This window comes from Fictibacillus sp. NPDC058756, assembly GCF_042746035.1.
In the GTDB taxonomy this organism is placed as follows: domain Bacteria; phylum Bacillota; class Bacilli; order Bacillales; family Fictibacillaceae; genus Fictibacillus.
This window is the reverse complement of record NZ_JBHYPU010000001.1, coordinates 288,358-749,730: the sequence shown is the minus strand read 5'-3', so window position 1 is coordinate 749,730 and position 461,373 is coordinate 288,358. Positions and strand designations below refer to the sequence as shown.

At 39.6% G+C, this 461,373-nt stretch carries 440 protein-coding genes, 1 other RNA gene, 4 pseudogenes and 6 riboswitches (1 of these 451 only partly in view); of the genes and pseudogenes, 120 read left to right on the top strand and 325 right to left on the bottom strand.

The window, feature by feature from the left end:
- Positions 1–44: 44 nt before the first annotated feature.
- Entirely contained in the window at positions 45–554 is a 510-nt protein-coding gene (locus ACFW35_RS03650; RefSeq protein WP_379843854.1) for a DinB family protein, read from the bottom strand.
- A 179-nt stretch (positions 555–733) separates the two neighbouring features.
- On the opposite strand from ACFW35_RS03650, the gene ACFW35_RS03645 reads away from it, so the two are divergent.
- Complete coding sequence (locus tag ACFW35_RS03645; protein ID WP_379843852.1) at positions 734–1,144, top strand: VOC family protein; 411 nt, start codon at positions 734–736, stop codon at positions 1,142–1,144.
- A 53-nt stretch (positions 1,145–1,197) separates the two neighbouring features.
- Here ACFW35_RS03645 and ACFW35_RS03640 read toward each other — a convergent pair whose 3' ends face one another.
- Positions 1,198–2,220: an LLM class flavin-dependent oxidoreductase gene (locus ACFW35_RS03640; RefSeq protein ID WP_379843851.1), complete on the bottom strand. Its 1,023-nt coding sequence runs from the start codon at positions 2,218–2,220 to the stop codon at positions 1,198–1,200.
- Positions 2,221–2,322: 102 nt separating this feature from the next.
- Positions 2,323–3,336 carry an LLM class flavin-dependent oxidoreductase gene (locus tag ACFW35_RS03635; protein ID WP_379843849.1) on the bottom strand — a complete coding sequence of 338 codons (1,014 nt, stop codon included), beginning with the start codon at positions 3,334–3,336 and terminating at the stop codon, positions 2,323–2,325.
- 494 nt (positions 3,337–3,830) lie between these two features.
- On the opposite strand from ACFW35_RS03635, the gene ACFW35_RS03630 reads away from it, so the two are divergent.
- On the top strand, positions 3,831–4,703 hold the full coding sequence (locus ACFW35_RS03630) for an esterase/lipase family protein (protein ID WP_379843848.1): 873 nt from the start codon (positions 3,831–3,833) through the stop codon (positions 4,701–4,703).
- Between the two features lie 40 nt (positions 4,704–4,743).
- Here the strand turns inward: ACFW35_RS03630 and ACFW35_RS03625 are convergent, their stop codons facing one another.
- A complete protein-coding gene (locus ACFW35_RS03625; RefSeq protein ID WP_379843846.1) occupies positions 4,744–5,970 on the bottom strand; it encodes an EAL and HDOD domain-containing protein in 1,227 nt (408 codons plus the stop codon).
- A 256-nt stretch (positions 5,971–6,226) separates the two neighbouring features.
- On the opposite strand from ACFW35_RS03625, the gene ACFW35_RS03620 reads away from it, so the two are divergent.
- Positions 6,227–6,757 (top strand): general stress protein, encoded by a 531-nt coding sequence (locus tag ACFW35_RS03620; protein WP_379843844.1) that lies wholly within the window; start codon positions 6,227–6,229, stop codon positions 6,755–6,757.
- Between the two features lie 18 nt (positions 6,758–6,775).
- Positions 6,776–6,982 carry a CsbD family protein gene (locus ACFW35_RS03615; RefSeq protein WP_066292496.1) on the top strand — a complete coding sequence of 69 codons (207 nt, stop codon included), beginning with the start codon at positions 6,776–6,778 and terminating at the stop codon, positions 6,980–6,982.
- A gap of 49 nt (positions 6,983–7,031) precedes the next feature.
- On the opposite strand, the gene ACFW35_RS03610 is transcribed toward ACFW35_RS03615, so the two are convergent.
- Together ACFW35_RS03610 and ACFW35_RS03605 are read right to left on the bottom strand one after the other, a co-directional pair.
- Positions 7,032–8,093 carry a M42 family metallopeptidase gene (locus ACFW35_RS03610; protein WP_379843843.1) on the bottom strand — a complete coding sequence of 354 codons (1,062 nt, stop codon included), beginning with the start codon at positions 8,091–8,093 and terminating at the stop codon, positions 7,032–7,034.
- Positions 8,094–8,203: 110 nt separating this feature from the next.
- Positions 8,204–8,989 carry a hypothetical protein gene (locus ACFW35_RS03605; RefSeq protein WP_379843841.1) on the bottom strand — a complete coding sequence of 262 codons (786 nt, stop codon included), beginning with the start codon at positions 8,987–8,989 and terminating at the stop codon, positions 8,204–8,206.
- Positions 8,990–9,865: 876 nt separating this feature from the next.
- On the opposite strand from ACFW35_RS03605, the gene ACFW35_RS03600 reads away from it, so the two are divergent.
- Positions 9,866–11,218 (top strand): amino acid permease, encoded by a 1,353-nt coding sequence (locus ACFW35_RS03600; RefSeq protein WP_379843840.1) that lies wholly within the window; start codon positions 9,866–9,868, stop codon positions 11,216–11,218.
- 282 nt (positions 11,219–11,500) lie between these two features.
- Here the strand turns inward: ACFW35_RS03600 and ACFW35_RS03595 are convergent, their stop codons facing one another.
- The 14 genes from ACFW35_RS03595 to ACFW35_RS03530 form a co-directional block, all read right to left on the bottom strand.
- Positions 11,501–12,160 carry an amino acid ABC transporter permease gene (locus tag ACFW35_RS03595; RefSeq protein WP_379843838.1) on the bottom strand — a complete coding sequence of 220 codons (660 nt, stop codon included), beginning with the start codon at positions 12,158–12,160 and terminating at the stop codon, positions 11,501–11,503.
- A gap of 15 nt (positions 12,161–12,175) precedes the next feature.
- Positions 12,176–12,814, bottom strand: coding sequence for an amino acid ABC transporter permease (locus tag ACFW35_RS03590; protein ID WP_379843837.1), 639 nt, complete (start codon positions 12,812–12,814; stop codon positions 12,176–12,178).
- Positions 12,815–13,026: 212 nt separating this feature from the next.
- Positions 13,027–13,782, bottom strand: a complete 756-nt coding sequence (locus ACFW35_RS03585; RefSeq protein WP_379847371.1) for a glutamate ABC transporter substrate-binding protein — start codon at positions 13,780–13,782, stop codon at positions 13,027–13,029.
- 74 nt (positions 13,783–13,856) lie between these two features.
- Positions 13,857–14,585, bottom strand: a complete 729-nt coding sequence (locus tag ACFW35_RS03580; RefSeq protein ID WP_379843835.1) for an amino acid ABC transporter ATP-binding protein — start codon at positions 14,583–14,585, stop codon at positions 13,857–13,859.
- 345 nt (positions 14,586–14,930) lie between these two features.
- Positions 14,931–16,187, bottom strand: a complete 1,257-nt coding sequence (locus ACFW35_RS03575; RefSeq protein ID WP_379847369.1) for a DUF445 domain-containing protein — start codon at positions 16,185–16,187, stop codon at positions 14,931–14,933.
- A gap of 478 nt (positions 16,188–16,665) precedes the next feature.
- Positions 16,666–17,026, bottom strand: a transfer-messenger RNA (tmRNA) gene (gene ssrA / locus ACFW35_RS03570).
- A gap of 140 nt (positions 17,027–17,166) precedes the next feature.
- The gene (gene smpB, locus ACFW35_RS03565) at positions 17,167–17,634 is read right to left on the bottom strand and encodes an SsrA-binding protein SmpB (protein ID WP_066292503.1); all 468 of its coding nucleotides are present in this window, start codon (positions 17,632–17,634) and stop codon (positions 17,167–17,169) included.
- A gap of 101 nt (positions 17,635–17,735) precedes the next feature.
- Entirely contained in the window at positions 17,736–20,054 is a 2,319-nt protein-coding gene (rnr, locus tag ACFW35_RS03560) for a ribonuclease R (RefSeq protein ID WP_379843833.1), read from the bottom strand.
- A gap of 29 nt (positions 20,055–20,083) precedes the next feature.
- Positions 20,084–20,830, bottom strand: a complete 747-nt coding sequence (locus tag ACFW35_RS03555; protein WP_379843832.1) for an alpha/beta hydrolase — start codon at positions 20,828–20,830, stop codon at positions 20,084–20,086.
- A gap of 12 nt (positions 20,831–20,842) precedes the next feature.
- Positions 20,843–21,532 carry an alpha/beta hydrolase gene (locus tag ACFW35_RS03550; RefSeq protein ID WP_379835717.1) on the bottom strand — a complete coding sequence of 230 codons (690 nt, stop codon included), beginning with the start codon at positions 21,530–21,532 and terminating at the stop codon, positions 20,843–20,845.
- 142 nt (positions 21,533–21,674) lie between these two features.
- Positions 21,675–21,914, bottom strand: coding sequence for a preprotein translocase subunit SecG (gene secG / locus ACFW35_RS03545; protein ID WP_077359719.1), 240 nt, complete (start codon positions 21,912–21,914; stop codon positions 21,675–21,677).
- An 88-nt stretch (positions 21,915–22,002) separates the two neighbouring features.
- Positions 22,003–22,335: a hypothetical protein gene (locus ACFW35_RS03540; protein ID WP_379843830.1), complete on the bottom strand. Its 333-nt coding sequence runs from the start codon at positions 22,333–22,335 to the stop codon at positions 22,003–22,005.
- Between the two features lie 44 nt (positions 22,336–22,379).
- Positions 22,380–22,640, bottom strand: a complete 261-nt coding sequence (locus tag ACFW35_RS03535) for a hypothetical protein (RefSeq protein ID WP_379843828.1) — start codon at positions 22,638–22,640, stop codon at positions 22,380–22,382.
- Between the two features lie 225 nt (positions 22,641–22,865).
- Positions 22,866–23,567 (bottom strand): FHA domain-containing protein, encoded by a 702-nt coding sequence (locus ACFW35_RS03530; protein ID WP_379843827.1) that lies wholly within the window; start codon positions 23,565–23,567, stop codon positions 22,866–22,868.
- Positions 23,568–23,750: 183 nt separating this feature from the next.
- On the opposite strand from ACFW35_RS03530, the gene ACFW35_RS03525 reads away from it, so the two are divergent.
- Both ACFW35_RS03525 and ACFW35_RS03520 read left to right on the top strand, forming a co-directional pair.
- A complete protein-coding gene (locus ACFW35_RS03525) occupies positions 23,751–23,924 on the top strand; it encodes an asparagine synthase (protein WP_077359727.1) in 174 nt (57 codons plus the stop codon).
- 205 nt (positions 23,925–24,129) lie between these two features.
- Positions 24,130–24,198, top strand: coding sequence for a hypothetical protein (locus ACFW35_RS03520; protein ID WP_379847368.1), 69 nt, complete (start codon positions 24,130–24,132; stop codon positions 24,196–24,198).
- Between the two features lie 167 nt (positions 24,199–24,365).
- Here the strand turns inward: ACFW35_RS03520 and eno are convergent, their stop codons facing one another.
- The 9 genes from eno to cspD form a co-directional block, all read right to left on the bottom strand.
- Positions 24,366–25,658 carry a phosphopyruvate hydratase gene (gene eno / locus ACFW35_RS03515; RefSeq protein WP_379835729.1) on the bottom strand — a complete coding sequence of 431 codons (1,293 nt, stop codon included), beginning with the start codon at positions 25,656–25,658 and terminating at the stop codon, positions 24,366–24,368.
- 339 nt (positions 25,659–25,997) lie between these two features.
- A complete protein-coding gene (gene gpmI / locus ACFW35_RS03510; protein ID WP_379843825.1) occupies positions 25,998–27,530 on the bottom strand; it encodes a 2,3-bisphosphoglycerate-independent phosphoglycerate mutase in 1,533 nt (510 codons plus the stop codon).
- Positions 27,527–28,285, bottom strand: a complete 759-nt coding sequence (gene tpiA / locus ACFW35_RS03505; RefSeq protein ID WP_379843824.1) for a triose-phosphate isomerase — start codon at positions 28,283–28,285, stop codon at positions 27,527–27,529. The genes gpmI and tpiA overlap by 4 nt, the downstream gene beginning before the upstream one ends.
- A 267-nt stretch (positions 28,286–28,552) precedes the next feature.
- Positions 28,553–29,737 (bottom strand): phosphoglycerate kinase, encoded by a 1,185-nt coding sequence (locus ACFW35_RS03500; protein ID WP_379843822.1) that lies wholly within the window; start codon positions 29,735–29,737, stop codon positions 28,553–28,555.
- A gap of 127 nt (positions 29,738–29,864) precedes the next feature.
- Positions 29,865–30,872: a type I glyceraldehyde-3-phosphate dehydrogenase gene (gap, locus tag ACFW35_RS03495; RefSeq protein WP_066292564.1), complete on the bottom strand. Its 1,008-nt coding sequence runs from the start codon at positions 30,870–30,872 to the stop codon at positions 29,865–29,867.
- Between the two features lie 81 nt (positions 30,873–30,953).
- Positions 30,954–31,976, bottom strand: coding sequence for a sugar-binding transcriptional regulator (locus tag ACFW35_RS03490; RefSeq protein ID WP_379843820.1), 1,023 nt, complete (start codon positions 31,974–31,976; stop codon positions 30,954–30,956).
- A gap of 282 nt (positions 31,977–32,258) precedes the next feature.
- The gene (locus ACFW35_RS03485; RefSeq protein WP_379843819.1) at positions 32,259–32,504 is read right to left on the bottom strand and encodes a glutaredoxin family protein; all 246 of its coding nucleotides are present in this window, start codon (positions 32,502–32,504) and stop codon (positions 32,259–32,261) included.
- Positions 32,505–32,823: 319 nt separating this feature from the next.
- The gene (rpoN, locus tag ACFW35_RS03480; RefSeq protein WP_379843817.1) at positions 32,824–34,152 is read right to left on the bottom strand and encodes an RNA polymerase factor sigma-54; all 1,329 of its coding nucleotides are present in this window, start codon (positions 34,150–34,152) and stop codon (positions 32,824–32,826) included.
- A 197-nt stretch (positions 34,153–34,349) separates the two neighbouring features.
- The gene (cspD, locus tag ACFW35_RS03475; protein ID WP_066245685.1) at positions 34,350–34,550 is read right to left on the bottom strand and encodes a cold-shock protein CspD; all 201 of its coding nucleotides are present in this window, start codon (positions 34,548–34,550) and stop codon (positions 34,350–34,352) included.
- 335 nt (positions 34,551–34,885) lie between these two features.
- Between cspD and yvfG the strand changes: the two genes are divergently transcribed.
- Together yvfG and clpP are read left to right on the top strand one after the other, a co-directional pair.
- Positions 34,886–35,101: a protein YvfG gene (gene yvfG / locus ACFW35_RS03470; protein ID WP_379835743.1), complete on the top strand. Its 216-nt coding sequence runs from the start codon at positions 34,886–34,888 to the stop codon at positions 35,099–35,101.
- Between the two features lie 220 nt (positions 35,102–35,321).
- Positions 35,322–35,924, top strand: coding sequence for an ATP-dependent Clp endopeptidase proteolytic subunit ClpP (gene clpP, locus ACFW35_RS03465; protein ID WP_379835745.1), 603 nt, complete (start codon positions 35,322–35,324; stop codon positions 35,922–35,924).
- A 56-nt stretch (positions 35,925–35,980) separates the two neighbouring features.
- On the opposite strand, the gene ACFW35_RS03460 is transcribed toward clpP, so the two are convergent.
- The 18 genes from ACFW35_RS03460 to ACFW35_RS03375 form a co-directional block, all read right to left on the bottom strand.
- Complete coding sequence (locus ACFW35_RS03460; RefSeq protein ID WP_379843816.1) at positions 35,981–36,958, bottom strand: zinc-binding dehydrogenase; 978 nt, start codon at positions 36,956–36,958, stop codon at positions 35,981–35,983.
- A 121-nt stretch (positions 36,959–37,079) separates the two neighbouring features.
- Positions 37,080–38,621 (bottom strand): anthranilate synthase component I, encoded by a 1,542-nt coding sequence (gene trpE, locus ACFW35_RS03455; RefSeq protein WP_379843814.1) that lies wholly within the window; start codon positions 38,619–38,621, stop codon positions 37,080–37,082.
- A gap of 237 nt (positions 38,622–38,858) precedes the next feature.
- On the bottom strand, positions 38,859–39,158 hold the full coding sequence (locus ACFW35_RS03450; protein WP_379843812.1) for a hypothetical protein: 300 nt from the start codon (positions 39,156–39,158) through the stop codon (positions 38,859–38,861).
- 135 nt (positions 39,159–39,293) lie between these two features.
- Positions 39,294–39,551, bottom strand: coding sequence for an HPr family phosphocarrier protein (locus ACFW35_RS03445; protein ID WP_066292578.1), 258 nt, complete (start codon positions 39,549–39,551; stop codon positions 39,294–39,296).
- Positions 39,552–39,594: 43 nt separating this feature from the next.
- On the bottom strand, positions 39,595–40,536 hold the full coding sequence (gene whiA, locus ACFW35_RS03440; protein WP_379843811.1) for a DNA-binding protein WhiA: 942 nt from the start codon (positions 40,534–40,536) through the stop codon (positions 39,595–39,597).
- A 37-nt stretch (positions 40,537–40,573) separates the two neighbouring features.
- Positions 40,574–41,524: a gluconeogenesis factor YvcK family protein gene (locus ACFW35_RS03435; protein WP_379843809.1), complete on the bottom strand. Its 951-nt coding sequence runs from the start codon at positions 41,522–41,524 to the stop codon at positions 40,574–40,576.
- Positions 41,525–42,400, bottom strand: a complete 876-nt coding sequence (gene rapZ / locus ACFW35_RS03430) for an RNase adapter RapZ (protein WP_379843807.1) — start codon at positions 42,398–42,400, stop codon at positions 41,525–41,527.
- 51 nt (positions 42,401–42,451) lie between these two features.
- Complete coding sequence (locus ACFW35_RS03425) at positions 42,452–42,910, bottom strand: NUDIX hydrolase (protein ID WP_066292588.1); 459 nt, start codon at positions 42,908–42,910, stop codon at positions 42,452–42,454.
- Between the two features lie 637 nt (positions 42,911–43,547).
- Entirely contained in the window at positions 43,548–44,504 is a 957-nt protein-coding gene (gene trxB, locus ACFW35_RS03420; protein WP_379843805.1) for a thioredoxin-disulfide reductase, read from the bottom strand.
- Between the two features lie 84 nt (positions 44,505–44,588).
- A complete protein-coding gene (locus ACFW35_RS03415; protein WP_379843804.1) occupies positions 44,589–46,214 on the bottom strand; it encodes a tetratricopeptide repeat protein in 1,626 nt (541 codons plus the stop codon).
- A 279-nt stretch (positions 46,215–46,493) separates the two neighbouring features.
- Positions 46,494–47,138: a bifunctional phosphoribosyl-AMP cyclohydrolase/phosphoribosyl-ATP diphosphatase HisIE gene (gene hisIE / locus ACFW35_RS03410; protein WP_379843802.1), complete on the bottom strand. Its 645-nt coding sequence runs from the start codon at positions 47,136–47,138 to the stop codon at positions 46,494–46,496.
- Positions 47,135–47,893, bottom strand: coding sequence for an imidazole glycerol phosphate synthase subunit HisF (hisF, locus tag ACFW35_RS03405; RefSeq protein WP_379843801.1), 759 nt, complete (start codon positions 47,891–47,893; stop codon positions 47,135–47,137). Before hisF ends, hisIE begins: the two co-directional genes overlap by 4 nt.
- Positions 47,893–48,624: a 1-(5-phosphoribosyl)-5-[(5-phosphoribosylamino)methylideneamino]imidazole-4-carboxamide isomerase gene (hisA, locus tag ACFW35_RS03400; RefSeq protein WP_379843799.1), complete on the bottom strand. Its 732-nt coding sequence runs from the start codon at positions 48,622–48,624 to the stop codon at positions 47,893–47,895. Before hisA ends, hisF begins: the two co-directional genes overlap by 1 nt.
- Positions 48,621–49,262 (bottom strand): imidazole glycerol phosphate synthase subunit HisH, encoded by a 642-nt coding sequence (hisH, locus tag ACFW35_RS03395; protein WP_379843797.1) that lies wholly within the window; start codon positions 49,260–49,262, stop codon positions 48,621–48,623. Before hisH ends, hisA begins: the two co-directional genes overlap by 4 nt.
- The gene (hisB, locus tag ACFW35_RS03390) at positions 49,263–49,856 is read right to left on the bottom strand and encodes an imidazoleglycerol-phosphate dehydratase HisB (protein WP_379843796.1); all 594 of its coding nucleotides are present in this window, start codon (positions 49,854–49,856) and stop codon (positions 49,263–49,265) included. It abuts the gene before it with no gap.
- Positions 49,857–51,128, bottom strand: a complete 1,272-nt coding sequence (gene hisD / locus ACFW35_RS03385; RefSeq protein ID WP_379843794.1) for a histidinol dehydrogenase — start codon at positions 51,126–51,128, stop codon at positions 49,857–49,859.
- Positions 51,125–51,769 (bottom strand): ATP phosphoribosyltransferase, encoded by a 645-nt coding sequence (gene hisG, locus ACFW35_RS03380; RefSeq protein ID WP_379843791.1) that lies wholly within the window; start codon positions 51,767–51,769, stop codon positions 51,125–51,127. The genes hisD and hisG overlap by 4 nt, the downstream gene beginning before the upstream one ends.
- Positions 51,769–52,950, bottom strand: coding sequence for an ATP phosphoribosyltransferase regulatory subunit (locus ACFW35_RS03375; RefSeq protein WP_379843789.1), 1,182 nt, complete (start codon positions 52,948–52,950; stop codon positions 51,769–51,771). The genes hisG and ACFW35_RS03375 overlap by 1 nt, the downstream gene beginning before the upstream one ends.
- 488 nt (positions 52,951–53,438) lie before the next feature.
- On the opposite strand from ACFW35_RS03375, the gene cax reads away from it, so the two are divergent.
- Together cax and ACFW35_RS03365 are read left to right on the top strand one after the other, a co-directional pair.
- Positions 53,439–54,494: a calcium/proton exchanger gene (cax, locus tag ACFW35_RS03370; RefSeq protein WP_379835783.1), complete on the top strand. Its 1,056-nt coding sequence runs from the start codon at positions 53,439–53,441 to the stop codon at positions 54,492–54,494.
- A 122-nt stretch (positions 54,495–54,616) separates the two neighbouring features.
- Positions 54,617–55,639 carry a TlpA family protein disulfide reductase gene (locus tag ACFW35_RS03365; protein ID WP_379843788.1) on the top strand — a complete coding sequence of 341 codons (1,023 nt, stop codon included), beginning with the start codon at positions 54,617–54,619 and terminating at the stop codon, positions 55,637–55,639.
- 172 nt (positions 55,640–55,811) lie between these two features.
- Here the strand turns inward: ACFW35_RS03365 and ACFW35_RS03360 are convergent, their stop codons facing one another.
- The 19 genes from ACFW35_RS03360 to ACFW35_RS03270 form a co-directional block, all read right to left on the bottom strand.
- On the bottom strand, positions 55,812–56,354 hold the full coding sequence (locus tag ACFW35_RS03360; RefSeq protein WP_379843786.1) for a histidine phosphatase family protein: 543 nt from the start codon (positions 56,352–56,354) through the stop codon (positions 55,812–55,814).
- On the bottom strand, positions 56,354–56,836 hold the full coding sequence (locus ACFW35_RS03355; protein WP_379843785.1) for an SRPBCC family protein: 483 nt from the start codon (positions 56,834–56,836) through the stop codon (positions 56,354–56,356). The genes ACFW35_RS03360 and ACFW35_RS03355 overlap by 1 nt, the downstream gene beginning before the upstream one ends.
- A 69-nt stretch (positions 56,837–56,905) precedes the next feature.
- Entirely contained in the window at positions 56,906–57,214 is a 309-nt protein-coding gene (locus tag ACFW35_RS03350; protein ID WP_379843783.1) for a hypothetical protein, read from the bottom strand.
- 211 nt (positions 57,215–57,425) lie between these two features.
- Complete coding sequence (locus tag ACFW35_RS03345) at positions 57,426–57,569, bottom strand: GNAT family N-acetyltransferase (protein WP_379843782.1); 144 nt, start codon at positions 57,567–57,569, stop codon at positions 57,426–57,428.
- Between the two features lie 8 nt (positions 57,570–57,577).
- Positions 57,578–57,715 carry a hypothetical protein gene (locus ACFW35_RS03340; RefSeq protein WP_379843780.1) on the bottom strand — a complete coding sequence of 46 codons (138 nt, stop codon included), beginning with the start codon at positions 57,713–57,715 and terminating at the stop codon, positions 57,578–57,580.
- A gap of 67 nt (positions 57,716–57,782) precedes the next feature.
- Positions 57,783–59,252: a sodium/proline symporter PutP gene (gene putP / locus ACFW35_RS03335; RefSeq protein WP_379847366.1), complete on the bottom strand. Its 1,470-nt coding sequence runs from the start codon at positions 59,250–59,252 to the stop codon at positions 57,783–57,785.
- Between the two features lie 533 nt (positions 59,253–59,785).
- On the bottom strand, positions 59,786–60,376 hold the full coding sequence (locus ACFW35_RS03330; RefSeq protein WP_379843779.1) for a hypothetical protein: 591 nt from the start codon (positions 60,374–60,376) through the stop codon (positions 59,786–59,788).
- 87 nt (positions 60,377–60,463) lie between these two features.
- The gene (locus tag ACFW35_RS03325) at positions 60,464–60,979 is read right to left on the bottom strand and encodes an acyltransferase (RefSeq protein ID WP_066292629.1); all 516 of its coding nucleotides are present in this window, start codon (positions 60,977–60,979) and stop codon (positions 60,464–60,466) included.
- On the bottom strand, positions 60,980–61,621 hold the full coding sequence (gene ppaX, locus ACFW35_RS03320) for a pyrophosphatase PpaX (protein WP_379843777.1): 642 nt from the start codon (positions 61,619–61,621) through the stop codon (positions 60,980–60,982).
- Positions 61,596–62,564: a nucleoside recognition domain-containing protein gene (locus ACFW35_RS03315; protein WP_379843775.1), complete on the bottom strand. Its 969-nt coding sequence runs from the start codon at positions 62,562–62,564 to the stop codon at positions 61,596–61,598. Before ACFW35_RS03315 ends, ppaX begins: the two co-directional genes overlap by 26 nt.
- A gap of 16 nt (positions 62,565–62,580) precedes the next feature.
- Complete coding sequence (gene lgt / locus ACFW35_RS03310) at positions 62,581–63,396, bottom strand: prolipoprotein diacylglyceryl transferase (protein WP_379843774.1); 816 nt, start codon at positions 63,394–63,396, stop codon at positions 62,581–62,583.
- 22 nt (positions 63,397–63,418) lie between these two features.
- On the bottom strand, positions 63,419–64,354 hold the full coding sequence (gene hprK / locus ACFW35_RS03305) for an HPr(Ser) kinase/phosphatase (protein WP_066292637.1): 936 nt from the start codon (positions 64,352–64,354) through the stop codon (positions 63,419–63,421).
- Between the two features lie 78 nt (positions 64,355–64,432).
- Complete coding sequence (locus ACFW35_RS03300; protein WP_379843772.1) at positions 64,433–64,936, bottom strand: GNAT family N-acetyltransferase; 504 nt, start codon at positions 64,934–64,936, stop codon at positions 64,433–64,435.
- A gap of 290 nt (positions 64,937–65,226) precedes the next feature.
- The gene (locus ACFW35_RS03295) at positions 65,227–65,730 is read right to left on the bottom strand and encodes a cytoplasmic protein (protein WP_379843770.1); all 504 of its coding nucleotides are present in this window, start codon (positions 65,728–65,730) and stop codon (positions 65,227–65,229) included.
- A gap of 357 nt (positions 65,731–66,087) precedes the next feature.
- Complete coding sequence (locus tag ACFW35_RS03290; RefSeq protein ID WP_379843769.1) at positions 66,088–68,499, bottom strand: immune inhibitor A domain-containing protein; 2,412 nt, start codon at positions 68,497–68,499, stop codon at positions 66,088–66,090.
- Between the two features lie 212 nt (positions 68,500–68,711).
- Positions 68,712–69,086 carry a phage holin family protein gene (locus ACFW35_RS03285; RefSeq protein WP_379843767.1) on the bottom strand — a complete coding sequence of 125 codons (375 nt, stop codon included), beginning with the start codon at positions 69,084–69,086 and terminating at the stop codon, positions 68,712–68,714.
- Positions 69,087–69,278 (bottom strand): PspC domain-containing protein, encoded by a 192-nt coding sequence (locus tag ACFW35_RS03280; RefSeq protein ID WP_379843765.1) that lies wholly within the window; start codon positions 69,276–69,278, stop codon positions 69,087–69,089. It lies immediately after the preceding gene.
- 15 nt (positions 69,279–69,293) lie between these two features.
- The gene (locus tag ACFW35_RS03275; protein WP_379843763.1) at positions 69,294–70,373 is read right to left on the bottom strand and encodes a DUF4097 family beta strand repeat-containing protein; all 1,080 of its coding nucleotides are present in this window, start codon (positions 70,371–70,373) and stop codon (positions 69,294–69,296) included.
- A gap of 85 nt (positions 70,374–70,458) precedes the next feature.
- Positions 70,459–70,761 carry a hypothetical protein gene (locus ACFW35_RS03270; protein ID WP_379843762.1) on the bottom strand — a complete coding sequence of 101 codons (303 nt, stop codon included), beginning with the start codon at positions 70,759–70,761 and terminating at the stop codon, positions 70,459–70,461.
- Between the two features lie 177 nt (positions 70,762–70,938).
- Here ACFW35_RS03270 and ACFW35_RS03265 point away from each other — a divergent pair, with 177 nt between their 5' ends.
- A complete protein-coding gene (locus ACFW35_RS03265; RefSeq protein ID WP_379843760.1) occupies positions 70,939–71,139 on the top strand; it encodes a hypothetical protein in 201 nt (66 codons plus the stop codon).
- 106 nt (positions 71,140–71,245) lie between these two features.
- A complete protein-coding gene (locus ACFW35_RS03260; RefSeq protein WP_077359823.1) occupies positions 71,246–71,449 on the top strand; it encodes a hypothetical protein in 204 nt (67 codons plus the stop codon).
- 98 nt (positions 71,450–71,547) lie between these two features.
- Here ACFW35_RS03260 and ACFW35_RS03255 read toward each other — a convergent pair whose 3' ends face one another.
- The 3 genes from ACFW35_RS03255 to uvrB all read right to left on the bottom strand — a co-directional run bounded on the left by ACFW35_RS03255 (position 71,548) and on the right by uvrB (position 77,176).
- The gene (locus ACFW35_RS03255) at positions 71,548–71,991 is read right to left on the bottom strand and encodes an SRPBCC family protein (RefSeq protein WP_379843759.1); all 444 of its coding nucleotides are present in this window, start codon (positions 71,989–71,991) and stop codon (positions 71,548–71,550) included.
- 328 nt (positions 71,992–72,319) lie between these two features.
- The gene (gene uvrA / locus ACFW35_RS03250; RefSeq protein ID WP_379843757.1) at positions 72,320–75,193 is read right to left on the bottom strand and encodes an excinuclease ABC subunit UvrA; all 2,874 of its coding nucleotides are present in this window, start codon (positions 75,191–75,193) and stop codon (positions 72,320–72,322) included.
- Between the two features lie 6 nt (positions 75,194–75,199).
- Positions 75,200–77,176, bottom strand: a complete 1,977-nt coding sequence (gene uvrB, locus ACFW35_RS03245; protein ID WP_379847365.1) for an excinuclease ABC subunit UvrB — start codon at positions 77,174–77,176, stop codon at positions 75,200–75,202.
- A gap of 257 nt (positions 77,177–77,433) precedes the next feature.
- Between uvrB and ACFW35_RS03240 the strand changes: the two genes are divergently transcribed.
- Positions 77,434–78,309, top strand: a complete 876-nt coding sequence (locus ACFW35_RS03240) for a sulfite exporter TauE/SafE family protein (RefSeq protein WP_379843755.1) — start codon at positions 77,434–77,436, stop codon at positions 78,307–78,309.
- A gap of 316 nt (positions 78,310–78,625) precedes the next feature.
- Positions 78,626–78,985 carry a VOC family protein gene (locus ACFW35_RS03235; RefSeq protein WP_379843754.1) on the top strand — a complete coding sequence of 120 codons (360 nt, stop codon included), beginning with the start codon at positions 78,626–78,628 and terminating at the stop codon, positions 78,983–78,985.
- A gap of 221 nt (positions 78,986–79,206) precedes the next feature.
- Here the strand turns inward: ACFW35_RS03235 and ACFW35_RS03230 are convergent, their stop codons facing one another.
- The gene (locus ACFW35_RS03230) at positions 79,207–79,437 is read right to left on the bottom strand and encodes a DUF2198 family protein (RefSeq protein WP_379843752.1); all 231 of its coding nucleotides are present in this window, start codon (positions 79,435–79,437) and stop codon (positions 79,207–79,209) included.
- Between the two features lie 241 nt (positions 79,438–79,678).
- Here ACFW35_RS03230 and ACFW35_RS03225 point away from each other — a divergent pair, with 241 nt between their 5' ends.
- Complete coding sequence (locus ACFW35_RS03225; RefSeq protein ID WP_379835829.1) at positions 79,679–79,864, top strand: hypothetical protein; 186 nt, start codon at positions 79,679–79,681, stop codon at positions 79,862–79,864.
- Positions 79,865–79,887: 23 nt separating this feature from the next.
- Positions 79,888–80,682 carry a serine/threonine protein kinase gene (locus ACFW35_RS03220; protein WP_379843751.1) on the top strand — a complete coding sequence of 265 codons (795 nt, stop codon included), beginning with the start codon at positions 79,888–79,890 and terminating at the stop codon, positions 80,680–80,682.
- Positions 80,683–80,709: 27 nt separating this feature from the next.
- Here the strand turns inward: ACFW35_RS03220 and ACFW35_RS03215 are convergent, their stop codons facing one another.
- The 13 genes from ACFW35_RS03215 to moaA all read right to left on the bottom strand — a co-directional run bounded on the left by ACFW35_RS03215 (position 80,710) and on the right by moaA (position 93,287).
- On the bottom strand, positions 80,710–82,101 hold the full coding sequence (locus ACFW35_RS03215) for a DUF2254 domain-containing protein (protein WP_379843749.1): 1,392 nt from the start codon (positions 82,099–82,101) through the stop codon (positions 80,710–80,712).
- A gap of 141 nt (positions 82,102–82,242) precedes the next feature.
- Entirely contained in the window at positions 82,243–82,602 is a 360-nt protein-coding gene (locus ACFW35_RS03210) for a GNAT family N-acetyltransferase (protein ID WP_379843748.1), read from the bottom strand.
- Between the two features lie 372 nt (positions 82,603–82,974).
- A complete protein-coding gene (locus ACFW35_RS03205) occupies positions 82,975–83,298 on the bottom strand; it encodes an MGMT family protein (protein WP_379843746.1) in 324 nt (107 codons plus the stop codon).
- Between the two features lie 71 nt (positions 83,299–83,369).
- A complete protein-coding gene (locus ACFW35_RS03200) occupies positions 83,370–84,989 on the bottom strand; it encodes an ABC-F family ATP-binding cassette domain-containing protein (protein ID WP_379843745.1) in 1,620 nt (539 codons plus the stop codon).
- Positions 84,990–85,138: 149 nt separating this feature from the next.
- Complete coding sequence (locus ACFW35_RS03195; RefSeq protein WP_379847363.1) at positions 85,139–87,064, bottom strand: TRAP transporter permease; 1,926 nt, start codon at positions 87,062–87,064, stop codon at positions 85,139–85,141.
- A gap of 52 nt (positions 87,065–87,116) precedes the next feature.
- Positions 87,117–87,599 (bottom strand): DUF1850 domain-containing protein, encoded by a 483-nt coding sequence (locus ACFW35_RS03190; protein ID WP_379843743.1) that lies wholly within the window; start codon positions 87,597–87,599, stop codon positions 87,117–87,119.
- Positions 87,600–87,670: 71 nt separating this feature from the next.
- The gene (locus ACFW35_RS03185; protein ID WP_379843742.1) at positions 87,671–88,657 is read right to left on the bottom strand and encodes a TAXI family TRAP transporter solute-binding subunit; all 987 of its coding nucleotides are present in this window, start codon (positions 88,655–88,657) and stop codon (positions 87,671–87,673) included.
- Positions 88,658–88,789: 132 nt separating this feature from the next.
- Complete coding sequence (locus ACFW35_RS03180) at positions 88,790–89,224, bottom strand: Dps family protein (protein WP_379843740.1); 435 nt, start codon at positions 89,222–89,224, stop codon at positions 88,790–88,792.
- A gap of 11 nt (positions 89,225–89,235) precedes the next feature.
- Positions 89,236–89,685, bottom strand: a complete 450-nt coding sequence (locus ACFW35_RS03175; protein ID WP_379843739.1) for a TlpA family protein disulfide reductase — start codon at positions 89,683–89,685, stop codon at positions 89,236–89,238.
- 59 nt (positions 89,686–89,744) lie between these two features.
- The gene (locus tag ACFW35_RS03170) at positions 89,745–90,287 is read right to left on the bottom strand and encodes a peroxiredoxin (RefSeq protein ID WP_379843737.1); all 543 of its coding nucleotides are present in this window, start codon (positions 90,285–90,287) and stop codon (positions 89,745–89,747) included.
- Between the two features lie 264 nt (positions 90,288–90,551).
- On the bottom strand, positions 90,552–91,226 hold the full coding sequence (locus ACFW35_RS03165) for a TVP38/TMEM64 family protein (RefSeq protein ID WP_379843735.1): 675 nt from the start codon (positions 91,224–91,226) through the stop codon (positions 90,552–90,554).
- An 84-nt stretch (positions 91,227–91,310) separates the two neighbouring features.
- Positions 91,311–92,165: a VOC family protein gene (locus tag ACFW35_RS03160; protein WP_379843734.1), complete on the bottom strand. Its 855-nt coding sequence runs from the start codon at positions 92,163–92,165 to the stop codon at positions 91,311–91,313.
- 105 nt (positions 92,166–92,270) lie between these two features.
- On the bottom strand, positions 92,271–93,287 hold the full coding sequence (gene moaA, locus ACFW35_RS03155) for a GTP 3',8-cyclase MoaA (protein WP_379843732.1): 1,017 nt from the start codon (positions 93,285–93,287) through the stop codon (positions 92,271–92,273).
- A 390-nt stretch (positions 93,288–93,677) separates the two neighbouring features.
- Here moaA and ACFW35_RS03150 point away from each other — a divergent pair, with 390 nt between their 5' ends.
- Positions 93,678–93,878, top strand: coding sequence for a cold-shock protein (locus tag ACFW35_RS03150; RefSeq protein WP_066292711.1), 201 nt, complete (start codon positions 93,678–93,680; stop codon positions 93,876–93,878).
- 178 nt (positions 93,879–94,056) lie between these two features.
- Positions 94,057–94,917, top strand: a complete 861-nt coding sequence (locus ACFW35_RS03145; RefSeq protein ID WP_379843731.1) for an STAS domain-containing protein — start codon at positions 94,057–94,059, stop codon at positions 94,915–94,917.
- Positions 94,918–94,955: 38 nt separating this feature from the next.
- On the opposite strand, the gene ACFW35_RS03140 is transcribed toward ACFW35_RS03145, so the two are convergent.
- From ACFW35_RS03140 to ACFW35_RS03120, 5 genes are all read right to left on the bottom strand, one after another.
- Positions 94,956–95,579 (bottom strand): methanogen output domain 1-containing protein, encoded by a 624-nt coding sequence (locus tag ACFW35_RS03140; RefSeq protein WP_379843729.1) that lies wholly within the window; start codon positions 95,577–95,579, stop codon positions 94,956–94,958.
- A gap of 126 nt (positions 95,580–95,705) precedes the next feature.
- Complete coding sequence (locus tag ACFW35_RS03135; protein WP_379843727.1) at positions 95,706–96,206, bottom strand: GNAT family N-acetyltransferase; 501 nt, start codon at positions 96,204–96,206, stop codon at positions 95,706–95,708.
- A 93-nt stretch (positions 96,207–96,299) separates the two neighbouring features.
- Positions 96,300–97,709, bottom strand: a complete 1,410-nt coding sequence (locus ACFW35_RS03130) for an amino acid permease (RefSeq protein WP_379843726.1) — start codon at positions 97,707–97,709, stop codon at positions 96,300–96,302.
- A gap of 242 nt (positions 97,710–97,951) precedes the next feature.
- Entirely contained in the window at positions 97,952–98,881 is a 930-nt protein-coding gene (locus ACFW35_RS03125) for a DMT family transporter (RefSeq protein ID WP_379843724.1), read from the bottom strand.
- Positions 98,882–99,172: 291 nt separating this feature from the next.
- Positions 99,173–99,673 (bottom strand): DUF4362 domain-containing protein, encoded by a 501-nt coding sequence (locus ACFW35_RS03120; protein ID WP_379843722.1) that lies wholly within the window; start codon positions 99,671–99,673, stop codon positions 99,173–99,175.
- Positions 99,674–99,823: 150 nt separating this feature from the next.
- Here ACFW35_RS03120 and ACFW35_RS03115 point away from each other — a divergent pair, with 150 nt between their 5' ends.
- Positions 99,824–100,723 (top strand): LysR family transcriptional regulator, encoded by a 900-nt coding sequence (locus ACFW35_RS03115; protein ID WP_379843721.1) that lies wholly within the window; start codon positions 99,824–99,826, stop codon positions 100,721–100,723.
- Between the two features lie 7 nt (positions 100,724–100,730).
- On the opposite strand, the gene ACFW35_RS03110 is transcribed toward ACFW35_RS03115, so the two are convergent.
- From ACFW35_RS03110 to ACFW35_RS02995, 24 genes are all read right to left on the bottom strand, one after another.
- Positions 100,731–100,913 carry a Spo0E family sporulation regulatory protein-aspartic acid phosphatase gene (locus tag ACFW35_RS03110; protein WP_379835869.1) on the bottom strand — a complete coding sequence of 61 codons (183 nt, stop codon included), beginning with the start codon at positions 100,911–100,913 and terminating at the stop codon, positions 100,731–100,733.
- 630 nt (positions 100,914–101,543) lie between these two features.
- On the bottom strand, positions 101,544–102,449 hold the full coding sequence (locus ACFW35_RS03105) for an AEC family transporter (protein WP_379843719.1): 906 nt from the start codon (positions 102,447–102,449) through the stop codon (positions 101,544–101,546).
- A 146-nt stretch (positions 102,450–102,595) separates the two neighbouring features.
- On the bottom strand, positions 102,596–103,864 hold the full coding sequence (locus tag ACFW35_RS03100) for a PTS ascorbate transporter subunit IIC (RefSeq protein WP_379843718.1): 1,269 nt from the start codon (positions 103,862–103,864) through the stop codon (positions 102,596–102,598).
- A gap of 29 nt (positions 103,865–103,893) precedes the next feature.
- On the bottom strand, positions 103,894–104,157 hold the full coding sequence (locus ACFW35_RS03095; RefSeq protein ID WP_379843716.1) for a PTS sugar transporter subunit IIB: 264 nt from the start codon (positions 104,155–104,157) through the stop codon (positions 103,894–103,896).
- A complete protein-coding gene (locus ACFW35_RS03090; protein WP_379843714.1) occupies positions 104,154–106,223 on the bottom strand; it encodes a BglG family transcription antiterminator in 2,070 nt (689 codons plus the stop codon). Before ACFW35_RS03090 ends, ACFW35_RS03095 begins: the two co-directional genes overlap by 4 nt.
- A 293-nt stretch (positions 106,224–106,516) precedes the next feature.
- Positions 106,517–107,491, bottom strand: a complete 975-nt coding sequence (locus ACFW35_RS03085; RefSeq protein ID WP_379843713.1) for an ATP-binding protein — start codon at positions 107,489–107,491, stop codon at positions 106,517–106,519.
- On the bottom strand, positions 107,482–107,757 hold the full coding sequence (locus ACFW35_RS03080) for a hypothetical protein (RefSeq protein WP_379843711.1): 276 nt from the start codon (positions 107,755–107,757) through the stop codon (positions 107,482–107,484). Before ACFW35_RS03080 ends, ACFW35_RS03085 begins: the two co-directional genes overlap by 10 nt.
- 355 nt (positions 107,758–108,112) lie before the next feature.
- Positions 108,113–108,808 (bottom strand): DNA alkylation repair protein, encoded by a 696-nt coding sequence (locus ACFW35_RS03075; RefSeq protein ID WP_379847361.1) that lies wholly within the window; start codon positions 108,806–108,808, stop codon positions 108,113–108,115.
- 119 nt (positions 108,809–108,927) lie between these two features.
- Positions 108,928–109,353: an SRPBCC family protein gene (locus ACFW35_RS03070; protein WP_379843709.1), complete on the bottom strand. Its 426-nt coding sequence runs from the start codon at positions 109,351–109,353 to the stop codon at positions 108,928–108,930.
- Between the two features lie 214 nt (positions 109,354–109,567).
- Positions 109,568–110,161 carry a YdeI/OmpD-associated family protein gene (locus ACFW35_RS03065; RefSeq protein WP_379843708.1) on the bottom strand — a complete coding sequence of 198 codons (594 nt, stop codon included), beginning with the start codon at positions 110,159–110,161 and terminating at the stop codon, positions 109,568–109,570.
- Positions 110,151–112,211, bottom strand: coding sequence for a molybdopterin-containing oxidoreductase family protein (locus ACFW35_RS03060; protein WP_379843706.1), 2,061 nt, complete (start codon positions 112,209–112,211; stop codon positions 110,151–110,153). Before ACFW35_RS03060 ends, ACFW35_RS03065 begins: the two co-directional genes overlap by 11 nt.
- A gap of 56 nt (positions 112,212–112,267) precedes the next feature.
- Complete coding sequence (locus tag ACFW35_RS03055) at positions 112,268–113,068, bottom strand: alpha/beta fold hydrolase (protein ID WP_379843705.1); 801 nt, start codon at positions 113,066–113,068, stop codon at positions 112,268–112,270.
- 313 nt (positions 113,069–113,381) lie between these two features.
- The gene (locus ACFW35_RS03050) at positions 113,382–113,942 is read right to left on the bottom strand and encodes a GNAT family N-acetyltransferase (RefSeq protein ID WP_379843703.1); all 561 of its coding nucleotides are present in this window, start codon (positions 113,940–113,942) and stop codon (positions 113,382–113,384) included.
- Positions 113,943–114,203: 261 nt separating this feature from the next.
- Entirely contained in the window at positions 114,204–115,403 is a 1,200-nt protein-coding gene (locus ACFW35_RS03045) for a PDZ domain-containing protein (RefSeq protein ID WP_379843702.1), read from the bottom strand.
- The gene (locus ACFW35_RS03040; RefSeq protein ID WP_379843700.1) at positions 115,400–115,579 is read right to left on the bottom strand and encodes a hypothetical protein; all 180 of its coding nucleotides are present in this window, start codon (positions 115,577–115,579) and stop codon (positions 115,400–115,402) included. Before ACFW35_RS03040 ends, ACFW35_RS03045 begins: the two co-directional genes overlap by 4 nt.
- 375 nt (positions 115,580–115,954) lie before the next feature.
- Complete coding sequence (locus ACFW35_RS03035; RefSeq protein WP_379843699.1) at positions 115,955–117,412, bottom strand: S41 family peptidase; 1,458 nt, start codon at positions 117,410–117,412, stop codon at positions 115,955–115,957.
- 135 nt (positions 117,413–117,547) lie between these two features.
- Positions 117,548–118,762 (bottom strand): murein hydrolase activator EnvC family protein, encoded by a 1,215-nt coding sequence (locus ACFW35_RS03030; RefSeq protein WP_379843697.1) that lies wholly within the window; start codon positions 118,760–118,762, stop codon positions 117,548–117,550.
- Between the two features lie 64 nt (positions 118,763–118,826).
- A complete protein-coding gene (ftsX, locus tag ACFW35_RS03025) occupies positions 118,827–119,720 on the bottom strand; it encodes a permease-like cell division protein FtsX (RefSeq protein ID WP_379843696.1) in 894 nt (297 codons plus the stop codon).
- On the bottom strand, positions 119,710–120,396 hold the full coding sequence (ftsE, locus tag ACFW35_RS03020; RefSeq protein WP_077359946.1) for a cell division ATP-binding protein FtsE: 687 nt from the start codon (positions 120,394–120,396) through the stop codon (positions 119,710–119,712). Before ftsE ends, ftsX begins: the two co-directional genes overlap by 11 nt.
- Positions 120,397–120,865: 469 nt before the next feature.
- Positions 120,866–121,738 carry a YitT family protein gene (locus tag ACFW35_RS03015; protein ID WP_379847359.1) on the bottom strand — a complete coding sequence of 291 codons (873 nt, stop codon included), beginning with the start codon at positions 121,736–121,738 and terminating at the stop codon, positions 120,866–120,868.
- Positions 121,739–121,995: 257 nt separating this feature from the next.
- Positions 121,996–123,513: a glycine betaine uptake BCCT transporter gene (locus ACFW35_RS03010; RefSeq protein WP_379843694.1), complete on the bottom strand. Its 1,518-nt coding sequence runs from the start codon at positions 123,511–123,513 to the stop codon at positions 121,996–121,998.
- 539 nt (positions 123,514–124,052) lie between these two features.
- Positions 124,053–124,799 (bottom strand): twin-arginine translocase subunit TatC, encoded by a 747-nt coding sequence (tatC, locus tag ACFW35_RS03005; RefSeq protein WP_379847357.1) that lies wholly within the window; start codon positions 124,797–124,799, stop codon positions 124,053–124,055.
- Positions 124,800–124,895: 96 nt separating this feature from the next.
- Positions 124,896–125,081 carry a twin-arginine translocase TatA/TatE family subunit gene (tatA, locus tag ACFW35_RS03000; RefSeq protein ID WP_066292809.1) on the bottom strand — a complete coding sequence of 62 codons (186 nt, stop codon included), beginning with the start codon at positions 125,079–125,081 and terminating at the stop codon, positions 124,896–124,898.
- Between the two features lie 30 nt (positions 125,082–125,111).
- The gene (locus ACFW35_RS02995; protein WP_379843692.1) at positions 125,112–126,743 is read right to left on the bottom strand and encodes a PhoX family protein; all 1,632 of its coding nucleotides are present in this window, start codon (positions 126,741–126,743) and stop codon (positions 125,112–125,114) included.
- 872 nt (positions 126,744–127,615) lie between these two features.
- Between ACFW35_RS02995 and ACFW35_RS02990 the strand changes: the two genes are divergently transcribed.
- Positions 127,616–128,719 (top strand): HD-GYP domain-containing protein, encoded by a 1,104-nt coding sequence (locus ACFW35_RS02990; RefSeq protein WP_379843690.1) that lies wholly within the window; start codon positions 127,616–127,618, stop codon positions 128,717–128,719.
- 162 nt (positions 128,720–128,881) lie between these two features.
- Positions 128,882–129,562 carry a response regulator transcription factor gene (locus ACFW35_RS02985; protein WP_379843689.1) on the top strand — a complete coding sequence of 227 codons (681 nt, stop codon included), beginning with the start codon at positions 128,882–128,884 and terminating at the stop codon, positions 129,560–129,562.
- Positions 129,563–129,819: 257 nt separating this feature from the next.
- Here the strand turns inward: ACFW35_RS02985 and ACFW35_RS02980 are convergent, their stop codons facing one another.
- The 6 genes from ACFW35_RS02980 to secA form a co-directional block, all read right to left on the bottom strand.
- Positions 129,820–130,530, bottom strand: coding sequence for an EAL domain-containing protein (locus tag ACFW35_RS02980; RefSeq protein WP_379843687.1), 711 nt, complete (start codon positions 130,528–130,530; stop codon positions 129,820–129,822).
- 65 nt (positions 130,531–130,595) lie between these two features.
- Positions 130,596–131,135 carry a hypothetical protein gene (locus tag ACFW35_RS02975; RefSeq protein WP_379843686.1) on the bottom strand — a complete coding sequence of 180 codons (540 nt, stop codon included), beginning with the start codon at positions 131,133–131,135 and terminating at the stop codon, positions 130,596–130,598.
- A 67-nt stretch (positions 131,136–131,202) separates the two neighbouring features.
- Positions 131,203–132,144: a hypothetical protein gene (locus tag ACFW35_RS02970; RefSeq protein WP_379843684.1), complete on the bottom strand. Its 942-nt coding sequence runs from the start codon at positions 132,142–132,144 to the stop codon at positions 131,203–131,205.
- A gap of 69 nt (positions 132,145–132,213) precedes the next feature.
- Positions 132,214–132,297: riboswitch (cyclic di-GMP riboswitch) on the bottom strand.
- Between the two features lie 264 nt (positions 132,298–132,561).
- Complete coding sequence (locus ACFW35_RS02965; protein WP_379843683.1) at positions 132,562–133,518, bottom strand: hypothetical protein; 957 nt, start codon at positions 133,516–133,518, stop codon at positions 132,562–132,564.
- 508 nt (positions 133,519–134,026) lie between these two features.
- Positions 134,027–135,125 (bottom strand): peptide chain release factor 2 gene (gene prfB, locus ACFW35_RS02960; protein ID WP_251321650.1). Its coding sequence is split into 2 segments (ribosomal slippage): positions 134,027–135,061 and positions 135,063–135,125, totalling 1,098 coding nucleotides; the frame shifts between segments, so codons are not numbered across the junction.
- Positions 135,126–135,263: 138 nt separating this feature from the next.
- The gene (gene secA / locus ACFW35_RS02955) at positions 135,264–137,780 is read right to left on the bottom strand and encodes a preprotein translocase subunit SecA (protein ID WP_379843681.1); all 2,517 of its coding nucleotides are present in this window, start codon (positions 137,778–137,780) and stop codon (positions 135,264–135,266) included.
- 209 nt (positions 137,781–137,989) lie between these two features.
- Here secA and ACFW35_RS02950 point away from each other — a divergent pair, with 209 nt between their 5' ends.
- The 3 genes from ACFW35_RS02950 to cspC all read left to right on the top strand — a co-directional run bounded on the left by ACFW35_RS02950 (position 137,990) and on the right by cspC (position 138,937).
- On the top strand, positions 137,990–138,352 hold the full coding sequence (locus ACFW35_RS02950; protein ID WP_379843679.1) for a hypothetical protein: 363 nt from the start codon (positions 137,990–137,992) through the stop codon (positions 138,350–138,352).
- Positions 138,349–138,582 (top strand): hypothetical protein, encoded by a 234-nt coding sequence (locus ACFW35_RS02945; protein ID WP_379843678.1) that lies wholly within the window; start codon positions 138,349–138,351, stop codon positions 138,580–138,582. Before ACFW35_RS02950 ends, ACFW35_RS02945 begins: the two co-directional genes overlap by 4 nt.
- A gap of 154 nt (positions 138,583–138,736) precedes the next feature.
- Positions 138,737–138,937, top strand: a complete 201-nt coding sequence (cspC, locus tag ACFW35_RS02940; RefSeq protein WP_066292827.1) for a cold shock protein CspC — start codon at positions 138,737–138,739, stop codon at positions 138,935–138,937.
- A gap of 230 nt (positions 138,938–139,167) precedes the next feature.
- Here the strand turns inward: cspC and ACFW35_RS02935 are convergent, their stop codons facing one another.
- Entirely contained in the window at positions 139,168–140,793 is a 1,626-nt protein-coding gene (locus ACFW35_RS02935; RefSeq protein ID WP_379847355.1) for a long-chain fatty acid--CoA ligase, read from the bottom strand.
- A gap of 212 nt (positions 140,794–141,005) precedes the next feature.
- Here ACFW35_RS02935 and ACFW35_RS02930 point away from each other — a divergent pair, with 212 nt between their 5' ends.
- The gene (locus ACFW35_RS02930) at positions 141,006–142,862 is read left to right on the top strand and encodes a dihydroorotate dehydrogenase (RefSeq protein ID WP_379843676.1); all 1,857 of its coding nucleotides are present in this window, start codon (positions 141,006–141,008) and stop codon (positions 142,860–142,862) included.
- Between the two features lie 27 nt (positions 142,863–142,889).
- On the opposite strand, the gene ACFW35_RS02925 is transcribed toward ACFW35_RS02930, so the two are convergent.
- The 4 genes from ACFW35_RS02925 to ACFW35_RS02910 form a co-directional block, all read right to left on the bottom strand.
- Positions 142,890–143,372, bottom strand: a complete 483-nt coding sequence (locus ACFW35_RS02925; RefSeq protein ID WP_379843675.1) for a DinB family protein — start codon at positions 143,370–143,372, stop codon at positions 142,890–142,892.
- A gap of 116 nt (positions 143,373–143,488) precedes the next feature.
- On the bottom strand, positions 143,489–144,043 hold the full coding sequence (gene hpf / locus ACFW35_RS02920) for a ribosome hibernation-promoting factor, HPF/YfiA family (protein WP_251313734.1): 555 nt from the start codon (positions 144,041–144,043) through the stop codon (positions 143,489–143,491).
- Between the two features lie 306 nt (positions 144,044–144,349).
- A complete protein-coding gene (locus tag ACFW35_RS02915) occupies positions 144,350–144,547 on the bottom strand; it encodes a cold shock domain-containing protein (RefSeq protein WP_066245425.1) in 198 nt (65 codons plus the stop codon).
- 195 nt (positions 144,548–144,742) lie between these two features.
- On the bottom strand, positions 144,743–144,967 hold the full coding sequence (locus tag ACFW35_RS02910) for a hypothetical protein (protein WP_379843673.1): 225 nt from the start codon (positions 144,965–144,967) through the stop codon (positions 144,743–144,745).
- 101 nt (positions 144,968–145,068) lie between these two features.
- Between ACFW35_RS02910 and ACFW35_RS02905 the strand changes: the two genes are divergently transcribed.
- Positions 145,069–145,332 (top strand): YqhV family protein, encoded by a 264-nt coding sequence (locus ACFW35_RS02905; protein WP_379847354.1) that lies wholly within the window; start codon positions 145,069–145,071, stop codon positions 145,330–145,332.
- Positions 145,333–145,363: 31 nt separating this feature from the next.
- Here ACFW35_RS02905 and ACFW35_RS02900 read toward each other — a convergent pair whose 3' ends face one another.
- Genes ACFW35_RS02900 through flaG form a run of 4 tightly spaced genes read right to left on the bottom strand, consistent with a single transcriptional unit; the run spans position 145,364 to position 147,973 of the window.
- On the bottom strand, positions 145,364–145,714 hold the full coding sequence (locus tag ACFW35_RS02900) for a hypothetical protein (protein WP_379843672.1): 351 nt from the start codon (positions 145,712–145,714) through the stop codon (positions 145,364–145,366).
- Positions 145,714–146,115: a flagellar export chaperone FliS gene (gene fliS, locus ACFW35_RS02895; protein WP_379843670.1), complete on the bottom strand. Its 402-nt coding sequence runs from the start codon at positions 146,113–146,115 to the stop codon at positions 145,714–145,716. Before fliS ends, ACFW35_RS02900 begins: the two co-directional genes overlap by 1 nt.
- A 31-nt stretch (positions 146,116–146,146) precedes the next feature.
- On the bottom strand, positions 146,147–147,613 hold the full coding sequence (locus ACFW35_RS02890; protein WP_379847352.1) for a flagellar hook-associated protein 2: 1,467 nt from the start codon (positions 147,611–147,613) through the stop codon (positions 146,147–146,149).
- Positions 147,614–147,634: 21 nt separating this feature from the next.
- A complete protein-coding gene (gene flaG / locus ACFW35_RS02885) occupies positions 147,635–147,973 on the bottom strand; it encodes a flagellar protein FlaG (protein ID WP_379843669.1) in 339 nt (112 codons plus the stop codon).
- A 257-nt stretch (positions 147,974–148,230) separates the two neighbouring features.
- On the opposite strand from flaG, the gene ACFW35_RS02880 reads away from it, so the two are divergent.
- Positions 148,231–150,135 (top strand): acyltransferase family protein, encoded by a 1,905-nt coding sequence (locus ACFW35_RS02880; protein ID WP_379843667.1) that lies wholly within the window; start codon positions 148,231–148,233, stop codon positions 150,133–150,135.
- 170 nt (positions 150,136–150,305) lie between these two features.
- On the opposite strand, the gene ACFW35_RS02875 is transcribed toward ACFW35_RS02880, so the two are convergent.
- From ACFW35_RS02875 to ACFW35_RS02815, 13 genes are all read right to left on the bottom strand, one after another.
- Positions 150,306–151,124 carry a flagellin gene (locus ACFW35_RS02875; protein ID WP_379843666.1) on the bottom strand — a complete coding sequence of 273 codons (819 nt, stop codon included), beginning with the start codon at positions 151,122–151,124 and terminating at the stop codon, positions 150,306–150,308.
- 127 nt (positions 151,125–151,251) lie between these two features.
- Positions 151,252–151,491 (bottom strand): carbon storage regulator CsrA, encoded by a 240-nt coding sequence (csrA, locus tag ACFW35_RS02870; RefSeq protein WP_379843664.1) that lies wholly within the window; start codon positions 151,489–151,491, stop codon positions 151,252–151,254.
- A gap of 1 nt (position 151,492) precedes the next feature.
- Positions 151,493–151,936 carry a flagellar assembly protein FliW gene (gene fliW / locus ACFW35_RS02865; RefSeq protein WP_379843663.1) on the bottom strand — a complete coding sequence of 148 codons (444 nt, stop codon included), beginning with the start codon at positions 151,934–151,936 and terminating at the stop codon, positions 151,493–151,495.
- A gap of 12 nt (positions 151,937–151,948) precedes the next feature.
- Complete coding sequence (locus tag ACFW35_RS02860) at positions 151,949–152,524, bottom strand: DUF6470 family protein (protein WP_379843661.1); 576 nt, start codon at positions 152,522–152,524, stop codon at positions 151,949–151,951.
- Between the two features lie 67 nt (positions 152,525–152,591).
- Complete coding sequence (flgL, locus tag ACFW35_RS02855; RefSeq protein WP_379843660.1) at positions 152,592–153,473, bottom strand: flagellar hook-associated protein FlgL; 882 nt, start codon at positions 153,471–153,473, stop codon at positions 152,592–152,594.
- 8 nt (positions 153,474–153,481) lie between these two features.
- Positions 153,482–155,032, bottom strand: a complete 1,551-nt coding sequence (flgK, locus tag ACFW35_RS02850; RefSeq protein ID WP_379843658.1) for a flagellar hook-associated protein FlgK — start codon at positions 155,030–155,032, stop codon at positions 153,482–153,484.
- A 20-nt stretch (positions 155,033–155,052) separates the two neighbouring features.
- Entirely contained in the window at positions 155,053–155,511 is a 459-nt protein-coding gene (locus ACFW35_RS02845) for a flagellar protein FlgN (RefSeq protein WP_379843657.1), read from the bottom strand.
- A gap of 9 nt (positions 155,512–155,520) precedes the next feature.
- The gene (gene flgM / locus ACFW35_RS02840; RefSeq protein ID WP_379843655.1) at positions 155,521–155,787 is read right to left on the bottom strand and encodes a flagellar biosynthesis anti-sigma factor FlgM; all 267 of its coding nucleotides are present in this window, start codon (positions 155,785–155,787) and stop codon (positions 155,521–155,523) included.
- A 96-nt stretch (positions 155,788–155,883) separates the two neighbouring features.
- Positions 155,884–156,279, bottom strand: a complete 396-nt coding sequence (locus ACFW35_RS02835; RefSeq protein WP_379843654.1) for a TIGR03826 family flagellar region protein — start codon at positions 156,277–156,279, stop codon at positions 155,884–155,886.
- Positions 156,280–156,360: 81 nt separating this feature from the next.
- Positions 156,361–157,071, bottom strand: a complete 711-nt coding sequence (locus ACFW35_RS02830) for a ComF family protein (protein WP_379843652.1) — start codon at positions 157,069–157,071, stop codon at positions 156,361–156,363.
- A gap of 3 nt (positions 157,072–157,074) precedes the next feature.
- Positions 157,075–158,556 carry a DEAD/DEAH box helicase gene (locus ACFW35_RS02825; RefSeq protein WP_379843651.1) on the bottom strand — a complete coding sequence of 494 codons (1,482 nt, stop codon included), beginning with the start codon at positions 158,554–158,556 and terminating at the stop codon, positions 157,075–157,077.
- A gap of 48 nt (positions 158,557–158,604) precedes the next feature.
- Positions 158,605–159,453 (bottom strand): DegV family protein, encoded by an 849-nt coding sequence (locus ACFW35_RS02820; RefSeq protein ID WP_379843649.1) that lies wholly within the window; start codon positions 159,451–159,453, stop codon positions 158,605–158,607.
- A gap of 136 nt (positions 159,454–159,589) precedes the next feature.
- A complete protein-coding gene (locus ACFW35_RS02815; protein WP_379843648.1) occupies positions 159,590–160,513 on the bottom strand; it encodes an ROK family protein in 924 nt (307 codons plus the stop codon).
- A 151-nt stretch (positions 160,514–160,664) separates the two neighbouring features.
- On the opposite strand from ACFW35_RS02815, the gene ACFW35_RS02810 reads away from it, so the two are divergent.
- Entirely contained in the window at positions 160,665–162,470 is a 1,806-nt protein-coding gene (locus tag ACFW35_RS02810) for an ATP-binding protein (protein ID WP_379843646.1), read from the top strand.
- 222 nt (positions 162,471–162,692) lie between these two features.
- Here ACFW35_RS02810 and ACFW35_RS02805 read toward each other — a convergent pair whose 3' ends face one another.
- Both ACFW35_RS02805 and ACFW35_RS02800 read right to left on the bottom strand, forming a co-directional pair.
- Positions 162,693–163,424: a response regulator gene (locus ACFW35_RS02805; RefSeq protein ID WP_066292901.1), complete on the bottom strand. Its 732-nt coding sequence runs from the start codon at positions 163,422–163,424 to the stop codon at positions 162,693–162,695.
- An 11-nt stretch (positions 163,425–163,435) separates the two neighbouring features.
- A complete protein-coding gene (locus tag ACFW35_RS02800) occupies positions 163,436–164,584 on the bottom strand; it encodes a sensor histidine kinase (RefSeq protein ID WP_077360014.1) in 1,149 nt (382 codons plus the stop codon).
- Between the two features lie 294 nt (positions 164,585–164,878).
- On the opposite strand from ACFW35_RS02800, the gene ACFW35_RS02795 reads away from it, so the two are divergent.
- The 3 genes from ACFW35_RS02795 (at position 164,879) to ACFW35_RS02785 (ending at position 168,137) form a co-directional block, all read left to right on the top strand.
- Entirely contained in the window at positions 164,879–165,511 is a 633-nt protein-coding gene (locus ACFW35_RS02795) for a YigZ family protein (protein ID WP_379843643.1), read from the top strand.
- A gap of 189 nt (positions 165,512–165,700) precedes the next feature.
- Positions 165,701–166,756: an LCP family protein gene (locus ACFW35_RS02790; protein ID WP_379843642.1), complete on the top strand. Its 1,056-nt coding sequence runs from the start codon at positions 165,701–165,703 to the stop codon at positions 166,754–166,756.
- Positions 166,757–166,967: 211 nt separating this feature from the next.
- The gene (locus ACFW35_RS02785) at positions 166,968–168,137 is read left to right on the top strand and encodes an acyltransferase (protein ID WP_379843640.1); all 1,170 of its coding nucleotides are present in this window, start codon (positions 166,968–166,970) and stop codon (positions 168,135–168,137) included.
- A 233-nt stretch (positions 168,138–168,370) separates the two neighbouring features.
- Here the strand turns inward: ACFW35_RS02785 and ACFW35_RS02780 are convergent, their stop codons facing one another.
- Positions 168,371–170,239: an FAD-dependent oxidoreductase gene (locus ACFW35_RS02780; protein WP_379843639.1), complete on the bottom strand. Its 1,869-nt coding sequence runs from the start codon at positions 170,237–170,239 to the stop codon at positions 168,371–168,373.
- A 188-nt stretch (positions 170,240–170,427) separates the two neighbouring features.
- Here ACFW35_RS02780 and ACFW35_RS02775 point away from each other — a divergent pair, with 188 nt between their 5' ends.
- A complete protein-coding gene (locus ACFW35_RS02775; protein WP_379843637.1) occupies positions 170,428–172,302 on the top strand; it encodes an LTA synthase family protein in 1,875 nt (624 codons plus the stop codon).
- A gap of 236 nt (positions 172,303–172,538) precedes the next feature.
- Here ACFW35_RS02775 and csaB read toward each other — a convergent pair whose 3' ends face one another.
- The 9 genes from csaB to ACFW35_RS02730 all read right to left on the bottom strand — a co-directional run bounded on the left by csaB (position 172,539) and on the right by ACFW35_RS02730 (position 186,084).
- Positions 172,539–173,612, bottom strand: coding sequence for a polysaccharide pyruvyl transferase CsaB (gene csaB / locus ACFW35_RS02770; RefSeq protein WP_379843636.1), 1,074 nt, complete (start codon positions 173,610–173,612; stop codon positions 172,539–172,541).
- A complete protein-coding gene (locus ACFW35_RS02765) occupies positions 173,609–175,537 on the bottom strand; it encodes a DUF5693 family protein (protein ID WP_379843634.1) in 1,929 nt (642 codons plus the stop codon). Before ACFW35_RS02765 ends, csaB begins: the two co-directional genes overlap by 4 nt.
- A gap of 130 nt (positions 175,538–175,667) precedes the next feature.
- On the bottom strand, positions 175,668–176,738 hold the full coding sequence (locus ACFW35_RS02760; RefSeq protein WP_379843633.1) for a glycosyltransferase family 4 protein: 1,071 nt from the start codon (positions 176,736–176,738) through the stop codon (positions 175,668–175,670).
- A gap of 203 nt (positions 176,739–176,941) precedes the next feature.
- The gene (locus tag ACFW35_RS02755) at positions 176,942–178,522 is read right to left on the bottom strand and encodes a putative polysaccharide biosynthesis protein (protein ID WP_379843632.1); all 1,581 of its coding nucleotides are present in this window, start codon (positions 178,520–178,522) and stop codon (positions 176,942–176,944) included.
- On the bottom strand, positions 178,515–179,252 hold the full coding sequence (locus tag ACFW35_RS02750) for a WecB/TagA/CpsF family glycosyltransferase (RefSeq protein ID WP_379843630.1): 738 nt from the start codon (positions 179,250–179,252) through the stop codon (positions 178,515–178,517). The genes ACFW35_RS02755 and ACFW35_RS02750 overlap by 8 nt, the downstream gene beginning before the upstream one ends.
- 442 nt (positions 179,253–179,694) lie before the next feature.
- Positions 179,695–181,605, bottom strand: coding sequence for an S-layer homology domain-containing protein (locus ACFW35_RS02745; protein WP_379843629.1), 1,911 nt, complete (start codon positions 181,603–181,605; stop codon positions 179,695–179,697).
- A gap of 147 nt (positions 181,606–181,752) precedes the next feature.
- Positions 181,753–183,678 carry an S-layer homology domain-containing protein gene (locus ACFW35_RS02740; RefSeq protein ID WP_379843627.1) on the bottom strand — a complete coding sequence of 642 codons (1,926 nt, stop codon included), beginning with the start codon at positions 183,676–183,678 and terminating at the stop codon, positions 181,753–181,755.
- A gap of 160 nt (positions 183,679–183,838) precedes the next feature.
- Positions 183,839–184,942 (bottom strand): S-layer homology domain-containing protein, encoded by a 1,104-nt coding sequence (locus ACFW35_RS02735; protein WP_379843626.1) that lies wholly within the window; start codon positions 184,940–184,942, stop codon positions 183,839–183,841.
- Positions 184,943–185,079: 137 nt separating this feature from the next.
- Positions 185,080–186,084: an acyltransferase gene (locus ACFW35_RS02730; protein WP_379843624.1), complete on the bottom strand. Its 1,005-nt coding sequence runs from the start codon at positions 186,082–186,084 to the stop codon at positions 185,080–185,082.
- Positions 186,085–186,282: 198 nt separating this feature from the next.
- Here ACFW35_RS02730 and secA2 point away from each other — a divergent pair, with 198 nt between their 5' ends.
- The 3 genes from secA2 (at position 186,283) to ACFW35_RS02715 (ending at position 190,149) form a co-directional block, all read left to right on the top strand.
- Positions 186,283–188,646, top strand: a complete 2,364-nt coding sequence (gene secA2 / locus ACFW35_RS02725) for an accessory Sec system translocase SecA2 (protein ID WP_379843623.1) — start codon at positions 186,283–186,285, stop codon at positions 188,644–188,646.
- A gap of 12 nt (positions 188,647–188,658) precedes the next feature.
- Positions 188,659–189,555, top strand: a complete 897-nt coding sequence (locus ACFW35_RS02720) for an accessory Sec system S-layer assembly protein (RefSeq protein ID WP_379843621.1) — start codon at positions 188,659–188,661, stop codon at positions 189,553–189,555.
- A 129-nt stretch (positions 189,556–189,684) separates the two neighbouring features.
- Positions 189,685–190,149, top strand: a complete 465-nt coding sequence (locus ACFW35_RS02715) for a VanZ family protein (RefSeq protein ID WP_379843620.1) — start codon at positions 189,685–189,687, stop codon at positions 190,147–190,149.
- Positions 190,150–190,372: 223 nt separating this feature from the next.
- Here ACFW35_RS02715 and ACFW35_RS02710 read toward each other — a convergent pair whose 3' ends face one another.
- Positions 190,373–192,481: a stalk domain-containing protein gene (locus ACFW35_RS02710; protein WP_379843618.1), complete on the bottom strand. Its 2,109-nt coding sequence runs from the start codon at positions 192,479–192,481 to the stop codon at positions 190,373–190,375.
- 255 nt (positions 192,482–192,736) lie between these two features.
- A complete protein-coding gene (locus ACFW35_RS02705; protein WP_379843617.1) occupies positions 192,737–195,265 on the bottom strand; it encodes an S-layer homology domain-containing protein in 2,529 nt (842 codons plus the stop codon).
- A 171-nt stretch (positions 195,266–195,436) separates the two neighbouring features.
- Here ACFW35_RS02705 and ACFW35_RS02700 point away from each other — a divergent pair, with 171 nt between their 5' ends.
- Genes ACFW35_RS02700 through ACFW35_RS02690 form a run of 3 tightly spaced genes read left to right on the top strand, consistent with a single transcriptional unit; the run spans position 195,437 to position 196,375 of the window.
- Positions 195,437–195,625, top strand: a complete 189-nt coding sequence (locus tag ACFW35_RS02700) for a hypothetical protein (RefSeq protein WP_379843615.1) — start codon at positions 195,437–195,439, stop codon at positions 195,623–195,625.
- Complete coding sequence (locus ACFW35_RS02695; protein WP_379843614.1) at positions 195,588–195,815, top strand: hypothetical protein; 228 nt, start codon at positions 195,588–195,590, stop codon at positions 195,813–195,815. Before ACFW35_RS02700 ends, ACFW35_RS02695 begins: the two co-directional genes overlap by 38 nt.
- Before the next feature lie 2 nt (positions 195,816–195,817).
- Positions 195,818–196,375 (top strand): hypothetical protein, encoded by a 558-nt coding sequence (locus ACFW35_RS02690; RefSeq protein WP_379843612.1) that lies wholly within the window; start codon positions 195,818–195,820, stop codon positions 196,373–196,375.
- Between the two features lie 43 nt (positions 196,376–196,418).
- Here the strand turns inward: ACFW35_RS02690 and ACFW35_RS02685 are convergent, their stop codons facing one another.
- Entirely contained in the window at positions 196,419–198,242 is a 1,824-nt protein-coding gene (locus ACFW35_RS02685; RefSeq protein ID WP_379843611.1) for an FAD-dependent oxidoreductase, read from the bottom strand.
- Between the two features lie 145 nt (positions 198,243–198,387).
- Here ACFW35_RS02685 and ACFW35_RS02680 point away from each other — a divergent pair, with 145 nt between their 5' ends.
- Positions 198,388–199,551, top strand: coding sequence for a polysaccharide deacetylase family protein (locus ACFW35_RS02680; protein ID WP_379843609.1), 1,164 nt, complete (start codon positions 198,388–198,390; stop codon positions 199,549–199,551).
- A 43-nt stretch (positions 199,552–199,594) separates the two neighbouring features.
- Here ACFW35_RS02680 and ACFW35_RS02675 read toward each other — a convergent pair whose 3' ends face one another.
- The 4 genes from ACFW35_RS02675 to ACFW35_RS02660 form a co-directional block, all read right to left on the bottom strand.
- Positions 199,595–201,079: a stalk domain-containing protein gene (locus ACFW35_RS02675; protein WP_379843608.1), complete on the bottom strand. Its 1,485-nt coding sequence runs from the start codon at positions 201,077–201,079 to the stop codon at positions 199,595–199,597.
- A 709-nt stretch (positions 201,080–201,788) separates the two neighbouring features.
- Positions 201,789–202,877, bottom strand: a complete 1,089-nt coding sequence (locus tag ACFW35_RS02670; protein WP_379843606.1) for an S-layer homology domain-containing protein — start codon at positions 202,875–202,877, stop codon at positions 201,789–201,791.
- A gap of 163 nt (positions 202,878–203,040) precedes the next feature.
- On the bottom strand, positions 203,041–204,180 hold the full coding sequence (locus ACFW35_RS02665; protein WP_379843605.1) for an S-layer homology domain-containing protein: 1,140 nt from the start codon (positions 204,178–204,180) through the stop codon (positions 203,041–203,043).
- Positions 204,181–204,456: 276 nt separating this feature from the next.
- Complete coding sequence (locus tag ACFW35_RS02660) at positions 204,457–206,424, bottom strand: LTA synthase family protein (protein WP_379843603.1); 1,968 nt, start codon at positions 206,422–206,424, stop codon at positions 204,457–204,459.
- Between the two features lie 336 nt (positions 206,425–206,760).
- Between ACFW35_RS02660 and ACFW35_RS02655 the strand changes: the two genes are divergently transcribed.
- Positions 206,761–207,741, top strand: a complete 981-nt coding sequence (locus tag ACFW35_RS02655) for a nuclease-related domain-containing protein (protein ID WP_379843601.1) — start codon at positions 206,761–206,763, stop codon at positions 207,739–207,741.
- A 36-nt stretch (positions 207,742–207,777) separates the two neighbouring features.
- Here ACFW35_RS02655 and ACFW35_RS02650 read toward each other — a convergent pair whose 3' ends face one another.
- A complete protein-coding gene (locus ACFW35_RS02650; RefSeq protein WP_379843600.1) occupies positions 207,778–211,263 on the bottom strand; it encodes a S8 family peptidase in 3,486 nt (1,161 codons plus the stop codon).
- Positions 211,264–211,484: 221 nt separating this feature from the next.
- Positions 211,485–211,568, top strand: a riboswitch (cyclic di-GMP riboswitch).
- Positions 211,569–211,594: 26 nt separating this feature from the next.
- Between ACFW35_RS02650 and ACFW35_RS02645 the strand changes: the two genes are divergently transcribed.
- A complete protein-coding gene (locus ACFW35_RS02645; RefSeq protein WP_379843598.1) occupies positions 211,595–212,044 on the top strand; it encodes a stalk domain-containing protein in 450 nt (149 codons plus the stop codon).
- A gap of 55 nt (positions 212,045–212,099) precedes the next feature.
- On the opposite strand, the gene ACFW35_RS02640 is transcribed toward ACFW35_RS02645, so the two are convergent.
- The 7 genes from ACFW35_RS02640 to ACFW35_RS02610 form a co-directional block, all read right to left on the bottom strand.
- On the bottom strand, positions 212,100–212,333 hold the full coding sequence (locus ACFW35_RS02640; RefSeq protein WP_379843596.1) for a hypothetical protein: 234 nt from the start codon (positions 212,331–212,333) through the stop codon (positions 212,100–212,102).
- Positions 212,334–212,336: 3 nt separating this feature from the next.
- Positions 212,337–212,666 (bottom strand): helix-turn-helix domain-containing protein, encoded by a 330-nt coding sequence (locus ACFW35_RS02635; RefSeq protein ID WP_379843594.1) that lies wholly within the window; start codon positions 212,664–212,666, stop codon positions 212,337–212,339.
- Between the two features lie 18 nt (positions 212,667–212,684).
- A complete protein-coding gene (locus ACFW35_RS02630; protein ID WP_379843592.1) occupies positions 212,685–213,311 on the bottom strand; it encodes a class D sortase in 627 nt (208 codons plus the stop codon).
- A 3-nt stretch (positions 213,312–213,314) separates the two neighbouring features.
- Entirely contained in the window at positions 213,315–214,169 is an 855-nt protein-coding gene (locus tag ACFW35_RS02625) for an LPXTG cell wall anchor domain-containing protein (RefSeq protein WP_379843590.1), read from the bottom strand.
- 60 nt (positions 214,170–214,229) lie between these two features.
- Positions 214,230–214,973, bottom strand: coding sequence for a TasA family protein (locus ACFW35_RS02620; protein WP_379843589.1), 744 nt, complete (start codon positions 214,971–214,973; stop codon positions 214,230–214,232).
- A gap of 80 nt (positions 214,974–215,053) precedes the next feature.
- The gene (locus ACFW35_RS02615; RefSeq protein ID WP_379843587.1) at positions 215,054–215,614 is read right to left on the bottom strand and encodes a signal peptidase I; all 561 of its coding nucleotides are present in this window, start codon (positions 215,612–215,614) and stop codon (positions 215,054–215,056) included.
- Positions 215,592–216,332, bottom strand: a complete 741-nt coding sequence (locus tag ACFW35_RS02610; RefSeq protein WP_379843586.1) for a hypothetical protein — start codon at positions 216,330–216,332, stop codon at positions 215,592–215,594. The genes ACFW35_RS02615 and ACFW35_RS02610 overlap by 23 nt, the downstream gene beginning before the upstream one ends.
- Before the next feature lie 385 nt (positions 216,333–216,717).
- Positions 216,718–216,810: riboswitch (cyclic di-GMP riboswitch) on the top strand.
- Between the two features lie 31 nt (positions 216,811–216,841).
- Here ACFW35_RS02610 and ACFW35_RS02605 point away from each other — a divergent pair.
- Positions 216,842–218,080, top strand: coding sequence for a copper amine oxidase N-terminal domain-containing protein (locus ACFW35_RS02605; RefSeq protein WP_379843584.1), 1,239 nt, complete (start codon positions 216,842–216,844; stop codon positions 218,078–218,080).
- A gap of 52 nt (positions 218,081–218,132) precedes the next feature.
- Positions 218,133–218,897 carry a copper amine oxidase N-terminal domain-containing protein gene (locus tag ACFW35_RS02600; RefSeq protein WP_379843583.1) on the top strand — a complete coding sequence of 255 codons (765 nt, stop codon included), beginning with the start codon at positions 218,133–218,135 and terminating at the stop codon, positions 218,895–218,897.
- Positions 218,898–218,935: 38 nt separating this feature from the next.
- Here the strand turns inward: ACFW35_RS02600 and ACFW35_RS02595 are convergent, their stop codons facing one another.
- The 4 genes from ACFW35_RS02595 to ACFW35_RS02580 form a co-directional block, all read right to left on the bottom strand.
- A complete protein-coding gene (locus tag ACFW35_RS02595; protein WP_379843581.1) occupies positions 218,936–220,438 on the bottom strand; it encodes a stalk domain-containing protein in 1,503 nt (500 codons plus the stop codon).
- A gap of 39 nt (positions 220,439–220,477) precedes the next feature.
- A complete protein-coding gene (locus tag ACFW35_RS02590) occupies positions 220,478–221,338 on the bottom strand; it encodes a copper amine oxidase N-terminal domain-containing protein (protein ID WP_379843580.1) in 861 nt (286 codons plus the stop codon).
- Positions 221,339–221,483: 145 nt separating this feature from the next.
- Positions 221,484–222,623, bottom strand: a complete 1,140-nt coding sequence (locus ACFW35_RS02585) for a stalk domain-containing protein (protein ID WP_379843578.1) — start codon at positions 222,621–222,623, stop codon at positions 221,484–221,486.
- 71 nt (positions 222,624–222,694) lie between these two features.
- A complete protein-coding gene (locus tag ACFW35_RS02580) occupies positions 222,695–223,525 on the bottom strand; it encodes a copper amine oxidase N-terminal domain-containing protein (protein ID WP_379843577.1) in 831 nt (276 codons plus the stop codon).
- Between the two features lie 305 nt (positions 223,526–223,830).
- Between ACFW35_RS02580 and ACFW35_RS02575 the strand changes: the two genes are divergently transcribed.
- Positions 223,831–224,409 carry an HNH endonuclease gene (locus tag ACFW35_RS02575; RefSeq protein WP_379843575.1) on the top strand — a complete coding sequence of 193 codons (579 nt, stop codon included), beginning with the start codon at positions 223,831–223,833 and terminating at the stop codon, positions 224,407–224,409.
- A gap of 57 nt (positions 224,410–224,466) precedes the next feature.
- On the opposite strand, the gene ACFW35_RS02570 is transcribed toward ACFW35_RS02575, so the two are convergent.
- A complete protein-coding gene (locus ACFW35_RS02570; protein WP_379843574.1) occupies positions 224,467–224,700 on the bottom strand; it encodes a metal-binding protein in 234 nt (77 codons plus the stop codon).
- A gap of 332 nt (positions 224,701–225,032) precedes the next feature.
- Here ACFW35_RS02570 and ACFW35_RS02565 point away from each other — a divergent pair, with 332 nt between their 5' ends.
- Entirely contained in the window at positions 225,033–225,677 is a 645-nt protein-coding gene (locus tag ACFW35_RS02565) for a response regulator transcription factor (RefSeq protein ID WP_379843572.1), read from the top strand.
- 171 nt (positions 225,678–225,848) lie between these two features.
- Here ACFW35_RS02565 and ACFW35_RS02560 read toward each other — a convergent pair whose 3' ends face one another.
- The 13 genes from ACFW35_RS02560 to ACFW35_RS02500 form a co-directional block, all read right to left on the bottom strand.
- Positions 225,849–226,262, bottom strand: coding sequence for a hypothetical protein (locus tag ACFW35_RS02560; RefSeq protein WP_379843571.1), 414 nt, complete (start codon positions 226,260–226,262; stop codon positions 225,849–225,851).
- A 661-nt stretch (positions 226,263–226,923) separates the two neighbouring features.
- On the bottom strand, positions 226,924–227,358 hold the full coding sequence (locus ACFW35_RS02555) for a PTS sugar transporter subunit IIA (protein ID WP_379843569.1): 435 nt from the start codon (positions 227,356–227,358) through the stop codon (positions 226,924–226,926).
- On the bottom strand, positions 227,348–227,668 hold the full coding sequence (locus tag ACFW35_RS02550) for a hypothetical protein (RefSeq protein ID WP_379843567.1): 321 nt from the start codon (positions 227,666–227,668) through the stop codon (positions 227,348–227,350). The genes ACFW35_RS02555 and ACFW35_RS02550 overlap by 11 nt, the downstream gene beginning before the upstream one ends.
- A 114-nt stretch (positions 227,669–227,782) precedes the next feature.
- Entirely contained in the window at positions 227,783–229,201 is a 1,419-nt protein-coding gene (locus ACFW35_RS02545; RefSeq protein WP_379843565.1) for a PTS transporter subunit EIIC, read from the bottom strand.
- Positions 229,202–231,334: a BglG family transcription antiterminator gene (locus tag ACFW35_RS02540; RefSeq protein ID WP_379843564.1), complete on the bottom strand. Its 2,133-nt coding sequence runs from the start codon at positions 231,332–231,334 to the stop codon at positions 229,202–229,204.
- Positions 231,335–231,371: 37 nt separating this feature from the next.
- Complete coding sequence (gene xylB, locus ACFW35_RS02535; RefSeq protein ID WP_379843562.1) at positions 231,372–232,886, bottom strand: xylulokinase; 1,515 nt, start codon at positions 232,884–232,886, stop codon at positions 231,372–231,374.
- A gap of 71 nt (positions 232,887–232,957) precedes the next feature.
- Positions 232,958–233,965 (bottom strand): zinc-dependent alcohol dehydrogenase family protein, encoded by a 1,008-nt coding sequence (locus tag ACFW35_RS02530; RefSeq protein WP_379843561.1) that lies wholly within the window; start codon positions 233,963–233,965, stop codon positions 232,958–232,960.
- A 15-nt stretch (positions 233,966–233,980) separates the two neighbouring features.
- Positions 233,981–234,538 carry a 6-phospho-3-hexuloisomerase gene (gene hxlB, locus ACFW35_RS02525; RefSeq protein WP_379843559.1) on the bottom strand — a complete coding sequence of 186 codons (558 nt, stop codon included), beginning with the start codon at positions 234,536–234,538 and terminating at the stop codon, positions 233,981–233,983.
- A 12-nt stretch (positions 234,539–234,550) separates the two neighbouring features.
- Positions 234,551–235,486, bottom strand: a complete 936-nt coding sequence (locus ACFW35_RS02520; protein WP_379843558.1) for a sugar phosphate isomerase/epimerase family protein — start codon at positions 235,484–235,486, stop codon at positions 234,551–234,553.
- A gap of 47 nt (positions 235,487–235,533) precedes the next feature.
- Positions 235,534–236,631 (bottom strand): NAD(P)-dependent alcohol dehydrogenase, encoded by a 1,098-nt coding sequence (locus ACFW35_RS02515; RefSeq protein ID WP_379843556.1) that lies wholly within the window; start codon positions 236,629–236,631, stop codon positions 235,534–235,536.
- A gap of 45 nt (positions 236,632–236,676) precedes the next feature.
- A complete protein-coding gene (locus ACFW35_RS02510; RefSeq protein WP_379843555.1) occupies positions 236,677–237,519 on the bottom strand; it encodes a carbohydrate ABC transporter permease in 843 nt (280 codons plus the stop codon).
- 1 nt (position 237,520) lies between these two features.
- Complete coding sequence (locus tag ACFW35_RS02505) at positions 237,521–238,423, bottom strand: carbohydrate ABC transporter permease (protein ID WP_379843553.1); 903 nt, start codon at positions 238,421–238,423, stop codon at positions 237,521–237,523.
- An 86-nt stretch (positions 238,424–238,509) separates the two neighbouring features.
- Positions 238,510–240,057: an extracellular solute-binding protein gene (locus ACFW35_RS02500; protein ID WP_379843551.1), complete on the bottom strand. Its 1,548-nt coding sequence runs from the start codon at positions 240,055–240,057 to the stop codon at positions 238,510–238,512.
- A 369-nt stretch (positions 240,058–240,426) separates the two neighbouring features.
- Between ACFW35_RS02500 and istA the strand changes: the two genes are divergently transcribed.
- Entirely contained in the window at positions 240,427–241,806 is a 1,380-nt protein-coding gene (istA, locus tag ACFW35_RS02495; RefSeq protein ID WP_379843550.1) for an IS21 family transposase, read from the top strand.
- Between the two features lie 191 nt (positions 241,807–241,997).
- On the opposite strand, the gene ACFW35_RS02490 is transcribed toward istA, so the two are convergent.
- The gene (locus ACFW35_RS02490; RefSeq protein WP_379843548.1) at positions 241,998–242,282 is read right to left on the bottom strand and encodes an SEC-C metal-binding domain-containing protein; all 285 of its coding nucleotides are present in this window, start codon (positions 242,280–242,282) and stop codon (positions 241,998–242,000) included.
- A 267-nt stretch (positions 242,283–242,549) separates the two neighbouring features.
- On the opposite strand from ACFW35_RS02490, the gene ACFW35_RS02485 reads away from it, so the two are divergent.
- Positions 242,550–243,263 carry a hypothetical protein gene (locus ACFW35_RS02485; RefSeq protein WP_379843547.1) on the top strand — a complete coding sequence of 238 codons (714 nt, stop codon included), beginning with the start codon at positions 242,550–242,552 and terminating at the stop codon, positions 243,261–243,263.
- Positions 243,264–243,436: 173 nt separating this feature from the next.
- Here the strand turns inward: ACFW35_RS02485 and ACFW35_RS02480 are convergent, their stop codons facing one another.
- From ACFW35_RS02480 to ACFW35_RS02405, 17 genes and pseudogenes are all read right to left on the bottom strand, one after another.
- Entirely contained in the window at positions 243,437–243,658 is a 222-nt protein-coding gene (locus ACFW35_RS02480; protein WP_379843545.1) for a DUF3006 domain-containing protein, read from the bottom strand.
- 2 nt (positions 243,659–243,660) lie between these two features.
- Positions 243,661–244,428, bottom strand: coding sequence for a ComEC/Rec2 family competence protein (locus ACFW35_RS02475; RefSeq protein ID WP_425590098.1), 768 nt, complete (start codon positions 244,426–244,428; stop codon positions 243,661–243,663).
- Positions 244,429–244,458: 30 nt separating this feature from the next.
- Positions 244,459–244,833 (bottom strand): annotated as a pseudogene (locus ACFW35_RS19835) (copper amine oxidase N-terminal domain-containing protein); the annotation flags it as partial.
- Between the two features lie 646 nt (positions 244,834–245,479).
- A complete protein-coding gene (locus tag ACFW35_RS02470) occupies positions 245,480–246,355 on the bottom strand; it encodes a hypothetical protein (protein WP_379843542.1) in 876 nt (291 codons plus the stop codon).
- 89 nt (positions 246,356–246,444) lie between these two features.
- Entirely contained in the window at positions 246,445–248,016 is a 1,572-nt protein-coding gene (locus ACFW35_RS02465) for a hypothetical protein (protein ID WP_379843540.1), read from the bottom strand.
- A 1,013-nt stretch (positions 248,017–249,029) separates the two neighbouring features.
- Positions 249,030–249,233 carry a hypothetical protein gene (locus tag ACFW35_RS02460; RefSeq protein WP_379843539.1) on the bottom strand — a complete coding sequence of 68 codons (204 nt, stop codon included), beginning with the start codon at positions 249,231–249,233 and terminating at the stop codon, positions 249,030–249,032.
- 82 nt (positions 249,234–249,315) lie between these two features.
- Positions 249,316–249,840, bottom strand: a complete 525-nt coding sequence (locus ACFW35_RS02455; protein ID WP_379843537.1) for a hypothetical protein — start codon at positions 249,838–249,840, stop codon at positions 249,316–249,318.
- 322 nt (positions 249,841–250,162) lie between these two features.
- Positions 250,163–251,002 carry a tyrosine-type recombinase/integrase gene (locus tag ACFW35_RS02450; protein ID WP_379843536.1) on the bottom strand — a complete coding sequence of 280 codons (840 nt, stop codon included), beginning with the start codon at positions 251,000–251,002 and terminating at the stop codon, positions 250,163–250,165.
- A gap of 13 nt (positions 251,003–251,015) precedes the next feature.
- The gene (locus ACFW35_RS02445) at positions 251,016–252,554 is read right to left on the bottom strand and encodes a tyrosine-type recombinase/integrase (RefSeq protein ID WP_379843534.1); all 1,539 of its coding nucleotides are present in this window, start codon (positions 252,552–252,554) and stop codon (positions 251,016–251,018) included.
- Between the two features lie 19 nt (positions 252,555–252,573).
- Entirely contained in the window at positions 252,574–253,407 is an 834-nt protein-coding gene (gene xerA, locus ACFW35_RS02440) for a site-specific tyrosine recombinase/integron integrase (RefSeq protein ID WP_379843533.1), read from the bottom strand.
- Between the two features lie 6 nt (positions 253,408–253,413).
- A complete protein-coding gene (xerA, locus tag ACFW35_RS02435) occupies positions 253,414–254,286 on the bottom strand; it encodes a site-specific tyrosine recombinase/integron integrase (RefSeq protein WP_379843531.1) in 873 nt (290 codons plus the stop codon).
- A 413-nt stretch (positions 254,287–254,699) separates the two neighbouring features.
- Complete coding sequence (locus ACFW35_RS02430; protein ID WP_379843530.1) at positions 254,700–254,864, bottom strand: hypothetical protein; 165 nt, start codon at positions 254,862–254,864, stop codon at positions 254,700–254,702.
- Between the two features lie 110 nt (positions 254,865–254,974).
- Positions 254,975–256,117: a DUF4268 domain-containing protein gene (locus ACFW35_RS02425; protein WP_379843528.1), complete on the bottom strand. Its 1,143-nt coding sequence runs from the start codon at positions 256,115–256,117 to the stop codon at positions 254,975–254,977.
- 451 nt (positions 256,118–256,568) lie between these two features.
- A complete protein-coding gene (locus ACFW35_RS02420) occupies positions 256,569–257,327 on the bottom strand; it encodes a hypothetical protein (protein WP_379843527.1) in 759 nt (252 codons plus the stop codon).
- A 334-nt stretch (positions 257,328–257,661) separates the two neighbouring features.
- The gene (locus ACFW35_RS02415) at positions 257,662–258,756 is read right to left on the bottom strand and encodes an MAE_28990/MAE_18760 family HEPN-like nuclease (RefSeq protein WP_379843525.1); all 1,095 of its coding nucleotides are present in this window, start codon (positions 258,754–258,756) and stop codon (positions 257,662–257,664) included.
- Positions 258,753–259,958, bottom strand: coding sequence for a DUF262 domain-containing protein (locus ACFW35_RS02410; RefSeq protein WP_379843524.1), 1,206 nt, complete (start codon positions 259,956–259,958; stop codon positions 258,753–258,755). The genes ACFW35_RS02415 and ACFW35_RS02410 overlap by 4 nt, the downstream gene beginning before the upstream one ends.
- Positions 259,959–260,061: 103 nt before the next feature.
- Positions 260,062–260,499 carry a hypothetical protein gene (locus tag ACFW35_RS02405; RefSeq protein WP_379843522.1) on the bottom strand — a complete coding sequence of 146 codons (438 nt, stop codon included), beginning with the start codon at positions 260,497–260,499 and terminating at the stop codon, positions 260,062–260,064.
- Positions 260,500–260,646: 147 nt separating this feature from the next.
- Here ACFW35_RS02405 and ACFW35_RS02400 point away from each other — a divergent pair, with 147 nt between their 5' ends.
- Positions 260,647–261,000: a YolD-like family protein gene (locus tag ACFW35_RS02400; RefSeq protein ID WP_379843521.1), complete on the top strand. Its 354-nt coding sequence runs from the start codon at positions 260,647–260,649 to the stop codon at positions 260,998–261,000.
- A gap of 146 nt (positions 261,001–261,146) precedes the next feature.
- Here ACFW35_RS02400 and ACFW35_RS02395 read toward each other — a convergent pair whose 3' ends face one another.
- A complete protein-coding gene (locus ACFW35_RS02395; RefSeq protein WP_379843519.1) occupies positions 261,147–262,670 on the bottom strand; it encodes an LA2681 family HEPN domain-containing protein in 1,524 nt (507 codons plus the stop codon).
- 19 nt (positions 262,671–262,689) lie between these two features.
- On the bottom strand, positions 262,690–263,733 hold the full coding sequence (locus ACFW35_RS02390) for a hypothetical protein (protein ID WP_379843518.1): 1,044 nt from the start codon (positions 263,731–263,733) through the stop codon (positions 262,690–262,692).
- 417 nt (positions 263,734–264,150) lie between these two features.
- Here ACFW35_RS02390 and ACFW35_RS02385 point away from each other — a divergent pair, with 417 nt between their 5' ends.
- Positions 264,151–264,966, top strand: coding sequence for an SHOCT domain-containing protein (locus ACFW35_RS02385; protein WP_379843516.1), 816 nt, complete (start codon positions 264,151–264,153; stop codon positions 264,964–264,966).
- Between the two features lie 81 nt (positions 264,967–265,047).
- On the opposite strand, the gene ACFW35_RS02380 is transcribed toward ACFW35_RS02385, so the two are convergent.
- Entirely contained in the window at positions 265,048–265,683 is a 636-nt protein-coding gene (locus ACFW35_RS02380; protein WP_379843515.1) for a hypothetical protein, read from the bottom strand.
- Between the two features lie 218 nt (positions 265,684–265,901).
- Positions 265,902–269,231 carry an S-layer homology domain-containing protein gene (locus ACFW35_RS02375; protein WP_379843513.1) on the bottom strand — a complete coding sequence of 1,110 codons (3,330 nt, stop codon included), beginning with the start codon at positions 269,229–269,231 and terminating at the stop codon, positions 265,902–265,904.
- Positions 269,232–269,789: 558 nt separating this feature from the next.
- Between ACFW35_RS02375 and ACFW35_RS02370 the strand changes: the two genes are divergently transcribed.
- Positions 269,790–270,812, top strand: coding sequence for an S-layer homology domain-containing protein (locus ACFW35_RS02370; protein WP_379843512.1), 1,023 nt, complete (start codon positions 269,790–269,792; stop codon positions 270,810–270,812).
- A 93-nt stretch (positions 270,813–270,905) separates the two neighbouring features.
- Here ACFW35_RS02370 and ACFW35_RS02365 read toward each other — a convergent pair whose 3' ends face one another.
- The 4 genes from ACFW35_RS02365 to ACFW35_RS02350 all read right to left on the bottom strand — a co-directional run bounded on the left by ACFW35_RS02365 (position 270,906) and on the right by ACFW35_RS02350 (position 277,439).
- Positions 270,906–272,861, bottom strand: a complete 1,956-nt coding sequence (locus ACFW35_RS02365; RefSeq protein WP_379843510.1) for a S8 family peptidase — start codon at positions 272,859–272,861, stop codon at positions 270,906–270,908.
- A 204-nt stretch (positions 272,862–273,065) separates the two neighbouring features.
- Positions 273,066–274,487: an N-acetylmuramoyl-L-alanine amidase gene (locus ACFW35_RS02360; protein WP_379843509.1), complete on the bottom strand. Its 1,422-nt coding sequence runs from the start codon at positions 274,485–274,487 to the stop codon at positions 273,066–273,068.
- Positions 274,488–274,698: 211 nt separating this feature from the next.
- Positions 274,699–275,373, bottom strand: coding sequence for a hypothetical protein (locus ACFW35_RS02355; RefSeq protein ID WP_379843507.1), 675 nt, complete (start codon positions 275,371–275,373; stop codon positions 274,699–274,701).
- 98 nt (positions 275,374–275,471) lie between these two features.
- Positions 275,472–277,439 carry an LTA synthase family protein gene (locus ACFW35_RS02350; protein WP_379843506.1) on the bottom strand — a complete coding sequence of 656 codons (1,968 nt, stop codon included), beginning with the start codon at positions 277,437–277,439 and terminating at the stop codon, positions 275,472–275,474.
- Between the two features lie 229 nt (positions 277,440–277,668).
- Here ACFW35_RS02350 and ACFW35_RS02345 point away from each other — a divergent pair, with 229 nt between their 5' ends.
- Together ACFW35_RS02345 and ACFW35_RS02340 are read left to right on the top strand one after the other, a co-directional pair.
- On the top strand, positions 277,669–278,409 hold the full coding sequence (locus ACFW35_RS02345; protein ID WP_379843504.1) for a C39 family peptidase: 741 nt from the start codon (positions 277,669–277,671) through the stop codon (positions 278,407–278,409).
- A 205-nt stretch (positions 278,410–278,614) separates the two neighbouring features.
- Positions 278,615–279,496: a copper amine oxidase N-terminal domain-containing protein gene (locus ACFW35_RS02340; RefSeq protein ID WP_379843503.1), complete on the top strand. Its 882-nt coding sequence runs from the start codon at positions 278,615–278,617 to the stop codon at positions 279,494–279,496.
- A 30-nt stretch (positions 279,497–279,526) separates the two neighbouring features.
- On the opposite strand, the gene ACFW35_RS02335 is transcribed toward ACFW35_RS02340, so the two are convergent.
- From ACFW35_RS02335 to ACFW35_RS02325, 3 genes are all read right to left on the bottom strand, one after another.
- On the bottom strand, positions 279,527–280,039 hold the full coding sequence (locus tag ACFW35_RS02335; protein ID WP_379843501.1) for a VanZ family protein: 513 nt from the start codon (positions 280,037–280,039) through the stop codon (positions 279,527–279,529).
- Between the two features lie 148 nt (positions 280,040–280,187).
- Positions 280,188–280,430 (bottom strand): DUF2584 family protein, encoded by a 243-nt coding sequence (locus ACFW35_RS02330; protein WP_379843500.1) that lies wholly within the window; start codon positions 280,428–280,430, stop codon positions 280,188–280,190.
- Between the two features lie 130 nt (positions 280,431–280,560).
- On the bottom strand, positions 280,561–280,992 hold the full coding sequence (locus tag ACFW35_RS02325; RefSeq protein WP_379843498.1) for a hypothetical protein: 432 nt from the start codon (positions 280,990–280,992) through the stop codon (positions 280,561–280,563).
- Positions 280,993–281,163: 171 nt separating this feature from the next.
- Here ACFW35_RS02325 and ACFW35_RS02320 point away from each other — a divergent pair, with 171 nt between their 5' ends.
- Positions 281,164–281,850, top strand: coding sequence for a hypothetical protein (locus ACFW35_RS02320; RefSeq protein ID WP_379843497.1), 687 nt, complete (start codon positions 281,164–281,166; stop codon positions 281,848–281,850).
- A 36-nt stretch (positions 281,851–281,886) separates the two neighbouring features.
- On the opposite strand, the gene ACFW35_RS02315 is transcribed toward ACFW35_RS02320, so the two are convergent.
- Entirely contained in the window at positions 281,887–282,270 is a 384-nt protein-coding gene (locus ACFW35_RS02315) for a hypothetical protein (RefSeq protein ID WP_379843495.1), read from the bottom strand.
- Positions 282,271–282,515: 245 nt separating this feature from the next.
- Positions 282,516–284,672 carry a 5'-nucleotidase C-terminal domain-containing protein gene (locus tag ACFW35_RS02310; RefSeq protein WP_379843493.1) on the bottom strand — a complete coding sequence of 719 codons (2,157 nt, stop codon included), beginning with the start codon at positions 284,670–284,672 and terminating at the stop codon, positions 282,516–282,518.
- A gap of 255 nt (positions 284,673–284,927) precedes the next feature.
- Between ACFW35_RS02310 and ACFW35_RS02305 the strand changes: the two genes are divergently transcribed.
- A complete protein-coding gene (locus ACFW35_RS02305) occupies positions 284,928–286,346 on the top strand; it encodes an MBOAT family O-acyltransferase (RefSeq protein WP_379843491.1) in 1,419 nt (472 codons plus the stop codon).
- A gap of 19 nt (positions 286,347–286,365) precedes the next feature.
- Positions 286,366–287,640 (top strand): alginate O-acetyltransferase AlgX-related protein, encoded by a 1,275-nt coding sequence (locus tag ACFW35_RS02300; protein WP_379843489.1) that lies wholly within the window; start codon positions 286,366–286,368, stop codon positions 287,638–287,640.
- Between the two features lie 33 nt (positions 287,641–287,673).
- Here the strand turns inward: ACFW35_RS02300 and ACFW35_RS02295 are convergent, their stop codons facing one another.
- A complete protein-coding gene (locus tag ACFW35_RS02295) occupies positions 287,674–288,141 on the bottom strand; it encodes an NUDIX hydrolase (protein WP_379843487.1) in 468 nt (155 codons plus the stop codon).
- A gap of 517 nt (positions 288,142–288,658) precedes the next feature.
- Here ACFW35_RS02295 and ACFW35_RS02290 point away from each other — a divergent pair.
- Positions 288,659–289,729, top strand: a complete 1,071-nt coding sequence (locus tag ACFW35_RS02290) for a stalk domain-containing protein (RefSeq protein WP_379843486.1) — start codon at positions 288,659–288,661, stop codon at positions 289,727–289,729.
- Positions 289,730–289,870: 141 nt separating this feature from the next.
- Here ACFW35_RS02290 and wecB read toward each other — a convergent pair whose 3' ends face one another.
- Positions 289,871–291,019, bottom strand: a complete 1,149-nt coding sequence (gene wecB, locus ACFW35_RS02285) for a non-hydrolyzing UDP-N-acetylglucosamine 2-epimerase (protein ID WP_379843484.1) — start codon at positions 291,017–291,019, stop codon at positions 289,871–289,873.
- Between the two features lie 177 nt (positions 291,020–291,196).
- On the opposite strand from wecB, the gene ACFW35_RS02280 reads away from it, so the two are divergent.
- Positions 291,197–291,919 carry a hypothetical protein gene (locus tag ACFW35_RS02280; protein WP_379843482.1) on the top strand — a complete coding sequence of 241 codons (723 nt, stop codon included), beginning with the start codon at positions 291,197–291,199 and terminating at the stop codon, positions 291,917–291,919.
- Positions 291,920–292,028: 109 nt separating this feature from the next.
- Here the strand turns inward: ACFW35_RS02280 and ACFW35_RS02275 are convergent, their stop codons facing one another.
- The 5 genes from ACFW35_RS02275 to ACFW35_RS02255 form a co-directional block, all read right to left on the bottom strand.
- Positions 292,029–294,047 (bottom strand): penicillin-binding transpeptidase domain-containing protein, encoded by a 2,019-nt coding sequence (locus tag ACFW35_RS02275; RefSeq protein ID WP_379843481.1) that lies wholly within the window; start codon positions 294,045–294,047, stop codon positions 292,029–292,031.
- Between the two features lie 135 nt (positions 294,048–294,182).
- Positions 294,183–295,472, bottom strand: coding sequence for a peptidoglycan-binding protein (locus tag ACFW35_RS02270; protein ID WP_379843479.1), 1,290 nt, complete (start codon positions 295,470–295,472; stop codon positions 294,183–294,185).
- A 102-nt stretch (positions 295,473–295,574) separates the two neighbouring features.
- Positions 295,575–297,083, bottom strand: a complete 1,509-nt coding sequence (gene argH, locus ACFW35_RS02265) for an argininosuccinate lyase (protein WP_379843478.1) — start codon at positions 297,081–297,083, stop codon at positions 295,575–295,577.
- A 288-nt stretch (positions 297,084–297,371) separates the two neighbouring features.
- The gene (locus tag ACFW35_RS02260; RefSeq protein ID WP_379843476.1) at positions 297,372–297,896 is read right to left on the bottom strand and encodes a type 1 glutamine amidotransferase domain-containing protein; all 525 of its coding nucleotides are present in this window, start codon (positions 297,894–297,896) and stop codon (positions 297,372–297,374) included.
- Positions 297,897–298,203: 307 nt separating this feature from the next.
- Positions 298,204–298,491 (bottom strand): hypothetical protein, encoded by a 288-nt coding sequence (locus ACFW35_RS02255; RefSeq protein WP_379843475.1) that lies wholly within the window; start codon positions 298,489–298,491, stop codon positions 298,204–298,206.
- A gap of 429 nt (positions 298,492–298,920) precedes the next feature.
- On the opposite strand from ACFW35_RS02255, the gene ACFW35_RS02250 reads away from it, so the two are divergent.
- Complete coding sequence (locus ACFW35_RS02250; RefSeq protein WP_379843473.1) at positions 298,921–300,120, top strand: MFS transporter; 1,200 nt, start codon at positions 298,921–298,923, stop codon at positions 300,118–300,120.
- A 45-nt stretch (positions 300,121–300,165) separates the two neighbouring features.
- Positions 300,166–300,393, top strand: coding sequence for a hypothetical protein (locus ACFW35_RS02245; protein WP_379843472.1), 228 nt, complete (start codon positions 300,166–300,168; stop codon positions 300,391–300,393).
- Positions 300,394–300,426: 33 nt separating this feature from the next.
- On the opposite strand, the gene ACFW35_RS02240 is transcribed toward ACFW35_RS02245, so the two are convergent.
- The 18 genes from ACFW35_RS02240 to ACFW35_RS02155 all read right to left on the bottom strand — a co-directional run bounded on the left by ACFW35_RS02240 (position 300,427) and on the right by ACFW35_RS02155 (position 319,499).
- Positions 300,427–300,753 (bottom strand): hypothetical protein, encoded by a 327-nt coding sequence (locus ACFW35_RS02240; protein ID WP_379843470.1) that lies wholly within the window; start codon positions 300,751–300,753, stop codon positions 300,427–300,429.
- Between the two features lie 231 nt (positions 300,754–300,984).
- Positions 300,985–301,410 (bottom strand): hypothetical protein, encoded by a 426-nt coding sequence (locus ACFW35_RS02235; protein WP_379843469.1) that lies wholly within the window; start codon positions 301,408–301,410, stop codon positions 300,985–300,987.
- A gap of 290 nt (positions 301,411–301,700) precedes the next feature.
- Positions 301,701–303,371, bottom strand: a complete 1,671-nt coding sequence (locus tag ACFW35_RS02230; RefSeq protein WP_379843467.1) for an alpha amylase family protein — start codon at positions 303,369–303,371, stop codon at positions 301,701–301,703.
- A gap of 228 nt (positions 303,372–303,599) precedes the next feature.
- Positions 303,600–305,144 (bottom strand): DUF4127 family protein, encoded by a 1,545-nt coding sequence (locus ACFW35_RS02225; RefSeq protein ID WP_379843466.1) that lies wholly within the window; start codon positions 305,142–305,144, stop codon positions 303,600–303,602.
- A 207-nt stretch (positions 305,145–305,351) separates the two neighbouring features.
- Complete coding sequence (locus tag ACFW35_RS02220) at positions 305,352–306,719, bottom strand: FAD-dependent oxidoreductase (RefSeq protein ID WP_379843464.1); 1,368 nt, start codon at positions 306,717–306,719, stop codon at positions 305,352–305,354.
- A complete protein-coding gene (locus tag ACFW35_RS02215) occupies positions 306,716–307,618 on the bottom strand; it encodes a carbohydrate ABC transporter permease (RefSeq protein ID WP_379843463.1) in 903 nt (300 codons plus the stop codon). The genes ACFW35_RS02220 and ACFW35_RS02215 overlap by 4 nt, the downstream gene beginning before the upstream one ends.
- Before the next feature lie 13 nt (positions 307,619–307,631).
- Positions 307,632–308,501: a carbohydrate ABC transporter permease gene (locus ACFW35_RS02210; protein WP_379843461.1), complete on the bottom strand. Its 870-nt coding sequence runs from the start codon at positions 308,499–308,501 to the stop codon at positions 307,632–307,634.
- A complete protein-coding gene (locus tag ACFW35_RS02205) occupies positions 308,498–309,400 on the bottom strand; it encodes an ROK family protein (protein WP_379843459.1) in 903 nt (300 codons plus the stop codon). Before ACFW35_RS02205 ends, ACFW35_RS02210 begins: the two co-directional genes overlap by 4 nt.
- A gap of 18 nt (positions 309,401–309,418) precedes the next feature.
- Complete coding sequence (locus ACFW35_RS02200; protein ID WP_379843458.1) at positions 309,419–310,291, bottom strand: MurR/RpiR family transcriptional regulator; 873 nt, start codon at positions 310,289–310,291, stop codon at positions 309,419–309,421.
- Complete coding sequence (locus ACFW35_RS02195) at positions 310,260–310,985, bottom strand: N-acetylmannosamine-6-phosphate 2-epimerase (RefSeq protein WP_425590082.1); 726 nt, start codon at positions 310,983–310,985, stop codon at positions 310,260–310,262. Before ACFW35_RS02195 ends, ACFW35_RS02200 begins: the two co-directional genes overlap by 32 nt.
- Positions 310,986–311,060: 75 nt before the next feature.
- Complete coding sequence (locus ACFW35_RS02190; RefSeq protein WP_379843455.1) at positions 311,061–312,347, bottom strand: ABC transporter substrate-binding protein; 1,287 nt, start codon at positions 312,345–312,347, stop codon at positions 311,061–311,063.
- Between the two features lie 12 nt (positions 312,348–312,359).
- Positions 312,360–313,085: an alpha/beta hydrolase-fold protein gene (locus ACFW35_RS02185; RefSeq protein WP_379843453.1), complete on the bottom strand. Its 726-nt coding sequence runs from the start codon at positions 313,083–313,085 to the stop codon at positions 312,360–312,362.
- 242 nt (positions 313,086–313,327) lie between these two features.
- Positions 313,328–314,203: an ROK family protein gene (locus ACFW35_RS02180; protein ID WP_379843452.1), complete on the bottom strand. Its 876-nt coding sequence runs from the start codon at positions 314,201–314,203 to the stop codon at positions 313,328–313,330.
- Between the two features lie 279 nt (positions 314,204–314,482).
- Positions 314,483–315,544, bottom strand: a complete 1,062-nt coding sequence (locus ACFW35_RS02175) for a BtaManbiosPhlase (RefSeq protein ID WP_379843450.1) — start codon at positions 315,542–315,544, stop codon at positions 314,483–314,485.
- A gap of 13 nt (positions 315,545–315,557) precedes the next feature.
- Entirely contained in the window at positions 315,558–316,481 is a 924-nt protein-coding gene (locus ACFW35_RS02170; RefSeq protein WP_379843449.1) for an MTP-1 family protein, read from the bottom strand.
- 18 nt (positions 316,482–316,499) lie between these two features.
- Complete coding sequence (locus tag ACFW35_RS02165; protein ID WP_379843447.1) at positions 316,500–317,327, bottom strand: carbohydrate ABC transporter permease; 828 nt, start codon at positions 317,325–317,327, stop codon at positions 316,500–316,502.
- Complete coding sequence (locus tag ACFW35_RS02160) at positions 317,314–318,186, bottom strand: carbohydrate ABC transporter permease (RefSeq protein WP_379843445.1); 873 nt, start codon at positions 318,184–318,186, stop codon at positions 317,314–317,316. The genes ACFW35_RS02165 and ACFW35_RS02160 overlap by 14 nt, the downstream gene beginning before the upstream one ends.
- The gene (locus ACFW35_RS02155; protein ID WP_379843444.1) at positions 318,183–319,499 is read right to left on the bottom strand and encodes an ABC transporter substrate-binding protein; all 1,317 of its coding nucleotides are present in this window, start codon (positions 319,497–319,499) and stop codon (positions 318,183–318,185) included. Before ACFW35_RS02155 ends, ACFW35_RS02160 begins: the two co-directional genes overlap by 4 nt.
- Before the next feature lie 348 nt (positions 319,500–319,847).
- Between ACFW35_RS02155 and ACFW35_RS02150 the strand changes: the two genes are divergently transcribed.
- The gene (locus ACFW35_RS02150) at positions 319,848–320,861 is read left to right on the top strand and encodes a LacI family DNA-binding transcriptional regulator (protein WP_379843442.1); all 1,014 of its coding nucleotides are present in this window, start codon (positions 319,848–319,850) and stop codon (positions 320,859–320,861) included.
- A 260-nt stretch (positions 320,862–321,121) separates the two neighbouring features.
- Here the strand turns inward: ACFW35_RS02150 and manA are convergent, their stop codons facing one another.
- A complete protein-coding gene (gene manA / locus ACFW35_RS02145; RefSeq protein WP_379843441.1) occupies positions 321,122–322,081 on the bottom strand; it encodes a mannose-6-phosphate isomerase, class I in 960 nt (319 codons plus the stop codon).
- Positions 322,082–322,308: 227 nt separating this feature from the next.
- Here manA and pxpB point away from each other — a divergent pair, with 227 nt between their 5' ends.
- The 4 genes from pxpB to ACFW35_RS02125 are packed head-to-tail and all read left to right on the top strand — an operon-like array spanning position 322,309 to position 326,035.
- Positions 322,309–323,013, top strand: a complete 705-nt coding sequence (gene pxpB, locus ACFW35_RS02140; RefSeq protein ID WP_379843439.1) for a 5-oxoprolinase subunit PxpB — start codon at positions 322,309–322,311, stop codon at positions 323,011–323,013.
- Complete coding sequence (locus tag ACFW35_RS02135; protein WP_379843438.1) at positions 323,006–324,019, top strand: biotin-dependent carboxyltransferase family protein; 1,014 nt, start codon at positions 323,006–323,008, stop codon at positions 324,017–324,019. The genes pxpB and ACFW35_RS02135 overlap by 8 nt, the downstream gene beginning before the upstream one ends.
- 15 nt (positions 324,020–324,034) lie before the next feature.
- Positions 324,035–325,225: an NRAMP family divalent metal transporter gene (locus tag ACFW35_RS02130; protein WP_379843436.1), complete on the top strand. Its 1,191-nt coding sequence runs from the start codon at positions 324,035–324,037 to the stop codon at positions 325,223–325,225.
- An 18-nt stretch (positions 325,226–325,243) separates the two neighbouring features.
- Positions 325,244–326,035, top strand: coding sequence for a putative hydro-lyase (locus ACFW35_RS02125; RefSeq protein ID WP_379843435.1), 792 nt, complete (start codon positions 325,244–325,246; stop codon positions 326,033–326,035).
- A gap of 224 nt (positions 326,036–326,259) precedes the next feature.
- Here the strand turns inward: ACFW35_RS02125 and ACFW35_RS02120 are convergent, their stop codons facing one another.
- The 3 genes from ACFW35_RS02120 to ACFW35_RS02110 form a co-directional block, all read right to left on the bottom strand.
- On the bottom strand, positions 326,260–327,075 hold the full coding sequence (locus ACFW35_RS02120; protein WP_379843433.1) for a YihY/virulence factor BrkB family protein: 816 nt from the start codon (positions 327,073–327,075) through the stop codon (positions 326,260–326,262).
- 441 nt (positions 327,076–327,516) lie between these two features.
- Positions 327,517–328,812: a hypothetical protein gene (locus ACFW35_RS02115; RefSeq protein WP_379843432.1), complete on the bottom strand. Its 1,296-nt coding sequence runs from the start codon at positions 328,810–328,812 to the stop codon at positions 327,517–327,519.
- A gap of 118 nt (positions 328,813–328,930) precedes the next feature.
- The gene (locus ACFW35_RS02110) at positions 328,931–329,125 is read right to left on the bottom strand and encodes a hypothetical protein (protein WP_379843430.1); all 195 of its coding nucleotides are present in this window, start codon (positions 329,123–329,125) and stop codon (positions 328,931–328,933) included.
- 110 nt (positions 329,126–329,235) lie between these two features.
- On the opposite strand from ACFW35_RS02110, the gene ACFW35_RS02105 reads away from it, so the two are divergent.
- Positions 329,236–330,645 (top strand): DHA2 family efflux MFS transporter permease subunit, encoded by a 1,410-nt coding sequence (locus ACFW35_RS02105; protein WP_379843429.1) that lies wholly within the window; start codon positions 329,236–329,238, stop codon positions 330,643–330,645.
- 244 nt (positions 330,646–330,889) lie between these two features.
- Here ACFW35_RS02105 and ACFW35_RS02100 read toward each other — a convergent pair whose 3' ends face one another.
- A complete protein-coding gene (locus tag ACFW35_RS02100; protein WP_379843427.1) occupies positions 330,890–331,657 on the bottom strand; it encodes a LamB/YcsF family protein in 768 nt (255 codons plus the stop codon).
- A 106-nt stretch (positions 331,658–331,763) separates the two neighbouring features.
- Between ACFW35_RS02100 and ACFW35_RS02095 the strand changes: the two genes are divergently transcribed.
- Positions 331,764–332,039, top strand: a complete 276-nt coding sequence (locus tag ACFW35_RS02095; protein WP_379843425.1) for a hypothetical protein — start codon at positions 331,764–331,766, stop codon at positions 332,037–332,039.
- Positions 332,040–332,155: 116 nt separating this feature from the next.
- Here ACFW35_RS02095 and ACFW35_RS02090 read toward each other — a convergent pair whose 3' ends face one another.
- The 4 genes from ACFW35_RS02090 to ACFW35_RS02075 all read right to left on the bottom strand — a co-directional run bounded on the left by ACFW35_RS02090 (position 332,156) and on the right by ACFW35_RS02075 (position 339,923).
- Complete coding sequence (locus ACFW35_RS02090; RefSeq protein ID WP_379843424.1) at positions 332,156–333,298, bottom strand: glycerate kinase; 1,143 nt, start codon at positions 333,296–333,298, stop codon at positions 332,156–332,158.
- Positions 333,299–333,536: 238 nt separating this feature from the next.
- Entirely contained in the window at positions 333,537–335,210 is a 1,674-nt protein-coding gene (locus tag ACFW35_RS02085; RefSeq protein ID WP_379843422.1) for an alpha-amylase family glycosyl hydrolase, read from the bottom strand.
- A complete protein-coding gene (locus tag ACFW35_RS02080; RefSeq protein ID WP_379843420.1) occupies positions 335,211–337,871 on the bottom strand; it encodes a glycoside hydrolase family 38 C-terminal domain-containing protein in 2,661 nt (886 codons plus the stop codon).
- A gap of 90 nt (positions 337,872–337,961) precedes the next feature.
- A complete protein-coding gene (locus ACFW35_RS02075) occupies positions 337,962–339,923 on the bottom strand; it encodes a fructose-specific PTS transporter subunit EIIC (protein ID WP_379843419.1) in 1,962 nt (653 codons plus the stop codon).
- A gap of 118 nt (positions 339,924–340,041) precedes the next feature.
- Here ACFW35_RS02075 and ACFW35_RS02070 point away from each other — a divergent pair, with 118 nt between their 5' ends.
- The 13 genes from ACFW35_RS02070 to ACFW35_RS02010 all read left to right on the top strand — a co-directional run bounded on the left by ACFW35_RS02070 (position 340,042) and on the right by ACFW35_RS02010 (position 353,276).
- On the top strand, positions 340,042–340,836 hold the full coding sequence (locus ACFW35_RS02070; RefSeq protein WP_379843417.1) for a MurR/RpiR family transcriptional regulator: 795 nt from the start codon (positions 340,042–340,044) through the stop codon (positions 340,834–340,836).
- 137 nt (positions 340,837–340,973) lie between these two features.
- A complete protein-coding gene (locus ACFW35_RS02065) occupies positions 340,974–341,702 on the top strand; it encodes a hypothetical protein (protein WP_379843415.1) in 729 nt (242 codons plus the stop codon).
- Positions 341,703–342,179: a toxin-antitoxin system TumE family protein gene (locus tag ACFW35_RS02060; protein ID WP_379843413.1), complete on the top strand. Its 477-nt coding sequence runs from the start codon at positions 341,703–341,705 to the stop codon at positions 342,177–342,179.
- 135 nt (positions 342,180–342,314) lie between these two features.
- Positions 342,315–343,040, top strand: coding sequence for a CDP-diacylglycerol--serine O-phosphatidyltransferase (gene pssA, locus ACFW35_RS02055; protein ID WP_379843412.1), 726 nt, complete (start codon positions 342,315–342,317; stop codon positions 343,038–343,040).
- A gap of 124 nt (positions 343,041–343,164) precedes the next feature.
- Positions 343,165–344,376 carry a M20 metallopeptidase family protein gene (locus ACFW35_RS02050; protein ID WP_379843410.1) on the top strand — a complete coding sequence of 404 codons (1,212 nt, stop codon included), beginning with the start codon at positions 343,165–343,167 and terminating at the stop codon, positions 344,374–344,376.
- A gap of 434 nt (positions 344,377–344,810) precedes the next feature.
- The gene (locus ACFW35_RS02045) at positions 344,811–346,226 is read left to right on the top strand and encodes a histidine kinase N-terminal domain-containing protein (RefSeq protein WP_379843408.1); all 1,416 of its coding nucleotides are present in this window, start codon (positions 344,811–344,813) and stop codon (positions 346,224–346,226) included.
- Positions 346,223–346,801, top strand: a complete 579-nt coding sequence (locus ACFW35_RS02040) for an ANTAR domain-containing response regulator (protein WP_379843407.1) — start codon at positions 346,223–346,225, stop codon at positions 346,799–346,801. The genes ACFW35_RS02045 and ACFW35_RS02040 overlap by 4 nt, the downstream gene beginning before the upstream one ends.
- 113 nt (positions 346,802–346,914) lie before the next feature.
- The gene (locus tag ACFW35_RS02035) at positions 346,915–348,378 is read left to right on the top strand and encodes an NAD-dependent succinate-semialdehyde dehydrogenase (RefSeq protein WP_379843405.1); all 1,464 of its coding nucleotides are present in this window, start codon (positions 346,915–346,917) and stop codon (positions 348,376–348,378) included.
- 1 nt (position 348,379) lies between these two features.
- Positions 348,380–349,801 (top strand): glutamine synthetase family protein, encoded by a 1,422-nt coding sequence (locus tag ACFW35_RS02030; RefSeq protein ID WP_379843404.1) that lies wholly within the window; start codon positions 348,380–348,382, stop codon positions 349,799–349,801.
- A 31-nt stretch (positions 349,802–349,832) separates the two neighbouring features.
- A complete protein-coding gene (locus tag ACFW35_RS02025) occupies positions 349,833–350,600 on the top strand; it encodes an SDR family NAD(P)-dependent oxidoreductase (RefSeq protein WP_379843402.1) in 768 nt (255 codons plus the stop codon).
- 220 nt (positions 350,601–350,820) lie between these two features.
- On the top strand, positions 350,821–352,254 hold the full coding sequence (gene eat / locus ACFW35_RS02020) for an ethanolamine permease (RefSeq protein WP_379843400.1): 1,434 nt from the start codon (positions 350,821–350,823) through the stop codon (positions 352,252–352,254).
- A 135-nt stretch (positions 352,255–352,389) separates the two neighbouring features.
- Positions 352,390–352,785: a hypothetical protein gene (locus ACFW35_RS02015; RefSeq protein WP_379843398.1), complete on the top strand. Its 396-nt coding sequence runs from the start codon at positions 352,390–352,392 to the stop codon at positions 352,783–352,785.
- A gap of 161 nt (positions 352,786–352,946) precedes the next feature.
- Positions 352,947–353,276, top strand: coding sequence for a hypothetical protein (locus ACFW35_RS02010; protein ID WP_379843397.1), 330 nt, complete (start codon positions 352,947–352,949; stop codon positions 353,274–353,276).
- A 223-nt stretch (positions 353,277–353,499) separates the two neighbouring features.
- Here the strand turns inward: ACFW35_RS02010 and ACFW35_RS02005 are convergent, their stop codons facing one another.
- On the bottom strand, positions 353,500–354,039 hold the full coding sequence (locus ACFW35_RS02005; protein ID WP_379843395.1) for a DUF3221 domain-containing protein: 540 nt from the start codon (positions 354,037–354,039) through the stop codon (positions 353,500–353,502).
- A gap of 122 nt (positions 354,040–354,161) precedes the next feature.
- Positions 354,162–354,323: a hypothetical protein gene (locus ACFW35_RS02000; RefSeq protein ID WP_379843393.1), complete on the bottom strand. Its 162-nt coding sequence runs from the start codon at positions 354,321–354,323 to the stop codon at positions 354,162–354,164.
- Between the two features lie 225 nt (positions 354,324–354,548).
- On the opposite strand from ACFW35_RS02000, the gene ACFW35_RS01995 reads away from it, so the two are divergent.
- Positions 354,549–355,817 carry a helix-turn-helix domain-containing protein gene (locus ACFW35_RS01995; protein ID WP_379843391.1) on the top strand — a complete coding sequence of 423 codons (1,269 nt, stop codon included), beginning with the start codon at positions 354,549–354,551 and terminating at the stop codon, positions 355,815–355,817.
- A gap of 321 nt (positions 355,818–356,138) precedes the next feature.
- Here ACFW35_RS01995 and ACFW35_RS01990 read toward each other — a convergent pair whose 3' ends face one another.
- The 6 genes from ACFW35_RS01990 to ACFW35_RS01965 all read right to left on the bottom strand — a co-directional run bounded on the left by ACFW35_RS01990 (position 356,139) and on the right by ACFW35_RS01965 (position 361,118).
- Positions 356,139–356,432, bottom strand: a complete 294-nt coding sequence (locus ACFW35_RS01990; RefSeq protein ID WP_066293375.1) for a ferredoxin family protein — start codon at positions 356,430–356,432, stop codon at positions 356,139–356,141.
- Positions 356,433–357,728 (bottom strand): FAD-dependent oxidoreductase, encoded by a 1,296-nt coding sequence (locus tag ACFW35_RS01985; protein WP_379843389.1) that lies wholly within the window; start codon positions 357,726–357,728, stop codon positions 356,433–356,435.
- Complete coding sequence (locus ACFW35_RS01980) at positions 357,721–358,746, bottom strand: electron transfer flavoprotein subunit alpha/FixB family protein (protein ID WP_379843388.1); 1,026 nt, start codon at positions 358,744–358,746, stop codon at positions 357,721–357,723. The genes ACFW35_RS01985 and ACFW35_RS01980 overlap by 8 nt, the downstream gene beginning before the upstream one ends.
- Complete coding sequence (locus ACFW35_RS01975) at positions 358,743–359,576, bottom strand: electron transfer flavoprotein subunit beta/FixA family protein (protein WP_379843386.1); 834 nt, start codon at positions 359,574–359,576, stop codon at positions 358,743–358,745. Before ACFW35_RS01975 ends, ACFW35_RS01980 begins: the two co-directional genes overlap by 4 nt.
- Positions 359,577–359,868: 292 nt before the next feature.
- A complete protein-coding gene (locus ACFW35_RS01970) occupies positions 359,869–360,642 on the bottom strand; it encodes a hypothetical protein (protein WP_379843385.1) in 774 nt (257 codons plus the stop codon).
- A 53-nt stretch (positions 360,643–360,695) separates the two neighbouring features.
- A complete protein-coding gene (locus ACFW35_RS01965) occupies positions 360,696–361,118 on the bottom strand; it encodes a hypothetical protein (RefSeq protein ID WP_379843383.1) in 423 nt (140 codons plus the stop codon).
- Between the two features lie 101 nt (positions 361,119–361,219).
- Here ACFW35_RS01965 and ACFW35_RS01960 point away from each other — a divergent pair, with 101 nt between their 5' ends.
- Complete coding sequence (locus tag ACFW35_RS01960; protein WP_379843382.1) at positions 361,220–362,389, top strand: MFS transporter; 1,170 nt, start codon at positions 361,220–361,222, stop codon at positions 362,387–362,389.
- 93 nt (positions 362,390–362,482) lie between these two features.
- On the top strand, positions 362,483–363,193 hold the full coding sequence (gene deoD / locus ACFW35_RS01955) for a purine-nucleoside phosphorylase (RefSeq protein WP_379843380.1): 711 nt from the start codon (positions 362,483–362,485) through the stop codon (positions 363,191–363,193).
- 269 nt (positions 363,194–363,462) lie between these two features.
- Here the strand turns inward: deoD and ACFW35_RS01950 are convergent, their stop codons facing one another.
- Positions 363,463–364,221, bottom strand: a complete 759-nt coding sequence (locus ACFW35_RS01950; RefSeq protein ID WP_379843379.1) for a TrmB family transcriptional regulator — start codon at positions 364,219–364,221, stop codon at positions 363,463–363,465.
- 145 nt (positions 364,222–364,366) lie between these two features.
- Positions 364,367–364,786, bottom strand: a complete 420-nt coding sequence (locus tag ACFW35_RS01945; protein ID WP_379843377.1) for a hypothetical protein — start codon at positions 364,784–364,786, stop codon at positions 364,367–364,369.
- Between the two features lie 212 nt (positions 364,787–364,998).
- Between ACFW35_RS01945 and ACFW35_RS01940 the strand changes: the two genes are divergently transcribed.
- Positions 364,999–366,762: a hypothetical protein gene (locus ACFW35_RS01940; protein ID WP_379843375.1), complete on the top strand. Its 1,764-nt coding sequence runs from the start codon at positions 364,999–365,001 to the stop codon at positions 366,760–366,762.
- 232 nt (positions 366,763–366,994) lie between these two features.
- Here the strand turns inward: ACFW35_RS01940 and ACFW35_RS01935 are convergent, their stop codons facing one another.
- From ACFW35_RS01935 to ACFW35_RS01925, 3 genes are all read right to left on the bottom strand, one after another.
- A complete protein-coding gene (locus ACFW35_RS01935) occupies positions 366,995–368,368 on the bottom strand; it encodes an ankyrin repeat domain-containing protein (protein WP_379843373.1) in 1,374 nt (457 codons plus the stop codon).
- 130 nt (positions 368,369–368,498) lie between these two features.
- Positions 368,499–369,266 (bottom strand): hypothetical protein, encoded by a 768-nt coding sequence (locus ACFW35_RS01930; RefSeq protein ID WP_379843372.1) that lies wholly within the window; start codon positions 369,264–369,266, stop codon positions 368,499–368,501.
- 53 nt (positions 369,267–369,319) lie between these two features.
- The gene (locus ACFW35_RS01925) at positions 369,320–369,505 is read right to left on the bottom strand and encodes a hypothetical protein (protein WP_379843370.1); all 186 of its coding nucleotides are present in this window, start codon (positions 369,503–369,505) and stop codon (positions 369,320–369,322) included.
- A gap of 398 nt (positions 369,506–369,903) precedes the next feature.
- Here ACFW35_RS01925 and ACFW35_RS01920 point away from each other — a divergent pair, with 398 nt between their 5' ends.
- Together ACFW35_RS01920 and ACFW35_RS01915 are read left to right on the top strand one after the other, a co-directional pair.
- Complete coding sequence (locus ACFW35_RS01920) at positions 369,904–370,404, top strand: hypothetical protein (protein WP_379843369.1); 501 nt, start codon at positions 369,904–369,906, stop codon at positions 370,402–370,404.
- Between the two features lie 345 nt (positions 370,405–370,749).
- A complete protein-coding gene (locus tag ACFW35_RS01915; RefSeq protein ID WP_379843367.1) occupies positions 370,750–372,432 on the top strand; it encodes a bifunctional metallophosphatase/5'-nucleotidase in 1,683 nt (560 codons plus the stop codon).
- 245 nt (positions 372,433–372,677) lie between these two features.
- Here ACFW35_RS01915 and ACFW35_RS01910 read toward each other — a convergent pair whose 3' ends face one another.
- Entirely contained in the window at positions 372,678–373,961 is a 1,284-nt protein-coding gene (locus ACFW35_RS01910; RefSeq protein WP_379843365.1) for an alpha/beta hydrolase, read from the bottom strand.
- A 233-nt stretch (positions 373,962–374,194) separates the two neighbouring features.
- On the opposite strand from ACFW35_RS01910, the gene ACFW35_RS01905 reads away from it, so the two are divergent.
- On the top strand, positions 374,195–374,635 hold the full coding sequence (locus ACFW35_RS01905) for a DMT family transporter (RefSeq protein ID WP_379843364.1): 441 nt from the start codon (positions 374,195–374,197) through the stop codon (positions 374,633–374,635).
- Positions 374,636–374,697: 62 nt separating this feature from the next.
- Here ACFW35_RS01905 and ACFW35_RS01900 read toward each other — a convergent pair whose 3' ends face one another.
- Positions 374,698–375,189 (bottom strand): GNAT family N-acetyltransferase, encoded by a 492-nt coding sequence (locus tag ACFW35_RS01900; protein ID WP_379843362.1) that lies wholly within the window; start codon positions 375,187–375,189, stop codon positions 374,698–374,700.
- Between the two features lie 884 nt (positions 375,190–376,073).
- On the bottom strand, positions 376,074–376,589 hold the full coding sequence (locus tag ACFW35_RS01895; RefSeq protein WP_379843360.1) for a hypothetical protein: 516 nt from the start codon (positions 376,587–376,589) through the stop codon (positions 376,074–376,076).
- 166 nt (positions 376,590–376,755) lie between these two features.
- Here ACFW35_RS01895 and ACFW35_RS01890 point away from each other — a divergent pair, with 166 nt between their 5' ends.
- The gene (locus ACFW35_RS01890; protein WP_379843359.1) at positions 376,756–377,076 is read left to right on the top strand and encodes a hypothetical protein; all 321 of its coding nucleotides are present in this window, start codon (positions 376,756–376,758) and stop codon (positions 377,074–377,076) included.
- A gap of 494 nt (positions 377,077–377,570) precedes the next feature.
- Positions 377,571–378,103 (top strand): annotated as a pseudogene (locus ACFW35_RS01885) (5'-nucleotidase C-terminal domain-containing protein).
- 41 nt (positions 378,104–378,144) lie between these two features.
- On the opposite strand, the gene ACFW35_RS01880 reads toward ACFW35_RS01885, so the two are convergent.
- Positions 378,145–379,017, bottom strand: a complete 873-nt coding sequence (locus tag ACFW35_RS01880) for a hypothetical protein (protein WP_379843357.1) — start codon at positions 379,015–379,017, stop codon at positions 378,145–378,147.
- A 163-nt stretch (positions 379,018–379,180) separates the two neighbouring features.
- Here ACFW35_RS01880 and ACFW35_RS01875 point away from each other — a divergent pair, with 163 nt between their 5' ends.
- A complete protein-coding gene (locus ACFW35_RS01875; RefSeq protein ID WP_379843356.1) occupies positions 379,181–380,047 on the top strand; it encodes an SDR family oxidoreductase in 867 nt (288 codons plus the stop codon).
- Positions 380,048–380,095: 48 nt separating this feature from the next.
- Here ACFW35_RS01875 and galE read toward each other — a convergent pair whose 3' ends face one another.
- The 13 genes from galE to ACFW35_RS01810 all read right to left on the bottom strand — a co-directional run bounded on the left by galE (position 380,096) and on the right by ACFW35_RS01810 (position 394,392).
- Complete coding sequence (gene galE / locus ACFW35_RS01870; protein WP_379843354.1) at positions 380,096–381,112, bottom strand: UDP-glucose 4-epimerase GalE; 1,017 nt, start codon at positions 381,110–381,112, stop codon at positions 380,096–380,098.
- A gap of 217 nt (positions 381,113–381,329) precedes the next feature.
- Positions 381,330–382,844, bottom strand: coding sequence for a murein biosynthesis integral membrane protein MurJ (murJ, locus tag ACFW35_RS01865; RefSeq protein ID WP_379843353.1), 1,515 nt, complete (start codon positions 382,842–382,844; stop codon positions 381,330–381,332).
- A gap of 15 nt (positions 382,845–382,859) precedes the next feature.
- Complete coding sequence (locus ACFW35_RS01860) at positions 382,860–384,116, bottom strand: O-antigen ligase family protein (RefSeq protein ID WP_379843351.1); 1,257 nt, start codon at positions 384,114–384,116, stop codon at positions 382,860–382,862.
- 53 nt (positions 384,117–384,169) lie between these two features.
- Positions 384,170–385,288 carry a glycosyltransferase family 4 protein gene (locus tag ACFW35_RS01855; RefSeq protein ID WP_379843350.1) on the bottom strand — a complete coding sequence of 373 codons (1,119 nt, stop codon included), beginning with the start codon at positions 385,286–385,288 and terminating at the stop codon, positions 384,170–384,172.
- Between the two features lie 57 nt (positions 385,289–385,345).
- A complete protein-coding gene (locus ACFW35_RS01850) occupies positions 385,346–386,665 on the bottom strand; it encodes a hypothetical protein (RefSeq protein ID WP_379843348.1) in 1,320 nt (439 codons plus the stop codon).
- Between the two features lie 31 nt (positions 386,666–386,696).
- On the bottom strand, positions 386,697–387,665 hold the full coding sequence (locus ACFW35_RS01845; protein WP_379843347.1) for an ATP-grasp domain-containing protein: 969 nt from the start codon (positions 387,663–387,665) through the stop codon (positions 386,697–386,699).
- A gap of 36 nt (positions 387,666–387,701) precedes the next feature.
- On the bottom strand, positions 387,702–388,220 hold the full coding sequence (locus ACFW35_RS01840) for a GNAT family N-acetyltransferase (protein WP_379843345.1): 519 nt from the start codon (positions 388,218–388,220) through the stop codon (positions 387,702–387,704).
- A 25-nt stretch (positions 388,221–388,245) separates the two neighbouring features.
- Positions 388,246–388,872 (bottom strand): sugar transferase, encoded by a 627-nt coding sequence (locus ACFW35_RS01835; RefSeq protein WP_379843343.1) that lies wholly within the window; start codon positions 388,870–388,872, stop codon positions 388,246–388,248.
- The gene (locus tag ACFW35_RS01830; RefSeq protein WP_379843342.1) at positions 388,872–389,987 is read right to left on the bottom strand and encodes a DegT/DnrJ/EryC1/StrS family aminotransferase; all 1,116 of its coding nucleotides are present in this window, start codon (positions 389,985–389,987) and stop codon (positions 388,872–388,874) included. Before ACFW35_RS01830 ends, ACFW35_RS01835 begins: the two co-directional genes overlap by 1 nt.
- Before the next feature lie 38 nt (positions 389,988–390,025).
- Positions 390,026–391,846, bottom strand: a complete 1,821-nt coding sequence (locus tag ACFW35_RS01825; protein WP_379843340.1) for a polysaccharide biosynthesis protein — start codon at positions 391,844–391,846, stop codon at positions 390,026–390,028.
- A gap of 194 nt (positions 391,847–392,040) precedes the next feature.
- On the bottom strand, positions 392,041–392,805 hold the full coding sequence (locus tag ACFW35_RS01820) for a tyrosine-protein phosphatase (protein ID WP_379843338.1): 765 nt from the start codon (positions 392,803–392,805) through the stop codon (positions 392,041–392,043).
- A 173-nt stretch (positions 392,806–392,978) separates the two neighbouring features.
- Positions 392,979–393,662 (bottom strand): CpsD/CapB family tyrosine-protein kinase, encoded by a 684-nt coding sequence (locus ACFW35_RS01815; protein ID WP_379843337.1) that lies wholly within the window; start codon positions 393,660–393,662, stop codon positions 392,979–392,981.
- Positions 393,655–394,392 carry a YveK family protein gene (locus ACFW35_RS01810; RefSeq protein ID WP_379843335.1) on the bottom strand — a complete coding sequence of 246 codons (738 nt, stop codon included), beginning with the start codon at positions 394,390–394,392 and terminating at the stop codon, positions 393,655–393,657. The genes ACFW35_RS01815 and ACFW35_RS01810 overlap by 8 nt, the downstream gene beginning before the upstream one ends.
- Before the next feature lie 424 nt (positions 394,393–394,816).
- Between ACFW35_RS01810 and ACFW35_RS01805 the strand changes: the two genes are divergently transcribed.
- Positions 394,817–394,990 (top strand): hypothetical protein, encoded by a 174-nt coding sequence (locus ACFW35_RS01805; protein WP_379843334.1) that lies wholly within the window; start codon positions 394,817–394,819, stop codon positions 394,988–394,990.
- Positions 394,991–395,085: 95 nt separating this feature from the next.
- Here the strand turns inward: ACFW35_RS01805 and ACFW35_RS01800 are convergent, their stop codons facing one another.
- The gene (locus ACFW35_RS01800; RefSeq protein WP_379843332.1) at positions 395,086–396,057 is read right to left on the bottom strand and encodes an NAD(P)H-dependent flavin oxidoreductase; all 972 of its coding nucleotides are present in this window, start codon (positions 396,055–396,057) and stop codon (positions 395,086–395,088) included.
- Positions 396,058–396,266: 209 nt separating this feature from the next.
- Positions 396,267–396,351: riboswitch (cyclic di-GMP riboswitch) on the top strand.
- 30 nt (positions 396,352–396,381) lie between these two features.
- Between ACFW35_RS01800 and ACFW35_RS01795 the strand changes: the two genes are divergently transcribed.
- The 3 genes from ACFW35_RS01795 (at position 396,382) to ACFW35_RS01785 (ending at position 398,186) form a co-directional block, all read left to right on the top strand.
- A complete protein-coding gene (locus tag ACFW35_RS01795) occupies positions 396,382–396,525 on the top strand; it encodes an anti-repressor SinI family protein (protein WP_379843331.1) in 144 nt (47 codons plus the stop codon).
- An 88-nt stretch (positions 396,526–396,613) separates the two neighbouring features.
- A complete protein-coding gene (locus ACFW35_RS01790) occupies positions 396,614–396,934 on the top strand; it encodes a helix-turn-helix domain-containing protein (protein ID WP_251311701.1) in 321 nt (106 codons plus the stop codon).
- Between the two features lie 205 nt (positions 396,935–397,139).
- On the top strand, positions 397,140–398,186 hold the full coding sequence (locus ACFW35_RS01785) for an STAS domain-containing protein (protein WP_379843329.1): 1,047 nt from the start codon (positions 397,140–397,142) through the stop codon (positions 398,184–398,186).
- A gap of 548 nt (positions 398,187–398,734) precedes the next feature.
- Here the strand turns inward: ACFW35_RS01785 and ACFW35_RS01780 are convergent.
- From ACFW35_RS01780 to ACFW35_RS01755, 6 genes are all read right to left on the bottom strand, one after another.
- The gene (locus ACFW35_RS01780; RefSeq protein WP_379843327.1) at positions 398,735–399,388 is read right to left on the bottom strand and encodes an NlpC/P60 family protein; all 654 of its coding nucleotides are present in this window, start codon (positions 399,386–399,388) and stop codon (positions 398,735–398,737) included.
- A 189-nt stretch (positions 399,389–399,577) separates the two neighbouring features.
- Positions 399,578–400,291: an ABC transporter ATP-binding protein gene (locus tag ACFW35_RS01775; protein WP_379843326.1), complete on the bottom strand. Its 714-nt coding sequence runs from the start codon at positions 400,289–400,291 to the stop codon at positions 399,578–399,580.
- The gene (locus ACFW35_RS01770; protein ID WP_379843324.1) at positions 400,288–401,451 is read right to left on the bottom strand and encodes an ABC transporter permease; all 1,164 of its coding nucleotides are present in this window, start codon (positions 401,449–401,451) and stop codon (positions 400,288–400,290) included. The genes ACFW35_RS01775 and ACFW35_RS01770 overlap by 4 nt, the downstream gene beginning before the upstream one ends.
- The gene (locus ACFW35_RS01765) at positions 401,421–402,650 is read right to left on the bottom strand and encodes an ABC transporter permease (protein WP_379843322.1); all 1,230 of its coding nucleotides are present in this window, start codon (positions 402,648–402,650) and stop codon (positions 401,421–401,423) included. The genes ACFW35_RS01770 and ACFW35_RS01765 overlap by 31 nt, the downstream gene beginning before the upstream one ends.
- Positions 402,651–402,935: 285 nt before the next feature.
- Positions 402,936–404,564 (bottom strand): hypothetical protein, encoded by a 1,629-nt coding sequence (locus ACFW35_RS01760; RefSeq protein ID WP_379843321.1) that lies wholly within the window; start codon positions 404,562–404,564, stop codon positions 402,936–402,938.
- A gap of 194 nt (positions 404,565–404,758) precedes the next feature.
- On the bottom strand, positions 404,759–405,259 hold the full coding sequence (locus ACFW35_RS01755) for a sigma-70 family RNA polymerase sigma factor (protein ID WP_379843319.1): 501 nt from the start codon (positions 405,257–405,259) through the stop codon (positions 404,759–404,761).
- A gap of 352 nt (positions 405,260–405,611) precedes the next feature.
- Between ACFW35_RS01755 and ACFW35_RS01750 the strand changes: the two genes are divergently transcribed.
- Positions 405,612–405,830, top strand: coding sequence for a DUF1659 domain-containing protein (locus tag ACFW35_RS01750; RefSeq protein WP_130293297.1), 219 nt, complete (start codon positions 405,612–405,614; stop codon positions 405,828–405,830).
- Between the two features lie 43 nt (positions 405,831–405,873).
- Positions 405,874–406,092, top strand: a complete 219-nt coding sequence (locus ACFW35_RS01745; protein WP_130293295.1) for a DUF2922 domain-containing protein — start codon at positions 405,874–405,876, stop codon at positions 406,090–406,092.
- Between the two features lie 111 nt (positions 406,093–406,203).
- Here the strand turns inward: ACFW35_RS01745 and ACFW35_RS01740 are convergent, their stop codons facing one another.
- Genes ACFW35_RS01740 through ACFW35_RS01720 form a run of 5 tightly spaced genes read right to left on the bottom strand, consistent with a single transcriptional unit; the run spans position 406,204 to position 410,176 of the window.
- Positions 406,204–406,605: a MaoC family dehydratase gene (locus ACFW35_RS01740; RefSeq protein WP_379843317.1), complete on the bottom strand. Its 402-nt coding sequence runs from the start codon at positions 406,603–406,605 to the stop codon at positions 406,204–406,206.
- Positions 406,606–406,608: 3 nt separating this feature from the next.
- Complete coding sequence (locus ACFW35_RS01735) at positions 406,609–406,986, bottom strand: FAS1-like dehydratase domain-containing protein (protein ID WP_379843316.1); 378 nt, start codon at positions 406,984–406,986, stop codon at positions 406,609–406,611.
- Positions 406,976–408,088, bottom strand: coding sequence for an acetyl-CoA C-acyltransferase (locus ACFW35_RS01730; RefSeq protein WP_379843314.1), 1,113 nt, complete (start codon positions 408,086–408,088; stop codon positions 406,976–406,978). The genes ACFW35_RS01735 and ACFW35_RS01730 overlap by 11 nt, the downstream gene beginning before the upstream one ends.
- The gene (locus tag ACFW35_RS01725) at positions 408,085–409,563 is read right to left on the bottom strand and encodes an AMP-binding protein (protein WP_379843312.1); all 1,479 of its coding nucleotides are present in this window, start codon (positions 409,561–409,563) and stop codon (positions 408,085–408,087) included. The genes ACFW35_RS01730 and ACFW35_RS01725 overlap by 4 nt, the downstream gene beginning before the upstream one ends.
- 40 nt (positions 409,564–409,603) lie before the next feature.
- Positions 409,604–410,176 carry a biotin transporter BioY gene (locus tag ACFW35_RS01720; RefSeq protein ID WP_379843311.1) on the bottom strand — a complete coding sequence of 191 codons (573 nt, stop codon included), beginning with the start codon at positions 410,174–410,176 and terminating at the stop codon, positions 409,604–409,606.
- Between the two features lie 187 nt (positions 410,177–410,363).
- Between ACFW35_RS01720 and ACFW35_RS01715 the strand changes: the two genes are divergently transcribed.
- Both ACFW35_RS01715 and ACFW35_RS01710 read left to right on the top strand, forming a co-directional pair.
- Positions 410,364–410,543 carry a DUF2187 domain-containing protein gene (locus ACFW35_RS01715; protein WP_077360435.1) on the top strand — a complete coding sequence of 60 codons (180 nt, stop codon included), beginning with the start codon at positions 410,364–410,366 and terminating at the stop codon, positions 410,541–410,543.
- A 112-nt stretch (positions 410,544–410,655) separates the two neighbouring features.
- Complete coding sequence (locus tag ACFW35_RS01710) at positions 410,656–411,336, top strand: nuclease-related domain-containing protein (RefSeq protein WP_379843309.1); 681 nt, start codon at positions 410,656–410,658, stop codon at positions 411,334–411,336.
- Positions 411,337–411,393: 57 nt separating this feature from the next.
- On the opposite strand, the gene ACFW35_RS01705 is transcribed toward ACFW35_RS01710, so the two are convergent.
- Positions 411,394–411,990: a hypothetical protein gene (locus tag ACFW35_RS01705; protein WP_379843308.1), complete on the bottom strand. Its 597-nt coding sequence runs from the start codon at positions 411,988–411,990 to the stop codon at positions 411,394–411,396.
- Positions 411,991–412,197: 207 nt separating this feature from the next.
- Between ACFW35_RS01705 and ACFW35_RS01700 the strand changes: the two genes are divergently transcribed.
- Positions 412,198–412,338, top strand: coding sequence for a YpzI family protein (locus ACFW35_RS01700; protein ID WP_379843306.1), 141 nt, complete (start codon positions 412,198–412,200; stop codon positions 412,336–412,338).
- Positions 412,339–412,379: 41 nt separating this feature from the next.
- On the opposite strand, the gene ACFW35_RS01695 is transcribed toward ACFW35_RS01700, so the two are convergent.
- The 3 genes from ACFW35_RS01695 to ACFW35_RS01685 all read right to left on the bottom strand — a co-directional run bounded on the left by ACFW35_RS01695 (position 412,380) and on the right by ACFW35_RS01685 (position 413,432).
- Positions 412,380–412,880 carry a DUF1648 domain-containing protein gene (locus ACFW35_RS01695; RefSeq protein ID WP_379843305.1) on the bottom strand — a complete coding sequence of 167 codons (501 nt, stop codon included), beginning with the start codon at positions 412,878–412,880 and terminating at the stop codon, positions 412,380–412,382.
- Between the two features lie 108 nt (positions 412,881–412,988).
- Complete coding sequence (locus ACFW35_RS01690) at positions 412,989–413,246, bottom strand: carboxymuconolactone decarboxylase family protein (protein ID WP_379843303.1); 258 nt, start codon at positions 413,244–413,246, stop codon at positions 412,989–412,991.
- Between the two features lie 6 nt (positions 413,247–413,252).
- Positions 413,253–413,432: a hypothetical protein gene (locus ACFW35_RS01685; RefSeq protein ID WP_379843302.1), complete on the bottom strand. Its 180-nt coding sequence runs from the start codon at positions 413,430–413,432 to the stop codon at positions 413,253–413,255.
- Positions 413,433–413,760: 328 nt separating this feature from the next.
- Between ACFW35_RS01685 and ACFW35_RS01680 the strand changes: the two genes are divergently transcribed.
- Both ACFW35_RS01680 and ACFW35_RS01675 read left to right on the top strand, forming a co-directional pair.
- Entirely contained in the window at positions 413,761–414,936 is a 1,176-nt protein-coding gene (locus tag ACFW35_RS01680; RefSeq protein WP_379843300.1) for a S8 family peptidase, read from the top strand.
- A 111-nt stretch (positions 414,937–415,047) separates the two neighbouring features.
- Complete coding sequence (locus tag ACFW35_RS01675) at positions 415,048–415,239, top strand: hypothetical protein (RefSeq protein WP_379843298.1); 192 nt, start codon at positions 415,048–415,050, stop codon at positions 415,237–415,239.
- Between the two features lie 143 nt (positions 415,240–415,382).
- On the opposite strand, the gene ACFW35_RS01670 is transcribed toward ACFW35_RS01675, so the two are convergent.
- Entirely contained in the window at positions 415,383–415,670 is a 288-nt protein-coding gene (locus ACFW35_RS01670; protein ID WP_379843297.1) for a hypothetical protein, read from the bottom strand.
- A 179-nt stretch (positions 415,671–415,849) separates the two neighbouring features.
- Here ACFW35_RS01670 and ACFW35_RS01665 point away from each other — a divergent pair, with 179 nt between their 5' ends.
- Entirely contained in the window at positions 415,850–416,041 is a 192-nt protein-coding gene (locus tag ACFW35_RS01665) for a hypothetical protein (protein WP_379843295.1), read from the top strand.
- A 57-nt stretch (positions 416,042–416,098) separates the two neighbouring features.
- Here the strand turns inward: ACFW35_RS01665 and ACFW35_RS01660 are convergent, their stop codons facing one another.
- The 6 genes from ACFW35_RS01660 to ACFW35_RS01635 form a co-directional block, all read right to left on the bottom strand.
- The gene (locus ACFW35_RS01660; protein ID WP_379843294.1) at positions 416,099–418,027 is read right to left on the bottom strand and encodes a nitric oxide reductase activation protein NorD; all 1,929 of its coding nucleotides are present in this window, start codon (positions 418,025–418,027) and stop codon (positions 416,099–416,101) included.
- Positions 418,028–418,092: 65 nt separating this feature from the next.
- Positions 418,093–418,977 (bottom strand): ATP-binding protein, encoded by an 885-nt coding sequence (locus ACFW35_RS01655; protein ID WP_379843292.1) that lies wholly within the window; start codon positions 418,975–418,977, stop codon positions 418,093–418,095.
- Positions 418,978–419,316: 339 nt separating this feature from the next.
- Complete coding sequence (locus ACFW35_RS01650; protein ID WP_379843290.1) at positions 419,317–420,051, bottom strand: YdcF family protein; 735 nt, start codon at positions 420,049–420,051, stop codon at positions 419,317–419,319.
- 89 nt (positions 420,052–420,140) lie between these two features.
- Entirely contained in the window at positions 420,141–420,626 is a 486-nt protein-coding gene (locus ACFW35_RS01645) for a hypothetical protein (RefSeq protein WP_379843289.1), read from the bottom strand.
- A 34-nt stretch (positions 420,627–420,660) separates the two neighbouring features.
- Positions 420,661–420,743: riboswitch (cyclic di-GMP riboswitch) on the bottom strand.
- Between the two features lie 146 nt (positions 420,744–420,889).
- Complete coding sequence (panF, locus tag ACFW35_RS01640; RefSeq protein WP_379847350.1) at positions 420,890–422,329, bottom strand: sodium/pantothenate symporter; 1,440 nt, start codon at positions 422,327–422,329, stop codon at positions 420,890–420,892.
- A complete protein-coding gene (locus ACFW35_RS01635) occupies positions 422,329–422,613 on the bottom strand; it encodes a YhdT family protein (RefSeq protein ID WP_379843287.1) in 285 nt (94 codons plus the stop codon). The genes panF and ACFW35_RS01635 overlap by 1 nt, the downstream gene beginning before the upstream one ends.
- A 408-nt stretch (positions 422,614–423,021) precedes the next feature.
- On the opposite strand from ACFW35_RS01635, the gene ACFW35_RS01630 reads away from it, so the two are divergent.
- From ACFW35_RS01630 to ACFW35_RS01620, 3 genes are all read left to right on the top strand, one after another.
- Positions 423,022–423,582, top strand: a complete 561-nt coding sequence (locus ACFW35_RS01630; protein ID WP_379843285.1) for a transposase — start codon at positions 423,022–423,024, stop codon at positions 423,580–423,582.
- Between the two features lie 233 nt (positions 423,583–423,815).
- Positions 423,816–423,986 carry an aspartyl-phosphate phosphatase Spo0E family protein gene (locus ACFW35_RS01625; RefSeq protein WP_077360478.1) on the top strand — a complete coding sequence of 57 codons (171 nt, stop codon included), beginning with the start codon at positions 423,816–423,818 and terminating at the stop codon, positions 423,984–423,986.
- Positions 423,987–424,104: 118 nt separating this feature from the next.
- Complete coding sequence (locus ACFW35_RS01620) at positions 424,105–424,542, top strand: hypothetical protein (protein ID WP_379843283.1); 438 nt, start codon at positions 424,105–424,107, stop codon at positions 424,540–424,542.
- Between the two features lie 4 nt (positions 424,543–424,546).
- On the opposite strand, the gene ACFW35_RS01615 is transcribed toward ACFW35_RS01620, so the two are convergent.
- Together ACFW35_RS01615 and ACFW35_RS01610 are read right to left on the bottom strand one after the other, a co-directional pair.
- Positions 424,547–425,494 (bottom strand): nucleoside hydrolase, encoded by a 948-nt coding sequence (locus ACFW35_RS01615; protein WP_379843282.1) that lies wholly within the window; start codon positions 425,492–425,494, stop codon positions 424,547–424,549.
- A 75-nt stretch (positions 425,495–425,569) separates the two neighbouring features.
- Positions 425,570–425,986: a thiol-disulfide oxidoreductase DCC family protein gene (locus ACFW35_RS01610; protein ID WP_379843280.1), complete on the bottom strand. Its 417-nt coding sequence runs from the start codon at positions 425,984–425,986 to the stop codon at positions 425,570–425,572.
- 155 nt (positions 425,987–426,141) lie between these two features.
- Here ACFW35_RS01610 and ACFW35_RS01605 point away from each other — a divergent pair, with 155 nt between their 5' ends.
- From ACFW35_RS01605 to ACFW35_RS01595, 3 genes are all read left to right on the top strand, one after another.
- Positions 426,142–426,810 (top strand): DUF975 family protein, encoded by a 669-nt coding sequence (locus ACFW35_RS01605; protein ID WP_379843278.1) that lies wholly within the window; start codon positions 426,142–426,144, stop codon positions 426,808–426,810.
- A 165-nt stretch (positions 426,811–426,975) separates the two neighbouring features.
- Positions 426,976–428,595, top strand: coding sequence for a hypothetical protein (locus ACFW35_RS01600; protein ID WP_379843277.1), 1,620 nt, complete (start codon positions 426,976–426,978; stop codon positions 428,593–428,595).
- Between the two features lie 5 nt (positions 428,596–428,600).
- Positions 428,601–429,296, top strand: a complete 696-nt coding sequence (locus tag ACFW35_RS01595) for an OmpA/MotB family protein (RefSeq protein ID WP_379843275.1) — start codon at positions 428,601–428,603, stop codon at positions 429,294–429,296.
- A gap of 37 nt (positions 429,297–429,333) precedes the next feature.
- Here ACFW35_RS01595 and ACFW35_RS01590 read toward each other — a convergent pair.
- From ACFW35_RS01590 to ACFW35_RS01560, 7 genes and pseudogenes are all read right to left on the bottom strand, one after another.
- Positions 429,334–429,546, bottom strand: a pseudogene (locus ACFW35_RS01590) (GyrI-like domain-containing protein); the annotation flags it as partial.
- Positions 429,547–429,764: 218 nt separating this feature from the next.
- Positions 429,765–430,727, bottom strand: coding sequence for a DMT family transporter (locus tag ACFW35_RS01585; protein WP_379843274.1), 963 nt, complete (start codon positions 430,725–430,727; stop codon positions 429,765–429,767).
- 164 nt (positions 430,728–430,891) lie between these two features.
- Positions 430,892–431,371: a hypothetical protein gene (locus tag ACFW35_RS01580; protein WP_379843272.1), complete on the bottom strand. Its 480-nt coding sequence runs from the start codon at positions 431,369–431,371 to the stop codon at positions 430,892–430,894.
- A gap of 214 nt (positions 431,372–431,585) precedes the next feature.
- Entirely contained in the window at positions 431,586–432,116 is a 531-nt protein-coding gene (locus tag ACFW35_RS01575) for a chromate transporter (RefSeq protein WP_379843270.1), read from the bottom strand.
- 5 nt (positions 432,117–432,121) lie between these two features.
- Positions 432,122–432,694 (bottom strand): chromate transporter, encoded by a 573-nt coding sequence (locus ACFW35_RS01570; RefSeq protein WP_379843269.1) that lies wholly within the window; start codon positions 432,692–432,694, stop codon positions 432,122–432,124.
- Positions 432,695–432,735: 41 nt separating this feature from the next.
- Positions 432,736–434,388: a gamma-glutamyltransferase family protein gene (locus ACFW35_RS01565; protein ID WP_379843267.1), complete on the bottom strand. Its 1,653-nt coding sequence runs from the start codon at positions 434,386–434,388 to the stop codon at positions 432,736–432,738.
- 17 nt (positions 434,389–434,405) lie between these two features.
- Positions 434,406–434,914: pseudogene (locus ACFW35_RS01560) on the bottom strand (oligopeptide/dipeptide ABC transporter ATP-binding protein); the annotation flags it as partial.
- A gap of 308 nt (positions 434,915–435,222) precedes the next feature.
- On the opposite strand from ACFW35_RS01560, the gene yhfH reads away from it, so the two are divergent.
- The 3 genes from yhfH to aceA all read left to right on the top strand — a co-directional run bounded on the left by yhfH (position 435,223) and on the right by aceA (position 438,513).
- On the top strand, positions 435,223–435,354 hold the full coding sequence (gene yhfH, locus ACFW35_RS01555) for a protein YhfH (RefSeq protein ID WP_083207884.1): 132 nt from the start codon (positions 435,223–435,225) through the stop codon (positions 435,352–435,354).
- 71 nt (positions 435,355–435,425) lie between these two features.
- Entirely contained in the window at positions 435,426–437,027 is a 1,602-nt protein-coding gene (gene aceB, locus ACFW35_RS01550) for a malate synthase A (protein ID WP_379843265.1), read from the top strand.
- A 199-nt stretch (positions 437,028–437,226) separates the two neighbouring features.
- Positions 437,227–438,513 (top strand): isocitrate lyase, encoded by a 1,287-nt coding sequence (gene aceA / locus ACFW35_RS01545; protein ID WP_379843264.1) that lies wholly within the window; start codon positions 437,227–437,229, stop codon positions 438,511–438,513.
- Positions 438,514–438,798: 285 nt separating this feature from the next.
- Here the strand turns inward: aceA and ACFW35_RS01540 are convergent, their stop codons facing one another.
- From ACFW35_RS01540 to ACFW35_RS01530, 3 genes are all read right to left on the bottom strand, one after another.
- Positions 438,799–439,758 (bottom strand): ABC transporter permease, encoded by a 960-nt coding sequence (locus ACFW35_RS01540; protein ID WP_379843262.1) that lies wholly within the window; start codon positions 439,756–439,758, stop codon positions 438,799–438,801.
- Positions 439,730–440,680 (bottom strand): ABC transporter ATP-binding protein, encoded by a 951-nt coding sequence (locus ACFW35_RS01535; RefSeq protein ID WP_379843260.1) that lies wholly within the window; start codon positions 440,678–440,680, stop codon positions 439,730–439,732. Before ACFW35_RS01535 ends, ACFW35_RS01540 begins: the two co-directional genes overlap by 29 nt.
- A 139-nt stretch (positions 440,681–440,819) precedes the next feature.
- A complete protein-coding gene (locus tag ACFW35_RS01530) occupies positions 440,820–441,728 on the bottom strand; it encodes a DMT family transporter (RefSeq protein ID WP_379843259.1) in 909 nt (302 codons plus the stop codon).
- A 221-nt stretch (positions 441,729–441,949) separates the two neighbouring features.
- Here ACFW35_RS01530 and ACFW35_RS01525 point away from each other — a divergent pair, with 221 nt between their 5' ends.
- Entirely contained in the window at positions 441,950–442,879 is a 930-nt protein-coding gene (locus ACFW35_RS01525) for a DMT family transporter (RefSeq protein WP_379843257.1), read from the top strand.
- 64 nt (positions 442,880–442,943) lie between these two features.
- Here the strand turns inward: ACFW35_RS01525 and ACFW35_RS01520 are convergent, their stop codons facing one another.
- Together ACFW35_RS01520 and ACFW35_RS01515 are read right to left on the bottom strand one after the other, a co-directional pair.
- The gene (locus ACFW35_RS01520; protein WP_379843255.1) at positions 442,944–445,265 is read right to left on the bottom strand and encodes an Ig-like domain-containing protein; all 2,322 of its coding nucleotides are present in this window, start codon (positions 445,263–445,265) and stop codon (positions 442,944–442,946) included.
- 166 nt (positions 445,266–445,431) lie between these two features.
- Positions 445,432–446,730, bottom strand: coding sequence for a YjiH family protein (locus ACFW35_RS01515; RefSeq protein ID WP_379843254.1), 1,299 nt, complete (start codon positions 446,728–446,730; stop codon positions 445,432–445,434).
- Positions 446,731–446,927: 197 nt separating this feature from the next.
- Here ACFW35_RS01515 and ACFW35_RS01510 point away from each other — a divergent pair, with 197 nt between their 5' ends.
- Positions 446,928–447,197 (top strand): hypothetical protein, encoded by a 270-nt coding sequence (locus tag ACFW35_RS01510; RefSeq protein WP_379843252.1) that lies wholly within the window; start codon positions 446,928–446,930, stop codon positions 447,195–447,197.
- Between the two features lie 45 nt (positions 447,198–447,242).
- On the opposite strand, the gene ACFW35_RS01505 is transcribed toward ACFW35_RS01510, so the two are convergent.
- The gene (locus ACFW35_RS01505) at positions 447,243–451,538 is read right to left on the bottom strand and encodes an alpha-amylase family glycosyl hydrolase (protein ID WP_379847348.1); all 4,296 of its coding nucleotides are present in this window, start codon (positions 451,536–451,538) and stop codon (positions 447,243–447,245) included.
- Positions 451,539–451,823: 285 nt separating this feature from the next.
- Positions 451,824–451,909: riboswitch (cyclic di-GMP riboswitch) on the top strand.
- Positions 451,910–451,992: 83 nt separating this feature from the next.
- Here ACFW35_RS01505 and ACFW35_RS01500 point away from each other — a divergent pair.
- The gene (locus ACFW35_RS01500) at positions 451,993–453,216 is read left to right on the top strand and encodes a DUF5667 domain-containing protein (RefSeq protein WP_379843251.1); all 1,224 of its coding nucleotides are present in this window, start codon (positions 451,993–451,995) and stop codon (positions 453,214–453,216) included.
- 227 nt (positions 453,217–453,443) lie between these two features.
- Here the strand turns inward: ACFW35_RS01500 and ACFW35_RS01495 are convergent, their stop codons facing one another.
- Positions 453,444–453,647, bottom strand: coding sequence for a hypothetical protein (locus tag ACFW35_RS01495; protein WP_379843249.1), 204 nt, complete (start codon positions 453,645–453,647; stop codon positions 453,444–453,446).
- A 238-nt stretch (positions 453,648–453,885) separates the two neighbouring features.
- Between ACFW35_RS01495 and ACFW35_RS01490 the strand changes: the two genes are divergently transcribed.
- Both ACFW35_RS01490 and ACFW35_RS01485 read left to right on the top strand, forming a co-directional pair.
- Positions 453,886–455,085 (top strand): DUF4062 domain-containing protein, encoded by a 1,200-nt coding sequence (locus ACFW35_RS01490; RefSeq protein WP_379843247.1) that lies wholly within the window; start codon positions 453,886–453,888, stop codon positions 455,083–455,085.
- Positions 455,063–455,230 carry a hypothetical protein gene (locus ACFW35_RS01485; protein WP_379843245.1) on the top strand — a complete coding sequence of 56 codons (168 nt, stop codon included), beginning with the start codon at positions 455,063–455,065 and terminating at the stop codon, positions 455,228–455,230. The genes ACFW35_RS01490 and ACFW35_RS01485 overlap by 23 nt, the downstream gene beginning before the upstream one ends.
- A gap of 42 nt (positions 455,231–455,272) precedes the next feature.
- On the opposite strand, the gene ACFW35_RS01480 is transcribed toward ACFW35_RS01485, so the two are convergent.
- Together ACFW35_RS01480 and ACFW35_RS01475 are read right to left on the bottom strand one after the other, a co-directional pair.
- Entirely contained in the window at positions 455,273–455,755 is a 483-nt protein-coding gene (locus ACFW35_RS01480; protein ID WP_379843244.1) for a GNAT family N-acetyltransferase, read from the bottom strand.
- Between the two features lie 20 nt (positions 455,756–455,775).
- Positions 455,776–456,372, bottom strand: coding sequence for an SGNH/GDSL hydrolase family protein (locus ACFW35_RS01475; protein ID WP_379843242.1), 597 nt, complete (start codon positions 456,370–456,372; stop codon positions 455,776–455,778).
- A gap of 124 nt (positions 456,373–456,496) precedes the next feature.
- On the opposite strand from ACFW35_RS01475, the gene ACFW35_RS01470 reads away from it, so the two are divergent.
- From ACFW35_RS01470 to ACFW35_RS01455, 4 genes are read left to right on the top strand one after another with little or no spacing between them, the layout of a single operon-like run.
- Positions 456,497–457,531, top strand: coding sequence for a class I SAM-dependent methyltransferase (locus ACFW35_RS01470; protein WP_379843241.1), 1,035 nt, complete (start codon positions 456,497–456,499; stop codon positions 457,529–457,531).
- A 25-nt stretch (positions 457,532–457,556) separates the two neighbouring features.
- Positions 457,557–458,435, top strand: coding sequence for a hypothetical protein (locus ACFW35_RS01465; RefSeq protein ID WP_379843239.1), 879 nt, complete (start codon positions 457,557–457,559; stop codon positions 458,433–458,435).
- On the top strand, positions 458,416–458,616 hold the full coding sequence (locus tag ACFW35_RS01460; RefSeq protein ID WP_379843238.1) for a hypothetical protein: 201 nt from the start codon (positions 458,416–458,418) through the stop codon (positions 458,614–458,616). The genes ACFW35_RS01465 and ACFW35_RS01460 overlap by 20 nt, the downstream gene beginning before the upstream one ends.
- Before the next feature lie 26 nt (positions 458,617–458,642).
- Positions 458,643–459,200: a hypothetical protein gene (locus ACFW35_RS01455; RefSeq protein ID WP_379843237.1), complete on the top strand. Its 558-nt coding sequence runs from the start codon at positions 458,643–458,645 to the stop codon at positions 459,198–459,200.
- 184 nt (positions 459,201–459,384) lie between these two features.
- Here the strand turns inward: ACFW35_RS01455 and ACFW35_RS01450 are convergent, their stop codons facing one another.
- The 4 genes from ACFW35_RS01450 to ACFW35_RS01435 all read right to left on the bottom strand — a co-directional run.
- Positions 459,385–460,065 carry an HAD family hydrolase gene (locus ACFW35_RS01450; RefSeq protein WP_379843235.1) on the bottom strand — a complete coding sequence of 227 codons (681 nt, stop codon included), beginning with the start codon at positions 460,063–460,065 and terminating at the stop codon, positions 459,385–459,387.
- 149 nt (positions 460,066–460,214) lie between these two features.
- Positions 460,215–460,640, bottom strand: coding sequence for a 3-hydroxyacyl-ACP dehydratase FabZ (fabZ, locus tag ACFW35_RS01445; RefSeq protein WP_066244840.1), 426 nt, complete (start codon positions 460,638–460,640; stop codon positions 460,215–460,217).
- Between the two features lie 328 nt (positions 460,641–460,968).
- Entirely contained in the window at positions 460,969–461,265 is a 297-nt protein-coding gene (locus ACFW35_RS01440; RefSeq protein WP_379836470.1) for a DNA-directed RNA polymerase subunit beta, read from the bottom strand.
- Positions 461,266–461,280: 15 nt separating this feature from the next.
- Positions 461,281–461,373 carry the final stretch of a flagellar hook-basal body protein gene (locus tag ACFW35_RS01435; protein WP_379843233.1) on the bottom strand. Its footprint extends 735 nt past the window's final position, so 93 of the gene's 828 nt are visible here — the last part of the coding sequence; the start codon falls outside the window, past its right edge; it ends in the stop codon at positions 461,281–461,283.

The following is a 461,373-nucleotide window of genomic DNA, read 5'->3' as shown; positions in this document are numbered from 1 at the left end:
ATAAAAATAGAGACCTCCTAGTGTGGTGGTCTCTACTTGGTTTTCTATTGATGCTGGAGTGAGTATAGATAAAAAATATAATCAATTGAGGCTCCTTTATGTCCCAGCTGATTTAATATTGCTGAGATATGACCGCGATGATAGGTTCCGTGATTTACAACATGCTGGATGAGATCAGCATAATTAGATTCAAGTGTTCCAAAATGAGGATGACGAATCGTTGTTTGTGAGGTTATATCCTTTTGACTCGAAATAAAAGAGTCGTATTTTCTGCTCAATTCTTTAAATTCAAATTCTAGTTCATCCAAACTTGCAGCCTGTAAATCATCCGTTAGCTGTCCAAGCGTTGCAACAATATCATTAAAATCTTCTCCTTTTATTGCCTTTAGCCAAACATAATCGACTTGATACATATGTATAAGCACTGCTGAAACAGATGGAAATACACTATGAGTTTCCTTACGGTAGATTTCTAATGGAAGAGTTTTTAAATGCTCGAACACCTTATCATTTGCCCAGACATTAAACTTTTGCAGCTGTACCGTTTTATCCATTTCCTGACCTCCTATAATTCTAAAAAAGCAAAATAGTAACCACTCATAAATTCTATAACTATTAGTTAATCTCCTTTCATAAAATAGAGATTTTTCGAACAAATGTTCTTGTTCTTGATTAGAGCTTATAGTAAGATGAACATGTAATTTGACTTAAGATTAAAAGAGGAGTGTTTCTCGTGAAAAATCAAGCTGTTCCATATTTATCATTTAACGGCAATGCAAAAGACGCTTTGAATTTTTACAAAGACGTTTTTAATGGAGAAATCACAGAAATTCAAACATTTGGAGAAGCTGACTTTCCTACTCCTCCAGAGGCAGATAACCGTGTTATGCATGCAAAATTCAAAAAAGGAAATCTTTTCTTGATGGCCTCTGACAGCTTTCCGGGCCATGAAATTACAGAGGGCAATAACATTTCACTTGTTCTAGTGGCTGAGAGTGAAGAAGAAATTCAAAGTCTTTATGATAAATTAAGCCAAAACGGATCAGTATTAATGGAACTTCAAGATACATTTTGGGGTGCAAAGTATGCCAAAGTAAAAGATCGTTTTGGGATTTCATGGGATCTCAATTATCAGAAAGCTTAAATAAAAACACAAAAAAGCGTACGCCATAGACATTTACGGAGTACGCTTTTCTTTTAATTTTTCTTTAAAACACCTGATAATAATTCAAACGAACGAAGACGTGCTTGATGGTCATAAATCTGGCCATTAACTATGATTTCATCTGCCTGCGTTTCATCAAGGAACGATTGTAGCTTTTCTTTTACTCTTGCTGGATTTCCAACAAAAGTTGTACGCAGCTGCTTATCTATTGTGGCTTTTTCAAATGGACTCCAAAGACCTTCCATACTTTCAACCGGCGGTTTAAGAGGCGTCGGAGTACCTTGGATTAAATTCAAAAACTGCTGCTGCAGTGAAGTTGCAAGCCACTTAGCTTCTTCATCCGTATCCGCAGCTACTATATTCGCTCCTACCATCGCATATGGTTCGTCCAGTACTTCTGATGGAGTGAATGTATTTCTGTACACCTCTAGTGCAGGCAATGTATTTTCCGGTGAAAAATGACTTGCAAATGCAAATGGAAGACCAAGCCTCCCCGCAAGTCTTGCACTGAATCCACTTGAACCGAGAAGCCAGATTGGAATCTTAAGTCCTTCTCCTGGTATTGCTCTTACCTTCATGTTCCCATCTGCCATTTCCGGATTTAAATAAGTACGCAATTCATCCAGCTGCATCGGAAATTCATCGCCACTCATGCTAAGTTCACGGCGCAAAGCATGTGCTGTCAGCTGGTCTGTTCCCGGTGCACGACCAAGTCCAAGATCAATCCGGCCAGGATACATGGACTCTAATGTTCCAAACTGTTCAGCTATGACGAGCGGTGCATGATTAGGAAGCATAATTCCTCCCGATCCTACACGAATCTTTGAGGTTCCCCCAGCCACATAGCCGATTACGACCGAGGTAGCGGAACTAGCAATTCCTGGCATATTGTGATGTTCAGCGAGCCAATAACGATTGTACCCCCACTTCTCAGCATGCTGAGCAAGATCTAACGTATTTTTAAAAGAATCTGACGCCGTTCCACCTTCGACTAACGGAGCCAAGTCTAAAACAGAAAACGGAATATCACTGATACTCTTTTTGCCATTGGACATATGTGCGTCCTCCTTATATAAAAAGCAACGAAAAATTAGCTACTATATTTTAATAATCGCTAATAGTATAACAAGATATGTTTGTGATATAAAAAATAATGCTTACGTTCGATTATTTTTAGTCATCATTTCTTCTGCCAGCAGCTCATAAGAACGAATTCTATCCTCATATCGATGTGTTATAGTAACAACCATCATTTCATCGGTGTTATAAAGTTTTTGCAGTTTTAAAAGTTCTTGTTTTACTTGATGAGGGGTGCCAATTATCATCTTGTCTCTTGATTCATTAATAATCTGCGACCATTTTTCCATTGAATAATAACTTTTTGCAGCTTCAACGGATGGTACTCCCTTGTCCCCTTCACCATTAGCATTTTGGATTCTCCATAAAAGTACTGACAGAGCTAAATCTTTAGCATTTTCAGTTGTATCTGCACAAATAACTGAAACAGCAATGATCGATTTAGGAATTTTTTGATTCCTTCCAGGTTTGAAGTGTTCCCGATACGTTTTTAATATTTGTTGTCCTGACTTGTCACTCATAAAGTGACCAAAGGCGTACGCTACACCGTTTTCAGCAGCTGAAATAGCACTCTTTTCACTTGTACCAAGTATCCAAGGTTCAGGCGATATTTTCGGAACAGGAGATGCTGAAATCTTAGAAAACATGTGATCGGATGGATAGTCATTATGTAGAAAATGGAGAAGTTCTTTAATAGCTTCGGGCATTTTTCGCACTTGTTCCAAATAGTTATCTGACAAAGCCATCGATGCTTCAGCAGATCCTCCTGGAGCTCGTCCAATTCCAAGATCGATCCGCCCTGGAAAAAGAGTAGCCAGCATGTTATACGTTTCAGCAATTCTGTATGGTTTATAATGAGGCAGCAAAACTGCACCAGCACCGATTCGTATTGATTTTGTGTTGGCACCTATAAACCCTAGCATCACTTCAGGAGCTGAACAGGTTAGTCCAGAAAAGTTATGATGTTCAGCTATCCAATACCTTTCATATCCAAGTCTTTCTCCCGCTTTAGCCAATTCCATTGAGGCATTTAATGCTTGTTGAGGTGTATGACCGCAAGAAATTGGTGATTGATCTAATATCGATAACTTCATAAAAACTCCTCCTTTCCTTCATTAGTTAACAAGTATTTTACGCCAAAAACCATATTTTTACCGTTGACAACGCTTACACACTCTAGTTTAATGTTATCTAAGTTAATTATTAGATTATGCAGAAACCTGGAGACACGCATAAATCCCGTATGAGGGAATTTTGCGCTGTCTTTTTTATTAGGGTCATCTAAAAGATTGTTGCATTTGAACATTTTTTGTTGAGTATGCTTCTTTGTCTAGTTGATTGGAGCGCAAGGTGCGAGACTCCTCGAAAATGTAAAATCACATTTTCTTCGTGCGATATATCGCTGCCGAAGCCTTCCTTGTCCTGCGGGATCAGCGGGACAGGTGAGACCCCTGCAGGCTGTTTAGCCTAGGGGGCTCACCGCACGCCCCGCGGAAAGCGAGCATCCTGGAGAGGAAATCAACAACTTCAACAAGCAACATTGTCTACGCAAACAGCCTTTAATAAAAATAGAAATGAGGGATATGTAATGTCAAAGTGGTTAAGTATGATTTTTACCGTAATACTCGTTTCAGTTCTGACGATCAGTGGCAGCCAAACAACAGCTAAAGCAAATGACTCATCTGCCAGTGGATTCCTGACAGAAGAAGGACTTCCGCCTCCTGGTGCCAATGATGCTGCCTGTAAGCCAAGTGCCGAGCATCCCGAACCAGTTATCCTCGTACCGGGGACTTTTGAAACAATGGAAAGAAACTTTGTGAATCTAGCTCCTATGTTAAAAGAAAAAGGATATTGTGTTTATTCCTTAAATTACGGATATACCGGCGCTGTACCTGCATCTGGTCCTATTGAGGATTCAGCTGCCGAACTTAAGACTTTTATAGATAACGTTTTGAACTTAACAGGAGCTCAAAAAGTTTCTATTGTCGGACATAGTCAAGGCGGAATGATGCCGCGTTATTATTTGAAGAACCTAGATGGAGCTGACAAAGTAGAGGATTTGATTGGACTTGTTCCATCAAATCATGGAACGGAAGGTGTTGCTGGGCTAACAAAGCTCACATCAACAGGAGCAGATCTTGCCTCTTGCACAGCTTGCCAGCAGCAAGCAGCTGGATCGGATTTTCTACTGAAGCTGAATGAAGACGACGAAACACCTGGTGATGTCTCATACACAGTGGTCACAACACGAAATGATGAAATTGTTGTTCCTTTCACTTCAGCCTTTTTAAAAGGAGAGACAGAGAACGTAACGAATATAACGATCCAGGATTATTATCCGTACGATCAAATTGAGCATCAGAATATTGCTCAAGATCCACTTGCTTTTAATTTTGTTTTCGATGCACTCGATCATGAAGGACCTGCAGATCCCCAAAAAGCAGTCGGCATATTTAAGTAACCTAAAAGGGACCACCAGTCACGGGAGTCCCTTTTGAAATTTATTGAACTGTACTTTCCGTTTGAGCATGAACAAATTGATCTGCTGATAAAGAGCTTGCTTGATAATTCATCAGCAATTCAGCATCGGATGTCTGAAGTGCGCGGCATAGCATCTGTAATTCGTACCACTCTCCATGCTCAATACACTTTACTGCTGAAAGAGCCAAATTATACTTTTCATTGTTACCAACTAAAGCATCAGCCAGCTCGTTTGTTATCGGCAGATCTTCAATGATATCTTTCATATTTTTGTTAAGGATCGTGTCTATCAGCGAAAACATGCCAAACATGTAAAGCTGGTTTTTATTTAATCCAAAAATACGGGAAGTGCGCTCAAAGAAAGAAGCTCTCGTTAAGCTCATTTTTAATAGTTCTGTCTGATTGTCTGCTTTTTTCATGCTGGACATCATTAGGATCATTATCAATTTTTTTATCTCAAAAAGCCCCAGCAGCACAACAGCCTGCTTAATGGAGGTTACTTTACTTTTAAAGAAAAACGTTCCTGAATTCATTACTTTTAACAGCTTGTAAGACAGGGATAAATCTTGCTGAATGATGTTGCTGATTTCATCAATATCCGGGTCGGAAGAGCTCAATTTATCCAACAGCTGCAAATAATTTGTTGGGATTGGATCAATATTTTTCCCTTGGAGAATGATGGGCTTACTGAAGAAATATCCTTGAAAGTACTCAAATCCCATAGCTTTAGCTTCTTCATACTCTTCTCTGCTTTCAATCTTCTCGGCAAGGAAAGTTACTTTATGTTTATATGTCTCAACCATATCTTTAATATCTTCCCGGCTCATTGCTAAATAATCAATCTTAATGATATCAATGTACGGAAGAAGCGGTGAAAGATTCCTTTTAAAAGCTACATCATCTAATGCAATGATATATCCTTTGCTTTTCAGCTCTTTACACACATTTAATATTTCTTGAGTAAGATTTACAGTTTCTAAGATTTCCACCACAATATACTCTGGTGAAATATAAGTAGGTACCCGATTTAATAAAAGGTTCTCTGTAAAATTAATAAAACACTTTTTGCGATCCCCGACTTCCTTTATTCCGATTCCAGCAAAGCTGTTAACCATAACATCAACTGTGGCCCTGTCATGATCCAATCCCTCATACCGGTTCGCTGTACTGTTTCGATATAAAAGTTCGTAAGCAACAACATTCTCATCTCTATCTAAAATAGGCTGTCTGCCAATAAAAATATCCATTTCTCAATCACCAATTCACTATTTATTGTCTAAGAGTTAAGTTATTAATAATTACCTTAATATAGACATCAAACCATAAAATGTAAATAAAAACAATACGCATTAAAATGTTAAAAATAACCATTTCGTCATTATAATTTACATTTGATGTAAGAATTTATGGTAACTTCGACTCAAAAAAGTAATAAAACGTTTCATTTCATCCGTCTTTGGGAACAAAACCTACGTAGTAATCATCTCACAAAGGAGGAAGTCAATGGATAAGCATAATAAAGTAGTAGGCGTTTTCCGTTCAGAAGATGATGCAATTGATGCAATCAAGGAATTAAGAGCACAAGGTTACAATGAAGATGACATCTCAGTAATTGCAAAGGATAAAAAGGAAGTTAAACAAATTCATGAAGAAACAGGCACTAAGGCTCCACAAGGGGCTGCAACTGGAATGGCTACCGGCGGAGTTCTGGGTGGCTTAGGCGGATTGCTTCTTGGAGCAGGAGCACTTGCTATTCCTGGAATCGGACCGATTGTAGCTGCTGGACCAATCGCAGCTGCTCTAGGCGGTGCTGCTGTTGGTGCAGGTGCTGGAGGAATCGTAGGAGCTCTTGTCGGCTTAGGTATTCCTGAGAAAGAAGCGAAAGAATATGAAGAAGCCGTTGAGGGCGGTGATATTCTCGTACTTGTTGATGCCAGTGAAGTTGATCGTCACAGACAAGTAAACGATACATTCCGTACGTATCGTTCTACAAATGCTCATCGTTATGAAGATTCTTATTCCAATAAATATTAGAATGGAGGATGATTAAAGATGAAAAACGATACAATGGAAGGCAAGTGGAAACAACTCAAAGGCGAAGCTAAGAAACAGTGGGGAAATTTAACCGATGACGATTACGATCAAGCGCAGGGCGATCGTGAGAAAATGATCGGAAAGATTCAGGAAAGACACGGAAAAACAAGAGAAGATGCCGAACGTGAGTACGATGACTGGCACCGCAGATTCGGACAGTATTAAAAGATAGGACAAACCCCGTCAGATATTTATCTGGCGGGGTTTTTTGCTGTTAATAATCCAACAGTGAATTGAGTTTATTTTTATCTAGTACCTTAACAAGTTCTACTACGAGTTTTGCGCTGTTTTCCAAATCATTTTTACTGATCATCGAAGTATGGCTGTGTATGTAACGGGCAGCAACACCTACTACGATACTTGGAATACCTTTTTTAAACAGATGGAATTTACCAGCGTCTGTACCTCCGCCAAGCATAACATCTACTTGATACGGAATATTATTTTTCTCCGCAACCTCAATAATAAGATCACGAAAAGCGGTGTGCGGAATCATGGATGAATCCAGGAACGTAATCAGCGGACCTTTTCCTAGCTTTGCTTTATTAGCATTGCCCCCTGGCCCATCCTCAGCCACCCCTACATCAAGTGCAATGGCAACATCTGGTTCCATAATATAAGGTGCTGTAATTGCTCCTCTTAAGCCAACTTCTTCTTGTACCGTTGCACCGCTATATACGGTGTTTGGATGTTCTGCTTCTTGAAGCTGTTTAAGTACGGTCAGTGCGGTATAGCATCCTGCTCGATTATCTAGAGCTTTTGCAAGAATCGTGTCATTATTGGGCATCAGCTCAAATGGACAAATAGGAAGAATAGGATCACCCACTTTAATTCCCCACTCTTTTACTTGATCTTTATCATTCGCCCCAATATCAATAAACATTTCTTTCATCGGATAAACTTTATTTCGTTCCTCTGGCTGAAGAATATGAGGGGCCTTTGAACCAACGACCCCTGTGAATGTTTTTTCTTTCGTCTGTACATGCACGCGCTGTGCAAGCAGAACTTGAGACCACCAGCCCCCTAGTGGAACGAAGCGAAGGTAGCCATTCTCCGTAATCTCGCTTACCATGAACCCGACTTCATCCATGTGCCCAGCAAGAAGAATTTTTGGACCATCACTCGCAAATCCCTTTTTCTCTCCAAAAACGCTGCCTAAGTTATCAGTAACCAGATTGGCTCCCGTTTTTTCAATCTCACGTTTCATAATCGCTCTTATTGCTTTTTCAAAACCTGGTGCTCCATTCGTTTCTGTTAACTCTTTTAATAAGTCCACCTTAATCACCGTCCTATAGGTATAGGATGGGAAAAATTTTGTGAAATATTACTTATATAAAAAGATATGTAAAAGAATACCCTGTTTACGAAAAACAGGGCATACATCTATTAAAGTTTAAACCAGCCTCTAGATTCTAAATCTGCACAATTTCTTTTCTTGTGGTGTTTTTTCTTCCAATGATCATGGCTTGAAGAAGAGGATACTTCTTTGCACCAAAGAGAGGATGAACTAGAAGATGAACTTGAGGATGAAGATTCTTTTTTACACCAAAACTCGACTGAGCTAGAAGAGGATTCTTTCTTTTTACATTTAGAAGAAGAAGAAGAAGAAGAAGAAGAAGAAGAAGAAGAAGATTCTTTTTTGCAATCGTGTTTCTTTTTATCATCTTTCTTCTTCCCGCAAGGATCCTCTTTTTTACAGCATAAAATTCTGCAATTGCTGCTTTCGTGGTCGCCAAGTTCGCCAGCTTGAGCAATAAAGTTGATGGAGCCAATCGGGATTGTCACAATATTTAAGCTTTCTTCCTCAACTATTTGAATAGATGTGCGGTTAACAGCTGTAAGAACGCCTTCAATTTCTTCATCCCCACCATCGTTAACCTTTACTTTGCAATTGATTAACTTCCTTAAAATACCACGGAAAGTATCATTACATACTTTTTTACGATCGTTGTGACAGCAGCTTTTGTCAGATACAACTGAAATGTTTCTAACATTGTTTAACGGCAAATAGAATACTTCTCTGTCGTCTGTTTTGATCGCGATAAAATCTCTTCCAACACAGACAAGCTTACCCTCTATTTCAATGTCATCAAACCCTTCGTTGGCTATGACACGCTTACATAAAAACTGTGCTACCTCTCGAGCCGAGAGTGTATTTTTTTTGCAACTCAAAAAATTTCCTCCTGAAAATATTATTGACATCTCTTGTCCATGTATTATATGTAGCACCGCGTTAAAAGGCATAGTTACTTGTCTATATTTCTTGTTTCCAGAGAAAAAAATCAACATTTTTTATTAGAAACAGCTTAAAGTTCACCTAAATCCATTTTTATGTATTTAAAGATTGAAAAGAAGAAATGGGAAGGCTCCACAATCTGGACCTGTTTGTTGAACGGAATAAAACATAAAAATTCCAAAAAAAATAAAGCATAAAGTTTTCAAACGGAAATTTTATGCTTTTTGTCAAAACACAACAAAATGTACTTAAATTATATTTCTGCCGTAAATTAACACATAACTTTGCCAAAAATTTAATCATTGACTTTAGAAATCTATCAATTTTCGTGTTTTGTAAAACATATAGTCACCAGAAAATGATACTAAACCAAATACTTGCCAAAAGTTAGTAAATGATACAGTGATAAGCCCTTTAAGAACTTGGAAAAGCATTATTTTATTACCTTAATCTGTTTAAAAAAAATCCCCTAACTCCCTCAGGTTCGTGTTGCTCTTCTAATATAAAGTTAACTTCCGTTTTTTAATAAATGAGAACCGGTTTACAGAAAACTTTCTGTTATCTATTTTCATCTTTTCGCAACCAATTCGAAGTTATAATCCTACTTCGTCGAGTAACACTATATTATAGATTTTTTCTAAACCTATTCGAAGTATATAACAATACATTTTTATCTTTAACATCATTTGAAACAACAAATTTCTTACGCTGGATATATATACAAATGGCGTATTTTCTAAAAATCTGTATAATATAACTTTAAGAATTTAAAGCGTTTATGGTTAACATCGTTAAAGAAAGGCAGGAACAGCATGGGAAAAAGTCACCGAGATTTAAAGAAAGGTTTATTACCACGTCATGTTCAATTTATTGCCTTAGCGGGCATGATTGGAACAGGTATATTTAAAGGAAGTTCAGATACCTTAAGTATGGCAGGACCTAGTGTTGCATTAGCTTATTTATTAGGCGGTCTGATATTATTTATTGTCATGACAGCACTAGCTGAAATGGCCATTGCTTATCCAAACTTGAATGTTCAGAATCTCGTTTATAAAGCATTTGGATATCGGGTATCGTTTATTGTTGGCTGGCTTTATTGGATAAACTGGGCGATCGTGACTATTGTGGAAATATTAGCCGCAGGAAGCTTTCTTCAGTTTTGGTTCTCCTCCGTTTCGTTATGGCTGTTAAGCTTAATTTGCGCAATATTTATCATTGGAATTAATTTATTTCAAGTGAAGTATTACGGTGAGATTGAATTTTGGTTTGCAGGAATAAAAATCGTCGCATTAACGGCTTTTATTATTCTTGGGGGTTGTATCTTGTTCGGCTTGATTTCAAGCCCCATTGAAGATCCCTGGTACAATTATACAGCGCATGGCGGTTTCTTTCCTAATGGCATCGGAGGAATGTTTGGCGCATTCTTAATCGTCATGTTTTCATATGGAGGCGCAGAACTAATCGGCGTAGCAGTAACAGAAACAAAAGATGCCCAAAAAGTGTTGCCGAAAGTGATTAAAGGTACAGTCGCAAGAGTAATCATTTTCTACATTTTCCCTATTCTAATTATTTGTGGCTTAATGCCTTGGAATGAAGTAACTGGTGCAGAGAGTCCTTTTGTACAGGTTTTCAGTATTACAGGACTGCCGGGGGCAGGGCATATAATGAATTTTGTTCTTTTAACAGCTGTTTTATCAGCTGCGAACTCTGGGATCTATGCAACTTCTAGAACACTTTATTCGATGGCTCAAAACGGTGAAGCTCCGAAAAAGCTATTAAAGGTATCCAAAAATGGGATCCCGATCAATGGTATTATCATTACATCTATCTGCATTTTAATTGGTGTGTTCTTAGCTTATATGACACCTGAACAGATCATAAGCTATATGATGACCATCCCAGGTTTTACAATCCTATTAATCTGGACAGCAATCTGTCTTTCACAATTGAAGCTTCGACGTCATTATAGGGAGAAACCTTTCTTTCAAGTGAGAGGATTCCCATACACTACTATATTAGCAGTTGTATCATTGTCCATTATTTTTATCTTTTTCTTGTTTAATAAAAATAATATGATTGGTTCTAGTGTTTGTCTTGTAATTTTGGTGATTCTTACTGTACTTGCTTTCTTGAGTAAAGACCTAAGTGGAAAATCTGAAAAATAGAGGTTCAGGCAGAATAATTGATCCCTTTATCTATTGTGAAAAAAAGCATGTTATCAGGATGATACAGATATAAAAATGTTATTTCACAATCTGATAAACATATCAAGTAAGATAACTAGCCTTGATAAAAAGAAATAGCTACCCCAGAGGATAGCTATTTCTTATTTTTTCCCCTGAATATTGATAGCTAGAAAACAAATTATCTTCTAGCAAATTTGTTTTTATAATTATAGTTCTCTTAATATAACCAGCGAGTCAGGTAACTTAAGAACAGTGAAAATGTTAAGACGCAAACGCATCTCGCTTCTCGAGGCGTCTTGCTACTAACGAAAGAGTAAAGTTCACTGTAAAATACATAATTGCCACCATAAGCAATGTAGGAATGATGTAGTTTACATTTTTCCCGTAAACGATCTGTGCATTGTGCATCAGTTCCGGCAAAGCAACTACCACAGCGAGTGACGTATCTTTTAACAATGAAATAAATTGGCTCACAATCGGAGGAACCATTCTTTTCAATGCTTGCGGCAAAATAATATGTCGCATCGTTTGAGTGTAAGTTAAACCAGATGATCTTGCTGCTTCAATTTGTCCTTTTTCAATAGAATTCAATCCACTTCGTACGATTTCAGAAAGCATGGCGGATTCAAATACAGTAAGCGCAGCAATGACAGCAAATGTAATCGTAAGTTTAAACCCTATTTCAGGTAATGCAAAATAGGTAAAGAATATGATTAAAAGCAGCGGAAGATTCCGGATCGTTTCAACATATATCCCTAACACTTTAGACAATACTGGAATTTTCGCATATCGTAATATCCCAATGATACTGCCTATCACAAAACTTAATAAGATCGATATAAAAGCCACTTTAAGAGTTAGGAGGAAACCGTCTAATAAAAAGGCAAGATTATGAGTTGAAAAAGCATCCATATAGTCCATTCTTCTTACCCCCTTTTAGTAACTCTTTGCTAATCGCCATTCAAGGTACCTAACGAAATAGCTTAGTGGAATTGTTAAAATTAAATAAAACATAGCAACAAAAATATAAACATCAAATGTAACATAAGTTTTAGCAGCTATGGTATCCCCATAATACATTAAATCAAGCCCGGCAATGACCCCAAGGATAGATGAATTTTTCACTAGATTGATAAATTGGTTACCTAGCGGCGGGATTACTATTTTAATAGCTTGCGGGAGGATAATATACCTCATAGTTTGTATATAGGTTAGCCCTGACGAACGTGCGGCTTCCGTCTGACCTTTGTCTACCGATTGGATCCCTGCTCTGATCGCTTCTGCAATAAACGAAGCCGTGTAAATGGAGAGCGCAAATGTTCCAGCAAGAAACCCGTTGAACCTTAATCCATAAAAGAAGATAAATGCGATAAGCAACAATGGGATGTTTCTTACAAATTCAACAAAAACAGTCCCTACCCAATTCAGCAGTTTATAAGGAGAGATTCGCATGACCGCAACAATAACTCCTAACACAAAACTAAAAAAGAGAGCTAGTAAACTCGCCTTCAACGTGTTTCCAAAACCTAATAAATACTTATCCATATGGTCGGCTAGTATGGAGAAATCAATCACTCTTGTAGAGCCTCCTTTACTTATAAAGAAAACTTGGCTGACGTCAAGCCTTATCCGTCAGCCTTAGTTGAACATATACTATGAACATAAACTGGTACTACGTTGATTATCCTCATTTTTAACAAGTTATACTTTCTTATAGTGAAATGAAAGGATGAGCGAGGAAAGGGGGCTCATCCTTCAGTCAGCATGTCCGGTTGTGGACAAGTCAGTTACTCTTTAATCCATTTATCTTTGATCTTATCGTATTCTCCGCTATCCTTTAATTCTTTTAAGGCTTTGTTAATATACTCGGCGAATTCTTTATCCCCTTTATTTACAGCAATTCCATACGGCTCATCAGTAAATGGCTCTCCTACTACTTCAAAGCCTGGATCTTGTGCAGCCATGCCATAAAGTATCGCATTATCGGTAGTAAGGGCATCCCCTTGACCTGCCTTTAATGCTGTAAAAGCCTCTGCATAGTTTTCGAATTCAAGTACTTCTGCTTCAGGTGCTTTTTCTTTAATATTGTCAACGGATGTGGAACCTTTTACTGCCAATACTTTTGTACCTGATTTAACATCATCTATGCCTTTAATGTCGCTTCCTTTTTTCACAAGCAATGACTGTCCTGCTTCAAAATAAACATCCGTAAATTCCACTTCTTTCTTGCGTTCTTCTGTAATTGTCATTGTCGCAATGATCGCATCGATGTCTCCATTCTTAAGCATTTGGACACGGGTTTTTGATGTGACTTCCTTTAATTCAATCTTGTTTTCGTCACCCAATATTTTCTTTGCAAGCTGTTTCGCAATATCAATGTCAAAACCTTCTACATTACCGGTCTTTGGATCTTTATAACCGAATAGATTCGTATCGTATTTTACACCCACTACTAATTTATCGCGTTTTTTGATTTCCTCAATAGTACTTCCCTCTTTTTTTCCAGGCTTTTCAAAAGAACACCCAGTCATAATACCTAACATAAGAGATATAGCGAGACATAACATTAACCATTTTTTCTTCTTCATTTTTTTATCCCCCAATTTTTTGGTTATTTTTAATGGTTTAAAATACGGCTAAGAAATAATTTAGCTCTTTCTTCTCGTGGATTAGAAAAGAAAGCTTCAGGTTCTTGCTCTTCTACAATTTGACCCTCATCCATAAAAATAACACGGTTCGCTACTTCCCTGGCAAACCCCATCTCATGTGTTACTACTACCATTGTCATTCCATCATTCGCGAGCGATTTCATAACATCAAGGACTTCTCCGATCATTTCCGGATCCAAAGCAGAAGTTGGCTCATCGAACAACATGATATTCGGTTTCATTGCCAATCCTCTTGCAATTGCTACACGCTGCTGCTGGCCACCTGATAACTGTGATGGGTAAACGTCTGCCTTTTCAGGGATACCAACCTTTTTCAGGTAATACCTAGCCGTTTCTTCTGCTTCACTTTTTGAAATACCTGATACTTTCATTGGTGCAAGAGTAATGTTTTGAAGCACCGTTTTATGCGGATAGAGGTTGAAATGCTGAAACACCATACCGATATCTTTGCGCACCTTATTTATGTCTGCGCTTTTATCGTTTACTTTTATGTCATTAACAGTTAATTCTCCATCAGTGATGGTTTCGAGTCTGTTAATACATCGAAGCATCGTGCTTTTTCCCGATCCAGAAGGACCAACTACTACAACGACTTCTCCCTGTTTTACTTCGAGATTAATGTTTTTCAGTACATGAAAATTGCCAAAATGTTTGTTCACTTGACGAAACGAGATCAACAAGATACCCCCCTCTTATACTTATTTTCTCAGTTTTCCCGAAAATGGAGACTATACTTAAATAGTGTGAGTGGAAAAACTTTTATACTATTCCCTTTAAACTTATCATATTAAACCGAATTTTTGAATTTTTTAAAAAAATTATATGTTTTATTTTAATTCTTAATCTTTCAGCTACCGATTTGCAGTGATTAAAACGAGGTATTGCATAAGAACACAAAAAAACCGAATAAGAGACTTTTACCAGTCCGTTATTCGGGTGACAGTGAAGCTAATCAGATAGAAAAAACTTTCATCAATTAAGTTCCTGAATATAGGATCCTTCGCTCAAATTAGAATCTAATCTCACACAATAGCCTTAAAAATAGTTAAGATTATTCCTATTAAAAACCCGCAGATCGCTCCATTCACTCTAATCCATTGCAAATCCTTGCCTATGTTATTTTCCATTATATTGATAAGCGTTTCGTTATCCAGTTTCTCAAGGTTTTCTTTTACAAGCATACCTATTTTCGAATGGTTTTTTTCAATCAAATAGGAAATTTGCTTTTGTACCCAACTTTCAATGTTGTCTATTTTTTCAGGATCATTTTTAATTTTCTCAATGAGGTCTTTAAATAATGGAAGTACATACTGCTCTATAAATTCTTCTTCTTTGGTTAACAGGATCAATTTTTGTTGCAGCTGACCCAAAATGTTTGTAATTTGATCAGCTGGAGTCCAATTATTTATGAGGTCATCTCTCCATTTATTTATATCAGCAACGAGTTTTTCTCTATCTTGCACATTTTCTAATTCTTTTCGAATCCGGTTAAGGATCAAATGTCTATATGGATTATCAGACTCTTGTAAGAGAATGATTCTCTTAAGAAAAAATGGTTGAAGCATATTCCCTAGCTTTTCTGCGTTAATCAAATTGCTAAAAGATTGAACAGCCATCTTTAAAAAGCCATCTGCCTCAGTATTGTCCAGCAACTGTTTAGCCATAATACCGATATTTACTTTCGTCTCTTCCTTTGCCATCCATTTTTCAGTCTCAGCAAGAAAATAATCCAATGCTTTTTCTTCCAAATTTCTTTTAAGAGCTTGATTGATCAGGGATTGAAGAAAACCAGCAACATCTATAGAAAGAGTACGGGTCTTTAGCTCTTTTTCTATAAACGGAGCTATGTTTTCTGCATTTACATGACTGATAGCCTGATGAAGTATGGATCTAATCCCTTTATTAAAAGAAACTGAATACAATTCTTTCTCTGCAAGTTGTATTAATTTCTCTGTAATTTTAATTTGTTTCAGTTTCCCCTGAATACTTTCTTTCGTCAGCCAATCATTTTCAAGCATGGATATAATAGCCCTTAGCATTCTATCTCGGTTTTTTGGAAGTAATGCAGTGTGTGGAATCGGAATACCAAGAGGATGTCGAAAAAGAGCTGTAACAGCAAACCAGTCTGCCAGTCCACCTACAAGGCCTGCTTCAAATCCTCCTTGTAATAATCGCCCAATGAAAAAGTCTTGGAAAGGAATACTTAGTAAAAATCCAGCACCCATAACTCCTAATGAAATTTTCGCGTAATATTTTGATTTTTTTTCTATTTTCTCCATCATAACTTCCTTTGGCAAAATGTTTTCCTTCTTCTTATAGTATAAAAATTCAATACGATTTAGTTGTTATCCTTTTCAAAATGACTTTTAAAAATGCAGCACTATAGAAAACAACAAAAAAAATCTTTTAATAATCATCCCTAAAAAAGTTAATCTAAATCTGACCCCCACAGTAAAGAGGACTTTTTTTAATATCGGATAGATTGAAAATAATTCCTCAATACAACGTTAAAAAAAGGAAAAGGGTTTACTCGACTTTAGTTCTTTATATTCTAACGCCATTCGGGTTAACAATACCTTTTGATGGAATTCATTTTATCACAGCTTCTATATATTGTTTTGGTTAAGAAAAATGAAGAGTGTTAATGCCGAATCTTTTCGATTGTGGCTCTGTATTTCTTGTGGTCAAGACTGTTTGATGAATTAACTCGACTCTAAATTACTATTCATAAAACAAAAAAACCACCAATATATGTATTGGTGGAGACGGTGGGAGTCGAACCCACGTCCAAAGATATTGGCACTTAAGCTTCTACGAGTGTAGTCGGTTTATTCGCGATTCGCGAATCCATCTGCCAGCCGACAGGCGTCCAGATCGCTAGCCTGATTATTCTCTTCCATCGTCCTCAGGCGGAGGACAACCGGCGTAGCCCACTAAGAGTGAGTCCCTTACCCTACCACATGGGCGATGGAGGGAGGAACAGCTAAAGTGCTATTACGCAGCTAAAGCTAAGTTGTTGTTTGTTTTGCCAGTTATTGGCTTTGGCGTTTTAACGAGGCCGACCCCCTCGACTCGCAACTTAAGCTCAAACTACCCCTGTCGAATCCGTAACGTCCCCATTATAAAATGGTGTGCAGAAACTTAATTCTGCCGCTACCGGAGAGAGATAAAAGCTTATTTGCTCTTATTCACTTGTGTACTCAGTATAACATTATTAATGCATCATCTCAATTGTAAGTTCCTGTAAGGAGAGCCAATTTAGACTTTTTGACGATCGCGGAATGCGCGCTCGATTTCTCGCTTTGCATCCTTCTTCTTAAGATCATCTCGCTTGTCATAATGCTTCTTACCTTTAGCCAAACCAATTAAAAGCTTAGCAAAGCCATTTTTAAGATACATTTTCAAAGGAACAATGGAATACCCTTGTTCTTTTGTTGCACCTAAAAGCTTATTTATTTCCTTGCGATGCAAAAGCAGCTTTCGTGTACGAAGCGGATCGTGGTTGTAACGATTTCCTTGTTCGTACGTACTGATATGCATGTTGTGCAGAAACAACTCGCCGTTTTGCACGCGGGCAAATGAATCTTTAAGGTTTGCCCGTCCTGCGCGAATGGATTTTATCTCCGTGCCCTGAAGGACAATTCCAGCTTCAAATGTTTCTTCGACGTGGTAATCGTGCCGCGCTTTTTTATTTTGTGCGACTACTTTCCCTTCTCCTTTTGGCATGTAAACTCAATCCTCCCCACAGCAAGTGAACTTTAATTATAGCAATTTGGTCAAATAACGTCAAGGTTCACCATGATAGATGAACCTTGATCATCACCCTATTATTTCTTCTTTTTCTTGCCTTTCTTTTTAGCCACAGGCTTGTAAAACGGCTTTTTCTTGCCCTTTTTAGAATCCTGAGGGCCGCTGGAACGATCAGACTCACTATTACGGCTCTTGCTGCGTCTTCCTCGTCCTCGTTTCGGTGTGTCACCAATATCGATTACTTGCTGGCGGTCTTTATGACGCTTGCGCGGTGTTCCTTTCATACCGACGATCTCAAAATCAATCGCGCGTTCATCAACGTTTACGTTCACAACCCGAATTGAAATTTCGTCACCGATTCGGAACACGTTACCTGTACGCTCTCCGATCATGGCCATAAACTTCTCATCAAAACGATAATAATCGTCTGTTAAGTAGCTGACATGCACAAGACCTTCGATTGTATTCGGCAGTTCGATAAAAAGGCCGAAGTTAGTAACGGAACTGATTACACCATCAAACTCTTCCCCAACTTTATCAAGCATAAACTGGGCTTTTTTAAGTTCATCCGTTTCACGCTCTGCATCAACCGCACGGCGTTCCATGGCTGAAGAGTGTTTCGCGATTCCTGGCAGCTCTGCTTTCCAATGGCTTACCGTTTTTGGACCGGTATCTTTTTCAAACAGGTATGTTCGGATCAATCTGTGAACAATTAAATCCGGATAACGTCGGATCGGCGAAGTGAAATGGGTATAGAATTCAGTTGCTAAGCCATAGTGGCCAAGTGACATATGATCATATTTCGCCTGTTTCATGGATCGAAGCATGATCTTGCTGATCACCATCTCTTCTGGTTCGCCTCTAACGGTTTCCAGAAGCTGCTGAAGACTGCGTGGATGAATATCGCCTGCAGTACCTTTTAAGGCGTAACCGAACATCCCGATGAATTCCAAGAAACGTTCCAGCTTGCCTTCGTCTGGATCTTCATGGATACGATACATGAACGGAAGCTCCAGCTCGTGGAAATGCTGAGCAACGGTTTCGTTGGCACAAAGCATAAATTCCTCAATCAGCTTTTCAGCAACTGAACGTTCACGCAGTACGACATCTTGTGGATCGCTATTTTCATCTACGAGAACTTTTGCTTCTGAAAAATCAAAGTCAATCGCACCGCGGGCAAAACGTTTTTTACGCAAAACTTCTGCCAGCTCGCCCATTAGGTTAAAGAATGGAATTAAAGGTTCATAGCGCTTAGAAACTTCTTCATCTTCATCCTGCAAAATTTTCCGGACATCCGTATAAGTCATTCGTTCTGTTGTTTTAATGACACTCGGGAAGATATCGTGTTTGATAACTTCACCGTCATGATTGATTTCCATCTCACAAGAGATTGTCAAACGGTCAACTTTCGGGTTCAATGAACAGATTCCATTTGATAGACGATGCGGAATCATCGGGATAACCCGGTCAACTAAGTACACACTGGTACCGCGTTCACGTGCTTCTTTATCAATTGCTGACTCCTCCGTTACATAGTGAGTAACGTCAGCAATATGAACGCCAAGCTTATAATGACCGTTCGGCAGTTTTATAACATGAACGGCGTCATCCAAGTCCTTTGCGTCAGCTCCATCAATCGTTACGATCGTTTCATTTCGAAGATCGCGGCGTCCTTCAATGTCTTTCGGATCGATTTCGTCTGGCGTATTGTGCGCTTGTTCTAATGCTTCTTCAGGGAACTCCCTTGGCAGTCCGTGCTTAAAAATAACAGAGATGATGTCCACACCCGGATCGTTTTTATGTCCGATAATATGGATGATCTCACCTTCAGCACTGTTTCGCCCTTCTGGGTACTTCGTTATTTTCACCACGACTTTATGTCCTTCAACAGCACCATTCACGCCCTCTGCAGGGATGAAAATATCGTTAGGAATTCTTTTATCGTCAGCAACAACAAAACCGAACCTGCGGCTTTCCTGGAATGTACCGACTACTTCAGTTACGCCGCGCTCTAAAATGCGGATAATCGTTCCTTCTGGACGTGATCCCGAAGATGTGTTGTTTAACCGGACTAGAACGGTATCACCGCTCATCGCGCCATTCATATCTGATTGTGAGATATACACATCTTTCTGTTCGCTGTCTTCAGGGATCAAGAACGCAAAGCCTTTTGCATGGCCTTGTACTCGCCCTTTGATCAGGCTCATCTTTTCTGGAAGACCATAACGGTTTGTTCGTGTTCTTACTACGGAACCTTCATCTTCTAGTTGATTTAATGATAAAACCAGTTCTTTGAAAGCATCAGCATCCGGCAGTTGAAGAGCTTCTTCAATCTCGGTTACTGTCATCGGCTTTTCCGATTCTTTCATGAGCTGGAGTATTTGCAGTTTATCCAAAAACTGACCTCCTTTTTAAGGAAAAGGTTCTATTCAGACCATTCCAGGTCTTCTAAGAATGCATATACGTCTTCATGCAATTGTTCTTTTTCCTTGTCTAATGTAATGACGTGTGTTGAATTTTCGTACCATTTTAAATCTTTCTTTTCACTTTCAACTTCGTTATAAATAATATTTGCAGAATCTGTGTTAATCATTTCATCATGTCTAGCCTGCACCACAAACGTAGGTGCGTATACAAGGTCTACTGAATTTCTTACGCTTTGCAGGAGCTCTTGGAGCGCTTTTAGCGTATTCATCGGCGTTTTCTTAAACTCTTCCATTTCTTGTTCAATTTGTTCAGGAGATTTTTGTTCACGCTTTTTATATTCTTTGGCATACTCACAAACCCCTTTATACATCACTTCCTCACTTTTGATGTACATGGGTGCGCACATTGGGACAACGGCTTTTACAGGCTGTTCAGTTGCGAGTTTTAATGAAAATACGCCTCCAAGAGAAAGTCCGACAACCGCAATTTCGTCATATCCTTTTTCTTTTAAGTGGTTGTACCCGCCGATTACATCTTCCCACCAGTCATCTGGTTCTGTATGGACGAGTTCTTCAGGTGGAACCGCGTGTCCTTTATATTGTGGTGCGTGGCACGTGTAGCCTTTCTTTTGAAGGAATCTCCCCATCATTCTAACGTCCGCTGAACTGCCGGTAAATCCGTGCAGCATGAGGACTGCCCGCTTTCCTCCTTCAAAGAAAAACGGTTTTGGTGCTGTAATTTTCATGCTGTTTCTCTCCTATTCACTCATTAAAAATTGATAAACTTCATCGATCAGCTGATCTTTTTCAACATCATGGCAAATCATGTGCTTCGATTCTTTAAAGTAGCAAATTCGTTTATTGGATGCTGCAATCGTCCCATATAAAAACTCCGCACTTTTTCTTGGTACAAGTCCGTCACACTCTCCTTGTACAATCAACGTTGGTGCTGAGATCTGTGATAATTCTGGTTTAAGCAGCTTTACTAGCTTTCGAAATTCCCTTGTTGCACTTAAAGGGGTATCAAGCAGCTTTTTCCTGTATCTTTTATAGAGTTCATGGTCTTTTAACTGACCATTAAATCCTGAGATCATCATATTCGCTATATCTTTAATCATCTGTCCGGGGTTTAAATAATAAGCACTTGCATTCAACAAGATTAACTTATCGCAGCCATATTTGGATGCCAGATACCCTGCGATCATTCCACCCATTGAAAACCCGACGATGTAGATTTTATCGGCTTTTTTTTCAAGTTCAAGATATGCGTTTTCTGCTTCTTGCAGCCATTCTTTGTGTGTTCTTCCCTTTAATGAAAGCTCAGTCCCATGCCCTGGGTAAGTCGGAACAGAAAGTATCCAATCTGTATTTTTCTGAAGATACTCTGTGATGGGCTCGATTTCATAGGGTCCTCCGGTAAAGCCATGCAAACAAAGACAACCGATCATGCTACCACCTTTTTGACTTTAGATTACCCTTTTATGTACGTATCAAATCATATCACAACCAATATAAGAAATGATGAGCAACGGTTTTTGCGCAGTAAAAAAACAACAAGCGATGTTTCGCCTGCTGCTCCTAAAGTACTGATTAATTTGTAGGTAAGAAATACGCTACTGAAATTGTCAAAATGAAGAATAATACTGCAAGAATCACTGTGAGTTTACTAAGCAATGCATCAATACCGCGTGCTTTTTGCTTACCAAAAAGCTGCTCAGCTCCACCTGTAATCGCTCCTGATAATCCGGCCGAACGACCTGACTGAAGAACAACGACAACAATTAAAGATAATGATACTAAAATAAGAAGGATTTTTGCTGCTGTTAGCATGAATGTTACACCTCCACCGTTCCACGTTACATTACTATAAATGTATCATAGTGGAAGGGACGAGGCAAAGTTTTTTTCTGAACCTTCTTTAATTTGTTCCAAAGTAATTGATATCAAATTCCTTATGAAAGATATAAAGCCGGACAGCTTTTATTACGTTAAGCCTTTTATTTAGAAGTCCCACGATTTGGACTGTAACTCCAGGCTGAACTGCTTCATCTGGCGCAATATCAAGTGTCTTATCTCCGTCAAGGAGCTCTGTTTTGGAATCTAGCTGTACTCTCATCATCGTTTTTTTATGATGAATCGTAAACATACTTCCTTTTGCTTCTTTCACTTTTCCAACAAAGCTGATTGGATTCAATTTCTCTTGTTTGATTTCTGCACCATCCGAAGATTCTTGTTTAAGTGGCTGCATCATAAACATCCCCTCTTCGCATTATGGGGACATCCCCCATATTCATTTTACTGATCTTTTGATTGTTTTATGTCTGTTTCTGATGGTGTGTCCTTCTGTGAGGAATAGTAGTTGTCGTTGAATATGGATTTTTTTAAAACAACATCTTCATAGCTTTCTGATTTTAAACGGGCTTTTTCACCATTCGTAATCTGCAGGTCATACGTTCTGAAAATCAAAATAATAAATAAAAGAATGATAAATCCAAAATATAGCTGAAAACGAAATGCCCTGTCTCTTCGATGCTGTATAGTTTCCTCTACCCTCATTTTCACTTCACCACACCTATTTGGAAGAAACATCGATATTTAAGGAGTTTTTTCCTTTTACTTAATTTACTCTCTTTTCATCAACTCTAAAATGGCTTTTACATGATTCTTCTCTCATACGAAGATGATAAGTTTCTGAAAATTAAACAGATGTTTAAATAATTGAAAAGGACAAAAAAACCTGCATGACATTAAGTCTAGTGCAGGTTTCTAAGTGGTCGGAACTTATTTAATTTGCAGCATATACCCGTAACGCGGAACGGTAACAATGGAGTCACCATATGGTCCGAGCTTCTTTCGCAAACGATAGACTAGAGCATTAATCTCATCGTTTCCTACATCAGGCAGCGTATTTGATCCTGCTACCATTCTTTCAGGCCAGATTTGAATCTTAATTTCGTCGCTGCTCACAGCCTGGTTCTTTTTCCTGTAGAGAAAAATGAGCAGATCCGTATGTTTACCCGATAAAAATAAGGGTTCACCGTCGATCGAGATTTGGCGGCGTTCAGGAATGATGTGCAGCCCGTTCGTGATTTTCTTTTCAGGCGATTCGATTGGTGATGTGAACTCCATCGTTAAGTCTGTTTCTGCTGTTTCGGTATTCAAGTAGGTTAGCAGAACAACACCTTTTGCCAGACTGATTACATCACCTGATTGCAGCTGTTTTGGGACATTTGGATCCAGCTTTACTTTATTAAGCTCAGTCCCGTGTTTGGAATCCAAGTCACGAATAAAAGGCTGACCGTCTTGCATAAAGATTTCAGCGTGATTGCGTGAAACATATGGACTTAGTAATGAAATATCTGTTTCATTTGTATGTGATGATCTCCCAAAGGTTAACACTTCCCCTTCGGACTTAAGCGGAATCAAGCTCCCCGTTTCGTAAGGATCTCCCGCTTCTATTCGTATGTATAAGCTTTGTTTCATATTAATTCCCCCGTACAAAAACAATAACTTGTTACTAGCATTTTATATGATAATGGCTCAAATTAGAAGAAATAACGATACGGATGAATGAAAGTATCATTTATTCCGGCAAGGCAACAATAACAATGGTGTCGCAATGATACCGCAGAACCTAGGAACTCAAGATGTCGGAGGGATATTGCAATGAATATTCGTGAAGGTTTCATTCCTGCAACTTTAGGAACAGCAGTTACCGCTACTGGATATGCGCTAAAACAGTCGCGCGGAACGAACAAGATGGTTGCCAATACGATCTTTGGTTTTGGTCTTGCTCACGTCGTACTAGGTGTAATTGACCTTGTTGAACATCGCCGTTAGGTTCTAAATTCTTATAATGTAGGGTGCACCGAAAGTTTTTGCTTTTGGGGCACCTTCTTTATTTAGATGTAAGTCATTTCTTCGAATTTATACATTTAATAATTATTTTCAAAATTTTTAGATTGTACCGTATAGGACAACCCTGCTTTTACAAATCTTAAAGGTAACAAGATTGGAGGGATCAAAAATGACTGTTTTTGAAACGATGTCACTAATGATTAGTTTCTCAATGCTCATTGTTACCATCCTTCATTCTAACGGCCGCTCTCGATAAACAGCAGGGTTTATTGTTTGTTAAACAGACTTGTGCCAGTTTCGCAGTTTTAAATGAAGACAGCCCCCGGATGCGGCTCTGAGGCGCCTATCCGGGGGCTGTCTTTGTCAGAAAGACAAAATGGCGGTTTGTCTTTGTTTGGGGTCAGACCCCTACTTTTGTACTACTTACTTCTTGAGGTTGTAGAATGCGTTCATTCCTGGGTATACAGCAAGGTTGCCTAGCTCGTCTTCGATGCGAAGAAGCTGGTTGTATTTCGCAACACGGTCTGTACGTGAAGGAGCACCAGTCTTGATCTGACCCGCGTTTGTCGCAACTGCGATGTCAGCGATTGTGCTGTCTTCAGATTCACCTGAACGGTGAGAGATTACAGCAGTGTATCCTGCCCGCTTAGCCATTTCGATCGCGTCAAATGTTTCAGTCAGCGTACCGATTTGGTTAACTTTGATAAGGATTGAGTTACCGATTCCTTTTTCGATACCTTCAGAAAGCTTTGTTGTGTTTGTAACGAACAAGTCGTCACCCACTAGCTGAACGCGGTCACCGATGCGCTCTGTTAATAATTTAAAGCCTTCCCAGTCGTTTTCATCAAGTCCGTCTTCGATTGAAACGATCGGATACTTGTTAACAAGCTCTTCGTAGAATGCAACCATCTCTTCAGATGATTTAACAACACCTTCACCAGAAAGGTGGTATTTGCCGTCTTCTTTCTTGAACAATTCAGAAGCAGCAACGTCCATTGCAAGACGTACTTCTTCACCTGGCTTGTAGCCAGCTTTTTCGATCGCTTCCATGATTGTTTGAAGAGCTTCTTCATTTGAACCAAGGTTAGGAGCGAATCCGCCTTCGTCACCTACAGCTGTGTTTAAGCCTTTTTCTTTAAGAACGGCTTTTAAGCTGTGGAAGATTTCAGTTCCCATGCGAAGTGCTTCTGGGAAGCTTTCAGCACCAACAGGCATAACCATGAATTCTTGAATATCAACGTTATTGTCAGCGTGCTCTCCACCGTTAAGGATGTTCATCATTGGTACTGGAAGAGTCTTAGAGTTGAATCCTCCTAGGTACATGTAAAGAGGTACGTTTAAGAAATCAGCAGCAGCGTGGGCAACAGCCATGGAAACTCCAAGGATTGCGTTAGCACCCAGCTTGCCTTTGTTTTCAGTACCATCAAGCTCGATCAATGTTTGGTCGATTCCAACTTGGTCTAATACATCGAAGCCGATTAGCTCAGGAGCGATGTTTTCGTTTACGTTGTTTACTGCGTTCATAACACCTTTTCCAAGGTAACGCTCTTTATCGCCATCACGAAGCTCAACTGCTTCATATTCACCAGTAGAAGCACCAGATGGAACGATTGCGCGTCCGAAAGCACCTGATTCAGTGTAAACTTCTACTTCAACTGTTGGATTACCACGAGAGTCGAGGACTTCGCGAGCATAAATTTCAATAATCGTTGACATAAAATTCTCTCCTTTTAATAAAAAGTTTAATGTAAAGGTTCATTTCAAAAAGGTTCTTGCTTTGAAGCATGAGTACGCTTCTAAGAAAAGTTGATTGGAGCGCAAGGTGCGTGCCAACCACCTGAGTAACCTTCTCGTAAGGCATGCGACGAGGAAGCTCTCTTCGATAGAATTACTTGTAGACGCAGGAGCATTATGCTTCTTTGACTCCGTATCTTTAACTATCTTCGATCGGGTTCACCGCACGCTCCGTGGAAAGCGAGTACCTGGAGCGGAAATCAACTTCTTCCACAACTAGTGCAGACGTCACTTTGCAGCGTTATACACCATTAAGATGCCCTATTTAATTAACGTTTTACCTGTCATTTCTTTCGGCTGATTGCCGCCTAAAAGAGCTAGAACCGTTGGTGCAAGGTCGGCCAAGATTCCGTCCTGGCGAAGTTCTGCTCCCTCTTGGGTAACAATTACCGGTACAGGATTTGTTGTGTGAGCTGTCATCGGGTTCCCTTCCATCGTAATAACCTCATCGGCGTTACCATGGTCAGCTGTAATGATCGCTGCTCCACCTTTTGCAATAATCGCATCAACTACTTTTCCTAAACATTCATCAACTGTTTCAACCGCTTTAATCGTAGGTTCAAGCATTCCAGAGTGCCCTACCATATCAGGGTTGGCAAAGTTTAAGATGATTGCGTCATGTTTATCCGCTTCGATCTCTCCTAAAAGCGCATCCGTAACTTCATAAGCACTCATTTCAGGCTTTAAGTCGTATGTTGCTACTTTTGGGGAGTCGATCAAGATGCGGGTTTCACCAGGAAACTCAGCTTCACGTCCTCCGCTGAAGAAGAACGTTACATGCGGATATTTTTCAGTTTCGGCAATACGAAGCTGTTTGAAGTTTTGCTGTGATAAAACCTCTCCTAGCGTATTGTCCAAGTTGGTCGGCTTAAATGCCACATCGCCATCTACTGTTTCACTAAAATGTGTTAAGCATACAAAGTGAAGGTTTTTAGGGAACGCTTCACCGCGGTCGAAACCACGGAAGTCTTCATTCGTAAACACTTGCGAGATTTGAATGGCACGGTCAGGACGGAAGTTACAGAAGATGACTGCATCTCCATCTTGAATAGTCGCTACTGGCTCGCCATTTTCTTTTTTCAAAACAGACGGCAAGACGAACTCGTCATGAATTCCGTTCCTGTAAGAGTCTTCTACGACCTCGAACGGATCTGTGTAATCAGGGCCTTCACCATAAACCATCGCGCGGTACGATTTTTCTACACGATCCCAGCGCTTGTCACGGTCCATTGAATAATAGCGGCCTGATAATGTTGCAATCTCACCAATACCAAGTTCATTTATCTTATCGACTGTTGTTTGAATATAGCTCTTTGCAGATTGAGGCGGTACATCACGCCCGTCCAAGAATCCGTGCAGATATACCTTTTCTACGTTCTGCTTTTTAGCAAGATCAAGCAGTGACAAGATATGTTCGATGTGGCTGTGGATGCCTCCATCAGACAGCAAACCGAAGATATGAAGAGCTTTGCCAGTTTGCTTCACATGGTTCATGGCTTCGATAAAAGTTTGATTTTCGTAAAAATCGCCTTCTTTAATCGATAAATTCACGCGAGTCAAACTTTGATACACGATACGTCCTGCACCAATGTTTAAGTGACCCACTTCTGAATTTCCCATTTGACCATCAGGAAGACCAACAGCTTCCCCACTTGCAGTTAGTTGTGCATGAGGATACGTTTTCCAGTAGCGGTCAAAGTTGGGCTTTTTCGCTTGTGCAACAGCATTACCTTTGTCTTCATTACGGCAAGCAAAGCCGTCTAAGATGATTAAAGCTACCGGTTTTTTACTCATCGGCTAACGCCCTCCAAAAGCTGAAGGTAAGATTTTGGATCAAGGCTGGCACCGCCAACTAATGCACCATCGATGTCAGACATGCTCATTAATTCTTTGATGTTGTCAGGCTTTACACTGCCGCCGTATTGAATACGAACTGCATCTGCGACATCTTGTGAGAATTGTTCTGCAACAACACTGCGGATGTAAGCACAAACTTCATTTGCATCTTCAGAAGATGCTGTCTTCCCTGTTCCGATTGCCCAAACTGGCTCATAAGCGATAACCGTTTGTTTCATCTGCTCATCTGAAAGACCTTGAAGTCCTTTTTCCGTTTGTTCTTTAACAACATCTTTTGTTTTGTCAGCTTCACGCTGGTCTAATGTTTCGCCCACACAAACGATCGGAGTTAATCCGTGTTTGAATGCAGCTTGTGTTTTTTGGTTAACCAGTTCGTCTGTTTCGCCAAAAAGTTCACGGCGTTCAGAATGTCCAAGAATAACATATTGAACGTTTAGATCCTTTAGCATAACAGGGCTGATCTCACCTGTGAAAGCACCGCTCTCCTCGAAGTGCATGTTTTGAGCACCGATTGCAAGAGGTGTACCCTCTGCTTCGTCTGCTAAACAGTCAAGGAAAAGAGCAGGAGCACAGATTACAGAATCAACAGTTTCAGCTGAAGGCACAAGACCTTTCACTTCTTCTACGAAACTGCGTGCTTCAGTTAACGTTTTATTCATTTTCCAGTTACCTGCAATAATAGGTTTACGCATTCAAATTCACCTCTTTAAATTGTCACTTTTTTCTAAAAGGTTGTTGCAGTCGGTCAATCTTGTAAACTCATCATAGAAAAGTTGATTGGAGCGCAAGGTGCGAGACTCCTGCGGGACGAGTGGGACAGGTGAGACTCCTAACGGCGCAAAACGCCAGGAGGCTCACCGCCCGCCCCGCGGAAAGCGAAGCAACCTGGAGCGGAAATCAACCACCCACAAAAGCAACAAAGCTTAAGAAAAAAGCCTTTTTCTAAACATGCAAATGTCTTATCGGTCGTTAAGTGCTTCGACGCCTGGAAGTGCCTTACCTTCCATGAACTCAAGAGAAGCTCCACCGCCTGTTGAGATGTGACTCATCTTATCAGCAAGACCGAACTTTTCAACAGCTGCAGCTGAGTCTCCGCCGCCGATAACACTGTATGTGTCAGTTGCTTCTGCAAGAGCGTTTGCTACTGAACGAGTACCGTTTGCGAATGCGTCAATTTCAAACACACCCATTGGTCCGTTCCATATTACAAGCTTCGATTCTTTAATAACCTTTACGTACTTTTCAATGGTTTTCGTTCCGATATCAAGACCTTCCCAGTCTGATGGGATGGAATCGATGTCTACATTTTTAGTGTTAGCATCATTTGAAAAATCATCAGCAACTAAAACATCTTCAGCAATCAGGAGGTTTACGCCTTTTTCTTTCGCTTTTTCCATGAAGCCTCGAGCTGTTTCAATTTTGTCTTCTTCTAAAAGAGATTTCCCTACGTCATGACCAAGAGCCTTAATGAATGTGTAGCCAAGGCCGCCGCCAATGATCAAGTTGTCTACTTTGTCTAAAAGATTGTCAATTACGTCAATCTTGTCCTTAACTTTCGCACCGCCAATAATCGCTGTGAAAGGACGGTCAGGATTTGATAGAGCTTTTCCAAGCACTTCAAGTTCTTTTTCCATTAACAAACCTGATACAGCAGGAAGATGTTTTGCGATTCCTTCTGTTGAAGCATGCGCACGGTGTGCTGCTCCGAAAGCATCGTTAACATAAACATCAGCCAAAGCTGCGAATTTTTCTGCTAGTTCAGGATCGTTCTTTTCCTCACCAGGGTAAAAACGAACATTTTCTAAGAGAATTACGCCGCCTTCTTCTAGGCTTGCTAATGCTTTTTCTACTTCTTCCCCGTATCCTTCATCCGTTTTCACAACTTCTTTTCCAAGAAGATCGCTTAAACGCTGTGCAACTGGATCTAAACGAAGCTCTTCCACAACTTGTCCTTTTGGACGTCCTAAGTGGCTTGCTAAAAGAACTTTTGCACCTTGCTCTGTTAAGTATTTGATGGTTGGAAGAGCTGCATTAATACGCGTTTCATCTGTAATCTTTCCATCTTTCATCGGCACGTTGAAATCAACGCGGCAAAAAACTACTTTGCCTTTTAAATCGATGTCGCGAACACTTTTTTTGTTCATAAGTAAATGAAACCTCCTGACAGTCAAAAAGATTAAAAGAATGACAACCATTGTATTTCACATGGGAAAGAGGAGTAGAAGCCCTGAAAAATGACTTCTCCCCCTCCTTATTGTTCTTCTTTATCTATTAAAGTCCTTTTTTAGCGATATAGTCAATTAAATCTACAACACGATTTGAGTATCCAGTTTCGTTATCGTACCAAGATACAACTTTAACCATGTTTCCTTCCATAACCATTGTAGAAAGAGCATCGATTGTAGAAGAATGTGTGTCGCCATTGTAGTCAGTTGATACAAGCGGCTCTTCAGAGTAGCCAAGGATTCCTTTTAGGTTGCCTTCAGCTTCTGCTTTAAGTGCAGCATTAACCTCGTCAACAGTTACTTCTTTGTCTAATTCAACAACTAAGTCAACTAGAGATACGTTTGGAGTTGGAACACGCATTGCCATACCGTTAAGCTTTCCTTTTAGTTCAGGAAGCACTAGAGATACCGCTTTTGCAGCACCAGTTGAAGTAGGAATGATGTTCTCAGCAGCCGCACGAGCACGACGAAGATCTTTATGTGGAAGATCTAGAATTTGCTGATCGTTTGTGTATGAGTGAACTGTTGTCATCATACCGCGCTTCACGCCAAACTTCTCGTGGAGAACTTTTGCGAATGGTGCAAGACAGTTTGTAGTACAAGATGCGTTAGAGATAACATCGTGGCTAGCAGCATCGTACTTATCTTCGTTAACACCAAGAACCACTGTGATATCCTCATCTGAAGCAGGAGCAGAAATGATTACTTTTTTAGCGCCAGCTTCTAAGTGTTTAGCAGCGTCAGCACGCTTTGTGAAGCGTCCAGTTGATTCAACAACTACTTCTACACCAAGATCTCCCCAGCCAAGTTGTGCTGGATCGCGTTCAGCTAAAACTTTGATTTCTTTGCCATCTACAATTAGTGCATTTTCCTTAACTTCTACAGAACCAGCGAACTTGCCATGAACAGTGTCATGCTTTAAAAGGAAAGCAAGAGTGTCTGCATCTGTTAAGTCGTTTACAGCCACAACTTCTACCTCAGGGTTGTTGAATGCTGCGCGGAATACATTACGGCCGATACGACCGAAACCGTTAATACCAATTTTTGTTGCCATGTAAAATGACCTCCTTGATTTAAGAGAGAATTTATTTTTTATATAAAGGGAAAACCCCTTAATAACGTAATGAAAATAGACTTACGGGCGACCCAATAGATTTCGGGCAGCTCCCTCGTCTGTTATGAGTACCTTTTTTGGACCATGTTTCATAAAAGCTGCAATCGCATCTGCTTTAGATGAACCGCCTGCTACTGCCATGATGAAATCACTGTTGTGAAGCTCATCAAGCTGCAGTCCTATCGTACGGACGCGATGAACGACTTCCCCTTGCTGGTTAAAGTAGTAGCCAAACGCTTCAGCGACGGCTTTTTCTTCATCCAGTTTTTCCAAAAGAGATAGGTTGGAATTCCTGCGTTCTGCCATTGTTTTAGCATCACCAATCCCGTGCAGCACTATACCAGCGGAGTGTATGAGCTCCATCACTTCTTTCACAAAAGGTTCAGCCATTAAAGAAAGATAGGTTTCTTTGCTGAGCTGATCCGGCAAATGAAGCAGCCTGTATTCGCCGTTGGCTTTTTGAGCCATTGTTGAGCAAATCGTGTTGGCTTGGTTTTCAACTTTCTCCCCAAGTCCGCCGCGGGCTGGAACAAACAGTAATTGTTGGCCTTTTTGGATCGGTGACATCATTTCCGCAACAGAGGCGAGAGTTGTACCGCCCGTTACTGCAATAATGTTTTTCGTTGACAGCTGAAGCTTAAGCCTGTCAGCAGCAGCTTTACCCATGTCGTTCTTGACCCAAAGATCTTGATCACTGTCACCTGGTACAACGATGACTTCAGACAGATTTAACATTTCCTTAAGATCTGATTCTAAAACATGCAAACCTGACAATTCTTTCATCATCTCAGAGAGTTCTACTAAAATATCATGCCCCTCTGAAGTTAATGACATGCCAGACGTCTGAATCGTTAGAAGCCCTTGATCTTTCAGAAAGGAAACCTCAGAACGCAAAACCCGTTCTGTCATGTTCAGGGTCGAAGCTAAGCTTCTTCTGCCAATGGGCTCATGAATTCTCACCACATTTAAAACGCTGTAACGTTTCCGCATCGTATCCAGAAGGTCTGGCAGCAATTTCTTTTGCACATCTAATAGATTCTTCATTGCACATTCTCCTGATTCAATGGGATTACGGTACGTTTTGTTTATGTTGGGTAAAAAAATGTCTAATTGGACACTTTTGGTCCCAGTTAGTCATTTTTTGTCCCATTAGCGTAAGAAAATAACTTGGTGTTAACCAAGTATGTTATTGCCAATTGTATAATTCCCTGATCGCATGAATTTCAAACGTGCCAGAAAATACTTTTTGTCATTAAAAAGTTAAATTTCCTTCTGGCACGTTTATATTATCAAATACTTTCACTAGATTTCAACAACTTTTACTTATTAAAAATTAGTAAGCGCTTTCTTTACTTTATCAATGGAGATGATACCGTAATCGATTTCTGCGCCATCCACTTCTATAACAGGAATCATCAATCCGTATTTTCCAAGAAGTACGTCGTTTTTATAAATGTCTACAGTTTCAATTGTGAACGGTATTTCTTTTTGCAGGTCTTGTAATAGTTTATGCGCCTTATCGCAGAGTGGACAATGTATTTTTGTATAAAAAACAACTTTTTTTCCGGCCATTATTAATTCTCCTTTTTAAACGATTGTTTAACTTAAATGATAGCAGAACCTATTAAAAAAGAATAAAGATCTCATCCGTTAAGAAAGTCTGTTTTCGTATTCATTGTTGCTCTTGATTGTGGTTGATCTCCGCTCCAGATTGCTCGCTTTCCACGGGGCGTGCGGTGAGCTTCCTCGTCGCATGCCTATCGAGAAGCTTCTCATGTGGTAGGCACGCACCTAACGCTCCAATCAACTAGAAAATGTACTAAAGCAATAATCTTTAGAATGAATCAAAGAAAAAGATCTCTTCCTGCTGGAAAAGATCTGATTTCATTTATTAAGAGTAGCGTTTTCTTTTTGAAGAGGATGGAATGTTTAATTCTTCCCTATACTTCGCAACTGTTCTTCGCGAGATGCTAAGCCCGCTGTTTTGTTCTAATAAAGCTGCAAGAACTTGATCAGATAATGGCTTTAGTTTGTTCTCGCTTTCTATCAGCTTTTTTATCTGTGTTTTTGCTGATGTTGCTGAAGCACTCCCGCCATCCTGTGTATATATTTTTGCTGAGAAAAATGACTTAAGCTCAACTGCCCCTTTGGAAGTCTGCAAAACTTTATTCTTCACCGCACGGCTAACAGTAGATTCATGCACGCCTATTTGATCAGCTACATCCTTTAACGTTAATGGTATGAGGTCCTTTTTCTCGAACGTATGAAAATATTTCTCTTGGACTCTAACGATCTCAGATGTAATTTTGAGAAGTGTTTCTTTTCTTTGTTCTAAAGCTTTTTTAAGCCAGTTGAACTTTTGATACGATTCATCTATAAATTTTGACTTTTTATGTTTATCTTGCAAAAGGGATGCATAGCTGTCATTCAGCTTCAAGACTGGTGAATATTGCTCGTTGATCGAAATATGAAGCTTCCCGCTTTCCACTGCCACTGCCACTGACACATCCGGATATAAATAAGACTGCTCATCTGGTGGCGAAAAAGCTGCTCCCGGCCGCGGATCTAATGTCTGCAGAAAATCTGCCGCTTCTTCAATCTGCTGCGGGGGGACATTAAGCAGTTCAGATAAGGTTTTGATTTTCCGTTCTGCTAGCAGTTCTAAATGCTGATCGACGATTATGTAGCTTAATGTGTGTTCGAGTTTTTGTTCAGAAAGCTGGATTAAAAGGCACTCTCTTAAACTGCGGGCACCGATTCCAGTTGGTTCTAGCTTCTGCAGCATAGAGATAAGTTCTTCACAATTCGCTATTGTTGCTGTAAATTGTGCTGCCGTTTCTTCAGCCGTTACAGTCAGATAGCCATTTTCATTCAGGCTTAATAAAAGATAATTAAATATTTTCCGGTCCTGTTCCTGAAGAGGAAGCAAGATTGATTGTTTATATAGATAGTCATACAGCGTTTCTTGTTCGATGATCAGATGGTCGTAACTCTGTTTATCAGCTGATTGACTGCTGACCCCATTTTTACGTCCGCTTTTTTTCAGTGTTGTAAACATGCCTTTTGGCTCTGTGATTTCGATTAACGGATTTTCTAACGCCTGCTCTTGCAGATAGGAAGTAAGTTCATAACTAGGAACTTGTAAAATGGCTATGGCCTGGCGTAGTTCAGTTGTCATGACGAGATTCATGCTCTGCTGTTGGTACAAACCCATTTCCATTTTGTATCCCTCCTCCTATTCATGATACTACAGATGTAAGCGCTATACATCCTACAAAATTTGGCGGTGATGTAATTGAAATGAGAATTGACTGGGGTCTGTCCCGGGACAGACCCCAGTCAATTCTCACACAATTCTAAGGGTACAAAAAAATGCCAGCACCGCCCGGGGGCAGTCTGGCATTCTAAACTTTACTATTAAAGTTTTGTTACGTTAGCAGCTTGTGGTCCACGCTCGCCATCAACGATTTCGAAAGATACTTCTTGTCCTTCTTCAAGAGACTTGAAGCCTTCTGATTGAATCGCAGAAAAGTGAACGAATACGTCGTTTCCGCCTTCAACTTCGATGAAGCCGAAACCTTTCTCAGCGTTAAACCATTTTACTTTACCATTTTGCATGGGTGTTTCCTCCTTACAAACGCTATGTAAGCGTTTTAACTCTTTTAACCGTATTACTATGTAAATAAAAAGGCATAAAAAAATACGTACTCATCTGAATAATCAGAAGCGGATTTAAGTGTTCCACTTCTTATTCAAAAAGTACGACCGCTTTAAATCCAAAAATATTCACACCGTAAATGGTTAAATAAAATATAACATGCCTAAATTCAATTGTCAAAACTAGGGATGATTTTTTTCATTTAATTTTGATTAGGCACAAGAATAGGCTATGATAGATAAGGGTTTTATATACACATTATTATTTACTTTCCACTTAGTTTTAGGAGGATACCATGAGCGAAGCATTTTCAGTACCTTATTTTAAAGAAAACTTTCAGCATTATATAGAAAGAAATAAAGATGTTTTTACAAAAACACACGCGATGAACGCCTATTACCGTTCTATTGTTGGGACACTTATTAATGACAACTTGAATAAAAACAGTGAGATCGTTCGCCGCATACGTAATTTGGAAACGGCTTATATCGAAATTAAAAATCAAAATTAAGCTTACTTATTAAAGAAAAAGGGTAATGTTTTCACATCCAGAGGTTTAAAATCCTACTCCTCGCGGGCATTATGATGATAGCCCATACATAAGGTTTAAGAAGGATATTATGCATATGTTGGCGAATTGAAAAGTTAAACAGCATATCGTTTGACCTTGTTTGACCTTTTTTGTATGATGACAGTACAGTTTAAAGTGAAAAAGGAGAAGGAGGATTTCCATGAACTTAATTCCAACAGTAATTGAACAAACGAACCGTGGGGAGCGCGCTTACGATATCTACTCCCGATTATTAAAAGACCGAATTATTATGCTTGGCAGCGCGATCGATGACAACGTATCAAACTCTATCGTTGCACAGCTTTTATTCCTAGCCGCTGAAGATCCTGATAAAGACATCTCGTTATACATAAACAGCCCAGGTGGATCTATCACTTCTGGTATGGCGATCTATGACACAATGAACTTCATTAAGCCGCATGTATCAACAATCTGTATCGGTATGGCTGCATCCATGGGTGCATTCTTGCTTGCTGCAGGTGAAAAAGGAAAGCGTTACGTTCTTCCAAACTCAGAAGTAATGATTCACCAGCCGCTTGGCGGAACTCGCGGTCAAGCGAGCGACATCGAAATCCACGCTCGCCGCATTATCCAGATGCGTGAACAGCTAAACAAAATCTTGGCTGAAAAAACTGGTCAGCCGCTTGAAGTTATCGAGCGCGACACAGACCGTGACAACTTCTTAACAGCTGAAGCTGCTGTAGAATATGGTTTAGTTGATAAGCTGATTACTTCAGTAGACAGCACAGATATTAAAAAATAAGTTTTATTAAAAACAGGACCGCCGCTGAGGTGATCCTGTTTTTTTGTTTGCAATATTTAGATGACAGCTACAATTTTCCCTTTAACATGTCTTTCTGAAAGTTTGATAAGCGCAGCCGGCACTTCTTCTAATGTTATTTTTTCTGAAATCATTGTAGATAGTTTGCTTTCAACAACGAGATTGGCTAATTCTTCATTCATTGCTGCTAAATCTTTTTGTGCTTCAATATTATTTGAAAAATGAGCTGCGCCCAGTGCGATTTCATGGAAAGACAGTGCCTGACTAAAAGGTTTTACAGCAGAATAATCTGGATTACCGGCAATGAAAGCGATTCGGCCATTAAATGCAATGCTTTTGAGTGAGTCTGTAGCATTATCACAGCTTACTGTATCCAGTACTGCGTTCACACCTGCATTTTCTGTTATTTCCAAAATACGAGCGTGAACATTTTCTGTTTTATAAAAGATAACGTAATCTGCTCCGAGCTCTTTAACGTACTCTTCATTTTCAGGAGAACAAGTTGTAATAACTTTTGCACCGATGTTTTTGGCAAGCTGGATTGCAAATCCGCCTACACCGCCTGCGCCGCCATGAATAAGAATCGTTTCTCCGCTCTGAAGGTTCATTTTACGAACTAAAGCTTGATAAGCTGTCATACCAGCACAAGGAAGAGCAGCAGCATCTTCAAAAGATAACACATCAGGTATTCTTGCAACGGTGTGAGCAGTTGTTACAGCAAATTCAGCAAATCCGCCTTTTTTCGTCAGATTTCCATGATAAAATACACGGTCTCCTATTTGGAATTCTGATACACCTTCGCCTGTTTCTTCTATAACTCCTGCTGCATCCACTCCCAAAATGTGCGGATATGACCAATTCGGATTTCCGTTGGTTGCGGTTTTGTAATCTACCGGATTAAGACCCGCAGCTTTTACTTTAACAAGTACTTCACCTGGTCCAGGAGCAGGTTTCTCCGTCTCACTTACCTTCATTTCACGCCACATATTTTTATCTTCAAGCAGCAAAGCTTTCATCTATATAAGTCCCCTTTACGTTCTGAGTTAGTATAATCAAAAATTTGATACAAGGGACAGTATATCCATTTTCAAAGAACACGAGTAGAAAAATGCTCAGCTTATTTCACGATTGGTGTCCTTACTGAATGGACAAACTGGGGATTTGTATTTGTCTGGGGTCTGTCCCCCCTTCGATTGCTTTTAGCATGGCCTTGGCTTTGTTTACGGTTTCTTCATATTCCCGCTCTGGGACAGAATCTGCTACGACTCCTGCTCCAGCTTGGACATACGCTTTTCCGTCCTGGAAAACGATTGTCCGAATGGCGATACATGAGTCCATTTGGCCATTAAAGCCTAGGTAGCCGATTGCACCTCCATAGACGCCCCGGGCTTCTTTTTCAAGTTCGGAGATAATCTGCATAGCTCTTACCTTTGGAGCACCTGATACGGTACCTGCTGGCATACATGAACGAAGGGCATCAAAGAAATCTTTATCCTTTTGCATTTTTCCTTTTACATGCGAAACGATGTGCATCACATGGGAATATCGTTCGATCTCCATATAAGAATCAAGTTCCACTGTGCCAAATTCGCTCACCCGGCCAACATCGTTCCGTCCTAAGTCAACGAGCATCACATGTTCCGCGCGTTCTTTTTCATCTGCCAAAAGGTCTGCTTCAAACGCTATGTCTTCTTCCCGTGTTTTTCCTCTAGGTCTTGTTCCTGCGATTGGCCGGTTCTCAATGCAGCCGTTATCCACTTTTACAAGAAGTTCAGGGGACGCTCCAACGATATAGGTATCTTTCGATTTATAATAATACATGTACGGTGAAGGGTTCATCGAACGAAGCAGTCTGTACACATCAAAGGGATCTGCTTCTGTTTCCTGCTCGAACCGCTGTGACAGAACGACTTGAAAGATGTCACCTGTTTTGATATATTCCTTTGCTTTTTCCACCATTGAGCAGAACTCTTCTTTCGTATGGGAAGAACGGACATTTCCTGTTCGCTTATTCTTTTCAAAGGCAAAATCGTTTTTTATAGATGTCTTTTTTGAAGGCTCCTGCAATCCATGATAGGTTTTACGGATGTTTGCGCAAACTTGTTCATATTTCTTTTGAATGGTTTCTTCTTGATCGTCACGATCAATATGCATATTGCAAAGAATCGTAGTTTTTTGTTTAAGGTGATCAAAAACGATCATTTCATCTGTAAATAGAAATTCCATTTCATTCGACTGGTTAGATGGAGTGGGCGGTGAAGGGACATTTTCGAAAGTATGAATAAGATCATATCCGAAGAATCCGACAGCGCCTCCTGTAAATGGCGGGAGTTCAGTGAGTTTGGGAGATTTGTAGCGTGATATGTGTTTCTTCACTATATCTAAAGGAGAACCGTGTTCTTGCATGGTTTTGCTTTCATTATCGTTTAGGTAGGTTAGATTCACATCATACCCTTTTGAGGAGATTACCAAGAAGGGCTTCCTGCCAATATAAGAGTACCTTGCCCAGCGTTCTCCGCCTTCTACACTTTCAAGTAAAAACGAATAATTTTCATGACGGACCTTTTCAAATTGTGAGATACACGTTTCATGATCGGAAAGGTACGTAAAACCGACCGGAATGACATTATAATTTTGTTTTGTAAGAGATACGACGTCCTCTATTGATGGGCTAAACATTTTCAACCACCTCTTTCAAATAATAAAAGCCTCTCGCTTGTTACAGCGGAGGCTTGTTTTAAAGCAACATTAATAAACTAAGAAAGAGGTTTAATCAAGGATTAAATACTCTCAACTCAGCTCAAGCTATGCTCTCTTCTCTCCACTCATCTCAACTAACTGCTATTCTCCTGATTAGTGATTAATATAAAGGCTAGCCCTTTGTCTGTCAACTGTTTGCAGTACTTTGAACGGATCTCAGCGATAAAAGGAATGCCTGATGACCCAGATCCAGCACACACTGAAAAATAATAGGATGCTGAAGGTTGCGGTGATCCCGAAAGCAAGGCTTAAGAAGAGACCTGGGTTTGACGGATCTGCAAAAGAGTAGCCGAGCAATGCGAGAGGATAGATGATAATAAAAATAAGCATGAAAACCCAATAGATTCTTCTTAGCGTGCTTTTCTTTGGTTTAAGGATATAAAGGGTTAAGAGGATATTTACCATTGTTAAACCAGCGGCAAACGACCAGTCATACATAATACTCGTATGCTCCAAAGCAATCGCCTCCCTTTCCTCTTTATCACTATATTAAGAAACTGTGTGAGGCCAACCCTGTAAAATAAAAAAACCGCCATTTTGTCCTCCTCGTATGGACAAAATGGCGGTTTGTAATTGTCTGGGGTCAGACCCCTACTCGGTTTTTGAGACAAACTCTGCAAGGGCTTCGATCGCTTCATTTTCATCAGGACCATCCACAGCTAACACCAGCTCAGAGCCAGAGCCGACTGCTAAGCTCATGATCCCCATGATGCTTTTTGCATTTACTTTCTTGCCTTCTTTTTCAACGAACACATCTGAAGTGAAACGGTTTGCTTCTTGAACGAAAAGCGCTGCCGGACGTGCCTGAAGTCCGCTTTTTAACTGCACAGTTACCTTTTTCTCAACCATTCTATTCTACCTCCTCTAGCCTTCTTCTCTTTATATCGAAACATCAATTGATGGGTTGACCTGTTCTAAGTTTCTCTGCAATTTCATCAATTTTTCGCAATCGGTGATTTACACCTGATTTGCTTACGGGGCCGGATGATACCATCTCTCCCAGCTCCTTTAGCGTTATTTCCTGATGTGTTACACGCAGCCTCGCAATTTCACGCAGCTTCTCAGGAAGCACTTCGAGCCCTACCTGATCTTCGATGTATTTAATATTTTCCACCTGTCTCATAGCGGCTCCAACGGTTTTGTTCAAGTTTGCCGTTTCGCAGTTTACAAGGCGGTTAACCGAATTTCTCATATCTTTTAAAATACGAATATCTTCAAAGAATAGAACAGCATGGTGAGCGCCGATCAGTGTTAAGAACTCTGAAATTTTCTCACCATCTTTTAAATAAATGATGTAACCTTTTTTACGCTCAAGCACTTTAGCTTTCAGCGTAAACTTATTCATCAGTTCAGCTAATGCAACCGTATGCTCTTCGTACATGGAAAAAATCTCAAGATGATAGCTCGTCTCAGGATGGTTCACTGAACCACCGGCTAGAAAAGCACCTCTCATATATGCACGGCGGCAGCAGCTTTTTTTATTAAATTCCTCTGCAATATTGCGGGTAAACGTGAAAGACCCGTCAATAATCTTCAAATCTTCCAACAATGCTCTTGATTCTTCTGAAACTCGTACGATGTAAACGTTGTTCTTTTTCAAGCGCATCTTTTTTCGTACTAACAGCTCAACGTGATAAGGATAAACACCCTTGATCAGCGTATAAATCCTTCTAGCAATTGCAGCATTCTCAGTTGGAATATCTAGAATCAGCTTTCTGTTGCTGAAAGAGATGGAGCCATTCATTCGAATCAATGCAGCAAGCTCTGCTTTTTTACAGCAGTCCTTCAGTTCAAGCTGCGTTAATTCTTTCTTTGTATCTGCAGCGAATGACATCTGCTTCACCACCTCTCTTTTTGTTCCCTGAACTTAACTATATTTCAATAAGTCCTAATAGCAGATCAGATACACGTCTGGCATCATGTCTGACAAGCGTTCCGTACTGAATGATATTATCGCAAACTAACCCGATGCCGAACGACTTTAGACGCTCCTCATCAAATAAAACCTGTGATGCACCTTCTTCAAGATAAAGATCCAGAAACTCAGAAGGTATCGTTTCATTATTCACGATTACGACATCTATAAAATTATGCCCTACATGATCGATTAAAGCTTGTATATGATCTCCTGCTGTATAATCCGTCGTCTCACCCGGCTGAGTCATGACGTTGCATACATACACTCTAGGTGCCGTTGCCTCGCGAATGGCCTTAGAAATTCCGCCAACGAGAAGATTCGGCAGAATGCTCGTATAAAGACTACCTGGTCCGATTACAATAAGATCTGCTTCTTGAATGGCTTTAACACTTTCACGAAGCGGTTCGATATGTTCATCATTTAAGAAAACTCTTCTAATCTTTTTATTCGACAGCGGGATTTTAGATTCCCCCTGTACAATCGTCCCATCTTCTAATTCAGCACTTAAAATAATACTGTTCTTCGCTGCAGGCAGTACTTGACCTCTTACGTTTAAAACGCGGGAAAGTTCCCGGATTCCTGTTAAAAAGTCTCCCGTAATATCGTGCATTGCAGCTAAAAGAAGGTTCCCGAGCGAGTGACCGGTTATACCGTCACCCACCTTGAACCGGTGCTGAAACATTTTTTCTACAAGCGGCTCTACTTCAGAAAGCGCAGCGATCACGTTTCTGACGTCCCCAGGAGGGGGCATGTCATAATCCCTCCTCAGTCTTCCTGAGCTGCCGCCATCATCTGCAACCGTAACGATAGCAGTAATATCTACAGGATAGCGCTTCAAACCTCGAAGGAGAACGGAAAGACCCGTTCCTCCGCCAAGCACTACCACTTTCGGCTGCTTCTTCATCTATACTTTATCCTTTCCCATATCTCTGTGGCTGCTGAATGTAACGTATTCTTTGGATAGTACGTTTCCGATATATTCAGCAAGGGCTACAGAACGGTGTTTCCCGCCTGTACAGCCGATTCCGATTATAAGCTGGCTCTTTCCTTCACGCTTGTATTGCGGAACCATAAAGTGAAGAAGGTCAAGCAGCTTCTCTAAAAATTTATTTGTTTCCGGCCATTTTAAAACATACTCAGATATGTCCGGCTCGAGCCCTGTTCTCGGTCTCATATGCTCAATGTAATGAGGGTTCGGCAAGAAACGTACGTCAAATACCAAGTCAGCGTCAATCGGCATGCCATATTTAAAACCGAATGACATGACATTGATTGTAAACGGATGTGCAGCGTTCGCAGAATAGCGCTGAATGATGCGCTCACGCAATTGCAGCGGTTTAAGGTCTGATGTATCGAGCACTTGCTGAGCTCTTCCCTTTAGCTCTTCCAGCATTTCACGTTCCTGCGTGATGCCTTGAAGAGGATTTCCGCTTTTCGCCAGCGGATGCGAACGGCGCGTTTCCTTATACCGGCGGACAAGTGTAGCATCCTTGCAGTCTAAATATAAAATCTGCGGCTGGATGTCTGATGAGACCGCAAGCTGGTCAAGCGTTGAAAACAACTGATCAAAAAACTCACGGCCACGAAGGTCCATTACGAGTGCAACCTTATTCAGCTTGCCTGCAGATTCTTGCATCAATTCTACAAATTTCGGGAGTAGTGCAGGCGGCAGATTATCTACACAGAAGAAGCCTAAATCCTCGAAGCTCTGCATGGCCACCGTTTTTCCGGCTCCTGACATTCCTGTAATAATCACCATTTGTACGTCTTGTCTTTCCATGCCATATCCCCCCTGTAAACTATGTTCAATTCTTATGCTGCCGGCTCCATGTTAAGCCGGATCTAATCGATAGGAAAGCAACTCAAAATCAGGTGTATACGTGAATGTGCCAAAAATCATATTGCTTCCTTTTGTCACATAATCCAAAATGTGATGATCTCCTGGTGCCATCGGAAGTTCTCTTACTTCATCAACTGGCTTCCAGGCTAATTTACCTTCTTCACACTCCTCTAGCGCTTCACCTTCTGAATCTGTTGCTAAAAAGGTAAACATCATCCATTCCGATACGATTTTGTCACCTTGTTTAATAATAAAATTAAAAACACCCTTTAATTGAGGGTTCTTTAAATAAATACCTGTTTCTTCCCGGTATTCCCGGATAACAGTGTCACGGATCGACTCTTCTGACTCCATTTTACCTCCGGGTGCTACCCACCATCCCCGTCTAGGCTTTTGAAGCAAAAGCACTTGATTATCTTTGATTAACACACAGTTTGTTACTCTTTGCACTTATTTCACCTCAGGGCTTTGTCTATATCGTTTAGTATACTAAATTATGTAACCCCTCACAATACAGACGCCTCAAGGGTTGATCGTATTTAGTATTCTTAGTTTTAAAGTATCGTTTTCGTTTTATTATGTGAGTAAAACCGGTGAATAAAATGGCAATTACAAAAGTTTTTTGGAAATAGCCTTATTTTCACTTTGATTGAATCTCTAGCTGTCTATAATACGCGGACTTATGCAATTTATATGAAAATGAGCGAAAAAAACAGCAATTTAAATTGAATTCGCTTCGAAATCGATCACAGATAGGCAGCTTGGCATCCGCCAACCTTTTCATATGACTTTCAAAAGCTATAATCCCTAAATTTTTGGCTTTAATCCCGCGAGTTTCATTGTTAATTCCGCGAGTTTTGGCAATAATTCCGCGAATTTTCATCATATATCCGCGAGTTTTCATTTTTTGAGATTCCGCCCTTCTAACTGCACTGGACAACAAAAACCAATATCTAATCAACTTAAGCCCAAAACAAAAAAAGGACACGAAGCATAGCTCCGTGTCAAAGTCTTGCCTTTATAAAAAGGGGGTCAATTTCTTATTTTTATATTACCCCACAATTGTTTCACCACTGTTACAAGTTGATTAATTAGAAGTTACGTTTTTTAACTTTTCAGCCAAATTTTCTACATAGTGCTGTGCAGCCTGTGCAGCGATACTTCCATCACCTGTTGCCGTAACAATTTGACGAAGCGTTTTTTCACGAATATCACCAGCAGCAAAGATACCTGGGATCTTCGTTTCCATCTGTTCGTTCGTTTCTACATAACCGTTTTCGTTTGTGATACCAAGGTCTTTGAATGCTGCATTTAGCGGAAGCATCCCGATATAAATGAATACTCCGTCTGTTTTAACATCTGACTCTTCCCCAGTTTCAGTATTTACAAGGGTTACGTTACTTACTTTGTTATTCTCAGCGTGGATTTCTTTTAAAGAATGATTCCAAATGAAATCGATCTTATCATTGTCAAACGCACGCTGCTGAAGGATCTTTTGAGCACGAAGTTTATCGCGTCTATGAACGATGGTTACTTTTGTCGCAAAACGTGTTAAGTACACGCCTTCTTCAACTGCAGAGTCTCCACCGCCGACAACAACCAGTTCACGGCCTTTAAAGAACGCTCCGTCACAAACCGCACAATAAGATACACCGCGGCCTGATAATTCTTTTTCACCAGGTACACCAAGCTTTTTATATTCGGCACCTGTAGAAATAATAATCGAGCGGGCTTTGTATGTTTTGCTGCCTGCTTTGATCGTCTTATATTCTTCACCGTCGATGATTTCTTTTACATCACCATACGCGTATTCAGCACCGAACTTTTTTGCGTGCTCAAACATTTTGTTTGAAAGTTCTGGTCCTAAAATATGGTCAAATCCAGGGTAGTTCTCAACGTCCTCTGTATTTGCCATCTGTCCGCCTGGAATTCCGCGTTCGATCATAATCGTATCCAAATTCCCACGGGATGTGTAAACTGCAGCAGTCATACCCGCTGGTCCTGCACCTAATATTGCTACATCATAAATTTTTTCTTCACTCATTTAAGTACACTCCTTATATAAGGAAATTCTTATTTACTATACGTCAATCCTATCGGCTCATAGGAGCAAAGTCCAAGATTCTGCTCATACGTTGCGATTTACCCAGCTGATCAGCTTTTTAATCCTTAAGGAGAGGACAGAAACCGAAACATCGTACAATTCAGCGATTGCTTTTTGAGTCGATTTACCTCTTTGCTTACGTGCTAAGTGATCGATCGCCGCTGCGATTGCTTTTTCATTATCAAAGATTTTTTCGCCTTTAACCTCTGACAGCTTTATAGCTTCTGACCAGTAAAAAAGAACTTGCTCATCGATTGCAGGGCTGCTTTCTTTAACAATCTGAAGAACATCAAGTGCCTTTGTTAATAGAGCAGAAGGACTCCCTACTTCTACGAGAGCTTCTTCATGTGCTAGTTTAACCGGGAGCTCCGGATGGTGCTCAAGCATGATATTTGCAGCAATTTCTTTTACAAAAAGAGATTCTTCTTTGCGCATGCAAAAATCACGAAGAGTCTCGTAGGCCTCTTCATTTTTATTCCCTCTAAGTAGAAATAAATGCGTGATTTTGTTTTTTTCCAGCCCTTTACGTATCTGCTGGATATGTTCCATCGCTTTAATCTGACGGTCTTTTTTCGGCTTGTTCTGCTTGTTCGCGGGAATGCGGTACTGATAGTCTCCGCCTGACACCGTCAGTTCATCGTTTTGTGCTTTTTCCATATAAAATGGTGCAACATTGCCTTCTGGATCTAATTCGAGCACCTTTTTCCACGTTTTTAAAGAAAGCTCTTTATGTCCGAGCGCGTAATAAGAAACGGCAAGCATATGAGTCGTTACAGGATCATAAATGAACGACGATTTTCTTAACGTTTGCAGCCATTTATTTGCATAAACATGCTCCTCTAAAAGACCAAACGTGTTTCCGAGCTTATATCTGTGCTCCGGGTGCATCGGGTGCACCATTTTAAGCCGGTCCACAAGTTTCCCGCCAGGTTCGTCCATTCCTAAATGGAATAAAAAGATCGCTAAATTACATAAAGCATTAAGATTTCCAGGATTCTTATCCAGTACATCCTGAAGAACATCCATCGCTTCATCAAATTCACTTTTATAAAAATGCGTGAGAGCTAAATTATTGTATGCTGCCCAAAACTTCGGGTGATTTTCGATAATTTCACGAAGCTGCTCTTGTGCAAGAGGAAGATCTCCCCGCTCGATCGATTGTCTTGCTTCATCATGAGATTTGATCAGCTCCTCTTCTGTCGAAAGAGGCAGACCGTTCGTTGACTTGCTGCCTGTTTCAAGACTGATCAGATCAAGCAATTCCTGCGTGTCATCGACAAACTCACCGTCTGGATCGTATTGAATGTATAACAAAGCATGTTCTTCTGCATCAGAATACATGCCTAAATGAGCAAAATTGTTCGCAAGGAAAAAGTGGCATTCTGACATATCAGATCCACTCTCGATTACGTTCAATAAATGCCTGTTGGATTCTTCATATTCACCGATCTCAGCAAGCGTTGAAGCCAGCTGACATAAAAAAGAGGGCTCTTCCGGCTGGAAGGTCACGGCCCGCTCAAACATTTTTTTTGCTGTATATAAATCACGCCTATTATAGGCTTTAATTCCTTTTTCGAAAAAATAGTCCCCATCCTGGATAAAGGGAAGAACGCGGCCGCCTGCTTCACTGGCCCTTTTTCTTTTATACATATACTAGTTCCCCCATCTACTATGTAAACTCTTTACTTCTTTATCGTTCAGTTCACAAAGTTTTCAACCAAAAAATTATAACACATGCGAAAAATACTAACACCCCTTTGACTGTAAATAATGTGCAGGAAACTTTCGACAAAAAATGATTGAAGGAGGATATAGATCTGATGAACCGAGCTTACAGCAGGCCAGCGGAATCTAGAAGGGCGAGCATAAATCCCGGCGAGCGCACATATCCGCTATCAAAACAAAAAAAAACAACCGAGAATTCGCTCCTCAGTTGTCCTTTTTTGTATGTCTTTCCTTCAATGTAGCTAAAACATCGTCCAAAGGTACCTTTTGCTCCTGCAAAAGCACCAATACGTGATAAAGAAGATCGGAAACCTCCCACTTCAGCTCTTCAGGGTCACGATTTTTCGCTGCGATGATGACTTCTCCCGCTTCTTCCCCAACTTTTTTAAGAATCTTATCTACTCCATGTTCGAAAAGATAAGTGGTGTAAGCTCCCTCAGGCATTTCATGCTCTCGCTGCGCAATGATTTCCTGAAGCTCACTTAAAATTGCGTATCTATCAGGGCTTGGTCCATCATGATTTTCGTCTGCGCTATAAAGTGTCTCTGAAAAACAGCTGTACGTTCCTGTGTGGCAGGCTGGTCCTTGGGGCTCAACTAAAACCACTAATGCGTCCTGGTCACAGTCGTATCGGATGCTCTTTACTTTTTGTGTATTTCCGGACGTTTCACCTTTGTGCCACAATTTATTTCGTGATCTTGAAAAAAATACAGTTTCGCCGATTTCGACCGTTTTTTCGAGCGACTTTTCACTCATGTATGCGACGGTCAAAACTTCTTTTGACTGATAATCCTGCACTACAGCAGGAATCAGCCCGTTTTCGTCAAATTTCAACTTTTTCCATTTCAACGTACAGACACCCCCAACTTTTGCAATTCTGACTTTAGCTCTCCGATTGATGTTTCTTTATAATGAAAAATGCTAGCGGCAAGACCCGCATCTGCTTTACCTTCTGTGAACGCATCATAAAAATGATCAGCGTTTCCGGCGCCGCCAGATGCAATTACAGGAACAGTCACTGCTTCACTGACTGCTTTTGTAAGAGCAAGGTTAAATCCAGACTTTTCTCCATCCTTGTCCATGCTGGTTAAAAGAATTTCACCAGCACCTCGCTTAACTGCCTCTTGCGCCCACTCAGTGACTTCCCATTGAGTGGGTTTGCGTCCCCCATGGGTATATACACGCCATGATCCAAGTTCTTCATCATACTTAGCATCAATTGCAACTACGATACATTGGGCGCCAAAGTAATCAGATCCTTCGGTTATCAGTTCGGGTCTTAAAATTGCTGCTGTGTTCACTGAGACTTTATCAGCACCTGCTCTTAATACTCTTTTCATATCTTCTAGTTTGTTAATTCCGCCTCCGACTGTAAAAGGGATGGCAAGTTCAGCGGCAACACGTTCCACGACTTCAACTATCGTATCCCGTCCTTCATGGCTGGCTGAGATATCTAAGAATACGAGTTCATCTGCGCCTGCCTTATCATAAAACCTGGCAAGCTCGACAGGGTCTCCAGCATCTACTAAGTTTAAAAACTGAATACCTTTTACAACCCGGCCATCTTTTACATCTAAACAAGGAATAATTCGTTTTGTAAGCATTACTTCACACTTCCTAACGCATCTGAAAGAGTAAAGCGTCCAGTGTAGAGGGCTTTTCCGATAATCGCTCCTGCGATGTTTCGCTCATCTTTCTTTAAGCTCACTAAGTCATCAATGGAGCTGACACCGCCTGAAGCAATCACTTCTTTTCCTGTAATGCGTGCGAGTTCACCAATCGCTTCTACATTAGGTCCCTGCAGCATGCCGTCTTTAGAGATATCAGTAAAAATAAACGTTTCAGCGCCTTCTTCTACAAGTCTTTTTGCGAGATCAACCGCCATGATGTGTGAAGTTTCAATCCAGCCTTCAGTTGCAATAAAGCCACCCCTCGCATCAAGTCCAATCGCAACTCTTGATCCGCCATAACGGTTTAATGCTTCTCGTACAAACTCAGGATTGGAAACCGCAGCACTCCCTAAAATAACGCGGTCAACTCCTGCATCTAAATAATAAGAAACGTCATCCATCGATCGGATACCGCCGCCGATTTGCACTTTTGCAGGCAATTCTTTAACCACACGAATGACATGTTCATGATTTACTTTTTTTCCGTCCTTAGCACCATCGAGGTCTACCATATGAATCCATTCGGCACCTTGATCCGTAAACTGCTTTGCCATATCAAACGGTGAATCACCATAAACGGTCTCCTGGTTGTAATCACCCTGCAAAAGTCTTACACATTTTCCGCCACGCATATCAATCGCAGGATAGAGTGTAAATGAACTCAATTTTGTTTTCCCTCCTCAACGAAACGGCAAAAGTTTGTCAGCATCCCCATGCCTGTCTCTGAACTTTTTTCAGGGTGAAACTGCGTACCCATAATATGCTCGCGTCCAACAACAGCTGGCACTTCCACATCTTCATAATGTGCTGCAGCAGCTAAGACGTTTCTATCATCTGTTTGAACGACGAATGAATGCACAAAATATACGTAGCCTTCATCCAGCCCTTTTAACAGAGGCTGTTCTTTTTGTAAAAAGTGAAGGTTGTTCCATCCCATATGAGGTACTTTATAGGTTTTGCCTTCAGCTGTAACACCGCTAAAACGATCTACTTTCCCGGGCAGAAGTCCGAGCCCTTTCGTTAACCCGTTCTCTGTACTTTCTTCAAACAGAAGCTGCATGCCTAAACAGATTCCCATAAGCGGTTTTCCGTTCTCTGTTTCTTTTTTTATAAAATTGATAAGTCCTGTTTCCTCAAGCTCATTCATTGCATCTTTAAAAGATCCAACCCCTGGGAGCAGCAAGCCATCTGTTTCATGGAGTTCCTCTGGATTGCCAGAAAGAATGTAAGGCTGTTCGATTCTTTTTAATGCGGAACAGACAGAGTGAAGGTTGCCCATTCCATAATCAATAATTCCGATCATCTATAACATTCCTTTCGTTGAAGGCACTCCTTTAACACGCGGGTCGATCTGTGTGGCTTCGTCCAGTGCTTTTGTAAAAGCTTTAAATACCGCTTCGATCATATGATGCGTATTTGTTCCATAATGAATAATCACATGCAGGTTCATTCGTGCTTCTAACGCCAGTTTCCAGAAGAATTCATGTACGAGTTCTGTATCAAACGAACCGACCTTTTGACTTGGAAACTCTGCACGAAACTCTAAATGTGGACGGTTTGAAAGATCGATTACTACTTGAGCCAATGTTTCATCCATCGGTACAAAGGCGTTTCCGTAACGCTTTATTCCTCTTTTATCACCTAATGCACCTTGAATCGCTTGTCCAAGACAGATTCCAACATCTTCAGTCGTGTGATGGTCATCAATTTCCACATCACCAGCTGCGTTCACGGTTAAATCGAAATGTCCGTGACGTGCAATCGCATCAAGCATATGGTTTAAAAATGGTACAGGAGTCTGGATGTCAGCTTGCCCTTCTCCATCTATATCGAGTGATAAGCTAATTTGTGTTTCTTTCGTATTTCGTTCGATCGTATGCTGACGTCTATTTTCCATTTATTTGTCCTCCAGTCGGTAATCGATTGCTCTCGCGTGAGCTTCAAGTCCTTCTAAGCGTGCAAATGCAGAAATTTTATGGCCATTTTCTTTCATTGCTTGTTCACTATAGCGGATCACGCTAGATTTTTTCGTAAAATCATCCACATTCAGCGGACTTGAAAAACGTGCTGTTCCGCTTGTCGGAAGAACGTGATTGCTGCCCGCAAAATAATCTCCCACTGGTTCAGAGCTGTATTCACCAAGGAAAACCGCTCCAGCATGCTTGATTTTTCCGAGCAAACTCATTGGATCTTTTGTCATAATTTCTAAGTGTTCCGGTGCGATCCGGTTAATGACTTCGGCACCTTCCTCGAGTGAATCAACGATATAAATAGCTCCGTAATCTCGTACGGCTTGAGCAGCTATTTCTTTTCTAGGCAGGTCATAAAGCTGGCTTTCTACTTCTGCCGCAACCTTTTCTGCAAGATCATTGGAAGTCGTTACTAAAAATGCTGCAGAACGAGGATCGTGTTCAGCTTGGGAAAGCAAATCAGCTGCAATGTACTTAGCGTTCCCTGTTTCATCTGCAAGAACGGCAATTTCGCTTGGACCCGCGATCATATCAATATCACAAACACCGAACACTTCACGCTTTGCCAGTGCTACAAAAATGTTTCCTGGACCAACGATTTTATCCGTTTTTGGTACGGTTTCTGTTCCGTATGCGAGTGCACCGATCGCTTGAGCGCCGCCCAATTTAAACATCCGTTTAACGCCAGCGATTGAAGCTGCTGCTAAAACGGCTGCAGGAAGCTTTCCGTCTTTCCCAGGAGGAGATACAAGTATGATTTCTTCAACACCAGCTACAGCGGCCGGAATGACACCCATCAGTACAGATGAAGGATAGGCAGCTGTTCCGCCCGGCACATAAACTCCCACAGAATCTATAGGTGTTACTTTTTGTCCGAGCATCGTTCCGTCTTCTCTTGTAAAAAACCAAGACTGGCGCTTCTGCTTTTCGTGATATTCCCGAATGTTTGCAGCCGCTTCAGAAATAATATCGATCATCTTTTGATCAAGAGATGCAACAGCTTCATCAATTTCCTCTTTTGTTACTTCAAGTGAACTCAGCGAAACACCATCAAATTTTTCAGTGTAGTTTAAAAGTGCTTTGTCACCTTCAAGTTTAACATTCTGCAAAATTTCTAAAACTGCTTTTCGCTGCTGTTCAGTATTTTGTTCAACACTTCTCTCTAACGTTTTCAATTTAGATACAGGCTGGATTTTCACTGGACATCCCCCTTGTTCACTACGAGTTTACGCATGCGTTCAACCAGTTCGTTGATTCTCATCGCATGAAGTCTGTAGCTTGCCGGGTTCACAATAAGTCTCGATGTAATGTCTGCAATTTTTTCAAGCTCAACCAAACCATTTTCTTTCAGCGTTCGTCCCGTGGAAACAATATCTACTATGCGGTCTGCTAGCCCAATTAACGGTGCTAGCTCAATAGAGCCGTTCAATTTAATCACTTCCACTTGCTGACCTTGCTCTCGGAAATAATGAGAAGCAACATTCGGATACTTCGAAGCAATTTTTGGAGCCACTTTTTGATAGTTCCCGCCTGGCAAACCTGCAACAGCTAAATAACAGGCTGAAATCTTCAGATCAAGCACTTCGTAAACATCACGCTCTTCTTCAAGCATTACATCCTTGCCAGCGATTCCGATATCCGCTACACCATGCTCTACATATGTAGGAACATCCATCGGTTTTGCGAGAATGAATCGAAGCCCCGCTTCAGGTGCATCGATGATCAGTTTGCGTGATTCTTCAAATTCAGGAGGCAGCGGATAGCCTGCTTGTCTTAACAGGTCGACTGCTTCTTCAAATATTCTTCCTTTAGGCATCGCCATCGTTAAAACTGTACTCATTACAAGTCCTCTCCTTGCTGTCTTCCGATCAAATAATGAATTTCATCGAATCGTTTGCTGAACTCATCGACATTTCTAACACCAGATAGGTCTTGCATCACTATGTTTCCACCTTTTGATCTTTTGGATTTCGCCAATTGCAGTGCTTCTTTTCTGCGTTCAGGTGTAAACAAAATGCATTGTTTTTTAATAGGGTCATTCTTGCTTCCCAAAGCTTCTATAAAATAATCCATTCGAATCGCAAATCCGATTGCTGGCGCTTTACGGTCAAAACGACTCAGAAGGTCGTCGTATCTGCCGCCGCTTGCGATCGGCGCACCGATACCAGCTGCATATCCCTCAAAAACGATGCCTGTGTAATAGCTCATGTGGCTAAACAACGTAAAGTCGAAAACGATATTTTGTGCAGCATCATAATCCTGCAGCAGTTTGTGTAACGTTTTTAGTTCCTCTAAAGCTTGCTGTCCCTTCATGTTGGGAGCCAATGCAGAGGCTTCATCCAGCACTTCAATTCCGCCTCTTAAATCAAGAATCTTTAACAAGCGCAGTGTATCAATAGAAGATAACGGAAGCTCTTTTACATGAGAGGTATAACCTACATAGTTTTTCTCATTAAGGTAACGAAGAAGCTCTGCAACCCTGCTATCGTTTCCCAAAATATCTGCTAAAAGCTCTTGTACGAAACCGATATGACCTACAGCTACTGTAAAAGAACGGATTCCGCTCTTTTGGATCACTTCCGTCATTAAAGCAAGTGCCTCAGCTTCTGCACTGGATGTGCCCTCACCGATCAGTTCGATCCCTACTTGTTCAAATTCAGCCGGTCTTCCACCTTCACGCTGCTGAGCACGGAAAACAGGTGAACTATAGGCAAGGCGAAGTGGATAAGCTATATTTTTCATACTCGAAGAAACCACACGTGCGATTGGTGCTGTCATATCAGGACGTAAAACAAGTGTTTTCCCTTCCATGTCGAGAAGTTTAAACAACTGCTGATCCAGAATAGCTGACGCTTCCCCAACTGTTTCGTGATACTCCAGTGTAGGTGTCTGAATGAACTGATATCCCCATGACTCCATCTCTTTTTTTATTATATTTTTGATATCTTCATTTTTTTGATAAAAAGCAGGAAGTGTATCCCGCATGCCTGCAGGCTTTTCAAAAACAAATGGTTTAGACATTTTCCTTCATCCTTTTATATGTGAAGTTATTTTATATGAGTAGTTTTCGTAATCATTGGTGTTCTTGAAAGTGGTTGATTTCCGCTCCAGGTTGCTCGCTTTCCGCGGGGCGGGCGGTGAGCCTCCTCGCGCTTTGCGCCTTTAGGAGTCTCACCTACAAGGAAGTCTGTGTGCTCCTGCGTCTACAAGTAAATTCTGACGCTGCGTGTTCCTCGTCGCATGCCTTGCAAGAAGTTTATTCAGGTGGTTGGCACGCTGGAGTCTCGCACCTTGCGCTCCAATCAACAAATCAAGGAAGCAATTCAAGTAAAAACGTTCAAACGCTTTAGTTCGCTAATATACTACCATGATAAAGATTTAGTTGTTAGTGTACACGTACCCTTGAAACATGTCAACCGATATACCCGAAAATCTTGTAGTTAAGAAATTCGATTTCAGGGAATAGTATGTAAAAAATAATACATACATATGAAAGGATGGAATGCGTCTTGTTTAATCGCATCTTTTTACTTGCCATCATAATTGGTGTGCCGCTATCTGTTTTCGGCAGCATGCAGCATTGGCCGGCCGTTATTTTATTTGTGATCTATTGTGCTACCATCGTTGCACTGGCGGGTTATATGGGCCGCGCGACAGAAAGCTTGGCCATTGTTGCTGGACCCAGGATCGGCGGACTTTTAAACGCCACTTTCGGAAATGCCGTTGAACTTATCATTTCTATTTTTGCCTTAAAAGCTGGACTCATAAGTGTAGTATTAGCATCATTAACGGGTTCAGTACTAGGAAACCTTTTACTCGTAGGAGGACTGTCCTTTTTTGTCGGAGGATTAAAATTTAAACAGCAAAAGTTCAATGTTTATGATGCCCGTCATAACGCTGGATTGCTCATCTTTGGTGTTGTTGTCGCTTTTGTTTTCCCTGAGGTGTTTTCCTATAAACTGAACGATGCCGATTCACTCACATTAAGCGTTTGGGTTTCTGTTATCATGATTGTTTTGTACATTGCCGCATTGCTGTTCAAACTCGTTACACACCGTGGTGTTTATCAGTCAGAACACGATGAGGGGCATGAACACGAAACAGCAGAATGGAGCAAGATGAAAGCACTTATTATCCTGGCCCTTTCAACAGTTGCCGTTGCTTATGTTTCCGAAAAATTGGTTCATACGTTCGAAGAGGTTGGAGAAACACTCGGCTGGAGTGAAGTATTCATCGGGGTAATTATCGTTGCGATCGTCGGAAATGCCGCAGAGCACGCTTCTGCGATCATTATGGCCTATAAGAATAAAATGAACGTAGCTGTCGAAATCGCAATCGGCTCAACTCTGCAGATTGCCATGTTCGTTGCTCCAGTTCTCGTATTGATCTCGCTTTTCTTTGAGAAATCGATGGCGCTCGTGTTCACGCTTCCCGAGCTCGTCGCGATGGTCCTGGCCGTATTCTTGACCATCTCCTTAACCAACGACGGTGACACGAACTGGTTCGAAGGACTGACACTACTAGCAGCCTATCTCATCATGGGTGTCGGATTTTACCTTCTATAAAATGATTCTTTTAGCGGTGAAGGATTAATCCTTTGCCGTTTTTCTTTTGAGCAAATTAGGAATAAAAAGGGGACAACTTTGATAAAGTTTAGAATAAGGACAAGTTTAGGGACGGTGCGATGATGGAGAACTACATTTCAATTGGCTCTTTTCCGGTAAAAATAGTTTGGCTTGCGATTCTTGGCTCTGCTTTGATCGCATATGGAATATTGAATGTGAAATTAAGAAAAGAACCTGATAAAAAACGGCTTCTCGATGTTCTAATTAATTCCGTTGTAATCTGCTGGTTTGTATGGAAAATTACCTATGTAATCCTGCATCCGGTTCTCACTTTTAAACATCCGTTTAATCTTTTGTATTTTAACGGTGGTGAAACAGGTGTCGTTCTTGGCATTATTGCAGCCGTTCTCTATTTATTAAGAGTAGCAGGAAAAAGAGAGCTCGATAGAAACCGAATTTTTTATAGCGGTATTTTAGGCCTGACGATATTCTTTGCGGTCTATTACGGCGCACATTTTGCATCCGAAACAGTAGCAGCAGACGGTCTGATCTCTTTATTTTTTATAATTCTAGCTTTTTATCTTTACACATATGGATCATTTCAGCTCAAAAAAACCGTTCTTTCTATGCTTGTGACTGCTCTTTTCTTTTCAGTCATTAACAATACTCCGCTTGGCGGCAAAAAAGAGGACGCTGCAGCTGTTGAAACGGTTGCTACGGGCATAAAACCAGGGAACAAAGCACCCGATTTTGACCTTAAAACGATTGATGGAGATTCAATAAGGCTTTCGGATCTAAAAGGAAATGTTGTGTTTATTAACCTTTGGGCAACATGGTGTCCGCCATGCCGCGCAGAAATGCCTGAGATGGTGCGGTATTATAATGAGCACTCATCTGAAAAAATCGAAATTCTCGCAGTAAACCTGACTGATAGTGATTCAGAAAAAGAAGTGAAGCAGTTTGCCGATGATTATAAGATTAACTTCCCTATCCTGCTAGATACTGAAGGTAAAGCCGGAAATCTGTACAAAACCGTATCGATCCCTACCACTTTTATTGTAGATAAAAAAGGAATCATTCGCGAAAAACACATCGGTCCGATGAGCTACGAGATGATGGAGGAATTTGTGAAAGCAGCGCAATAAAAAGGGATCAAATGAGAGGTATTTGTTACACATAAGGTTACATTTTAAATGAAAAATGAGAAAAAAGCTGGTTTCCGCTACCCTTTTAAGGTGCGGGAATCAGCTTTTTGCAGTAAAGAATCCCACGTTAAAAACAATATAACCAAACCGCGACATATCGCGGTTCATCTCTCTATACCTTCTCATACAAATAAAGCTTCGCGTTTTCAGGGCGTCCAAGTTTTGGTCCTTTAAATCCGCGTCTGATCAGTTCTTTCCTCATAAACATCATAAGTGCACCGTGGCTTACGATTAGCGCATTTTCCTCACTCTCTTCTAAAATTCGATCAACGATTTTAGAAATACGCTGTTCCACATCTGTCCTGCGTTCCAGCTGTGATTTGTGATTAAAGAACCAAGCCGCTCGGATGCACAATGGGTAAAGAATCATCGGGATTTTAATGTCCCGCTTAAAGAAAGGATATACAGCAATTTCCCTAAGCTCATCAGTCCTAATCAGTTCACCGTTATAGATTTTTTCAGCTGTAATCTCTGCTCGTCGAACGGTACTGACATAGCATTTCCGCCACTCAATCCCTCCAAGATCAACTTCCGATTCTTCCACATCAGATTCTTCATACTCTTTCATCCATTGATCAAATTCTGAAGGAGTGATCCATTTCTCTGTTGGATATCCCCTTGTTACTTTAAAATGTCTGACCAACCCGATTTTCATTATTCCACCCACTGCTCTTTATCTATTTTTGAATCATTCTCCGCTATCTCTTTTAAAGCTTTAGCTCGCCTCACAAGAAAATCCGTCATATATTTTTCTAAGAAAAGTCGATCTGCTAATTTTCCAATCACGCCAAATGGCGACTTATAATCAAAATGGTCTGTCATCACAGTCCCCTTGTCTTTCATCACGAAAGTATGTGTATGTCTGAAGGAATGAAAAGCACCTTTCACCATCACATCAACAAATCGATAAGGTCTGTCCATTTCAATGATCCTTGCAGTCAGCCGTTGTTTAACCCCTAAATGTACGGCTTCCCATGTAACTGAGTCACCATTCTCCATCAGCCCAGACGTAACTCCTCCCACAGCTTTTTCCTTCGTATGGGATGTGGTCACTGTGTGTATGTCTACATTTCTGGCAAGGTCAAAGCAAACTTCAATAGGTGCTTTTATGTATTCCTGATGCTTTATGACTGGCATTGCCATCTCTCACTTTCAAACGATTCAAAAACAACACCCCACAAAGTGAGGTGCTGCTCATTTTATACTTTAGTTATTCCACGCATAAAAAGAAATTCCTTCACTCATATGATCTTTGAAAAAGGCGATGAGGTCTGGCAGTGTAAAATAGTTGCGATAATCCTCATTTACACCGAAAACGTCTTTTAAGTACACGATGCCTAGCTGATCTCTTTCTTCAAACAAAATGAGCCCGTATCCGTCTCTCATTGTAAAAATAACCGGACAGCCAAGTTTCAAACTATACGTGAACTGTTCCCGATTTTCGATTGGTATTAATGACTCCTGCGTATAAAGCGGCCCTAAAAACCACTGCTTCACTTTATCTTTTATACCCATGTCATTCACCCCGCTTATTTCATCATATGCGGGTGTTGTTGAATGTTACATCTGGTTTACTCAACCAAATTTTTTTCTAAAATAATTTTATGTAATCCTTTTTCGTTCGTGTAGGTACTTTTGATATCAAACCGGGATTTGATATTTAAGATCAGCATGCTTCTCCACTTATACATCGTTTTAGTCTGAACGATGTGATAGCCGTTCTCCTTCAAATACTCATGCTGCTGTTCATTAGTTTTGCTGCAATTCCTTGTCCTCGATGCTGGGAATCAACACCGCCAAGCCAGCTATAAAACTTTCTTTTATCTGACTCATACCCCATTTTATATCCAATGACATTGCCATCTTGCAAAGCAATGTTCACCAGAAGGCCGGCTTACTTTTCATCTTGTGGACCAAATTGCCTGACTTGCCGAAAATACGTTCATGCAAATCTATTAAGTTATCCAATATCGGCTCTTCAGGAATAGATTGAACACGCATGTATTGAATGTTCACAACACTTCGCCTCACTTTATAAATACAAAGAATCTCCCTGACTGCAGAGAGATTCTTTTTTTTATTATTAGCTTGCTAATCTTTTCGACTCTTCAAATTCCTCTTGAATTTCTGCACTAGGTTCCTTAGTCATCAGGCTGACTACCACGATTGCAAGTGTACATGCGATGAAACCTGGAATGATCTCATACACTTCGGCAAACGCCGGGATAAGCTCCCACACGATTACAGTGACAGCACCTACAATAATGCCAGCGAAAGCAGCCCATTTTGTCATGCGTTTCCAATATAGGCTTAATAACACGACTGGTCCGAACGCAGCTCCAAATCCTGCCCATGCATAACCAACAAGATTTAGAATCGTTTCACTGGGATTAATCGCCAATACAAATGCGATAACTGCGATGACTAAAACTGCTAATCTGCCAATGAATACGAGTTCCTTATCAGACGCTGAACGTTTAACAAACGCTTTATAAAAATCCTCCGTCAGCGCACTGGACGTTACTAGTAATTGTGAAGATATGGTACTCATTACAGCAGCTAGAATCGCAGCTAATAAGAATCCAGTAATGATTGGGTGGAACAATACATCAGACAGTAAGATAAATACCGTTTCAGCTGTTGACTCATTCAAAGGTGCACCTGACTGGTTGAAATAAGCGATCCCAACCAAACCAGTAAACATCGCACCTACGATTGAGAAAATCATCCATCCCATTCCGATTCGTCTCGCACTCTTCATTTCTTTTACAGAGCTGATTGCCATAAAACGAACAATGATATGAGGCTGTCCAAAATATCCAAGACCCCACGCCAATAATGAGATAATTCCAATCAAGCTTGTCCCCGTAAAAGCATCCAGCAAAGCAGGACTTACACGATCAATCTCGTTAAAAGTTGTATTCCAACCGCCTACTTCCAAAATAGCGACAAAGGGAACAAGAATGAGCGCAAGAAACATGATTGCACCTTGAACAAAGTCTGTGTAGCTTACTGCTAAAAAACCACCGAACAGTGTATAAATGATAACTACACCAGCTGTAATAATCATTCCCCACATATAGCCCGTGTCAAAAGCAGTTTCGAAAAGCTGGCCTCCAGCAACCATTCCTGATGATGTGTAAAAAGTAAAAAAGATAATAATTACAAAAGCTGAAGTGATCCTTAAGATACGAGATGTGTCTTTAAATCGATTCTCAAAATAATCCGGTATCGTAATTGAATTATTTGATACTTCTGTATACGTTCTTAATCGGGGTGCAACATATAACCAGTTTAAATAAGCACCTATACATAGACCTACTACGATCCATCCTGCACTTACTCCAGACATATACATAGCACCGGGCAGTCCCATCAACAGCCAGCCGCTCATATCTGAAGCTCCTGCACTTAATGCAGTGACAGCTGGACCTAGATCTCTTCCGCCAAGCATATAATCTGTAAGGTTGGATGTTCTTTTATACGCATACAGACCAATAAGTACCATAGCAATCATATAAACACTGATTGAAAAAATAACACCATAATCCATCATATCCAGTTTTCCTCCTGCTCTCTCATGTTGTTAAAACGCTTTCATTTTTTTAAAAATTAGAAAAAGGAACATTTTTATTATAAATACATTTTTCGACAAAAGGAATATAATTTTTTTGGAAATACTCTGTCTAAGGCGCTTTAAAAGAAAAATGTGTTCAAAAAAGTACCGATTCAGAGTAGATTGGCAACAAAATCGAACACAATTAGGTGACTTGGCGGACGCCAAGCTTCAGATGACCGGTCAAAGGGGGTGTAAGAGTATCCAAATAGAGGTCTAGTTAACCATAATCCTACAAAAAATCATTCAATCCACGAGATTCGACTGTGAATCCAAAAATTCAGGCGGCGAACCCAAAAATTTTAGTGCTGAATCCAAAAATTTTTGCTGTTTATCCCCGAGTCTACAATCCTCGACAAATTTCGTCGTGCCCACTCATGATAAAAGTTGCTTCCACCCTCTTACAAAACAACAAAAAAACCGACACCCAGTTCATAAGGCGTTTGGGCGCCAGTTTTCGCAGAATACTATTATAGCTTTTTACGTCTTAAACGCTTCACTTTTACGAATTGATTCGTGAACTGATCCAGCTCCTGATCGCGGTAGATGTAGAAGAAACGATGATGATGACCATCCTTCATCTCAGTGAGTTCACAGTTCATGTAGTGATCCATCTCTTGTCTGGTCAGCTCGACTGTGTACAGTTTGCCGTGACTCGGAATATCTAGTTGGATCTCGTTTAAAAAATGGAGTTCTTTAAATAAATAAATAGAAGTATCAAGGAGAAATTCACAGATTAAATCTTCTGAACCAAAGTAGTGTTGAAAATGTTCGCGTGTAAGCGAAGTATGGGGTACGTAACGCTTGTAGGTAGAAAAATCACCGTAAAAAACCAGCTTTGCACGTGTGCTTTGAAGTTCATAATGCTTAACGAGGCCGCTGCCTTTCATTTTTGAAACAGCCGTGCGGAAACGGTACGTATCACGGGCTGCTAATTGTTCGGCCTTGTTTTCTGGATGTGCTGCTTTCGGTGCATGCTGAGACTGGCAGTTGTCTTCTACTAGGTGTCCAATCTTAAATGAATTCTTCATATAAACGATCGAGAATGATTTCCTTCTCATGGTATGCGCCTCCAGCTTTCGCTTTTTTGCCTGATTTAAGTATACGACGAAATTTCAGAAAACCCAAGAGGGGAACATCCGACAAATTTAGATGTTTTCCGCTTCCCTCTTGGATCGCTCTTCTTTTGTATAAATTACTTGCATCGGATTGCCTCCGACAAATGAACCTTCGGGGACGCTTTTGTGAACAAGCGTACCGGCCGATACAATCGCTCCGTCACCTATCGTAACACCTGGAAGGATTGTTGAATTAGCTCCTATCATCACTTCGTCTCCGATGATCACATCGCCGAGGCGATATTCTTTTATTAAATACTCATGAGCAAGAATCGTTGTATTATAGCCGATCACGCAGTTCTTCCCGACCGTGATCCGCTCAGGGTACATGATGTCCGGCATCACCATTAAGGCGAAAGCTGTGCCCTCACCGACTTTCATTCTTAAAAAAGTGCGGTACAGCCAATTTTTCATCGGCAAAAAGGGGGTGTATCTAGCGGCTTGTATGGCTACGAAATTTTTCACGACTTTCCAAAATGGCACCGTATCATATACCTGATATAACGAGTTCCTGCCTTTTACAGGATAACGCTCTGTATCACGCACTTATCTCTCTCCTAAAACATCCAGCAAATCCGTCATTTCATTCAGCATGTAATCCGGATTAAACTGCTGCAAATAATCATTGCCTCGAATCGTCCACGAAACGCCAGCTGTCTGTGTTCCGGCATTCTGGCCAGCAAGAATATCGTACTTGCTGTCACCTACCATGATTGCTCGTTCTGGTGTGGATTGAAGCAATGCTAGCGCTTTTTGAATGGGCTCTGGATCGGGTTTCGCTTTTTCAACATCATCAAGTGTAACAACGGTTTCGAAGAATTTATCAAGCCCTGTAAGCTTAAGACCCATCTCAACCGTGTTTCTCATTTTAGTTGTTACAATGCCCAACTTGTAGCCTTTTTTATACAATTCTTCTACTGTTTCAAAAACTCCTTTAAACTCTGTTACAAGTTCATCATGATGTGCGATGTTATGCTCTCTGTAGGTTTGAACGAGATCTTGAACACGTTCCTTATCAAATAGTTCCATCGTTTCGACAAGCGGAGTTCCCATTAATGGCAGGATGTGCTCACGGTTGTACTGTTCAGGAAAATATTTATCAAGCGTATATAGAAAAGAAGCGATGATCAGCTCATTCGTGTTGATCAGCGTTCCGTCCAGATCAAATAGTATGGTGTCTCGTTTCATGTTGCAGTTCCTCTTTTCTTAAACTATTTTTCCGCTCTAGCTTGTTCCAAATAAATGCGACCAGAATAGTAAGAACAACAGCTGTTACAACCCTGATAATCAGAAGCGGTAACACCGGGATACCAAGCGGAACAAAAACCAATGTATCCTCAACAACAGCATGACAGCTTACTAGAAAAATAAATGCTAGATAGAGGTCCTTTTTTGAAACTCCGTCTTCTTTCGCTGCCTGCATCATAATCCCAGCTCCATAAGCAAGGCCGATAGTAAGCCCTGCCGCCATCGTCATGGACGTGTTTTCTTTCATACCTAAAAGTTTCATAGCGGGCGCCATCCAGTTCGAAAACCGGTTCAGCCAACCTTTGTCTTTTAAATACTGCATGACAATCATAAGCGGAATCACGATAACGGCTAATTGAAGAATGCCCAGTGACGCTTTTTCAAGAGCGGTTAAGGTGATTTCTCCCCATCCGTTCGGTGCAGCTTCAGGCATTGAAATAAAACCATACTGAGCCTTTTCCGTTCCGCCATCCCAAAAAAGATTGATCATAAATGCGGAAAACAGAGCCAATCCGACACGTACAAGCAAGATCACCCATAATTTAATGCCGACACTCGCTGCAACACCTGATTCAATAAATAGGTTATGAGAGAACGATAGCATGACAGCAAGGATAAAAACATCCTGAACCGTTAATGTATCAAGAGTCAAAATCCCACCTATACCAGCGTAGAGATTAAGAAAATTCCCGAGTACTAACGGAATAGCCGCTTCACCCGGCAGTCCGATCCACTTCATCGCTGGTGCGATTGCTGAAATGAGCCAATCCAGCACAGGTGTATGGCTTAATAATGTAATGATCAGTGTTACAGGGAATATGATTTTCCCAAGCGTCCAAGTGGTTTTCAAGCCTGCAAGTGTGCCTTTTTTTAACGTCTCCACTTTTCATTCGCCTCCCTTAGCTCTCCAAATATCTTTTTTCAGCCATGCCTGTTTTTCTTCTATAGATCCAGATGATGACTGCAGCAACAATCCAGATTAAGCTCATTACTTGGGCGATTCGAAGAGAAGTATCCCAAACAATCAAACTGTCTGTACGCAATCCTTCCACAAAGAAACGACCGATTGAGTACCAGATAATATATGTTAAGAACAGTTCCCCTCTATGAAGGTTTACTCTGCGTAAATAAAGAAGAAGAATGACACCCGCGAAGCTCCAAAGAGATTCATATAAAAAAGTCGGGTGATAATACGTTCCGTCAATGTACATCTGATTGATGATAAAATCTGGCAGCATCAGTGACTCCAGGAAATCTCTTGTAACAGGTCCGCCGTGAGCCTCCTGATTCATGAAATTGCCCCAGCGGCCGATCGCCTGACCGAGCAGAATACTAGGTGCCGCAATATCAACAAGCTTCCAGAACGAGATCCCTCTTTTTTTAGAAAAGATAAGAGCTGTTAAGAAAGAACCGATCAGTGCACCATGAATAGCGATGCCGCCTTCCCACACGGCCAAGATCTTGCCAGGATTATCTTTGTAGAAGTCCCATTCAAACGCAACATAATAAAGTCTTGCACAAAGAATCGCAACAGGAACAGCAATCATGACCACATCTACAAATGTGTCTTTCGCAAGCCCCCGGCGCTCTGATTCTCTCACTGCGAGCCATAGCCCGAGCATTGCACCTAAACCAATGATAAGTCCGTACCAATATATCGTGATTGGGCCTAACTCGAGCGCTACACGGTCCAACGGCTGAATCGTTTGTTCCACATTCTCCACTTCCTTTTAGTTCTTATAGATCGTCATCGTCTCCAGCTTCGATTACATCCGTCAGCCTCTCGGAAAATTGCTGCGCAGCGTTCATACCCATTCTCTTCAACCTGAAGTTCATGGCTGCTACTTCAATAATTACCGCTAAGTTCCGCCCAGGACGAACAGGAATCGTAAGTATCGGTATCTCTGTATCGATGATTTTCGTTGTCTCCTCTTCCAATCCTAGTCGGTCATACACCTTTTTAGAATCCCAAGCTTCAAGATTCATCACAATGGAGATCTTTTTATAGTTACGGATCGCTCCAGCACCAAACAGCGTCATCACATTGATGATTCCAAGACCTCTAATTTCTAAAAGATGCTGAATCAGTTCAGGTGCGCTTCCAATTAAAGTATCTTCATCTTCCTGGCGGATTTCAACAGAATCATCAGCAACGAGTCTGTGACCGCGCTTTACAAGTTCAAGCGCCGTTTCACTCTTACCAACTCCAGAGTTACCGGTAATAAGCACACCAATACCATATATATCGACAAGCACACCATGCTTCGCAGTCGTTGGTGCGAGACGGCTCTCAAGAAAGTTCGTGATGCGGCTTGAAAGACGTGTCGTCGTTACAGGTGAGCGCATGATTGGCACACCTGTTTTGTGTGAAGCCTTCAATAGCTCTTTTGGTACCTCGATATCTCGTGACACGATGATTCCAGGCGTTTCATCTGTACACAGCAGGCTCAATCTTTCCATACGCGTTTCAGGATCCAGCTCCGAAATGAATGACAGCTCCGTTTTTCCTAATAACTGAAGACGCTCTCCCGGATAAAAAGTAAAATACCCAGCCATCTCTAGACCAGGGCGTGAAATATCGCTCGTACGAATCGTGCGGTGGATGCCTTCCTCACCACTGACGAGCTCTAGTTGAAACTTATTGATTAATTCATGAATATGTACCTTCGCCATAGGATCCTCCTTGACATTTTCCAATGATTCTATTGTATCACTTCACAACCGTATTAACCAAAGGCAAGCGCCTGAAATTTATTGGTCAGAAGTCCAAGCATAAACATTTACAGGAATCGTGTTAAATGCAGTATCTTTCTCATGTTTCATGCCCAGCTTTAGAGCGACATTAACAGATCTTTCGTTTTGCTGCTGAATGAGGCAGATGAGTCTTTTTAATCCTAGTTGTTGAGATGCATACTGTTTAAAAAATGCAGCAGCTTCAGTCGCATATCCGTTTCCCCAATATTCCTTAGCAATCCAATAACCAATTTCGAATTCTTTCTTGCCGTCCACCGCCTGCTGAACAACTCCTGCATGACCTATTGGCTGCTCTGTTTCTTTATGGATAATAAGGTATAGGCCTCTTCCTTCCCGATAACCTGGCAGAAGCCATTCTTTAAAACTTTTTTGAGCTTCCTCTGCAGATCTTGTAACACCTTTTCCGATGAATTGAACAACATCCTGATCACCCCATAATGAGGCAAAAAACGGAAAATCATCATTTGTGTAGCACCTGAATTGAAGACGTTCTGTTTCCATTTTGATTTGCCCCTTTCAAAAATGAAGACCGTTTGAAAAGTACAAACGGCCTTGGATTTGTTGTTTATTTTTAGTTATTTTCTATAAGAATGTTGCTTTCAAACCTCGTTTTATTTTCTTCTATGACATTTGATTGGAGTAGAAGGTGCGAGACTCCTGCGGGACAGGCGGGCAGGTGAGACACTTATGAGTGAAACGTACGAATGTGGCTCACCGCCTGCCCCGCGGAAAGCGAGCACCTGGAACGGAAATCAACACTTCCAATAGCAACAAAGTTTATGAAAACAGCCTTATTTCTTTATAGTTATTGAAATTTTATCATGAACAGCTAGCTTTTGACTCGGTTTCGTTAAACATTTGTTTAAAAGAATAGTGCCGCTTTTGATCTTTTGAGCTATTTCTGTACGGCTCCATCCTTCTATATGTTCGGCAAGCGTACGGTCTAACCGGAAGTTCCCCTCAGCTCCTGTAATGTTAATTTCATAGGATTCGTTGCCTGATACAGAAAGAGATATCTTTTTACCCTCCTCTATCGGCTCAAACTCAGAAGGAACAAGTGTCGCAGGATCGACGTGATTGGTAAACGATTTATAAATATCGAGCTTTTTGTTCCACGAATGATTCTTCGGACACTTATAAATCGCAAACTGATAGATGTTTTTACCGTTCGCATTATGTCTTCGAATCGTCGTATCTGTAAAAATCGTGACCTTTCCACACATCTTGCATTGTTTTTTCACTGTGTCGGCTTCCTGTTTTTTATTGAGCTTAATGGAATATTGTTTAGTTTGCATAATGATTTCACCTCGTAATAGTAGCGAGGGAATACAACTTCTATTTGAAAGTCTTGCAGAACGAAAAAAAGCCCCCCCTATAACAAGGAGGGCTCGGAACGCATCGTTAAAAAACGCAACGGACTGCAGTTCGCTGTATTTCCTCTGTAATGGGATGTAGACATACTTCTCCCGTGGTCAAAAACGAGTTGTTTTTTAACGGATGAGAAGCGATCCAATTGTTTTCCATTACAGATTATATGTTGGCATACAGGTCACTGAAGTTCCTTTCTTTCAAACAGATTAGTTTTATTTTACCACATTTTAACTAAAGTGGATATAAAAATACCTCCCGCTTTTGGCGAGAGGTATTCGATATTATTTGTAGATAACTACAGCTCCAACGGATTTGTCTTTCGCTTGTCCGTTTACACGAACCTTTAAGCCGTAATTTTCAATTTTTCGTCCTGCATCTGGCATAAATATGTTTTTATATGACTGGCTATCATCAAATAGCGATACAGCTGGCTGGCTTGCAAGCGATAATGTTTGGGTAGGATAGATTAAATCTAATCCTGATGTAGGATTTAAACCAAATGCAGCATCAGCAATGTGGAAACGTGTGCTTGCTTGAACTGGTTCTTTATCAAAAACGTTCCATTGTAAATCTGTATTTACGTGAGCATCCACTACTCCAACGAAACCTTCGCCAGGGTGTTCTCCTGTCCAGTTATTAGTAAGTGTTGGATCTATATACCAAACTACTAATCCTCCATCATAGCTCATCAGAGATTGCCCACGACGAATATTCTTAAGACCCATATCAACACCAGCATGGTTTCTCCACTCTAATAAAAAGTAATGATCCGCATATTTATTTCCATCGAACTTTGTAAATCCATTTAATTCAAAAGAACTTGCATTTGTTTCGCCACCATCTTCTACCAATGTAGTACCGTCCGCAGTTACCTTGATGTTATCTGCAAAGAAACCAGTATTGCTTGTCCCCCAGTCTGTAGCATACCGAAGGCGCAGTTGGATTTTTTGTCCTTTATACTCAGAAAGATCAAAGGTTTGTTTCTTCCAACCATCTGACTTACCCGTAAAACCAGGCATAGAATCTAAAATTGTCGGATATCCTTCAAGTACAACGTCTGAGCGAGTGTTAGCATTACTAAGAGACTTCCAATTTGCACCATTGTCTGTTGAAACTTGTACAAACGCAAAATCCCATTGTTCTTCGATATCATACCAAGCATCAAATGTTAATGTAGCAGAATTTTTCCCGGTTAAATCAACATTCGTTACCATATTTGTATCGATTTCATCTTCTTGACCGCCCCAGTATTCATAAGAACCTGCTGCAGGTGTGTTAATAGGTACCTTCTTTTCTGGCAAATTCACTTTAATAGCTTGATTATTTTGACCATTTGGCGAGTTACTTTGGTCTAATAAGAATTGAGTTCCCTTAGATGAAACATCCTCCCAGTCTACATTAACCGTAGATGTCCAGTTTCCATCCATTAAACCTTGCAAATATGATTTTGCTAATGGTGAGAACCCTGTTGGTTCTGTTCCTGGGATTTTTCCAGCCCAGGATCCACTTGCCATGATTGACCAATAAGCAACTGCTTCACCTGTACCAGAATAGATTGTGTCATATTCATCCGGATAACCAAGATCATGTCCGTATTCATGTGCGAAAACTCCTACCGCACCATCTTCAGGCATCATTGTGTAATCATAGAAACCTGGAAGCCCTTTACCTAAACCGTCAGGATCAACAAATGAAGCTGAGCGATGGGACCAAATTGCATTATCTCCAAGTGAACCCCCGCCAGCTTCTTGTCCCATACCAGCGTGAATAATCATTAAGTGATCTACAAGACCATCTGGCTCACGTAAGTTTCCATCACCATCTAAATCATGGATATCTTCCTGATCATAGTCTTGTAAAGGAACACCCGCTGCTTTAGCAGCATTTAATGCATCTCTCACCAATTGTTTAGATCCACCAGGTGTTACATTATCATGGCCACCGCTAGCCTTATCAGCACCATAATAAGCTGCCGTACCAGGAACCTTTAACCATCCGTAAGCTTTACCTTCCACTGTATATGAACCACCGGATTGCTGTTCATAAAACTGTTTCATGGAAACAAAGTCTTCTCCATTCGGACCTTTAACACCGTTACTGCCAAAGATCATATCTTCATAATGTCCTAGATTATAATCCTTATAGTAGTTATCTGTTTCCCCCTCTTTAATTGTATTATGAGGAACATCAGAGTACTCTACATTAAGAACAAGAACTTTATCTTTTCTAACAGCGTCTGTGTATACAGATTCTTTTACCGGATCTGGATTACCTTTAAGATGACCGTTTTTATTACCTTTTCCGTTTAATAACCCATTGTTGAAATCTTTAAATTTTTGTTGCCTTTCTGCTTCAGAAGCTTTTGCTTTTGAAGCAAGTGGATCATTTCCTTTCACTTCAATTTCTTTCCCTTTAAGTTCAAGGTAATTATGTAAAGCTGCTTCCTTCTGTTTAGCAGAAGCGTTCTCTGAAATCACTCCTCTTTTGATAAGCGATTCTAGTAATTTCTCCTCGTTAACGATAGCTAGATCAAGACTAGAATGCGAGTGACTGTGCTTTCCTTTTAATACTTCATCTAATGCTGTTTGTGCTTTAACATCCACTGACCCCGCGAACAAAGATGACGAAGCTAGTCCAAGCGACAAACTTGTAGCAAGCAAGGCTTTCCCCCAAGACCTATTGTTCTTCCCCATGAATAACTACCCCTCCTGTTGAATAATGTAAATATTCAGATTTGTTTTGCTATTAAAATTTACCATATTATCCATCATTTTAAATTGGTCTTTTGTACTACAAAAAGAACGAATTGTGCTTTTTGTACTAGTTCTTTGTACTTATTTTTACATTAAAAACATTGCTTTTTTCCCGAAAAAAAAACACCTCTTTAATAAGAGGTGTCGAATAATTATTTTATTTTCTTTTTTCTTTTCTTCATAGGCTCCAAGATAAAATTTGTCAGGAACATGTTGAGCAAGGATATGATAATGGCTGCAAGAAGTGCCATTCCAAATCCATCGATATTAAAGGAGTCACCCATCAATTCAGCTGTAAGTGAAAGAAGAGCTGCATTAATTACGATAAGAAATAATCCTAAAGAAATAATAGTCACTGGCAGCGTCAAAAGTACTAAAATCGGTTTTAAGAAAACGTTAAACAGCGACAACAATATGCTGGCTAATAGTGCAGCACTGATATTTTCGATATGAAATCCATCGAAATACCCAGCGACAACCATTAAAGCAATCGTATTAATTAATAAGGACGCCAGCCAGCTTTTCATTTAAACGCCGCTTTCTTCAGGCATGACTGCCATTGCGATAATGTAGGATAGTCCTACAGGAAAGACCGCTGTAAAAATAGCAAGAGCTACTGTTCCGAGACGTACAACAGTCGGGTCAACATTCATATATTCAGCGAGTCCGCCGCAAACTCCAGCGATTTTCGCATCATTAGACCGTTTAAGCTTTTTCATAAAATAAAATCACCTCTATTTGGCTTTTAACACCGCAACTGAACCTGTCTTTGCCTCAGCTTCAAGCTTGAACGGCGGCCATGTTGTTCCTTTATTCGCAATAAAAGAGAGAAATTTTCGCGTGACTTCCTTTTTCTCTTCTCTAACTTCTACAGAATCAAAGTCACAAATAAATCCTCCGACAATCGTTTTCAGTACCGCATCAAGTTCCAGTGTTTCCGGGAATTCAGTTTCTATTTTTCCCGTCACCGTCTTAAAAGATGCATACCCTTCAACAGGTGAGGCAAAACGGCAGTAGATCGATCCGTTAATGGTTTCAGAACGTACTTGTGAAGCGTCAATTGTAAGCCGGACTGGACCATTCATCGTGTCTGCTTCAACGTCTTTATACTCACAGTCTTTTAGTGTTAATGAACCATTTGCGGCTGTTGCTTTGACTGCTTCTCCAGAGCAATTATTTACGGCAATTGCTCCAACTGTCGTCTTTACGGTTAGTGTTTTTGCCTGGCAATCACTGATTTTTACAGGACCATTAAAAGTCGTAATTTTAATTACATCATATGAATCTCTTGGAACCGAGATAACGGCATTCACTTTTTGATGTTTGTTCCTAGAATAAAAACGCATTTTTGTTGCGTCACAATCATAGAACGTCTCATTTCTGAACTTTGTTTTTGCAGAAGACCCTTCAGGCACCTTGTAAACGTGGGCATCACATTCAACTTGTACATCCTTTCGATCCCATGGCACAATCGTAACTGATCCATTATAGACTTCAATGTCCATCTCCTGAAACATCACATGGCTGTCTTGAAAAACATAATTTACCGGCTCTGATGGTCCAAAGTTCAAATCAAAATCAACAGTCTTAATCCGTTTAACGACACGATCAAAGAACTTTGCCACTTTATAGCCGGATGACGGAAGCTTCACAGCCGTTGCTCCGTTCACGGCTTTCTTTTTTAGACTGATAGGACTCAGTGAGCTGATTTGCGTTTTCTTCTTGTCATTTAAGGCATATAGCAATTTTTCAGCCTCTTCCGCTGAAATTTTCCCTTCGTTTAACATGTTTAAAATCATTTTCCGTTCTTCCATGCATTGACGCCTCCCTTTTGGATTCCGTCACCGGCGCCGGCTGATTCTAAGGTGTCTGAAACTTTTCCGGTATTACTTGTACGATTTATGAGAGAATAACCTTTATCCCTTTAACAATATTCCAGATGGTCACAATTAATGTCAAAGTACCAAAAATGAGTGCGCTGATTATGATTGCAGTTAAATGATATTGTGTTTCAAAAACGATAATAATTCCTAGCGGTACTGCGACAATTGGCAATAAGTGCGATAAAAATGATTTTTTTGCATGCTCCATTACTTCAGAATCATCTACAATTAAGTAAACGACGATCGGAAAAAGAAACGGTGCAAAAAACAAACTAAAATAACATATAGCAGAAACTGCTTTTTTCGTGCCCTCTTTCATAACATGACCTCCTGCTTTGAATGAAAAAGAAAACCGAACATGAATGCAAGCAAAAGGCATGTGCCTTTTTTTACTTCGACCTCATGAAACAAACTTCCTTTTTCCCTATACCCATTCGACATAACTTCTAAAATTCCGTATGATAATGACAAAAACCCCAAAGGGAGCGTCTTCCATTTGAAAAATATTAAAACCTTAAAGGTACTTTTTATAGTATTAACCATGCTAATGATCACTAGCATTGTATTCGGTGTTATGACCGAAAATGATAGGGATTTAGGTGTTTCTGATCGAATTCTTGCCGGTGTGATCGGCTCGTTTGTTGCTGCAGCAATTAATTATGTAGTATACAAACTTCTTTCTAGGATATGGAAATAAATCACTAATCTATTTTATACGAAAATTGTCGATTTGAGGAGAAATTGTTTGAATTTCGAGTAAAAAAGGGAATGATACGTATAAACAGGAACAGGAGTGATGTCTAATGTCTGAAGAGAAGAAAAAACAAAGAGGAAAAATGGACAATCCTGAACAATACGATACAGATAAAGAAAGCTTATTTGATAAATTTGAAAGCGAAAAAAATGTAGACCCGATTCCGATGGAAGATCTGAAACAAGAAAAACGTGAAGAAAAAGATAAGAAGGGGACGAAAGATTCTTCGTCAAGTGAGAAAAAATATAAATGAAAGCGAAACAGTGCTCCAAATTAATTGGGGCACTGTTTTTGATTGGGTTTTTGATTCATACTAAACTAACACGAATTTTCGATTAATAAAACATCAGGTTATAAATCTTGTTTATAAACAATTCCGTGTTCTATGTATATCTTTAAAAGCATCATTGCTTCTCCCCAACCAGCAGCACAGCCTATACAGGCATTTAAGTCCTTCTCAGAATTTGAATATCCCTTCTCTTCAAGAATGATTAATGTTCCTTCTTTATAAGGTTCCAGTTTAAAAGATACGGTTGTTTTCTTTTCTCCTGGTGACCATTCAAATATAAATGATTTATTTGAGATTGCTTCAAGAATTCTGCCGCCATCTTCAATGTTTTCCTTGTTACTGCCGAATTCAGTCCATCTTAATCGAATTTCACCAGTTCCTTCTGGTATTAATTTTATAGAAGTATTATCCGTGAACCAAGCATTCCAACCTTCAGAAGTTGTAAGTATTTGAAATATTTCTTCTTGATCAGCTTTAATATATGTTTTATGTGTAATTGAAGGCATATCTTTTCCTACCTTTCTATAAATTTTTCTTGATTATACAAACTCACCTCCTGTAAGAATTTAAAGGCTAAAAGATTTTTGCCACAGAGAGGTTTTGAAGTACTTCACTGAAAAGTTGATTGAAGAGGAAGGTGCGAGACTCCTGCGGGACTGGCGGTCAGGTGAGACACTTATGAGTGAAACGTTCGAATGTGGCTCACCGCCTGCCCCGCGGAAAGCGAGCAACCTGGAACGGAAATCAACAACTCCCAAAAACAACAAAGTTTACGCAAAAGCTTAATCAAAAAGAGATCAAACCATCTATATTTATGATTTGATCTCTTCAGTGTTATTTAGCTAACTTTTCTTTTTCTTTGATTTTACCTGTCATACGCTTCTTATCTCTTTTTAAGATTGGTGCAAGATAGCGGCCGGTGTGGGATTCTTCAACCTCAGCCAGTTCTTCAGGCGTTCCTGCTCCAACGATCACGCCTCCATTGTCCCCGCCTTCAGGTCCTAGGTCGATTAAGTGATCACACTGTTTGATGACATCAAGGTTATGCTCAATGACTAAAACAGAATCACCGTTATCAACGAGACGCTGCAGGACAACGAGCAAACGTGAAATATCATCTACATGCAGTCCAGTTGTAGGTTCATCGAGAATGTAGATCGTTTTCCCAGTGGATCGTTTATGCAGCTGAGAAGCTAGTTTTACACGCTGCGCTTCCCCGCCTGATAATGTTGTTGCTGACTGACCAAGTTTGATGTAGCCAAGTCCTACATCAAGTATGGTTTGAAGCTTGCGTTTAATCTTAGGGATATTCGCAAAGAACTCTACTGAATCCTCAACGGTCATATCAAGAATGTCTGCAATGTTTTTCCCTTTATACTTCACTTCAAGTGTTTCGCGGTTATATCGCTTTCCATGACACACTTCGCACGGTACATAAACATCCGGTAAAAAGTGCATCTCGATTTTAATGATTCCGTCTCCGCGGCAAGCTTCACAACGACCTCCTTTTACGTTGAAGGAGAAACGGCCTTTTTTGTATCCGCGCACTTTTGCTTCGTTTGTTGAAGCAAAGACATCACGAATATCGTCAAAAACGCCTGTGTAAGTTGCTGGATTTGAACGTGGTGTACGTCCGATCGGTGACTGATCAATATCAATAACTTTATCGATATGCTCCAGACCCTTGATCGACTTGTGTGCACCAGGTTTGTCTTTTGCACGGTGAAGTTTTTGTGCTAGCGCTTTATGCAGGATCTCATTTACTAGTGTACTTTTTCCAGAACCAGAAACACCTGTAACGCCAGTGAACAAGCCTAGTGGGATTTTAGCAGAGACATTTTTCAGGTTGTTTTCTGTCGCACCCTTCACCTCGATATAACGGCCATCCGGTTTACGTCTTTTCTTCGGAAGAGGGATAAACTTTTTGCCAGACAGATACTGACCCGTAAGTGATTCAGGGTCTTCCATAATCTCCTGCGGTGTTCCTTGTGAAGTGATCACACCGCCGTGAGCACCCGCACCAGGACCGATATCAATGATGTAATCCGCGGCAAGCATCGTATCTTCATCATGCTCAACTACGATAAGTGTGTTTCCAAGCGAACGCATTTCTTCAAGTGTGCGGATCAGCCTGTCGTTATCACGCTGATGAAGACCGATTGAAGGCTCATCAAGAATATAGAGAACGCCCATCAAACGAGAACCAACCTGTGTAGCAAGACGAATACGCTGTGCTTCCCCGCCTGACAAAGTACCAGCTGAACGGCTGAGCGTAAGGTAGTCGAGTCCAACGTTAATTAGGAAACCTGAGCGATCCACGATTTCTCGTAAAATCAACTTTGCAATGGCTTGCTCTTTTTCTGTCAGGTCAAGGTTATCGAAAAATTCTTTTGCCTCCGTAATCGAGAGAGAAGTTGTTTCTCCAATATGTCTTCCGTTAATTAATACGGAAAGTGCTTCTTTTTTCAGACGGTGACCTTTACATGTCGGACACGGTTTTTGTGCCATGTATCCTTCCATCTGCTCACGGATGTAATCAGAGCTTGTCTCTCTGTAACGGCGCTGAATATTCCCTAGTACTCCTTCAAACTGAATTTCATTTTTACGGACTTGTCCAAAGTCGTTTTTATATCGGAAAGTAAGATATTCCTTGCTTCCGTTTAATATTTTATCCATCTGATCTTTTGGCAGTTTTTCGACTGGCACATCCATATCAATACCGAAATGGTTACAGATACTCTCTAAAAGCTGAGGATAATATTGCGAACTGATCGGTTCCCATGGTGCAATTGCATTTTCACGTAATGAACGGTTCCAATCTGGAATCACCAGTTCAGGATCCACTTCAAGCTTAACTCCTAAACCGTCACAAGATGAACAAGCCCCGAACGGACTGTTAAACGAGAACAAGCGGGGTTCGAGTTCACCGATAGAAAATCCGCAATGAGGACATGCATGATTTTGAGAGAATAAAAGTTCTTCTTCTCCCATCACATCAACCACTACACTTCCGCCTCCAAGATTTAAGGCAGCTTCAAGAGAGTCTGCTAAACGAGTTGCGATTCCCTCTTTAACTACGATCCGGTCAATAACGATTTCAATAGAGTGCTTTTTATTTTTTTCGAGTTTGATTTCTTCTGAGACTTCCCGCATTTCTCCATCTACACGAACGCGGACATATCCTTGTTTTTTAATATCTTCTAAGGCTTTAACATGCTCGCCTTTTCGACCAGAAACAACTGGTGATAAAATTTGCAGCTTCGTTCGTTCGGGATATTCTAAAATACGGTCTACCATTTGTTCAATCGTTTGAGATGTAATCTCTACATGATGAACAGGACAAACAGGACGTCCGATACGTGCAAATAAAAGACGCAGGTAATCATAGATTTCAGTAACCGTTCCAACCGTTGAACGCGGATTGCGGCTTGTTGTCTTCTGATCGATCGAGATAGCCGGTGATAGACCTTCTATAGAATCAACATCCGGCTTGTCCATCTGTCCAAGGAACTGACGCGCATACGCAGATAGAGATTCAACGTATCGGCGCTGACCTTCTGCATAGATCGTATCGAAAGCCAGAGAAGATTTCCCCGAACCGGATAAGCCGGTTAAAACTACCAGCTTATCACGCGGGATCGTAATATCTATATTCTTTAAATTATGGGCTCTTGCACCCTTAACAATTATGTTTTGATTGGTTGCCAACTGCTATCATCCTTCCGCTTTCAACTCAAGTATGAGGTCACGAAGCTCTGCTGCACGTTCGAACTGAAGGTTCTTGGCGGCATCCTTCATCTCTTTTTCCATACGCTCGATAAAGGCTTCGCGATCTTTCTTGTTCATCTTTTGCTTAGGAGCTTGTGCACCTGTATAGGTTTCTGTATCTTCAGCTGCTTGTGTAGCACGAATGACGTCACGAACTTCTTTCTTAATCGTAGTCGGAGTTATGCCGTGCTTTTCATTATGTTCCATCTGTTTTTGTCGTCGGCGCTGTGTTTCATCGATCGCAATCTGCATGGATTTCGTAATTTTATCTCCATACATGATAACGTGTCCGTTTGAGTTACGGGCAGCACGTCCGATCGTCTGAATAAGCGAACGCTCTGAACGCAGAAATCCTTCTTTATCTGCATCTAAAATAGCAACAAGTGATACTTCAGGAATATCGAGTCCTTCTCTCAAAAGGTTGATCCCAACAAGAACATCAAATACTCCAAGCCGAAGGTCACGTATGATCTGAATCCGCTCCAGTGTTTTGATTTCTGAGTGAAGATAGCGGACTTTTATTCCGAGTTCTACGAAGTAGTCGGTCAGATCCTCAGACATTTTTTTCGTTAACGTTGTAACTAGCACTCTTTCATTTTGAGCAACTCTCTCGTTAATCTCGCCGAGCAAGTCGTCAATCTGCCCTTTGATCGGACGTACTTCTAATGTAGGATCAAGCAGTCCCGTCGGACGAATAATCTGCTCAACAGGGTCTGGTGCATGTTCAAGCTCGTAAGGACCTGGTGTTGCTGATACATAGATGTGCTGAAACTTCGTATATCTTTCAAATTCATCAAAGGTTAAAGGACGGTTGTCTTTTGCTGAAGGCAGACGGAAGCCATGATCAACCAGAACACTTTTTCTCGCCTGGTCTCCATTAAACATTCCACGAATCTGCGGAAGTGTAACATGCGACTCGTCGATAACAATTAAAGAATCGTCCGGAAAATAGTCCAGCAATGTATAAGGAGTAGATCCTAAAGGACGAAGAGTTAAGTGAACAGAATAATTCTCGATACCCGAACAGAATCCCATTTCAGCCATCATTTCAAGATCGTAGCGGGTACGCTGTTCCAGTCTCTGTGCTTCCAGCAGTTTCCCTGCTTCATTAAGCTCTTTAAGCCGGTCCTCAAGTTCAGCTTCGATTCGTTTGATCGCAAGCTTCATCTTTTCTTCGCGGGTTACGAAGTGGGATGCCGGGAAAATAGCAACATGGTTACGTTCGCCTAAAATTTCACCTGTAAGCGCATCTACTTCTGTAATTCTGTCGATCTCATCACCAAAAAACTCCACACGTAAGCAATGTTCGTCACGCGAAGCCGGGAAGATTTCCACAACATCACCGCGAACACGGAAGGTACCACGAGTGAAATTGATATCGTTTCGATTGTACTGAATATCGACTAAATCACGTAAAAGCTGATCACGGTCTTTTTCCATTCCTTCTCTGAGCGAGATTACCATGTCACGGTATTCGTCTGGAGAACCTAGACCGTAGATACAAGAAACACTGGCAACAATAATAACGTCTTTTCTTTCAAAAAGAGAAGAGGTTGCGGAGTGGCGAAGTTTATCGATCTCATCGTTGATGCTGGCATCTTTTTCGATGTATGTGTCTGAATGAGCGATGTATGCTTCAGGCTGATAGTAATCGTAGTATGATACAAAATATTCAACCGCATTATTAGGAAAAAACTCCTTCAGCTCACTGTAAAGCTGGCCGGCTAATGTTTTATTATGAGCGATAACAAGCGTCGGTTTGTTCACTTCCTGAATGACATTCGACACGGTAAACGTCTTCCCTGTTCCTGTCGCACCAAGCAATGTCATGCTCTTTTTTCCTGCATTAATATTGTTCACAAGGTGTTTGATCGCTGCGGGCTGATCCCCTTGTGGCTGATAATCAGATTTGATTTCAAACATTTGACTTTGACTCACAAAACCGAACCTCCGTTCCTAATTTCTGGTTACTCAAATTATAGCACAGCACCGATCCAAAAACCTAATAATTACGAACAAATATTCGCAGAAGTTTCTGGAAGGAATTCATAGTGGTATACTTAAAGGCAGCCGCTTGTTGGGAAATAAATTGTTTGGGGTCTGACCCCATTTCCCGCTAGCTGTATCAACGGTTTCGGGGAAATTGTAGCAGGTGTGTCCCCAAAAGGAGATGCTTTTAATTGGAATTTTTCTATATATTACTTGGATTGTGCATTGGTATTTTCTCAGGATTTTTCGGCATTGGCGGAGGCTTTATTCTGACGCCGGTTCTTATTTTGTTTGGGATTCCTCCACTCTCTGCGATTGGAACGAGTTTGATGTATTCGATCGGAACGAGCGTGTCAGGCGTTGCTGCCCACTTGCGATATAAGAATATTATCTGGAAAACTGCTGCTGTTATTGGTTTTGTTGGTGTACTAGCGACTCAGGTAGCCCATCCGCTTGTAGTATGGCTTGAGAAAATGGGTTATGACGATACTATCATCCCGGTTTTCTATATTTTGCTTCTTGCATACTTTGCACTTTCCCTGCTTTATAAACAATCAAAACACAACAAAAGTACTGAATCAGGTGAACGGCAAATTTCTTTTTCTTTGGTGAAGGCCGTTTTCATTGGATTTACCGGAGGCTTTATTTCTACGACTCTTGGTGTTGGCGGAGGCTTTGTAATGGTGCCCTTACTGATCTCAATGATGAACTTCTCATCCAGAAAAGCAGTCGGTACAAGCTTGGTCAGCGTTTTCTTAATCGTAACGGCTGGTTTCTTAACGTACGCGGCATCCATTCAGCTCGACTACAAACTCGGCATCCTGTTAATCGTGGGAGCATTAGTGGGCACTCAGCTGGGAGCAAAACTGACAACGATTTATTCAAACGAACAAATTCAAAAATATTTAGGAGCTCTATACATCACGATTTTAACTTCTGTTGTATTAAAGCTTTTCAATTTTGATAAAGCGGGTCTAGGAGTAATCACGATCTATGTCTTAACACTTCTAATTCTCTTCTTAAAAGAAACGATCTCGCATACAAAAAGAAAGACGTCTACCTCATAAAGTAAGCAGTTCAGTTTTTGTGGAGAAACATATGAGATAACATAGGAATTAGCAGACCAAATAGCATAGCGAATTTGGTCTGCTTTTCTTTTTATAACAGGCTTTATCTAGGTTTAATTATGATATCGCATAGTAAATCGCACTCTAGTTATCATATTGACAATAGTTATTGTCATTTGAAGTAATAATATGCTAAAAGGTTTGCTATTTAGTATGTTAATTCTTATGTTCAAATAGGATAATTGTGATTTTATGTTAAAATATGTATGTATATAAAGAAATAGAGGTTCTTAAATGATAGAGGTGGAAGAAATTTATGTGGAAAAGAATAGATTGTCTTGCAATTTATACTACGGACATTGAAAAGTCGGTAAATTTTTATCAATCGTTAGGTTTAACTAAGGCTTGGGAAACTTATCAAGACGAGGAAAAACAATGGACTCTTGTTGGAATGAGATTTCCTGATGGTAATTCAGAGCTAGTATTAAAGAATAATCCTAATTTGAATTTTGCTGAAACAGAAATTGTTGTTGAAGATGTTAGGATGGCTTACGAAACGTTAAAATCTAATACAGAAGTACAGTGGATACGCACTCCTTTTCCTAATTCTTTAGGTGGACACGTTGCAGTAATGAAAGCTCCCGATGACAATGTTTTTGTTTTAATCGGAAAGTAATTTGATAGAAGATTTTTGAAAGTAACAAGGACTTTAATAAAACATTAAGACTAAATGAAAAACGCTTGTGTCAATTTAAGACAATTCAAGCGTTTTTTTGTGCGATTTCAATTGTTATTTACTGTGCTAATTCTACTGTGCTTTAGTATGTTATTTTTACTGATATTTAACATTTTCTCCACAGTATCCAAACTACTTACTCATAAAGGTGACGTCTTTTTCTATTTTACTTTTCTCTTTTGTTTTTTATAGATTTTCAACCCAAGAAAAAAGCCTATAATTGTAGAAATTCCAGCAATGATTTGGAGCGGCAGCGGCTGATGTAAACCATCTAACCCGAAAATTAAAATTAAAATGGTAATCCCTAATGGCAGAAACTTTGAAAATAACACTCTGTTAAATAACAGCAGCAAGAACACTGGAAACAGAGCCGCGAAAACATACTCCAACATGAAACAATTGACCCCTCTCATCTGAACGTTCAAAAACCCAACTTTAGTAAACGTTCATCTATACCTCTCTAAATTTAACCAAACTCCCTATACAAAAACAAGGAAATTGTTATGGGAAATAAATTGTTTGGGGCCAGACCCCATTTCCCAACGAAACTTTCTGTTTAGATGGACGTACAGTAGGATAATGTATACAAAGTTCGAATATGATTAACAATGTATCTTTAAGGAGATGATTGATATGTTAAAGAAATTACTAAAATCGTTATTGGGTCACAAAAGCTATAAAAAATACAGCAGCTCTGGATACAAGCACAAGAAAAGCTATAAAAAGTACAGCAGCAGTGACTTTGGAAAGAAGCATTATGGCGGGTATGGCCATAAGCATTACAAGAAGAAAAAAAGAAGCAGCTTTTTCAGCAGCTGATCTTCTTTAGCTGAAAATTCCTGATGATCAATGAACTCTTAAAGGGTCTTCAAAGAACATTATTTGATAGACCTCTTAAACCTGGTCTCCTCATTCAGGAACGTTACCGCATTAACGAATTGCTAGGAATGGGGAGTTACGGAATTACTTATTTAGCACATGATAGCTTAACAAAAACTACCGTTGTTCTGAAGCAGCTTCGAAAAACTAAGGCAAAAACCGAAAGCGGACTCCGGTCTTTCCAGCGAGAGTCTGAAATCCTTAAAGTAATCAACCATTCTCAAATTCCAAAGCTTCTAGATGAATTCCAAAATGATTTAGGTTTATTTATCACTATGGAATGGATACAGGGAGACACTTTTGAGGATCTGATTTTTCGAGATCAGCACACGTACAATGAAAGAGAAACCATAGCCATTTTACTGGAGCTTTTAAACATTATTGAGTCCTTTCACGAAAAAGACATCATACATCGTGATCTTCGAATACCTAATATCATTCAGCGAAATGGAACGCTGCACATCATTGATTTTGGACTGGCTTGTTTTTTATCAGATAAAGAAACGTCAGATCCTGATGACCATCCCGAAAAACTGCGAATGCGGGCAGTCACCGTGAAAAGCGATCTTTTTGCGCTCGGCCATTTTGCCTTGTTTCTCCTCTATTCTTCTTATGAACCTCAAATAAAGAAGGAAAAGAGCTGGGAAGAGGAATTAACGATTTCACATTCATTCAAGGCCGCACTTCGCAAAATGCTGCAGTTAGACGAGCCTTTTCATTCTGTTGCGGAAGCTCGATTCGCATTAAACCAAATATAAAAGCCCGGAAAAACTTCCGGGCTTTTTTCATGTGGACTTGAATTTATTTTGTTTTTCTATTTCCAAGAATTCTTCAAACTCTTTTTCATGTTTTGTCGTAACAGCTAAGTTTTTCAGGGCATGGTGGAATTGCTGATAGTCTAATGTAAACAAGAAGAGATCTTCAAATCCTTTTGCTGTGAACACACCAAATTCCCATACCGCATTATAATCACGCTTATTAAGCGATTTCGCCATCAGATCCAGCACTTTCAGTATTTCGGTGCACACAATGACATTATCTTTTGCATAATGCCTGATATAGCCAAACGCATTATATAAATAATGACTAAAGTCTCTTTCTTGTAAAACTACTCGCAAATTATTGTTTTTATCCACTAAATACTTTGAGAATATCGAATTCCGGGATATCGAAGCAAGCACTTCTCCAAGCTGGTAGATGGCGGTTGTTGCAGTTTTTGGATCATAATTCCCAAGAGATCTTATCGCGACTTCAACCAGTTTATTGATGCTGAATTCTATATCTTGAACTTCTGTCTGCCTTCTTCCAATACTGATAAGAGACATATACTTTTGTTCATCAACTTCATTTTCACCATTTTTCCAATACGTGATAATTGGTGTTGAAGCAAACACATAACTGCCAATCGTGTATTCCAACTGGATCACAATATCATCTTTTTCAGCTTCTTTAATAATAGAAATAAAGTCTACCAGCTGAATGAAGCCAGATTTTCCAGCCGATATCGAATTACCCTTATTCTCACAGATATCACTGTTAACCGTGCTTAGATCGTTTACTTTATAAGGATCAACTTCATCCTCTAACGTATTTTTCACAATGGATAACGCTTCTTTTTTCATATCGTAAGTCATCTGGTTTACTTGCAGCCAGGCGACTGCATGATTAATAAAAAAGATAAACGTTCCCATTGAAAATGCAGCAATGATTGCCGCAAGCAAAGGAACAGCAAAATAATATTCCGCCATTCTTTTATTCAAAAATAGAAAACTCAATAACATATAGATAAAACTTGATGTAAATATGCCCAGCACGCGCTGTGTTGACTTACTTGCAATAAAATTTTTGAGCATTCGAGGTGAAAACTGGCCAGAAAATGTTGTAAAAACAACTAGAATCAAGTTAAAGGTAAAGGTAGTCAGCGTTAAAATCGCAGCTGTAAGTGTTCCCACTAGATTTCGTGTTAGATCATAATCTACCGCAAAAAAAGGGCGCATCTGATCTCCTAAATCGTACTTTAGATCAGTGGTTAGTGTAACACTCACTAATAGAGAAGAAAAGATAACATAAAGCACGGGAGTAAACCACATATTAGATTGAACAGTATGAGATAGTTCCCTCTCAGACATTTTTGTATATTTCTTTAGATAATTATCAAGCAGATTCATCCTAAACATGTGTACATCCTCTCATGACTCAAAAAGAATAATAACCATTCAGCAGCCAAACTGATTCCTATCATATTTTGCCCTAATTATAAAAAGTAAAACTTCCTCGATCGTTTTACTGCAAAAATAAAGAGCGATTCTTTTAAAGAATCACTCCAAAAATGTATATCGTTTACTGCAGAACGCTTGGATTACTTTCCCCTCTTCCGTCCTCTCTGCAAACTGCCCTTCTGTATAATCTTTGATCACTTTTCTCCAAAAAGCCTGAGCAGGTTTGTTACTCTCAATCTGGAAAACTTCCCAATTCCCTTTATGTATTTGAAATACTTGATGTGCCGCATATTTTCCTAACCCGATAAGACGGAATTTTTTCATAATAAAAAATTCCGCTATTGACCAGTAACGCTTATCTTCCTCTTGAACTTCCCTTACTAATATAAAACCAGCGATTTTTCCCTCTTTTTCGATCAGATAAGGAAATCTCTCTTTTTCTTCCCAATAGTTGTTCAAATAAGTATACTCATCATACAATCCGTTGTTTCCAACGTACGCTTCAACAAACTCCGAGAAGTCATAAAAGTTTTTTTAAGACTCTTTTCTAAAGGATTGTTGCTTCTAGGGCATTTTTGTGATTGACCTCATTTGCAAATTGATTGGAGTATAAGGTGCGGGACTCCTGCGGGATCAGCGTGCCAGCTACCTGAGTATTTTTCTCGTAAGGCATGCGACGAGGAAGCTCGCATCATCAGGATTTTCTTGTAGACGCAGGAGCAGCACTTCATATCTTCACAGGGGCTCACCACACGCCCCGCGGAAAGCGAGCATCCTGAAACGGAGATCAATCGCTTTCAAAAAACAACACTGATTAGAAAACAGCCTTTTTTATAGATACTCATCACCATCTGGATGGTATCTGTATTTTTCCATATCGATTGTTCTTTTTCCTTTAAATTGCAGTCCCTCGTCTTCCAATAATGATTTTTGAGTAAAAAACAGTTCCTCATCCTGAATTCCGATTTCACCTTTTGAATTTATTACTCTATGCCATGGCAAGTTGTATTTTCCACTCATCGAATGCAGAATACGGACAACCTGCCTTGCTCCTCGAGGGCTTCCGGCTGCCTTTGCGATCTGGCCATACGACATTACTTTTCCAGGCGGTATGCTTTTTATGATGTTGATCACCGCTTCGGTAAAACGCTCCACACTTCATCCTCCTAGAACATAAAAAAGGAGTGCCAAATCTTCTTCAGACTTAACACTCCTTTCCCATACTATTATTGATACATTGTTTGACGCTGCTTTTTCAAGTCTTCGTTCGCCAAGTACTCATCATAAGGCATTTCTTTATCGATGATTCCTTTTGGTGTGATTTCAATGATGCGGTTCGCGATCGTTTGAACGAACTGATGGTCATGGGATGTAAACATCAATGAACCTTTGTAGCTGATTAAACCGTTGTTTAACGCTGTGATGGATTCAAGATCCAAGTGGTTCGTTGGGTCATCAAGAATCAATACGTTCGATCCGCTTAGCATCATCTTAGAAAGCATACAGCGAACTTTCTCTCCACCTGACAATACAGATGGCTTCTTCATTACTTCCTCGCCAGAGAACAGCATTCTGCCAAGGAATCCGCGAAGGAAGCTTTCCGTTTGGTCTTCTGGAGAATATTGACGCAGCCACTCAACTAGTGTTGGCTCGTTGCCATCAAAATATTTGGAGTTATCGCGCGGGAAGAATGCCTGTGAAGTCGTTACACCCCACTTGTATGTGCCGCTGTCCGCTTCCATCTCACCCATTAAAATTTTGAACAATGTTGAAATCGCAATTTCTTCTTTACCAACAAAAGCAATCTTGTCTTCTTTGTTCATTACAAAGCTTACGTTATCAAGCACTTTTACGCCGTCAATCGTCTTCGAAATCCCTTCTACTCGAAGAAGGTCGTTTCCGATCTCACGGTTGATGCCAAAATGTACGTAAGGATATTTACGGGAAGAAGGCCTGATATCATCAAGAGAGATTTTATCAAGAAGCTTTTTACGAGATGTTGCTTGCTTCGATTTAGATGCATTTGCACTAAAACGGGCAACGAACGCCTGCAATTCTTTAATCTTCTCTTCCTTCTTCTTGTTTTGGTCTTGTGCCATTTTAAGAGCAAGCTGAGAAGACTCGTACCAGAAATCGTAGTTTCCGACATAGATTGTAATTTTTCCGAAATCAAGGTCAGCCATGTGCGTACAAACTTTGTTTAGGAAATGACGGTCATGGGATACAACGATTACTGTGTTATCGAAGTTGATAAGGAACTCTTCAAGCCATTGAATCGCCTGAAGGTCCAAGTTGTTTGTCGGCTCATCCAGCAGTAGAACGTCAGGTTTTCCGAAAAGAGCTTGCGCTAATAAAACTTTAACTTTCTCAGAACCTGTAAGTTCCGCTAGTTTCTTCGTGTGAAGATCTTCTTTAATACCTAGTCCTTTTAAAAGGATAGCGGCTTCCGATTCAGCTTCCCAACCGTTAAGCTCAGCAAATTCACCTTCAAGCTCAGCTGCACGAATTCCGTCTTCGTCAGAGAAATCAGCTTTCATGTAGATTGCATCCTTCTCCTGCATCACTTCATAAAGGCGTGCATGCCCCATAATAACAGTCTGCATAACCTCTTGATCTTCATACTCAAAGTGGTTCTGTTTCAAAACCGCTAACCGCTCGCCTGGTGTCATGTGAACGTCACCTGTTTGCGCCTCGATCTCACCCGATAAAATTTTCAAGAAAGTTGATTTCCCCGCACCGTTCGCACCGATCAAACCATAGCAGTTTCCTGGCGTGAACTTTATATTAACGTCTTCAAACAGCTTGCGGTCGCCGTAGCGAAGACCAACGTTAGTTACTGTAATCATTTAGGTTCTCTCCTTTGTAAAAAACACATTCCCAATGATTGTATCATAAATGAACGGCATTCAACTTTACAATCTTGTACCCGCTGTGAATTTTTTAAACTTCATTGCATGAAAAAAGCCCAAATGCCGAAGCCTTTGAGCTTAAATCATTATACCGCTGGTGAAGATGGTGCTTGTGTGTTGTCTTTTTTCAACAACCAGTATTGGCTCCCCAGCATAAGAGCAAATGCCGCTAGTCCGATCGCACTGTATATACCCTCTGGATAAATCAGCAAGAAACCAATAATTACAGCTGCTGCTCTTTCCAGCAAATGAAGAGGACGCATCCAATAACCGATCATACCCGCACCGATTGCGATCATTCCTACAAAAGCAGTTGAAATAACCCAAACAGCTTCCGTCCACGTCGTATCGATCAGCATAAGCTGAGGTGAGATAACGAAGATGTACGGAATAATAAACGCAGCAATGGCAAGCTTAGACGAAATGATTCCTGTTCGTATCGGTTCCCCTCCTGATACACCAGCTGCAGCAAAAGCTGCCAGTGCTACTGGAGGTGTAATATCAGCGATTATCCCAAAATAGAACACGAACATGTGCGCCGAAAGATCCGGAACACCAAATAATAGAATGGCTGGTGCTGCAATTGTAGATGTGATTACATAGTTTGCTGTTGTTGGTGATCCCATACCTAGTACGAGGGACGCGATCATTGTTAAAATCAACGTTGGAATTAAATAACCGCCTGAAAGTTCAAGCAAGCCATTCGCCATTTTAAGGCCGACACCTGTAACCGTTACAACACCGACGATCATACCAGCAGCTGCTGTAGCTGCAGCAACGCCAAGAGCCGTTCTGGCACCATCGGCTAATGCTTCAACAAAGAGCTTCGGTCCCATGCGAGTTTGCTTATTGAACATACCAACGGCAATCGCACTTACGATAGACCATAGAGCCGCTTTCGTTACACTCATCCCGCTCATTAACAGAAAAATAACGACAAAGATCGGTATCAATAAGTAAATTTGTTTGATGACTCTTTTTGTCTCAGGCATCTCTTCTCGTGAAAGTCCTCTAAGACCAATTCGTTTTGCTTCAAAGTGGGTCATGATCCAGATTCCCGCGAAATAAAGAATAGCAGGGATAGCAGCAGCTTTGGCGATATCCCAATACGTAATGCCGCCACCAATGAATTCAACCATGAGGAACGCTGCCGCACCCATAACCGGAGGCATGATCTGGCCACCTGTAGAAGAAGCAGCTTCAACAGCACCTGCAAAGTTTTTATCATAACCTAGACGTTTCATCATTGGGATCGTAAAAGCACCTGATGTTACAACGTTAGCAACTGAGCTTCCACTTATTGTACCTTGAAGGGCACTGGAGAAAATGGCAACCTTAGCAGGTCCGCCTACACGTCTTCCTGCAATCACGATTGATAAATCATTAAAATACTCCCCAACTCCTGTTTTAACGAGAAACGCTCCAAACAAGAGGAACAAGAAGATATATGTTGACGAAACAGCCAGAGGAGTACCTAGAATACCCTCTGTTGTAAAAAACATAGTTCTTATAATACGCTCAATGCTTAATCCTTTATGCTCTAAGAACCCCGGCATATAAGGCCCGAGATACGCGTAAAGCAAGAACAGGCTAGCAATGATTGTAATCGGAAGTCCTACAACACGTCTTGTTGCTTCCAAAACAAGAAGGATAGCGATTAGACCAATAATAAAATCTTGCGTGGTTAGTCTTCCAATCCTCATAACGAGATCGTCCATAAATATGTACCAATATGATCCTACTGCTATGGATAAAACAGCGAGAATCATGTCATACCAAGCCACCTGAAATAGCGGCTTTTTCTCTTTTTTCTTTTTAGATGCTGGAAATAATAAAAAGATCAGAGTAAGAGCAAAACCTAAATGAATTGTCCGTTGCAGCTGTGCGGGCAATACGCCGAAAATTGCTGTATATAGCTGGAATAAAGAAAAAGCAACAAGACCAATCAGTGTAATCCAATAAAGTGCACCTTTTAATTTCCTGAAACCTGCTTCAGGATCATACTTTTCCATCAGTTCCTGTACTGCTTGATCTGATATTTGCTCACGTTGTATTTGATTTTTGTTATCCAAGTTTTTTCCCTCCAATCAACCATTGCCATACATTTACCTTCTCTGTCTTTATTCGAACCCAAGATCCTTTTTCACTAAAGCTAGAGAAGGGATACTCATGTCCATCATACAGGAGTGTGTGATTGGCGATGATTTGTCCGGTTCGAATATCTAGTAAAGGAAAAGTCCGGTTCATGTTGGACAAGATATAAGTCCCATCTTTTTGTGTGAAGACCTCAGTTCCTGTCGCCCCAGAAGGCATCCCTACTCCAAATTCCTCAAAACGCATTTCAGTCTGAATAATCATTCCTTCTTCATTCGTATGATAAGTTTCCAGTACTGGCGTTCGATGAATCGAGTGTATGTATTTGATACTAAATTCTTCTTCAGGCTTTACATCCATAAAAGCTAACCGTTCCCCTGTCTCACCATCTTCTATAATCAAACCTAAAAAGGCAGGATACAGACTTGCGGCAGCGAAGACACTTACGATCAAAAAAACTCCTATTATGCGCTTCATAAGAATACATGGACTAAAGATAATTCCTTAGTCCATGATTACACCTCTTATTTTAAGATTCCTTTTTCTTTAAAATACTTTTCAGCTCCTGGATGGAAATCAATCCCCATACCCTCTACAGCTTTTTCAGCAGAAATCAGTTCTCCTTTAGCGTGACTAATCTTATCTGTGTTTTCAAAGATAGCTTTTGTGATCTGATACACTGCGTCTTCTTCCATGTCTTTACGAACAGTCAGCATAGATAGAACAGCTACTGTTTTCACATCTGCCTCTAATTTATATGTGCCGCTTTTCACAGTATCCTCAATATAGTAAGGATATGTATCAATAAGCTCTTTAATCTTATCGTCAGCGATCGGTACGATAGTTACTGGCTTCGTAGCCGATAATGCATCAACAGCCCCTGTTGGTGTACCTGCAGTAATAAAAGCAGCTTGAATGTTTCCATCCTGAATCCCTTCAGCAGACTCATCAAATGAAAGATGCTGAGCTGTAATATCTTCCATCGTCATGCCATGAATTTTCAAAATTTGTTCTGCGTTAGCGAATGTTCCGCTTCCTGGCGCCCCTACTGAAACCTTTTTCCCTTTTAAATCTTCAACACTTTTAATGCCGCTGTCTTTAAGCGTAACAATTTGAATTGTCTCAGGATACAAAGTACCAATACCTGCGATTTGATCTACTTTCTCCTTAAACATCTCCTTACCTTCAGCTGCGTAACTAGCGATATCTGTCTGTGTAAATGCTATATCAGCATCTCCATCTTGTATTAGCTGCATGTTTTCAACTGAAGCACCCGATGCTTGTGAGTTCGCTTCTACGTCTAACTCATCACCGATAATTTTTGCCATCTCTCCACCGAGTGGATAGTATGTACCGCCCGTTCCACCTGTCACAATACTGAGTCGATCAAGATTTAAAGCAGGACTTTCACCTGATTCCTCTTTTTCAGATGGAGTTTCAATCTTTTGTCCGCAAGCGGCCAATGAGAAAGCAAGAATCAGTACGAAAAATAACGCGATCCCCTTTTTCATGTTTTTCCTCCTTAATGGAATTTAATTACTTTTTTATAGTTTAGCATACCGTTGGATAAAATTGCAGAATAATTAAAATTTTTTGATAGTATTAAACAAAAAAAGAGGGCGACCGAAGTCACCCTGTTGGTGTTAACTTATGAATGCACGGAGCATCCAGTTGTGTTTCGCCAGGCTTTCACGAACGGAAAGCAGCATGTCATGGGTAACTTCATCGCCTTCGCGCTCAGTTACTTCCATTCCCTCTTTAATCTCAGAAATCAATAGCTCAAAATCATTTATTACGTTATGAACCATCTCTTCCGCTGATTCTCCGCCTTTTGCTTCTTTAACTGTAGCCATCTCTAAATATTCTTTCATGGATGCTACAGGTGTACCTTTTAGAACAAGCAATCGTTCAGCAAGTTCATCAATGTTCGTTGCTGCTTCATTGTACAGTTCCTCAAATTTTTCATGAAGGGTAAAGAAATGAGGACCCTTTACATACCAATGATAGTTATGCAGTTTTACAAAAAGCACGTTCCAGTTTGCAACCTGTTTGTTCAATACATCTTGAATGGAATTCATAAAAGACCCTCCTATTTTGCTTCTTCGTTTAAAACACGGTTCAAGCGTTTGCGAAGCATGTCCATTCCGCTTCCGCCTGCTTGGAAATGACGCAGTTTACCTTCTTTATCGAAAACATAATAAGCCGGAACATATTTGTTTTCAAAAGCATCAGTCAGCTTGTGTTCACTGTCCACATAGATCGGCTGTGAAATATCATGACCCATTGCCATCTGTTCGATTACACCCATATCCAGATCGTTTTCAGAACGAGGCATATGAACGGCTACCACGTTTAAATCATCTTCATACTCGTCACGAAACTCGTTCACATCAGGCATTGCCTCTTTACAAAGCCCGCAGCTTACTGACCAAAAATGGATCAGTGTTGCTTTTTCTCCCACAAGATCTTCTTTTTTCACTTCATCGTTCAACCATGCTGTAGCACCATCTAATTCAGGCATTTGTTCACGTAATTTCATCTCTTATAACCTCCATTTGTTAAACAGTTGTTTAATGTTTTCTTTGTTTTTTTCTAAGATTATAGTGTCTTTTGACCTGGCTTCCAGTTAGCCGGGCATAGACCACCGGTTTGCAATGCTTGTAAGACACGCAATGTTTCGTCGGCATCTCGTCCGATGTTGTTATGGAAAACAACCTGGTACATCATTTCGCCTTCAGGGTTAATAATGAACAACCCACGCAATGCGACTCCCTCTTCTTCAATTAAGACACCGTAGTCACGGGAAACTTGGTGGTTTGTATCTGCAGCAAGCGGATAGTTCAGCTCACCAAGTCCGTTATCTTCACGTTTAGTGTTGATCCATGCCAGATGCGTATGAACCGTATCCGTTGAAACTCCGATCACTTCAGCATCCAAGTCCTCGAATTCATCGTATCTATCAGACAATGCAATGATTTCTGTCGGACATACAAAGGTAAAGTCCATCGGATAGAAGAAAAGAACTGTCCATTTTCCGTTTTTCATGTTCTCTTCTAAACTTACTTTTTTCGTTTCTTTGTTTTGCATGATCGCTTCCATTTCAAAACGAGGTGCCTGTTTGCCTACCATTCTTTCTGCCATAATTTATTCCACTCCTTTTATCTTTAAATGATAATGAATTTCATTATCATGTTTTCATCAACAATTTTAATTATACTTATTGTTTTTTTGAAGTCAATACTAATTTATAATAATTATTAATAAGGAACAAGTATTGTGCTCAAACTCTCCTTTTTATGATTGAGATACCACATTCATTGTAAATCCCACGAAAAAAAACGATAAACAAACGAGTGCACTCTTAAAAAATCACTACAAAAAAACCTTGCTTCATTTAAGCAAGGTTTACGCGTTATCTTCTTTTTGAGTATGAATCTGCCCTGATATCAGGCTTTTATTTTTCATTAGGAATGGAATACAGGCTGCCAAAATAACCAGACAAACGGCGATCGCGATAACTGTTCCATTTCCTTTTATAAAACTATCCCCCAGCAGGTTATATGCCAGTGTTCCTGGCAGCACCCCGAGCATGGTTGCAAAAACATAGGACCCAAGCTTTAATCGGGAAATTCCTGCTACATAACTTACAAGATCAAAGTTTAAAATTGGAATGATCCTGAGGAGGAAAATATAAAAAAAACCTTTTTCTTTTAATTGTTTCTGCCATTTTTCAATCCTGGATGGAGCATCCGTTGTTTTTTTCAGCCAGCGGGCACCCAAATGTTTGGCAAGATAAAAAGATATGACTGCACCAAGTGTTGCACTAAAAACAGTATAAACTGTTCCCCAAATCGCCCCAAAAGCAAGTCCGCCAGCTAGGGATAGAACCGATATTGGAAAAAGTGTAAAAGGACGAAGTACATTAATCAAAACATACATAATAGGTGCGACCATGCCAAAGGACAACACCCAGTCACGTAAAGACATAGGGGTAAGTTTGAAAACAAAATGGTTGAGTGCGAACAAAAGAACAACAGCAGCAAAAAAGACTGTTAACTTCACCCAAGTGTTTTTCTTCATAAAGACCCCTTCTTTACTGACAAATTTTAAAAAAGATCAGTTTATGAACTATTCCCTTATATTTACTTTATATAACAAACTTTCCTAACTATTTTTAATAACAATGCCATTTCCAGCTGGATCTTTCACAAAAATGCCGTTAGATTCAGCTATGAACGATATATTGTGCTGCTGCAGCGACTGTTTTAAAGTCTCGAGTACCTCAGCATTCGGCACAACGATTTCATAATGCAGAAGACCCGCAGCATCTATAGGTGAAGGAATAGCATTCGGGCCGTTCCAAATGTTTAATGCAATATGGTGGTGATATCCTCCCGCAGAGATGAATAAAGCATGATTGGCCATTCTTGTTTGTTCTTCAAAACCGAGCACATTCACATAGAACTCTTCTGCTTCAGGAATGTTTGTCACGTTTAAATGCACATGCCCCATCACTGTCTTTTCAGCTAGACCATTCCATATTTTGTTATCAGCCTCATCTAATAAACCATGTACATCTAAAGGTTCGCTCACTGCAGGCAAATTTCCTTTTTCATCGCGAACCCAATTGTTCCGATCCACATCTCGATAAACTTCTATCCCGTTGTTTTCAGGATCCTGCAGGTAAATGGCTTCACTGAATTTATGGTCGGATGCTCCAGCAAGACGGGTATCTGTTTTTATAAAATGCTGAAGAACATTCGCAAGATCTGCTCTTGTGGGTACAAGCATTGCTAAATGGTATAAGCCCGCACTGCGAACCGGACGCTGTTCAAGCTTTGGATTGCCTTCTAAGGTCAGTAGCGGCTTAATTCCGTCAGCTGTTAACTGTGCAGCAGAATCGGATCTAGTGAGTACTTTTAATCCAATGGTCTCTGTATAAAACCTAATAAGTTTCTCCAGGTCTTTTACCTTGAGTGTTACATTGCCGATATGTGTATCTTTATGAATAGGATTCATTATATAAACCTTCTTTCAATAAAATATATTAATTACTTTATGTAAGTTATTATAAAATAGTTATTAACAAACTTCAAGCGCAAAATAAAAAGGAGCTGATTTTCATCAGCCCCCGATATATGACATCTCTATTTTTTTTCGTTCTTCAGCATTCTGTTCTCTTCTTTCATCTGAATAACGATCTTTTCTGTTACTCCATGTGTTTAAAATTCGCTCATAAATCTCCTGATCGGAAGCCCCATGACGGATAAAGTGTTTAAAATCAGTACCGCTAGAAGCAAATAAACAAGTATACACTTTTCCATCTGCGGAAAGACGGGCCCTTGTGCATGTAGAACAAAATGTATCACTAATAGAAGAAATGATACCGATCTCACCTGTGCCGTCTTTGTATTGATATCTTTTTGCTACTTCACCATAATAATGGCCAGAAACTGGTTCAAGAGGAAGTTCATCGCCGATTAACTTCAAGATTTGATCCTTAGAAACAACATCATCCCAGTTCCATCCGTTTGATGTTCCAACATCCATATATTCTATGAAACGAAGCACATAAGGAGTATTCTTAAAGTAACGAGCCATCGGCAGTATCTCCTTATCATTTACTCCTTTTTTTACCATCATGTTAATTTTCACTTGAAGACCAGCTTGATGGGCAGCTTCTATTCCTTTTAAAATAGGCTGGACCCCGACTCCCCGTCCATTAATACTTCCGAAAAGCTGATCATCGAGCGTATCAAGGCTTACGGTGACTCGGTCCATTCCTGCTGCTTTAATTTCAGCTGCAAGCAAAGGCAGCAGCACGCCATTTGTTGTTAATGCAATATCTTTTATTCCTTCAATAGAACGAAGCCTTTTTAAAAGTTCGGGTAATCCTTTACGCAATAAAGGTTCACCGCCTGTAATACGGATTTTCTCAACGCCTGAACGCGCAAATTGAGTGGCTATCCGTACGATCTCATCAAAAGATAATAACTCCTCATTCGTTAAGAATGGATAATCCGTTCCGAAAATTTCTTTAGGCATACAGTACGTACAGCGAAAATTACATTGATCGGTTACCGATATCCGCAAATCGCGAAGAGGACGCTGCCATTGGTCAACAACTTTCTTTCTATCCATAACATCACGCCATTATTTTAGTATTTTTCTAAATGTACCACGAATAAAAGGAAGTTAAAACCAAAAAGGCATTTTCCAAACACATCTACATCTTAATATAAGCCTTTAGTTCTTAATTACTATTTACCTATTGTTTGACAATTTATATGCATCATTTTTACCAAATTTTTATAAAATTTAATAGCTATTTCCTTGATCCGCCGGTGTTTTTAGAGCATGATGTGTAAAGTGGAAATAATCAGTTGCCACTTCCTCTTGTGTATTGAAGATGAAAGTGTTACGATTAGGAAGAATTATTTTTGTTCGATTGTAACAGGTAAACGATTATCTTGATATTTTTGAGCAAGGATAGTATTATTGTGCGGATTGGCACGACAGGAGGCAACAAACATGGAACAAGGTAAAGTTAAATGGTTTAACGCAGAAAAAGGTTTCGGATTCATCGAGCGCGAAGGTGGAGACGACGTATTCGTACATTTCTCAGCTATCCAATCAGAAGGTTTCAAGTCATTAGACGAAGGTCAAGACGTAACTTTTGAAGTTGAACAAGGTCAACGCGGACCTCAAGCTACTAACGTACGCAAGGCGTAATTGCCTAAATAGATAAACAGGACTCTTTCTTAGAGGCCTGTTTTTTTTTGCCTCTTTTTTTATATATCGACAACTTTTCTAATTATTTCATACTTATAAAAAATTTTCTGCAATTTAAACATATATTGATTGTTTTTGCTACAATAAAATTAACGTCTAAAAATATTAGGAGTAGTAAATGGATCTTCATATGATGCAAAAGCTTGATCAAATCGAAATCGGTAAGAAGATTAACGAAAATGCAGAACTAATCGCCCAGAAGATCATCACAAACATCATAAAAAATGAAACGTATGTTTCACTTCAGCATAGAGATCAAGGACAGGAAAGACTCGAAGCATCCATCACATTTATCCAGTTAATAGGAGACGCGATTTCCGGCAAATTGGCTGATCCGCAAGAGACCATCTCTCAATGGGGTGAAAAGGTTGGAATGGCTGCTGTTCAATCAGGTCAGCCTCTTGATAAATCATTGGAGAGCACTTCCTATTATCGCAATTCAATTTGGGATTTTATTAAAGAAGAAGGCTCCCTGCAATCCATGTCAGCTGAATCTGTCTTACACATTTCAACCACGATTAATCCGATGATTGATTATGCCGTACAAGCGTTCAGCAAATCTTATGTGAACAACTATCGGGATATGGCAGAAAAGTTTCACTTATCGCTTCAAGAACTCTCAGTTCCAGTTGTCCCGCTCTTCCCTGGGGTCGCCGTACTTCCTGTTGTTGGAGAAATTGATACAAATCGAGCAAAAATTTTATTAGACTCAACTTTGCAGCAATGTGTTGAAAGCGAGATTACTTTACTTGTTATTGACTTATCTGGAGTAAGCTACATTGATACGATGGTTGCTCATCGCATTTTCCAGCTCGTATCAACGCTAAAACTTCTCGGTGTGAAAACGACACTTACCGGATTAAGTCCAGAGATTGCACAAACTTCCGTAAGCTTGAACCTGGACTTTAGCGAGATCACCTTAAAAGGGAATCTGCTTCAAGCCCTAGCGGATTTTGGATATGGCAAACTTAATAAATAAAAAAAGAACAGATCCTGCAGGGGTCTGTTCTTTGAATTTTAAGATTTTTCGCGTTTTAGATCCTCTAATTCCTTTAAGAGACTGATCACCATTTCATCACTTTTTTTCAGCTCATAATTAAGCATTGTGATGGTCTCTTCCTCCCAAGCAAACGGATCTCCATGTTCAGGGGTAGTCGGGACATTTTCATATATATCCCCTTCTTCTCTATCATCTGGTTCAAAGTATATAGCTACTTCGCAAACCGGCTCTCCAAGTGCAATTCGTTTACGCTGCGATACTTTTCCATAACCGAATTTTCGTGCTGCAATGCCACCAAAAACGCTAGAGGTCAACTTGCATAAATGAGGAGCATCCATCACAAACTCCCCGAAAGGACACTCTTTTGCACGAACTACTACATGGTCAGGATTCACACTGACAATTTCAAAATGCCCGCCGATTGAATTCTTCAAATCCACTATTACATGAACATATTGGTCAACCGTCCAGTGCAGTGGATCTTCATAAAATCTTTCGATCCATTCACCTGTTCTCAGTCCAAGCTGTTCAATGTAATTTTCGGCAGCAGGACCAATCGTTTTTCTATGAATTAAGGCATATTGAGTAATAAGTTTTGCTAAAAAAGTGTGTCCATTTAATTCACCTTTTGAAAGGCGCATAACACATCTACCCTTTCCTTTATGAATTACATGCTGTTCTTAGATTGGTTGGTAAGATATGGACAACACTCTTTGGATACCCGTTATAAAGATTTTGAAACCTTAAAATACCAGATGAATAATTACTTATTTCACCCAAAAGTACATTCCATCTTTGTGCTCGATTAACTGAAATCCTGATTTTTCTAAGACTCTTACCGAAGGAATGTTCGAATCCAAGCACTCAGCTGTTACCTTATTTACGTCTGAACGTTCAAGAAGCCATTCTGTTAATTTTGAAACCATTTCTGTAGCATATCCTTTATTTCTTGCTTTACTGACTAAGCCATAACCAATCTCTACAACTCCTTTGTCGTTAGGGCCACCTTTACAGCCAATCTCACCGATTAGTGTATTACTCTCTTTTTCTATTACGATCATGCTCCAAATTGATGTTTCAGGGTGTTGTTTCAGCTTTTCTTTTTTTTGCGGTATTCGTTTTGCATATGTCGGGCTCGGCCATTCGTCAGAAACTTTGCAGCCTAAAGCCAATTCTAGTTCACTTTTTCCTTTTCTTTTTCCTTTTAATGTAGCTTCTACTAACTCATAAGTATATGGAATAATAAGAAGACGCTGTGTTTCAATCATAATGATTTTCCCCATTCATGTTTATAACATTTATTTTAACTTATTTTTCCACAAAAAAGAGACTTCCATAAAAAGTCTCTTTTCATAAGTTGCTTATTCCATTTCTTTTTCAAGCTTTGAGTGTCTCTTTGAATATAAGAAATATACAGCTGCACCGATACCAAGCCAGATGATGAAACGAACCCATGTGTCTCCATCCAGCTGTGCCATTAAGAAACCACAGAATATGATCGCAAGTATAGGAATCCATGGTACACCAGGACATCTGAAAGCACGTGGCAGATCAGGCTGTGTTCTTCTCAGCACAAGTACTGCTACGGAAACCAGTACAAACGCAGACAATGTTCCGATATTAACGAGTTTTGCAAGCTCGTCAAGCGGTATTAAAGCTCCCATAAGTGCAGCTACAATACCAAAGAACCATGTTGAACCATATGGTGTACGGTACTTTTCATGAACGGTTCTAAAGAATTTCGGCAAAAGACCGTCACGTGACATCGCATAGGATACACGAGTTTGTCCATAAAGCATTACGAGCATTACTGTTGTCATCCCGAGGATCGCCCCAACGTCAACAATTCCTGCTACCCAATTCTGACCCGCCAACTGTAGAACAAGAGAAATAGGATGATCTTCGTTTCCTTTAAAATCAGGGTATGGAACAACTCCAGTCATGATGCCGGTAACAATCACATAAAGGAATGTACAGATAAGCAATGAATAGATGATTCCTTTTGGAAGATCTTTGTTTGGATTTTTCGTTTCCTCAGCTGCTGATGCGATTGCATCAAATCCGATAAAGGCAAAGAACACTAAGGCTGCTGCCGCAAAGATTCCTTCCATTCCAAATGGTGTGAAAGGCGTCCAGTTTGTCGGTTTAACATAACCAATGGCTACTACAATAAAGAGTAAAACAACGGCTACTTTGATTACAACCATGATGTTGTTTACTCGTTTTGACTGCTTAACACCTACTGAGAGCAGGAATGTAATCAGCATAACGATTAAAAATGCAGGAAGATTAAAATAAGATGTTAGACCTGGGACCGCTCCTGGTGCTGCACTTAGCGAAGCTGGAATATGGATGCCAAATCCTTTTAATAGTGATTGGAAGTAACCAGACCATCCAACAGAAACCGCACTAACGGCCAACAAATATTCAAGGATTAAGTCCCATCCGATAATCCATGCAAGGAATTCACCCATCGTTGCATACGTATACGTATATACGGATCCTGAAACTGGCACGGTTGAGGCAAATTCAGCATAAGACAAAGCTGCAAATAAACACGCCAAACCTGCAATGACGAATGAGATGATAAGAGCTGGTCCGGCAGTTAGAGCTCCTGCACCGGTAAGAACGAAAATACCCGTTCCAATAATAGCTCCAATTCCAAGCATCGTTAAATCCCAAGTACCTAACTCTTTATTGAGTGTTGTACCTGTTTTAGATGCTGCTACTAAATCAGAAATACTCTTTTTCCTAAAAATACCATTCTTCATAAAAACCTCCATGAATAGTTGTTTTTAATTTGTTTGTAAATTCAATCTAATCTTAATATACAATATTTTTCGTTAACTTTCGACACTTTTTGGAGCAATAGCAGAAATTACTAACTTGCTAGCTTTATTTCACAAATATACCCATGTTCATTTTACGTTAAACGAAACCTAAGATTTTTACATAACAACAAAAAAAGATGATACCGGTATGCAGGATATCACCTTTTTCGCTAGAGATTATTTCATTTACAAGAGAAATTTTCTTTCATTGGTAACGTTTCTTTTTCAGGAACCGACAGGAAAACGACTGCAATCACAATAAATGCCCCGCCTAAGAGCTGGTACGCTCCAAAAGATTCATTCAGCCAAGTGATCGATAAAACCGCAGCGACGAGCGGTTCAATACTTGATAGCAGGCTTGTTTCAACTGCTGATAAGTATTTTAAGCTGCCGATATAAAGAACGAAAGAAACCGTTCCGCTTATTATGATCAAGAGAAGCATGGAGAATGTGCTGACCGTTAATGTACTGGATATATCCGAAAAGCTAAATCCGGGATTCGCCAAAAATAGAACGATTCCTCCTGTCAGCATCCCCCAGCCCACAATAATGGACGTTCCCCATCGCTTAATGAGTGAGGCAGGGTGCAGCGTGTAAAACATAAACCCGAACGCTGTTAATCCCCCAAAAACTATTGCTTTCTTTGATAATACAATATCCTGCACAGATCCGTTTGTGATCAAATAGAAAACGCCAGCTATTGCTGCAAACAATGCGATGAACTGCATGGATGAAGGCAGCTTTTTGTTAAGAACCACAACCCATATCATAATAAAAACTGGACCAAGAAACTGAAACAAAGTAGCTGTTACAGCATTACTTATGTAAACCGTTTCGATAAAAGCATATTGCGCTCCAAGCATGCCAAGAACCGAAAAGATCACAAGCTGAATCCATTGACCCGGATGTTTCCATATCGTGAAGATATCTTGTTTTGCAAAAAATAAAAAACTTAATAGAATGATACCTGCTGCTATTAAACGGACAACTAAATAGTCAGCGGATGTCAGTTCTGTTTTTTGAAAAAGCCACTGAATCATGGGACCAGAAATTCCCCATAGCGTGGCACCACTAATAATCATCATTAAACCGATTTGACGAGAGCGTTTCATGAAGCAAACCTCCTAAGCTGCAACTTGCTTTTACCTTTATAAAATGAAAAGCATAGAGATATTATAATGAAATTCTGACTCTATAAAAAGTGTCAGATTTTTAAATTGTCAGGGGGTCAGCATTTTTGTTCCTGCGTCTACAAGTAAACTCAGCGAAGCGCGATTCCTCGTCGCATGCCCTGCGAGAAGTAATCTCAGGTTGTAGGCACGCACCTTGCGCTTCAATCAACTTGCAAATGAATAAAAGAGCCAAATAAATAAACTCGCAGGGAGGGTTTCCCGCGAGAAGCTTTATTCCTGATTTATTATATATTCTGGTTTTAATCGGATTAAAAAGTATTCAGTGGCACCTATTTGTTCTGAACAACCGTTTAAAATAAAAGCAGGCTCAGCAGGTTCTTCCATTAGTATTTCAGAACAGATATCTTTGTAAATGCCTTTGTCTTGTCCTGCATAACCATCATGGGAATTATCATATGTGTAATGATATTTTTCTCCGTCAAAAACAAGATCCTTAAAGATGGGGTCTCCTTCCATTGTATAACTCGTGATTCGAATTTCATCTTTCTTTTTAGCATTCGTATTTGCTAAAAAATCCTGAAACCGCTCAATATTGTAATCTTCATATCCCCATATAACATCTCCTCTCTTTTTTGCCGCATTCAAGTTGTAAGCTTCTGAAGGGGGTTCGTTAATAGGGAGAAGAGCTGTTTCCCTTCCATCTCCATGTTCATATAAACCGTTTAACCAAATACCTGCCGTAATCATAGCGACTAAACTTAAAATCTTCATTTTGCCTCCTCAAATTAATCCATTTATTAGATTAGACGATATACAAAATGATTTGGTCGCAATTTCCATTTTCCACAAAAATATGTTTTAAGCTAAAATGAATATAATATCTTTTTCATTAAAGTCTGCTTAACTAAAAGGAGAAATTTTATGAATTTAGAACAAATCAAATACATTGTAGAAGTCGCAAAAGAAAGTTCTATCACAAGAGCTGCTGACAAGCTTCATCTCTCCCCTTCTGCGATCAGTCAATCCATCACTCAGCTGGAAAAAGAGTTTGGTATCTCGATATTTACGCGTTCCCGGCATGGTACACTCCCGACCGCCGAAGGAAAATCTATCGTGTCTAAGGCGTATGAAATTCTACATAAGATGGATGAACTTCAAGAAGAGCTTTCTGTTAAACAAAAAGCAAAAAGACTAGCATTAAAAGTAGGCTGTGCACCAGCACTCACCTATATGGTATATGATGCTTTTATCCTGTTTCATGAGCAGTTTCCTGAGGTCAACGTCATGATCAAAGAAATCGACCAGGATAATATTTTAGAAGAAATTAAGAATGGAAGTATCGATATCGGGTTAAGTTCCTTTACAGAGTATGATCTATCTTCTATGAAGCATGAAAAAGGAATTGGGTACGAACCCCTCTATACTGGTCATGTCTGTGTTTGTGCAGGAAAGAAATCTCCTCTGTACTATAAGGAATATCTAACTCCTGATGAACTGGCGGATCAAAAGATCGTCATTTACAATTCAAAAGGCGGAACAACGTTTAATGATACGTATTTTAATAATAATCAGATCTTGTTTTCATCAAACAATGTTGAAGTGCTGCGATCAGCTATTCTAGACGGACATGCGTTTTCTTTCGTTTTGAACTTTACCTTTAAAAAGAACGCAGATGTACTGAATGGAAATTTAGCCCTCATTCCATTTAAAAATCCAGATCTGATTCTTCAAGATTTTTGGACGCTTTATCCTCTTACAAAAGGTTTCACGGCAGAAGCAAAAGAATTCGATAAAATCGTAAGGTATTTACTAGATCAATAACAAACAGTTAGTTAGCATTCTGTTCTTTCTCTAGCATACTCTTTTGATAATAAAAGATTAACTTATCCAGCAACTGACTTTGTTTTACAAGTTCATGATTAGAAAAATCATTTGAGCTCGGTCTAAGGTCATACATTTTTTGACGGCATCTTTTGATTTCCTGCAATAGTAAATGCATCTCGTAATCCATTAAAGCAATCCCTTTCTAGCACACTAGTTTATTCCATTTTCTGTTTATAATATAAGAATAGAACTTACCCCAAATTATGTAAATTTAATGTTTTTTAATAGTCTTTCAGTATTGCTGAACTTAATGAAAAAAAGATGTTACTTGGACATCTTCTACATTTCACACCCTTTATTTGAGTTTTTTCTTAAAAAATTCCACGTAAATAATCATTTATTTGTCCAATAAATTTAGACAAGCCTGCGTAAGATATAGCAGAAGGAGGATGTATTCGTATATTCTCTTTCCAAGTTTCAAAATAGGGGGGTGTCTATTTTGAGTCTAATTAAAATTCTAGATAATTTCTTAAATAATAAGAAAAGAGCTAAGAGCAAGAAAAACAAAAAAAGAATTGGCTAACCCCAATAATAAAGAGCTGACCTAATGGTTAGCTCTTTTCATTTGATGTGCTATTGGGAGTGGTTGATTTCCGCTCCAGGTGCTCGCTTTCCGCGGGGTGTGCGGTGAGCCTCCTCGACGCTTTGCGTCCATAGGAGTCTCACCTGTCCCACTAATCCCGCTGGAGTCTCGCACCTTGCGCTCCTATCAACTGTCAAAGAAGTGCTTCAAAATAACAATCAAAAAGCCTTTTCATTATAAAAGGATTGCGAGCAGAACAGGCAGCGTGATTAAAGAGAGAAGAGTACTGATTAATGTAGCACTAGATACGAAGTCTGGTTCTGTTCCAAATTGAAGTGCGTACATGGTCGTATTCGCCGCAGAAGGCATAGCAGCCATTAAAATCATAATCGCTTTAAGCATTGGGTCTATCGGCAAAAAGAGAGTGATGCCATACGCGATCGCTGGTGAAACGGATAATTTTAGTAATAGCGAGTATATCAGCTTTTCGAACTGAACATTTCTCAATGAAATTTTCGCTAGCTGCATTCCCAGAATAATCATGATGGTCGGAATGGCAGAGTCTGCGACTAAATCGAGAGCTTCTGCAATGGAACCTCCTATTTTTATACCCAGCTGTTGAAAAATAACACCAGCTATCGCACCGTATAGGATCGGCATTCTCACTACCGCTCTTAGCGCAGAGGAGACGCCACCGTTTTCTGGACTTCCTTTTGCGGCGTAGTAAATCCCCACCGTACACATTACCAGCTGCTGAATGACCATTAACACAACAGCATAATCAAGTCCTGCAGCACCAAAAGCAAAAAGAGCGACAGGTGTCCCATAGTTTCCGTTATTCATAAAGGCTGACGCGAGAATTATTCCGCACGTTTCCCACACAGTGTATTTTTTAATAAAGCTGATCACATATACGAACGCAATAAGCGTAAAACAAAGCACAAGCGTGTAAATCAGCATATACCCATATGTCTTCGTCAATGTAGTTTCATAGAAAGTTCGGAAAACAAGAAAGGGAGACATAAGGTAGAGAGCCATTGTGGAAAGGGATTGTGTCTCAAAACCGATCACCTTTTGACCGATAAATCCGATAGCAAAGATAGCGAAAACAGGCAAGACGATACTTAGCAGTTCTAACATGTATAAACCTTCTTCCTTATTCACTTCCTCTATCGTATCATACCGTTAAACGAGACTTGATATGATTAGCTCTGTCAAATGGAAAAAGCATCCGTTAGATTGAACGGCTGCTTTTTTAATTACTATTAAATATTTTAACTAGTGTTTTAGGCTAATCCTAATAGTTTCATAATACTTAAAATCAATACCCCAATTATGCCGAAATCTGAATCGCCAAATGTCGTTCCTTCAAAACCAACATCCCCTAGTAACACCAAAAGAATGGCAGGCAAGAAACTAATGATGAGACCATTAGCAAATGATCCCAACATCGCACCTCTTCTTCCGCCTGTTGCGTTACCGAAAACACCAGCAGCTGCACCCGTAAAGAAATGTGGTACTAACCCTGGGACAATTACTTTCAATCCAACAAGTGGAAGAACAAACATTGAGATCATCCCGGCGATAAAACTAAAGAGAAAACCGATGATTACTGCGTTTGGCGCGAAAGGAAACACTGTTGGGCAATCAAGAGCTGGTTTTGTATCCGGAGCTACTTTATCAGCAATACCCTTAAAGGCTGGAACTATTTCCGCAATCAACATGCGTACACCGGTTAAAATAATGTATACCCCAGCCGCAAAAGTAATGGCTTGCATGAAGGAAAATACAATAAAATTAGAACCACCAGATAATTTCGTTTCAATAAAGCTCTGCCCCGCAAATAAGGCTACAACAACGAAGAATATTGTCATTGTAAGCGAAACTGCTACAGATGTGTCACGTAAAAAGCCAAGTGATTTAGGAACTTTTATCTCTTCAGTCGGTTTCTCTTTATTCCCAAACCATCCTCCAACTTTTGCAGAAATAAAATATCCAACTGTTCCGAAATGACCGATTGCAAAATCATCGCTTCCCGTTATTTTTCTTACATATGGCTGAAGTAAGGCTGGAAAAGCAACCATACAAAATCCTAATATGATTGAGCCAATAATAACGAGCGGAATACCATTCATTCCTCCTACAGAGAGAGAAACGGCTATCAAGCATGCCATGAACAATGTATGATGCCCTGTTAAAAAGATGTATTTCAATGGAGTAAAACGAGCGAGTATGATATTAACGATCATACCAAAAACCATGATTAAAGCAGTTGAAGTACCAAATTTACTTTGGGCTGCAGCTACTATAGCCTCATTATTTGGAATCACCCCTTGTACATGGAAGGCATGATCAAACATCTGGCTAAATACATCGAGCGCTCCGATTAACACTGTAGCTCCTGCACCGATGATGATAAAGCCCATCACCGTTTTCAATGTACCCGATACCACATCTGCAGCAGATTTACGCTGCAGCAGTAATCCAAGGAGAGCAAAGAGCCCAACTAGAATTGAAGGTGTACCTAGAATATCTTTCATGATTAAATCCAGCATCTTTTCCTGCTCCCTTCACTAAGTCATCTTTAAATATGTTTTTCTAACTTTGTCTTGATTTCTGAAATGTTCATCATATTTTCTAATGTAACGATTGTTCGATTTCCATTGTCAAGCTGTCCAACAATGTCAGCTGCTCCTATATAAATATCTGCTGGCACCGTTTTTGCAGAAGCGAGATCCGTATGATCTACCTCTGCTGTTTTCCCCATTTCCGTTAACGCTTTCTTCACGTTTAACTCCATGATGAAACTGCTCCCTAATCCATTACCGCATACAACCATGATCTTCATTTTGTTTCCTCCTTCGAATACTTTTGAATGTAATTTAATAGAACGGATTTATCTGTACTTTGTAAAATATCTTCAATGTTCGCAGGCTCACCCAGAAGTGTCGTTAACTGAACAAGTGCACGCAGGTGAGACTCACTATCGGCGGCAGCTAAAACAATAATGAGCCGGACTGGCTTATCCGATGCAAAATCTACCGCTTCATCTAGTTTTAATAAACTCATGGATAAGGAACGAACACCTTCCTCTGGTCGCGCATGTGGAATAGCAACTCCTGGTGTAATAACGACATATGGCCCGTTTACTTCGATTGATTCAATCATTGCCTCGACATAACCTTCTTCAATCGTTCCTAATTCTAATAATGGTTTTGAGGCAGTACGGATTCCTTCTTTCCAATCGGTAACCTTCGCTGTTAATTGGATCGTTTGTGTTGTTAGTAACTCCTCTAGCACCGGTTTCTCTTCCTCCCCAAACTGAAGTTTCTTATTTTTCTGTGCAAAAGTATACATATGTGTTTGTAGAGCTTTTTCTAAATCACTTTGATGATGGATCGTTGCATATTGAGCAATTATGTTTATCAAGGAATCCACATCCAAGTTCTGCAGGGTATATCCATACAGCTTCTGCATCACTTGTTGACGCAGTTTATGCTTGTCCTGCACCTCTAGAATCGGAGGTACAACAAAAAGAAGTGCTTCCGTCCTCAGGTGTACCGTCGAAAATACTAGATCATAGGACAATGGATAATCTGCTGCATCCCTGACAGACAAGACATCTAAAAACAATAGATCTGGGAACAATTCTCTCAAGGTATATACCAAGATATTACTTATCCCGATCCCATTTGGACATACAACGATAGCCCGCTTTCTTTCATCAAGTGTTGTCCCTTGTTTGCGAAGCCATCCACCGAAATGAATCGTAAAATAGGCAATTTCATCTTCAGGAATCGGATAGCCTATCACGTTTTCGATCGGTGCTAACGACTTTTTTGTAACATGATACAGTTCTGGATAAACTCTTTGAATCCGCTTTGTCATCGTATTTACAAGCGTTACACGATACTGCATCCGATAATAAGCAGGTTTAAAATGTACCAATAATTGATCGTATAATTGTTCTTTGTCATGCAAGTGCACAAATGCTAACCTTTCAAATTCTTGAACTACTTTCTTGAGTATATCTTGAAGGTCTTCATTATTTTCTTGCAAAGGAGATGCATCTTTTGTTCGATTCATACTCATTAAATGTACAGTAGCGTACAACTTCTCACATTGACTCCATACCGATCTAAACGTATTGGATTGAGTCATTTCTTCCACAAATCGGTATTCTTTCGTAGAAGCTAGCTGTTCCCAATGATCTATGGAATGAATGGCTTCTCCTTTATCGATAAGCTGGTCCGTGGATAAAAACAAATAGACAAGTTCCTGTAATCGCTCATCGCTGAATGTTATTCCTAATTTACTCTCTAACGCTATCAGCTGCTTGTGAATTTGCTGTATCCTTTCCTCATGCTCTCCCCATACACACTGTGTGATAAGAGGAACATTTCCACTATTCAATACATCGCGAATAAGCTGTTCAACGACATACCTTTTTTCATTGCTGTCTCCTTCTATCAAATAACCATTTTGCTTAGAGTATTTGATTTTTAACCGACTCTTTTGAGCCACTTCCTTAAGGCGCTGCAGATCTTTTAAGACAGTGTTACGAGAAACACCTGAAATGGATTGAAAGTGATAGACGGATAAGAGCTCCTGACTGAGTAGAAGGATAAGATAAAAAACGGTCTGCCTGTCTTCTTCTGAAAAAACATAAGTCCGTTTCGTGAGCTTTATGTCAAAGGACTCAACTCGAACTTTATCTGGCAAGTAATAACCGGCATTTTGATCATAGCCGATTGGGAGGTATCCTTGAGATTCAAGCCAATCGTTTGTTTTTCCTATCCCATATTGCAGCTGTCTTCGTGTCAGACCAGTCTGTGCTATTAGTTCGTTCATTTTAAGATGGGATGATCTTTGTAGTAATTTTAAAAGAATTGTACTTCGTTCATCTAACAGCATCGAATTATCCTCCCCTGTCATAACTGTATCGATTTTTTCATGAGATTTGTATCCTTTTACAGACCCTTTATTGTCTATACACCTGCACAATAATAAACTCTATTGATCTATAACGTATCCTAGGCACAGTTTGACCGTTTTTTTGTATAAAAACAAACAAAAAGGCGCTGATTTACCAGCACCTTACTTTACGCTTAAAAATCCCAGTCATAAGTGGCAAATTTTCAATAAAAATGAAAAACCGACTCTTTATGCAGAGTCGGTTCATTTTCCTTCGTATATATCTGATTTTCTTACTTTTTAGATGGAAGATTGATCGTAAAGCATGTCCCTTTTTTTAACTCGCTCTTGATCAAAATTTGTCCGCCCATTTGCTTCACGATTTGATGGCATACGGTTAACCCCAGGCCAGTCCCTTTTTCCTTTGTTGAGTAATACGGGCTGCCCAGTTTTTTTATTTGATTTCCGGTCATTCCTACACCGTTGTCTTTAATTTGAATGGATACGAAACCATTGGCATTTTTCTCAGCCGATATCCAGATCTCCCCTTCACTTTTAATCGCTTCAATCGCATTTTTGATGATATTTATCAACACTTGCTGAATTTCTAGTTTAAGCCCCTCGATTTCGAGGGATGATTCCACTTGCTGTGTGATTTGAATGCTATTCAGTATGGCGTAAGAATGCATCACGTCAATCGATTGTTGAATAACGGAAGTTAAATCAATGGTTTCATATTGATCGGTTTGCGGCTTTGCGAGCGCTAGATACTGATTAATGATTTCCTGAGCCCGGTCTAATTCCTCAATCGAAATGCTTATGTACAATTGCTGTTCCTTCGTTAACTCTTCTTTTTGCATTAACTGCATAAACCCCCGGACAGATGTCATCGGATTGCGGATTTCGTGTGCAACCGAAGCTGCCAGCTGGCTGACAACATTCATTTTTTCTGTTCGGATCAGCTCTTGTTTCATTTCAATTTGCTCTTTCATATTTTCAATTAAATATATGATTGCAATCAGGGTTGCCAAAATAATAAGAGAAGAACTTAATTCAAATAAGGTTTGCCGATGGTCTCCTTTTATCTGTAGAAAAATCCCTCTTGTGATCGGGATCATCATATAAAACAAACTGATCACGATGACTTTACCTTTTATTCGATAACGGTGGAACAACCTGGTTACAGGGAGTAACAATAGACAAAACACTGTATAATTGCCTAATAGGATTAACAGCTTCTGGTCTGTAAAGGAACCGATTACAAGCAAAGCAAAAAAAGCTGCAAATCCTGCCCTTTTGCCTCCGTATAAAAAGATATGATGATTACGACCGCTTTAAAGTCATACTTATAGATTTCGAAATAATAGACAGGCTGGCTCATTGTAAAGATTAATATAATCAGCATGAACAGAAAAAATTTTGAACGGATTCTTTTCCGTTTCTCTTCTCTTTCATTAAAAAAGACTTGATAGATAAGGATTGTAAAAAGAATGAAGACCACGTGCAAGCACATGCTTTGAATAGACTCCCACATACTGTTCCCTACTTCCTAGGTTTACCTGTCTTTTTGATTTTCGACAAAATTTAGGAATATCCTTGTATATAAAACTAATTTCCAGGTATTTATATCTAAGGATTGAGGAAGTTTGTCGTTCATAATTTTTGCTGGCGTATCAGGTTTATAAACAAGTACAGGCACGCCATGTGACGCACCTTTTAGTTAAAGAAAAAATTAACGATATATTCAACTATAAAAGCTAATATTGAAGTTAAAATGATATCAATGATTATCCATTTCTTTTTCCGTTTCCTATACTCCGGCTCCATAAAATATCTGATAGCATAAACGATCGTGAAGATGATGAGTATTTCAAAAATATTCAGAGGTTTTAACATCTTACATATTTGCGTTTGAAACCAATTTTCCCTCTATCTACTTCCTTTTGAATACTTTCAGATGCAATCAGAAAACTGCTTTTTTTCTCGTCCCGTTTAACTTCTACAGTACCAACTGCTTTAGCGGTCTCGACCGCCTTGTCATGGAGCGGCAAATATGAAACTCCTACTGTGTAAATAAAATTGTTCATAGCAGATTTTGTGCGCTCAGGAGAATCGTGAATCGTACTTTTTACCTGATCAAGCATACTAGCAATCTTGCTTTCGTTAAATTCCATATCCGGACGATTACCCAATAGCCAGCAGTAACAGCTCCAGCCTGCTGACATTCTCAGCTCGTCTCCGCTTGCGATCCATTTGTCGGCTACGGTCTGTGCAATATCTGTTTCTGCTAAAGTGACTGCAACCACATAATCGGATAACATATAAAAATACGCTGCGTCTATCCAACGATCAAAGTCTGACTCAGTCATTACTTTTGGATCCGCAATAATCCCTGCAAAATACATGGCGTCGTAATTGCCTGTAGCATAAAGCTCCTCAGCCAAAGATTGATCCTTTTTAATTTTCTTGGCGATTGGCTTCATGTGCCCTGTAGCCACACCAAAAAGCGGCTCGTGTGCGCCATTTGATATATAAATTTTCTTAGTGCGTTCCTTGCTGAGTGCTTCAAGCTCTTGCATAACCATTTGTAAATTCACCGTGCACCACTTCCTTCTTCTGTTCGTTATTCCCTATAAGATTCATTAAAAATGCATTTCTCCTTCTTGAAGAAATGCACATGAATGCTAGATTGAATTTAATAGATTTAGAGGCTTTCGCTGTACTTTTTAAAATTGTCCAAAAAGGCCTGCCAGCCTGCTTCTTGCATTTCAACAGGATTGGTAGCTTCCGCTTCGAAAGTCTCAATGATTTTCGTTTCGTTATCTTGGCTATTAAATGTTATCGTCACTTTTCTGCCATCATCCAGCGTGTAAGCAATGAACTCGTTTGGTTTTACTTCATCATATGCGCCACCAAAGTCAAACCCAAAGCTGCCATCCTTAGCTTCCATTCTCGTAAGGAATCTTCCGCCAGCCCTTAAATCATTCTCGGCATTTGGCGCATGCCAATCATCAGAAGCAAAACTCCAATTCGTAATATGCTGTGATTCTGTCCAATATTTCCAAACTTCTGCAACTGGTTTTTGAACTGTGGTTTCTACCTTAATGGTTACTTTATTACTTGTTTCCATGTGAATGTCCACCTCTCAATAATATGATTATTTTTACTAGATTGCTATAGAAAAACGGTCTAATGCTCCTTGGTGTCTATTAAGTTAATTATTCAGTTTGCTTTATGATTTATCCTCCTCTCTTCCTAACTTACCTACCGTTTACTTCAAGAAAAAAGTGCATTTCTCCTTCTTGAAGAAATGCACGCTTTTTGTGTACAGTATTTTTTCTAGACTAATCATTTAATCCTTTTCCATCGAGAATTTGCTTCAAGTATTTTTCAACCCTCGACATTCTGGTCCTGGATTGTTTCGGTTTAGAAAAATAAAGAATGTATGCTGTTTGCCGTCCTGGAGTCAATGCTTCAAAAGCAGTTTTCAAGGCAGGGCTATCATCGAATTTATTTTGAAGTTCATCAGGGATTATATATTCTGTATGCTTTTTCAATTCCACATTTAAACCCGCTTTTTCAACTTCAATGGCTTCAAAAATATAGTCTTTTATGATGGATTCCATTTCAACAATTTCTTGAACGTCGGTGAACCGAATCTGCCGTGCCGCCTGTACGTTCTCCGTTTGCTGTATTAGAATCCCATGGGGATCCTTTAACAAGGCCCCTTTGTGAAATAGAAGCGCACAATAATCTTTAAATCCATGCATCAATACGATGTTCTTTTCCTCATACATGTAACAAGGATGCATCCACTTAATATCTTCGGTCAGTCCACAGTCAAGAATGATAGGTCTTAACTGCTCAAATTCTTCCTTCCACTGTTTTGTTTTTCGTAAAAATCCATCAACTTTACGATTCATTCTACTATTTGTCATAAAGGAATACTCCCTCTAATTTTTCGATAGATACTCTTCCTGAAAAAAAGGTAGCTCCGCCGCCCATGTCTGCAATGCGATCAGGCGTAAGCGCGTTTACGAGATGTTTTGTACCATCTACTGCACCCCAGAGGCCTTGAGTAACAGCCACACCCGGAAGAACGCTGTCACCAACACTCGCTTTTAAAATACATTCTCCTCGCTCGTTCCAAACTCGGACCTGCTCTCCATCATCTACATTCAACTTTTCAGCATCTTCACGATTCAAAACCACTACAGGTTCTTTTTCAAGCTCAACATGTTTTGTCTGGTTCGCAAAAGTTGAATTCAAAAAATTATGGTTAGGCGCCGCAATAAATTGAAAGGGATGATCAGAATCCTTAATTAAAGGCACATATGTTGGTAATGGAGGATAACCGTCCTGTTTCATCTTTTCGGAATATAGTTCTATTTTTCCGCTTGGCGTGGGAAGGCTTTCAGGAAATTTTGCCTTTGCCTTCAGATAATGATGTTTCGTTAAGGATTCAAAATTTATCTCTTTCGTATAGGTATTCATGGGATTTGCTAGTGATTGCTCAATTAATTCTGCGTCCGTATCATCAAATGCCGCTTCAGTAAAGCCCATTCCTTTAGCCAGAAGCCTGAACACGTCCGTGTTTGATTTTGATTCCTCGTATGGTTCGATTACAGGTTGTTGCAGCTGAATATAGTGATGCCAATACGATGTATAAAAATCTGTATTCTCAAATGAAGATGTGGCCGGTAACACAATATCTGCGTATCTTGCCGTTTCTGTTAAAAATAGATCATGGACGACAGTAAATAGATCTTCCCGTTCCAATCCGCTCCGAATTTTATTGGCAGCTGGCGCAACAACGGCAGGATTAGTGCCATATACATAGAGCGATTTAACTGGGGGATCTAAAGAAAGCAATGCCTCTCCCAGCAAATTCATATTAATCACACGCGTTTTTTTATTCTCTAACAAATCAGGCCGCTGCAATTTAGACGTATTGTGGGCCAGATAAGCGGAATTTCCTTTAATCGCTCCTCCTCCTTGAACTAACCACTGTCCGGTTAAAGCAGGAAGGCAGGAGATCGTTCTCACAAACATGCCGCCATTGTCATGATGCTGCGGGCCATTCCCAATCCGGATAAAAGCAGGCGAAGTTTTACCATACATCCTTGCAAGTTTTATAATATCTTCTACCGGTATGCCGGTAATGCCTGACACGGTGACAGGATCATACTGCAAAACATGTTCGCGCAATTCTTCATGACCGACTGTGAACTGCGCCAAGAATGAGGAATCCACCATATTTTCAGCAAACAATATATGAATCAGTCCTAAAGCGAGAGCCGTATCTGTCCCCGGTAAAATGGGAATAAACCAGTCTGCTAATCTAGCCGTTTTGTTTTTATGGACATCAATCACAACGATCTTAGCGCCATTTTGTTTCCGCGCTTGTTGAGCAAGAGTGGCTTGATGCATGTTCGTACTAACAGCATTAACCCCCCAAAAAATAAACAGCTTCGTGTGGATGGTCTCTTCAGGATCAGTTCCATAACTTCCGCCCATCGTATATTTGTAACCTGCTGCACCAGCAGAGTTACAGATACTCCTATCGAGCTGTGAGGCTCCCAATCGATTGAAAAAACGGCGGTCCATACCTTCAGCACTGAGGTTTCCCATATTTCCGTAAAAGCTGTAGGGAAGAATACTTTCGGCACTTTCGCTTTGCAGCAGTTTCTTCCAGCGGGTGGTAATCGTATTTAAAGCTTCATCCCAGCTGATTCGGACAAATTTTCCTTCTCCTTTTGCACCAATTCGCTTCATAGGATATTTCAGCCGCTTTTTATCATAGATTCGTTCTGTCATATTTCGAACTTTGTTGCAAATAAACCCCTTCGTAACTGGATGATCGGGGTCACCCTCAACTTTAATAATTTTTCCGTTCTTTTTATGAAGAAGCAGCCCGCATTGATCCGGGCAGTCTAGTGAACATACTGAAGGAAAAATTCCATTCGGACTATCTAAAAAAGAGGACATAGACGGTCTCCTTTCTATTGGTGTCTGGCAAACATCAGTCGAAAAAACAAACTTATTCAAACTAACCAATCTTCAACTAGTTGTTGTACTATTTTCCGTTTTTCAATCTGAAGCATGTGTCCTGCTTTATCTAAAATAACAAAGGTTGAATGAGGAAACTTTTTTAGGAAAAAATCAAAATCTTTATACCCACAAATATTATCTTGCTTACCAAGAATAATGAGCGCTGGCTGCTGCAGCTCAGAAACATCATGAAAAGGTTCTTCAGAGAAAAAGTACCCCTTTTCTCTCCAGTTGGATGTTAAGAACTCTCTGTTCGCTAATAACCGTCCAGGTTGCACTTCTCTTAAAAAACAGTCCAGATTTTCATTATTTTGATAAACAAACAATGTTTCAAAAGCACTTCTTTGATCCGAATCCAATGCATCTATTATACATTCATCTTTTTCTAAGACTACTTTCTCAGGCAAAGTCCTCTCTTTTAGATGAAGAGCAGATGCAAGCAAACAAATACTTTTTATTTGGTTTCGTCTATAATGCAATATTCCTTGAGCTAAATATCCGCCAAAAGAAAAACCTATTAAAGAAAAGGATTTCTTAGGAAGTACGGTATCTATAAAATCTAATATATTTACAAGCATATCATCCGTTGATCTAAGGTGTTCATCAATAGCACTATTTCCGTGTGCAGGCAGATCTATGTAAATTCTTTGGTACTCGCTATTATTTTTAAAAATGGGTTCTAACCAAGCCTTCATAGAACGGTGATCTGTTCCCATAGAATGAAGGATTAATAAAGGTGTACCCTCGCCAACAACTTCATAAAAAATACTGCCCATCTTAACTTTACAATACATCATAAAATTCCCCGATCTAATAAGCTAATCTCAAATAAAACATTTAAATTTTATCTACCTTATTCAAAAGTCCTGTTCTTACATTCAATAAAAAAATGCACTCTCCTTCTTGAAGAAATGCACCCTTTCTTATTATAAGGTTACCAAAGTTTCAACCCTTGCCTCAAGAAAATTAGAAATCTATGTTTTAAGAGTATTAAAAATCCCTTCTGCGGCCTTGGAGTATTAATAACATTACTAATCCCAAAGTAACTCCAAGGATGATACCAGCTTCTGTAGTCAACACCCGTACTATAGGGTACTCAGGCCAAATTCAAACGAATAATGCCATTAATATTAAATCTTGATAGCCGCCTTCCAACTTTACACCTTTTGCTTTTCTACCCTCTTCAAAAAAGCCTAGATTCTTATATAACTTGATTGCACCTAAATTATCTTCCATTACCTCAAGACAAACTTTTTCAATCTTACTGTTATTTTTAGCCCAATTGATTAACGTTTCTAGAAGAGCTCTTCCAATACCATAATTTCGATATTCAGGTAGTATGATCATTGCAAATGCCCCTTGATGACTAATTTTTTCATTGTTTCCGTTCTTAAAATCTATTTTACCGACTAACTTACCATCAACTTCAGCAATAAACTGTACATAATTTGGATTTTCACGATAACCTTTTAACGTTTTTTGAATAGCAACAACACTCATCTTTTTTATATCCTCAACCGTACTTAGCATGTATGGAGTGTTTATTAATGCTTTTGAAGCAGAATTTAGCATTCTCTCTGCATCCTGTTCTCTAGCTTCTCTAATAGTTATTATTTTTCCATTCTTAGATTTAAAATGAAATACATTAGTTGCTAAAATATTACACACACCCTTTCAGAAAATATTTAATCTGATTTTTACTCATTCTATAATTCTTAAGTAAAGAAAAGAATATCACCTTTTACTGCAATTCTATTGAATAAATCAATGTCCTCACACCCATGTAACAGCCCATTTTAAGATTTGAGTTCTAATGAAAAACTCCTTCTCTTGTTCAACTATCTAGCCAGTTTGTTAAAAAAAGAACTCACTTGTGATGAGCTCTTTTAAAAATATTATGCAATTAAGAGAAATTATGAAACCTTACATTTAATTACCTACTGCAACATTTCGTTCCACTACATCATGAACTAGGAGTACACCTAACTGGTGATGTTCATTTTGATAAAGCGATCCTTGTACGAATCGGATCTCTCCGTTCAGATCAAGTACTTCCAATTTACAGTACGCTGCGTTAATTTGAAGTGCTTTGTATAGACTTGTTTCATGTGTCAGTGTCACACCGTTTACTTTTACGATTATTTCCCCAACCTTTAATCCCATTTTAACTGCGGGCGTTCCAGGCACGACAGCAAGTATGATAACTCCTTTATCCCTCTGTACAAAAAGAGAGGGTCTTGTGTCATCACGCTGACTTGTAACGAGTGTAATGAGTTCACGGCCCGCAAGGCCTGCGGCGATCGCAATGGCAATTAATAGCGGCAAATTATAAAAATGACCGGCAGCTGCAATGGCTAATACGAGAACCCCTAACAAAGTAACTTGCTTGCCAAGATGCTTGATCGCTTCGACAGGCAGTGTATGTGTGACAAGCTGTCGATACCCAATTGCAAACGGTACTAAGAAAAACGAGAACCCGACAGCTCCCATCGGAAACAATGGCCACCAGTCTAATACTGGGATTGAGCCAACCGGAAGAACGAGAAACTGAGGAACGATCCAGAATCGCGTTGCTTCGTGCGCTCCTACATAATGTCCTCTTTTTCCTTTAAAAAGACGCGGTGATGTACGGTCTGCACCTTTCCATAAAATCAGGATACCTTCCTGAATCAAAAGCACACCTAAAATAACAGCTAATGAATCAAGCGGGGTATTTTGAATATCCTCAATCCATTTATCCAAAAATGCCATTCCAGTATTTAGTTTAGGAAGTAAAAGACCTGCGATCGCGGCTAAGCTTACTGCATACGCTGGTGCCATAAAGCGTGTTTTCATAGTCAGTGCTAAGACAAGGTACATCAATCCGATTAAAGCAATCATACCAATTGGCAAAGTAACGCCGGCCGCAATAAAGATAACCGATCCTATGAGTCCAATTAGAATACCAGGCAGCAATGAAAATATTAGATTATCAATTACGGGGTGAACCTTTACTTTAAATTCTTTCCGTTCCCGTTTTACACGTTTAAGTCCGATCAAGAATGCTACGAATATAAAACCATAAAAAAGCGGGTGTAAAAAAAGCAGCCCGATGCCTTCTATCAGTTCGTTCACAAAGGTGTCTGTCATGGGCGTTCTCTCCTCTTCTCTTCTTGCAGTTTATCCACTTTTTCTTCTATTCTTTTTAGTCTTCTATCACTCGACACAGCTCGTTTTATCAGCATTCCGACTCCGCTTATGATAGCGAGCAGAATTAAAAATGCCATAAGCTGAAAAAGTATGTCTCCAACATTTAATGATCCCATTTTGTTATACCCCTTTATCGATTACAAAGGATTTTCTCTTATTAATTACTAGCTCGTAGTTATGTCTATCCAACAATAATTTGATTGGCATTTAAAGCATAAGGGGGATAACGCCAAGCTACCATTGTAATGCAAGCAACCTCTAACAGAAATCATTCGCTTCTTTTTCGTAAGTACTTCCCCGACAAGTTGATTGGAACGCAAAGCGCTAGGAGGCTCACCGCACGCCCCCCGGAAAGCGAGCAGCCTGGAGCGGAAAATCAACCTCTTTCAAATGTTTCATGCTTTCATAACAAGCTTACAAAAAAATCCGCAGAGAATATTTCCTCTACGGATAGTATTCGTGTTTCGGTTGTTTTTTCCTGCCATAATCCCTTATTTTGCAAGTAATTCGATGGCTGTTTTACGCTGAACATCGTTTTTCTCATTACGGATCGAATCGATTACTTTCGCTTCCATCTTACCGGCTGTTTTTTGATCAATTTTCCCTGTTGCTGATAAGCTGTTCGCGCGTTGGAAAGCTGTAACAGCAGACTGGGTTTTTTCATCAAAATAACCGTCTTCCCGTCCTGTTTGGAAACCTAACCCGTTCAGCATCACTTGAGCATTTTTAACTTGCTCATTATTCATGTCATACACAAGCGGCTTTTCGATCGAGATCGGGTTTGTGTAGAAGTATTCAGGCTGTTTCACTTCATACGTTGGCTTTACGCCTTTTTTATGAATCCAGTTTCCGTCTGGCGTCAGCCATTTAAACAATGTCAGCTTAATGTTCGAGCCGTCACCTAAGTCGATGGACTGCTGAACTGTTCCTTTACCGAATGACTTTTCACCGACTAGCTCATAACTGCCAGCCTCTTTTAATGCCGCAGCTAAAATCTCAGATGCTGAAGCACTGCCTTTATCAATCAATCCTACGATTGGATAATCTTTCTTTTCTTTAAGCGTGGAAACATAACGCTCTTTGTTTCCTTTTCGGTCTTCAATCTGAACAAATGGCTTATTTTCCGGAATGATCTGGCGCAGAATGCTGTCTACGGCCTCAAGATATCCTCCTGGATTACCGCGGACATCAATAACAAGTCCGTCGATTTCTTTCTTTTCAAGCTCAGTCAGCTGCTTCTTGAAGTCTGAACCTGTTTTTTCGGAGAAGGATGTAATCTCGATCACACCGATGTTTTTGCCGTTTACTTTTTCGATATCCGAATAAACGGTTTCGATCGGAATCTCGTCACGTGTTACTTTGATCGGCATTACGTTGTTCACACCGCTGCGCTTAACACCAAGTGTGACAACAGAGCCTTTTTCACCGCGGATCTTCAGTACTGCTTTATAAAGGTCTAATCCTTCAACACTTTTGCCGTCAATCGTAACGATCTGATCGTTCGGCTTTAAGCCCGCTTTCTCGGCAGGTGAATCTTTAAACGGGGCAACAATCGTTACTTTGCCGTCCACCATGCTTACTTCGGCACCGATTCCTTCAAAAGAAGAATCCAATGACTGCGTGAACTGGCTAGCTGTATCCTCATCCATATAGACGGAATAAGGATCTTTCAGCGTTTTTACCATTCCTTGAATGGCACCTTCCAGCAATTTTTCGCGGTCCACATCTTCTACATAACGAGAAGAAATAATCTCGTACGTTTTTTGAAGCTTCGCGAACTCTTCATCACTGTTAATCTTTGTTTTCGTTTTCGGAAGGTCGCTTACTCCATCGTTTTGAACAAACTTCGAGTCATTTCCAAATAGCGCCATAGAGCCATACATCCCACCAGCACCGACAAGCAAGGAAACTACAATCAGCAGGGCCAACATCTTTTTATTTACGTTCATTCTGCTCACCTCATTTTTGCAGGAAAAGGCATCACACCCTGCAAAGTGCGATGCCTTCCATTGTAAGAGATTCGACGAAAGAAGCCTGTCTCCTACTTCACTATATGAATAGCTTGTTTACTTTATGAGTTTATTTTACCAATATGCCGCAGGATTTACAGCATTTGTTTTTCCTGCATTCCAAGGACCTTTGTGAAGCTCAAAGTGAAGATGCTGACCATGAGAACGTCCTGTGTTACCCATGTTTCCTAGCTTCGTGCCTTTAGAAACCGATTGGCCGTTTGATACTAATGGCGTGCCGGACATATGAGCATAAACTGTTGTCCATTGCTGACCTGCAATCGAGTGAGAAATATAAACGACATTTCCGTATGATGAAGAATATTCAGCTTTCATGACCGTTCCATCAGCTGCTGCATAGATTGGAACAGTTCCGCCTTGCGCGATGTCAATTCCTTCATGCATTCCGCTGCTTCGGTTACCAAATGGAGACGTGATTACACCAGCCGCAGGCTTGATGATCATACCGTTACCGATAACAGGCGCTGAAGAGGAAGATCCTCCGCCGCTAGCACGTCTTGCTGCTTCTTGCTGTCTAGCACGTTCTTGCTCTCTCTTAAAGGCTTCTTCTTGAGACTTTAAGATTTCAGCTTCATTTTCAATCTTATGCATTTCAGCTTCCAGGTGTCCTTGCTCTTTTTCAAGTGAAGCCATCAGACGGTCCTTTTCAGCCATTTGAGCTTTAAGTTGTTCTTTTAACACTTGTAAGTCTTTCATAGCGTTTTGAAGATTGCTAAGTTTTTTCTCAACAGATACCATTTTATCTTCTAGAAGCTCTTTATCTTTCTTCTGCTCTTCTAAAAGTTCACGGTCTTGTTCTGCGATCATGTTCAACGCTAGAACACGGTCAAGAAAATCACCGAAATCTTTAGAACCTAGTACGACTTCAAGATAAGAAACAGCTCCGCCAGATTCGTACATCGAGTTAACACGCTCTTTTAAAAGTTTGTCACGCTTGTCAATTCGTACTTGAACAACAGTGATTTCTCCTTTTAATTTTGCGATTTCAGTTTTTGTTTGTTGAATATCAACTTGCTTTTTTTCGATTTTCGCATCTGTATCAGACGATAATTTATCGATTCTCGTAATTTCTGTTTCTAATGAAGACTGACTTTTTTTGTTTTCATCAAGCTTAGACTGTGAATCTTTTGCTTTCTTGGAATTCTCTTGTTGTTTTTTCTTGATGCTTGATAAAGATTCCGCGTGAACGACGGATTCAGAGTGATACACAGTAAAAGCGCTCAGTGCCAAACTCAAAGACAGCACTGTACCAAACACTTTGCTTTTCATTCGTTTTCCTCCCTAACCCCTATTAATTTGTTTCGTTTTCTTGAATCTTTACTTTTGCGATCTATTAAATCTTTAAGAACTTACGGACAGACGTCAAGCTTCCCCATACTCCGATAACTCCGCCGATCAGCAGCATCAATAGTGACAGCTGAGGAATAAGCGGTGTTACTGGAAGCAGCTCGATAAATACCGTCCCTAACTTTTGATTAACGATGTCAAATATCGCTTGGTATCCCACTGCAATTACGATAATAGGAAGGAAAGCTCCAAACACTCCTAATGCAAATCCTTCGATAAAGAACGGCCAGCGGATAAACCCATTTGTTGCACCAACGAGTTTCATAATTTCAATCTCGCGGCGGCGTGTAACAATGGTTAGTTTTATGGTATTTGAGATCAGGAACATCGCTGTGAATACTAGACCTAGAACGAGCACGATCCCAACGTTTCGGGCAGCATCTGTAACTTTAAAGAGTTTTTCAACTGTCCCTTGCCCATACTCAACTTTGTTTACGAATTTTAGTTGGTCTACTTCTTTAGCTACCGCAGCAGTATCCTGCGGCTTGTCAGTATAAATAATAAAAGCATCACGAAGCGGGTTCTCGTCTTTTAATGAAGAAAATGCTTCTCCTTCATCTCCAAGACTTTCAATTAATTCATCTAGCCCTTCTTCTTTCGACTGATACTTCACTGTTTTTACCTTATCAAGATTCTCAAGTTGTTTTTGATAGGCATCATAGTTCTCGGATTTCTCTGTTCTTTCAATATAAGCTCTGATTTGTACATCATCTTCTATTTGACTGGCAATATGGTTAATGTTCAAAAGAATCGCCAAGAATACACTTACTAAGAGTAATGTTACGGTTACAGCAGAGATCGAAGCGAAAGACATCCAGCCGTTTCGTCCCATACTCTTAAATGCTTCTACAAAATGACGTTTTAGTGTTCTAATCTTCATAGCCGTAATCCCCCTTCGCCTCATCACGTACAATTCGGCCGCCTTCGATGGCAATTACGCGCTTTGTAATTGTATTAACGATTTCTTTATTGTGAGTCGCCATGACAACTGTCGTGCCACGGTCGTTAATCTCTTTAAAAATGTCCATGATTTCCCACGCGGTTTCTGGATCCAGGTTCCCCGTAGGCTCGTCCGCAATGACAACTGGCGGCCGGTTTACGATAGACCGTGCAATCGATACACGCTGCTGTTCCCCTCCCGATAGCTCATCCGGGAACATGCGGGCTTTGTTTTTCAGCTTAACAAGGTCAAGAACTTCCATAACACGTTCTCTGATCACTTTTGGTGTTTCTTCAATAACTTCCAGCGCAAACGCTACGTTTTCGTAAACCGTTAAACGCGGTAAAAGTTTAAAGTCCTGGAAGATAACGCCCATTTTTCTGCGGACTTTTGGAATCTGTCTTTCTTTTACCTTCGCAAGATTCGTACCGTTTATAATAATAGATCCTTGTGTTGGCTTTTCTTCACGATACATACATTTTATAAATGTAGATTTTCCGGCACCACTGGGTCCGACTACATAAACAAATTCACCTTTCTCTATGTAGACGTCAATCCCGTTTAATGCCATAACACCATTCGGGTATGTTTTCCAAACATCAATCATTTCTATCAAACTAAATCACTTCCTTACTACCCCAAAAAATATTTCCCTAATCAATCAACAATCTATTTATAAAGTCTTTTCGACAATCACGCGATAAATGTCAGTTTTTTTCCGCAATAACTATTATAACATCTCGAACTGACAATTTTATTACAATTGTATTTCATCTTGCCTACAACAAGGGACCTTTGTCGTGTTTTCTTGATGCTGTGATGGTTAAAATACGACACGATTCGCTGAAATCCTTCATCTTCTCATAAAACCTGCAAGTAAACTTTTCGACATTCGGTGGCTAAAGTCGACCATCGAATTAAAAATTAGGCACTTTTGTACTGCATATACGGTACATTACATCGGTTTATATTACAGAATCTGTAGTAAGAACGGCGTATTTATGTCATAAGTCCTACAAAAGGCGCAAAAAACCAGCCGGTTGCGCCACCGGCTGGCAAGATTCGACTTATGGAGTTATGGGTGATTATCCGCGTTTAAATCCTTCCCCAAGCACTTCATTCGCATTTACAACGATTACGAACGCTGACGGATCGACGCTTTTTACATATTGTTTTAATTTCGTAACTTCATATTGTGCAACAACAACCATCAGCATCGGCCGCTCATCCTGGGTGTAACCGCCGAATGCATTGATCTTCGTAACCCCGCGGTAGATATGAGTAAGTATGCCTTGACGGAGCTCTTCTTCTTGATCAGAAATGATAAGCGCCATTTTTGACGTGCCAAGTCCGATCTGCACAACATCGATCGTTTTTGCCGTGATGAACATCGCGATCTGTGCATAAAGAGCTTGTTCGATTCCGAAGATAAAGGCTGATGCAAGTACGATTGTCCCGTCAATCATGAGGATAATCGTTCCGAGTGAAATCCCGATGTATTTATGGATGATCTGTGCGAGGAGATCCACCCCTCCTGTTGATGCTTTTCCTCGGAATACGATCCCAAGTCCTGCACCGATTCCAAGGCCACCGAAGATCGCGCCGAGCAGCGGTTCCTCTGTTGCTGCTCCCCACTCTTCAAAGATAAAGACGAAGAATGGCAGCACAAGTGTACCAACAAGCGTTTTCGCGCCGAATCTTTTTCCGAGGAAGAAAAGTCCCGCGATGAACAGCGGAATGTTGAGACTCCACTGCACATAAGAAGGCTTCCATTGGAAGAGTCCGTAAAGGATCGTCGAAATTCCGCTTACTCCGCCAGATGCGATCTCGTTCGGTAAAAGGAACACCGAGAATGCCAGAGCTACAAGCCCTGATCCGATTACAACATAAATATATTCAAAAATAAGTTCAACCGTCGGGTGCAGGATTCCACCACGTCTTTTTCTTATTGCCATCATCATAGCTGTCTGTAAACCTCAAACTTTCATAAGGAATTTCTTTCAAACGAAAAAAGTATACCAAGCCTAGTATGCCCTTGTAAATGAGACCTTAGTGCCGCGGTGATGAGGTGAAGTGGTTTCATTGTAGAAGGTAATTCAGATAAACCCTGTAATATTTCATTTTAACTCTTCATTTCGACTATTTTAGAAATTGCTCCCTTAATATTTTTTCAAAAAAAAACGAGAGCCATTAATTGACTCTCGTTTCTACGGACTTATTCTTTCACCTTTTCCTGTTCCTTCTTCTTCACTTCACTTCTTAATCCTTTTACCAAGGACCAGCACATAAATACCATGATGATAGCAAATGGAAGTGCTGTTGCGATAGAAACGGTTTGTAATACTGTTAAACCGCCTGCGGTTAAAAGAACAATCGCTACCAGCGATTGAATAACTCCCCATGTGATTTTAATTCTATTGGAAGGATTTAAATTTCCGGATTCACTCAGCATTCCTAAGACGAATGTAGAAGTATCTGCAACCGTCACATAATAGGTGATAACGACCAATAATCCAATCATACTTAACAATGTACTGAATGGAAGAGCATCAAAAAGATAAAAGATGGAAAGAGAAACGTTGTCAGCTATCTTTTTTGCCAGTGCATGATCGCCTAGATTATGTACAAGTTGCAGCCCAGTGCCTCCAAAGATAGCAATCCAAAAACATGTTCCTAGTGTCGGAGCTACCAATACCCCTAAAATAAACTTTTTAATGGTTCGGCCTTTTGAAATTCTTGCGATAAACATCCCGACAAATGGTGCCCAAGCAATCCACCATGCCCAATAAAAGAGTGTCCAGTTTCCGATCCATTCCCCTTTACTAAACGGAGCGGATCGCAAGCTCATTTGTAAGAAGTCATTTAAATAATTCCCAAGCGAGTTAAAGAATAGGTTGAAAATAAAGAAAGTTGGTCCGAGTATGAGAACCAAAAGCATGATCAAGAACGATAAGATCATAGCAGTATTAGATAAATATTGAATTCCTTTTTCTAGCCCTGTAGAAATGGAAATCAAGAAAAGTACGGTCGCTACAGCGATGATAAGGACTTGAACTGTAAGTGTGTTTGGTGTGTCAAATAAGGTATGGAGTCCGCCGGAGATTTGCAAAGCTCCGAAGCCTAAAGAAGTCGCTATGCCGAATACAGTAGCAAAAACAGCCAAAATATCGATCGTTTTACCGATTGGTCCATATATTCTGTCGCCGAGCAGCGGATAGAACGCAGAACTAATCGAAGCAGGCAATTTTTTATTGTATTGAAAGTATGCTAATGAAAGACCAATTACTGCATAAATTGCCCAAGGATGAAATCCCCAATGAAAAAAAGCATATTGCATGGCCAGCTTTGCTGAAGCATCCGTAAATCCTTCACCATAAGGAGGTGTAACATAATGCGTTACCGGTTCTGCAACACTCCAGTAGACTATTCCGATTCCCATTCCAGCTCCAAATAACATAGCAAGCCAAGAAGAAGTTCTAAATTCCGGCCGGTCTGTTTCTTTCCCTATTCTGATACGGCCGTATTTTGAGAATAAAAGATAGACTGAAAAAAGAACAAAAAATAATGCTGAAGCAAGATAGATCCAGCCTAAGTAGTCAATCGTATAGCCATATATGCTATTTGTTACGCTGGTGAGGCTTTTCTTAAAAAAGATTCCCCATACAATGAAAACAATTGTGAGTAAGAGTGATACATATAGTACACTTTTTCCTTTGCGATGTTGAGTACTCAAATTTTTTATTCCCCTTTACACTCGAAAAATGGATACACTTTCTTATATTCACCTGTTTTCCTATATTTATGACAAGTTTTAAGCGAGATTTAAATTTCTTATTTGTACCCATTGTTCTTTAACTTTTATTTAAACAAGCGAATAGTCCTAGAAATATATACCCCCTCACCTTCAAAATCACTCACTTTAAAACAACAAGTTCTCAGTATAGCATACATGACATGTGAGTATGATTTTCTATCCCTTTCTGAAAAAAGCATCAGAATTTATACTCAAAAAAACCTTCTAGGAAGACCCATCTCCCTAAAAGGCTGCTAGAGCAGTATTATGAACATCTTGAGAAAGAAATGTATCCATTTTTAAAACGATTAGGCTATGTTTTCCTGCCGAACATTATGAAATAAAGCTTTTTGATTTTCATATGAATAACGGAAATGCAGAAAGAGCCAATGAATATGCAGCGTTAATAGCCTAAAAAACAGACGCAACAATCATTTTGTATAAAAAAGGAAGCCTATTGCAGGCTTCCTTTCATGTCTTTATGAAGGTCTTTTCATCTGTACGACTTTTTCTTCTTGTTCCTCTAAACGTTCAGCGTTGAGCTTCTTTCGGTACACCCACCTCGAAAGCATGATGCTGATCTCATACAGGACGAGCAGCGGAATCACCACGAGAAAATCCGACACAAGATCTGGCGGTGTGATTAAAACTGCCACGACGACGAGTGCAAAGTAGGAGATCTTTCGTGCTTTTGCCAGCATAACTGGATTGATGATTCCGAGTGAAGTCAGAAACATCACCACGAGCGGGATCTCAAACAGAAATCCGAACGGCAGTGTCAGGTTCAGCATGAACTTGAAATATTTTTCCGATGTGAAAAAGGTTTGGAAGTTCCCTTCTGATAATCCGAGCAAAAAGTTCAGCACCATCGGATAGACAACAAAATAGCCAAATGACAATCCTAGCAGGAACAATAGAAACAAAGCTGGAATGTACGACAGCGTCACCTTTTGTTCTCTTTTATCCAACGCCGGCTTAATGAACATCCACGTTTGATGAGCGGCAACGGGTATGGTGAACGCGATTGCAATCACACCGGATATCATAAAATATACCCAAAGAATTTCGCTCGGTCCGAGGACGGCAAGCTGCTGGTCCAAATCTCGGATCAGCCAGCTGTAGATCGGCTCCACATAGAAAAATGACACAGCGAGAACCGTCATAAACATAGCAAGCGTTATAATGATCCGTTTTCGAAGTTCACCCAGATGCTCCACAAAGTACATCTCTTCTGCTTTCACAACTTCAGCCTCCTTCCTCTTTTTAATGAAGAAAAGATGCAAGCTTGCTATTGCGCCCGCATCTTCCCTCACTAAATCTCATTATTTTGACTGCGGTTTTTCTTCTTTTTCATCAGAAGACATTAAATCTTTTGCAGAACTCTTAAATTCACGAAGCGTGCTTCCGAATGCGCGTCCGATCTCCGGCAGTTTTGAAGGTCCAAAGATGATAAGCGCGATGATTAAGATCAAAATCAATCCTGGTACTCCAATGTTAGTAAAACCCATGTGGATCGCCTCCTTAGAATTTGTAACTCATTAAAACTTAAAACCAGTTATCGCCACTACTGATGGACGCGGCTGGTTGCCTCCGCGCACTTGCGGCCATGTGCTTGTTGGATTTGCTTTATCTTCCGTTTCCTCTCCTGGATGCTGCACCGAAAGGAATAGCGTTCTTTCGTTTGGTGTAAAAGATGGTCCTGTCAATTCTGCTTCTTTTGGTGCTGATGCGAACTGGAAAGCTACTCCCTTGTCGGGACCGACTGTTGGGATCATGAACATACCGTTGTTTTTGAAGCTCGTCCACGCAGCAGAGTTCAATTTGCTGGATGAAATATCTGTCACGGTCCAAAGATTTGCGTTCGAGTCGAACGTCAAGTTATCTGGAGCACTGAACCCGCTTTGGCGTCCGCCAGCTGCGAAGATCTCAAAGTCAAACTCCTCTGCGCCATGGTCTCCGTCTTTTTCAAAAAAGCGTGTGATATGTCCGTGAATGTTTCCGTGCTTATCATTGTTTGTGTGTGCGATAAACACTGTTTGATCTAAAGGTGAAATCTCAACGTCTTCCGGACGGTCTGTTGGTGTTGCGCCTAGTAAGATTGCAGCGTCATGTGCGTTCACAACGACATCAGCTTGTGTTTTGAACTTTTCTAATAGTTCAGTGTCACCCGCTGCTTTTTCACGAACTGCTTCGACAGTTAATGCTACCCACGTGCTCTTTTGCAGGTCAGCTGCGTAAAGCGTTCCTTCTTCTAAAAGCTTACTGTTTTCTTTGCCTTTAGCTTCCACGTACTTGCCTTTACTCACAAACTTGTACACGCATGCATCTTTTTTATCGTCTCCCATATAAACGACTACCCGTCCGTCTTTGGAGATGCCCATACTTGCATTTTCGTGGTTGAAGCGGCCAAGAGCTGTGTGCTTTCTTACTTTGAAATTCGGATCGAACGGGTCTACTTCAATCACCCAGCCGTAGTGTGTTTGGTCTAAACCAGCCGCTTCAGAAGTATCTTCATAGTTTTCTTCGCAAGACATTACAGTGTTCCAAATCGTGCGTCCGCCTGAACAGTTAGCAAATGTTCCCTGTACAGAAGTTGCACCAGATACTGCGGTGTTTCCTTTAGCTGGCCCCGTTAACGCGAAAGGTGTTAGGCCTGTTACACGGCGTGCAAGTTCAGAATCCTTGTTAAGCGTCCATTTGCCGTTTTTTACTTGAACCTCAATTATGGAACCGCCTTGGTTGTACAGCATTTTTTCAATTTGAGCTGCTGTATATTTGTCGCCATTTTTTTCGCCTTCTACATATAAAGGGTTCGTGTACTCATGGTTCACCCAAAGCAAACCATGTTCGCTTGAGTCCTCGATCGGAAAATACATTGTAAAATCGTTGTTGAATCCAAATGTGTCGCCTTTTTTATTGATCACATCACCATATGACGCGATCACTTCATATTTATAACCTCTTGGTAAAACAAGTTCATCTTTGTCTGTTGGTGCAATCGGGTGAAACTTAAATCCTTTTTTGCGAGGCTTCATGCGCATTAAGCTGTCTGATTGAGCGTTCGCTTTTTCTGTTAAAACGCCTAAGCCAGAAGTTGCTGCAGCAAGTGCTGTTGCGCCTGTTCCTAAATACGTTAAAAAGGTTCTTCTATCCAATGGTTTCTTTTCCACTCCATTTTCCCCCTAGGACCAATAATTTATCTTGCACCCTTAAGGATAAAGCGAAATTGTTAAGCCACTGTGTAGGGCATTTAAACAAACGTTTAAGGTTTTCTAGCTTTTTCTAAAAGTTTTAAAGAGGCGGTCGTAAAAATCTGATGTGTGGCGACACTTAACGTTGGCTGTTGAACAATTGTTTAAATAAACCTTTCCACACATGAAGTTTCCCTTTTTAAAACTTCTAAGTTGGGAAAATAGCTGTGCGTAGTGGATGCTAAGTAATAGCATACTCCTATGATTTTCCCAATTTACTTACTAAGAATTGTAGGTATAATTAACCATAAGGTACTTTTATTGAGGTGAAGCGATGGATATAGAAGTGGGAAGTCGTGTCGTTTATAAAGGCGTAGAGTACCAAGTAGTGTGGATTTACGAGAATGGGAATGTGGAGATAGCAAAAAAAGCACAACAAAGTAAGATTGAACTTGTTCCTAAGAACGCTCTCACAAAAATAAGCTAAAAAAACTTCCGGAGTATTTTTTTCCGGAAGTTTTTCTTGTTTTGCCCCATTCATAAATTAATCTGTCTTTAATTCGTAAAGATAGGCTGTATAACATGACGGGTTCTCTTTTGAAGTATAAAAAGGAAAAAACAATGTGAATCGTATGTCAATTCACATCTGAATTTGTGTATCTCTGAATTTGTGTATCTCTGAATTTGTGTATCCTTGAAAAGATAATTTTCAATAAAAAGATAACTCTTTATTAGTACATATTACTTAATAAACTTTCTTTTTTTGAAAATTTTGTATGTTTAACACGAATTTAATAGTAAAATAGCATTATGTCAAGAAATTTAAGAATGAGCAGAAAGTAGGTAATCAGGTGAGGCTTGTTTCTATAAATAATTGTGAAGTTGGAATGGTTTTAGCAAAACCTATCTTTGATGAAGATGCCCGTCTCCTTTTGAATGTTGGAACTAAATTAACAGAATCACATATTAATCGAATAAAAAAACGTATTCCTTTTATATATATAAAATCAGAAATAACAGATCATATTACTCAAATGAATGATGATATTCCATATGAACTTCGGACAAAAACAATTTCAACTATTTCCAACGTTTTCACTACAATAACCAATGAACATACCAATAAAATTGTCATCTCATCTAGGTTAAAAAACTTTTGGAATTTAAAGGATACTTTCGCTAAAATTGTTCAAGAACTTAACTCCTCTCATAACCTGTTGAACTTGATTTCTCATTTGCAAATTAATTATGACGACATGTTTGATCATTCTCTAAACACAAGCTTATATTCACTTTCGATTGGAAGATCTCTAGGCATACCTGAAAAGTCACTTCATATTTTAGGACTTGGAGCCCTATTTCATGATATTGGAAAACTAAAATTACCAAATTCACTTCTGAACAAACAAAACCTTACAAATGAAGAAAAGCAGTTAATGAGATCACACACCGAAATAGGGTTTGAAATGCTGCGAAAAGAATCTGAGCTTCATTTATTAATTGCTCACTGTGCTTATCAACATCATGAGCGTGTTAATGGAAGTGGTTATCCAAGAGGATTACATACGAATGATATCCACCAGTTTGCAAAGATTATTGCAGTAGCTGAAAAATTTGACCAACTAATTAGACAAAAAGCTATGCTTCCTCATGAAGCGATCGAAGTTTTATATGGTTATTGCTATATAAGATATGACATTGAAATTATAGAAGCATTTAAAAGCGCAGTTGCTATTTTTCCAATCGGTGTAACAGTTACGTTAAGTACAGGCGAACGCGGTGTTGTTGTTGGTTATAATCAAAAATACCCCCAACGACCAAAGGTAAGAATATACATGGATAAAGAGGGCAGAAAGCTTTCTATTTCTAATTTTTATGAAATTGATTTATTAAAACAATTATCAACCATGATAGTAGAATGTGATGCAATCATTGAAACAAAAGCTACGGTTTAATATATTTAATTAGCAATAACACAACTCGTGGTAAAGGGTTTTATTCATATACTATATACTTGTTCAAAAGAAAATGAAAAATCCCATAAAATTTCTAATGACAAAATTCCATATAATGTATATAATTTGTATTCGTGAATTGAATATTATGGGGGCTTATCGTTGAACAGTATCTTTTTTATACATCCTTTTCCGATCATAAGAAGTGAATTAACCTTTGTGATAAAGGAACAATTCAAGGGAGCTGTAGTTCATGAATACGAAACATTTTCTAAATGCAACTCTGGATTACTTAACAAAGATGACGTCCTTATAATAAATATTAAGATTTCAACAATAGATATACTTAACTCTCTAACCTTGCTTCAGAACAAGGGTGTCAAAATAATAATTTGGATGGAATCCAGTGATGAAATACGAACAAGAAATTTATTTCAATGTGGATTTATGGGATACTTTTCAAGCAAGATCGAACAAGTTGAATTACTAGAGGGATTAGAAATGGTTTTTAATAACACCCCTTATATACAAAAGAAATTAACTCCCCTCTTATTTAAAGAATACCTTTCTGAAATTAAACCTGAAATTCATGAAAATGATGCTATTTTCACAAAGGAAATTACTTTAAAAAACGCAATACTGACAAACCGAGAATGGGATGTTCTTCAGTATTTATCAAAGGGATACAGTAATGAAAAAATAGCAAAAGAGCTGTTTGTAACTGAAAGTACGATAAAAAACCATGTAAGCTCCATTCTTCGTAAGCTGGAAGTTCCTGATCGTACATCAGCTGTAGTTAAAGCTATTAAAAACAAGTGGATTAATCATATATCTATTGGATAACCGCCACCCCAGATGCGTGGCTTTTTCTTTGCTTAAAGGCAGTAAAAGTAATCTTAATTTAAAGCTAATTTGTTTATCAAACATCACCTCTAAGTCCAATGAATTTGAAGATAAAAATCTCTTTTAATTTAAATGTCACTTAGTTCCGCAACCTAAAAACTATTTCTTCTGAAATGCTGGTATGTGCCTTGATAACATAAACACAAAAAAACCCTTTAACTTAATGAATTTAGTTAAAAGGGTTCATATTCAAATTATTATACAACTTCCAAAGCCTGCGGTTTTCCTAAATAAAAGCCTTGACCAACAGCAATACCAATTTGCTGGGCTACTAGTAAATCGTCATGCTTTTCAATCCCCTCGAGGACAAGTAGTGTGTCACTCCCATAATAGGTATAGAACAACTCAAGAAATCTTTGTTTCTTCTCATCCTTAGCCAAGTTTTGCGCAAAATAACGGTCAAGCTTAATACATTCAGGTTTGAATTCTATCACTCTTTTGATGGATGTAGAACCCTGCCCAAAATCATCAATAGCAAATTGAACCCCAAACTCCCTTAAAGTTTTTATGGATTTATTTAATAATGGGATATTCCACAAGTCATCAGCACAAGTTTCATTTATTTCAAGAAATAACCGTTTTGGAAGTTCAGGATAAAGGACACATAAGCTATCGAAAAAAAGCAAAAAGTTCGGATGTAAAATGGTTGTTATATAAATATTTAGAAATAAGTAACCATTAGACTGCTTCAAGAAATACGAAGCAATGGCCTTTTGTAACGAAATTGTATCTAATTTATAGAGAATGTTAGCCTGTATTGCTGATTTAAATACACTGTCTGGATTAATCTTTGCTTCATTTCTTAGAAGCGCCTCATATGCATAGATCTTATTACAGTCTTTTAGACAGTATAATGGTTGGTATTCATGATAGATTGTATTACCATTGAAAATTTCATAAACATTCATTGTTTTTACCTACATTTTTGAGAGATCAAAAGGGAACTGTATTCAGTTCCCTCTATTTGTAAATCTTATAGCCCGTTAAATGATACTGTAATAGTTGCATTTAGGTTTAAATCAGATGCTAAGTTACTGATTGTATCAGTGTAGCCAGTTTCAGCAAGATCTAATGTAATGTTAAAAGGTTTTGTTGCAGCCTGAGAAGTCGTTCCATCACCAGTTCCAGAAATAATATTTTGAGCTGTGCTTGAGAGTTTAGCCGTTTGATCTGATTGGACAGAAATACGAGTAGTATCTAAATTAATAGTATTATTACTTGCATCTGTACCAGTAAATGTAGAACTTTTAACTCCAACATTATAATTATCTTTATACCTAACATTAATTTGGGGTGTAGTTACAGCTGCATTGCCCAACTTGTAAACGGATGTTGCTGGAGCGCCCAGTGTACCATTAAAATCTACGTTGTCAAAGTTCAAGCTAATCCCGGCTTTTGGAAATACTTTTCCTTTTACCGTGATATTACTAGCAGCTTCGGTGTATAATGGTAGAGAAGCAGCTAATACAGTAGCGCCAACTACTGACAAACCTTTTTTCCATGCCTTCTTCATAAATAGTTTCCTCCTAAAAATTATTATATATATTTTAACCTCCGCCTAGCTGGATGGAGAGGGTTAACTAAGATGAAGCTTTTGTGGATAGAAGACCATTAGCTGCTTCAGCTAACCATTTCTTCTTTAATCTCTTTATGTATATACGTATAAATAAAATTACTAGCAAGACTGTAGTAAGTAAAATACAAACAAGCAACCATGGAATAATAAACAAAGTAGTATTAATTTTTTCGAATTTTTTTCCGTCCATGGAAAATGTAACTTCAGTTTTATAGATTCCTATATAATCATCAATATTCCATCTTACTAGAATATCTTTCTTATTATTTGGAAGAAGGTTTACTCTCGGAATTTTTTTTTGAATTACCTTTTTCGTAAATATGTTGGTAATCTTCATATTACCTTGAGATTCAAGATGGACATTTCCTTTATTTTCAACGGAGAAAATAAAGTGTCCCCCGTTTATTACATCCTTTTTAGTACCTAGTAAATCCCATTTCTGATCTAAATTAATGTTTCCATTCTTATCAGTAACTAGCACATAAATAACCGGTGCAATTTCTGTCTTTATTTTCATTTGAGAGTCTTGAGCCGCTACTGGGATAAATGATCCTTCTAGTAACGCCATGTGTTCTCCCATCTCTGCTTCCTCTGGAATTTTCACAGTTACCTTAACATCTACATAGCCCTTTGGTTGAAGCTTTACAGTATCGACGTTTAAATTTGTCCACTTATTAACAGAAAAACTATTCGGTCTGTCTTCCACGTAAATAAGACTATTTTTCTCATAAATAAAGTCTCTAACTCCAAAACCTGCTTGTGCTTCATCAGGCGTATCGTTAAAAAAGCGAAGTGTTTTTGTTATTACATCTCCAGGCTTGCCTTTAAAATTCATAATCATTTGAGATGAATAATATCCTTCGTAATTTGCTGCTTTTACAGGTACCTGTGTAAAAAATCCCAGTATCAGAAAAAAGACCATTGCCAGGCTATAATTTCTTTTCATGCGGATTCTCCTTGTATTCATGTTGAGCAATAAAAAAGACCACAAAAAAAACGAAATGTTTATCCGTTTTTTCAATGTGGCCGGTTGCGCTACATGCTCATCTAAATTAAAGCGCCCAATCGTAATTTAGAATCATTGCATTCCTCATTGAGTTATCAATAAATGTCAAATATTGTCGTCTTAGGGAAATATATCATACTTTGTAGAAAAATAGTACTATTTTTTAGAAATTTTTAAATTTATTAAATTATTTACAAAAATAATGTGTATTGCTTCTTAATTAAATGTCTTTAAATCATAAAGGAAAGAAAAAAATTTAATTTTTCAATCTTTTTTCTAATACCAGTACCAAAATTCAGGTATTTTACATTTGTAAAATAAAGAGACTGCTAATTACATTCTAGCAGTCTCTCTTTGTTATAAGCTTGTATATGATATGGTAATAGTTGTTGAAAAATCTGTAACATCTTTTATGCGAGCAATCTGCTCAATATCATTGTAGTTCGTACTTGTATCACTCATATCCAGAATAAGCTGAAAGTTCTTTGTAAATGTGCCTGGAACATCATTATCAATCAGTGTTGCAGTATTGGTAACTGATTGAAGTGAACGATTTGAGACTTTCACCTTTACCCTAGAAATATCCAAGTTTATATTATATTTTTCACTTGATAAATTCGTTCCTTGAATAAAAATATTGTAATTTTTATTCGAATCTATTTTTATTGCAGGTTGTAAAACCAGGTTACCATTGGTGTCAAAATAAGTTGGGTTAATAATAGTATCTCCTATCATACCTTCAAAAAAAATCACCGAAAAATTAGTGTTTACTCCCCATCTGCCTGGTGATACTTCAGGATCTCCCATAAATACAATGGTCCAATCTATGTATTCTTTGCTCTCTACTATTATTCCTTCCGTGGAATAAGTAGTGCCAAACCCTTCTCTATAGCCTTCTTTCAGATTGCCTTCATAGGATTTATTTCCATTACTATTAAAGTAAATACCATATCCATTAAGAAGACCGTTCTTAAATTCACCATCATACCATTTATTACCATCACCGTAATAAGCAATTCCATATCCGTCATATTTACCGTTAGACCAATTTCCGCTATATACAATGACTCCATTATCATATAACGTCCCTTGCCCATGGAATTTCCCATCTAAAAGATAGCCTTCGTAAAGAATTTGACCTTTGTCTAATATTTGTTTCCATCCTGTAAAGTTTTTTTGATTGGGTATCTTTACATTGCTCGGTGGTACCTCATAGATTGGTATAGCTGCATATCCTTGATTTTCAAATGTGGCTGTAAGTAAGATAAACGACATTAGAAAGGTAAATAGCTGTTTATTTTTAATAAATCTCATATAGCAACCCCGCATCATCCAATATATGTATAATATACCATAAATATAAACTACCTCGTTGCTAAGAGCTGCTCCATTAAAAATGCAAATCAAAGTCTATACTTACATTATAGTTTTTTCTGTGCATTGATGGAGATGGAAGTGGGAATTCATGTCGTTTATAAAGGCTTAAAGTACCAAGTAGTGTGGATTTACGAGAATGGAAATGTGGAGATTGCAAAAAATGACCGAAAAGTAAGACGACCTTGTTCTGAAAAACGCTTTCACAAAAATAGACTGAAAAAAACTTCCGAAGCTCATTTCTCGGAAGTTTTTTGTAAGTAATTGATTTCCGCTCCAGGATGCTTGCTTTCCGCGGGGCGTGCAATGAGCCCACTCGTCGCTTTGCGACATGGAATGGTCTCACCTGTCCCGCTGATCCCGCTCGAGTCTCGCACCTTGCGCTCCAATCAATTTTTTAATGAAGAAAATACACAACATTTTACAGCAATCTATTAAAAAAAGACTTTTATAGCTTTGATCTTAGATAAGAATCAATAAACGGCGTGATTTCGCCATCCATTACGGATTGCACGTTACCTACCTCAGTGTTCGTACGGTGGTCTTTAACTAGGCTGTACGGGTGGAAAACGTATGAGCGAATCTGACTTCCCCAGCCGATTTCCTTTTGTTCACCGCGGATCTCAGCCAATTGTGCCTGCTGTTCTTCCAAACGGCGCTGTACAAGTTTCGCCATTAACATCTTCATTGCACGTTCACGGTTCTTGATCTGAGAACGCTCTGTCTGACAGGAAACAATCGTGTTAGTTGGCGTATGTGTAATACGAACAGCTGAGTCAGTCGTGTTAACGTGCTGACCGCCTGCACCAGACGCACGGTACGTATCGACCTTCAAATCCTCTGTACGGATTTCGATTTCAGTATCATCTGTGATTTCAGGCATCACTTCACATGAAACGAATGACGTATGACGGCGGCCTGACGAATCAAACGGCGAGATACGCACTAAGCGGTGAACCCCTTTTTCTGCTTTCAAATAGCCGTATGCGTTATGACCTTTAATGCTCAACGTTACAGATTTCACACCAGCTTCATCACCAGGAAGATAGTCCAGCGTTTCAACTTTATAACCTTGGCGTTCTGCATAACGAGTGTACATACGAAGCAGCATGGACGCCCAGTCTTGAGATTCCGTACCGCCCGCACCTGGGTGAAGTTCTAAGATCGCATTGTTTTTATCGTATGGTTCGTTTAATAAAAGCTGAAGCTCGAAGTCGTTCAGTTTTGCGATCAGTTCTTTCGTATCTTTGACAAGCTCTTTTTGCATGTCAGCATCTGCTTCTTCTTTCACAAGCTCGTGTGCGATTTCCAAGTCCTCATAAGAAGCAGCAAGTTCTTCAAATTCATTGACCTGCTCTTTTAATCCGTTCGCTTCATTAATTACAACTTGTGCTGCATTCTGGTCATCCCAAAACGTCGGTGCACTCATCTGTTCATCTAGTTCAGCGATTCGTGCTTTTTTTGAATCGAGGTCAAAGAGACCCCCTAAAGTCGTTGATACGTTTTTCAATAACGTTGAGTTCCTGTTTTACTTCTACTAAATCCATAGTCTCTGCACCTCATTTTATGATTGTAGCTACTTTTTAACGTATGCTATTGATTTATAAAAAATTAACCCGTTTATATGGGCTGAAAACATGCGCAAAGAGAGCCCCGAAGAGACTCTCTTCACTCACAATACTGAATTATTCCTGCTCAGCACCGTGACATTGCTTGTATTTTTTACCGCTTCCGCAAGGACATGGATCGTTGCGCTTGATGTCCTGCTTTTTGCGTACTGGTTTCTTTTTAGATGCTTCTGCTTTATCGCTTGGAACAACAGCTTTACCTTCAGCCACTTGTTCACGCTGCATGTTTTGTTCGATCTGCGATTTTAAGATGTAAGTCGTAACTTCCTCTTCGATTGCAGCAACCATCGCTTCGAACATCTCGAAGCCTTCAAACTGATACTCACGCAACGGATCCGTCTGGCCGTAAGCACGAAGGTGAATCCCTTGACGAAGCTGTTCCATTTGGTCGATGTGATCCATCCACTTGCTGTCGACCGAACGAAGGATTACAGCTTTTTGGAATTCTGCGATTTGCTCTGCAGGCAGCTGCTTTTCTTTTTCTGCAAATGCCGCATGAACTTTCGCCTGGATCTTCTCAATGATCTCTTCACGATCTAGACCGTAGAAATCTTTTTCCGTAAACACAGGCTCTGTAAACATTACAGCATTCACATAGTCCGTGATTTCTTTTGTATTCCACTCTTCTTGAACTTCCGATTCAGGCGTGTGAACCGTAACGATACGGTCAATCGTAGAATCGATCATACGCAGTACGATATCGCTCAAGTTCTCAGCATCCAGTACGTCCTGACGCTGAGTGTAAATGATCTCACGCTGCTGACGCATAACATCGTCATATTGTAAAAGCTGCTTACGAGCATCGAAGTTCGATCCCTCAACTCGTTTTTGCGCAGATTCTACTGCTTTTGTAACCATTTTGGACTCGATCGGAGTATCTTCATCCATGCCAAGACGCTCCATCATCGTCATCAAGTTATCAGAACCGAAACGTTTCATCAACTCATCTTCCATAGAGATGTAGAAACGAGAAGAACCTGGATCTCCTTGACGACCCGCACGTCCGCGAAGCTGGTTGTCGATACGGCGAGATTCGTGGCGCTCAGTACCTAAAATGTGAAGTCCGCCAGCTTCAATAACACCTTCGCCAAGCTTGATATCTGTACCACGGCCGGCCATGTTTGTCGCGATTGTAACCATACCAAGCTGACCCGCGTTCTCGATGATCTCCGCTTCACGCTCATGGTTTTTCGCGTTCAAGACGTTGTGCTGAATTTTGCGTTTTGTTAAAAGTTGAGATAGCAATTCAGATGTTTCAACGGCAACCGTACCAACAAGGATCGGCTGACCAGTTTTATGGCGCTCTTCGATTTCAGCCGCGATCGCCTTGAACTTGCCTTGCATTGTTTTATAGATTAAATCTGATCTGTCATCACGTGCGATCGGACGGTTCGTTGGAATCACGATAACATCCATGTTGTATATGTTGCGGAATTCCTCTTCTTCCGTTTTCGCCGTACCCGTCATACCCGCAAGCTTGTTGTACATACGGAAGTAGTTCTGGAACGTGATCGTCGCAAGCGTCATGCTCTCGCGCTGAATCTCGAGACCTTCCTTCGCTTCGATCGCCTGGTGAAGTCCGTCGCTGTAACGGCGTCCTGCCATGAGACGTCCAGTGAACGGGTCAACGATCACGATTTCGCCGTCTTGAACGACATAATCCACATCGCGTTGCATGATGATATTCGCTTTTAATGCTTGGTTAATGTGATGGTTAAGCGTCACATGCTGATAATCATAAAGGTTATCGATGCTGAACATCTGCTCAGCTCGGTTGATCCCTTCTTCCGTCAGCTGTACGTTCTTCGTCTTTTCATCAACCGTATAATCCGTATCTTTTTTCAGCTGGCGCACAAACATGTTTGCCATCTGATAAAGCTGGGTAGATTTCTGTGCAGAGCCAGAAATGATCAGCGGAGTACGCGCTTCATCGATTAGGATGGAGTCAACTTCATCGACGATTGCATAATTGCGGCGCTGAACCATTTGCTCTTTGTAAACCACCATGTTATCTCGCAGATAATCGAAGCCGAACTCGTTGTTTGTTCCGTATGTGATATCTGCAGCATACGCTTCACGCTTTTCCTCTTTTGAAAGGTCAGAAACGTTCAGTCCAACCGTCAGCCCTAGGAAATTATAAAGCGGACCCATGATTTCAGAGTCACGGCGAGCCAAGTATTCGTTGACTGTTACAACGTGAGCGCCTTTTCCGTCAAGCGCATTCAAATAGACCGGCATGGTCGCTACAAGCGTTTTACCTTCACCGGTTTTCATCTCTGCAATATTACCTTCATGAAGTGCAACAGCACCCATAATCTGTACTGGATAATGACGCATGTTCAATACACGAGCGGATGCTTCGCGCACAGTCGCAAACGCTTCTGGCAGCAAGTCGTCTAATGACTCGCCTTTTTCAATGCGGCTTTTAAATTCAGCCGTCTTATTCGCTAGAGCTTCATCGTTTAACGCTTTAAACTCTTCTGCTAAAGCTTCTACTTTTTCAGCAACTCTTTCATATCTATTTAGCGTCCGATCATTGGAACTTGGAAAAATCTTTTTCAAAATGCTAATCATCCGATAAACGCTCCCTGTTCTCGAGAATTATATACCACTTCTATTCTACCAGTTTGTGAAACGAGCCACAAGAAATCCCAAATCTTTTCATCTGAATTGTATCATCCGCTATCATGGAAATTCCTATTTATGTGAAATTTTCTATAGTTTAAGAAGACGCGAAACCTAAATTTTGGTAAAATAATAAAAAGATTGATGGGAGGTTCTTAATGGAAAAAGCGGAGTTAGAAATGGATAGCACTAGTGAACAAAAGGTGCGCAGCGAAAAGAGTAAAACAATTATTCTGACGCTTGTTTTGAGCTTTTTTATTATTGGGGGTCTCGGAACGTGGGGGTATTACGAGCTTTTTGGTACGAAATCAGCATCAGACTTTGATCTTCCTTCAAATGACGAAGTGATGGATGCTGAAAAAACGAGCGGTACTTCGATCTACAAGCCCACTTTAGAAGTTCCCGTTACGGAAATCCAGCGGCGGATTAATGTCATGCATGAATACTGGAATCGCGAGCTAGGGTTTAATGCGTGGAATAACTATAGTATTTCGAGGAATAAGGAAGAACTAATAATGTGAAGGAAGATATACAGAATAAAATCCAGCCTTTTGTGTCGGGTCCATTGAGGGCAGACATGGAAACTGCGATTGCTAAAATAGATTCAAGCATGAAATCAGACAGTGTTGAACCGCTTAAAGGAGTCCATCGTATTTTTCATGATTTGGATATTACGTTGAATGGTTATGAACAAGATGGGGTGTATTGGGAAGTAACCAAAACGTGGGAATGGTATCAGAAAGCACATTAACGATTTGCAACTTCATACGATTCCTGTTATGATGAATCTAGAATTATTTTTGTTCGGTGTAATCAATAGTTTGAAATATAATTTTTCTTCTTGAGAATAGATTTGGGCAAGGATAGTAATATATTGTGTGGCAACGCACTAGGAGGCAACAAAAATGGAACAAGGTACAGTAAAATGGTTTAACGCAGAAAAAGGTTTTGGATTTATCGAACGCGAAAACGGAGACGACGTATTCGTACATTTCTCTGCAATCCAAACTGATGGCTTCAAGTCTTTAGACGAAGGCCAAAAAGTAACTTTTGATGTTGAGCAAGGTGCTCGTGGAGCTCAAGCTGCTAACGTTCAAAAAGCATAATCTTAATTTGATTATATGAACAGGCTCTCTTTAGAGCCTGTTTTTTTATTGTTTAAAAAAATAATCAATAAAAAACCCCGCTCAAAAACTTGAGCAGGGACATGGTACAGGCAAAGTAAAAAATTTAATGCATTAAAGGTTATACATAGTATAACATACTAAATACCTCAATAGTGCTTTTATAAAAGCATTGCCCTCAAACTGAATGAGAGCAATGCTTTTTTCGTTTCTTAAGTAGCCGGTGTCATATAATGATCTTTCAGCTGGTCACGCAATGTTCTCTTCAAGAACTTCCCGACTGATGTCTTCGGAATCTCATCCATGAACACGACATCGTCTGGAATCCACCACTTCGCAAACTGCGGTTTTAAATATTCCAGAATATCCTCTTTTACTGCTTTCCCTTTTGCTTCAGGTTTCAAAACGACACACGCGAGTGGCCTCTCCTGCCATTCCGGGTGCGGAACCGCGATAACGGAAGCTTCAAACACATCCGGGTAAGCCATGATCGCATTCTCTAAATCTACCGACGAGATCCACTCCCCGCCGCTCTTTATCAGATCCTTCGTCCTGTCTACAATCTTCACGAAGCCCTCTTCATCAACGGTTACAACATCTCCGGTATAAAGCCAGCCATCGACAAAGGTCCCTTCCGTCCGGTCATCGTTATAATACTCATCAGCAATCCAATTGGAGCGGAGCAGAAGCTCACCCATCTCGTTACCGTCCCACTTCACTTCGCCGTTCGCGCCGATTACTTTCATCTCAACACCTTGGACTACATAGCCCTGTTTTGCTTTGTAATCTAATTTTGTTTCTTCGTCCAAATCCATTTGATAGGTTTTCAGACGCGTTGCAATCACGAGCGGACTCGTTTCGGTCATACCATAGGCGTGCATGAACGGAATGTTATGTTTTTCCTGGAACGTTTTAATCATACCTTTAGGTGCAGCTGATCCCCCACAAATAACAGCTCTAAGACTAGAAGTATCATAGGTTTTCTGCTCGAGTTCTTGAAGAAGACCCATCCAGATAGTTGGTACACCTGCGGCAAAGGTTACTTTTTCCATCTCGATTAGTTCCGCTAAAAGCTGTGGAGTGAATCTCGGTCCAGGCATCACTTGTTTCGTACCAAACCAGGTTGCCGCATACGGAAGTCCCCAAGCATTTACGTGGAACATCGGCACAACCGGCATACAAACATCACTTTCCGAAACAGAACCGCCATCAACAAGTCCCAGTGACATGGAGTGAAGCACAGTCGAACGGTGCGTGTACGTTACACCTTTTGGATTTCCAGTTGTTGCAGATGTGTAGCACATTCCAACTGGATCGTTTTCATCTATATTCTGCGGAAATTCATATGCTGGGTCACCTGTCTCAAGAAGTTTTTCATAATGATAAAGCGGCTGAAGCGGTGACTTTGGCAGCTCATCTTCATCAGTCATTAAAATAAATGCTTTTACGTTCGGAATATGGTCTTTTATGGCTTCAACAAGAGGAAGAATGTCCTGATCGATCATTAAAATCTGGTCATCGGCGTGATTGATAATGTATGCGATATGCTGAGGGGAAAGTCGGATATTTATCGTGTGAAGTACAGCCTCCACACCCGGGATGGCAAAATACGCTTCAAGGTGGCGATGGTGGTTCCATGCAAGCGTACCAACGCGCTCACCCTTTTGAACACCAAGCCGCTTAAGCGAACTCGACAACCTGCGGGTCCGTTCCCCGATCTCCCTGTAACTGAACTTGCGAATCCCTGACATCGTGCGGCTCGTTACTTCTTTTTTAGCAAAATAACGTTCCGCATGCTCCAGCATACTTGTCACTCGAAATGGCACATTCATCATCATAACTGCTTCTCCTCCTTTAATATAAACAAAATCAATGTTGTAAGCGCTATCACTACTCAACTAGTTCACCTTACCTAGGAGGAAATCCTGCATCGGAAACACATTTATTGAAGGGTTTTACTGGAAAGAATTCATCATATGAAAAATAATGTAATGTTCTGCAGCCCATTTACGTTAAACTATAAAAAACGGCATAAAAAGGAGTGTCAATTATGCCAGATTGGTCGTATCATACATTTTTCAAACCCGTGCTGTTCCGTATGAAACCAGAATCAAGCAGGGATTTTACTTTGCAGTTGATGAACACGCTTGCGAGGCTTCCTCTTGGAGATAAAGTTATCAACTTCTTCGGACACATGCAGCCGCCTGCCGAATTAGGACAGAACATTGCTGGCATTCGTATTCCCTCCCCAGTAGGCATTAGCGGTGCATTAGATCCTAACTTAAAAGGGACTTCGGCTTATTCTAATCTTGGGTTCGGTTTTATAGAAGTTGGGCCGATTTCAATAAAACCTAATTCATTGCAAGAACCTATTAAACGCAATACAAATGAAGAAACATTATGGTATCAGAATTTGCGGTCGAATGTGGGGTTAGATGAAGCATTAGGAAAACTTCATAAGACTAAGCGAACCGTTCCGATGGGGATAGGGATTAATGGTGAAACAGCAGAAGAGCTATTACTTCTCTCTGAAAAACTTGATAAATTTGCAGATTTTTTCATTGTTAATCTTAATGCGGCTGATTATATTGAGAAGTTGAGGAGTATAACAGTTAAGCCGGTTTTCTTGGAAGTAACTAACCACCAGTTAGATGTGAACAAATTTAGCGATCAAAAGATGGATGGATTTCTAATTCGAGAAGGCGTTCAAAAAGACGGTGGAATCGAACTTGGAAAATCTGAAATGGCGACATTAAAAAGTAGCATTCAGCAGCTTTTACCTTTTAACAAACCGATAATCGCCTCTGGCGGGGTCCACGAACCAAACGATGCAATGGAACTCTTCCGCTCTGGCGCATCACTGATCCAGCTTCATAGCGGGTTCGTTTTTTCTGGACCAGGTCTTCCTAAGCGAATTAATGAGCGATATGTGTATGAAAAAACCTTCGAAACAAAGCAAAATACAAATGGCTGGCTATCTTTTTTCTTGATGGGTTTAGGTGTTTTTCTCGCGGGTATCATCGCATTGTTTATTGGACTTACTGAAGTTCTTCTTCCCTACGACGAGGCGTTTTTAAGGATGAAAAGTGAGGAGATCATTGCTTTCAATCATCATCTTTTTCACTTTATGTCGCATGACAGGATCTGTCTCGCTGGAGTGATGATATCTGCAGGTTTTATGTTTATGCAGCTCTCTTACCACGGCATACGAAAAGGTGAACATTGGGCAAGAAAAGCATTTGTGATCGCGGCAGCCGTTGGTTTTCTAAATCTTTTTTATTTTATAGGTTTCGGGTATTTCGATAAGCTTCACTTTGTCTATTATCTGATTATTTTTCCTTTTTTCATTTATGGACTTTTTAGGACCCGAAACATGACAGCCGGAAGCAGTGGGTCGAACTTACTCAACAGCTCTTCATGGCGAAAAAGTCAGCTTGGCCAGAGCATGTTTGTGATTTCTGGTATGTGCTTGCTTTCTGCTGGAATTGTCATTTCGATCATCGGTATGAATGGTGTTTTTGTACCAGAAGATTTAATGTTCTTTTCGCTGACACCTGAACAGATAACTGCATTCAACGATAAACTCATCCCTTTAATCGCGCACGACCGGGCAGGTTTTGGCGGAGCATTGATTTCAGAAGGATTTCTTCTGCTAACCATTGCTTTGTGGGGATATAAAGAAGGAGCCAAATGGATTTGGTGGACCCTAGCAATCGGCGGACTGCCTGGGTTTCTGACTGGTGTTGGCACTCACTTCATGATCGGTTACGATAACCACTTCCACCTGTCACCTGCTTATCTATTGTTTGTTTTTTATGTTGTGGGGTTGATTTATTCTTTTCCATACTTGTGCGGACGTAAAGAGCAATCGATGTCATTAAATCAGTTTAAAGCAAAAAAAGTGTAGACGCGTTTGCATCTGCACTTTTTCTATTTACTTCACTTGAGTTTGTTTTTGAAGATTGATCGCTTTACGGATCGAGATGATCGTTCCCATATGCAGCCCTTCATGATAAAAAGTCCGAGGCAGCACTTCCGCAAACGAACTCATGCCAAGCTCTGTTGGTTCATCTAGCTCTTGATCGAGCCGATGACCGAATTCTTGCTCAATAAACTGAACCTGCTCCATCAAGCGGTTGCGAAGTTCTTCAAGTGTTGGAGGAGTCTGCTGCCAGTTTTCAGGCTTCGTCCCGTAACCGAATAGCTCGCGATAGTGACGCGGTGCAGGATTATCCTCACGCGTTTTATGATAAAGCCAATCATATTGATCCAAATAAATGTGCCCTAAGTTCCAGCGAATGTTGTTGTTGAAGCCCTCAGGCACAAAATCCGCTTCCTCTTCTGTTATTCCTTCAACTGCGCTGAGTGTATTATGTCGAAAAGCAGCGAGCTGTTTTAATAAGATTTTATTTCTCAACTTAATAACCTCCTTCATTTCTGTTCTATTTATTTTTTCGCCTAAACTGCTAGAAATCCCTTCTCCGCGCAAAAAAGCACGCCCTATGCAGAGCGTGCTTTCATAATTTTTTTAAGTTACATATCTCCAGCAATCAGTCCATATTTGCCGTCTTTACGTCTGTACACGACGTTCATCTCACCAGTTTCGGCATTGTTATAGACGAAGAAGTTATGGCCCAGTAAGCCCATTTGAAGAATCGCTTCCTCGGTGTCCATCGGTTTAAAGTCAAAACGCTTTTCACGGACAATCTCGAAGTCATCTTCTTCCTCTAACAGAGCAGTGGATACTCCATCTGTTCCGTTAGCAAACATGTGCTTTGTGCCTTCAGCATTTCTAAATTTGCGGTTTACTTTTGTTTTGTGTTTACGAATTTGACGCTCTAATTTTTCTACCACCAAATCAATCGCAGCGTATAAATCCAAATGACGTTCCTCTGCACGAAGCAAGAGTCCCTTCATCGGTATTGTAACCTCAATGGATTGTTCATTGTTATACACTTTCAAATTGACGTGTACTTCAGAGTTCGGAGTTTCGTTAAAGTATTTTGTGAGTTTAGTTACCTTTTTCTCCACGTAAGCCCTAATGGCTTCGGTCACCTCGATGTTTTCTCCGCGAATGTTAAAATGCATAACTTAACTCCTCCTTTCGGTGATGTATATATATTTCTATGTACCCTAAAAGAATTCCTCCGTAACATTTAAAATATTTTGACAATTTATTTACAATCTCGACATTTTCTTAATATAGCGACTCAATACAACTTTAGATATAAAGGAATTTGAATCAAATTTCATAATAAATAAATAAAATTTAAGTAGTGTATTACTTTGTACACAATAGAACACTATTTTAAAATAAATTATCTTTTTATAAGAAATAAAAACCCGCCTGCAAAATACAGGCGGGATCTAAGTTATGGTCATTAATGCTTTGAATTATAGTTTAGTTACGTTAGCCGCTTGAGGCCCACGTGCGCCATCTACAATATCAAACTCAACTTGCTGACCTTCGTCAAGGCTTTTGAATCCATCAGTGTTGATTGCGGAGAAGTGTACGAACACATCGTCCCCGTCTTCGCGCTCAATAAATCCAAAACCTTTTTCTGCGTTAAACCATTTTACTTTTCCTAACATGCCTTTCACAATCCCTTCATCATGCGAATCTTTGTATAGTAAATCTATACACTTCATAGTATGACACATACCCAAAAAAGTTGTCAAAGGCTTAAGATTAGCGAATAATAAGAAGTTTTGTCGAAAAATATCAATAATCTCACATGAATAAATATACATTAAATACATAAAATAATCGATTGTTACAACCGGTTATTAAAAAGCTTTTAGAACATCTGCGAAAACATTTGTGCCAGCTTCGCACACCAGAACAGCCGCGTACGTTCCGACGATATTACTCAATAATCCCAGAATCGATAGCCATACGATCCTCATTAGAATATATTGAGGGGCTTCGACAACATAGATCAAGTTCACCTTTTCACCAAGCGTCGCAAGAGTCATTCTTTTAATTACTAAAGTTGTGAATAGTAGCAACATTTTTCATACTTCTAATTCAGGCTTGGCCACATATAATGCAATATACAAACTCAGGAAAGTTAAACACGTGTTTAAAAAGGAGGCAATGGACGTTGCTGCACATGATCGAAAAAGTCGTCCTAAGCATGGCCGTAATCCGTATCCTATCCGGAACCCTCGAAATCACTGCAGCTCTTTTTATGCTGCATTACAATACCGTCGAACGGGCACTCGTCATTAATTCCTTGCTTTCTATCGTCGGTCCGGTAATTTTTTTCTCCACAATGACCATTGGAATCTATGGATTATCTACTAAACTATCATTTACCAGCTTGTTGTGGATCATGGCAGGGGTTATTTGTATTGTTTATGGTATAAAACGATAAAAAACCTTAGCCCAAGTGAGCTAAGGTTTCCTTAATTCTTTTTATCAAAATACATTCCGTCCGCTGACAGCGTCTGGTACGGGTTTGCGTACTGGACATTTTTCTCTTTCTTTTTCTTCATTATCGATAAGTTGTGCTTGATCTCCTCAAACTGGCGAACTAGTAGCGGCTCAATCGTCTCGTTCATCTTCACGATCATCTGCCCCAATCGCTGCTCTTCGTCTGAATAAGTAGCAGGCAGTTTACCCATGATCGCCTGGCGCTGATCAAGCATCTCATTCAACCGCTCGATGTAAGGTTCACGCTCTTCTTTTGGAAGCCCACTACTCAAATGGTCAAACAGGTTCTTCGTAATCTCCAGCAAAATCTTGACTGCTGACATTACACGCGTCCAGCCTCGCCGTGCTGCATGCGGCGGTTAATCTGGATCACTTCTTTCCACGTATTGCGGAAATCCAGCACATAATCTTCCACTTCATCCAGAATCTTAACGTCACTTCGGATGTTCGCCTCAATTAGACGACGGTTGATGTAATCGTACATCTGCATCAATGACTTCGAAACTTCGAGATCCATGTTCAGCGTAACCATCAATTCCTGAATGATTTTCTGTGCTTTTAAGAGATTCTTATTCTTTTCTTCTGTATTCTTCATCTCGATCGCCGTTCGAGCGAGACCGATAAATTTCAAACATCCGTTATAGAGCATGAGCGTCAATTCACCTGGAGACGCCGTTTGGACTGAATTATTCTGATACGCTTTGTTCGCGTTAAGTATGGACATGTAAAGGTAACACTCCTTTTTGATTTAAAGATTACTGTCCGCCGCCAAACTGTTGCATTAAATATGCTCCTTGTTGATTCGATCGCTGAATCGCTTGCTCCATCGCTTGGAACTGACGCCAGTAGCGATCTTCCACCTGACTTAATCGATCTTCAAAAGCAGATATTCGTTTTTCAACGTCCGTCAACTCACGACCTAGCGTAAATTGAGCGTTATTACGAAGAGCATTTCCAGCTTTTAATTCAATTTTTTTCACAGTTGTGTCAATGGTTTCAATAAGTTTTCTCGCGATCCCTTTTTCAGTACCTTCACCTGTGAACAGTTTCATGACTGAATCAGGATTAGTTGCTAGAACTTCACGCAGCTTAGTTTCATTAATTTCTAGTTTTCCTTTATCATCTAAATAATTTCTTGAAGTTGTAATGCCTATTTGGGCTAATTGATTATAATTTGGGTCACTTGTGTTTACAGTAGAATATAAATTCTGACGCATTGTATTTAAGCCGCTTAAAAGAATTGAATCTCTACGCAGCATCCCGCTTTTTGCTTTTTCATCCCAAAGCTCTGCTTCCTTTTCAGAAAGGTCTTTACGCTGTCCATCCGTTAAAGGAGGGAAATCACGGTATTTTGTTTCTGTTGTCTTTTTATTGATGGCTTCGATCGTTTCGTTGTATTTGTCTACAAAACTTTTAATCATATCAAAAGTAGCATTTGTGTCATTTGCAACTGTAATGTTGGCTGATCCATTTTGATGCAGGGTGTAGGTTACACCGCTGATGTCGAATGTATTAGTAGTGCGAGTTGTTTGATAGCCGTTTATTGTAAATAGTGCATCACTGCCATTTTTTTTACCTGAAAGTTCTTGACCAGTAGTTAAAGGGTCATCCGTAAAACCTAACTTCACCATGAATTGATTAGTAGCTTCATCAGCAACGATTGAAGCATCATCACCAGTATCTTTTTTAGATATAACGAATTTTCCGTTTTGTGTATCATGAAATGCTGTAACATTGAGGCCTGAAGAGTTAAACTTAGAAATAATTGTATTAATATCGTCTTCAGCTATTAGATTTATGGTTTGAACACTTGTAGTGGTTCCTGATCCATTAGTCACCGTAAAGGAAAGCTGAGTATCAGACGGGACTACAAATTTATCGGACACCGAATTTGATCCAGCCCAAGTCGCTGATGTCGCTGTATTTGTAACATTAATATTCATCATTGAGTTGACTGCATTACCATTTGCTGTTGCAGAAACAACATTTGAGTTTGAACTTGTAACAGATTTTGTTGAAAATTTCGCTTGACGTCCAATTCCATCAAAAATCAACTTATCCAGGTCGCCTAATAACTTGTTCATGGAACGATACTCATCACGTTGCCACTCTAATAGCATTTTTTTCTGAGAAAGCTTATTTAGTGGAATCCTTTCTGCTTTCATTAAATCTCCAACAATCGTATCAATATCCATACCACTGGCTAATCCGCCAATTCTCATGTTCACGGTTCATCACCGTCCCTAAATTTTTTTATCCACAAAAATACCCATAAAATCGATCATTTCAGCATACATATCAAGGAACTTTTTATTAGGTATTTCTTTTACAACTTCCTGAGTTACTTCATCCACGATCTGCACATAATAGTCGTTCAGTTTTTCATGAAGAACAAACTTAGATGATGTATGTGCCGGCTTCAGCATATCGTTCATGGCATTAATAACTTTTTCTAATTTCTCTTTTGCCGGTTTTACATTTACTGAAGCTTCTGCTTTCGGAGAATTCTCTTGTTGGTTTTGACTTTTACGCACAGGCTCAGATTTGTGAATTATGGGAGAACCAATTACTTTTAGTTCCACCTTCATCGCCCCTTTTATTTTCTCTAAAAGTTATATCGGATTGTACAAAAAATTGTTGAGGAAGAAGCTAAAAAGAAAAAACACAAGAAAATTTATTACATTTCTATGACTCTACTGAATCTCCTAATTAAATATTGTAAAATAGTTCATGATAAAGAATATAAATGAAATAAATTTAACAATATATACCTTCTGTTGATTCTGAATTTTAAAAATAAAAATTCTAACATAATACAATTGAGAGGAAAATGGCAGTAATGAAAGACCAACATAAAAAACATCAAAAGAAACGCAACCGGTCAATAAAGACAGGTGTGAAGCAGACGGCAGCCATTCAACAACCTCTTTTAAAAAACAGATACATATCCGGCCTGGACGGATTAAGGGCCATAGCTGTTCTAGCTGTTATTGCTTATCATTTAAATTTCGAATGGGCTGCAGGAGGGTTATTAGGAGTGACAGTCTTTTTTGCACTGTCCGGATACTTAATTACGGATCTCCTCATCACAGAGTATGTCACGACCAACTCCATAAATTTAAAAAACTTTTGGATCCGGCGGGCACGAAGACTCCTTCCAGCTATGTTTACAATGCTTCTCGTAGTTATTACATGGGTCACCATTTTTGAACCTGACATGATAGAAAAACTGGAGAAAGATACAGCCGCAGCTGTACTATATGTCAGCAATTGGTGGTACATCTTCCAGGATCTATCATACTTTGAGAGCTTCGGACCGCCTTCACTGCTTACACACTTTTGGTCTCTGGCTGTTGAGGAACAATTTTATATTCTTTGGCCGTTAATTATTATTGGAGTCTTAAAGCTTAAAATGAGAGAGGGGTTTCTGTTCTCTATTATTCTATTGGGAGTTCTAATTTCAGCTGCTGCTATGACTTTACTATATGAACCAGGAGCCGACCCAAGCCGTATTTATTACGGTACGGATACTCGTGTCTTTTCCCTATTGCTCGGGGCAAGTCTTGCTGTCATTTGGCCGAGCAGAAAATTATCAAACCGCTTGCCTTCTGAAATACGTTGGAAATTAGATTTTGTCGGAGCAGCCGCTCTTGCATTTGTTTTTTATATGTTTTGGAGTACAGATCAGTATCAGGATTTTCTCTATCAGGGAGGCATGCTGGCAATGTCTGTTGCCTCTATGCTGGTAGTCGCAGTGATCGTTCATCCATCCAGTGAACTCAACACTTTGCTGAGTTTCAAACCATTGCGCTGGATTGGTGTCCGATCATACGGAATATATCTATGGCATTTTCCTGTTATTGTACTGTCTAGCCCGCAGTGGGGAGCAGATGAGCCTAGTCTTATTCGTACTTCCGTACAGCTTTGTTTGATTCTGATTCTCGCCAGTCTTTCGTGGACGTTTATCGAAAACCCTATTCGAAAAGGTGCATTGGCCAGATTCTGCAGAGTGGTTAAAAGCGGTGATTGGAAAAAGGAGAAATGGTTTATCGGGCGGTTTGTTACAGCAACTGCGGTCCTCGCAATCTTTCTGGCCATTTCAACTATCGGATTCACAACAACGTCAGTTGCACTCAGTAAAGACAAAGTTATAAATGTCATACAAGAAAAAGTAGGAAAAGAAGAACCACCAACAGTAAATCCGATAAAAAAACCGAAACCTGACTCTCCGCCGGAAAAGGAAGAACCTGCGGAAGAAGTTGTGACGCCTCCTGTTCAAGAAAATCGTCCAATAACAGTCATTGGCGACTCTGTCATGATTGATGTTACACCACATCTTGAAGAGGCATTTACAGAGGTTGAGGTCGATGCAAAGATCGGCCGTCAGTTTAGAGAGGCAGAAGATATCGTTCAGCAAAAGAAAAACACAGGCAGCTTAGGGGAAATCGTTGTTATTGAACTGGGAGCAAACGGACCGCTTGAGGATAAAAAGCTCGCTTCGCTTATTGAACAAATAGGAACCGACCGCGACATTTATTTTATTACAACACGTGTGCCAAAGCCTTGGCAGCAGGAAGTTAACGATACGATTAAAGACGTTGCCGTAAATTATAAAAACGTAACCGTAGTCGACTGGTTCTCTGTAAGTGAGTCGCATCCCGAGTACATCGGAAACGATGGTGTTCATCTTACTCTAACCGGTGCAAAAGAGTATGCTAAGTATCTTCTTGACCATATACAATAAAACTAAATCCCATCACCTTGAGTGGGTGGTTGGCTTCTTTGGAATAATACTATGTTTCCGTTCGGTACAATTTTTTATTATTTCATAATATTCGTTCTAAGTACCAATAACCTTATAATAAAAAGAAGAGACCTTAGACAATCTAAGGTCTCTCTTCTTATGGATAAAAATTAACGTAGAAGTTGAAGAACTCCTTGCGGCTGTTGGTTAGCTTGCGCTAGCATGCTTTGAGCAGCCTGAGAAAGAATGTTGTTCTTAGTGAACTCCATCATTTCCTTAGCCATATCAACATCACGGATACGAGATTCCGCAGCTGTTAGGTTTTCAGCATTAGTATCTAAATTTTTGATATTAGTTTCTAATCTGTTTTGATTTGCTCCAAGATATGAACGTTTAGCACTGATTGCATTAATTTGATTTTCAATATCAGCTAAAGCTAATGTTGCCCCAGCTTGAGTGGATAAATCATAAGCTGCTACTGCAGTATCCACAAGAGATATATCCATTGTTGCTGCATCTAATGTTAATGTCTGGGTAGATGCTTCACCTACCTGTAAAACTACATCTGCTGTATTATCAATCAAGTTAATACCATTAAAATTAGTATTATCCATAACATCTGTAATTTGAAGAGAGATTTGATCTACCTCTTCTTGAATTCTAGCTAAATCTTCTGTTGGAACATTAGTTCCATTAGCAGCTTGAGTTGCCAATTCTTTAACACGGATTAACATATCACTTACAGAAGATAAAGCACCTTCAGCTGTTTGAATCAAAGAAATTCCATCTTGAGAATTTCTTGATGCTTGTTCTAATCCACGAATTTGACCACGCATTTTTTCTGAAATTGAAAGACCTGCTGCATCATCTCCAGCACGGTTTATACGAAGACCTGAAGATAGTTTTTCAAGATTTTTTGCAGTTGATCCATTATTAACTGTAAGTTGACGATAAGTGTTTAGTGCAGCGATATTGTGATTAATTCTCATTTTTATTTCCTCCTTGAAAGTGTTCCGTCCACGTCCTTGTGGTTGGATGTTTTTTGAAACGCGAGTGCTTTCACCGGCCGCTAAAAACACTTCTTGTTTCTACATTATTTATATCGGATAAGGAGAATTAATCTTTAATAGGTTTTAAACTTTTTTTTAATAATTGTTGGAATGTATCCAAGGAAGTGTTAGCTGCTTTGTTGTTTTCTTCCTGAATAGAAAGGAAGATTTCTTTACGGTGAATTTCAATATTTTTTGGCGCTGATATTCCTAGCTTCACTTGATCACCTTCAACAGCTAAAACTGTAATTTCAATATCAGTTCCTATTTTTATTGCTTCCTGTAATTTTCGAGTCAGTACTAACATGTTATCCCTCCTGTCCAGTAAAGCTAGATTCAGTTAGGAGATGGCGTGTTTGATAGTTAGAATCTAATAAAACTACTTGTTTCCCTATTTTTTTCCCCATATTTAAAATGAGAGGGGCTTGTAAATTCGCTGTTGATTTTTCAAATTGATCTGCGACTGTTACAATTACCTGAACGAACACATCAGCAGGTTTTTTTATTTGCAATTGCTCTTGAATAGAAGCTTGCAGTTCAAAATCATACTGTTTAAAAAATACAAATGGATCAGCAGTAACAAACGCAAGTTCTGTCGTTAATATTGATTGCAGAATAGAAAACGGTGTTCCTTCTAATGGAATCAATACAAACTGTCTTTCCACTTCAAATCCAGGAATACCCTGTTCAAAATGCAGAATATCTGAATCGTAAACCTCAATCGTTTCTTTAAATTTTGTCTGGAGTTTCATATAATCATTCCCTTACTTTTTCTCATCTAATTCTAAACCGATTACTTCAATCTTTAATGATGGCCATTGTCTCATTTCACTACGGACAACACCAGGTGTGTAGTCATGACGCGGTTTGTTTATTTTCACATCGATTTCTGGCTTGTGCGTTTTCCAATCAATCCTGAGGTCAATTGGATGATAGTTTATTTTTACACTAAAAGACGACGGAACAAATCCAATATTAAAATCATACATCTGACTTTCACAATTCATCATCGCATGTTCGGCAATCGGATTACCACCATTTTCTATCTTCATAAGGTCATCACCTTCTTGAGATCTTCTTGCCATACCAGATAACCAGTCTTGGTAACCGTTCTGAGCAAATTCTTCTATTCTTCTTAAAATAGGTTTTAAGTCCATATCTTCCCATGCTTGTGTTTGATCGATCGTTAATTTACCTGGTGTTCGTTCAATATTCATTTCTGCCTTCGGTTGTGTAATAGTTAGTTCCGCTGGTAGTTGTTCAATCTCTTGAATTGGCTTTTGTGAGGTTAAACCTATCTGGCCAAAAGTGGATTCCATTCTAAGCTGAGGAAAGTTCATTGTATTCCCTCCTAAAAAAAGAGTTGTTATTGCAAGAAAAGAGCTATCACGAGGATAGCTCTAAAGTTTAGCGTAAAAAGTCCATTAATGTTGGCTGCATGATACGTGACCCGACACCAAGTGCAGCACGATGTACGGTTTCCTGCATTTTCAAATCTGTAATAACGCGCTCAATATCAGCATCTTCATTATCAGCAATAATACGATTTGCGATGACCTCTTGTTCGCTTACACGGGCATCAATTAGCTCTACTCTATTATAGCGTGCACCTAGTTCTGCACGTTCGGAGACAAGATTATTAATATGCTTGTCCAGCTTGCCTAGAAAATCGGCTATATTAGATGAACCAGGAGTATTTAATGCGGTTTCTAAATCCGCAATATCGCCAAACAATCCATCTGGTGATAGTGTAAAAATATTTTCAGGATTAATATTAACTGTAATTTTAATTCCTTTTGACAATTCTAATTCTACTGGATTACCGTTAGTAGAAACTTGTAGCTTACCTAAATCTACTGGTAAATTAGTAGTATCATTTCCGTTAAAGATAAATTTCCCAGCTACTTGAGTATTTGCAACTGATACTAAATGTTCTTTCAGCTGACCGACTTCTTTTGCAATAATCTCACGCTGAGAATCTTCTAATGTTCCGTTACTAGCTTGAACAGTCAATTCCCGAATACGTTGCATAACACTTGCCGCTTTATCAAGACCGGCATCTGAATTCTCCATCCAGTTATAAGCTTCAGATAAATTACGTTTATATTGTTCCACTTCTGTTAGATTCGTACGATATGTCATACCCTTCATTGCTACGACCGGATCATCAGATGGTCGGCTGATTTTTTTACCAGTAGAAAGCTGTTCTTGGGTTTTAGACATGCGCTCATAGCTTTGGCTGATATGACGCAGCATGTTACCAGATAACATTGATTGAGTTACTCTCATTTAATCACCTACCTTCCGACAACACCCATGCCGTTAATGATCTTGTCTAACATTTCATCGATTACTGTAATATTTCGGGCTGATGCATTATAAGCATGCTGAAACTGAATCATATTCGTCATTTCTTCATCCAATGAAACACCGCTTACAGAAGTACGGCGCTGTTCGACCGCATCTGTCAGAACAAAAGAGTTTTGGGTTAAGCGTACAGCCTGCTGTGCCTCAACTGCCATTTCTCCTATTGCACCTTCATAATAACTTTGAAGGGTTGCACTGCCTGAGAATATTTTGTCGTTTTTAACATTTGCTAAATTTAATGCATTACTGCCGTCACCGCTATACCCCACTTCTCCAGGCTTGGCAAAAGCTGCAGCAATGTGGTCCAATCCTGGCTTTCCTTCCAAATCACTATGAAGTTTAATTGCTTTTGCAGCACCAAGCGGCTCTTTTCCGGCTGTTACTCCACTAACATCAAAGAAGTTATATTCGACATGTGCAGGCGGTTCACTGTTAATACTATCTAAACTCCATCCTGCTTTATGTACATCATTGAACGCATTTGCAAAATTATAAGCCATTTCGTCAAGATGAGCTAACATTTTTGGATAGGTTCCTTCTGCATTTGCCCCGTTCATGAAACCATATGATTCTAGCACACCTTTTAATTGGCCTTTTGAAAATTCCTTAATACTTAAAGCTGGTGCAGTTCCTATTTTCACTTCACTTGCTTCTCCATTTGGTCCACCATATTCAATGGATATATTATTAATAGTAGAAGTTGATGAATCTAGTAATGTAGCAGCTCTGGTTCCATCAGCTTTTAATAAATGAATTTTGTATTGCCCTTCTGTAAGCGGCTTATCAGGGAGTCTGTCTTTCTCAACTTCAATGTTAACTAGTGTAGAAAGTTTATCTACCAGGACATCTCTTTTGTCATAGAGGTCATTAGGCAAGTAATCATGTGGTTCAACTTCTCTAATTTGTATATTAATTTCATCAATTTCCTTAAGAATATTATTTATTTCCCCAGCTGTATGATTAGCCTGAGTTTTTAGATCACCCTGAATCGCAGATAACGAGTTTGATAGATAGTTAAATGTTTCTACTACTGCTATTCCCCGTTGACGGACAACCGAGCGTGCGCCTGAGTCTTCCGGATTAACAGAGAGATCCTGCAGTGACTGCCAAAAACGGTCTAACGTCTTAGCTAATCCATTATCAGAAGGCTCATTCATAATATCTTCCATCTTCGCTAATGCTTCACTGCGCGAACTCCAGTAACCCAGCTTGTTGTTCTCGCCACGAAATTGCGAATCCAAAAAGCTTTCTCGCACACGCTGAATAGATTCAGCCTTTACTCCTGTTCCCATCTGCCCAGGAATTTGAGGACGGTTTATGGCAGCTGCCGGATATGGTTCAGTTTGTCCAAAGTTCACGCGCTGACGCGAATAACCTGGAGTATTTGCATTAGAAATATTGTTTCCTGTCACTTGCAGAGCTGTTTGTTGTGTAAACATCCCCCGACGGGCTGTTTCTAATCCATGAAAAGTTGAGCGCATTTTTAGTTCCTCCGTAGGGTTTAAGCTTTTGAATCAAACAAAGACGTAGTGTTCGAGTTATAAGGGTTTGATTTTGGATTCTTATATGTAGCAGGTTCATTTTCAGGCTGAACCATGCTTAGAGACATATTCACATACTGAAGAGACTGTTCTAACAGTTCCTGATTTAATTTATTTCTGCTTTTAAGAGATTCGTAGGCAATAATCAACCTTTCTTGTAGATTAATTAGATTTTCTTTTTCATCCAACTCTGCTTGTTCGAGCACATCACCTAACGTGACATTTGCGAACTTAAGCAATCTTTCTTTTTCAATCACCTGCAGTTTTTTCACTTGAAGATCTTCTTCTTTTAATAGAACGTCCAGTGCTTTCATATCTCCCAGCTTCAATACATCCGTTTTTCGTTCTCCTAGTGTAAGAAGCTCTTCATGGGATTTCAATAAACGCTCCAGCAATGATGTCATTTGTGCAGTTTCCATGGAGTCCTCCTAGGATTTACGCCAAAAGTCTAGAATAGATTTAGCAACTTTCGAAGTGTTGACTTGGTAGCTTCCACTCTCAACTTGCCTCTTGATTTCGTTCACTTTATCAGCGCGCTCTTGTTCAAACTTTGAAGAAGAAAGAAGCTTTTTTGCCTCGTCTGAAATTTGAATCTCATCTTTTTTATATTTAGACTGAACTGTCTCTTGTTTCACATCTTGTGTCTGTTTTTTGTATGGGTTGTTTTGTATAGAATTAAAATGGTTAATACGCATTTTTAGTCACCTCATTTTTAAAAGAAAAACCGAACTCTCTTACTATAGAGTATCGGCTAAATGTGTAAAATCTTTAAGGAATGAAACAAAATTAGGTTAATGGTCATCAGTATGGTAAGAAGGTAATGCTTCCTCTGCTTTTTTCTTAATAAAATCCTCGATAGACAGATCGCTTTTAATTCTGTTTTTACATTCCTCACATAGACGACCATCGTTGATTGGTTTCTGACATCCATCACATGGATAGCTGAAATTCGGGAAACCCTTTACTCTTATGCGCCCTTGATGTATGAATTGAATGATCTTGCTCTCCGGTACTTTGGTGCCTTCACTTACATCAAGTAGTGTAGCATTTCGATTTTCACTTCTCCGGATGAATTTGTATACATCATCATACTGTTTTTCTTCTTCACGATAACACACATCACAATTATCTCGCAGATTTTTTATAAAAAGTTTTCCGCATTGCGGACAGTTCATCAAGTTGCCCATAAAAAAACGCTCCTTAGCATTCTATCTCTTCTTTTTATCGGAGATTGCTAAAGAGAGTTTAACAGTGACATTCGATTTATTTTATCTTCCTAATGTAATGGAAGAAACACTTTTAGCTCCGGCTTCTATTAGGACTTTAGCTGCATATCTCAATGTACTTCCGGTTGTGTAAACATCGTCAATTAACAAAACGGAGTGACCTATTATTTGATCTTTATTTATTAATATAAAAGGATTGTCCTTTTTCTTCATTCTTTCAACACGATTCTTTTTACTCTGTTTCTCTTCATGAGTATTTCTCTTTAATAGATTACAAACATCTCTATTAATACCTCTTGCGATTATGTCTGCCTGGTTAAACCCTCTTTCATAATGCCGCTCAATACTTAGAGGGATAGGTATTAGAATGCTATCACGGGAAATGCCTTTAAACCTAGAGCATATAGTTGGATAGAAGGCCTTTGTCAATGCTGTATCACCACGATACTTTATCTTTGCAATCACTTCTTTAAGGAAGTCATTATAGACATAAAGTGACCGATTTTGCTGCAGGACTCCTGCCCATTCTTCATCTTCCTCCCAGCGAATGCAGTCGTAGCAACAATCACCTTGTCGATATTGCTCGGGAAATAATGAAAATGATCGACTACAAATTCTACAAGTATCACCTTTGATAAACATTAATTTTGATTCACAAGGCTGGCATAATATCGGTCTTTTATCCAAACCAAATAGAGCTGCCCATGACCATGTCTCTAAATATGGGGCGTGACAATAAAGGCAATAACTCATAATTTAGTTCTTTTCCTTAATATGCATAATGGCACTCAACATACTTAAAGATTTCCCATAATGAAAAAAGAGTACCTTTCCATTTGGGTCATCTTTACTTCTTCCGGCTCGACCAGCCATCTGTACAAGTGCACTCTCTGTGAATACTTCATGGTCTGCACCAAATACAGCCACATCTAGATATGGGACAGTAACACCGCGTTCTAAAATGGTAGTTGTGACTAAAAATTGTATTTCCTCTTTCCTAAATTGTTCTACCTTTTCTTTTCTAAGCGGATCGTCTGCATGAACGTAATCTACTGACACATTTACATGCTGTCGAATTAATGAAGTAACCTTTTCAATGATTGAAACAGAAGGAACAAATATCATTGCTCGTCTTCCGCTGTCTGCTTGTATCGCTATCCAATACATAAAAGCTGGAGGAAGTTTTTTTCTTTCTAAACGTTTCATCCACTCTCCGCTCCAAATCATTTTGGGTTGAGGAAGAGAAAATCCGTGAAATCGTATCGGGATTTTCACACATGGAAGCTGACCAAGTTTTACTGCTCTTTTCATTTTTCGGGATGGAGTTGCTGAAAGGTAGAGAAGAAAAGGATCTGGTTGAGCGGCATACGAAACCGCATTCTGAAGGGTTTTATCGTAGGAATATGGGAAAGCATCTACTTCATCGACTATCATTATGTTAAACGCTTGTTTAAATCTGTAAAGCTGATGGGTGGTTGAAATAACTAATTGGGCAGGTATATCCCTTTCTTCTGATCCGCCATAATAACCAGCAATCGAGGTGTTTGGAAAGACCTGCTTTAAACGAGGAGCCAACTCTAACACTACATCCGTTCTAGGAGTAGCAATACAAACTCTTAGTCCATCTCTTAAAGCTTTCTCAATACCTTTAAAAAGAACTTCCGTTTTACCTGCTCCACATACTGCCCAAATCAGCAGTTCACCACTTCTTCCAATCGATTCTGCAAAACGATCTGCTGCAACTTTTTGACCTGCCGATAATTCACCATGCCATATTAAATCATTAGCACTGCTCCATTTTACTTTTGGTCCCGCCCACGACAATAAAGGTGTACACATACTCACCCTCCCCATCATGATACAGTTCCTGCAATAAACACACTTTTCACTTTTACACCGGAAACAAGAAAACGAAGCAAACAAACGGTCTTTGTCATTTGCGCACCGATTGCATAGATAACCATACTTAGTATTTTTAATACCGGCATTGTAGTTTAAGAAACCATTTTCATAGTGCTTTTGAATTTGTTCCAACGAAAAAGGGAGTTCATCAAGAAGAAGCTTCTTGCCATAAAGGATTTGCTGGAGTTTCTCATCATACTCAAACGAGGAGTTCAGAGGAAGTGGCCTAATTTCAGGAAGTTCCCCAAACGGAATTGGCTTAAAATCGAGGTTTCCTACAAGTGTTTCAGGGGCAACTATTAAACGGCCGTTTAAAAAATAGGAGACAAACCTCATTGAGTTGTCTCCTGTTGTGTTAGAGAATGCATTATCATCTCTCCAATTTTATTCTTTTATCCAAGTAATTCCGAGCGAACCTTCACCCAGATGAGTACCGATTACAGGACCAAAATAACTGATCGAAACATCTGCGTTCACAAATTTTCCGCGAAGTTCTTCTGCAATTTCTACGGCATCGTCTTCACGTTTCGCATGGATGACACTAATCGTTGCTTGATCATCAGTCTTCAAATCTTCATCCATCAGATCGAAAATACGTTTCAATGCTTTCTTTTTCGTACGTACTTTTTCGAAAGGTACAATCATTTTATTTTCAAAATGAAGAATCGGCTTGATCTGCAGCAAGTTTCCTACAAAAAGCTGCGCTGTGTTTAATCGGCCGCCACGGTGCAAATGATTCAGATCATCTACTAAAAAGTACGCTGGAATCACATTACTCTTCATCTGCAGCAGTTCGTTCATGATATCGTATCCATTAGAACCCTTATTTGCTAGCTCTGCCGCTTTCAATACATAAAATGCTTGAGATGAACAGCTAATTTCAGAATCGAACACATGCAGGGTAATGTCTTCAACCATTTCACCAGCAGCGACTGCACTTTGGTATGTTCCGCTAATTCCGCTGGATAGTGTGATCATAACTGCTTCATCGTAGTTTTTAGATAGTTCTTCTAAAAGCTCGACTAATTCGCCGATCGCAGGCTGCGAGGTCTTCGGAAGTTTTTCTTCACGGCTGACCATTTCATAAAAATCATCTACTTTTATTTCTGCTTCTTCTTTGTATGTTTCGTTGTCAAAAATTACGTTGAGCGGAATCATTACAATGTTCTTTTCACTGCGTATATGCTCGGGTATGTATGAAGTACTGTCTGTAATGACGGCTACCTTGCTCATATTTTTTAATCCTCTCTTATGCAAAAATCTCGTTTTCTTTACCTTTAACAGTGTACACCATCAGAAAAAGTAATTCACCTTCACTTTTCTCTTTCGTTTTGTATTCGACTTTTCTATATTGTATCCTTTAACTATTTTAAAGGTCTTTTAAGAGTTTACTGCATAACGCATAAGCACCGTACAAAACGGAGCGATTTTGCATAGTCGAAATTCTCAATTCCGGCTTAACAGGTACATATTTTTCGAGATTTTCATCTATTTTACTTAAGTATGGAGCAAGCTCGCTGCCAACTCCACCGCCTAATAAAATCACTTCTGGGTTCAGAATTGCTGATGCATTTATAATTGCTACTGTAAGATGTCTAACCGCATCATCAATAATATTCCGTGCAGCTTGATCACCTTCTTCCGCTAACTTAAACAATTGTTTAGTTGTTACGGACCTACCTGTTTCTCTTTCATATTTATGAGCGATCCCAAACCCGCCTGCCTGCGTACTTAAATACCCATATCCAGGACGGGCCGGAGTAAAGCCACTATTGAAGACATCATTATCTGTCACCATATATCCGACTTCACCTGCAGAGAACTGACTTCCTGCATAAACTTCTCCGTTAATGAGCAATCCCGCCCCTATACTTGTTCCGATCATTAAATAAAGGGCGTGCTTCACATTTTGCAAACTTCCTTTTTCCACTTCTCCTAACAGTCCTGTATTCACATCGTTTCTAACAAAAACGGGAATCCCAAGAATACCACGCAGTTTTTCACCTAACGGATAACGATTCCACTTAAGGCTAGGTGCTTTTAGAACCGTGCCAGTTCGAGTATCAACCAATCCTGGAACACCTAGTCCTATACAGCACACTTCTCCCATCGTTATTCCTTGCTCATTTATACGTTGTTTCATTTCTTCTGCTAGACACTCAGCAACATCTGACAAAATGACTTCACTCGTAATTAAGGTTTTTGCATTTAATAGCTCACCGTTATCATTAAACAATCCACATTCAATCGAAGTTCCACCAACATCTGCTGCTAATATATATTTCTTTTTCAAGCTTCACACCACCGTTCAATATATAACACGCTGTTTAATTCACTATAAAAAAGTTTAAACTTCTTAAAAAATTTTTTTCGAATGAAGAAGGATATTGTCGTATTTGGAAGAAATTACAATGTGACATAGGAATTAAAGGAGGGCAGGACCATTGGATCATAATCTATACATCGTCATATTATCTCTATTCGTTTGTTTTCTCTTCGCACTAGTTTCCATAGAATGGGCTCAACGACGTTTAGAAGAGCAAAGTACGCCGTACCGATTTCTGATTTTAGGTTCCGTTACAATGGGTATTGCCGTGTGGGCTACACACTATATGGGCATGCTGTCCATTCAAAGTCCTGTAACTATGTATTATGATCTCCCAACCATGATTGTTGCTTTTGGCGTTGGCATTATTTTTTCGTACGCTTCATTTTTCCTTCTTAATTATAACGCTCAGAAACAAAAGAAAAAACTTTGGTCACCTGTTTTTACATATGGATGTGGTTTAATTCTCGTTCATACAATCGGCGTGCTTCCCATGCACCTTCATATGCCGCTTCAAACAGATCCACTATTTTTAATTGCTTCTATAATTTCCGCATTCCTTTTTACGTGGTTCGGTTTTCAAGCTTTGTTAGCCAGGAAATTTAAATTTAGGATGATCCTAGCCAGCTTGTCTTTTACAACTGGCGTAAGCCTTATGCATTATATTGGTGAAATGGCTTTAATAGGAGGAATGCCTACTTTTAATTGGCATAACGAGTTTTCACTGGCAAATATTAACATCTTGGCTACGTTGCTCGTTTTTGGAGCCACTATTATTGTTTTTATTTCTTATCTTTTAGAACAGCTTAATCAAAAAAAGATGGTTCAGCAGCGGATCGATCTCCTTGAAAGCGAACATCGGTATAATTCCCTATTTGATCTCAATCCAGAAGGTGTTTTTGTAATTGGTCCAAATCGTAACTTTATTAAGGCGAACCAGTCTATCGAAATGATAACAGGCTACACTTTTGAAGAACTTCAAAAAATGCCCTATACCGACTTGCTAAAAGAAACAGAAGTAGAAAATTCACTCGCTTTTTTAAAAAGAGTGATGCAAGGTGAGACGATTAAACATCCCCTCACCATTTATCATAAAAATGGAAATGAAGTGGAACTTGAAATTACAAGTATTCCTTATTCTATAAAAAATAACATTACAGCGGTTATAGGAATTGCGAAAGATATGACTGCAGTAAAGGAGTCTTTAGAATATAAACAAAGAGCTCAGACACTTGCTTACGTGGGTGAACTTGCTGCTGGTCTTGCTCATGAAATTCGTAATCCACTTACTTCTATTAAAGGCTTTGCTCAGCTTTTCAAGTCACAAGGTGCAACAAATGAATCGGACCACTTTTTAGGTATCATGCTTCGTGAAACCGAACGAATTAATTTCATCATCAGCCAACTCATGATTTTAGCTCGTCCTCATATGATTATCAAAAAAGATCATGATTTAAACACTCTTATAAATCGATCCCTAAAATTTTTGGACGATGAAGGAGATTTCCATTCAACTACATTTCAATTGAATCTGCCTGATCATCCTGTCTATTTCAATTGTGAAGAAAATTTGATGACCCAGTTGTTTTTAAATGTTCTTAAGAATTCTTTAGAGGCCATTCCAAGTTGGGGAACGATAACCGTAACACTCACTTATTCAGATGAATCCATTCAAATCTCTATAAATGACGATGGGCCGGGTATTCCTGACGACATATTACCGATGCTGGGTCAGCCGTTTTACACAACAAAAGAAAGCAATCCAGGCCTCGGGCTCATGATCTGCTATCAAATCGTTGAGAATCATGGCGGGAAGATCCATATTGAGTCGAAAGAAGGCTGTGGGACGACGGTATCAATGGAGTTCCCAAGAAATGTGGTTAAGGACGAAGTGAAGATATTAGAGATGAGTGGCGCAAGTTAAATCTATGAACCTAACTAGAGATTCTACGGGTCAAACGAAGAGATCTATGAGTCGAAATGTCATTTCTAAGAATCAAACTTTAATCTCTATGAGCCTTTGTAGATTCTTCAGCAAACACTTGCCGTTCTATGGGTCAATTCCACACTTCAATGAGTCAAACTACGTTTCCATACATAAAACAAAAAAGACCTTCTCACTCGAAGGTCTTCTCTTTCCTCAAAATTAACGTACTTTTACCCAGCCGTTTTTGATTGCTTCTACTACAGCTTGTGTACGGTCGTTTACATTCATCTTTTGAAGAATGTTACTTACGTGGTTTTTAACTGTCTTTTCACTGATATACAGCTCTTCCCCGATCGTACGATTGCTGCGTCCGTCAGCCAATAGCTGAAGAACTTCACACTCACGGCGCGTTAAGATGTGCAATGGCTTGCGATATTCCACTTCTACGAAACCAGCTTTGTTTTGCTGTGTTTTATTCGTTGTCGATAAACGGCGGAATTCGTTCAGCAGGTTATACGTAATTTTCGGGTGCAAGTAAGCCCCGCCATCTGCTACAACTCTAACAGCTTCAATCAAAGAATCTGCGTCCATCTCTTTTAAAAGATAGCCTGATGCTCCTGTCTGAACCGCATGGGATACATATGTTTCATCATCATGGATGGAAAGGATAATTACCTTCGTATCAGGAGATTTCTCCACAAGACGTCGAGTTGCTTCTACACCGTTGATGTTCGGCATGTTGATGTCCATCAGCACTACATCTGGATTGTGATCGCGGACGATACTTTCCGCTTCTGAACCATCATCACCTTCAGCAACAACAGAGAACTGATCTTCCATATCTAAAATGCGTTTTACTCCTTCACGGAATAAACGGTGGTCGTCAATAATAGCTATTCTCGTTTTCTCAGGCGCTGAGGCGTTATTTTCGTACACATTAACATTATTCATGTGTGACCCTCCTAGTCTTGAATGGGAATTTGAATGTAAACACTTGTACCGTAGTTCAAGCGGGATTTAACTTTTAATGTACCTTCAAGGAGTTCAACCCGCTCCCGCATCCCCATCATACCAAAGGAATTGGATTTGGCAGGTTTAGACATGTCGAATCCTTTGCCATCATCTCGAATATATAAAGAAATGAATTTTTGAGTAAACTCCAGTTTAACCTCGATTAAGTTTGCATCTGAATGTTTAACTGCATTGCTAACAGATTCCTGAATCAAACGGAATATGGCAATCTCCATTTTTGTAGGAAAACGTCTGGATTGTCCCAGTGCATGCAGTTCAACTGTCTTCCCGGATCGTTCCTTCACGTTGCGTAAATACTTATCCAGTGTAGGAACAAGACCAAGATCGTCTAATGCCATAGGGCGCAGATCATATATAATCCGGCGGACTTCTTTTAAGGAGTCGCGAACCATCACCCTTAAGTCTTTTATTTCGGCACGGGCGGCATCAGTTCCTTTTTCGGTATAGATTTTCTCTAAAAGTTCCGAGCGAATTAGGACGTTTGCCATCAACTGAGCAGGACCATCGTGAATTTCACGAGATACCCGCTTTCGCTCTTCTTCCTGTGCCTCAATGATCTGGAGACCAAATTCCTGCTTTTGTTTGGCATCCTGAACAAGTTCATTAATCTTTCTTAAATCACCGTTCAGGTAATTCAGTACCACAGAAATCTGACCTGCCAGAGATTCAGCTTTTTGAACGGTTTCATTTAATGCCAGAATCCGCCGCTCCAGTTCATCTCTTTTTTCACGAAGCTGTTTTTCGGTTTGCCTTATAATCGATAGCTCAATCTGATACTTATTAGCATTCTCATAAGCATCACGAATATCTGATTCGCTGTATTTTTGAAAATGCTTGCTTACTTCTGCCAGGCGGGTTCGTGCTAATTTCGCCGACTCCTCTGTTCTATCAGCTTTGTAGATCACTTCGATCACTTGCTGCTTAACCAATTCAAGTTCACGATGCAGCTGCTGAAATTCCTGGCGAGAGTGCTCACTGATTTCAAAGATCTGCGATTGGCTTTCGGTTACCGTATCGATGGTTTTATTTAAAATTCCGTCCAGCAAATGTGGATCTATCGTTAATTTAGCTGCAGACATGTAAATTTCCCCCAATTAAAACGATAAAGAAGTACAAACGGAAGTTCTAGAACCATCTAGCCTAATTTTCATATAGGACTTCTTATCCATAAGCCATAAATCCTTCTTATATACTACATTCGCCAAGAAGTGGAATTTTATGACTTTTCTTGCAAAAAAATATTTAAAGAATTTGAAGGATTTTTAAAATACCTTATAATGAAGAATATCATGTTACTTTACAGGATTGAAGATTTTTCGACAATTTTGACTTTAAATTTTTAATTACAACAACTCAAGGGAGCTTTTCTATATATGTTATCCGACTATCTTACTGTCAAAAAAACTGGTCAGCATGAAATCGTAATTGATAAATCCCGCTTTATTGCGCATATCTCACGGGCAACGACGGAAGAAGAAGCAATCAGTTTTATCCAATCCATAAAAAAAGAGCACAACAGTGCAACACACAACTGTTCAGCTTATTTAATCGGTGAAACAGACAATATTCAAAAAGCAAATGACGACGGTGAACCAAGCGGTACCGCGGGTGTTCCGATGTTAGAAGTTCTCAAAAAAAGGGAATTGAAGGACACAGTTGCTGTCGTTACCCGCTACTTCGGCGGAATAAAGCTAGGTGCCGGCGGGTTAATCCGTGCTTATGGAAAATCCGTTTCAGAAGGCCTGAACCACATTGGTATTGTTCAGCGCCAGCTACATCAGATCATCCACATAACAGTCGACTACACACTTCTAGGAAAAATGGAAAACGAACTTCGCAACTCGGTCTATCCCATAAAAGAAATGAACTACTTAGAGAAAGTAGAAATTCAAATGTATGTACCGATAAAAGAAGCCGACTCATTTAAAGACTGGATTACAGATCTTACGAATGCTCAGAGTGATATTCAATTTGGTGAACAGGAATTTCTCGAGAAAAATATATAGTCCTATTTACCTATATTCAACAAAATGTAACAATAATTTTGTTGCTATTTTCCTTATCGTCTCTTAACATTAAACTATTGCCAAAAAATTACGGTTAAGTTGACACCAACATTATATATATTTGGTACGAAAGATTTATACTATGGGTATAGGCCCTTATTTCTTTGAATGATAAAGGAGTTTTCCATTATGAATAGAAAAGTTATGCGCCAAAGGAGAAAAAAACGACGTCGTATACTTTTTATCTTTGTTCCATTGCTGGTTATTGTACTGGCATCTGTAGGTTACGGCTCTTATTTAACATATAAATTAGCAAATGCAACTTCTAATGCGAACGAAGAATTAGGTCGCGGCGGGAAATCAGAGAAACGTGAACAGGCAGTTGACCCTTCAGAAGATCATTTCTCTGTGCTTTTAGCCGGGGTCGATGACAGTTCTACTCGTGGTTTTAGTGCGAATGGTGATTATAAAGGGGTTAGATCGGATGCATTAATCCTTGCTACGTTTAACAGAGAAGATAAATCCGTTAAGATGGTTAGTTTGCCTCGTGACTCAAAAGTTGAGATTCCGGGACGCCGCAACACAGATCGAATCGCTCATGCTCATTCGTATGGCGGTATGGATCTTACGGTTGAAACGGTTGAGAATCTTTTCGATGTTCCTGTTGACTATTATGTAAAATTAAATTTCGACGCTTTCCTTGAGATTATTGATGCTCTTGGCGGAGTTGAGATTAACGTTGAAAAAGAAATAACCGAACAGAATAGTAAAGATGAAGCAAAAGCAATTCACCTTGAACCTGGTCTTCAAACGCTAGGACCAGAAGAAGCACTTGCTTATGCTCGTACACGTAAGCTTGACTCTGATATTTATCGTGGCGATCGTCAGAAGCAGTTAGTTGAAGCTATTATTAAAAAGTCAGCTTCAATGGAATCTATTCCGAAATACGGAACGGTTATTGATACGGTTGGCGACAACATGGCAACAAACTTTACGTTTGGCAATATTTTGGCTCTATTCAAATATTCAAAATCAATTGATACCATTGAGAACTTGAAGCTTGAAGGTTTCGACGATACAAGCACCGGCGCTTATTACTATGCGCTTGATGAAGCTTCAGTTGAAGACGTATCTGAAAAACTTAAGTCACACTTAGAACTGCCTGGTTACGAGTACAACCCAAGTACAGAGAGTTCAACAGATGAGTCAAAGGAAAACGGCTCTGAAGATACAGAAACACCTTAATAATATCTTTACAAAATCTTAGTTTAGCTTCCCTATCTTTAGGGAAGCTTTTTTTGTATGCTTTTAGAGAGGTTACCGAATTGTAAAATAACTGGAAATAAGTGATGGTTTAAGTATCCCAACAAAACATGTTACACTTACGAACGTTGTTATTATGAAATTTTTATTTTCGGAAATGAATTACCTATGTAATTAAAACGAGGTGAAAGACATGAAAAACAATACATTACAGCGACCTCAACAAATTCGTGAAATTTACTTGGTTCGTGCATTGGCCATTATCGGAGTAATTATGGTCCACTCCACTTCTGGTGTTGTAGCAGCTTTCAACCCAGATTCATCACTATATGGAGTGTATAACTTTTTAAACATCTTCTTTAAATTCGGTACTCCGACATTTATTTTCTTATCTAGTTTTGTGCTTTTCTTTAATTACTATCACAAACCGTTAACAAAAGAACGCATAACAAGCTTCTATAAAAAAAGAATGCTTTACATCATCATTCCTTACTTTATCTTTTCTTTCTTATACTTTGCGATGACTGCAACTGTGCAAGGATACGCAAGTACTGGTGAGATGTTCAAAGCGTTTATTATGGACTTTTTAACAGGTAAAGCATACACGCACTTATACTTTGTGTTTATTTCAATCCAGCTATATATCTTGTTCCCGTTTATCTTGATGTTCTTGAAGAAGTTCCCTAAGGTGACGAAGCACACGATCTGGATCGGATTTGTCCTTCAATGGGCTTTCGTATTGCTGAACCACTATTATTGGCAGTATTCATTAAAGGGAAGTATTTCGTTCTCTTATATGTCTTACTACTTCCTTGGGGCATTTATGGGGATTCACTATCAGCAGATTCATGATTATCTCATCGTGACAAAAGAGAAGCTTTTCTCTAAGAAAGCTCTTGTTTGGATTCCGCTTTGGGCGATTTGGATTGGTACTTCTGCCGGTCACGTTGGTGTATGGTATGTGACTCGTGTAAATGGAGCGATGATTGACTCTAAGATTTATGAATTATTATGGAACATTCATACCTTTACGTCTGCTTTAGTCCTGATGCAGATTGCGTACTGGTTATACCGTAACCTTCATGAAAAAGTATTGAACGTGATGATTCACTTAGGTGTTGTATCATTCGGTGTTTACTTGATCCACCCGATCTTGCTGTTAATCGCACGTAAAGTGCTTGTAACATCAGATCCGATTCTGTACCACGTTTCGGTAGCAGTAATGTTCTTATTTGCACTGATCGGTTCATGGATTATTGTAGGAAACATCATGAAGTTCAAGGAATCTTGGGTACTATTCGGACCAAAACCAAAGAATCCTTATGTACCATCTACTAAAAAAGAAGCTTACCAAGCGTCTTAATCATAATTTGGAGTTGACTCGTGGCCGAGTCAACTTCTTTTTTATGTTGAAGGTTGCTTTGGAGAGCTCAACTCAGTTAATCTCACGAAAATCAAAGTTAATCTCACGAAAGCGAACGATAATCTCCCGAATTTTGTTAGTAATTTCACGAATAATTCAAAATACTCACGAGTCGACAAAGTCATATCTCAATAACACATAAAGAAGCTGATACATGAGTATCAGCTCCAGCTTTATTTATTTAATTGTTTTAGCACATGACCTGCAAGGTAATAACCCTCACTGCCCTTTAACTCGCTATCTGGTTTAATACGTTGTTGCAATGTCTCGTCAATGTATCCTTTTTCAACGGCTGTTTTCCAAGCTTCTTCTTCAGATACTGAAACACCATTTAACACTAACAGCATTTGAGCAGCTTGCTGACCAGTTAAGATATCTTTTCCTTCATCAATGAGGTTTTTCATTTCTTGCATCTTGTATTGGCTCGCCTGATCTGGCACCATACGATTGATTCCGTTCGTCAACAAGTTGCTGAATGAAACTTCACTGATTGGTTTATTTACCGGAAACTCATTCGTATAACCACCAACCACTAAGCCATAATCGATGAGAGGCTTCGTGTTCTCGTAGAACCATTCTCCTTCATAAGGAAACTTGATATCAAAAGCGTACAGGTTCGCGCCTTGTTCTTTCAAAGTTTCCTGAAGCTTTTTAATTAACTCTTTATTCTCAGACATCTCACGGAAAGTCGTTTCATTTTTAATCGAAATCGCTGATGCTGCACCAGCTGCCTCACCAAGTGTCATCCCAGTTGGAACTACACGTGCACTTCCTGCCGCGATCGAACTATAACCTGCAGCCTTGCTCGCGATCAACAAGTTATCCACTTGTAATGGAATCAGTGAACGGAAAGGAATCGCATACTGCTCTGGTTTTGAAATAACATAGCCATAATCTCCAGGCGATGTAGCCTGAACATCGACCGGATATGCTCCAAACCCAATGGAATCCCAGTGATCTTTGTTCTCCCAAATATCTGTCATTGGGAGCTGATATTCAGTCTTCACATGACGTGTCTCGCGCACATATAACTCTGGCGGAAAGCTTTCGATCTCAGCTTTTTCAAAGCCAGGGAATTCTTTTTGCAAGTAAGCTAATATATGTTTCGTTTCTTCTTTGGCAATTTGAATAGCTTTTTGTTTGTCGGATTCATCCAGACCATTAATACCGAAAACCTGAAGCGCATTAATGTAAATCGAACCATCATCTTGGCGAACGACATTCAATCCGCGGAGTCTTGTTTGCGGGTTCACTGGATTGTAGTCATAATGCAAATCAGAAAAGCCCCAAGCTACATTACTCGTAACTTCCCCGCCGCCAAACACACCGTCTTTAGCTGCTTTTTGAACTTTATCCCAGTCCACATTGCTAAAGTGCAACATAAGCGTCACAGCCATTTTACGATCTTCTAAGCCAATATCTGCTCCACCTTTAAAGAATGGTGCGTCAGCGGCCGTTGCTAAGTCTGCGTCTTGTGTCGCGTCGATAAAGCGTTTAGCAGAAATGGTATGTTGTTCTCCACTCTCATCAGTCAGCACAATACCTGTTAAAGCATTGCCGTCCTTCACAACATCATTCATTTTTGTGTTTAAAGATAGCGTCAGATTTTCCTCTTCTTGTACAAGCTGCATGAACGCAGTTTCAGCATCTTCTAAGTCAAATCCGATCCGGCTTCCAGTAAGCTTGAACCATTCAAGGAAAACACCTTGATTTGCCCATTTACCATTTTTATCATAACTCACATCTAGAAAGTTTAATGCTCCATATGTAAATAAACCGCCTAATCCATCACGTTGTTCAATAAGCAGAGTTTTTGAACCGTTCTTTGCAGCTGAAACCGCTGCTGCAACTCCCTCAGGTTCTCCTCCAACCACGATTACATCATATTGGTCTTTTAAATCAGGCGCCTCATACGGCTGAACATCCATCTTTGCAACCGTAGTAGGATATGGATAAATCTTTTTTATAAAAATAAATGCCATTACCAGAACGACAAGCAATCCTCCTGATACTGCCCATCTCAACCAACCTTTATTTCTCATCCCCACAACATCCTTCGTAACGAAAATTTAACATAAAATTAGTATATCAGACAATTTTTACCTAGTATACTTCTAGTTTTGTCGATTTTTGGCGAATTAGACTTTACAAGAAATATACAGTTTCTTTACAAAAGAAAAGCGGACTGGGTATAATTTATTAAACAAGCTTTTAATTCGGGGGTGTCGACTTGCGACGATTTTTTGGAACTCTTTTCTTTACATTTGTATTTTCAATGGCATTAAAAGCCTTATTTACACGATATATATTATTTCAGGATATTAATTTGTTAGATACCATTTCGCTTGAACTAAGCTATATCCTTCTTTTTGCTTGTCTTATCGAATACATAGCAAAAAACAGGCTGAAATTTCCGCTTTATTTGATGTTAAATTTGCTGCTATCCACTCTATTTTTTGGAATTGCTGTTTACCACTCTTACTTCGGCAACATTCCAACCTATTATGCTCTAATGCAAGCTGGACAAGTTGGTGCTGTGAAAGATAGTGTTACGCAGCTGATTCAGCCGGAATATTTCCTTTTATATGCCGACTTTCTTGTAATGATAGGAGTTCTCTTAACTAGAAAACTTCCCTTATACTCTAAATTCAAACTTTCTAAAACAAAGCTAGTGGCTCCCATTTTAGCGCTTTCTTTTGCGGTTTGTTTAGCCAATTTATTTCTTCATAAAGATGAGATCATCACGAACTCTGCACTAGCTGCAGAAACGAAAGGAATCTTTAATTTTGAAGCGCTGCAGGCTTATTACGGACCAAACGGCGGACTCCCTCAAGCTGCGGCTCTAACAGACAAAGAGCTAAAGAGTGAAGAAACGATTCAAGATAAAATCAATGAAATTAAAGGGATAAAAGAAATTCCTGATTCACAACGAAAATACTTTGGGGCTGCAAAAGGCCGCAATCTGATTTTAATTCAGTTCGAATCGATGCAAGATTTCCCTATCGGCTTGAAGATCGATGGCAGAGAAGTAACTCCAAACATGAACATGCTGATTCAAAACAGCTTTTATTTTAACAACCTTTATCAGCAGACTGGTGCCGGGAATACGTCTGATGCCGAATTTATCGCAAACACTTCACTCTACCCTGCTGGAATGGTTGCGACATCAACGTTTTTTGAGACAAAGGCTTTTCCGAGTATGCCGAAGCTTCTTAATGAAGAAGGCTATGAAACCTTTACGCTTCATGCCGATAAGGTTGATTTTTGGAATCGTGTAGAGCTTTATCCTTCTTTGGGTTTTGATAAGTACTATGCTTTAGAGTTTTTCGGTAAGGAGGACCTCATTGGACTTGGCCCCTCTGATGAAGTGATGTTTAATAAAGGAATGCCGCTATTAAAGGACTTACATGCTAAAAACAAACCATTTTATGCCCATTTTATCTCAATGACAAGCCATCATCCTTATGAGATTCCTGCTGATAAAGAAGTGTTTGAGCTTCCAGCAAAGTATAAGAGTTCAATTGTTGGAAAGTATATTCGAGCGATCAGCTACAACGATATGGTGTTAGGAAAATTTATCGATCAGTTAAAAGCTGATGGAATGTGGGAAAACACGGTCCTAGCGTTTTACGGGGACCACATGGGGATGCACCACACAATGTTTAAGGAAAAAGACCCTGAGATTTTGAAAGAATTCTTAGGACATGAGTATACAAAGATCGACCGCTTCAATGTACCGTTTGTAATTACAGCACCCGGTGTAACTGATGGCGGAATGACTTCCGATCAGCTCGCTGGTCAGCTTGATATGATGCCCACACTGGCTAACTTGTTAGGAGTGTCATTGAATGATTATGTTCATTTTGGTCAGGATTTGTTGAATCATAAAGAAAACTTAATTGGTATGCGCTATTATATGCCTGCTGGTTCGTTCTTTAATGATCATATTGTGTTTCAGCCGGAAAAGTCGTTTGATGATGGTGAGGCATTGACACTCGAGACCGCAACTAAGGTACCTCATGCTCCATACAAGCAAGATTATGACCGGATTTTGAAGCTATTGGGCTTATCTGATCAGTATTTAAAGTCGTTGCCAGAAAAATAGAGAGAACCGATGTGTAGATGTACACATTAAAGGTATAAAAAGCTCTGCAAAGAATTCTTTGCAGAGCTTTTTTAATGTAATCTCACGAGAATTAGGTTTAATCTCTCGAAAACGCAATTTAATTTCACGAGTTTTTGATTAATCTCACGAAAATAACATTATACTCGCGAGTCGACATTCTATGACAAATAAACAACCCTGCCAGAACGCCTTAAAGCATCCTAACAGGGTTTAAACTACCTCGAAAACAGCTCAATCGCTTGTTTCGCTGTATCTTTCGCTTTCGCAGTCAATGGACCCACTGCTGCAGCCAACTTCTCTTTTTCTTGCGGCAGCACCTCTAAATGGCGACTCAACGCCGAAGCTAACTCATCGCTCGTCCACTCACCATCAACATGGGCAAACACTGGCTGATTTGCTTGCTCTGAGAATGCATCAATTTTCGGGTCATAAGACAATGCAAGGAACGGAGTGTTCATGATTCCTGCAAAGATCAAAGCATGAAGTCTCATCGATAATAGCATGTCAGACAAGCCAATGATTGATACCTTCTCCTCAATTGAAGCATCAAAAGGTGCTACAAACGCTTTTTCACTCATCATTGCTGAAATCTCACGGGAAGTATCATCATCATGCTTATCATGCATCGGGATAAACACAACCACGTTCCCTCTGCGAATAAAATCATCCAGTGCTTCAGCGATCTTCTTTTTAAAATCGTTCGTTGTCGGCCACTCACGAACAGAAACCGTCAACACCGGCTTTGTAAATCCTTGCTGCATATACCAATCTGATTTTGCTTCACTCAAGTGGAAACCGAGCACTGGATCCGGTACGAGCTCCATCTCATTACGAAGACCGATATCCTTCAAAAGTTGAATCGACCCTGTATCGCGAAGAGTAATCTTCCCTGCTTTCTTAAGCATCATTCTCGTTAAGAACTGGCTAACTGATTTATCGATCGGCCCCATTCCTTGCGAATAGATAAAGAATGGTTTACCTGCCATACGAGCCAGCATCATGATGCCTGTATAATACGGGATGCTCTTCATGCCTGTCTTATCTTGAAGCAAACTTCCTCCGCCAGAAATCAATCCATCAGACGTTTTCAGCACAGCAAAAACATCTTTCATCTGCCAGCGGTTTATGGCATCAACGCCATACGTTCTTTTTGTAAATTCCGGATCGTTGGAAAGAACCACGATCTCGATATCCGGCTTTTGTTCTTTTAAAGCTGAGATGATGGACAGTAAAATCGCCTCATCCCCGATATTATTAAATCCATAATAACCTGATAAAATTACTTTCATTGTATCCACCTTTCACGTACGTACGGGTACAACTTATCTTTTATTGCTTTATAAATTGCGATCATTACAAGTCCGATTACGAGTCCGATGACAAGTGCGTACACGGAGCGCAGAACGGACAATAGTAAAGGAATGTGCAGATGTGTAAATGTATTCAACATGGATGCAAACCCGATCGCACCAACAACCAAAAACGCACTCGCAATCCCTGCATATCTGCGGAACAAGTAAAGTCCAAACACAAAGAATGGGAATCCGATTAAGAACTCTTTCGTACGAGGACGAACGAACATAAGCTCTTCAAGCTTGCTTCTTAATGTTAATTCAAGTGCACTCGCTGTTCCTGCGTTTCCTGAACGGCTTAAGTAGTAGCCACCGATAACTGCTACTACTCCCAGTACTAAGACATGCCAATAACGAACAGGACTATTAATATAACTGATAAACCTCTTTAAAGATGAAGCATGGTTAATCTGAAGACCAAGAACGATAGCTGTTACTAAAATTGGTAAAGCAAGTAACACTTTAATCCCTCGGAATTCCTCTAATTTATATAAATATGGATCTCCATAAAGAAGACTCACTACAAACCAAGCGCCGGCGAAAACAATTAAAGCAGCCATAACATAATTAAGAACAATTTTATTAATGTTATCAGCATGTCGAACTCTAAGTACTGCCCAGATTGGACCGGCAACAGCTACTAATAAAGCAAACCCTTTTAACAGCATACCAATTCCAAGCAATAAATAACCTGCTGATAGAACCAATCCACCGATCAAAGCAAGCATAGTTAGTTTTTTATGAACAGTTGCAGCAGCTAAAGCAAGATAAACTGACCCACCCAAGAAAGCAAATAGCTGTAAAAGCTTATAGTCCTTCATGTCTTTAAACGGTTGAGCTTCACCTGTTTTAAAGTATCCAGGTACTTCTGCATGAAAGTCCTGAATTTCGTTAATCATTTGTTTAAATTCTGCTTTTGCTGTTTTGTCGTCTAACTTCTCAACTTTCACTAAAAGTGTTCGAATGTTACGTTCTTTTACTGCTCGTGATAATCGTTCAGAAGCAGCATTTTCACTGGTTCTGTTTTCAGAGTAAAGTCTTTCAACATCATATTTCATTTCTTTTGCAAAAGTTTGCATCCCCTTTTGCTCTGTTCCCTCAATAACAACTACATCATAGTCATTAGCTTTTAATTGATTTGCATATTTAACTAATTTTTCTTTACCCTTACCATCATAACCAACAACTTCTTTTCCAATGAACAGGACTTTATCTACTTCGTTTTTTGGGAACTTTAATAATTGTTTAACCATAGTGTCGTTGCTGGAATGACCATCTTTTTCATCAGATGATGAAAAGTCATTTTTTATACGAGGAACCACCTGAAAACCGTTGGACACAATCTCTTCGTAAGTATCTGTATTAAAATAGCCTAATGATTTATCCTCAATTTTTGGATCGTCATCTGTTTTTCCTTCAATAAAATAAAATTTCTGCCCATTAGCAGTTATGGCTGTTATTTTATCTTTAAATGCACGCTGCAAGTATTCTTCTGATTTATGCCCTTCTTTAAGATAACTGACAAAAATCCCTTCATTTGCAGGAAGCTTGCTTGTATTTAGATTGTTCGTCAAAGCAAAGTAATTCTGAATATCACTTTTACTTAGAACCGCAACTACACCCTGAGTTTCAAGTGAACTAATATTTTCAGGCTCAAGAGTGATAGAATGCACTTTGGCGTCTTTTAAACCTTTATAAATCTCTTCCGTAGAAACATCCTCACTTTTCAAAATTTCCAGGTCCGTATACGGAACCATCACTTCATATGTATTGTTTGCCGACTCGGTTTTTATGCGTTCGTAGATCATGGGGCTGGTGAGCAGCAAGGATACAATCAATAGGCCGAATAATACTTTTTTCAACAAAGAACATTCCTTTCTCGGTTCAGGTCTTGGTGCTTTTATTTTACCTTAATATCGGCATTCTTATAAAGAGCGGCAAGAGATACCCATAAAATAAAGGACACCAGCTAACTGATGTCCTTCTTCATTTTTATTTTCCGACTCTCGGATTCGTTTTAAGTCCGTAAAAAATCTTTCTTAAAAATTTATTTACAGGAGCGTGGTCTTTTCCAACTAATCCGATTCGTTCAGCGATAAACTGAGTGATCAGAAGCAACACGGAAAGGATTAAGAGTGATCCCCAAAGTGTTGTTAAGTTGAAAAGAATCGCTGCGAGTCCGAACAGTGCACTCATCGCGTAAATCACAAGTACCGTCTGGCGGTGAGACATACCGCTGTTTAATAAGCAATGATGCAAATGCGATTTATCTGGTGCAGATAATGGTTTCTTGTTCAAGAATCTGCGGATGATCGCAAACAATGTATCAGAGATCGGTACACCAAGAATGATAATCGGTACAACGAGTGAGAATAATGTGATGTTCTTAAACCCTAGAAGAGAAAGAACAGCGATCATGTATCCTAAGAATAGCGCTCCAGTGTCTCCCATGAAAATCTTCGCTGGATGCCAGTTGTAAACCAAGAATCCTAAAGTACTTCCTAGCAAGATGATACCAAGTGCAGCAACTAAAACGTTGCCGTTGTAAATCGCCATACCTGAGATGGTGATCAATACCGTTGAAGATACACCTGCCGCAAGTCCGTCAAGACCGTCAATCAAGTTGATGGCATTCGTAATTCCGATAATCCATAAAAGCGTTAAAGGAACACCAAGGAATCCAAGACTTAAACGGTAATCGAACGGCAAGTTGATGAAATGAACTTCAACTCCACCATAGATAACGATACCAGCTGCGATTACTTGCCCCAGCATTTTCACTTTAGGTGAAAGTTCGTAAATATCATCAAAAACACCAGTGATGATAATAACGATGGCACCAAGTACGATTGGAACCGTATATTGGCTCGCCGGCTGTACGATAAGTACGCCGAGCACGAAGCTGATAAAGATCGCTAATCCGCCTAAGCGCGGCATAATTCTTTGATGAACTTTTCTCTGGTTGGGCTTATCCGTTGCACCAACGAAAAAGGCGAACCTTTTCACGACCGGTGTCAAAAGAACCGACGCAATAAAACATATTAACAATGCCCAGTAAGTCATAGTTACACTCCCCAATTGGCGTGATGATTATTGTTTGTAAAACGCAATTTATTTTTGTGTTTGATTTCGACAAAAATCAACTTTGAATTTATACACAGAGAAAATTATAGCATAGATAATTTCGATTTTGTGTGAAAAAATCGTTAACAAATTATTAAAAAAATGAAAGCGTTTTTCTGCTATAGTTAGTTTCAGCTAATTACTTAAGCATTATTTTTAGAAACCCTGCCAAATCGACCCAATTTCTTTCCGATAACCGGTAAAGATTGTAATTCTTCTACTGTCATTCCCTTTGTCAGCAAAATGAAAACCGCAAATAGCGCACCGCCGATTATTATCGCAACACCTGCATACAATAAATTTGCAAGGCGTCCGGATAGGTCAAGCAATAATGTTGGATACCCTATCACAGCTCCCATAATCAAACTTCCGATTGTATAGGTTAAGATGGAACGATTTACGAACGGCAGTTTAAACGTTTGTTTAATAACGAGCGCGTTTGCTACCGTAATGACGATGTAAATGATTAAAGTAGCAAGGGCTGCACCTATCAGTCCGTATTGAGAGATCAGCATAAAGTTTAATAGTACCTTTCCAATTGCAGCTGCCACGATAATGATTGCCGCTGCTGTCGGACGGTTGATTCCTTGCAAAATTCCTGTACCTAAGACAGCTAGTGATGTGAACACTGAACTAAAGCTCACGATTGCAACGACCAAACTTCCTTCATCGTTTGTAAAAAGGGCGATGTTCAAAGGAAGTGTTAAAGCAGCAATACCTACCGCTGCAGGCCATGAGAATAAATGCGTTAAGTTAAACGATCGTTTAATTACTCTATTCGCTTGATCCATCTCGTTTTTGGCTATTTTCCCCGTAATTAATGGGATTAACGGTAAAACAATTGATGTGGAAAAGACCGTTGCAATCTGGACAAGCGATGTTCCGCGTGCATAAATACCGTTTAAGTAAAAGGTTTCTTTCGCTGTGTTCCCTGCCATTTTAAGCGCTGAAGGAATAGTCAATGAATCAACAACATTCAACAACGCCATCGTTAAAGCACCTACACAAATCGGCAGAGATAGCTTTAATATGTGTTTACTCGACTTTTTAAACGCCTCTATTGTATATGGACGATTCGAGCCCGGTTTAAGTTTCGATTTTTGAAAAAGAATTCTTAAAAAAATTAAAGAAATGAGTGCCGCGATAGCTGAACCTGCCATCGTACCGGCTGCGATTGTCTCGTTGTCTGCGGAAATCGATACAAAATAATAAGCTGCAACGATAACGAGTGCCACACGAATAAACTGCTCAATCACTTGTGAATAAGCAGTCGGCTTCATGTCCTCGTAACCTTGAAAAAATCCACGGTAAACTGCCATGTAAGGCGCGATTAAAAGTGTGATGGACACAACAATAAGTGAACTTCTTGTTTCCTGTCCGCCTAAAATTTCAGCGATTTGATACGAAAAACCATACAAAAAGCTAAAAGAGAGAATACCGAAAATGACGGCTAAGATCCCTGCCGTGTTAAAAATGTTTCGGATTTCTGTATCCTCACCTTTTGCACGAGCTTCTGAAATCAATTTTGAAATCGCAATCGGGATTCCGGCAACCGACAGAATGAGTGCGGTCATGTAAACCGGGTAAACGAGACTGAAGATCCCGAGTACATCATCTCCTGCGATATTTTGTAATGGAATTCGGAAAACAGAGCCTAAGAATTTAGATAAAAAGGTCGCGATCGTTAAAATTAACGCTCCTCTGATGAACGTATTTTTACTCATGCTTGCCCGTCACCTTTTGCTGGATTACTTTTAAAGCGAAGTGCGGCAAGCTAAGCTGGCGCTTCCAACGAGATGGCTGCTTCATCAGACGGTAAGCCCATTCCAGATTCATTTTTTGCCAGAATTCAGGTGCACGTTGAACCGCTCCAGCAAGAACATCAAACGATCCACCGATTCCCATGAACACGCCTTTATCGAACTTATCCATGTTCTGACCGATCCAAAGCTCCTGTCTCGGCACACCTAATGCAGTAAAAATAAGATCAGGTTTCGTACGCTGAATCTCATTTGGAATGTGATCATCGTTCCAGTCAAAGAAACCGTGATGAGCACCTGCAATTTTTACATTCGGAAATTGCTTCATAATTTCAGCAACGGTTTTTTGAAGAACTTCATCCTGCGCCCCGAGCAGATATACGCTGTATCCTTTTTCGTTAGCAATCTGAAGAAGTCCCATAAACGTTTCAAAACCGGTTACACGTTCAGGAAGAGGCTTCCCAAGAAGTCCGGCCGCTTTAACTACACCAATACCATCTGCCGTTACATAGTTTGCTTTTTCAACAACTGATCTGTAATTCGCATCTTCACGAACCTTCATTACGATCTCTGGATTTGCTGTTACAACGAACGTCTTTTCTTCTCTTTCCAAATGTCCGCCTAATGTATTTAGGAATTCAAATAATGTTGAGTTTACGAAATCTACTCCAAGAATTCGAACTGTTTTTTTCAATGAAAGTCACCACTTTTTCCTTAATTAACTTTGCGTTATTTAGCAAAGTTTACCTATTTTAAGTAAAACACTAATAAATATATCATAAAAATGTATGAAACTATATGTTTCACCTTATAATAGGTCGTCTTTCACTTTAGTTTTTGAGGGAGGTGGTGGGATTATCCAAGTTTTCTGTAAATGATATGCAGTTTGTGAAGTGAAAATGGTGCTAGGAGAATGAATGAGGGACATCAAAAATGATAATCTCACGAGAATTGGTGTTAATTTCACGAGTTTGAATCTTATTCTCACGAGAAATTACCCTAATCTCACGAAAATCATCCACATACTCGCGAGTCGACAATCCACACTATTATTTGGCGGGCTGCACAGGCCAATTTAAAAAGCCTAACCTCCAGGAACATACCTCATTCCCTTAAGTCAGGCTTTTTTCTTGCTTTTACTCTTGAGCCAAATTCAAAAGCTTCATGTTCGTTCCGTAGGACGCTCCATGACTATACACATAAGCTTTTTCATAATCAGCACCATTTAAATTCTTGGGTGCAATCTCATACCATGTTCCCTCTTTTTCAGTGACAACCGTATCCAGAACTAAAACAGGTAAACCTGTTACTGTAAGTTCATACAACAGATTATCATCAACAATCGGTGTACTTCTTACTTTAGTTGTAGCACCTTTAGTTAAGGTAACCGCAATATCATACCTATTGCGTTCCTTGCCGCCTAACGCTACATCCATTCTGTGCATGTGACCAGCAATCTTTTGACCCCAGTATGGATCTGCCGCATAGAAAACATTCATTCCAAGATCTTTGTTCCCAAGGAATGCGCCTTGGTACTTAAAGGATTTTGTGAAATATCCTTTATCTGGGTTAGTCAGGCGATCAACTAGCGCATTAAAACCTTCATCATAGTTAGCAAATGCACCTGCTTCTCCAGAACCGTCGTAAGCGTCTAACCCGAATAAATTAAAATTATTTTTTGCAAATTCACTTGTACCCCATTGGCTTTCGTGTATCGCATGGGCAAGCATATACATCGCATTGATGTTGTGCTCTGCTTCAACTTCCTTAAACTTTGCACCCATGTTCTCAAGAACTGAAGTACCTAGTGTAGAAGGTTTATTTTCTCTAATATATTTGTTAAGATCCTCAGCTGTATAGGATGTTTTCGTATAAAGAGGAAGCTTATTGAAATACTGATGAGCTTCATAAGTTGTTCCAGTTGATTCTTTCTTATAGAGACTGCCATTATCGCTCACATACCTGCCATCAGGCATATCTGCATCACTTCTGCCATACAAATATGATTGGTGTTTTTGCGTATGTGCATTGTACACATAATGTCTTAACAAACCGTCTTTTACTTCATAAAAGCTCTCACCTTTCACTTGAACAGAAGGGATGAGCTTAGCTTCTTTTAATTTTACGTAACCCGTCTTTTCGCCAAATTTTACTTTGATCCAATTTTCACCAGACTCTAAGAATTCCACAGGCGTTCCTGATGCCACACCGATAATAATATAGTTGAAAGTTTTGTCATTCCAAAGGTTAACTGTCGGCGCAATAATGCTGTTTGTCACTTGACCTTCTTCAATAGAAACAATCTTTTTGTATTTTAAAACGACTTCGTTTGTTCCAGTTGCTGCTGCTTTTGCTTCAGCGTAACTTCCATACTGTGCACCCTGTTTTGTTTCATTAGCAGTTACCGTTCCTACATAATAAACAGGCTTTGCGTAATCCAGCATACGAACTAAAAATGCTGAAGTCATTCCTCGTGTAGCATTCTCTTTAGGAGCTAATTTATTGTTTGATCCAGCTAAGATACCAGCTCCAACAATTCTTTCCATAGAAAGTTTTGCATACGAACTCACATGACCTGCGTCATCATATGTAGACAAATCTTTCGCAGGAAGTGTAATCCCTTGTTTCTCAAGAACACTATTCATAATTGATGCGATTTGCTCACGTGTAATATTAGCAGCAGGAGAAAACTTTCCGTTCCCTGTACCGTTAATTATTCCTAATTGGGCAGCTTGCTGAATAGCAGTATATCCCCAATAAGTTTTCGGAACATCTGTGAAGTCAGTTGGGTTGGTGACTGGCATGTTTTCTTTTCCTAGTACACGGACCATTAATGTTGCGAATTCTGCTCTAGAAATTGTTTTGTCATGTTCGTAATCAATTACGCCGTCATTGTTTGCACCTTTCAATAAGCCTAGTTCAATGAGCTCTCTCATCGACATTTTAAAATACTTATTTTCCAAACCATCACTTGCTGACACACCCTGTGTTCCCAATCCGAACAGAAGCAAAAATGGCAATACTAAACAACATAAAAATCTCTTCAAAACTTCCCCTCCAAAATAATATTTTTCCACTTTCCCACTACTATTCTATCAGACTAGAGTAAATCTTTACCATAAAATTTATAGTATTTTCCTAGACAAAAAAAGAAAAGCTATTGAACCGAGGTTCAATAGCCTGCTATTAAAATATTATTGTGCTAAAGGTAAATCTCTCATAAGAGTTCCATAAGGTCCACCATGGCTGTAAACAAATGTTTTTTCATGATTAGCACCGTTTAGGTTCTTTGGTGTGATTTGCAGCCATGTTCCTTCATTTGTTTTAGATGTAACTTTGTTTAAAACAAGTACCGGTGTACCTTCTAATGGAATCGAATACAGCTTGCTAGCTTCAGCTGTTGCATCGCTTCTTACATTAACACCATCGGTTAATGTTACAGAAATTCCATATTGGTTACGTTCCTTCTCACCTAAGTAGCGGTCAATTCTGTACATATAACCTGCAATTTTTTGACCCCAGTAAGGATCAGATGCGTATCGAACATTCATACCTAGTTCTTTATCACCGACAACCTCACCGTTTGCTTTCCATCCTTGAATAAAATAGCTGGAAGTCGGATCAAGCAAGTATTCTTTAACAAGTACTTCAATACACGCTTCATAGGATTTAAATGTATCGCCGCTCTCATAAGCGGAGCCATCGACTGCACGAATACCGAATAGATTCTTTTTGTCGATTGCAAGCCTGCTTGTGCCCCAACCACTTTCATGTATGGCATGAGACAATAAATACATCGCATTCACGTTATATTTAGCTTCTACATTTTTGAATGCTTGTCCTAAATTTTCGAGAATCGTATTGTCAGCTGCTGATTCAGGTTTATTGTTTTTAATAAAATCATTCAGCTGTTCTGCTGTGTAGCTCGTCTTCGTATAAAGAGGCATAACATTAAAGTACTGATACATGTTATACGTGTTGCCGTTTCCAGTAAACGCATGTCCGTCTTTACTTGTATAGTTTCCATTTGGAAGGCTTCCGCTGCTTCCAAACCAAAATGCCCCATACGTATCCGTGTTTACGTTATACGTATAATGAGTCAGTTTTCCGTTTTCTGCCTTATAGTAAGATGCACCTTTTACCTTAACAGTCGGATGAAGTGTTGCTTCGTTCATTTTAAAGAAACCGATTGTGTTATTGAACTTTACCTTTACCCACGTTTCACCAGCATCTAAAAATTCAGTTTCTGTTCCTGCAACCAAGCTGAAGTGGTGATCTACAAAACCGTTCGTTTTATATAGTACAGATGCAAGTGGCTGAACTTGAGCTGGAGAAACCACTCCACTCTTCATATAAACCACTTTGTTGTCTTTTAAAACAACATGATTACTTTGAGTAGCTGCTGCCTTTGCTTCAGCATAGGTTTCATACTCTTTAACATTTGTAGTAGAATCCTTTGTTACAGTTGCAAGATAAAAGTTTGGAACAGGCGGTTTAGGCGGGTTTTTCAGAGTTTCCATCATACGTACTAAAAATGCACTCGTAGTTCCGCGTGTTGCATATTCAGATGGACGGAATGTGTTGTCTCCATATCCTGCAATAATTTTTGCATAAACCATTCTTTTCACAGAAAGTGCTGCCCAGCTTTGTACTTCTGAAGCATCTACGAACTTTAATTCAGCTTCCGGAAGTTTAATTCCTTTATATTCAAAAGCTCCATTCATCATGGAAGCCATAGCTTCTCTTGAAATCGGTGCATTAGGCATGAACTTGCCGTCTGGTGTACCATTAACAATGTTCATTTCAGCAGCTTGCTGAACAACTTTGTAATACCATGCTCCTTCTTTTACATCAGAAAAACTTTTCGGGTTGATGACTTCTAAATTTTGCGCTTCTAAAACACGTACTAAAAATGCCGCAAACTCGGCACGGGTTACATCACGATCTGGCTTATAATAAGTCTGGCCATCAATGACTTCCCCTTTTAAATAACCCAAATCGATGAGTTTTCTCATATCCCCTTCAAAATAATGCCCTGTAATGTCATCAGCTGCACTTGCTGAATATGTGCTGAACAACATGACAAAAGGCAATAATAACAAAGCCAACCATTTTTTCACTATACTACCCCCATTTGTAAAAAATACTAAGATTCACCACACCCTCTCTTAATCTACCAATATTCTACATAATTTGCTAGGAACTTTAAGACTATCTTTTATTTAACAATTATTGTAGAAAAAGAAAAACCCACCTAAATTTAGGTGGGTTACTTTAATTTTATTCTTCGTATCCGAACCATTCTTCGTAATTACGCTCAACTTCATCAGATGTATACATCTTCCAGCGATTGTTCTCTAAACGGAGATAGATTGTACCTGAAGCATCTTTTTCATAATTTCTTGTACCGTCTTCATCTGTTCTTACCATGTCATAAACAGCATTTTCTAACTCAATTTTTACTAGACGTGTATTGATTTGAGCATTGTCATAATCAATTCCGATTTCACCTTTTAGTGTGCCATGATAAGTGACCTCTTCTGGCTCCAAGATATACTCAATAAAGGCATTACTTGCTGAATGACCAAACCCCATTTGCCTTACATCTAACAAATCTTTTAGAGCATCATAATCTTGATTATTCATATACTCGGTACCTTTAGTTTCATTATCAAGAATTACTGTTTCAAGCATTGCTTTAGTTGGCAAATTAGCCGTTTCTTCTTTCATTGAACGAAGAATCATAACGATAGATTCGGCGCGAGTTGCCTGGTTGTTTGGTGCGAGTTTATCAGCAGAAACACCTTTCATGATACCTAATCCGTTTACCATGCGAAGATGATTGTATGCCCAGTGGTTCTTAGGAAGATCCTTGTAATCTTTCGGAGTACCATTCTCGAACTCTACTGTTTTATTAAAAGCACGAACAAGCATCGAAGCCATTTCGGCACGTGTTATCTTCTTGTTTGGCTCAAATGTTGTAGCAGATGTTCCGCTTACTACTCCATTTTGGTAAGCGATTTGAATATGTGTTTTACCCCAATGCTTGCTGATGTCTGTAAAAGGAACAGTTTTACCATTCGCTTTTAATTCCAAAGCACGTACGATAAAGGAAACAAACTCACCACGAGTAATTTTGTCGTCTGGATTAAGGAATAATAGATCAAATTCAATTCCGTCTTCCTCAACAGTTTCAATTGTACCTCTTACGATATCTGCATACAGCATATCCCATAGGTCGTTTTCAGCCCAGTGCCCTTCAATATCTACCGGCTCATAGTATGTAAACGGATCTTTGTATCCAGCCGCACTTGCAGATTGACCAGCGAACGGTGTTGCCAACAGAGACAAAGCCAAAAACGAGCTTGCTAGTTTTTTCTTCAAAATCATTTCCTCCTCCTAAATTTTACATTCTTAGAAAAATAATAATATTTCTCAGGAACTTTTTCACATGCTTATTTTACTATCTTTAGGAGGAAATGTTAAGTATTTAAATTTTTAAAATAATATTCCAGTATATTCTACGGAACGATATTCTTCACAAACGGAATCTTTTGAAGAATAACTACTGCTAGATAACTAGATAAAGTTACAACAACAAACGTAACTGGCACCCCGAATAATACGTGGATGGTTCTGCTATGCAATGCGAATCCAAAGAGATCTTGGAATATGCCAGACTTATAAAAGGTTAAAAAGAACGGGTGAATCAAATAGATCCCAAAGCTTGCTGCTGCAAATGAACCCAAGAATGGCACGTTCATATTAAACGAATGTTTAAATAAAACGAAAACTGCGGCTGAAACAAGCACAGTATTTGGCGACAAATAATCTAGCCAAAAAATGTCCAAGGCACCTTTTGAAGACGTTGCCCAATAGGTTCCAAAGATTGTAACCAGCATCCCAACAACTCCGCCGGCATAGATCAGCATTGTCGTCTTTTTACTTAACGTATATTTAGCGAGCAAGTAGCCCAATAGGAAATATCCTGCGAATCCCCAGAACATTCCCATCTTGAAACCGATGTGCATGGAGGTGAAGTAGAACACTACATTCTCGAAGCACATGAAAAACCAGATCGCTACAAAATAGATTAATATATTTGTTTTATGCGCAATGGCTCGAAAAAGCGGAGTTGCGAAATAAATCCCAACAATCATATAAAGAAACCACAAGTGGTAATAGGCTTTCCCTGTATAGATGTTCTTGATTGCGGTTTCAACAGAGAACAAATCCAGCTGTGTTCTGACTTTAAACAGCTCATAAAATAGCGTCCAGAACAGAAACGGTATGATGATCTTGGAGGCTCTCTTTTTAAAGAACACAGAAAGAGGTTCTTCTTTCCCAAGAAGCAGTGCCCCGCTGACCATAACAAAGACAGGAACACTCCAGCGTGCAAAACTATCGATAAGGTTTCCTAGCCACCACGTTTTTGAAATATCCACTACCATTAATGAAGCAATAACATGAATCATAACAACGGCCATGATAGCCAGTGATCGAAGTGCGTTCGCGTATTGAATCAATGCATTCCCTGCTTTCCTCTTTAACTATGAAATTTTTGTGAATTCGTCTTAATCATACAAATTGGTTTGGTATATGACAATATTTTCTTTAGCAATCGCAGATTATTTAACCATTTTTGACAAAATCATTCTATTTTTGGATATTTTTATAAATCCTTGTGATATACTAGTTTCAGTATTTAATAAGGAGAGAGTAAGATGTTGACCTACTTGAAAAACATCATAGATGAGCAGCAGAGAACGTTGAAGAAATACACCAAAATGGTAGACCAAATCAACGAGCTGGAAACTATTTTTGAAAAATATACAGATGAAGAATTGCGAGCAAAAACAGTTGAGTTTAAAGAACAGCTAGCAGAAGGAAAAACAATCGATGACATAAAGTTCGAAGCGTTTGCGGTTGTACGTGAAGCTTCTAAGCGTGTGCTTGGCATGCGCCACTTTGACGTGCAGCTGATTGGCGGACTTGTTCTATTAGAAGGAAACATTGCTGAGATGGCAACGGGTGAAGGTAAAACGCTTGTCGCTTCCCTTCCCTCTTATGTGCGGGCGTTAGAAGGCAAAGGCGTTCACGTTATTACGGTTAACGAGTACTTGGCACGCCGTGACAGCGAATTTATCGGACAGATTCATTCATTTCTTGGTTTAACAGTTGGACTGAATGTTCCACAGATCTCACCTGAAGATAAAGCAGCTGCTTATCAAGCTGATATTACATATGGTGTTGGTAATGAGTTTGGCTTTGATTTTCTTCGCGACAACATGGTGCAGCAGCCTTCTCAAAAGGTTCAGCGCCCCTATCATTTTGCAATTTTAGATGAAGCGGACAGCGTACTGATTGATGAGGCTCGGACTCCGCTAATCGTTGCGGGTAAAACACAAGTAAGCCAGGAGCTGCACTATGTTTGTGCACAGCTTGTTAAGCGTTTTAAAGAAGAAGAGCACTACTTATTTGATCCAGAAACGAAATCTGTAAGCTTAACAGATGCAGGCATAGACCGTATTGAAGCGTGTTTCGGTGTTGGCAACCTGTATGAACTTGAGCACCAGATGCTTTACCACTATGTTCTTCAAGGATTGCGTGCAGCGATCATGCTAAAGCGAGACGTTGATTATATCGTACGCGACGGAAAAGTGGAGCTCGTTGACCAGTTTACAGGGCGTATTTTAGAAGGCCGCAGTTACAGTGACGGTCTTCATCAGGCGATTGAAGCAAAAGAAGGACTTACAGTAACAGAAGAAAACAAAACACAAGCCTCTGTTACGATTCAAAACTATTACAGAATGTACCCGATGGTTTCTGGAATGACGGGAACAGCAAAAACGGAAGAAAAAGAATTCCGTGATGTGTACGGTATGCACGTTGTTCCGATTCCGCCAAATAAACCGCGTCAGCGTGAAGATATGACAGACCGTGTTTATGCGACACATGCGCAAAAGTACGAAGCGATTGCTGTGGAAGTAGCACGCATTCATGAAACGAAGCAACCTGTGTTAATTGGGACAACTACAATTGCACAGTCTGAAGAAGTGGCATCTTACCTTGATAAAAAAGGCTTAATGTATCAACTGCTGAACGCTAAAAGTGAAGAGCAAGAAGCACAGTTGATCAGTCTTGCTGGTCAAAAAGGACAGATTACGATCGCGACAAACATGGCTGGCCGCGGAACTGACATTTTACTTGGTGAGGGCGTAAAAGAATTAGGTGGACTTTATGTTTTGGGAACAGAACGTCATGAAAGCCGCCGTATCGATAACCAGCTAAAAGGTCGTTCTGGACGTCAAGGCGATCCTGGACGCTCTCAATTCTTTGTAAGTATTGAAGATGAAATCGTTAAGCGTTTTGCTCGTGACGAAATGGAAAAGCTGCAAAAAGGAATGAAAACGGATGATACAGGTTTGATTCTAAATCAGAATCCGGTTGCATTTATGGACCGTGTACAACGGATCTGTGAAGGTTTCAACTACTCTAGCCGGGAGTACACGCTGAAACTGGATGATGTCGTGAACCAGCAGCGTACGATCATTTACAAGCTTCGCGATCAGCTTTTAGTTAAAGAAGAGGTCTTCCCTTATGTAAAAGAGATGGCTGAGGAAGCGATTGAAAAAGTGTACAACGACCATATTACAGAAGATTTACTGCCGGAAGAATGGCATTTAGATGAGCTGCAACACGACTTAACGATGATTTACGGAAACTACATTCAATTAAAAGATCGCTACCAGGAAGATTATGAACTTCAGGATGATTTGAAGACACAGCTGACTGGTTATCTAGAGGAACTTGAAGCGTTTATGCAAGCTGATGAGAAGATGACACAATGGCTGAAGAGCTATACAGTGATGGCGTTAGACCGTGAATGGGTCAGCCACCTAGAAGCGATGAGCCACTTAAAAGAGGGAATCGGACTGCGCCGTTATGGACAGGACGATCCAATGAGATTATATGAAAAAGAAGGTCTGCAAATCTTTATCGGCACACGCCACAAGATTCATAAAGCAGCGATTCGCCAACTGACACAGTTCATGCAAGCTGTAGAAGATCAAAAGCAAAAACAATAAGGAGGTCCAATCATGCTTTCTCTTTTTAAAAAGAAAAATCTAAACAAAACAGGAGAAGACACGACGGTGTCCTCTGAAGAATTATTAAATGAAGCGGTGGAGCAAAGTACGGAGGAAGAAGTAGAAACGAAGTTGTTCTACTCCCCTGCCTATGAACCCGCGCAAGAATTAAAATATGTTTATCAATTTTTAAACCTGGAGCTTTCTCCTTTAAAGCCAAATCAAATCTCATTGTCTGGTGTAGATTTGAAGCAAGATGGCAGCGTAACAGTAACTGCCTTTATCCGCAACAGCTTAAGTAAAGCGATTAAATTGCAGGAAATGCCGCTGTTGTTACTAGACGCAGATGGTAAAAAATTAGCACGCAAAGAGTTTGATCTTTCTGTTGTTGGAGAGATTCCGGCGAAGAGCAGTGTACCTTGGCTGTTTAGTTTTGGAGCAGCTGACTTGTCAGTTGAAGGTGAACTTCCGAAGACTGGCTGGAAGCTTGCATTTGAATTAAAAACACAGAAAAAGCACGCTTTAGATTTAGAAGAAAGCTGGGCGAACAGCCTTCCTGAAGAAGATAAAGTACGCTTACATCAGCTAGTAGATGGGATGGCTGCACCTAAGCCTGGCGAAGTGAACTTTATGGGGCTGCAGGCGAAAAAGTCTGAGGATGGCAACTTGCACGTTACGATGCTGATTCGAAATGGTTCCGATAAAAACATCCAGCTGCAACAGCTTCCGCTTGAAGTGACAGATGCATCTGGTGACGTAATTGCTAAAGGCGGTTTTGCGCTGAATGATTTTGAAGTAAAAGCAAACACGAGCAAGCCGTGGACGTTTATCTTCCCTAGTAATCTAGTACTGAAGGAAGAAATCGACCTGTCTGTTTGGAAAGCTTATCCTCCACAACAAAATCAATAATATAATTGAACCAATCCTTAAGACGTATAAAAACGTTCAAGGGATTGGTTTTTTTAAGCATAAAAACCGTGGAAGCAGGCTTGATTAAGCATTATACTGAAAACAATGACTAATTCTCGGAGTACAAAGGTGAAATCTAAAAAACAATGTTATTTACTACTTAGAAAAAAACTAAAGGTCCCCATTTACATAGCTTTAATTATTTACCTGACACTATTAGTCTATGTTACTTTGCTAACAAAAAATGATTATGTTTATGGCGAGGCTATAAACTTAGATTTATTTCGCACGATTATTTTAATGTGGAATAGCGGAAATCAAATGCTGCTCCTTAAAAACGTGTTAGGAAACTTAATTCTCTTTTTCCCGTTAGGGTGTATACTTCCGCTTTTATTTAGATGGGCTAATCATTTTATTTCTTCCGTTTTATATGGATTTTTGGCAAGTCTATTAATCGAAACCATGCAATATACGATTGGAAACCGCGTATTTGATGTGGATGATCTTGTTTTGAATACAGCTGGGACAGTATTAGGCTGGATGTGCTTTAGGGTTTGTTTTGGTGTGTTTTACCTCGTTTTGAGGAGAAGATAGAGAATGTATCAGAAGATGTCGTAGAGTGACGGCTTGCGAGTATATTTTAATTTTCGTTAGATTAGAGGGCTTTTTCGAGAGATTACTTCAACTTTTCGTGAGAATGTCCCTTATTTTCGCGAGATTATTTCAACTTAAAGTTACTAACTGAAATCATCCCCCTCAAAATACCTCTTACTTATGCAAAAACCATGCCCAAATCACTGGGCATGGTTTTTTTCTATTAATTTTCTTCAGCCACAGGTGTTTCTTCCAAATTCGGAACAGATTGAGACTCAATCTGACCATTTTCTGATTCCTGTGTTGTATTTTGTTCTTCCGTTGCAGGTTCCTCAGCATCTTCAGCCGATTCTTCTACAACTGGAGCTTCCTCTGAAGTTGTTGCTTCTTCAGCAGGTGCCGTTTCTTCAGCTGGTTCTGTTTCTTCTGGCTCATCTACTACCGGCTGTTCCTCAACCGTTTGAGTTTCTGCCGGTGCATCTGCCTCATCAGCAGGCTCATCAACAACAGGGGCTTCCTCAGCCGGTTGCTCAACAGTTGCAGCATCTGCAGTTGTTACATGAACCGTCCACTCATCTTGTGACCAAGCTACATCAAATCCGAATGCGTTCGAAATAATTCTGACCGGAAGCATCGTTGTATTCTGATCAACGATTACCGGCTCACTCATGTAAATGTACTTTCCGTTCACCGAGATCGTTCGTTCTTTAAGATTGATCACCATTCTCGTTCCATCTTTTTCTGCCGTCACAATGTTATCTGCAAACGTAACCGTTGCACCCATTGCGGTTAACAGATCACGAAGCGGCAAGTACACCGTGCTGTAGCCATAGATGTGTGCTGGCGGATCAAAGTTCTGCTGCTCCCCATTAATCGTTACTGCTACAGGATCCGGGTTCTTCACTTTTGAATCCATTACATAACGGTCAATGATTGAAGCTGTGAACGTGTCGTTGTTCCATTTCGTTTCTGCACCCAGTGCGTTTCCGATAAAGCGAAGCGGAACCATCGTTCTGTTATCAACGATTTGCGGTGCTGCATCAAACGTAACCGTTGATGTTCCACTCGCTGAAACAACTGTTGCTGTAGTTGATCCAAGTTTAAATGTTACCGTTCGATCCCAACGGGTAGCTTTGATAACGCCTGTTGAAGCATTATAGTTTACCGTTGCTTCTAACTCTTCAAAGATTCCGCGCAGCGGTACAAACGTACGGCCATCCTTCGCAAATGCATTTTCATCATAATCGAAGAGCTTGCCATTTACGTGAACTGTAATTTTTTGTTCTGGCTTGTAGCGAGGGCTCTTCACATATAGCTTGTAGCCTTCTTGTGCCACATAGAGTCCAACATATTTATTTTGTGACCAGATCGCTGGATATTCTGAAACTGGAACATGCGTATTCCCTGCATAATTTCCAAGCTCAGGCGTAAACCCTGGACGCTTGTATTTAATGATAAACCAATCCGTATATCCTCCGCCTGAAGGATTCGTGCCCGGATAAACCAGGCTATACCCAGTCAAGTTACCAATCACTTTTGCATACGCATGATCACGATCATACCAGCTTCCCGTCTGGTGGAAATTCCAATATAAAATCTCTCCGCTCGTGTGATACGCGAGAGACATTTCCGGATTTACTTGAGCGGTAAAGTTAACCATCACTCTAGATTCAGCCTGATTGACAGGTGCTGTACCTTTGTAATTGCTCCAGGATGGTCCTGACTTATTATTTTTGATGTTTGCCCAATCTGCATCATACTGACGATTTAAATCGACTCCGCGCGCATTCGCTTTCCATCGTTTAAAGTCTGTGCTGCCTTCGTTCATGTTGATCAGTTTCCAATGATCTGCAGAAGGAAACTTTGTAAGACCGTATTGCTGCAGTGTTACACCATCCGGATTAACCATCGGCACGAACCACATCGTTGTTTTATTTAAAATATCGCGCACGTTATACTTCCCAAGATAATCCCCGTTCGTATAAGCACTCGCATATTCATCAATCATATCCATGGATAGATTGGTCGAAATCCATTCGCGGGCATGATGCGAACCGTTAACTAAGACTGTTGCATTTCCTTTACCTAATTTAATCGCGTAAATCGGACGGTTATATTCACTGCGTCCAATTTCTTTATAGCTGATCAAACCAGGATAATGTGCAGCTAGTTCTTTCATGTCTGTAACCATCTCATCATATGTATAAAATTGATTTGGATTAACTAGATCGTGTGCGGCTTCTGCTTTTTGGCCTCCCGTAAAACCAAAGACAGAAAACATGGAGACGATCAGACAAAGAACTATGAAACTATGAAGTTGTCGTTTCCCCAAAATTATTCTCCCCTTCCAAAAATAAACTACCTTAGTAGCGTATAAGTATTACGATTTGTAGTCAATGTAAAAAAGCCTTATCTTTTGTTAAGCTATTGTTACAAAACATCTAAAATTTGCCTAATATAAATTTTATGCATAAACGAACAAAAACCTGCTCAAATATGAACAGGTTTTTGTTAGGATGTGTTACTTAGTATCCTTAATATCGGCTATATTTCTATAACGTTTAGAAAAATTTATAGTATTTTTTAATTAATTTATATAACGATCCAGCATGGACGAAAATTCAGCTCTTGTAATCGGGCTATTAGGTCGGAATGTTCCGTCCGTATACCCGCCAGTAATTCCGTTAGCCAAAATCGTCTGGATGGAATTGTACGCCCAGTAACCTGGTTTCACATCAGAAAATGATTTGGTAGTTGTTCCTTCTAAATCATAAGCACGTTCGATGATCGATGCCATCTCACCGCGAGATAAAGTTGCATCAGGTCTGAAAGTTCCGTCTGTAAAGCCGCCCATAGCACCAATTGAAGCAACCGCTGCAATTGTTCCATATCCGTAAGTACTTGGTGTCACATCAGCGAAACCAGGATCTTTCACATTGCTCGTCGTTAATTTCATTTGTTTTGAAATCATCGTTGCCGCTTGAAGACGGGTGATATTGTCATTCGGTCCAAACTGTCCGTTCGGATAACCGCTGATGATAGACTGGCTTGTTAACTGTAAAATCGAGCTCTTCGCCCAAGGTGCTTTTTCTAAATCTGTAAAAGCCGGTTCCACATAAGCTGCATCATAAACAGCCTGCAGTTTTTCGAAATAGATCGTTCCTTTATTATGTTTAGCTGCATCTGTTTCTGCAAAATAAAGCTGCTTGAACTTTATCGGGAATGCTAGATTTGAATCCAGCTTCGCCTCGCTGTATCCCCAGCTTTTCCAAGTCATTCCGCCTGGTTGTGTAAAATCAATCTTTTGCGTTTGACCGTTTGCATCAATTACTTCTCCGCGAAGCCAATGACCAGACCCGTCATTATAGGTCCAAACTCCAATTGCCACAGGCTTCCCATTTACAGGAATAGATTGGTTGGCTTCTAAATAAGCTGCTGCAGTACCGCCGCCGCTATTCGTAAAATCATAATCTACTTTCGCGGATGATCCTTCGCGAGCAAAATACGAACTGGATGAAAGAGCAACCGTCGAGCGAGCTGTTTGAGTTCCCCAGTTAGATAACGAATTAAAATGGTCCAGTGCTAAATACTTTGTTCCAGCTGGAACAGAGTTTGCGACCGTCACAGGGATTCGTGCAACGGCACCTCCCATACTAGCGACAATCGTTCCTGTTCCTTCTGCTTTTGCCACGAACGTATTGCCTTCCATAACCCCTACTCCGCCTTCAACTGTCCAAGTTAGTTGAGAAGCTGATAGATTCATAGGGTTATAGTTTTCATCAAGTGCATATTTCAAAGGAATAGCTGCCTTCATACCTACTTCAAGAGTTGGAGCTGAGCCTAAAACAAGCATAGCCGCCGCCCCAGTTGGAGCTGTGTTTACCACTTCTAAAATCGACGAAACCGCGCGTTCCACTCCGTCAGATGGCGTATTCATTAAAACAGGCTCATATGCACCATACGGACGTGCAACCATCGCAGATGATCCCCCGCCGTCCAGGTTCATAGCGTAGTCTGCACCTAATGAAATCAAGTAGTTTGCCATCGCTGTTAACGATGAACCAGAACTCGCTTTAGATCGCCCATCATTCACGATAAAAAATAGTTTCTTATAATCTGCATCGTAAGCTACCACAGTTCGCGGTGCGCGGTCTTTTACAAGATAATCATTTGCAGACATTGAAATTTCCACTTTTCCATTGCGAACGAGCATCGGTCCGCTTCCTACAATAAACTTCGCATCTTTCCATTTCGCCTCAATGTCCGCTGATACCGAAACGGTGTCACCTTTTTTCAAACTAGCTAACTGATCAGCAAAATCTTTTCCTGCAAAAGATACAATCATTCCTCCAGCAGGGATTGAACGGTCACCAGGCTGAGCCATTCTAGTAATCTCTGAAACGGTTCCTGTAATCGTATCACCAAACCCAATTTGCGCAGGATCTTTTGATGTGTTTGTGATGACAATCTCCGTACCCCACTCATTAGTTCCAGAAGTACTTAATTTATTATTTTTTGTATAAAGAATTCCTGTATTTCCTTCACGAACAGAGTTCATGCTATAAAGCGGGAGAGTTTTTCCGTTAAATCCAAATGATAGACTTGGACGTGTATAATCGATGATCGGTTCACCATTCGCACCGATTCCAAAACCAACAGCTATATTCATAGGCGAAGTAGAATCCGCTGTTACCACTCCATAGTTTACAATTTTATTGTCTTGTGAAAGCACACCTGTTGGAGCATAGCCGTATTTATCATTCGATCTAAAGAAAGACGCGTTTACTGCACCGACTACATAATGTCCAGCTCGGTTATCCAGCTTTGCTCGCTTAGACACCGTCATTAAAGAACTGATCGGGTTCGGAACACCTACTTTAATTTGCGTGTTCGGATCACCAACCTTCGTTTCTACCATAAAAATATCCTGATTCACTGTGGAAGTACTATATGTAATCTCCTTAAACGTTGCTGCTTTTGAGAGCTTAAACTCTTTAACCGTTTTCCCATTAATAAATTCAGACGCATATGTATGACCTGCACCTAAAAATGTCTGTCCTGCCAACACTAAAGCTAAAAAAGCCCCCGCCTTTTTAGTAACCTTCTTACCCCTCATTTTAACTTATCCCCCATACTCTAGATGAAAATTTTTCCATTACTATACTATTTTATAATAAAATCCATAGATTGCAAGATTATGTCAAATTATAGTGAAAAAGGACTAAAATTGTTTTATCAGTAAAATTAATGTAGAATTTTGATGTGAGATTATACGGAGGAATTTATTATGCAAAAACATTTGGTGACAACTTTACTTTTGATACTGATTCTATTGCAAGCTTGCTCTAATGACACTCCTGAAATAATGAAAATAAATGACAAAGAATACTCTTATAATGAGAGGTTAATAGAAAGTCTTGATCTAACAAAAGGAACAAATGATTATACCCAATTGCAGGAAGAGTCTGCCTCCTGAAAGAACACCTGATTATAAAATTGAGCTTAATACTGACGATAAAAGTGAAGTAATTATGGTGTGGGAAGAGAACAAACAGGATTTATCCTATCTCGTGGACATAAAAAAGGAAAAGGATCAATTGTTTACGCAGATTAAAGGAAATGAAGCGGAAGAAATAAAAAAATTACTTGAAGAGTACGAGGATTAAACATGAGAAAAATCGTTTTGTTTGGCATATCAGTAATATGTGTATTGGTTTCATTAATTATTTTAATTTATAGTTTCGGCAGAACATCTTTAGTTGGAATCGCCGTTTTCCCAATGTGGATTGCAATGGCTTCATTTGATCCTGTAACCGGTGAATCTTCTTTGCCTATAGCTGCGTTGGTTTTATTTGGCTTTGAACTTTTATTTGTTTATATGAACTTTTATTTTATAAAAACAGTTCTGAAATGGAGCATTTTGTTCATCAATCGATTAAAAAACAACATTGCTGTCGTGTTAAATGCACTGTCTTTTGTTAGTATTGTTATTTCTGTAATACTAGTTATAACTGCTTTAACAAGTAATACTCCGAATGGCTTTGTAATCTATGGAGCTTTACAACCGGCATACAAATATGAAGAAACGAATTTATTTCTATCAAACCTATGGGTGATTTTTACCTTTTTATCCGCCGCATTCTTAATCTATTTAAACATCCGTTTCATCAAGTGGCTGAGACATAAGATGAAAGAAAAAAATGTTCAAACTGTTGAGCAGCAATAAGGATATTAAAAAGCTCTGCAATCGTTGACTGCAGAGCTTTTGTTTATTTATCAATCTTATTTAATATTCCAGACACTAGCGCATATCCTTCTTTTTTCAGAAGTGGTCTGTTTTCATCAACACGTTTGAAAACTTCATCATCTAGATAGCCTTGCTTAGCCGCAGCTGCCCAAAGATTGTTGCGCATTTTATCCTTTTTAATAAACCACTCAAACATCCAGCGAGCTGCTTTATCACGCGTCAAAGGTTTATCCCCAGAAACCTCTGGCCACTCAATGGACTTAAAGAGTTTCGAATCCGTTCTCTCCACTCCATTCTTCACCATCCACACAAACTGATCCTCTGTAAAAGGTTCGTTTGGCTTTAAGTCATTTTCATAGCCCGCAAACAGAATGCCTCGTGTATAAAGATCCTTCACAGCTGGATAAAACCATTTGCCTTCATATAAATAGTCTAAATCAAAATGGTAGAGGTGAGCACCTTTGGCAATCAGCTCATCCTGCAGCTTTTTCACCAGCTTTTTATTCTTCGACATCTCACGGAAATCCACTTTATTTTTATAAGATAAAACAGATGCCACACCTGCCGCTTCTGCTGTCGACATACCAGTTGGTACAATCCGAGCACTTCCGGCAGCTAACGAAGAATAGCCAGATGCCTTACTCGCTACAAGGAGATTATCGATTTTTTTAGGAACTAATGAACGAAACGGAATCGCATACTGCTTCGGATTCAAAATGATATAGTCTTCCCCGTCTGGTTCAGTGGCCTGAACGTCAACAGGATATGACCCAAACGCAATTGAATCCCAGTGGTCTTTGTATTCCCACACATCTGAGATCGGCAGCTGGTACTCTGCTTTGATGTGTCTCGTTTCACGAACATAAAGCTCCTTAGGATAGTCAGCGATCTCAGCATTTTCGAATCCAGGGAAGTTTGCCCGCAGAAACGCCAATACATGCCTTGTTTCTTCTTTTCCAATCTCAATTGCTTCTTTCTTCGACTTTTTATCAAGACCGTCTGTACCAAAAATCTGAAGGGCATTAATGTAAATGTCCCCGTTTGTTACCCGTGCGATGTTGAGTCCGCGTAATCGGGTCCGGTCACTCTTTGGCTTATACGCCTCAACAACTCCCCAAAACCCATAAGCCGTTCGAGGCTGTACGACAGCTTCACCGAACGTTTCATCCTTCGCCACTTTATAGACCTTGCTCCAATCCACGTTCTTGAAATGCATCATGAGCGTAACAGACATGCTTGTGTCTTTTTTTCCGATATCCTCTTGTCCGATAAAATAAGGAACTGTTGCTAGTGCCGCAAAGTCAGCATGAGCGGTTGTATCAATATAGCGTTTTGCTTGATAGCGCATCACACCATCTGAATTTTTCGCTTGAATTTGATGAATGGCAGTCTGCTCATCATTCAACTCTACCTTTTCCACTTCCGTTTCAAGCTTTAGCGTAATATTTTCTTCATTTTTTACAAGCTCGTCAAAAGCTTCCTCAGCTTTATCAATGTCAAACGAGATTTCCTTATCCACCATCTCGTGCCACTCTTTAAAAATCCCGGCGTTCGCTGGCTTTTTGTCTTTATCAAGACCGAGGTCGAGAAAATTCAGCTCTCCGTATGTAAACAAGCCGCCTAGTCCATCGCGCTTTACAAGTAAAAGCGTCTTGGCGCCGGCTCTTGCTGAAGCAACCGCTGCTGCCACTCCTTCAGGCTCACCGCCTACAACGATTACATCATATGTATTGAGCGGAATATTTTCGTCAATCCGCACGACATTATCATTTTTATAGAGGTAATAGCCAGTCCCCGCTCCCGCTATTATCACAATCCCCAAAATTATCGCTATCCACTTTTTCAATAATATCCCTACTTTTTTCTGGACGATTCTTAAACAACCGTCTCATTCATATGTATAAAAGTACATCTCTTATTCTAGCAAAAGTCTTTTTACAAGTTTAGACAAATTTCTTACAAATCATATCAATCTGGAAAGGAAAGTTCAAATGAAGAGTAGATCCCTCGCAATTATTACGTTGTTCTTTGCTCTGTTTTTGTTCGTTCTCGTCAAACCCGCAAAAGCTGATCACGGAAGTTCCCTTATTTTCGCGGCGCATAATGATAAGATCCTTTTTGATTTGAGCCCCGCTCCTCGGGCATTAAACGGTGTTTCTTATGTACCTGTCCGATCCTTCAGCAAATACTTTGGATTTCAGGTGGACTGGATCGCAGCTAGCGGTGAGATCAAACTGACCAAAGGTAGTCAGGTAATCACCTTAAACACGAAAACAAAACAATTCATCCAAGGAAATTCTTCTGTTCCTTTTTCCTATATAAACATCAATAATAGTTTACTTGTTCCCTATCGTCAGATAAGTGAAGCGTTTGGTTACAACGTTTCTTTTTCCTATAAAGGACCGATCGCACGAGTTTCCGATGCAAACGCAAAGCTAACGTTAGATCAGCTTTACGAAACAAACAAAACACAAATTGAAGCATACCGAAAATCACATACACCTCCTCCGCCAAAACCGCCTGCACCATCACCGGCAAAAAGAGCATTCTTAACCTTTGACGATGGACCAAACAAGCATACAGCGGGAATTCTGGATTATTTAAAAGCGAATAACTTGAAAGTTACGTTCTTTGTACTGAAACCAAATGCCGATAACAACCCCGCATTAATTAAACGGATGTTTAACGAGGGTCACACGATTGCCTGCCATGGGGTGACACATGATAAAAGTAAGTTCTATAGTTCGCCCTCTGCGGCAGTTGGTGAGATGAAGTCATGTTTTGATTCAGTTAAGAAAATAACTGGTGGAGCGGCTTCAAATGTCATCCGAACTCCATACGGCAGTAAGCCTTACATGACAGATTCTTATCGAACTGCGATGAATTCAGCGGGTTATAAAATGTGGGACTGGAACGTGGACAGTATGGACTGGAGTTATAATAGTGCAACAAAAACGAGCGCGTATGCTAATGAACAGATCAATAGTGTGATTAAATCAGGTGCGGCTCCCCTTGTCCTTTTGCATGACCGTGTGGATACTGTTGCTATCTTAAAATCAATTGTCCCTAATTTGAAAAGTAAAGGATATACATCAGTCCCGATCACATCATCCATTCAGCCTTATAACTTTTGGAATAAGTATGTGTTAAAATAACAATAAAAGCTGAACTCCTCATTAAGGGGTTCAGCTTAACATCTTACTTTCGGTAAGATCCGTAAAAGAGATAATAAAGCGCAAAACGATATTGTTCCAGAGTTGAATTATATTGAACAGATGTAAGAATTACTGGTTTTTCCTCATTAAATTTCGGATACCATTCTGCATGCATTTCTTCAAAATAACCGTCTTCTTCTACTTCCCAATTATTATCCATTTCGTTAGCCTCACCATGAATAGCTTCTAGCTTCTGAATTAGCTCCTGATACTTTTGGGTCGCCTCTTCTTTTGTCATAGTTTCTGAAGCGTAATGATATTCAATACTTTTAAGAGAACGTTCTTTTGGAAAGAACTCGTAGCCTGTTTGACCATCTGGACCTAAGACATTTTCACCTTTATAAACTAAATACGGATATGACTCCTCACCAAGTTCTCCTTTTTCAAGTGAACGTACCGTTGTGTCGTCCATGCCAAGTGAGATGCCTACAATGGTTTCAATAGGCTTTGATGGCAACTTCTCAAAAAAACCGCTCGTTTCAATATCTGCATGCTTCATGGAGAAGTAAGAACTCCAGTCTAGTGCCCCAGCAGCTCTTTCAAAAAATTCTACAGAGTCATCTCCATCACGTTCCACAGACAAACCAATTAATTGTCCATCATAGTTAAATAGAGGCGTACCGAAGAACAGGTTGGTGAATCTAGTATTAGTATAGAATTTACTTGCAATAAGCTCCGAGAAATCTTCAATTTCGATTTCCACTGCCTCTTTTTTAGAAAGAGATATAGCTTTCTCGCCTGCTTTGAATTCATTTGAAATATCAACTGGGTCAACTTCTACGGGAGAAGAAAGCTTAAGAAGGGCTAAGTTTTTATCCTTATCCAACTCAACTACGCCTTCTACGGTAACCTCTTTTCCGTTGCTCATTTCAATAACTGCACCTTGTGCTTGGTGTACGGCGGTTTCAGTAGTCAGCACAAGGCTTGGGCTTACAAACACCCCAGCTCCGCGATACACATAACGCTCGCCGTGTTTGATTTTGTGGATGGTAACCACTTTTTCTTTGTTTTCCTGTACTAATTTTGCAAATTCAGCACTTGATATATGTACACGCTGAGTTTTTGAATCGTATGCTACTTTTGCACCCAATGCTTCTCCGACAAAACGAAGCGGAACCAACGTGCGGTTGTTCATCGCAAGCGCCGCAACATCAAGCGTCTTTTTCTCTCCGTTTATGTAGGCCGTTTTGGATCCAATTTTCAGTGTAACGGTTGTATCCTCATCTTTTATAGATACAGTTTGGTCTGTGGAACGGTATTGAACAGTTGCCCCTAAATTTTCAGAAATTCCCCGAATGGGTACTAAAGTGCGGTAATCTTTAATGACTGGCGGCTGATCATACGTTTGTTTAACTCCATTCACATATACCGGAATAGTTGTTGCAGCACTTGCCTCAATCCCTGTTAAGGATGTTAAACTTAGAGACAGACCTAAACCAAGACTCAAGGCTTTCTTTCTAACATTCATCCGTTTCTCCCCTTTTCTATTTTAGAAAATTATACCATTATAAATAATAAATAGGTTGAGTTTTCCAGTAAATTTACAGAAAAAAGGTGAGTTATATGTCTACTGAATTTTCTAATCTTGCTATATCGCCTATATTTATAATCGTGGTATTGATTTGCATACTGCATTTAATTATCTTGAGAAAAGAAAAAGGATGTTTTACTAGATTTGGACGGATTCTTTCTTTGGTTTACATATCTCTTTATGCTTTGGCATTATATTTATATCTCGTAAAATAAATCAACTTAAAAAAACACCTTTCAAGTTCAAGGTGTCCTCATAATTTTTTGTATGATAATTTTTTTGTTTCTATGCGTAATCGTTCTGAAATTACAGATAGTCTTTCTACATCTTCTCTCAAACTATCTAAAACATTTGATAACCGATTAAAATCGTCTAATAGTTTCTCCAAGCTTTCCTCTACCTCCAGATTCATGAGAAAACCCGTACCCATCGTTCTGGTACGGGCTTTTTAAAATTAAGCTCTTTTCTAAAAAATTATTGCTTTTCGCTTTTCCTATTCTCACATTTGCAAGTTGATTGAAGCGCAAGGTGCGAGACTCCTAATGACGCTACGCGTCGAGGAGGCTCACCGCACGACCCGTGGAAAGCGAGCAGCCTGGAGCGGAAATCAACTACTTTCAATAGCAACAATGTAAAACAACCTAAATTATAATTCAAAACTTAAAAAATCATTATAGAAATCAGAAGAATAAATTTTCCATTCTCCATTACGTTTAATTAAGAAATACTTGCCAGATTTATCTTCTGTATAAGGTTCTTCATCCAGTTCACCAGTTTCGTAATCCGTGAAGTAATAATCAATTAAAAGGTCCTGAACATTCAATTCTACGAATCTTGTAGATCTATGAACCACTTCCAAAGTAGGTTCCGATACGAGTTCAGCTACAACTTCTTCATCAGCTGCAAAAATTTCTTCAAACATTTCTGCATCCATTTGACCCATATCATGTCCTAAACCATATCGCGCAGAGTCATTAATCGCGTAAATCGAATCAGCATTTCTTTCCATAATGGCATCAACAGTATCTGCTTCGCTATTATAAACAAGATCCATTGTTGTTTCTTGATCTGGCAGATTGACATCTTCAAGCCATAATGCCCGCTTTAACATAGCAGTCGCTTCAGCACGGTTAGCATTCTTATCAGGGGAAACCGTTGTTTCGGATGTTCCTTTGATAATTCCTACTTGGTTCACCATGCGAACATGGTTATACGCCCAATGACCAGGTTTCAAATCTTCAAAGGTTTTTGGCGTTCCATTTTCAAACGTTACCGTTGCCTCGAAAGCACGGGCAACAATAGCCGCGATTTCAGCACGAGTAATCTTCATATCTGGCTTGAATTCTGTATCAGATTTTCCTGAAACAATACCAAGTACGTTTGCTGTATTGATGTCATTTTTTGCCCAGTGTTTTTGAGTATCAGTAAAAGCTTTCCCTTGCTGATCTGTTTTCAGCTCCAGTGCACGTACAACTAATACCGTAAACTCTGCACGTGTGATACTTTTATCTGGTTGTAGATATAGAAAATCTTCAGCATCCCTCACACCTTTGATGATGTTTGCATGAAGCATATTCTTCATATCATTTTCTGCCCAATGGCCGTCAATGTCTTCTGCATAATAGTTGTAATACGGGTCTGTATAATCCTGTTCTAATTCATTAGCAAAAGTTGTTTGTGTAAATGGTGAAACTAACAATGCTGCTGCTAACACGCCGCCGATCAATTTTTTCATCCACGTTATCCCCTTGTTTTCATATTTTGTTATTACAGGAAAATTTTATATATTTATTACTTCTTTGTCTTGCATCTAATTTACTATTTCAACAGTCGAATGGTACTATCTTTTCATTTTCATGAAATAGCTTTTCTCTCCGTTAAAAAAGCTTTGAGTTAACTCAAAGCTCTTCCTCTTCTTCGTCAAAATAATAAAAAATATTTTCTATAAAATCATTCGTGTAAACTTTCCACGAACCGTCACGCCTCACTAAGTTATAAACACCAGATCGATCTTGAACATCTGTTTCAGTAATGATCTTTCCAGTCGGTTCATCATTTTCATCGTATTCAGGATATTCGTAAGTGTTTTCAACGATAAAGTTTTCAACCTTTACAGTGGCAAAACGCGTAGATTTAGAAAGTACAGTCAGGCTTGGATCACCTTTAATTGTATAAACATCTTCGAATTCCTGCATTTCTTCATCTTCAAACATCCAGCGGTACATTTCGTTGTCCATCCCAATATAAGAATGGGCAAATCCAAAATGGTTTTCATCATTTAATAGGTCTAGTGTATCCGCGTCACGGTTATTGTACCCTTCAAACCAGCCATGCTCATCTTCCAAGATTAACGCTGTTAAATCTGCTGCATTCGGAAGGCTTACTTCTTCTTTAGAAAGGGCACGGCGAATCATGGCAGCTGCTTCTGCACGTGTTGCATTCTTACCTGGAGATACCGTTGTTCCAGTCGTTCCATTAATAATTTTCACACCATTTACTTGACGGATGTGATTATACGCCCACTGCGTGCTTGGAAGATCCGTAAAGTTCTTTGGTGTTCCTTTTTCAAAATAAACGGTAGGATCATAAGCTCTATAAAGAATAGAAGCGATTTCAGCGCGTGTGATCTTTCCGTTTGGATCAAATGTCGTTGAAGTCTTACCAGAAACCACACCTAGCGCGCTAGCTGTATTGATGTCATTTTGAGCCCAGTGGCCTGTTGTATCCGTAAATTTAATACCTTGTTTCGTTGTTTCAAGTTCTAGAGCACGTACAATCATAGCAACGAATTCTGCACGCGTAATTGTTTTATCCGGGTTTAAGTAAAGATATGTTATACCCCATTTGCGATCTGTTACTTTTTGACCGCGTAAAATATCTGACTGAAGCATGTCGAGCATATCCCCTTCAGCCCAATGCTCCCAAGTGTCATCCGGAAAATAATCATCCATTGGATTTTTAAAATCCGCCTTAACAGGTGAAGCTAGTGTTCCAGCAATGATTGCTGCACTTAAAAGTCCCCCAACAAACTTTTTCAAAAAAGTTCCCCTCATTTCAAAATATTATACATTACGGAAAAATTTTATATTTTTTACAGAGATTTGTCCTATGCCGTTTGTACTATTTTTATAAAATAATATTCTTAAAAAACATTGATTTGATTAGGTTTTTAAAGTTTTGCTGCATTTCGACTTATTCTGCTATTATTCGCCCCATTACTATGGTTAAAGATTAATAATTAATAAAATTAATTATTTCTTGAAAGTAAACTTATAGAAAAGACCCATCAAAGTTGATGGGTCTTTTCTATCCTCTTATTCTTTTTTCATAAACTTCTCTAAAACATTACTAAAGATTACTTTGTCCGAGATGTTGAGCTCTTTCTTCGCTTGATCATATGCTGGTTTACAGAGGTTGATGTCTGTAATTTTGCCTGTTTTTCCGTCAAAGCATGTTCCTTTATCGAAGAATCCGTCTACTGATGATTTGTATGTGTAGTCGCCATTTGTGAATGAAAGATCGCGCTGAACAACGAGCTGGTTCTTCTCTTCAAACAAGTTGCCGCCCATCATATAACGGTCGTCGAACGGAACGCCTAGTGCATGAAGAATCGTTGGTGAAAGGTCTAGCTGTCCGCCGGTTCTTTCATACACGCCTTTACCTTCATTATTCGGCAAGTGCATCACAAGTGGCACCTCATGGAACGTTTTTTCAATATTGTACGGAGTAAAATCTTCCCCCGCGATTTTCATCATCGCTTCGTTATTATCAACACCATAGTCATGGTCTCCATATAGAAGCAGTACCGTTTCATCCCACAAGTTTTCCTTTTTTAAGCGTTCAACAAGCATACCAACCGCTTCATCTACATAATGAACAGAATGTAGATAGTCGCCTACGATCGAGCCTTCGTATTCACCTACATCCAACGTACGGAACTTAGACTGTATGTTGTACGGATGGTGACTCGTGAGTGCGACCATAAATCCGTAGAATGGTTTTTTCATCTTTACTAGTTCGTCCACAGATTGCTGCATGAACGGCTTGTCTCCAAGCGTCCAGCCTGCAATCTCTCCATCTTTAAAATCACCTTCACCGAAAAAGTGGTCAAAACCATAGTTGTCATAGACCACATAACGGTTCCAGAAACTTTTTTTATAAGCATGAAAAGCCGCTGTTTCATAGCCGTTTTGCTTCAGGATGCCTGGCAGCGAATCGAACGTGTTGCTAGGATAGCGAACATACACCGATCCGGAATATAAAGGATGAAGAGATGCGTTCGCCAAGAATTCTGCATCAGATGTACGTCCTTGCCCCGTTTGAAGCGAGAAGTTCGGGAAGTACATGCTGTCGTTAATGAGTTTATTAATATTCGGCGTGATCTCCTCGCCGTTGATCTTTTGGTTGATCACGAAGTTTTGGAAAGCTTCCAACTGAATCATAATGACGTTTTTATCTTTCGCCACGCCATAGAACGGCGTTTCCTTGCTCATCTCTTTTTGATGATCGTTGAACCAGTTTTCGATCTCTTTAGATTCTTCTGCAGAAATTTTTTGCTGTTGGAAAAACGCTTCGTTCACATAGCGATAGACATCAAAGCCGTGGAATCCTAAAAGACCGGTTTGACTGTAGAGGGCCATGTTGTACCAATTGCTCGCAAATAGTGCAGAGCCGTACTTTTTCGTATATTCGTTGATTGGACTCATAACGAAGAGGTATCCGATAACAAATGCTGCAAGTCCCAGTGCCCCACGTGTTACCATACGAGCTTTCAGTTTCCCGTTGCCACGTTTGATTAAGATGGTGACAAGTGGAATTAGGACGATGAGGTCTAAAATGAAAATAATGTCCTTCGCTTGAAACAAATCTAGTATACTACCAGAAATCGCACCAACCTGATTGGCTTGAGAGAGCACGGTCATCGATAATAGATCGTTGAAATATCGGTAGTAGATGAGGTCACCAACGATTAAAAACGTTAGAACCGCATTAAGAATAAGCAAGCTGATCCAGCGTTTGCTTTGCTTTAAGAAAAGCGTCCAGAAAGAAACTAGTAACAGTGCCCCGACGCTGATTAACGTTAAACCTGCATAGAAACCAATGATGGTTCCTTCATTTAATAGTTGGCTCAGGCTCTCTTTTATGTAGCCAACAAGACCCGTTCGAGCGAAAACTGTATCAGAAAAAGCGCCAAATAAGTAGAGTTTAAGAAAAACAGCGAGCAGAAAGGCGCCATAAAAAAAATAGTCCCATCCCCAACGCTTGAAACCTTGTAGAATCATTCAATTGTATCCCCTTTCAGTACCTTTCTCATTTTACATTTTTATATAAAAAAGGGCAAACGTCCCTGATGGGAGTTTACCCATTTTCAAGTGAGATCTAGCCTGCTTTTTGTTGATGTTGGATTTGTCGAGGTGTGTCGGCTCGCGAGTAAGTAAAGATTTTCGTGAGATTACTGAAAAATTCGTGAAATTAATGTTCATTTCCGTGAGATTACTAACGAAATTCGTGAGATTAACAAAATCCGAGGGCTTAATCGGCCATTTCACCTTTTGCTACCATACGTAATATGCGCCAAAATAGCCTAAACAGATATACAATATGAAAGGAGAATGGATATGAGTAAAATCGAGCTAAAACCACCCATAATTATTAAAAAACTAGACGTTTTATTAAAGCGAAGTTCCCCTACACACTATAAAAGACCTCAAATCATAGAAAGCCACCGAAGATTTAAAGCTGGATATTCTGGTGAACAATCACTGAAGTATTTTTATCGATATTTGCCAAACGATAATGTCCTTTATCTTCCTGCCTTACGAATCATGGATGATGAATACTATTTTCAGATGGATCAACTTATTGTTACATCTAATTTTCTACTCATTTTGGAGATAAAAAATCTTGCTGGATATCTATATTTCGATGATAAGGTTAAACAGTTGATTCGGACACTTGATGGAAAAAAGGAATGTTTTGAAGACCCCATTGAACAGGTCCGACGCCAAAGTTATCATCTAGAAAAAATTTTAAAGCAGCTTAAGTTTCCTATCATTCCGATAGAAAGGCTAGTTATCATTACAAATCCAGCTACCATTGTAGAGTTCTCACCTACATATAAAGAGGCTTTTGCAAAAGTCATCAAGAGTGCTCAACTTCATCATAAGTTCACGGAGTTCCAACAAAAATATCAAACTCCTATGTTGACGAGTAAGGAGATGAAAAAGCTAAGTAAACAATTGTTTAAATTACATGACGCTCACGATCCGGATGTTTGCGACCTGTTTGAAATGGACAAACGCGAATTATTGAAGGGCGTTCTATGTCCCAAATGTGACCAGCCTTTCATCATGTACTATAAAGGAGCAAATTGGTGGTGTCCCAATTGTCCGCATAAATCAAAAACAGCCCATATTGAAGCACTTAAAGATTATGCCCTTATTATTTCCACCACCATTACGAACAGAGAGTTCAAATACTTTTTACACCTTCCATCCACAAGTATCACGACCCATTTGCTAAAAGCACTCAATCTTCCTTATACAGGTTCTACAAAATCTCGTTCCTACAACTTATTGCCTTTATTAAACTTAAAATAAAAAACAGCCCCTAAAGAAGGAGCTGTCCTCTTACAATTAATTTATCTTCATCTTCAACGAATATGGTGTTAAGGATGCATTGCCGAATACATCGGTTACTTTAATCAAGTAGTTCCCTGCTTTAACATTGTAGTTCAACACTTCAGCATCACCCAATGCATACGTATCAGATGTTGCGACAAGTTTGCCTTTGCTGTCATACAGGCTGATCACGCCATCGATTTGATCGTTAGCGAATGTGATCTGACCTGAATGAGGAGCCATGAAGCTGAATGAATACCAGTCAGCGTCTCCGCCTGCTACTCCTGCGTTCAGGTGTCCAGTGCTTTCCCACTCTTTCATTGCCGTACGCTTCAGCTTGATCGGCTTGGATGGAATGTTGTTTTTCACAACAGAACCAGCATCTTCATCCTTCGTGTTAACCGGTTTAACAGTTAGTTCGTACTCGTTAAGGTTCGGACTAGGGAAATCCCACAGCCATTGGTCAGCGATTACGAAATATCCTTTGCCAGCTTTTGCTTGGAATGAACCTTGCTCCGGTCCGCTATCCCAGCTCTTGTCATACATACGTGCAGAGCTGTATTCTTCCGGATCTAAAATGCGGTTTCCGTTTTTGTCTTCCAAAATGGCGATTACTCCATCAATCGGTTTTAACAAGTCTGGATATTTTTGCTGCATTTCTTTTGTAGGTGCAACTGTTTTGTAATGTACACCATATAATCCGTTCGTTTTTGCTTTTACATAATAAGCATCATAGTCGCCGTTCATCGCATAGTTACCGCGAACTGTTTCAGCTGGCATGTCTTTTACTGGTGTTTTCTCGATATCATTGTTTGGCTCGTACTTGTCTTCCGGATTTTCAACCACAACTTTTGAAGTAAAGCTGTACTTGTCAAAGCTCGGCTGATAGTTCGGGTGCATCACACGGATAAAGTATTCTTCTCCAGACTGCAGACCTGCTGAAAACTTATCTTTAGTTCCGATATCGAAGAAGCCCCACGTGATGTTCGTTGCAACAGGTACAAGTGTTGTAAATCCATCTTCGAACTCCATGATCTTCATGATTTCCATTGCTGGAACCGCTTCAGAATTACTTAAGTCAATCTCAAAGATTGCGCTCTCTTCTACTTCAAACTTGTAGAAATCTTCATCACCCGCATATTGGAAGTATCCCTCTGCACCTGCTTCAGGATCATATTCAAGTGCTGCTTCACGAATGCGCTCGAGCATTGCTTTTTCTTCTTCCATCCAGTCATCTTCGCCACCCATGGAATCATGGTGCTGTTTCTTGTACTCATTTCGCTTAGAGATGTACTCTTCAACATCCATGTCGCCTTCCATGTACTCTTCTTCTAGATGTTCACCATTTGGGAAGCCATCTTCATCTTCAGATACCGGTTTTGCATCAATAGTAAGTGAATACGGAACATGTGAAGAAGGATATTCACGGTTCATTCCATCTTCAAACAAACTCATTGGGAAGAAGAACCCTGGTGTATGGTTATCAACTTCGACCACATACTCCATGCCAGGCATTGCTTCAAAGGTTAGAACTTCACCTTCACCAGTTGGCTTCAGGTTTACGATATCCATTTCCTGCTCCATTGGAGGCATGTCCTCTGGCATATCTTCAGGCATGTCTTCGGGCCATGGCTCGATCATTTTCAAGCTAAGCGTCGAGTCGATTCCAGGAACACCGCCAATAGCAACCTTCACGATCTGTGACTCTTCTGTTTTAAACGAATAAAAATCAGAATCTCCATCGTGTCCAGTGAACGTCCAATCACCTTCCCCTTCGGATACAAACGGGAATGATTCAACCGCTACCGGATTTTCACGTGTATTTGTATCTTCTAGTAAACTATCAAACTTCTCAACAGATAGCTTATATGCTGATTTGCCATCTGCATTGTAGTTTCCGTTCACGTCACTAACGCCGATCACAAGCGTTCCGTCTTCAGGCACTTCATACAAGTGACCTTCTGTTTTGCCTTCAAGCGTCTTATTCACGTCTTTTTGAAGAGGCTTAATCGCTTTTCCAGCTAGATAATACGTAAACTTGTAGTCATATTCAGCGGAACCTTCAAGAACTGTTTGAACAAGTTCACCCTTTTTTACTGGGAATTGGATAAATTGTTCTTCGTATGCCTTTTTGATGGTGCCTTCTTTTACGAATTTTTCGGAAAGATCTACTTTTTCAGCCGTTTTTAACAGACTTGATTTGCTCTTCGGTACATATACAGAGCTAGGAATCTTAGAAACGTCAAAGCTTAATGCCTTAACAGGATCCACAAGACCGTTCGCATACTTAACATCGTAGCCTTTTGCACCAAGATCTTTACCGGTTTGCTCTAAGATATATTCAATCTGTTTAGGCTTTAGATTCGGATTTTTTGATAATAAAAGAGAAGCCACGCCCGCTACTACTGGAGATGCCATGGACGTTCCGCTCAGTTTATAGAAAGTAGATTTCTTTTCATAATCATAAAGCGGCGCATATACATCTTCACCAGGTGCTACTACGTCCACTGAAGGTCCGTATGTAGAATAAGTAGAAAGCATATTATCTTTGTTTGTGGAACCTACAGAAATTACCCCTTCAAAAGCTGCAGGATAACTGTTCAGGTTCATCCCTTCATTCCCTGCTGCAGCGACAACCGTTACATCAGCTGCAATTGCTTTAGCAACCGCATCTTGAATTAGAGGTGACGGGAAAATGCTTCCTAAGCTCATATTGATAACTTTTGCTTTTTTCTCAATCGCATACATGATAGCGTCCGCGATTACGTAGTCAGACGCTCCGCCCATACGGTCAAATACATCGATCGGAAGAATCTCAACGTTCGGGTTAATCCCATAACCGCCGACACCATTACCTTTTTCAGAAGCGATAATCCCCGCAACATGCGTCCCATGGTAATCAGGTGCACCTTGGTTCATTGGGTTTACCGCATTATAAGACGGCAGCAGTTTGTTTTTTAATTCTGGATGCTTTGAATCGATCCCCGTATCGATTACCGCAACACGTACTTTACTTTTACCAGCCATGGATTGAGCCTTGTCCACATTCAATAGTGACATATGGTATTGCTGATCAATCTTTGGATCAGTCGTCCCAAGTTTAACGAAATTCGCACTTGGTGAAACAATATCTACCTTGCTTAGTTTGCCGTAAGCTTTTATTACTTCTTCCATCTTCTTGCCCTTGTTAATCTTTACAACATCGTACCCAAGAGAAGAAATTCTGCGTTGCAATGTTGCTCCCGCTTTTTTGTGATCACTGGTTGACAACGATTTGTTGTACTTTACGACTAACACAGAGTCACTAATCTGGTCTTTTTGCTTAGCCAGATTGTACGGGTTTTCCTTTACTCGATTTCCTGGTTTAAATAATTCGGAGACTGGAATAGAACTCTTTTCTGCAGAGTATTGATCCGTCTCGGCAAAAACAGGCGCAAAGCTTGAGCCTATTAAGCTGACAGACAGTCCAAGCGACGCCAGCGTTTTATGCCATTTGTTCATACCTTCAACCCCTCTAAAATAGAAATTTTTGGTACCCCTCATAAACTAGTATAGCAAATTATCAAACTATTTTACAATTTTTTACAAAAGTATATTACTATCATTTTAATAGAAAAACTTTAAACAAATGTTTACAAGATTACCTAACAATAAGGACTTTTTTACCGATAAAAAAGATATAGTTTTTACCCGTTTAACTAGTTATCGGTATGCCGCGGTTAAGACTTAAATGGTACAACTGGAGAAATTCAGTGTCACAAAGCTATAGGGGCTAACGTCATGTACTACGCCAGCCAGCTGCCATTACCATTACACTTTAGGAGGAATTGGTATGAAAAAATCATTGGCAAAATGGGTTACCGCAACGACTCTAGCATTCACAGCTGTTGCTGCAACAGGAACAACAGGCTTTGCTGCTAAAAAAGAACAGCAACAGGATACAAATATTGTTACTGTTGTTTATCAAGGACAAGAGTTGTCTTTAGAGGGAGCAAGATTGGTTAGAGAAAATCTGATCCTGCCTGTAGAAGCAATTGCAGCAGCAAATGGCGGAACAGTAGAGTACGATGAAAAGAGCATTACAGCAACACGTGGTGATATTTCTTACACATTAAGACTTCACCCTCGTTTCTTCCAGTTCGATAATGACGGCGAGCTTTTTGCTATCATTCCTGCAAAAATCTATTCTGGAAAAGCAATCAACTCGTTAAAGCTGATCGAACGCACACTTGGCGTTACACTAGAATTTAAAGAAGAGGAAAACACGCTGTACATCAACTAGTCATCGGGGTAAAACTATGTACAAAAAAAGCCTTCGCTACTTTAGCGAGGGCTTTTCAAATAGAATAATCAAGAGTTGGCTGAAACTCTCTAAATTTATAGTGTACGAGTTTCGAAGTGTTCCATCTCTTCTCCATAAGATTCAACTTCTTTTTCACATAATCAAATTGTGCTTTTCCCTGATACTCATCACCGAGATAAATCTCGCATTCGTTATTCCCTAAATACACGACCTTTAAGATGTGGCCGTTCAAATGGCAGATGTACAAACCGTTGCCTAAGCGGATCACCGTTCACACCTCTTCTTTCAAGGAATGTTTCCAAGCTTCATAGGCAAGAAAAGCACGTACTTCTTCCTTGTTGATTCCCATTTCTTTCGCTTGTGTAACAAGCTCAACCCATTCAGGATCAAGCAGCTCTACCTGAATATTTAACAGTTGTTCCACAGGTACCTCCAACGCTTTTGCCAATTTTTGAATCATATGCGCAGACGGGTTGGTTTTATGACTTTCAATGCTGCTTAAATAGCCTTTCGATATTTTAGCTTTTTGAGCAAGCCTAGTTATGCTGATTCCTTTTTTTAACCGGAATTTTTTAATTTGTTTCCCAAGACTCTTAGTCACATTTAACAACTTCCTTTGCTATAAAACCTCCTCTTTATCCAGAACAGCTTTTATAATATAACGGTGAGTCGGATTTTTCATGGGATGGCACGTAATTAAAGTTATGATGCTTTTCGATTTGTCTTTTTTTAACACAGATAGATCATCAGGCTTCACGATCATTTCATCAACGATTCGATATTTAAGCTTTTTGTCTTTTGTTACGACTTGTATCGTGTCCCCAATTTCTACTTCTGGCAGTCGGTTGAACTGTTTTCCGTAAGTGTAACTGCGATGTGCAGCTATTGCAGAATTTCCAGCCTCCCCAACAGGAGAGGTGCCTTTTAGATGTCCAGCGGCTACTTTTAAATTCGCTTGGGAGGCACCTTCCATAATTGGGATGGTTAAATCAATCTTGTTTATTTCTAGCTTACCGATGATTCCGTTCTTCATGTTTTTAGGCGCAGGTGTATTCTTCGGCTGGCTTTTATCTAAAAAAACATCATCCAGCTGTTGGTAGCTCTGTTGGATCACAGAATCATCTTCACTAGATTCCCAGTCTTTCAACAGCTGTGTTTCCTTGTACGAGTAGTACACACTTTTAGCTTTCGGATAAACCATTGTACATAAGCCTGCAGCAATCAAAAGATACGCCAGCCACTTCATCCTCTATCCCCGTTTAAAAAGATTAGGAAGAATAGACTTTTTGATTAACAATAGACCAATTCCAGCTAGTGAAATGAAGAGTCCCGACAAGACGATAAAGAGTGGATTCTCTTCACCCGTTTGCGGCAGTGAACCAGTATCTTTGCTTGGTGGATCAGCCGGTTTCGTTGGTGGTGGGTTGTTGCTTGGCGGTTCAATATCTTCAGTAGGCGGTTCGTTGTCATCTGGAGGATCCGGTGGGTCTCCATCGTCTGGAGGATCTGGCGGGTCTCCGTCATCCGGCGGATCCGGTGGGTCTCCATCATCCGGTGGATCTGGCGGGTCTCCGTCATCCGGCGGATCCGGTGGGTCTCCATCATCCGGTGGATCTGGCGGGTCTCCGTCATCCGGTAGTTCTTCTCCATCTACAAAGAAAGAAAATAAAATGGTCGCAAAAAGTCCTTGATATTCATTTCCCAAATCAGGAACCTTTACGATAATTTGTAAATTATCTGATGAAGAATGATTGATTCCACGAGGTTCAAAGAATTTAAAATCTTTAACAAGTCCATCAAATAAAATAATGTTATTTGAATCCGTAATTGTTAATAATAATTTATTATAATACTCAATTGACCCCTCTTTTAACCTAGACTTACCATTGTAAATAAAATCAACATTTCCATCATTTTTTATCTCAAGTGAACTAATTACTGAGTCACCAGGTTTCATGTTGTTCATCTCAATAAATGTGTCCTTTGGAAACGTGGATATATCAATAACTTTTGGTGCTTCATCTGCTCCGGTTTTAAGAAGAGGAGTGAAGCTTATTAATAAGGCAGTTATTAAACTTAAAATTGTTAAAAGTTTAAAATTCATAAACTTACCTCTTTTTATTAAAAATAGGTGGGGTATTTTAAAACCCCACCCTCAAACATGTTAGTTATTTCTGTCTACAGTGTCTGCATTGTTTACATTATCAGTCCTTTGGAAGTTTCCACCTCCGCCAGTTGAATTATTATCAATATTTCCGTTTTGTTGACTGAAAGTCTCACCCTCATACTGTAAACCAGTGAACTTGAAGTTAATAGATGTTTCATCACCCATAAGCGTATTTTGATTTATACCTGTGTCTGTAAAGTCTAATACATAAGTAACTGCTTTAATCGGTTTATCTGTAGTGGAATTAGCATCAGGAGCATCTAAGTTCCCAATAAATTTCCCGATTCCAGTATGTGTAGTTCCATTAAGAGTGGTATTACCAGTTGATTGAGTTGCTAATTCAGCTAGACTTAGTTTACCATCTGGCCCAGGTTGATATTTTGGTAGTAGATCTATTCCACCATATTTAAGCTCTGTCACATATATAGCATCGCTACTTCCTTTAACACTACTTACATCTACGTCCATAAATACATTCATAGGTAGCGTTCCTTGGTTGTTTAAAACCATTGCAGGTTCTTGATTATCGTTATTAGCCTCGAGCTTATCACCTGGTTTCCAATTTGTGAGAGTGAAATGCTCAAGATAAGGTGCTTCTGGTTGAAGGTTAATTGTTCCATTTGTAAACTTACTTGTTGCAGTTACTTCATCACTAAAGTATGCAAATGTTCCCCCGATTGTTGCCATAGCTCCTACTGCAATTGTAGTTGCACTTGTTACAAGCTTTTTCTTTAAATTCATTCTTGTTTCCTCCCTATTTTTTACCTATATGTAGGTATTTATATATTGAACTTCTCTAATCGAGAAGACTTCAATCCACATTATGCTACTGATTCTTGCTTTACTTTTTCATACTTAACAAGTGTTCTCCATACCGAGAAAATCTCAAGTGCCATTATTAGCAAACCAGGAATAATTAATGCTAACCCTATTCCTTTTTTTGACTGTAAAAATGAGGCGATATAGCCTAGATACGGAATTGTTATTTCAGTATATTTCCCTAGAATATTTGATTCCGGTATTGGCAATGTATCTATTACTTCGTTATTGTCACCCTTGGTAATAAATTGCAAATTACCAGTTGACCCTTTTACCTCTTCAATTCTATGAGTGATTATTTTTTCATTTTGAATTGGTGATCTAAAAGTAATTACATCACCCTTTTTAAGTTCTTCAGGATTCTTTACATCTTCTACAAATATTGCTGAACCAGTTTTTATGGACGGTTCCATTGAGCCTGATAAGACAAGCATCATGGTTTTACCAAAAAATTTGGGAGTACCTTTAGATAGCTGTGAAGAAATCGCTAAGGTTGCAGAAAGTATTAATGCAAGTATTATTAATACCGAAGCAACTCGACTAATTATCTTGAGAACTTTCATTTGTTATCTCCTCATTTCCATTGTTTATCTCTTCAACTTTTTCAGGTAAGCTTTCTCCAGTCTGGCTATCGTTAACAGTTGGACTATTATCTTCTTCTGAATCCTTATCTAAACCTGGTTCTTCAAGTTCAGGTTCAGAACTTGTATCATTTTGAGACTGTTGTGGTGTTTCTGGTTGCGGTGATTCTATTTCGTTTAAATTGTTCGTTGTGCATTTTCCATTGTAGTTAACTGATTCAGCTGTAGGAGTGCTTTTCCCTGGGTGTCCTTCTTCCTGAAAGACTTTCATTACGTACTTTCCTGACCCAAACTCAGAAATATCGTAACTAATGGTATACGATTCACCTGTTCCTAGTTTCTTATTTACTTCTCCAATGAACAAAGCTGTATCATTTCTTCCATTGATATCTTTATAAATGCCGTATCTTAAATTTGTTAACATTGGTTCTGAATCTATTCCGTTCATGAAAGCAGCAGATAATAAAGAGCATTCCAGAGTTGTAGAATTATTAACATATTCCAGTGAACTTTTACTCCAATTATCCTTATCTTTCTCTGGAGGGCCCAAAAGAGTAACTTTTGCTTTATATTCATCTGAGAAATAGGCAGTAGTCGGTATACCAATCTGGAAGAAGTTAATTGAGAAAAAAATGATATAATAAGCAGCAAAAACTTGTAGAAGTATAAATTTCACATGGTACCATTTTCTATCCCTCACATTTGATCTTTTCTTTCTAATCTTCTCCCTCCCCTTTCTAGTTCATGTTGTTCTTTTTAAAGAACATTTATGTTGTTATTATAGAACGTTATACCTAGTTTAAAAACCCTCATTTAAGCTCAATTTTGTTCTTTTTAATGTACAAATGTACTATTTACCTTCTTTTTTCTTCAATTTTCATACAATTTTGTAATTTTTAAAGAACTTTTCGTTCACTTTAACGAACATCTTTTTATTAAAATATTCCGCATTAATTTTCAGCAATTATTCTCCTCTAACAAAATCCATCCCATTTTCCAGTCCTCATACAGTGCGTTATAACACAGTCGCTTTCCTAACATAACATTTTACAAAATATTACATAAAATTCACTGTTAAACCGATATAAAAAGAAGGGTACAACTGGAGAAATCCAGTGTCACAAAGCTATAGGGGCTAATGATCGAGTTGATTCGATCGATGTCAGCCAGCTGCCATTACCCTAACAAACATCTCAAGGAGGAAAGGGAATGAAAAAGAAAGAAACTTGGTACAAGAAGCTCACGTTCAGCTTTTTAGCTGCCACTATTGTCTTGGCATCGCCTGCATATGCGGCTGCTGAAGGCATGAAGGATTTTGTTGCCCAGAAGGATAACGGGAAGGGCAAAGGACACAACGAAGATGATAACAGCGATGACGATACAGACGATCCCGAAGAAGATGAAGACGACGATGAGGAAGATGACGACAAAGGGAACAGAAAAGGTGGGAAAGGCAAGGACAAAGAAAATAAAGGTGCTGAAAAACAGCTTGAGCAGATCAACGAACGTTTGGATGACATTGAAGAGCGCATTAGTGAAGCAACTGGTAAGCTTGACAGCATTTTAGGTGGACAAACACCTTCTGAGGAAGAGCCACCAACTGAAGAGCAACCACCTGTTGAAGGCGAAGAACCTCCTGTTGAAGAAGATCCTACTACAGAAGAACCTGTAGAAGAAGAAATTCCTGCAACAGAAGAAGTTGCTGCACAAAACACAGACACTGAAACCGAAACTAATCAAGATACAGCTGAGGAACCAGGTGAAGACGTAACTGATGACGAAAGCAATGAAGATGAAGAATCCGACGAAAATTCTGATGAAGAAGAGCAGTCTGAAGAAGAAGCGGAAGAGGAAGAACTGGATAAAGAAGAAAAATACGAAAGCGCAAATGGCGTTCGTGGAAAACTCATTTCTTCTATTAATCAATTAAATGCTGTTGAGAAACAGCTTTCTGGATTAGAGAGCAAAACGGATAATGCTTATGAAATTGCAGCATTGAACGATAGAGCTGCTTCCCTAAAAACTATGGCTCAAGAACAATTAGATCGCATTGAAACAGCTAAACCTGAAAAAACAGATAAAGAAGAAAGTAAAAAAGAAAAGAAAACAAAAGTTTATGTAGATGATGTTGAAGTAGAGTTCGACCAAGAGCCAGTAGTCATCGCAAACAGAACCGTTGTTCCGCTTCGTGCCATTTTTGAAGCATTAGGTGCAGAAATCACTTGGGACAATAAAACGCAAACTGTTACTGCAACAAAAGATGGGGTTACTATCACTCTTAAAATTGGTGAAAAATCTGCTACAAAAAACGGTGAAACAGTGGCACTTGATCAAGAAGCGATTGCTTTAAACGGACGTACGATGGTTCCTGTTCGTTTTATTGGAGAATCTTTTGATACGGAAGTAGTTTGGGATCAAGAAACTGGCGGGATTTACGTCGTAGAATAGGATGGGCACCCGTCACCTTTTATATGGTAACGGCTAATTTTAGGAGGATAAGATGAAAAAGTTTTGGATTAGTGTATTAAGTTTTGTATTTGTTCTATCTCTGTTTCAAGCACCTGCAACGAAAGCAGCTACGGTAAGTTATGTAGATGCAGAAGTATATGCAGATATTTACGGAAATTCCGAGTATGGGTTAAAAGGATTCATCATTAACCGTGGAAATCGTCTTTTAATCGTTAAGTCGGCAGATATTAAAATTTCCGATGCCAACAATAACATCATGCTTAATAAATCGTATGCATTTGGTGAAATTGAATTATCCCCGGGTGAATATCATTATTTTGACTTGAAAGCTCCAGAGCTTCAAGATCGCCAATTCGAAATGGCAAAACTTGAATATCGCGTTAATCACATTCAAGGAATAACACCTATTAATAAATCTGGCACGTTTGTTTACGTGAACGGTAAGAAGATTTCTCCTGATGTAGCACCAGCTATTATCAACAGCCGTGTTCTCGTTCCAATGCGCAGTATTTTTGAAGCACTTGGTGCAACGGTCAGCTGGGACAGCACGACGAACATGATTACATCTTATAAAGAAGACATTGATGTAACGATTAAGCATAAGATTGGACAAAACTATATGCTAGTTAATGGCCAAAAAGTAACGCTAGATGTTAGTTCACAATCAATTAAGGGACGCACAATGGTACCGGTACGTGCAATCGCCAATGCATTCTTTGTAAATGTAGAGTATGTTCAGCAAGACAAGGTTAATTACATTACCGTTATGGACTTATACTCCTTGGCACGAAAGTAAAAAATCCGCCCGCAGCTTTAGACTGTGGGCGGATTTTTTTATTCTTCTAATATATGATCTAGTGAGATATAAAGTCTGACTGTCGATTCCATTTCAGCATAATCGTTTTCATATACATAAAAATAGATTGCTGGGATATCAGTGCTGTCTCCATACCATAATGCGGCGATTTCAGGATTCAAACCATCATCTAACCAGTCAAGATCATATTCGTCTGCGTAACCATATTCGTTCTCTAATTCATAGGTTAAGCCGTAAAATAAATCTTCTGCTTCATTCCGGTCAAATAAATATGCTTCATCAAAATAAACTTCAAGTCCTATTAGTTTCCCATTTTCAAAAATATATTCTGCGGTTACATAATAATTCATCAGATCAATATCTGTGAATATAAGACTATTTGCACTTTCCTCTACAAGGGTACCTACTTCAATTTCCTTAACATCTTCTTTCGTCATTCCTAATGAAACACCGCTAATCAGCTTCGGTCCAAGCGGATTCCAGTCCATTACTGGAAGTTTAGAATGGTCCATTGTAAAGTATGACTTCCACTTGTTCGCTTCATCAATTGCGACAGAGAAATTAATATCCGCGTTACTGCCATCTATCCCGCTGCTCGTAATTCCTACAAGTTCGCCTCTCATGTTAAAAAGTCCGCCGCCAGAGCTTCCATGATCAGTAGATGCCGTGTTCTGAATGACTCTTACCCCATCCATTTCATAAAGGTTGCTTACGATGCCATCTGACACCGTATTTTGAAACCCTAGCGGACTGCCGATCGCTACAACTTTTTCACCTTTTACAAGGTCATAAGAAGATCCAATCTTTACTGGGTCAATGTTAATCGGATGCTGAAGCTTCAACAACGCTAAATCCACTTCTTCATCATAAGCAACAATGCCATCCACCCATTCAAGTGTGCTTTCGCTAAAATAAACAGCAGCATCTGTCATCTGATCTACTACGTGGGCATTTGTTAAAATAAGCCCTTCCCCAACAAATACCCCACTGCCTTGCCCTGTATTTGTTTCAATCTTAACAACTTTATGATCGTTTAATTCCACCAGTTCCGATATCGTTAAATCTTCTGACTGTCCGGGTTCATCTGTTTCATTATAGGTGATATTAACACGCATTTTAGCGCCATCCCACTTCACTTCTGCGTTAAACGCCTCTGAAACAAAACGCAGTGGAACGAGCGTACGGTTATTGATTACTTTTGCCGGTACATCTATAAGAGTTTTAACTCCATTAATATAAGTAGTTTTTGAACCAATCGTTAATGTAACAACTGTATCCTCTTTTGTGGCTGTAATTTTATTTGTCTTGCTATCCCATTTAACGTCCGCTCCCAACGACTCAAAAATCCCTCGCAAAGGAACCAACGTTCGACCGTTCTCAGCAACAGGAGGCTGATCATAGATCTGTTTCTGACCATTAATATATACAGAGATAGCTGCTGCTGACGCATGATGACTGACTGGAAGTATAAGTGAAAAAGCTACTACTAAACTTACAAGATATTTTGATAGTCTTTTCATTGAGTACCTTCCTTAAATAGGTGTTTACCACCTGTCTGATTAATTGACTCTTACTGTAGTTGTTGTGTTTGGGAAAACTTTTTCAATCTTCACTTCCACTTTTCCATTTGATCTTTCGTTTATATTCACTGCATAACGAGTATTAAGAGGAGACATATACTGTTCCCATACATTACTGTAGTCATGGAATGGCAGCGTATTTGCTTTATATGCTCCGTATTCTTTTTTGATTTGTTCACTATAAAATTTACCTACTGCTTCTACTTCTCCAGTAACTTCAAAAGTTACCATGATTGTCATTAGTCCATTCTCAGCAATATAGAATTGGGCGTCTGCAGGATATCCGTATATCGTAACCGGAGCATTTATTACACCTGTCCCGTCACTTAAATCGATATACTTCGAATTTGAAACATGCTTCTCAATCTCTTCTTTCGTCATCCCTTTAGAAAACGGCTTTAATAGATTCGTAAGTTCACCTGAAAAGATATAGACGGTTTGATTATTAACAGACCAGTTTACGACAGCACCCATCGCTTCCCCTACAAAGCGAAGTGGCACAAACGTACGGCCTTCTTTTGCTTTTGCCGGTACATCGATCGCTTTCTCTTCACCGTTGATCTGAACCATTTTAGCGTTTAACTTCAGTTTCACTGTTCCACCTTTATGTGTTACAGTAACTGATTGAGTACTGTTATCCCAGCTGACTTCTCCGCCTAGCTTCTCAAATACTCCACGTAATGGAACTAGCACTCGCCCATTGTCCGCATATGGCTCAACATCAAAAGTTAATAGACTTCCGTTAACTTGCACCTTAATTTCCCCTGCAGCATCTGCATTCGTAGGCAAAAGTACTGCCAATAAAAAAACTGCTAGAATACTAGAAATAATCTTCTTCAAAATATACCCCCCTTTTTATCCATAATCTACTAATTTATCGGCAATATTTAAGCAATGTAAATAGTCAGAAATTGTCCTGTTTACCAAACAAAAAAAGCCGCTTCCCAATCCAGACGATTAGAAAGCGACCTTTATTTTTTTTTTCTTAATTCGCTATAAAAATGTTCCCTGTTCCAGCATCCCACTTTACTTTTGCTCCAATAGATTCAGAAATAAATCGAAGTGGAATCATCGTTCTATTGTTAATTACCTTGGCTGATGCATCAATATTAAAGAGTACTCCGTTCTTATAGGCTTTATTGGAGTTTAGTTCGAGTTGAATAACATCTGAACCTTTTTTGATGATGACTGAATTTGTTTTTGAATCCCAACTGACAGTCGCGCCTAAATCATCAAATACTCCACGCACATGTACCAGTGTTCTACCTTTGATGTAAACCGGATCTTGATCGAATGTTTGGTACAGCCCGTTAACATAAATCGCTTCTCTCGACTGATTTGTTATAGCTGGTAATACAATTTTCCAGAACTCCTCTGCAATCTTTTCATATCCTTTTACACTTGGGTGAATGTCTGATGGGTTTGGAAGATTTACTTTAACATTAACTGCTATTGCATCTTTCGTTGGTACATAAACGCCACCTTTACTAATGGCGGCTTCTTTAATCGTTTCGTTCAATTCATTTAATATAGGAAGAAACTGTTCTTGCTGATCGGCTGGCAAGTATGGATAGGCATTATAATAACCCATTACATATACGTGAGCATTAGGATTAAGAATTTTCACTTCTTCTAAAATGGCTTTTATATTTGACTCAACCTGTTTTAAAACCACCGAAAGATCTGCCGGATTAATGTAAAGCCCATCATCTGTTCGTTTCATCTTTTGAAGGAGATCATTTGCTCCAGCATCTAATGTAATCATATCTGCTTTTGCAATATTTGCTCTAATACCGATCGTATCGTCTTTTCCTTTCCGAACGTCATTTACTATATCATCGAGTACACGCTGGGAGGTATAAAGTGAAAAGGCGTATTGTTTACTAAAAGAAGTTAAAAATCCAATTTCATCTAGGTCATCAGCAAGTAGATCGGTATACCCTTTTCCTATTTTAAAGTACGGAGTTTGACCCGCTGCTAAAGAATCCCCGAGTGCTAAATAAGTAACTGGTTCCGTTTCAGTTTCGGCATGAACGGTCGTCTCATTGGATAAAAACAACGAAAACAACAATGTAAAACTTAAAAACCAAGAAACAAAAAATGAATTCTTCTTAATAGTGACCATTCATTCATCCCCTTCTCTTCTCATAAAAGAACCGCTTCCAAACATGAAGAATGAAAACGGCCTTCCAATCTTTACTCAAACACTTTATTAATAGTGACTGACACTTTTCCGTCTTCAGTCTTCTGTGTATTCAGATTATAGCGAGTGGCTAAAGCTTTGTTGTATTGATTCCACTCTGACGTAAAATCATAATATGTTTCTTTATTTAATGTGTATGCTCCTAATTCGGCTTTCATCATTTCACTATAATGCTTACCAAGTTCCTCTGAATCTCCAGAATCCTCGAAAGCTATTTGAAGATTCTTCAATCCGTGATTTTTAATATAAAAAAGAAATAAAGCGTCCTTTCCACAAACTTTCGTTTTAGCTGTTAATGAACCTTCTCCATACGAAAGGTCCCAATAGTCTATCTTTTCTACAAGTTTGTCAATTTCGCTTAGAGGCATGCCTTTATAAAACGGTTTTAGTAGAGTTGTAAGTTCTCCTTTGAAAATATACGCAGTTTGGTCTTTCGGCGACCATTTCACCTCTGCTCCGAATTGCTCACCAATAAATCGAAGCGGGAGGAAAGCACGGCCATTCTTAGCAGCAGGTGCAACATCAATGATGGTATCTTCTCCGTTATTAAGAACCAACTTAGAATTCAGTTTAAAGTGGATATATTTCATGCCATTCTTGATCGTTATACCGTTTGTTGCCGGATACCAATTCACTTCTGCACCCATTTCCTCAGCAACTCCACGCAAAGGTACCAACACCCTGCCGTCCTCAGCAAAGGGTTGAGCATCAAAATCTACTAAGCTGCCATTGATCTGGACTTTAATGTTGTCTGCAGCTTGAGTTATTGAAGATAATCCAAATACAATAAAAAAGGTAAATAAAAAAATAAGTATTCTTTTCATCCCTGACCTCCTAGTTATCGATTCATTTCAATATCTGTTAAGGTACATGTAATGTCTAAACTATCATACTACCAATAATATACAATATGTACTATAAATGGTTTTTCCTAAATAAAAAAGAACGAGCAATTGCTCGTTCACTTCTCTTTCTCACTGTTAACCAAACCCTGCATGTACTTTTTCATGACACCGTTATATGAATGTCTTGTATTACAAACATTTGGTTCTACACTATTATTTTCTCTATTTTGGGTATTGTATAATATCTGTCTTTTATTCCAATCAAAAACAAAAGGGGACATTACATGAATAAAGCAGATCTAATTAAATCACTATGTCAGTTTGTTGAATCCGGAAATAAAGCATCTGGTAATGAATTAATTAAACACCAATACCCCTTTAAAAAGATAGAATATGTAAAGCGATCTTATTCAAAAGCTTTGATGTTGCGGGTTTTTATGAAAGATGGATTTATCGATCGGTATAGCGGTCAAAAGTTAATTTTTCCACCGGTGCTCAGGATTCTTTCAATGAGCTATCCAGAAGAATTTCCGTTTCATCCAAATTGGAAGATGAGTGAATGTCATCCTGCCTACTGGGATTTACTACCTACAATCGATCATATTATTCCGATTGCCAAAGGTGGAGATAATACAGAAGAGAATCTAGTAAGTACTTCTATGATGAGAAACAGTGCAAAGTCGAACTTTACATTAGAGGAATTAGGATGGCAGCTACACTCGCCTGGGAAAATAGAAAATTGGGACGGACAAGTATCATGGTTTATTGAGATCGTAGAAAAACATCCTGAATACTTAAATATTCGTTACATAAAGGAGTGGTTTGTTGTCTTAAAAAAACACATAAAAATTACTGAACTATAGTTGAGTACTTTTCCAATCTATATATTTTCGTTTAAGACATGTACCGCACGGACGGTATCACGCTGCTAGTGCATTTTTTTCATCTGCAAAAAATACACGGTGATTTATGTAACCCCCTTTTGAAATTGCGTGCAGTGCCGACGGACAATCTAAATTACCATAGATTTTACTTTTTCGATTACCACCAAATTTACCAGGAATAATACTTTTATAAAATTCCCCATTGCCGTCCATAAGATTGAATAATTTCTGATTAGTATTCTTTATTAATGAGTTCTCCTTAATATTCAAAATGATTATCTCCTAATCTTTAATAAACCTCTTAAAAATGAAGCGTTTTAAAGAGGTAAAAATCTATATTTTGTCTGTATTTTTTGTTCTATTAAGAGTGGGGTGATTCCTTTAAGATAGGTGGAATTTGTGAAATGATCGATTAGTGAAATATATTATAATATCTAACTCATAACTGGAATACATAGAAAAAGCCACAATGATTTCTCAGCGTGGCTTCTCTTATCTTTATCATCCAAAAAATGTAATTTTTTTCAAAAATAAGTGACAAAAATCCTATTTTATTATAAGTTAGTAAGGTTGATATTTTATAAGAATTCGGAGGAATATCATTGAGTAAGATATTTTTAGTCCATCCTTTTCCGATTATACGGGACGAGGTTCGTCTATTAATCGAAGAACAATACCCTGCATCCCAAGTTAATTGCTATGAGACACTTTCTTTGTTGCCAAGTCAGTTATTAAATAAGAAAGACATTTTAATCATTCATATAGATCAATCGAACATAGATGCTTTAAAATCATTAAATACATTAAAAAACAATGAATTAAAGATCTTAATTTGGATAGAGTCAGAAGATGAATCTTTAATAAAATTTATTTTGCAGCAAAAGTTTTATGGGTATCTATTAAATCAAATTTGTAATTCCGAATTTTTGGATGCATTGGAAAAAATACAAAATGGTTTACCTTATCTTCATCCTAATCTTTCTTCAATTTTACTAAGTCAGTACATCAGTGAATCTCAAGAACCCAGCAGTGTACCTTGTGATTCAATTTTGACAAAGAGAGAATGGGATGTTCTTCAACTAATAGCAACCGGTTGCAGTAATGAAAATATAGCGAAACAATTATTTTTAACAGAAAGCACCGTTAAGAATCATGTAAGTTCAATTTTACATAAATTAGAGGTTCCAGATCGTACTTCAGCTGTACTTAAAGCCTTAAAAAACAAATGGGTCTCGCTTGAATTCTAACTTTAACTTTCAACTCAAAAAGGATATCTTCCTGATTCGCAGGTATCCTTTTAAGCTCCAATTATTTTTCTTTAGGTTTGTTTTGATTATTTTTCTCTACTAAATACTCTCTAAATGAGATCACTGCCATATTGCTTTGAGGTTGGGTTTGTCTATGTTATGGAAGGTTCGTTATTGGTTTTTCTTCAATTCTTTTAGGGCAACTACTTTTAACGCGTGTAATTCTTCCTCTGTAAGTTTAGTTTGGAGGTCTTTGTATATTTCTTCTTTTTCTTCGCTCGTCAATCCTTCTCTTACTTTATCACGCATTTCTACCATTTCATTTACAGAATATTTCTTTGACACTACCTTTACTGCTTCTTCCTTAGTTGTGAAGGGTAAATTTGCAGGAGCTTCTTCTCCGTCTTCTAGATATTTTTTTATCTCCGGGTCTTCAAGCAGTTTATTAACCTCTTCTTCATTTGCAACTAAAGTGGTAGAAACTTGTTCCATTACTTTTTCTGCAGCATAGTCCATAAAAAAATAATAAGCACCAACGCCAAAAACAATTAATCCAATCACTATTCCGACTAACCACTTCCACATTAAATCACCATCTTTTAATCTTACCTTAACTTTTATCATACATTATGGTAATTTGTAAGGTTAAATATTCAATCTAAATCTTTTCCAAGCCTAACTTTTTCATAATCATTGTGATTTGGTCCTTCTTCAAAACTAAATGCCCTTTAATTCAATAAAAAAAAGCTGCCAAACAAACAGCTCAACAAATCTTCAACTAATACACTTGTTAAAATTAATTTTTACTCTACTTAATTCAGATAGTATTCATTAACTATAATATTCACTGTTGATATTAACGCTGCTGCACAAAAGAAAAACCTTTATGAGTATCTCAAAGGTTTTCTAACTGCTATGCAAAAATCCCTTTACAAGTTATATCACATCTTATCGTACTACTTCACCTTTATTTAAAAAGATTTTCATAGCCCGAATAACATCTTTTTTAATGGCATCTTTTGCAACGACTGTTAAGTCATGATAGAAAAGATTGGAGTTGTTTTCTATAAAATCTTTTATTGCGTACGCACCAGCCTTTGCCGCATAGCTACCTGCTTTAAAATTCTATCATTTAAAACTATCGATTTGCGGATAAGTATTACAAGGACTCCTAAACAATGAGATTCTTTGACTAAACTCTTTTTTAATGACATTAATTTAAACCACAACTCTTTTTTAGTAATGGTTATAATGCGCGAGCCTCAAAATACTCAATCATTCTATAAAAAGGTGTTAGCGAGGACACAGTCCTCAGTTTTTGATTGACTTCATTGTTTTCAATGAAGTCCGCCACGGCTGAAAGAATCTTCAGGTGCCGTTCTCCACAGCCAGCAATTGAAAAAAGCAGATATGCTCTTTCACTGTCATAATAAACACCTTCCGGAAACTGGGCGATTACCATTCCTTCCTTTAGGATCGAGGCGCTTCGGTTATTAAGTCCGTGTGGAATAGCAATTCCATTGGCAATATAAGTGGAACAAATTTTTTCTCTCTCAAGCATTTCATTTACATATTCTGCAGTAACAAAGCCTAACTCTATCATTCTCTGTCCGACAAGCCGTATTGCATCTTCTTTAGAACATGCAGAGCATGAAAGCATAATCTGCTTTTCAGTGATCATTTAGATGATTTCCCCTTAATAAATACATAAGTTGATCATACCCTTTCGTATCTGTATAAGAATCGAGAAGAAAATGGCGCTTATCCGGATAAAGTTTCTGCAGTGTTGTTTTAAACCGCTTATGAGTGACAATAAGTTCAGTTTCGGCTGGAATTTCCTCTACAGCAGAGAAATAGACGTTTACTTTCAATCCGCTGAGGTTTAACCTTTTCCGAAGCATTGCAGCCCCAACTACGCTCGTCCCCATGCCAGCTGGACAAACAAAAGCAATTGTATTTATTTTTAGCTGGAAATCTGATGAATTTTTCATTGATGATAAGGTTTTACACCCCTTATTTTATTTCTTAACTAAAGTTTAACAGGATAGAATTTCAAGAAACACCAAAAGAAAGACAAGTTATGTCTTTTCTTGAAAATGCCATTCTTATAAACCCCTTAATTTATCAATTAGCTCCTCATATTCTTTAATATCTGTAAATGATTGCAATGGATAACACGCTTTTCCAGGTGCCACTTTTCGTACTTCGGTGTACAGCTTTTTATTGCAAATGATAAGGTCTGCGCTGTCTGGAACTTCTCTTAGGGATGAGTTATCCACTTCAATCACAAGATTCTCTTTTTCCAGCTTCTTTTTCAGCATAGCCGCCCCCATAGCACTGGAACCCAGTCCTGCTTCACAAACAAATACTATATTTTTTATTTTATTCAAAACCGAACGATTAGCTTGAACATTTAATTCTTCTTCGCTCTCCACTGCTGTATATTTATCATCTGACTTGGGATTATCATTCTTTTGGAAAAAATAAAAGTAGTTTATGTTATTTCTATTTTCAGCCGCTGTTGGTGATAAAGAATGTTTTTTTAAGATAAGCATACTTCCGAGAAAAGAGACGAGAGCCGAAATGAATAGTCCTAATACGATAAATAACATATCTTGTTTTGGCCCAAGACCAACAAATAAAAAAATACTTCCTGGCGAGGCCATTGAAACAAGACCGACATTGAATTGCTGAAATGTGACAACCCCTGCCATCCCTCCGAGGATTAATGGAATTATCAGTAACGGCTTTAACAATACATAAGGAAAATACACCTCATGTATTCCCCCGAAAAAATGGATGAAGATTGCTAGTTTGGCCCCTTTTTTCTGTTCAGCCTTCGTCTTTAGCCAGTATGCAAGCAACACACCCAACCCCGGTCCCGGATTAGCTTCTAAAAGGAAGAAGATTGATTTCCCCAGTTCTTTGGCCTGCTGAATTCCAATTGGCCCCAGCACGCCATAATTAATAAAGTTATTAAAAAACAATACCTTTGCAGGCTCAATTAAAATAGATGTTAAGGGAAGCCAGCCAGCATGAATGACTATCTCCAAGTAACTGAGTGCCCACTTTACCCCAGCGGAAAATGTTTGTCCAACGTAAAGAAAACTAATAATTGTAAGGATTACGGCAATGAAAGCGGCAAAAACATTACCTACTAATAACTCATACCCTGCAACAGGCATCTTCCTTTTTACAGTTTGATCTACCTTGCCCACTAACCAGCCTGTAAATGGCCCAACAATCATTGCACCAAGAATGGCTGGTGTCGAACTGGCTAGTGTCAACCCGTAAGTTGAAATAGAGGCAACAACACCACCCCGTTGTCCCCCTAATATTTTTCCCCCTGTATACCCTATTAAAACAGGCAGCAAGGTTGAGTAGATGGGATTGACCAATAATAAAATACGGTCGTTATACAACCAGCCATAAACCCCAAAAACCTCACGAATAATCCCTGCTGCAATAATAACTGCTATGTTTTGGTAAACCATTGCACTTAAAAGCTGAGCAAATTTTCTCATTTAATCGGCAGCTCCTTCTAAGAGCCTAATAGCATTTGTTTCAAATGCTTTCGATAAAACAGCCTCCAGTTCATGTTTAACTTTCCTCTCAGTTCCACTTTCCAATAGTTTGATAAACGACTCTTCGATAAGCATTGCACTGACTTCGCTGATCATTTTAATATGCTCTTTTGGTGCATCTTTAGGAGCAGCCAGCAATAAAATCGTTGTAACATATTGCTCTTCTCCATTATCGTTAAACCATAGCATTGGTTCTGCAATTCGGAAAATGGCTACAAGCAAATCTTTAACTCCCTCAGAGCGGGTATGGATCATGGCAAGGCTCCCAATCACAAATCCTCCCTTCTGTTCTCTGTTTTCCAGATCATCGCATAACCTTTCAAGCTTGCTGATTGCAGTGTGACTTTTACTTTCGTATAGAATGTCAGGGATTCCGTTTACCTTAGACTTAACTATCTGATAAATAGTCAGGTTTTGAAGGATCTTCATCATTCCCTCCCCATACTTGGCAAGAGTAATGGCAGGAGATTGTTTCGCTGTATGTTTGCTGGACTCCCCATCTTCAGGTTGTTTTTGGACTTTTTCCAGTCCATACTGAATTTTTGATATATCCTCTTTTTGCAGAAAAGGACTTACAATCACTATATTTTTATTTTTTATAAATGGCAGATTTACAGTAGAGATTAAGATGTCAACTTCCTTATTTTCTTTAAGCCACTGGCTTAAATGGTTTGTTGAGACAATCCCTTCTACCGACAGATTTTCCATCTCGGAGCGGATTCTCGTTGCCAGATATGTTGATGTCCCAAGACCACTTGCACAAATAACAACTGCGCGATACTGCTTTTTTAGGCGTTCTTTTTTTCGAATTAGGGAAGCTCCGATGTGCATTGTCAAATAGCCAATTTCATCCTCTGGAATGGTGTACCCAACTTTACTCTCCAGAAAACTGCAAGCTTTTTCACAAGCCTTAAAAATTTCAGGATATCTCTCTTTTATCTTTTCAAGCATAGGATTATGAATTTGAAGCCCGTATTTTAATCGGTTAAATGCAGGTGCAAAGTGTGCTACCAGCCCTTCTTGGAGAAGGTTATCTCCTTGGAATGACTCTTTCAAATTGTATTCCATTGCACCTATAAAACTATTAGCTAATTCAATCCATGTGAATTCTTCCTGGTCTTCTGAAATGTCCTCCTGCAACTTTGATACACGGGCTCCTGCGAGGTGCAGGGAAATGTATTCTATTTCTATATCAGGAATGCTAATCAAAAGCTCTTTTTCCAGCTCTGAAACTATATTCTGCGCTATTTCATACACATCAGAATCAAATTGATAGATACCAGAAACCTCTGACAAAATTCCGTCCTCTTTAATCCTTTCTACTGCAAGCATTAAATGGACGATCAAGTTGACGTAATTTCTGTCGGTCAATACAATATCTGGTTTACTATTTAAGACCCTTCGAACAATCTTTTCAATCTCTTGTATATTTTGTGAATGAACAAACTTTAGAAGGCGGTTTCTGATTAATGCGTTAAGTTTTCCTTGTGTTTGAATGGTTTCCCCTTCATTCTTTTCATGAAAAAGATCAAGCCACTCCTCAAAAGATACATCCTTATGGAGCAAACGGGACAGCATCATTCTACGCTGGTGCTCCGAGGCTTTTAAGTAGACACCTACTCCAGGGGTTCTAATGAGAGAAATTCCTCCAGAATCCAACCAGGGTGAAATTTTATCCAAATCATGGCTAACTGTCGTTTCTGTCACGCCGTAATTCCTGCTGAAGACAAACTGCTTGATTGGTTCTTTAGAGATTAGAAGCTCGTAACATATGCCTTCCTGGCGTTCTTCCGGAGAATAAGCCGATTTTGTTTTAGTCTGGTTCAAGTGATTCTTAAGTGCTTTGATCTTCTCTTGGGACCCTTTTAATTCCAATCCTGCACCAATCTTTTTACCTATTTTAAGGCCGCGGGATGCCAGAAAGGGCTTGAGTGAACTGATTTCTCTCTGAATGGTTCTCATACTCAATTTAAATATTTCTGAAAGCTGCTTGTATGATAACGGCCTTTCAGCCAGCAGCAATGTTTGAAGGAGTTCTTTTTGCCTCGAGTTCAATGCTGGATTTTGTATCATGTCTTTTCATTCCTTAAGAATATTCTAATTATTGAGATTATATCATCTTTTCTCTATTAGAAGTTTTGGAATACAATGGGACCAATCGGTTGTATAACTCGCTGTATATTTCATGTGTGTCTTTATAAATCTTGCTGTTTCTAGCATTGTATTCTGACCGTATCCCTTGATCAAAGCAACTCGGAAATTCATCTGGGCTTTTCCAGACACCTGTTCCTAAACCGGCTAATAAAGCTGCACCAAAAGCTGGACCCTCTCTTTCTTCAAAAGCACGCAATGGCTTTTGTAAAACATCAGCCAAGATACTGCGCCATATCCCGCTCTTGCTTGCACCTCCCGTCACATACCAATCATCAATTCGAATATTCATCTTTTCAATTAATTCCAAACAATCTTTAAGGCTGAAAGAGACTCCTTCAAGCAACGCCCGTGTAAAATGAGCTCTTGTATGCTGATATCCCATCCCGAAAAATACCCCCTGGGCGGTTGAATTATTATGAGGTGTCCGTTCTCCATTTAAATAAGGAAGAAATACAAGTCCCTCGGAACCAGAAGGCACCATTTCAACACCCGATAATAGTTCATCATAAGAGTTAATCGAAAAGGTCTCTTTAAACCATTTGAGTGACATACCCGCAGAGAGAGTAACCCCCATCGCATGCCATGTACCAGGTAGGCAATGGCAAAATAAATGTAAGGTTTTCATTTTGCCCTCTCCAGTTCTTTCTGGGACTTGTTTGAGCGGGGCAAATACAGTTCCGGAAGTCCCTATGCTAATAATTCCTTTTCCCTCTTTATAAATACCATTTCCTAGGGCTGCAGCCGCATTATCACCTGCCCCTGCTGTAATTGGAATTCCAAAGGGTAAGCCAGTCTCAGCTGCCGCCTGTATAGACACTTGGCCAACGATTGTCTGGCTTTCATGTACCTGCGGGAGCCAATCATGGGGAATTTTTAGAGCTTCTATAATTTCATTTGACCAGCAACGGTTCTTTACATCAAATAAGGATGTGCCACTTGCATCCGAAACATCAGTCGATAGCTCACCGCTAAGTTTGAAGACAATATAATCTTTGGGCTGCATCATGTGCTTAATCCGGCTGTATCTCTCGGGTTCATGCTTTTTGATCCATAATAATTTTGGAGCTGTAAACCCTGGAAGAACGGCATTCTGTGTTATATTAAGCAGCTTCGTCTCACCTATTTGGTCTGTGATCTCCTTGCATTCGATATGAGTCCTTACATCATTCCATAATATTGAAGAACCCAATTCTTTCTTGTTTTCATCTAACAGAACAAGGCTGTGCATTTGGCCCGAGATTCCAATTCCTTTAATATTTTCTAACTCGATCCCCCTCTGGGATATTTGCTTCAAAGCATTTTTCACCCCATCCCACCATTGATGAGGGTGCTGTTCTGCCCATCCGGTCTTTGGCACAGAGAAATCATAAGGATGACTTCCAGAAGCTCGTATTTCACCGTTCTGGTTGATGACAATCGCCTTTGCCCCTTGAGTTCCTATGTCTATTCCAAGCAAAAATTCCTCACTCATTAAACATTCTCCATTCTGTTTTTTTGCTGCTTCATAACATAAAAAGCCACTGATGTGGCTTTTTGTAGATTTTATAATTTTATTTGTACCTTCAACAGATCGGGATCTCTTGGCCCTTTTAAGTAATCAATCGCTTCTTCCAAAGAAAGCTCTTTTGAAATAAGATGGTCAAGCTTTACACGTCCCTCTTTAACCCAGTGAAATGCAGGAATGAAGGTGTGGTTTATCGCCATGGAACCGATAAGAGTCCAATCTTTATTGTATAATTTGAACGGATTTACAGTCACCGTTGCATCTTCTGGTGTTACGCCGAACTGGAGATACTTTGCAGTTGGTCCCATATATTCGAATGCTTGCTCGATAACCTTTGGAATGCCAGTCGCATCAATGACTACATCGAACCCATGCGGATATTCCTTACTGCCCAGTTCTTTTTCAACGTTTTGGCTTAAGACAGTTTTTGTTGCACCCCATTTTAATGCCATATTCAATTTATCTTGGGATATATCGACGACCACCACTTCAGAAGCACCTGCCATTTTTACAGACTGAATCAACTGCTGGCCCATCGCACCCGCTCCAAACAATAGGACACGGTCTCCTACCTGAAGCTGTAGCCGATTCATTCCATGGACTACACAAGCCATCGGCTCAATAAATGCAGCTTCTGAAAAAGACATATTTTCAGGGATCTTAATTACATTTTTTGCAGGCACCTTTACATATTCCGCCATGCTTCCATCCACTGTATTGCCAAGTGCCCCCCAATTTTCACATTGGTTGCCTCTGTTTGTTAAACAAAATTCACATTGACCGCAAAATAAGGATGGATCTGCAGTAACACGGTCCCCCTCTTTAAACTTTGTTACATTTTCTCCGACTTCATGAATTGTCCCCGAAAATTCATGACCCGGAATTAATGGGTATGGCGAGAGGAACTCTCCCTTAAAAATATGTACATCCGTCCCGCAGATTCCAACATTTTCGACTTTTATCGTAACTTCATTCGCATCGGGCTTAGGATAAGGAACTTCTTTAATTGTGGCTGTATAAGGCTTCTCAATTACCAAAGCTTTCATTGTAATATCTCCCTTCTATTCAAGATTTGTATGGAACTTTTCCATCTCTTTTTCACTAATCTTTATTTGTTTCTTCAATCGGACGATAATGAGCTCAAACAGGAAAAGTTGTGCCTGTTCAAAAACAGCTCCCAATGGCTGCAGGGATGTTCGCTCTTCAATATCCTCTTTCATCGTCTGAGCTTTTATGAGGATGGTCAGTTCTGCATATTGAGATAACTCCGATTCTGTATTGGCCGTAATATAAACTACCCTTGCCCCAGCCTTTTTTACTATTTTAAGGAGCGCCTCAACTGTCGCTAAATACCCTGTTCCAGAACTCGTAATGAACAAATCCTTTTCTTCAATCCTCGGAGAAGTAACATCTCCGACAACATGAACATCAAAACCCAGGTGAACCAATCGCATGGCAAATGCCTGAAGCATAAGTCTTTCCCGGCCCAACCCGTAAATAAATATCTTTCTTGCTCCCAGGATCTCCTTAATGAAAACATCTACATCAGTTTCATTAATGGTTCCAAGAGCAACCGCAGCTTCATTGATCAGTTTTGATTGCAGCTGTTTAAATTCCATAAAGGAAACCTCCTATATATGAATCCCTCTTTGACTGCAAGCTTCCCGCCAAAAAGTTGTGCTCTGTCTGATTTCTTCCAGCACTTTTTTATCATCTTCCTCAAAGGGGTGGCCGATCTCTAGAAACAAATCAACGTGTTCATTGCCAGTCCTTTGTATAGCGTCCAGAATACTTTCCGGTTTGATTTTTCCTATTTTATTTTTTTCCTCCGTAAATGGCCAATGTCTATCCAGGTAGCCATCTGTTTGCTGCAGATGAATAATGGAGATCTGTTCCTTTAAGTGCTCAATCCAGTTAATAGGATTCTGGTCAAAAGGGTTTAATGCCGGGTTGGTAGTATGGCCGACATCAAAACATAAGGTGAACTTAGCAGCATCTTTCCCTGCAAGCATATTGACATGTTCAATAAAGCTTTTTGTTTCTTCTATTGTAATGGTTCCTTCTCTTCTAACAGGCGTTTGCTCCCAGTAGAAGAATTTAATGCCATGTTCTTGTTTCGCCTTCTGCAATAGTAAAACCAGGGATTCGATGGCGGCTTTTTCAGCAGAATCGCGTTTTTGTATATCTTCAAAGGATTTGATATCCATTCCGCCAAAAGGACCTCCAGTCGCAGTTACTCCTAATTCTTTTGTCATTTTAAAGGCTTTTTCAAACCAATCCATTCCATCCAGTCTTCCCTCAAGTAACGGGTGATACAGGAGGTTATGGGAATAAATAGACAGCCCGGTAAAAGTCGAATGGATTTTCATACTATGTTTTTCACATTCATTACGAACAAGGAAACAGTATCTTTTTACGCTTTCTGATCGCCCCCGCGGATCGAACTGATCAAAAGAAAACTGAATCATGTTCAATTCCAATTCATTTTTCACGATGCTTACCCATTCTTTCGGATCCGGCCACCGCTTGATTGCAAACCCTGTAGAAATACCAAAGTTTATTTTCAAGCATTTTCCTCCTAATCTATTAGGTTTTATGGTTTCTCCTATTACTTTTAGAGCAAGCCATTCGGATATACAACAACCTTTAAGCTTTCATTCTTGTTCGTCCGGGCCTGTTCCATTGCATCTTTAGTTTGGTCCAGCGAATACCGGTCCGTTATGAGAAACTTGACATCAAAGTTGCCGGAAGCAAGAAACTTAATTCCTTGCGGGTATGTGTTGGCGTAACGGAATATTCCATATATGTCAATTTCATTATCAGCAATGAGAGGTACATTCACTCCGATTTCATCCTGTGGAGGGAGACCTACAATGGCAAGCTTTCCTCCCCTTCGGACAGAACGAAGAGCGGATTGAAGCGCTATAGGATTTCCTGCCGTTTCAAAAGCAACATCGACTCCACGCCTCTTTGTTATTCTTTTGATCTCTTCATCAACATCTTGTTCAAGAATGTTAATTAAATGAGTTGCTCCAAGTTTCTTTGCAGCCTCCAAACGCTTTGGCTCGAGGTCTGAAACAATAACTGTTTCAGCACCAAATGCTTTTACCGCTGCTACAGCAGTAAGTCCCACGGGTCCCATTCCCATAATGGCTACAGCGGATCCCGGTTGCAGATTGGTTCTTCTTGCTGCATGAATTCCGACAGAAAACGGCTCCACAAGGGCAGCTTCCTCAAAGGATAAATCATCCGGGATTTGAAAAAGGAAGTCTTCCCGATGTTTGATATACTGGGCAAACGCACCATCAACAGGAGGTGTAGCCAAGAACTGAACTTCCTGGCAGAGGTTATACCTTCCGCTCTTACATTGTTCACAGCGACCGCACGTTACTCCAGGTTCAATCGCCACCCGGTCACCTACTTTAAAACGAGTAACATCTTCACCAATTTTAGCAACGATACCCGAGCACTCATGTCCCAGTATGATAGGCTTTTCAACCACGTAACGGCCGATTTTTCCATGTTCATAATAATGGATGTCTGAACCGCATACTCCTACTGCCATTACTTTTATAAGTACCTCATCTTTTCCAACTACAGGAACAGGCAACTCTTGTATTTCAATGTCAAAAGGTCGGTTCATGACTGCTGCCTTCATTGTTTTTGGAAGTTCTCCAACAAGGTGTTCCACTTGCTTCAATTCGATAGACATTGTACAACCTCCTTATTCATCATTTTTATACGGTTAATCCTACTCCTATTTCACAGCTCCCATCGACAATCCCTGAACCAAATATTTTCTCACTGCCAAACCTGCAATAACCATCGGAGTTATAATGACTGTACCAGTAGCCATTGCCTGTCCCCATGCAATTCCCTGCTGAGTAATCAGCATTGAAGCAGCTACCGGTATGGTCTGGCTGCTATGGCCAGAGAACACGGATGCGAACAGGAAGTCATTCCATGAAAACATCAAACATAAAATACCAGTTGCTACAAGTCCTGGCGTAGCCGTAGGAACAGCAATCTTCACAAAAGCCTGGAAACGGCTGCACCCATCAATCATCGCGGCTTCCTCTAGGGCAGCAGGCACTTCTTTAAAGAACACCATCATCATCCAAAGCGCGAATGGCAGATTAAAAGTTGTATAAGCAAAGATCAATCCTGCCATCGAACCGACAAGGTTTAATTCTGAAAACATGAGATAAAGCGGAAGCATGACAGCTGGAATAGGTGCCATCCTTGTACTAATGATCCAAAAAGATATATCCTTCTTTCGTTTGAAATTCGCTCTTGCAAGCGCGTATCCGCCTAACGATCCCAGGATTAAAGAAATTCCAGTTGATGAGACAGCTGCTATTACACTATTAGTCAAGAACTTAAGAAAGTTTCCTTCAGCAGAAAACATATATTTAAAAGTGTCAAAATTCGGTTCAAAAAAGAATTTAGGCGGCATAGTAAACATTCCTGCCTGAGTTTTGAAAGAGGATAGGACCATCCAAACGATTGGGAGAAGAGCCCAGATCAAACTAAGGATCACCAGGGTGTATAACACCGTATTTACCAAAGTCTTTTTGGCTCTCATAGTTGTTGCACCCATTCTAATCTTCTCCTTTCAGCATAATTCTCACAAATAATTGTCCAAGCAGGATTGTTACAAATAACATTGTCAAACCCAGCGCAGCACCAGTACCGAAGTCCTGGAATTTAAAAGCGACCTCCATCAAATAATAGCCAATTATTTTAGTAGAATCAGCAGGACCGCCTTCCGTTGTAATTTTGATAATATCCACGAAGCGTAATATGTCCATGGAACGAATCAATAAAGCAACCAGAATTGTTCGGGATATTAGCGGCAGAATGACATAAATTAGCTTTTGGAAGTAGTTGGCACCATCCACTTCTGCTGCTTCAAGAGACTCGGTTGATAAAGAAGTTAGTCCTGCAAGTACTATTAATGTAATAAGAGGAGTCCATTCCCATACATCCATTAAAATTACAGCCGGCATTGATGTTGAAACATTACCTAGTATCTGGATGTCTATTCCAATAAATCCCAGTAGCCAGTCGTATAAGCCGTATGTTGAATTCAACAAAAATCTTCCCAGAAGCCCTGCAACAACCGGAGCTACAAAAACAGGAATCATCCAGAGAGTAATGACAAAATTTCGTCCTTTTGGAAGACTGTAAATCAAGAGGGCCATTCCTACACCAAGAACTAATTCTAATAGCAGACCTACCACTGTATAAATACCGGTTCTTCCCCATGAAGCCCAAAATGTTTCACTAGTAAAGATACGAATCCAGTTATCCAATCCGCTAAATACGGGATTATCAAAAGAGAGCGTGAAATCCATAAAACTAGCATAAATCATATATAAAAATGGAAAAATGCTTATAATGGCCAGCAAACCCATTGAAGGCAGAAGCATCCAAAATTCGGTTGACAATTTACGCCTCTTCTTTTTCGCAATAGGAATAACTTTGACAGATCGGTTCGACATAGACTTTGTTTCCGACTCTATCATGTATACCACCCTTTCTATAAAAGAAAGGAAGGCCTTTTAAGCGCTTCCTCTCTTTTTTATGTTTAACGGTCTGTGATTTCATTTGTTTGTTTTGTTATTTTTTCTACGGTTTCTTTAGGCTCTTGCTGCCCCGCAAGCATTTTGGAAAGCTCTGTGAAAATATATGTGTTCACTTGCGGCCACTGAGGAATCTTCGGGCGCATATACACATTTTCTTCTTTCCATGCCTCTAGTGTTGGTTTCATTGCTAACAAGTTAGGCATTTCTTTTGATTCAGGTGATCCTGGTTCCATCCCGGCCTTTACATCTGCCAGCTCGTATACAGAATTACGAGTTGGAGTAGATCCGCCTTGTTTCGACTTGAGAATCATGTATTGTGCCTGAGGTGAAGTAGACCAAACTGTAAACAGCCATGCTGCTTTAATTTCCTCATCGCTTGCATATTTGTTAATTCCGATACCTGTTCCGCCAAACATGTGCGCTCTGCGTTCTTTTCCTTTAGGCAGTACGGTCCAGGCAACTTTGCCTGCTACATTTGAAGAATCCTCATTCTCAAACATGGCGCTGAATTCATGCCACTCAGGAATCATCGCAATATTGCCTGCCGCAAATCCTTCAGCTACACCTGACCAATCCCAGGATGTACTTCCAGGTGCTGCTACTTTTAACAACTTATTATAGAATTCTGCTGATTCCAAAGCGACTTTTGAATCCATTGCAGATTCACCTGGCTTAGTGGAACCAAGGTTCCCCAGGTTGTCCTTCTTGAAGTAATCGCCACCATTGGCAGCAAGAATATTACTAAAGTCATTCATTAGAGAATCGTGCTGCTTTGCCTGGTGGCCAGTACCATACTGAACTTCAGTAATGACTCCCTCCTTGGCTTTTTCAGTAATCCATTTGGCAACTTCATAATACTGCTCCCAAGTCATTTCTGGTCCAGGAGTCCAATCATACCCTTTTTCTTCCATAAACAAATCCTTATACTTCTCAAAAACATCCTTTCGATAAGCTAATACCATCGTAGGATTATCATATGGCAAGGCAAAAATTTCGTCTTTGTCCCCCATATAACCTGTTGCTTCAAGCTGTGCCTGTGAGAAATCCTCAAGTCCGCCAGGTACATCCGGGAGTGTTGGTTCGTCGATCAACTGATTTAAATCAAGAAAATGCTCTGACTGTTTCGCGAGAATTTGATAAGGATCAGCATAGATCAGATGATATTTCGCAGATTTAGAATTAAAATCAAGACTTACTTTTTCTACAACTGTTGACAAATCTGTTTGTTCAATATTAACTTTTATTCCTGTTACATCCTCAAACTGATCAATATTAGCTGCAATTGCCGATGAAGGTGGTGTATTTTCCGAAATTAAGTTTAGTTCAACGCCTTCGAATTCTTTCCAATCAAAACCTTCAGGGGCTGTAATCTGCGGGAGCCCCTCCACCCAGCCTTCAAATGGCGCTTCTACAAGTTTGTCTGGGTTGATTTTGTCTGCATTTTTACTTTTGGTATCGACTGACTGTTCTCCATCTGAAGAACAAGCTGAGATGACCAATGACATAGCGAGGATAAATACTAGAATTGCAAATGGCTTTTTCCTTTTCAAAACAAATCCCCCTTCTAGAATGTTGAAATTTTTACTACTCTTGAATACGCTTTCATTATATAGTGCAGTTAAATAAGCAGTAAAGACAATCATCCACCAGTTTTGTCACTATTCTGACATGACAGAATTTTATTAATATTCATTCTACTTTTATTATCAGTGAATTAAGTCCTTGTACATTGAACAATTCAAATCGAACTTGATAAATAAATTATTTCTAGTGTTTTATAGAGTCATATAAAAACTTACAAAATTTTCATCCAAGAATAAGTTCTCTTCTAGAGAGTTTCTAAATTTGGTTAAGCTGATTCAAATCTACTTCTTTATTTACCGATATAAGCTCTAGACTTTTTAAAGGAGTAGATATCATTGACTTTATCAAAAACTCAGGAATCACAAATACTAGAATTATATTATAAAGGTTTATCTCAAAGGAGAATTGCAAAGGAAATTGAAGTATGCCTCGATTCTGTAAATAAAAGATTAAAGTTATTTCGTGTAACAGGAAGCATTCATAAAGGAAACATTCAAAGGTCACGATATAATCCAATTGAAAATGTAACTCGACAACGAATTCGATACTATCTTTCTTTAGAAAAAAGAAAAAGTCGTTTTACAGTTAACCAACTATACGACTTTCTGGTCCAAGAGGGATATGAAATTACCAAATCAAAAGTAAGACAATGGATAAAACTTGAGAGGAATCGATTAAAAGATAGTTTTTTAGATATCTTTTATGAACCTGGTCAAATGGTCCAGTTTGATTGGGGATCAAAAAAAATAAAAATTTCCGGAATAAATAAGATTGTCTATTTTGCAGTATTTGCTCTTCCATTCAGTAATTACCGTTATGTCCATGTTACAGAAAAAATGAATGCTCATTGCTTTGTAGATGCCTTTATTTCTTTTACAAAACATATTGGTTGTATTTTCCCAATTTTGCTAATCGATAATATGAAGATTGCCGTAAAGCACAGATCATTTAAGGATAACCAAGTAAAGTTAACGCAATTGTTTGAACAGCTATCACAATATTACAACATGGAAGTTCGAACCTGTACTCCGTATAGACCTAATCAAAAAGGAACAGTTGAAAATGCTGTTTCGACATTAAAAAGGGAACTACATGGTTTAAATAACAATTTCAAGTCATTAGAAGAGTTACAGAATTCTATAAACACCACTTTTGATCGATTAAATAAAAGAAAGCATCCTGATAAAAACAATTCTTGTATAAATTTAATGAAGAATGAAAGAGCTTTTGCTGGAAAAGTTCCTTCTAAGCACTTCATATATTTTAATGAAGTCATTCGAATAGTTAAGAATAATACTCTAGTTTCCTTTGATGGAAATCATTATTCTGCTCCAGAAGAGTACAAAGGAGAGCGGATCACAGTTAGATACAATGAGAAGACAATCAAACTTGTTTCCAATGATGGTAGGATACTAGCCAAATATAAGCGTTGCTTTGGAAAAGGATATAAAAAGTATAGAGTATGGAATATGATACACTCACTCCTGAAAAAATCAAAGGGATTCGACCAATCCAATCAAAAGCGTCAGATGCCGAGATGGTTAAAGAAGTTATACGATAGGGAATTTCTAAAAGAATCTCAGCAATTTCTAGTATTCTTAGAGCTTATCCAGACTAGCTCAAAGAAAAAAGTTAAGCAATTATTGAAGTATTATAAAGTTTATAAAAAACAAATTACCTTGGATTCAACTTTCGAGTTCTTAGATAAATGGTAAACATTCATTTCTATTTTTGATCTTTGATAATCAAACCCTTTAACAAAATTCTTCATCACTTACTTTACTCCCCCTTTTTTACACTCTTTTAAATACTGAGTATTCAAACTATAAGTTATGCTAACCTTTTTATAAAGTAAGAAATTAAAATCAAATTTGTTCTATTTTTGAAGTCACTTTTGTTCTGCTTTTCATAAAAAAGTTCCAGACATAATTGCAAAGTAGACGTGTCCAGAATATTCCTCATTTACCCGATTTTCTACGATAAACTCATTATTATTAAAGGAGGATTTAATCCTTCGTGAAGAAGCAAGAAAGGAACCACAGCAATCATAGGGATGGGAATCGCTTCCACATACACATTTTAAAAAGGGATCTTTCGAAAGGTCAGACAGCCTTCCTAAAATTCCATGACACTTTTTATATTTTTTACCACTTCCACAAGGGCAAATATCATTTCTACCAAGCCCTGACATAATCATTACTCCTAAAGTGTTTTTTATATAATAACCTATTTTTGGAACTAAGCATAGAATTCCATCAAGCTTCAGAAGTCTTAACCGTTCAGAGTGACAAAAGGCGTCGCTCCTAAATATTTTTAAACTACCCAAAGTTTAAATATTTAGAAGACCATATAGCACTATCTTGAAGTAAGAAACCATTATGACTAGAATGTTATAACCATTTTCATCCTTTTTTGTGATATGCTAGAATTTAGAAAATTATAAATATGGGGGATTTGAATGTTATTAAGTGATAGAGACATAATGAGAGAAATTATGAATGGTGAAAACTTAATGATTCATCCATTAAAGGTTGATAACATTAAAGGGAGCTCCATTAATTTAACTGCCAGTAAATATTCTTGGAGAATTTCAGATGGGAGTTCAGCAACTGTTGGCAATAAAATTGTAATACCCGCTCATGAAACTGTGTGTATCTATACAGAAGAATCCATCTGGGTCTCTAGGAGGATTGGTGGTACATATCATTCCAAAGTATCTCAAGTATCAAAAGGACTAGGGCATATTGCCACTACACTTGACCCTCAGTGGTTAGGTTTATCTTTAATTGCTGTTCACAATCATACCTCTGATGATATTGAATTAGGTGTTGGTACTACTTTTGTGTCAATTATGCTCAACTACTTAGAAACACCTGCAACAAAAGGTAAAAATGAAAACGCTGCGAGTCGTCCTGACCTTTCTAGTCGGTTCCAGTTATCTGATGAGGAGGAAGAATTTTTAAGAAAAGAATGGCATCGTTCCTATGAAGGATTAAAGAATGCTATGGTTAATTCACAAAACTATAAAGAGCTTTTTAAAGAAAGAAACCAGTTAATCCAAGAAAAAAAAGAGTTTAGAAAAACTTTTTGGTACCCATTAATAATTGCAATAATAGGTGGCATAGTTGCAATTATAGGTAATATTTTTGTAGAGTTTTTTAAAGGAAATTGAAAAGATAATTATTTAGATAAAGAATTGTTGAAGAAGCTTCCATTAGAAGTATAGTTTGCTTTACTAAACTAAATCTTAAAATCCATAAATAATATACATAGTTTCCTTTTGGACCCTACTGCTAGGTTAAGTTAAAAAGAGCTACAGAAATTTGTAGCTCTTTTCATATTCATTTAACTCTCTTCAAAGAGTTCATTCATTAACTTCTTTATTCTTTCTCTTCTTTCATTTGTAGCCTGATCATCAATAACAATAGTATTGTCTTCAAGAAATTGAATAACATCCCCAGTATTGATTTCTTTAGGAAGTTTAGACAATGGAATATTAATTATCTTATTCTCCAATTCTACAACAGCCACGTCTTCTTCAATTCGGTCAATAATTCCTTTTTTCAAGGTTAGCGCTCCGTTTTAACGGATAATTGTGTTCCGTCTGTTGTGAAAGTTATGTTGCCGCTAAGATCCGTTCTGTAAATAGCAGATCCTATTGCTTTCAAACGGCTAAGTGTTCCTGCTGTTGGATGCCCATAGCTATTATTTGCACCAACGCTGATAACAGAATATTTTGGTTGAACTAACTTCAAAAACTCTTCACTAGATCCATTATCTGCTCCATGATGGCTTACTTTCAGTACATCTGCCTTTAAAAGCTGTTTTGATGCAATCATATCCTTCTCTGATGCCAGTTCCGCATCACCAGTAAACAAGAAAGATTTTTGATTATATGTTACATGTAACACAGCGCTCCAGTCATTTATGTTTGTTCCGTAATCTCGGTACGGAGCAATGAACTTAGCGGAAACACCTTTGACATTTAATAATACACCCGTTTTAGCAGCCTTAATCGTTAATCCTTCGTTCTTAACAGCAAGTAAGAAGTCTTCATAGGCTTGTGTTGTATGTGAAACTTGTGGAGCATAAACACTCTCAACCTTGTAAGCTGCTAAAACCTCATCTAATCCTCCAATGTGGTCAGCATCTGGATGAGTGGAGATCATAATTTCAATATCATCTACTTTTTGTGATTGAAGGTAACTTACCACTTCATCACCTTTTCCCTTACCGCCAGCATCAATAATGATATCTTCACCTTCAGGACCTTTAATATAGATGCTATCTCCCTGTCCAACATCGATATAATGAACTTTCATCTGTTTCGAGGGCATTGTTCCATTGTATATAATATCAATTCTGTTTGTTGCAGAATTCCATGATACCTGTGCGCCAAAAACTTCACTTACAAATCTTAATGGTACAAGGGTACGCCCATTTATTGCCTGGGCTGGAACATCAATCGTTTTAGAAACACCATTCACTTTTACATTTTTAGAACCAAGTTTTAACCATACGTCTATGTCGCCCTTGACTGCTGTAATCGTTTGGGTACTTTGATGCCATTGAACAGTTGCGCCCAATTTTTCAAAGATACCTCTGAGCGGAACTAAGGTTCTCCCATTATGAATAACTGGTGGCTGATCATATACTTGTTTTACCCCATTAATGGAAACAGTCGGTGCACTAGCTGCAGATGTATGGTTTAAATTAAAACTTAAAACCAACAAAAAACACATCGTTAATAAGGATAGAAGTTTAAATTTCTTTATTAATAACAGTCTCCCTTTTCAATTTTCTACTTCCTAATACTACTACATAAAGTAAATATATGGTTGTTTATTTTTGGTGAAATGTGCTAATTGTTATGGAAATTAATTGAAGGTTAATTCATTCTCTTATTGATTATTTAAAGGTAAAGGGGGATGTGAAAATGAAGTATTTTGTTTTATACGGGTAATGAAGAATGTATCTTAAAGGGAAGTCCTTGAACATATGGAAGATCGAATTCAAACTTACTCTGACGGAATATTATCTACAAATAAATGGACTATAATAACAAGTAATATTGATTGCGGGGTACTTAAGAGAAGTTAACCTATCGGAGTATCCTCAACTTACTAGGAGAGATTTTGCTACTATTAATGAGAATAATAGTTTTTCTCACGATGAGATTAATAATACAATCTAATAAAACAATAAAAAAGAAACCTTGTTGAAATTTTCTCAACAAGGACTTATTTTTGCATGTGGTTTAAAAGATTAAATACTAAACAAAACAAATGAGAGGTTCTTGAATTAACAAGAACCTCTTAAAATGGGAGGAATGCAAAAGGCATCCCATAATATAATTAAATTTACTTAAAAAGCTCTGTGGCGATTATCTTAAATAATTATACCTATATTTGATTTTTCTACAATCCTAGAATCCACTGTATTAGAGTAATGACCAAGGTGTAATAAATCATTTAATAAATTTTTTAACTCATAAAAAGTCAACTTCTTTGAGCGTTCTAATTTTAGAAAAACATTTACTACTGAGGATACCTCACAAATATTTAATCCTTCAAAGAGTGTATTATATAATCTTATCCATTCTTTCCCATCATTAGTTGTTTGAATTTTTGTTAAAAGATTATCATAATAAGATATTAATCTTTCTAGTTCTTTTTGAAGTTCAAGAAGGTTCCTAAAGGGTAAATTTATGAGAATTTTTTTACTTATTAACATTCTCAAATCCCGACCCAAATTAATAAATTCTTTATTTCCTAACTCGATCAACAACTCACAAATATCATCTGCAGAGGTAGAACAATTAAACTTTTCTAAAACGTTTAACTTCTCATTTAAATTTGGGACAATAAAATCAACTGGTTGTTTCATTAATTCATTTAACTTTATCTCAAGAAAATTTCGAAGTGCACATGGATAAGCAGAATAAACTAGAGTTTTAGCTTTAATTAATTGTTTTTTAGTTTCAGGATCTACAGGGGAATTAATACTAAAAATAATGTCTCTGGCCTTAATTAGTTGTTCAAGGCACATAATTCTAAATTCTAAATCTTTCCCGTCCTCTGATATACTAACAAACATTTTTTTTATATTAACAAGATCCTCTTTCGTAAAATCCAATGACAATTCCAGATCGTCTATTTTTCCTCCTACATAAGAATAGCTATATACCCTGCTAAAGGTAATATTGGTTATTACAGGAGTTGTAACTAGTTGCCAATCTCTGATGTCTTCACCAATTGAAACCATATGTAATATCCTCCATTGCCGTTCGTGATTTTCTTGAAACAGTTATAAAATAAGGCGCTCTTAATGAGCAGAGCGCCTTATTATAGAAATTAATAACCTAATGTTGTGATTGCTTTACTTACGTCTGTTTTAATACCAGTAATAGAAGTATAAGGGATTTTTGCTCCAGTTGTTGCATTTTTAGGGAATGCAGTTAAGAATTGTTCAGCAACATCTAACTTGCGAGCAGCTGTTAAGTTTTCAAATGCAGCATAGTCTAAAGCATCAAGTGCAGCAGACATAGTAGCAATGTCAGTAGCAACATTAACGTCATCAACTAGACCTTCCATTACTACGATTTGAGCTGCAATTGCTGTTGTTACAGCTGCAACATCATCATAAGTTCCATTCGCAGCTATATCCGCTAATACTAAACCAGCTAAATCATTTTTAGCGCTAGAAGATAAGTTGATAAAATCTGCATCATTTGTTGCAACTGCAAAGTCAGTTAGAGCTCCTCTAGCTGTAGCAGCAGAAGTTGCACCATTTAAAATAACTTTATTGTTGATAGCTGATACTAATGCTTTTACATCATTTACAGCAGTTGCAAGTTGAGCATCAGTTGCAGGTGATCCAGCATAAGTAGCTTCAGTAACTAATGCAGCTACATCTACTAGATATTCAGCTTTATTCGCATCAACTACATTTGATAAATTCAAAGTTTTAGCCTTTAAAGCAGCTAGTACTTCATCAGCAGTATTACTTGATGTTAAGAGTTTAATTGCATCTAAAGCATCTTTAGGCTTATTTACTCCAATAACTGTAGTAGTTACTGCAGCTGCGTCAGCTAATGATGCAGGCGTTAATGCTACTAAATAGTCTTGTAATAATGCGTCATTCACATTAGAAATTGAAAATGCTGGTGTAGAACCTACAAATTTAGAACGATCAGAAAGCTTAGTTAATAAGTCTTTTAATTGTGCAGTTGTTACACTATACACAGTTTGACCGTTTACTGTTGAAGAAGTTATTGCTTCAATTTCGCCAACCACTGCAGTTTCAGCAGCACCGTTTCCAGTTGTTATAATTGATTGAATATCAGCTGCAGAATCTTTAAATGCGAGAGCAGCTGCACCAATTGCAGTACGATAACGAGAAAGTTCATTAGGGTTTACTGTAGCTGAATCGATTACTGCTTTATCATTAACTTCACTAACTAATTTATTCAAAGCACTTTGAAGTTTAGCGTTAGTGTTTGCAACAGTAACGTTAATTACAGCTTCGTGAACATTTAGAGATTTAAGTAATCCTGCTTTTGTAGTATCAGGAGCAACATCTTCAGCTATATACAGGTTAACTAAGTTTTTAGCTGTAGAAACTTTTGTTGCATCTAACTCATCAGATGCATCAAGAATTGCTGCATCAATTTTTGTTTCATTGATATCATTAAGATCGCTCTGTATGTCTTCTACAGTTGAATATTCGTTAGTAACACCAACTGCAAAATCAACGTTATTATCATAATCAGCAATCCAATCACTGTTTACACGTTTGAAAAGTGGGTTCTGAAGAGCTTTTAATAAACTCACTTGGTTTGTAGCTTTATTTACAGCATCAACCGCAGCTGCTTTATCAGCGTCACTTACATTAGTTGCATTAGTAGTGTCAATAACTTTTTGCACATCCGCAACAGTGTTTAGTTCACCTTTACCTTCAGCAGTAGTTAGTGCAGTCTCATAAGCTACGATGTTATCATCTTTTACATTAGTAAAGTAGCTTGACTTTAATGCATTTAACAGTGCAACTTGGTTAGAAGCATTTTTTACAGCTTGAACAGCATAAACAGCAGCTTGGTCAAACTCTTTTCCACCAACTACCCAAATTCCTGATGCTGGGTCAACTGTTAAAGCTGTAGTGAAATCAAATGTAACTTCAGCATCGCCAATTTCTAAGTTAATAGCTTTAACTGGGACTACGTTTCCACTAGGATCTTTTACTTCAATTGTAAAACCTTCTTTAGCTTCAGTTGCTGTTGGTAATACTACAGTTACTCCTGTTTTAGTAATCGCACTTACATCCGTAAGAACGCAAAATAAAAAATCGCCACAAACCCTTTGGTACCAAGGATTTGTGGCGGTTTTTCGTTTCTATATTAGTATGGGTAATTAAAATATTGCGGGACCTGTTCGAATTGAGGTCTGATGTCCGTTAAACCAATCATCCACAAAGTTTCGTTACTTGTAATGATTTTTATTTAGTGATTATCATAAGTAGCTTAACCCCTTGCTATTCGTGCTGTGATATTAATCTTTAAGTCATAACTAAAGCGCCTGGTCAAACTTGTTCAAGAAAGAAGCGTGTACTCCCTATCTAACGAAGAGCTGATATTTAGTGGAGTGTTAAACCATGCTTTAGACGCTCATTAAGCTTGGCACTATAAGTTAGGTCTTTGCTAACTCCATTTTGTCCATTTCATGTAAATGTATGCTCTTTATAAGCCCCAAAAATTATTTGATTTTTATATAAAAACGGGAATAGGTCTCCCTATCCCCGCTGTAATCTCCTATTAGAAGGCTATAAAAAAACTGCTGAAATTTTTGATTGATTATAGCACTAACATCTATCTTCCGATTACCCTTACCTATTAATCAAACAAGATACAACCTAGGAAGATGTTTTAAATAAACTCCTTTCATCAACTGCTGACTGTAATGATCATCCTGTATACTAGGAATATAAATACAATAGAAGCTACCAATCCAGATAGATAGTTTGGAATCCTTAACTTCTTTGTAAGCATTCCGGCTATAACCGCTATGATTGCAGGAAAAATAAAAACTCTTATCACATTACTCAATAATTCGTCCATAAATGGTTGAAGTGAACTAAAATCAATCATTATCTGCACCCCTCTATCTATATCGACTTGGAAGAACAGATTTACAAACCATTTACCTAAGATTCAATAATCCGCTTTCTCTTTATTTAGTATCTATGATGGTTAATTTTAAGGTCTCACCGTCAAGCTCAAGTTTCATTTGGTTGTCCCAATTTAAACATTCCCGAGCAGAAATCAATAATTTCCCTTTAACCCAACCATTGAATGTAATATCATCCAGCGGTATATGACTTTCTAAGCGCCTTTTTTTATGTATACTCGGCCCTATCACTTCAATAAAATAATCATCCGCTATTAAATAGTCATCTTTTGGGGTTAGGATTAAATTTTTATATAGCGGACTGGATTCATAGGCTTTCATATCCCCATTCTTCCGATCTAGCTGATAGAGATAATCAGACGTTAAAACAAGAACTGTATCATGCTTTTTAGAAACTGAAACCCCACGGGGGGAACCTCGGAATTGACCAAACCATTCCCCAAAGTCATCGTTTTCAAATAGTACCCATGTCCAATTCTGTGTGTTCCATGAACTTTGTATATCGTAGATCCTTTCTTTATACTGTCCAGATAAAGGAGTGCTCTTTATCTCAGCTTTATTTATCATATTCGCTCTCCTTTGCACTGTTTATCTTTACTTTGTCATTTGATTAAATAAGCATTTCTCCTTCACATCAGGTAAATCCTTCAGAATTAATTCGGAATTAATACAAGTGAAAAAGTGAATGAATAAAGACAATGTTGTCACGAAAGCAGCTTTGTCTTTTATTAAACTAGATTTAAAGTATAGGAGTCTTTAACAAATGAAGAAAAGAGTGTTGGAAAAGGAATATTCCTCTATCAACACTCTTACGACCTATATAAACTTAAAGGATCATCTGATATACCTCTGATAATATAAGGCATACCCTTCCTTCAATCCGAAGAATTCACATGAACCAATCATATCCCTCTTTACGAGCATGATTATATAGTCGTGCATAATACTGAGTTAGATGTGGTTGTTCGTGACCCAAAATCACTTGAATGCATTCAAGTGGCATTCCCTTTGAAGCCAGATGTGCAGCAAATGTATGTCTTAACGTATGTGGCGTGACTCTATAACCTAAACATTTTGAGTATGCTCTAAACATCCTCTTTACTGTGCTTTGAGAAATGGGTCTACCTTTAGACCTTAGCGTTAAAAAGACATAAGGGGAATTATCGATACGAGAATCTAAGTAAGCTTTAAGGTAAACTGCGCAGTTTCGGCTAAACGGAACAATTCGGCCCTTCTTTCGTTTCCCTATTGGAATATGAACAATCTGTTCTGACCAATTAATGTCCTCTTTTTTCATTGAACACATTTCACTTATTCTCATACCGGTGGCATACAACACTTCTAAAATCGCGCGTTCCTGTAACCTATCTCCTATAAGCTTTCGGATATTGTCTAGCTGTTCGAAAGACAAGTAATAAGGTAGTTTTTCCTCAATACGCGGAAAGGGAACCTCAGACGCGGGATTCTTAATGATATGACCTTCTTCTAGACAATACTTGAAAAAGGTTTTCAGTCCTGTCAAATTTGTCCAAATTGTGTGTGGTTTATATCCTTCTCCCTTCAAGTGTACAAGCCAATGACGAATATCCGACTTTTTAATGGCATCCAGAGATTTCCCTGTGTGTTTAAAAAATTGATCCACTGAAAGCTTATATCTTTGCAGTGATTTTGGCTCAAGACGGAATTGATTGTCCATTATGAATTGATCTACGATAACTTCCTGGCTCATTTTTCATCCTCCATTATCCCATATACTTACGATATAAAGAGATTATTTTTTGTTTTGGTAAATTTGAGTAAATCTTTGTTGTATTAAGATTTGAATGACCCAATAAATCACCAATAAAAGAAATATCTGCCCCCTTTTCCAACAGATTTGTTGCGAAGGTATGTCTGAATCTGTGAGGATGAAGTTTACCTTGCAACTCTGTCTTTAATCCTATTCTAGCTACAACAGTCCTCATCGATTTTATTGAGAGACGTTTAGGATAAAATTGATGAGTGACAAAGAGTGCAGGATTATTATCCTTTCGGGTTTCTAAATAGCGTTCAAGCAACAGAGAGCTCTTTACTGAAAAATAGATTTGACGAATTTTTTTCCCTTTACCAGTAACCATCGCTGTTCGATTTTCTAAGTCTACATCACAACGGTCAAGCATGTAGACCTCTCTTACTCTACAACCTGAAGTAAGCATAAATTCTACCAATGCACGGTTTCGTAGTGGTTCACTTTCACATTGTTTTCGTATACTGACTACTTCTCCCTTATTCAGAAACTTGGGAATGGGCTTTGGAAGACGAGGAAACCATCTTCTTTTTACAGGTGATTTTTCAATATACTTCTCTTCTACACAAAACGTGTAGAAAGAATTTAGCACATTTAAACGAAATTTAAGAGTTCCTTCTTTAACTTTTGTTGAAAGTTGAGTCACCCACTCATGAATTTCTTCAGAACTAATGGATGAATACACTTTTTTTTCCTTCTTGAAGAAGTTTTGTAAGATTGTTCGATAAGAAAGAATAGTCAACTTGCTATAATTCATACTATAAAGGCTTAACAAAAACTCATTAATCCTTTCTTTATTTTCCTTGTTCAATACCGGGGTTGTCACCTTCCAGTATTCACCTGCTTTTTTACGCGAATAGATTATTGGATTTACATCTATATAGCCTTTCTCTGTACAGTAGTTATAAAACGAACGAAGATTCGACAAATAACCCTCTACTGTGTTTTCTTTCAAGTATTTTTGCATTTCCTTAATCCATTGTTTAGTATTTTTAGAAGTATGTGAGGTAAATGGCTCTTCTATCTTTTTAAATACCATTTGTAAATGATCCCTTATTCTTATAATTGTACTCCTACTAAAATTTAAGTCTTTAAGATTGACTAAAAACTCATTGATGACATGCTCGTTTTCTTCGTTCGGTAACTGTATTTTAAGTTCCCAATATTTGACCCCTTCTTCTCGAATAGGTGATTTTTCCAGATAGCCTTTATCTTTACAAAAGGAATAAAAGGAACGTAAAACTTCTAACAGCTTGTTAACGGTCTCGTCTGTTCGACCTTTTTGATAATCCAAAAGCCATTGTTCAAAAGCTTTAAATGTAAGAGAGGAAAACAAATCTCTTTTTTCTTTAAAAAAGGATTGCAACGTTAAACGAAAGTAATTAATAGTAGATTTGTGTTCATCCCTATTTTTTAAACTTAACAAAAATTCATTGATCACTTTCTTGTTCTCTTCATTTGGTAATTCTTTACTAACCTCCCAGTACTTGAACATCTAACCTACCTCCCTTCTCTTATTTTTGAAATTGATCGTATTTTTGTTTTCGTGCATGACTCATGAGACGTGTATAAATGCGAGTGCTATTGATATTGGCATGTCCTAATAAGTCCTGAATGTAGCTAAAATCCATCCCTTTTTCTGCTAGGTGCGCAGCAAAGGTATGTCTCATGGTATGAGGAACGACTTTAAAGCCTAAATGTTTTGAAAACTCTTGGAAACGTTTTTCTACTAAGATGCGGCTTAAATGCCCTCCTCGATTACTCGCAAATAAATACTCACTTACCTCTTTGCGTAATTCGAGATATGTTTTTAAACGCTCAGCGCATTCATAGGAAAACAAGACAAACCTCTCTTTATTTCCCTTTCCTTTTCTTATCCAGATTTGTCGGGTTTCCCATTTAATATCCTCTAATTTGATTTGCAAAAGTTCGCTAACACGGACTCCTGTGGCATACAGGGCTTCAACTATTGCTCGATCTCTTACATTATTCCGAGTTAATTCTTGCAAAAGGGCTACTTGCAGTTGGGTTAAATAATATGGAAGAGAGTCTTCTTTTTTTGGCGTTTTAACCTTTAAAGTTGGATTTTTCTTCACAAGATGTTCTTCCATTGCATAACGATAAAAGGATTTTACAGCTGAAATTTTCAAATGAACAGTTCTTGGTTTCAATCCAATCTGATTCAAAGAAGCAATCCATTCCCTTATATCGCTTAATTTGACCTCATCATACTTTTTGTCGCAAAAAGTAAAGAACTTAACGAGGGCAACCTTGTAACTTCGAACTGTTTCTGCACTAAAACGAGCTTGGTGATCCAGAAAAAAAGCCTGCATAATTTTTTCATTCATCGGTTCTCACCCCATTATATTTTGATAAGCGAGTATCATATCTTCGGTTGGAATTCGAGCATATATTCTGGTTGTATTCAAGTTTGAATGACCCAATTCATCCGCGATAAATTCTATCTTTGCTCCCCTTGCCAGCATATTTGTAGCAAATGTATGCCGTAAGGCATGTGGATGTAACACCTTTTTAAGACTAGCCATTTTCCCTAGTTTTTTCGTAATTTCATAGATTCCTTTTGGTAGAAGACGCTCACCTTTTCTATTCAAGAACAACGCATCCGATTCATCTGAAGTTCTTGTTCCTAAATAATCTTTTAAAATTAATGCACATTCCTCAGAGAAATGAACATGCCTAATCTTTTTTCCTTTCCCTACTACTTCCGCAGTTCGTCGTTTCATATCAACATCTTGTAAGTCAAGGTTGGATACTTCTGATCTCCTGCAGCCTGAAGAAAACATAAAATGAATAAGTGCTCTGTCTCGTAAAGATAATTTTTCTGCAGCAACTTTTACACTAGCGTACTCTTCTTCATTTAAATAGCGAGGTAAGGATTGTGGGATCTTTGGACGCCAACGTTTTTTAATAAGCATCTTCTCAAGATACTCTTCCTCCAAGCAAAAATTAAAGAAAGAAGAAAGACAAGCTAGAACAAGGTCTATGGTCTTTGCACTTTTACCTTCTGAAAACTCGTTTAACCAATTTAAGACGTTTTCAGAGGTAATATCTTTTAAAGGGATGCAACACCCGTTAAAAAAGCGCTCTAAAATCCATTGATACTTTGTAATGGTTGCTTCGGATTTATATTCATTTTTCAAATTTACCAAGTATTGATTTAAAGCCTTACTCGCTTGAGGGCAAATCTTTTCATTCATACTATTCATCTATTAATCTATCCTTTCATTATTAAAAGTAAGTAAAAGATTGGGCCCACAACCTTCAACTTCTATCAATCTATTAATAACAGCATTATCAAAAATTCTAGATTTATACCCCAAAAATAAAAAAAAGCCCATGTTTAAGAAACATGAGCTTTTTGTGTATAAAAAGGTCAAAACCATGGACAAACTATTTAATTTTATGGTTATAAATGAAAGGCATTTTTTGTTTTTATTCTTCATATAAGGTTACTTATACGAACACTTTAATTTCATATAATTTTACTTATATGAAGTTATTGTTTCCAAGTTTACTATCTTATATTCATGATAAAATACAAAAAAAAAACAAAACGGGTGTATCATTCCATTAATGAAATGATGCACCCGTTTTGATTTATGAAGATTCCTCATATAAATTAATTTTCATTTTTTTCCTTACTTGAAAAATAAATTGGTTTTGCTGGTCCCAGTATTGATGAAAAATTTTCTATTTTACCGATCGGATTTTTCACTTTAGAGAAAATTACTCCTCTTTCTTTAAGTGCTTTAATTATATCTCTCGAAGTGATTCGTTCTTTCATTTTTTTCACTCCCTAAATAAGATAAGTTTGATCAAAAAATAGTATTGTAGCTCCCTATCTCTAATACCCAACGGAAAATCTTTTCTATTCTTTTACTTTATTCCTAATTTTTAAATTTCTACTGAGTTCAACATAGAAATCAGATTTTTTCTAACCTCAATAATAGGTATTTTAAACGAGTTCTCAAGCTTTACCATGGAGGTTACCATAAAGTTGATCATAGTTTCCCAATCTCCATCATTAAAGATGTTTACATCATCTTTCTGATATTTAATTCTGGAAGCTTTTTTATTATCAAGTCTCTCCCAAAAAAGTAGGTCTCCAAAATTATCTTCAATAGAATCCTTGTACTTCACTAATTCATCAAAAATAAATTTGTTCTCTTCCCTAACAGATCTTTGTAAATACACCTCGACCCTCGCATAATTTCTAGACATTACAAAATTGTAGGAAACAGATGAAATTCCAGTTCCAGCTCCAATCCAGTTATCTTTGGATGGACTTACATTTTTAAATAAATCTGTTTTTTCATTTATTAATGGTAATAGTGATTTCCAAAATTGTATTCTAATGTTATACCTGTTCTTTGATTCTTCTTGAATGCTTATTTCTGCTTGATTTTTTTCTGCCATATTAATGACATATTCTTCTGCTTCTTTCATAGGAATTATTTGCTCAAAGTTTAGTAGTAATTGGTCCTCAAGTTGATATGGTGTAACCTTAAAACACTGTATTCTTAATTTGTAATTCATCAGCCATAGCACAGTAGAGGTTACTTCTTTTCTGAAGTTCGCTGCAATGATAATTAATCTTTGTGTTAAGCCTTTATTTAAAACGATCTCTTCATAGTCTTCAACTTCAAAAAATTCTTTTAAGTTTTCTTCTGCTTCTTGGTCACTGGAAATTTTATTTAGATAATCTTGATAAATACTTTTAATTTGGCCTTTGGTTAAGCTAGAACAATAGGAGGCATACTTTAATACTTGCCACGTAACGTCTCTTCCCGAATCATCAAGTTTATTTTCAATGACCACTATGTTTCCTTGCTTATCTAAAGCTAATAAATCTAGTCTTTCATTCGTATCATTAAAACCATTAAATTCTTTTTGTATAATCAGCAAGTCCTCTCCTATTGACTCAGGATTATTAGCCACCCATTCCTGAAGATGGTCCCTCTCTCTAAAACCTAATTCAGAAAATGTCTTCTGATTTAACTTAGTTATTCTATTATTCTCTTTATTTATTATAAACACCTAGTTCACCTCTAAATAAAAATTTTTTGTGTTAACATTAGTGATTTACAAATTGATTCAATAAGAATTGTATTTTTCCTGTTTTTTAAGACAAAGAACCAATTAACCCCGAGGTTGAAAATATAGCTGATCTACTTTTAAAAAGCAGGTTTGCTTGTTTTTTAAATGTTCGTAATTTCTATTTCACCTATATTTGGAAAAGTAGTTATAGTAGCTATAATTGGATCTGCTTACTATCTAAATTATAAAGCAGATTAAAAGGCTAAAGAATCAATTGGAAATTCACAAAAAATCTATTGGTGGTGCATTAATAGGAGGCTTGTTAGTTGGAGATGTCGGTGCAATAACTGACGGACTTTTTTTATGATTGTTTTGTGGTGTTAATAGAATCGGACAGTTGAATTATTGAGTAAACGATAATCCACAAACAATAAGGAAATAAGGATACCCGTTAATCCGATGGTGTTACTCTTTGATCAAAATTATATTTCGTTGGTTCAATGTATTTGCTAAGTTTCTTATACAAAAGGTAATATAGAAATAAATCTTTTCCGAATCCTGGTGTTATGCCTAATGGAAACATTTTCAATGCTGAAACTGTTCTAAATAACTGACAATTATTAATTTCCTCAAGAATTACTATTAGATCCTCGTCTATATTAACTATTACCGGTATTTTGAAAATATTATTAATCGTTCCTTGAATCCTTTTACTATGGTCTAACAATGACATTATTTCAGTAAACTCTCCGGTATTCATTCTTACCGTTCGACCCGTTGGTTTTTCAATGTATTGATAGCTGAAATTCATTTTGTTATTACAGTCTATTGTTTCTAAATCCTCAACCTGCTCTTGAAATCTTTTATTATTTTCAGAAATACCGTATTTGTGAAAATAATAATAGATAGTTATTCCCATAGATCCTAAGATACTATCAATTCTTTTTTCAATTATTGTCATTGTTTGTTTGCGTTTTTTTTGCTCTGGTAAATAGACAACAATATAGTAAAAAATACAACTGACTATATAGCCAATGCAAAGATCAAAAACTGTTTCTCCTAACTCAAAACCGAAAGGAAACCAGGAAATAAAACTTATCTGTGAAGTATGAATGTCCTTTAAAGGTGAAAATTTAACCATAATAATGAAAATAATACTAATAAGAAATAAAAACCAAAATATAATACGAAAGTTTAAATTCTTAAGCAAATAGATCTTCTCCTAACTAACCCAATATATACGAATTTCTATTTTTCTTTGTAATTTATTTAAATGCCAAATATAATCAGATATCCCACCGCATTATAAATGACAATGTCAGTAAAAAGAGAAACTGGTGACAATTTTTTCTTAATTCTTTTTTAGAGTTTTTTCTTAATACATTATACATCTCAATGATGTTTCTCATTAATTTGTTTTATTTCAACCCCATTAATAAAGGATTTACCTTTTGAGAATAATATGAGCATTTCTCCTTCTTGAAGAAATGCATCAGTTAGTTGAATAATATCCGATTTTATTACATTATAATATGTGGTATTTTTTATACTATTTGTAGAGTACTGTTATTAACATCTGTAATTGGAATAAAGTAGCTATAATTCTCACTAACTTTAAAATCAACTTTTATACTTATTTTACAGTTTTCACCAGACGTAATTTCATTTACTTCAACGTCATTTATTCGAATAGATTGTATAGTGCCGTACCTTATTGTTTCTGCTACATTATTTGTTTGGGCATATAAAGTATCCCCTTTTTTTAAATGAACATTTGTTACCTCAAAACAAACAATATTCCTTCCATATACTTCTATAGGTGTATTGAGACAATACTGATAAATATTGTTTCTAGCACGGTAATCCAACGAGTGCATAAAAAGGACCTCGCATAAACAACAACAATAAAGTTCAAAGAAATCTATATATCCCATTAAAATATCTATGTCTAGTATGTTATCAACTGAACCATGTGCCACCTGATTACGTCTATCTGCTAAATCATTCATTATATCAAAAGCAATTGTTTTACTTATTTCATTTTCAATAATATAATCGTTAAATTTTGGGTATCGGAGTATTAAAGACGAAATATTATCAATGCCTACTTTAGAGAAAAATTCATTAATACTCCCTTCTCTAAAGTTAGATGTGTGATATGTATATGCGTCAAGATTAATTTCGTAAGCTGGATCATCATTTTGGCAAAGACTCATGTTGGTCACAATTTTCTCTGTCGACACTAGGCCTTGGTACTTTGGTATATTTTTATTTTGTATAAGTTGAGCAGATAAGTCTGCATGGTTTTCTTTTATTTTTTGAGGCATATCTTCAAAAGATTTTATATAACTTCTTAGTGAAAGTATATAAGCTTTAAGAATTTCTTCAATATAGTTTTCAAAATAACCATAAAGGGAAATGATTATAGTATTGTATTCAAAAATTTTCTTGTTACTAAATGAATCATAATGAAACATGAATTTGCTTACTTCATCCTCTAATTCTCGTGGTCTTAACAGAAGGTTACTTTTTTCATTTTTCCTGACGATAATGAATAATTGTCTTTGTAATTTACTATTCTCAATAAACTTTCTTATTTCTTCAAGACCTCTTCTTAAATCTGTTAAAACCGATTTCATTTCTTAGCCTCTAATACACCATTAATAAAATCTCTCATCTTTTGTATCCTTATGACTACATGTGATTTACCGGTGTTTCTTCCTTCAAAATCATCATATTTTTCTTTATAAAAATCGGTTAGTCCTTCCTGAATTTCTATCTTTTTATCTATGAGTAGTTCTGGACTGTGGATATACTCTGAAAATACTTGCATGATAGGATCAAAAACTACTTTTGTAGGTCTTCTATACCACTTCCACTCACCGTTTCTGATTCTATACAGATTGAACGCCTCGTTTCCTAAAACATCATGTACTAAATTGATTGTCCGCTCAAATAGTATTTGATAGTTATCTATAACTTCTTGATTAAACAAATTCCCTTGTTTCAGGAAGGAATCAAGAAAATCTTCTAAAGTCATTCTTTCCCAGTTATCAATGTGTCTAAAAGCAAAAAATCTAAGTACTAATTCAACATCTGTCATTTTCTTAAATAACGGATTTTCTGTCAGTTCTCGAGGTAAATTATCACATGTTAATTCTTCAGGTGTAGGCTCGGGTATCTCCCATATTCTACAAAAATATTTATTTCTTGCAAGCTTTATGCATAGTTGATTTAAAGCTCCATTATATAATGCGTTTCTTGTTTCTTGAGGTTCTAATTTTTCCCCACCACTATTAATTCTTTCAAAGACCAGTTGTTTTAATCTTTGGGCTTCTTCAGGGGTTTTTGCGGTTTCTTTCAGGAGAATAATGGAAGATAGATATCTTCGGTCAATACCTTTTCTGACTTGCGAGGGTAGTTCAGAATATGTTAGACCGTTTAACTCTTTCCATTCTTCTAGTGCGGTTAAAGCAAACTTATTTTTATAAAATTCATAAATTGCAGTTAATCTTTGTAATCCGTCCATTACTTCATAAAGAGAAAAATCAACTTCATATAAAAATATTGGAGGAACAGGTACATTCATAATAAAAGACTCTACTAATCTAGACTTTCTTTCAACATCCCATCTATGTCTTCTTTGAAACTCTGGATTAAGAATATAATCGGAACCCTCTACAATAGATTCTATTGTAGTAAGCTGAAATCGTCCTTGCTCAGTAACGATTCTTACATCACCTTTAGCATATTTCTCGTTAATTTGTTCTTCTGAAAATGCAGGAAAATCGTCTCTATTGGTATTAAACCTCTCAATTACTTCTCCATCAAATAAAACCATTTCTATACCACCTTTGTGAAAACATTTTATTTCCAATAATTTGATAATATACTTTATAATAACATATTACTTTCTGATTTCATCTCCACATTCTAAAGCCGTTTTAGTTGTGGAGCAAGGTTGTTACCTTTCTCAAATATTCTTCTTTTCCTTTCTCACAAAGACCACCTGTATTTAAAGAATTTAAAACCTCATCTTTATCTAACTCTCTTAGATCTTCAGCAGCATAATATAGTTCTGCAAATGATTCACTGTTAGCAAGCATTTCTTCTAATGAGCGCTTAATCCAGGGTTTTGATAGATCATCTTTTCCAGCTTTGTGATGCCAGTCGGTAATAAACTCTTTTCCAATTGCACATATACATTTTGAATTTTTAAAGATGGGATGATTTTCAAGATAAGTTTCATCTTTATGACTGATATATTGTTTAACCCCTCCAACAACAAAGAGCCAGTGATGATGACTAGTGTCATTTTGTAATATCGCTTTCGTACATCCCTTTATAAAATTATTTTCACCTTTGGATAATCTCTTCTTCATTTGTACCTCCTCTTATTAAATTACATATACTGGAATTATTCGACTTTAACTGACATTATTCCTTTATAAAATCAAATTAATTTCAATAAGATACCAGTTTAATAAGAACGTATGTTCGTTTATAATAACTGATAAGGAGGGATACATATGTCGATACGTGATCGAGGAAATATAAAATGGACAAGTTTGATGCTACCGGAACATGTAAAAGAATTAAGACGGTACATTCATGAAGAATATTACGATGTCCCTGAGCCGAGTATCGATGAGCAGCAGATGGAAGAAATGAATGAATTGATATTGGAGGCCATGGAATATAATTTCCCATTAACATTTGTCATCTATAAGAATAGAAGGTTGGAATCAATAGAGGGAAATATCCATTTTATCGATTCAATAAAAATGGAGCTTCGGATAATAGACTTTCAAGATATTCTTCATAAAGTTTCCTTTTCAAAAGTAAAAGCTATACATAAATATGAAAAAGCAATGGAAACTTGAAGATCCATTGCTTTTATTATTTGATGGGTCGTATTGATTTAAGGTGTTTGTTTATATGTTGTTTATTCAACAATCGCATCCGATTGTTGAATAATAAAGAGGAAATTGCTTCACCTTAATCACACCATATTAAATTGATTGAATATTTAGTTTTTCCATTCATCTTCATAAACATCTAACATTAATGGAATAAAGATTTTATCTTCATTCTTATCATAATAAAACCTATTAAATTCTATGTTAAATCCATTGGTCATATAGAAAATAGCTGTCCTAACTAATTTCAAAGTTTTAAAAGTAAAAGATAGTAACTCAGAATATGAAATTTTATATTCATATTTATTTGGATCATTTAATTCTTCGAGTATTAGCTTATTATAATTATCAAGTACTCTTATAAATCGATGTTCAATAGCATTTCTTAACAATCTAATCTCCCTAAGTTCGCCTGCTTTTAAATCTAAGTCCTTACTTAGCCAATATAATGAATTAAATGGACTATTTAATGCTATATCAAATTCTATTTCCTTATACCATTTGTGAAAATCAATTCTGTGAGTAGGTAATAATTGATTATGAAACTTACAGCAAAATAAACCTATCTTATCAAGAACACTAAATCCTGTTTTTAAAGCAATTTTAAGTAGCTCTGTTTTATAGCCTATTGCTGGATAATCCAGTGTATTAATAAGTAAATTTCTTCTTTGAGATTCATGAATGTCTAAATTCTCGTCATTTTCAATTTGGTACAGAAAATATCTAGCCATATTGTACTCTTGTTTTAAAGTATTAAACCATGCATAATAAGTCATTTCTCCATTTTCACCAAAATAACTTATTCCTAAATTTATCATTTGAATATCATCTATACTTCCTACTTTATATATAATATTTGCATAATTTAATGAGAGATTTTTTTCAGACGACCATTCTTTATATTTGCTATTTTCCTCTTTACTAGGTTCCCAAGGTTTTACATCAGACAATCTATCTTTAAGTATTTGTTCCATGTGTTTTTTCCATTCAAAAATAGCCTCGACAGTATCCTCTGGAATTTCATGGATTGACAATTCAATACTTGATTCCTGAATTTCTCTTATTCCCTGTTCTATTAAGAAACGCATCATACCTCTATCAGTAATTCTTTGCGCCAAAGAAAGGTGCTTAATGCCTAAATTTGCTCTTGCCATTGGAAAAGGATCAACAAGTCCTTCAACTGTTTTTAATTCATCTATTGCTTCAACTATTCTCCCCATTTCTATATAAACATTAGCTAAATTTACATAGATTTGTGATAAATAGTACGGATTTATCTTTTTTTCCTGATTAGATAATTTAATTGCTTTACGGTATGAATCAATTCGTTGAACATAATTGTTGTATAAAAAGTCTTCGTAATTATCAAACTTTTCTACAAACTTAGAGCTAGATTTTAATTTCTCAAAATTATTATCAGCAATTCTTCTTAAGATCGCTGCATAATTGGCATTTGTATATAAAAACACTACTTTTAAAGTATCATCTAACTTTATAAACTCAATTTTGTCAAAACCATCTTCTACCTCAGATATTATCTTTAAATATATATCTTGAAATCTTTCTCTATGTTGCATCGATAATTTATCTAGTTCATCTATTAGTTCACCTATATAAAGTAACTTTTTTAACATTTATTCTCCCCTGTATATTTTACTTGATATTTCTTGAAAAATTGGATTTTGACAGCAATCCCCAAATAGCATTAGTCAATATTCTATCTAACTCACAACAAATATTTAAGTAAATCCAGTTTTCTCTACTATATTCAAAGTAATCAAATTGGTAATTTTTCATAAAACAGGTAGCATATTTTTCTAATTTTTTTCTTACACCAACAAAATCCCCATGTGCAATTTTATTACGTATTTGTCGTGTCAATTTTGCAAATAACTTCTTTTTTTCTTCGTTACTCCCATAACTATCAGAATCTATAAAGAAGGCAAATTTCTCATCATATTTTACTGGATCATTAAAATCCTCTTTCCCAATAATCATCTCTATTAGGGAATAATTTTTAAAAAGATGATATGCATTATAATTACTATCATCTGTTATAGCTGTCAGAATATAATCCAACATATAAAAGTTTTCTTCGTTCACAAGAAATGAATCTATCATTTCTCCAAAATCTAAAAGATTGTCTATCCGCATTTGATTTACAATAATTGGACTCACCTTTATATTTAAACTCATTTCAGCATATATGCTTCTTAACACATGAGTTTTTTCAAATAAACTTTTTTCTGACGAATAAATGCTTATCATTGGAATCCAGTTTTTATTATTGTAATGACTTCTGGTTAGAAATTCATATAATTTAATCCATTTTTCTCCAAACTCAATTTCGCAAGTTGGGCTATCTAAAAAAGAGTTCTTCTTTTGAAGCATTGAATTTTCAAAGTCGTCAATACTTACACAAATTAATTTGCTTGCTATTTCTTTCAAATAATCTTCATTTCCTGGATTAAATATTCCCGAGAAATTTTTATGTTCAACGATTTTTTTTACACTATATGGTTCCATATTTTCTAAATCATTGTATTTCATAATATCATATTCCCTGTAATAAATTTCTTCCTTCATTGTTTCTATTAATCCTTCTTGCCAATCCTGAGGAAGATTAGATAACGTAATTCCTAGTTTTTTTGAAATCACAATTGGTTCTTTTTTTCCGAAAATATTAACAACAATCATTGTTTATCTCCTCTATTGATTCGACTCTATTCTAATCTCATATAAATTTTGATTTATGATATTTTTTAACTTTCAAACTAAATAATGATAGATTCTAGTATTCCTACTGCCACTTTTGATAACAAGTTCTTTGAACACAAGTGGTATTCCGTACATTATTTTTTTGAAAATGTTATATTATTCTAATTATAACAAATATTTCATCTTTGATTAAATTAATAATGTTTTGACGAATTTATTAGTAACCAGCTAAAACAAATGAGAGATACTTGAATCATCAAGTATCAAAATGCGAGGAATGAGATTTTATACAAACACATCTAATTAACAAACTCATTAAAATAAACACTTTAGGCTAAATTCCGATATAAAATAAGTTGGCATGTTAGTTATGTTTAATAAATAGGGGGGAGTATTATGGGTTGTGTTTTAGTTGGATTTGCTTTATTTTTATTAATTTTTATATTTTCTATTTCACCTTTACTTGGAATAATAGTATTAGGAGCTATCATTGGAGTTTCCTATTATTTTAAAAATAAAGAAGAAGATAGAAAGGCTACAGAATCAATTGAAAAATCTCAAAAAATCTATGAAGCTACTCGTAGTTTAAATGATTTCAAGGTAACTCAACGGTTCACATCTTATGATAGTGAGATGACACTACTTTTAGATGAAGACTCAAAAAAACTTTGTTTAATATATACTTCAAACCAAAGTAAAGAAATTTATAATTATAGTGACATATTAAGTTCAGAAATCTTAGAAGATGGGGTAACAGTAATAAACACTTCACGTTCAAGTCAAATTGGAGGCGCATTAATAGGTGGAGTGTTAGCCGGAGGTGTCGGTGCTATAATTGGTGGACTTTCTGCTCAAAAAACTTCAACAAATAAAGTGAATAAAGTTGATTTAAAAATTATTGTTAACAATACCAAAAGTCCCTATAAGTTAATAAATATATTGACTACCAATGATATTGATATTAACGGGAATCCCTCTCCAATTGAAAGAGATAGCCAAAAATATAAAGATGCAATGAATAACGCTAATCATTGGCACAATTTAATAAGCGTTCTCATCAAACAAGCAGATTTGGAAGACAATAAGGCTACTAAAAGTAATCAAACATCTGGCTCTCTGGCAGATGAAATAAAAAAATTATCTGATCTTCATAAAGCAGGCATATTGACTGAAGAAGAATTTAACAATCAAAAACTGAAACTACTTTCATAGTATAAAGAACAAAAAAGCAATGGTAAGCTAAAAATCCATTGCTTTTCTTACTTTACTTTAAGTATTCAATTTTATGATTAATTAATATTCATTCCTGCTATAATCCAGCTCTTCAATTGTATTAACCACTTTGTCTAACTGCTTTTCTAGTTTTAGAACTTCTTCTAATACTTTTTTAAGTTCATCAGCAACCGGATCTTCATGTTTTTCCTCTGATAGGTTCACGGATACCAGATTCGCTTCACTTTCAAGGGTATACTCTAGTGATTGCATAACTGAAAACAGTTTAGTATGTATTCCACGCTTTATTTCTTGTACTAGTAATCTATTCGACAACTCTACTTCCTCATCTTGATAATGAGCGTTCAATGCCTTAAAAGCCTCATTACTGTTTTCATAATGAAACGGACTATCTTCTTCAAGCTCCTCATAATTCTTTCTATACCAATACACATAGAGATGTTTATTATAAGCAGCAAAAACCTCATGAAACAGATTGGTTGCTACTAGGTCAGAAATCTCTTCCTCACCAGTCCATCCATAAGTTTGAATCTGTTCTTTACACTTGCTATCTAAAATACTTTTTAAGATCTTTCGCAAATCTTTTGGTGACGATTCAGCGTTTAAAGAAGTTATACTCTCCTTAATGTGTTCTTCTAACCGATCAACTAAATCATCAAAGGTTTCTATGTCAGCTAAGTATAGCCCATAACTCATTATTACTTTCACTCATTTCGTTTTACATATATTTTACCCTGAAAATACACACTATTAGCTTGCATAAAAAGAAGCCTTACTGAGATTACTCTCAACAAGACTATATAATTTGTTACATATTAAGGAATGAATTTAATTCTTAAGAAAAGCTCTGCAGAGATACTCTCTCTACAGAGCCTTTCACATTAAGGGCAGTTAAAACCTAACCCAATATTTTATTATGGTGCAGGTACTTCAAGTACAGTTAATGTAAAAGTCTTAGTAGCTGTAGAAGCACCTTTTACAATTGTAGCTGTTAGTGTTACTGTAGCATCCCCAGATCCATTTGCTGGACGAGTTACAACACCAGCATTTGTGATTGCTGCATTATCAGATGCCCAAGAAATTGATGCACCATTTAATGTAGTTGCTAAAGTTACATTTTGAGTTACACTTGACGCAGTATCAGGGCTAGTATAACCAACAGTTAATGCAGTTTGTGCAGCAGCTACAGCAGCAGCATCAGCGCTTGCTTGACCACTAACACTTGTTGCAGTAATAGCAATTTGAGAAGCTTTAGAGTTACGAGCAAGATCTTCAACAGATGAAACTAGTGCAACTTTTGGAGCTGCTGACAAGTCATTTGTCGTTTTCTCTTCAACCACTAATGTAACAACATTGCTGTTAACTGATACTGATTCGATTGTGTATCCTTCAATTGTGAAGTCAGTATCATTTACAGATGGAACATATAGAGCTTCACTAAATGTAATTTCAAATGCGTTAACAAAGTTGTCTCCATCAGTTTCTTTTGCTACAGCAGATACCATTTCAGGAGCAAACTTGTCTCCAACTGTTACACCATTTACACCAAGATCAACAGCAGAACCATAGCTATTCTTAGCATCAACATTTGCTGCTGCAGACTTTACTTTTACGTTAGCAACAGTAGTTGGGATGTTGTTACCAGTTGTTAAAGTAATAACAGATTTCCCGTCAATTACTTCATTAGAAATTCCACCTGCAACTACCCAGTTAGAACCGTTGTCAATAGAAACTAAGAAGTCATCAGCTTGTGCACCTGTGATAGTTTCTTTGAAGTAAAGTTTAACCGTGTTTTGACCAGTAGCTTCTGCTTTATCAAAAATAGGAGCAGAAACTGAAGCCGGAACTAATACCGTTGTAGAAACTGCTGAAATTGGGTTACCTGCAGCATCAACTACACGCAATACTGATAAAGATGCACTTGCAGGGTTTGCCTGAGCACCAGTTACATCAGTGAAATCAAGAATTACAGCTTTATTTCCATCAACTGCAGTTATTGTTACTTTGCTGTCTAAAGCAGCTCCACCATTTAGGTAGTTAAGTTTGTTTTCAATAGATGCTTTATCCATTACTTCACTGAATACAATCTTAACTTTTTTATTTGAAAGAAGTTGAGCTTGTGTTCCATTTGCAACTGCATCAAGATCTGATACTGTAGGAGGAACAATGTCCTTAACAGCTACAGTTGTGCTATAATCAGCAAGTTTGTTTTGGTTGATAGATACATCTTTGATGTTTTTAATAGTAAGTGTATAAGAACCACCATTTAAAGCAGAGAAAGGAATTGAGTATTTGTTTCCACTAACGTTTGTAATTGAACCGTTAATGTTTACAACTTTACCAGCTGCGTCTTTAACTTCATAGTTAGCAGCATTAGTTGCTCCAGTAACAGCTTCACTATAAGTTACTTCAAACGCAGTGTTATTTACCGCTTCTACTTTAGTTACTGTAGGAGCCACTGTATCAGATACTACTGTTCCAGTAATTGTTTGTTCTGCAACTTTGTTACCCCAAAGGTCAGCGATTTGTGTTCCGTTTTCGCTTACATAGTCAAGGTATAATTTGAAAGCTCCCTCTGGAAGTGGGTTTGCAAATGATAAAGTAAGTTCTTTACCGCTTAAAGATTTTGTAGCTTTATACGCATTAACACCGTTATAAGTATGGAAGAACTCTACATTATTATCTAATACCCCAGATACATCTTCATTGAAAAGTAGTACTATTTGAGTAGGAGAAGCAGATTTTACAGAAACTGTAGGAGCTGCTGTGTCTACTGCAAAATTAAACTCTTTTACTACTTCTTCAATTTTAAATCCAGCGTAGTCTAATCCACCCTTAACTTTTAGGTTGTAAGTACCTGATGCAGGCGCAGTCCCAAGAGTTAAAGTAGCTTCAGTGTCTCCAGCAGAGAATGAAGTACTAACGATTGAAATAGTTCCATCATTTAATGAGAAAGTTGGAACTGAAGATAATGGCTCAGAGAATTTAACTTTTACTGTTTTAGGACCTGCAGCAGTTACAGAAGAAACTGTAGGAGCAGCCATATCCACAAACTTAACAGATTTAGTCGTTTTAGCGACTACATCGCCTTTAGAAGTTTTTACGTTTTCAACTGTTAGATCTGCTGTTTGTTGTTGCGCAGCACCTGATACAGTTAATGTCACTGTTTTACCTTCAACAGATGCATTTGTTACAGTAACTCCACTACCGCTAGCAAAAGCGTAGTTCCCAGTTGTACCAGCTGTAGTAGCATCTACATCTTGGTTGAAAGTAACAACAACTTGTTTAAGGTTAATCGCACTTACAGATGTAACTTCTGGAGTTACTGGAGCTTCGTATTTGAACTCAGTTCCTTCTACAACTTCACCGTTAACTGCTAGGCTTAATTCTTCTCCTGCAGGAAGCTCTGGAGAGATTTCGCTAAGAACTAGAGTAGTAGTATCAGCGCTTGCAGAAGCTTCTGCAGCTTTAACTGTTACTTTACCTACTTCATGAACATCGTCGCCAGCTACTACTGAAAGCTCGTAAGCACCAGATTCAACTAAGTAGTCTACATCTTCTTGAGTGTAAGATCCCTCAACTGTTACTTCAACAGAAGTAGCGTCTACTGCTTTTACAGACTCAACTTCAGGAAGCGGAGTTGGTGCAGGAGCTTCTACTTTTTGAATGAAAGCAGCCATCTCAGCACGAGTGATTACTTTGTTTGGCTCAAATTTCCCACCAGTAGTACCAGAAGCAATTCCAAGCTCAGCAAGGATTGCGATTTCGTTTTCGAACATGTTTCCTTCAACATCTGTGAAAGAGTGTTCTGCACCTTCAGCTTCAAGGTCATATGCACGAACAACTAGAGCTGCAACTTGACCACGAGTCAATTTACCTTCTGGGTTGAATGCAGATCCAGTACCAGCCATGATTCCGTGTTCTTGTACAGCTGCTACTGCACCGTAGTACCAAGCTCCTTCTTTAACATCAGAGAAGTCAGCTTCTAGGCTGTCATCATAGATTCCTAGAATGTTTGCAAAAAGAGCTGCAGCTTGAGCACGAGTCATTTCTTTACCAGGCTCAAAACCTTTGTCAGTTCCCTTCATGTAACCAGCTTCAGTTACGTAATTTACTGCACCTTCATACCAAGATCCAGGTTTTACATCATCAAATGCTGCACCAGCTACTGGAGCTACTACTGAAGCAACTACTGCTGCAGATAGTCCAGTTGCCATAAATTTACGATAAGACTTAGACGCCATTGCGTTTTTTCCTCCCTTAATATGTAACTAGTAATATATGATTTAACTAATCTATGAGTCCCAGGGCCCACAGATCAGTAAATACCAAATTATACAAACATTAACAATAAATAGTATATTTGTGGTAAATTGGTCTGTCAACAAAAATATCCAACACTACTAATATATTATTGTTTTCCCAACTTTACTCACAAGTGGCAAGTTTTACCTTGTTACAACCATTTTACAATATATTTCATTTTTTGCAATCATTTTTATACAAAAAATTCTAATTAATAGTATTTATTGTAATTTATGGTCGAACGTTGGAAGCTATTACCCTAGCCATAAGTAATATCGACAGCTTTTTAGTAATGTTTAGCAAAAAAGTAAAAATAAATATATTACAATATTTTCTTGTTATTTTACAAAAACTAATAATCTATTTGTCATATCTGTTACATAACTGTAACCTACCAAAGTCCCAAATTGTGATAGACTAACTTTTGTAGAAAAAAATAGAAAATTCGCTAAATACTAGTTTAAATAGTCACAATTTGGGGAAAGGTAGTGTTTTTAGTGGTTAAAAAGTTGGGGGCTTGGATCTTATCTCTTTTAACAGTACTCACACTTCTTCCAGGACAAGTTAATGCGGGAGAACGTGAGAACATAGTTACAACAGCAAAAAAGTACATAGGTATTAAGTACACTTATGGCGGTACTTCGCCATCCACAGGTTTTGATTGTTCAGGATTTACTTCATATGTATATAAACAGCACGGTTTATCTCTTCCAAGAACAACAAGTGATCAATATAATGGAGGAACAAGCGTAAAGAAAGCTGATTTAGAAACTGGTGACTTGGTTTTCTTTACTACATATAAAGCAGGTGCATCACACGCTGGTATATATGTAGGAAGCGGAAAGTTCATTCACGCTTCTTCATCTAAAGGGATTACAATTTCTTCTATAGATGATCCTTACTACTGGGGCTCCCGTTACCTAGGAGCTCGCCGTTATCTAGCTGAAGAAGAAAAAGTTGCTACACTCGCAGTTTTACCTAAAGGACAATATCATGATGTTCCAGTTGGACATTGGGCATATTCACCGATTACAAACCTTAGCAAACAAGGTGTTATGAATGGTTACGAATACAGTCAGTTCAAACCGACACAATCTGTCACACGAGCAGAAGCAGCTGCAATGGTTGCTAACGCATTAGATATCGACGCTCCATCTACCTATAGTAACTTTAAAGATGTTTCTACTTCTTACTGGGCAGTTGGATCGATCAACGCAGTAAAAGAAGCTGGCATCATCGCTGGTTACCCGGATGGCACATTTAAGCCAAACAAAGAAATGACACGTGAAGAAATCGCAGCATTGATTGAAAAGACGTTTGTTTTAACGAATAAAGGTACTGAAAAATCCTTTGCTGATGTTAAAGAAGGCTACTGGGCGTACGATTCTATACAACGATTAAGTGAAAACAACATTGCATCTGGTTTCACAGACAATACATATCGACCATTGAACGAAACATCACGTGCAGAGTTCTCCGCTTTCCTTTATAGAGCTATTACAACGTTAGCTGTAAAATAAGACGATGTTAGATTGGAAAAAGTTTCAATTAAATTGTAAATAATTTGTAAATACGAAAAAGCTGCTCTCCCAATTTAAGGAGAACAGCTTTTTTTAGTTTGATTCTTCGATTGTTCTGGAGAGGAATACCGCCATTTCTGCGCGGGTTACCGGGTTGTTTGGTTTGAAGGTTCCATCTGAGTATCCATTTGCTATGGATACTGATGCGAATCTTTGAACTGCGTCGTATGCGTAAAACGTGTTTATTACATCTGTGAAAGTTTTAGTTGTTGATTGTTGGTTTTTTAATGTGAACGCACGGTCGAGTAATGCTATAACTTCCCCGCGTGAAATGGTTTGGGTTGGTTTGAAGGTTCCATCTGGGAATCCTGTTGCTAGCTTTCGGTCTGTCATGGTTGCTACATACCCTGAAGCAAAATAGCTTTTTGTTACATCTGGGAACGAAGTGTTTCTTGGTGTTCCATCCAGTTTTAATGCACGGCCGATCATGGAAATAGCTTCTCCTCGAGTGATATTCTTTGCTGGATAAAACTTGCCATCAGGAAGACCGCCAACTGCGTTTCGTGCATTCAAATCATAAATATATTTGCTATACCATATTGATGCTGGCACATCAGGAAAGAGTTGATACACTTTTGTTTCTATTAAACTCTTGTTTGATTCATTCCCCGCTTCATCTACAGCTGATACTTCATATCTATAAAATCCAGGCTTTAATGTTTCAGTTAACTGAAAACCGTATAATAAATTTTTCACTTTTTCACCGTTTCGATAGACGTTATAGCCTGTAATAGGTGAACGATCCTGAGAGGCTGTCCATGTTAGGTTAATCTTACCGCCCGTCGCTATTTTATAGGATAGGTTTTCAGGTGATGTAGGTGAAGTTGTATCTGGCATTTCTGGTGCTTGAATCAGACCAAAGCCAAAATTCACATCACGCCCTACAGCTCCTAGATCTTTTGCTCGATTTTGTATCATTGTTCTTAGTTCAGCTGTTGTTTTGTTTGGATATGCTTCTTTATAAAGGGCATAAATGGCAGTCACATAAGGTGTCGCCATGGATGTGCCTGTGTGTGTTTCATACGTATTGTTCATAAAACTGCTGTAGATGTCTACGCCAGGTGCCACAATTTCAAGTTCAGGTCCTGATCCAGAGAACTTTGGATGCTTATTATAATTGTCTACCGCTCCAACCGCTATAACGCTTTCGTATTTTGCGGGATAATAGACAGATTGATCCTCACTGAATGTATTGTTTGTATGGTTTCCAGATGCTGCAATAATGTAAAGTCCCTTTTTGTAAGCTTCATCAACCGCAAGTTTAAGTGCATATGAGCTTTCTTTTCCTGCAAGACTAAGGTTAACCATATCTAGCCCTTGCTGAGTCGCCCATTCGATACCATCTATAATCTGTGAATATTGGCCAAGACCATCATCGTCGAGCACTTTGATGCTATATAGCTGGACGTTTGGAGCCATCCCTTTGAAGCCCACTTGGTTATCTTGAGCTGCAATAATTCCTGCTACATGTGTCCCATGTCCGTTGTCATCATTATAGGAAATTGTATCCGGAACAAATGAAATTCCTCCTGATACTTTGAGATCTTCATGCCCGGTATCAATCCCTGTATCTAAGATTCCCACTTTTATACCGTTACCTGTATAGTAGCTTTCTTGTCCGAGTTCCTCAGGTTTTGGATAGTTTAATTTATAGATGTTCGAATCTACTATTTGCTCTTCCATTGCAACCTGCTTGTCTTGTTCAATGAACTTAATAGATGGATACAGTGCAAGTTCATGTGCAGAAGCGTCTGTCATAGAAACAGATAAAGCATGTATACTCTGAAGTCTAGCGTTTATAGTTCCGCCAAACTGCTGAATAAGATTTTCGTCAGGCTGTGAATGAAAACCTACTATATAAGATTGTAAATCAGGTTGAGTTGCCTGGTTATCTGACGAATCAGCGTATGTATGTTGATGAGGTAATGAAGTTGTTAATAAAGAAGCAGAAAGTAAAAAGACCCCTAACTTTGATGAGAAATTGAGCATATGTATCCCCCTAGAGAAGTAAATGAACGAAATATGATAATTGTTTGGGGACTGACCCCTATTTCTGACCCCTATTTCTTACTATCGGGCTTGGATGAGAACAAATCAATAGCTTTATTTGTGAAGTTTTGTCGAAGTTGAATATAAAGAGAAAGTCCATCTGAACAGGACGTACATCATCCTGTCCAGATGGACTTTTACCTACTATTTATTCTGCAAATACTGGAAGTAATCTTTAATACCCAGATGAATCTGGTACGCTGCTTTTTTGCGCCATGTATCAGATGCTAGTTTTGCAGAATCATCCTTATGATCAATAAACCCTAGTTCTACTAATGTACTTGCCATATTTCTCTGATTCTTGATGACATAGAAGTTCGCTTCTTTTACACCGCGATCTTTCATGTCTAACTCAGGAATCAGCATACGGTTCTGAATGTATGTGGCTAACTTTTTATTGTAAGCAGCCATGTTGTTATCTTCATTATAGTACGTTTCGGTTCCATGAGCTGTACCGTTGAACGAGTTTGTGTGAATGGAAACAAAGGCTTGTCCACCTGCAAGGTTTGCAATGGATACTCGTTTTTCTAGCTCGTGGAAGATATCCGTTTCACGCGTCATGACTACCTTTGCACCCGCTTTTTCTAAATAATCGCGAAGATGCTTAGCTGTGATTAGCGTAATATCTTTTTCCTTCAAACCAAATCCGCTTGCTCCTGGATCATGATCGCCGTGTCCAGCATCTACAACAACAATTTTACCTTTTAACGGGTTCGATGGATCAGAAGGAACTGTTATTGATGGGTATTTTAAATATGCTCCATGTACATACCCTTTTAAGTTATTCGCACTGACATATGCCCAGCCGTTTGATAGTTTGCTATAAACATCAACGTTCGTCCCATATGCATATGCACCAATACGGGTTGCACTTGCATCAGGCGCTGTTCTTACATTTAAGAAATCTGCAACAACCTGTGCTTGTGCGATCGGCTTTGGTTCTGCCGGTTTCCCGCGAAAATCTGGATTTAAAGCACGAGCAAGCATTAACGCGAAGTCTGCACGCATGATATAATCTTTAGGTCCAAACTTACCGCCAGGATAACCGCCTACAACGCCTGCGGTTGCCAGTTTATTAATCGGAACAAAAGATGGTGACGTTACAGGAACGTCTGTAAATGTAATTCCGCTTGTTTCCGGAAAAGACCAGGCTCTCGTAAGAATCGAAGCCATTTGTTCGCGTGTAAGCTTATCGTTTACACCATAATACCCATTACCATAACCCGCCAGGATTTTTTCGGTGCTCATATCCTGTATGTAACCTGAAGCAAAGTGCCCTTTTGGAACATCTAAATATTCCGTATCCCGGTAGCCCCCTTGCAATTGAAGAGCACGTCCGATCATAGAAGCCGCTTCTGACCTTGTCACACGATTATCAGGCTTGAACGTTCCATCGGTATATCCGCCTAAGATTTTCTCGTTGGCCAAATACATGATCTCATCGTAAGCTCGATGAGTAGTTGGCACATCAGGAAATGATGATGCGGAAACCGAACCTGGCGATGAGAAGCAAAGAGCTGTCACAAGCAATAAAAGACAAGTGACGACAACCTTCCTGCTAATCATCCAAATTCCCCCTAATTTGTAATATATTTATAGTTTACCAATGTCTGCCAAAGGGGTATATAAATAGTTTGTACTAATTTTGAATTATTTTACAGAAATATAGTGGTTTATGATGTTTTATGTAGGTTTTTGGCGGACTTAACTATATTCAAAAAGTATATCGGTCAGATTTTGTCTATTTTTAGTGAGATATGAAAAATAAAACAGATTTTTATTTAATAAGCTCCGCTTGCATGACGGGAACTATGATACTTTCCCCATTTTTATTCATGTAAGTAGCACCATTATGTATCGTTCCGTATACTTGAACAACATCCCCTTTATACTGGCTGACAGGCCCAGGAAACTCTACCACAAGAATATTTTCTGCATTCACATCAGTGGAGCCGCTCATCACGTTCAACTCTAAATACGTATAAGATTCGGTTGGCGAAATCGTTTGAATCACACCAGAAAATGTTGCATTTACTCCTAAATAGTTTTCAAGGTTTTCTTGAACCGTAGTATAGTTCAAAGCTTGAGCATTGCTTTGCATTGGTTCAGGTGTCGCAAATGAGTATTCCATTTCCACGTCATTTTCTTCAATCATTTTTTGTCTTTCATCTTCAGCAGCTTGATAGTTTTCTTCGATGTTATTGGCGATCTCCTGGTTTTCTCTCTCCTCATCAACAGTCTGCTGTTGGCGATCCCAATAATTGTCTTCAGTAAATGTGGATAATGCCAGTCCAACTACAAATAAAGTTACTGCTATTACGCCCTTTTTCTTTATTCCTGCTAGTGGTCTACCTTTTGAGAATTGATAGGCAAAAATAAAAATACTTATTGGAGCTAATAGAAAGCCAGCCATCATGATGATAATCCCTAGTATGTGTAAAACGTTCGTCATAACCAAACTCCTTCTCTTTTCTTCTAAAGGATATATCGGACGAGCAGAGAAATTGTCCACAAAAAAAGCCCTGGACTTATCGTCCAAAGCTTTTAACGTTACTTTTTACTTTTATGCCACTGCTCTACTAGATTGCCAAAAATCACATCATCAGAAATACTAAGTTCTTCTACACTTGTATCATACAGAGGTTTACACGTATCAACCGAAACAGTCTGACGAGTATTAATATCGTAGCAAGTTCCGTTCTGCAGTTTTAAATCATAGGAACTCTTATAATAGAAGCTATCCGTTTTAACGGATCCGTAACGGAAAACAACGGAACCTTCTTTGCCATCGAGTAAGTTGATCCCAATATGATGGTAGTTCTCTTTTTCCATTCCGAACAAGTGAAGAAGTGTCGGCATGATATCAATCTGTCCACCGGCTTTGTCGATCTCTTTCCCTTCAACACCTGGGACATGCATAAACAGCGGTATTCCGTCTTTCACTTCTAATTCACCAAGCGGATCTCCCTCTTCATTCGCGAAAATGGTTGAAGGTGTTTTGGACTGCATATAACCAGTGTCATGGTCACCATAGAAAACAACAACGGAATTTTCCCACAACCCATCTTTCTTCAGCTTTTCTATGAATGTTCCAACGGCTTGATCCACATAGTGAACGGACTGCAGATAATTTCGCAGGTTTACATCCCCCACATCATCGATATCCAATGTTTGATATTTTTCAGGCATCGTATAAGGATAGTGAGACGTTAGCGCGATCAAGAAAGAATAGAACGGATCCTTCATGTCCTTCATTTTGTCTGCAGATTGAGTAAGGAATGCTTCATCCCCAAGTGCCCATCCTACCTGTTCGCCTTCATCAAAATCTTCAATACTATGAAACTCGTTAAAACCAAGGTTCGGGTACACAATATAACGATTCCAGAATCCTGGTTTGTACGCATGGAAAGCAGCTGTGTCATAGCCGTTTTCTTTCAAAATGTACGGAAGTGAATCATATTCGTTACGCGGGAATCGGACATATGCAGATCCTGTTGCTAACGGAAAAAGTGATGTTTTTGCCGCGAATTCTGCATCAGACGTTCTTCCGCTCGCTGTTTGATGGTGAATGTCATTAAAGTACAGAGATTCTTTTTTCAGCTTGTTTAAGTTTGGCGTGATTTCCTGGCCGTTCACCTTTTTATCGATAACGAAGCTCTGATACGCTTCAAGCTGAACCATAATCAGATTCTTGCCAGCCGCTTTTCCTTGATATGGAGTTTGGACTGCTTGCGCTTTGTTTTTATCGTCGAACCATTGCTTCGCATTTTTTCGCTCTTTCGCACTGACTTCCTTCTTATTTAATACATACTCATCTAAATATTTGTATGTATCGAAGCCGTGAAATCCAAATAGTCCGGTTACTTCATATACACGCATGCTTGATAGTGTTTTATCAAACAGGTATGCCCCGCCCTTTTGAACAAAGTCATGAAGCGGATAGAAGAACAGCCATGCCCCGGCAGCTCCCGTCAGTAATCCTGTGGCTAGGCGTAATGCTGGATTTGCGTTCTTTTTTATTGGTACCTTTTTGAGGAATACGATTAATAAAACAGTAAATAGAAGGACATCTGCAAAAAGCAAGAAGTCTTTCCAGCTAAACAAATCTCCAACTGAGCTACCAAGAGAACTCATTTGTTTGATTTGTAATAAAACTGCACTTGAAATCAAGTCTTCGAAATACCTGAAATAAATGGCATCTGCTAAGATTATAAAAGAAAGAACGAAATCTAAAACGAGTAAGGCGATTAATTGCTGCCTAAACTTTAGGAAGATTGTCCAAAATGAAACTAGTATGATTGCTCCGAAGGAAACGAGGAGAATGCCTTCACGTAATGGTGAAAATGAAGCATCATTTATAAAAAAATTAAACAATCGTTTAAACATTTCAATGATTCCATATTGAGAAAACAGGGTTTCTGACTGATTAGAAAACCAGGTAAGTTTCCATCCAATCAGGATTATAAATGCACTATATATAAGAAGAGATACACTTAATGGCTTGAGTTGTTGTTTCATCTTAGCCTCCTTTTCACGTATTACTTTTATTACATAACTATTAACTTTATGTAAATGCTACTATTTTTGTACACATATTTCAACGATATCCTACCTATTCCCTAATTTTCCAAATCTCTATCCATAAAATGTTCTTCCGTTTGTACCGTTTTATGGGGATACTGCTGTAATATTCAGGTGTTTATAGTACGCTTTATCAAGATATATAGACAAGGAGAAAAACCAACAGATGAAAAGAATCCTTCTAGTATTAGTTGTCGTTTTTTTGATGGGTATGGGTTACGCAGCATATGAGCAAAGAAATGTTGGAAAGCAGGATGCAGAGAATCAAAATGATGTAGCTGCAACAATGAAAGTAGTAAAAGCGAAAAATGAAGTGAAGATAACAGGTGTTCCGCTGATCATGCAGAAGCCTGAGCTTGACCGGGGCTGTGAAGTAACATCCCTTGCGATGCTCTTACAATATGCGGGTGTTGAGGTTGATAAGATGGAGCTAGCGGAGAAAGTGAAGAAAGATACAACTCGATATCAAAATGAAAATGGTGCATATTATTATGGCAATCCGAATGATGGATTTGTTGGTGATATCTATACCTTTGATAAGATGGGTTATGGTGTTTATCACGAGCCAGTTGCTGAATTGGCAGAGGAATATTTACCTGGTAAAGTCCTTGATTTAAGCGGTGGTTCTTTTGAAGAAGCGGTCTTAAAACCACTGTCTGGTGGGAAGCCGGTATGGATTATCATAAATGCAAAATATCAAAAGCTGCCTATTTCAGAATTCCGTACTTGGAATACGCCGAGTGGACAAGTTCAGATTACATGGAATGAGCACTCTGTAGTTGTAACGGGATACGATGAGGATTATGTGTATTTCAATGATCCGCTTGGAGTAGCGACGAAAGCTAAACGTGGAGGATTCGAGGAAGCGTGGACACAGATGGGTTCGCAGGCAATAACATATAAGTAAATGGGGACAGACCCCATACAAATACAAATCGCTGATTTGTATTTGTGGAGTGGACACCCCTTCCCTCCTTTATTAAGCTGTCTACTTCTAGGCAGCTTTTTTTAACTACATGACCTTTTTACCAATTATATTTTTCTTCCAAAATATTGAAACTGTTTAAATCTCTTCTTCGTCATACATTTGACAACAAAAAAGGGGGAGAAAAATGTTTAAGAAATGTTTTGCGTTATTATTTGCGATTGCTTTAATCGCCAGTTTGATTCCAGTATCTAATGCCAACGCTGCAGCTGCTAAACCTATTGAAGTATATATGGAAGGCGGACGAATTAACTTTGAAACCGCACCGATCATTAAAAACAACCGTACTTTTGTTGAAATGAGACCAATCTTTGCTGAAGCTGATATTAAACTGCATTGGGATCAGAGTACTCAAACAGTAACAGGTAAAAAGGATAGCACTACGATTAAATTAACACTAGGCAGTAAAACAGCATATATCAATGGAAAAGCTGTTCAGTTAGATGCCGCACCTTTTGCGAAAAATAACTACACGTTTATTCCGCTTCGATTTGTTGGAGAAGCGACTGGTTACAAAGTCGACTGGCATAGCACATTCAACCTTATCCACATTCATGAAGGCAAAGAGTTTATTGAAGACCGTGCATTTACAAAAGAACATTTAACGCCTGAGTTGCTTGAGACATTAAGAGAAGGAAAATTTCCAGACTTCCCGGTGTCATGGGAAGACGGTGTGGGAGTTCTTTTAGACACTGCAGGTACTCCAAAGATTTTCAGGCCGGGAATCCCTGAAACAGAAGCATTCGAACAATGGATGTATGGGGATTATTGGTTCAAACTAAAATCTAATCCTAGAAGTATTAGATCCATTATCGTCGAACCAACTCGTGCAATATTTACAGTTGATGAAGTATTAAATGCACTCGGTCCTGCAGAAAACATGTATATGGATGACTATCGTGGTTACACAATCCATGCCTATTATGAAGGTTCTTATATGTATGAGTTTAGGTCAAATGATGAAGGTGAAATTATTTCTATTAGCTTACAACCATGGAATATTTATTAAAGAATTTTTAAAAACCAGCTGCCGGGTGCCTTATACATTCCGAAAGCTGGTTTTCTTTTTAACTGGCCGGTTGCGATAAATGAAACTCGCAAGTGCGATTGCCGTTATGCCGCCTGCAATATCAATCATGACATCTTCAACATGCGGAGTACGGTTCTCGGTAAAGTTTTGATGCGTTTCATCGAATGCGGCGTATCCTGCTACCAACAAAAATGCCAAAACAGCTGATTTAATGGTCGTGCTTCCGTATATACGCAAGGCACGGAATGCGAAGAATCCGAGGGCAAAGAACACTGTAAAGTGAGCACCTTTTCGAATAAAGAATTCAATAAAATTCGCTGCACCCTTTTTCTCAACGCTAACTTCAGATCCGGCATAATTTATTTTTACATCTTGATATTTTTTTTCTACTTTTTCAAGATCCACATATTTGCTGATTTCTGGTCGTATGTCTTGCTTTTGATAGGGCTGTGAGGATGAATAAAACACCCCTATTATAATTAAAAGTACTGGAATCCAGTGATAAACTTTATATAACCTCATAAAATACTCCTTTTCCCTTCATTCGTTCTTCATTATACACGTCTAAGCCATTTTTTCTATATTTTTAACAGCTTAGCCAAAAGTAAGTTCTCCAATAACCATAAAAAAGGTATCCGCCTGAATGGCAGATACCTTTATCTCGTAATTTTTAATTCACATTATGCAGATCAACGAGCTCATATGTAATCTGAGTTTTGTTCTCTTTCCATGTAATTTCGGTTACTTTTGCCTTACCAGCTGGCTGTGATTTTTCAGTTTTTTGTACGGTTTGAAGGTTGTTCAGAACATAGAGGTGATAGCCTACAATCTCCAGTTTGAAGGTGTTCCCTTCTATTCTTTTTTCAGAACCATTCGTCAAAATACATGTATGCATCGTAAAAGGCATGTTCATTATTAAACACTCCCTGCTTCATTTTCTTACTTCTATTTTAAAAGATGCTGAATGGTTCGTCTAATTTTTACAGAAAATAAAAAAAGCCTGCAGCGGGGGAGGTTTCCTTCCTCTGCAAGCTTTACTGTTATTATCGTGCTGTTTTTCTAAATTTAAAGACAAATCCAACGATAAAAGATAAAATCGTCATGATGAATAATGATGTTGTGATGGTTGTTATCCCTGCATTCATATTTAATACGTGATACACTTGTGCACTGATACCAAACGGAATTGCAAAGAACAAGAACAGCATTCCAAAGATCGCGTTTTTGGTATTATACAGTTTTGTCTTATGTGCGATGTCTAAAACTTTTAAGCTTAAGATCCAAAACGCGCTCGTAATCGACCAGAATAGGAGTATGGAAGAAATAAATGAAGTTGAAGTCAGTCCTAGAATTCGGTCGATGACCAAACTAATATTCCCCCATACCATCACTGTTTGATACAGTCCTAATGCAAATAGTGCCGCTAAGAAGATAAACGCAAATCCAAACCCTGATGTAATATGTCTCATCCCCAAATATACTCTCCTTCCCTAATTCCGATAAAACGAAACCTAATATTCAAATTATTTTACAATATTTTTTAGAAAATTGGAACCCTTTTTAGCTCTTAAAATGTAATTTCATTGTATTTCCGAATAAACAATATATGGTAACATAATTATAATAACTAAATTGGAGGTGCAATATTGAATACTAGAATTCCAGCCATGGAGATTGTGGATGGAACCATTATTGGTGTTTTGCCTCAAGAGGCTTATGAAGATTATCTCCCCCAGTGGATTGATTCCGAGGTAAATGAAAAAGTGGAACAAAGAATGAAACAACTTTGTCCAAACTATTTTGAGCTAATAAAAATTACTGAGTTACATAAAATTGACCTAATAGATTTTGCAATTAAGATCGGGGATTATACAAAAGTTAAAACACTAGTACCTATTGATATGAGCACGAACGGAGAAGTTTATGTTAGCAATGATCACTTGAGCTACAACTTTGAGGATAGAAGTAAAAATACAAAGGGGGCAATGGGATTGGGGAATATATATGATTCGAAACCAGTGGATGGTACGATCATTGGAAAAGCGACTGAGAAAGAAAGAGAAGTATTAAAGGAAATTGATATAAAAATGGGTACATTAGAACGGCTATCTAACCACATTCAAGCACAAGTTTCATTTGCAGATTTTAAAGAAATGTATAAAATGGTTGAAGAAATTGAAAGAAAACGTGTTGAGTTCTGGCTCCCAATCTACAAACGATTAAATGCACACTGGGAGTGGAGTCTGTTTATTGACTACGCTAATGGAAACATATATGTTCAAAATTTTGAATTACCTTATTCAAAAGATGAAAATGAAGTTGATGATGATTAATAATTAAAAGGGGAACTGCTCAATGCAGCTCCCCTTTTAATTAAGAATTACCCTACTTTTCTTAATAATTCCTCCAATGTTGTGCTTTAGCAGTTCCGATTTTCTTGAGATCCCCTTTTCAAACTGTTCAATCGTTGTCTGGTCCCCGTTACTCTTTGTTCGCTGAACATTAATGAGATCTTCCAGGTGACTTTTCACTGGCTCTTCTTCATGATCAGGCAGCTTACCGTTTTCTAACTTCATTATAAAAACAAAAGCATCCATGTCCCTATAGTTAAGTTCAATTTCGATTCCAATTCGATCGTTTACGTACAAGAAGGTTGTCTTCCAGCTCCCATCAGTTGAGACCGGTTCTAAAAATCCATAATCGTTTACAAGATAGGAGAAACTCTCTTCTGTTATTGATGAGAATAGATTCATCGGTAACACCTCCATTTATTATAGTTATTCATTGCTTAATTATTATCGTAATTAATTCCTTACAGTTTACATGGTTTCTTTAGATAAAGATATTACTTATATTTCGTTCTGTCTGCGTCGACTCCTCTTTTAAGAGAAAAAAGTGAATAAAAAAACCACCAGGAGAAGAATACGGCATTAGCCATGTCCTTTCCTGGTGGACAAAATTAGTGGTTTTGTATTTGTATGGGGTCTGTCCCCAAGTACTATTCTGTTACTTTTGTGATGCGGTTTTCAATTTGCGGGTCAACTGTTTTTAAGTTTTCAATATGCTTGATTAAAGCATCCAGGTCTGTAATTCCTACTTTACTGTTCTGACCTTCAAGTAATACAGTATAGCCATCTCCACCACCAGCCATGAAGCTGTTTACAGTTACGCTGTATGTTTCTTCCGGATCGATTTCACTGCCATCTGGTAATTTTACTGAAAGTACTTCCCCCTCAAATACTCCGTTTCCAACATCTTCGGAAGTGTAAGAAACAGTCAAGCCTGCGATTTGAAGAATCTTCTCACGACCAGTAGACCATTGTTGGTTTAATAACTCAACAACTTGCTCTCCTGTTAGGTCCATCGTAACCAAGTCATTACCAAAAGGTTGCACCGTAAATGCATCTTCCCATGTAATTTCTCCAGCATCGATAGGTGCACGAACTCCGCCTGAGTTCATAAACGCGAATTCAGTTCCTGTTTCAGCAATCATAGAGTCAGCAATTAAATTACCCATTGGAATCTCTCCATGATCGTTTTTCGTATAACTAATACCGTTTGGAGCATCTCCAATCACTTTGCTCAACTGGTCTTTTACTTTATCGTAAGCAGCATCTACCATTGCTTTAATTTCTGCATCTGGTTCAATACCCTCATGGAACGTAGTAATAATCTCCGCTGATTTTTTCACAATATCTCCTGTTTTCTTGTTTATTAACAAGTCGATATCAGAAAATGCAGTACCAGCAGAGAAAGACTGCACGATTAATTTATTATCTACTACTGTATTTGTGTATTTATGGTTGTGTCCTGCGTAGATCACGTCAACTTCATCATCAACGGTATTTGCCATTTCGATAACTTCGCCTTTTGCGTTTGTTCCATCAACATTAGACTCGGCAGGGTTGTGAGAAAGAACAACAATGGATTCTACACCTTGCTCTTTTAGTTCAGCAGCATATTTGTTGATCGCTTCCACTTCATCAGTGAAGCTTACTCCTTCAACACCGCTTGGAATAACGATGCTTGGTGTTTCAGTTGTAACAACACCGATAAATCCAACTTCTACTCCACCTACTTCGTAAACTACGTAAGGATCAAGAAGCAGTTCACCTGTTTCGTCTTCAATAACGTTAGCTGCCACATATGGGAAGTCTGCTCCAGCAAAGTCACCAGTTGCTTCATGCTCACCACCGAAGATTAAACGAAGCATTTCGTCTACACCTTCATCAAACTCGTGGTTTCCTAAAGTACTAACGTTAAAGTCTAATGTATTCATAATGTCAATAGTTGGTTCGTCCTGCAGAAGAGCTGATGCTGGTGCACTCGCCCCTACAGAATCGCCTGCAGAAACTTTTAATGTATTCTCTGGGTTTTCTGCTTCATGCTGTCTTAAATAAGCTGCTAAGTATTCAGCTCCACCAGCCATTTTATCCCCAACTTTTGTGTACTTATTGATCTGCCCGTGGAAATCATTGATTCCTAATAACTGAACAGATACTAATGAACTTTTAAGCAAGTTATGAATAACAGCTGCACCCTCTGCACGAACTGTAATATCTTTAGGAGCTAGAGTCGTTTCTGTTTTTCCGTTGATCAAGCCATGTTCAACAGCAACACTTACAACTTCTTTCGCCCAAGAACTTACTTGATTCATATCTTTATAGTCAGGTGTTTCTGTAGATTCTACTTTTGCGCCTAAGTGATGCTCATATGCTCGAACAAGCATTGTGATCATTTCTTCGCGCGTTAATGTTTTATTCGGATCAAGTTTTGTTTCTGTTGTTCCTTTAACAAGACCTGCAGCATAAGCGTTTGCTATATCATTCGCAGCCCAAGCCGGTACGTCTGTAAATGGTGTCTTTTCTTCAGTCGCCGGCAGATCCAATGCACGTGTAATGATTACGATAAATTGAGCACGCGTCAATTCAAGCTCTGGACCAAACTTGTTTCCGCCAATACCTGCAACTAATCCTTCATTTGCTAATTCATGGATGACTTTGTTTGCCCAATGGGATTGTTTCACATCTGTAAATTTAATTGGTTCTTCGGCATTCACTACATCCTTCCAAGTGATTGGTGCAGCTAATACAGAAAGAGCCATCGTAGTGGCTAACATCGTTCGGCTAACTTTTGAAAATGGTTTTTTCGACATCTTCATCCCCCAAATTACAAATATTTTGAATTACCAAATATAATTATATATTCATAGATTCATAATGGAAGTGTTTTCTTGTAAATTTATTATTAATTTAGTAGATTTATGTAATTTTATGAAACTTCACTTCATTAAAAGTTCTTGTAAAACCCCTTTAAAAATTTACTGCTTATGGTAAAATCATAAACGGCAGTAAAAATATGTCGAAAATTATCTTTATATACCAACTTTTATAAAAAAGAGGGAAATTTAATGGTTTTTAGTAATTTAGTTTTTTTATTCATGTTTCTACCTATTGTTTTAGCAGCCTACTTTTTGCTGCCTAACAGGTTTAGAAACTTTATTTTATTGCTCGCTAGTTTAATATTTTATGCCTGGGGTGAACCAGAATACGTCCTCCTCATGCTCTTTTCCATCGTACTGAACTATGTATTTGGAATGATGATAAATAAGTATCGTAATCAGATTACCTATAAAAAGTTGACGGTAGCTTTAGCGGTTATTGTTAACATAGGAATCTTAGGCTATTTCAAGTACAGCAACTTCTTAATTGATAATATAAACAATCTGTTTAACTTATCGATTGAAAACGAACCTTTGCCGTTGCCGATAGGTATCTCATTTTTCACTTTCCATGCGCTTAGTTATTTGATTGACGTTTATCGAAAAGATACCGCAGTACAAACGAACATTTATGATCTAGCTCTTTATATCGCTCTTTTTCCACAACTCGTCGCCGGTCCTATCATCCGTTACAACACAGTCGCTGATGAAATCAAAAGTCGCGTACATAGCATGGATCTTTTTTCAAGAGGAGTTCGCAGATTTATTATTGGTCTAGCTAAAAAAATATTGATTGCTAACCCGATGGGAGAGCTTGCTGATATTCTTTTTGCTATGAATCCAGGGGATATGAGCTCAGCGACTGCATGGCTTGGAATAATCGCATATACGCTGCAGATTTACTTCGATTTTTCCGGTTACAGTGATATGGCTATTGGACTTGGTCACATGTTCGGTTTTAATTTCTTAGAAAACTTTAACTTCCCCTACATTTCTCGAAGCATTTCTGAATTTTGGAGAAGATGGCATATTTCTCTTGGAAGCTGGTTCCGTGATTATGTATATATTCCACTTGGGGGGAATCGAAATGGTCCTTGGAAAACGTATCGAAACTTACTCATTGTATGGACTATCACAGGTTTCTGGCACGGTGCAAGCTGGACATTTTTAGCGTGGGGGTTTTACTACGCAATTATTATCAGCTTAGAGCGTCTTGGACTTGAGAAGCTCCTACAAAAAATGTGGAGACCGTTCCAGCACATGTATGTGTTACTCCTTGTAATGATCGGGTGGGTCTTCTTCCGGGCTGATAGCTTTGGCTACTCGTACAAATACATTCAAACGTTATTTGGCTTTAACGGAATTCAGGCCATCGATAATTCTACGCTTTTATACTTGAATGATTACGGTTATGTGTTTGTACTAGGTATCCTGTTTAGCATGCCTGTGTTCGATTGGTTGAAAAGTACATTCTATCGCGAGGATAACTTCATGGGCAGATGGGCTGTTCCAATCGTTAGCCCAGTATTTTATATGGGCTTATTACTGCTCGTTACCATGTTCCTTGTGAATTCAACCTATAATCCATTTATCTATTTCAGATTCTAGTGAAGTGAGGAGGGGAAAAATGAAATCTATAAGTAATATCTTTCTTTCTGTGTGTTTCTTAGCCTTCATTTTTGGTATGAGCATTTATATGGCTTACGCACCAGATAAAAAAGAATCGTATTATGAGAATCGAGTTTTAGCAGAAGAACCTGAAGTGAAGATCGGAAAACTAGCTGATGGTACTTTTGCAAAAGAATATGAAAGTTATTTTACCGATCAATTCATTAACCGTGATGAATGGATCAAGATGTATCTAAATTGGCAAAAGATGACCGACCAGACTTATATCTATAAATATTTCATTACGGATGACCGCTGGGTATTCCCGCAGCCCGTTACTGAATTCTCGAAAGAAAGCTTTGATAAGTCAATCACATCAATGAAAGAATTCAATGAGTATACAGCAAAAAAAGGCGTTGAGTTGTTCTACTTCTCTTTGCCTGACCGAAAAAACGTATTTGACGTTCCGTATCCATCATATGCGGCGATGAACTTGACTGAAACGAACAAAGATTATGTTTTGTCACGTTTTCCGCAAGAACCGATGCATGTCGTGGACCTGTCTAAGCCTTTCCGTGAAAAGTTCGATCAAGAGCAATTGAAAGATCTTTATTTTGTATCAGATCACCATTGGAACATGTCCGGAGCTTATGAAGGATACAAGCTTATCCGCGAATCGCTGGCTAAACAATCGGAACATTACACAGATGGTATGATTGATGAAAAGCTGTACAAGAAAACCTGTTATGATCACAAAAAGTTCATGGGCGGCTACAACAAGCAGCTGTATGGCATGATTGATCTGGATCGTGAAAAGATCTGCCATATTGAGTCTAATGAATATGACCTTTCAACGTTTGAACTTTATCTTGGTCCAGTTGCAAAGGAAACAAAAACAACGTGGGATAAGATCTACGGAAAAGGACTTTCTGCAGAAGGTGAACTCGTGGATTATGGTACGGTTTTTACTGGAGATATGCGTGAATTTAACGTTATCAATCCAGCTAAAAAGGACGAAGGCAAGAAGCTGCTGATCTTGAAGGATTCTTATGCGAACCCGTTAACTCAGCTTATGAGCCAGCATTATTATCAAACCACTTTCTACGATATTCGTTATAACCAGGATCGGTCTGTTGTTGATTTTATGGAGAAGAACAATTTTGACACAGTTGCTATCCTCTATAATAACGGAACCCTATACTCTACGATGTATGACTTTGACCTTTCTGATAAAAAAGAACGTGAAGAGCAAGAGAAGAAAGATAAAAATAAAGATGATGAAGTCGTGTATTGATATGGAGAAGGCCCTGCCTATTTGGCGGGGCTTTTATTTGGTTTGCAGCTCTTTTTGTGCAGAGAGAAATTTCTGGATGATAGGAATTTCTACAGGATTAATGTTAGAAGGAAGTTCGTTAAGCGGGAAGAATTGAAGAGCTCGAACCTCGTGTTCATCCACTTTCAGATTCCCTTCATATTCCCTGCAAATATAAGATGTAATGACATTGTACACTTCATCTCCATGAGGATATTTGTAATAAAACTCTTCTCCGGAAAAGATGTTGAAAAATGTGAGCTGTTTTGCAATTAGACCCGTTTCTTCATGAAGCTCTCTTTTGGCAGCTTCCTCTAAGCGTTCACCTGGCTCTATAGCTCCTCCAGCTAATCCCCACGTTTGATTGTCTGTTCTTAGTTGCATAAGAACTTCATTATTCTTGTTAAGCAAAATTACATTTGCTCCGACCATTATGATCGGCCGTGTACCTACTAGTTTTCGTAAATCATGGATGTATCCCATAAAAGACTCCTTTTAGAATTTATTTTCTAAGTGGTTTTATATAAAATGGTTATATATATAAAATTATACAGGAGGGTACGGTCTTGAAAAAGATTATTTATTTTTTGTGCTGGTTAAGTATTTTCGTAATTTCTTCTTTTTCAATTTATCTCTTGAACCCTTCCATTCAGAAGTTTCTATCCTCACATTATCCTTTTTCATATCATGTTTCAGAATTAGCTTTACTTTTTCTGTTGACGGTTGCACCTGTAATTGCTTCAATTTATTCGGTTATTACACTTAAGATCCAAGTTCTATACATAACATTAATTTTCACTCTGTCTTACATCCCAGTTACAATACTCTCTGAGAATCAACTGCAGCATTACTATATTTACTCTATTTTGTTAGTTTTCGTTATCGTTTTCACACACCTCAAAAAATGGGTTATATTCAAAAGATTATAAGGACTTTTCGTACTGGCGAGCATTAAAAGATTTCGTTACGATTAAGGAAAAAGATAAAAGAGGGTGAAATAATGAAAAAAAGATTGTTGATGGGTGGAGCAGCCTTAGTATTATTGCTGAGTATTTTTGCTAAACCAGCTTCTGCTGGGGAATTTCCACGGCAAAAACTCATATCCAGTAAGTTTTTTAACGAATCTCAGATGATGATTGTGGAAGCAAACGGCTGGGACACAAAATACGCAAAACTTTCTACATATGAAAAAGTGAACGGAGTCTGGATGAATGTGTTTGGCGATATGCCAGCGATGTTAGGGTATAACGGATTTGCACAAGTTATGAAAGAAGGCGGCGGCGCATCACCGACTGGAATCTACAATATGGGGCTTGGATTTGGCTGGGCAGCGAAACCCGCTGACAGCAAGTACCCCTACCGTCAAACCACCTCTTATGATTATTGGGTAGATGACGTAACTTCTCCTGAATACAACAAGTGGATTTATTTTAGCGGGAATCCTTACTCTCGCTGGAAGTCGTTTGAGAGAATGAACCATCCATTGTACAAGTATGGCGCTGTTATTAAATACAATGAAAACCCGATTGTGGCTGGGAAAGGAAGCGCGATCTTTCTTCACATGTGGAAAGGTTCCACCTCAGCTACAGCTGGCTGTGTAGCCGTTTCTGAAACGAACATGAAAACACTGCTTAGCTGGATGGATTCCAAGAAAAAACCTTTGATCGTAATGGGACCAACATCTGAGATTGATAGTTATTTATATGCTAGAAATGAAAAGCTGCATGAGATCGATGTGATGGTGAACGGAGTTATGCAGAATTATGATCAGCCAGCAGTTGCCATCGACGGTAGAACACTGGCTCCATTAAGAGGAATAGGTGAAACATTAGGCGCAAAAGTAGAATGGGATGCTGCGACTGAAACGGTTAAAGCAGAGCTGGATGGAACAACAGTAGAGTTTAAATATTTATCAAATATCGCCAAAATAAATGGAGTGAACAAGGCGCTCGATTCAGCACCAATCAGCATCAATAACCGCATCGTCGTCCCGCTTCGATTCCTGTCAGAAGCCTTCGGTGCCGATGTGAAGTGGGATGCAAGTAAGAATGCAGTGGTGATAAATAAATAGAAGTTTAAAAGCGTTGTAAGATTAAAATAGACCTTATAGAATAAAGAGCAATGAAAAAACCTCCACGTCAGCGGATGTGTCCGCCTGACGTGGAGGTTTTGTTGTTTTGTATTTGTATGGGGTCTGTCCCCTACTTTTGTACTACAGAACTTGGAACGTATCCGGACGCTCTGTTGATTTACCGAAGTAATGCAGAATCGCTTCTACAATTCTACGGCTCGCTTCCCCGTCACCATATGGATTAGATGCTTTAGACATCGCTTCATATGCTGCGTCGTCCGTAAGCAGTTCCTTCGCCAGTCCATAGATTGTCTCTTCGTCTGTACCAGCAAGCTTCAATGTACCTGCATCGATTCCTTCTGGACGCTCCGTTGTGTCACGAAGCACTAGAACCGGAACACCAAGTGAAGGTGCTTCTTCTTGTACGCCGCCGCTGTCCGTTAGAATAATATGAGCTCGTGATGCGAAGTTATGGAAATCAACAACTCCAAGAGGCTCGATCAAATGAATGCGGCTATCCCCTTTTAGGATTTCATCTGCCACTTCACGTACAGCTGGGTTTAAATGCACAGGATAAACCACTTGTATATCGTCATGTTCGTTAACTAGACGCTTGATTGCACGGAACATGTTGCGCATTGGATCACCCAGGTTTTCACGACGGTGAGCGGTTAACAGGATTAATCGATCATCACCTAACTTCTCAAGAACTTCATGAGAGTAATCATCTTTTACAGTTGTCTTCAGCGCATCAATTGCGGTATTCCCTGTTACATAAATGCTGTCGCCTGGCTTATTTTCATTAAGTAAGTTTTTTGCAGCTGTTTCAGTCGGCGCAAAGTTCAAGTCTGAAATAACTCCTGTTAACTGACGGTTCATTTCCTCCGGATACGGAGAATATTTATTCCAAGTACGAAGTCCTGCTTCAACGTGTCCAACTGCAATTTTGTTATAAAGTGCTGCAAGACTCGCAACAAAAGTCGTCGTCGTGTCACCATGCACAAGAACAACGTCAGGCTTCTCGTCCTGCATGATTTTATCTAACCCTTGAAGTGCACGAGTCGTCACTTCGCTTAAAGATTGACGCTCTTTCATGATATTTAAATCATGATCTGGTGTTACACCAAAAATCTCAAGAACTTGATCCAGCATTTCACGGTGCTGAGCCGTTACCGTTACAACGGATTCAATCTGTTCATTATATTTTTCTAACTCCAATACAAGCGGTGCCATCTTAATTGCTTCCGGTCTTGTACCAAAGATCGTCATTACTTTTACTTTATCAGCCATTCGTAAATTCTCTCCTTTAATCAGGACATATGTATACCATTATGGGCGAAATACCCACATTTCATGCTATCGTTTCATGCTTAATACGTCAATTGTTTGTAAAATTGAATTGTTTATATAGGAATTTGATGGTAAAATTAAGATGATTTTCTAAAATAATAAAATCGGAGGATTTTAATGAAAAAAACCTTACTATATTCAATTCTGGCCTTGGGTCTTATCGCTGCAAGTGTCGGCGGATATGTTTACTACATAATAAATGTGAAAACATACGACACCGCAGATAAAAAAGTTACCGAGATTACGGAGGAAGAATACAAGATTGATCTTCCTAGCGACAGTGCTACAACAGATGAACCAGTTCCACCTTCTGAAAACACTTCGACAGACAGCGATGATTCAAGCACTGATACTGATTCTGATTCTAATTCAAATCAAAAACCATCTGCCTCTTCTACAGAAAACGAACCAGAAAGCGCAACGGCATCGACACAGCCAACTTCTTCTACTCACCCTAATAATCATTCGCAGCCAAAACCTCAAAAGGTAACCGTACAACAAATAAAAAATAATTATCGTCCTGTATTTCAATCCTTGCAATCACAAGCAAACGGTAGACTTTCTGCTCTTGTTGGACATGCACAATCAGAATACAGTACAAAAAAAGCGAACGGTGAAAAAATTAGAATCGGCTACTTTGTATCGAAATATAAATCTGCAGGTGAAAACCTTGAGGCTAAAACCGATCAAACATTTAACACCATCTATTCCGCTCTTAAGAACGACCTAAAGAGAAACGGCTTTGATACAAAACATGCTGCAGAGTTCAAAACACAGTATGAGAACGAAAAAGAAGCAAGAAGAAATACCTTATATTCACAAGTAAAAGACAGATTATAAGAATGGAGGTATTACAACAAAAGGTTGTAATACCTCTTTTAATTTTCCCTGTCCACCCCAGATGGAATTTTAGCTGTTTTGTATTTGTATGGGGTCTGTCCCCATCTCGTTATTGCGATAGAAAGTTTTCTTCAAACACCTTCTTCACTTTTGGCACGAGATAGTGACTGCCGCCTCTTCCTTTTACATCCTCAATCATCATGGTAACAAGAAGTGACGGATCCTCTGTGTTATAAGCGACAAACCAGCCGAGCTCCATGCCGTTTTTGTCTTCTTTACTTTTCTTGAGTTCAGCTGTTCCGGTCTTTCCGGCAAGAGGCAGCTTTGGCATATATGCCTCATGTGCCGTTCCGTTTGAGCTCGTAACAACTTTAATAAGGTCTTCACGAATGATTTTTGCGGTTTCAGGCGAGATCACATTTTCTTTCCAGTTGGCTGGATCAGTTTTGGATTGATCCAGTTTTGGCGCTAACAAGTTTCCGTTATTTAAAAACGGCGTATAGGAAAGTCCTACGTGAAGTGCACTCATTTGAATTTTCCCCTGGCCGTACCCGCTGTCAGCTAGCTGGACCTCAGTCATTCCTTCCTCTCCAATTGTAGATTTTTCAAATGGGAACGAGACTGGAACCTCTTCTCCAAATCCAAATTTCTTTAATCCACTTACAAATTGTTCCTGTCCTAAATCTAGAGCCTCTTGCGCAAAGTAAATGTTATCAGAGTATATTAACGCTTTTTCAAGGTTAACACTAGGCACTGCACTTACTCGGGTTACGTGGTAGTTCCCCCACGACTCACCCTTCTTCCACGTTTTCCCGTTCACTTTCATAACATCATTCGGATCCAGAGTTCCGTTCTCCAGACCGATTGCCGCCGTTACCGGTTTAAGTGTGGAACCTGGTGCGTATGTGTATTTAAAGCGGTTCATTTTAGGCTTCTTCGGATCATTCGCCCACTTTTTCCTTGTTTCTCCTGAAATCCCAAGCGTATACTCGTTCGGATTGTAAGACGGACTGTTCACGAGTGCGAGCACTTCACCGGTTTTTGGATGGATAGCGGATGCTGTACCCACATCTCCTTTGAGCTGTGAATAGATGGACTGCTGAACTTGGGCTTTGATTGTGGTTTTAACGTCCTCCCCATTTACGACTTCTTTTTCCGCCAAGACTACTTTTTCTTCCTTATCACTTGTTAAAATTTTGATAATGCCGCCTGATTTTCCACGCAGCTGTTCCTCGTACACCTGTTCAAGACCTGCTTTTCCGACCCAGTCTTGCGAGGTGTATCCCTTTCCTTTTAACCTTTTCAGATCATCCGCGCTAACTGGACCGATATAGCCGGTAAGATGCGCAGCCGCTTCCTTCAGCGGATAAATACGTGTTTCACTTTTCGGAGATTTCACACCCTCTAATTTGACCGCATCATGTATCTTCGGATTATCCGTCTCCATTTTCTTTATTGGCACGCCGTAGTCTGGCTTCACCCAAGGCTGATCTATTTTTTCCTGTATTTCTTCCGGTGTCATTCCTAAAATTTTTGCTAAAGGTTCAATCGTTTTGCTCTCGTTTTTTGGCAATTCTTGCGGAACAATCGTAACTTCATACGCTGTTCCGTTAAATGCTAAAGGATTTCCTTCTCGATCTAAAATCGCACCTCTTTTAGGAGAAATGCTTGACGCTGAAATCCGGTCGCCTTCCTCCATTTCAGGAAAGATGTGCGACGTGTTCCATTGCATTTTCCAAGCTTCAGAATCCTTCGTTTCCTCTAGATTCATCTTCATTTGATGCGTATATTCAATCGGTCCAGCGAGTGTATCCATCTTAACCGAATAAGAAAGACTCGCTTTCTCGCTTTCTCCCTCTTTTTTGTCTTTGGAGGGCTTCAATTCCACCTCTAGATTTTCAGCTTCTATGCCGCCATATATATCACTGTAGCGTTTTACGAAGTCTTCTTTTGAGATTTTTTTCTTAGACTCTGAATCTAGCATTTCATACATATTCTCAAAATCGTTTTTTTGCCATAAAGCCGTGTATTTCTTTAATGTATCCTCAGGTTTTGGAGGCTCTGAGCACCCCGTTAAAAGGATGAAATAAAAGCTTGCTAACAACATGATTTTGTAAAGATTTTTCAAAACAGATCTCCTTTCTTTAAACATTTGTTCAAGTATAACAAAAGGCATGGTAATAAATGTATGATACTTCCATGATAAAAAAAACACCTTATGAGCAAAAACTGACTCATAAGGTGATTATAAGGATAACATAGATTAATAATTTATACGCTTCGAACCGAGATAACGATCCTGCCAATACGCATAATTCAAATTGCTTATCGTTACACCTGTGCTGGATCCTGCATGCACAAACTGGTCGTTTCCGATATAGACACCTGCATGCGATGGACCTGTCGTGTATGTTTCAAAGAATACGAGATCGCCAACTGCAGGTTCCTTAACTGGTGTTGTAGCATTCCACATTTGAGCAACCGTTCGTGGAAGCGACACACCTTCTTTCCCAAAAATATATTGAAGGAAACCGCTGCAGTCAAAGCCTTGCGGAGTGGTGCCTGCCCAAACATAAGGGGTACCCATGAGTTCAGCAGCATTCGCAATAACATTAATCGTAATCTGATCAGAAGTTTTAGGCGTTTCACCTTTTTGTTTCTCTACTTCTGTCATTTTATCTAAAACCGTTTTCGTTACGATCCCCGTTACAGGTAACCCATAAGCTTTCTGGAACTTCTCAACACTTTCCTCTGTTACCGCTCCAAAATAGTCCGTGATCATCGGGTATGTAAAGAATCCTAGATTTTTCAGGCGTGTTTGCAGCTGCTTTACTTCCGGAGCTGTCATGCCAAACTTCAATTCCTTCACCGTGTTTTGTGGAAGCTGTGGAGCAGGTGCTGGTTTAGACGATGCTGGTGGTGTTGCCGGTTTAGGTGGTGCAGGTGTTGGTTGAGCTGGCGGCTGCACTGGATTTTTCTTTGCCGCAACTGCTTTTTGAATCCGGTCTAATGTCGTTGCATCTGCAACCCCTGTCGCTTTTAGCTTCTGGCTGTTCTGGAATTTCCGAACCGCTTCCGTCGTAATCGTTCCATAATAATCAGTCGTTTTATAATATGTAAAAAAGCCGAGAAACTTAAGATCTTGCTGCAGCTTCATGACAGCTTGTCCTGTCGAATGCAGCTTTAATTCTTTTGAAGAAGATGGTGCAACAGTTTGAACCGGCTGCTTTTTTGGAGGTGCCTCTTGAAAAGATTTCTCTAAAAGCTTTTTGTAAGTTTGTTTTCCGACAATACCATCAACCACAAGACCATTCGCTTTCTGAAAATCCATGACTGCCTTTTTGGTTACCGGTCCAAAATAGGTAGTCGTTTGCTGCTCTTTAAAAAAGCCTTTTTCTTTCAAAAGGGATTGCAATTGTTTTACGTCATTATGATTGATTCCCTGCTTCAAGGTCATATCGCCTAAAGCAGCTTCACCAACGAGAGGAACAGCAAAAAAAGCACCAGCAAACGCAGAAGTCATCACTAACCGTTTCACCACTGTGTTATCCATGTTTTCCTCCTTCAAAGTCCCGTTTATTACATATATCGGCAATTATGGATATTTATTTAAACTTAATTTCGACATAAAAATAAAAAAAGCCTGCTGGCTCTTTTATTTTTTGCCTATTATTTTTTGCACAGATTCCTTTAGCTTCTTTTCTGCTATTTTAAGTCTATTCTTTTCGTCCAAAAGTCTGTTTTCAAACGCTTTAATTAACTTGTGGCGCTCATCAGCCATTCTTTTTACTTCAGCAGGATCAGGGCCGCCTTGAATGTTGCGTCGCTTTACAAATTCAATCGGACAGATGATTCTATACCACTCCTTTTGATTCAAAGAAACACTGTAAGTTTTACCGATTGCATCGTTTACGATTTTAATAGGAAGTGCATTTAACTCCAGCTTTTCACTTGAACATTTTTTTGCAATCGAACTAGCAATCTGATGAGCTAAACGAAACGGAACTTGTTTTTCCCTAGCAAGTACATCAGCAAGTTCAGTTATTGTAATACATGAAGTCTTCGCCCGATTGAGTGCTTTTTCTTTATCAATATCCATTGTCCGGACAACAGCATGCATAAGATGAATGACGCGGTTTGCTTTTTCATAGCTTCTGTAAAGGTGGGGCTGAAGATCATCTTCTGTATCCACTATGTCCCCGAATGGTGTATTGTGAATCATTTGAATCGCTGCGAGCGCTTCACCTGCTGAAGAGCTGGCCAGAGAACGGGAATGCTCGATGGAGACCGGGTTTCTTTTTTGAGGCATGATGCTGCTGATTTGAACGTAAGGATCCGCTACTTTGATGATGTTGTGTTCACGGGTTACAAGCTGGAGGAAGTCTTGAATCCATCTGCCGCAATTGACCATCATAGATAGGACTGCAGTTGCGGACTCTATGAGATAATCCGCACCAGCTATTGCATCATAGGAGTTTTCGACTAGTTTGTTGAAACCTAAGAGTTCGCAGACTCTGTTCCTGTTTATAGGGAAACCAGTTGTCGATAAAGCAGCCGCACCCATTGGCGAACGATTAACGGTTTCATAAGCTGACCAAAGTCTTTTAATGTCTCGGAGGAAAACATCTAAGATTGCGATTAAGTAGTGTGCGAGTGTTGTCGGCTGTGCGGGCTGAGTGTGGGTATAAGCGGTCATAACGGTTTCGGCGTGTTCCTCTATCTGTTCCAGAAGAGCATCCGCCAGAAGCTGTGAACTTTCCAAAAGCACCAAGATATGTTCCCGTAAAACAAGCCGGTACATGGCAATACCCATGTCGTTCCGGCTTCTGGCGATGTGCATTTTCCCTGCAAGGTCCGGGCCAATTTGTTCACTGATTTTATGTTCCATCATAAAGAAAAGATCTTCGAATTGCGGGTCATACTCGAGTTTTTGGCAGTCGGTTTGAGCGACCTCCTCAACTCCTTTTAGAATTACACCCGCTTCTTTTTTATCTAAAATACCTTGTTCTGCAAGCATCACAACATGTGCATGGTGTATTTGAAACATTTGTTTAAATAAGTAGTCCCGCTGATCGTTAAAAACAGGACGGAGCAGATGATCGACGTATGTTTTTCCTGGAAAAGATCTGCCTTCAGCTTTTATAAAATCATCTTTAGATGGCATGTTTTCACTCCTTATAAAAAGGAATATTTATTGTAATTAGTGTATGGACTGGGTGAATGATTGGGAACTCGTATAACTTGGAATCGAAAGGTGCTGTGTTAAGGGATTTACGGTATGTGTTCTTGTGTTTATTACACGTTCGCTCAAAATAGTTGACCTACGCTCAAAAACTCGTTTTTACGCTCAAAATATAGTTTAGCAGCAAAATTTATTCATTCCTGTTAGGTAAAACAGGTATATAAAAAAACCCAAAAGATGAATATCTTCACCTCTTGGGCATATTTTTACTTATTTCGCTTCTAAAACTTCGATAAACTCTCTCATATAATCCGGCAAATCGGGCGGACGGCGGCTTGAAACGAGGTGACCGTCAACTACTACCGGCTCATCGATCCACTCGGAACCTGCATTCTCCATATCATCCTTGATTCCAGGTGTGCTCGTTACTTTTTTACCGTTCAACACTTTTGCAGAGATCAGCACCCAGCCGGCATGGCAGATCTGCCCGATAGGTTTCTTTTCTTGTTCCATGTGCTGAACCATTTCAAGAACTTCAGGAAAACGGCGCAGCTTGTCTGGTGCCCAGCCGCCTGGAACGAGGATTGCATCATAATCGGCAGCATTCACATCACCAAATGCAAAATCCGCTTCAGCAGGCACACCATATTTTCCGATGTACGTTTCCCCTGCCTTTTCACCAGCAAGTTCTACAACAGCACCTTCTTCACGCAACCGAAGAATCGGATACCACAACTCTAGATCCTCGAAATCGTGATGAACGAGGCTGATTACTTTTTTACCTTTTAAACGCATGTTTAAATAACACCTCCACTACCTATATTTCCTTTTCAGCGTAACATTAATCTTTATTTGGATGATAGTGTGATGGTAGCATATGTATAACGATTATATAAAAAGTGCGGGTTAAGAAGTGAACGGGAGAAAAATAGCAGGTATCATTTCATTCTTCCTGGCTTTCATAGCATCATTTTTAATTGTACAGTGGATATTGTCTTAATGATAAAACCCGGGAGATTTCTTCCGGTTTTATTGTTTCCTATGTGATTGTAAGACCCGATTTAAGGGGACATTTATGAAGTTTAAAGGATTTCACGTGGGGTTAGTTTTGTTGTTTCAACTCGAAGATTTCGCGATCGTGTTCTGCAATCTTAAAATCATAATACTTTAAATCGCTTTTTCGAACCATGTTTTCTTCAACGTTTGTTACTCTTTCTTCGATGTTTATTACTCTTTCTTCAATGTTTGTTACTCTTTCTTCGATGTTGTTTACTCTTACTTTTAAATCTGCAACATCAGCTCTTATAACGTTTACATCATCTCTTAGTTCTAGAACACTTTGTTGAAGCTGCATCATTATGTCCATCATTTTATCTATTTTCTTTTCCAAATTACTCACCTCCTTATATCTATTATACCAAACTGCTTATTCTTATTCTGCTGTTAAAGTTAAACAAATGTTTAAAAAATCACACCCTCCCTGATGTGGTTCCACTTTAATTTCACCCGTAAACTTTGAAGTATTTCGGTCATGAGCTCCATTTCTTCATCATCTAAAATGACATTTCGTGTGGTATAAGATCTCGCAGCAGAACTCAATTTCTTCTTTGATTGTAAAGGCTGTAGCGACGTTTTTAGCTCCGGAAACCGTGGTTAATACTGCCTTTCTTCCTTCTATTCAAATGAAAGAATAAGTCTGCTTTCTTCCATTTGGAGCGCTAGTTTGATACTATTTCTAATATATTTCTTTTTTCAAAAATTAATAAAGTTTACTAATATTAAAGTTTCCTAGAGTACAGCATAAGGAAGTGTACACATTATGGCAGTTTGGAAGCGAAATTTATGGGTGCTATGGGTCGGCGTCTTCTTTACTTCAGCCAGCTACTCCATGGTCGTTCCTTTTTTACCTCTTTTTCTTCTTCAGATTGGTGTTCATGACCACACCGAGATCTGGTCGGGACTTATTTTCAGCTCAGCCTTTTTTGCAGGTGCCATAGCTTCTCCTTACTGGGGGATGATGGCCGATCGATACGGAAGAAAGCCGATGATAATCCGCGCCGGTGCTTTTTTGTTCATTATCTACACGTTAACGGCTTTCGTAACAAATGCTTACCAGCTGCTCGGATTGCGTATTGCTCAAGGTCTCTTGACTGGCTACATTCCAGGTGCGATCGCACTGATCGGAACAAACACACCGAAAAAGAATGTCGGCTACGCGCTTGCGATGATTTCCTCTGCGGGTGCATCAGGCGGAATTATGGGTCCGCTGCTTGGTGGCGGACTAGCTGAATTGTTCGGAAACCGCTGGGCTTTTGCGAGCGGAGGTTTCTTATCTCTCATCTCGACTCTTTTAGTAATCTTCTGGGTAACCGAAGAAAAATTCACCCCTAGCAAGGAAAAAGGTTCTGTTTTAAAAGATATCCGGGTCGCAGCAGCAAACAAACCTTTTATGAATGTATTATTTCTATCCATCATCACCGCTCTTTCCATCTTAACCATCGAACCCGTTCTTCCCCTTCATATTTTAAAAATAAGCGGTTCATCTGATAATACGGCACTGTTAGCGGGCATAGTCTTTTCATTACCGGGTATTGCAAGCATTATTTTTGCGGCTTATTGGGGACGCATGTCTGATAAGATCGGTTTTCAAACCGTATTAATGATCGGCTTATTGGGTGGCGGAATCGGAACCATTGCACAGGCTTGGTTTGATGGTGTTTGGGGCTTTTCTTCTGTACGTTTTCTATACGGAATTTTCTTTTGCGGCGTTTTCCCAGCCTTAAATGGATTGGTTGTTCAAACGACACCTGACGAGTTCAGAGGACGAGCTTTCGGACTTCAGCAAACCGCCACTCAAATTGGAGCCATGCTCGGACCGCTAGTTGGGGGAGTGATCGGCGGATTCTTCCCCGTGGAGATCGTATTCGTTGTAACAGGTGTGATGCTATTAATCGCGATGTGGTACGCGTATTCATTTAAAGACGAAACCAAGGAGTTAAAAAAAGCCGTCGGCAGTTAACTTGTGGTATAAAGAATACAAACCTATTGTTAGGAGTGAGATTCCATGGGGAAATGCACGATTGATCATACGTTGGAAGATGTAAAACAAAAGCTTGTTGACCAAGGACCGTTCATGCCAGATAATCTCGTGCGTGAAGTTGAAGGTTCATTAACAGAAAAAACAGATCAGGAGTTTTTGAACGAAATCTTTCATCTATTAAAAAAGTATGATTTGGCTGATGAAACAGAAAGAGAAGAACGGAACGAGAAACTAAATGATTTAGTAAAATAGAAAAACCCGGGCTAATATCCGGGTTTTTACTTATTATTTTTTATTAGGCTTTACCGTCTCAAGCATCGCCCACAAACTAGGCTCCACGCCTTCCATTTCTGCTTTCGATGGAATATGGAGCGAAAAGTAAAGCAGCTCCCCTTCCACTTCCTTCACTAAATACATAACCACATTGTACTCTTCACTTACTCCCCTCACGAAGAACTTTGCATCATGAAAATAAGGGAAGTAAATGTCGGTAGCGGGTAAATCATTCGCTTTACCGGTTTGTTCCTCTGCACGTTTCAGCGACGGCTCTTTTAAGCTTTCAAGATCCTTGTTATATCGACCATGTAAAAGAACTTGTTGAAAGTGGAGCATTACCTGAATCACTTGTTGATGAGCCGGTTGAACGAATATTAACACTCAAACATAAACTCGGACACTTTGAGGATCCCACTGAAGAAATGCTTCGCTATCATCACGAAAACCTCAAGTTCAAGAGTGATGCCATACCGTAACGGAGATTCCTTTTAGATTAGTAAAATAAAGAGAAAGTGGACTGTTCGAATGAGCAGTCCTCTCTTTTTCCATTTTTACGATCCTTGATATTTAGTTTCCATAAAAGTACTCACAAGAATAGATTCGATCCTTGCCATTAGAAACTTCTGCGTAAAGAAAATCAGTACCATCCTCATTTACATGAAACACTTGCGTATCAATGGGTAACTTAGAAGCATACAAATCAATGTTTTTATAAAATTCACCCTGGAATTTCTTTTGTATTTTTCTGTCTAACTCATTTTTATCAATACGGTTTTCTTCTCTCTCAAATTTGCATACCTTGCCTGAAGCAGGTTCAAGAATGAAATCTTTATCTTCTTTTAACAGCTTTTGGCCCTCTTTTAGTATCTTTTTAATTGCTGCTTTTTCCATCTTTTCTATTTGTCTAGCCCCTTGAGCTTTAGGATCTTCAGCCACAACCCCACATCCGGAAAACACGAGCAAAGAAGCGAGCACTATGTATTTTCTTAACATTCCCTTCCCCCAGTTATGTATATACATAAATTATTTTCTACTCCTTTATTCACCTCCTAATGCATTTCTCCTCTTTCTCGATAAAAGTGGATTTTTTTCGTTGATACCCCAAAAAAAAAACCCACTGACAAACATAAAAAAGGAAGCCCCTTACTCAAGGGGCCATAAATTATCTAATAGCTTTATAAACTGCATATAATAGCATGTAATTCATGTGTTCAAACATTTTTTCCGAAGCTACTTCATCCAGATTGTGCTTCTCAATAGAATTCCTTTAGTCTTATATCCTCCTATTTATCATCCCTTACCATCTTAAGCAAACCAGGAATGTCATGTGGTGCAGTTGAGTCTTCTGCAAATTCTTCCTCTAAGATATCCCACCAGTTGTACATTTCTAAGTAAACGAGGTCAAACAGCATGATTCCATGACTATGTGCAAGTGTTGAGCGAAGTGCACGCCTGAATTCTTCTCGGTCATGTGCGTATTGGATCAGATACAAGCTTCCGTATACAAAAGTAGCTTCATTCACCACATCAAACGCAAGATCTGCAGAGCCTTCAACGGAATACCATTCAGGATTTCCTTTAGCCAGTGCCTCTTCCGGTGTTATTTCTGTGTAATAGTTTCCTGTCATCAAAAAGTCGAGTGTTTCCGCATAGCCAGTGCTTCCGTAATTATCAGATGCCCAGTCATAGTCCGGCTGATTCGTTCTGCTCGCCCAGTTTACACCTTCACTATAATAATGAGGGTACCAACCGCCAACATACGTACTGAACAGCATGTCTGGTTTTAATGTGTGCACAACATTTTCTGCTCGTTTAAAGAACGCTTGAATGTTTCCTGCACGGAACTCGATCCACTGCTTGTAAAGAGGTCCTGGCACAACTTCTTTTGTACCTGTTTCAAACGATACGGTGTAGATATCAGTCGGCCAGTTCTCTACCTTTTTCCCAATAAATGCTTCAAACTTTTGACGGCTCAAATCACTGAAATCCGCATAAATACTAGAATAACGAGCGCGGTCAAGCACCATTCCATCAATATCGTAATTATTGATCAGCTCCCTGATAATGCTCAGTTCGTATTCCTGAACTTCAGGATTGATCGCATTTACAAATGTTGAAAACGTCGGATACTGACTTGCTGGGACAAGCTCTGTTTTCTGCCCATCCACGTCCATCTTTTGACCTGTTTTTACATTGTTCAAAATCCATGTGCGTGCTTCCCCGTGACCTGATAGCACATAGCCGTTGTCAGGAACGTCAACAGCGGGAGCTCCATACACACGATCAACAACTTTTGTTACTGTGCCATCAATTACCTGAACCTCTGCTCCGTATTGGTTTGCAGGAGAAACTTCATATTTATCAGGTGTATATAAAATCAATTGGTTGGATCCTCTTGATGTATTCATTGCAAAAATAGGAAAAGTACTGCCTGCGTCTGTTTCCGCTGTTCTTGTTGCCTGATAAAAGACGGTTTGCCATTCTGGATGATTGAAAGCTGGTCCATCTTTATAGTCGTTGTTCCCTTCAGAAAAAACGTTTACAGCTGCGTGCACTTTCATTCCGCGTTCCTTCGCCTCAGCTAAAATGGCTTCCAGCATATCGAAGCCTGCAGGGAAATCCTTGTACTTCGGCATTTTTGATTCACTAACGTGAGGTGCAATTTCACTGTTATAGCCAACAAATCCCGTATAATTCTTCACATCTAAAATGATTGTATCGATGTTTGCTTTATGCGTTTTTTCAACCATCGCTTCTACAGCTTCCTGGGAATTGAGGCGCTCCATATTGGCAGCAAGGTCATACCAGAGAATACGCGCCTTCTTGTCGTTTTCTTTTAAAAGATTCTTCAATACTTTGTGTCTCGCTTTATCGTTATCTGCTGCCGTTGCTCCTGTTGAAAACGCTGAAATACTCAATATTAAGGCCAACATAAGTACAATAAGTCTTTTCATCCTATATTCCTCCTAAATATTTTTAAATAATGACCGTCCCCCTGCTGTTTTTCACCTCCTTAAAAGCGGGACGATTGTCTGTCTGTCTAATTACCTAGTTACAAATTAAAAAGGACAGCCGCAACGGGCTGCCCTCTAGATGTGTAATTTCTCTGGCTGTTTGGCTACGTTTAGACATGTAAATTAGAAGAACATGCCCGTTTTTCATAAGAAAAGTAGCTTAAGTTATTAAGATGTTTCAAGCTCTGATGTTATTGGAGATTCTAATGCACCCGCCCCCAGCTCGAAGCCAATCTCGAACGTTCTATTCCATGGCAGATAAATATTGGATAGAGATAATGAAGTTCCTTTTAAAAAGATGTGAGCTTCTTTCATGAAACGCTGCTTTACCGTTTCACAAAGTTCATCTGCAGTCAATTTGGATTCGTCTGCAGTATCTTTTCGAACATCTAGCCTGACGATTGATTGGTAAACATAATCATCCAGCAAACGAAGATACAGCTGATTATGAATCAATTGCTTGTTATCGAGATTCTTCATCTTTTGCAGGTAGTGCATAGCTGTTTGTGCAACCACAGTTCCAATGGTGTTTCCGGCTGTATTCCATCCTGCATATCCACATAAACTTGTCACATTCACAGAATCCTGCAGCTCAGGTATCATGGCTGCATCACTGCCGTTTGCGTAAGCCACATCTGCAATCCCTACAGAACATCCTTGCTCTGCATAATACTGAATACGGGAAATCCATTCTCCAATATTGCGGTCAGGTGTATCCACTTCGTTCAAATACAATTGAAGTGCCAAATCTCCCTGTTTTTTCCCTGGTACGTTTACAGCTAAGAGAATATCCGCTTCTCCCGCAGTGCTCACCGTATGACTACCGAGTGCATAAATCTGGCCTTTTACGCTCTCAGCAATCGGCCTGTCTTCATACATGGCAGGAATCAATGCGCCTTTTTCTCCTGAGTAAAAAGGATAAAAACAAGGAGGCCGGACCCCTTCAAGCTCCAGAATCATTCGGGCAGCTAAAGAACATGCTACTTCATCAGCCCCGGGATAGATGGCCACCTTTTGAAACAGTCGTCTTTCTCTTACTTCCCGAGTCAGTGTCTCCTGCTCTTGAATGTTTAGCCCATATTCCGATGTATCATCTTGCGGGTATACGAGTCTGTCGACGATTCCTTCTTCAACAAACTGCAATAAAAACTGATTCACTAAATAGTTCTTTTCTCTCGTAGAAAGATAGTCTTCTAAAATAGCAGCAGGTATTTTATCCATTAGACCAAAAACTATTTTTCCTGATTCTTCATCAGAAGCCTTAGCATATCGATGACTATGATAAGAGTATTGATAAAGTTCAACACCATAATCGGACCAATATTCCTTTTCCTCTTCGTTTACGTAGTTGTTTGAAATCCGCATCGTAGCACTGAACACATATATTTTTTTATCTGGATATTTTGTTTTTAATGATTTTAATAGATTCAATCTTTCCAGCAGCACTGGCAACGGATCTTCATTTACCCTGGAAGGAACAAGACCGCCGTAGCAAAGCATGTCTGTGGATACAACAAAACCCTCTACTTCTTTTTCAACATCCTCGATCCATTCCTTAACCTTCAACACATCTCCTGGCCGTTTTAAAAAGCCAAGGATCTCTTTCGGAGGAAGCAAAACCTCCCACCCGCCTATTTCAGAGATCTGTTTTGGCAAAGTCGAAGTTACAGGACGTGCATCGACAGGCAGCAGCGCAAGCCTTCTTTTTAGCATGAACATCCCTCCTTTCTAATGCAGATCAAATGTATATGAATCAATTTCCTTTGATTTAAGAGAGCTTGCCCTAGACAATCCATTACATGAAACCGTAAATGGCTGTTCTGTTTCTTCAGGGTTCCATAAGCTGAAGGTTTCATATGGGAAGTACCATTCACGGTCCCAATGGGATTGAAAGATCACATGAAGTTTAAGCGTACGAATTCACGACACTTCCATCCTTTGCACATAGTCTGGTTTGATGATCTGGCCACGTTCCTTTAGATGCTGCTGAAGTTCACCAATATCAACTTCACGGGTTGTTACGCCGTACTTTTTCGCGAGTGCCGCCGCAGCCCCTGCCGCTTCTCCCATTCCAGCACATGTTGCCTGAATGCGTGCTGAGGAATGAGCTGAATGCGTAGCGGATAAACATCGGCCAGCAACAAGCACATTATCAAAATCTACCGGCAGCAGCGAGCGGTAAGGAATGTCATAATACTCGCCTTTTGGAATGTTAGTCAGCTCCCCGCCTTCACCTTTCGGATTATGAATGTCTATCGGATACATGCAATGAGTTATGGCGTCCGGAAACTTTCGCGCGTACATCACATCTTCACGCGTTAACACATAATCGCCCACGATCCTTCTCGTTTCCCTGATCCCGATTTGCGGAGCAGTTGTGGAGATATACGCATCCTGAAATCCTGGTACTTCTTGTTTTAAAAGATTCATAATGGCATGAGCCTGTGAAAGACTTTCGATTTCAGCGTCGGTAATGTCATTCCCGTTGATTCCGCTCTTCAAGATTACCCTTGTTGTATTCACCAAGACTTCATCACGGCGGTTTGTCGTTACGAAGAACACATGATCCTGCGGAAGCGGATAAAGCCCTTTTGCCTTATAATCCGCCACAATATCTTTAAAGCCGGCAATGGAAACAAGCACATCTTCTTCTATGAACATAAAATGCTCTTTGTTTGCCCGGCAAAACGTAAGCACCTCATTGATATTGACGTTAGCGATTTTGAACATTTTCGTCATCGCCTGTGTTAAGCCGTCTTCTTTCCTGCCCACCACATACTGACCTTCTCCATAATGAATCAGATCGGCATCACCTGTGGCGTCAATGACATAATCAGCTGTATATGTACTCAGTCCAGATTTGTTGTGAACCACGAGACTGGTAATATTTCGTTCATCTTTTTTTATGACGTCAATAACAGACGTTTGATAAAGCGGTGTCACACCATATTTTAATATGGTCTCGTTCAGCACATCTTTTAAAATCTCTACATCAAATCCGCGAGATCCGCCTGACGCACCTTCACGTGCCACAACAACATCCCGTACTTCTTGAAAAATCCCACTGACTAGAGGCTGTTTTTTTATATGAAAGGACATAAACGGACCAACAAGAGCTGCTGTTCCATTACCGCCAAGAAAACCTGAGCGCTCTACAAGCAGAACTTTTGCACCTGCACGGCCTGCCGCACATGCGGCTATTATGCCAGCCCAGCCTCCTCCTGCCACGATGACATCAAACTGACCGGCAACCGGAATCGTTTTTTGATAGTGAATTGTGCTGCTCATCCTTTAACCGCTCCTTTCATCGCTCCATCAATAAAGTGGCGCTGCATCAATATAAAGAAGATAATAATCGGCAGTACTGATAAAACGGATCCTGCTGCAATCAGCCGCCAGTTTGCCGAAAAGTTTCCGGCTAGTGCGTTTACACCAAGAGGCAGCGTGTACATGCTCTCATCATTCAAAATAATAAGCGGCCATAAAAAGTCACTCCAACTCATCACAAATGTAAAAATAGCTAATGTAACAACAGAAGGACGAACGAGCGGCATGATGATTCTCCACCAGATTTGAAACGAGTTGCATCCATCCATGCGGGCCGATTCTTCCAGTTCATAAGGAACCGTTAAAAATGCCTGGCGCATCAGGAATATCCCAAATGCCGTTGTTGCATGCGGAAGGATGACTCCTGCATAGGTGTTTTGCAAACCAAGTTCAAGAGACAGAATATATATTGGAATCATAACAAGCTGAAACGGGATCATCATTGTTGAGATAATTAATAAGAAGACGAGATTTTTCCCGCGAAACTTCATACGTGCCAGTGGATAGGCAGCTAGTGAACATAAAAGAATATTCAATATCACGGTAATGACCGCTACGAAAGTGGAGTTGAATAAGTAGCGCCAAAAAGGAAACGTATCCATGACCTTCGCAAAATTGCTTAGTGTAATATCTTGAGGAATAAGGCTTGGCGGATAAGCAAATATATTTTCGTGCCCGGATTTTAAAGCCGTCGACAGCAACCATAAAAATGGGCCAACCATCAAGCACATCACGATAAATAACAAGAGGTACATCACTGCCAGTTGAAGCGGTGACCGATGTTTTCGTTTTGTCCGAATCTTTTGTTTTGTTTTATTAACGGTTGCTGGAGCCGTTGTTGGCGTAGGTGTTAATTCCACGTTGTTTCCCCCCTTAAAGCGCAGTTTCCTTTTTACTCATAACCTTCAAGTTGAAGATGGACAAGACAAGTGTGATTAATAAAAGAATGACACCTACTGCACTTGCATAACCCATTCTTAGTTTTTCAAAGGCTTCCTGATAAATATAGAATACTAACGTTTTAGAACTATTCAGCGGACCTCCGCCTGTCATGACATAAATCTCTTCAAACACTTTCATAGCCGAAATTGAAGACATGATCGTTACGATAATTATGGAAGGCATCAGCATTGGAATCGTAATATGAAAGATTTGCTTCCACTTGTTTGCACCATCAATATCTGCCGCTTCATATAGATCAGAAGGGATCGCCTGAAGTCCTGCAAGATAAATTACCATATAATAGCCAAGGCCTTTCCAGACGGTAACAGCCATTACGGCAAAGATTGATGTGGTTGGAGACGTCAGCCAGTGCACGGGTCCATCAATAATTCCTATTGATTGTAGAAGGTAGTTTAATATCCCTTGATCGGCGTAAACCCATTTCCACGTGATTCCCACAACTACCATTGATGTAACAACGGGCACATAGTAAGCGGAGCGGAAAAAACCGATTCCTTTGATTTTTTGGTTGACTAATATAGCTAAAAAGATTGGCAGGACGACGAGTGTGGGCACGACTACAATTAGATATAGAAACGTTTGCCCGAGCGTTTTCCAAAAGAGATCATCTTCAAAAATTTCTTTATAATTTTCAAGCCCCACAAATGACGGATCAGAAATCATATTATAGTCAGTAAAACTCATCCATATCGCCTGCAAAAGCGGATAAAAGATGAAAGCTCCCAGGATTATGCAGGCTGGAACTAGAAATAGATAAGGTGTAAGTAATTTTCTTCTCATGGTGTCACTCCTTTCCGATGCGTTTCGTGCAAACAAAGTCTTGCCGCTCCCGCCATTCCTGCTTCATTTCCTAAAACAGCCGGCTGAACATGAACCGGGACTGGGAATTTCAGCAGACTTTGCACCAATTCATGCCACCATGAATCTTTGGAGTCTATTACCCCGCCGCCGATTATGATTACTTCAGGATCAATGGTCGTTTGGACGTTATAAAGCGCTAAGGCTATGTATTCGATATACTGTTGGACTATTTTTGCCGCTTTTTCATCTATCTTTATGAGTTGAAACAATTCACTGCCATGCATGATGGACAAGCCTTCTTGACGCGCCATTCGCACTAAAGCATTGCCCGATACATACTGTTCCAAGCAGCCTTTCATCCCGCAGTTGCATTGCTGTCCATCAGGCATGAAGATGCTATGCCCATACTCCCCGCCATTCCAATGGTGGCCACGAACCAACTCCCCGTTCAGATAAGCAGCTCCGCCTACACCTGTTCCAAGTGTTAATAAAACAGCAGACGTATAGGATTTATTTTGTGTCCATAATTCTCCTATCAACGCTGTGTTCGCATCATTGTCAACCTTAACAGGTAAAGGAATAACCTTTTGAATTTCCATTGGGACATTCGTTCCTTGCCACCCGGGCAGATTCGCAGTGCTATAAACAATTTCTCCAGAATCGGAGTTAACTCGTCCTGCTGTTCCGATTCCAATTTCAGATGCATCCGGAAAATCGCGAAGCAATTCTTCTGCAATCTCAAGGACACCCTTTAGAATGCCTTCTTTTCCTTTGGAGATTTCCGTAGATCTGCTTTTTATAGAAGAAACGCGATTATGCTCGTTGAAAACAGCTCCTTTAATGGAAGTCCCTCCAATATCAATTCCAATCACGTTCATCCATTGTCACCACAGCTTTTAATAGATTTTATCCAAAACAGAACGTGCAGTCCGTTCTTTCATGGAAAGAGAAAAGTCTTTCGTCCGAAGTGCTAAGCCTGTACATAGAAGATCGATTACAAATAACTGTCCGATTTTAGCTGCAAGCGAACCGCCTTCCATCGGTGATTCCTTGCCCCCGCTCAATAAAACGACATCACTGATTTTTGTAATAGGTGAACGTGCATAGTAGGTAATCGAAATGATATTCGCTCCATTTTCACGTGCAATTTTTAATGAGTCGATCGTATCCTTTGTACTTCCAGATACCGTAAGTCCAATAACAACATCTTCACTGGTCAGTGTGGAAGCCGTCATCGCTTGAATATGGGAATCAATCACAGCATCTGTTCGTCTTCCGATACGAAGAAAACGATTCTTCGCGTCCAGCGCTGTTAATCCAGAAGTTCCTACTCCAAAGAAATGAACCGATCTTGCCTTTTCAATTAATTCGAGTGCTTTTTCAAGCGCACCTTCATCCAGCATGCTTGCCGTTTCCTGAATAGCGGAAATACTGTTTGCAGCTATAGCTGAAATGAAGTTTTCTTGTTTTACGTGTTCATCACTGTTTTCAGACTGATCGTTCTGCACGGCTGACTGATCTTTGGCGATCGCCAGTTTAAATTCCTGATAAGCTTTATAACCGATCTTTCTGCAGAAACGAAGAACCGTTGTTTCTCCGACACCAGCCATATCAGCCATATCTGTTACGGAATAGTACATGACATTTTCCATCTTCTCCAAAACAAGGTCTGCCACTTTTTGCTCCGATTTTGTTAATGACGGATAACAGCTATTAATATATGTTTTGATCGGTTTATTAGCTTGTTTTTGATTCTGTATAACTTGCATGGTTTTCAACATCCTTCTCAATAAAATTAACGAAGCGTTTCGTGATGTCTTGTGGTCTTGTAATCGCAGATCCTACAACGACCGAGAAAGCTCCTGCTTCTAAAGCTTTCTTCGCTTCTTCTGGAGTTGAGATTCTGCCCTCTGCTATCACCGGAATCGTAAGAACTTCGTTTAGTTCTTCTATTAGCTGAAAATCCGGCCCGCTAAGCTGTCTGGAATATGAGGTGTAGCCAGATAGAGTAGTAGAAACACAATCTGCTCCTAGTTTCTGAGCAAGCAGCCCTTCTTGAAGAGTAGAAATATCAGCCATGACCAATACTCCTTTTTCCTTTATCACCTTAATTAGATCTTGGAGTTTTTCTTCATTCGGCCTGTTGCGATGTGTAGCATCAAGGGCGATCATGTCTACGTTTGCCTCTAGAAGCAGTTCAACCTCTCTTTTCGTAGGTGTAATATACACGTCTGAACCCTCGTACTCTTGTTTGATAAGTCCGATAACCGGCAGCGAAACTTCTTTTTTTATAGAAAAAATATCTTCAACACCATTTGCACGGATGGCTGCAGCACCTCCCATTTCAGCTGCTTTCGCCATCTTACCCATGACTCCGCTTCCGTTAAGAGGTTCACTTTCCAACGCCTGACACGAAACAACTAACCCTTTATGTATCGAGTTAAATATGTTTTTTTTCGTCAACTTTATCACCATCTTCTGATTAGTAAAAAGAAAGAAGGGGAGGTTGTGTCCCCTGTCTTTCTATTAAACATCTGTTTACTTGGATAACGTTTCGTTCCAGCGTTTTTCAGCTTCAGCAAGTGCATCTTTCGGAGATTGTTTGCCAAGCATTGCGGATTGAACAGCTTCATTCATCGCATTCTTTAAATCTTCATAACCCTTCATTGGAGGAATAAGTACTTCGCTGTCTTTTAACTGGCTAACCGAAACCATTCTAGCTTCATCAATCGGTGTAGGGTTTGCAGGAAGCTCCTTGAAGTATGGATCATCCAATGCTGATTCAATCGAAGGTAAAATCGGAACGATCTTATCAAATTTCACCTGGTTTTCAGCATTCGTGATGAATACAGAGAACTTCACTGCCGCTTCCTGATGCTTGCTTTGCTTCGGCACAACAAGGTTCATAGCAGCTGTGTTCATCTTTCCAGTGCTGCCTGTAATTTGAGCTGAAGATTTTGTTACTTCTAAAATATCCGGCGCATTCTCTTTAACCTGGTTCAAGAACTGTGGACCAGACGCAAGAATCGCGAGCTGTCCAGCTTGGTACATATCAATCGCTTTCCCGTGGCCTTCTGTTAAAACTTCACGCGGAATGTAGCCGTTTTTATATAAATCAACATAAAATTCAAATGCTTTCAGACCTTTTTCATTATTAAATGCTGCTTCCGTCATGTCTTCGTTCGTTAAATCAACACCCATCATAACCATTGACTCAAGCAGATGGCTGCCATCTAGCGGCGGGAAGAATGCATACTTTCCTGTCTTTTCTTTTACTTGCTTAGCCACTTCCGCTAAGTCTTCGAAAGTCTTTGGCGGGCTGTTCGGATCAAGACCTGCTTCTTCAAAAATCTTTGTATTGTACATCGTTACTTGCGAAGAAAGGTACCAAGGAATACCAAATGTTTTTCCATCAAACGTGTTTGATTTCCAAACGCCTTCAAAGTACTCGCCTCGAGTTTTCTCATCGACCATTTTATCCATGTCAACTAATGCATCAAGTTCAGCCAGCTTTGAAGCAAACTGCGGATTTAAGTTCGCTACATCTGGAGCTGTTTTGGAAGATACAGCAGCAAGGATCTTCTTCTCCATATCTCCCCAAGGAACGTCTACCCATTTCACTTTAATATTCGGATTTTCTTTTTCGAAATCCTTAATTGTACTATTGATATAATCATCAAACGTTGGTGATAACTGCATCGTCCAGAATTCAATCGTTACTTTCTCATTTTTTCCGCCACTAGCGGTCTCACTGGAACTGTTACACGCAGCTAAAAGCATAAGAGCTGCAATCACTAAAATAGACAAAACCTTTTTCAACCTCATACACCCCTTTTATTAGTCGTTAATAAAAAATGATAAAGCCCTAGGCAGATCTCTTCTCCAAAAATCCCATAGGTGGTCTTCGTCTTCTTCATAATAGACAACACTTATTCCGAGCAGCTGAAACCGCTGGTGGAACTCACGGTTCTGATTAAGTATGTATAATGTGTTGCCCGTTATGGGTGATGTAAACGCTAATTCTTTTTTGCCGACAACTTGATAGATTTGAAGATTTGAAGGAAAGATTGATATTTCTAAAATAGATTCCATGTGTTTTTCGTAGGCTGCTGACTGTAGGATTAGGTGGGTCCATGGTTTTTGGATTTCTGCTACAAGATAAGTGCTGATGACAGCACCTAAAGAATCCCCGATGGTTCCTAGCTTTCTGATGTGGAGTTGTTTATCTGAAAGCCAATTTTCTATGAATAAGAAAAGTTCTTGTGAGATGAAGTCTTTGTATTGCGTATGTTCATCTCCTTGTGGATGGTAGCAGTTCCATCTTTGATGAGAGTCTCCGGGATGAACGAGTACAAGCAACAGGTTTGCAGTAAGCGATTGAGTTCGTTTAATTTGATCGATGGTGTCTTTGATTTCGCCAAGCTGTTCGTAATCTTCACCGTCCTGAACAAACAAAACATCAACAGCGTTCGCAGATTCAACTTCATAATAGTAAAGCTTTACAGGCATCGTTCGCTTTAAGCTTTCACTTTCTAAAGCGCTTTCATTTTTATTTATTATCAAGCCTTTCCTCCTTTCATTTTGCGCATTTAAATTTCTATCTATTTTGAATAGTATCACAATTTAATGGAAATATGAATAAATTCTTCAAAAATTTTAGAAAAAGTGGAGATAACCTCCAATTTTAGCGTTTGGAGTGGTGATGTTGGATGATAGCGGTTGTTGTATGGTACGTGTTTTTTTGTTAGGCTATCGCCGATACAAGCTTAGATACAGAAGAAAAGCTGACTCCAAAATGAGTCAGCTTACCGCTTTTGTATTCTTTTTGCCAGCGCCAACGCCCCGCACAATCCCGCATTATCACCCAGTTCAGGCGGAACGATATAATCATCAATACATACTAATAGATTCTCGTGCTGAATATAGCCGTTCAGCAGGTTCACTACGTTTTCGATGATGATTGGAAACAATTGTTTTTGCTGCATCACGCCACCGCCAAGTATGAGCTTTTTCGGTGAGAGCACCAGAATATAGTTTACGAGTGCTTGTGCGAGATAATAAGCTTCAAGCTCCCAAACTTGAGGGTTTGCTGAGAGCACCACTCCCTTTTGACCCCAGCGGTTTTCGATAGCAGGACCTGATGCCATTCCTTCTAAGCAATCCCCATGAAAAGGACAGTTTCCTTTGTAGGTGTCGTTTTCGTGACGTTTGACTAGAATGTGTCCCATTTCTGGGTGAAGCATTCCGTGAATGAGCTTACCTTCTGTAACTGCTCCGACTCCGATTCCCGTTCCGACTGTCATGTAGATACAGCTGTTTAGCCCTTTTGCCGCTCCCCATTCCAGTTCGCCGAGCGCCGCTGCGTTCACGTCTGTGTCGAATGCCATTGGCACATCGATATGTTTTTTGAGTTCGCCAAGCAGGTTCACATTTTTCCAATGTTTTTTCGGTGTGCTCGTGATGAATCCGTACGTGGAGCTTTCTTGGTTCAGATCGATCGGTCCAAATGAGCCCACGCCAAGCGCTTCGATCTGCTTATCTTTGAAATAATCTGTTACGAGCTGTAGCGTTTCTTCCGGTGTAGTCGTCGGATAGCTAATCTTCTCTATGATATCTCCGTTTTCATTTCCGATTCCGCATACAAATTTTGTACCGCCTGCTTCAATTGCACCTAAAATCATGTTGACCGCTCCTTTCGTTAGCTTGATTTTAACATGAAACTCGTATTTGAGTTTACGTGAGCCGTATTTTAATGGTTTACGGTACGTGTTCTTTTATTTATTACACGTACGCCCCAAGTGAGCATAGTTTCGCCCGTTGAACCCTTCGTTTCACCCCGTGTATGCCAGGTTTCACCCCATCTGCTGCATGTTGCACCCGAACCAGACATAATTTCGCCTACAGGCTCTATAATGCCCATAAAAAAGAAGCCAAAACCTGAAGTTTTGGCCACATTTTTCTTATAAATACGTCAATGAGTCTAAAATCTCCTGTAAACTGAGCTCTGCGCATGCCATTGATGTGTCCGCCACGCCGTAATACATCTTCACAACGTCACCCTCGACAAGCACCCCGCATGAGAACACGACATTCCCGAAGAATCCATCCACTTCATAATTGGCTTCAGGCTCCAAAATCGGTGTTTTTGAACGAGCGATCACTTTTGCCGGATTCTCTAAATCTAGCAAAACAGCGCCCATGCAATAACGGTCTTCTTTTGATGCGCCATGGTAGAGTTCCAGCCATCCTTTTTCCGTCTTAATCGGAACTGCACCGCCACCAATTCTGCCATTGTCCCACATGCCATCACGCAATCCGATCAAATGTTTGTGGTTGCCCCAGTGTAAAAGGTTCGTAGATTCTGCGACCCAGATTTCCGGTGCGCCCGTGCTTTTTGGAACAGGCCGGTGCAACGCATAATAAAGGCCGTTAATTTTTTCAGGAAAAATTAACACGTCTTTGTTCTCGGGGCAGAAGATCATCCCATGATGCTCAACTTCCACAAAATCTTTCGTCGAAACGAGTGATTCACCGACACCCGCCGGAGAAACCGCACTGTAATAGATGTAATACGTGTCCCCAATCTGTGTAACGCGCGGGTCTTCAATCCCGAACGTCTCCAGTTCATTAGATGGATAAATGAAAGGCTTATCGTCTATCGTAAAGTTGCGTCCATCCGTACTACGTGCCAATCGAATATAGGAAAGCGATGTTAAATACGAAAAGCTCTTGCCATTTTTCTTTTCACAGATCACACGCGGATCGGAAAAATCGTACCGTTCATCATCCAAATCCAACGAGTGGATCTCCAGTTCCCCAGTCTCAACATTGTAAACCGGAGCTTTCACCACGTTCGGATCATCACTTATTGGACGCTCAGCCACACGCAAAAGCATGATCACTTCATCATTATATTTAGCAATTCCAGCGTTAAACGCTCCGATCACTTCAAAATCGTCACGGTGCGGCTTTACATCACGAGGTGTTACGAGCGGGTTTTCTTCATATCGATACACATTCATGCTGCATGTCCCCTTATTTTTCAAATTGATTGAACGGATCTTTTATCGTAATTTTGTGGGCTTCTGCGTCACTGATACCTGCGTAAAAATCTGTAGTTCCATCTTCCTTACGAACAAGTCCGCCGCTAAACACCACGTCCACTAAATCAGGACGTTTAGAAGCGCCAGCTAAAAAGTCATCACGGATTGCAATGAGCTGAATTTCTGTATGCTCACCTGTTTCAGGATTTAATGAAAACACCATCGGATAGTAATGACGGTTTCCTTCTTCATCAAAACTTGCGATGTGTCCGAGTACGCCAATCAGTCCGTTATCGAGAATGTGGAGTTCATTCGCGCCGCCCCATTCCCCTTCAGCAAACTGCCCTTCTAAAAGTGGTGCCTCTTCAATCACATCAAGTGTTAACTCTTTTAATGAAGGGATACGCGCAAAACCAATCTTTCCGCGTCCCCCTTTTTCTCCTTGAGGACGGGTTAAGACAGCAACACTTCCGTCGTTTAATTCAGCGAGACGAAGATCTTTCATCCCGTCCGGTCCTTTAAAAAACTGCTTCAACATTTCTATGGATGAACCTTTGTAAAAAACAGTCCGCCAGCCAAGTGCGCCTTCATTCGTCGGATGCGGAAAAATCTCTACTCCCCCAAGCACTAGCTCTCCGGCAATCCTCGTCACGAATGGATCTTGCAGTTCAAAAACCGGCGCTCCTTCTCTCGGGGTCCAAACCCCATCACGGTTCACGAAAAAGTAAACCTCTGAATGCTCAGTGTCACGGGCTTCAACACGACCCGCGATCACTAACTCTCCTTCGTCTTCAAACGGAGCTGTGATATTATAAACATCCCGTTCCCCAACACCCGTAAACGTTAGCTTTTCGGGGTTCACCGGCTGATCTTTTTCTAAATAAATCTCGACTAATTCTGCACATGTCTTTGTCATAAATAATTCTCCTTCAACCTATTTAAGCGTAAACTGCATGCCTTCTTTGAACTGTTTTGAAAAGAACAGGAACAAGATGATGATCGGAACTGTGAGTAGGACGGATGCTGCGTACATCGGACCTGGGTAGCCGCCGTATGGCCCGAACATTTGGGAAAGTAATACGTTAAGCGTCAGCATACTGTCACTTCTGACCACAATCATATCCCACAATAATTCCGTCCATCTTTCCATGAACAAGAATAAGAAAACGACTGTTGTGATCGATTTTGACATCGGCATCACGATTTTATATAAGATCTGAAAGTTTGAAGCTCCGTCTAACTTAGCCGCCTCAATAAATGTGTCCGGGATCGCCCGGAAAAAGTTCGTGTACATGAAGACGGCCCATAAACTCATCGCTTTCGGCAGGATCATCGCCGTATATGTGTCATAAAGTCCAGCGTTTTGAATGATTAAAAACGTTGGAATCAGCAAGATGATCGCAGGGAAGAACATTTGGAACAAGACCGCATTATTGATGAAATCCCGTCCTCTAAAGTTCATTTTCGCGAGTGCGAAAGCGACCATAGCACCCGTCACCATCATGAGTGCGGTTGATGCTGTCGATACAATGACACTGTTGAAGAAAGCCTTCAGCCACGGTCTTGCAATGCCAGCTTCCCCGCCTGAGAAAAGCCATTCATACGAACGGATCGTAAACTCAGTAGGTACAACCTTTTTATCAACCTGTGTCCAGTCGGCAAACGAGTTCATCACCATATAGAGATATGGAAAGACCATAACGATAAGCAATGCAAAAGCGATTACATAGCGAAAAGTTAATCCTTTTTTAGACCCAACCATTACGTTTCCCCCACATCTCTAGTAATTTTCTGATGACTAAGATTGAAGCGAACGTCACAACAGAAGCAATGATCGCAACTGCTGACGCGTAACCTGCGCTCAAGTTCGTAAACGCTTGTTTAAAAATCTCCATCTGCCATGTGTTTGTTGCGTAGTTCGGTCCGCCGCCTGTCAGCTGGTAAACCTCCGTAAAGATCCCGAATGAAACTCCGATTGAGAGGATCAACACGGTAAATAATGCTGGATACAGCAGCGGCAAAGTTATCTTCCAAAAACGTTGTGATGGTGTTACGCCATCAATAGCAGCTGCTTCATAAACATCTTTATTGATGCTTTCAAAACCAGCCGTCAAAATAAGTGCGTAGTAGCCGGTGAACTTCCAAGCGATGATTGCCGCAACCACAAGCAATGCGGATAACGGTGTGCTCAGCCAGTCGATTTCGATTCCAAATTTTCGTAAAAATACGTTGAACGCACTGTTATGTGAGAGCAATCCTTTTACAATTAGGGATGAAACAACCCCTGATGCCAAATACGGCAGGAAGAATCCGATTAGGAATAGTCCTTTGAAACGAGGCAGTCCGTGAATGACAAGTGCTACAGCGAGCGACGAAACGATAACCATCGGAACAAAGGCGGCCATGAATTTAAATGTTACAAAAAATGCTGCCTGCACTCCTGGATGCTTCACTGCTTCTATGAAATTATCAAACCCTTTAAAGTAGTAGACCGGCGAGATTAAGTTCCAGTCTGTGAATGATAGATACATGGACCAGATCAGCGGTATGGCGAAGAAAATGACCGCATATAAAAGGTAAGGACTGGCGAATAGCCAGCCCGTCCCGTTTCTTTTCATCATTTTTTAAGTTCCTCCTTTATGGCCTTCTTCATCTCTTTCCAGCCTTTTTCAGGATCAACTTCTCCCTTCACGACAGGGTTCACAGCGTAACGGCCAATATGTGTCTGAAGTTCGTTGTATTTAGCGTTATCAATAGAAGGTATTGCGTTTGGTACAGCATCTGCGTAAGGCTTCAGTTCAGGATTTTTATCAAAGAACGCTTTGAACGATTCATTTGCTGAGAGGTCGTCACGAGCTGGTGGAAGCTTAGTCGTTTCGAGCCACTTCAGATCGTTTTCTGGATTCGAATATACGAAATTCATAAACTCCATCGCCGCTTTTCGTTCTTCTTCTGTTGCTGACGCATAGATAACGATTCCTTTTGTATCAGCGAATGTGTTCACTTTTTCTGTATCCGTACCGTCTGGAACTGGAGGAAGTGCCAGCCCAAAATTCTCGTTGTATTTCATCTCAGGGAACTTTTCTTCCCAATAGCTGAACGTCCATGGTCCAAGGTCTGTGAAAATCCCAAGACCGTTTTCAAAAGGATCTGTGGACTGTTTCGTTAAAATTGCATCTTCTTTTCTGAGGTCATCCATAAATTTCAATGCATTTAAGCCTGCTTCATCCTCGGCTACAAACTTATCACCTTCGATAAAATTGTTACCGCCGGATGCCGCATCATAAAGCATGAAGAAGTCAAACCATCTATGATGTGCTGTTGGGTCTGCAAGGGCAGGTTTAGCCCAAACGTACTTTTCAGGGTATTTCGCTTTTAGCTTTTTAGCAGCATCAAGAACTTCACTATAAGTAGCAGGCATTTTATCTACCCCTACTTCTTTTAAAATATCAAGTCTCCAGCCAAATAACATCGGGTTTGAGTAAATGGGCATGACATATTGATTGTCATCAGAGAATTCCCATGTTTTGATCGTGTCTGTCATGCTGCGATTTTCCAGAAGCTTATCCCAGCCTTCGATTTCGTTAAGCGGAACAAGTGCTTTACTATCAGCGAGCTGAGCGGCGAACCCACGGTTGATGTTCTCAGACATCGTTGGCGCACTCTTACCTGCAATCGCAGATTGAATGCTTGCTTCTGAAGTTGGACTTTCTTTCATCGGACTTACTTTAACGTTAACTTTCGGATTTTCTTTTTCAAATTCTTTCGCCATCTCTTTCCAATACACTTGCTGCGTCGGGTTTGGAGCAGCCCAGAATTCGATTGTCGTCTTTCCGTCTGCAGATTTCTCACCGTTTCCGGTTGAACAGCCAGCCAATGCGGATGCTGCAATCGTTGCCGTAAGGAAAAGAGATGCTACCTTTTTCATTTTCATCAGAATATCCCCCTTGTTAATAGTGATGCCCATTATTTGTACTACGAACCCAGAATGGTAGCGCTATCATTTTAGGTTTAAAAAAAAGCGTGACTTTAATTACAATGTGTAAATATGTCATTCAAGTAATTGTTTTTGTAACTTAATGTAATGTGATTATTACACGTATTTGTAATGTTGTCAAACGTTTTGCCAGACAATTTTATAATCATAACTTTCCTAATTACTTCTAGGCTTGAAGGGTATTTTTTAAATTTACCGTTTGTTTTTATTTACTTAATCTGCCTTTTCGTTTATATTTAATTTGTAACGTGACAAAATTCTTTTTTTGGAAGGTTTGTTTAAATAATGGCGAAAAAAATATCCATGCAAGACATTGCGGATCATTTAAATATTTCAAAAAACTCGGTGTCACAGGCTCTCTCTGGAAAACCAGGCGTTAGCCCTGCCACACGTAAAAAAATTGAAGAAACAGCTAAGGAATTAGGATATCAATACAAGACGATCACAGCGAAAACAGGGGGAAAAGGTACGGGCAACATCGGACTCATTGCATCAGATCTCGCATTTTCATTGCAAAGCTTTTTTGGAAAGATTTATTTGAGTGTGGAAAAAGAGGCGACAAACAAAGGACTGAATGTACTGATCCAATCGGTAAGCAACGAGGCTAAGGAGAATCTGACTCTCCCTTCTTTTATAGAAAATAAACAAGTCGATGGCGTGCTCATCTTATCGCATATCAGCACCGAATATATCAACAAAGTCATCGCAACCGGTATTCCAACGGTAACGATCGACCATCATCACCCGCTCATTCAGGCTGATGCGATTCTGACGAATAACCGCTTTGCAGCTTACACTGCAGTTAAACACTTGATCGATCTTGGTCATAAGAAAATTGCATTCGTTGGGGATACCCGTTTTTCACCGAGTTATCAGGAGCGGCTGGAAGGGTATCTACTCGCCTTTCAAGAGCACGAACTGCAAGTCGATCAGCAATTGATTTTTTCTTCCGTTGAGGAAAGCGAAATCATAGTACGTGATTTGGTGGATTCAGTAGAGACACAGCCGACAGCTTGGTTTTGCGTAAACGACGGACTTGGATTTTTTGTTCAGTCTGCGCTACAGCAAAAAGGATTCCGCGTGCCTGATGATGTTTCCGTCTGCAGCTTTGATAACGGACAGCTTTCAAGATTAGCGAATCCGAAGATCACTACGATGGATATTGATTTAGAGCTTTATGGAAGAAAAGCGATTGAACAGCTCGTTTGGCGAATGGAAAACACAGAGGAACCCATCACAGAGCTGCTTCTGCCAGCAACCCTATTAAAACGTGACTCTACCTCTAAAGTGAATAAATAAAATGAAGCCCCTTGTTTGCAAGGGGCTTTCGTTATTGTGTTCGATAGATTTTCTGAGGTTTTACGGTACGTGTTCTTTTATCTGTTACACCTACGCTCAAAAATAGCTCGCTACGCTCAGAATCATCGATCTTCGCTCAGAATCCCCTGCTTTTCGCTCAAACCACCTCTAGTTTCGCTCAAAATCATCGAGTTACGCTCAAGTCTTTCTTTTACACAAAAAACAACCGGAATACCCTCATTCCGGTTGCTCCTTCTTTATTAAATCGTCGGATGTGACACGATAAACTTCGCATCCCCGCTCATTCCGAAGTTTTTCACTGTCGATGGCACGATAAAGTGGTCGCCTTTTTTAAATGCGGAAGAAGATTGATCATCAATCTTCAACTCTCCTTCACCTTCCAGTACACTGACCAACAAGTACGAAGGATTTTCAACTCCAGCTACCGCACCCTCCAAGTTCCAATGATAAACGGTAAAATAATTTTCTTTAATCAATTTCTCGATCTTCAAATCGTCATTCGCAGATAAAACAGGCTCGAAGTCAGCGTCCTGATGCGGAATCATCGCAACTTCAATCGACTTTTCGATATGAAGCTCACGTGTGTTACCCGCATCGTCACGGCGATCGTAATCATACACACGATACGTAATATCAGAGCTTTGCTGCGTCTCCAAAATCATCGTTCCCGCACCGATCGCATGAATCGTTCCGTTCGGCACATATACGAAGTCTCCTGGCTTAATCGCAACTTTACGAAGAAGCTCATTCCAGCGGTTATCAGACACCATTTCTTCAAACTGAAGCTTAGATCCAGCATGATGACCATACACCAATTCTGCATCTGGCTCGCAATCGATCACGTACCAGCATTCTGTTTTACCAAAAGCCTCGCCTTCTACCTCACGAGCGTAGGAATCATCGGGATGCACCTGCACGGAAAGATCAGTCTTCGCATCTAAAATTTTTACAAGCAATGGGAAGTCTTCTCCCTCTTGATCTGCAAAGAGTTCACGATGCTCGTCCCACACTTGATCAAGCGTTTTCCCTTTTAAAGGTCCGTTCACTACTTCACTTGGTCCGTTCGAATGAGCGGAGATTCCCCAGCACTCTCCGGTTGTTTCCGATGGAATATCGTATCCGAACTCTTCACGAAGCTTTGTTCCGCCCCAGATTCGGTCTTTGAATACAGGTTTTAGAAAAATCGGTTCATTATACACTTTCACAACACTCCCTATGTGGGTTTTCTCTTGGATTTCTCTTTTTCCATTTTAAACGTTTGTTTAAAGATAAACCACCTGTATAGAAAATTCGAGACTAGAAATAATTACTATCGGGAATCAATGGATATGAAGGTTTGATTTTAAAGCGTTTTCCTTTATACTAGACCTTTATAAATATACAAATATTCTGATTAATTTTACATAAATAGACAGGGGAGAAAATGATGGAGTTTAAATTGCAGCCTTTAGGTGACAACAGTGTAATCATTGAGCTCGGCGAAGACATCAGCCGGGACATTCAGCAAAAAGTGAATAAAGTCTCCTCTTTTTTAGACGAACAGTCTTTTGACTGGGTAATTGAATACGTTCCAGGGTTCACGACGGTCGCCGTTTTTTATGATCCTATGAAAATTAAAACGGAAACACTTCCTTATGAAAAAGTTTGTGAAGAATTAAGTTCATATTTGGAAAAACTAGACGTGGAAGAAGGGGCTGAACCCCGTGTCGTTGAAATTCCGGTTTTCTATGGCGGTGAATTCGGACCAGACTTGGAAGAAGTAGCCGAACGAAACGGACTGACGCCAGAAGAAGTGATCGACATTCATTCAAATGGTGAATACATCGTTTACATGATCGGGTTTGCCCCTGGATTTCCTTATATCGGCGGGATGGATGAACGGATTGCTGCACCTAGACGGAAGAACCCGCGATTGAAGATTCCAGCTGGATCTGTTGGAATTGCCGGCAAACAAACAGGTGTCTATCCGATTGAAACACCTGGCGGATGGCAACTGATCGGAAAAACACCTCGTAAACTTTTTCTTCCAGAAGGCGATACACCAAGTCTTTTACAAGCGGGAGATCAAATAAAATTTGTACCGATTACAGAAGATGAGTTTCAGAAATGGGAGGAGAACGAGAATGATTAAGATTACGAAGCCGGGTCTCCTTACAAGTGTTCAAGATTTAGGCCGCTATGGTTATCAAAAATACGGTGTGATCGCGAGTGGCGTGATGGATGCGACAGCCCATCGGATAGCAAACCTTTTAGTTGGCAATGATGAGAATGAAGCAACGTTGGAGCTCACTTTATTAGGTCCTGACATGGAATTTACGGAAGACACGCTGATTTCAATCTGCGGCGGAAACCTCTCCCCTTCAGTTGATGGGAAGCCAGTTAAGCTTTGGCGTTCTGTTTTAGTGAAAGCCGGAAGCAAGCTTAAGTTCGGAGGATGTAAAACAGGCTGCCGTGCTTATTTAGCTGTCGCGGGTGGTTTCGACCTGCCTGAAGTCATGGACAGCAAATCAACTTACATAAGAGCAGGAATCGGCGGCTTTAACGGAAAACCGCTTCAAGCCGATGATGAGCTGACACTCAGAGAACCAAGTGAATTTGCGATCCAAATAACAAAAGTATTAGCTGCCGAATTAGACGGGCAAAAGTTTGCAGAGATGCAGTGGACAATCGCATCAGAATTTACGGCAACACCAGCTCCAAAACCGAAAGTTCGAGTGATGAAAGGCAGACAGTATGACTGGTTTACGCAAGACAGCCAGATGAAGCTTTTTACAGAATCATTTGAAGTGACATCGCAGTCTGACCGCATGGGCTACCGCTTGAAAGGACCTGAACTTTTACTCGAAAAAGAACAAGAAATGCTATCAGAAGCAGTGAACTTCGGTACGATTCAAGTGCCTTCTGAAGGAAATCCAATTGTCCTCTTAGCTGACCGTCAAACCACTGGCGGCTATCCGAAAATCGGGCAGATCGCAACGGTCGACTTGCCAATCATGGCTCAGCTAAAACCAGGCGACAAAGTGCAATTCACCGAGGTCTCACATGAAGTCGCTCAACAGCTATATTTAGACCGAGAAAAACAAATACACCAGTTGAAACAAGGAATCTCACTAAAAATAAAACAAGAATCGAAGTAATCTAGGAGGAAGAGTATGAAGAAAGAATCGAAAGCTAGTATACTGTTAGGCGCCGCGTTTTTGATGGCTACATCCGCCATCGGACCTGGATTTTTAACACAAACAACGCACTTTACGTCCATTCTCGCAGCAAGTTTTGGTTTTGTTATTTTAACATCCATCATTATTGATATTGGTGCGCAGATGAACGTGTGGCGAATTATCGCGGTTTCCGAAAAAAGAGCACAAGATATCGCAAACGACGTTCTACCTGGCTTAGGATTTTTCCTTGCCGTCCTAATCGTTATGGGTGGTCTCGCCTTTAACATCGGAAACGTTGCTGGAGCAGGCCTTGGGTTAAACGTTCTGTTTGGAGTTTCCGCTAAAACCGGAGCTATTTTAAGTGGAATTATCGCCATTTTAGTATTCGTTGTCCGTGAAGCCGGAAAAGCGATGGACCGTTTCACCCAAGTCGCTGGTTTCGTCATGATTGGATTAACCGTTTATGTAATGTTTACGGCTCAGCCTCCTGTTGGAGAAGCGGTTGTAAAAACATTTATACCAGACACGATTGATGTCCTAGCGATCGTAACGCTAGTTGGGGGAACAGTCGGAGGGTACATCACATTTGCCGGTGCCCACCGTTTGCTTGATGCAGGAATTAAAGGGCAAGAGAATTTACGTGAAGTAACCAGAAGTTCTGTTTCAGCTATCGGCATCGCATCCATCATGCGTATCTTCCTATTCTTGGCTGCACTTGGAATCGTGGCACAGGGGTTAACATTAGATCCGGATAACCCGCCAGCATCTGTCTTCCAATTAGCTGCTGGAAACATCGGATATAAGATGTTTGGTGTCGTAATGTGGGCCGCTGCCATCACTTCTGTTGTTGGAGCTGCTTACACGTCTGTTTCATTTATTCGTACGTTCAGCCCTGCTTTAGAAAAATATCATAAATGGATTATTATCGGTTTTATCGCTGTATCAACATTAGTTTTTGCGGTTGTTGGACAGCCTGTTAAGATTCTCATTTTAGTAGGATCACTAAACGGATTAATTTTACCGATTTCATTAGGTGTGATGCTGATTGCGGCATACAAACCAAAGATTGTCGGTGACTACAAACATCCAATGTGGATGACGATTTTTGGTGTGCTGATCGTTGTGATCATGGCCGTCATGAGTGTTTATTCACTGTACACAGGACTGCCTAAGTTATTTGCATAAAACCAAGGGGGAGCTTTCATGAATGCACTAGACAGAATGAATCCTGCTGAGGCGCGTGATATGATCAGACGCGGTGAATGGCGGAAGCCGACGAGCGGATTAGCTAACGGGTACACCCAGGGAAACTTAGTTGTTTTGCCAAAAGAACTGGCGTTTGAGTTCCTTCTGTTTTGCCAGCGGAACCCGAAACCATGTCCTGTGCTGGACGTGACGGAGCCAGGTTCAGCTGTCCCTGCGCTTGTCGCTCCTGATGCGGATTTGCGAGTGGATATTCCGAAATACCGCGTTTACAGAAACGGCGAGTTGGCTGAAGAAAAAACAGACATTACAGACCTTTGGGATGACGGGATGGTTGGCTTTTTGCTGGGCTGCAGCTTCACGTTTGAACATGCGTTGATGAATAACGGAATTCCGGTACGCCACATTGAGCGCGGATGCAACGTTCCGATGTTTAAAACGAACATCGAATGTGTAAAAGCCGGCCGTTTTGAAGGACCGATGGTCGTGAGCATGCGGCCGATTCCTGAAAAAGACGTAGTGAGAGCCGTTCAGGTGACGAGCCGCTTCCCTTCTGTTCACGGCGCACCCGTTCATATCGGAAATCCCGAGAGCATCGGGATTTATGACTTGTATCAACCCGATTTCGGTGATCCCGTTCAGATCCATGAAGGCGAAGTTCCTGTGTTTTGGGCATGCGGCGTAACTCCTCAGGCTGTGGCTATGCATGTGAAGCCAGAAATCATGATCACCCACGCCCCAGGGCATATGTTTATTACCGATGTGCGGGATGAGAAATTTGGGGTTTTATAAAAAATGTGTGGGTGCCTCTTTTGCGGAGGCACCCTTTATCTATTTACGGTACGTGTTTTTATAATCTGTTACACGTTCGCGCGTTTTTGGCTTAGTTTCACGCCAAATCACCTTCGTTTCACGCGTTGACTTGCTAGTTCCACGCGTTTTCACTTCTGTTTCACGCACAAACCTCTTCGTTTCACGCCAACCCACTTTTCATAGTGAAAAACACCATTAAAAAGCTACCATTTTACAGGCTCATTCGGATACACCACCGTATTCAGCAGCCCACCCAGTATAATAATCATCGCGGACAGGTAAAACCACAGCATCAAGACGACTAGACCGGCAACTTGACCATATAACGCTGAATAATTGCTTCCGCTGACGTAAGAAGCAAATCCCATCGATACTAGCTGCCAGCCGATCGTAGCGAAGAAAGCTCCTGGAACTACTTTGCTAAAATCGAGCCTTATGCTAGGCGCGAATGAATATAGCACAATAAAAAAGACCAGCAGAAAGATAGTCCCGATCCCCCACTGCACAATGATCCACAACTTCTGAAACTCAACAATCGAAAAAATCCCTTTTAGATACACACTTAATAATTTTTCAAAAAGAGGAACGATCACTGAAAACAGCACCGCAATCATAAATCCGACTGTTAACAATAGACTCTCAACAATTTGTTTTATTTTATGTTCATCGTTTCGTACCTCATACGCATCGTTTAAAATGCGCTTCATGCACTGAAACCCCATAGAAGAAAGCCACAATGTAACAACTAAGCTCAACGAAAGGAGATTTCCCTCCTGCCTCCTAACCGTATAAGATAGCGTCTTCTCGATCAGCGCGTACGTAGCATCAGGAGCATATGGCTGGATCAGCTCCAATATATTGCTCTCATTTAGAGGTAAGTAAGTCATCAATGAGTAGATCACTAACAAAAACGGGAAAACCGACATCAGAAAATAATAAGCCATCTGAGCAGATAGATCATAAACTTTCATCTTAAAAAAGCGGTCGCTCAATTGATTCAGGATCTCGACGATATTCATGATGCAGCACCTCTTATCTAAGCCAGTCCGTAAAACTAACTATTCTAGAATACGCAGAGAGCCGTACGTTTAGGTCACTTTTTTATAAAGAGTGATTCCTATGTTAGTATTTTTGTAGGATAAATTTTCAAATGAAGATTACGAATGAAGAAGTTTTACATAATTTCACTACTGTTATGGGGCGTTTTTTTCACGATCACACTCTATCGATTTTTTCAGGGAACGGGCTATTGGAATAACACCATCTTATTATCAGCAGGTTTTTTACATACTTCCGTTATTTTAAACAAAGGTTTTAACAAAACACTGATTTACATCGCTTATGGATATGTTGCTTTTGTAGCTCTATTTATTCTGTACACCTTTCAGGGTCTGCTTTGGTAGCTTAGGAGGGATAACTAAAAAGAGTGCCTCATCGTAAAGGCACTCTCTCCTATGCTATTATTCTATTCCTCTAGCAGCCGCTTCCACTAATTCAACCGTCTGATCCACTGTATTTTTGCGGAATTCTTTGAATTCATCGGTGATGTAAACCGATTTGTCTTCTGGATAAAACTCTTGGGCCGCGATGTGAAGGTGACCACCCGGGATATCGTTAGCTCCTAGCCCAAGACGGACACGGTTGGAGCGGTACATGCTTTCGTTAGATAAGTAGCTTCCTCCCCCTCCTGCTCTTGCCTTTGAACCTAGTGTTGGACCGCCATCATGACAAACGGCTGGATCTTCAAAGTTCGGCGGAAGCCACTCGCAAACCTCGTCGTTTCGGAACACCGGCCACGGTCCTGTTTTTGCCTCAATCATCTCTTCATATGGGAGAGTTGTTTCAATGAATTCCGGAAGAGGTTCTGGCATCGGCCAATCAGAAACGGTCGGCGTCACTTCAGCCCGCTCTTCCAGCTTATTGTCAGCCCCTGTGTGCCAGCGGCCCGCATAACCTTCGATCGCCATTTTGCGAGGTCCGCCCTGACTGATTGTCATCATCAAATCTATTTGCTTTGGTCCTTTTTTCAAATATGGACCGAATGTATCTTCAACAATTCCTTCTTCAAAATCGTCCCATCGAACCGGAAAATTCGCTGCTTGGATAACAGCTAGTCCATCTTCCGTCCAAACCCATCGACCGTCGAGCTGGAGTCCGCTTGCTCCAGAAGGATTACTTCTTCTAAATTCCTGCTCCAAACGGTACGGATCAAATCCACTTACCAGAACACGCTTAACTCGTTCACCCTTAGGAAAATGAATCGTAGTGATCCCACGTGAAGTGTACTCTAGCTTTTTCATGAGCTGTTCCCGTTTTTCTTCTGTTACCTCAAATTCTGGATCCCATTGTCTTAGTGCACTTGTCATGCTGAGTCTCGCCCAGTATAGCGGACGATCATCATATGTATCGAGCTCTCCTAAATCAGGTCGTTTCCCCTGAGCACGGTCAACCGCAGTTTTCCATAGCTTCGTACCGTGTCTTTCGATTAACTTTTCAGCTTGTTTTTCACTTTTTACCGAACAAAGATCTCGCTTAAACGTATCTACGTATGGAGTAAATTCGCTGTCCTCTAAGATCTGTTGCGGAATCGGATTCCCATCCTCAATCCTCTGTTCCTCTGGTGTTAACGAAACAGTTGAGTCATAACAGCTTGTCTTATCCTTTTCTTTTGCCTCAGCCGCTTGTGAACCGAAAAATACCATACTACATAAACACATTATCCCTAAAATAAGTAATCGCTTAGCTTGTATTCTCACAATAGCCCTCCTTTTCACCCTATTGTAGAATAATAACGAAATCGTTTAAATAGTATGAATTGTTTAAAAACAGGAAAACAGCTAGACATCCTCCTTCCTCATGCCCGGGTATAAATGATTATTTTCTCACTCCCATGTTCAGTACGATCACTAATAAAATAAATGCTATCCTGACAGAACGATCGTTTGTCACTGCTTTAAGCAATCCTACTAAAACAACACCCAGCACAGGGTTCCTATCAACCGATAAAATCACAAAGATATCTAGTAAAAGCAGCACGTCATCGTTCAAAGCTAGCTGTTCCTCATCCATCCATCACCTAGGTTTTTTACTAGTGTATTGCACTAGGCAATTTAATGTGATTTCAAATAAAAATCGTGTAAGCTGTACACATCATAATTTTTGACAGGGATGAGATGTGAATGGAAGCAACACAAAATTATAAACAGTCTACGATTGTAACTCTGCTTCTTGCCGGAACGTTTATTGCAATCTTGAACCAAACACTGATGATTACAGCGATACCGCCGATCATGGACGAGATGAACATCACTGCGAACAGCGCACAGTGGCTAACAACTGTGTTTATGCTCGTGAACGGGATCATGATTCCAGTCAGCGCATTTTTATTAGAGCGTTTTACAACAAGACAGCTCTTTCTGTCTGCTATGGGTGTGTTCGCTTTTGGTACACTAGTTGCCGGATTGGCACCTAACTTCGAGATGCTCTTGCTTGGAAGGGTGATTCAGTCAAGCGGAGCTGGCGTCATGCTGCCGCTCATGCAAACCGTTTTTCTTATGATTTTCCCGGTTAACAAACGAGGATCTGCGATGGGGTTAGTCGGTCTTGTTATTTCATTTGCGCCGGCAATCGGTCCAGCCTTATCCGGCTGGGTAACATCGCATTATTCGTGGAGGCTACTATTTTTCATTATCTTACCAATTGCACTCATCGATATTCTCGTCGCTTATTTTGCTTTAAAAAATGTGACAGAGACGGCGAAAACAAGGGTTGATGTTTTATCCATCATCCTGTCCTCGTTCGGATTCGGCGGACTTCTTTATGGATTCACATGCGCGGGGAACTTAGGATGGACAGCCTCAAGCACCTTGTTGTGGCTTGGAATCGGCGTCGTTGCGCTTGTACTTTTTATTACAAGACAGCTTCGATTAAAACATCCGATGCTCGAGTTCCGTGTATTTGCCAACTCAGTCTTCCCGCTTACTGTCGCGATTGGGATGATCACATTCATGGGGTTGATCGGAGCTGAGACGATTATTCCGTTATTTATGCAAAACATGAGGGATTTTACAGCTTTTGAGGCAGGATTGGCACTTTTACCTGGCGCACTGATTACGGGGCTGTTATCACCGATTACCGGCCGGCTATTTGATAAATTCGGCGCGAAATGGCTTGCGTTCACAGGTTTAACTATAATCACGGGCTCTTCCTTTGCTTTCGCAACACTCAGCCCATCCACATCATTTACGTTTATTACGATCATGTACAGCATTCGGATGCTAGGTCTCGGAATGGTAATGATGCCCGTCGCGACTGCTGGTTTGAATCGGCTGCCAAAACGGTTGATTCCGCACGGCGCCGCGATGGATAATACGATGAAAATGATCGCTGCATCAGTAGGAACGGCGATTTTGGTGACCGTTATGACAACAGTGGCAGGTAACGCCAAAGATAACCCTGAGATTTCTTATCCTGATATGTATGGCGCCAACATGGCGTTCATTGTGGTTTCAGTTTTATCCTTAATCGGGCTTATTATTTCATTTTTTATTAAAAATGAAAAAGCTGAGGAAGCTGAAACAGAAGGTTAGATTGAAAATGCATTTTTGGCCGTCCAAAAATGACCGTATTCGTTGTACCTAAGGGGGTATTTCAGCCGGCATATGGATTTCAATCCACAAAAACAGGGGCGAATCTAAAAATTTTGGTGTTGAATCCAAGAGTTTCAGGATCCAATCCAAAAGTTTTTAGACTTTATCCACGAGATGTCATTTCCAGACAAATTACGACACTTAAAAAGCTGGCTCATACTATATGAACCAGCTTTTTTAACGTTTAAAGACTTTCACCAATTTTCCGAACGATAATTCCCGAATCCTCAAGCGTCTGCCTAATCTTTTTAGCAAAAGACAGCGCATGAGCTCCGTCTCCATGGATACAAACGGTATCCGCTGTGATATCCGCGTCCACATCTTGCTGCGTCAGCACTTTCCCCTCTTTTACCATCCGGATCACTTGTGCGACTGCCTCATCGTCATTTTCGATCATGCAGTTCGGCAGCTTTCGGGAGGTTAGCGTGCAATCCTGCTGATACGTTCTGTCTGCGAAAACCTCTGATGCCGTGCGAAGTCCTGCCTTCTCGCCCGCCTTCACAAGCTCACTTCCGGCAAGGCCAAACAGAATCAAATCCGGATTCACTTTATAAACCGCTTCTGCAATGGCTTCAGACAGCTCACGATTTACCGCGGCCATGTTGTAAAGCGCACCATGAGGCTTCACATGCTGAATCGCTCCGCCTTCCGCTTTTACAAAAGCCCATAACGAACCGATCTGATAAACCACCATGTCATACGCTTCTTGAGGTGAAATATCAATATTACGGCGGCCAAATCCAGCCAGGTCAGGCAAGCCAGGGTGAACACCGATTCCAACTCCATGATCAAGAGCCAGCTTCACCGTTTTTCTCATTGTCGCAGGATCACCAGCATGAAATCCGCACGCGATGTTTGCTGACGTCACATACTTTAAAATCTCTTCGTCAGTTCCGAGTCTGTAAGCGCCGAAACTCTCACCCATATCACAGTTAATATCAATGACACTCATGCCAAAACCTCCTTGATTTTAAACACATGTTTAATTTACCCCAACTGTACGACAAGTTTTATATATTGTAAAATGATTAGGAATACTAATGAAGGAGGTGAGATATATGGAAAAAGTATTGAATGAAATCTTAGTAAAATTATTTAGCATCGATAACAAAGTTTCGGATTTGGATAATAAGGTTTCTACTTTGGATAACAAAGTTTCTAATCTAGATAACAAAGTTACAAACTTAGAAGCAGGCCAGCAACAGATTGTAACAAGACTTGATACATTAGAAACCGATGTAAAAGAGATTCGTGACACTGTGAACCGTATCGAAGTTAGCCAAAATGATGACGTGATTGCGTTATTAAAGATGATGAATAAACAAAAGCATTAACCCTCATATTCGTGCGAAATGCCTCACAGTAAAGTCCCCAAACATCACACTAAAAGAATCACTTCTAATATTCTCAAATCCTATAAAAATGAGGAAAGCCCCTTGAGAGCAAGGGGCTAATTTATTTTTAATTGTAACAAACGCGCGATGTTTTCCGCTGTTTTTTCAACATTAACCGATCCGTTCTCCAGTGCTTCTTCCAGCGTTACCACACCGTTAACAACACTAAATACCGCGTCTATGCCATGCTCAAACACCGCTTCGTAATCCGGACCGATGCTTCCTGCGATTGCAACGACTGGAACATCTGGCGCCACAGCTTTTGCACGTTTCGCTACACCAACCGGCGCTTTCCCGTGAACCGTCTGAGAATCAATCCGGCCTTCTCCTGTGATCACAAGATCGGCATCACGAACAGCCTCTTCAAATCCGATAACATCAAGCACGAGGTCGATTCCGCTTTGCAGTTTTCCGTCTAAAAACGCGACAACTCCAGCACCTAGTCCACCTGCAGCACCTGCTCCTGGAAGTTCATCCACTTGCAAGCCAAGATTCCGCTCCACAACTTCAGCGTATCTTTTCAAACTCGCATCTAAAACGCCAACCATTTCAGGAGTCGCACCTTTTTGAGGTCCAAAAACAGCCGAAGCTCCAAGCGGTCCAGTCAAAGGGTTCGTCACGTCACACGCAACATCTATCTTTACCGATTTCAATCGCGGATCCATGTCAGATAAATCAATTGTAAGCAGTTCTCCTAATGCTTCACCGCCAGGACGCAACTCCTCACCATTCACATCCAAAAACTTCACACCAAGTGCTGAAGCCATACCTGCTCCGCCATCGTTCGTAGCCGATCCGCCAAGACCGAGCACGATACGTTCCACTTTTTTATCGAGTGCATCTAAAATCAGTTCACCTGTCCCGCGAGTCGTTGTCACCAAAGGGTTCCGCTGCTCTCTCGGAACAAGATGGAGACCGGAAGCAGCAGCCATCTCGATCACTGCCGTCTTCCCGTCACCTGTAATCCCGTAAAAAGCATCCACTTTTTCACCAAGCGGACCTGTTGCTGTAACTTCAACGATTCGGCCATCCGTCGCATCGACGACCGACTGAACAGTTCCTTCTCCACCATCACCAACGGGAACGTGCACAAATTCAGCGTCCCCAAACACTTTCCGAAATCCAGCTTCGACAGCACTGCAAACTTTTGCCGCCGTCATGCTTTCTTTAAACGAATCGGGAGCGATGACAATCTTCATTGCATCCACCTTCTTTTATTTTTCTTTTTCTATTAAATTGTTGCTTGTGAGGTTGTTTTAGTTGTCTCCATTGTTAAGTTGATTGGAGTGCAAGGTGCGAGACTCCTGCGGGACGAGTGGGCAGGTGAGACCACGTCAGGCTGAAAAAGCCTAGGGGGCTCACCGCACGCCCCGCGGAAAGCGAGCAACCTGGAACGGAAATCAACTACTTTCAAAAACAACTGTGATTTAGCTGCCTTTATTTTTTGATCCACATAAACTGATACGGCGCGAGCTCAACAGATCCTTCGACTGTTTCTCCGCTCCATAAGTCATGGCCCCCAAACGGAAGCTCAACTTCAACCGTGTCATAAGCTGCATTCACAACAAACAGCACAGTATCACCTGTTTCTTCATTTCTGCGTACCAAAGCAAATACCTGCTCTCCAAGCTCTAAAATCAATTGAGCTGAAAAAGGATTAAACGCGCTCTCGCCCTGACGTGTTCGAATCAATTTCTTTAATCCTGTAAAAACTTTCTGTCTGCGCGTTGATGTTTCCAGCTGTGAAACCAAATCTTCATAGTCGAATTTTTCACGGTTAATCCGCCGGTTGATGCTTGATGACTCCAAGCCTTCATAATCATTTTCCGATCCTAAAAGCGAGTGATAATACACAGCCGGAACACCCATCACTGAAAATAGCACCGAATGCGCAGCAAGCATCTTCTGAACTTGAACATCCTCACTTACATCTTCGTCCTTGTTGATGAGTGCGTCCATATAATTGATGTTCAGCTCATAAGGAGATTCCGTTCCATCCGGATTGCTCTTATAAGAAACGCGGCCACCGTTCTTCAGCACCTTGTCAGCCAAAGCAGTACGCTCTTCTTCTGTTAAAATTCCTTCCGTCGGACGCATCCCGATACCATCATGACTTGCTAAAAAGTTAAAGTACGTTGCTGAATCAGAAACTTTTTCAATCGTTTTCGCCCATCCAGTCAGCTTATTTGCATCATGTGTTGTTAACGTGTGCAGTACTAGAGGCGGCAAGGAAAACTGATACACCATGTGCGCTTCGTTCTCGCCATCACCAAAATAGCTGATGTTTTCTTTGTGCGGAACGTTCGTTTCAGTAATCAGCAGTGTGTTCAACTCAAGCTCTTCTAAAATCTCACGCCACAACTGAATGATCGCATGTGTCTGCGGTAAGTGAATACAAGTCGTGCCTGATTCTTTCCACATAAAACCGATCGCGTCCAAGCGAATGCTTGTCCCGCCGCGGTTCGCATATTCCAATAAAATATCTGTCATTTCATGCAAAGCTGGAAAATGCTTAAAGTTCACATCCACCTGATCTTCAGAAAACGTTGTCCAAGCGGTCTTTCCGCCTTCATACTCATGGAAAAGAGGTGAAGTACGAGGACGAACCACGTTTGATGCATCAAAACCTTCTTCACGAGGAATAAAGTAGTTGGCATATTCCGGCTCACCCTTCAGATACCCTTGAAACCACTTGCTCGATTTGGACATATGATTCGCCACAAAATCAAACATGAGACGGTAATCCCCTGAAAAACGCTCAATATCAGACCAGTCGCCAAGATCAGGATGAATCTCACGGTAATCTACTACCGAGAAACCGTCATCAGATGTGTACGGAAACATCGGAAGCAAATGGACATCGGTGATCTCATTTTTTGCATATTCATTAATGAATTTGTTCAGCGTCTTTAACGTCGGCTGACCTTCTTCTTTAATGATGTCGCCGTACGTGATCAGATACACATTTTTCTCGGAAAGGGGAGCTGTTTTGCTCCACTCTTTCTTTTTCCACGCCTCAACAAGATTTAAAATCTCGTTTTTATATTCAGGTAAAAAGTCCTCACCATAGATCGTTTTTAGCAGCTTCTCAACTTTTTCTGGAAAACTCATTTACGCATTCTCCTTCATAACCAGTTTCAGTGTAACGTATCCTTTGGGCCGAACGGTAATTTCATCCTTCACGTCGATGACACTTTTTTCATTCAGTTTCGTTTGTGAAACAGACTGGATGTGTTCGCTTGATAACACCACCGTCTGTTCTTCTTCACTCGGATTAAACAAACGTAAAACAATGGAATTATCGTCATATGCTTTCTTAAGCGTGCTCAAGAAAACATCTCCTGTTGATTCAAACAAAGTGAAGCTAGCTGGCAGAATATCAACCGGATACGGAATCTCGAAACGGTCGAGTCGTTCTTCAAATGTGTTCAGTGATTGCTTTTGATAACTTAAAGAATGACCGCGATATTGGTCCACAAATTTAAACAACTGTTTAACATCGTGACCTTTTCCGACATGAATCGCATACTCAAACGTCATCTTGTCCTGCATCTGAGCATCAGGTGTGTAAACGACTTTATTGTTGATTCCAGACGCTCTTCCTGGTCTCCAAGCCAAGTTGTCACGGCCGAGCAACCCAACACTTCTGAATAACGTCAGAGCCATCTCACCTGTTTCCTTGATCAGCTCGTATTCCTTGATTCCTTTTGTCATAACCGCGGCAGTTCGTTCGCCATTCGTCGCACCAGCCAAGTTTTCCAATGGATAGATCGGTACTGGAGCTTCTGCAAACTTCTGTTCACGCCAGTTTTCCATATATTGATTAACTGTTGGTCGCTGAATCAAGCTAAAGCCTTGATCACCAAAAGAATGTTCAGGTGATTCAATGGATGTTTGAAGCAGCACGCGAACGCGGTGATCCTTCACATCATTTTCGATATCATGCTTAACTCGGATAAACGCTTCCCCTTTTCGGAGCTCAAACCGCGTAACAACCGCTAATCCTTTTTTAATATCGCCTGCTTTTCTGTCTTCTAAGTTGCCCGGAACGTTCAACACATGAACAACTTCCATGAACTCAGTGCCAGCACTCGCTTCAACGAAAACAGACAGCACTTTTTTCGAATAGATTTGTGCATCTTCTTCTAAAGGTGAGAAGTCGTACGAGTCACCAGCGTCTGCAACATTTTCGAATCTCATAAAATCAGATATCGTTTGTTTTGTAGCTTTCACCTCAAGATTTAATACGCCATTTTCCTCAAAAATGCGGAAATGGTCGTTCTCAATTAAATGACTGTTTAAAAACTTATGAGATAGAAGGTCGTTTTCTCCGCCTTCAACCACTTCAAACGTTTCATAGCCCATCGCAGGCAGCTTCACATCGCGAAGCAGAACTTCATTTCTGTAATAACCAGGCGCATCAACTTCCTTTTCGCCTTCAGCCGTCACGACGATCGTCTTCCCGCCTGAGATGTACTCCTGATTAAGTACGTCAAGCGCAACGGAATTTCCATTTAGATCACGAACGTTAAATGCATTTCCTTTTGTGAAAAGAACGACTTTTTGAGATCCAGTGAAAGCTTTCGGAAGCATGTGGAACACGACAAAAATAGAATCCTTGCCCAGCTTTCGGCTCACCGCTTCTGTCATCTGCTTTTTCAATAAATTCAAGCAGCCATCAGCCATGCGGATTACTTTCGTTAAACGGTTCACGATCTCTTGGTTCGTGTCGTCAGAGTTACATCCACCGATGCTGTCATGTGCATGCACATCAAACAGCATCTTCCACATCTCATCAACCCACTTTTGCGGATACTTGAAACCAATCGTGCTCGCTAAACTTGCTAATGGCTCAAGCTCATAGATCACTTTTTCTTCCGCGATGTCATTCAGTTTTTTAATGTCATAGCGCTGTGAACGAATCGTGTTGTGGATTCTGGATTTTTGTGTCGCGATCAATTCTCCCTCGATTACATTCTCAAAGTTGCCAGTCTCCCACGTGTCTTTCATAAACGTTTCATAATCTGATAGAACATACTCATGCTTCATATCGATTTCGTTTAGCTTTTTCACGGTTTCAGGAAAATGCTCGCGAACTAAGACCTGGTCACCGCCCGCTGGCAGCAGCAAGTTATCCGTATTCTCGTTTAAATCCGCAATTTTTTCTAAAATCGGCAGTAAACGTTCTTCCATATATTCATCGTCAGCCGCTAAAAACTTCCCTGGGCCGTAGCCAAAATAAATATTATTCGCCTTCACACTCTCACCGTCTGGAGATTTCCACGTAAAATTCAGATCTCCATTCAGCTGATCCGTGTAAATTCCGCGCTGAAGCACGCTATAATCGATATCAAATTCTTTAAACATCGAAGGCAGATACGTGTTCTGGCCAAAAATATCAGGCAGATAGCCAACGTTCATGGAATGCCCCATTTTTTCAGCAATTCGTGTTCCGTACATCAAGTTACGAATCAATGACTCACGGTTTACGAGCAATGAATCAGCTTGTGTGTACCAAGGTCCGACGAAGATGCGCTTGTCGGCGATCAGCTGAGCTAAACGCTCTTTCTCTTCCGGTCTGATCTTCAAATACTCATCGATGATCGAGCTTTGCGCGTCAAACACATAGCCTGTATACTCCGGATCGTTCTCCATCACGTCCAGCAAACGGTCCATATTTTCAACGAGTAAAAGGTTTGAATCTTCTATTGTAAAATACCACTCGCGATCCCAGTGGGAATGCGGTACGACGTAAACTTTTTTCTGTTTCATGCTGATTTCCCTCCCATGTTGCTCCACTCTTATTACTCCATTTTTAAAAGAAAGAGGGGTCACCTTTTTCAAGATGCGCCCCTTTAGTTTTTATGCTTGTCTCTCTTTTTTCTTTAAAATCGCAAATCGTACGAAGATGTTCGCGAATGCTATGAATCCTGCACCGACTACTAGTCCTAACAAGTATGCCCATAGGTTTTCAACAAGCGGCCAGCCCCAGATTGCAGGAAGCGGCAGCCATTGTACAGCTCCTAGAAGAACGGCTGTACTTGCGCCAAGGATTGCACCGATGATGTTGATCGGAATAGTGATTAACGGGTTACGAAGCATGAACGGAATCGCACCCTCAGAGATTGCAAGGAATCCTAATAATAGTGATGTGTTTCCTGCAACACGAAGGTCAGCCGGGAATACACGGCGTCCTACTACATATTTGTCGATAATTACTGCTAGTCCTAGTCCGATTGGTGGAATAACGATTGCCAAAACACGTGCCGTTAACGGATAAACTTCGTCAGCCGCAAGTCCGATCGCGATCGCACCGGCTGCTTTGTTGATCGGTCCGCCTAAGTCAAAAGCAGTCGCAGACGCGATAATAGATGCTAACACAACGTCTCCAGTACCTTGCGCTGCTTCAATCCAGTTACGTAAAACAACATTCAGACCGCCAAATACAGGATCTACAATATAAAAGTTTAAGAAGAAGATCGATAAAACAGAGACTGCCGGGATGATAAACATCGGTTTCATCGCAGCCAAGTTTTTACTTAATTGAATCTTTTGGTTCAAGAAACGAGCGATGTAACCCGCTGCCAAACCAAGAATTAATGCACCTAAGAAACCAGACGGAATACCTTCAGGGTTGTCCCAGAACGTGTAATGAAGTCCGCCGGCAAAAGCTCCTCCGATAAATCCGGCTACTAAACCAACACGGTCAGCCAGTGAATAGGCGACGAAAGCAGCGAATATCGGATACATAAACTTAAAGATCAATCCGCCAAACTTATCTAAATGATGCAAAATAACGAAAAGTTCATTTGAGTGTGTTGCATATTTCGGATCACCGAGTTCGTTTACAAGACCAAACGGCATCGCACCAAGCTTCGCGATTCCCATCATTAGACCGCCGGCAACGATTACCGGAATCATGTAAGAAATCCCTGTCATTACGGCTTGGACCATGTCTTTGAAGAATCCGCCGCCGTTTGAAGTTGTTGTTGATGACTCGTCTTCGTCACCAGCTTCAACTACTCCATCAGGATTGTCGAGCGATTTTTGAATTAATTCCTTACCACGTCTGAGCGGTTCCGCAACACGTGTTGCAACGTATGTTTTCCCTGCAAAACGCTCTTTTCGTTTCGGAGCGATATCTGTTGCGAAGATAACCGCATCTGCATTTTTAATAACATCTGCAGTTAGTTCGTCCTCAATCCCGTTCGCCCCTTGTTTTTCAACAAGTACTCTAACGCCTAATTCGCGGCCCGCTTTTTCTAAAGCTTCAGCCGACATGTACGTATGCGCGATACCTGTTGCACAAGCCGTAATCGCAACAACAGTCTTCGTAAATTCTTTTTCAGCTGGAGTTTCTGATTTCTCTTCTACATCCAGTCTGTTTAAAAATTCTTCAGATGTTTCTGCCGCCATCAAGCCCTCTAAGTAGCCGTCGCGCATTAAGTTTGTGCTTAATGTAGACAATACTTTCAAGTGAGTTGTGCCAGCTTCACTTTCAGGAATTGCGATTAGGAACACGAGCTGAACTTTGTTGTTCGGGTCGATGCTTTCCCAGTCGTCAAGTGGCGTCTTCAAACGCGCCACAGCGAAAACGGCTTTTTTAACCGTTGAAGACTTACCATGCGGGATCGCAAGACCTTTCTCCATTCCTGTCGGAGATTGCTCCTCGCGTTTTAAAACCGCTTCCAATAAAGCGTCTTCTGATTCTATATAACCTTCTTTGTAAATGTTAGAAATTAGCTGCCGGATGACTTGCTCTTTATTTTGAGCGTCAACATCGAACATTACTAAATTCGGATGGGTCATGTTTCTAAGTTGCATGACGTTCACTCCTATCTTTCCTTAGTATGAAAGCACTTCCAAATATCTATACTTAAGTTTTAACACAAAAGTAAGCGTTATCTTTGTACAGTCGCTGTATATTTGTACAGAATGAAAAATGGGCTATACTAAGGGAAAGACATGTGCGGAAAAGAGGAAGTTAGGAATGGGGAAAGTCTTAGATCAGTTCGGAAGTCGCCTGGCCGAACTCACACCAACCGAAAAACAAGTGCTCTACTATATAGATGGGAATCTAGACGCGGCGAAAAAACATTCACTGACCGAGATCGCAAAAGTGAACAACGTAAGCACTACTACTATCGTGCGGATGTCTCACAAACTCGGATTAGAAGGCTTTTCGGAGCTGAAATATATATTGAAGACGATTGAAAACCAGCAATCGCTGCTGGACGATAATCCAGTTGACCGCTATAAAGATGAGTTCGTCTCGGCATTTGAAACGATTCAAACAAGTGAACTAGAAAAATTGAGCGAGAGAATGGTAAACGCAAAACGTGTCATTGTGGTCGGTGTCGGCTTGTCCAAAATGATGGCCGAGTATTTTAGTAAGCTTTTGATGCAGACGAACAAGCAAACTCACTATACATACGAATCACACATGATCGACCTGCTGCCGAACATGGTGGAGCCGAATGATCTAGTGTTCTTCATCTCATCAAGCGGCGAAACGAAAACCCTGGTGCAGGCCGCAGAAAAATTGACTTATAAAATCGTTGACACAGCAGCGATTACAAACTCGTCCGATTCCACGCTAGGTAAAATGGTGAAAACGAATTTAAGTATGACAGTAGACCGCGTGAAGTTTGCGGGGTATGACATTACCGCGAGATCTACGCTGATGCTGCTGATTGATTTGCTGTTTGAGAGTTATTTGAAGAAGAGCGTTAAATAAGAGAGGATTGGCTTAGAGGAGTCAATCCTTCTTTCATTGTTACTGTATATTTATATCTATTCAGAGCATACTTATATGTAACAAAAACGCATTTTCGTTTCACTGCATGTTATAATAATAAGAAAGGAGGAAAGCCAATGACACCTCAAACCTATGAGAGTTCGGGTTTATCATTGTTTGAAAATCTACATTTTGACCTTTCGGAAGATCCGATGATACTTTTACTTACAGTTACTCAAGCAGTACAAACTAAATTTCAACAATTTGTAATTGGAATCACTCCGTCGAAAGAAACGATTTTTAAAAAGCAAACCGCTATTGATGAAAATATCATTAGTAAGATTGAAAAAGAATTAAAATCAAAAAGCAGTGGGATGAACAACTCGATTACATCATTTGCAAAAGCTAAATACTACTTAGACAAATTTTTTTATGATATTACACAACGCGGAACTCTACGATATTTTTATAAGAACTCCTACCTAGTCCCATCTTCTGTCCTTACACAGCAAGTAAATATTTCACGCCCCACATTATCAAGACGTGTGCAACAAGGCTTAGAATGCATAAAAGAAGCCGGACATAGCAGTTACCCCAAGCACAACCAGTTTTACTTAAAAAGTTCATTATGGACTTCACGAATACAATCCCTGCAAGAGAGTTATCGCATTCGAAATATAAACAAAAAGCAATTAATCAGTACTATTAAAGAAGAAATTAAGAAGTATGAAATGCAGTATAATGCTTCTTTTGATATAGCATTTAAAGATGTTTTGGATGGCAGTATCGATATATACGAACTGGATGAACCTGATGATTTTAAAGATTGGAAAGACCTAATCGAAGAACTTCAGGAGTTAGAATAGATGGGTAATTTTCAGGCGGATCGACTTCAATCCATTCAAAAAATATTTGAGGAAAACCCACGTCTATTCGAGCAAGAAAGATATTCGAATATAGTTCGTTATGATACGAAAGGTTCTATGAAAATCAATGTTACTCTCCCCCTTAAAGATCATAAACACTATGGAGAAACTGTTCTTTTCATTAGTGAAAAACTTAATGAGGCTGGGCAGATTATTGAATACCACTATGCTTGGGAATTATCACAAAGACTAAATAGAATGGGCAAAAAGCCAAGGCATATCATGGCTTTTGGAAATGAAGACCATGAACCCGGAACACATGCGTGGGTACCCTCAAATCCTTATCATCACCATCATGTACCAAACGAACCTAAAAAACGAAAAGAAACCACCGTAGAAGAACTACATCGAGTTATTGAGATTCTAACCGATTACATTCACGGTGGTTTAACTTATGTCAGCACTCAGTCATTCTAAACTCCTAATACTCCTCAGCTGTATAGCTTTTATCTTGTGCATTTTTCTGTTAAGCTTATGACTTTACAAAAAAACATAACTTTTTAACAGAAAATGGTCTATCATAGAGATAGAGTACTTTTAAGGACGTGTACAATGAAAAAACATATTCCGAATTTACTAACTTTAGGGAACTTATTTTGTGGTTTTCTTTCAATAGGATATGCCGCACATGGCGACTTCCGAAACGCAGCAATGCTGATTTTTATTGCGATGATGCTTGATGCTGTTGATGGAAGAGCAGCACGGATCATCGGCGTTTCTGGCACACTCGGCAAGGAGCTCGATTCCCTGGCAGATGTCGTTTCATTTGGTGTGGCACCAGCCTTTATAGCTGCAAACTCCTATTTTGCGAATTTAGGCATGTGGGGTTACGTTCTTGCTGGCCTATTCCCGCTATTTGGTGCTTATCGTCTAGCGCGCTTCAACATTACCGACTCCGAAGAATCCATGAAATACTTTAAAGGTATTCCGATCCCGCCGGCTGGTGGCATCGTCGTTTTCTTAGTATTCTTTGTAAAAATGATTCCGCTTTGGATTTTCGTTTTGATCTTTTACGGAGTAGCATTAATGATGGTCAGCACCATCAAAATTCCGAGTTTAAAAGACATTCCGCTTCCAAGATACGGAACGATCATCACGCTGTTTTTATTCTATATGTTTTATTTGGTGGCAAAAAACCAATTTGAAAGTGTTCCAATCTTCTTTTATGTCGCGCTTATAACGTACATCTTATTTATTAGCATGAGGTTCATTAAAGTAAAAGAGATTAAAATTATCAAACGAAAACGAAAGCCTCGCAACAAGAGAAGACGTTTTTAAATTGACGAAACGGTCATTAACCGATACATTTATAAAAAAGTAAATACAATCAGCAAAGGAGCTTTCCATCACTATACTTCGGGTATAGGACTGGGGCTCCTTTTTTGTTCAGGAGGGATAAAACGTGTCTTTTTTACAGTTGGCAGAATCCATCAAGCACCGAATCATTGAATACCGTCGTCACCTGCATCAATACCCAGAACTGAGTTTTTCCGAATACAAAACCGCTAAATTTGTTGCAAACATATTAGAAGAAAACAACATCGAGGTGTTAAGAAACGTAGCCGAAACAGGTGTTGTCGGACTCATCAAAGGAGACTCACCTGGTAAAACCATTGCACTGCGGGCAGATATGGACGCCCTTCCGATTCAGGAACAAACCGACCTCAAATACAGCTCAAACAACCCTGGTGTCATGCATGCTTGCGGGCACGATTTCCACACTTCAATCCTTTTAGGTGCGGCGATACTTCTTAATCAGCACCGCCACTTAATCAACGGGAACATTAAACTCATCTTCCAGCCTGGTGAGGAGAAATTAACAGGTGCTAAAAAGATGATCGAAAAAGGCGTGCTTCAAAATCCTGATGTGGATGCAATCGTTGCGCTGCATTGCTGGCCTGATCTTCCTGCCGGAACGATAGGTATCAGAAAAGGTCCGATTACCGCCGCTGCTGATTTTATTGATATTACCATTTACGGAAAAGCCGGCCACGCCGCTCATCCTCATAAGTGTGTAGATCCGATCGTTATCGCAGGTCATGTTGTTTCGACCTTGCAAACCGTGATTTCACGTGAGGTTGCACCTACCGATCCTGCTGTCCTCACTATTGGAAAAATCAACGGCGGTATAGCACCAAACGTGATTCCATCGTCCGTTCACTTGTCTGGAATGATTCGAACCGTAAACCCTGATCTTCAAAAAAGAATGCCCGAGATCATCAATCGGGTTGTCACGAAAACAGCGGAGAGCATGAACGGTGAAGCTGAAGTCTCTTATACGATGGCCACTCCCCCGCTGATCAGCGACGATTCGATGGTCGAACTCATTGACCGTGTTGTAACTGAAACGCTCGGAGAAGGCCGCCTCGTCTATCTCGAAAACCCGTCGCTAGGCTCTGAAGATTTTTCGTTTTACGCCGAACAGGTGCCTGGGGTTCTGTTTCGATTAGGTACACATAATGAAAAACCAGAATCAAAACTTTCGTTGCATAATGCTGGTGTGGTTTTTGATGAAAAAGCGCTCACAACCGGGGTTTCTGTCATGTGTGAAGCTGCCGTTCGTTTCTTAAGCCCCCAAACCACATCCAAACAAGCGGTTATTGGAAAAGCTTGATTATTGACAGAATATTAACATTATTTTAGAATCAATTTATAAGTGAAAAGTACGTAAGCAAAGGGGCTATGTATGGGTATTCCTGCTAATTTAGCGGGAGTATTTGTGCCGCCCCTTTTTGTTTTTCTAAAAGATTGTTGCCACTTCTTTGAATAGTTGATTGGAGCGCAAGGTGCGTGCCTACCACTTGAAAAGCTTCTCGCTAGGCATGCGACGAGGAAGCTTACATCGTAGCATCTACTCGTAGACGCAGGAGCAAGAATACTACCTTGAAGCGGACAGGTGAGACTCCTGTCGGCGCAAAGCGCCAGGAGGCTCACCGCACGCCCCACGGAAAGCGAGCAACCTGGAGCGGAAATCAACACTTTCTAATTGCAACAATGTTTACTAAAACAGGAGTCAGCCTTCTTAAAGTAGTGAGAAAGGAGACAACCATGCACCGTACCATTCAAGAACTTTGCATGCAATATACCAACTTAACCCTGTCAGATATTGATACCATTATTGAAAAATCAAAGTCCCTTCAACTCACTGCCGATCTAACCCAATCAAACCTGTTTATCGATTGTCCAGCAAACGACGGCAAGCACGCCATCGTTGTAGCTGAAGCAAAGCCTGCCAATGCTCCTTCTCTTTACTCAAAATCTGTAGTCGGAAAGTACGCATATGCGTCCTTCGAGCCCGCCGTTGCTTTTACTCATAAAACCGGCAAGCCGATGAAACGAATGCGTGCCATCACGCAAGAAGCAAAATACGTAAAACAAAGTGTTGTTCCTATTAAAAATGAACGCGGAGAAACGATTGGTTCACTCATCATGGAAGAAGACGTGAGTGAACAAGTTCATCACGAAAATAAAGTAAAAGCTCTATCGGAAACGAACGAACAGCTAAGCCAAACCTTAATCGGACTAACTGAGCAAGACTCCATTATCTCCAACATGATTCAAGAATCGCTCCTGCTTCTCGATCCCAAAGGCAGAATTCTGTATTACAACTCATGTGCTGGTTGTCTGATCAAAGAACTGGATGGAAAAACAGAGATTCTCGGAACGTTCATCCACGACCGCCTCCCTTTTATAAAGGGAATCTATGAAGAAACTGAAAGCATTTTGCAGCAAGAAGTAAATGTCGGAAAAAAAGCGCTCGAAGTGAAGCAGATCATACTCGTTAACCATCGGCAAATCACAGGGATTCTCGTCGTGATCAGGGATCTTACGGAGCTCCGGGAAAAAGAACGCCAGCTTATGGTGAAGTCAGCGGTCATCCAGGAAATTCATCATCGTGTAAAAAACAACCTGCAAACTGTATCCAGCCTTCTGCGGCTGCAGATGAAACGCGGTGGCGGTCCTGAAGGCATTCAGCAAAGTCTAAACCGGATTTCGAGCATCGCGGCCGTTCATGAAGAGCTGCTTGAAAGCTCCAAAATTGATGAAGTTGAGATCAAACAGCTTATTGAACGCATCGGTCAGATGTCTATCCAAAGCGGGATGTGTGCTGAGGCTGAAGTGTCCATCGAATTTCATGGTAACGAGATGTATTTAAAATCAGATGTTGCCGTTTCATTAGCCCTTACCATCAATGAACTCATTCAAAACTGTTTGAAGCATGCTTTTAAACAGCAGAATGAAGGAAACATCATTATTCATTTTTCAGATATTCAGGGTCATTTTGAGGTCTTGGTTGAGGATAACGGTATCGGCTACTCATCCTCTTCCCAATCATCGCTCGGGCTTGATATCGTAAACACGATCGTGTGTCACGACTTAGCAGGAAGGTTCACCATCGAAAAAACAAACAGCGGTACAAAAGCGGTCATCACTTTTCCGTTGAAAGAGGTGGAAGCAGTTTGAAACCTAAAATCATTGTGATTGAAGATGAAGCGATTCTGCGGATGGACTTAAAAGAAATGCTCACCGATGCAGGCTATGAGGTGATCGCAGAAGGTGATAATGGAGAAAAAGCAATTGAGCTTGCTCATCAGCTGCAACCCGATTTAATGATCATGGATATCAAAATGCCGAAGATGGATGGACTTAAAGCAAGCAGAATCATCACCAAACAAAGTAAAACTCCTATTCTTATGCTTACTGCCTTCAGCCAAAAAGAGTTTGTGGAAGATGCGAAAAAAGCGAATGTGCTTGGGTATCTTGTAAAACCGGTCTCTGAGACGAACTTGATTCCAGCAGTTGAAATCGCACTCTCTCAAGCCCAGCAGCGAGTGCAATATGAAGAAGAACTTTTACAAAGAGATAAAAAAATGAATGCCCGAAAGCAGATCGAACGTGCAAAGGGGGTTCTCATGAAAGTGAAAAAGCTGAACGAACAAGCTGCTTATGAGAAGATGCGAAACTTCAGTATGAAACAGCAAGTCTCGCTTGAACGCACAGCGAATGCAATCTTGAAAAAATACGCAAATGACATGTAAATAAAACCCGGCAAAGACGCCTAAGAAATACATCAACCATGTATGTCCTTAGGTGTCTTTTGTCTTTTTTTACTCTCTTATTCTCTAAAACTATCCTTACAGGAGGTATGAACATGGAAAAAACGACACTTAACTACCTATGGATCAAAGGCGAAAAGGTCAGCACATCTGAGAGCATCGATGTTATTAATCCGGCGACTGGCGAAGTCATCGACCAAGTGCCTAATGGAGGTGAAAAAGAAACGAAGCTTGCGATCAACGCAGCCTTTGAAGCTTTTAAACCGTGGAAGAAGCTCACCCCCGAAAAACGAGAGTCTTACTTAGTGAAATGGGCTGATAATTTACTAGAAAACCGTGATGAACTGGCTGCTATTTTAACGGAAGAACAAGGAAAGCCATTAAGCGAATCACGAGGTGAAATTGAAGGATGTGCAACGTTCATCAGATGGTACGCAGAGGAAGGAAAACGTGTTTACGGCGAAGTGATCACTGGCTCCAAAGAAAACCAGCGCATCTCCGTGATCAAACAGCCTGTTGGAGTATGCGGACTGATCACACCATGGAACTTCCCTGGCGCGATGGTGGCACGGAAAACCGCTCCTGCTCTTGCGGCTGGCTGTACGGTCGTTGTGAAACCTGCGAGTGAAACACCAAGGATTGCCATCGCCATTTTCGAACAGCTCATGAAAACCGGGATTCCAGCTGGGGTTGCAAACCTTGTGACGGGTAAAGCATCTGTAATCGGTGAGACGTTATTTAATGATAGACGCGTAAAGAAGATTTCGTTTACCGGTTCAACCGAAATCGGGAAACAGCTCATGAAGCGCGCAGCCGATCAAGTGAAGCGAATCTCGTTGGAACTTGGCGGAAACGCACCTGCTATCGTCTTCCCTGATGCAAACCTTGATCTCGCTGCGAAAGCGATCATCGACAATAAGTTCGAAAACTGCGGACAGATGTGCAACGGGATAAACGTTATTTTTGCTCATGAAGAAATCAAGGAAAAGCTCACCGAAAAGATCGTAAATCTAGTAAAAGAGCTAAAAGTAGGCTCGGGGTCTGTCCCCGGGACAGACCCCATACAAATTGGCCCTTTAGTGAATGAAGCGGCACTCAAAAACGTCGAACAACTGCTTCAAGATGCTAAAGAAAAAGGTGCCACAGTAGAAACTGGCGGCGAGCGAACCGCCGACTCCAACGGCTACTTCTTTAAACCGACTGTACTCAGCGATGTCACACTCGATATGAAACTGACACAAGACGAAATTTTTGGTCCGGTCGCTCCTATCCTCTCTTTCCAAAGAGAACAGGAGGTTGTGGAATTCACGGAAAACAGCCCGTATGGATTAGCGGCTTACTTTTTTACCCGTGATGTAAACCGTGTCTACCGCATGGCTGAAGAACTAGACTCCGGCATGATCGGCGTAAACGGAACATCACTGAGTGTCCCTCAAGCTCCGTTTGGCGGCATTAAAGAAAGCGGCATCGGCCGTGAAGGCGGATTTTACGGATTAGAAGAGTTTCTCGAACTGAAATACATCTCACTCACGCTCGAAAATGAAGAAGGAGGTTATTAAAATGAGTCAAGAAACAATCATAAATCTATCCCAAAAGGAAGAGTCAAAGAAAACAGGATTGATCTCCAAAGAAACCTTACTTTCATTGCTGGAAGACGGGTCGATCGACACGGTGAATCTAGCAATCTGTGATATGCAAGGGCGACTGATGGGAAAGCGTCTGACGGCTGCTTATTGTTTAGAAAACAACCTCGATAAAGGAACACATTTTTGCAACTATCTGCTTGGTACGGACTTCGAAATGAACACGCCAGACGGCTACGAAATGATGAACTGGGAGAACGGCTACGGTGACTGGCTCGCCCTTCCAGACTGGTCAACGCTCCGGATCGTACCTTGGGCGGACCGTACCGCCATCGTTTTTTGCGATGTGTACGACGAAAAGACCGGTGATTCCATACCAATCGCGCCTCGTACCCTTTTGAAGAACCAAATTGAAAAAGCAGCAGCAAAAGGATTCGAACTTAACATGGCAAGTGAACTTGAATTTTATCTATTCAAAGAGTCCTTTGAAGACCTTCACCAAAAAGGCTATGAAGATGTTGAAACAGCTGGACATATTAACGAAGATTATAACCTTCTTCAAGGGACACGAAATGAACCCTTTTATCAAAAAATCCGCCGGAACATGGCTAAAGCAGATATCCCTATTGAGTCATCAAAAGGTGAGGCATTTAAAGGACAGCATGAGATCAACATGCGCTATTCCGACGCACTAAACGCTGCAGACAACCACATCATGTTCAAACACGGCATGAAAGAAATCTGCATGCAAGACAATTTATCTGTCACGTTCATGGCAAAGCCAAACCACCAATGGACAGGCTCAAGCGGCCACATCCACCTGAGTCTATGGGACAAGCGCGCGGGCGAGAATGTTTTTTATGATCCAGATAGCGCCAACCATAACATGTCTAAAACGATGCAGCATTTTTTAGCAGGTGTTTTAAAATATTCCCGTGACTTTGCATTGTTCTTCGCACCATACGTTAACTCGTATAAAAGATACGCTCAAGAAAGCTGGGCTCCAGTCAACATCATCTGGAGTCATGACAACCGTTCATCCGGCTACCGGATCGTCGGCGACGGGAAAAGTCTCCGTGTGGAAACGCGCATTCCTGGGGCGGATATGAACCCTTACTTAGCGTACACAGCCCTGATTGGTGCTGGACTTCAAGGCATTGAGGAGGGATTAGAGCTTGAACCTGAATTCAAAGGAAACGCTTATAAAGATAAAAACATTCCGCGTATTCCAGGTTCGCTATATGAGGCCATCCAATGCTGGGAAGATAGTGAAGTCGTTCAAAAAGTGTTGGGCGAAAAAGCTGCCTCCCACTACCTCTTTACCGCAAAACTAGAGCAAAAACAGTTTGATCGTATCGTAACGAAATGGGAACGCCAGCGTTATTTCGAGCAGTGCTAGCAGATTAATTGAACTTGAGGAGGAACAACAGATGAGACTACAAGACAAAGTATGCATCATAACAGGGGCGGGCGGCGGAATGGGAAAAACCGCAGCTGAAATGTTCGCAAAAGAAGGCGCAAAGATCGCAGTATTTGAGATGAACGAAAAAAGCGGTACGGAAGCCGCTGAAGCCATCCGTCAAGCAGGAGGCGACGCAACCTACTTCTACTGCAACGTAACCGATGAAAAAAGCGTCAAAAAAGCCGTTGATGATACCGTAGAAAAATACGGAAAAATCGACGTTCTCTATAACAACGCCGGCGTCATGATCGCAGATGACCACTCCGTCATCGATACACCTGAAGACGCGTGGGATTTGGTCATGAACGTGAACGTAAAAGGCATCTATTTTATGTGCAAGTATGTCATTCCAGAAATGCAAAAAAACCAATCAGGATCGATCATCAACATTGCGAGCTTTGTAGCTTTCCTCGGGTGCAGCGTTCCTCAAGATGCGTACACCGCTTCAAAAGGTGCAGTCAACGCACTGACAAAATCGCTTGCAATCCAGTTCCGCCCGGAAGGCATCCGTACAAATTCCATCTGCCCTGGACCGATCGAAACGCCCCTATTGATGGAATGGCTCGTAAAAGATGAAGAAGCAAAAAAAGTACGGTTGTCGCGCCAACCGGCCGGTCGATTCGGAAAACCGGAAGATATCGTGTACGCTGCCATCTATTTGGCATCAGACGAGTCAGATTGGACCAACGGTGCACTGTTAAACATCGACGGCGGGATTACATCTAACTATTTTTGATAATTCCCTGTTCGAGGGCAGCGCAAAAAAATGAAAAGAAGCAATATTCCCGCGAGATTTGGAGTTAATTCCGCGAGTTGCAGCCATAATCCCGCGAAATTGAGTCATAATCCCGCGAGTTTTCATCAGATATCCGCAAGTCTAGAAGAACGACAACACCCAGACAACCAAACATGAAACAAAACCTAAGAATCTTCAAAATTCGAAAGGAGTGTTTAGATTGGGGGAAGTAAATCACGATAAGCAAGGTCTTCAAAAAGCGTTAAAACCCATTCATCTATGGGCAATCGCCGTCGGTATGGTTATATCAGGTCAGTACTTCGGCTGGAACTACGGGTTCGAACAAGGCGGAACGCTCGGCTTAATGGGCGCCGCCATTTTCATCACGATTTTCTACACTGCTTTTATCTTTAGTTACTCAGAGCTCTCGACCTCCATCCCCCACGCCGGCGGACCTTCCGCTTATGCCAGGCGTGCGATGGGACCATATGCCGGTTTTATGACGGGGATCTCGGTTCTAATCGAGTTCGTGTTCGCCCCGCCAGCCATTGCCGTTGCGACGGGGGCGTACATCAATTTTCTAATCCCGGCGATCAACCCGGTTTATGCGACAGTTGCTGTGTTTGTCTTCTTCATCTTGATCAACATGATTGGTGTAAAAGGTGCTGCACTTATCGAGCTAGTCGCTACAATCATCGCTCTTATCGGACTCGCCATTTATTTTGCAGCCGGATCCACACACGTACAGCTGGACTACATTTTTAACGAAAATGCCCTTCCGAACGGTTGGACAGGTATGTGGATGGCCATTCCCTTTGCGATCTGGTTCTATCTCGCGGTTGAAGGCGGTGCGATGGCAGCTGAGGAAGTGCGGAATCCAAAAAAGGATATCCCAAAAGGCTTCATCGCTGGTATCTTGACACTTGCAATCTGTACAATCGGAACGCTCTTCATCACAGCCGGTTTGGGCGGCGGTGTTGGACAGCCTGCGGATAACCCGCTTCCACAGGCACTCGCTTCAGTTTACGGTGAAGGTCATTTCCTTCCAAAGTTAGTTGCCGTTATTGGACTCGCCGGGTTAATTGCAAGCCTTCACGGAATCATTATCGGCTACTCCCGCCAGACGTTCGCTTTGTCTCGCGCCGGGTACCTGCCAAAATTTTTATCAAGATTATCAAAGCGTCAAATTCCAACTTGGGGACTTCTCCTCCCGGGCGGAATCGGTGTCATTGCAGCAGCAAACGCCACATTTGCCAATCAGCTCATTATCCTAGCGGTATTTGGTGCTGCGATGATGTATTGCTTAAGTTTGGTTTCCCTTTTTATCTTAAGAAAAAAAGAACCCAACCTGCACCGTCCATTCAAAGTTTCATACCCGCTTGTTCCAGGAGTGGCGATTGTTCTTGGGGTTATTTCACTATTCTGTGTGATCTATTACAGCGTGTTTAATCAATCACTCCCTCTTTTTGGAGTTAATGTACCTCTGCTCGGCGTACTCCTTTTCATTTATGGAGCCGCAACTGCTTATTATTTTGTGGTCGGACGACACAAGCTCCTTCCGATTGAAGAAGAGTTCGGAGTGTTTGATGAGCTTGAGGCTGATGAAGAACAGCATGATGAGATGATAAAAAAGGATGTTAAAGTTGGTATGTAATTTATTCTTCCAGATGCTGAAATCCAATCAGTATCTGGATTTTTTTGTACTTTATTAAACACTTGTTTAATAAAAGGTTTTTAAAAATACTTGTCGAATTTTTAATTTATCTTATTAGTAAAGAAGTGATAACAAGTGAAATATTATCAAAAGGATTTTTCTGCTGCTTTAAGAGAAGAAATTAAGAAGAGAGAATCAGAGTTTAAAAACCTGCTTGAAAGATTAATGATTCAGTATAAGCCTTTATTTGCGAAAAAGAATTTAAATTTAGATGCCTCATTTGACCAAGAAGGCGACGATTCTTTCAAGCCTGGATACAGTTCGGCTATATCATTGGGAATAGCTGATGACACCGGTGAACCGATCGATATACACATTATTAAAATATGGAATTGCGAACGGACTTTTTTAGGAATTCCCACTGTAAAAAAACTCCCTGGAAGCAAAATCACAGGCGAACTGCTTGATGAAACCTATGAGGGAATAACAGAAGAATTAAACGAATATATTAGTGAATATTTATATGAGTAGCTAAGTTAAAGAGTCAGTTCAGCAACTGGCTTTTTATATAAATTCCGCTTTAAATTATTCATCTTCCCCCTTCTCCCTGCATACAATGAGTTAATACATGAAATATGGTTAAGCCATTACCGAAAGAAATGGACAAATCATGTTTTGAAGGGAGAGATCATATGAGCGGATATCCGAACATGAGGGAGTTTTACCAGAAGGGGCTCATTCTTATCGGAGAGAATGATCGAGCAGCTCTTTTGCAGAAATCTGGAGAAAACACTTCGCACGAATGGTCCACACACTGGCTCATCGCGATGGAAGGCAGTGAAAAGCAACCAGATATTTATCAGTGGAAGGTTCTCATCTACCCATCTGATTCAAAAAAAGTAAATTGCTACAAGTCACCGTACTACTCATCACAGCACTTTTCATCCATTCACGACGCCATCAACTTTTCAAACGAACTGAGCCAAAAAGCACGCGAAGATCAGCTGAATACCCTCGAATAACCACACAGAAAATAGATCACCAGTTTTACCCTCGCTTTTCTTTTTACCCTAGATTGTGAAATAGTGTACATAAGCCCTCATTATTACATAGAACAACAGCCCATGAAGTGGATAAGAGCCAGTTCATTTTTATTATGTCTTTTTTTCATTTTTCATCTGTACTTAAGTTATATTTTACCAAATTAGAAAGAGGAGATTAAATGAACCAGGTTATGAGAATATCCTATTGATCGTCTTTTATAACAACCGTTTGTTCATCAAATTCCCATTCACCTGCTGGTGTTAGAACAACCACCTGCCACTCTTTTGTTTTTTCATCATATTCTACTTTTTTTATGACTTGAAAATTCTTGTCCAGCTTATCCATCGCTTTTGCAACTGCTTCATATTCTTTAAGCTTGGTTTTATTTTTAACTGTAGCAGGAAGAACTTTTACACTTTTTGCAGAACTTTGGCCAGGCATTGACTCTAATACTAACCCATCAATTTCCACGCTAACTTTTTGACCAACCTTAATAATGGCGGGAACATCTGAGAAATAAATGGCTGAGTAAAATTCTTTATCTTTTTGCCCTAGATTCCTCTTGTTCGTCGAGATAACCAAGGCTCGCCCCTTTTCATCCCTGCTTGTTACATAACCAACGAAGCCAGGGTCTTCTTGGGGCTTATCTTTTGATACAGCAGTATTTGTTTCATTATTGGAGCACGCTGTAACAAGTATTAATAAGCTAGTAAAAAATAAATAAATCATTTTTTTAACCATGGAAATCCCCCCTTTCTTGATTAGACGAAGTACAAGAGACCTTTGTTTCACTGTTTAGTTAGTCTGTTTTCGGAGATTTAGATATAATTCTCTACCTTTTTCCAGCCTTTATGTATTTGAAATTACTCACTTTGATCGGTCACTTCCGACTTGTGTACCAAAATAACACGTGAAATAAACCGTTCACCTACTCTTCTGATTTCTATATAATCTGACGTATAAACGTGGACGATGATATAAGGTTCATCCTGATATGTAACGATATTCCCTTTTTCAATATGCATGCTTATCACCTTAGCTGTTATTTGTCATAGATAATTATACCTAAAAGAGGACCTATGAAAATTGGGAAACATTGCGGAAAATAGGGTTCTAATCTTGTGAAAATGAGCATTGTTTCCCAACTTAAATCATTTCACTTTCCTTATTAATTACTAAACAGCTTGAGAAAGGTATTTTCCTATTATATTAAGTGTTAAAATCAAAGAAAAACGGCGGGGGTAAAAAAAATGCATCTTGGCGAAAAGATTCGGTACTTTCGAAAAGTCAAAAAATTATCCCAACAAGAACTGGCGGCCGGGATCTGTTCCATTCCCTATTTAAGCAAAATTGAAAATGGTGTGACACAGCCTTCACATGAAATCCAGCAGCATTTAGCCGCTCGGCTAGAAATAAGATTAGATTCTATGAATGAAGATACGATGATTCGAAACTATGTAGAACTCTTTTTTTCTCTTTATCAGAGAGATTATGAAATTGCAGAACAGAAGTTTCAAACTTTAACAGCCACACATTCTCAATCAATTGATGAAGAAATATTGCACAAAATATTTAAGAGTATCTATCTGCTGTTGGCAAAGGATGCAATACAAGAAGTTCAGCTTTTACTAGATGAAGTTGCTTACTTAGACGGTGTAATGAATGGAGAAAAAGCTTTTTATTATTTATTAGCCAGGGGCCAGCTCAGCTTTTATTTGAATGATTTTGAAGATGCTTTCCAATACTTTTTAAAAGCCGAAAAGCAGTTAGAGGAAAATCGTTTTCAAGAATGGGAAAAAGGATATTTGTTTTATGTGATCGGTGTCACGGCGAATCACCTGTATAAGAATATAGCAGCTTTAGAATACATAAAGGAAGCTTTAAAGATCTTCGAAAAAAATTACTTCTTTAAAAGATGTGCCGATTGCAGAATCGTACTGGCGATCATCAATCTTCGCTTTAAAAATATTGATGAATCTTCTAACCAATTATTACTCGCCGAAACCATTGCAAATACATTTGATGATGAAGTATTAAAGGGCATTATTTATCATAATTTAGGCAGTATCGCGACCCATAAAGGGGACGCAGAAAAAGCGATCGAACTCTTTTCTCAAAGCATGAACGCAAAAGAAAAAGAGCCTTTATCCGCAAAAATAATGACCATACATGCTCTTGTAAAAGAATACAATAAAACAAACCAGCCTGAAAAAGGGTTAGAACTCATTGATTCTTGGCTGGAACAAGTTCAAGCCGACCCGCTGAACCGCGGATATGAACTACATTTTCTCTATTTTAAACACCTGTTTAAATTCGGTGAAATAAATACTGATTTTATGATCAGCGAACTGATTCCTTACTTCGAGCAAAGAAACGAATGGGTGCACCTTGCCGATTATTATCCGATTCTCGGAAAATACTTTGAGAATCAGCAGAAGTACAAACAAGCGAGTCATTATTATTTCTTGGCATTTGAAGCACTGAAAAATATGCATCAAGTTGGGGTTACATACCTATAAGAAGGGCAGCTAAAATTATTTTAGTTGTTCTTTTTATATGGGAAGATGCCTTTTACGGTACGTGTTCTTTTATCTGTTACACGTTCACGCAAAAAACACTCAGTTCCACGCACAGGGAAGTCACTACCACGCAGGATCTACTCCTTTTCACACAGGAAAGCATGAGTTTCACGCAGGAACCTATTAGTTCCACGCGGTAACCAAAAGCTTTTTTAAAGGAATTCTGATTGCATATTACGTTCATCATCAAAAAAAGAGAAGCCTGACTCCATGAGGTCTCACTTTCCCTTATGAATCAGCTTCTCTGATGAACATTTGCACCTAACCTAAACGAAACACAATCCCATGCCCACCCTTTGGGTATTCCCACTTGATATTCTGGTGCGGGCAGCCGATGCGGCAGCTTCCGCATTCATGGCAGCCTTCATATCCCACGTGCATCCGGATTTCTTCCCACTTATACACCTCTGCAGGACAAAAGATCGTACAAATTTTATCCGGACAATGGTTCAAACAAACATCGGCATCCATAACGGTGAGATGTGATTTCGTGTCTGCGTTAAAACGAACGAGGTACTGCTTTTCTTCGATAGTCTGACACTTCTTTTCGCTCATCTACTTCATCACCTTCCACGCCCGGTATGCATCACGAGCTAGTTTCAGTTTCTCTCCAGCCGTCCCCACATCACGCCAAATCTTCTTCTGTTTATCCCATTTCGACGTGCCATCGACCGTAAACATCTGGCTCATCGCCTTGTTCGCCATCGGAATGTACTTTTCAAAGTACTGCGGGAACTTATCAAAATGATGTGTAGAATCCTTGTACTTCTTCATATCCTGACCGACGAAGCTGCTCATCAGCCTTGTTTTGTAATGGTTGAGGGTAGCCTCTGAATAATCTTCGCGCTCTTTAGCGAGCAGCACCGCTTCTGCCGCAAACTGACCCGATTTCATCGCCAGATTCGAGCCTTCCCGGTGGATTGCGTTCACGAGCTGAGCCGCATCCCCAACAACGAGAACCCCGTTTCCAGCTACTTTAGGCATCGATTTATACCCGCCTTCAGGAATCATGTGAGCCAAGTACTCAACCGGCTCCCCGCCAGCGATGTAAGGACGAATCATCGGGTGGTTCTTCACATATTCTAAAAGTTCATACGGTTTAATCTTATGCTTAATCAGCCCAGATAGAAGTGAACCGACACCAAGGCTCAGCGTGTCTTTGTTCGTATATAAAAATCCGGTGCCGAGAATCCCCTTTGTCGCGTCACCAAAAAGCTCGATCGTCGTACCCTGATTCTCTTCTAAGTTAAAACGATCCTCAATCGTCTTTTTATCCAGTTTAATAATTTCCATTGTCGCCAGTGCGACTTCATCAGGCCGGAATTCTTTATGGAAACCGAGTGATTTTGCTAAAAGCGAGTTAACACCATCAGCCAATACCACAACATCCGCATAAAGATCTCCATCAGGACGGTCAGTCCGCACGCCGACTACTTTTCCATCCTCAACAATACACTCCAATACTACGGTTTCGTTTACCAGCAAAGCCCCCTGTTCAACCGCTTTCCCCGCAAACCACTGATCAAACTTCGCCCGTAGCACGGTAAAGTTGTTGTAAGGCTCTTGTCCCCATTCCATTCCTTTGTAGCCGACGGTGATCGCCGATTCCTTATCCATCATCATGAACCGCTGTTCCACGATGGGCCGCTCAAGCGGTGCTTCTTTCCAAAACTCAGGTATAACATCTTCCATCATTTTGCGGTAAAGAACGCCGCCCATCACGTTTTTCGAACCTGGGTATTCACCGCGTTCAATCAGCAACACATTTACTCCTGCTTTCGCCAGTTCGTAAGCGCAGGAAATGCCGGCAGGACCTGCCCCGACAACGATAACATCAAATTTTTCAGACATGGTCGACCGCCTCTCTGTTAAACGCTTGTTTAAATTGTTCGATTAAAAGTGGCACAATTTCAAAGGCATCGCCTACTATTCCGTAGTGGCTGGATTGAAAAATTGGAGCTTCCGGATCGTTGTTGATAGCGATAATAAGACCAGAATTCTGCATCCCGACAATATGCTGAATAGCGCCAGAAATCCCGATTGCGAAATAGATTTTAGGAGTAACCGTAACACCTGTCTGTCCGACCTGATGGTGGTGTTCGATCCAACCCGCTTCTACTACATCACGGCTCCCGCCAACCGCTCCTCCTAGCGTCTCCGCCAACTGATGAACAAGCTGAAAACCATTCGGACTGCCTAACCCTTTTCCTCCAGCGACGATAATATCTGCTTCATCAATTTTTACTTTTTGAGTTGTGTGGCGAACGATCTCAAGTACCTTTGTACGGATATCCTCTTCCTTAAGAGAAGCCGTCTCTTCTACTAACTTACCTGTTCGGCCCGGTTTTGGCGTAAGAGCCTTCATCACTTTCGGCCGGACCGTCGCCATTTGCGGCCGGTACTTTTTACAAAGAATCGTAGCCATGATGTTCCCGCCAAACGCCGGACGGCTCGCAAGCAATAAGCCTGTATCTTCTTCAATGTCCAAAATGGTAGAGTCGGCCGTGAGCCCCGTCGGAAGGTCTGTCGCGACCGCGCTCGCCAAGTCCTTACCCGTCGACGTCGCCCCATACAAAATCACTTCCGGCTTGTATTTTTGACAGCACTCTAGCAAAGCTTTCATGTACGACTCCGTCCGGTAATCTTTGAAAATAGCGTCGTCATACACGTAAACAGTGTCCGCCCCATATTCAAAAAGAGAGTCTGCTAGATGTGTCACGTTTTCTCCGATCAAAACACCAGCAAGCTCAGTCCCGCGTTTGTCCGCAAGCTCTTTCCCAGCACCCAACAATTCCAGAGATACGGGTACAACCTCTCCGTCCTTCACCTCAATAAAAACCCAAATGCCATGATAGTCTTCGAAACTCAACTTCCGTCCCCTCCCTTCACCGTAAAAAGTTCTCTTTTCTCTAGCAAAAGATTTAAAAGCTGCTCCGTTTGCTGTGCCGCATCGCCTTCCAGCATCTCTCCGCCACTTGGTTTTGTTGGTGCCCAAACTTTCGAAACAATCGTTGGCGATCCTTTCAATCCGAGCTGCGTTCTCTCCACATCCTCCAGATCCGCAACCGCCCAAATAATAGGTTTGTACCTGGCAGCTTTCAGCATGTTCGTCATTGAGGAATACGGTACTTCATTGATTTCTTTTTCAACCGACATCAAACACGGCATCTTAGATTGAATCACTTCATATCCGTCTTCGAGTTTCCGATGAACGACCGCATAACCTTCTTCCACATTGATTTCTTTTACCTTATTGACCGAGGTCAGAGGAGGCATGTCTAAACGGCGAGCGATCCCTGGTCCAACTTGTCCGGTATCACCGTCGATTGTCATCTTCCCGCAGATGATTAAGTCAACCGGTTTGATCTTTGAAATCTTTTCGATTGCTTTAGTGAGCGCATAGCTTGTTGCTAAAGTATCAGCCCCAGCAAAAGCACGGTCAGAAATCATGTAACCTTCATCTGCACCGATCTCGATGCACTTTTTGATTGCTTTTACAGCTGGCGGCGGTCCCATCGTCAACACTGAAACCGTCCCGCCGTATCTCTTTTTCAAACGCACCGCTTCTTCCACCGCGTGCGCATCGTAAGGATTCAAGATGGCAGGCGCGCTCGCCCGGTCCATCGTATTCGTCTTCGGGTTCATCTTGATGATCTTCGTATCCGGAACCTGCTTAATGCAAGCCACAATATGAAGCATTCGATCCCTCCTCTAATCACTGGCCAGTCTTTTTGTAGAAGCCACTATTATAATGATTACTACTACTATATGGAGGGCTTATCCGATACATGACGGGAAAAATAAAAAAGAAAGGTTCATTATCCTAATGAATCTCTCGTAAAGCTGTGAATTTTAATTGTAAGGGCTTTGGAAACACACCCGAATTAGATATGCAAATACATCAAAAAAACGACCAGACTACTGTCTGACCGTTTTTATTTCCTTATTCTAATAAAGTGTGTAACACACCCTTAAACTATGTTTAACAATCTCAACGAACTTCATAAAACCCTGCTCCTTCTTTCGAATAATGAGGCCGTATGCTCGGGTCACCCTTCTCTAACCAACTTGCTCCACGCTCTACACGGTAAGTAACCTCCCAGTTGGTTTTTTCCTCACCTCTAGTTCCTGTTTCTTTTAATGTGATGTGATACGTCCCGTCATCCCTTTTTTTAACGTTGGTTTCCCGCACAACATGAAACCCATGGATCGTTAACTCCAATCTTCCTGACTTATTCGGGAAGCTACTATATTCAGGTAAGGTTACGACAAAATCCAGAGCTTCTTCTTCTGTAAAAGGATCGATTGTATCGCTAAAAAAGCCTAAGACTATCGAAGGGATAAGAAATAAAACGAAGAGAAAAGTTATCGGTTTTAACGTTCGCCCTTGGGTTTGACGAAATTTTATCCAAAAGTCGATCAACCCATAAAAAAGGGCAGCAATAAATCCCATTATCGCAATAGAGTAGTCTAAATCAAGTAGACCGATTAGTGAACCGAAAACTCCGTGAAGAAGTATATAGCATACTGAAGCCATTTTAGATGGTCGAAAAAAGCGATAGAACATCCATTCTAAGAGATGTGAAACAACACTTCCGTAGATTAAGATGATGGCTCCTGCATATACAAAAAAGATACCAGAAAAGAATAAATAGTTAATACCAGGATTCCCCATAGCCGATGACCCTATCGCCATAAAACCTGAAAACAATAGGGCAGAAAATATCGTTGCTAATAACTTGCGAAGTATTCGATCATTACTCATACTATTTCTCCCCTAAACAAGCTTTGTGTTTATTTCAATCATTAACACTGTTGTTAGAACGCATATTGATACAGCCCATAATATAACGGACCAATCATGATCAAGGCTGTTAACCCAAAAACAACCGGCTGTGCTGCTTTTGGTATCTCATCATTCGTTTCCTCTTTAAACTTCTTAATACCATACATGAAATCCCAAATAAGACCACCGATAAATACAATCTTCCAAACCAACGGATTTAAAAGATCATTATTTGTTACATATCCAAAAAGGCCAATCCATGTGATGATCGAGATTATAAAATCTAATTTCGCCGAATTCGATTTATAACCGCCTTTAATAAAATAACCAATTGCAAAAGCTCCCAAAACACCTAAGTAAATTATCCATAAAATATCTGTCATGCTTTCTCTCGTCCCCTTTTTCTCTTCTACTCTCATTATATGACTTACTTTTATTCCCGAAAAGATGGTCATTTAGAAAATCCTTCTATTTTTTAGCTCCAATTTTGTATTGATACCTTTTTATAAATAAGTTACCATTACAGTGGTTACTTTTTGAAAGAAGGTAGATAAACGTGAATAAACGTGTTTACTTATTAACGATCGTTTCGTTTGTTGTCGGAATGGTCGAATTGATTATAGGCGGTATTCTAGACTTAGTGACAGAGGATCTTGGGGTGAGTCTCGGAAAAGCTGGATTCCTGATCACGATTTTCTCACTCGTTTTTGCGATTGCGGCGCCAATTTTATTAACGATGACAGCTAAAATAGAGAGAAAGCGTCTGACTCTAATCTCTTTGGTTGTATTTTTATTAGGAAACATACTTGCGATCTTGAGTCCTACTTATTCGATGTTATTAATTGCTCGTATTTTATCTGCAGCAAGCAGCTCACTTTTGGTGGTTTTATGTGTGACAATCGCATCAAATATAGTTGAAGAAAAATACCGTGCTCGCGCGATCGGCGTTGTCTTCATGGGAATCAGTGCTTCACTTGTGCTCGGCATCCCAATTGGGTTAATGCTCGGAAATGCATTCGGCTGGCGTGCACCATTTATCTTGATCACTGGGCTAACCGTGTTATCTATACTTGGCGTGTATTTCTTTATGGGACGCCTCGAACCAAAACCGGCTATCCCAATCAAACAGCAACTGCGCACGCTAAAAGACCGAACCGTATTGTTTGCTCAACTTACATCATTCCTGTTACTGGCCGGCCATCTTACGTTATACGGTTACTTAACGCCTTTTCTAAAAATGACGCTTGGGCTTAATGGAACATGGGTAAGTATTGTATACTTGATATTCGGTGTTGCAGCGGTATTTGGCGGCGGTTTCGGCGGCATGCTCGCTGACCGTTTCGGTACGAAACCTACTATATTAGTTGTTACAATAATTTTTGGCATCTCAATCTTTATGATTCCATATACAACTTTTGCGTTTCCGTTATTTTTAGTGGTCATGATCATCTGGAGCATGCTCAGCTGGGCGATTACACCTGCCATGCAAAGCTATCTGATCGAATCAGCTCCTGAGACATCCGATATTCAGCAAAGTCTAAACAACTCGGCGCTTCACTTCGGCATTGCTTTCGGGTCCATGATCGGCGGAATCGTGATCGAACAGACATCTGTAGAGATGAATGCAACAGTTGGCGGATTTTTGGTCATACTGGCATTAGGTGCAGCCGTTCTTTCCATGACAAAAAAAGAGCGTTCTGAGAGAGCTGCCCATACCATTAGCTAGTCTCGCAAAACTATGGCATGATTATGAGAGATAAAAAATTCTGAGGAGGTGAAGCCGTTACAGCTGTCAATGACTGGTTGTAATGGTGGACAAATGAGTATTCATATTGGTGCAAAACAAGGTGAAATTGCAGAAAGCATTCTATTACCGGGAGACCCGCTTCGTGCAAAATATATCGCAGAAACATTTCTAGAAGATGTAACATGTTACAACGAAGTTCGCGGAATGCTTGGATTCACAGGAACTTACAAAGGAAAACGCGTATCTGTTCAAGGGACAGGCATGGGGATTCCTTCAATCGGAATCTACGCAAACGAACTGATTCGTGAATATGGCGTGAAAAACTTGATTCGCGTTGGAACTTGCGGTGCGATCCAGCAAGACGTAAAAGTTCGTGACGTAATTTTAGCAATGACAGCTTCTACAGATTCTCGAATGAACCACTTAGCGTTCCCTGGCATCGACTTTGCACCATGCGCAAACTTCGACCTATTGAAAAAAGCGTATGAAGCTGGAACTGCCAAAGGCTTAAAGATCAAAGCTGGTAACGTATTAACAGCTGACTTGTTCTACCGTGACAGCATGGATATCGTGAAAAAGCTGGCAGAAAACGGCGTACTAGCTGTAGAAATGGAAACAACAGCACTTTACTCAATCGCAGCGAAATACGGAGTGAACGCACTTTCAATCTTAACAGTAAGTGATCACATCTTTACTGGTGAGGAAACTTCAGCAGAAGAACGCCAAACGACGTTCAACGATATGATTGAGATGGCGTTGGAAGTAGTGAGTTCAGAACAATAATAATGTAAAGGGCATGACTGTTTTCAGTTATGCTCTTTTTATTTCCTCGGGTTTGACTCATAGGAAGGCCCGTTTGACTCATAGACCCTTTGTTTTGGCTCATAGAATTATGATTGGTTCATAGAAGTTTCATTTCGACCCATAGAGTCACTATTTTGACTCATAGACCTGACACTTCGGTTCATAGACTCTTGGATTTGGTTCATAGGAAATCTATATAACAAAAAAGGAATGAACTAAAGTATCCTCTTAGTTCAATCCCTCTTAACTTAGTATCTCAATTTCATCAGAACACTTCTTATTTCTTCATCATTCATCAACAGATCAGAGTGCTTCTCATTGATCTTCGCCAAAGCCACATCATGATAAAAGAACTCGATGAACACTTTAATGAACGGTCTGGATTTTGTTTTCAACGCCTGCCAGCTTTGATTTTCCACCCCGGCAAAAATAACTTCTTCCTCATCGACAACCACCAACCGAAAGCGTTCCAGCGAGTGGTGTTCCTGTGCTGGAATAAGTGTATGTACGTTCTTTAGCGAAGACTCCAACTCTCCGACCACAAGGACTTCCACATCAATTCCCTGCTTTTCTTTTTCCTCAAGGATCGGCAAGTAATCACGAACATCATCCTGCCAAGCGGAAACCTTAATTGATTTCTCTGCCGCTTGGAGAATCTGCTTCGTCTGTGCTCGAATCGAAGAATCCACTTTCAAACTCCATACGTGTTCATCATAGAACTTTCTTTTTGAAGTGCTTGTTTTTAACCGCTCAACGTTTTCCTGAAATTCAGTCGTCAACTTCTCGATCACGATGGACAGCGGAAGTGCGGTATACAGCTTCTTTTTTTCCGAAACCGAATCCAGCACCATCCCTTTTTCAATCATGCGCGTGAGCACTTCGTATATCTTTGATTTCGGTACACCTGAATATTTAACGATGTTCGTAGCGTCCATCGGTTCCTCACTAGACGCAAGGACTTCGAACACCTGACTCTCATATTGTGAAAAACCGAATTTTTGTAGCATGGTTCCTCCTAAAATAACTTCTATAAAAAATAGTTGCATCTCTCATTCTTACCGGTTATGTATCCATTCAATTCTTCTTCTGTTATTTCGTGATTGCCCTCCTCTATCTTAAAGCAACTAGGACAAGCTTTTAAAACGAAAACTGTTAATTAAAATATTTTTCAGCATACTTCCATACACATGCCAGCCAAAAGATTGCAGCTATTGGTCTTGGGTCTTTAAATATTATCTTCTCAAGCCTTTCAATTTTTTCTAGTTTAACAATAAACATATCCCTCTTCACTAAAATCACAAAATAAGTATGCATCACAATTACGATTAACGGAAGGATTAATGTACTGAAAATCCAGTAAGGTTTATGAAGCGGCTCCCAAACTTCAATTTCAAAGATTAATAAAAGCACTGGTACTGTAAATGTAAAAATAATAAGAGAAGAATAAGATAATAAGACGTAATAATAACGTTCTCTTTTTTTCCATTTAAATTGTATAAACATGATAAACGGAAGTGCCGTCAAAAGAAATAGAAAATAAGTAAAAACCTTATCTAAAGTATCCATAGACATGATGCTAACCTCTTTTGTGTACTATTATTATTTATATTTTCCTTTTATTGCTTACTGTGGTCAATAACTATTCATCTATTACTTTTGTTTTAGTTAAGACATTTTTCTTTAGGCACATGTAACCAACTTCATGACAAAACTCATTTGTAACTTGATAAAATAATTCGTCATGCAATAATGTAATTAAAACGCTTACATGAAAGGGGAAAAAGATGCAGAAGTATTTTCAGATTGTACTAGCATTCATTTTTATGGTTTCAATTGTGTTTCCAACTCAGTCAGAGGCATCCGAAACACAATCCTCTTTAGTTAACCTCGATCACTTAGATTTTTTAAATGAAGAGGTCACGATTGACGGTAAAGAGATGCTGATTACACACATCTATTCTGAGTATCCGGATTACGAATGGGTGGATGATGCAGATGAAGGGATTGCTTGCGTGGATGATGTGGCGCGGGCAGCTGTCGTTTACTTGAACCATTACGAACAAACAAAGGATAATGCATCCCTAGAAAAAGCTAAGAAAGCACTAAACTTTGTCATGTACATGCAAGCGGATGACGGAGAATTTTATAACTTTATTTTTGACGACTATTCTATTAATACTGACGGTCCGACTAGCAAGAAGTCTTTTGACTGGTGGGCGGCGAGAGCAATGTGGTCGATCGGCCATGGCTATAAATTATTTTCCAAAACGGATCCTGCTTATGCAAAAGAACTAAAAGAAAGCTTCTTACTAGCGAACAATGCTTTACAAAAGAAAGTGAACGAAAAATACGGAGAGTACAACATCATTAATGGCTACAAAGTTTCTGCATGGATCGGCGGCTTTGACGCGATGTCCAATGCTTTACTTGGTCTCTCAGAATTTTATGAAGCAGAAAAAAATCCGATAGTAAAAGATTCGATGTTAAAGCTCGGAAAAGGATTATCGGAGTATCAATTTGGTTCTTATACGAAATATCCGTTCGGGGCTCACCTCGACTGGGACGGATCCCCAACCCTATGGCACGCTTGGGGCAGCGGACAATCCATGGCCCTAGCAAAAGCTGGCAATCTACTAAACAAAAAAGAGTGGATCGAATCAGCCAAGCAAGAAGCCGATCAGCTGTTTACTCACATTCTCGTAAGAGGTATGATCAAAGAGATGGCACCAACCCCAACAAAGGACGAACAAATCGCATACGGAGTAAACATGCTGACGCAAGCTTTCACTGAACTTTACCACGCAACCAACGAGAAAAAGTATGCACAATATGCAGGTATAGCTGCCTCCTGGTACACAGGCAACAATGATGCAAACTTTCAGATGTACGATTCCGATACAGGCCGAGGCTATGACGGGTTAAACGGAGTAACTGGAAAAGTGAACATGAACTCAGGCGCCGAATCAACAATTGAAGCTCTGATGTCGGTCCAAGCCATTCAACAGTTACCTGAAGCCATGAATATGTTCAACGTAAAAACAAAAGAACGACTTACATCAACCATCCATGAAGCTGAAGCATTCACTGCAAAAAGTGGCAACCCAGTCATTGAAACACCGGAAAGCGCTTGGACGGGCGATGCCCTTTTCAGCAACAAAATTGTAAAATTAAACAACAGAGACACGACCCAAAAGGAAGTAAACATTGATAAAAAGGGCTTGTACCTCATCTACGCTGCACTTGAAAAAGCACCAGCATTAGGTGGCGAGCTAAAAGTAGATTTAAAGATTGATGGACGTAAAGTACGTTCAACTGATGTTTCGGCTGCAAACAAGTACCTTACTCTAGTAAACTTAAACAGAGTGAACTACTTAGCAGCTGGAAAGCACACCATTACATTAACAGCGAAGACGCCATACAACGAGACACTCACTTTAGATAATGTTGTGGTACAGCCAGTGAATGAGTATGCAGTGTATGAAAATGGAAGTGGCGATACGTATAAGCTATTACGAAATTTGCTTCAACAAAAAAATACAATTAGATAAGATGATAAAAGACCGATTTATTTCGGTCTTTTATCTCTTTTTAAACAATAATAGATTAAGTTATCTCTAAGCTCTACGTCCCGTGTAAAGCCTAACTTTTCCATCAATTTGATAGAAAAATGCAGAAAAATGTTCTCTTTACCTGAGAGTGTTGATATTTTCAGGTACATTCTCTCAGTTTCAAGTGAAGGATAAATGTATTTTTTTATCATATAAAAATGTTAACTCCTAATTATTCTTTTAAAATTCTTTCAATATCCATCTCATAAGTCCGAATCGCATTTTCATACTTTTTAGCACCGCCTCTTTGCCTCTTGTATCTTTTAATCATAGTCGCCATAAAGTTAATGGTGGATTGCTTGGAGTGGTTTGGAAAGACTTTTTTATTTAATATTCTCCACCGTTCCGCACTGCTTTTCATTGTGTTATAGCCATTCCTGCTAAGAAATGAGTCTTTTTCATAGTTTACTTTGCTTGCTGTTGCCATATTTGACTCTTGTACATCTAAAAAAGGTATCGTGAGCGGGCTATTTTGCTGCAACAGGTACATCATTTTTGAATGATTGAGATCTCTCGCATAGGAACGAGCTGTCCTGCCATCAAGATCTTTAATGGCTGGATCTGCCCCTCTTTCTATTAATAGTTTTATAAGTTCCTCACTATTGTTTTCATTGTAGTGGCTGCAGGCATGCATAAGTGCTGTTTTTCCGAGCTGATCCTTATGGTTTAAATCAATCTTTGCATCAATCAAACTCCGAACAATGTTCATCCATTCATTGCTCTTTTGCGCCTCACTACTAGTGATCGCACACATCAAGGCATTCATTCCGTCTTGATCAATGTGATTAACATCCAGGCCTCTATCCAGGAGATAACGAATGATTTCGATTTTCCGGCAGCTTTTTATCCCTTGAATAATCACATTCTCGTTATTTAGATTTACATGTTCAAGTTTCGCTCCTGCTCTAAGCAAGTAAAGCATCATATTGAATTTTCCATGCTTAACCGCCATAAACAAAGCGGTATTCCCCTTCAAATCCTGGGTATGAATCGATATCCCGAGGTTTAAGAGAGTATCTATTAACAAAAAGTCGCCAGTTTTCGCTGCATAAAACAATGCTTTTCTTTGACACTTCTCAGAGACCTTATTGGATTTATAAATAATGGACAGTGCGTCCAGATAACCTTCTTTATACGATTTTTCCCAAATTTCCTTCAGCAGCTGAACCGGATTTTCTTCACTAACAACTGGTTTTATGGGGATCACAATTTTATGGCTATCTTCAGTGTCTTTTCTCACTTTTTCCATTCCAGAAGTACAGATATTCTTCCTACTTACATTCTGTAAAACTTGAATGTATCTTTTACTTCTAACTACTGTTTCTTGTAGAAAGTTTTTATTCATTGGCAAAATCGCCATTACTTCTTCGTATGCAAAGTCTTTAAACAACTGTTTAATCCCATTCACCCTGGCACGGTCTGCATCAATAATGACTCCATTAACATGCTTGATATCAGTAAAAATAAGAAATTTAAAGTGAACGTTTTTAGTTTCGTAAACATCCTTTTTTATCTTTTTTATCTTTTTACCTTTCTTTGTACTCATATTGACTCACCTTCACCTGTTAATAGAATGATAGTTTCTATTTATATCGGAAAAATGGATAAATATTGAAATTACATATGAGTCTTAAACAAAAAATTCCCTCTAAAAAGAGAGAACTTTATGTCACTTATCAATCCTTCAACTTCTCCTCCAATCTCCGTTCTATGACTGCGTAAGGCGATGTAAATAATCCTAATGAGAAAAGAAGTGATTGGAACGTTTCTGTATTGATATCTTGGTTTTGATAAGCGTGCCATAATAGAAATAAGCGTTCTTCTAGGAGATGGTTATGATTCTCCACATACGACAAGCGCGTTGGTAGTGGAATTGAATCTAATTGTGTTTTTGAAAATGGCATGGGAGTGGCTTTTTGAATGGATTCTTTGTAATTCTGAATAATCTTCAACGTTTCATTTTTCCATTTATGTTGATAAGAGATGTGATTTAATTGATCACTATCCAACTCACAAACCGTTTCAGCGATTAATGCAAAAATCGGATCTTTCAATGCTTCATCGTTTATTTCCTTTTCAATTAGTGCCTTGAACGCATTCCATTCTTCTTCATACCCTTGGTGAACAAGCGGATAGAGAGTTTCATTTATTAATCGTGGAAGTTGATAACAGGTTGCTTCTATTAGAGAATAAAGGAATAATGCGGCAAGTTTAAAATCTTCTGCACGCAGCTTTTCACTGGCTGACCGATCTCCTCTTAAAGAAGCAATCAATAAATTGCTTCTGCGTGTAAGAGTATCGCTTCTTTTATCTCTTCTTTCTCTGTTTTGTAATAGGTTAGCAAGGCTATTATTCGGCTTATACATATACGAAAAGACGTAATGATCGAGTGGGACAATTTTAACATTATAAGAATTAGGCGAATTTTCTCGAATATTATTCATAATGGTTGTCACCCAGTCTGATTTGCTGTCCTCCGTAAAGTGGGTACAGAACCCTAACGTTTTACTTTCAACGCATCCCGCCAAATATACCCAACTTGAAATTTTTTATTAATAAATACATGTAACACGCTTGAATATTCTACATCTATGCAGGGATCTCCCTCTTGTTTCAAGGTGTAAATATCATTATTCGTTTCTGCAAAAAGAGGATGATTCACTAAAACTTGATGTATGCTCACACACATACCTCCTTTAAAATACCTACTCATCTTTGCAGTTTATGAGGTAATATATGGAAATAGAGTCAAATAAATGGCTGGAAAAATCTACATAGGATTATCGAGAAATGTCGACTTGAGTGTATAATTCATTATCTGTGAGATTAAGTTGAATTTTCGTTAAATTATTGTTCATTTTCGTTGAATTATTGTCCATTTTCGTGAGATTAACTTCCTAAGAGCTGCTACTCCCCCTCTCCTCAATCCTCTCACACACAAGAAACTTCCAGAACGTTCACCTTCTAACCAACTACTGACCAGTTTTGTACCAAGACTATCCTTTTTTAATGAATTTCATCTTACTTTAATCAGCATAGGACATTTCCCCCATTGAATACCCTATTCGAGGGAGGTGGCTAATGAAAAAATACATCGTGGCTAGTTTTCTTTTGATGCTTTTCCTTCTTTCAGGATGCGGGGATCCTGTGCAGGATGATTTGCTTGACTACGTGAACGAAAAGATGCCTTCACTCGGTAAGGAAGAGACGAAAATCTTGGGGAAATATGAGGATGTGACCGGGCCGAACTATACGGATGATCAAACGCTATATGATGCATTAAAAGTGGAGATCATACCGGCATACAATCAGTACATTGAAGATTTGGAGTCTGTGAAACTTGAAACCGAGGAGCTCAGAAAGATTCATGAAGATTACATTGAGGCGGCCAATATCCAGGCTAGTGCTTTTCTTACAGTTATTACGGCCCTCGAAAATCAGGATAGCGGACTCATCAATGAGGCAAATCAAAAACTGAATACAGCGCGGAAAATGATGCGGGACTATCAAAATGCGGTGGAAAAACTCGCGAAGGAACATGATGTGAAGCTAGAAAAGAATAAAGATGCAAAATCCCTTTAACTATAAATACGACGTTTACACTTTTAGGTATAAGTTAAAAAAGTGATTTTACTAGTCTTAAAAGAGGCAAAGTTTAAACATTTGTTTAAACTGTGCCTCTTTTTCTTTACTAATTTTTTCTCTCTATCGTTCTTGAATTTTCAATACGAATACTGCATTAAAACATACTTTAGGGACAATTTGACTCGTCCCTAACAAGAACTAGGAAAATATGTTGAGTTTGTAAAAAGTGTAAATAATACATAAGATTTAAATTTTTTGTATATTCGACATTTTTCAACTTTACTTTCGATTATTACATGCTAAATTAATATCGTATGACAAAATTGAAGGGAATGTGATGGGATGGTTTTAACTAATAAGTTTAAAAGTTTACTAGCTTCCACACTTGCCGTTGGGTTAATTTCTTCCTCAGTGGCAATGCCGGCTTTTGCTGAATCAAATAGTGTTGAAAAAAAGCCAAAAGATCCTACATTTAATTTATCGCTTATGCATACAAACGACACGCATGCTCACCTAGATAACGTTGCACAGCGCATTACAGCGATCAAAGAAGTTCGTGCTGAAAAGCCGAGCGCTCTTCTACTTGACGCTGGAGATGTTTTCTCTGGAACGCTTTATTTCAACGAGTTCAAAGGACAAGCTGATCTTGAGTTCATGAATCTAGCAGGCTATGACCTTATGACTTTTGGAAACCACGAGTTTGACCTTGGTTCCAGTGAAGAAGGACACAAAGCTCTAGCTGATTTTGTAAAGAATGCAGATTTCCCATTCGTAAGTACGAATGTTGATTTTTCTATAGACGAAAACATGAAATCACTATTTAAAAATCAAGTGAAACACTCTCCAAAAGACAGCACGATTTACCCTTCTGTTGTTAAATGGGTAGACAAACAACGTGTTGGATTTATCGGACTTACAACTGAAGAAACAGCTGATATCTCCAGCCCCGAGAGTGTGGAATTCAAAAATTACATTAAAGAAGCTAGAACAGCAGTTAAAGCACTGGAACGCCGCGGCGTTAACAAAATTGTTGCCATCACACACCTTGGATATGACGACAACGTTGCATATGACAACGATCTTGAACTAGCAAAATACGTGGACGGACTTGATGTAATCGTTGGCGGACACAGCCATACAAAACTTACAGCGCCTGTAGTGATTACGAAGGACGAGCACGGAAAAGACAAAGATGCGACGGTTATCGTTCAAGCTTCACAATATGGTGATTTCCTAGGTACACTTGATGTTGAGTTTGACAAAAAAGGTAAAGTGGTTGGACAAACAGGAGCACTAATCGAAGTAAAAACAAAAGCTGCTGATCCAGAAGCTGCTGAGCTATTGAAAAAGTACTCAAACAAAATCGCTGAGTTGAAGAACAAGCCTACTGGCGGCGTGGCTGAAAAAGAACTAGCTAACCCTCGTTCAGAAGGTGACGGACCAAGTGTACGCAGCAACGAAACAGAGCTTGGAAACCTGATCACAGACGGCATGCTTGATAAAGCTAGAGAGTTCAACCCGAATGTAGCGATGGCATTCCAGAACGGCGGCGGAATTCGTGCGCCATTCGATGCAGGTGAAATCACTTACGGTGAAGTATTAACAACACTTCCATACGGAAACACACTTGCAACAATGAAGTTGACTGGTGCTGAAATTAAAGCTGCTCTTGAGCACAGTGTGAGTCAATCTCCAAAAGAAAGCGGCGGATTCCTACATGTGTCTGGTATGAAGTTCACGTTTAACAGCACAAAAGCTGCAGGCGGCCGCATTGTAACGATGGAAGTAAAAAATGCTGATGGAACGTACACAGCAATCGATACAGCAAAAGAATATGTAATTGCAACAAATGCCTTCACTGCTAAAGGCGGAGACGGGTTTACTGTATTTAAAACGGCTTATGAGCAAGGACGCGTAACTGACTTAGGTGCTTCTGACTGGGAGAACCTGCGTGATTATGTAGCAGAATTAAAAACGGTAAATCCACAAATCGAAGGTCGTATTGTGGATGTAGCTAGACAATAAGTTATGGAGGCAGACTTATGGTTTGCCTCTTTTTTATTTTTCATCTTGTTTCCTTTTAATTCTTATTTCTCCTAACGAAAATAGCCCCCTAAATCAAAAGAGGGCTAAGTAGTAGAATTTATTCAAAATTCCATTTTAATGTATTCTCGGACGGCTTCCCATTAAAAAACAGATTAGCACCATACTCCAAAGCAAGTGTAGTCTTACCAAATGGAGCCCTAAAAGCCAGTTCAACTTGTTTATTCTTATTTTTTAGGTTTGATGCTAACAGAAAATGTATCTTCAGCTTTTTCAGTCGTAAAATCAAGATCTATCTTTAATCTTCCTTCCTCATCGGCATCCGCTTTTATCACTTTCGTTCTGCCTGCCCCCTTAACTTTCACTTGGTAGAGTCCATGAGGCGTAAACCATGGAGCTGTTCGTATCTCTGCTTTTCCAGATCCAGTGAGATCAAATCCTTTGGTTGAAACATTGGAAAGCTTGGCAAACTCCATATTTTTTCTTTGGAATTCCACCTGCCAGCTATAGACAGAAAAGGAATTTTCCGCTGATTTATAACTAAAAGGAATAGGTGCTTCCGGCGGATTATTAAAGATCTCCATGAATCTTGGCAAGGCCTGATGCAGATCTCGCTGCCAGTATCCCCATGTATGAGAGCCAGGTCCGTAACTATCCCAAACGTGCGAAATATTTAGTTCTTCCAACCGATTATGAAGACTAGTCGACATTACAAAACATGTCTTTTCAACAGGTGATTCCATTCCACCGTCCAATGGTCCTCCCGCTTCACCTGTACCGGTGTGAATAGCAAGATCTACTCCCTCTAGATTCTCTGCCAAATCCCACGGGTTATGGCTTCTCCAGATGATCTCATGTGTCTCCCTGTCACCCCAAACGGTTCCAGGAGGCACTTTCTCCTGATTTTGAAAAATGGTCTTCTCTAAAAAGTCAGGATCTAAATTGGTATCAAGTACACCGGAGAAAGAGGCAGCTGTAACAAAAAGGTCAGGATGACGTGCTGCATAAGACATCGCTCCAAAGCCTCCCATAGATAACCCCGCTACTGCCCGTCCTTCTCTCGTTCCTTTCGCCCGGTACTCCTGTTCAACCCATGGAATCAGTTCATTAATATGATACTTCTCCCACTCCGGAGTTCCATAGTCTCCCTGGTTGTACCAATCCGAATAGCTGGCTCCTCTTCCTGCATCCGGCATCACAACGATCAGCGGCAGGTTTTCCGTTGCTTTTTCAATATCTGTCCGTGCTGTCCATGCTTTATAGTCTCCGCAGCATCCATGCAATAAGTAGAGAACCGGGTAGGTTTCATTGGAATCCTCATACCCTTTAGGCAGCAAGATACGCAGCGAGGTCTGTTTACCTAGTGCCGGGCTTTCCAGCACGATGTCGTGTTGCCTTTCGCTAAGCAGCGTATCAGAAACCAGTCTTACCTTTGCTTGTGCTTGTCCACTCGGATAAAGTCCGACAATCAACAGTATCACCAACATACTTTTGAGCAAGATTCGAAACATAGAATGTACTCCTCTCTTAGCATTACCTGAATTTTCCTTATATAAGAATAAGATTACATGCCATATGCTAGATTTACAATAAGACGAAGTGCTCGACATGAGCACCTTCAAAGTGGGATTATTTACTTATTAAAATGTATTAGATGAAGTTCCTGTTTAACGTTCAATACTCCTATACGAAAATAACCAAGTATTTGATATGGTATTTATTACTAGATATGAGAGGTGTCGATATGATTATTGTTCTGATTTTATTTGCACTCATTGCAGGCATGGCACTACCAACACAATTCAGCATCAATGCACAGTTAAGGACTTTAGTCGGTTCTCCTATCCTGGCTTCTACGATCTCCTTTATTGTGGGATCTATCGCATTATTAATTCTGTCATTCTTTAATCATGGAATAAAAGTTAGTAAAGATTGGATAGAGGCACCTTGGTGGGTTTGGACTGGCGGCTTATTAGGAGCTTTTTATGTAGTTGCCACCGTTGTCTTAATACCTAGGATCGGTGCAGCATCAACAGTAGCTTTTATACTAACTGGACAAATCATAGCTTCTGTACTGATTGATCATTTTGGACTTCTCGGGGTGCATGTCCAGCCGGTCAATTTTTATAAACTTATTGGTGTTTCCCTCATTATTATAGGGGTGTATTTTGTACAGAAATATTAATAGGAAAGTGTACCGGACGCATATTATCAAAAAAAGAGACCCCAATGGGTCTCCCTCATATCTTAATATGGGTTTTGTGAATGTCCGGTGCAAGTTCTTACCGTTTGTTTTTCCATAAACAAAAAAATCGTTTCTTCTCTATCTAATCTTTGCTCTTTGAAGCCTTTGTATCCTAACTTCTCATAAAAAGAGATGTTTTTCGTGCTTTTACTCCCCGTAAACAATTCATAGCGACAATCAGAAAACAATTGTTCAATTTCCTTCATTAACTTTTTTCCAATTCCTCTGTTTTGGAAGTCAGGATGGACCATTAATTTTCCAATAAAACAGGTTCCTTCTGTTTCATATGCTTTAACAGAACCGACAATTTTCCCGTTATCGACATATTTTAAAACAAGATGATCATCGAATGTTTTTTCGATATCGCTAACCGATTGTTTGAGAGGTTCTATGTCATAATTACCATACAATTCGGCTTCACTCACATATGCTAATTTTTGTAACGAAAGTATTTCTGAAGCATCTAGAACGGTTGCTTTAGTAATAGATTCCATCGTATGAATCCCCTCTTTGTTTATGATTAGGTATAAGATTCAATATTCCCCGTAAGCACTATTTTTTCCTTCTACAGCCGTAGAGCCACACTTCAGAAAACAACCAAAATTTAAACAGACGTTTAGAAAAAGGACACTAAAATCAAATTTACCCCTGATTTTCCATAGTAGTTTTACTAAACCTTTATGATCTAAAGAAAATATTTAGTTGACGGTCGTTAAATATTTACATTCTTTTGTTATTCTCTATTTGTACAACCAATTCTAAGGGAGGGAATACACTGGCAACCTAACTAAATTACTTTGTTTGTGACGGAATTTTATTTGTAGAAGACACCCGCTCCTTCAATTCCTTGACCGAAGCATCAAGCAATCGACACAACAATTGATACATTCTTCCTTGAACTAGTTGTACCTCTACTTGGACCCGATACCCTTCAAACCTTTTAAACCAATACTCGTCACTTTAAAGACATCTTGTTTCCTCCATTCAATGAAAATTTTTTAAGAAAGGATTAATATATTTTTTAATAAAAACAAGTTATATTTTTAATTTCTATTTGTACTGGAGCAAAGATAGTGGGGAGTACAGTTGAAAAGTTATAGGGATGTGTAGAGAGGGTACCTAGGACTAAACAGATTGTATCTTCAGCAATTTTCCGTAAAATGATTAGAACTAATTGTACACTATCCGCTTCATCCACAAAGATCAGGCTCTTGTTCGCTTTCATATTTAGTAGCATAGTACTCAGATATGATATAATGCGGTGCAAAACTACCTTTTGTATCATTAGAATTACGCCAATTCTTCCTGTTCTCCAAATTCAAAATCAACTTAAACAAAACAGAAAGATACCCCTTAACACTAGGAGGTATCTTTCTTTCTAATCTTTTCGCTTTAAATTAAACTGTAAAACAGCCATTATGGCATAAAACATTAGGTATGTAAGAATAAGAAATCGCTCTATACTTTGTTCCCCAGTAACTCGAAGTTCCATCCACCCCACCCAATCCTTGTATAGCACAAAAATAGATAAGGCTAAAATCAAACTAATAAACGCTGAATACTTGTAACGTGCTTTAAAGAAGAACAAGATCAACATTTGTGCTCCAATCATCATCATACATAACAAAGCAGTTAGAAATGTATGCTCTTCATTCCATACCAAATAAGAGGTTATAACACTTTCTGAGAAAAACATAAAAACACTTAATAATATACTTACAATTAATATTGGCAAGGTTTTAGTATCCATTTTTAGACTCATTCTATTTGTAATCAATTCTATCGCGGCTTCAATTTCTGCATTTGTTGGTGAAATAAAACTACCATTGTCTACACAAAGTTTAGCTGCAGGTACTTTATTGTGTTCAGCTCTCGTCCGTGTTTCCCTCAACATATATTTCGCCCCTATTATGTCTGCTTTTTTATACTCCCTATATATATCGGTAAAAAAAGAATGAATTATACCGTGTCATATTGGCTAATTCCACATGAGGAGATAAAGGAATTTTTATTCCTAGGACAATTTTTCTCAAGAATACAGTGATTGTGGGAGGTGAACGATGAAGAACTACGTGTTAATGGGTATCCTTTGTTTCATTTTCATTCTTTCCGGGTGTGGAGATCCTGTTCAAGATGAGCTGTTGAATTATGTGAACGAGGAAATGCGTGCACTTGGAGATAAAGAAGGAGAAATCGTTGAGAAGTATGCTGATGTAACTGGGCTTAATTACACAGATGATGCTACATTGTATAACGCCTTAAAAGAGGAGATCATTCCTGAGTACAACGTGTTTATAAAAGACTTGGAGGCTGTGGAAATCGATTCGGATGAGCTGGTGTCGTTTTTGAAAACTATATTGAAGAAACTGAAGAAGCTGTAAAGAACCTTGAACGCCGTGGAATCAATAAAGTTGTTGCTATCACACATCTTGGATTTGATGATAATCCAGCGTACGACAACGATCTGGAACTTGCAAAGCATGTTGAAGGCCTTGATGTCATCGTCGGCGGACACAGTCACACAAAACTAGCTGAACCAATTGTTGTCGCTAATGATGAAAACGGACAAACGAAAGACCCAACCGTTATTGTTCAAGCCTCTCAATACGGAGATTTCCTAGGTACACTTGATGTTCAGTTCAACAAAAAAGGTGAAGTTATCGGACAAGCTGGCGAATTGATTGAAGTAAAGTTGAAAGCGGAAGACGCTGAAGCTGCAGAACTGCTTAAAAAGTATTCTAGTAAAATTGAGGAATTAAAGAATACACCCACTGGCGGATTAGCTGAAAAAGAACTCTCTAATCCTCGTTCAGTAGGTGACGGACCGAGTGTCCGCAGCAACGAAACAGAGTTAGGCAACCTGATCACAGATGGAATGCTGGATAAAGCAAAGGAATTCAACCCAAACGTTGTTATGGCATTCCAAAACGGCGGTGGAATCCGTGCTTCAATTGATCAAGGCGAAATCACTTACGGTGAAGTATTAACGACACTGCCATTTGGTAACACACTTGCGACAATGACATTGGCAGGTTCTGAAATTAAGACAGCTCTTGAGCACAGTGTAAGTCAATCACCTAAAGAACATGGCGGATTTCTTCATGTATCTGGCATGAAGTTTACTTACGATAGCACGCAGCCAGTGGCAGCCGTGTAGTTTCGATGGAAGTTAAGAATGATGATGGATCTTATACGGCAATAAATCCTGCTCAAGAATATGTAATCGCAACAAACGCATTTACAGCTAAAGGCGGCGACGGATTCACTGTATTCAAAAACGCTTATGAGCAAGGCCGAGTAACAGACTTAGGCGCTTCTGACTGGGAGAACCTGCGTGATTATGTAGCTGAATTAGGCAGTGTTAATCCGCAGATTGAAGGAAGAATTGTGGATGTATCAAGACCATAAAGATTTTGAATTAACCTCGGATTTTTTCTGGGGTTATTTTTTTATGCATCAAGCCAGTTATATCGTGTTTCCTTAAACTTAGATGCATGCTCTCTTCTCTTTTCAGCACTAAACATACCACTTAACGTTCCATAAAAATACTGCATAAACGTAGATTTGATTTTTCGCTTTTTGTAGTAGAAAACAGTAGTCTTGAAGGCGTCTATTACCACTGATGTTAAGTATTCAATAGGAGTTTCAAACTTACACTTCTCATAGACAAGGCAAGCTTTTTCCCAAAAGGTATAGATTTCATTCGCCCGATCAAAAAATGGTGTAACTGTTTGTATGAATGTTTGTGGAACAGAATCTGGAACGAAGGTGTAATCGAGGTCTTGAAGTTGAGGAGACTTTGAGGAATTTTGTTGAGAGTTGCTGACGTTCTCCTGACGTATGTTTAGATCTTTATTTTTTAGATTTAAGAAAAGATTTTTAGTTTCCGGCTCAGAATTACTGATGTTCGCGCTACTCTCACTTGGTGTTTCGGGTTCCTCACGCTGAGTCATTTCTTTTTCATGTGATGAGTCAAATGGCTGAAAAACAAATACATTATGAGCAAATCCTCCGCTTGTTCGATACGTTTTATACACTTTAAGAATCCCAGCTGCTTTTGCCTTTCGCAGCATCCGGACAAATGTTGCGCGCGATAATCCTCCTTCGTTTCCAGTACATGCAGTCACTAGTGTTTCAATTTTGGCATTGGCTACTCCAGGTACACGAACGCTGTACTGACTTAACACTTCAAACGCGATAAATTCAGACCTAGTGAAGAGATCCGGAAGGTGCTGAAGAAACCGCTCCTTATGGTCATTAAACTCCACCAAACTATTAAACTTGCTAAGATTTTTGAACTGATAGATGTTCCCTGCTCTCAATTTTCTTCCTCCTCAGTTTATTGACTTATCTTTAAGTGTTTTGAAGAAAAGAAAAAGAGCCATTAGAGAGAAAAAAATTTTATTATAGCACGTAACTATGTTTATTCCATTGTGAGATGGGAAGAAAGGAGTTATGAGAGATTAAAAAGGAGTGATGTTTAAAATGTCTAATCAAAGTCATCCAACAGGTCAACCAGCACAGCATCAAAATCAGCAGCCAGGTGTTGAAACAGAAATGACGCCTAAACCACAATCTGAAAGTCCCACTTATAAAGGTAGCGGAAAACTGAAAGGTAAATCGACGCTGATTACTGGAGGAGACAGCGGAATCGGTAAAGCAGCTGCAATCGCTTTTGCGAAAGAAGGAGCGAATGTTGCCATCGTTTATTTAGAGGAGTCTAATGATGCAGAAGAAACGAAAAAGCAAATAGAAGAAGAAGGTGTGAAGTGCTTACTTATACGAGGAGATATTGGAGATGAGTCGTTCTGTGAGCAAGCCGTACGTGATGTAGTTGGTTCATTTGGCGGACTCGACGTCCTTGTAAACAATGCTGCAGAACAGCATCTGCAGCAGAACTTTGAAGATATTACGGCTGAACAGCTCGAAAAAACGTTCCGCACAAATATATTCTCTATGTTCCACTTAACAAAGGCTGCCCTTCCTCACTTGAAGCAAGGAAGCAGCATAATTAATACAGCATCGATCACAGCGTATCAGGGACACCCGGAATTGATTGATTACGCTTCAACAAAAGGAGCGATTGTTTCGTTTACACGCTCATTGTCGAATAACCTGGTCAAGAAAGGAATTCGTGTAAATGGAATTGCACCAGGTCCTATCTGGACACCACTTATTCCGTCAACATTCTCTGCTGATAAAGTGGAGCAGTTTGGCAAAGATACACCTATGGGTCGTCCAGGACAGCCAGAGGAGTTGGCACCAGCTTATGTTTACTTAGCAAGTGAGGATTCTTCATATGTTTCAGGGCAGATGATTCATATTAATGGTGGTAAGGTTGTGAATGGATAATATACATACAAAAACCCCTTTTATAGGGGTTTTTGTATGTAATAAAGTTCAGCTTTTGTTGTAGCCATTTTTATTCTTAACTTGCCAGTTCCAAGAATCTCGTAGCATATCTTCTAAAGTTCTTTCTGCAACCCAGCCTAGTTCTTGTCTTGCTTTTGTTGGATCTGCATAACTAACAGCAATATCTCCAGGGCGTCGGCCTGTAATTTCATATGGAATATTAATGCCACTTACCTTTTCAAATGTTTTAATTATTGCTAGAACGCTGTACCCTTTTCCAGCACCTAAGTTATACGCGTTTATCCCTGGGTTAGTTAAAACTTTATCCAGTGCCTTTAAGTGTCCATTCGCAAGATCAGCTACATGGATATAATCACGTACACCTGTACCATCTTCAGTATCGTAATCATTACCAAATACATGGACTTTTGAAAGCTTACCGACAGCAACTTGAGTAATGTAAGGTGTTAAGTTATTTGGAACACCGCTTGGATCTTCTCCGATTAATCCACTCTCGTGTGCACCCACTGGATTAAAGTAACGAAGCAATGCTATACTCCATTCAGAATCTGATGTATGCAAATCACTAAAAATTTGTTCGAGCATTAGTTTAGTCCAACCATATGGGTTTGTTGCACCAAGTGGAGAATTTTCTTTAAGTGGTACATTTTCAGTTGATCCATAAACCGTTGCAGATGAACTAAATACTAGTTTCTTTACATTATATTCTTTCATCATTTCGCATAAGACAAGTGTACTTGTTATGTTATTATGATAATAGTAAAGTGGCCTCTTAACAGATTCTCCTACTGCTTTTAAACCAGCAAAATGAATGACTGCCTCAATATTGTTTTCAGAAAAAACCTTTTTAAGCTTGTCTTTTTCTAAAAGGTCTATATTGTAACATTTAATCTTTTTACTAGTGATAGTATGGATCCTATTAAGTACTTCCGGTGTACTATTTATAAAATTATCAATGATAATAACATCAAATCCTGAATCTATTAATTGAACAACGGTGTGACTGCCAATATATCCAGCCCCACCAGTGACTAGAATAGCCATTAAAACACCTCCAATTAACTCAAATTAACAAAGCGGTTATTAAATTTCAATCGTCACTATTTGACTTTAAACCTTGTTTTTTTATAATAATATTTGTAATTTTCTTACAATCACCCATATCTAATACCCAAAAAATTTACTAATAAAATATCTTTATTTCTTTATTTTTATCTTAAGTCTTATTTGCTATAAAATAATTATAATTTTTGATTTATCATTATTTAATCTTAATCTTTTTCAACGTTAATTTTTTTACAATTTCAATTTCCTTAATATTCATAAAATAGATAATGAAACTATAGACTAAAACTCCTAAAATAATAGATATTATTAATAATAATATCTCATTCAAAAATACCAACTTATTGTGAACAATTAATATGATTAACCCCATTATAAGTGAAGCAAAAAAAACTTTAAAAAATGTTATTAATACATTCTTTATTCCAAAAGGACCGATTTTTTTTCTAAGACTTATAAATAATAATATAGAACAGAATATAGCAGAAATACTTGTAGCTAATGCAAGACCATTAATTCCCATATACTTTGATAATATTATATTTAAGACTATATTTAACATCATAGATATAGCAGCGTTAATCATTGGCGTTTTAGTATTTTGTAAAGAAAAAAAAGCTCGAGACAGTATCTCTCTTAATGCAAATCCAATCATTCCAATAGAGTAATAGAATAAAGCATCAGATGTCATTATTATTGCATCTTCACCGAATGCTCCTCTACCAAATAGTAATTTAACCATAGGTTTTGCTAACACCATTGAGCCTATAATTACTGGTAAAACCAAAAGTATTATTATGCTTAAGGTTTTTGAAATAAATTTCTTTAATTCACCAATATTATTTTCTGAAGCCATTTTAGATATATAAGGATAAATTACAGTTACAATTGACATAACAAAAATTCCCTGAACAAATATATTGAAACGATCTGCATAGTTTAATGCCGATATTCCACCAATTGTTATCTGAGAAGCCATAGTTCGGTCTACAATTACATTAATTTGATTAACTGAAACCCCTAATATTACTGGGAGGGATAAAAGAAAAGTTTTTTTAAAATATTTATCTTTTATATTTATATAAAATTTATATCTAAAACCTCTTTTGTAAATAAAAAGAAGTAAAAATAGCATTTGTACAAAAGTAGCAACTACCATACCAATTGCTAAAAAATCATGATTGAAATTATGACTAATTACAATCGAAGCAATTAAAGTAAGATTTAAGGGTAACCCCATAATTGCTGGTATTACAAAATCTTTGTGATAGTTTAAATAGCCACTAAACAAATATATTAACACGGCGAAATACATTGCAAAGGCACTTATCTTTGTAAAATGTACTGCCAAGTTGAATACTTCCCCCTCAAAACCTGATGCGAAAAGCTTTATTATATATTCTGCAAATAATAAAACAGAAATAAACAAAAACGTACAAATTATAATTATGAAATTAATAAGGCTATTAGTATATTTGTCGGCATATAAATTTCCCTTTTCTTTAATTATATTGCTATACATTGGGATAAAGGTTGTTGTAAGACCGGTTGCTATAAATGCTACAATTGTGGTCGGAATAATTATTGATACTAGATATGCATCACTTATATATGAAATCCCATAATAATATGACAACACTACATCCCTACCGAAACCTATTATTTTGGTGAATAATGTGCATATCATTAGTATTATTGCAGTTCTTTTCATTATTAATATCCCCAATTAGGGTCTCTTGACCCTTTTATCTGCAGCTTTCAAACTAATTAATAACATCCCTAAAAAAAACCATACCATTCTTGCATTATTTAATGAAATTGCTAATGATCCTATTAAAAAAACGATTAATATATCTCTTAATGTACAATTTAATTCAGTGCCTATATTTTTCTTAAAAGTTATTTTACCAATAAGAAAAAATATGTACATAAACAAAATTGTAGATAAAACAATTCCCCACTCAGTGAATAACTGTAAATAAGTATTATGAGCTATAACATTTATGTTGAACATTTTTTCGGAGATTCCTAAGTAAGTTCCTATTCCAATCCCAATTATGGGGGATAATTTAATAATTTCAATTGCAGCCATCCAAGCAGAATTTCTACTAGAACCATTTTCCGAAACAGAATTATCAAAATCAATTAGTAGTTGTTGAACTCTTGAAAATGCCGGAAAAATATTTGCGATTGTTTCAAGTAAACTGTTAAGATTAAAAACTGCATAAATAACAATTAATAATATGGGAATTAAAAGACTTATATTTATTATAATTTTATTAATTTTCTTCCGCGCTTTAAAAATATTCTCAACTAATCTAAAAATAAAATAACAAAAAACGGTAATAAATCCAGTCTTAGATCCTGAAATGAATATAGATAAAATTATAAAGAATACAGCAATTTTAGACATTAATTTACCTGCATTTTTAGTTCTACTAAAATAAGCTATAGCCGAAACTTGAATAATTGCATAATAATTTGGATCATTCATCAATCCTTTAAAACGAGTAGTCCCTAAGAACAAAGTTTCAGTTAAAAAATTTATATTTAATGTAGTAAGTAAAATTCCCAATGTTCCAATTGCTAAAGCAGTTAAAGAGTACCATTTTACGGTTTTTTCCATGTAATAATGATTGGGAACATTGTAACCCACTATAAAATAAGAGAAAATAATTAAAAGTTTTAAATAGTTTATAAATATGTTTCCAGTCGATGGATAATATTCAAAAGCTACTGGGACATAAAATGTCGAAGTAAAAAGAATTATCACAGAAAGGAGTAAAAAAAACAGAGTAGGTTTAATCGGAAACAACAATTTATTATTTAACAATAAAAATAGTAATGTTATCACACAAAATAAATCTGCGAAAGAAATATTAGCCCCGTTAATTATAGTGGATTGATTTAAAAATATTGCGATAAAGACAATTAATAATAAATAAAATTTATTATTTATATTATTTGTTTGTAATGTATACATTATTTTTTAAAAACACCTTCCTAACTTTCTTTCGGGTAAACGGGTTTTTATAGTTATCTAAAATAATTAGAATAAATATCATTTAACTCAGCTAAAACGTTATCGAGTTTGTACTTCTGGACAAATCTAATATTATTTCTTCCAAACTTCCACCTAAGTTCTTTAGACTCATATAATTTTCTTATTGCTTTGGAAAAACCATCAATATTATTTACCCCAATTAAAAAACCATTTTCGCCATGTGTAATCAAATCATTATGACCCCGTCTTTCAGTTGCAACAAGTGGTAACCCGGTTGCCATAGCCTCCATTAAGTTCACAGGTAAACCTTCCCGTTTTGACGAAGCAACAGCAACATCAGAAATTTGTAATAATTTTGGTATATCTTTTCGAATACCTAAAAGAATTATATTTTCTTCTAATTGTTCTTCTTTAATTTGCTTTTTATAAGTTTCCCTTAACGGTCCATCCCCTGCCAAAAGCAGTTTAAGATTAGGTACATCATTTTTTAATATCTTAATAGTGTTTATTAGTAAAGTTTGATGTTTATTCTCGTTTAAATTAGCAGCATATATTAAAATAAAATCATCTTTTTGAAATTGATACTCTTCTCTTAATTTATTCTTGATCTCTTTATTTTGCGGAGTGAATTTAGTAAGGTTAACCCCAACACCATGAGTTTTATATAAAGCAATTAAGTTCCATTTCTTTGCTACTTGATAGTCTTCCTCGTTAATAGTTATAAGTCCATCAGTCCATTTAGCAGCAACTTTTTCCATTGGGTAATATAATAACCAGTTTTTCACCGGAGCCCCTTTAAGAAAATGAAAACCATGAGCAGTATAAAAAACTTTAATATTAGATATATCTTTACAAACCAATCTAGTTATGAAAGATGCTACAGGAGTATGTGTATGAACTAAGTCATAGTCTCCTTCTTGTATTAGATTTTTAAGTTTTTTGTAAGCGATATAATTTTTCCTTGTTAAAGGGGATCGTTGAAATTCAATATTGTATACTCTACATCCATGCTCTAATAACTGTTCATTAATAGGACTAGTTATATTACAAGCAATATCAACATTATGTCCTTGTTTTAATAACATTTTTATATGAGGAACTAAAAATGCATTAATAGTTCCTGATATTGTTGTTACATATAAAACTTTCATTAAAATACCTCATTCCTATTTGCAAGTAAAGCTCTGCCAAAGGATGCAGTTATATTTTTAGTTATTTTTATTAATAATATATTTCCTTTTTCCTGAAGCCATCACAGGAATTTCATCAACTTTTTGTATAGTGATTTCTGATTCCAAACCGAGTAGTTTTAATAATAGATTCTTTAGCTCATGCTCTCTTTCGAAAAAACCATCAACATTTACCTTGATTGTATATTGAGTTTCAGTTTCTTGTATAAATTGATATTGTTGAATTTCTGGAAATGACCAAAAATTATTGGTAATTATATGTGGAGAAAGACGCTTTCCGTAACAATCATAAACTACATCAATCTTTCTTCCACCAAAATTTGTTATTGCTTTTTTTTGTACACCTTCTCGCTCAACGAAAGTAATTGAACCTATATCGCCGGTATCATACCGTATCATCGGCATTGCGTAATTATACAAATCTGTAATAACAATACGTCCAACTTCACCTTCTCCGACAGGTTTATCTTCATTCATTTTAAGAATTTCTATGATATAATTTGCCTCATTTAAAATAAAGATATTATTCAATTCATCGTCTTGTCCTATAACTCCATTTTCCTGATTGGAGTATCTAGATATACATTTACAATTGAAAGCGTTCGACAAGGTTTGTCTAGTATCATCAAATAACATTTCCGAACTACTAACAATTCCAGTAATAAGGCTTTTTCCAACTTTTGAAGTGTCCCGTCTATTGAAATAATCCCTTATTGCATCAAGAGTTGATGCATAAGCTAATATCATAGAACCTGAACTAGATACTCTTTCTACTTCACCTAGTAAGCTTTCAATATGCTTATCATCTAAATTGCTAATATCAATTAAAGTTTCATTTTGGATCCATTGATGAAAGCTTGATTTTCTACTTTTTTCTGTGAGTGCTCTAAGGAAGATTAAATTGCCCCCGACAGAATATCCAGCTTTTTCACTATAATAAATAATTTCAGCATTTACTCTTTTTTTCTTTTCTAAATTTTGATAACAAACAAATGGAGTACCTGTAGAGCCGCTCGTAGACATTTTAATTAAGTTTTTTTTGCAGTAACTATTTGACATAAAAATTTCTTGACATTCTCTTATTTTGGTTTTATTTACAACAGGATAGTTACTTAAATTATACTCTTGAATACCTCTATAAAAATCCACAGTAGAATTAGCATGAATAAGTAATTTATTCAAGGTGTTTGCTTGATACTCTGAAACTTGATCAGTTCTACTATCACTTTGATCTATTCTTTTAATTTCTTCATATGCTTTTTTAATACTTTTTCCTTTAATAGAATCTAGTGTCCAAAAAGCTATATTCCTAGACTTACATAATGCTTTTTTAAACATATAATCATCCTTCTAAATAACTTAAACTAATTCAAAATATTTTCACTTCATTATATTTCATCATACGAATACCCTGGCTATATTTTCCGATTACATCGATATTCACATTTCCATTTAGGTTATTAATAATCATTCCTGGTACATTAACACCGCTTTCAAATGCATGAGGATATCCTCCACCAAACCGAGGATTTACTTCAGAAATGTAATATTCACCATTAACTTTAAAAATATCAATGTCAATAATACCTAGAAATTTAGCTTTTTTTATAAAACTTTTTATTAGTTCAAAGAGGTCTTCATCTATAACTGAAACTGCTTTGTCAGTTTCACCAGCTCTCATCTTAATCTTTTCTTTTGTAAATATTGCAACTGGCTCACCTGAAATCATATCTATATAAACATCTGCACCATATTCCGATCCATTCATATATTCTTGAATTATCAAATTATCAAAACGACTAAATAACAACTCAATTTCCTCTTTTGATGTAACCTTACTGATATTAATACTCGCACTACCTTTAACTGGCTTTACAAACACTGGATAATTTATGAGTCCAGCTTCTACATCACTGTAAAATTTTTCTTTATTTATATAACTTTTAATGGTTTTATATTCATTTTGAATCAAAAACTCAAACATTTTATATTTATCAAAACACAGCTCGACTGCTTCAATATCAGGGACAATAGGTACAGTTCCAATGTCCAAAAATGCTTGTCTATGTTCTGCAAGGAGACTAAGCTCTGGATCTATCAAAGATAAAACAGCTTTTATATGATTTTCTTTGCAAATAGAGAGAATGTTATCTAAGTAACCTTCACTATCCATTCGAGGAACAATAAAATATTTGTCGGCTTCATATAATGCTGGAGCTAATTCACTACAATCCGTTGCCATTACCATTCCTGTACCAGCTAACTCTTTTTTGAAGTATTGAACTATTTTATTTCTTGTCCCACAGCTTAATATCAATATGTTCAAATTGTCACTCACTTGTCAGATCCTCCAAAATTATAATTACAGTATTATTTATAAATTAATGAATTTCTCCATTAAAGTTAAACTTTTATATTCACCTTTAATAAAACGTTCATCTTTTAATTCACCAATCACTTTATAATCCAAACTATTCCACAATTGAATAGCAACAACATTGTCCGATACGACATTTAACTTTATTTTCCTTAAATTTAGATAATCTTTGGCAAACTGTTCTAGTAATTTACATGCTTCTTTACCATAACCTTTTCCTTTGGTATTTTTGTTGCCAATATATATCCCTAATTCACAAGTACGATTAATCCAGTTAATATCGTATAACCCAATCATTCCGATTGGTACATTTTCATTATTAGAAATGAAAAAGCGCTTATTATTACCCGAAGTGTCTATTAAAGAGTCCATCCACTTTTCTTGTTGATCAATAGATGTTGGCATAAACCCTCCACCTAAGTATTGGAATGTCTCTTCGTCGTTTTTCCATTCATTAAGATAATTAATATCCTTTTTGAGAATAGGTCGAAGGTATATTTTTTCTCCCTTAATCACATTCTCACCTCTTTCAACTCTTACTTCATATAGCTTTATCTTTCGATCTTGTTGTTTGCATATAGACATTTTCAGATTTAAAGAGCTTAAAAACTGTTTTAAATAAAATCTTTATATCTAATCCGACATTAAATTCATCAATATATTTATTGTCTACAACAATTCTTTCATCCCAACTAACTGAATTTCGAACAGTTACTTGTGTTAAACCTGTTATGCCTGGTTGCAAAACAAAACGCTTTCTTGCCCACTCAGGATAGTTTTCGATCCCATCATATGGAAAATACGTGACCGGTGGACGTGGACCAACAAGACTCATTTGTCCCAGTAACACATTGAATAGTTGTGGAAGTTCATCAAGGCTTGTTGCTCGAAGTAATTTACCTATTCTAGTAATTCGATTATCATTCTCGCTTTTTACAGATAATCCATCTCCAATTTTTTCGGCATTGACAACCATAGTTCTGAATTTAATAATATTAAAGACTTTACCGCTTTTTCCTAATCTTTCTTGTTTAAAAAAAACAGGACCTTTTGAAGTCAATTTTATAGAAAGTGCAACAATTACAACAATTGGAGAAATAATTATTATACCTATTAAACTACCAAGTAAATCAATTATACGTTTAATAAACAAATTTAAAACTTTCATTATTCCTCCCACAAACCTTTTATAATATTTACAACTCTCTCTAGTTCCACTTTTGTCATTTTTGTATCTGATGGCAAACATACACCATTTTCAAAAAGTTTTTCTGATACACTTGCACCGATAAAATCGTATTTCTCAAAAAACGGCTGCATGTGCATAGGTTTCCATACAGGTCTGGATTCGATATTCTCTCTCTCCAGAGCGTCCATTATGTCAATAGGCCTAACTACTCCATTCAATGTTATTGAACTTAACCAATAATTCGGTTCATCCCAATCGTTGTTTGGCATAAATTTGACACCTTCAAGTTCAGCAAGTTCTCTTTTGTAAAACTCGTAGATGTACTTTTTCTTTTCAACTCTTTGGTCTAATACTTTAAGCTGACCTCTGCCAATTCCAGCCACAACATTACTCATACGATAATTGAAACCTAATTCACTATGCTGATAATGTCTTGCTTGATCCCTCGATTGAGTAGCCCAAAATCTTACTTTTTCAATCTTCTCTTCATTATTAGAAACTAGCATTCCACCGCCGGAAGTAGTAATGATTTTATTTCCATTAAAAGAGAAGATTCCATAGTCACCAAACGTTCCAGTGTGCTGTCCTTTATAGTAACCACCCAGAGATTCAGCGGCATCTTCTATCACAGCTACATTATGTTTCTCACAAATCTCCATAATCTGATCCATATCTGCAGACAGGCCATAAAGGTGAACAACGATAACTGCTTTAACTTCTGGGTATTTTTCAAAGGCTTCTTCTAAAGCTGTTGGACACATATTCCACGTTTCTTCATTACTATCTATGAACACGGGAACCGCATTCTGATAGATGATTGGGTTTGCCGTAGCAGAGAAAGTTAAAGTCGGGCAAAATACAATATCACCTTGACCTACTCCTGCTGCTTTTAATGCAAGGTGAATTGCAGCAGTACCAGAAGTTAAAGCAGCTGCCGCTTTCGAACCTACTTTTGCAGCTAATTCTTTTTCAAATTCATTAACGTTTTCCCCAAGTGGTGCAATCCAGTTCGTATCAAATGCTTCTTTTATATATTGCATTTCATAGCCCTCATCACTCATATGGGGTGACGAGAGGAATATTCTATCTGTCATTTTCAGAAGACTTCCTTCCACTATTAAATATAGATAATTTATTTAGCACTTTTAATTAGCTGTTTTTCTCTCTTATTCGCTAACTCTAAAACATAATTTGATAGATATTGTGCAGTAAACTCAGTATGATTTTCGATTAGATTCGCAACTTTCGTATATTCAAATTCCAGAGTTTTACCTATAAAGATCTTAGGGAAAACCTCTTTTTTATGAACTTCATTTTCACCTAATAATTCTTCATACATCTTCTCACCGGGTCGGATTCCTGCATACTTAATTCCAATTTCATCAATGCTATAGCCTGAAAGCTGAATAAGGTTCTTAGCCAGATCTACAATTTTAACCGGTTCTCCCATATCTAGTACAAAAATCTCTCCGCCACGAGCTAAAGCCCCCGCTTGCATAACCAATCGTGATGCTTCTGGAATCGTCATAAAGTAACGAGTCATATCTGGGTGAGTTACTGTTACAGGTCCACCAGCTTGAATCTGTTTTTTAAATAAAGGAATTACGGATCCACGACTTCCTAAAACATTTCCAAACCTTACCGCTACATAGTTTGTTTGGCTCTTTTTATCTAATTGCTGGATAACCATTTCAGCAATCCGTTTAGTTGATCCCATTACGTTCGTTGGATTAACTGCCTTATCAGAAGAAACAAGAACGAATGTATTTACACCAAACATATCTGCTGCTTCTGCTACATTTTTTGTGCCAATTACATTGTTCTTTACAGCCTCTTTTGGATTGTATTCCATTAACGGAACATGCTTATGGGCAGCTGCATGATAGATTACATCTGGAGCATGTACACTCATAATTTCAAAGATGCGATCACGATCTTGAATGTCTGCAATGATAGGTACAATTTCAAAATCTTTACCGTGTTTATTTTTTAACTCCATGTCAATCTGATAAATAGAGTTTTCTCCGTGTCCTAATAATAGGAGCTTTTTTGGTTTAAATTTGCTGACTTGCCGACAGATTTCAGATCCAATTGATCCGCCAGCACCTGTAACAAGGATGGTTTTACCGGTAAGTTTTTTAGAGATACTCTCTATATCTAGCTCAACAGGTTGTCTGCCTAATAAATCCTCAACTTGTACTTCACGAAATTGATTTACGGAAATCTTACCTGAAACAATGTCTTCGATCATAGGCATGATTTGAGTTTTAGCACTAGTTTTACTGCATTCTTGAAAAATCTTTTGAATCTCTTTTTTACTTAGTGATGGAATAGCTATTATGATGTTTTCAATGTTCAAATTCTCTACTAGTTTTGGTATGTCTTTTGTCATACCAAAGACTGTCACTCCATAAATCTGGAGTTTTCGTTTTTTTGGATCATCATCTACAAAGCCAACTGGAAGAAGATCTGTGTCACGGCTTTTAATCAACTGACGGACAAGCATTGAACCCGCAGAACCCGCTCCGATAATTAAGGCACGCTTCTTTTCTGCTTTGGATCTCATGTAGTAATCTCTATACATTCTCCAGGAAAATCGCGAACCGCCAATAAGAATGATATGTAACATCCACGTAATTCCCAAAACCCGTACGTATACATTGCCGTTAATTAAAAACTGAATGATTCCTGCTGACAGGATAGACAGCGTCACTGCTCTTACGATTCCTATCATTTCCCCGACACTTGCATACTCCCATGCTTTTTGATAGAGACGATATTTAAAAGCAAATAGATGATGGCTAGCAAGTAAAGCGATGGAACTAATAGCTAAAGTTCGGAAAGTATAGATGCTAAAATAAGGGTGCAGCGTAAAATAACCAATATATATAGCCGTTAATACTATTAACGAATCAAGCATGATTAACATTGATACTCGCTTTTGATAGCTCAAATAGAATCCCTTCTTTTCATTTTATTTGTGTCAATATAATCTCTTTCTTTCAGTTTTACTTAACTTTATTTCTGTTTTACTTAACTTTCTTTCTATGTGGAGACAAAAAATGAATTTCTAACCATTTAGCCGTTAAACTTGTACACAACATCCTGCTAAAAGATAAATTTTAAACCTACTACTAATTCGTCAGGTTAAATAAAGTGTAAAATCTTACGTCTTTTAATTTTTTCTGGGTCTTCTTTCATAACCGTGTCCCCAACGGTCAGAAGCCTTGCATTTTCCTCGAAAAAATATCTTAGATGAGTTCCATATTCTTTTTGAACTTGTTCGTAAGCTTCTCTTAATGCAAATGGTCTTTTGACTGTGTCATGTGCATCGCTTGCGATAAAGTGTGTTAAATTATTTTCAATAATTTTTTGTGTAAAAGACTTAACTTTTCTTCCTGACCTGCCGATATAAGAGCTGGCGGTTACTTGGGTTAATGTGCCGTTTTTCACAAAATTAAAAAGAGCGTCTGGTTGCTCCATAAAATAGCTGTTGCGTTCAGGGTGAACGATAACCGGCGTTAATCCTTTTAGCTGCAAGTCAAAAAGCACTCGTTCTGCGTAATGCGGTACATGGTTTGCAGGGAATTCCACAAAAATGTAGTTTCCGTTGTTATTAACTGATAGCAACTCATCCTTCTCATATGTTTCCAGCATTTCTCCAAAAAGTCTGATCTCCTGCCCTGACAATACACATAGGGGTATATTCATATCCATCAATGTACGATTAAGTTCTTCAGTTTTTGCTATGATCTCATTTTTAGCATTTATGAATCTGCTGTTATAATGTGGGGTAGCTAAAATAGTTGATATGCCGCTGTCTACTGCATTTACTGCCATTTTAATGGACTCTTCCATATTAGCTGGTCCATCATCAAGGCCTGGCAGTATATGACAATGTATGTCTATCATTCATTCACCCTCTTTCTTTAAAAGCTATTCCAGAAAGCAGGACATTCGAAGAAGTAGTGGATTTTAAAGAAGGACTATTGCATTATTTTTACATCTAAAAGTATCCTACCATAGTTTGGGTAATGGTAAAACAGGGAGAATTTGTCGAACTTTGACTAATTCTCCTTTTTTATTTAGTAATAATAGTAATACTGATCCTGCTTTTGTTTTTTGCTGTTCAGAACAACCCCTAATAATCTGCTATTTCCTACTTGAAGTAAATCTTTTGCTTTTTTTGCAGCATCTTGATCTGTTGATCCGCTTCTAACTACTAAAATAGTACCGTCCGATAGATTCGTTAGGACTTGTGCATCCGTTACTGCAAGTACAGGCGGGCTGTCGAATAAAATAATGTCGAACTCATTTTCAGCTTTTGAAACAAGTTCTTTCATGCTATTGGACCCTAAAAGTTCTGAAGGGTTGGGAGGCAGAGGGCCTGAAGTCAAAATATAAAGGTTTTCAACCGCTGACTGCTGAACCACTTGTTCAAGATTTGACTGGCGTGATAATACATTTGTAAGACCTGAAGTGTTTGGAAGACTGAATGTGTTTGCGACTGTGGGTTTTCTTAAGTCTGCATCTATCAGTAAAACTTTCTTCCCTTGCTGAGCAAAAGCAATCGCAAGGTTAGCAACTGTTGTTGATTTTCCTTCACCAGGCTTAGGGGAAGTAATAACAATTTTCTTTATCTCTTGATCAACGCTGGCAAATTGGATATTTGTTCTAAGTGTTCTATATGATTCAAACACAGGAGATTTGCTGTTTAAGTCGGCAACTAACAATCTTTGATTATTAAACATCTTCTTCCTCTTAAACATTAACCGAACCCCCTCTATCTAGCCCAGCTTCCTTTTTATTTCTCTTTTTTTCAGGGTGGAACTCACTGATCGTTCCTAGAACAGGCAGCCCAAGAATGTTTTCGATATCTTGCTCTGTTTTAATAGTCGTATCCATATATTCCAGCAAGAAGGCTAATCCAACCCCTGCCATCAAACCTACTACAAGAGCAATCGCAATGTTTAGTAAAGGCTTTGGCTTAATCGGGCTAGGATCTTCGGCTAATTGCGCTTTTGAAAGAATGCTTACATTATCTTTATCTACATTCATAATCGGCTTGATTTCTTTTTTAAAGACATCCCCGATTGTGTTCACTAATAGAACCGCTTGTGCAGGGTCTTTATCTTCTACTAAAACCTCTACTACTTGGGAATTTTCTTTTGAACTAACAGTAATCTGTTCATTTAATTGACCAACTGAAGTATCTAAATTCAACTGTGCAATCACTTTTTCTAAAATAGCAGGACTTTTTATTATGACATTGTACGTATTAATTAATTCCAAGTTTGTCTGTACTTGATTTATATCAATTTGTTTATCATTCTTTGATTGGTTTACCAGAAGCTGGGTAGAAGCTTGGTAGATGGGAGTCAGGAAATAAAAGCTGATTACTCCAGCAGTCACTGCTGCAACAACCGTTAAAGAAATGATAAGCCATAGTCGTTTTCGTAATATAGCAAAAAGTTCTTTCAAACTAATAGTCTCTTCCATGGTTTCCTCCGATACTTGATTTACAATAAGTTATTATAGCACAAGTATTTACATATAAAAGGGTGTACTTGAAAATTCTTATAGTTATTTTGCGCATTTGTTTCAATGGTCACACTTTTGTAATGTTATTGCCTAAAAACCCCTATTTGTTAGAACGTTTAAATTATTATACTTATATAGATTTATTTATCATCTGTCCATTTGAGACGGAAAAATGAATGATTTGTGTTTTTATGGGGACAGACCCGAGTCTGTCCCCTCCCCCCTACCCTATATGGTAAAATTATACTGAATTCTAATAATATGAAACCTAAGCGATTAAGAATGATTCTGAGTTTAACATTTTATATAACGCGAACAAAAGGTGAATTATATTAGTTTCTTCACACTTCATAGCTCATTTGTGGAGGAATGGGAAAAAACATTGGGAGAACCATATCATGTAACCGATTATGGGGAGACCTTCTATTATTTTAAAGAAACGAAGCAAATGTTATGTCTTGATGCCGTGTATTATAAATACGGATACAATCATTACAACGTTACATTATGGTCTGAGGAAAATCCTGAGGAATATAAAAATAATATGATTGATTAATATAGTAATGAAAAAAGCCATTTACTGTTTAAGTGAAATGGCTTTTTTTAGTGTTCTATAACACTCAATAAATGATCTGTTTCCGTATTTCGGTTTTAGTTTACTCCTAGGAATTCTTGTGACTGAAGAGCATTTTTATATTCCGTTTTTAACTCGTCTACCACTTCTTTTACGGTTGATACTCTTTTTATATTACCTACCCCTTGCCCAGCTGACCAGATATCTTTCCAGGCTTTTGCTTTTGATTCGGAGAACGACAGGTCGACGGTATCTTTTTTCAACATATTTTCCACATCATATCCTGCTCTTTTAAGGGATGGGAGTAGATAATTTCCTTTGATTCCACTAATAGCATCAGTGTATATTAGATCTTCTAATGTAGATTCAATCAGCATCTTTCTGTATTCTTCACTTGCCGATGATTCTTCTGTTGCGATAAAACGTGTTCCCATGTAGACGAGATCTGCTCCAAGGATTTTGGCAGCCAAGATTTCTTCTCCCGTTGATATAGCACCGGCTAGGATCGTAATTCCATCCCAAAACTCTTTAACAGCTTTTAAGAATGCAAATGGATTAAGTGTTCCACCATGTCCCCCTGCCCCGCTGCATACAAGGATAAGACCATCAATTCCGGTTTTTGCAGCTTTACGGGCGTGATCGAGTGAAATAACATCTGAAAAAACAAGGCCACCATAACTATGAACGATTTTAGCTACGTCGCTTGGGTTACCTAAGGATGTTATCACAACAGGCGGTTCATATTTTTTTATCAGGTCTAAATCTTCTTCAAATCTTTTATTTGTCCGGTGTACGATTAAATTAACTCCCCATGGAGCGATTTTTGCTGAGGGATCTGCTTTTTGAACTTGTTTAAGTTCTTCTGATATACGAATCATCCAGTTCTCTAGAAGTTCTGATGTTCTTGCATTTAATAGAGGAAACGTACCGATAATTCCGTTTCTGCAGCTTTCAATAACCATATCAGGACTTGATACTAAAAACATAGGCGCATTAATAATTGGTAATGTGAGTTGATTCGACAGGCTTAGTGGCAATTTATCAGTCATACTCCTTCACCCTTTCATTAAAGTACGTATAGAGGTGGTAATATTCTATCTTTAACTTCCACAATCCCCTCGCCAATCCTTTAATTTTAATTTATAGGGGTAGTAATATTTTTCTAATATTACATTTATATTACATACATTTTCTGACAACATTCTCTGATTTGCTTGTATATAATCAATTTGTGTTAGGAAATTTTACCTAATCATCCTTCAGACAAGGGCAAACATTCTCGAAAGAAATGGGCGCAAAGCCACGGGTCTAAGGCTTATAGCTAAGATCGCCGGGTTACCTGAACAAAAAAGCTTATCTGGAGGGATTTTTTAGTGGAAAATATTTTGACGTTGGATCGAGAGTGGATTGAATTGATGAAAGAAGCTAGAGATCACGGTTTCACTAAAGAAGAGATTATGAACTTTTTACAAAATCCTCAATTGGCAATGAATGAATACCTATTGCAGAAAAATTAAATAGTAAGCAGGTCTCATAATTTATTTACTTCCCAAATGTAGAAAGATATAATAAAAGCAAATTACTACTAAATGGGGATTGCAAATGATGATTGGTGAACGTGTAAAAAAATACCGAACTGAAAAAGGCCTCTCCATTACAGCATTGGCTGATAAAGCAGGGGTTGCGAAGTCGTACATAAGTGCTTTGGAGCGTAATATTCAACAAAATCCATCAATTCAGCTTCTCGAGAAGATTGCGGATGTATTGAATATTTCTGTAGATCACTTAATTAAACCTGAAGTTGATACTCAAAACCTGGACCAGGAATGGGCAGATCTTGTTAAAGAAGCCATGGGTTCCGGGGTAAGCAAAGAACAATTTAAAGAGTTCCTTGAATTTAATAAATGGAAAAACAAACAAAAATAATTGAGCCACCAGATAATAAGATCTGGTGGTTTTTTATTTGGTCTTTTTCAGGATGTCTTCGCGGAAAGAACAAAGAAGGGGTTTGTCTTTTTATGGGGACAGACCCGGGTCTGTCCCCATGTCGAAAAACTTATGTTTCATACAATACCATTAAGGGTAAAAGAACAGGGTGTTTGTATTTTTTGAGCCTATGGAGGATTTGTTGATGAATAAAACGCCGAATGAATTATTTAATACTCAAAAAAGTGTAGATGTAAATGGTTCTTCTTTTGAATGGGACACTTCTAAGGGAGTTTTCCAATTTGAAGGCGGAGACGTCATGCTGTTTTGGATTGATTCAGCGTTTAAAGTTTTCCTGGATTCCATTGAAGAGATTACTGGCGAAGGTACAGCTGACCTCGTTTTTGAAACGGCAGGCTATCGTACAGGATTGGTTGTAAGTGATTTTTATAAGAATTCGATTGGCGATATTAAAAAGTCGATAGAAGCCCTGCCTAATATCTATGTAACAGCCGGCTGGGGTAAAACGTTTATCGATGTGAATATAGAAAAGAAAGAAGCAGTGATTACAATCTCCAACAGCTGGGAAACAAAGGTTAAAAAAGCCCAAGGAAATAAGCGTATGGGACGCTTCTTACCTGGCCACTGGGCTGGTGTTTTCACTGGATTGTTTGACACGCATATGTGGTATGAAGTCCAAGAGGATGACTCCACACCTGATTTATTAAAAATAAAAATTACTGAGACAGATATTACACCTAGCGATAATATTCGTGATCTGGTTCAGCGTGAAGAACAAAATGAAATCATGAAGCTTGAAGCGATGGTTGAAAACCGCACAAGAGAGCTTACTGATTTAATAAGAGAAATTTCATCTCCGATTATTCCGGTAACCGATCATATTGTTGTTATCCCATTGATCGGGAAGTATAACGAATTGCGTTCTAAAGATATGTTAGAACATACTCTTACTTCCCTGCCGCAGCATAGAGCTAAGTTTGTCATTTTAGATTTGACCGGTATTAAGTCGATCGATTCAGAGATGATTGATATGTTAAATAAACTAGTCTCATCTGCCCGCTTGTTTGGAATGGAGACGCTGCTTGTAGGAATCTCACCAGAGTTAAGTATGGAAGTGACGAAACATCAATATTCACTAGGTGATAGCACTTATTTTAGAAACCTGAAGCATGCCATTCATTTCGCTTTTGCAAAGGAAGGCATGTTCATTCAAGAACCAAATCAACCTTAAAAAGTAAACGAAAGCCACGCCATTTCGAAAATGGCGTGGCTTTTTTGCGATTATATCGGTTATGTATCCGGGTCCACCCAGGATGAACAAATAAAAGGATATGTATTTGTCTGGGGACAGACCCGGGTCTGTCCCCAGATTGTCCCCACATGTCCCCAATTTTTTTCAAACCCCAACATTCGTCTATGCAACTTGTCTTCACCTACATACTATATAGAGAAACCGAAGCCTGAATAAGGAAATCGGTATCATTCCAGTGAGGTGAAATTTTTTATGTGTTACAAGTGTGGAGATTTCGACCACTGCAAGTTCAAGAAAGAAAAGAAGAAAAAGCACGACAAGAAGAAAAAGCATGAGCACAAATGCGAATCTTCTTCTTCCTCTTCTTCTTCCTCTTCTTCATCTTCATCTTCTTCTAGCTCTGAAGTCTTGAAGTGCAAAAAGGTCAAAAAGAAGAACCGTCATCGCTGCTGCGATCCTTGGGCAAGAATCTTGTTCTGTTAAAAAAAAGGAGTCCGAAATCATCGGACTCCTTTTCCTTTTATATGTTACAGACGCTTTGTTCCAATATAACGTGGTTTCCAGTATGTGTTGCTCATCTCAGAGATCGTTACACCGTTAGATGATGACGCGTGGATGAACTTACCGTTCCCAATGTAGATCCCCATATGAGATGCTCCCGGCTCGTAGGTTTCAAAGAATACTAGATCTCCAACAGCTTGACTGTACACTTTATATCCTGTGTTCGCCCACATATCTTTTACTGTTCTTGGCAAGTAAATGCTGTGAGAATTTTTAAATACATAATTGATATAGCCTGAGCAGTCAAATCCGTCAGGGCTTGTCCCGCCCCACTTGTAAGGCGTTCCTACAAAACGCTTTGCATAATCTACTAAGTAGGAATTGTTAACGTTATAGACTCCTAGTTTGTTAAACGTGCTGCGTCCAGCGACCCCATCAGCTGTTAGGCCTTTTGCACGCTGGAAACTTGCAACGGCACTCTTTGTGTAAGAACCGTAATAAGTAGTCGTCGATCCGCTATATGTAAAATAACCCTTATTGCGTAATATTGTTTGAAGTGTTTTTACATCTGAATGAGTCATTGTTGGACGAAGCGTCTGATCTCCGATATTTGCAAAAGCCTGTACTGGTGATAATAATAAAGCCGATCCTAAAACCGTAGTTGTAATCCATTTTTTCATAATATATCCCTAACCCCTTTTATTTTCCAAGTAATCTATTATTATCCTACTATAGAAAATGAGGGTTGTGTTTTACGCTTCAATTACGAAAAATAGGCATATTGTCCATCTTGTCAAAAGGTGTCGTTTCATCTTTAAGAGCAAACAAAAAAAGAATAACCTCATTGAAGTTATCCTTTCATACCTCTATTACCCCACTATCTCACCCAGCGTCTCCGCAAAATTCTTCGACTGTGCAACTGACCCAAACTGCCTTACTTTTTGCTTCGAACCATAAAATAGCAGCTCTCCTTCTTTTAAAATTAAGAAGGAAGTGCATAGTGTTTCAAGTTCTTGTGCGTCATGGCTGGAATATAGAATTGTCTTTCCTTCACTTCCGAGCTGCCTTAGGTCGTTCACGATTTCTTGTTTTGCTGAAATGTCGATTCCTACTGTTGGTTCGTCCAGGATCAGGATGTCCGGGTTATGCAGCAAAGCGATCAAGATGTTGAGCTTACGCTGGTTTCCACCTGACAAGTGCTTTACTTTTTTATCAAGATGCTCAGCCAGCTTCCACTCCTCACACCTTCTCATCCAATTTTCCTCAGATGAATTTTTAGCTAGCTTCGCAAAAAAACGAAGGTTCTCGCGTGCTGTTAGTTCGTGATACACCGCAATCTCCTGTGGTACATAACCAATCTTTTCCCGTATCTTTTTTGTCTCTTTTTTTGTATCCATTCCATCGATATGAACGGAGCCGTTTGTTCCTCTTATGATCGTCGCGATGATTTTAAGAAGCGTGGACTTGCCAGCACCGTTTGGGCCAACAACGCCGACTGTTTCCCCTTTTTGGATACAAAAGTTTATCTCTTTAAGTACTTCTTTACGTCCAAACTTTTTTGATAGATTTTCTGCTGTAATCAAGCGTTGTCACCTGCCTTTATTGTTGAAAGTCCGTATAAGAGGATGCTGATTCCTACAAACACCAATGGAATCATGAGCGTCTCTTGGTTTAAAGCTGAGATAATCCAATATTGCGGCGTCCATTGTGCTGCTTTTTCTAAAATACTCGAAAGTTCGTCACTCGGGAAAAAAGTTCCGCTTAAAAGCGATGTTGCGAGTACGACAAAGAGTGATACTGCTTGCCACGTTCGTTTGGAATGAACAAAAAAAGCAAACAAAAGTGATAAAGCATTTAAAAATAATATATATCCTAGCAATATTACGATGGTTGTGGCATTCAACACCAGTTCGCCTTTCCACCAGCCAAAACCGGCCATCAGCACAAGGAGTTCGAGCTGAAGAATTAGTACGCCTAGCGCGTTACCTCCCCAATAAACCGAAAATCCGCCAACTGAATATGGCACTCGTGAGCGCATTCCTGAATACCGGTCTTTGATCGGCCAGCTGTTCCATAAAAAGCTGAACAGCATAAGCATCACCAGCATTCCAGGTACATAAATCGATTCTGCTTGGTCATCAACGGATTGAGCTTTTTCTTTTGTAGCTCCAATTTTATAATCAACCGTCATCAGCGGTACAGGATTCCAATGCTTGTCACTGTACGCCCAAGCATCTTTCCAGACAGAAGCCAGTTCTTTTACGTCCAGCTTCTCGCTTTTTCCATATGTTTTTAAAACTGTATTTGCACCATAAGAGTTGCTCGATAAACGCTTCACTTCACTCGCAAAAATTTCGCGGACAAGGCCGTGTGATAGGGTTCCAGTTGATAGCCACATCGTCACGATTTCGTCTTCATCATTCTGTTGAACTTTTTCCATAAATCCTTCTGGGATTAAAAAGCCGATCGCTGCTTTTTGCGTTTCAATTTCGTTTCGCGCCTCTTTTTGATTAACCACTCTAACAGCAACAGCTGGGTTCTCGCTTACACGTTTAATAACGGTCTCGGAGTATTCAGATGCATCCTCGTCCACAATCACAACTGGGATTTTGGTTGCGTTTGCCGTTTTTTCAACAGACAGATCTAAGAAGCCGAGCAAAACCACAGGGATTACAAGCCCTGCCCAGCTCCACGGACTTTGAAGCAATAATTTTATACGTGTAAAGGCAATTGTCCAGACCATGGCAACCTCTTCTTTATTGTGATAATCAGGATTCCGAAGACCCAGAAAACAACGGAGAATCCCATTAATGCGCCGACCAAACTCCATTCACCCGCACCTGAAAACAGCGTCTCTACTAATCCATTATGCGTGTGATGCAGTACGTTTAAAAAGCTCACGCTGTGCCACATTTCTGGCAAGTATGATAACGGCAATACACTTCCGCTCGTTGCTGTTACTCCTACTACGAACAGAATTCCCACTCCCCACTTTGCACCGTTTCGCTGGAAGAGCTCCTGACAAAGGGCAAACAATGAAGAAACGGCTAAACAGTAGGCTAATAGAATGGCAGTTGCAAGCAGACTCCACGTTTTTGTCACGCTATAAAAAAGCAGTGTTAATACAACACTTTGAATTACGAGCAGCATGAACACCGATATGATGTTTCCAAAAAAGAAAACCGAAGAACGCACACCTTGTAAAGAAAGCCGCTCCCTTAATGCGGTTTGTTCTCCTCTCGCGGTTAAGCTCATACCAAACAAACCACCGATTAATAGCAGAATCAGCACACCCGACAAGCTGTAAAACTCAACCGGTGTTACGCCTCCAAACGCACTCAGAGTTTCCGTTTCATAGATCTTGTTTCGGTTCAGAGCCTGCAGTGTAAAATCGGTAATAATCGCGTCTCGGTAAGTCGCAAATCCCTCAGAACTCAGCCCCATTTTTCGCAAATAATGAAACGCTGCGTTCGCCCCGCTTTGCGCAGCAGAGATCAAGTTGGCGTTCGACACCATCACTTGCTGCAGTAACTCTGCTTGAAACGGACGTTCCGGATTACCGATCACCGTTACTGGGATGTTTTTGCCCCGGCGGATTCCTTGCGTAAACCCGTCAGGCACAATCACCATACCAGCGATCTCATTATCTGCGAGCATCTCACTTGCTGTCTTTCCATCTGTTTTTTGAAAAGAGAGTACGGCTTGCAGCTCTTCGGATTCTTCGTATTGTTTCATTAATAATTTCGTTTCAAAGGTATTATCTTCATCCACGATTGCGACGGCAAAGGGCTCGACCCACTTTTTGTCTTCAAGCAGCGGTTTAAGTCCCAAATACGTGATACCGAGCAGCAAAAGCGGAAAAAGCATCATAGCGAACAGCGGCATCGGCTGCTTCAGCCAGCATTTTACCGTTAGATGGGCAATGAGTAACGTTTGCCTCATAACAAAATTCCTTTCGCTTAAGAAGTTTTAAAAGACTTTTTTAATAGATTGTTGTTTTTGAAGACTCTTCGTTGACAAGTTGATTGGAGCGCAAGGTGCGAGACTCCTGCGGGATCAGCGGGACAGGAGAGACTCCTAAGTGCGCAAAGCGCAGAGGAGGCTCACCGCACGCCCCGTGGAAAGCGAGTACCTGGAGCGGAAATCAACTCTTTCGAAGTACAGACTTTTAAAAAAAGGACAAAGATCAACTTTATTTTAAGTTATCTCTGTCCTTCTTATTATATATTATAGTCCTTGGAACATTTGAGCGTTTTCACCAACAAATTGTTCGATGTTGCGCTGGATCTCAGACATCATGCCCATCATTTCAGCGTCGCTCATCTCTGCAACGTTAACTGCTTTATCTTCTGACAACTCAGGGAATTTAAGCTTATCGCCAAATGTTGTTTTCGTCTTGATGTTCAAACCAACATTGATGTCACCAATTGAAGGATCGTTTCCGATCAATGTTACTTTGTAATCGTGGTTCGCATAATCTTTATCAAGGTTTTGGTCTGCTTTATGCTCGATTTCGATCGTCATATCAGGTAGTTCCATTGGTGCTTCACCTGCTGGAACAAGCTGTACTGTCCAGTTCGATTTCTTGTCAGTGCCTTCACCTTTTACATGGAATCCGATACCTTGTGTTGTACCGTTTTCGTTCACTTCGAATTTCGCTTTAATGTCGCGCTTCTTGCCATCGTCGCCTTTTGGCTCGCTTTCCATTTTTACATCAACAAGCAATGCTTCGCCTTCAGGACCTGCGTTAAGAACCCAAGAAGAGTTCGATACATCGCCCTTCGCCCAGCTTTCAGACTTGTAGTTCATTGGAACAGCTTCTTCGCCGTTAGCGCCGATTTTCATAGAAAGATCGCGGCTTACTACTGTATCATCGCCGTCAACAATTACACCTTGCTTCATGCCGCCAGGGATTTCTAGATCTTCATTAATTGCTTTTTTAGCATCAGCTAGCATTTTTTCGATTTCTTTTTTCGCATCTTCTTCACTCATTGGAGCTGTTGATGTCATATCGAAGTTAAAACCGCCTTGCAATGCTGATTGCTCAGCTAGAGCATTCATGATTTCTTCGTCTTTCTCTACTTTCTCAATAAAATTGATCAAAAGTGTTTTTGTTTCTTTTTCAGAAAGAGAAACCGTTAACTGGCGAAGCTTCTCGCCTTTAAAGTCAACATCTTCTTTAAGTGTTACGTTTTCGTCTTTCACGCTGTCTGCATAAACCTTCGCAAACTCTTCGAACGCTTCATCACGTGCTTCTTCACTTATGTCGCCTTCAACCGCTTTAAAGAAGTTTTGAAGTTTTTCCATTCCAACATACGCTGGATCGAACTTGCGCATTACATCGCCAAACTTGTTGTTCGGGAAGTATACGTGCTTGTCGTAAGCAGCAGGTACGCTTAATGCTGTTTGTTTATTGTTTTGGTAGAATTCAGCTTTTACAAGATCTGTGTTGTTCAAAACAAGTGCAACGTCAGCTGACCCTTCTTCTTTCTTAGGATCGTGCTGTGTTGTCATTTTAATTTCACTGTTAGAAAGAATAGAACCGATCATTGCGGCTTCCATTCCGCCCGCTCCAAACATGGACGGATCCATTTCCACACCAACGCGTGCTTCAGACTTATATGCTTCTTCCATTTGCTTTTCTGAAAGTGCTAATGCATCTCCAAAGCTGTCTTCAAATGACTCGTTCATCGCTTTGAAAGTGTTCATTTCTGATTTCAAATAAAGTTCACGCGGTGATAGATCGATGAACATTGCATAAGCCGTTGCTCCAATCGCAATGATCGCGATAAGTGCAAGCCCAATGATCAACGGACGTTTCTTACTGCCTGTACTCTGATTAACTTGAGTTTCCATCGTTTGGTTGTCCCCCTCTTAATAAATGTATAAGCTTTTCCCTACCAACTTATTACACTGTTATTCTAAAAAAATATCAGTTTATCTCTCTACTGGCAAAGATGGTTAATAAAGGAATTTCATGCCCACAGTTTTCTACTATACCCTAATTATAGAATTATATCCATCAAATTGCGTAGTAAGAAAGGCTGAATTTAATTGGTAATTAAAACCGTCCGAAGCCTCTTGATTGCTGATTTTCTCCACGATTTTACAGCATACACCGTGACCCCATACATCTCAGCAATCTCCGTTTCACTCTTCATCTGAAAAACTCGCTGCGTCACCCACCTTTGCTGGTTTTCTGTCAGGTGCATCAAATATAGATTCATTGTTTCATCCTCTAAATATGGAATGGTGTCTTCATGGGAAAGAGTACGGAACGTCATCGATTCGTGGGGATCCTGGATTTCTTCTGCTTCCTGCCGTCTCGCCTCTCCTCTCAGCTCTTGAAGGATACGGCCCCTGACAAGAAGGTACGCATAAGAGGAGAACTGCCCTTTTTCAGGATCGAAGGTTTCGTAAGCTTTCCAGAGTCCTAATAAGCCAGCTTGATAATATTGGTCGAATTGGGATGTTAAGTGATAGAGCCTTATCTGTGATTTGATGAGCGGATCGTACATAGAAGCGACTTGTTCAAAGGGCATTTCTTTCATGGGAATACATCCTTTTGGAATGTGCGCACATTCGGGGATTTCCGCGGTACCCTCACTATAAAATTTGAATTTGATGTGTAGCAATGCAGCGTTTTTAAAGAGTCAAAAGCTGTTTGTGATCAGAAGAAAAATATTGTAAGGAGATCGTTCATAGAGTTATCCACAGAATAAAGATCATCTGACAAATTACGACACATTTTCTGCGTGATATTCTCAATAACGAAAAATTTTAGTCGGATTATTGAGTAAATCAGTCCCAGTTGTGGATAAATAGTGATTTGAAAAAAATTTTATGTGGATGACTCTTTTCTTTTCTTCTCTGGAACTTATGAAGTGAAAGGAGGTGAGGCACATGGCTACAGCAGCATTGATCGATTCCGCAATGCGCTTAGAGCTTGATGGAGGTTTAGACGCAGACAACAAACCGGTGATGAAGTACAAAAACTTCGCACATGTAAAAACAACATCGACTCCAGACCAGCTCGAAGCCGTTGCGACTGCACTTGCAGGACTACAGATTTACCCGCTAGTCGGTATCCGACGTAACGATTCCTTCGCGATTCAGCAGTAATGACTGGTTTGTGAGGAAAATATAGAGGAAAGGAGGGATTTCGATGGCCAAAGTACTTGAATTGCAGTTTTTAAACCAGGAGAACAAAACGGTGACAGTCCGTTTGGACGCACCAATCGAACCGGTTGATCCCGCAGCTGTTAACGCTGCTATGGACACGGTAATCGCCCAAAACATCTTCACTTCATCAGGCGGAAGCTATACGAGCAAAAAAGGTGCGCGTATTGTTGACCGTGAAGTGAGTGACATCGACCTAGGTTAATTCATAAAATTAGCGACTTCAGCGACCGTGAAAAAAAACCGACTTCTAGCCAATTGGTTAGAGGACGGTTTTTTAGGTTGTGGATAATGTTGATAATGTGGATAAGTAGAGCTATTTATACACATGAAGCACGATTTTACCTTTTGCTACTTGTGGATAAGTTGAGCTTGAAACGATGATATTAATTGTTACTGCCTCTTTTTCAATAGCTGCGATGGCCCCTTCTATGCTGATGGTCTCGCCAACTAACACAGGCGCTTTAAATTTCATTTCGTACGATTTTACCCAATAGCCTTCCTGCAGATACGGTTCCACGATATTTGATGCAATCGCCATGGAAAGCATACCATGTATGATTTTAGCCGGAAATCCTTTTTCTTTTGCAGCTTTATCTTCAAAATGAATCGGATTAAAGTCTCCAGACACTTCCCCGTATTTTCTTACCAATTGTTCTGTTACTTCTATATGTAAAGGCTCGAGTGTGTCACCTGCTTTTATAGAATCAGTAAGCATTCTTTACTCCGCCTCCTTTAGAAGAGTGGACTTTGCCGAAAACACAATGTTTTTATGCTCGTTTCTGCCAATAAGCTCCTGGTGCAAAACGAGAAATTGACGTCTTTTTTCTACTGAAATCAAGGAAACGGTACATTGAAGTGTGTCTCCCACTGAGATAGGATATTCGTAATGAAACATTTGGTCTTTGTGAATAAATGATTGCTCCTGAAACCACGGGACATTTATATATTGATAAAAAATCATCGGAAGAGCTGGCGGAACGTGATGTGAAGCATTTTTAGGGATGCTCGCTGCTTCATAGTAAGCATTAACGAGTTCTTTAGTAACCGTAATTGAAACTGGCAGTGTTGTTGCCTCTTCCCACTGTTTAAAATTCATAAAGCTCACACCTTTCAAATAGTGTCGCGATTCCGAGCCCGCCGCCAATACCTAACGTGGCTATGCCAAAACGGTCCTGTGACGTCATTTCCCTTAGCAGTGATGTAACTAAAATGGCTCCTGACGCCCCATAAGGATGTCCGAACGCAATTGCACCGCCGCCTTTGTTCAGCTTGTCCCACGGTATATCAAGTTCTTGTGCGGATGCGACAACTTGGGACGCGAATGCCTCATTCAGCTCAAATACATCAATATCGCTTATAGAAAGGTTCACTCGTCGTAAAAGTGTGCTTACAGCTGGAACTGGACCGATCCCTGGCAAGTTCGGATCGACACCTGCAGTGACAGCGTCTATAAATTTTAGTTTTGGAGTAAGCTGGAGCTCTTTCGCTTTTTCTTCACTCATAACGAGTACGATCGAGGCACCATCGTTTAAACCGCACGAATTTGCAGCCGTAACCGTTCCGTTCTCTTTAAATGCAGGTTTCGATCTTTTAATAAGTCTTTCAATAACAGACAGTCTCTTGATACCTTCGTCAATTAGAGGCATATCGTTCATGGAAACAAGTTCATTCTTAAAACGATTTTGTTCGATTGAATCAATCGTTCGCTTATAGCTTAAAAGCGCATATTCATCCTGTATCTCACGTGTTATGCTGTAACTTTCAGCTACGTTCTCAGCTCCAACACCCATGTCAGGGTCACCAATAGAATCTGGAGAAAAACGAGCTCTTCTTGGAAACGTTGATGTACTCACAGATTCAGTGCCACCTGCTAAATAAATGTCCCCTGCCCCTGATTGCACGAGCCGGCATGCGAGGTTTACCGCTTCAAGCCCAGAACCGCATTGACGATCAACTGTAAAACCAGGAACAGTCACGGGAAGACCTGCTGTTAAAGCAGATAAGCGCGCAAGGTTGCCGCCAGGGCCTACTGTATTCCCTATGATCACATCTGACACCATTTCAGGAGAAACATTATTTTCTTTCAGAATCTCTTGGATAACAGCAGCCGCTAGTTTTTCCGCTCCAACATCTTTAAAATAACCCGCCTTTTTTCCAATCACTGTACGTTTGGCATCGATAATAACAGCTTTTCTCATGAACTCGTAACTCCTTGGGTATAAAACTCTTTTACCTTTGATCGTGCTATTTTTCCGCTTGACGTATAAGGAAATTCTTTTGTAAAAATAATGTGCTTTGGCACTTTAAATGTGGATAGATGCTTTCTGCAAAAACGCTGGATATCACGAGTTGACAGGTCTGAGTTTTCATTAATAATGACTGCGGCTGAAATTTTTTCTCCCCAATATGAATCTGGCATCCCAAAAACAACGGCTTCCTCAACACCATCTAATAAATGTAGTACATTTTCGATTTCTTCAGGATAAACGTTCTGTCCTCCCGAAATTATCATGTTGTTGCTGCGTCCAATGATGTACAGATCACCTTCTTCATCTAACTTGGTCAGGTCCCCTACTGTCAGCCAGCCGTCTTCGTCCCACACTTCCTTATTCGCGTCAGGCCGATTAAGGTAGTGTGAAAAAAGCATCTCACTTTTCACATAAAGAGTACCGATTCCACCTGGTTCCACTTCGTTTCCATCTTTTCGAATGGACAGTTCTACATTATGAAAAGGACGTCCAACAGATAAAGGCTTTTGTATGTCAGCGCGATGATTGATAAAACTTACAAAACTCAATTCAGACGCGCCGTAAAACTCAAAAAGCTCTGTTTTAGGAAATAGAGTATTAATCTTATCTTTAAGTCCAGGTTCCCATTTGGCCCCTGAGGATATAATTTTCTTTAGTCTTGGAGTGTTATTCTTGTTATCCATTTCTTTAGTAAGTGCAGCAAGCATAGTAGGTACAGCATAAAGAGCTGAAATCTCGCCTGTGTCGATCTCTTTTAAAGTTTGAGCAGCTGAAAACTTAGGCAGCAGCTTGACCGTACCACCTAAATAAAGCGTGCTAATCGCTGCATATAAAAACAAAGAATGCACGAGTGGTCCAGGTACAAGTACTGTGTCACTCTCAGTTAAGCCAAAATCCTTTTTACTGCACGCAAAGCTTTTAACCCAAGAACGATGGCTGCGTACAAAGCACTTAGGAATACCCGTTGAACCTGAAGTGAATCCCATATAAAACATCGATTCATCTGCAGCAGTACCTTTGGTTTCTTCTATTGGAACTGAATCATCTATTGTCGAAACTAGAGTTAACTTTGCACCCTTATGGTTCACTTTGTTCTGCAATTCTTCTGTCGTAATGATTAAATCAGGCTGACTTTGCTCAAGTCTTTCGTTCAGTTCACTTTCTTTCCATTTCAAATCGAGAGGAATGGAAATCCAGCCTGCAGAAATAGCTCCTAAGAAGTATTGTAGAAAATCAATTCCGTTCGGCAGATATAACGCTGTTTTTCCTTGAGATTGTTCAAATGGCTGCTCCTTAAAAAAAGAAGCAATCTTTTTAACGTTTTTGTTTAACTCTTGGTAGGAAATTCTTTCTTCACCCATTTGAATCGCTGTTTTTTTGGGATATAAAAGAGCACTTTTTTGGATTGTATCTGTGATAAGCACAAGAACTCCTCCTATAGAAAAAGACTGCCCGAGGGCAATCTTATTGGCTGATCGTTCTATTTTGAGTAAGAGCGGTCTGGTTTTTAAATAATCTTTGTCTTATTTTAACACCAAGTGTTGCTGCGATAACAGCTTTTATTAGATCACCCGGTAAGTAAGCCAATCCTGATACTGCCGCTGTCTCCAGACTAATGTCCATAACAAAAGCAACAACTGGTATGCCGCAAAGATAAACAAATATGATCCCTGCAACGAAATTATATAAAAAGACTTTCCACACCTGAAGTGGCTGTTTCGCTTTTTCAACAAGAAGTCCGATCAAGAACGCTGATAACGGCCAGCTTAATAGATAGCCTGCACTCGGTCCTACAAAAACACCTGCACCGCCTCGTCCACCAGCTAACCCTGGAACACCGGCTGCAATTACTAGTAAGAAAACAATCATACTTAATCCGCCTAGTCTGGCACCAAGCACCACACCTGCAAGCATTACCCCAAGAGTTTGGGCAGTAATCGGAACTGGCGTAAAAGGTAAAACGATTGGAGGCAGGAACCCTAATACGATCATGATTGCTGCAAATAAAGCTACATACGTCATTTCTTTTGTTTTCATGTAAACACCTCGTTGTATTTATGTTAACTAATATCTATTTTAAGTTAACATTAAAAGCGCTTCAATGGCAATAATTTATTGTTTTCGCTATAATTGCTTAACAAACAGAAGTTTTTCATAAATAAAAGGAAAATTTATAACAATTATGGTAAAATAGGACAAACAAGATGAAGTTGGAGGAAAAGGCATGGAATTTAAAATCGGTGATATCATTGAAACGTTTGACGGATTAAAAGGAGAAATTACATCTTTATTAACCAACACCGCTGTTGTGGACTTTTCCGTAACAGAAAACTACGAAGAACATTTTGAAGATGCAAAACAAGTAGTCCGATTAAACGATATTAGACAAGTAGTAAATAGCTGAATATTATACACATAAAGCAGCCCGTTGAATGAATTGGGCTGTTTTATTTATATTTTTTTAAAAATGGCGATAGAAAGGAAGTATAAATTCAAGAAGAAATTAGGGGTTACTCATGTTTTTTTCAAGATTTTTTTCAAAAAGGAAAAAGCCCGTTCAAACTTCTCCAGTCAAAGCAACATACAACAACACAGCTAATGAACATCTCTCTGTTCGGAAGGGAGAGCTTGGCGAATACAAAATTATGATTCAATTATCACAGCTTTCAAAAGAATATATGGTGTTGAATGACATCCTTTTGCCCAACCCAAAAGCAAAGTCAGGGTACTCCCAGATCGATCACATTGTACTTTCCCCTTATGGCATCTTTGTTATTGAGACGAAAAATTTTCAAGGTACTATCTATGGCTCCCCAGCTTACAAACAATGGCTTGTAAATGGAAAGTTTAAATTTATGAATCCTTTTGTTCAAAATTATGGACATATCGAATGTATTAAAACATTAGTTGGGCCCAAGTTTAAAGATGCATTTGTATCAATTGTTTCTTTCACGAAAAGGTGTACCTTTAAGACTGATTTATCTTATAGAAAAATCCAGTCATCAGAATTAATCATTTATGATGTAGAGCTTACAGAGACGATCAAGAGAAAAGAAGCAATAATTAAATTAAAAAATCCTATGCCTCTAGTGTCAAAGGATGAGATTAGAGAATGTTACGCACTTATCGCACAGGCAAATATAGCTGAGGAAAAGATCAGGAAATTACATATCGATACTTTAAAAAACAAAGCCTAAATCATACAAAAAATCCCCCAATTCATTATAGAATGGGGGACATTTTTAATCCTGGACTTAATAATTACTCGATTTATTCGTCCCTGAGGAAACAGGATCATTTGCATTTTTTGATGGAAAACCAGTGTTGTAGTTGCTCAAGCTTTCGTTTTGTGATGACTTATTTGTCTCAATTGGGTTTTCCGTTATTTCCGTTCCGGCATCTTTAAGCTTAGAAGTAATATTATTAAGGTCGCCTCTCGCTTCCTTTGTTGTGGCGAATACATCATTCGATATTTCTTTTAATGTGTTGATGTTACCGAAGACATCCTTGTTCAAGCGTTCATACAGTTGTTGCGCATCAGTAATCGCTTCTTTCAGTGTGTTTGAAGCCGTTTTGAATTGGCTGATCATTTGATCTTTCACTTCACCCGGATTTTGTTTCACCTCTGTGATCATTTTGCTTGATGAATCTTTCAAACCCACAGCCGTATTCTTTACTTTGGTTCTCGTATTGTAATCAATCAACGCTAAAGCTCCGCCAACTAGCCCGCCAATGACAATACCCTTTAGAAGCTTGCTGTTCTGTCCGTTTTCGTATAAATCATTTCGTACTGAGTCATTTTGATAAAATTCGTCTTGATACATATCTCCTGAATTTAAATGCTGTGCCATGTTAATTCCTCCTCTAAAAATTATAGTCTCTTGTAACTACGGATTTCCCTTTTATATGAATGATAAACGTTCTAATGCGCCGGTAAATAATGACTGTACTAAGATTTCTTGCAAAATTTTGTTCATTCAAATGAAACAGATTCTACATAAAAAGGTCTATTTTTCCGCATACTAGAGGGAAATCATACTAAGAAGGAGGTTGTTAAAATGGGAAAAGACAGACAGGAGAAAAAACTTAGAGAATCAAGACGTGTTGAGTCGGACCGAGATCAAAGTTTGAAGTATTCAGGTGCTGCAAAAATGGAAAGTCCTGATGAGGCACGTGCTCGCAATCATCAAGATCAATAAACAGCTAAAACACTTGGGATTCCTTCATTGCCCAAGTGTTTTTATTTGAGTTTTATCGATCTCACAATAAAAAATGCGATTGATGCGGTTATGGCGATAATGAAAATCGGCAGGATCCAAAGCCCCAGACCATCTGATTCCCCTTTTGCAACTCCAGTACTTACCCAGCTCATATATACGAAGAAAAGGAGAATCTCATTTTTTATAACATTCAGCATCAGCCGTCCGTTTTTGTATTGTCTTTCCGCATTTTCATCTGTTAAAAAAAGATAGTTATACACATGTGGATATTTTTCAAGTACCGTTAGAAGCACCCACATTAAGAACCCTATCACTAGTAAAATCCATAAATTATTTTTACTTCCCCATCCGTCTGGTTCTCCTGCTCCGTTAAAATGGATCGGCACCGTTGCTGGTATCGAACTCCACTGCATGATTAAGTTTGCTGTCCCGGCGATAAACAAAATAATAGCCGCTATATCTAAAAAATTCTCAAGAAATGTTCTTGGAATTTTTAATTTGGGGCGATTTTCGTAAAACAACCCTCCACCTCCCTTTATCGCTTTATACGTTTTTTTCCAGATGAAGTTTCATTTTTTCACAACCAATTAAAAAAGATGGCCCATTTAAAAGCCATCTCCACGTGCCTTTTATTTACTTTCAATCCCCATCGCAATGATAAACCAGTTAGCTCCATTCTTGCTTCCAATTTGGAAAAAGAGCGCAATGATTTCTTCACGGGTAAAGTGTTCCGTTAATCTGTTGTACATTTCATCCGGCAGCTGTCCGTGATAGGCCATGATATGATCGGCTAATTCAAGGGCCAGTTTGTGGCGTTCGGACAATTCTGCTTCGCCTTGTTTCATTGCTGTTTGCCTTGAAGACTCATCCAGAGTCCCGTAGTCCATGTTTTGTCAGTATTCGCAGCCGTTGTTTGATGCGGATCGCAAACGAAGCATTTCCATCAGCTCAGGTTCAAGGATGTTGTTGAGCGCCTTGTCCATTTGCTGAAATGCATCAAGAATTTCTGGAGCATTCGCAAGTGCTTTTTTAAAAGGTGTACCTTCTACATTAACTTCAGGCAGTCGTGCCATTATTTTAACCTCCTTTTAAAATGCATTTCTTCTTGTTTTTAGATTACGATACCTTCTTTTATTTTCCTATCTTTCTGCTTTGTAAAAATATTCAGATATAATTTTTACACTCATGTTATGTAATGTTTACTATCGTAACTCTATCTTAAGATAATAGTTAAGTCTTACATGTTACGCTTTATTCATAGTCACATAGACTCATTCATCACTGTGACGTGGTAAATAATCATTATTTTCAGATAATGCTAAAGGGTTTTGTAGAAAATTGTTGAATCCTTTATCAACCCCAGCCAAGCTTGCTTGGTAAATACATCAGAGGAGTGATTTTATGTTAAAGCGTTTCGTGGCAGGCGCCGCGTCTCTACCATTATTGATATCTTTAGCTCTCCCGGCTTCGGCTGCTGAGCCTGAAGTTCAGGAGGCTTCATTTATATCTGCTGCTAAACAGCAGGCTGCACCACAGGAAATCATCGTTCATTATAAAGATTCAGTTTCTGCTGCTTCAGCAAAAAATGGTGCTTCAAAGTTTGGTGAGGTTGTCGATACAACTGAAGATTTTACCGTTGTAAAGGTAAGCGGCAATGTAGCAGATGCTGTTAAGAAATTTGAAAGTCTTGATTCTGTAGAATACGCAGAACCTAATACTACTTTACACGCAAGCTATGTGCCGAATGATCCTGATTATAAAACGAAACAATATGCTCCTCAAAAAGTAAGTGCCGAACAAGCTTGGGACACTACGCAAAGTGCATCCAACGTTAAAATTGCGGTTATAGACACTGGCGTTGATTATTATCACCCTGATTTATCAGGAAAAGTAATCAAAGGTGCAGATTTTGTTGATGACGATAACGATCCGATCGACGAAAACGAGCACGGTACCCACGTCGCTGGTATCGCTGCGGCCAACACGAATAACGGTGTTGGAATCGCAGGTCTTGCTCCTAAAGCTTCTATCCTAGCGGTTCGTGTACTGGATGCGGAAGGCAGCGGATCACTGGACGATGTTGCTCAAGGAATCCGATATGCCGCAGACCAAGGTGCTCAAGTTATCAATTTAAGTCTTGGCGGTTCAATCGGATCACAAACACTTCAGGATGCGGTTAACTACGCCTGGAATAAAGGTTCAGTCGTTGTAGCGGCTGCAGGTAACTCTGGCGTTGCTCTACCAAGCTACCCGGCTTATTACTCGAATGCGATCGCAGTAGCTGCTACTGATCAAAACGACCAGAAAGCGTCCTTCTCGAACTTTGGTACTTGGGTTGATATTGCAGCTCCTGGTGTAGATATTTATTCTACGATACCAAATAATCAATATGCTAGTTTCTCTGGAACTTCCATGGCATCACCGGTCGTTGCAGGTGTAGCAGGACTCCTAGCTGCTCAAGGCAAGAACGCTTCACAAATTCGCGCGGCACTTGAAGATACAGCTGATCCTGTTACTGGTACAGGCACATTGTTCCAAAACGGACGTGTGAACGCAGCCAAAGCTGTTCAGCAATAAATAGATGTTTCATAGCCTCCGGGACTCACAAGTTCCGGGGGCTTTTTGTTTAAAATTCGCCGCTTTTTGAAACAATGATAAAAAGGTTATGGTAAGAGCGGAGGAATTCATATGTTTGGTTTTGGAAAAAAGAAAAAGCATGAGCAAGGCAAGGAAGATGGAACTAAAGTCCAGTCTACTGATGCAGAAAAAAAACAAACCGAAAAAGAAGCAGAAGAAAAGATCGTATATTTCTTATTAATCAGTACAGCTATATTTGGTGCGGTGCTATTGTATCTGGGGATTTCGAAAGAGTTTACTTGATATGACAAATCTACAACAAGGGTCACTTAATTAATTTGAAAAAATAGTCGTATATATAGAAGGACTCATGAAAGAATATGTCGAATTTTGAGTTAAAGAGATGAAAAACAAGTAAAATTAAAAAGACGCTCGGGAGACTGTAATCACTTCCCCCGAAGCGCTTTGATTTCTTTTTTGAGTGCGTTCAGCTGGTCTTGAATGTCTTTCATTTGAGTTTCTTGTTCTTGCTGATCTTTCTGTTCCTGAATTTGATCAATGTAAATTTGTCTAAGTGCAATGGCAGCACTTACTGTGGCAAGAAAGTCTCCGACTGTGGTAAGAGCTGACGCAAACAGGGCAAGCTCTGCTGCAAATGTAGTTGCATCTTTGTTGTTTGCCAAAAATTCTTCTTCTGCTGTTTCCAAAACGGCGTCTACCACACGTTGGTTCAAGCCATTCACCCCTTTACTCCTGCTTTTTAATACAATATGCGTTTGCCCTAGTTACGGTGATTTAGCCTATTTGTATTTACACCTGTTTTTGGTAGCAATAATTTTGTTTTTTCGTCATTTGTTTATTGAATGAATAGGCATTTCGACCGATATATAAGTGAATAGGGGGAGGTTTGGCGATGGAACAGTGGCTTTCTTTTCGAATTCCGTTTGATATCTTTTCAATCTATATCTTACTCGCAGCTTTCATTGTAGTCGGAATTTTATCTGGCCTGCTTCGAACAGCCTTACCAGAGTGGTCTGTTAAAATTTTCAGTTATGCAGGGTTCTTGGGAGTCGTTTTTGCTTGGTTGAAGCTTTTGGAATATTAATACTTACATACATACGAAAACGCCCGTGGTCATGATGGCCATTGGGCGTTTTTACGTTTATATAGATTTAAAAAGGAGCTTTCTGAGAACGGGCATGAGGTAATCGACGAGTTCAGCGGCACTTGGCACGACAACGTTTTGCGCGCCATAGATATTCTGCATGAGCTTCTCTTCTTCCTTCGTAATTTCACCGTTCGCGATGAACATGCCGATTGTTTCGATTCCAAGCTTCCGTGTACGGGTAACAGCTTCGTGTGTATCGAGTACTCCGTGTGATTCGTAATCAAAAGCTGCAGGTTCACCGTCAGAGAAAACGAGCAGAACTTTTTGCTGCTCCGGACGTTTAGCAAGTTCTTCACCCATTCGGCGGATGGAATAGCCGTCACGGTTGTCTTCCTGGGGTTCTAATTGCATAATCGATGCCCCTGGCTGATGAAGCGAATTTCTGTACGAGATCACTTCATGAAAATAGTTCGGCTGATCATCTGTTGTCGCGTCAGCTGCATCTTCCCAGAAACCTACAACGGAGTGAGGAATTCTGAGAGCTTTTAACGTTTCATGAAAAAGAATGATCCCTTTTTGCGTCTCTTCCATCTTGTTGAACATGGATGCTGAACAGTCGACAAGCAGCGTGAACGTCGTATCGAGTTCATGCTGAGACTCTTGTTTTTTTCTAAAAAGTCTCGGGTTTTTGTCTGTTGCGAGTCTTGTAAGCTTCTTTCCTAGTCTTCCAAAGTGCAGGTCTTCCCTTGGTGCTGTTCGTTTATTTTCCATTGTTTTTAGGAAATTCTGTTTGAGCTGTGTGACAAATGGTGCGATCTCTTGTTCAAAGAGCTGATATTGAGCGAATTCTTCAGGTGTTGCCGGTTTTGCAGGCAGGGTATGTTCTGTAACGTTTTTGTTCACTTCGCCGTATCGGTAGTGATTTAATGAGTCTGAGCCGGTCTGGTTGTTGTCGGTTTCTGCTTCGTGTTCGTTTTGAGAGTTGAAGTCGTTGTTATCTGTCGTTTGAGCACTCGTTTGAACGGATCCAAATACCGCATCACCACTATCCGCTTCCCTTGCTGCTTCCCCTAATAGGTCAATATTCGTTCCTTGATCAAGGTCCATTTGCAAAAAGGAATCCTGCGGATCAGACGTTTCATCATGCCAGGATGAATACTCTTCTTTCTCCTGCTCTTCTTTTTTCTCTTCCTTATCGTCGTCCTTGTTTATTGTTTTTTTCGTTTTTGTTTCCGTGCTGCGGGTTAGGTCGTCGAACGTTTCGCTATCATTTTCTATATCTGATATTTTCGGTTTATCGCTAAAACTGCGGTAGGCTGTTTTCATGTCTGTAAATTCTGGGTGTTGCTTTGTGATATCACCCATTTGAATTACGATTGCTGCTATATCTTGTGTTGACTCAGCAGTTGTAAGCTGTGCAAGCAATGGACGCAGTTCTTGATAAAGTGCCTGTGTATCAGGCGGCACAGCGACAAAACGTTTATTCGCTAAAAGAATAACATGGCAAAATAGAGCGTCAAGAATGCGCTTTTGTTGAATATGCTTTCTGTATTCACGGTTGTAATGCACCTGGATCGTCTCTTTCCGGAGCTTGAACGCATGTGTCATCCCAGGTCTTTTTTCTATGCAAATCTGTTCCAATCGGAAGTCTTCCGCAAAGAGCAGCATCTGTTTTAAAAATTCACGGTGTAGATGTGATTTCAGTTCATCGAGCGTGTTCCAGATCACGTTATCATCGGTATGAAACTGTGTGCCAAAGCTGCGCAAATAAACGTCGGATTTCCAGCCTTCAAGCTGAATCTCCCGCGGGTATGGGTTCCAAAACTGACTGACATGCGTGATGCCCTTCTTTCTCTCGAGGTTAGAATGGTATGAGAAAGAAACGTCCATCTTTTCCACCTTTGAGAGGGAACGCGCAAGGTCAATCAGTTGCATATGAACGAAAGAATCGATCTTTGTATCCGCAAAAACTAGGAATTTCATCTAGGCGAAACCTCCAAAATCATCGTGGGAAATAAATTGTAGGGGGTCTGACCCCATTTCCCAGCTTACACAAACAGCGTCGCGGCCACGTTGGCAACGAGAGCACGTTCGCGGGCGTCCTCAAGCTTATCAGCGATTGCGCGCTGGATTGCACGCTTCGCAGGCAAGTATACGGATAGATCAGCTGCATCCAGTAGTGCACGGATGGATGCGGCATCCTCAGACAGATGACCGGCTTTCGCTTGGCCGATCAGGTCTGACGAAAGCTGTACAAACTTCTCAAGCACCTCTTCGTCTTTTTGCTGAGACTGGCTCTTCAGCATTTCTTTCAATGTTTCTCCCTCAATATAAGGCACCTCGATTACAACGAAACGATTTTTCAGCGCTTCATTCAACGGCACTGTTCCGATGTATCCTTCGTTGATCGCTGCAATCACATTGAAACCAGGCTGAGCTTTTACCACTTCCCCTGTAAACGGGTTAGCGATCGTACGTCGATAATCAAGCATTCCATTTAGAATCGGCAAGGTTTCAGGTTTTGCGATGTTGATTTCATCGATGTACAAGAAGTGACCGTTGTTTGCAGCTTTTGTTACAGGGCCAGCGATGAATTCAATCTCTTGTTTGCTGTCTTTGTAGCTTAGCGTCTTATGACCGAGAAGCGCTTCAGCATCGAGGTCGACTGAAGCATTTACCTGATGCAGCGGCTGTCCGAATAAATTCGATAGCAACTCTGCAAGCTTCGTTTTACCTGATCCTGTCGGGCCTTTAAGCAGAACATTCTTTCCTAATGCAAGTGCGATCACCGCGTCTTCCACGAGCGAAGCGTCAGGCGCAGTGTATCCTGGCTTTCCAATCAATTCTTTATATACATCCGGTAATTTTTCTATTCTTTGAGCCGCCTCAGTCTGCAGCTTTTCCTTTATCACAATCGGGATTTGAAGGTTCATTATCAAAAATCCTTTCTTTCATCTATCAACAGTATTTCCAGTAAATCCGTTACATAAATCCTTACACAATGTAACATTGTAAGCTTTTTCAAGGCAAGTCTGTAGAATTTCACAGAAAAACGCTTAGTTCGCTGCAGCGACCTAAACGTCTTCATCCTTCTTCATAAGTTCGATAATATGCGGTTTCGGCTCCCAGCAATTAAACGTATACTCCGGTTTCGTTTCATAACCAAGCCGTGAGCAATAGTAATACATTCCTTGGTCCGTTTTCTGAGGTTTGAAATTCACGCATGTGGCGCAACAATGGTACTTATTTGTTTTCATAAGAGTCACTTCCTTTTACCGGTCCGTGAAGTAGCTTTTGATGATCGCCATATATTCTCTCACATGAGCTTGGGGAACAGATGAAATTCTAAGCGGTGAACCGAGCCCTTCCGCTTCAACCCCTACACGCCTGGCGATCATTTTTGTCCGAAAAAGATGAAAGTCACTTGTCACGATCAGCACTTGATCGTCAGGCTGAATCATCTCTTTCGTATATAAAAGGTTTTCGTATGTACTCGTCGCTTTTTCTTCAATTGTTATACGTTCGGGTTGGATCCCGTTCTCTATCAGATAATTTTTCATAATGGTGCCTTCACTCGTCGTTTTACCGAACCCAAGACCTCCGCTTACGATGAAAGTAACGTCAGGATGTTTCTCCGCGTATGCTAAAGCTTGATCAAGCCTGCCCTTTAAGACGGCACCTGGACGATTGTTCTTCGTACCACCCCCAAGAACTAGGATGGTATCAATTTTTCCAGAGACCTTCTGTGGATCCGTGTTAGCAGATGCAAGAATAAGAGTTTCTAAGGTTGCTGCAAAGAGCAAAAGGGTTAGTATACTTGTTAGAGTAACCTTCTTGTACTTTTTAAAAAGATAGATTGCCGCTTCATATTTGTAAAAAAGGATAAAAAATATAGCACCCAATAAGAAGAAAACCGTGAGACCCATGTCCATGTTGGTAGTCTGAACGAGCATAGCAACGGCATATACAAAGAAAATAATGCTAAGTGATAGAAAGATTTTTTTCATAGATTCGGCTCCGTTTGTTAGTTTCTAATTTCTAGTATAAAGGAAAAAGAAAAAGAGCGGAGGTTGAGTTTCCGCTCTTTGGAAATTTATTATTTTATATTTTTATCGATCTCTTTTTGAATCTCTTCTGTGATGTCTTCTTTAAGATCAGAAGCTTTTTCTGAAGCATCATTGTTCATTTGGTTTTTCTTATCTGTCATAGCAGTGTTTTTCTTTTCTGTTATTTCAGCCATTTCTTGCTTGTAATGATTTTCTAATTCTTTTTCTTTCGTTGATATAAGTCTATTCTTTTCCCTTTCAAGTTCTTGTTTCGTATCAGAAAAAATCTTACTAATATCATTTTTAAGGTTTGTTGTTAAGGTTTCTTTTTTCTGTTCGAGCTTTCCGTCTATTTCTGGTTTATATTGAAATGAAACGATTAGTTCATAAAGATAGCTTGAAAAATCCTTGTTAGCTGCCGCAAACGTTGTCGTACCTCCAACACCCAGAGCAATTGTTGTTGCCAAAACCACTTTCGGCCATTTCTTAGTTGTCTTCTTCTTCGTGCCAAACTTTTCTTTTCTTGAGATTTCCATAAAAAATACCCCTTCCTTAATCTAATAGAACGAAAAAAGAAGCGGTCGGTTGCGCTACTAGCTCTAGTCACTCCAAGCGCCCACATACAGAATGACCTTCAATGCTCCACACTTATTTAATTATATTCTGATACTAAATTACCATCAGAGGCTATTACTGTAAATAGGTATTTAGTAATTTTTACATACATTACAAATTTTAGTAAAAAAACGTATATTACAAAAGAAAAGCGATATCGTCCGCCTGAAGTGGACAATATCGCCTAAAATGTATTTGTCTGGGGACTGTCCCCCTTTGTGAAACTCCCCACAATGTATGCAAAGAAAGAAAATACTATCGGCATGACTACGGTGTGCATCCCCCAAAGATTTGGATAGTTTAGATGTAGCCACATATATGAACCTACTCCTACAACAATAGAAGCGAGTGCTCCGTTTGCATTCCCTCTCTTCCAATATAACCCCATGATGATTGGCCAGATAAAAGCTGCTTCTAAGCCGCCGAAGGCAAAAAGATTCAACCAGATCAACAGATCAGGCGGATTAATCGCCATTGCAAATACACTCAACCCTACTACCGCTGTAATACCAAAGCTTAATCTTTTTACAAAACGTTCTTCAGCATCAGGTTTTATGTAATTGATATAAACATCTTTTATGATTGCTGAACTTACTAGCAGAAGAACAGAATCTACGGTAGACATCACTGCAGCGAGTGGCGCGGCAAGGACGATACCCGCTAACCATCCAGGCAGTACTTCCAGCGCAAGTAATGGCATAACTTTATCAGGTACTTCAATACCTGGCAAAATCACTCTTCCGAATACCCCTGCCAAATGCATTCCCAACATGATAAATCCAACCACAAACGTCCCGATGATCATGGCACGGTGCATCGCTTTCGAATTTCGATAGCTCATAGCGCGTACCGATATTTGAGGCAACCCAACGACACCTACACCGACCAAAATCCAAAATGACGATACAAATAATGGTGTAAGTGATCCATCTGATCCGAAAGGAGTAATGAGGTTAGGATTTTCCACTCTCAATTCTCCTATGATATTTTCAATCCCTCCGCCAGCTACGATAGTTCCAGCTAGTATGATTACTGTCCCCATCACCATGACTACACCTTGAATTGCATCTGTAATAACTACTGCTCTGAATCCACCCGCTATGACGTATACTAAAACAGATGCCGAGAAAATGAATAATGCTGTCGTGTAAGAAACGCCGGTAAAAGATTCAATCAGCCTTCCTCCACCAACCCATTGCGCAGCCATGGCTGAGAACAGGAAAATAACAATGCTTAATGCTGATAAAATAACAACCCACTTACTTTCATATCGGGCTTTAAGAAAATCAATAAGGGTTACAGCATTAATCTTTCGCGCTACGATCGCAAACTTTTTTCCTAAAACAGCAAGTGTAAAATAACCTGTTACAAGCTGTGCCATCGCGAGAAGAACCCAGCCAAGTCCAAGCTGATAAGCAGCACCAGGACCACCAATAAAACTCGAAGCACTTCCGTATGTCGCGACCATCGTCATAGCAAGAACAAAACCGCCTAGCTCACGTCCCGCTAAAAAGTAGTCTTGTAAAAAAGAAGGTCCGCTCTTAATGTGTCTTGATGTATAAACACCAACTATAAAAACAAGTACTAAAAAGAAAGCTAAAGGAAGAATCACATCCCAATTCATCAAGAGTCACCCTCCCCTTCATTATCATCTGAGTCAAAAGGAACTTCTTTAAAGAAAAACTTCACCATTATAGAAACTAAAATTGTAAAAACGATAAATCCTACGATACAGCTATAAAAAAACCATGCAGGAAAACCTAGTATGTAAGTATACTCATTAACCGGCCGGCCACCTAGTCCATATGCAAAAGCATACCACCAAATAAAATTCAGAATTGCAAGCACCGTACCCATAATCGCTTCTTTATTAGAGATCCGATATCGCCAGTCGTTCCCTTTTTTCATTGTTCAACCTCCTGGACTTACCATAAAAATGCATAAAAGCTCCTCCATTACTATGGCAAATTCCTATACTATTGTCGAGTTCTTTCGACTTAATAACTTCTATAAGGCTAAATAGATTCCTTGTTCACGTTCGCTATTTTCGCTAGACCTCGTTCTTGATTACAAATTGAATATGAATATGAGTATTTCCGGGGAAATTTGATAGAATCTGCGGAGAAAATACAGCACTTGACAAAATATGAAGGGATCATTAACATTCTAAAATTAACAAAATGGTACCGTTTGAACTTTCCTTTTCTCTTAGGTGTTTTACTCGAAAACTTTAAGGGAAATAAATTGTTTAGGGACAGTCCCCATTTCCCACTTTAATAGCATTCATAGTACAATAAAAGAACAATCCGAAAGGAGGTGATATCTATTCCTAGAACCCGACGCATTTGGTACCCTGATGCTGTCTACCATGTGACTACACGTGGAAATCGCAGGGAGCCCCTCTTCTATTCCCACTTGGATTTCCATCGTTATCTCAAAATTTTAAGTTACTGCGTAAAAAAGTATTCCGTAGATTTATTCTCTTATTGCCTCATGTCCAACCACACTCATCTTCAAATTCAGTGCAGCAAGTCCCCACCCGGAGATTTCATGAAAGAATTAAACGAAACATACGCCATGTATTTCAACAAAAAGTACGAACTTACCGGTCATGTGTTTCAAGGCCGCTATGGTGCAGAATTAATTGAAGATTGTTCCTATCTTTTAGACACGAGCCGATACATTCACATGAATCCGGTAGCAGCAGATCTCGTCATGTTTCCTCTTGAATATCCATGGAGCAGTTACCGTTACTATGTTACCCAGTCGGTATGTCCCTTCGTGGAAACCTCAATGATACTAGAACAATTTCAAAATTCGAAACCTCAATATCGTGATTACGTAGAATGCAGGACCTCACCGGTAATAGAACTCTAACCTCATTTTAAACTTCTCTATTAAAATAAAGTCAGTCATAGCAAGGAAAAGCCGGTTATGTACTTCTCACGAAGACAAAACCGGCTAAATTGTATTTGACTGGGGTCTGTCCCCCTATATGTGTAAAAAAATAATAGACTAGGCACAAAATATGGTATATAATTATTACAAGATTTACCGATATTAATGGTGCAGAAGCAGAAGTGGTTATTATATTTGAGGGGGAATGGACCATGAGCCGAAGCAATGCTCTTGTCTTAACTACAGAGATAGACGCCATTCGCACGACCATGTATGAGGTAAGCAAAAAAGTGAACAATCTAGCTGATCCGCTGCTTGTTCAGTTGAGTCAAATTTTAGATGAAAAATTAAACAAACTTGATCAAATTAGAGACTGTGCTTAATTAACATCATAATATAACTGCGAATTTTACCGGTGTCCATGTCTGTATTGATAGGAAGCCGGTTTTTTATTGTTCTGTATGTATTCAACATTCTTAAATACTGAGTGGAGATCATCCTTTGAAAACAAAATTATTAATAATACTACCTGTTTTTATAATCATTTTTTTAGGAATTTACATATTGAAACCTGACTCAATAGATTCCAAAGAAAAGCAGCTAACTGAATTATCTAGTGATATTCAGCACCAAATAAACAATTTGAAGAATAGTAATAATACGAGTTATCTATTTCTACCAAAGAATACTAATAAATCTACTAAAATAGTATATTTATATTTTAACCGTAACGACAATAGGAACCTATACAGCTTTCCAACTGCTGAAATCTCTGTTAATAACAATACAATGCGTATATATATAAATGAGCAAGATGCTCTTCATGACTCTGAAGTAAAGGACACCTTATTACTAGAGTTTCAAGCTCAATCATTTCCAGAGCATATAGAAGTGTTCTTTCAAAACAAAAGAATTGAGTTAAAACAAATTACATATTAAGCACTTATTTAAATTCCTCACCGGTCATCACACTCATAAAGTCATTGAAAAAGTAATTATAGTCAAAGTCAAACGCAATTCTGTGCTTTTTCTCTTGTTCGCCAAACTGAATATACGGCCTGATATCTGCAATACTTTGCCCTCTTGCAATCATTTCATCTCTTAGTACGATATGTACCGGCAGCGTTTTATAGCTGAACATATTTTCACGGATACTCGCCATCAGTGTTATCGCATCATGAACCGGACTCCCTTGAATGCTGGGGTTGTTATTTTTATAGAACTTATAATAGAAATCCAGCAACGGTTTAATAAGACGAGCTTTTCCTTTGTAGTCAATGTAGTTAACCATCTCTGGTGTTACAATGGCTCGATCTGTCACATTCAACGGGATAATGGTTACGTTGTTCGCATATGTAAGCACGACTCTGACTGCAATCGGGTCTCCATGAAAATTCGCCTCAGAAACAGCCGTAACGTTACCCGGTACCCAGAACGCCCCGCCCATAATATAGTAAGCTTTCACTTTTTTCATCAAGGATTGGAACAAAATAAACATCGTGGCTAGAGAGGTAAGTCTGCCAACGTTAACGATTATCAGTTCATTTTCATATTGATTGATTAAATTTACAATCTCGAAAAAGTTTTCAATAACCCCTTCGTATGTTCCTGGTTCTATAGGACCTAATCCGTACTCTCCATGAACTTCAGGATAAAATGTTGGCTGTTCCCCTGTCATTGGAACTTCGGCACCTCCAATGATTTTCACTTCTTCAGGGAAATTGAACATTTTAGCAATATAATGTACATTAGCAATCGTCTTCTCCCTGGAAACATTTCCATAGTCAGAAACGACGCCAACTATATCGATTTCTTCATTTAAATAAGCGTAAGTCAAAGCTATGGTGTCATCTATTCCAACATCCCCAAAAAACAAAATTTTTTGCCCCATAAACAAAAACCCCTTTTAGGTTTTTCTTTTATCCTATTAAGAGGCATGTTTTTTTATGAAATTTGCCATTAAAAACTATTCTAAAAATCTTTTTCTCAGCTGTGGTGTCGGAATCATACAGATTTCCCGCTTCCCAAACCAGTTGTATCGATTATAGGCTACCTTCTTATAAAAGAAATCCCGAATTGCCTTTGGTACAACCATCAAAATCTTCCCTGAGCTGTATGGGAACTTTAGATAATACATTAATTTCAGTACCGCATCAGATGCAGTATAAACTTGATTATCGGTTATCAGGATCACAGAGTTTGTCTGGTTTGGATCAAGTCTAAAGTGAGTCAGCAGCTTCTTCCCTGCTTCAGACTGGATGGCAGCGAACTTTAGATTTTGGTTCTTCTCGTGTTTTATTATGAATTGCACACTTGAATTACAGAGGTTGCATACACCGTCAAAAAGAAGAACAGGTTGACATTCTTGTCCAAGATGTTTCATTTTGCATCCCCTCCAGTCTATTTAATAGCTAATTCTATTTTACTTATAATCTGGCATTAAATAAAATTATAGTCTTTTTATGTACCCATAAATTCCTACTTTTCACCATAATATAGTAGTATAATCAACTGAGAGTTAAGGAAAGGTGAAGAGGAATGAAAATTAAAGCGTTCAAGAAAGAAGCTAAAAAGAAGTTAAAAGGACAATGGGGCCGAGCAGCGTTATTCACCCTGCTTTTTGGTGCTATTTATTACGTAATACCATTGATTATTGAAATAAATCTAAGCGGCGGGTTTGAAAATTGGATATCAACTGATGCTACTAACGGCTCTACCGCAAGTACGTTCGTAATTACGCTCGTACTGCTGCCATTATATATCGGATATTTATGGACATTCTTATCCGTCGTTCGCACAGGAGAACAAATTAAGTTATCTGGTCTTCTTCAAGCATTCTCAGAGATTAGCATGTACCTGAAAATCCTTGGAACATACCTTCTTATGATGGTTTATATGTTCTTATGGTTTCTTCTTTTAATAATTCCAGGTGTCATTAAAGCTTTTGCTTATTCACAAACGTATTTTGTGTTAAAAGATAACCCGGATATCGGGATTAATGCCGCGATAACAAGAAGTCGAAAGCTGATGTACGGTTATAAGTGGAAGTACTTCCTCCTGCAGCTGAGTTTTATCGGGTGGATTATCCTGAGCTTAATCACTGTCGGGGTCGGTTTTATCTGGCTATCCCCTTATTTAAGTGCATCAAATGCCGCATTTTATAATGAATTAGTAAAAAAGCAGAGCGGTGATGAAGTCTTAGCTTAGAGAAATAATAACATTAGATCAAGAAAACCCCGTAATTGTCCATTCGAGATGGACAATTACGGGGTTTTTGTATTTGTTTGGGGTCAGACCCCATTTCCCTAAATATTTCCCGCAACTAGGACATATCTATCAGTAAAGAAGACAGGACATCTAAGGGGTGGCATTATGGATCAGCTAACTTTAATCATCGTCGGGGTCATTGGGTTTCTCATTTTTCTCGGTATTGTCGGATATACACAGACTGCCTATCATTTCCGTAAATGGAACAAAGAACTGCAGCAGCTTGAGACGAATTCAGAGCAGCAGCCCTACTCACACTGGATTCAGAGTGTCACAACGGACTACAAGCAATTTCATCTCGCTGGTGTTCCGCAGCTCAACACACAAGCGCTTATTGAAAAACATTTGTATAACGAACGCATTCCGTTGCTTGGCATTTTCCGGGTTCCTGTCGGAAACATCCAAAAGCTCCTGAATCAGCTTCCTTCATTCACCATCATTCTTGGTGTGCTCGGAACTTTCATCGGGCTTACGCTTTCTCTTTTATCCATGCAGGATACATTAATGACGCTCGGCACTCAGCCAGTGGATTCGAATCTTACTTTAAACTCGATCATCTCTTCACTTACCGCACCGTTTGAAGGCATGAGTGTTGCCTTTTTTACAAGTATCGCCGGGATTGGGGCTGCGCTTTTTCTCAATCTGATTCAATCTGGCTTTTTTTCACAAGGAACTTCCCTTTCTTATATGCAAAACAAGCTTTTAGCAGATTGTGAGGTCTATCTTGATCATCATGTCAACAGTGTCCTTATCAACGATAAGCCTCAGGATTCTGTTGAACGTTTGCTCGACAGACTTGCCGCACGTGTCGAATCTTCATTTGATAAAACAATTGGAGAATTCGCTTCACAGATGGTTAATTTTACAGCAGGTCTCCAAAAAGCGATGGAAGACGTGAACGGCATTTTTGAAGCACAGCGTCAGCATTCTGAACGTTTCGCCGCTTCCACCACACAGCTCGATGAGTTCGGCCAGCGTTTTAACGAAACAACAAAAGCGCTTGGAACGATCCAAAAGACAGTCGATACGAGCATCAATGCGCTCGCCAAGAACATCTCCTCGTTCGAGCAGCAGCTTAAAACAAGCAACGAGCGACATACGCAAGGTCAGCAAAAGTTTGAACAGCTTATCCAGCGTTCCGATAAAATGCTGCAGGAAGCTCAGCGCCGATCCGAAGAACATGCTCAGGCAGTGCTTCGAGGCATGCAGGAACAGCTTCAGCATTACCAGAACCAGCATGATGCCTTAGAAAACCGTCTCGCTCAAAAGCAGGATGAGTGGCATTACCGCTATTCTGAAAAACAAGGCGAATACGGCAGAGCGTCAGCGGACTTTGCATCATCTGTCGGCCAGCTTGAAAAAAGCTTTTATTCTGCAGTTGAGCACATTAAACGAGATTTTACAGACCAAGTCCGCAACATCATGGATAGCCAGAGCCGTCAGCTCGCATCCCTCTTAAATAACTCGCAAAACCAGCAGAGCCGTGATGACGATATGCGTGAACTTGCACGTACGCTCGAAAATCTGCATCAAGGCTTGAATCGAAGCATCACTGACAACAACCGTACACTTTCTGATATGTATCACCTCATGCAGCGAATCTATCAAGCTGCCATGAACCAATCGAACCAGGTTGTCTATGAGACTCGGATTCCCCGCCAGCCTGAATACGTTGATGATGAACGGATGCCTGAGATCTCGCAGCAGAATTTTAGGAGACGGTGATCCAAATGAAGGCGCGTAAATCGTACTACAACCAAGACGATCAGGAAACAAAAGAAATTTTCTGGCCGAGTTTTACCGATATGATGGCCATGATGGTGCTCGTGATGGTGTTTATCGCCATTCTTGCTTATGTGCAGAGTATCTACAATGCTTATGACCAAGCGCAGATCAAGCGTGAGCTCGGTCAGGTGGCTGAGGTGAAAAAGCATATTTCTGACCTCATCCAAAAGCAGCTTGAGGAGAATGTGGGAAAAGATAAGATCATTCGCGGTCCGAACAATACGATTTCTGTTGAAGGAAATATTTTATTCGATACTGGGAGTGCGGATATATCTGAAAAAGGAAAGCAGGTACTCGACCCGCTAGCCGATGCGCTCGCCGCGATCATCGAGGAAAAAGACATGAGCCAGTATCTCTACATCATTTTAATAGAAGGCCATACCGACTCGGTCCCTTATGATAACTGGTCGCTCTCCACGCAGCGTGCGGTTGCGGTCGTTGACTATCTCGGAAAAGCGAACCCGAAACTCGCTAAAAAAGAGTACGCACAGTACTTGGCAGCAACAGGCTACAGCGAATATAAGCCAATTGCAGAAGGCAATTCAGCCGATGCACTCCAAAAAAACCGCCGCATCTCCTTTCAGATCATTTTGGATGACGACAAGTGGCAGAGCAAGCTGAAGGAGATTGTTGAACAATAAACAGCATCGGTCACTTGACCGATGCTTTCTTTATTTATTATTTCTTTTTAACAGGTATCCAGATCTCACTCCGAAATGTTGGTGAAGAGGTATCTTTATCTGCGTTCCATAAAATCTAAGGTCCTTCCGTCTGTTCATAAGACGATGACGGAAACCAGTCAGAGTAAATCCGTCCCCATACATTCTGCAGCGTTTCTGGAAAAGGGCCGACCGCTTCGAAAACTGCCCAAGCCGAGGCCGCAACCTCCAGCTATTTCTTACACGTTCACGCAGAAATAGGTCCGTTTCACGCAGGATGAGACCACTTTCACGCAAGACTGTCTCCGTTTCACGCACAACACCTTCTGTTTCACGCACCAATCCTTTTTTCCACAAAAAACAACCGCTGCTACGGGCAACGGCTGTTTAAAAGTTACTATATAAAAGGGGGGGTAGTACTAATATTCCCAACTCACATTTTTTTATTCATCATTTTGCAAGATTGATAGATTTTTTTTGAACAACTTCTGTTTTTCCGTAATAGCTGTGTAAAAACATGCCCAGCATGATAACGAGAACTCCAAATAATGACAGCATTGTTGGTGTGGCGATCGATAACAGCCACATTTCGCCTGCCAGTACGAAAATAATTTCAGCTGATTGCGTCGCTTCGACACCTGCTAGTTTCACAGGGTTGTTCGAGCAAAGGTCAGTTGCCTGAAAAAACAGTACGGTTGCGATAACACCTGATGAGATCGCGACCAAAAAACTTTGCCAAAGCTGGTCTGTTGTTGGTGCTCCGCCTTGAAACCAGCCGACTGCCGCAAGCACAATCCACCACGGAAGAGATGCGATGGTCATACCAAACGCCCTCTGAAACGCATCAAGTCTTTTATTCGTAACGATCATCATCTTTCGGTTGCCGAGCGGATATGCAATTGCAGCAATGAGAACCGGCAGAACAACATGCAGCCAAGCCGCTCCGTTCACCCCGTCCGCTTCCTGAATTTGAACAAGCCCGACTCCTGCTAATATGAGCACAGAAAAGCCTAGACCTTTGAACGGAATTTTTTGCCTAGATCCTTTGTTTTTTCCTTCTCCTTCATAAAAAAACGGAACGAGCAGAGATCCAGCTACAATCGTAATCTGCCAAGTTGCCGCGACAAGCCATGCTTCTCCAAAACCTGCTGCATACGTGATCGGCGCATAAAACAGAACAAACCCGACCGAGCTCCACAAAAACCATGTTCCAAAACGTGCTTTCAACTCTTGAAAAACCGGCTTTATGTTTCCTCGCATCCAAACGATGATCCACAGTAACGGAACCATGTAAAAAAAGCGAAGCGATGCACTCCAGTGCCAGCTTCCACCTGTTAAATCCATCGACCGGTTCAATATAAATGTGACGCCAAAGAAAAAGGCGGCAGCGATACCCAACAATATTGGTTTCATCCTGATGACCCCCGCTTCCCTAAAAAGTATTCATTTGTTTTGTCCAGAATACCTGTTACATAATATTGAAACAATTCTATCACAAGAAAGTTAGAAAAAACTGTTTCAAAGTTTACTAAACAAAAAAAACGTTTGGAATTTTTTATCCAAACGTTTTACTTCTTTTATCCCAGGGGATTCTTCTCTATAGTCCTCTGTTTCATAACATCCCATGCAGCTTTTCCGTCTGTTGGATATCCATTGTGATTGATTGGAATCAAGGAAAAGAACACGAAATAGAAGGAAAAATACACAAATTGATAGGTGAAGATGCCAGCTTTTATGAATTCCATATGAATGAGCCCATTAACGATCAGCATACTTAATATTGTAAAAAAAGGGCCACCAAGATATACCGCTACTAAATGCCTTCTTGTATGGTTCTTCAGATTTTCATATTCACACCAGCCGTCCCAAAAATATAGCTTCCGGATATGACATGGGCCGATCTTAAACAATCTGTTGCCGCTTCCTATATGGATGTGCACTTTTCCGCCCGTTACTTTTCCAAAAAAGAGATGACCTGCTTCGTGTATGAAGGTCACAATCGGTAACACAAGAAAAAATGAAAAGAAAAACTTCCACATATCCTCAAATCCAAACATGTACATCCCTCCTATTTCCTAGATTTTTCAATAGTTAGGTATACTGTTTCCTATATGCCAACCTCTCACACTAGGCTTTTGACCTGAGTTTTTTACAGAAAAAGTAGGTAGAGGATGATCATTCCACTGAATGATCCGTGTATTTTACTTGGTCCTTCTTTTTAACTACTTAAACACAAAAAAGACGAAACCTACATCCAGGTTCCGCCTTCCATCAAGCTAAAAATACTGCTCCATATCCAAGTGATCCAATAATAACAAACACAGGAGAAACTTTGACCTTCTCCATCAATAAAAAGCTTGCTCCTGCCAAGAATAGTGTATGCATCCAGCCCACACCCGTAAATGATTCGAAAAAGAATTGATACGCCATGATTCCGAGCAGTACAGCGATTGTTGGTTTTACATACGTACTCATATTCTTTACTCTTGGGGAGTCTTTAAATTTATAAACGAGTCCGAGAAAGGCCACCATCAATAAAAGGGAGGGGGCGACTGTGGCAAAAACACCTACGAATGCTCCAAGCCATCCGCCTTCCTGAAACCCGATATAGCCTGCCATTTTCGTTGCGATCGGTCCGGGAAGCGCGTTACCAAGTGCCAATACTTCTGTAAATTCGGTTACCGAAAGCCACTCGTAACGATCTACCACTTCATTCTCAATCAAGGGAATGGAAGCTGGACCGCCGCCATACCCTAAAATACCTGGTATAAAAAACGCGAGAAAGATGTGCCAGTATGTCATCCTGTTTATTCTCCTTCCCGCACGCGTACGACGTTTTCCTTCTTTTCTTTAACCGGACCAAATAAAGCATATGCGAGTAATAATCCAATTACGATGCCTGGATGTACGCCAAGAAACTGCAAAAGCAGGACACCCGCAAATATGTGAATCAGGCTGATCTTGAGGCCGAGGCTCTTTTTCGAAGCATCAACGAACTGCCAAGTTAAAACGGCCAGCATGACAGCAACTACCGGTATAACCCCTTTAGTCATCCCTTGAACCCATGGCTGGTCTTTATAATCTCTTAAAGATGTCAATAATAGGATCATGAGAATAATCGTTGGGAGCATGGTAGCCAGGAGTGCGATGGTGAGGCCGAAAAATCCGGCGACACGATATCCGATATAGCCTGCCATCTTGGTTGCGATTGGTCCTGGCAGTGTGTTTCCGAGCGCTAATACATCTCCGAACTCTTCATCGTTCATCCATTTGTATTTTCCGACCACTTCTTTATGGACTAAGGGAATAGAAGAAGGTCCTCCTCCGTATCCAAGCATTCCTGACCGGAAAAAGGCGAGGAACAAATTAAGGTAAGTCATGTTATCAAGTCCTTTATTCTGGGTTGTTGTTGATGGTCTTTTTACCAGGCTGCAATCGAGCCATCTGTTCTTCCTTCTGTTCCTCCCGCGAGCACGCCTGTATCTGGATCTCTCCATATGATCTGTCCGCGGCCGAAGTTCCCTGAATCCATCGCAACCTGCACATCGTGTCCCTTTCTTGTTAGTTCTTCTGCAATATGAGCAGGCAATGAACGTTCAACAAGTACTTTTTTATCCTCCATCCACTGCCAGCGAGGTGCATCCAGTGCAGATTGCGGATTTAAATGAAAATCTACCGTGTTCATCACGACCTGTACGTGGCCTTGAGGCTGCATATATCCACCCATCACACCAAACGGACCGACCGCTTCCCCGTCTTTTGTTAAAAATCCTGGGATGATCGTATGATACGTTTTTTTGCCAGGCTCCAGTGCGTTATCGTGGTCAGGGTCTAATGAAAAATCGTGGCCTCTGTTCTGCAGGCCAATTCCTGTTCCAGGAACGACAACACCTGATCCGAAGCCCATGTAGTTGCTTTGGATAAACGAGACCATGTTTCCATCGTCATCTGCTGTTGCTAAATAGACCGTTCCTCCGCTTGGCGGGATTCCAGGTTCAGGCTGAAGGGCTTCAGCTCCGATCAGCTCACGTCTCACTGCCGCATACTCCTCAGACAATAGCCCTTCAACAGAGACTCTCATTCTTGTTCGATCAGTTACATATTTTTTTGCATCCGCAAAGCCGAGTTTAATGGCTTCAATTTGTTTATGGTACGTTTCGGCTGATTCTTTTTCTGTAAAATCAAAGCCTTTTAACGTGTTGAGTGCCATGAGTGCCACGATTCCTTGCCCGTTCGGCGGAATCTCCCACACATCATATCCTCTATAGTTCACTTTAATGGGATCTACCCACTCAGGATAAAACGAAGCCAGATCCTCACTTCGCAAAAATCCGCCTTGAGTTTCAGAAGCTTCGGCTATTCTTTGTGCGAGAGCACCTCTATAAAAGGATTCGCCGTTTGTTTCAGCGATCTCCCGCAAAGTCTGTGCATGGTCCGGTGAACGCCAAATCTCGCTAACCTCAGGAGCACGGCCATCAGGCGCAAAGGTTTTAAACCAGTTCTCAAATTCTTTACCCTTTAATTCACGTTTGTACGTTTCATAAGCTCGTTTCCAGTACTTGCCTAGAATCGGTGTAAGCGGATAGCCTTCTTCTGCATATGAAATAGCTGGTTCGAGAACTTCTTTTAATGAAAGCTTACCAAACCGGCTGGAGAGTTCTGCCCATGCTGCCGGTGCTCCAGGTACCGTAACGGGCATCCAGCCAAACTTCGGCATCGCGTCAAACCCAGCCTTCTTCACTTCCTCAATGGAAATTCCTTTTGGTGCAGGACCGCTCGAATTCAAGCCATGCAGTTCACCGTTCACCCAGACGAGTGCAAAAGCATCTCCCCCGATTCCGTTTGATGTCGGTTCTACAACAGTGAGACACGCGGCTGTGGCGATCGCTGCATCAACCGCGTTCCCGCCCTTTTTTAAAATATCAATACCCGATTGTGCCGCTAGCGGCTGGCTCGTTGCGACCATCCCCTTTTTGGCATAGACGGTCATCCTCTGAGAAGAATAAGGATTGTTCAATGCATTGTACGTAAGGTTTTGTTTTTTATGCGGTAATGTTTGATTCGTCTGATTCATCTCTTCACCTCTCGTATTTACCTTTCATGGCAGGCGATAAAATGGCCGTCATCAATTTGGCGCCACCACGGTTTTTCTGTTGCGCAATGATCTTTTGCGATGGGACAACGGGTATGAAACGGGCAGCCAGTCGGCGGATTGGAAGGACTCGGCAGATCGCCGGTTAAACGGATCCGTTCCCTTTTTCGCACGACAGCTGGTCTTGGAATAGCAGACAATAAAGCCTCTGTATAAGGATGCGTAGGATTTTCGTATAACTTCTCTACAGGCGCAAGTTCGACCATCTGTCCTAAATACATGACGAGCACCCGGTTACAAAGGTGACGGACGACTCCCAGATCATGCGAAACGAACAAATACGTCAATGCGTGCTTTTCCTGCAATCTTTTAATAGTTTAATAACTTGGGCCTGGACAGAAACATCGAGTGTGGAAACGGGTTCATCACATACGATAAAAGAAGGATTGATGGAGATCGCACGGGCGATGCCGATGCGCTGTCGCTGACCGCCGTTGAACTCATGCGATAATTTTCGATCTGTATCATCTATTTTCAATAAAATCACCACGTTTACTCTGAATGTGTTAATTCTAAGCGTTATTTTCTAAAAATTCAAATAGGGTTCCCAGCATTCGATTCACCCAGCTGTACTACAACAGTTTTAAAGTATCGGTTTTTTATAAAAATATGGATAAAAGCCAATAAAAACCTAGGGCAGATGACTTATTTTGTGAAAAAACCGAAAAATGTTATAAAACAGTAGTTGCAAAATATAATCTGTTATAATACAATGCATTATAATCAAATCAAACAAAAAAACAGGAGGAAATTAAAATGAAAAACTATCTTGAGCTTCACTTCAATATTCCAAAGAAAACGTGTGTCGAGTGTGGATGTGTGATCGAGGAGCAGCATGAATCTTACCTTTATGAGTGCGAACGCTGTATCGGAAAACACGAGAGGTAAATTTTTTTACACATACTGTTATACAACAATTAATATTTGTTTCATCTGTTCAATAACATAATCAGAAAGGAATGTCGCTAAAAGTGAAAATTGATACGTCAAGTCTTCATGTAACAGGAAATACACCGCCCGAATATGAAAAGATCTTAACACCTGGTGCAATACTCTTCTTAAAATCGCTGCATTTGCAATTCAATTCAACACGGAAAGAACTTCTTGAAAAGCGCAAGATCAAACAACAGGAAATTGATTCTGGGGTATTCCCCGCCTTTCTGAGTGAAACAGAGCATATCCGAAACAGCAATTGGACGATCGCTCCACTTCCTCAGGATCTTCAAGACCGCCGGGTTGAAATTACAGGACCTGTTGACCGGAAGATGATCATCAATGCTCTGAATTCCGGTGCAAAAGTTTTCATGGCTGACTTAGAAGACTCCAACTCACCGACTTGGGAAAATACAATTGAGGGCCAGATAAATCTAAAGGACGCGGTCAACCGGACGATTTCTTTTGAAGGACCAAACGGGAAAAAATACGAACTCGGGCATAATCCCGCTGTACTAATCGTTCGCCCCCGCGGCTGGCATTTAGAAGAAAAGCATATCGTTGTCGACGGAGAGCAAATGTCTGGAAGTTTAGTAGATTTTGGACTTTATTTTTATCATAATGCAAAAACGCTGATCGAAAACGGTTCTGGTCCTTATTTTTATCTTCCTAAGATGGAAAGTCACTTAGAAGCGCGTCTCTGGAACGATGTGTTCATCTACGCGCAGGAACAGCTGGGCATTCCAAGGGGTACGATTAAGGCGACTGTACTTATTGAAACCATCGTTGCGGCATTTGAGATGGATGAGATTTTATATGAATTGCGCGATCATTCAGCAGGCGTGAACTGCGGACGCTGGGATTATATTTTCAGCTATATTAAAAAGTTTCGAAGCCAGCCGCACGTGATTTTACCCGACCGTTCTCTTGTTACGATGACTGTGCCATTCATGAGATCGTATTCGTTGCTTGCGATTAAGACGTGTCACAAACGGAATGCACCTGCAATCGGCGGGATGGCTGCACAAATTCCGATTAAAAATGATGAAAAGGCTAATGCGGCTGCTTTTGAAAAAGTGCGGGCTGATAAAGAACGCGAGGCAACTGACGGCCATGACGGGACATGGGTTGCCCATCCAGGACTCGTACCTGTTGCTATGGAAGTGTTTGACCGAATCATGCCAGAGCCGAACCAGATCGACCGCAAACGTGAGGATGTCGTTGTAACTGCTGACGATTTAGTGGCTGTACCAGAAGGCGAAATTACAGAAGAAGGCTTGCGCGTCAACATAAGTGTCGGTATTCAGTACATCGCTTCATGGCTGAGAGGAAAAGGCGCAGCGCCGATCAATCACCTGATGGAGGATGCGGCTACTGCTGAGATTTCAAGGGCCCAAGTATGGCAATGGATCCGTCATCCGAAAGGCGTTTTGAGCGATGGCCGTAAAGTTACTTTCGAGCTCGTAGAGGAACTAAAGTTAGAAGAAGTTCAAAAATTGAAGCAGCAAATGAGTGAGGATTCATTCAATAACGGCCGTTTTATGGAAGCTGTCGGGCTGTTTGATGAACTGATTCGCGAAGATGAGTTTCAAGATTTCCTGACTAACAGAGGCTATGACATTTTATAAATGGATGATTTAAGGCTTTTATGTGACCCTTCATTGACAAGTTGATTGGAGCTTAATGTGCGAGACTCCTGCGGGACGAGTGGGACAGGTGAGACTCCTGAGGCGCAAAGCGCTAGGAGGCTCACCGCCCGCTCCGCGGAAAGCGAGCATCTGGAGCGGAAATCTAATAAAAAATAAATGACATTAAGGAGAGGGACTAATGACTAATTCACGTGTGGAGAAGCTTAAGGAAATGTGGAAAAATGAGGAGCGCTGGCAAGGTGTAAGCCGCCCTTATACAGCCGAAGAGGTTATCCGTTTGCGCGGATCGATCGATATTGAACATACCCTTGCAAATCATGGGGCAGAAAAATTCTGGAACATGCTACAAAATGAAACATATGTAAACGCTTTAGGGGCTTTAACGGGGAATCAGGCCGTTCAGCAGGCAAAGGCAGGTCTGAAAGCCGTATACTTAAGCGGTTGGCAGGTCGCAGCAGACGCCAACCTTTCTGGAAACATGTATCCGGATCAAAGTTTGTATCCGGCGAACTCTGTGCCACACGTAGTAAAACGCATTAACTCTGCTCTTCAGCGCGCAGATCAGATTCAGCATTTAGAAGGCGGAAATGAAGTGGATTACTTCTTGCCGATCATAGCGGATGCCGAGGCTGGGTTTGGCGGACAGCTGAACGTATTTGAACTGATGAAAGGCATGATCGAGTCAGGCGCTTCCGCTGTTCACTTTGAAGATCAGCTGTCTTCTGAGAAAAAATGCGGACATCTTGGCGGAAAAGTGCTCCTTCCGACTCAAACGGCGGTTCGAAATTTGATTTCGGCTCGCTTGGCAGCTGACGTGATGGGTGTTCCGACTGTGCTGATCGCCCGTACGGACGCTGATGCAGCTGACTTGATCACGAGCGACATCGATCCCGTTGACCAGGAGTTCATCACTGGTGAACGTACAGCTGAAGGATTTTATCGTACAAAAGCTGGTCTGGATCAAGCGATCGCGCGCGGTCTAGCTTATGCGCCATACGCTGATTTAATCTGGTGTGAGACATCTGAACCTAACCTGGAGCAGGCACAAAAGTTTGCAGACGCGATTCATGAACAGTTCCCTGGCAAACTATTAGCCTACAACTGCTCCCCTTCTTTTAACTGGAAAAAGAAGCTGGATGATGCGACGATCGAAACCTTCCAGCAACAGCTTGCTGCGATGGGCTACAAGTTCCAGTTTGTTACTTTGGCTGGCTTCCACGCGCTCAATCACAGCATGTTTGAATTAGCAAAGGGCTACAAAGCTCGCGGAATGGGTGCTTATTCCGAGCTGCAGAAGCGCGAGTTTGATAGTGAAGTGGATGGCTACACCGCTACACGCCACCAGCGTGAAGTCGGAACTGGCTACTTTGACGAAGTAACACAGCTCGTTTCTGGCGGAACAGCATCTACAACAGCATTGACAGGATCTACAGAAGAAGATCAGTTTCAGCAGCAGGAAGCCTAACTCGTTATATAGAGAGAATAAATGGATAGGAGAAATATAAAGAAGGACAGGAGACGGTGTCTCCTGTCCTTTCAGGTGTTTTTAGGTACGTGTTCTTTTTTCTGTTACACGTACGCTCAAAATTATTAGGCTGCGCTCAAAAAAGTTGTGTTACGCTCAAGATTACTCCGCGCGCTCAAACTGAGTTAAGTTTCGCTCAAAATTTCTCTTTTACGCTCAAAGTACCTATTTTCCTTATAAAAAGCAGGGGGGACAGACCCGGGTCTGTCCCCTCATATTTTCCTATTAAGCTTTTACGTCGCGCTTTTGAAAAACGGTGAACGTGATGGCGAGCATCACTGCTGTATAAAACGCGAGCATACTGATGGAAAACGGCAGCGTCAAATCTTTAATCAGCTGATTTTGCCCATCAATCAATGTGCTGAGGTCCATGTTTGCAAACAGTGTGTAAATGATCCAGTCTTTGTTAGCCAGCAGCATCACGATTGTGTTTCCAGCAAACATCGTGAACATCGCAACACCAATCGCGACAGAGTTACTCAGGAAGAGTGTGGAGATCATAAACGATAATGCGACTAGTGCAGTTAATTCTATAAATTCTACACCGATGTTCGCAAATACATATTCTACAACTGTTCGTTCTCGTACTTCCTGATTATCTGTAACGACTAAGTACGACTGATCAATCCCTCCAAATCCATAGGCGAGACCGCCGACGAGCCATGTTGTCGCAATAACTACAAGCCACATGACAAACGCAAATCCAAGCGTTGCTAAAAACTTCGACAAAAGAATCTTCCACCTGCTGTACGGGCGGATCAGCAGCATCTTAATCGTCCCTTTTGAAAACTCACTTGATACGATATCACTCGCCACAACGATTACAAACAATCCGATTAAGGATGAGATCGGAGCCATTTCTTTCATGTACTTCCAAGTTGTTTTTTCATAAGGCGAAATGTCATTTTCAATGGCGTACTCGTTCTGCTTAATATTAGATTCAAGCATCTCGATATAAAACGCATCATCTTCGTTCTTCTTTGCTTCTTCTAGCGCTTTTTTATCTTCTTCCGTCGTCTGTTTCAATTCTTGCTTCCAATTCTCGTTCACTTCAGCATCCGTTGCCACCTTATCGTAAACTGCGACACCGATAATAATTAAAATAGGAAGTGCGATAAAAATCCACGTTCTGATTCTGCTAAAGATCTTAATCCATTCATTCGTTAACAGGGACAGCCACTTCATTCATATCGCCCCCTTTCTTTGTCATCTCTAAGAATCGCTCTTCAAGCGTCTTCGTTTTGCGTTGGATACCAACTACGAGAACACCAGCAAGCACCAACTGTTTGTTAATCTCTGCAATCGATTTTACGTCAGAAGTCTGAACGATCAGTTCGTTCCCGCTTTCCGCCACAGCCAGCTCAGGATTCATATCTGAAAGAACCTTCTTCGCCTGATGGACGTCTCCTTCGATATGGAAGTGAACCTTCACATCTGCTTCATCTTCCTGGTTTGTGATCTCATCAATTCGAACAAGCTTTCCATGCTGAATGATCGCAACACGGTCACACATCATCTGCATCTCAGCAAGCATATGAGAAGAAACGATAACGGACGTTCCGTTGTTCGCAAGCAGACGCAAATAGTTTCTCAAATCATAGATTCCTTGTGGATCAAGACCGTTTGTAGGCTCGTCCAGAATCAACACGTTCGGCTTATGTAAAAGCGCCTGGGCGACACCAAGACGCTGCCTCATTCCGAGAGAATACGTCTTTACTTTGTCGTGAATCGCATAATCTAAGTCTACGAGCTTAATTACTTCATCGATTCTTGCCTTCGTAACACCAGGCATGATTCTCGCATACTGCATCAAGTTTTTGTAGCCTGACATAAAATCATAGAGCTGAGGATTTTCAACGATTGCTCCGACTTGTTCCATCGCTTTTTCATAGTTTTGGCGAACATTGGTGCCATTTATAAAAACATCACCGTCCGTGATCGAAATCAGTCCTACAATCATGCGAATCGTCGTGGTCTTCCCCGCACCATTAGGTCCGAGCAATCCAAAGATCTCGCCTTCTCTGACCGAGAAAGATAAATCATCAACTATTGTTTTGCTCTTAATCTTTTTCGTTAAATTTTTGAGTTCTAGCGTATGTGTCGTCATAGTTCCTCCTATCCTATCCCTTTAACATATCTTCCACTAATAAATACGATTAAGAAAGGACAATAGTTTCATAAATTTGTAAATAAACCCAATTATAGGGGTGGGGGTAGGGGTCTGACCCCTACCCCCACCCCTATACTTATGCGGTCTTTTTCCGCTGCAGTTCTATCTTAGTCAAACGAGTAGAGATATAGACACCGAATATCACAAAGACTCCGCCTAACGCTTGGTACCAGGCAATTTTTTCATCGATAAATAGTACAGCAAAAATCGCCGCAAATACCGGAATCAGGTTAAGAAAAATTCCTGCTTTATTCGGTCCGACTCGTTCTACAGCTGTATTCCACGACATAAATGCAACAATAGAGGCAAAAACACCTGTATAAAGAATCGTCAATATGGAACCTGCCGACCATACGATTTCAGTCGTTCTCGCCTCCTGTATAAAGAAAGGAAGCAGAATAAATATACCAAGAACCATCGAGACTGCAAAGGTACTATATCCTGGTAATTTTCCAGCATTTTGTTTTACCAATAATGAATAGATGCTCCAGCAGATCACCGCCGCAATCACGATCAGATCTCCTGCGTTAAATGAAAACTTCAGCAAGACATCAAGTGAACCTTGAGAAATAATAATAAGCAGACCCGCCAATGACAGCACGGTTCCGATAATCTGGTTACGGTTCAACCGTTCGCCCAGCATGAAAAAGGATAGTATATAGATGATAATTGGTGTTGAAGTATTAACAAGTGATGCGTTTATGGAAGTCGTGTAATGAAGAGCTATATATAAAAGCGTGTTAAATCCGGCCACCCCAGTGACCGCCATTAGCAATACAATCCGCCACTTTTTCTTAACTATTGGCCATTCCCTTTTAAGCAAGGGCCAAACAAATGGCAGAAAGATAAGGAAAGCTGTGCACCAGCGCAAAAAGGATAGTGAAACGGGCGGCAAACTGCTCGTAATCGCACGCCCGATCACGAAATTTCCTCCCCATATTAAAGTAGCCACAACAAGCAGTACATATGGATTCATTTTTTTCATCGTTGATCTCACCGCTTTCTGAATGTTGCTCTTACTATATCAATTTTTGATTAAAAGCAGTAATCGTTCTGCTTATCTCCAGTAAAATTAGTAATTTCGCCTTAATCTTCAAATTCCAAGCTTTTTCTCTTTAAAAATTCTTCCAATAAGGTACAATTGAAACTAAAATCATTTTAATACTTTACTTCGTTAAGTAAAAGCAGAAGAAAGAAGATGACATGATGAAACCATACCGAACGCATTTGATATTATTCTTTGTTATGATCGCGTGGGGTTTGAACGTAACGGCTACCAAAATTCTTGTTACGAACTTTTTGCCTGTTACCATCACGGGCATCCGTGTGTTAACAGCGGGCTTAACAGTATTTCTGCTTCTTTTTTTAATAAAAAAAGTCCGATGGCTGACAAAAAAGGAATTCTGGTACGTTTTTGTTGCCTCTATTTTTAATGTTGTTGCCCATCACTATTACTTGTCCATCGGTCTGACCGGAACGACTGCAACAAACGGCGGATTAATCATGGGGATGTCACCGCTTCTCACAACGATTCTGGCTATCCTTTTTATCGGTACACCTTTAACACCGCTGCGTGGAATTGGTCTGTTGTTGGGTTTCACCGGCGTTGCTTTCATCGTCCTTGAAGGCAGTGAGGTTACGGGGATTTCGTTCGGGGATGCTTACATTCTTTTATCAGTACTCACTCAAGCTGTAAGTTTCATCTTGATCAAACGCGTGGCGCACACGCTGGATCCCCGCTTGATGACCGGTTATATGATGGTCATCGGTTCCCTGTTCTTGATCGTGATTGGACTATTTGAAGAGCCTGAAGGATTTGCCGGAGTGGCCGCAAATTCAACAGTGTCATTATGGCTGATCTACTTCGCTTCTGCCTGTATTGCAACAGCGGTGGGGCACATGTTTTATAATGAGGCAATCGGTAAAATCGGAGCATCCGAAGCATCCATCTTCATTAACTTAAATCCCTTCTTCGCATTGGTCGGCGCGTCTTTATTTTTAAATGAAAAAATCGGATTCCAGCATATCTTAGGCTTTTTGCTTATCATTTCAGGGGTTCTATTAGGATCTGGTGCTGTTGAGGAGATTCGGGCGCGGCGGATCAGAAGGAAAGAACAGTACGGAATATCGAAATGATCTATTATTTGTAAAAACAGAAAAACCAGCAGGAACACTCTCACTCCCGCTGGTTTTTTATTATTTATCGTGCTTCTTTTACTATAATCTCAACTTTTTCACTTTCATTCCCAGCTAAATCAACTGCACTCACATAAATAACAGCATGATTTTTCTGTTTTTCAATCTTTACTAGGAAGTTTCCTTTTTCGTCTGCTGCAGCGGAAGGCATTACATTCCCGTCAACATCTTTTACATACACGATCGATCCTGCCTCTGCCGTTCCAGCAACCGTTTCCTTCGTCACTTTCGTCACAACTGGTGCTTCAGGAGCTGTTTTGTCTGCTATGGTTACAGTTGCCACTTCAGATCGATTGCCAGCAGCATCAGTAGACGTTACCTCCAGTACAGTTCCAGCTTTTTGAACTGGAATTTCAACTGTAAACGTCCCATCTTCAGCCGCTTGCCCATCTGCCAGCAATTCACCGTTTACTAATATAGCAATTGTCGAAAGTGGTTCCGCTGTTCCTTTTACCATTGTATCTCTATCACTAACTTCATCAACCAACGGGGCATTCGGTGCAACGGTATCGTTATTCACAAACAACTTGCCGAAATCAGCCGGGTAGTCATCAGCGCTGTATGTGTAAACCGCTTCATTTCCAGCGATGTCAATGATCTTCACTTGTTTAACAAGCCACTCTCCGTGTTCTGCATCACCAGGAACCGGAATGGTAACATGCATCAATCCGCTCTCATCTAAATAGTCGGTGTTGCCTGTCAAGACTTGCTGACCGCTCGAGCTCACCAGTTCAACTTCAACAAATGCTGGTACCGTTTGAGAATCTTCTGCAAAAATCGTTAATTCAGCTTCTTCGCTGCCTTTCACTTCTGGTGTTTGGAAAATCACTTTATTGATTGTAGGCGGCGTAAAATCAAATTCAGTGTTTTCCACGTTAAATGTTCCGAATGTATCGGGATAGTTTTCAGCTGTATACGCTGCATCTAAAACATTGCCTGCAAAGTCTCTCGCGATGATTTGAGAAACCCTCCACTCACCAGGTTCTGTGTAAGGCGGAATAGAGAACTCTCCCATAAAGTTACCTTCTTCATCCGGATAAAGGTATGAACTCGTCATTCCTTTACCTGTTGGACTCTTCATAAAGATTTCAATGCTCTCGATACCAGTGTTATCATCCGTTGCGGCTATTCTTACTACGTTCGTATCTTCTGTCACCATTGAATCTTTTTCAAACGTTACAGATTGAACGACTGGTGCATTTGTATCTTCATTTGCATTTACGACTTCAAATGTGCCAAACTCAGCCGGATACTCTTCTTCATAAAACTGATGATCCACATTTCCTGCGTTGTCCTGTGTGTAGACATTCCAAACTTTAAACGTTGAATTTTTCATATAAGAAGGAACAACAAAGTTGCTCGTCCAGAAACCATCTTCACTTTGATAGATTCCGTCTATATAAAGTCTTTGTCCAAAATCGTTTCTCAGTTCAACTGATAAATTGTTGATTCCAGACAAATCATCATCTGCTTCAAGCTGAAGTGTATTTTCTTGTCCTGCTTCAACAACTCCGTTTGAAAATTGAATGCTGGAAACTGTCGGTGCCGTATTGTCAGGATTGTCGTTCAACACTTGAATGGTGCCAAATGAAACTGGGTAGTCACCCATGTAGTCATCCCAGTTATACTGATTTCCTGCAGCATCACCTGCATACACCCAGTCTATTTTCCACTCACCTGGGTCTGTGTATTGCGGAACCCACCATGTTGCTTCAAACGTTCCATCTTCTGTTTTTACAAAGTCAGTCACGTAATCGTAGCCGCGTCCTGCTGTATTGTATAAGCCGAGTGTAATCCACTCTACTCCTGTATCATCACTCGCTGAAACTGTAATTTTTGTAAAATCCCCTGCCTGCACTTGCTCTTTTTCAAAAGTAATAGCATCCACAGTCGGAGCTGTTACATCGATTTCTTTCACTTCATTCAATATTGTAAAATCATAATTCTCAGGCTGATCGATTTGTTCGCGCGTAAAAGTACTGCTGTTGTAGCTGTCATCGTATAGATAAATGCTTTGCAGCTGCCACGTTCCAACTTCGTCAAATGAAGTTGCTGTAAACTGGCCTGTCCAATGATCTGGACCAGATAATTCGATTACACGCTCTTCCCCCTGTGGAGATAAATACGTAAAGCGTGCTTCTAGCATAAAATAAGCCGAATCCGGTGCGTAAAGATCAAACCAAACCTGTTCGTTTATTTTCGCTTCTTGCGGACTTACCGATAAACTTTCGTAAGTCGGATAGTCTTCGTTTGCAAAACTAGTAAAAGGAAAAATACTAAACATTAATACTGCCATTAAAAATAATGAACTGAATTTCCTTTTCAACTCTTTCTTCTCCCCATTCCATTCATATCACTGCTTCATTATCATACAATAATTACTGGAAAAATAAAGATATATTTTGATAATTTTAGAAAATAGTACTAGATTACTAAACAACATGAAAAAGATGCTGCTCAAACACTCAGCAGCACCCTTACGAATCTATTTTTTATAGAAGCAGATAAGCCAGTGGAGTCGCTAGGATTAACGCCAACACCGTACGCTGGAACCAGATCAGCACAAGCTTCGGCAAACTCACCGGAATTTCCGTAGATAATACACATGGAATACTTGCTGAGAAGAACAAGATAGAAGCAACGGATACAACTCCGATTACGAATTTCGTTACAAGTGCCGCTTCAGCAACAAGCAATGCCGGCAGGAACATCTCAGCTACCCCGATTGATGCCGCTTTCGCTGCAAGCATCGCATCCGGAAGCTGAAGCGCCCACGTGATTGGATAGAACACGTAGCCAATCCAGTCAAATACAGGCGTGTATTCTGCTAACAAAAGGCCGATCAGACCGACGCTCATGATCGAAGGCAGTATACTCATCGCCATCACGAAGCCGTCTTTTAAGTTGGACCAGATATATGATAAAAAAGCTGGAGCGCTGCTTGATGTATCCATCGCGTTTCTCCATGCTGTTTGTAAATACTTTTCGTTTACGACTTCCTCTGGATGACCTTCTCCACCAGCATAGGAATCTTCCATTCTGCTAAGCGGTCGAAGTCTTACCGTAATCGCAGTTACAAGGAATGTCACAACAAGTGTCGTCCAGAAGTACGTGTTCCACATTTCCATCAGACCGAGCGTGTTTGCCACAACGATCATGAACGTTGCAGAAACGGTAGAGAACCCTGTCGCGATAATGGCCGCTTCTTTTACCGTATACTTTCCTTCTTTAAAAACGCGGTTTGTGATGAGAAGAGCGATGGAATAACTGCCGACAAATGAGGCAACTGCATCCACCGCTGACCTGCCCGGCGTTTTCCAGATCGGCCGCATGATTTTTTGTACGAGCACTCCGATGAACTCCATCAAACCATATCCTACAATAAAGGCTAGGAAAACAGCTCCGATCGGAACGAGCAATCCTACAGGAATCACAAGTTTTTCAAATAAAAACGGTCCCATATTCGGGTCGCTTAGCCAGCCAGGACCCCATTCAAAATAAAGAAGGACAGCCGCGATCAATCCCACAACTTTTAAGAGTGAGAACGTGGTTGTGACCCGGTCTTTGTTCCACGTTTTCGTGTAGAACGGATAAACGGCTCCGAGAAGAATGACGAGCAATGCATAGAGCGGAACGGCTTCACCCGCCGCATCCCTTACCCAAGTCACGAGGTGATCGAGCGGAATAGACGACTTTCCTTTGACCGTAATCGGAATGAAGAACATGAAAATACCAACTGCACTGAACAAAAGAAATTTTAAGGAATGAGACCAGGAACCTGCAGTTTTCACTTCTTTCAACTCCCTTTCCGTTGATAAGCCCGCCGTGCCAGGCTCTCTCTACATCTTATCGGGACAAAGTTCGAATTATGCCGAGTCATGCTTGTACTATTTTCATAAGTTATTTTCCCTTTCTGTACCTTTTCATGTCTGATTATTAGGTGTCTAGGGAATAACATTTACATAATCAAAAAACAGGAGTGTTTTGAATGAAGTATTTTATTAACGTGAATAAAAGTGTGGAAGAAGAGTATGGGAAGATGTTTGTTTATGATCCTAGCCGCAACAAAGAAAACGAAGATGAGCTCGAAGTGATGAACAACCTGGACGAGCAGGATCAGGGGAAGCCTTATATTTTCCCGAAGAGCTTTTTGTTAGAGGTTTCTGCTGAGGATTATGAAAGGTATGCTGAGGCGAAAAAGAGTAATGGAGATGTGGAGTCGGTTGCAGAGTCGATATTGGAGAAGTATAAAAAATAAAAAAAATGCCGCTGGAACTCTAGTCCAGTGGCATCTCTTCTTTTACTAATTTTTATTAATAGTTAATGTAATATCTTTCGTGTTCTTGCCAATTGCCCCACCATCGTTTTTAAAGATAGTAGATTTATTCTCCTCTGACGGTTCGATATGGATGTTCAGCTTGTTCTCTCCATCAGTCAAGTTAACTGTATGTGAGAACGTCATGTCCTCATTGATCGTGACTGCTTCACCGTTGATCGTCATCACGCCTTCTTTAATCGCATTTCCTTTTAGCGTGATTGTGTCAGATGTTACGGTTTGTCCGTCTGTATGAGATGTTACGACAACCGGCATGTCGATCCAGCGCAGGATTTTATCTTGAACAACCATCTCGTTGCCGCCTTGGTTCGTGACGACAAAGCTCAGATCCGTTCCTGGAGCGCCATAGCCGTAGTTGCTCACGTCATCATCGTTCGGGTTAGCTGGCGTGTGGTCAGCAAGCCCTTCTTGATCCCACGAGCTGTTCTTCGCGTACTTGTACGTAATGACTTCGCCTTCTTGCGCTTCAAACGTGTATTCATAATCGTTCGTTACAGCACCACCGCGCGTCATCTTCCACGCACCTGTGTTCCAGCCGTTCTTGCTGCCCGGGATCGTAATGTCCACGCCCTGTGGTGTATGAGCTGGTGCGTTTACTTTCATCGTTACTTTTACCATCACAAGGTCAGGCGTTACGGTTACCGCGTTCGACTTCACGCTGTTACCCGTTTTGTCGTAGATGTGCACTTCGTATGAATACGATTTGCCGTTTGTCACGTTCATGTCTTTGTAAGCCGTTGCATTCGTATCCAGGATCTGATCGATCACTTCTCCGTCTCGGACAATGGTGAACAAGTATGGCTCGTTCGCTCCTTCAACTGACCACTTCAGGTTCACTTGTCCGGATTCTTGAGCCGGCTCCTCCAGTGTAACAGAAGATGCCGGAGCCGTTGTGTCGTCACCTTTTGTGAACGTTACGGATTTTGCTTCACTAGTTATCCACGTTCTTCCTAGATCTGTCGAAAACGCATAACGATAATCGTAAGTTCCTTCGTTAAACGGCAGGAATGTACCGCTGAAACTGTTGAACTCGCCGTTTTGCGTTGTGTAGCTTGCTTGATGTGATGTCCATGTGTCCTTGCCTGGTTCCTTCACTTGAAGTGTTGCTTGCAGACCTTCCGCTAAATCACTTTCTGTTTCACCTTTTATAAAAATGTCAGCTGAAACAGTTTGTACTTTGGAAAGATCGATCACACCGTTTTGAAGCTCCGTTACATTAGCAATCTCATAGTTTCCTTCTTTTAAAGCAACGTGCGGGATTGCAGCATCCGATTCTGTTTTCACAGATTCGTTATTGTCTTTGTCAATGGCAACGACTGCAAAATAATATTTGCGGCCGTTATCTAAGCCATCAATTTTGATAGAATGATCTTTTGTTTCTGCTACCTTTTCATAAAAAGCACCAGAGATTGTCGTTTGGTAGACTGCATAACTTCTCGAGTCGCCTTCCCATGTCAGCGATACTGAGTGGCTAGCTTCCGTTGCCTTCACGTTCGTTACCGCTTCAGGGCTCTTTAAGTTCTGTCCCTTGTCAGACACTAGCATGCGTCCCGTCATCGCCGGAACCGTAACAGTAAGCTTTCCGTCCTTCACGCTTGCTTTGTATGTTTTATCGAGCTGATCAGTCAGCTTCACGTTGTTTACGATCAGCTTCTTCACATCCAGCTCAACTGTTTTTTCTTCACTGCCGCGGTTTGTGATCACGACCGCTGCGTTCTTTTTATCAGTACGCGTGTAAGCAAGCACATCTTTTTCAGCATATAGATGATTCAGTTCGCCATAGCTGAACAGATTATGATAATCAGCGCGCACTTTACCGATTGCTTGATAATGCTTCACAAGATCCTTATCTTCAGATCCCCACGGATATGTTCTGCGGTCATCCGGATCTTTTGAGCCTGTAACACCAGCTTCATCTCCGTAATAAACGGTCGGTGCCCCGGCATAGCCCATCTGTAAAATTGCCGCAAGCTTCAAGCGCTTTACGCCAAGCTCGTGGTTGTAGTTCGGGTCGAGTTCAGCACGCTCATAGGAATCTGTGCCGTTGCCAAGCACGAATGCTGCACGAGGTGTATCGTGCGACCCCATTAAGTTCATGAGCGCATAGAATGCTTCCTGCGGGTAATCTTCAAATACAGCGTTAAGCTGATCTTCAGCACCCTTTGCGTTTCCGTTCTTTAAGTAATCAATCATCGCACCGCGGAAACGGTAGTTCATAACAGAGTCGTAAAGATCGCCAAGGAAGTATTCTGAAGCATCATCCCAGATCTCGCCAAGGATCAGCGGATCATCCTTCTTACCTTCCTTCAGTTCGTCACGGAACTCTCTCCAAAACTCAGTATCTACTTCGTTCGCGACATCCAAGCGCCAGCCTGATGCACCGCGGTCCAGCCAAGATTTTGCCGCAGAATCCTCGTCATACATGATGTAGTCTGCGAATGGCTTATTGTTGAGTTCAGAATCATAGTCTACTGCTTCTCCAGGAATGGATTTGATCTCCGGAAGTGAATCGAAGCCCCACCACGCCTGGTATTTATATACGCCGTTCACCTTATCGTTTTCGATGTTAAACCAATTGTGGAAGCCATATGAACTGAATTTCTGTCCTTCTGCTGTGAACTTCTCTTCAGTTTGTTTCTTCGCTTCTTCTTCTGTTAAGCCTTGTTCTTTCATAAGGTCATAGATGCTCGCCCAATATTCGTAAGCACCAACCGTATCGTATTTTCCGTAACGGTCAAAATAGATCGAGTCGTCACCAACGTGGTTGAACACGCCGTCTAAGATCAGGTGCATCTTGCGTTTTTTCAGTTCTTTTGTAAAAGCTTTAAATTCTTCAGGTGTCCCGAACATCGGATCGATCGCTTTGTAGTCCGTCGCATCGTATTTGTGGTTCGATGCCGCATATGCGATCGGGTTCAGGTAGAGCGTGTTTACGCCAAGAGACTGAATATAGTCCAGTTTCTTCTGAACACCGGCGATGTCACCGCCAAAGAAATCGTTCGACCAGATCTCGTCGCCTTCGTATCCTTCTGTTTCAGCTTGACGCGGGTTGTCCGGAAGCTCGCTCCACTCTTGATGTTCGATAGGTTCTTCACCGCGCGCTGTTGTTTTTGCTGTATCGTTCTTTTTGTTGCCATTGAAAAAACGGTCAGGGAAAATCTGATACACAACAGACTCCTTCATCCAGTCTGGTGTTTTATAAGAAGGATCGTAAACGGTTATTTGGAAAAGACCAGCGTTCGAGTCAGCAACCGCACCTTTTCCGCCTTCCGCAGTGTCCTCACCGTATTCTTTTACAGCATCTCCATCACGTGCCGTAAATTTATATCCGTAAACGCCTTTTTCTTCAGGTTTAACAGTGGCTTCCCAAAGCTCGATTTCTTCACCGTTAACCGTTGTCCATCCGGCATTCTCCATATCTTTTACAGTCGTGCTGCCAGAGTTGTAATTTCGCAAGTATAATTTGGCGCCAGTCAGGTCACCTTTTTTCGTTTGAAGGCGCAGTGTTACGTCTTCACCCACTTTGATTGCTCCAAATGGTGCACGGAATGCTTCGTTCCACGTCTCATGGTACAGCTTGTCCCCGTTCACGCTGCCGTCCGGCAATCCCGGATCATAGTTCGTGTACACTTCTTTTGTGTCATGGTTATAAAAGAACGTAATTTCATCTTCTTTTATAACGTTTAATACAAAGTTGTTGGCTGGATATGCAGGGGCACTCCAGTCGTTTCCGAGCACAATTTTAAACTCGTGCTTTCCATTTGGTACTTGTGTTGTATATGTGTAGACATTGTCTAGATCTTCATCTTGTAAAAGTGCCGTTGATTCCCCAGGTGCCCATTCACCGCCAGCTCCGATATCCGGCTGGATGTCTCCGACGATACGAGGAGTCTGTTCTTCCGGAAGTGGTTCAGGAATTGTCACTTTATGCGTCGTGTCGTCATACATAAACGTTACCTCTTTTTCAGAATCGAGAGTAAGTTTGTAGTTGTCACCACCCGCTTTTCCGTCAACGCCATAGTTCTCATCCCAAGAACCGTTGATGGCTATCTTGTATTCGTACGTGCCAGCTGGGAGAGTGCCTGTCAGCTTGTACTTTCCATTCGGCTGCAGCTCCATCTTTGTTGCAGGATCAGCTGGATTCCATTCACCAGATCCGCCAAGTTCGTTTTGCAGGCTGCCAACGAGGGTCACTGTTCTTTCTTCAGCTGCCGTTTTCGCTGGCTGTATAAGCAGTGCAGATGCAAACGTTTGCAAAATCATCGTAAATAATAAAAGCCATGAAACTGCGTAACGCGATTGTTTATTCCTCACTTTTTATCCCCCTTTTAAAATGTTGTGCAAATAAGCGAAAGCGTTTGCACAAAACCATTTAAGTCAGCGCTTTCATTTCAATTATTATCCCATGTTTTCTTTTATTGGAAAATGCGCCATTCGGCTGATAAGGCTGTAAATAAATAGGTAAATATTCTCATTTTTCCTTAAAACCTTTATAACTAAATCACTTCTAACCGATATAATGCATGAATCACGAATAATGGAAACGTAAAAGGATAAAGGCAAACCTATGGAAACATAGCGACGCAAAGCTAAAGGGGCTTCTGCACACCGTGTAATGCCTGCCAGCTGCCGTTTTTTCGGAGCACACTCCGCCAAACGGCATGAGTGTGTCTTTTTATTGTTTTCCAATTCTTTAAATAAGAAAGGGAGAATGAAAGTGAAGAAAATTTTAAGTTCATTTTTAGCGTTAGGACTTGCAACAACTGGGTTTGGACCGTCCGTTTTTGCTAACACAGGCGCTGGAACACCAGTGGATGAACCCGCTGAAGAAACGAAAACAGATGAAACAACCGAGGCGACAACACCAGAGGATGAAAATACAACAGATGGTACGGTGACTGAGGAATCTGCTGAATCCGAAGAGCCTGCAGATGAAGAACCATCTGAAGAAGAAGCACCAGACTTAGTACCTGGAGATTTCTTTTATTTTGTAAAAATCATGATGGAGAAAATCCAGCTGGCTGTAACGACAGATGACTATGAAGAAGCGAAACTTTTGGCTGATTTTGCAGCTGAACGTATTAAAGAAGCAAATGTCCTTTTACAAGACGGTGATGTTGAAGGCGCAACAAAGCTTTTAGAAGAAGCGATCGCTCAGCAAGAGGAAGCTGTTGAAATAGAGGAAGAAGCTTCTGAAGAAGAAACAGCTGAAGATGTAACCGAAGAGGAAGCAGCCGAGGAAACACCTGCTGAAGAAGGCACAGTAGACGGTAAAACTGGTGACGAAGAAGCTGCAGAAGAAGATTCAGCAGCTGAAGAGGAAGAAGACACTACTACCGAGCTTGAGAAAAAGTTTTTCCAAAATATCGTAGCGTTAATGACTGCTCTTGAAAAGATTGATAACCCAAAAGCACAAGAAGCACTTTCGAAAAATATTGTTAAAGCGTTTGGAAAGCTAGAAAAGAAAATAGCAAAGCATGAGAAGAAGCAGAATAAAGAAGATGATGAGTCCACTGAGGAAGAAGATCCTTCATCCGATACACCTGAAGCGGAAGAGCCAGAAGCTGAGGAGCCTGCAGCGGATGAGCCAGCTGGTGACACAACAGAAGTTGATGAAGACACTGCTTCTGTAACAGCAGTACCTGTAAAAGAAAAGCAAACAAAGAAGCAGCCTGTTGTTCCTGCTCCTAAAAAAGAGCAGCCCAAGAAAGAACATCCTAAAAAAGAAGATGTGAAGAAAGAAGCTCCTCCAGCGAAGGAACAGCCGAAGAAGGAAGAGCCAAAGAAAGAGCAGCCTAAAAAAGAGGAAGCTAAAAACGAAGATCGCGGAAAAAATGATGATCATAAAGAAGAAAAAGCCAATGATGATCGTAAAAATGACCGTGGAGACGATGAAAAAGGTAAAGATAAAGAGAATAAAGGCAAGAACAAAGAATCGTAATGAACCCTGCCGAAAAAGTTTGGCAGGGTTTTTACACATAATCGCACGTTATTTTATAAAATCACAGGTTAGCGGCCTGGAATCGCACGTTAAAATGAAAAATCGCACTTTATTTAAAAATACGCGATTTTCGACACGAGGTTTTATTACCAGCAACCTTGCTCCCTCCCCAAAAATAAAACACCAGGTCCTCTCTGGAAGGTAGAGGCCTGGTCCGTTTTTATATCTTATTCAGCTGACTCCTCAGTTGATTCCTCATCTGTTGTAGTTTCTTCAATAGAACCTTCCTCTGTTGATGTTTCTTCATCTTGATTTTCAGTTTGTTCCGTGTTTGTTTCTTCTTCCGTGTTGTCTTCCTGGTTGTTACATGCAGTGATTAACATAATTGCCAAAAGAGATGCTCCGATTTTCGCCATAAACGTTTTGCTCATCTTAAATTGCTCCCTTCGGATTTTCATTATGATTTGCATGAGTATGGGATTTGTTTGTCCCTGCTCAGAATATATCACGAAAAAAACCCGAAAAGACGGAATTTACCAAGTCATAACGGAGACTTTACACTTCCTAAACCATCTTTATATTGGCTTAATATTAATGAAAATTAAAAGTTTCAAAAAACAAAAAAGGTAAAATATGTTATAATTTATCTAATGAAGGGAGGGTATATCGATGGCAAAAAAGGCAAAGATATTTATAAGTTCTGCATACGAAGATGATCTCAAGTCACTTAGAACTAATGTTGGACGTGTTTTAAGAGAAGCAGGACACGAACCTTTACTTTTTGAAGAGAATTTCGCACCTTGGGATGAAGATAAACTTCAAACTTGTGTAGATATGGTTATGCAATCTGATATTTTCATTCTTCTGATAAAAAAACAATCAGGTAGCTTAATCCACGACGAACAAACTACTCCCACATACATTGAATATTTTACCGCATTGAATTCAAAAAAATACATTATTCCTTTTGTAGATAAAGCAGTAAAAAATTTGTATGATGATTTTCTTCATCAAATGATTGATAACGAATATACACAATATAGAGAAGGTCATGGTGGAACAGAACCTGATTACAATATTGCTTTGGTAAGACAAGCTATTGAAAAATTACCCCAACCTTATAAAGAAAAAATTAATTCAATCCATCCTTTTGTCTGGGGTTTTATTTATGAAGTTAGACGATCTACACCATGGTTGTATGACCTTGATATTGCCGAATCAGATATATTTTATGACAACTTAAAAAGTTATTTGAGTTCGAATCTAGCGATAGGAATTCAATATGTACCAATGGTGAAGGACATTATGGCAAATGCTGATGCCGCTAGTGAATTTACTACATATAAAAAATTCACAAATGAATTACTGGCAACAATAGTTGATGGTACAATTACAAACTGGTCTTACTTTCTTCATAAAGTTTCCGAACAACTTACTGAGGGAAATATTCTTATAAGAGAAGGCACAAAGTTAGAAAAGATTATTGGAAAACATAATTCATGTGAAGCAATTACAGTTTATAGAAAAGAAAACGATAAAAATTTGATGAGTCTAGTGGATTATTGGGGTAATACTTCACCAAAACTCTTTTATGATTTGTCAGACAATAGCTCTTACGTAGCTGAGACTTATTCAAACGATGTTGAATCTTTATATTTTAGAGAAGATAAACAAATGCTTTATTTTACTTTAAAGGTACACGAATTTGTTCTCTGTTTTCATTTCAAGTTAAGTGGTTACTGGATCGATAAGAAAGTATCTGTCTATGAAAAAGAGATAAAATCTGCTATTATGAAACCATCACTTTATTTAGAATTTGTAATAAATTTAATTGGAGGTATCAGATATGAGAAATTTGAAAACGTTTGATGATGGCAAGGTTGTTCTTGTTTCTACTGAGCCTTCCAAATCAATTAATCGTTACACGAATGAAAAAATGAAGATGTTAGAACAATCTAGTCAAAGAGTACTTAAACGATTGGCCGAAATACAAACAATGAGGGTTAAAGCATAATATGTAAAAAGAGCCTATTAAAGGCTCTTTTTTTTGTGTTTCTTATAACATAAGTTCATAATGCAGCACATATTGAGGTCCAATCGGTCCATGTTTGATCTGGCCGCGGTCTTGAAATCCTGCTTTTTCGTACAGTTTTTTGGCAGGTTCATTTTTAAAGTTAACCGCTAAAATAAGTTCGTTGATTTCAGGAAAATGGGTGGAAACAAACGCTGGCAGCTGCAGCATTGCTTCTTTCGCATAGCCTTTCCCCTGCTCTTTTTGATTGATGGACAATGCACGAATGACCATGGCATTCGGATTCGCTGTAAAATCACGAATATTTTCACCTGCATGCAGAACAAAAAAGCCTACTGCCGCGTCTGAAGCCATGATAACCACTGGGTTTCGGCTAGGATCTTCTTTGCATATTTCCAAAGCGTCACTTGGCATGGCGGTGAATTTCTTTTGGTCTTCTGCTAGATCAAAGGCATTAAGAGCTTCACGATGAATTTCATCGAAAAAAGTGAGTACAACGTTCCCCATATTCATAACCCCTGTTCATTTTATTGTTCAATTAGTGATTCTGCCGCTTTCAGCCAAGCTTTTGCCATCAGTTCGTTCCCTTTTTTTCTCATATGTACACCGTCTGATGTTAATGACACGTCAGGCTTTTTTGTTAGGTGATCAATAAAAACGTCATGTGTCGGGACGAGCACTGCATCATACTCCACCGCCAGCTTTCGAACGGCTTCAACATACGGAATCAGCATCTGATTTCCCTTAGATTGCGGGTTCTCTTTTATGATCGTCGGTTCCATAAGTACGAGTTTTGTAGTGGCGGGAAGCTGTGACAACAATTCACGATAAACCTCCTCGAATTTAGAAACATCCACCTGATTAAGGTCCGGGCTGTCCAGCTGTCTCCACACATCGTTGATCCCAATGGAAACCGTTAAAAGATCAGGCTCTAAATCAATGACATCCCGCTCCCACCGGAAAGCAAGGTCTGTAACGCGGTGCCCGTTGACGCCTTTGTTGATAACCTTTACATCCTCTGGCAGCACTTCTTTAATCATGCGGACATAGCCGTTCCCCAGTCTTTCAGGATCTGTATTTTTATTAGAAGCTGTGATGCTGTCGCCGATAAAAATAATTTTCAAGGCTGTTTCCCCCTCCGATTCGTTTCTCTTATTTTACCATGTGCGCGAATAAAACATGATTTAGAGGATTTTGGACGGCCGTTTTGGAATACATATAGAAAATCCTTTTTACAGGAGGAAGAACATGATCGAAACTGCTGTTCATCGCCAGGTTACATTAGGTCAGACGGAAAAGATGCCGTCCTATCGTATGGATTTGCGGCAATATAAAAGTCAGAAAGAATATGAGAAGTTTGTAAAAGTAAATACGGTGAATGACTGGTCGACCGTTTCATGGAAAGACATCGGGAAGCCGTATGAAGTGACTTCGTTTTCGAAGGAAAAACTGGATTGGGAGAAAGAGCATGGCGAGACCCTGCCTGTCCACACTTCCTGGAGGATGTTCAACCAGTCTTTTCATGAGTGGTTTTCGAAGGATGTTCCCGCTGAAATCCACGATAAGAAAGGTGCCTTTTTTCATAGTTTAAAAAGCTTTAAGCCTTCTGAAGTAAAAGTAGCGCTCGGAGATTATTTGCGCATTCATTTATGGAATTATGTTCACCGGGTACAGGATGGCATTTGGGATCCACGCGGAAAGCGTGCGCTATTTGAAGGGCTAGATGTTCAAAAACCTCGCATTTTATTTTTGGGAGCAGCAGAAGGTTATGAAGCGATGCAGTTATCTGCGATGTATCCGGGCGGCGAAGTGGTGATGATCGATTATGATTCGTTCTGCCGGGATGCGAGGTTTGCAGAGTTCCCTGAATCGTATCCCTTTTTAGGGAAAAACCCTAGTACAGGCGGAGAAAAAGTTTATTTTAAAGATGATTTTAACATTTCTTATGTGGTGGACGACATTCGCAATCTTCCGTACGGGAAGGAGTTTGATATCGTGCTGAGCGTCGGTTTGCTTGAGCACTTCCCAGATTCCATGAAGGCTGAGGTTGTGGAGTGGCACCGGAAGTTCTTAAAGCCGGGTGGCTATATTGTGATGACAACTCCCCGAGCCCAGCTTCGGTCCAAGCTATATTACGAGATCATGGCGGATGTGATGAACCATACGTACCGGGAGCTCATGACGTTAGAGCAGATGGGACTTTATCTGTATGAGAACGGACTCGATATTATGAAGCATGGCTATATAAAAGTGCATAATGGGATTGTGGCGAAGGCGAAATAATGAATTTTAGCGAATGGTGGTCGTTATGAAAGTTGGGACAGCACGAGCAATTGCTGCTGAATGGGTGATGCTGCATTTGAGTGAAGAGCCTTGGTTTCGCGGAGCCTATTTTAGCGGTTCGACAATTCTTCAAAACGAAAATGAGGATATGTCAGCATCGTCTGATATGGATGTTGTTGTCGTTATGGCTCATGATGAAACACCTCTAAAACTTGGAAAATTTCGATATGAGGGAGTGCTGATCGAAATTACGTATTTGCCGTGGAGTAAGCTTCAATCAGGCGAAGATGTGCTGACAGACTACCATCTTGCAGGAAGCTTTCGAGTAAACACCATCATTAGTGATCCCACGGGACATTTGGAAAAATTGCAGCAATATGTGTCAGCGCATTTTGCGGAGAAAACTTGGGTTCTTCGGAGGTGTGAGAATGCTCGCCTTCGGATTGAACATGGGTTGAAGTCTATTAATCCCCGGGATACCTGGCATGATCAAGTGACCTCTTGGCTGTTTCCAACCGGGGTGACCTCTTGGCTGTTTCCAACCGGGGTGACCACTCATGTCATCCTAGTGGCAGCCCTTCAGAATCCAACGGTCAGGCTGCGGTATTTAAAGGTCCGAGATGTCTTGAAGGAGTATGGTTATGAGGATGTTTATTCCGAGCTGCTTAGATTGTTGGGTGTTTTTTATTTGACTGCGGAACGGGTAGAACACCATTTACGCACGCTTGAACAAACATTTGATGCCGCTGTTTCTATAGCAAAGACTCCTTTCTTCTTTAGCAGTGATATTACGGCGGAAGCACGGCCGATTATCATTGACGGAAGTCGCGAACTTATACGATCAGGAATCCACCGGGAAGCTGTTTTTTGGATGGTGGCGACGTTTGCACGAAGTGGACGGTAGTGATGGAATTCAATTTAAACATCGTCCAGCTTTTGATGCGATGGCTGCAGACCTTGGAATATCTTCAACAGATGATTTAACTCGGAGGGCTGAAGACGTTCTGGATTTCTTGCCTAGACTTTGGGAGACAGCTGAGTTGATTATTTCTGCAAACCAGCATATTTATATAAAGAGACATTAACAATAACAATTTTGCGAGGAAACGAAATGATGAATCAAAATGAGGGACATCATAATAAACTCAAAAAGTTATATGAAACACAAAAAGTTACTCTGCATGTGTTGTTGGGACTTATTTATTCAGCATTCATAGGAACACAGCTTGGAAGGATTCAAGCAATTTCTGACTTTAATTATACGCTGCATGAACTATTGTTTTTACCGGCAACTTTGGCCTTTTACCTTGGTCCTTTAATGTTTATTGTTTATTTGTTCCTTTTTATTAAGTACGTCAAAAGACGAGGAAGGTCCCGTTTTGAAATAAAATCTGCAGTGAAAGCTTTTACGATCATCGCTTCCATTGTTGCGATTTTAATCGTGGTGAATCATCAATCTAAAGAAGTATCAACAGCCGGAATCTTTGTATTGGAACAGAAACTTCTAGTTGACGGAGAATATTATTTGGTTATTGATGACAGACATATCAAGGTCTCTAGGAATGAATTTCAATTAGCTGAAGTAAATAAGGAGTACCTTGTAAGTTTTGTATGGAACCCTCAATCTTCACAAAATGGCTTGCTGGAAACCATTGAACCGGTTAAATAAAAAAACGGCACACATATATGACGATATGTGTGCTTCTTTTTGTCGTTAAAAATAATAGGGTATGAAATTGAAGCTTGAAATGGAGCATTTCCTCTTAGGCGGTTTACTCCATTTCAAGCTTTTATGATAATTGTGTGGGGTCAGTCCCCCCTTATTTATCTAGTTTGAAGGTTTTCTGTATTTATTAAGAGTTAGATAGAGCGGAACTGTTTTTGTGAAGTAATAATCCTCTTAGTTCTGATACTGAGCTCACTTGGTAAGTTGGATTTATTTGAGTTATTTCTTCTATAGAACCATATCCGTATGTAACTCCGATTGAATCAATTCCTGTGTTATGAGCACCTATGATGTCGTGTTTCCTATCACCAATCATGATGAAGGTATCAGAAGGTTCTCCGTAATGATCGAGTATGTACTGAATGATTTCGGTTTTCGCTGTTCGTGTTCCGTCCAGATTGCTTCCAACAATTAAATCAAAATGATGATGGATTTTGAAATACTTTAAGATTTCTTCCGCAAAAACAGTAGGCTTTGAAGTAGCAACAACTAAATTATGGCCATGCTCTTTAAGTTCCTGTAAAAGAGCAGGAATATGGTCGTAGATTGTGTTTTCATACATCCCCACATCACTGAACCTTTCACGGTAATGTGTGATAGCCGCTTGCGTTTGAGCTTCATTAAAAGAATAATAGTCGGAAAAAGATTGTTGGAGAGGCGGACCGATAAAAACTTCTAATTCATCAAGATTATCTACTATAATGCCCATTCGGTTTAATGCAAATTGAATAGATTTAGTGATCCCTATCTTAGGATCGGATAGCGTTCCATCTAAATCAAAAAGAATAAATTTATAGTTCTTTTGCAACTTTAATCTCCTCCACACCTGTTTTTAATGCACTAAATCTAAAATAGCATAAAACGAAAGCTTGAAATGGAGCATTTCCCCAAAGGCGTTTGCTCCATTTCAAGCTTTTATGATAATTGTGTGGGGACAGTCCCCACTTGTGTTTTGTTTTATTTGCCTAGAGCGAAGGTGATTTCTACTTCGCATGCTACCTGACCATCAACTGTTGCGATTCCTTTACCTTTACCGATGGATCCGCGTACGCGTGTCATCTCAACTTCAAGGCGCAGCTGGTCGCCTGGTACGACTTGCTTTTTGAATCGGCAGTTGTCGATACCTGCAAAAAACGCAAGCTTCCCGCGGTTTTCTTCTTTTTTCAGCATAGCTACTGCTCCTACTTGAGCAAGAGCTTCAACGATCAACACGCCTGGCATTACCGGGTACTCAGGAAAGTGGCCGTTAAAAAATTCTTCGTTTGCTGTTACGTTTTTGATGCCGACTGCACGCTGTCCTTCATCTACTTCTAGGATGCGATCAATTAATAAAAATGGATAACGGTGCGGGATAATCTCTTTGATTTCTTCAATGGTTAACATAAATAACATCACCTTTCTTTTAATGGTTCTTTTCTAAAGATTGTATTTACTAAAATACTTCGTTGACAAGTTGATTGGAGCGCAAGGTGCGAGACTCCGGCGGGATCAGTGGGACAGGTGAGACTCCTAAAGGCGCGAAGCGCGAGGAGGCTCACCGCACACCCCGCGGAAAGCGAGCATCCTGGAGCGGAAAGCAACTACTTTCAACTGCTACAAAGAACTTACGAAAATCTTCTTTTATTATACTTGGTATTGTTACCTGGTACTAATTTTTATCAAAAGAAAAACAATGACCCTTTAATCCTGCCATTGTTTTATTATTATATCTTTACTTCTCTTTTTCTACAAGGTCGATAATGTGCGTCCATGTTTCCTTCTCAAAGACATTCATCGGCTTTCCGTCTCCGAGCACACCATAGCCAACCATTGTACCGATAGCAAAACAAACAACGATTCCGCAGATCAGCAGCAAAAGTCGAAGCCAGATCGGAAAGCTTCTCTTTGTACCACGGTGAATCAGCTTCTTCTTTTCTTCCTTAGAAGAGCTCTTTTTCTCTTGATATCGCTGTGTTTTTTGATTTTCTTTTTTATTTAACTCTTGCTCATGCATTTCATTCGTTGTCATACAAACCTACCCCATTTAGCGAAGCCCGTTTACCAACCCCATCATCTGGTCAGCAATTGTAAGAGAACGCGCGTTAAATTGATATGAACGTTGTGTTTGAATCAGTTC

Coding starts and splice junctions, on each gene's coding strand:
- ACFW35_RS03165 (WP_379843735.1), bottom strand. CDS start 91,226: ATGAAGAAAAACACTTGGGTGAAGTTAACAGTCTTTTTTGCTGCTGTT.
- ACFW35_RS03160 (WP_379843734.1), bottom strand. CDS start 92,165: ATGAATCCTATTCATAAAGATACACATATCGGCAATGTAACACTCAAG.
- ACFW35_RS03200 (WP_379843745.1), bottom strand. CDS start 84,989: ATGATTACAGTAACTAACGTTGGTCTTCGCTACGGCGACCGCAAGCTG.
- ACFW35_RS03195 (WP_379847363.1), bottom strand. CDS start 87,064: ATGGAAAAGTATGATCCTGAAGCAGGTTTCAGGAAATTAAAAGGTGCA.
- ACFW35_RS02550 (WP_379843567.1), bottom strand. CDS start 227,668: ATGAAAAATTCATCAGATTTCCAGCTAAAAATAAATACAATTGCTTTT.
- ACFW35_RS03635 (WP_379843849.1), bottom strand. CDS start 3,336: ATGAAGTTATCGATATTAGATCAATCACCAATTTCTTGCGGTCATACA.
- ACFW35_RS01785 (WP_379843329.1), top strand. CDS start 397,140: ATGAATAAAACGCCGAATGAATTATTTAATACTCAAAAAAGTGTAGAT.
- ACFW35_RS02605 (WP_379843584.1), top strand. CDS start 216,842: ATGAAAAAGAAAGAAACTTGGTACAAGAAGCTCACGTTCAGCTTTTTA.
- ACFW35_RS01890 (WP_379843359.1), top strand. CDS start 376,756: ATGAAGAACTACGTGTTAATGGGTATCCTTTGTTTCATTTTCATTCTT.
- ACFW35_RS02915 (WP_066245425.1), bottom strand. CDS start 144,547: ATGTTAGGAAAAGTAAAATGGTTTAACGCAGAAAAAGGTTTTGGATTT.
- ACFW35_RS01700 (WP_379843306.1), top strand. CDS start 412,198: ATGGGAAAAGACAGACAGGAGAAAAAACTTAGAGAATCAAGACGTGTT.
- ACFW35_RS02625 (WP_379843590.1), bottom strand. CDS start 214,169: ATGAATTTTAAACTTTTAACAATTTTAAGTTTAATAACTGCCTTATTA.
- ACFW35_RS01650 (WP_379843290.1), bottom strand. CDS start 420,051: ATGAAAAAAATCTTTCTATCACTTAGCATTATTTTCTTTGTATATGCC.
- yhfH (WP_083207884.1), top strand. CDS start 435,223: ATGAAAAACTATCTTGAGCTTCACTTCAATATTCCAAAGAAAACGTGT.
- pxpB (WP_379843439.1), top strand. CDS start 322,309: ATGGAGTTTAAATTGCAGCCTTTAGGTGACAACAGTGTAATCATTGAG.
- ACFW35_RS02905 (WP_379847354.1), top strand. CDS start 145,069: ATGATCGAAAAAGTCGTCCTAAGCATGGCCGTAATCCGTATCCTATCC.
- ACFW35_RS02460 (WP_379843539.1), bottom strand. CDS start 249,233: ATGATTGATTTTAGTTCACTTCAACCATTTATGGACGAATTATTGAGT.
- ACFW35_RS03615 (WP_066292496.1), top strand. CDS start 6,776: ATGAAAAACGATACAATGGAAGGCAAGTGGAAACAACTCAAAGGCGAA.
- ACFW35_RS03045 (WP_379843702.1), bottom strand. CDS start 115,403: ATGACAGACACCTTTGTGAACGAACTGATAGAAGGCATCGGGCTGCTT.
- ACFW35_RS03180 (WP_379843740.1), bottom strand. CDS start 89,224: ATGAATTCCATTCAAGATGTATTGAACAAACAGGTTGCAAACTGGAAC.
- ACFW35_RS02700 (WP_379843615.1), top strand. CDS start 195,437: ATGCAAAAACATTTGGTGACAACTTTACTTTTGATACTGATTCTATTG.
- secA2 (WP_379843623.1), top strand. CDS start 186,283: ATGTTGACCTACTTGAAAAACATCATAGATGAGCAGCAGAGAACGTTG.
- ACFW35_RS02415 (WP_379843525.1), bottom strand. CDS start 258,756: ATGAAATCGGTTTTAACAGATTTAAGAAGAGGTCTTGAAGAAATAAGA.
- ACFW35_RS01735 (WP_379843316.1), bottom strand. CDS start 406,986: ATGAATTTTAAACAGTGGGAAGAGGCAACAACACTGCCAGTTTCAATT.
- ACFW35_RS03280 (WP_379843765.1), bottom strand. CDS start 69,278: ATGAAAAAGCTTAAACGGTCTAATGATGCGAAAATCGCTGGAGTTTGC.
- ACFW35_RS03585 (WP_379847371.1), bottom strand. CDS start 13,782: ATGTTAGGTATTATGACTGGGTGTTCTTTTGAAAAGCCTGGAAAAAAA.
- ACFW35_RS02595 (WP_379843581.1), bottom strand. CDS start 220,438: ATGAAAAGACTATCAAAATATCTTGTAAGTTTAGTAGTAGCTTTTTCA.
- ACFW35_RS02890 (WP_379847352.1), bottom strand. CDS start 147,613: ATGAGAATTGGCGGATTAGCCAGTGGTATGGATATTGATACGATTGTT.
- ACFW35_RS03460 (WP_379843816.1), bottom strand. CDS start 36,958: ATGAAAGCTTTGCTGCTTGAAGATAAAAATATGTGGCGTGAAATGAAG.
- ACFW35_RS01505 (WP_379847348.1), bottom strand. CDS start 451,538: ATGATTTTGCAAACGTTTGCATCTGCACTGCTTATACAGCCAGCGAAA.
- ACFW35_RS03525 (WP_077359727.1), top strand. CDS start 23,751: ATGAATATTCGTGAAGGTTTCATTCCTGCAACTTTAGGAACAGCAGTT.
- whiA (WP_379843811.1), bottom strand. CDS start 40,536: ATGTCATTCGCTGCAGATACAAAGAAAGAATTAACGCAGCTTGAACTG.
- ACFW35_RS01510 (WP_379843252.1), top strand. CDS start 446,928: ATGAAGTATTTTATTAACGTGAATAAAAGTGTGGAAGAAGAGTATGGG.
- ACFW35_RS01760 (WP_379843321.1), bottom strand. CDS start 404,564: ATGGAAACTCAAGTTAATCAGAGTACAGGCAGTAAGAAACGTCCGTTG.
- ACFW35_RS01790 (WP_251311701.1), top strand. CDS start 396,614: ATGATTGGTGAACGTGTAAAAAAATACCGAACTGAAAAAGGCCTCTCC.
- ACFW35_RS01495 (WP_379843249.1), bottom strand. CDS start 453,647: ATGAGCAAAACGTTTATGGCGAAAATCGGAGCATCTCTTTTGGCAATT.
- ACFW35_RS01755 (WP_379843319.1), bottom strand. CDS start 405,259: ATGAAAGAAATGCCCTTTGAACAAGTCGCTTCTATGTACGATCCGCTC.
- ACFW35_RS02445 (WP_379843534.1), bottom strand. CDS start 252,554: ATGTTCAAGTACTGGGAGGTTAGTAAAGAATTACCAAATGAAGAGAAC.
- ACFW35_RS02365 (WP_379843510.1), bottom strand. CDS start 272,861: ATGCTCAATTTCTCATCAAAGTTAGGGGTCTTTTTACTTTCTGCTTCT.
- ACFW35_RS01900 (WP_379843362.1), bottom strand. CDS start 375,189: ATGGAATCTATTACTAAAGCAACCGTTCTAGATGCTTCAGAAATACTT.
- ACFW35_RS01685 (WP_379843302.1), bottom strand. CDS start 413,432: ATGGCACGACTGCCTGAAGTTAATGTAGAAGGTACACCTTTTAAAAAA.
- ACFW35_RS02315 (WP_379843495.1), bottom strand. CDS start 282,270: ATGAATCTATTCTCATCAATAACAGAAGAGAGTTTCTCCTATCTTGTA.
- ACFW35_RS02795 (WP_379843643.1), top strand. CDS start 164,879: ATGTTATCCGACTATCTTACTGTCAAAAAAACTGGTCAGCATGAAATC.
- ftsX (WP_379843696.1), bottom strand. CDS start 119,720: ATGAAGATTAGAACACTAAAACGTCATTTTGTAGAAGCATTTAAGAGT.
- ACFW35_RS01660 (WP_379843294.1), bottom strand. CDS start 418,027: ATGAAATTCCTAGTTTTTGCGGATACAAAGATCGATTCTTTCGTTCAT.
- xylB (WP_379843562.1), bottom strand. CDS start 232,886: ATGAGTGAGGAATTTTTGCTTGGAATAGACATAGGAACTCAAGGGGCA.
- yvfG (WP_379835743.1), top strand. CDS start 34,886: ATGAGCGAAGCATTTTCAGTACCTTATTTTAAAGAAAACTTTCAGCAT.
- ACFW35_RS01680 (WP_379843300.1), top strand. CDS start 413,761: ATGTTAAAGCGTTTCGTGGCAGGCGCCGCGTCTCTACCATTATTGATA.
- ACFW35_RS02835 (WP_379843654.1), bottom strand. CDS start 156,279: ATGGGCAACTTGATGAACTGTCCGCAATGCGGAAAACTTTTTATAAAA.
- ACFW35_RS01540 (WP_379843262.1), bottom strand. CDS start 439,758: ATGAAGTGGCTGTCCCTGTTAACGAATGAATGGATTAAGATCTTTAGC.
- hprK (WP_066292637.1), bottom strand. CDS start 64,354: ATGGCGAAGGTACATATTCATGAATTAATCAATAAGTTTCAACTAGAG.
- fliS (WP_379843670.1), bottom strand. CDS start 146,115: ATGTCCATACTTAACGCGAACAAAGCGTATCAGAATAATTCAGTCCAA.
- ACFW35_RS01965 (WP_379843383.1), bottom strand. CDS start 361,118: ATGACCATCTTTTCGGGAATAAAAGTAAGTCATATAATGAGAGTAGAA.
- ACFW35_RS03355 (WP_379843785.1), bottom strand. CDS start 56,836: ATGCCAGTCATAAAGCATCAGGAATACATAAAAGCACCTATTGAAGTT.
- ACFW35_RS02180 (WP_379843452.1), bottom strand. CDS start 314,203: ATGATTTTAGGTGCAATTGAAGCAGGCGGTACAAAATTTGTATGCGGA.
- ACFW35_RS01750 (WP_130293297.1), top strand. CDS start 405,612: ATGGCTACAGCAGCATTGATCGATTCCGCAATGCGCTTAGAGCTTGAT.
- ACFW35_RS02545 (WP_379843565.1), bottom strand. CDS start 229,201: ATGAGAAAATTTGCTCAGCTTTTAAGTGCAATGGTTTACCAAAACATA.
- pssA (WP_379843412.1), top strand. CDS start 342,315: ATGAAAAAACATATTCCGAATTTACTAACTTTAGGGAACTTATTTTGT.
- ACFW35_RS03145 (WP_379843731.1), top strand. CDS start 94,057: ATGGATCTTCATATGATGCAAAAGCTTGATCAAATCGAAATCGGTAAG.
- ACFW35_RS02910 (WP_379843673.1), bottom strand. CDS start 144,967: ATGTTGCTACTATTCACAACTTTAGTAATTAAAAGAATGACTCTTGCG.
- xerA (WP_379843533.1), bottom strand. CDS start 253,407: ATGAATGAAAAAATTATGCAGGCTTTTTTTCTGGATCACCAAGCTCGT.
- ACFW35_RS02600 (WP_379843583.1), top strand. CDS start 218,133: ATGAAAAAGTTTTGGATTAGTGTATTAAGTTTTGTATTTGTTCTATCT.
- ACFW35_RS01915 (WP_379843367.1), top strand. CDS start 370,750: ATGGTTTTAACTAATAAGTTTAAAAGTTTACTAGCTTCCACACTTGCC.
- cspC (WP_066292827.1), top strand. CDS start 138,737: ATGGAACAAGGTACAGTAAAATGGTTTAACGCAGAAAAAGGTTTTGGA.
- ACFW35_RS01675 (WP_379843298.1), top strand. CDS start 415,048: ATGTTTGGTTTTGGAAAAAAGAAAAAGCATGAGCAAGGCAAGGAAGAT.
- tatC (WP_379847357.1), bottom strand. CDS start 124,799: ATGTACTTTGTGGAGCATCTGGGTGAACTTCGAAAACGGATCATTATA.
- ACFW35_RS02585 (WP_379843578.1), bottom strand. CDS start 222,623: ATGGTCACTATTAAGAAGAATTCATTTTTTGTTTCTTGGTTTTTAAGT.
- ACFW35_RS02450 (WP_379843536.1), bottom strand. CDS start 251,002: ATGAGCCAGGAAGTTATCGTAGATCAATTCATAATGGACAATCAATTC.
- ACFW35_RS02105 (WP_379843429.1), top strand. CDS start 329,236: ATGGAAGCAACACAAAATTATAAACAGTCTACGATTGTAACTCTGCTT.
- ACFW35_RS01485 (WP_379843245.1), top strand. CDS start 455,063: ATGAGAAATTTGAAAACGTTTGATGATGGCAAGGTTGTTCTTGTTTCT.
- ACFW35_RS01765 (WP_379843322.1), bottom strand. CDS start 402,650: ATGAGGCAAACGTTACTCATTGCCCATCTAACGGTAAAATGCTGGCTG.
- ACFW35_RS02120 (WP_379843433.1), bottom strand. CDS start 327,075: ATGAATATCGTCGAGATCCTGAATCAATTGAGCGACCGCTTTTTTAAG.
- ACFW35_RS02130 (WP_379843436.1), top strand. CDS start 324,035: ATGAAGAAAGAATCGAAAGCTAGTATACTGTTAGGCGCCGCGTTTTTG.
- hpf (WP_251313734.1), bottom strand. CDS start 144,043: ATGCATTTTAACATTCGCGGAGAAAACATCGAGGTGACCGAAGCCATT.
- ACFW35_RS02630 (WP_379843592.1), bottom strand. CDS start 213,311: ATGAAGTGGCTGGCGTATCTTTTGATTGCTGCAGGCTTATGTACAATG.
- ACFW35_RS03110 (WP_379835869.1), bottom strand. CDS start 100,913: ATGGATTACGAGATGCATTTACTATTGCAGGAAATCAAAAGATGCCGT.
- ACFW35_RS02790 (WP_379843642.1), top strand. CDS start 165,701: ATGAATAGAAAAGTTATGCGCCAAAGGAGAAAAAAACGACGTCGTATA.
- galE (WP_379843354.1), bottom strand. CDS start 381,112: ATGGCTATTCTAGTCACTGGTGGGGCTGGATATATTGGCAGTCACACC.
- ACFW35_RS03270 (WP_379843762.1), bottom strand. CDS start 70,761: ATGAAAGAGGGCACGAAAAAAGCAGTTTCTGCTATATGTTATTTTAGT.
- ACFW35_RS02100 (WP_379843427.1), bottom strand. CDS start 331,657: ATGAGTGTCATTGATATTAACTGTGATATGGGTGAGAGTTTCGGCGCT.
- ACFW35_RS03445 (WP_066292578.1), bottom strand. CDS start 39,551: ATGGTTGAGAAAAAGGTAACTGTGCAGTTAAAAAGCGGACTTCAGGCA.
- ACFW35_RS02220 (WP_379843464.1), bottom strand. CDS start 306,719: ATGAGCAGCACAATTCACTATCAAAAAACGATTCCGGTTGCCGGTCAG.
- ACFW35_RS02510 (WP_379843555.1), bottom strand. CDS start 237,519: ATGGGTGCAACAACTATGAGAGCCAAAAAGACTTTGGTAAATACGGTG.
- ACFW35_RS01465 (WP_379843239.1), top strand. CDS start 457,557: ATGAAAGTTGGGACAGCACGAGCAATTGCTGCTGAATGGGTGATGCTG.
- ACFW35_RS02655 (WP_379843601.1), top strand. CDS start 206,761: ATGAGTAAAATCGAGCTAAAACCACCCATAATTATTAAAAAACTAGAC.
- ACFW35_RS03065 (WP_379843708.1), bottom strand. CDS start 110,161: ATGACAAATAGTAGAATGAATCGTAAAGTTGATGGATTTTTACGAAAA.
- ACFW35_RS02555 (WP_379843569.1), bottom strand. CDS start 227,358: ATGATCACTGAAAAGCAGATTATGCTTTCATGCTCTGCATGTTCTAAA.
- ACFW35_RS03075 (WP_379847361.1), bottom strand. CDS start 108,808: ATGGTTATGCAAGAGCTTGAAGCACTCAGCAAGGAACGCACTAAGAAA.
- ACFW35_RS02615 (WP_379843587.1), bottom strand. CDS start 215,614: ATGAAAGTTCTCAAGATAATTAGTCGAGTTGCTTCGGTATTAATAATA.
- ACFW35_RS03115 (WP_379843721.1), top strand. CDS start 99,824: ATGAATTTAGAACAAATCAAATACATTGTAGAAGTCGCAAAAGAAAGT.
- xerA (WP_379843531.1), bottom strand. CDS start 254,286: ATGAATAGTATGAATGAAAAGATTTGCCCTCAAGCGAGTAAGGCTTTA.
- ACFW35_RS03120 (WP_379843722.1), bottom strand. CDS start 99,673: ATGAAGATTTTAAGTTTAGTCGCTATGATTACGGCAGGTATTTGGTTA.
- ACFW35_RS03170 (WP_379843737.1), bottom strand. CDS start 90,287: ATGGCAGAAAGAATGGTAGGCAAACAGGCACCTCGTTTTGAAATGGAA.
- ACFW35_RS02455 (WP_379843537.1), bottom strand. CDS start 249,840: ATGATAAATAAAGCTGAGATAAAGAGCACTCCTTTATCTGGACAGTAT.
- ACFW35_RS02935 (WP_379847355.1), bottom strand. CDS start 140,793: ATGATGATGAATGTGCCATTTCGAGTGACAAGTATGCTGGAGCATGCG.
- ACFW35_RS02475 (WP_425590098.1), bottom strand. CDS start 244,428: ATGCCCTCGAAACAGATGAAAGTTCATTATATCGATGTTGGACAGGGA.
- ACFW35_RS03550 (WP_379835717.1), bottom strand. CDS start 21,532: ATGATCGGTTGTCTTTGTTTGCATGGCTTTACCGGAGGACCCTATGAA.
- ACFW35_RS03215 (WP_379843749.1), bottom strand. CDS start 82,101: ATGTTTAGGATGAATCTGCTTGATAATTATCTAAAGAAATATACAAAA.
- ACFW35_RS02060 (WP_379843413.1), top strand. CDS start 341,703: ATGGGTAATTTTCAGGCGGATCGACTTCAATCCATTCAAAAAATATTT.
- hisF (WP_379843801.1), bottom strand. CDS start 47,893: ATGCTTACAAAACGAATTATTCCTTGTTTAGATGTAAAAGATGGCCGG.
- ACFW35_RS02340 (WP_379843503.1), top strand. CDS start 278,615: ATGTTTAAGAAATGTTTTGCGTTATTATTTGCGATTGCTTTAATCGCC.
- ACFW35_RS01895 (WP_379843360.1), bottom strand. CDS start 376,589: ATGTTGAGGGAAACACGGACGAGAGCTGAACACAATAAAGTACCTGCA.
- rapZ (WP_379843807.1), bottom strand. CDS start 42,400: ATGGAAAGACAAGACGTACAAATGGTGATTATTACAGGAATGTCAGGA.
- ACFW35_RS02705 (WP_379843617.1), bottom strand. CDS start 195,265: ATGAGGGGTAAGAAGGTTACTAAAAAGGCGGGGGCTTTTTTAGCTTTA.
- deoD (WP_379843380.1), top strand. CDS start 362,483: ATGAGTATTCATATTGGTGCAAAACAAGGTGAAATTGCAGAAAGCATT.
- ACFW35_RS01935 (WP_379843373.1), bottom strand. CDS start 368,368: ATGAGTACAAAGAAAGGTAAAAAGATAAAAAAGATAAAAAAGGATGTT.
- ACFW35_RS03490 (WP_379843820.1), bottom strand. CDS start 31,976: ATGAAGAATCTATTAGATGTGCAAAAGAAATTGCTGCCAGACCTTCTG.
- ACFW35_RS03290 (WP_379843769.1), bottom strand. CDS start 68,499: ATGGGGAAGAACAATAGGTCTTGGGGGAAAGCCTTGCTTGCTACAAGT.
- aceB (WP_379843265.1), top strand. CDS start 435,426: ATGTCGCTAAAAGTGAAAATTGATACGTCAAGTCTTCATGTAACAGGA.
- ACFW35_RS03225 (WP_379835829.1), top strand. CDS start 79,679: ATGTTAAAGAAATTACTAAAATCGTTATTGGGTCACAAAAGCTATAAA.
- panF (WP_379847350.1), bottom strand. CDS start 422,329: ATGAATTGGGATGTGATTCTTCCTTTAGCTTTCTTTTTAGTACTTGTT.
- hisB (WP_379843796.1), bottom strand. CDS start 49,856: ATGGAAAATAGACGTCAGCATACGATCGAACGAAATACGAAAGAAACA.
- ACFW35_RS01875 (WP_379843356.1), top strand. CDS start 379,181: ATGTCTAATCAAAGTCATCCAACAGGTCAACCAGCACAGCATCAAAAT.
- ACFW35_RS02155 (WP_379843444.1), bottom strand. CDS start 319,499: ATGAAAATGAAAAAGGTAGCATCTCTTTTCCTTACGGCAACGATTGCA.
- ACFW35_RS02805 (WP_066292901.1), bottom strand. CDS start 163,424: ATGAATAATGTTAATGTGTACGAAAATAACGCCTCAGCGCCTGAGAAA.
- ACFW35_RS03175 (WP_379843739.1), bottom strand. CDS start 89,685: ATGAAATTACGTGAACAAATGCCTGAATTAGATGGTGCTACAGCATGG.
- ACFW35_RS02780 (WP_379843639.1), bottom strand. CDS start 170,239: ATGAGAAATAAAGGTTGGTTGAGATGGGCAGTATCAGGAGGATTGCTT.
- ACFW35_RS02270 (WP_379843479.1), bottom strand. CDS start 295,472: ATGGATAACACAGTGGTGAAACGGTTAGTGATGACTTCTGCGTTTGCT.
- ACFW35_RS02430 (WP_379843530.1), bottom strand. CDS start 254,864: ATGAAAGAACGAATCACTTCGAGAGATATAATTAAAGCACTTAAAGAA.
- ACFW35_RS02135 (WP_379843438.1), top strand. CDS start 323,006: ATGATTAAGATTACGAAGCCGGGTCTCCTTACAAGTGTTCAAGATTTA.
- ACFW35_RS03100 (WP_379843718.1), bottom strand. CDS start 103,864: ATGCTGGATTTAATCATGAAAGATATTCTAGGTACACCTTCAATTCTA.
- ACFW35_RS03595 (WP_379843838.1), bottom strand. CDS start 12,160: ATGGACTATATGGATGCTTTTTCAACTCATAATCTTGCCTTTTTATTA.
- ACFW35_RS02845 (WP_379843657.1), bottom strand. CDS start 155,511: ATGGAAACTGCACAAATGACATCATTGCTGGAGCGTTTATTGAAATCC.
- ACFW35_RS02875 (WP_379843666.1), bottom strand. CDS start 151,124: ATGAGAATTAATCACAATATCGCTGCACTAAACACTTATCGTCAACTT.
- putP (WP_379847366.1), bottom strand. CDS start 59,252: ATGGATTATGGTGTTATTTTTTCAATCAGTGTTTATATGATTGCTATG.
- ACFW35_RS02830 (WP_379843652.1), bottom strand. CDS start 157,071: ATGAGTTATTGCCTTTATTGTCACGCCCCATATTTAGAGACATGGTCA.
- ACFW35_RS02200 (WP_379843458.1), bottom strand. CDS start 310,291: ATGCAAGTTATACAGAATCAAAAACAAGCTAATAAACCGATCAAAACA.
- fabZ (WP_066244840.1), bottom strand. CDS start 460,640: ATGTTAACCATTGAAGAAATCAAAGAGATTATCCCGCACCGTTATCCA.
- ACFW35_RS01940 (WP_379843375.1), top strand. CDS start 364,999: ATGCAGAAGTATTTTCAGATTGTACTAGCATTCATTTTTATGGTTTCA.
- secA (WP_379843681.1), bottom strand. CDS start 137,780: ATGATTAGCATTTTGAAAAAGATTTTTCCAAGTTCCAATGATCGGACG.
- ACFW35_RS01970 (WP_379843385.1), bottom strand. CDS start 360,642: ATGAGTAATGATCGAATACTTCGCAAGTTATTAGCAACGATATTTTCT.
- ACFW35_RS03015 (WP_379847359.1), bottom strand. CDS start 121,738: ATGATGGCAATAAGAAAAAGACGTGGTGGAATCCTGCACCCGACGGTT.
- aceA (WP_379843264.1), top strand. CDS start 437,227: ATGACTAATTCACGTGTGGAGAAGCTTAAGGAAATGTGGAAAAATGAG.
- smpB (WP_066292503.1), bottom strand. CDS start 17,634: ATGCCAAAAGGAGAAGGGAAAGTAGTCGCACAAAATAAAAAAGCGCGG.
- gap (WP_066292564.1), bottom strand. CDS start 30,872: ATGGCAACAAAAATTGGTATTAACGGTTTCGGTCGTATCGGCCGTAAT.
- ACFW35_RS02260 (WP_379843476.1), bottom strand. CDS start 297,896: ATGCGTTTAAAAGGTAAAAAAGTAATCAGCCTCGTTCATCACGATTTC.
- ACFW35_RS03630 (WP_379843848.1), top strand. CDS start 3,831: ATGTCAAAGTGGTTAAGTATGATTTTTACCGTAATACTCGTTTCAGTT.
- ACFW35_RS03485 (WP_379843819.1), bottom strand. CDS start 32,504: ATGGCCGGAAAAAAAGTTGTTTTTTATACAAAAATACATTGTCCACTC.
- ACFW35_RS01855 (WP_379843350.1), bottom strand. CDS start 385,288: ATGAAAGTTTTATATGTAACAACAATATCAGGAACTATTAATGCATTT.
- ACFW35_RS03625 (WP_379843846.1), bottom strand. CDS start 5,970: ATGGATATTTTTATTGGCAGACAGCCTATTTTAGATAGAGATGAGAAT.
- clpP (WP_379835745.1), top strand. CDS start 35,322: ATGAACTTAATTCCAACAGTAATTGAACAAACGAACCGTGGGGAGCGC.
- ACFW35_RS01715 (WP_077360435.1), top strand. CDS start 410,364: ATGGAATTTAAAATCGGTGATATCATTGAAACGTTTGACGGATTAAAA.
- ACFW35_RS01910 (WP_379843365.1), bottom strand. CDS start 373,961: ATGTTTCGAATCTTGCTCAAAAGTATGTTGGTGATACTGTTGATTGTC.
- argH (WP_379843478.1), bottom strand. CDS start 297,083: ATGCCATCTAAAGATGATTTTATAAAAGCTGAAGGCAGATCTTTTCCA.
- ACFW35_RS02160 (WP_379843445.1), bottom strand. CDS start 318,186: ATGATGAAAAGAAACGGGACGGGCTGGCTATTCGCCAGTCCTTACCTT.
- ACFW35_RS03600 (WP_379843840.1), top strand. CDS start 9,866: ATGGGAAAAAGTCACCGAGATTTAAAGAAAGGTTTATTACCACGTCAT.
- ACFW35_RS02515 (WP_379843556.1), bottom strand. CDS start 236,631: ATGTCTATCGAATTGAAGCAAGTGGAACACCTTGTTGGAGAACTTCCA.
- trpE (WP_379843814.1), bottom strand. CDS start 38,621: ATGTTTAGCCCATCAATAGAGGACGTCGTATCTCTTACAAAACAAAAT.
- ACFW35_RS02245 (WP_379843472.1), top strand. CDS start 300,166: ATGGGGAAATGCACGATTGATCATACGTTGGAAGATGTAAAACAAAAG.
- ACFW35_RS03640 (WP_379843851.1), bottom strand. CDS start 2,220: ATGTCCAATGGCAAAAAGAGTATCAGTGATATTCCGTTTTCTGTTTTA.
- ACFW35_RS03350 (WP_379843783.1), bottom strand. CDS start 57,214: ATGGGTATAAAAGATAAAGTGAAGCAGTGGTTTTTAGGGCCGCTTTAT.
- ACFW35_RS02090 (WP_379843424.1), bottom strand. CDS start 333,298: ATGAAGATTGTCATCGCTCCCGATTCGTTTAAAGAAAGCATGACGGCG.
- ACFW35_RS01920 (WP_379843369.1), top strand. CDS start 369,904: ATGAAAAAATACATCGTGGCTAGTTTTCTTTTGATGCTTTTCCTTCTT.
- ACFW35_RS03360 (WP_379843786.1), bottom strand. CDS start 56,354: ATGAAAATCGGGTTGGTCAGACATTTTAAAGTAACAAGGGGATATCCA.
- ACFW35_RS03620 (WP_379843844.1), top strand. CDS start 6,227: ATGGATAAGCATAATAAAGTAGTAGGCGTTTTCCGTTCAGAAGATGAT.
- ACFW35_RS02410 (WP_379843524.1), bottom strand. CDS start 259,958: ATGGTTTTATTTGATGGAGAAGTAATTGAGAGGTTTAATACCAATAGA.
- ACFW35_RS03080 (WP_379843711.1), bottom strand. CDS start 107,757: ATGTGGGAGTCTATTCAAAGCATGTGCTTGCACGTGGTCTTCATTCTT.
- flgL (WP_379843660.1), bottom strand. CDS start 153,473: ATGAGAGTAACTCAATCAATGTTATCTGGTAACATGCTGCGTCATATC.
- ACFW35_RS01570 (WP_379843269.1), bottom strand. CDS start 432,694: ATGACTTACCTTAATTTGTTCCTCGCCTTTTTCCGGTCAGGAATGCTT.
- ACFW35_RS02070 (WP_379843417.1), top strand. CDS start 340,042: ATGGGCTATACTAAGGGAAAGACATGTGCGGAAAAGAGGAAGTTAGGA.
- ACFW35_RS01810 (WP_379843335.1), bottom strand. CDS start 394,392: ATGGAAGAGACTATTAGTTTGAAAGAACTTTTTGCTATATTACGAAAA.
- ACFW35_RS02560 (WP_379843571.1), bottom strand. CDS start 226,262: ATGTGGAAGTGGTTAGTCGGAATAGTGATTGGATTAATTGTTTTTGGC.
- ACFW35_RS02095 (WP_379843425.1), top strand. CDS start 331,764: ATGGAAAAAGTATTGAATGAAATCTTAGTAAAATTATTTAGCATCGAT.
- ACFW35_RS01455 (WP_379843237.1), top strand. CDS start 458,643: ATGATGAATCAAAATGAGGGACATCATAATAAACTCAAAAAGTTATAT.
- ACFW35_RS02650 (WP_379843600.1), bottom strand. CDS start 211,263: ATGAACAAATGGCATAAAACGCTGGCGTCGCTTGGACTGTCTGTCAGC.
- ACFW35_RS03535 (WP_379843828.1), bottom strand. CDS start 22,640: ATGAGGGTAGAGGAAACTATACAGCATCGAAGAGACAGGGCATTTCGT.
- ACFW35_RS02755 (WP_379843632.1), bottom strand. CDS start 178,522: ATGAGTAAAAATACGTTCATCAGAGGAGCGTTAATTTTAACGATCGCG.
- ACFW35_RS02880 (WP_379843667.1), top strand. CDS start 148,231: ATGAAAGACCAACATAAAAAACATCAAAAGAAACGCAACCGGTCAATA.
- ACFW35_RS03105 (WP_379843719.1), bottom strand. CDS start 102,449: ATGTTAGAACTGCTAAGTATCGTCTTGCCTGTTTTCGCTATCTTTGCT.
- ACFW35_RS01830 (WP_379843342.1), bottom strand. CDS start 389,987: ATGACAGATAGAATATTCCTCTCGTCACCCCATATGAGTGATGAGGGC.
- ACFW35_RS03040 (WP_379843700.1), bottom strand. CDS start 115,579: ATGGGATCATTAAATGTTGGAGACATACTTTTTCAGCTTATGGCATTT.
- ACFW35_RS03275 (WP_379843763.1), bottom strand. CDS start 70,373: ATGGAAGAACGGAAAATGATTTTAAACATGTTAAACGAAGGGAAAATT.
- ACFW35_RS01610 (WP_379843280.1), bottom strand. CDS start 425,986: ATGAAACATCTTGGACAAGAATGTCAACCTGTTCTTCTTTTTGACGGT.
- ACFW35_RS02950 (WP_379843679.1), top strand. CDS start 137,990: ATGGAAAAAGCGGAGTTAGAAATGGATAGCACTAGTGAACAAAAGGTG.
- ACFW35_RS02005 (WP_379843395.1), bottom strand. CDS start 354,039: ATGGTTAAAAAAATGATTTATTTATTTTTTACTAGCTTATTAATACTT.
- ACFW35_RS02695 (WP_379843614.1), top strand. CDS start 195,588: ATGATTATACCCAATTGCAGGAAGAGTCTGCCTCCTGAAAGAACACCT.
- ACFW35_RS02045 (WP_379843408.1), top strand. CDS start 344,811: ATGCACCGTACCATTCAAGAACTTTGCATGCAATATACCAACTTAACC.
- ACFW35_RS03540 (WP_379843830.1), bottom strand. CDS start 22,335: ATGATGCAGCCACTTAAACAAGAATCTTCGGATGGTGCAGAAATCAAA.
- ACFW35_RS02235 (WP_379843469.1), bottom strand. CDS start 301,410: ATGTTAAGAAAATACATAGTGCTCGCTTCTTTGCTCGTGTTTTCCGGA.
- ACFW35_RS02580 (WP_379843577.1), bottom strand. CDS start 223,525: ATGAAAAGAATACTTATTTTTTTATTTACCTTTTTTATTGTATTTGGA.
- ACFW35_RS02035 (WP_379843405.1), top strand. CDS start 346,915: ATGGAAAAAACGACACTTAACTACCTATGGATCAAAGGCGAAAAGGTC.
- ACFW35_RS02575 (WP_379843575.1), top strand. CDS start 223,831: ATGAATAAAGCAGATCTAATTAAATCACTATGTCAGTTTGTTGAATCC.
- ACFW35_RS02980 (WP_379843687.1), bottom strand. CDS start 130,530: ATGAATGTTTATGAAATTTTCAATGGTAATACAATCTATCATGAATAC.
- ACFW35_RS03230 (WP_379843752.1), bottom strand. CDS start 79,437: ATGTTGGAGTATGTTTTCGCGGCTCTGTTTCCAGTGTTCTTGCTGCTG.
- ACFW35_RS03125 (WP_379843724.1), bottom strand. CDS start 98,881: ATGAAACGCTCTCGTCAAATCGGTTTAATGATGATTATTAGTGGTGCC.
- ACFW35_RS01745 (WP_130293295.1), top strand. CDS start 405,874: ATGGCCAAAGTACTTGAATTGCAGTTTTTAAACCAGGAGAACAAAACG.
- ACFW35_RS03555 (WP_379843832.1), bottom strand. CDS start 20,830: ATGAAAATTACAGCACCAAAACCGTTTTTCTTTGAAGGAGGAAAGCGG.
- ACFW35_RS02305 (WP_379843491.1), top strand. CDS start 284,928: ATGGTTTTTAGTAATTTAGTTTTTTTATTCATGTTTCTACCTATTGTT.
- ACFW35_RS02530 (WP_379843561.1), bottom strand. CDS start 233,965: ATGAAAGCTTTGGTAATTGAGAAGCCTTATACAGCCACAATTAAAGAA.
- ACFW35_RS02395 (WP_379843519.1), bottom strand. CDS start 262,670: ATGTTAAAAAAGTTACTTTATATAGGTGAACTAATAGATGAACTAGAT.
- ACFW35_RS02290 (WP_379843486.1), top strand. CDS start 288,659: ATGAAAAAAAGATTGTTGATGGGTGGAGCAGCCTTAGTATTATTGCTG.
- ACFW35_RS02335 (WP_379843501.1), bottom strand. CDS start 280,039: ATGAGGTTATATAAAGTTTATCACTGGATTCCAGTACTTTTAATTATA.
- ACFW35_RS03135 (WP_379843727.1), bottom strand. CDS start 96,206: ATGATTGAAACACAGCGTCTTCTTATTATTCCATATACTTATGAGTTA.
- ACFW35_RS02970 (WP_379843684.1), bottom strand. CDS start 132,144: ATGAAAAGAAATTATAGCCTGGCAATGGTCTTTTTTCTGATACTGGGA.
- ACFW35_RS02620 (WP_379843589.1), bottom strand. CDS start 214,973: ATGAATTTAAAGAAAAAGCTTGTAACAAGTGCAACTACAATTGCAGTA.
- ACFW35_RS01740 (WP_379843317.1), bottom strand. CDS start 406,605: ATGCTTACTGATTCTATAAAAGCAGGTGACACACTCGAGCCTTTACAT.
- ACFW35_RS03255 (WP_379843759.1), bottom strand. CDS start 71,991: ATGCCTTCAATTACACATAAAACATATATTAAAGCTGATCAAGAAGAA.
- ACFW35_RS02205 (WP_379843459.1), bottom strand. CDS start 309,400: ATGAACGTGATTGGAATTGATATTGGAGGGACTTCCATTAAAGGAGCT.
- ACFW35_RS01820 (WP_379843338.1), bottom strand. CDS start 392,805: ATGATAGACATACATTGTCATATACTGCCAGGCCTTGATGATGGACCA.
- ACFW35_RS02080 (WP_379843420.1), bottom strand. CDS start 337,871: ATGAAACAGAAAAAAGTTTACGTCGTACCGCATTCCCACTGGGATCGC.
- ACFW35_RS02355 (WP_379843507.1), bottom strand. CDS start 275,373: ATGACGAACGTTTTACACATACTAGGGATTATCATCATGATGGCTGGC.
- eno (WP_379835729.1), bottom strand. CDS start 25,658: ATGTCAACGATTATTGAAATTTATGCTCGCGAAGTCCTCGACTCTCGT.
- ACFW35_RS02230 (WP_379843467.1), bottom strand. CDS start 303,371: ATGAAAAGACTTATTGTACTTATGTTGGCCTTAATATTGAGTATTTCA.
- ACFW35_RS03220 (WP_379843751.1), top strand. CDS start 79,888: ATGATCAATGAACTCTTAAAGGGTCTTCAAAGAACATTATTTGATAGA.
- ACFW35_RS01580 (WP_379843272.1), bottom strand. CDS start 431,371: ATGTTTGGATTTGAGGATATGTGGAAGTTTTTCTTTTCATTTTTTCTT.
- murJ (WP_379843353.1), bottom strand. CDS start 382,844: ATGAAAAGAACTGCAATAATACTAATGATATGCACATTATTCACCAAA.
- ACFW35_RS01705 (WP_379843308.1), bottom strand. CDS start 411,990: ATGGCACAGCATTTAAATTCAGGAGATATGTATCAAGACGAATTTTAT.
- ACFW35_RS03130 (WP_379843726.1), bottom strand. CDS start 97,709: ATGAAGAATGGTATTTTTAGGAAAAAGAGTATTTCTGATTTAGTAGCA.
- ACFW35_RS01770 (WP_379843324.1), bottom strand. CDS start 401,451: ATGGTCTGGACAATTGCCTTTACACGTATAAAATTATTGCTTCAAAGT.
- ACFW35_RS01720 (WP_379843311.1), bottom strand. CDS start 410,176: ATGAAAACAAAAGAAATGACGTATGTAGCTTTATTTGCAGCAATCATG.
- ACFW35_RS01575 (WP_379843270.1), bottom strand. CDS start 432,116: ATGACATACTGGCACATCTTTCTCGCGTTTTTTATACCAGGTATTTTA.
- hisH (WP_379843797.1), bottom strand. CDS start 49,262: ATGATCGGAATTATTGATTATGGAATGGGCAACCTTCACTCTGTCTGT.
- ACFW35_RS02470 (WP_379843542.1), bottom strand. CDS start 246,355: ATGGTTTCAATTGGTGAAGACATCAGAGATTGGCAACTAGTTACAACT.
- rpoN (WP_379843817.1), bottom strand. CDS start 34,152: ATGGAAATGGGTTTGTACCAACAGCAGAGCATGAATCTCGTCATGACA.
- ACFW35_RS02390 (WP_379843518.1), bottom strand. CDS start 263,733: ATGATTGTTGTTAATATTTTCGGAAAAAAAGAACCAATTGTGATTTCA.
- ACFW35_RS02360 (WP_379843509.1), bottom strand. CDS start 274,487: ATGATTAGCAGGAAGGTTGTCGTCACTTGTCTTTTATTGCTTGTGACA.
- ACFW35_RS01600 (WP_379843277.1), top strand. CDS start 426,976: ATGGATCAGCTAACTTTAATCATCGTCGGGGTCATTGGGTTTCTCATT.
- ACFW35_RS02385 (WP_379843516.1), top strand. CDS start 264,151: ATGGGTTGTGTTTTAGTTGGATTTGCTTTATTTTTATTAATTTTTATA.
- ACFW35_RS02085 (WP_379843422.1), bottom strand. CDS start 335,210: ATGAGTTTTCCAGAAAAAGTTGAGAAGCTGCTAAAAACGATCTATGGT.
- ACFW35_RS02680 (WP_379843609.1), top strand. CDS start 198,388: ATGAAGAGTAGATCCCTCGCAATTATTACGTTGTTCTTTGCTCTGTTT.
- ACFW35_RS02860 (WP_379843661.1), bottom strand. CDS start 152,524: ATGAACTTTCCTCAGCTTAGAATGGAATCCACTTTTGGCCAGATAGGT.
- gpmI (WP_379843825.1), bottom strand. CDS start 27,530: ATGAGTAAAAAACCGGTAGCTTTAATCATCTTAGACGGCTTTGCTTGC.
- ACFW35_RS02030 (WP_379843404.1), top strand. CDS start 348,380: ATGAGTCAAGAAACAATCATAAATCTATCCCAAAAGGAAGAGTCAAAG.
- ACFW35_RS03330 (WP_379843779.1), bottom strand. CDS start 60,376: ATGAGAAGGAAATCATTCTCGATCGTTTATATGAAGAATTCATTTAAG.
- ACFW35_RS02670 (WP_379843606.1), bottom strand. CDS start 202,877: ATGAAAAAATTGATCGGCGGCGTGTTAGCAGCAGCATTGTTAGTTTCA.
- trxB (WP_379843805.1), bottom strand. CDS start 44,504: ATGAGTGAAGAAAAAATTTATGATGTAGCAATATTAGGTGCAGGACCA.
- ACFW35_RS01605 (WP_379843278.1), top strand. CDS start 426,142: ATGAAAATTAAAGCGTTCAAGAAAGAAGCTAAAAAGAAGTTAAAAGGA.
- ACFW35_RS02900 (WP_379843672.1), bottom strand. CDS start 145,714: ATGTCAGCAGTCAAGATTTTGCTGGAGATTACGAAGAACCTGTTTGAC.
- ACFW35_RS02690 (WP_379843612.1), top strand. CDS start 195,818: ATGAGAAAAATCGTTTTGTTTGGCATATCAGTAATATGTGTATTGGTT.
- ACFW35_RS01635 (WP_379843287.1), bottom strand. CDS start 422,613: ATGAAAAAAGGGAACGACTGGCGATATCGGATCTCTAATAAAGAAGCG.
- ACFW35_RS03055 (WP_379843705.1), bottom strand. CDS start 113,068: ATGTATTGTAAAGTTAAGATGGGCAGTATTTTTTATGAAGTTGTTGGC.
- ACFW35_RS02345 (WP_379843504.1), top strand. CDS start 277,669: ATGAAAAGAATCCTTCTAGTATTAGTTGTCGTTTTTTTGATGGGTATG.
- tpiA (WP_379843824.1), bottom strand. CDS start 28,285: ATGCGTAAACCTATTATTGCAGGTAACTGGAAAATGAATAAAACGTTA.
- ACFW35_RS03575 (WP_379847369.1), bottom strand. CDS start 16,187: ATGGAGAAAATAGAAAAAAAATCAAAATATTACGCGAAAATTTCATTA.
- ACFW35_RS03260 (WP_077359823.1), top strand. CDS start 71,246: ATGTCTGAAGAGAAGAAAAAACAAAGAGGAAAAATGGACAATCCTGAA.
- ppaX (WP_379843777.1), bottom strand. CDS start 61,621: ATGAAACGAGACACCATACTATTTGATCTGGACGGAACGCTGATCAAC.
- ACFW35_RS01930 (WP_379843372.1), bottom strand. CDS start 369,266: ATGAATAATATTCGAGAAAATTCGCCTAATTCTTATAATGTTAAAATT.
- ACFW35_RS02075 (WP_379843419.1), bottom strand. CDS start 339,923: ATGCAACTTAGAAACATGACCCATCCGAATTTAGTAATGTTCGATGTT.
- ACFW35_RS03375 (WP_379843789.1), bottom strand. CDS start 52,950: ATGTCTAAACCATTTGTTTTTGAAAAGCCTGCAGGCATGCGGGATACA.
- ACFW35_RS03090 (WP_379843714.1), bottom strand. CDS start 106,223: ATGCTGTTAGATGAACGAAGTACAATTCTTTTAAAATTACTACAAAGA.
- ACFW35_RS02820 (WP_379843649.1), bottom strand. CDS start 159,453: ATGAGCAAGGTAGCCGTCATTACAGACAGTACTTCATACATACCCGAG.
- ACFW35_RS03235 (WP_379843754.1), top strand. CDS start 78,626: ATGTGGAAAAGAATAGATTGTCTTGCAATTTATACTACGGACATTGAA.
- hxlB (WP_379843559.1), bottom strand. CDS start 234,538: ATGGAATTTAAACAGCTGCAATCAAAACTGATCAATGAAGCTGCGGTT.
- ACFW35_RS02975 (WP_379843686.1), bottom strand. CDS start 131,135: ATGAAGAAGGCATGGAAAAAAGGTTTGTCAGTAGTTGGCGCTACTGTA.
- ACFW35_RS03500 (WP_379843822.1), bottom strand. CDS start 29,737: ATGAACAAAAAAAGTGTTCGCGACATCGATTTAAAAGGCAAAGTAGTT.
- ACFW35_RS02800 (WP_077360014.1), bottom strand. CDS start 164,584: ATGTCTGCAGCTAAATTAACGATAGATCCACATTTGCTGGACGGAATT.
- ACFW35_RS01615 (WP_379843282.1), bottom strand. CDS start 425,494: ATGGGGCAAAAAATTTTGTTTTTTGGGGATGTTGGAATAGATGACACC.
- ACFW35_RS03365 (WP_379843788.1), top strand. CDS start 54,617: ATGGAGAACTACATTTCAATTGGCTCTTTTCCGGTAAAAATAGTTTGG.
- ACFW35_RS01835 (WP_379843343.1), bottom strand. CDS start 388,872: ATGAAAGTTTTAAATTTGTTTATTAAACGTATAATTGATTTACTTGGT.
- ACFW35_RS02300 (WP_379843489.1), top strand. CDS start 286,366: ATGAAATCTATAAGTAATATCTTTCTTTCTGTGTGTTTCTTAGCCTTC.
- ACFW35_RS02330 (WP_379843500.1), bottom strand. CDS start 280,430: ATGAACATGCCTTTTACGATGCATACATGTATTTTGACGAATGGTTCT.
- ACFW35_RS01470 (WP_379843241.1), top strand. CDS start 456,497: ATGATCGAAACTGCTGTTCATCGCCAGGTTACATTAGGTCAGACGGAA.
- tatA (WP_066292809.1), bottom strand. CDS start 125,081: ATGGGTTTTACTAACATTGGAGTACCAGGATTGATTTTGATCTTAATC.
- ACFW35_RS01585 (WP_379843274.1), bottom strand. CDS start 430,727: ATGAAACCAATATTGTTGGGTATCGCTGCCGCCTTTTTCTTTGGCGTC.
- ACFW35_RS03415 (WP_379843804.1), bottom strand. CDS start 46,214: ATGTATAAAAGAAAAAGGGCCAGTGAAGCAGGCGGCCGCGTTCTTCCC.
- ACFW35_RS02190 (WP_379843455.1), bottom strand. CDS start 312,347: ATGAGGTTGAAAAAGGTTTTGTCTATTTTAGTGATTGCAGCTCTTATG.
- hisG (WP_379843791.1), bottom strand. CDS start 51,769: ATGAGTACAGTTTTAACGATGGCGATGCCTAAAGGAAGAATATTTGAA.
- ACFW35_RS01625 (WP_077360478.1), top strand. CDS start 423,816: ATGAGCCGAAGCAATGCTCTTGTCTTAACTACAGAGATAGACGCCATT.
- ACFW35_RS01655 (WP_379843292.1), bottom strand. CDS start 418,977: ATGAACCTTCAAATCCCGATTGTGATAAAGGAAAAGCTGCAGACTGAG.
- ACFW35_RS02675 (WP_379843608.1), bottom strand. CDS start 201,079: ATGAATGTTAGAAAGAAAGCCTTGAGTCTTGGTTTAGGTCTGTCTCTA.
- ACFW35_RS02660 (WP_379843603.1), bottom strand. CDS start 206,424: ATGATTCTACAAGGTTTCAAGCGTTGGGGATGGGACTATTTTTTTTAT.
- ACFW35_RS02280 (WP_379843482.1), top strand. CDS start 291,197: ATGAAAAAAACCTTACTATATTCAATTCTGGCCTTGGGTCTTATCGCT.
- ACFW35_RS03070 (WP_379843709.1), bottom strand. CDS start 109,353: ATGGAAACAAGTAATAAAGTAACCATTAAGGTAGAAACCACAGTTCAA.
- ACFW35_RS01905 (WP_379843364.1), top strand. CDS start 374,195: ATGATTATTGTTCTGATTTTATTTGCACTCATTGCAGGCATGGCACTA.
- ACFW35_RS02405 (WP_379843522.1), bottom strand. CDS start 260,499: ATGAAGAAGAGATTATCCAAAGGTGAAAATAATTTTATAAAGGGATGT.
- ACFW35_RS01525 (WP_379843257.1), top strand. CDS start 441,950: ATGAAACCATACCGAACGCATTTGATATTATTCTTTGTTATGATCGCG.
- ACFW35_RS03035 (WP_379843699.1), bottom strand. CDS start 117,412: ATGAACGTAAATAAAAAGATGTTGGCCCTGCTGATTGTAGTTTCCTTG.
- ACFW35_RS02175 (WP_379843450.1), bottom strand. CDS start 315,544: ATGAATGTGTATCGATATGAAGAAAACCCGCTCGTAACACCTCGTGAT.
- ACFW35_RS01800 (WP_379843332.1), bottom strand. CDS start 396,057: ATGACTGATAAATTGCCACTAAGCCTGTCGAATCAACTCACATTACCA.
- ACFW35_RS02490 (WP_379843548.1), bottom strand. CDS start 242,282: ATGTCAGGGCTTGGTAGAAATGATATTTGCCCTTGTGGAAGTGGTAAA.
- ACFW35_RS02965 (WP_379843683.1), bottom strand. CDS start 133,518: ATGAGATTTATTAAAAATAAACAGCTATTTACCTTTCTAATGTCGTTT.
- ACFW35_RS02375 (WP_379843513.1), bottom strand. CDS start 269,231: ATGGCGTCTAAGTCTTATCGTAAATTTATGGCAACTGGACTATCTGCA.
- ACFW35_RS03150 (WP_066292711.1), top strand. CDS start 93,678: ATGGAACAAGGTAAAGTTAAATGGTTTAACGCAGAAAAAGGTTTCGGA.
- cspD (WP_066245685.1), bottom strand. CDS start 34,550: ATGCAAAATGGTAAAGTAAAATGGTTTAACGCTGAGAAAGGTTTCGGC.
- ACFW35_RS02010 (WP_379843397.1), top strand. CDS start 352,947: ATGAGCGGATATCCGAACATGAGGGAGTTTTACCAGAAGGGGCTCATT.
- ACFW35_RS01665 (WP_379843295.1), top strand. CDS start 415,850: ATGGAACAGTGGCTTTCTTTTCGAATTCCGTTTGATATCTTTTCAATC.
- ACFW35_RS01690 (WP_379843303.1), bottom strand. CDS start 413,246: ATGGACTACGGGACTCTGGATGAGTCTTCAAGGCAAACAGCAATGAAA.
- ACFW35_RS02825 (WP_379843651.1), bottom strand. CDS start 158,556: ATGAGGTTTGTCTCCTATTTTTTAAACGGCCGTTTAATAGTTGCCCCT.
- ACFW35_RS03185 (WP_379843742.1), bottom strand. CDS start 88,657: ATGAAAAAGGGGATCGCGTTATTTTTCGTACTGATTCTTGCTTTCTCA.
- ACFW35_RS02225 (WP_379843466.1), bottom strand. CDS start 305,144: ATGCTAAAAAGAAGGCTTGCGCTGCTGCCTGTCGATGCACGTCCTGTA.
- ACFW35_RS02000 (WP_379843393.1), bottom strand. CDS start 354,323: ATGCATATTGAAAAAGGGAATATCGTTACATATCAGGATGAACCTTAT.
- uvrB (WP_379847365.1), bottom strand. CDS start 77,176: ATGTTTGAAATCAAATCTGATTATCAGCCACAAGGGGATCAGCCCGCA.
- ACFW35_RS01945 (WP_379843377.1), bottom strand. CDS start 364,786: ATGTCTATGGATACTTTAGATAAGGTTTTTACTTATTTTCTATTTCTT.
- ACFW35_RS03060 (WP_379843706.1), bottom strand. CDS start 112,211: ATGTCCTCTTTTTTAGATAGTCCGAATGGAATTTTTCCTTCAGTATGT.
- ACFW35_RS02380 (WP_379843515.1), bottom strand. CDS start 265,683: ATGAGTTATGGGCTATACTTAGCTGACATAGAAACCTTTGATGATTTA.
- ACFW35_RS01535 (WP_379843260.1), bottom strand. CDS start 440,680: ATGACGACACATACGCTAGAACTCAAAAATTTAACGAAAAAGATTAAG.
- ACFW35_RS01480 (WP_379843244.1), bottom strand. CDS start 455,755: ATGGGGAACGTTGTACTCACTTTTTTCGATGAAATTCATCGTGAAGCT.
- ACFW35_RS02400 (WP_379843521.1), top strand. CDS start 260,647: ATGTCGATACGTGATCGAGGAAATATAAAATGGACAAGTTTGATGCTA.
- ACFW35_RS02150 (WP_379843442.1), top strand. CDS start 319,848: ATGGCGAAAAAAATATCCATGCAAGACATTGCGGATCATTTAAATATT.
- ACFW35_RS01565 (WP_379843267.1), bottom strand. CDS start 434,388: ATGAATCAGACGAATCAAACATTACCGCATAAAAAACAAAACCTTACG.
- secG (WP_077359719.1), bottom strand. CDS start 21,914: ATGCTAACAGCAGCAAAAATCCTTCTTATTTTAGTATCATTATCTTTA.
- ACFW35_RS03435 (WP_379843809.1), bottom strand. CDS start 41,524: ATGAAGAAGCAGCCGAAAGTGGTAGTGCTTGGCGGAGGAACGGGTCTT.
- ACFW35_RS01780 (WP_379843327.1), bottom strand. CDS start 399,388: ATGAAAAAATGGATTACAACTACGGTTTTAGGATCGGCTTTATTATTA.
- ACFW35_RS02250 (WP_379843473.1), top strand. CDS start 298,921: ATGGCAGTTTGGAAGCGAAATTTATGGGTGCTATGGGTCGGCGTCTTC.
- ACFW35_RS01985 (WP_379843389.1), bottom strand. CDS start 357,728: ATGTCTGAAAAATTTGATGTTATCGTTGTCGGGGCAGGTCCTGCCGGC.
- ACFW35_RS03285 (WP_379843767.1), bottom strand. CDS start 69,086: ATGAAAAGCTGGCTGGCGTCCTTATTAATTAATACGATTGCTTTAATG.
- ACFW35_RS02540 (WP_379843564.1), bottom strand. CDS start 231,334: ATGATACAAAATCCAGCATTGAACTCGAGGCAAAAAGAACTCCTTCAA.
- ACFW35_RS01975 (WP_379843386.1), bottom strand. CDS start 359,576: ATGCTTCATATTGTGGCTTGCATTAAGCAGGTTCCGGATACGAAGATC.
- ACFW35_RS01440 (WP_379836470.1), bottom strand. CDS start 461,265: ATGACAACGAATGAAATGCATGAGCAAGAGTTAAATAAAAAAGAAAAT.
- ACFW35_RS02125 (WP_379843435.1), top strand. CDS start 325,244: ATGAATGCACTAGACAGAATGAATCCTGCTGAGGCGCGTGATATGATC.
- ACFW35_RS02785 (WP_379843640.1), top strand. CDS start 166,968: ATGAAAAACAATACATTACAGCGACCTCAACAAATTCGTGAAATTTAC.
- ACFW35_RS01645 (WP_379843289.1), bottom strand. CDS start 420,626: ATGGAAATCTCAAGAAAAGAAAAGTTTGGCACGAAGAAGAAGACAACT.
- ACFW35_RS03030 (WP_379843697.1), bottom strand. CDS start 118,762: ATGAAAAGCAAAGTGTTTGGTACAGTGCTGTCTTTGAGTTTGGCACTG.
- ACFW35_RS02240 (WP_379843470.1), bottom strand. CDS start 300,753: ATGCTCCACTTTCAACAAGTTCTTTTACATGGTCGATATAACAAGGAT.
- ACFW35_RS02110 (WP_379843430.1), bottom strand. CDS start 329,125: ATGGATGAGGAACAGCTAGCTTTGAACGATGACGTGCTGCTTTTACTA.
- ACFW35_RS01490 (WP_379843247.1), top strand. CDS start 453,886: ATGGCAAAAAAGGCAAAGATATTTATAAGTTCTGCATACGAAGATGAT.
- moaA (WP_379843732.1), bottom strand. CDS start 93,287: ATGGATAGAAAGAAAGTTGTTGACCAATGGCAGCGTCCTCTTCGCGAT.
- csrA (WP_379843664.1), bottom strand. CDS start 151,491: ATGTTAGTACTGACTCGAAAATTACAGGAAGCAATAAAAATAGGAACT.
- fliW (WP_379843663.1), bottom strand. CDS start 151,936: ATGAAACTCCAGACAAAATTTAAAGAAACGATTGAGGTTTACGATTCA.
- ACFW35_RS02350 (WP_379843506.1), bottom strand. CDS start 277,439: ATGAAACAACAACTCAAGCCATTAAGTGTATCTCTTCTTATATATAGT.
- ACFW35_RS01815 (WP_379843337.1), bottom strand. CDS start 393,662: ATGTTTAAGAGGAAGAAGATGTTTAATAATCAAAGATTGTTAGTTGCC.
- ACFW35_RS02505 (WP_379843553.1), bottom strand. CDS start 238,423: ATGTCGAACCGATCTGTCAAAGTTATTCCTATTGCGAAAAAGAAGAGG.
- ACFW35_RS02025 (WP_379843402.1), top strand. CDS start 349,833: ATGAGACTACAAGACAAAGTATGCATCATAACAGGGGCGGGCGGCGGA.
- ACFW35_RS02310 (WP_379843493.1), bottom strand. CDS start 284,672: ATGTCGAAAAAACCATTTTCAAAAGTTAGCCGAACGATGTTAGCCACT.
- ACFW35_RS01995 (WP_379843391.1), top strand. CDS start 354,549: ATGCATCTTGGCGAAAAGATTCGGTACTTTCGAAAAGTCAAAAAATTA.
- flgK (WP_379843658.1), bottom strand. CDS start 155,032: ATGCGCTCAACTTTTCATGGATTAGAAACAGCCCGTCGGGGGATGTTT.
- ACFW35_RS03300 (WP_379843772.1), bottom strand. CDS start 64,936: ATGGAAACAGAACGTCTTCAATTCAGGTGCTACACAAATGATGATTTT.
- ACFW35_RS02065 (WP_379843415.1), top strand. CDS start 340,974: ATGACACCTCAAACCTATGAGAGTTCGGGTTTATCATTGTTTGAAAAT.
- ACFW35_RS03650 (WP_379843854.1), bottom strand. CDS start 554: ATGGATAAAACGGTACAGCTGCAAAAGTTTAATGTCTGGGCAAATGAT.
- ACFW35_RS02295 (WP_379843487.1), bottom strand. CDS start 288,141: ATGGGATACATCCATGATTTACGAAAACTAGTAGGTACACGGCCGATC.
- ACFW35_RS03530 (WP_379843827.1), bottom strand. CDS start 23,567: ATGAAACAAAGCTTATACATACGAATAGAAGCGGGAGATCCTTACGAA.
- ACFW35_RS02170 (WP_379843449.1), bottom strand. CDS start 316,481: ATGACAAAGACATGTGCAGAATTAGTCGAGATTTATTTAGAAAAAGAT.
- wecB (WP_379843484.1), bottom strand. CDS start 291,019: ATGGCTGATAAAGTAAAAGTAATGACGATCTTTGGTACAAGACCGGAA.
- ACFW35_RS02165 (WP_379843447.1), bottom strand. CDS start 317,327: ATGGTTGGGTCTAAAAAAGGATTAACTTTTCGCTATGTAATCGCTTTT.
- ACFW35_RS02720 (WP_379843621.1), top strand. CDS start 188,659: ATGCTTTCTCTTTTTAAAAAGAAAAATCTAAACAAAACAGGAGAAGAC.
- ACFW35_RS01950 (WP_379843379.1), bottom strand. CDS start 364,221: ATGCTACAAAAATTCGGTTTTTCACAATATGAGAGTCAGGTGTTCGAA.
- ACFW35_RS02485 (WP_379843547.1), top strand. CDS start 242,550: ATGTTATTAAGTGATAGAGACATAATGAGAGAAATTATGAATGGTGAA.
- ACFW35_RS01990 (WP_066293375.1), bottom strand. CDS start 356,432: ATGAGCGAAAAGAAGTGTCAGACTATCGAAGAAAAGCAGTACCTCGTT.
- ACFW35_RS03095 (WP_379843716.1), bottom strand. CDS start 104,157: ATGAAGATCATGGTTGTATGCGGTAATGGATTAGGGAGCAGTTTCATC.
- ACFW35_RS01530 (WP_379843259.1), bottom strand. CDS start 441,728: ATGAAAAAAATGAATCCATATGTACTGCTTGTTGTGGCTACTTTAATA.
- flgM (WP_379843655.1), bottom strand. CDS start 155,787: ATGCGTATTAACCATTTTAATTCTATACAAAACAACCCATACAAAAAA.
- ACFW35_RS01860 (WP_379843351.1), bottom strand. CDS start 384,116: ATGTATACATTACAAACAAATAATATAAATAATAAATTTTATTTATTA.
- ACFW35_RS03140 (WP_379843729.1), bottom strand. CDS start 95,579: ATGCGCCTTTCAAAAGGTGAATTAAATGGACACACTTTTTTAGCAAAA.
- ACFW35_RS02210 (WP_379843461.1), bottom strand. CDS start 308,501: ATGAGAAGAAAATTACTTACACCTTATCTATTTCTAGTTCCAGCCTGC.
- ACFW35_RS02645 (WP_379843598.1), top strand. CDS start 211,595: ATGAAAAAATCATTGGCAAAATGGGTTACCGCAACGACTCTAGCATTC.
- ACFW35_RS02930 (WP_379843676.1), top strand. CDS start 141,006: ATGCCAGATTGGTCGTATCATACATTTTTCAAACCCGTGCTGTTCCGT.
- ACFW35_RS01710 (WP_379843309.1), top strand. CDS start 410,656: ATGTTTTTTTCAAGATTTTTTTCAAAAAGGAAAAAGCCCGTTCAAACT.
- ACFW35_RS01850 (WP_379843348.1), bottom strand. CDS start 386,665: ATGTTTAAAAAAGCATTATGTAAGTCTAGGAATATAGCTTTTTGGACA.
- ACFW35_RS01595 (WP_379843275.1), top strand. CDS start 428,601: ATGAAGGCGCGTAAATCGTACTACAACCAAGACGATCAGGAAACAAAA.
- ACFW35_RS03295 (WP_379843770.1), bottom strand. CDS start 65,730: ATGCAAACTAAACAATATTCCATTAAGCTCAATAAAAAACAGGAAGCC.
- csaB (WP_379843636.1), bottom strand. CDS start 173,612: ATGAAAGTAATTTTATCAGGTTATTATGGATTTAATAATATCGGGGAT.
- ACFW35_RS01730 (WP_379843314.1), bottom strand. CDS start 408,088: ATGAGAAAAGCTGTTATTATCGATGCCAAACGTACAGTGATTGGAAAA.
- ACFW35_RS02760 (WP_379843633.1), bottom strand. CDS start 176,738: ATGACTTACTGGGCATTGTTAATATGTTTTATTGCGTCGGTTCTTTTG.